Here is a 461,373-nt window from a genome sequence, read left to right as displayed (position 1 = left end):
CACTCGAAATGAAAAGAATAATGCCAAAGTACAGCTTTTCATTCAGTGGTTGAAAAAACAGATCAAGGAAAGCATGTAATTTCTTAAGGAGAACCCAATGAAAGAGATGACATTTTCAACACAACAGATAGTCGCTATTGCAGAATATGCTGGTTTAACCATCTTAAATAAAGAACAACTCACTGAGAATAAACGTTATATCTTAGTTGACTTATTGGATGTGAAAACAGATGAAGGGCTTTATTACGGTGCTGCAGTACTAGATTTTAGTGACGTTTATCGCAAAGCACGTATTTTAGAATTTGGCAACGAAGGCTATCAACGAGCTCAAACTCGAGAAAAACAAATCCAAGACTATAAAAATAATCGACAAGCCCAAGAGCCAGATACCTATCAGCCCCCTATTCATCGTTATAGTCACTACACCGATTTTCAAATAAACCTAACGGCTATCTATCGTCGTTATGGTTATGAAATCGAATTTGATACAGAAACCGAAAAAGTTTGGAGCTCTTTAGATCCCGATGGCGCACTATTTGATTTACTCAAAAATGCTGATGATACACTCTCTTTATTAGAAGATTGCGAAATGTCATGCACTTATCACAAAGAGAACAAAGTGTGGTCTGTCACTTCAGTAGAAAATGACACGGTTGAACACACATCACTCAATCGAGCTATTGCTGAGTGTTTTTTATTAATGACAGATCATTATGCTGATGATTGGCCTAACATCGAAAACATTCTTTATTAAAAAATTACAAATAAAATCATTAATTATCAATATATTATAGCTAATTATTTAATCTTTATTGCTAATAAGCAACATCTAACTCAAACACCGAAAAGCATCATACTCACGATAATAGTTAATTTCTTCAATGATCCACTGTAAGGTTTTTTGTTCAACTTGTTGAGTTTGATAAAATAATGCCAAATCACAAATCACCATCCAGCCACGTAAATTTTTATCTTCAACAGCTTTTGGCATTTCCATTTTTTCGTCATCAAGATAAATCTCATCATCCGGTAATTCTTGGATGTAATCCCAAGGAATATAATAAAAAACGGCCTGTTCTGGATGACTATTCCACATTGAAATCTCAGTATATATCCATTCATTTGACTCAAGTGTTGAAAGTGATGCCAATAACTCATCAAGGGTTAAGAATGTTTTCATCATTTTTATTATTCACCTCAACATCGACTGCTATTTAAAACAAACCCGCCAATAAAGCGGGCTATTATTAATACCAAGGTATTGTTGTCTTATTTTACTAAAAAGTGTTTATCTTCAATCACGATCAACGGTTCTATATCACTCTCTTTTTTAATTACCAGCGTAGGATCAGAACGTAAGCAACAACCGCCGTAATGACCACCAACTGTAAATGTGCAAACTTGAATATAACGATTTGCTACTTTTGGTAAACACCATAATTCCTGATAAATATTTTCTTGGTGATCAAATTGACCGTGGGTTTTATCTAACACATTTTCTTTATGATCAACTAGACCAATGTTACTGCCACAACGACCTGCTATCGGTTTAACTGCATAACCACTTTGTGCAAGATGAGGAGTCACTTTAAAATCCGTATCTAGTAAATAAGGATTATCAGGGAACAGTTGCCATAAAACTGGTAAAATTGCTTTATTACTAGGAATAAGTGTCCAAAGAGGCTCAAAAACCGTAATTTCAGGACGCAAAAGTACATCGACTAAACGTACTTCACCTTCAGGATGTCCTGTACGTATAGGAATAAGTGCTTGTTGTTCACTCTCTTCTCTGAGTTGATCTAAAGCCGTTTCCCAAGCCCATGTTTTCCAGACACATTCAACAACACGCTTATCTGCATCAATTAATTGACCACGATTATTCCAATGAAGTTCATCTAACCCACGTAGAATTTTGCTCTCATAACCGGCTTGGGTCAGTGATTGTTGCATAAAGAGTGCATGGTAATCTTCTTCACTATCATCATCTTGAAGAATATGCACAAAAGGTTTCGCATCACTGTGTTTCCAAGCATCAGCTAATGCATCAAGTAAGCGCTCACCAGGATTAAAACCTTCTTTAATTCCACTTTGTTGCGCCCATTTTTCAATAATTAAGCCTGCTTCTGTGTGGCAAGAGGCGGAGTCCGCATTATATTCATATACTTTGACACCACGTTCATCCATACAAAAATCTAATCGTCCCGTGATCATTTGATGGCGCCTGTTTTGCCATGACAAACGAATACGAGGCCATAACACGTCAGGGATATCGAACAAACGTAATAAATTATCGTCTTTTAATACTTTTTCGGTCGCATGCAAATACATCAAATGCATCTCATTGCTTGCTCGAATAAGTTCTTGTTCGGCGCTTTCTGAAATGGTGAAGTATTCGTAGCTGTTTTGATTGATGATATGACCGTGTTGCGCTAGAACATAGGCTTTTTCTAGAGGTGAGTTTTCATCTAACCATTTCCCATCGAATTGACCTTTATTTTCAAGTTTTTCAGCATGAATATTTAACAGTTTAGGTGTGATTTTAGGCTGAGGAAGACTATAAGCATTAGGTTCCGTTTGGATCATCCAACCTAAAAGCGTTGTGTTATCAAAAGTATCTTGAACAAAGTAGCCGTTATCACTGATGAGAAGCGGTAATTCTCGTGTCCATTGCTGGCCTGCGGGTAATCTAGTATGGATAACGTTTTGTTCTGCAATACGGATTTTATCTTCAAGCACTTCGGTGATCACAGCAACATGACCGGTCACTTTAAACTCACCACCTTCTTGCCAAATCAGTAAGGCACCAACCGCTGGTGCCTGCTTACCACCATTAGCAAATGCTTGGAGAGGTAATATATCGTCATCAATGGTTTTACGTAAAAAACGTAATGAGAAAATCTCATAAGCCATTCCTACATCAGTAAATACAGCGCCGTAATGCAGATAAAGGAAACGACGAGCAAACTCAACACACTGCCACTTGTGCCCCATATATTCATTGCCAATATAGCTACGGAATGAATCATTAGCGGCATAGTCTTCTTTATCGATACTACTGTAATCTGAAGAGTAAATCGCGACACCGCCAGGCGCATAACCTAGCAATGTTCCAAATGGTTCATGACGAATGATATCTTTTACATTCATAATCTCGACCTTGACGATAAATAGATAATTACCAGTAATACTCATAATCTACCTAAGTATTATAGATAACAATCTTAACGCCATAGAGTATTGGAAGTGAATGTAATTTTATTAATTTCAATAAAGTAAAAAGAGGTACGTAGCTTTAGTGCTATTTAAGAAGGAAAATTTGGTTCAAATAAAAAAAAACTCAAAAATAACCCATCATAAAAAATATAAATGGTATTTTCGAGTATAAACACAGTCAAAGAGGGCTTTATCATTTTTGTTATAGCCTCATTATTTACTCTTTATTAATCATAAATGCGAGTGCAAATAATGGATAAAATGGTGTTTAGGCAATATATAGCACTGTTTATCAAATTTTTCTCGATTATCCTGCTAGAAAAAAGAAGGATATCAAAATAGTTTAATAAAAATTAATATCATCTTATAGCCTGCCGGGTATAAATAATTCATCCCATTAACCGATAACACTATAGAATGGATTTTACTCATTCAAGCCGGAGTGCTTGTTTACTTTGAAGATCCATCTCAGAAACTTGATATTCGAATTATTGAATATTATTGGTGGTTGATAGGAAGAATGAGGTCACTAATGTCAAAGATTTATCCCATTTCTCAAATTATTGGGCATAAAATTCGTAAACAACGCCAGCAACTTCGCTTATCAGCAAAGGTTGTCGCTGAACGAGTGGGTATTAGCCAACAACAATTTTCACGATATGAGAATGGGCTATGTAAAATTGATGTTGATATGCTCTTTCATATTGCTCAAGAGCTAAAAGTGACACCTGCGTTTTTTTTACCCCCTAATGAAGAGCAAGTTTCTGCTATCGCGCTGACACAGTCCAAACAATTTTGGAGTGCTCAAAGCCAAATTTAATATTCTTGGTATGGAAATCTTCTGTTTATCTTCTTATTAAGATAAATAAGGTTTCCATTTATCACTCTTAATTTGATGTTCCTCATAGGCATTATCACTTAGAATTATCAATTCTATTTACCCTTTCTCTTTAAACCAACAAATTTTTTTCTTTTATAAAAGAAAATGTTAATACATTTTTCACTGTTTCTTTCGTAAACTTAAGCGATATTTTTCGTATAGATTATCTCCTATTTCTAATACAAATTGTGTTAACCTAATTAAGAATAATAACAATTATCATTTGAAATAAGGGTTAAACATGAAATATCGCTATGCACTCTCTCTTACTGCATTATCATTTCTCTCAACCTCGGCTTTTGCTCTAGAGTACCCTGTAGGCCATCCTATTATTAAAAATGGCATGGAAATTCAGGGGGTTTACCTTCAACCTATCACTATGGATACCGAAGAAGGTCATCATGCGATGAACCATCTTGCAGCTGATAAAGCCGATATCCATTTAGAAGCCGATATCCATGCTACAGAAGATAATCCTAATGGCTTCGCGGAAGGTGACTGGATCCCTTACCTCACTGTTGAATACACCGTGACAAAATCAGATGCGCCAGCGAAAAAACAACAAGGCGTTTTTATGGCAATGGTGGCTAATGATGGCCCTCACTATGGTGAGAATCTGAAACTCGATGGTAATGGTCAATATAATGTCACTTATAAGATTTACCCACCTTCATACAATAAAGATATTACATTTGGTCGCCATATCGACAAAGAAACGGGTGTTGCGCCTTGGTTTGAACCCTTTGAAGTTTCATGGGATTTCACCTATAGCGGCACAGGTCGTAAAGGTAGTTATTAATTAGCTTGATAACGGATAAGCTCAACAAAATTGGGTTTATCCTTTTTCTCTTTTTTAAGTGAAACGCTGATGATGAAACATCTCTATAAATATACGTTATTACTGCTATTAATGATAACAAGCTCTGTTTTTGCTGCAGAGAAATACACCGTTGAATTAGAAATGAAAGATGGTGAACTTATTCCTCAAGTGCTCGAAGTACCTGCCAAAACCCCCATTAGAATAAAAATCCGTAATACAGGCACCAGCCCTGTTGAATTTGAAAGTACACAGTTACGTAAAGAAAAAGTATTAGCACCTGGCGCTAATTCTGTCGTTGTGATAGCACCACTAAAACCGGGTCGTTACACCTTCTTTGATGATTTTCATCTTTCTCACCCTCAAGGTGAAATTGTTGCAACTGAAAAGGCAGAGTAAATATGGGACAAGTTCTGTTTGTTGTTTGGAGAGAAAGTTTTGAAGCATTACTGGTAATTGGCATTATTTATGCTTGGATAAAGCGCTCTCCAGCGCCAAAACAAGGTATGAAATACTTGTGGAGTGGCGTTATATTTGGACTATTTCTTGCTGTTATCTTGGCTCTGAGCATTTATGGTGTATTTAGTTCACTCGAAGATATGTGGCAATCTCTATTTATGATCGCAATGGAGATCCTCGCCTGTATACTTATTGTTCAAATGGTTTATTGGATGAATGGGCAAGGAAAGTCATTAAAAACCAACATAGAAAATGAACTCACACAAAAAACACAACAACAAAGTGCATGGGGTATTTTACTAATTATTGCCATTGCAATTGCCAGAGAAGGTAGTGAAGTCGTTGTCTTCCTCTCTAGCCATATTATGGCTCTCAATGCACAAACAGCACTGCCTTTCTTTATCGAAGTCTTTATTGGCTTACTTGTCGCAGCATTTACTCTATGGTTATTTTTACTGACGTCAAAAGTTATTTCATGGCGTTATTTCTTTACTGTAACGGGATTTTTACTGCTATTCCTTGCCGTTTCTTTGCTCTTAAAAGCCGTAGAAGAAATTGCAAATCTACTCATTGAAATAGATTTTGAATTCCCTGATTTCTTGATATATCCGCTTTGGGATATCAGCCATATTCTGGATGACTCAAGTGTCTTTGGTAATTTCTTAGTCTCATTCTTCGCTTATCGCTCTCAACCCATTGGTTTAAGTGTGGTGACATTTATTATCTATTGGGTGATTGTTGCACTGTTATTTAAGCGAGGTACTCAGCATGCGAAATAACACAAAATTTAAAAGTAAAAATATTGCTATTTTTTTCTTTATTTTGCTGTTTTCTCTGCCTATTTATGCTGAAAAAATCATTCAAGGAATTATTCAGGATAGCGAGAATATCATCGTTGCAAAAGGGGATATTCCTACCCCTGAAAAATTTAAAACGGATATTTTAAAGTACCGAGAAAAGGCCGTTGAGCAATTAACCCAAGTTGAAAAAGCACTCAATAAATTAATCATTAATAGCGAAAAAAATCAGCTTATTAATGCTCAAAATGCATATCAACAAGCACATTATCACTATGAAGTTATTCGCCCTATTATTGCACTTTTTGGATCAAGCGAACGTTTATTAAATAACCGAGCTGATTTCTTTCTTGAAAGAGAAAACTCACCTCGTTTTTCAGGGTTTCATTTAGTTGAATATCAACTCTTTAAATTAAAAGATACGCAAAAAGCGACAGAGTCCGCAAAAGTGCTATTAAGAGGCATTAGTGATCTAAAAAAACGTTTAGCTATTGAAGATATCCCCATTCCTAAATTAGTCCAATCGGCGGGTGATAGCTTGGAGTTTATTTTAACGGACAAATTAGCAGGGATTGAAAACCGATATTCAAATAGCGATCTAGGTGATAGTTATGCAAATTTATCTGGATCACGCTTAATTGTGGAGATCTTATCCGAGCATATTCCCCCTACTGAATATCAATCTCTGATCAAGCAATATAATGATATTGGTGCTCTGCTTTTAAAATATCAGCGTGATGAAGGTTTATTCCAACCTTTAAATGCGCTTCCTGAAACAGAAAAAAGCTGGCTTTTCTCTCAAGTAACACAATTAGCAGAGCAAGTGGCGAATTTACGTAGCACGCTCGATATTGATGTTTACTATCACTATAAAGAAGCACGTGATGAAAAATAAAACTCTCTTTAAACCGTTATTAAAAAGCCCTGTTAACCTTGATAAACGTACAACGTTAAAATGGTTAGGTGGGAGCTTATTACTCGCCAGTATAGGGGCTAATGCACAACCAAAACAAAGTGCTTCATCTGTGCCTCGTTATCAACGTGCAATTGCTTATTTAGGCAAACACCAAGCAGGTGTTATTACTCCAGAACAAAAACACGCCTCATTTATTGCTCTTAATCTAACTGTCACTACTGTTGATGAAGTGAAAAAAATATTCGCAACTCTGACACAACGAATTGCGTTTTTAACACAACCTCGTGAACTAGAGCAGAGAGCAAACCCACATCTTCCTCCTGCTGAATCTGGTATTCTGGGCACTCAATTACACCCAGATGAATTAACCGTCACTGTCGCATTAGGTGATAGCTTTTTTGATAATCGTTTTGGTTTCCAACCTAAAAAACCCAAACGCTTAGAACCTATGAAGCCCTTTCCTAATGACCGATTAGATCCAAAATGGTGTGGTGGCGATGTTCTACTCCAGTTTTGTGCTAATAGCCAAGAAAGCATCATTTATGCGTTAAGAGATATTTTAAAATATCTTTCTGGTCAAGTTTATGCTGTGTGGAAAATTGATGGTTTTCTTCCTGCTCGCGATATTGATAATCACCAAACACCGATTAACCTTTTTGGCTTTAAAGATGGTTCAGGCAACGCGCCTTCATCTGATAATAGCCTGATGGACTCGCTAGTCTGGATCACGCAAGAACAAAAAGAGCCACAATGGTGTTTAGGTGGAAGCTATCAAGCAGTGCGTCTAATTCGGTTTGCATTGGAATTTTGGGATAGAACACCTCTTGAAGATCAAGAGAATAACTTTGGTCGTCATCGATCAACAGGTGCCCCAATAGGTATGAAGCAAGAGATGGACGATCCACAGTTTGAAAAAGATCCTCATGGCGACCGAGTGCTGTTTGATTCTCATATGCGAAGAGCTGAACCAAGAAATCCAGAGCGTTACAGTGCAAAACTACGCCGACGCAGTTACAGCTATTCATTAGGTTTAACACCTTCTGGTCAACTAGATATGGGACTGATTTTTATCTCGTTTCAAAATAACCTTAAAAAAGGCTTTATTGATACCCAAAAACGCTTAGACGGTGAACCCTTAGAGCGCTATATCAAGCCTTTTGGCGGTGGATACTACTTTGTATTACCCGGAATTTCACACCAAGGTGATACCCTTGCAAAAGGGCTATTTGATTAATTCTTCTCTGCATATTAGGCACTTTGGCAGGCAAAGCAAAGTGCCTAATAGCATGATTTTATTTAACTAATGTGAAAAAGATGTCATTTTTGCTTTTAATGCATTACCAAGTTCTATTTGCCTCTCAGGCTCAATAAAACCCATTGTTAATACCGCAGCGACCATATTTCCTTTTTTACTAAACACTGGGCATGAAATGGATTGTGCACCAGGAATACCTTCAGCTGGTTCATGGCGAATAGCAAAACCTTGTTGGCGAATAGTATTCTTCTGTTTTTCTGATAAACCTGCATCTATCTCTAAATCACTAAAAACAGCAAAAATAGAGCCAGCCGCACTAATTTTATAAGGCACTGGTGTATCAGGTAAAAAATCAATATCCACATGTTTAAAACTACGATTATACCGTGTTAGAAAAAGCTGGTTACCTTGTGCAATCACCAATCCTGTGGACATATTATGTTCATCTCTAAACTCACATAATAATTGATTAATTTCATCTACAAAGGATTGTGGCTTTGGTGTCGCCTGCGCTAAAAAGAGAATTTTACTCCCCAAGCAATACTGACTTCCGCCACTCTCTTGGTACAACATTTCAGAGCGACAAAGTGAAACTAAATACTTATGTAAGCGACTTTTTGAAAGCGAACAGGCTTTTGCAATATCTGACGATCGGGCGATACCTCCATTCGATGCAATAAATTCGAGAATGGTAATAGCGATATCAACCGAGTTAACTCCTTGAGAATTCTGCATTTATTTTTCCTACACCTATTCGTTATTTACTTTATTTTATGACGATATCCCATTATTCTTTTTTTGTCATTTTTACTAGTTTATTTCACTAAAACCTTATTTTAAATGTGACTTTTTAGCCATTTTCTGTCGATTATTTTCTTTGTCTATTTTTAGATGATCTACCTCAAGGTTAACCATATATGAATTGAGTTTATATATAGTTAACTTTTCTTGTGCGTGAGAATGTCTATGTCTAAAAATCAAAAATGGGAATTAAATAGAAGAACGTTGTTAAAAGGAATGGGTGCCATTGGCGTGGCAGCTCTTTCTCCTAACGCGTTCAGTCTAGTTAATGAAAATAAACCCATATTTAACCAGAAACCACGGATAAAATTATCCGAATATAAAACCTTTCGTTCAACCTGTGCGATGGAATGTTTGCACTGTAACCTAACAGCTTTTACACATAAGGGGCAACTTATCAAAGTTGAAGCCACTGAAGGCTTTAATGTGAAATGCTGTTTACGAGGTATGAGTCGAACTAAGTGGGTATACCATAAAGATCGTTTAACCACACCTTTATTGCGTGTGGGTGAAAAAGGAAAAGCGGAGTTCAAACCTATTAGTTGGAATGAAGCGCTCGATCTCATTGAAAAGAATATTAGAGAAACCATTGATAAGTTTGGTAATGAGGGATTATTTATCTCCACTCATGCAGGCAATATGGACTCAATTAAAAATGATATGGGTAAAGCCTTTTTCGATTACTTAGGCGGTTCAACAAAACAAGCTGGCTCTCTTTGTTGCTCAGCGGTAACCGCGGCAATGATCCCAATGGTGGGTCTACGCTATGCCGATACTCGAGATACAGTAAAGAATAGTCGCTATATTCTTTGTTGGGGAAATAACCCCGCAGTTACTATGCAAGCGTATTTTAAAAACTACAACCAAGCTCGCCGAAATGGCGCCAGAATGGTGGTTATTGATCCTCGCTTCAATGAAACTGCAGCTAAAGCCGATGAGTGGATCCCTATCGTTCCCGGTACTGATACGGCACTTGCGTTAGGTATGATCAAAATTATCATTGAAGAAAATCTCACTGATAAGCCTTTTTTGCGTGCGCATACAGGTGCCGTTTACCTTGTTAACTCACAACAAAAACTATTACGCCAATCTGATGATGATAAAGATAGTTATCTAGTTTTTGATACTTTAAGCCAGCAACTGGTTCACCATGAGACTCCGAATATTGTTCCTGCGTTAACTCATGATGAACTACCTGCTAATGCTGATTATGTGACTGTCTTTGAGCAAATTTATCAACAAGCACAACCTTGGACTGTCGAAAAAACCAGCCAAGAAACGGATATCCCGAAAGAAACTATTATTCGTTTAGCGCGTGATTATGCCACCACCAAACCTGCTATGATTGTGCAAAATATGTCCGGCGCTCAACGCACTGAATTTGGTGCTTATGTTGCTGCTAGCCAATTTTATCTTGCATTATTAACTGGCAATATCGGTAAAAAAGGCGCTGGAATTTGTGATGCTGGTGGTGCTCGACAAATGGCGAAATTTAGTCCAATTATTCCACCAGCACCTAATGCAAAACCCATCAAACCTATCCCTGTTGCAAAAGTAGGTGATTGGATTGTCAATGAAAGGCCACACCCAATTAATTTCTGGTGGATCATGACCATGGGTGTGATGACGCAACTTCCTAATACTAATATGGTGCGTAATGCACTGAAAAAAGTACCTTTTGTGGTTGTCGCTGATAACTTGATGTCATCCACTGCTCTTTATGCCGATCTTGTACTCCCTGTTACCACTATTTTTGAAGATACCAGTTTAATGGCAGGTGTTCGTAGTCAATATGTACAATTAATGGAAAAAGCGGTTGAGCCACCAGGAGAAGCAAAACCTGATTATTGGATCTTTGCTCGTCTCGCTGAACGTTTTGGCTTTGGTGACGTGTTTAACCAACCTATTGAACACTATATTGATGCTTGTCTTAAAGGCTCCGGCATTACGCGTGAAATGTTAGAAAAAGGCCCAGTGCGTCCAGTTGAAGGCGACTGGATCCCCTTTAAAGATGGCATTTTCCGTACTTCAACGAAAAAAGCACACTTTTTTATTGAAGAGTGGCAGGATAAAAACTTCTCTCCTGTTGTCACCTATTATCCCGTAAAAGAATCGACAAAAGGCTCACCTGAACTTGCTAAAAAATACCCACTAATGGCAGTGCAACGCAAACTCGCTCGTAGTGTTCACTCTAGCCATGGTATGAATGAGTGGATCTTAGAAGTACAGCGTAATCAACCTAATATTCTTATCCATCCTAATGATGCCTTAGCCAGAGGAATCAAAGACGGTGAATGGGCTATTGCATTTAATGATCGAGGAGAGCACCGTGCGATTGCCGTTGTGACCACGCATATTAAGCAAGGAGTTGTTTCATTAGATAATGGATGGTGGGAACAACAAGGCGGAAGCAGTAGCCATGTCACCAATGATCACGTTGAACCTTTAGGTAATGGTCATTGCTGTAATAGCACCTTAGTTAACGTAAGACGGGAGGCATGATCATGGCGAAGAAACAGTATGGTTTTCTAATAAATACCAAAGATTGTTATGGTTGCCGAACTTGCTCGATGGCCTGTAAGTCTGAAAACGCCACACCTCCAGGTGTATTGTGGCGCCGAGTTCGTGAATTCAACGAAGACCAACCCAATGCACAAGCTTTCATTACCATGTCTTGTAACCATTGTGACGATCCACAGTGTCTAAAAGTTTGCCCTGCTGACACTTATACTAAACGTGAAGACGGCATTGTTGTGCAAGATCATGACAAATGTATTGGTTGCCAGATGTGTATTATGGCATGTCCTTACAATGCGCCTGTTTATGATCCGGTTGAAGGTAAAACCAGTAAATGCAATATGTGTGCGGATAGACTGGATGAAGGCTTGAAACCCCGTTGTGTTGAATCTTGCCCTACTGGCGCTATTGAGTTTGGTGAAATTGAAGATCTGCGTAAAAAACACACGACAAATTGGGCTTTATTAGAAAAACGCTATGGTGTACCAGATCACACCATTAGTAATCCTAATATTGTCATTATTGGTATGGAGGATTAATCATGCATGATTATCAACTGCCGTTAGTCCTGTTTACGGTTATGAGTCAATGGGGGATAGGTGCTGTTTTGGCACTTTCACTATATCAATGGAAAAACCAAACCCAAAACGGTGCGATGTTAAGCACCAAAGCATTACGAACAACCATTGCACTAATTTGGCTGATTGAAGTTGTAGGTTCATCAATGTCGATGGGGCACTTAGGTGATCCGCTAGGTGCTTATCGTTCTGTATTAGGTATTGCGCATTCTTGGTTAAGTCGCGAAGCGATTGCCTTTGTGATGCTAAATGGCTTAATTTCATTATGGGCGCTAGCCAGTTGGCTACAACCTCATGCTATTCGCCGTAATAGTCTGTTTGGGTTGTTTTGTGGCGTTATTGGTTTACCTGTTATTTTGATTACAGCACAAATCTATTACCAAATGCAGGCTCATCCTCTTTGGCATACACCAGCAACACAAATTAGTTTTATTGGCACAGCGTTATTGCTTGGTTTTGGCTCGATGATCCCTTGGTTACGCTTACAAGGTAAAACCATTAGTAATTCATTAAAAATAGGAACGTTAATCGGTGCATTATTAGTTCTCGTCGGCTTGGTTATGAGAACACAAGTGCTCGGTGCTGATGTTGCAAGCCTATTATTATGGTGGCAAGTGATTGCTAGTCTGATTATGGGTATCTGCATTATTACGTTGTCTCACAGCACGTCATTTACCAAAACTTCACTCTCTCTCATCGCTATTTTGATGTTATTTAGTGGTGAAATCACAGGAAGAATGCTGTTTTACGGCAATGTAATGGCGCAAGCACCTTGGTTCTAAATGTTTTACTTCTGAGTTAAATAGTCTCGTTAACACAATTATTTAACTCAGATTCATCCCCTATGTTTCACTTGATATTTTTATTTACCCTAGCATTACCTTTAATTTTGCCCCGAATTTATTCGGGGTATTTTTTTATCTCAACCAATATCATTAATTTTACTTTATTCATGTTCTTTTTGTTTTTGATGAAATAATCATCTAGCTATATTTATCAATAATAGGCAAAATTAACATTAAAGATTTAACACAATTTCCTGTTTACAATTAGAAAAGAGAGCACTTCACCATGACTGGATTAATTATTACCATCGCGTTATTGGGCCTTATTTTTTATTATTACAACCGTATTATTTCTATGCGTGAAGCTGTTATCTCAAGTGAAACCGAAATTTCAGTACAATTAGATCGTCGTGGTAAAGTCTTTGATAGCTTATTAGCCACAGTAAAAAAATATCTCAGCCATGAATCTGACGTATTTACTAAAATTACTGAATTAAGAACACAGACTCAAAGTGCCAATGGCAAAGAAGCCAAAGCAGCTGAAGACGAATTATCAAAAATTGTTTCAAGTGGTGCAATTAATGTTGCGGTTGAAAATTACCCTGAATTAAAATCCGACACCATTATGGCAAATTTACAAGAAGAGATTGTTTCAACAGAAAATAAACTCTCTTTTGCAAAACGCGGTTATAACCGTACTTTAGAACAATATCGCGCTTTTATTGCTTCTATTCCTGCGGTGTTTATTGTCAAGATTTTCCCAAGCTTAGTGATTGATAAAGAATACTGGCGTCTTGATGAAGGAACCATTAAAACAGAAGAAGCTCGCCGCATTAATTTCGATTAATCTTTAGAGTAATAAAAAGATACTTATTCCTTCTTGATTGATAAAAACAGCACTTAACGGTGCTGTTTGGAGTCACTAATGGATTTCAGAAATGTTCTACGAAAAAATGCTATTCGAACGCGTTTTGTTATAGCAACTTATTTACTTTTAATGCTGCTGATTGGTTTGCTGGTGGATACCGCTATTGGCGCAAATCCCTATTTAGATCTCACTGATAATATGTTGGCATTTCTGACTTTCCAATCTATCCCCATTGCGTCACTCATTATTTTAGCCATCTCGATTTTATTGCTTCTTTTTATTCATTTTAAAGGGCACAAAATCATGCTGACAGGAATGAATGCCAAATTAATTAGCCCAGATGAAACATTAAATGCACAAGAACGCCAACTGCTCAATATTGTGGAAGAACTGAGTTTAAGTGCCACGCTGGGCTATATTCCTAAGCTCTATATTCTTGATACACCTGAAGCTAATGCCTTTGCAGCCGGCTGGTCTGAGAAAAATGCCTTTATTGGTGTAACCACTGGCTTATTAAATCGCCTTAATCGCCAAGAAGTGCAAGCAGTATTAGCCCATGAAACAGGTCATATTATTCATGGTGATTCACGACTGACGTTATATGTTGGCATCTTAGCCAACGTTATTCTGACAGTAACAAATATCTTTGGTAGTCGCTTGTATATTGCCTCTGGTAATCGAGGCGGTAAAAGTAATGATGCTGCTAGCAAAGCGCGATTAATTTTAATTGTGTTAAACCTTGTTTTACCGATTATTACGCAAGTGCTCTATTTCTATTTATCCCGCACTCGTGAATATATGGCGGATGCGGCGGCGGTTGATTTAACTCAAGATAATCAAGCAATGATTAATGCATTAAAGAAAATTTCAGCACAGCATGATACTGAAAATTTTGAAGATGGTTCAACGGGACGTGCTTATCGTAAAGCAGCCTTTATTTTCAATAAAGGAGACTCATTTTTCTCAACACATCCATCCATTGAAAATAGAATTGCAGTACTTGAAGGTAAAAAGACTTTTTGATCTGTATGATACAATGCAGTAAAAAGAAAAAAGCGTTTATACCGGTTTATTAAAACGGTTAAAACGCTTTTTTAATGCTTATTTCTTAACAACAATCCAATTAACGATGTTTTTCACCGTGATGGAAAATAGCTGTGCGTAAACGCTCTTGTTGCTCATAACGTAGTGGAAATTCAATCGTTTTATCTTTACCTAATTCCACTAAAAGTTCATTCATGGTTTCAATACTGGTTGTCGCAATAGCATCATCAACCTGTTTAACCACCTCATCATAATGAGACATCTTTTATCCCCTTGCTTCATAAAATTCTTAATCGCTATCATATTACAAGTAAGGGGATTTCTGTATTTTTAGTCACATAAAGTATGATTAAATTGAGTTAAGCGGTTTATTCTTTGTCTCTTTCCCCAATAACATCACTGCCAATATCCCAATAACAATTGAAAAACTGAAAATAAGAAATATGGAGCTTATTTCAAATTGATATTGGACTAAATATCCCACCATTAAAGGTCCCAATATTCCACCAATACGCCCTATTGCTGTTGCTGTTCCTGCACCTGTTGCTCGTATTCCATCTGGGTATTGTTCTGGCGTATAAGCATATAAAGCGCCCCAAGCCCCTAAATTAAAGAATGACAGTAACATGCCAAAAATAAGTAGCGTTGTCGTGGTATCAGCCACACTAAAATAATAGGCACTAATGGCGGTTCCTGCTAAATAAGTAACTAACACAAATTTTCGCCCATAACGCTCAATTAACCACGCTGCGGTAAAATAACCAGGTAGTTGTGCTAATGTCATAATAAGCACATATTGAAAGCTTTTTATTAAACTAAAACCTTTTAACATCGCCACACTTGGTAGCCATAAAAAAATGCCGTAATAAGAGAAAACGACACAGAACCATAAGATCCACAACATTAGCGTTGAACGACGATATTGAGGTGACCAAATTAATGCCATTGATTGGCGAATAGATAAACGTGTTTTTTTCTGTGAAATATGAGATGGCGTTGGTTCAGGTAATTTTGAACGTAAATAAAGAGCATATACTGCAGGTAATGCACTTAATAACATAGCCATACGCCAGCCATAATCAGGAATAATAAAATAAGCAATCAAAGCTGCAATTAACCAACCGACAGCCCAAAAACTCTCTAATAAAACAACAATTCGGCCTCGCTCATGAGTTTCAACACTTTCACTGACAAGTGTTGAAGCAACAGGTAATTCGCCACCTAATCCCATTCCAATAAAGAAACGTAAAACAAGAACCACCATCAAAGAACTTGCTAATGCAGTTAATCCGCAGCCTAAACTAAACAGCAGCAAAGTAAAGATAAAGACGGGTTTACGTCCTTTTCTATCTGCAATAATGCCAAATACAAAAGCACCAACAGCCATTCCAATTGAGTTTACACTACCAATCCAGCCTAATTGTGATGCAGTTAATCCCCAATCTTCTTTTAATGCGGTGAGCAAAAAAGCAAGTAGCCCGACATCCATTGCATCAAAAGTCCAGCCCATACCAGCGATACATAAAAGCTTGTTACGAGAGATTGCCTCAGGCGCTTTGCCTGTTTGGCTTGCCGTTGTCATTACATTTCCTTTCTATCCCCTATCAAAGTGTTTAGTATACTAAACAAGAAAAATCATTTTGTTAATAGCAAAGCGTCAATTTAAAGAAAAATTAACATTCATGCTAAAAAAACAGTTAAAAAAAATCGGTATCTCTAAATAAGATACCGATTTCAACTTTTATAACTTTCTATTTTACTTTTTTGATTAGCTTCTTAAACCTCTGCCTTTTTCAATCAAGTACCATGCAATAACATAAAACACGGCGATGAAAAGACACAAGACACTAATCGTTACGGTTAAAGAGACATCCGTAATACCCAGAAAACCGTAGCGGAAGCCACTAATCATATAAACGATTGGGTTAAGCTTGGATACGCCTTGCCAAAATTCAGGTAAAAGTGAAAGTGAATAAAACACACCACCTAAATAGGTTAATGGCGTTAAAACAAACGTTGGAATAATGCTGATATCATCAAAAGTTTTCGCAAAAATTGCATTTAACAACCCTGCAAGTGAAAACACAATGGAAGTCATCAGTAATGTCACCACGACCATTGTCCAAGAATGCATTTCTAAAGGCACAAAGAACAGCGAAACTAAAGTCACTAAGATACCGACACAAACACCTCGAGCCACACCACCACCAACAAAACCGGCAATAACAACATGTGTTGGCACAGGTGAAACTAATAACTCTTCGATACTACGCTGAAACTTGGCACCAAAAAATGAAGAAGAAACATTAGCATAAGAGTTTGTTATTACTGCCATCATAATCAGGCCAGGAACAATAAACTGCATATAATCAACACCGCCCATATCGCCAATTCGTTTACCAATTAGGTTACCGAAAATAACGAAATAGAGAGACATAGTTATTACAGGTGGAATTAATGTTTGTACCCAAATACGACCAAAACGGGTAACTTCTTTAATCCAAATTGTTTTGAGGGCTACCCAATACAGCTGAATCATTCCCTCTCTCCTTCTACTGTATGCTCTTCATTAACTAAATGAACAAATAATTCTTCAAGGCGATTGGCTTTATTTCTCATACTTAACACTTGAATACCTTGTGTATTAAGCTGGGCAAAAACACTATTTAAACCTTGTTCTCTTTTAACATCGACTTCTAATGTTGAAGTATCCATTAAACGATATTGATAATTCTGTAATTCAGGTAATGGACTTTTTGGTGCTAAATCTAAAATAAAGGTTTCAGACTCTAGTTTACTTAATAAGCCTTTCATACTGGTATTTTCGACCAATTCGCCACGCTGAATAATACCAATATTCCTACACAACATTTCTGCTTCTTCTAAATAGTGTGTCGTTAAAATAATGGTGGTGCCTTCGGCGTTTAATTGCTTTAAAAACGTCCACATTGAGCGACGTAATTCAATATCAACACCAGCTGTTGGTTCATCAAGAATAAGTAATTTCGGCTGATGCATTAATGCACGAGCAATCATTAGACGGCGCTTCATTCCCCCAGATAAAAAACGGGCTCTATCATCACGTTTTTCCCATAAATCTAACTGAGTTAAATAAGTTTCAGCACGTTCTAAAGCTAACTTACGAGGAACACCATAATAACCAGCTTGATTGAGGACAATTTGTAATACGGTTTCAAAAGGGTTGAAATTGAATTCTTGTGGCACTAATCCTAGTTGGCGCTTGGCATTAACCATATCGGTATCTGTGTCATAGCCAAAGACTTTAACTTTGCCACTACTCTTATTAACTAAAGAGCTGATAATACCAATAGTGGTCGATTTTCCTGCACCATTAGGGCCTAATAAAGCATAAAAATCTCCCGCTTCCACGGTGAGATTAATTCCTTTTAGCGCTTTTACGCCATTGTGATAAGTTTTCGTTAACTCCGTTAACTCCAATGCATACGTCATAAGTGGGAATTACCTTTTATCAACTGCATTATTCAGCATTGACTGAGCTGAAATCAGAAAATAGCTATTCAACTAAGCCTTACTAACGCTACGTATTGCTCACACGCCTCGAATTAGAAAATAAGCTTAGTTCAATAGGATCAAAATGGAATAAGGATATTCTAGAGAAAATAAGGTCGTAAATAAACCGTTTTAGGTCTCATGACACAAATGAATAAATAAATTTATTTTAACTATTACAGATAATAAGAATAAAACTTGATGTAAGAAAAAATCAGAGATGAAGATGCGATATACTGTTATTTCTTGCTTATATTCCTAATGTATTAATCAATTCATCCCTTGATGCAATCATTTAGCCTAACTGATAGCAATAAAATTATTGCCCTTGTTCCTCAATCTTACTGATTGATATTATCTCGTCATTTATTATCTCAATCAATGCTGACTATTGATTTTTATCATCCCCGCATTGACTTGTATTAAAAAGCAAAAAAACACATACATAAGATTTATTTATAATATATTTTAATAAATCTATTTCTGAATAGTACAATGGTAGTCTTAACAATCAGTTATCTTTTTACACATTTGATTTACATCAAAGAATGTATTGATAAATTCATTAAACAAATGCTATAAAAAGATCTATCTTATTTGAAAGCGAAAAAATACAGACAATTATCTGTCACTTGGCTTTAAAAAGCCCTCTGATTAATTCAAAAGTAATGGTATAAAAATACCCTTTCTTAGTGGATCTCTCGCATCCAACAATAACACAGTGCTATTTCGTGTTGGCGTACTGTCAGCGCAAATGGTGAGAAACCGAATTTACAGGCAGTCACGTCATGATGAGAAAAATTGAAGAGCTGTTAGCCAATAACAAGCAATGGTCAGAATCTGTTACTGAAGAAAATCCTCAGTTTTTTAAAGATCTCTGTAAAGGCCAAAAACCCCATTTTTTATGGATTGGTTGCTCTGACAGCCGCGTTCCAGCAGAAAAATTGATCAATGCTGCACCTGGCGACCTATTTGTTCACCGTAATGTAGCGAACTTAGTGATCCACACCGACTTAAACTGTCTTTCTGTTATTCAGTATGCCGTTGATGTATTGCAAGTTGAACATATTATTGTGTGTGGCCACTATGGTTGTGGTGGTATTGAAGCGGCTATTGAAGGAACTGAATTAGGACTTATTAATAACTGGTTATTGCATATTCGCGATATTTGGTACAAACACAGTTCAATGTTAGGCGAACTTGCTCCTCATGATAGATTAAACCTACTTTGTGAGCTAAACGTTATTGAACAAGTATATAACCTAGGCCACTCAACTATTATGCAAGCAGCATGGAAACGTGGGCAAAAAGTGATGATCCACGGTTGGGTTTACGGTTTAAATAATGGTGAATTACACGATCTCGATGTTACCTCAGATAGCCGTGAGAAACTTGAGCTTTCTTATCGCCAAGCGATGGCAAAATTGAGTCATCCACGTTAATTTATTCATCATAGAAAATCATTTTAAGCCCTAATATTTAAAATAATATTAGGGCTTTTTGGTATATAGAAAACCCGCCTAAAGCGGGTTTTTTTACTTCTATATTAAGTAAATAAATTACTCATCTAATAACGTTACATGCCCAATATAAGGCAGATGGCGATAACGCTGTGCGTAATCAATACCGTAACCAATAACGAATTTATCTTCAATGGAATAGCCAATCCACTCAACGGGGACATCCACTTCGCGGCGTGATGGCTTATCCAATAAAGTACAGATAGAAATAGAAGCTGGCTCACGTAAGCTTAAAATCTCTTTAACGCGATTTAAGGTATTACCTGAGTCAATGATATCTTCAACGATCAGAACATCTTTACCACGGATATCTTCATCGAGATCTTTAATGATTTTAACGTCACGTGTTGACGTCATACCATTACCGTAACTTGATACAGTCATAAAATCGACTTCATGGTTCACGTCAATTTCACGGCATAAATCTGCCATAAAAATAAAAGAACCTTTTAACAAGCCGATTAAGACAAGATCATGTTGACCTTGGCGTGGGCGGTAATGTTCTGTGATTTCACGACCTAGCTCAGCAATACGCTGTTTGATCTCTTCTTCAGAGATCATGACATCAACAATATGTTTCATGATTAATTTCGATTGGGTTAACGGGGAAAGCAAACGATTGTACCAGAACTTCCCTCATCATGCGATGATCTGATTTAATGAAAATAAAGGCACAAAATATTAATCCTGTGCCCTTTATCAATTTATCTTACTGATATTAATGATTTTTATAGTGATAGATTATTTACTAACGGTAAATCCCGCCATCATGCCTGTATCTTCATGCTCTAATAAATGGCAGTGCGCCATAAATGGGTGCTCTTTTGTCGCTAAATGGTCGAATTTCACAAGAATTTCACTAAACTGTCCTTCAACTTTCACGATATCCTTCCAACCTTGGCGATGTTTCTCTGGTACTCGACCGTTTTCAGATAGAATACGGAACTGTGTACCGTGTACATGGAATGGATGTAGCATCATATCGCCACGACCTGATACAACCCATTTTTCATAAACACCTTGCTTCACATCAAATGCAGGTTCTGTCATTGAAAATGGAATACCATTGATACTATTAGCATTATAGATATCTAAATCACCATTTCCATGACCGCAATTCATCCCACCCCCCATCATGCCATTACCGTTACCTTGGCGCATATGACTCATCCCATGATGAATACCCGCTAATGCTTTATCACCATAACGTTCTGTTAATAGCATCATACCTTGCATATCTAAACGCATATCCATACGTAAATGTAATGTTCGCGTTGAAAGATTGCTGAGTGTTGGTAATGCAGGAATAAGCGCTAATTGCTCAGGTAATAAGCCTTGTCCTTTTTCTGCTGATGGTAATAAACGTAACACAGGGAGCACATTATCAAATGGCGCTAAAACCATTCCCATTTGGCGTACGGGTAAAGTAACAATATCAAAATCACGCCCATCAGATGTATCCACTAAAACTTCAAAGCGCTCCCCCATTAAAATTGGCAATTCAGTCACTTTCACAGGTTCTGCTAACAACCCTCCATCGCTAGCAATAACATACATTGGTCTGCCATCACTGGTGGCAAGGTTTAAACTTCGTGCATTACAACCATTTAAGAAGCGTAATCTGATCCAGCCTTTTGGCACAATATGTTGTGGTTGAATAGCACCGTTAGTTAACATCATGTCACCAAACCAACCTATTGCGGCACTCATTACATCAAGTTGATAATCTATCTGTCCATTACTGTCTAAACGTTTGTCTTGTAAAATCACGGGCAAGTCATCAATACCCCAACGATTAGGCAATTTACGGTTTGCGGTTTCATCATCTTCAATAATGACCAATCCACCTAATCCCATAGCAACTTGTTGTCCGGTAACTCCATGAGTATGAGGATGGAACCAACACGTTGACTCAGCTTGGTTTGGTGTAAAAGTCACTGTGCGAGATTTTCCTGGCTCAATCATGGCTTGTGGGCCACCATCTTCTTCACCACTAATCTCAAGACCATGCCAGTGAACCGTTGTAGCTTCAGGCAGTTGGTTATTGATATTAATAGTGACGGGTTGGCCACGTTTAAGCTTTAGTGCAGGGCCTAATAAACTACCGTTATAACCCCATGTGGTTGTGCTTGCCGTGGGAATAAATTGAGAAACACCTTGTTGAATATTAAGAACAATCTTTTGTTGAGCGTCTGGGGTAATTTGAGGTGGAATCGCCAATGAAGGCATGTTACTTTGGGCAAACGCAAAACGACTCCAGCTTGGTAATAATGTTACAGCACTTAATGTGGCGCCTAATTTTAAAAATTCACGACGTTGCATAATATATTCCTTTGAATAAAAACAAGTTATTCTGTCTTTATCGAAATAAGATGAGTAAAGAAGCCTTGTAAACTATTACCGATGCTAAAGTTTCCCCTTACTGGAAGGTCAATTTAAAACCCAACAAAATAGTGGGTCTTTGCAAAACTTTTAACTACATTAAGCCAAATAACAAAACTTGCTAAATCATCACATAAAGGAACAGCACACCTAATGAAAAAAATGTTCGCCTTGTTCTGCACGCTAACGCTTTCTTTTTCTATGCTCTTTTCTTCGGGTGCAAAAGCGTTAACCTACACGCAAGCAGAAGACTTGGCAGATTTAACCGCTATCTACCTTTTTTTGAATAAAGATTGTGGTTATGAGCAAATATCAAAATCTAAAATTGAAAGAGCCTTGATGGTCTTTTCTCGCTCGCAACAATGGGATGTTAGTAATTATTCAACATTACCGATGAGCCAATTAAATGAAGACAGTTACAATGATTTAAAAGGTATTGAAGTGTCACATAATAAGAAATGTCAGCTACTCGCGAATAAGTCATTAAGTTTATTAAATTATTAATATACCTACTGAGTAACATTAAGATAAATAGAAAAAGATAGCCTCTTGGAATAGATTGCTTATTAACAAGGACCATATAAAGCAACTAAATAGAGGTTATCAAAGAAAAGAAACTGACTTTCTTCTCCTACTCTTTATTCCTCTTTGTGCTGATTGTTTTTCTTCTGCCTATATTCATTCCAATACAGAGCCACTGAAGGAATACTTTGAATAATCAACATTCTAAAAATATGATTCGACATCACAAATGCGGCATCCACGTTCATTGTGATAGCGGCAAAAGTCATGGCTTCCATACTTCCCGGAGCCCATGCCAATACTAATGTTGCCCAAGGAACTCCCGTTAGATAAGCAGCCCCATATGCCACCATTACCGTTAAAATCACATTAATAATAACCACTTGAACAGAAGAAAATGCGTTTTTAATTAGTGAGGAAAATGGAAAAACAACAAAATGTGCCCCGATATTCATGCCAATTAGAACCATACTCAATTCATTAAGTAACATTGGAAAGGCAATAGGTTCACTGACAAAAGATTGAATAAGTATTGCACTACCTAATGAAGTCAACATAAAGGGTGCCGGAAATCGGATTTTCTGTAATAAAAGCCCAGTACCTAACCCTAAAGCCACAATCAATAATAACCACAATAATGAAACCAATGTCATTTCGGGTATAGCAAACTCAGGCATATTGGCTTTATCAGATCCTACAATAAAACCTGCCAGAATAATCAACACCATTAAACGAATGGTATGAGAAATAACAATTTTTTGTGGTGGTGTTTTAGTGTGATCAGTCAATGCCAAAATAGCAGCCATAGCGCCAGGCACAGCACCTAACATCGACTCTTCTTTCGTCCAACCAATATGGCGGTGGAACCAAAAATAACTCACAAAAAACTGAATAGCTAAACAAACAACAAGAGTCAGTAAAAGAATAATTAAATTATCAGCACTTCCTAAATGAACTTGATTAAACATCAAACCAACCGATGTTCCTAAAGCAAGCTGAATAAATGTTAATGTATGCTTAGGAACCGCAAGTTCCCATTTAAAACGATAAGCAATAATAACAACGATAATTGGCCCAAACATCAAAGCCATGGGTAAGCCGGAGAGAGTGAGAGCGCCACCAATTAAAGCACAGAACAAAATACCTGGTAGAGTTTTTAAAAACGACATGTTGTATTACTCAGCTTTTTTAATTATGGTTTATCCTAGCATTTATATAAATATTTAATAACCAAATAGTGGTAATGTAATTATTACTATTCTTAATATTAAGAGCAAATTATGTCGTTAAAAATCACCACTCATCCTACGCATGATGAGATCAATGAAATTTATGAAGGTTTATTAACGCATAACCTTCACTATATTCATATGGATCAATACACACCTCTTGCTGTCTTTAAAGAAGATAATGATAAAAAAATAGGTGGGATCACCGGTGATATTTTGGGAAATTGGTTACGTATTCGCTATTTATGGGTAGATAAAGCCCATCGTGGAAAAAATATTGGTACCGAATTACTCCATGCAATGGAAAATGCAGCCAAAGAGAAAGGGGCTAAATATGCAGAAGTCGATACATTCAGCTTTCAAGCCCTTCCTTTTTATCAAAAGCAGGGATTTGAAATATTTGGCACTCTAGAAAATTATCCAATTAGCGATAAGAAATATTATTTAAGGAAAGATTTATAATATTTTAAACTTAATCTTTATTAATCCAATTTTAGTGCATTTAGTTTTTTTTATTTACATTATTACTGAACTCAACTTTCTTAACGTTATTCGTTAATTTAAAATGCATACAATAGAAATCAATTAACTTCTTTTAAGAAAAGAGATTCTTAAATGTAAAAAAAGGAAATAAAAAAGATATCATTAAATGATATCTTTTTTATTTTATTTATTTATTGGCAATCTTTAAAAGGGTTAGCCTTTAAAGACAATTTAACTGTCGTTATCCAATGACTACTCTTTTAGATCGTTATACACAGTCGCTCTTGAAACACCAAGGTATTGTGCAGTAATTTCCATTGCCTTACGCAGTGAAAGATAACCTTCATCCTGTAAACATAGTAGTAATTCACGTCGCTGATGTGGTTTTAATGCTCTTGGTGTAACAGAATAAGTTGCCGAAAATTCGTCAATACGTTTTTTCAGCGAATCTTCTGTCACTGAGCTAAAGGTTTCAATAATGTCATTACCTTCTTCAAGGGTTGCAAATTGGTTAAGTACCATTTGCAATCCTTTGATCATTGAAATATCAATATTTAAACATAATGCCGCAACATAATTTCCTTGTTTATCTTTAATGCCGATAGACGTACTTTTTGCGGTTCTACCATCAGGAAATTGATTTGGGTAATTAGCCACAATTTGTGGGAAGTCAGACGATTCAATACGTGCCATTCCCAATTCTGTTGCTCTATCCCCAACTTTTCTACCTGATAGGTTATTTTCAATGACCATAATGGTATTTTCACTATCAGTTAGATCATGAAGTACAACCTCACAGAAAGGCGATAATGTTTTACCAATGCCTTGTGCAATAAATTGTAGTTGTTCTACCAGCCACTCTTGGTCTTCTGTTTTGTGTGACATAACGATCCCTGCAATAGCTAAAACGTAAATGATTTATACAATTTTAACCGATTTATTCAAATAATTAATCGTTATCTGCAGGATAATCAGATTTTGCCTGATTTAGAATAGCTTTTGCCATCCATTGAGTCATATCAATGACCTGTTGATCATCCATTTTCCAGATATCTTTCATTACCAAAAAGACTTCTGACCCATAAATTAAAGAGAACGATTTAATCACCTTATCCCACATTTCTTGAGGATAGTGTGCTTTTAAAGGTTCAATAACTTTGAGTAAAATCTCTTTACGGTGACCACGAATAAATCGTTTTTCTGCATATTCACTTGATTGTCTCTCTTTTGCCCATTGCTGTAATGAAACTTGCAAAGCACCACGCAGTGCACCTTCATGTTTAAACATTTGTGGATAGGCAAGATTGAGCAATTCAGTAATGCGTTGTTGCGTATTATCTTCGGGAGTTGGTGTCCATGCAATGATCGGCGCTAAACTTGCATCAACCGTGGCACTAATTAAATCACTTTGTGTGGGAAAATAACGATATGCGGTTGCCCTCGAAACACCTGCATGTGCAGCTAATTCTGACACTGTCGGTAACATTCCTTGCTCAAAAAGCCCCAACGCTGTTGTTACCAATAATTGATAGGTTCTTTTTCGTGTACCGGACATGGCATCCGTTTCATCACTGTAACTCATAGAAAATCCTTCGTTATTCCTACACTTTGTATGTCTGGGCTTATCTTAAGCTAAATACTCACAACACTTAACGTTTACTTTAGGTGATTAATTACACCTTATCGACCTTTAATGTGCAAAAAATAAAAATAATGAGACAGGAGTCTCAAAATAGTGCTATGATAAATGAAACTCAAGTCTCATTATGATTATAATCTATCCGTCGATAATTATAAAAGGTATGGGAAGGCTTATGAAACAGTATGCTGGTTCTATTTATATTGCCACAACGCTTGATACTAAAAGTGCTGAGATTTTTTATGTCAGTGATTTAATTAAAAAAGCAGGCCTTCCTGTTAAGACCGTTGACTTGACAACCAAACCCACGACACTCGCACGAGAAGCGGATGTCACAGCAACCGAAGTTGCTCGTTTTCATCCAAATGGCCAAGAGGCTGTTTTCTGTGGTGATAGAGGGAAAGCAATAGAAGCGATGTCAGTCGCTTTTGAACACTATTTAACTCACTGTGATGATGTCTTAGCCATTCTTGGACTAGGCGGCTCAGGGGGGACGGCACTGATTACACCAGCAATGCAATCTCTGCCAATTGGTGTACCTAAATTGATGGTATCAACGATGGCGTCTGGCGATATCTCAGGCTATATCGGTGCAAGTGATATCTCAATGATGTATTCCGTTACAGATGTATCAGGCTTAAATCGTATTTCTCGTAAAGTTTTAAAAAATGCAGCGAATCAAATCGCTGGTGCTGTTTATTTTTACCAAGAAGAGCATGTTGTCGATAAGCCTGCGGTAGCACTGACCATGTTTGGTGTAACCACCCCTTGTGTACAACAACTCACACAAAAACTTGAAAATAATTATGACTGCCTTGTTTTTCATGCAACAGGAAGTGGCGGCAAAGCCATGGAAAAACTGGTAGACAGTCACCTACTTCATAGTGTGTTAGATCTTACAACAACAGAAGTATGTGATTACTTGTTTGACGGTGTACTTGCTTGTGATGAAGACCGTTTTGGTGCAATCGCCCGTACCAAAACCCCTTATATAGGTTCTTGTGGCGCATTAGATATGGTGAACTTTGGTCGCCCTTCTAGTGTTCCTGAGAAATATAAAGGGCGTCAATTTTATCATCACAATGCGCAAGTCACCTTAATGCGCACAACACCAGAGGAAAATCGTCAATTAGGTATCTGGATCGCTGAGAAACTCAATCAGTGTGAAGGCCCATTGCGGTTTGTATTACCACAGGGCGGTTTTTCAGCTCTAGACATTGAAGAAGGCCCTTTCTGGGATCCTCAAGCAAACCAAGCTTTCTTCGATGCATTTATAACAACATTTAAAGAGACAGAGACTCGTCAGTTAGTCATCAGTCCTTATCACATAAACTCCGCTGAGTTTGCTCAGCAAATTTATGATTTACACCAGGAACTTATTTGTTAACCACGGAGAAAGAAGAATGACTCATTCACGTGAAATGTTACTAAAAAAATTCAACGAAATGATTGCACGCCATGAACCGATTATTGGTGGTGGTGCAGGTACTGGCCTGTCCGCTAAATGTGAAGAAGCGGGTGGTATCGACCTTATTGTTATTTATAATTCAGGTCGTTACCGTATGGCTGGTCGAGGATCTTTAGCGGGTTTGTTAGCTTATGGTAATGCTAATGAAATCGTTATGGATATGGCAAAAGAAGTATTACCTGTTGTTAAACAGACACCTGTACTAGCTGGCGTTAACGGCACTGATCCTTTCTGTAACTTCGATAAATTCTTAGATGAAGTAAAAGCAACAGGTTTTGCTGGCGTACAAAATTTCCCAACTGTTGGCTTAATTGATGGTAATTTCCGCGCTAATTTAGAAGAAACAGGTATGGGTTATGGGCTTGAAGTGGATATGATCCGCAAAGCGCATGAAAAAGGTTTATTAACCACACCTTATGTCTTTAGCCGTGAAGATGCGATTGCAATGACTGAAGCTGGTGCAGATATTATTGTGCCACATATGGGATTAACAACTGGCGGTAATATTGGTGCTGAAACAGCATTAACATTAGCGGACTGTGTTCCTTTAATTAATGACTGGGCAAAAGCAGCGAAAGCAGTACGTGCAGATGTTATTGTGCTTTGTCATGGTGGTCCGATTGCAACACCTGAAGATGCACAATATATCTTAGATAATTGTCCTGATTGTCATGGCTTCTATGGTGCAAGTTCTATGGAACGTTTACCAACAGAAGTGGCATTAACCGCAACAACAAAAGAATTTAAAAGTATTAAACGCTAATTCAAAATCATCAAGTTTGCCTAAGCGTTAATCCATATTGCCCACGTTATGTGGGCAATATTTTATACAAAGAGCCCTAATTCAAATTAGACTAATTTGGCAATTAATGTATTTAGATCACCCGCTAAAAAATCAACAGGTGGAATTTCAATAACGGTATAAGCACCTGCACGTTGTTTCATACTGGCTCTTGCCGCTGAAACCATAAATTGAGACGTCAATGCAGGATTGTTAATACGCATTGAATATTCAAATAATTGATTATGGGTTTTACCCGAAACACCTTTATGGGTCATATGAACGCCATGCCCAACATCTTTTAAGCTATCAACACAATCGACTTGCTTCACATGGGTTTCATCCGAAGAGAAATAGCTATCTGCTTTAATAGCTTGCTCTACTTGATTAAAATTAGCCCCTGCTTCTAATTCGACATAAACCATACGACGGTGAACACCCGTACCTAGTGGAATGGTCATTGAAAGTGCATCTTTAACGCCATCAATGCTTTTAGCCGCAACACTGTGCCCCATACTCATACCTGGCCCAAAATTAGTATAAGTAATGCCTTTTGGTGCCATGGCTAACATTAATGTACGCACAATAGAATCAGAACCGGGATCCCAACCCGCTGAAATAACAGCAACACGATCATGTTTTTTAGCGACTTCATCTAATTCTGTTTTTAATGACACAATTTCACTGTGAACATCAAAACTATCTACTGTATTAATGCCTAAGCTTAAAATAGATTTGGCTAACTCTTTAATTGCACGAGTTGGTGAACATAAGAGAGCAACATCAACATTACCTAATGTTTTAATATCGTTAGTTACGGTAATATTTTGCAGTTCTTCTGGAATGTTGTTTATATCACGGCGAACAACCCCTATTAATTCAAAATCTTGAGCAGCTTGAACCGCTTCTAATGCAAATCGACCAATATTGCCATAGCCTACAATAGCCACTTTTATTTTAGTATTCATTAATTCCCCTGACTTTAACGTTAATCATCTCTTAATGATAATAGTGATTAGTTATCAATGAATAAACCATATAAATATCTTTTTTGCCAGATAAACATTATTTGCGCTATTACCTTATAAATAAACCTTGTAGAATCCCCCATCTTCCGACACGTTTATTTTAATAAATCGATTTCACTCTGTTTTTAAGAAGGTTTTCAATGCATCAGTCTGATGTAGCGGATCGCTCGCTTTTTTCTCTTAGTTGGCCAATATTTATAGATATTTTCCTACATCTAGCCACACTATTAATTAATACTTACATGGTAAGCCACGTTTCCACCGCTTACTTAGCCGCGATGGGCGTCGGTAACCAAGTTTTTGATCTTTTCATCACCATTTTTAGTTTTATTAGTGTGGGATGTAGCGTCGTTATTGCCCAATATTTAGGTGCAGGTAAAAAAGAAAAAGCCAGTCAGGCGATCCATATCTCCATTGCATTTAACTCATTACTGGGGATAAGTAGTGCGGTAATTATTCTCTTTTTTGGCTACAACATTCTTAATTTAATGAATACACCATCTCACTTGGTTCAAGATGGTTATAATTACTTGCATATTATTGGTATTTGTCTTATTCCTGAGGCAATTTCAATTATTCTTGCTGCATGTTTAAGAGTTTATGGCAAATCAAAAGCTGCCATGTATGTCACATTGATCGCTAACATTGTTACCGTTATTGGTAATATGATCGTACTTTATGGCTTCTTTGGTTTACCACAATACGGATTAGTCGGTGTTGCTTGGTCTACTGTTGTTGGTCGTATTATTGCCGTTATTTTATTATGTGGGTTGTTGTTCTACGGCTTACGCATTAAATTTCAAGCAAGACAACTCTTTATCTGGTCTAAAAATATGTTAGGGAAAATCCTACATATTGGTTTACCAGCTGCTGGTGAAAATCTAGTTTGGATCTTACATTACATGACTGCATCTGCCTTTATTGGTTTAATGGGTGAAGTCCCTCTTGCAGCACAAACACTTTATTTCCAATTGTCATTATTTTTAATGCTCTTTGGTATTGCAATTAGTATTGGTAATGAAATTCTTGTGGGACATTTAGTTGGCGCTAAACGCTTTGATGATGCCTTTAATCGTGGTTGGAAAAGTTTAAAAACCGGTGTGATATTCACAATTGGGGTAGTTATTATTTATTGGTTTATGCGCGATCCTATTTTGTATTCCATTACAGAAGACCAGCGCATTATCGACCAATTGATCCCACTGTTTATTTTGTCTGTCTTTTTAGAGCCAGGTCGTACTTTTAATATCGTAATGGTAAATGCCTTACGTGCCGCAGGCGATGCTAAATTTCCTCTTATGACAGCAATTTGCTTTATGTGGGGTGTCGCTATTCCTGTGGGTTATTTCCTCGGTATTAAGATGGAAATGGGTCTAATTGGTATCTGGATTGGCTTTCTTTGTGATGAGTGGTTACGCGGATTAACTAATGCATGGCGTTGGCGCTCTCGTAGATGGCAAGCTAAGCGTTTGGATATATAATATTTAACGGCCTGATAATATTACTATCAGGCTGTTAAATCGATATTTTGCTAAAAGTCAAATAATCCCTTCTTTATCATATTGTGCTAACACCAAACTAATTATAGAGTTTGACATATCATTAATTTTAGATAAATTAATTCTCTTATTATATTCTTTTGCTAATTTAGAAAAAAGAGTCGTTAAATAATAGTCATCCATACTTTCTTTACTGATTAATTCATTCAATGTAATTTTATTTATTTCTAACAAAAGTCTATTTTTAAAATTAGGATGTTCAATTAATTCTGATAATTTTATTACTATTTTTGTTTTTATTTTAAAAAAATCAATTTTAAACTCATTTTTTAATGCATTAATCTCTTTATTAATAAGCTCTTTTATTTTTGGAGAATTAGTTTTATTTAATAATTTAACTAAAGACAAATATCTATTAGTTTTACTTTCATTTATATGACCTAATCCTTTATGCATAACATCATTTGTTATTTTCTCACGTCCTGTTATCTCATCCATAATTAATTCATTAATTATTATTTCTTTTGTTGACAAATTATCTTTATTACTGATTTTATATTGATACTCAAATAATGTCATTATTTTATTATTTTCTATATCATTACTCTCATTATTTATCTTAGAAGAACTATAATATTCATCAAAAGTGACATAGTCCGAATCTAAACTATCAATCTCCTCATAATCATGGTCTGAATAAATATCATCAATGTCTTTTTCCAAAGAATTAATTTTGCCTTCCATTTCCATATAAACAGATTCTTCTCTATTTTCTGAATTTGTATGGCTGATAAAATTATTTTCTGAGTTTCTTATTAATAAGATTGGATTATATTCCATATAGATATCTGTATCCACTGAACTAGTTGATAAAACAGAAGAAACTCTTTGTAATTGAGTGCTTATATTTGCAGGACACATCATTATTATCCTATTTATTTAACATGATCATATTCTATAATTTATCATTTTATCTACTATCATTTATCTACCATTTATAAATTTAATTATTATCATCAATAGATAAGAACCAATATTTTTATATAGCTCTATGTACTTTTAATTATTCCATAAGTTTAAAACAATAGTTTATCGTCATTCTTTGTTAAGAATCGGTATCCTTTTTTAAATTTAACTTTTATTAAAACCGTAAAAAACAATTAATAAAATATAATTATTATAGACATCAAATCATTAAAATAAGTAATGAGTTTATTTACCCTCTTAAAAAATATTATTTTTAATATATCTTTTTTATGATTGCGATCACAGAAAACCATCTCAAAAAGGTAAGTAAAAATAACCTCACCCACAAAAAACACTAATTTTTTTAATAAAGAAAAAACCAAAAATTAAATATTAATCAACATTAAACTTTTCTTGCAAAAATAATTATTTTTCTCTAATTCCCTATTGTTTTTTTTATGATACAAGTAGGTGTTAGTCTTTTCTAATAAATGAAATAAGTAAGTATTAGTACAAATAATACAATTAAAAACACAATGGAGTCTTGTCATGAATCTCGTTGAACGGTTTATTTCTTATACAAAAGTTAACACCACCACAAATAGGGAAAATGGCGCTGCGGGCATTATGCCTTCTTCAGAAGGTCAGCGAGTCCTAGCATTACAATTAGTTGAAGAACTCAAGGCTTTAGGTGTTGAGGATATTAAGATCCGCGATACTGCGATTGTTACCGCAACACTACCTTCCAACCTTGATTATGAAGTGCCTACTGTTGCTTTCTTTGGTCATTTAGATACCAGTGCTGAGCAAACTAATGATACCAAAGCGCAAATCTTACCTTATAAAGGTGGTGATCTTTGCTTAAACAAAGAGCTTGATATTTATCTACGTCAAAGTGAATTCCCAGAATTAGAAAACTATATTGGTGACGATATTATCGTGACGGATGGCACCAGTTTATTAGGCGCTGATGACAAAGCCGCAATTGCTTCAATTATGGATATGTTGCAATACTTTAAACAACATCCTGAAGTTAAACACGGTACAGTGAAAATTGGTTTTGTGCCGGATGAAGAGCAAGGTTTACGTGGTGCAAAAGTCTTTGATACTAAAGAATTTGGTGCTGATTTTGCTTATACTTTAGATTGCTGTGGTATTGGCGAGTTAGTGTATGAAAACTGGAATGCCGGGGATGTGGAAATTACCTTTACTGGTGCTTCTGCCCATCCAATGTCTGCGAAAGGTAAATTAAAGAATTCGCTGTTAATGGCACATAAATTTGTTGCTATGTTACCGGGTGGTGAAGCACCTGAATATACTGAAGGCCGTGAAGGTTATTATTGGGTAAAACAATTAGCCGGAAATAGTGCACGTACCGTATTAAAAATGGATGTACGTGATTTCACCGAAAAAGGTTATGCCCACCGTATGGCATTTTTAAAACAACTTTCAGATTATTGTGAAGGTTTATGGGGCGAAGGCTCTGTTACTTGTAAACTCGCTGACCGTTATGCCAACGTCTTTAATAGCCTACAAGGTGATAATCGCTACCCTATCGATATTGCGGTTGCCGCTTATGAAGCTAATGGCATTACCCCTCGCCCAATTCCAATGCGTGGTGGTTATGATGGTGCAGCCCTTTCTCAAAATGGCTTACCTTGTCCAAATATCTTTACTGGTGCTCATAATTTTCATTCTATTTATGAATATCTGCCTGTTAAATCCCTTTATGCTGCCAGTGATGTCTTAAAGTCTGTCGTGAAGATCACTGCAGAACGCTTTGCACCTGGAGCTAAAGCATGATCCAAATTCTTGCGGTCTTAGTCGTCGTTGTTATTGTCGCTAGGATGATCTTGAAAGGATATAAAGCAGAACCTGTTTTGTTAGTCGCTGGTCTAGCCTTAATGGCGCTAACCATGATGTTTGGTTGGGGAGATATTCTTCCTAAAAATGTCAAAACAACAGGTATTGGCTGGTTAGATCCCTTTGAAGTCATGCGTGATCTCTTTAGTAGTCGTGCCGCTGACCTTGGTTTAATGATCATGGCACTGATGGGATTTGCGCATTATATGGATCATATTGGTGCCAATGAGGCCGTTGTACGAGTTGCAACTCGCCCATTGAAAAATATGCGCTCGCCTTATGTGTTGCTATTTTTCTCTTTTCTACTCGCAAGTATTTTGCAACTTGCTATTCCTTCAGCAACGGGATTGGCTGTTCTATTAATGGGTACGATGTTCCCGATTATGATAGGACTTGGTTTATCTCCAGCATCGGCCGCGGGTGTAATTGCAACTTCATTAGGTGTCGCTTACACCCCAACGGCTATTGACGCTATTCGAGGTGCAAAAGCGGTTGACTTAGGTGTTGTTGAATACGTGCTTTATTACCAAGGGCCTGCGGCAATTGCAACCGTGCTAGCTGTTGGTATTACACATATCTTCTGGCAACGCCATTGTGACCGTAGAGCCGGATTTGTTCCTCAATTAGGCAAAATGTCTGAAGAAGCAAAGAGTGATAAAAACGTACCCGGCTTTTATGCCTTACTACCAATGTTACCGATTATTATGGCAGTAGGTTCATCAAGCCTATTTGTTGAAGGAATTCACCTTGACGTGGTCACTATTGTATTGATTTCAATGGCAATTTGTATGCTAATTGAAACATTACGCTTACGTGATTTTAAATCAGTGTGTGCGGGCTTCCAGCATTTCTTAAAGGGGATGGGCTCTGCATTTAGTAACGTTGTAGGGTTATTAGTCGCCGCAGGTGTCTTTGCTCATGGTATTAAAGTTAGTGGTGCAATAGATAGCCTGATTGTGATGGCGGAATCTGTGGGCTTGCCGCCATTTGCTATGGCATTGGTCTTCGCAGTCGTGACATTAGCTGCTGCAATTATTATGGGTTCAGGTAATGCTCCCTTCCTTGCATTCGTTGAACTTATTCCACAAATTGCACATAGCATGGGTGTCAACCCAATTGCGATGATTTTACCAATGCAACAAGCGTCACATATGGGACGAGGTATGTCTCCTGTCGCAGGAGTTATTATTGCAGTATCTAGTGGTGCTAAATTGCAACCGTTTGATGTTGTAAAAAGGACGGCGATCCCGCTGATGGTCGGCTTTGTATTCCATAGTGCTATTATTGCTATCTTCTATTATTAATAAATATACCTGAAGTAATATTTCTTACTTCAGGTTATTTTCAAATAATAAACATTATATTTTCTCAATAATCTGAATTTATATTCAAAAAAACAACAATTAATATAAACATAAAAAATTAACAAAATAACAGAAAGTTATTTTTATACTCCAAAAAATAAAGAGCCTACTATTTTCATTGTTAAAATAATAGTGTGATATTTAATTACTATTCATTACTCTTTATTTTAACTATTCAGAGTTAGCCCACTTTAAGTATGATAGTTATACTAGCAATAGGATCGTGTATTCATTCTATTGCTTTTTTATTTAATTTTATATTTATAAAATTAATTTATTTAATTCACTTATTATTTCATTGGTTCATTTTAAACCAATGAGCAACTGACTCTTTTTTTTCATGTAAATTAATACAATGACAAAGTGAATTTATGTGTTTTTCTCTAAAGTAGAAAAAATTACCAACACTAAAGACAAAGAAGGTAATATTTTCTCAAATTTTATTCAATGTTAGTAAATTCAGAAAAAACTTTCTCTCATAAATTCAGTATGATGAAGAGAATAAAAATAGAATAACCTATTGAATTTTCATACTGTTTATTGGGTGCATGCAATGAAAGAACAATTATCTTCTCGTTGGAAAATATTGATAGCGGCAGTAAAACAACAAGTTAAACCTGCTTTAGGTTGTACAGAGCCTATCTCACTTGCATTAGCGGCTGCTACCGCAGCAAGTTATCTTCAACACGCTATCACTCGCATTAGCGCTGAAGTTTCCCCGAACTTAATGAAAAATGGTATGGGCGTTACCGTACCAGGAACTGGAATGGTGGGGCTATCTATTGCTGCTAGCTTAGGGGCTGTTGGCGGTGATAGTAAAGCGGGTTTAGAAGTATTAAAAAATGCCACACCAGAACATGTAAAACAAAGCAAAGCGCTGCTAGCTTCTGGTATTGTTAATGTTTCTATTAAAAAAGCGTGCCAAGAAGTTCTTTATAGTGAAGTCACTATTGAAGATGGTGAAAACAGTGCAACTGTCATTATTGCAGGCAATCACACCAATATCGTTAAAATCATTCATAATGGTGATGTTGTTCTTGATAACACTTGTGATAGTGCAGAACAATCAGCATCGCCTTGCGAAATAAAAGAAACACTAACCCAAACAAATACCCAAGAAATTTATCAATTTGTTACTCAGGTACCCGTAGAAGAAATTTCTTTTATTCTTGAATCAGCACATTTAAATGATGCGCTATCAAAAGAAGGTTTGAACAATAGTTATGGTTTACATATTGGACAAACTTTACAACGCCAGCAACAACGAGGCCTATTAGCAAAAGATCTATTATCAGAGATCATGATCCGTACATCTGCTGCATCTGATGCTCGTATGGGCGGTGCAGTCTTGCCCGCCATGAGTAACTCAGGCTCAGGCAATCAAGGTATTGCTGCAACAATGCCGGTTGTGGTCGTTGCTGAATATTTACAAGTTGACGAAGAGAAAATGGCAAGAGCATTAATGCTTTCCCATTTACTGGCTATCTATATTCACCATAAATTCCCCGCATTATCTGCATTATGTGCAGCCACAACAGCATCAATGGGCGCTGCAGGTGCAATTGCATGGCTAATGGATGAACGCTATGAATCCATGGCAATGGCGATTAGTAGCATGATTGGTGATATTAGTGGTGTAATTTGTGATGGTGCTTCAAATAGCTGCGCTATGAAAGTTTCAACCGGTGCAAGTGCCGCTTATAAAGCTGTATTAATGGCTCTTGATAATACATTTGTGACAGGTAATGACGGTATTGTGGCACATGATGTTGACTCAACGATTGAAAACTTATGTGCGTTAGCAAGCCGAGCAATGCAACATACCGATATTCAAATTATTGAGATTATGGAATATAAAGCCGTTGCTAATGGCTAATTCCAGTGATTAAAAAAAGCACCCCATAATAGTTATTATTATGGGGTGAAACATAAGATCCTAGGAACAGGATCCTCCTCAAGTCAGGAGCTTATCAATATTCGTTACTGCTATTTACGGCTATACTACGGTTACTTCTACTACTTACTTCGTACTACTTTCTAACACTCACTACAGGGTATTGGGTTAATGTGCATTTTCTTGTGTACTTGGCATTAATGCATCAAAACTAGCTCTTATCTCATCTTCTGGTAATTGAATACCAATAAAAACCAATGTGCTTTCGCGAATTTCATCTTCATGCCATGCTCTGTCCCAATCAGCACTATAGAGGCGTTGCACACCTTGGAATAACAAGCGATTAGGTTGATCTTTAATATTTAATATCCCTTTATAACGTAAAAGATTATCAGCAAAGCTTAATAATAATTTTTCCATTACATCGGAGACTTTTTGTAGCTCAACGGGATAATCAAATTTCAGTACAATAGAATGGATATCATCTTGTTTTTCTGGCTGAAAGCGGAAAAGAGGCTGTTTTACTTGAAGGTTATCATTCAACATAAAACCTTTTACATTAAACAATAAACCTAAATCAATTTGTCCATGAATAACGGTATTAACGGGTGCTCTTGCATTAATGCGTCTTAATCTAGCCATTAATTCGGGTGATGCTGGTGCAACATCAGTTTTTGTTAATAAGATGCGATCAGCATAACCAATTTGAGATTGTGCAATAGTAAATTGATCTAATTGTTGTTGAGCATGAATATTATCAACAAGAGTAATAATCCCATCTAACAAATAGCGTTGACAGATCACCTCATGAGAAAAAAATGTTTGGCTAATAGGGCCGGGATCAGCCATGCCTGTACATTCAATAACTAACCTATCAAACTCAATCTCACCACGATCAAGACTGTCACATAAGTCTAATAATGTGTCTTCTAATTCATTCGATTTGCTACAACAAATACAACCATTGGTAAGTGTTTTAATTTGAGTGGCTCTATCACCAATAATTTCGTCATCAATAGGCACTTCACCAAATTCATTTTCAATAACAGCGATTTTATAACCATGCTCTTCATTAAGCATATGACGCAAAAGCGTTGTTTTTCCTGATCCTAAAAAACCAGTCAATATCGTTACTGCAATAGGTTCCATTATGTGTCTCCTTTACAGATTATTAGCAACAGCGAAAACCGCCTTTACCATCACCACCACCATAACGGGCTTCCTGACGTTCACGGAAAAACTCGTTATAGGTCATAACTGGCTTATCAGGATGGTTATCTTTCATGTGCTGTACATAGTTATCATAATCGGGAATACCTATCAGCATACGAGCGGCTTGCCCTAGATATTTTCCAGCTTGTCCTAAATTGCCAAACATAAGTTTCTCCTAAACCCCGTACCAGCTAAACCAGTACGGGGTTAAACTATTTACCTAATATTAGTGACCTGAGGACACTTTAACGTCTTTTGGCATAGGAACATACGGTGTTTCTTGTGCTGTTTCTTCTGGGTTTTTACGCGCTTTCATTGCGGTACGGAAACCGTAGAAAATGATGCTGTAAACAACCACTAAGAACAGAATACTTAAGCCCGCATTGGTGTAGTTGTTAATTACAATATGATTCATATTGGTAATTTCAGCCGCAGTTAAATCGGCACCACCTGCTAAGATCTTCGCTTTGTATTCATTTGCTAAGTAGAAGAAACCTTCCATTTGTGGGTCATCGCTGAGAAGTTTCAGACCTAATGCCCATGTTGTACAAATTAATAGCCATACCGCAGGAACCACAGTTACCCAAATATATTTAGTGCGTTTCATCTTAATTAAGATAACCGTACCTAATACCAGTGCAACAGCTGCTAACATTTGGTTTGAGATACCAAATAATGGCCATAAGCTCTTAACACCGCCTAATGGGTCAACAACACCTTGGTATAACAGATATCCCCATAAGCCTACACAACCCGCTGTACCAATAACACCTGGAATGAACGAATTTGTTTTCTTCAAGTAAGGAATAAAGTTACCTAATAAGTCTTGAAGCATGAAGCGACCAGAACGTGTACCTGCGTCTAACGCGGTTAAAATAAAGAGCGCTTCAAACAAGATCCCAAAGTGATACCAGAAGCCCATATCCGCAGCAGGAATGATTTTATGGAATACCATCGCGATACCAACCGCTAAGGTAGGCGCACCACCAGCACGGTTTAATACAGAAGGTTCACCAATATCTTTCGCTGTTTGTAAGATTTCTTCTGGAGAGATAACAAAGCCCCATGAACTGACTGTTGCAGCTGCATGTACGGTAACTTCTTTTAACTGCCCCATGATAACAGCTGTATTTTCACCACCTAATTCATGTAGATTCGGCATCGTAATACCTAAACCTGATGGTGGGGTATTCATTGCAAAATACAGACCTGGTTCAATGATAGATGCGGCGACTAATGCCATGATCGCAACGAATGATTCCATTAACATTGCACCATAACCAATAAAACGAGCATCCATTTCATTTGCGATAAGCTTAGGTGTTGTACCTGAAGCTATTAGGGCGTGGAAACCAGAAACGGCACCACAGGCGATAGTGATAAATAAGAATGGGAATAAAGCCCCTTTCCACAATGGTCCAGTACCATCAATGTATTGAGTAACAGCTGGCATTTTCAGTTCAGGGTTTAAAATCACAATCCCCACAGCTAAACCAACGATAACACCAATTTTCAGGAAAGTTGCTAAATAGTCACGTGGTGCAAGAATTAACCATACTGGTAATAATGCAGACACGAAGGCATAACCAATAAGACCAAAAGTAATTGTTGTATCTTTAAAGGTTAACGCTGGGCCCCAGAATGGGTCGTGAGCAATAACACCACCAAACCAAATCGCCGCAATCAGTAAAACAATACCAATAACTGACACTTCACCCACACGACCTGGGCGAATATAGCGCATGTAAATACCCATAAATAAGGCGATTGGTACTGTTGAACAAACAGTGAACACACCCCATGGGCTTTCAGCTAAAGCTTTAACAACAATAAGGGCAAGCACAGCAAGAATGATGATCATGATAAGGAAACAGCCGAATAAAGCGATAGTACCCGGAATTGGCCCCATCTCTTTCTTTATCATCTCACCAAGTGAGTTACCATTACGGCGTGTAGAAATAAACAACACCATAAAATCTTGTACTGCACCCGCTAACACAACCCCTGCTAATAGCCAAAGCGTACCGGGTAAGTACCCCATTTGAGCAGCAAGAACAGGACCAACTAAAGGACCAGCCCCAGCGATAGCTGCAAAGTGGTGACCAAATAAGACATAACGGTTGGTCGGAACATAGTTCAAACCATCATTGTTAATAACAGAAGGTGTCGCTCTCGTTGGGTCAAGCTTCATCACTTTTTGAGCGATATACAGACTGTAATAACGATAAGCAACTAAGTAGACGGCAACAGAAGCGACAACTATCCATAGCGCACTAACGTGTTCACCACGGCGAAGTGCAACCACTGAAAGACAAAAAGCACCGATAATCCCGAGGATCACCCAAGGTACGTGCTTTAAAAATGCATTTTTGTTCATGAGACACCTTTTTTTCAGGCAAGACCGAACAGCCAAAGAGTAATGCGGGACAGCAAAGAATGATTTGAGCGAATCTGAGAGATAACTGCCCGCAGCTACATAATAAGAATTTTGACTCAGGAATGGTGTGACTAAATCGCTTAGCGGTTGTATACCGAATTAAGCGGTCTGTTTTCTCAGTTAAGTGGTTTTGCTGTTTTCAAAAGACGTTTTTTTTGTGATCAAGATAACAATTTTATGTCTTTCAATAAGTTAGAGAATAAGGAAAGATAAAAAAAACGCCTCGAGATCAACAAAAAAGGCGTTTTTTTATAACATTATTTAAACAAAGTGAGATTATTGGCCAAATTGAACAGATATCAAAAGCACATTACCTTTTCGAGAAGGTGAGCCATTAAATCGCCACTGATAAGCAACATCAATCACTGCATTGTCAATATTCATATCACCACTACTGGTTTTTAGCATTACCACAGTAGGAACACCTTGAGGATCAACATCAAGTTGTAAAATCATATCGCCCGTTTTAGGTGCAGTAATTGGAGCATTTACTTTCGGTAATAACTGAGTGCTATCTTTGATATTTGCCGATGCAAAATCGACACTAAAGGTACGGTTTGATTGCTCAGTTTTGTCTGTATTTAAAGGCAAGTGAACCACTTTGCTATTCGGATCTGATGCTGGTATCGCACGTTGAGCCAATTGGATTTGCGTTAAGTCATCGCTGAGATAATCATCTGAAGGCTTAGCTTCAACACCTTCTGGCAAATAGCGCATATCCATTCTTGCTCTCAAAGTTTGGTAACGTTCTAAACGAGCACCCTCAAGAGTATTTATCACCATCCTCATTTCCAGCATTTGCATGACAGAACTAATGCTTTCTTGTGACTTTTGCTGTGCTGCTTTCGCAAATGCGCCCGCTGCAATTTCAGGATCTTCATCTAGCCACGTTATCCCCCAACCTAACCAAACGTCTTCACGATTTGGATTTAGTGCAATAGCTTGCCCAAAATGGCTACGTGCTTGTGATAACAAGGTTTGCCAATACTCTTTATTTTGTGGGTAAATATCAGGAGATTGAGATAAATTATTTGTTCCCACATTGTAATATTGCAATTCAAAGCGGGCTACCATTCTTACAACATCTTCATTATCTTGATGAAGTGCCAATTTTTCGTTTAAGAAACGTAGACTATTATCCCAACTTTCGTGGTTATTTTTTCCATTAGGTAATGTCTGGATCTCTTTTAAAATATTTTGTAATACCGCCCGTTCTTCTTGTTGTTGTGCACGTTTTGAATAAACAGAAGAATAGGGATCATAGGTAGAATGCGATGACGATTTACTCGACTCTTTTTCTGGTGCCTGCTTTTGTAAACCTATGAACGCATTTTCAGCATTCGAAATACCTTTAATGCTTTGCCTTGCATAAGCTTTCGCCAATGCAATTAATGTAGGTTGTTGTTTAATAGTGTAGTCATTCCAACCAAGACGTGTACTTTGAAAACGAACGGTAACACGTTGATGATACCCCTCTTTTGTTGGCATAAAACGCCAGCCACGAGCATCACTTAATGCTTTCGTATCAAACACATTGTATCCACTACTTTTTTGTACCCAAAGACTTAAAACGTGTCCTTGAGGATCAACATCAACGGATAAAATCGTTTCTGCAATAGGAATATATTGCCCAACAGACGGGTAATGCATTTCCGTCCAGTTCTGTATTTTATTTGGTGAATCAACAAGAACGATCCCAGGATATTCCCTATCATTCATCATTGATTTCCATTCGACATAAGTCTCATTGTTATTCGCTATTGCATAAGTGACTGGCAGTACTTTTCCTGCCAGCTTAGCCACCGCTTCAGGAACTGCATTCTTTTGTCGATATAAACGGTCTTCTATCACTCGTGCTTGAAGGATCTGATAAATCTGACGTTGATTTTCTGTCAATTCAGAAATCGCTTTTTCAATAAGCGGTTGTAATGAAGGATCCTGATGCCCCAATTTGTCATATTTTAGCGTATCAGAAACCATTAATGCAGCCATTGCTTTTTCTATCTGCATATTGGGTGGCGTATGAGCAATATAGGTTAATGCTAACGTTTGCCATGCTTCCGGTACTAATGGTGCAGTAGTAATAGCGTTAATACCTGATTGCACTAATCTTTCATTACTACTTGTAAGAAGCGATGATAATGCTTGAGCAATAATAATTTCGGGTTGATTCAGCAACCAGTCACCATAAAAAGAGAGCGTTTTAATTGCCTCTTTTTGTTCTGGTGTTCCTTTTGTATGAATCAGATACGCCTCTTTAGCTTGCATTGCGGAAGTTACATCATCCGTTAAATAAACAAGTCCCGGTAATTCGATGCGTTTCTTTTCAAGATCTTTGAGATACCCCAGTGTTTTAGGCTGATTCACAACTATCGTTTTAATGATGTTATCTTCAGCATTAATCACGCTATAACGAAAATCACTCCACTGCGATTGTTCTATATTTTGTAAAACAAAGCGGCGACGATCTTCTAATTCACTATGAGGAATGATTGAAAATGAAAGACTAAATGTCGTTAGAACAACAAAAACTCCCCCAAAAAAATAGAAGATATTTTTAGCGCGCCACGATTGCAATAACATGACAATCGTCATAATGGCAGAACCTAACCATAATCCCAGCAAGAAATTACGCTCATCGAAACGAACTGATGAGGGAAGGATCTTGATACTCACACTGTCAATAGTACTAATGATTGAAACTAATAATGCAGGTAACCAAAAAGGAAATAAGAGTGTGGCGATCCCAACAATAATAAGGATCGGTTTAATTGTTTTATTCATATGAACTCCCTCTCATTAAGGTTTTCTTTTCAAAATACGTAATGAAGGGAGAATAAAAATGATGAGTATAATAATGGCTATCATCATTAAAAAAATCACACTTAACATTGTTATTAGTAACTGCTCAATATAATTCGCTTTTATTAAGTCAGTTATCCAAGTAAAACCTAAATCCCCACTTGTTCCTTGAGGAATAAAATACATCAACAGTAATCCGAAAATAATCGGCGCTATGATGGCAATAGCGGTGTGAAAAATAACAGATGGAACTTTACTTATTGCTTGTTTTAACGCGATAAAAATAGCGGGTGGCTGTATTGGTTTAGCTGGAACCGTATGTGTAGGTACATGTCTAATATTGGCATTTTTGACGCTATTTTGGCGTATTTGCTCTCGTTGTATTTGACTTTGCTTTTGAGTAATAGCCACTTGCTGTAGTTGGGTTTGCCTTGCACATGCTGCACAGGCTTTACCCGCAAAATATTGGTGGTTTTTATCTTTCTGACATACCAACATTTGTTGCTTTTCAGGTTGTGCATACTCATACAGTGCCGTAGCCCATGTTTTCGCACTAGGTCTTAATGTTGGATTTCCTGAAAAAGCTTTATCAAATAATGTTCTCAGTTTATCGGGCAATTGTTTATGCCCACTAGCAACATTTGGGGTAATTAAATTATGCGTCTTTACGCCATAACCATAAAAACGACCAGCAATACGTCTAGGAATATCCGTAGGAACCGTGTCGTTTTTAGGGCGACCACTAAAAGGATGGATACCAAAATTAAGCAGTTGAAAAATAATAACAGCTAAAGCAAATCGATCTTGTCTTTCTTCTTGATCTTGTAAAATAGTTTGTTTTGCTTGAAATTCTGGGGCTAAATATTCGACAGTAAATTGCCCTGCGGGATAGCGTATGTTTTCCCCTTGAATACTAAAACCATCACAATCAAGAAGAGACATATACAAACTTGATTTATAAAATCGCAGGTTTAATGGCTTCATATCAATAATACGATGCCCTTGTTGATGCAATGCATCAATCAACGAACAAAGATTATAAGCAAGGCTAACTTTAGCGCCCATTCCTGTGGGTAAATTATGGGCTTTAGCTTGACGCTCTTGAAGAATATATTCCAACTCTATGGTATTTTTCACATCAAGTTCGGGCATCACAAAGCCAACAAATTGCTTTTGGCTATTGTATAAACGTGCTTGAGGCCATGCGAGTTGAATTATTGGAATATCATTGACAGAAACAGCCTTTAATGAAGGCTCTAGTTTCTGCATTGCAGTAATTTTTTTCAGGTAATAGGCTTTATCAATTTTATCATGATAAACTTTTGATACTTGGAAAGGTGCATTATTAATGTGACTAACACTTCCTGCTCCCCCACTTTTTATCAAATCGCCAATCTGATAAATCTTGCCATTTTCATCTTGCAGTTGTGTTGTCCCAGATATCGCCGTCCCTTTTTTTCTCGCTTTTACCACAACTCTTCATCCCTGATACAAATCACTAAGGTCTTATCGTCACCCGTAATTGAGTGTGTACGAGGATCTGCCAATGTTCCCGCGAGTGCTTCACTTCCACTGTCTTCAGATACTGTTTTTAAATAACGGATCACTGGAGTGATAAACGGTTCATAAAGAGCATCACACGCTTTATTCATGGCAAAAGGCTGTACACCATCAGACATCAAAATAACTTGTTTTACTGGTTTATTGAGAGGAATAACGCGTAAATGCGCCTCCCAATTTTCTGATGTCACAAACCAAGTTTGATTTGCATATTCTCCGTTTTCTGGCTGTGATACATAACTTGTGCCATCGCAGTATTCCACCACAGCAATACCATCACCCAAATGGAATAAATAGCCACTATCATCACCAACCCAACATGCAACCAATGTTGATGCATATTCATTAAGTGCGCACTGTTTTATTTCTGCATATTCAGCCAGTTGGAGGCGAATATCTTCAATGAGCTGTTTTGCCCCTTGTGTTATCTGTTTTTCGGTTAACAAATCGATATTTGGCCACTCTGTGATACGCAGCGTAAATAACCGAGCAACAAGTTGAGCACCTTGCTCACTATAACGAGAGGAGCCTGCACCATCACAAACAGCAGCGATAAGATACTCACCTTTACGGCGAATAAAATAAGCATCTTGACAAGGAATTTGACGTTCTTGATGGGCAATGCCTGTCACTGATGCCCCATAAGCTAACCAATCGTTCATCAAACAGGTACACTCGCCCAAGAATCTGTTGAAGGTAATTGTGCTGTGCCGCCCGGTGTTGACTGAGAAACCACTTGCATACTGGCACTTAACCACAAGAATAATTCTTTAAATTGCAGCCCTTTTAGCATTTTCACACCATTAACACCATTACGGCTAAAGCTTCCCATCACTTCTGCTGATGCTCCATCAACCATAATCGGAAATACTGCCGTTTTTTGGCTTTCCTCTGCTTGGCGACAAAGCTGTGCCGCTTGTTCCCATTGATCGGTTGGTACACCATCAGACATTAAAAATAGCCAAGGACGAGTATAAGCAACACCCGCTTGTTTAAAGCGCTGTTTTTCAGCTTCTATTTCTTCAAGCGCTAGCGTGATAGCTTGTCCCATAGGGGTTGTGCCATTTGCTTCTAAAACAGGAGCCGTAAAATCCATAGCATCTTTCCAATCACCATGCACAGTACATTGGTCATATCCACCATATTCAATCACTAAAATACGCACGCGTTTTGCGGCAATCACATCATTTTTTAGTTCTTGTTCGAGTAGTTTAAGGCCTTCATTTAATTGTTGAATAGGCTGACCATACATACTACCGGAGCTATCTAACACTAAGATCAGAGGGGTACGTTGTTCACTGTTATCAACTAAGGCTACGTCAGGGATCATAAGATGCTCCATCATTCAGTTATTATTTTTCATGATAATGATTAATGTAACATAAAGATGCAAAATTCATCAGAAAGAAAAAAACGATAATTTGAAGATAAAGATATTTCTTAGAAAAAGTAGGTTTTAAGACTTAAAAATATTATTTTAAATTAGAATTGCGCTATTTTTCATAATATTAAATGAAAAAAGCACCTTGTTACATTAAGTAAAAGGTGCTTTTTAAATAAAATATTTATTTTATTAATAATGGATTTTTTGGCGTCCAGCAATAGAGTGTGAAAGTGTTGTACCATCAACCATTTCAAGCTCGCCCCCCACAGGAACCCCGTGAGCAATTCGGCTTGCCGTAATATCATACTGAGCGCAGATCTCAGCAATATAGTTGGCTGTCGCTTCACCTTCCACTGTCGGGTTTGTGGCCAAGATAACTTCTGAAATTGTTTCCTGGCTCAAACGCTCTTCAAGTCTATCTAAACCAATATCCATCGGTCCGATACCATCTAAAGGGGATAAATGTCCCATTAAAACAAAGTATCGACCCGCAAACTGCCCTGTCTGCTCGATTGCATGAATATCCGCAGGACTTTCGACAACACAAATTTGCCCATTTTGCTGACGACGAGCATTGGCACAAATAGTACAGCGCTCTTCTTCAGTAAAAGTTCGGCAATCACAGCAATGGCCGATTTCAGACATTGCACGCGTTAACGCTTGTGCAAGTCGCATACCACCGCTTCTATCGCGTTGAAGCAGTTGGAAAGCCATTCGTTGCGCTGATTTAGGCCCGACACCGGGTAAACAACGCAACGCTTCCATTAATGATTCAAGAAGTGGGCTAGTTTGCATTAGAATGGCATCTTAAAGCCTGGTGGTAATTGCATACCATTAGAGACAGAGGCCATTTTCTCTTTTTGCGTTTCATCAATACGACGCGCAGCATCATTAAAGGCGGCAGCAATCAGATCTTCTAGCATCTCTTTGTCATCTTCTAACAGACTAGGATCGATTTCAACACGACGGCAATTATGAGCACCATTGATAGTGATCTTGACTAAGCCAGCGCCAGATTCACCTGTCACTTCTAAGTTTGCGATCTCTTCTTGCATTTGTTGCATTTTGTCTTGCATTTGTTGGGCTTGCTTCATCAGATTGCCCAAACCACCTTTTCCGAACATAATTGTCTCTCTTTGTAAAAGCCACACAGTATGAAGTCATACAATATGTTGCGATTAAACAGGTCGGATACTCTCTTCATCCAATTCAGCATCAAAATATTGCTGTAATGTTTGAATTGTTTTATCCGTAATAATTGATTGACGCGATAACGCCAATTTTTCATCATAAATGGCTTGTCGCCACTCCAACGGCGTTTTTACCGCTGGATTATCATCTTCTATAATTGTGAGTGAAATTGCTTTTCCATGCAATTCACTTAATGCATTTGTGAGTGTGCGTAATGCATTTGCTGAATTTAAATGTTTCTGTCTAGTTCGTAAATGCAAAATCACGTTTTCTTCACTTACTGTCTCTTTATACGCATTTAATGCCAGTTGTTGCACCAATTTAGGTAATGGCATTTTTTCAATTTCAGCAGCCCACGCATCTCTTTCTTGTGATTCTTTCGCAATTTTGGCCGCTAACTCTGGCGTTTTTTCGTATTCGAGAACTTCTTTAATTTCTTTAGGCGAAGACACTGTCTCTTGTGTTGACATCAACTCAGGATTTTGTGGGCGCCATTGATATGCTTCTTTTTTCTTTTTTTCAGGTGCATTAGGATTAGGTTGACGTTTAGCAACTTGTTGACGTCTTTCACTCACGGCTGCTAGCCGTTCTAATGCACTAGCAGCCGGCTTAGCCTGATTTGGCGTCGCCGGTTCAGGCTTTTTTGGCGGGGTTTGTTGTTCAGTCCCCTTTATCGCCTGCCGTGCTCTTAAAAGTTGTGCCGCTGGACTATTACCTAACGAGGCATTGTTCATGGGCGAAGAAGAACGTGTATTTTGTGGCGAATGAGCCTGAGCCACTGGTTGCTCATGACTCACTGGCATTCGATTTGTTGTCGATGACGTAGAAGGCAAAGTTTGCGCTAATGGCGCAGAAGAAACCTCATCAATCACTGTTTTGGGATGAAAAGCTAACGCTCTTAATAACGTCATTTCAACGCCCATGCGTCTATCTGGTGCATAAGCCAGTTCTTTTCGTCCAACTAATAAAGTTTGATAATAGAGTTGTAAATCTTGTGGTGAAACAGATTTAGCCAATAGGCGTAAACGCTCTTGGGTAAATTGTTCTTGGGGATTATCCTCACTAGGCAATAATTGCAACATGGCAATTTGATGCAATAACGAAAGAGTCTCAACTAAGAAGTTTTCCCAATCAGTTCCTCTTGAAGCCACTTCATTGACCAGCGACATCACTTGTTGACCATCTGCTTTTACCAGTGCTTCAATCAGTGCTAAAGGCTGTGCATCATCAATAGTGCCAAGCATTTGACTTACAACGTCAGCGGTGACAACGCCTTCACCACTTGCTATAGCTTGATCTGTTAAACTTAAAGCGTCTCGCATACTACCATCGGCGGCACGAGCAATAAGCTGGCGTGCTCTTACATCATTTTCAATGTGTTCGGCAGTAAGCACTTTTTCGAGTTGTGTTGCAATTTGGTCAATATCCAATGCACGCAAATGAAATTGCAAACAACGCGATAAAATAGTGACAGGTAATTTTTGTGGATCGGTTGTCGCCAGTAGAAACTTAACGTGCTCTGGTGGTTCTTCTAATGTTTTTAATAGCGCATTAAAACTGTGGCGAGAAAGCATGTGAACTTCGTCAATCAAGTAGACCTTAAAACGTCCACGCGCTGGCGCATATTGCACATTATCAAGCAATTCACGGGTATCTTCTACCTTGGTACGCGATGCAGCATCGATTTCGATTAAATCGACAAAACGCCCCTGTTCTATTTCAAGGCAATTTGCACATTGACCACAAGGTTTACTCGTAATGCCTGTTTCACAATTAAGCCCTTTGGCAAATAATCGGGCAATAGTGGTTTTTCCGACACCTCGAGTACCAGAAAAAAGATAGGCATGATGAAGTCGCTGATGATCAAGACCATTAGCTAAAGCCGTCAACACATGACGTTGACCGACAACATCGTTAAAAGTTTGTGGGCGCCACTTACGGGCAAGTACCTGATAGCTCATTGATTCCGCTAAATTTGAACGAGATTTATCTCTATGCTAACACAGGGACGCCCCATTGAGCGAGATTTGTCAGAAACAAATGAGATATTGATGAAAGAACCGTCGAATATTTGAAATGGATCAGAGAGGAAAAACAATTGTGCGGGCCATAGATATTTATATATCACATCATAAATAACACAAAAGCACCCGCACTATTACTCATGTTTAAAATAATGACGTGTATCACCACATTTTAAACAGTGAAGAAATTAATGTCCTGGAAAATCAACCAGAGTAAAGCTATGAACGCCTTGTTTTTCTAAGCGTTCAATACCGCCTAAATCAGGTAAGCAGATAATAAATGCAGCTTCTGTTACAGTTCCACCTAAACGACGGATAAGACGGGCTGTTGCTTCAATGGTGCCGCCTGTTGCCAGTAAATCATCAACCATTAATACTTTGTCTTTATCCGTAATGCTGTCTTTGTGGATCTCTAAAGTATCTGTGCCATATTCCAAATCATAAGTTTCACTGAGCGTTTCGCGAGGCAATTTACCTTTTTTACGAACAGGAACGAAACCAACACCGAGGCGTAAAGCAACCGGAGCACCAAATAGGAAACCGCGAGCTTCGGTACCCACGACTTTAGTGATACCCTGACCTTGATAGTGCTCTACCAATAAATCAATGGTTGCCTGATATGCAGCAGGATTATCCAGTAATGTAGTGATATCACGAAATAATATCCCTTCTTTTGGATAATCAGGAATGGTTTCAATACTGTCTTTAATAAATTGCAGTTGTTGCGCGTTAGCAGTCATAATCAGTGCCATAATAAAAAACGAAACGATAGAATCTATGCAATATGCCGTTAAAATGCAACAGAAAGCCAGTTAACAACTCTTTTTTGTTGCTTTAAGTCAATTCATGTTTTTATCAAAACAGGAACAAGAACCCGATGAATAAACCTGATCCTTTAAGCTTGTTTAAAAAACAGATAGACAATCTTGCCGAAACACTGGCGCCTATTGCAAACAAAAAAATTGCAGCACCTTGCTTCGACACAGCACTGTTCCACCGCCGAAGTGATTCACTTGGCGGCTATATGCAACAGATCCGCGATAATTTTACCCAGTTAATCGCTTGTGTTGAGGCACAACGAAGCCAGCAGGTTAAATTTCTGGCCACTCAAATCCTACAACAAATAGAAGCATTAACTCGTGAATTATCGACACAAACACTAAGAAAGCAAGAGAACCAGCTTACTCAACGAAAAAAAAGTGTCGATTTATACCAAAAACTTGCCCAACATCAGGATTATGAGCGCAGATTACACGCCATGATCCAAGATAGAGAGCTTTCATTAACGCAAGCACAAAGTTTTATGCAACAACAAGAGTTGCAAAAAGAGATTGCTGCACTTGAAAATCGCCTAGCGCGTTGTAAAAACGCCCTTTTCTCTATTGAAAAGAGCATTGAAAAACAAGAAGATAAATTTTAAAGGCGATAATTATGAGTTTAAAAGAAGCACCAAAATCTGTTCAGTTGGCCGTTGATCTTATCTATTTACTTGAAAGTCACCATATTGATCCTAAAACAGCACTAGAAGCCCTTGAGATTGTGCGCCAAGATTATGAAAACAAATTGGCGACACAATCAACAAACACGCCCTTTAATTAAGCAAAAGGGGTATTGGCTTCAGGTGTCGAACCATCAAGAGGCCGTTTTACCTCTTGTACTTCATCACCTTGTTTATTATGCAAATAAACATCAAGTTGGTTAAATGCAATATTAATATCGTTTTCATTACAAAGCTTATCAATTGCACGATTCACTTCATCAATTGCAATACTTCTATCACCTAATGTTCTGACATAAAAACGTAAATCGTGGTTTAACGTACTGGCGCCAAATTCAGTAAATAACACGACTGGCTCAGGTTCAGTCATCACTCTGGTATTCTCTTTCGCTGCTTTCATTAAGATAGCTTTGACCTTATCTAGATCAGAACCATATGCCACCCCCACCTGAATAATAATGCGTGTGACAGTATCAGATAATGTCCAGTTAATAAGCCGTTCTGTTACAAAAGCTTTATTAGGAATAATTACTTCTTTGCGATCAAAATCTGTCACTGTTGTTGCTCTAATTCGAATTCGGCTAACTGTACCTGAATATGTTCCGATGGTGACGGTATCCCCAATCCTAACTGGTCTTTCAAACAAGATGATCAAACCAGACACAAAGTTTGCGAATATCTCTTGTAAACCAAACCCTAATCCTACCGTTAAAGCCGCCGCTAACCATTGTAATTTCTCCCATGCCACACCTAATATTCCCAGAGAGACAATGGTGCCTATTGCAATAATAACGTAGGTTAAAATAGTCGTAATAGCGTAAGAAGCGCCTTGTTGCAGTTTGATACGCGATAAGATTAATACCTCTAATAAACCTGGTAAATTTCGCGTCATAAACCAAGAGATTGCCATGATAGAAACAGACAATAAGAGATCTGCTACTGTGACGGCTTTAACCACATTTCCCAACTCTGTGGGTAATGTATAGCTCCAGAGTGTAATACCATCTAAATAGGTAAATACAGTAATAAAATCGGACCAAATCCCGTAGAAACTAGACGCAAAAATGATAAATAAAATCATTGTTGTCAGTCTTAATGATTGCTGATTGATTTGCTCCATATCCATTGGAGGCTCTTGAATAGGTTCAAGGCCATTATCTTCACCCTCTTTTTTTTCTTTTAACATTGCTTGTCGACGTTCAAGCGCTCGACGATAAGCAAGTCTTCTAGCAGCAACGGTTAATCCTCGTAAACTGGCATGATAAGCAGTGAACCACAACATAAGCAGATATAAGCTATCAATCCAACGATTTGCTAAACGCAACGCCGTATAGTAATAACCAAAAATTACTAATCCCATTAAAATTAAAGGCGAGAATGTTAATAGGGTGATCACAACCGTTCTAACAACATGATTCCCTTTTTCTTGCCACATTTCGCGACAAAACGGCAATGCACATAAACTAATGCAAAACAGTGAAATAATCGCAACCAACTGCCCAATAACATCCCCCACCAGTGATAATGGGTTATTAATACCGTAAGCAGAAAGCAAAATAATCGGCAACATAGGAAGAGAAAGACGCAATAAACGTTTACGGTTTTGCTGAACTCTCTCTACAGGAATTTTAAAATGTTTTACAGCAACGCCATTATCAGACATTAAACGATAAGACCATTCAAACATCAGCCAAAATACCGCAAATTGCCAAGCAAAAGACCAGATAAACTCTTGTTGCACGTTAAAACTATTTATTAGCCAATAGCCAATCGCTAAAACAAAACAAGAAAGTGGTAATGTTTTTAAGAAAACAATACCTAATGCCAGTGGTGTATGTAGCTGAGAATCTTTATTGAGCTTATTAATATCCCCATTAAGTTTTTCAAACTGAGTATCAAGTTTTTTACGTTGCCAAATCAGTATTAAACCAAACAGAATCAACGCAATAAGGACAGGAAGTGATTTCTTAGCCCCGATCAACAGATTTTCATTTGACCAATTCAATTTAAAACTTTGGAATTCTGCCACTGCTTGAGAAGGAAATGTTGAAAACCAATTGAGATTAATAGGTTTATTACTACTCACCCAGAAAATTTGTTGTGCTAATGTACTTTCTAAAGAGCTTACGACACTGCGTAATTGTTGCTGATCCATTTGCAGGTTAATCGAACCTGAAATTTGATTGCCTAATTGATTATTGAGTTTATCAAGCAACTCCCGACGTGCATCAACAAGTAATTCTAATGCACTACGTAACTCTTTTAGTACATTAGGGTCGGTGACTTCAGGATGAGTAATTTGGTATTCCTGCATCAACCGATCAATATAGATATTGGGTTGTATTATCTGATCACGTTGTTTATTAATTTCAAATTGCTCTAACCGTAAATCAGCGATTTTATCAGGCAAATTATTAATAAAAATACCATCCGGCAAATCAACTTGCTCTTCAAATAAAATTCGGGAAAGTAACAAACTTCCTTTTAATACATCAATTTGTTCTTTTAGGTTTCGTTCAGATTGAATGGCTCTATCTAAGCGGTTTTTCACCATTAAGCTATGGCGATTTAGTTCGTTATTATTTTGTGTTGTAACGATCAGTTTATCACTAAGATGCTTATTGATTTCTGTTTGCGCTAAATAGAATGGATCATTATTAATCGCTTGATTATCAAGTTCGGTGCTTTGTGCTTCTTTAGCTGTTTCTTCTGAACTATCTAGACGTTTATCGCTGATGGCATCTTGAAGCAGTTGTGCGCGTTCCTGTGAAAGGTCAATATACGCAGAGCTATAGTCACGTTGAAGTTGTAACAAGCTTTGTAATTGCACATTTGACTGTAATGTACGTTTTTGAAAATTATTTTGTTGTTGAAGATAATATTGCTCTAACTGTAATAACTGCACAGCAGAAGGCCGCATTTGTGCTTTATCTGCACTACTTTTATTCAGCAATGTCCTTATTTGTTGCAATCTATCTGAGTTATTAAATAAAACAGATTGCGCCCTTTCAGGTTGTGTCTGTAATACGATAAGTTCATTACTGTAATTAGCTAAATCATCTTGGGATTTTTGTAAGGATTGTAGAACACTTTCTAATTGCGATTCTAATGTTGCTAATGGTAATGCTTCCAATGATTTTTGGTAGTCATCTGCTTCTTTATTAGCGACTTTTTGTTTTAATTGATTAAGTTGATATTGCGTACTACGCAGCTTTTCAGGTAGTTGCTCTACCGTTTTATCATAATTTACTGATTTTTTTTCTAGCTGTTGAATATTATCGAGTAATAAAAGTGATTGTTCTAAATCCGCAATTGTTAATTTATCTTCTGCACTTAACTCACTACGTTTATTTAATAAATTAAGCTGATTTTGAATATTTTCTTGAGTCGGTAGATTACTTGAAACCGCGGCTAAAACCGAAGTAATAGAGAGGCACCAAAGAATAAAAATAATAGCAGTCGCGGCGACAATCGTCGTCATTCGATTATTAAATTGAGAAAAAAAAGTTTGTATCCGCATGGTTAAGCAACTTGTTCAATTAATATTGAAAAACTGTTTATTAGTATAATCCAATTACGTTCAATTGGCAGTGTAAACAGAACAAGTTGCTTGGGGTTGTTTCTCGGCTGAGAAAATGAAGCGACAATCAGAATGTTAGGATTTTATCCGCATCAAGCGTCCATTGTGCCAAATCAACTAATGTACCTAACTCTGCACCATCAACTAATGGTAACTCACTGATACCACGAGTATCTGTACATGTTTTGCATAATTTAACAGGAACATTTTGTGCCGTTAAAATTTCCAGCATTTGTTGTAAGTTATAACCTTCTTTAGGCTGTTGGCGAGCTAAAGCCCCTGTAACAGCATCTGACATTAAAAAGATATTTAATTGAGTTTCTGGGTGCTGTTCTTTTAATGTAATAGATAAACGCAGTGCGTTAAATAATGACTCATTACCATAAGCTGCACCATTAGCAATAACTAAGACCTTACTCATAGATGTCTTCCTTTTGTTTAATAATAAATTAAGAGGACGCAGATATTCTCATATTTGCACTGTGCTTTATCATATCAATAAAGCTATCAACCAAATATTGACTTTCATCTTTGATAGAAAAGCTTTCTGGTGAAAATAACCAATTTTCAGCAAGCCCAGTCATCATAGCTCTTAACATGATGGCCGCCCTTCTTAAATTAAGGTCGGATGGTAGTTGTTTTTTTTCAACACAACGAGATAAAGATTGTTCTATTCTAGAGTAATCAGCTGCACACAATTCTCTACGAATTTCAACAATTGGTGTCATTTCACCGACAAATTCGCATTTATGGAAATATATTTCTAAAAGTGCATTATGTTTAGGATCTTCGACAATCGATGTCAATATGTAAATAAGCAATTCTCTTAATACAAATAGTGGATCATCTGGGTATTTTGTTTGATACTCTATTTCTAAAGATTCTATTTTTAAGTCGGTGAGTTCGCACGCTTCAGTAAATAAATCCACTTTATTTTTAAAGTGCCAATATATTGCGCCACGGGTAACTCCTGCAGCGGCCGCAATATCTGAAAGTGATGTGGCAGAAACGCCTTGCACAGTAAATAGCCTAAGTGCAGCATCAATAATCTGCTGTCTTGTCTCTTGTGCCTGCCGTTTAGTTTTTCGTGCCATTAATCCTCGATTTTGACTGAAGTTAATTTACATACATTCATGTATGTTTGTACTATACATCGCAATCAATCATCAACTTAATTATTTTTATCCCGGGAAACAACGTTTGAATAGAGGTTTTCTTATGCGAAAAAACAGAGGGGTTTTGCCTCTGGCTCTGTTAGTGCTATCAGGCAGCTTGGTTCTTGCTGGATGTGACGACAAAGCTAAACAGTCTGCTGGGGGGCCTCCTCCTGCTCCGGCTGTAGGTGTTGTGACTTTAGGAGCGCAAGCTCTGACAATCACCACTGATTTACCAGGTCGTACATCAGCCTTCCGTATTGCTGAAGTTCGCCCTCAAGTTGGCGGCATTATTTTAAACCGCAATTACAAAGAAGGTAGCTATGTAGAAGCGGGTACATCTTTGTACCAAATCGACCCAGCTATTTTTGAAGCAACTTTAAATAGTGCGCAAGCTGAATTAGCGAAAGCTAAAGCTAATGCTGAAATAGCTCGTCTCACTGTGGAGCGTTATAAGCCTCTGCTAGGTACAAACTATGTCAGTAAACAAGATTTTGATACTGCAACATCTCAATATGCACAAGCTGTAGCTGCTGTTAAAGCAGGAGAAGCGGCTGTAACAACTGCAAAGATTAATCTTGAATATACAAAAGTAACAGCGCCAATTTCAGGCCGTTCAGGTAAATCTACTGTGACTGAAGGTGCACTTGTCGCTCCAGGTCAGCAAGTAGCACTAACTACAGTTCAGCAAATCGATCCGATTTACGTCAACGTGACACAATCGAGTGAAGATTATCTGAAACTTAAAAATGAAATTGAAAGTGGCGTTATTCGTCAAGAGCAAGGCAAACCTGTTGTTCATTTAACATTGACTAATGGGCAAGCTTACGCACAGAAAGGCCATTTAGAGTTTTCTGATGTCACTGTTGATGAAACAACCGGCTCAATTACTATGCGTGCTATCGTACCTAACCCTACTGGGGAACTATTACCAGGTATGTTTGTTCGTACTAAATTAGAAAATGGTATTCGTCAAAATGCAATTTTGATCCCACAGCAAGCTGTTATTCGTACTGCTCGTGGTGAAGCGACAGCAATGGTTGTTAATAAAGACAATGTTGTTGAAGTTCGTACCATTGATGTGTCACAAGCTGTTGGTAATAAATGGCTCGTTAATAGTGGTGTTCAGGCTGGTGAGCGCGTTATCGTTTCTGGATTGCAAAAAGCAAAACCAAAAATGACAGTAACGCCTCAAGAAGAAAATTTAGATGCTAAGCCATCACCTGAACAAACTGAGCCAGCTAAGAATCCTCAATAAGGAGTCGGTGATCCATGCCTAAGTTTTTTATAGATAGACCGATATTTGCGTGGGTAATTGCGATAATTACCATGCTCGCAGGTCTTCTGGCACTCATCAAACTGCCTGTTGCCCAGTATCCAACGATTGCACCGCCAGCGATTTCTATCTCTGCGGTTTATCCTGGTGCTGACGCCACCACTGTGCAAAATACAGTTACCCAAGTTATCGAACAGAATATGAATGGTATCGATAACATGGTGTATATGTCTGCGACCAGTGACTCAGCCGGTATGATGAATATCACTCTGACCTTTGAAGCAGGTACTGATCCTGATATTGCGCAAGTACAGGTGCAAAATAAATTGCAACTTGCTATGCCATTATTACCTCAGGAAGTGCAACAACAAGGGATTAGTGTTGATAAATCCTCAAGTTCATTCTTGATGGTTGCAGGTTTCATCTCAAATGACGGTTCAATGTCACAAGATGATATCGCAGACTATGTGGGTGCAACGATTAAAGACCCATTAAGCCGTGTAACCGGTGTGGGTGAAACCCAGTTATTTGGTACCCAATACGCAATGCGTATCTGGTTAGATCCAGATAAACTGGTGAAATATAACATGACAACACTTGATGTTATCGGTGCGATTAGAGCACAGAATAACCAAGTGGCAGCAGGTCAATTAGGGGGTACACCTCCTGTTCCTGGTCAGCGTTTAAACGTATCTATTATTGCTCAAACTCGACTTAATACCGCAGAGCAATTTGGCGATATCCTGATGAAAGTCAATACAGACGGTTCGCAGGTTAAGCTAAAAGATCTCGGTGTGGTTGAAATGGGTGCTGAAAGCTACAGTACTATTGCTCGCTTTAATGGCCTACCCGCTTCTGGTATTGGTATTAAATTAGCAACAGGTGCTAACGCATTAGATACCGCCACTGCTGTACGTGCTGCATTAGCTGAAATGGAACCGTTCTTCCCTGCGGGATTAGAGGTCGTTTATCCTTATGATACAACGCCATTCGTTAAGATCTCTATTTTCGAAGTGGTAAAAACACTTGTTGAAGCTATTATGCTGGTATTCGTAGTTATGTATCTGTTCTTACAGAACTTCCGAGCTACGTTAATTCCAACAATTGCAGTACCTGTTGTATTGTTAGGTACTTTCGCCATACTCTCAGCGTTTGGTTATTCGATAAATACCTTGACGATGTTTGCGATGGTGCTTGCCATCGGGCTTCTGGTGGATGACGCCATCGTTGTGGTAGAAAACGTCGAACGTGTTATGCAAGAAGAAGGTTTATCACCTAAAGAAGCAACACGTAAATCTATGGGACAAATCCAAAGTGCACTGGTGGGTATCGCCCTTGTGCTTTCTGCGGTATTTATTCCAATGGCATTCTTTGGTGGTTCAACAGGTGCGATTTATCGCCAGTTCTCTATCACCATCGTATCAGCAATGGTTCTGTCTGTTTTCGTTGCATTGATTTTAACACCTGCACTTTGTGCAACGATGTTAAAACCAGTACCAAAAGGCAGTCATGGTGTGCAAACAGGCTTCTTTGGTTGGTTTAACCGTACCTTTGAAAAAAGCAGCCATCACTATACTGATAGTGTATCCCGTACTCTTCGTGGTACTGGTCGTTACTTATTAATTTACGTTTTATTAGTCGCAGGCATGGCATTAATGTTTATTCGCTTACCTGCATCGTTCTTACCAGAAGAAGACCAAGGGGTATTACTGACAATGGTTCAGTTACCTGCTGGCTCCACACAAGAACAGACTCAAGACGTATTAGAAAGAGTAAATGACTACTTCAATACCGATGAAAAAGAACTCGTTAAATCCGTCTTTACCGTAAGTGGCTTCGGCTTCGGTGGTCAAGGCCAAAATATGGGTCTGGTCTTCGTTGTATTGAATGATTGGGATGAACGTAAAGCAGATGAAGACAAAGTTCCGGCAATTGTAGGGCGTGCCAATATGGCATTATCCCAAATTAAAGAAGCCTTTGTTTACTCATTTAATATTCCAGCAATTGTTGAATTAGGCTCTGCGGGTGGTTTCGAATTCGAGTTAGTCGATAAAGCGAATCTCGGTCACGAAAAACTCATGGAAGCACGAAATCAATTACTCGGAATGGCGGCACAACAATCTCAAATGTTGATGGGTGTGCGTCCTAATGGTCAGGAAGATACGTCACAGTATCGTCTATATATTGACCTAGAAAAAGCACAGGCTCAAGGTGTTGCAATCAGCGATATCTATTCAACATTAGGTACCATGTTTGGTGGTAGCTACGTAAACGACTTTATCGACCGTGGTCGTGTTAAGAAAGTTTATGTTCAAGCTGAATCACAATTCCGTATGTTGCCACAAGATATTGGTAATCTTTATGTTCGTAACAATGTTGGTCAGATGGTTCCATTCTCATCATTCATTGATACAAGTAAAGATCCTTGGTTATATGGCTCTCCACGTTTAGAGCGTTATAACGGTTTACCTGCAGTCCAAATTCAAGGTAGTGCAACACCGGGTCAAAGTAGTGGTGATGCAATGCTAATGATGGAAGATCTCGCAAGTAAATTACCAAGTGGTATTGGTTATGAATGGACAGGAATGTCATATCAAGAACGTTTATCTGGTAACCAAGCGCCTGCGCTGTATACCATTTCCTTGATAGTTGTATTCCTCTGCCTTGCTGCTCTTTATGAAAGCTGGTCAGTACCGTTCTCTGTTATGCTCGTGGTTCCTCTAGGTGTTATCGGTGCGCTGTTACTCACCACATTCCGAGGCCTTGAGAACGACGTTTACTTTAAGGTTGGGCTCTTAACAACCATTGGGTTATCGGCGAAAAACGCAATCTTGATTGTTGAATTCGCCAAAGACTTGATGGAAAAAGAAGGCAAAGGACTCATAGAAGCAACGTTAGACTCTGTTAGAATGCGTCTACGTCCAATTCTAATGACCTCTCTGGCCTTTATGTTAGGGGTTATTCCTCTGGTATTAAGTAACGGTGCAGGTTCTGGTGCACAGAACTCCGTAGGTACAGGTGTATTCGGTGGTATGATTGCCGCAACCTCCCTCGCTATCTACTTTGTTCCTATTTTCTTCGTCGTGATCCGTAGACGTTTTGCGAAGAAAAACGAAGATTTAGAGCATCCAAGTAATTCACACTAATTTGTCTGTGAATACAAAAAAGGTCGCATAAGCGACCTTTTTCTTTATCTATTGATATATCGTTTAAAATGAAAACTTATCTCAGTATATTATTTTTAAAAATATCTCTTTAATCAATAAACTCATTTTATTTTTTTTCTTATATATGACTTTTTGTCAAAATCAAACAGAGTGTTATTTATAAATAACAGCGATAAATAGACCTCATTTACACGCTTAAACATGTAAAATACAATAAAAACAAAGATAATCATAATGTTAAAAAAACATCATCTTGATTGGAATATATTAATTTTTACGAAAATAGACAAAATTCTGTTGTTCAGATAGTGACTTATGCGATAATAGTGCTATATTAAGCAAAGAAGCATTTTATTGTGTATTTTTTAAACTCCTTTGTATGCAATGAGTATTTGATATCATCTTTTGATATGCTATTACTTTGTTAGAAATAATAAATATAATTATTAAACTCTTTTAGCATACGGGTAAATATAAATGCCCAATCTCAAGTTTGTGTTTTTTTATTAATCCATTAATGAATTATGTGATGTGTCTCATTAATAAGTCTAACTATACGTATTTACCATTATTAATGAATATTTTCTATTAATTCAGCCACGATAAGTTATGGACGAATATTCACCAGAAAAAGTAGATTTAGCTGAATTGTCGTTTTTATGTGAAGAGCTATTGCAGCAAGCTTTAGGCTCATTAGATAAAGGCAACACCGTTTGGCACAATGATCTGAGTAGCACAAAAAGCGTTGACCTTAATGTCTTAATTGAACACATTATGGACTTTAGTTGGAAATTTAAGATTAAATACCCTGATAAACAAGTAATTAATACTCTTATAGAAGAGTACCTTGAAGAAACCTATCGTTTATTTGGTAATACATCAATTTCTTACTCAGATATCAATAATTGGAAAGAGTTAAATCATTCACTTTTAACCCTTATAGCCAAAAACCCAAAAAGTTATATTAAGTAAATTTAATTATCTTTAGTTTTATTTTAAATAATAGAGAAAAGACAACATGACTAAGACAGACTATCTAATGCGTTTAAGAAAATGTACCTCAATCGAAACATTAGAGCGAGTAATTGAAAAAAACAAATACGAACTCTCTGATGATGAGCTGGAGCTATTTTATTCAGCGGCTGATCATCGTTTAGCTGAGCTCACTATGAATAAACTCTATGACAAAATTCCAGCATCTGTTTGGAAATTTGTAAGATAATTTAGTTCTATTTAATTACCTTAGTTTTATTTTTGCTATTTTTATTTTTTATAGTAGTAGGGTTATTAGTTCTTAATTTAGATATCGTTTTTATTCACGTTTTCTTATCAGTAGAATGATTACACACCATCATGCCGTTAACTTATTACGGCATGACTGCATTATCTTACTCAAAATCCCCCTTTCATATTATAAATATCATCAGCTATTTTCTAATAATGCATCCAGACATTGAATTTATTATTTTCTACATACGTAATATTGATATTCAAAAACGGGGAAATAACACACAAAAAGCATTATTAGTTAGTGAAAAATAAGAAGAGATAAATTTTAGAAGGCTAGAAATTGGGTGGGGCCTTGCCAGCGACATCCCGGCACACGCGACACCTGCCATGGCTGCTTCCTTCCGGACCTGACCGAGTTAACAAGTTAGCGTTGCGGGAGAACCAACAAGACCCCATAGATTGTCTTATTGCTAAGACGTCACGCATTATGTTTTAAACTCACAAAAATAGCAAGGACAGTGAGCCTAAGTGATGATTAATTACCCAAATTAAGGCTTATCTCTTATTCATCGACCTTTAACACTCTTTTTGCCTTTCTTGATATCCTCCCCGTCCTAAAGTGAAGCCATAAACAATAATCTCATTACCCATGTTCATTTATCATTAGATTGCTACCGAAGATAAAAAGGAGATTGTTTTTTTATATTCTTAGGATTGTATATAATCACTTTATAAAAAATAACCCGATCTAATGGTACAGGTACACTATGAGTCAAGCATTGAAAGATCTCATCAATTTAATGGCACTTGAAAAAATAGAAGAAGGTCTATTTAGAGGGCAAAGTGAAGATTTAGGATTACCACAAGTTTTTGGTGGTCAAGTTGTAGGACAGGCACTGTATGCAGCAAAACAAACTATTGCAGATAATCGCTATATTAATTCCTTTCACAGCTATTTTTTACGCCCCGGTGATAGCCATAAGCCTATCGTTTATGATGTAGAATTTATCCGTGATGGAGGTTCATTTAGCACTCGTAGAGTCAGTGCTATCCAACAGGGTAAGCCTATTTTCTATATGACGGTTTCTTTTCAAGAGTTTGAGGAAGGTTTTGAACATCAAGATGCAATGCCTGATGTTCCTTTTCCCGATGAGCTTATCTCACAAGATGATATTTTGAAAAAATTGGCACCTAAATTACCAGAGCCGATTAAATCTTTAGCATTACGAGAAACTCCTTTTGAAGCACGCCCAGTACAATACTTTAGCCCTTTTGGCTATTCTAAAGCACCCGCTGAACGCTATGTTTGGTATCGCAGCCGTGGTGAAATGCCATCAGATCCTTTTTTACATCAATATATGTTGGGCTATGTTTCTGATTTTGACTTCTTACCCACAGCTCTCCAACCTTATGGTTTAGGATTTATGGATCCAAGCCTTCAAGTAGCGACAATAGACCATTCAATGTGGTTTCACCGTCCATTCCGCATTGATGATTGGTTACTGTATGTGATTGAAAGCCCATCGGCATCAGGAGGAAGAGGATTTGTTAGAGGTAAATTCTTTAACACGAATGGCCAATTAGTTGCTTCATCCGTTCAAGAGGGAGTTATTCGTCAAAAACGCCCTAAACATACAAAATAATTAAATAAGCATATTCCCCCCTCAAAAGAGGGGGAATAGACAATTACTGCTGATAAGCACGTTCACCATGAGAGGTTAAATCTAATCCATCATGCTCTTCTTCTTCAGAAACTCGTAATCCCACCAGCTTATCTGCGATTTTAAAACTAAGATAAGCTACAACTCCTGACCAAATCACTGTAATAACAACACTCATTAACTGTATTAAAACTTGCTTGCTTAATGTCATACCATCGCTATAGCCCACTCCCCCTAAAAATGAAGCCGTAAATATCCCCGTTAATAAACATCCCGCAATGCCACAAGTTCCATGAATGCCAAAAACATCACAAACATCATCAGCTTTTAGCCACCGTTTTAAAATAACAACACCCCAAAGTCCGATAATTCCACCTGTAACACCAATAAATAATGCGCCCATAACACCGACAGTGCCTGCAGCTGGCGTAATCGCCACCAGTCCAGCAATACAACCAGAGCAACTGCCTAACATTGATGGTTTTCCTCTAGTGATCCATTCTGATGCAGTCCAAGAAAGCACTGCCCCTGCCGTTGCAATCACTGTATTCAAAAATGCTAAGGCTGCAATTGCATTTGCACTTCCCGCAGAGCCTGCATTGAAGCCAAACCAACCAATATAAAGCACAGCCGTTCCAATAAATACCATCGGTAAATTATGAGGCTTAAGGGCTAAGTGTTGATAATCACGTCGCTTACCGAGTAAGTAAGCACCAACAAGGGCAGCAACAGCCGCATTGATATGAACCACGGTTCCGCCTGCAAAATCAAGTGCGCCATCATCAATTAGCCAGCCACCTTCTCCCCATACCATATGAGCGATCGGAATATAAGAAAACGTAAACCAAATAACCGTAAAAATAACCAACGCTGAAAAACGGATACGCTCACCCAGTGCTCCAACAATCAAGGCAATCGTTATTACAGCAAAAGAGCCTTGAAAAGCAATGTGTACATATTGATTAATTGAACCTGAAACTGACGCCAAAGAAATATTACTTAAGAAAGTAAGTGACCACCCACCCCATACTTTATTACCCGCAGTAAAAGCTAAACTGTAGCCAAAAGTTATCCAAAGAATGATCACAACACTAAAGATCATCATCACTTGTGTTATCAATGAAAGTACGTTTTTACTTCTCAGTAATCCCCCATAAAACAGGGCAATACCAGGGATAGTCATAAAAAAGACCAGTGCAGTGCAAATCAACATAAAACCATTATCAGCTTTATCGATAACCGAGATTTCAGAGGCAAATGCTGATGAAGAAAAGTTTGTAAGTACTAACATTAATAATAAAGAAAGTAAGCTTTTCATCGAAATTCTCCTTTAAAGAGCCTCATCACCAAACTCACCCGTACGAATACGAACAGCTTGTAATAATTCCAAAACAAAAATTTTGCCATCCCCCACTTTGCCCGTATCTGTCGCTTGCATAATCGTTTGTATAACAGGCTCAAGTTGCTCATCACTGATGGCGAGTTCTATTTTCACTTTGGGAAGAAAATTAACTTCGTATTCGGCCCCTCGATAAAGCTCTGCATGCCCTTTCTGCCGCCCATATCCCTTTACTTCACTGATTGTCATCCCTTTTATACCTAACTCAGAAAGTAACTCTCTGACCTCTTCTAATTTAAATGGCTTAATTATGGCGATGATATATTTCATATAAACCTCGTCGATGTAAGAAAGAACAATGTTTATAGAGCAAAAGACATGCCAACTTTTAATGTATTGATATTTAAATAAAAATTTTAATTATTGAAAAATAAAACCAATAAATTCACCGTATTGGTGCAGACATAAACCTGCTATTTTGATAAAAGCAAAATAGTTGGGAAATAAAAAAGGGCACATAATTTTATGTGCCCTCTAAAAAAATCAAATATTAATTTTAAGTCAATTATTCTACTTCAACAGGATCTTGTTCTTGTAAAGATTCTCTAACCTGCTGTAATTGAAACATATTATAGTATCGCCCTTTTTGTGAGAGTAATTCCATGTGATCACCCTGCTCAACAATTGCACCACGATGAAGCACCACGATTTCATTGGCTTCAATTATAGTTGAAAGTCGATGAGCAATAACAATCAGGGTTGTTTTTTCTCTTACTACTTTTAATGCTTTCTGGATGGCTTGCTCTGTTCCTGAATCAATATTTGCTGTTGCTTCATCAAGAATAAGAATACGAGGTGGTATTAATAATACACGAGCTAATGCAAGTAACTGTTTTTGCCCCGCAGATAAGCGACTACCTTGTTCGCCAAGTTCTGTTTGTAATCCTTCTGGTAATGCTTTAGCCCATTGATCAAGCTGTACTGTTTCTAATACCTGCCATAAATGTGACTCTTCACATTCTCGCCCTAATGTAATGTTGTCATACAACGAACCTGATAATAAAACCGGATCTTGCTGCACCATAGCAATACCACTACGCAATGCATAATGAGAATAATCCTCTAAAGGTTGCCCATCTAAATAAATATTCCCTTTTTGCCAAGGGTAATTTCCCATCAACAGACTTGCTAACGTACTTTTACCACTCCCTGTATGTCCAACAAATGCCACAAAATGGCGAGAAGGAATAGTTAAATTGATATCTTTTAATACCCATTGTTCATCACGATAGGCAAACCATAAGGAATTAACATCAATATTGCCTTGGGTAATGATATGTGATGATGAGCCGTAATGTTGTGTAGGTGCATCCATCAATTCAAAAACACGTTCACCTGAAACAACCGCTTGTTGCAAAATGGACTGCTGTGATGTCAATGTGATTAATGGTTCATTTAATCGCCCCAAATAGCTAATAAACGCATAAATCACCCCAACACCAATAACCGCACTGCCTTGATAGCCAAATAGCATCAATAAGCCACATAAAACCAACGCAGAGAGCATACTTAGCAAAGGGCGCAATAACAGCCCATCGAGTTTTAATGCTTTCATACGGGCTTGATAATGCTGCCAGCTATCATCCGACATTCTTTGACCAAATCGAGCTTGTTGCCTAAATTGCTGGATCACTGACATTCCATTGATAACTTCATGGAAACCATCATTAATATTGGCAAGAAAATGGCGTACATTACGGACTATTGGTGTACTGAGCCGCTGATAAAGCATCATCACACCAATAACTGCTGGGAAGATAGTCATCGCTACCAATGCCATTTGCCACTCTAATAAGAACATAGCAATTAACATAACAACCACTAACGCAATGGCACGGAACAATGTCGGTAAGACGTTAACAAACAAATCTTTAATTGTTTCGGTATCATTCGTTACACGAGAAATTAATTGGCCTACGGGTTGATTATCAAAAGCACTTAATGGCTGTTTTAGTGCCGCGCTCATCACATCTGTGCGTAATTGTTGTACAACCCCAACAGCTGCATGATTAAATACAATTGCCTGATAATAATGAAGTGTCGCAGCTATTATTTGTAAAAGAATAAACGCCAATGCCAAACCTAATGAAGATGTTAATTCAACATTATTCGTAGCCACTTTTTGATCAATGAAATAACCAACAATTAATGGGCCACCCACCTCTGCAACTGCGGCTACCCACAACATAATGACGCCCCATGTCATAGGCTTACGATAGGTTTTACCATAAGTTAAAAGACGCTTTAATGCAGGGAATAGCGCTTTAACGGATTTATTTTTACTTATCGTCATCCAGCGCGGCCTCTAATTGCTGATAATGGTACATATCTTGATACCAACCAGGTATTGAAATTAATTGTTGATGCGTACCTTGTTCTACAATTTCGCCTTGTTTTAGCACTAGGATATTAGTAGCACCAACCAAAGCAGATAAACGATGTGCACTGATAATCAACGTTCTATCTTTTCGCCATTGCGACAAATTTTGTAAAATTTGATATTCAGTTTGTCCATCAACGGCAGATAATGCGTCATCTAATAACAAAATTTCCGCATCTAAGAGTAGCGCTCGCGCAATAGAAATACGCTGTTTTTGCCCACCAGATAGCATCACACCTTTTTCACCTACCTGCGTTTGATACCCTTCAGGTAAACGCAGAATATCGTCATGAATATTGGCCAATTTAGCTACCGCTTCAATTTCGTCTTTAGTTGCATTAGGACGCCCTAATGCAATATTTCCTGCAATGGTATCTGAAAATAAAAAAGGTGTTTGATTAACCACAGCTAAACGCGCTCGCCATTCATCGAGTTTTAATTGATAAATAGGTATGGATTGAAAACAAATTTCACCTTCAGTTACATCGTAAAGTCGTTGAATAACGGTAAGTAGTGTACTTTTTCCACTTCCAGTCATCCCGCAAATTCCCAACATATCGCCAGGAGATAAGGTGAAATGAATATTCTTAAGCACATCCGTTGTTTGTTCAGGATACTGAAAGCGGTCGATATCAACAGACAATATCCCTCGACCTTGTTTTGGTGATAAATCACCATCAATCATATCGAGTTTTTCATTCAATAAGCTATTAATTCGGCTATAGGCAGCACTACCACGTTCAACAATATTAAACATCCATGCCAGCGCTAGCATGGGCCAAATCATTTGACCTAAATACATAACAAAACTGGTTAACTCACCTAATGTCATTTTGTCATTGAGTACCAAATAACTCCCACCAGCAACTGCGAGTAAATTAGCAAAACCGATCGCCATAAAAATGGTGGGATCAAACAAAGCATCAATTCTCGCAACTCGCATATTTTGACGCCCAGTTTCTTTTGCAACATCATCGAAACGAGAAGCATGCTGTTGTTCAAGTCCAAATGATTTGATCATGCGAATACTACTCAGGCTTTCTTGTGCTTGATTATTCAGTGAAGAAAAAAGTGCCTGAGCAGTTTTAAAACGGCTATGTAACTTATCACCATAACGTTTAATCAAAATGGCCATTAGTGGCATAGGTAATAGTGAAATTAGTGTCAGTTCCCAGCTTAACTGGATGCTCATCATCACAAGTACAGCAAGTCCCATTACCATTGAATCAACTAAAGTTAGAACGCCTTCTCCAGCCGCAAAAACGACTTTATCAACGTCATTCGTGGTACGAGCGATCAAATCGCCAGTACGATAACGATGATAGAAAGAAGAGGATTGCTGATTAAGCTGTTGGTAAATCTGCATTCGCAGTTTTACGGCTAATTGATAAGAAGCACCAAATAACCAAAGTCGCCAAAAATAACGCAAAAGATAAACCGCGAGGGCAATTAACACCATCACGCCAACCCAATTCATTACTTGGCTAAACGACAGACTATGGTTATCAACACCATCCACAATGATCCCTACAATTTTAGGAGGGATCACCTGTAATACTGCGATAACCATCAATAAGAAAATAGCACCGACATAACGACGCCATTCACTGAGGAAATACCAACTGAGCTGTGAAAATAGAGCCACGCCTTAAATCCTAAGGTTATACAAAAAATAAAAGTGCCAGTTGGTAAAGATGAACCTTATTCAGGTATCGGCATTGCCGTTGTGTATTTAATTTTTTCCATTGCGAAGTTAGAAGTCACGTCAATAAGACCTGGTACACCATTAACCATACGCTTATAAAACAAGTCGTAACTTTTCATGTCTACCACTTCAACATGCATTAGATAATCACACTCACCCGCCATTCGATAGAATGTCAGTACTTCTGGCATTTGCTTAACAAATGAAACAAATTGTTCGTACCATTCGCTATTATGTTGCTGTGTTCTAATCATAACAATAACTGTTAGACCTAGCCCAATTTTTTCACTATCAAGTAGGGCAACTCGCTTACGAATATACCCTTCATCCTCAAGTCGTTTCAATCGTTTCCAGCAAGGCGTTGAGGTTAGGTTAACAGCCTCAGCCAAAGTATTCAGTGAGAGGCTTGAATCTTCCTGTAATAGCGCTAATAATTTACGGTCAATCTTATCTAACATAGATACTCCTTCAAAATATGCCCCTACAAAAAATAATGATAACCTGCCCCTTACTATAAGAGTAATCATCTAATGATAAATCGGTAATAAATTGTCATAATATATGTACTTTTATGCGTACTAATCCTTATGTAAATTCAATTTTCAGGAGTATTCCGATGAAAAAAACGGTCGTTGTCTTTAGCGGTGGACAAGATTCGACAACATGCCTTATTCAAGCAAAAGAAAAGTACGATGAAGTACATTGCATTACATTTAATTATGGGCAACGCCATAAAGAAGAAATTGAGGTAGCACAAAGAGTAAGTCAATTACTGGGGGCAACTGCGCATAAAGTTTTGGATGTAAATTTACTCAATGAACTCGCTATCAGTAGCTTAACTCGCGACAATATACCTGTCCCTGATTTCAAAGAAAGTGAAGAAAGTGATATTCCAAGTACCTTTGTACCGGGTAGAAATATTCTTTTCCTCACTTTAGCTGCTATTTACGCTTACCAAATTGGGGCTGAAAGTGTCATTACAGGAGTTTGTGAGACTGATTTTTCAGGCTATCCTGATTGTCGTGATGAATTTGTCAAAGCACTAAATCATGCAGTCAATTTAGGTATTGCACGTGATATTAAATTCATCACTCCATTAATGTGGCTAGATAAAGCTGAAACTTGGGCATTAGCAGATTATTACCAAAAATTAGATTTTGTTCGTCATGAAACCTTGACTTGCTATAACGGTGTTCAAGGTGATGGCTGTGGCGAATGTGCAGCTTGCCATTTAAGACAACGCGGATTAAACACTTATTTAGCTGATAAAACGCAAATCATGCAGGCAATGAAACAGAAAGTAGGGTTAAAATAGTTACTGTAATATCGTCCACTGTTTGTTATCACTGCAACTTGTTGGCTTAGGCAGTGATAACCTCTCATGTATTACCACTGCCTTAAATTACGTTAAGTTAACTCATCTTGACCGCATTATTTTTATTTATAATACGAAATCACTTCGTATTATGATGATTGGCGCACATACTCTAGTTTTTCTCTTAGCTGATCCGTTAAGGTCAGTGCTTTTTTGGTATTGATGTCTACAAGAACAAAAGTGATTAATGCATCAGAGATAAGCGCACCATCTTTTTTTCTGACTATTTTTTGAGACAGTACACCACTTTTAATTCCGACTTCAGCAACTTCACAGTCAATAATCAACTCATCACCAAGACTTGCTGGTAAGCGATAATTAATATTGATATTAGCGACCACTAACGCCAAACCATTGCGCTTAAACCAAGCAAAATCTAAATGTTGTTCAATCCAATCCCATCGGGCTTGTTCTAAAAACTCAAGGTAACGTGCATTATTCACGTGTTCAAAAACATCCAAATGAAAACCATAAACTTTAATTAATGTACTCATACAAACTCATTACCTCTTGATTGTTATATTAAAATTTTTGATAACGTTTCTTTGCGATACAATAAATATAGTCAAAAAAATAAATTTAGTAATATCTCAATTTAGCTCTTTTATCTTTCACTCCATTTAACAAATCAATTCATGGAAATGTGTTTCTCTTATTACGAAGAGAAACACAAGTTATTAAACAATATTTATCTTTTCAATAAACGTGCTACATACAATATAAAATGCAAATTAGCTCATTAGTTTATGACGATAAAATCACGATTTTGTTCGACTAATTTCATCCCTATACCAAATACTTTTTCAAGTTGTTCAATAGAGGTAAATCGACCCAATTGTTCACGGTAATCAATAATAGCTTGAGCTTTCGCTTTACCAATACCTTTAAGCCCCATTAACTCATCAACCGTTGCTGTATTTAAATCAACCTTACCTTCTACATTTGCTTTTACATCTTTTGCTTCTTTATCAACAGATGTGCTCGTTTCAATAGAAATCGAGGGGGTTGAAACAGGTGTTTCTTCTGCATAAGAAAGCGGTGAAAGTCCTAGTCCTAAAGCAAGGCAGATTGAAGCCATAAATCCTGATAACACTTTTTTATCCATCGTCATAATCATAATTTCCTTTTATAAAATAATTTTAAATTCAATAGCAAACAGTGTTTTCTGAATGCAAAAAAATAATGACAAGATATTGATAAACCTGCAATTACATAAAAATAAAATGTCGAGAGAATAGGAAAAATAAAATGAACAAAAGCTGAGTTACAGAAAAATTATCGGGGTTGCTCTCAAATATTCTTTTTTAAGAAAAATAGATATAAACACTCAATATCAATATTTGATATTCATAAAAAAACCCAGCCTAAGCTGGGTTTCTATTAAGATTTAAAGATAACTTATTGATAATCTTTGTCAAAGATCTCAATTTTAGCGTTGTCTTTTAAGTCACGTAAAATCAGTTGTAAGGCTTCTTCGCCCATCTGTGCACGATAGAGATTAGCCATAAACTCTAATTGCTCTGATGTTGGTTTACCATCTGTCACGCTATCTAATTGAATAAAGACAACCTTAGTGCCTGGCACATTAGTCATACCATATTCTTTTTTGCCGTCAGCAGGTTTAGGCATAGCAAAAATAGCGGTTTGAACTGCATCTGTCGCAGATGAATGAACAATGCTTTCCACATCACCAAAGGAAAGGTTAGCCACTTTTAGTGCTTCATCACCTTTGCCTTCTTTTAACGCAGCTAAAATTTTCTGCGCCTGTGTATTCATTGCTTGCGATGCTTTTTGCTGTTTAACAAGCATAACAACTTGATCACGCACTTTATCTAACGGTAGGCTTGCAGAAGGCTTATAACCCTCTACGCGCACGACAAATGCACTATCATTACCTAACGTCACCATATCTGAGTTCATGCCCATAGGGCCATTTTCATCAACTAATGAGCCACCAAAAATTAATTGGGTCAGTTTTTCATTATTTAATGGTGCTGGTACGCTATTTTCATCAAACCAATCTGTATCAACAACTGTCACATTACCCGCTTTAGCAGCAGGTGCTAATGTGTCGTTATCATTAGAGGCAGCCTGACTCACGCGTTGTTGCAATGCAAAGAAATCATCGATAGCTTTATTTTCGCGCATTTTTGCCAGTAAATCTGTTTTCACTTCGTCAAACGGTTTTACGACAGATTGTTTAATATCATCAAGGCGGAAAATTGCGTAACCATTGCTGATTTTAACAGGCGCAGAAAGTTGGCCTTTTTCTGTCAAGCTCGCATTAGCCAGTTCTGGTAATTCTTGCCCGATAGTTATCCAACCTAAAGAACCATTTTGTTTGGCGGAGAAAGCATCGACTGATTTCTCTTTGACTAACGTAACGAAGTCTGCACCTTTTTTCAGCTCTTCTTCTGCTGCTTTTGCGGCAGCTTCATCAGCTAATACTAAGATGCTGTATTGTTTCTGTCCCGCAGCAGTAAATTCATCGATGTTGCTGTCGTAATACGCTTTTGCTTCATCATCGGTAATATTAATACTATTAAGATCTTTTTGAGCATTTAATTGAATATAACTGACTTTAAATTGCTCTGGCGCGATAAACATTTGGTTATTTTGTTCATAGAACGCCTTCACTTCGTCGTCTGATGCCGTTTCTTTTTCAAGGAATGGCTGAATATCTAATGACGCTAAGCGTACGTTACGACTTTGCAGCATCAGTCCTGCAAATTCTTTAACTTCACTCTCTAAGGCAAAATCAGTGCCTTGGATAGAGAATCTTAATTGCTGATTGATCAGATTTTGGCGAATACCTTCAGCAAATGCATCTGCATCAATATTATTGCCTTTCAATAAATCGACGTATTTTTTATTGTCAAATTTACCATCAGTTTGAAAGTAAGGAAGCGCAAAAATTGCATCTCTAATTTGTTGATCGCCCGCTGAAATACCAAGATTTTGTGCAAATTGATCTAGTAATGCTTGATTAATAAGCAAATCAAGTGATTGTTGGCGGATTAGTTTCTGACCTTCTTCTGATGAAGCAAGAGCAGCAAAGTTTTCACCCATATCTTGTTGTAACTGAGCGCGACGTTGTTGGTAAGTTTGCTCTAATTGAGAACGGCTAATTTTATACCCGTTAACTTCCGCAGCATCATTAACGCCAGAACTAAAGAGATATCCGCCCACACCAGTTAGGACGAAAGAGAGGATGATCACAGCTAATAATATCTTGATAAATGGATTATTAGCAGTTGAACGAATGTTGTCCATCATAACGAGACGAGGCTCCGTTTGGTGAAATAAAAATTATTTTTATGAGTGTTACACGACTATTTTGAGCACAGCGAAAAGATAATATGCCCATGCTGGCTTAATATCAAAATATCGCGACACGCGACAATCGTTAAAAACAGCCAGTCCCGTATTCAATGTGCAGTCTTAAACACGCACTTTCTATCACTAAGAAAACTAAACAGCATTATTTGATTCATTGATTACGATAACCATTTAACTCACCACTGAATCATTCATTGTTGTCTATTTCAGTTATAGAACAACGCGACATTCTATCAAATGACTACTTTAGTTTCACGTCTTATCGCCAGAGAATTCAAGGTTTAATCGTGATTTAACACCTAAAAAAAGAAAAGCGCATCTCAAAAAGATGCGCTTCATTTTTTAATTGAGTCGTTTTCTGTTTATCCATAACGTTAAGTTAATAACCCTTTGGCAGAAAGTTCGTTCAACTATTATTGATTAACTGCGTCTTTTAAGCCTTTACCTGCACGGAATGCAGGAACTTTTGCAGCTTCAATTTGAATTTCTTTACCAGTTTGTGGGTTACGGCCAGTACGAGCTGCACGATCACGTACAGTAAAAGTACCGAAACCTACTAATGCTACATCATCACCTTTTTGTAAAGATTCAGTGATAGAAGCAACCAGAGCATCTACAACACGACCAGCTGCCGCTTTTGAGATATCTGCATTTGCAGCAATTTTGTCGATCAGTTGAGTTTTATTCACGCTTTCATCCCCATAATTTTATGCGTTATTTTTCACCATTAATGGCAAATTTTGCAAACGTCGTTATATCAAGCCTTTTTAGATATAGCAAGACCGATAAAACAGCATTATTAATTAAAATCCCCATTAAATTAGCGACACAAAAAAAGGCTGGCAAGCTTTTATTACTTATCCAGCCTTTTTTTTAGCTATAATTTATGACTAGCATCACTTTTTAGTGTGATTTATCCGTCACAATTTCCATGCCAAACGGCGAGTTTTGTAGGGCTAACGATAAAACTTCCTCAATTGTTTTCACCGGGTGAATATCCAGGTCAGCAACAATATTTTCAGGAATTTCTTCTAAATCACGTTTATTTTCATCTGGGATAAGAACAGTCTTAATTCCACCACGATGTGCAGCAAGTAACTTTTCTTTCAGTCCGCCAATTGGCAATACTTGTCCGCGTAACGTAATTTCGCCCGTCATTGCAACATCCGAACGTACAGGGTTACCTGTTAGGCTTGATACCAATGCAGTACACATTGCGATACCCGCACTTGGACCATCTTTTGGTGTCGCACCTTCAGGAACGTGTACGTGCATATCACGTTTTTCATAGAAATCGCTATTGATACCCAGTTTATCCGCACGAGCACGAACAACTGTCATTGCTGCTTGGATAGACTCTTGCATAACTTCACCTAAAGAACCAGTGAATGTTAGTTTGCCTTTACCTGGTACACTAGCTGTTTCAATTGTCAGTAGGTCACCACCAACTTCTGTCCATGCAAGTCCTGTCACCATACCTACTCGGTTTTCAGTATCAGCACGACCGTAGTCCACTTTACGAACACCTAAATAGTCTTTGAGATTATCTTCGTTAATCTCAATATGTTTGATTGTGCTATCCATCAGCAGTTGTTTCACTGCTTTACGGCATAATTTAGAAATTTCGCGTTCTAAACTACGCACACCCGCTTCACGAGTGTAATAACGAATAATGCCCATAATGGCGCTGTCATGGATTGTCAGCTCACTTGGTTTTAATGCATTACGTTCAATCTGCTTTGGTAACAAGTGCTGTTTAGCGATGTTCAGCTTTTCATCTTCGGTATAACCCGATAAACGAATAACTTCCATACGATCTAACAACGGTGCCGGTATGTTCATGGAGTTAGATGTCGCCACAAACATAACATCAGACAGATCGTAATCAACTTCCAAATAATGGTCGTTAAATGCGATATTCTGTTCTGGATCTAACACCTCTAGCAGTGCAGATGCAGGATCGCCTCGCATGTCTGATGACATCTTATCAATTTCATCTAATAGGAAAAGTGGGTTTTTCACACCAACTTTTGCCATTTTCTGAATTAATTTACCAGGCATAGAACCAATGTAAGTACGACGGTGACCACGGATTTCAGCTTCATCACGTACACCACCTAACGCCATACGAACATATTTACGGCCTGTTGCTTTAGCAATAGATTGGCCCAGAGAGGTTTTACCCACACCAGGAGGTCCAACCAAGCACAGAATTGGTCCTTTGATTTTGCTAACACGAGACTGTACCGCGAGATATTCAAGGATACGCTCTTTAACACGTTCTAAACCATAATGGTCAGTATCAAGCACTTCTTGTGCTTTCACTAAGTCTTTTTTAACTTTGCTACGGCTATTCCAAGGAACTTGAACCATCCAATCGATATAGCTACGTACAACTGTAGCTTCTGCTGACATTGGCGACATCATTTTTAATTTCTGAAGTTCTGCTTCTGTCTTTTCTTTTGCCTCTTTTGGCATTTTTGCAGCGTCGATTTTACGTTTCAGCGATTCCATTTCATCAGGTGCATCATCCATCTCACCTAACTCTTTTTGGATCGCTTTCATTTGTTCATTGAGATAATACTCTCGCTGACTTTTTTCCATCTGCTTTTTAACACGGTTACGAATGCGTTTTTCAACTTGTAGCAGATCGATTTCTGATTCCATCATCGCCATTAAGTACTCTAGGCGTTCAGTCACATCAGACATTTCAAGTACAGCTTGCTTATCTTTCAGTTTCAGCGGCATATGAGAAGCAATGGTATCTGCTAATTTTGCTGATTCTTCGATAGCATGTAATGAAGCCAATACTTCTGGCGGAATTTTTTTATTCAGTTTGATATAACCTTCAAACTGATTAATCGTTGTACGATTTAAGACTTCTTGTTCACGCTCATCAACCGCTGGCGTTTCAAGGTATTCTGCTTTCGCCTGAAAGTACTCACCATTATCAGATAACATCGTAATTTTGGCACGACGAATACCTTCAACAAGGACTTTTACTGTTCCATCAGGCAATTTTAGCATCTGTAAAACAGACGCCACTGTACCAACAGAAAAAAGATCATTAACACCTGGTTCGTCAGTAGATGCATCTTTCTGCGCAACCAGCATAATTTGTTTGTTGTCGTTCATCGCCGCTTCTAAGCAATGAATTGATTTTTCACGACCAACGAACAACGGGATTACCATATGTGGATATACAACAACATCACGTAGTGGCAATACAGGTATTTCAATACATTCTGGACGCTCAGGATTCATAGAGCTCTCTCTTCGTTTTTAGCTTAACGCTTTTACAGGTAATTTTATTCGCATGTCACCAAATAAAATTAATTCCACGGATTGTCAAAATATATAAGGGCACTTTTCTGACATTCAATAGCCTTACCCATTAAAAAAACAAAATGAGGGAAAATTCCCTCATTTTTATTGCGTTGGCGCGCTTTATCTTAAATTTCTCGTCTATTTAAGAGAAAATTACAGATAATGTCAGATAAGAGACATTGCCAAATTACGATGCATTATTCACCTGATGCCTGGTTTTCTGGTTGACTATAAATAATCAACGGCTCAGATTTTCCATTGATGACACCTTCATCAATAACAACTTTCTCTGCATTTTCAAATGAAGGAAGGTCATACATCGTATCAAGTAATGCAGCTTCAACAATTGAGCGTAAACCACGAGCACCTGTTTTACGCACCATGGCTTTTTTCGCGATTGCAGTCAGCGCTTCTTTACGGAATTCTAAATCCACTCCTTCTAACTTAAATAATGCCTGATATTGTTTTGTCAGTGCATTTTTAGGTTCTTGTAAGATTTGGATCAGTGCATCTTCGTTTAACTCACCTAATGTCGCAACAACAGGTAAACGTCCAATAAATTCGGGAATAAGTCCAAATTTAATCAGATCTTCTGGTTCAACTTGGGCTAATAATTCACCTTCGCTGGCTTTTTCTTTTTGGCTTTTGACTTCTGCACCAAAACCAATACCAGAGTGTGTATTTAAACGTTGTGCAACAACTTTATCAAGGCCAGCAAATGCACCACCACAAATAAAGAGGATTTTAGAGGTATCAACCTGTAAAAACTCTTGTTGTGGGTGCTTACGTCCACCTTGTGGAGGAACTGAAGCCACAGTTCCTTCAACTAGTTTCAATAATGCTTGCTGTACACCTTCACCAGACACATCGCGTGTGATCGATGGGTTTTCAGATTTACGAGTGATCTTGTCAATTTCATCAATATAAACAATACCACGTTGTGCTTTTTGCACATCGTAATCACATTTTTGTAGCAGTTTTTGAATAATGTTTTCAACATCTTCGCCCACATAGCCTGCTTCTGTCAGCGTAGTGGCATCTGCCATAGTAAAAGGAACATCTAGGTAGCGTGCTAATGTTTCTGCTAATAGCGTTTTACCACTACCAGTAGGTCCAATCAGCAAAATATTACTTTTTCCTAGCTCAACACCATTGGCTTTATCGCCATTACGCAGGCGTTTATAGTGATTATAAACGGCAACAGCCAGAACTTTTTTAGCCAATTCTTGACCGATAACATAGTCATCAAGGTGCTTACGAATTTCATGTGGCGTCGGCAATTCACTGCGTTCATGATGAGGCGCCAGTTCTTTTATTTCTTCACGAATGATATCGACACAAAGATCAACACATTCATCACAGATATAAACCGACGGACCAGCAATCAATTTCTTTACTTCATGCTGGCTTTTACCGCAGAAAGAGCAATACAGAAGCTTCCCTGAGCTATCTTTGCGCTTATCTGTCATCAGTCAACCTCACTTAGTTATTCTTCTTATCAGGTTATAAGAAGAAGAAAGACTTTTTTACATAGATATTGCTAGCCGTTTCCTTTGGATTAAAGGCTAACAAAGAAAACGTATTAATTCATTTGCTATTACAACGTGCTGTAATTAACTACGTTGTGTATAGACTTTGTCCACTAATCCGTATTCTAACGCTTCGTTAGCGGATAAGAAACGATCGCGCTCAGTGTCTCTTTCTATTTCTTCAATAGATTTACCCGTATGCTGAGCCATTAATTCATTCATACGCGATTTTACTTTCAAAATTTCTTGCGCATGAATTTGAATATCTGTTGCCTGACCTTGGTAACCACCTAATGGTTGGTGGATCATCACACGAGAGTTAGGTAAGCAAATACGTTTACCCTTTGCACCAGCTGATAATAAGAAAGCGCCCATTGAACACGCTTGTCCCATACAAATCGTGCTGACATCCGCTTTGATGTACTGCATGGTGTCATAGATGGACATACCCGCAGTAATCACACCACCTGGTGAATTAATATATAAATTGATGTCTTTTTCTGGGTTTTCTGCTTCTAAAAACAGCATTTGAGCGACGATCAGATTAGCCATGTGATCTTCAACTTGGCCAGTCAGGAAAATGATACGTTCTTTTAATAAACGTGAATAAATGTCGTAAGAACGCTCTCCTCGCGAAGTTTGCTCTATAACCATCGGCACCAGAGCCATATTAGGTGCGAATTGTTCCTGTGTGTCGTTAAATGACATGTCTGTCTCCTATTGCATTCTTATTGGTGCCAATGACAACAATTTTACTTGAGATAATTGATCATGACCATTTCTAATGATCTAATCTCTCACAAGACATTCAAGGCGCCTCGCGAGGAGTGATAAAGAGAATATAGAATTATCTGGAGATAATCGCTCAGATTTCAAGGCTAATTTTGATAAATATATACAAACTGAAAAAAACCCGTGGTAAAAACCACGGGTTTTTGCTTAAAACCGATATCGCGGTTAAAAATTAACCCATTTGAACTTCGTTCATCAGTTCAGTGAAGTTAGTCTCTTTTTCAGTTACTTTAGCATTTGCTAAGATTTTTTCTACCGCTTGCTCTTCTAATGCAAGATTACGGATGTTATTCATCAGTTGTTCGTTCTTGTTGTAGAACTCAACAACTTCTGATGGATCTTCGTAAGCTGAAGCCATTTCGTCGATCAGTGTATTAACACGCTCGTCTTCTGCTTTCAGTTCATTACTATTGATCACTTCACCTAACAATAATCCAACGATTACACGACGTTTAGCTTGTTCTTCGAACAGTTCACGTGGTAATTGCAGAGCTTGTTTCTCGTCGCCACCAAAGCGTTGAGCTGCTTGACGTTGCAGAACTTCAATTTCGCTGTCTACAGCGGCTGCTGGTACGTCAACTTCGTTTGCTTTAACTAAGCCATCAATAACTTGTGTTTTAACACGAGTACGGATTGCATTTTTCAGTTCACGTTCCATGTTTTTACGTACTTCTGCACGTAAACCATCAACAGAACCATCAGCAATACCAAAACGCTTGATGAACTCTTCAGTTAATTCTGGCAGTTCACGCTCTTCAACTTTTTTCAGGTTGATAGCGAATTGTGCTTTTTTACCTTTCAGGTTTTCAGCGTGGTAATCTTCTGGGAAAGTCACATCGACTGTGAATTCTTCGCCAGCTTTATGACCGATAACGCCTTCTTCAAAACCTGGGATCATACGACCTTGACCCATTGCCAGTACGAAATCTTCAGCTTTTCCGCCTTCGAATTCTTCACCGTCAATAGAACCATTGAAATCAACAGTTACACGATCTTCTGCTGCAACTTCGCCGTCTTTGTCTTTCCACTCTGCTTGTTGCTTACGCAGTGTTTCTAACATGTTATCAACGTCTTCGTCTTTAACTGTGACAACGGGTTTTACAACTTCAATGCTTTCCAGACCTTTCAGTTCGATTTCTGGGAAAACTTCGAATTCCACAGAGTAAACAAAGTCTTCACCTTCTTTGTATTGCTCTGGTTTGTAGTCAGGCGCGCCAACTGGGTTTACTTTGTTTTCGATGATAGCGTTAATGAAATTACGCGACATTAAATCACCAAGAACATCATTCAGTACAGACATACCGTAACGCTGTTTAACCATAGACATTGGAACGTGACCTTTACGGAAACCATCAATGCGAACAGTTTTAGCAGCTTTTTTCAGTTCACTGTCTACAGCAGTTTGGATATCAGCGGCTGGTACGGTGATTGTGACACGACGCCCTAGGCCTTGAGTCGTTTCAACAGAAACTTGCATCTTGTTACCTCAAAATAAGTTTTAGTGCTCGGTCTACTTTAAAGGAAACTAATATGACATTGGCATATTTAGATTTATTTTCCTTTCAGAACCGGGGCCGCCACATTTAAAAAAACGAGGATCCCTGATATCAGAAGCATCCCGAAACCTTACTGAAAATTAGACGCGACATTATAACGATCTAGAGGGGTTGAGTCGAGAAAGAGCCGTTTTATTCCTCAATTTTTTCATAAAATCGAGTAAGTCGCCCCTTTTTCCCTCTATAAAGAACAAAAAATACGCATCTTAGGATCTATTTATTCACGATTAACGATAACATTGTTAATCTTCTTGGCTCCCACCACGACATCCAGGAGAGCGTAATGCTTTATCCTGTTGTTCATTCCATTCACTCAACGTAAAAGTATGCAATGCGAGAGCATGAACACCATTTTCCATTTCATGAGCTAAGGTTTGATACACACCACGATGGCGTGAGACGCTGCGCTTGTCATTAAATTCATCACTAACAATAATGACTTTAAAGTGACTTTCAGAGCCTTCAGGCACATTATGGCGATGGCTTTCGTTTATTACTTGTAAAAAATGCGGTGAAAAGCGTGAAATCAGCTTATTCTCAATATCATCACGGATCATTTCTGCCCCTAATACTCTGCCTTTATATCATGGCGAACAAAAAATAAGTCGACCAGATTATATTGATTAAGTCTTTATCAATACAAAATGATGAACTCATTCTTTTTTATTTTGCTGATGATAATCACTTATTTTTCATCTTGAGTAAAACCATTGGCCGAATATTGTCAAATTCACGAGCAAAAATGAGGTTAATTTGAAATAAAATCAATTGATAAAATCAGATAATTTCGTTCGTTAAAGGGATATTAGCAACTTATCAGCAGTGGTATGATAGGCTAAAGTTTGAAGCCTATTCTACTTGTTAACACAACAGACATATTTAACCGAGATTACCTCATGATTAAAAATTTACTCTGTGCTGTTTTTGCATTAACACTGCTTTCAGGTTGTGCAACTCCTAGTAATAAACTCTCTATTGAGCCTGTAATGTCAGTCCCTGCGGCCGATCCAACCATGCGCCCAATTTCACTGAATATTTCAAGCCAAGACAAACGTACATCCAAAAACCTAGCGGAGATTAACCGTAATGGAAAACTGGAAATACTTGTTCCAACTCGTGATATTGCATTTTTAATGCAAGAAGTATTGCAAAAACAAATGACAGCTCGTGGTTTTATGGTGGGTTCTCCTGCTAGCGCTGATGTAATTATTGTTATCAATAAACTCAACGCTGATGTAGGTGAAGGAAGTGTTCGCCATAATATTAGTGCGAAAGCAGATATCTCAGTTATTGTTACCTTGCCAAATGGCAGTTCTAATACCAAAACATTCCGTACTAGCTACAATGTTCAAGGGCCATTTGGTGCAACTAATGAGAAAATTGCGGCTGCAATTAATAATGTCTTAAGTGAGCTCGTTAGCGATATGGCAAAAGACGCTTCAGTCAGTCAATTTATCAAATCTAACGCCCGTTAATTTATTAGAATAAACGACCTGTTATCTTAAACAGGTCGTCGAAAGGAATTCTTGCATGGTTCAGCCTGCCTTCAAACAAACCACTTGGTACAAATCATTTATTTTACTGTTACTTGGCTTTACTTCTGGATTACCACTTGCATTAACCGCAGGTACATTACAAGCATGGATGACAGTAGAAAACATTGATTTAAAAACCATTGGTTTCTTCTCATTGGTGGGGCAAGCTTATGTCTTTAAATTCCTCTGGTCACCTTTTATGGATCGCTATACGCCCTCTTTTCTTGGGCGTCGTCGAGGATGGATGTTACTTACCCAAATAGGGTTGGTAATGGGTATTGCAGGAATGGGGTTTTTAAACCCTAATGATCATTTATGGTGGCTTGCTTCTTTAGCTGTCATTGTCGCTTTTTGTTCAGCTTCACAAGATATTGTCTTTGATGCTTATAAAACAGATATTTTAAAGGCCGATGAACGTGGTACTGGGGCGGCAGTTTCTGTATTAGGCTATCGCATTGCAATGCTTGTTTCTGGTGGTATGGCACTTTGGCTCGCTGATAAATATATTGGCTGGCAAAATATGTACTGGTTAATGGCTGCTTTAATGGGAATTGGTATTATTGCCACACTACTCGCCCAAGAGCCAGAAACTGCGGTAAAACCCCCTCGTACACTCTATGAAGCCGTAATTGAACCCTTAGCTGAATTCTTCTCTCGTAATAATGCTTGGCTTATTTTACTCCTCATTGTTCTCTATAAAATGGGCGATGCTTTTGCACTGAGTTTAAGTACCACATTCCTTATTCGTGGCGCAGGCTTTGATGCTGGAGAAGTTGGTTTAGTCAACAAAACATTAGGACTTGCTGCCACGATTATCGGTGCCTTATTAGGTGGCTTATTAATGCGCCGTTGGAGCTTATTTAAAGCACTAATGATTTTTGGAATAATGCAAGGTGGCTCAAATATTGGCTATTGGTATCTCGCTATCTCAGAACAAAACATCTATAGCATGGGTGCCGTAGTCGCTTTTGAGAATATCTGTGGAGGAATGGGTACGGCTGCATTCGTTGCACTTTTAATGACTCTTTGTCATCTTTCTTTTTCAGCAACACAATTCGCACTTCTTTCAGCGCTATCCGCCATTGGTCGTGTTTATGTAGGCCCTGTTGCGGGTTGGTATGTCGAAAGTCATGGCTGGGAGGCGTTTTATCTTTTCTCTATCGTAGCTTCTGTTCCTGGCCTTATTTTGCTGATGATTTCAAAAAATACGCTTATGTACACGCAAAAAACAGGCGAATTTCTGAGAAGAACACAATTTATAAAACAATACCGCTTTGCTCTCTATGGTTTGGTACTCGCCGTTTTCTTCTTTATTTGTAGCTTAATTCTAGTTATTACCAATTCATTATCTAGTTTAGAGATGTTCCAATCTATTGATTTTATTCAATCAATAAATAATAAATTATTAGGCCATTGGGCTTCATCACTGTTTTTATATGGTGTTGTTGTTGGTGCAATAAGCCTCGTTGTAGGCACAATATTAGATTATTTAGCACTCAGAATAACAACACATTAATTTTGTTATATTTAGTGCAGTTAACGAAAAAAGGACAGTCTAAACTGTCCTTTTTCTTTATATTTATATTAATTTTGGTATTAGTAAAAAAAGTTACTGATTATTTAAATTATCTAAATAGTCTGACTTTGACCGATTTACCTTTAATTTTACCTTGTTGTAACTGTTTCCAAGCTTGCTTAGCAATTGATTGTTTTACTGCAACATAAGCATGTGTCTGATTAATCATAATTTTGCCAATATCAGCACCATTAAGACCCATATCTCCAGTTAATGCGCCTAAAATATCGCCTGGGCGCATCTTGGCTTTTTTACCACCATCGATACATAATGTTGCCATCGTTGCTTCAAGTGGCGCAATTTGTAGACCTGTAGGAACAGGTAACCAATTTATCTTCATATGAAGCATTTCTTCTAAAGCATTAGCACGCTGAATTTCTTCTGGTGCGCAAAAGCTAATAGCCAACCCACTTTCACCCGCTCTAGCTGTTCGACCAATTCGGTGAACATGCACTTCAGGATCCCACGATAATTCGTAGTTAATCACCATTTCTAACGCTTTAATATCAAGTCCACGAGCCGCAACATCCGTTGCAACTAACACACGACAACTCCCATTAGAAAAACGAATTAAAGTTTGGTCACGTTCCCTTTGTTCCATATCACCATGTAAAGCAAGCACACTTTGATTGCTTTCTGTCAGTGTTTCATACACATCTTGGCAATCTCTTTTTGTATTGCAGAACACCACGCAGGAAGCTGGTTGTTCACGACTTAACAATTTTTGCAACAATCCGATCTTGCCATGACGAGATATTTCATAAAATTGCTGTTCAACAGCTGGGAGCTCATCAACTGAATTTATTTCAATAGTGATAGGGTTTTGCTGTATTTTACGACTGATTGCAGCGATTTCATTTGGCCATGTTGCGGAAAAAAGCAGAGTTTGGCGAATCGTTGGCATACGAGAAATAATATCATTGATATCATCAAAAAATCCCATATCCAGCATTCTGTCAGCTTCATCAAGCACTAACGTTTTTATATCATCTAAATTGACAGTCTCTTTTTTCAGATGATCAAGTAATCTACCTGGTGTTGCCACAATAATATGTGCAGCGTGAATTAATGAATCACGTTGAATACTAAAGGGAACTCCGCCACATAGAGTTAATACTTTAATATTAGGCAAATAACGAGCAAGGCGACGTAATTCATTTGCAACTTGATCGGCAAGCTCTCTTGTTGGGCATAAAATTAATGATTGGGTATTAAATTGTTTTGCATCAATATGTTGTAATACCCCCAAACCAAAAGCAGCCGTTTTACCACTACCTGTTTTTGCCTGAGCACGGACGTCTTTTCCTGCAAGAATAGCGGGTAAAGCGGCTTCTTGAACAGGAGTCATAGTTAAATAACCCAGTTCATTAAGGTTAGCGAGTTGTTCTGCAGGAAGGGCGTTAAGTTCAGCAAATGAGGTCACAATGAAAATTCCAAGTAAAGTAAAATCAAATATGGGCTAATGATACTATCCCTTTATTCTTGTGTCGTGAGGTATTTTTGCACTGTTTATATTACTTTTTCATCTAAGTGCCATTTTCTACCATTATCTCCTTAAATTTCCTCTTCTTATCAAAAATTTCTTTTTTATTTTTACTATTAACTCGAAAAAACAAATAAAAAAATACAAAATTTCCTATTTTTTAAACTAATATCAAAATTCTAGAAATAGATCTTATTTAAAGCTCAAATTCCTACAAAATGGATTTTTATAGTTTATTATTCCAATAAAAAAGAAAAACTGAACATTCACCGCAACTATAATCGGCCATAAAACATCGAGATAATTTATGATCAAAAAACCATTTTTGTTTGTCATCGCAACTACATTCTCTTTATCTTCTCAAGCAACTTATTTAGGGGGATTTGCAAGCACAAGTATTAACTACTTGGATTGGACAACACATACAACACACAAAACAGGCAAAACTTCCCATAAAGATGACTTTGCCTATTTAGAACTTGAAGGTGGAGCTAATTTTTCATGGGGGGAGTTTTATGGCTTTTTCGATTTAGAGAATCCTTTTAATAAAAGAGAAACTCATCCGGGAGATAATCAACGCTATACCATTAAAAGTACTGCTCGTATTTATTTAGGCGAAAGTAACTTTAATTTATATGGACATGTTTATGGTACATGGTCTCTCCCCGGTAAAAAATATGGTGGTAACTTCCATGAAGTAAATACACTTTATGGCTTTGGCTATAACACACAAATTGCTAATTTATGGTTTAAACCTTTTATTGCCCTTCATTATGTCGATCAATCTAAATATTCAGGTAACAACGGTTATGTCGCTGGTTGGGTTGCTGGATATGATTTTAATATAAAAAATCAAAAATTTAGCCTAACAAACTGGCATGAAATGGAATTTCAACGACACAAGCGTTATGGCAATGGAGGTAAAAATGGCATTAATGGCGCTTTAGCCATTTGGTGGCATCCAACAACATCTATCACCACAGGAATTCAATATCGTTATGCTTATAAAAAGCTAGGAGAGAGTTTTCTGCAAGATGGCATTGTATATAGCTTGAAATATAACTTCTGATAGCAAATTGTTAATTTTTATTACAGCGGATCGATTTTTATCCGCTGTAATCCTTTTTTCTTGTTTTAATGAAAAAATTCTCATTGAATATAAATATTCAACAAATGATCTATTATCAACATTAAAAATCACATAGAAGGTAAATTAAGATATTAAACATCAGAATAAAAAGAATTTAGCTCATAAATTCTCCTCTGACCTCCCTGCTGTCACTTTTTTAATCAAAATACGTTTTCTTACATTTTTTATTGCATTTTTATTTGTAAAAATATGTATTTATTTTAGAAATATGGTACTTTATGAAATTATCGTTAATATCCAACAATTAAATTAACAATTATTTAATACTTTAATTACTTGTGATCACATTAACACAAAAGAACAACCAATCACCCACTTACCATTACAATTGTTTACACTGTCGCAACCTTACCGTAAAATGTCCTTACTGATACTGATGAAACAACAATAGAACCTTTGTCATTTAGGTCGTTGGATGAGACTTATGAAATACATAAAAAGTATTGGGACACTCTCGCTATTAGCCGCCGCTCTCTTATTAAGTGGCTGTGACATGGCGTTAATGGATCCCAAAGGCGCTATCGGCGCTGAGCAAAAAACATTAATCCTTATTGCACTTGGTTTAATGTTAATTGTTGTGATACCGGTAATACTGATGGTGATTGTTTTCGCTTATCGCTACCGCGAATCCAATACAAAAGCCACCTACCGCCCAAACTGGGCTCACTCAAATAAAATTGAACTCGTTGTTTGGACGGTGCCAATTATCATTATTGTGATTTTGGCAAGCATCACATGGAAAACAACCCATGAGCTTGATCCTTACAAACCCTTAGAGTCCTCAGAAAAACCGGTCACCATTGAAGTTGTTTCAATGGATTGGAAATGGTTATTTATCTATCCAGAGCAAGGTATTGCGACAGTCAATGAATTGGCTTTCCCTGCTAATGTGCCTGTTAATTTCAAAATCACGTCTGACTCAGTCATGAACTCATTCTTTATCCCTCGTTTAGGTGGACAAATCTATGCGATGGCTGGAATGCAAACTAAGCTGCACTTAATTGCTAATGAACCTGGTGAATATCCTGGGATGTCAGCAAGTTATAGTGGACACGGTTTTTCTGATATGAAATTTACAGCGATTGCGACACCTGATCGCGCCGGTTTCGACGCATGGGTTGAAAAAGTCAAACAATCGTCAGATACGTTAAATACGACCGCTGCATTTAATGAACTTGCTAAACCAAGCCAAAAAAATCCAGTGACCTACTATTCAAGCGTGAAGCCAATGTTATTCCAAGAGACCATTTCTAAATTTGGTCACACAGGTCATGGCGCTCACACCAGTGGCAATCAGACAGCACATGCTGATGCAACAATGAATATGAACATGAGCCATGCGGCGCATGCAGGAGCAGAGGAATAAAGGCATGTTCGGAAAATTAACTCTTGATGCAATCCCGTTACATGAACCTATTATCGTAGTAACTTTACTCGGTATCGTTCTGGGCGGACTTGCTGTTGTTGGCGCACTAACTTATTTTCGTAAATGGAAATGGTTATGGAGCGAATGGTTAACCAGTGTTGACCATAAAAAAATTGGTATTATGTATATCATCGTTGCAATGGTCATGATGTTCCGTGGCTTTGCCGATGCCATTATGATGAGAAGCCAACAGGCGCTAGCATCAGCAGGTGAAGCGGGCTTCTTACCTCCTCATCACTATGATCAGATTTTTACCGCACACGGCGTTATCATGATTTTCTTCATGGCAACTCCTTTCGTTGTGGGTCTGATGAACCTCGTTGTGCCTTTACAAATTGGCGCTCGTGATGTGGCCTTCCCTTTCCTAAACTCGCTGAGCTTCTGGTTCTTCGTCGTTGGTGTGATACTTATCAACCTTTCTTTAGGTATTGGTGAATTCGCACAAACAGGTTGGTTAGCTTACCCGCCACTTTCTGGCTTGGAATACAACCCAGGAGTCGGGGTCGATTATTGGATATGGAGTTTACAGATATCCGGTATTGGTACGCTTCTAACGGGGGTTAACTTCTTTGCGACTATCCTGCGTATGCGTGCGCCGGGTATGAGTATGATGAAAATGCCAGTATTCTCTTGGGCTGCTTTATGTACTAACGTCCTGATTATCGCTGCATTCCCAATTTTAACCGTTACGATTACATTGTTAACATTAGACCGCTATCTTGGTACGCATTTCTTTACCAATGATATGGGCGGTAACATGATGATGTACATCAACCTCGTATGGGCTTGGGGTCATCCAGAAGTTTATATCCTTGTTTTGCCTGTATTTGGTGTGTTCTCGGAAGTCACCGCAACATTCTCTAAAAAACGGTTATTTGGTTACACCTCATTAGTTGGTGCAACTGTTGTTATTACCGTATTGTCATTTATCGTTTGGTTACACCACTTCTTTACTATGGGTTCAGGGGCTAACGTAAACGCCTTCTTTGGTATCGCCACCATGATCATCGCCATACCGACAGGGGTTAAGATCTTTAACTGGCTGTTTACGATGTATCAAGGCCGTATCGAGTACAAAAGCCCAATGCTATGGACTATCGGTTTCCTGATCACTTTCTCTGTAGGGGGAATGACCGGGGTTCTGCTGGCAGTTCCGGGTGCTAACTTTGTTTTACATAACAGCTTATTCTTAATTGCTCACTTCCATAACGTTATTATCGGTGGTGTGGTATTTGGCTGTTTCGCAGGTATGACTTACTGGTTCCCTAAAGCATTCGGTTTCACACTGAATGAAAAATGGGGTATTCGTGCATTCTGGTTCTGGTTTATCGGCTTCTTTATGGCCTTTATGCCACTGTATATTCTTGGCTTTATGGGTATGACTCGTCGTTTAAGCCAAAATATCAATCCAGAGTTTAACCCAATGCTGCTAGTTGCCGCGGGCGGTGCTGCACTGATTGCTATCGGTATTGCTTGCCAAGTTATCCAAATTTACGTGAGTATTCGCGACCGTGACCAAAATCGTGATTTAACAGGCGATCCATGGGGCGGACGTACTCTCGAGTGGTCAATTTCTTCACCTGCACCTTTCTACAACTTCGCTGTTGAACCGAATGTTCAAACTCGTGATGAGTGGTGGGATCAGAAAGAAAAAGGCACTGCTTATCAGCGCCCAACCAAATACGAACCAATCCACATGCCTAAAAATACAGGCGCTGGTGTGATTATTTCAGCATTCAGTTTAGTCCTTGGTTTTGCCATGATCTGGCATATCTGGTGGTTAGCTATCGTTGGTTTCGCTGGCATGATTGTCACTTGGATCGTGAAAAGCTTTGATACAGATGTGGATTACTATGTCCAAGTACCTGAAATTGAAGCTCTCGAGAATAAGCATTATGAAGAACTGAAAAAAGCAGGTGTGAAATAATGTCTACTCAAACTGTAAATAACACAAACGCCCATGAGCATCATGGGCACCACGATGCAGGAGCGACGAAAGTTTTCGGCTTCTGGATCTACCTAATGAGCGACCTTATCCTGTTTGCCAGCTTATTCGCCACTTATGCGGTGCTTGTTAACGGGATTGCTGATGGTCCTTCTGGTAAAGAAATCTTTAGCTTACCTTTTGTTTTAGTTGAAACCTTCTTATTACTATTTAGTAGTATCACTTTTGGTTTCGCTATGCTGAGCATGAATAAAGGTAGCGTTAGCCAAGTTAATCTGTGGTTATTTGTTACTTTCTTATTCGGCTTAGGTTTCGTCATCATGGAAGTTTACGAATTCCATGAGCTAATCGCAGAAGGTTATGGCCCAGATCGCAGTGCATTCTTATCTGCATTCTTTGCTTTAGTGTCAACGCACGGTCTTCACGTAACAGCGGGTTTAATTTGGATTGTGATCCTAATGATCCAAGTATCACGCCGTGGTTTAACCGAAGTTAACCGTACTCGCTTAAGCTGTTTAAGTCTGTTCTGGCACTTCCTTGACGTTGTCTGGATTTGTGTGTTCACCGTAGTTTATCTGATGGGAGCGATGTAATGAGTCATCCAAATACTTCTCCTTCAGGCGCAAGCCACGGCAGCATGAAGTCTTACCTGATTGGCTTTATTCTGTCTGTTATCCTCACCGTTATTCCATTTTGGATGGTGATGGAAGGAACCGCGACACCAGCAACTATTCTATGGACTGTTGTCGGTATGGCAGTTGTGCAGATTGTTGTTCATTTAGTCTGCTTCTTACATATGAATACGTCATCAGAAGAGCGCTGGAACGTCGTTGCATTCCTGTTCACACTGCTTATTATCGGCATTGTTGTCGTAGGCTCGTTGTGGATTATGTACAACCTGAACATCAATATGATGATGGATTAAGAGTTGTCGCTATGATTAAGCAATACCTACAAGTCACCAAACCAGGAATTATTTTCGGAAATTTAATTTCTGTAATAGGTGGTTTCCTTCTCGCCTCCAAAGGTGAGATTGACTACTCCCTATTTGTCGCGACTCTACTTGGGGTGTCTCTGGTCGTTGCTTCTGGTTGTGTTTTTAACAACTATATTGACCGTGATATTGACCGTATCATGGAAAGAACGAAGAATCGCCCATTAGTTAAAGGATTAATTGACCCTCGAATTAGCCTGATTTATGCCTCAGTATTAGGTATTGCAGGTGTTGTGCTGCTCTATGTAGCAGCCAACCCGCTTGCAATGTTTATCGCTGTATTTGGTTTTATTATTTATGTTGGGGTTTATAGCCTCTATATGAAGCGTAAATCTGTTTATGGCACACTGATTGGAAGTTTATCTGGCTCAGCCCCTCCTGTTATCGGTTATTGTGCCGTTAGCGGTGAATTTGATGCGGGCGCGGCAATCCTATTACTTATCTTTAGTTTATGGCAGATGCCTCACTCTTATGCCATTGCTATTTTCCGTTTTAAAGACTACCAAGCTGCTAATATTCCGGTATTACCCGTTATTAAAGGGATCTCAGTCGCTAAACGCCATATCATTCTTTATATTCTGGCATTTATGATTGCAACCTTAATGCTGACGTTAGTTGGATATGCGGGCTATAAATATCTAATAGTTGCTTCTGCCGTCAGTATTTGGTGGTTGGGCATGGCTTTATCCGGTTATAAAGCAACCAATGATAAAGTGTGGGCACGAAAATTATTTATTTTCTCTATTGTGGCAATCACTTCATTAAGTGTAATGATGTCGGTTGATCCAACAAGCTCAACAGAAACTGTCTTTGCTTATTTAAGATAATGTATTTACTAAAGTAACCAAAAGACCAGTCAGTCTCCTGACTGGTCTTTTTTTATCCTGTTTTGCGACTAAAGAAGATATCAGTACAGTTTTGACTTTTTTGTATCCCATTTATTGATTAACCTCGTTATAAAATGCCATTACAATGGGGTATCAGTAATACGAGGTAATCCATGAATGATAATAAAATGACCCCATTAGAGCGCAAAGCAACATGGGGACTAGGCACTGTTTTTTCTCTTCGCATGCTTGGCATGTTTATGGTACTCCCTGTTTTAACCACTTATGGGCTTCAACTACAACATGCAACAGAATCTCTCATTGGATTAGCCATCGGTATTTATGGATTAACACAAGCGGTATTCCAAATTCCTTTTGGTATTTTCTCTGATAAGTTTGGTCGAAAACCTATGATTGTTTTCGGCCTAATAATTTTTATTGTCGGGAGCCTTATTGCAGCTCTTAGTGACAATATTTACGGCATTATTATTGGTCGAGCACTACAAGGTGCTGGAGCTATATCTGCCGCAGTTATGGCTTTACTCTCCGATCTAACTCGAGAGCAAAATAGAACAAAAGCAATGGCCTTTATTGGTATTAGCTTTGGGATAACCTTTGCTTTAGCCCTCGTTTTGGGGCCAGTCTTAACACATATTTTTGGTTTACATGGGCTCTTTTGGGGGATCGCCCTACTTGCCTTTGGTGGAATTATTATTACGCTTTTTACCGTTCCCAATAGTGAACATCATATTCTTAATCGAGAATCTGGTTTTGTCCGTGGCAGTGTAAAAAAAGTCTTATTTGATGCACAACTTCTTAAGTTGAATACGGGTATTTTTTCACTACATACTTTATTAATGGCGGCATTTGTTGCACTTCCTCTGGTTATGAGTAGCGCAGGTTTAGCAAAAGAAAAGCACTGGATTGTTTATCTTGTCACCATGCTTATCGCCTTTATTACCGTATTACCCTTTATTATCTACGCAGAAAAAAAACGTAAAATGAAACAGGTTTTCTTATTCTGTATCTTTTTACTGATTATCGCTCAAATTATTTTAATAAGCTCTGGCTCTAGTTTATGGCTGATTATTGCTGGCATTCAGGTCTTTTTTATTGGCTTTAATATTATGGAAGCACTACTACCTTCATTAATTAGTAAAGAAGCACCTGCTGGCTATAAAGGTACTGCAATGGGAATTTATTCCACTAGCCAATTTTTAGGTGTGGCATTAGGCGGTATTTTAGGTGGATGGCTTTATCAGCATTATGATGCACAAATCGTATTTCTGGGCTGTTTAGTGATTGGCATTATTTGGTTTTTGATTAGCTTAACTTTACGTCAACCCGCTTATGTGAGTAGTTTACGTATTGAATTACCATCTAATCTGTCTTTAGATCAGCAACAAAAACTACAACAAATATTTAAACAACAACCAGGTGTTAATGAAGTTGTGATTATTGCTGATGAGCAAAGCGCCTATATCAAAGTGGACACCAAACAAACATCGAGAGCAATATTAGAGTCTTTAATCCCTTCTATTTAACTCACAATCAATTTGCCTAATGAAAACAAAAATGCGCTGTTTATTCAGCGCATTTTTTATGACTAAATGAATAAATTGTTAGTCACGGAAGTTATTAAATTGGAATGGCTGTCCTAGCTCACCTTCTCGGACTAATTTCATTACAGCTTGTAAGTCATCACGGGATTTACCTGTAACACGAACTTGTTCGCCTTGAATTTGAGCTTGTACTTTTAATTTACTGTCTTTAATTAGCTTAACAATTTTCTTCGCTAATGCAGTATCAATCCCTTGTTTCAAGGTTGCTTCCACACTGTACATTTTTCCGCTGTGAGTCATTTCTTCAGGGATATTTAATACTGCACCATCGATCCCTCTTTTTGCCATTTTCTCACGCAGAATATCTAATAATTGCTGAACCTGAAATTCAGATACGCTGGTCGTTTTCACTGACTCTGCTTTTTCGTTTAATTCAAAACTGGCTTCGACATTACGAAAATCCCAACGAGTAGTCAGTTCACGTTGTGCGTTTTCAACCGCATTACGCACTTCATGTAAGTCAACTTCAGATACGATATCAAAAGATGGCATTCTTTCTTCCTCAATAAATAAATACAACCCAAATAATAGCTTCTTTTAAGGTTGCAAAAAAGCATTGCACATTCAATAACGGCTTTAACACTCAAATTCATACTGATAGTAAAGAGCAAACATACTTTAAACAGAGAAGCACAATCAATGTTATAATTTCAGAAAGATAGTCTAGTAACAGCAAGTCACCGCCTTACTCTATTACGATTTTCAAAAGAAGAGGCACAATGAAAATTACCGTTTTAGGATGTGGTTCAATAGGTAAACTTTGGATCGCCGCATTAACACTTCAAACTCATGAAGTACAAGGCTGGCTAAGAGTGCCACAACCTTTTTTAGATGTGAGTGTCGATAATATTAATGGTGAGCCTTTTTATCAGCGCATTATCGCGAATCAGCTTGAATGGTTAAAACAAAGCGAATTACTTATTGTTTGCTTAAAATCGTGGCAAGTCTCAGATGCTGTAAATGCACTTCTACCTTATTTATCTGCACAATGTCCTATCTTATTAATTCATAATGGTATGGGAACTGCTGATGAATTAACAGCAACACAACACTCTATCACTAGACCAATTTTGCAAGGCATTATTACTCACGGCGCTTATCAACAAGGCCAGAACGTTATTCATACAGCTACAGGTATAACACATATTGGCCCATTAAATGGTATTGCTCAGCAATATAGTCATTTAGCAGAAATACTGCATCATGCATTACCTGATGTTGCTTGGCACAATGATATTCATACCATTAGTTGGCTAAAATTAGCTGTAAATTGTGTTATTAATCCATTAACTGTTTATTATCAATGTCGTAATGGGGATTTATTGCGCTACCCTGAGCATATTCACAAAATTTGTGATGAAGTTTATCAAGTGATGGAGCGTGAAGGTGTTGTCCCTACATCTAAAACACATCTGCATGGCTACATTATTGATACCATAGAACAAACAGCAAATAATTATTCATCTATGTATCAAGATGTGAAATATCAACGCCACACAGAGATTGACTATATTACTGGTTATTTATTGCGTCGAGCGTCAGCACAAGGCCTTGTTTTACCAGAAAATAACCACCTTTTTCAATTTATCAAACAACAGGAAGGCAATTATGACCATATCAGCGATCATCTGCCTAGCTAATGGAAGTGAAGAAACCGAAGTCGTGACCACGGCAGATTTATTAGTTAGGGCCGGTATTCATGTTGTTCTTGCTAGTGCAGAAGATGATGTTGATGATCTTGTTATCACATGTTCTCGTGGTATTAAACTTGTCGCCGATGCGCCTCTAGTTCGTGTTGTTGATCATCACTATGACGTTATTATTCTCCCTGGTGGATTACAAGGTACTGAAACCTTAAGAGACAGCCCTTTAGTGGTTGAGAAAGTCCGCCGTATGCACAGTGAAAATAAACTTGTCGCAGCCATCTGTGCAGCACCTGCCATTATTCTTGAATCTCACAATATTTTCCCCATTGGCAATATGACGGGTTTTCCTGCATTAAAAGATAAAATATCACCGAAAAAATGGGTTGATTATCGAGTCTATTTTGATGAAAGAGTGAATTTAATTACTAGCCAAGCACCTGCAACATCTATCGATTTTGCACTAAAAATTATCGAGCGCTTAAAAGGCAAAGAAGTCGCTGCTGATGTTGCCAAACAACTCGTATTGCCACCCGGTATTTATAATTACCAAGATGAATTTACAGGCTTTGGGGATAGGTAAATAGATAGTTAGAACCGCAAATATATAATATTATTAAAGCGGTTCTATTTTTATTTCAGATATTCTTTATATTTAAGCTATTTTCAACATGTTAGTACTATGAGAAATGAAACAAGTTAACTATATTCAATATTTATCAACGAACTAAATTTGGTGATAGTGATAGAGATGGTAACCCTTTAATATATTCCTTAAAAGGTATCTATAACTATAAAATAACAAAAGATGAGCTATATAAACTCAAACCTTCCTTCTTAGCTATTTTGAATAAAATAAGATCTAAAATAATAGATCAAAATATTATATTTATCGTCATGCTGTCATCTATAGCAGTACCATACTGCTTAGCAAGAAGGATCTCTCACCATTTCAGATCGAATTTTTACAATGATGTATTTATTAAATGTGCTGTGAAAGAAGTAATTAATAATTATTTTAATAAAGAAGTAAATAAAAAAGAACTTCATATAAAACCAATAAAAAGAACATTCTCTGAATTACAAAAGTTACCACCTAATACTATTTTTACAATGAAAAAAATTCCAAACAAAATTAGACACTACTTTTCCCCTTGGAAAACAAACCCAGATTTCGATATTAATAGATTAAATCATTATAATGTTATTTTAATTGATGACTTACTCTCAACAGGAACAACATTAAATACAGCAACTATAGAATTAAACAGATCAGGGTTAACATGTTCTACTGCAATCTGTCTTTTAAGTAGTCTTTGAATTTGATCTCTTTTTAAGATTAAAATATATTCCTTAGTATAGATAATATTTCTAGCTTAAGAGCAAAGTAATCATCTGGAGAATAGTAGCGACATTCCCCAACATAAAAGTTGTATGACTAGTCCTGATATAGGTTGACAACTTTTCAGGCATAAAACGCTCGATGTACTTCATCGGGCGTTTTATAGTTTAACGATAAGTGTGGCCGTTTTTCATTATAGAGTTGAATTGATTCTTCTACTAATTTTCTTGCTTGTTCCAGATTACTCGGTTTTATCAGTAGATACTCCATTTTTAATATTCCATTAATTCGTTCTGCTAAGGCATTTTGATAACAATCATACCCATCAGTCATAGAACATTGAATATTATGCTCTTTATGTATCTCCTGATATTCCGAAGAACAATACTGTATCCCTCGATCTGAATGATGGATTAACGAAGTTGTCGAAGTCCGTTTTTTTAACGCCTGAACCAACGATTTCTTCACTGAACTTGTTTTCATATTGTTATCTAAATGATATCCCACGATTTTTCGTGAATACGCATCCGTAATTAAACTTAAATAAGTATCACCTTCATGCGTCGATAAATAGGTAATATCTGCCACCCAAAGCTGTTCTGGTTGTGTGGGGATAAACCCTGACTTAATTAAATTAGGATGCCGATGAAAACGATGATGGCTTAAGGTTGTTCGATGATAAGCCCGTTTATTAGGCACCAGTAACTGATGTTCTTTCAATAAAGAAAATAGCCGATCACGACCAATAACCATCTGTTTTTGCTTTAAAATAAAATGTAATTTACGCCCACCCAGTCGAGGTTGTAAGACTCGTTCAGATTTAACAACATCAATAATGGCCGAATCTGCTTTCTTTCGTTCCTCAGTTCTATCCAGCCTCTTGTAATAAGCCTGTCGGCTGATCTGCATAAAACGGCAAGCAATTGTTACGGTGAGGTTTTTAACCGTTTTTTCTTTAATAACTCGGCTTTGCGCTTTTTTGACAAACGAACTCCAAAGTCTCTATCCATGACTTTAACCACAGCTTCGAAAAAATCGGATTTAAGCCGAGCTTCTTCAAGTTCCTTTTCAAGGATCTTAATGCGTTGTTCCGGCGTTTGTTGTTTAGAAGATTGGGTCATAGCTGAACCTCTATAAAAAGTATCAGGGGTACCGTTTGACCAATCTAACCTACCATGCTTACGAAGCCAAACTAAAACAGTAGAGCATCCTTGTATACCATAGTGATCTTGGGCTTGTTTATAGGTTATTTCGCCTTTTTCAACTTGGTCAACAAGCTGTAATTTAAAAGCGAGAGAATAATCGCGTTGAGTCCGTTTAGTGATTGGTTTCATTACATTCTCCAATTTCAGATTGGAAAAGTGTCAACCTTATTTAGGACGGGTCAGTATAATTAAAAAAAACCACTTTATAGTGGCTTTTTTATCAACAATATAAACGTTATATATTATTTTTTACGATATACTTTAACGTTCTCAAAACCTTGTTCACGTAAATACAGTGCTTGTAAACGGCTCATCATTCCGCGATCACAATACAGTAAATAGGTTTTTGCTTTATCTAAATCACCAAACTGTGTGCTGAGTTTATAGAATGGTAATTCTTTAACATCAATGCCATCCATTTTTAATGGTGATGTTTCTTGCTCTTCAGGTGAGCGAATATCCAGAATAACGTCGTTAGTACCAAATTCAGATACCATTTCAACTTCAGTCACTCGCTGTACGGTTTCTTCTGCAATACGACGAATATCCATATTCTTGGCGTTTTCAACAACGCTATCAAGAATCGAAAAATCAAACTTCTCTTCTTCCGCTTCAATCTTCGCTTTTACGGCTTTCACTGTTGGGCTTTTTGAAATGACACCACAGAATTCTGGCATTGTGCGAGCAAAATCTTCTGTGCCAATTTGACGAGCAATATTGATAATGTTCTCTTTATCATGAGTGATAAGAGGACGTAAAATTAACGTATCTGTCGCATTATCAATTAAACGCAAATTAGTTAAGGTCTGGCTAGAAACCTGCCCTAATGCTTCACCAGTAACAATTGCTTGAACACCATAACGCTCTGCCACTCTTGATGCTGCGCGTACCATCATACGTTTTAGCACAACACCCATTTGCCCGTCATCGACCTTTTCTAAAATTTCTGCGACAACAGGTTCAAAGTCAACTGCAACGAAATGCACTTTATGAGAACGACCAAAACGATTCCATAAATAATGCGCAACTTGTTTAACACCAATTTCGTGTGCAGAGCCACCTAAGTTAAAGAAACAATAGTGAACTCGGCTACCTCGACGCATTAACATATAGCTTGATACACCTGAGTCATAGCCACCAGAGATCAGTGATAAGACATCTTCTTGTGTACCAATTGGAAAACCACCAATACCTTCATAGCGCGCATTGACTAAAATAAGTTTATCGTCTTCAATTTCTAAATTAATGGTGACATCAGGACGCGTTAACTTCACTTTTGCGCTTTCAACGTGTTGGTTAAAACCACCACCTACATAACGCTCAACTTCATTAGAAGTAAAACTGTGTTTACCACGACGTTTTGCACGAACACAGAATGTTTTGTTTTCAACTAAATGCTTAAATGCTGCAAAAGTTTGCTCAAAGATATTATGTAAGTCGGTATAAGGATGTTCTTCGACTTGTAAAAAGTGATGAATACCAGGAATACGTGTTAAAGCATCACATACAGCTTCGCTTTTACTTTCGTCTTTACTCACCACCACAATGTTATCCCAATTACGGACAACTGTGATTTCATCGCCTAATGTATTAAGTACATTACGAATATTGCTAGTGAGGATCTTGATAAAACGTATACGAACGGATTGGCTTTTGATCGTAATTTCAGGGAATAATTTAATAATAAACTTCATAGTCAATGGTCATAGGTTATTAAGTAGAAACATAAACTACAGTGATGTAAATTGACTGGAGTTTATAAAAGTCACAAAGTATATCACCAATATTTAGGGCTCACCCGCAAAAATCATCGACTGAATAAGAAATTTTCATCTCACTTGTAGTAAGATGATCGCTATTATTCAGCGCTAACATGCTTTATTATCAAAAATATTATGGCTAAGAAAACGACATCAATTAACGAAGACATCGCAAAAGCACCAAGTTTTGAAGCATCCATGCAAGAACTTGAGCAAATCGTAAACCGCTTAGAATCCGGTGAACTCCCTTTAGAAGAAGCGCTTAATGAGTTTGAACATGGCGTTCGTCTAGCCCGTGTTGGACAAAAAACATTACAAGACGCAGAACAGCGTGTTCGTATTCTTCTTAAAGAAGATGATAATGCAACTCCTGATGATTTTATCCAAGAGGCAGAATAATTGAGTAACGCAACTTCAAGTACGGATGCGTTCCGTCATAAATTAGATTCCGCCCACCAGCGTGTTGATGATGCATTAAACCAAGCGCTATCCGCCTTACCATTTACTGACATGCCACTAGGTAAAGCCATGCATTATGGCGCCCTTTTAGGTGGAAAACGCTTACGCCCTTTCCTTGTTTATGCTGTTGGTGAAATGTTTAAAGTCCCTGCGCTAAACCTTGATGCTCCGGCAGCTGCTGTGGAATGTATTCATGCTTACTCCCTTATTCATGACGATTTACCTGCAATGGATGATGATGATCTGCGTCGCGGTAAACCAACATGTCATATCGAATTCGGTGAAGCCAACGCTATTTTAGCAGGTGATGCACTACAAACTCTGGCTTTTGAGATCTTAGCAAAAAATCCAATGCCTGATGTTTCTATGGCTGATCGCGTTGCAATGATTGCTGAATTAGCCACAGCGAGTGGTCTTTCAGGTATGTGTGGTGGTCAAGCACTTGATCTGGAAGCAGAAGATAAATCCATTGATCTCGCCTCTCTTGAAAAAATCCATTTACACAAAACAGGTGCATTAATTCGTGCAGCTGTTCGTTTAGGTGCATATAGTGCAGGCTCTAAAGGCCATGATGTATTACCTGCATTAGATAAATATGCTCACTCCATTGGCCTTGCCTTTCAAGTGCAAGATGACATTTTAGATGTCATCGGAAGTACCGAAGAAACTGGAAAACGCCAAGGTAGTGACCAAGAGTCAGGAAAAAGTACATATCCTGCACTCCTTGGATTAGAACAAGCTCAAAAGAAAGCACAGGAATTGTATAACGAAGCACTGGATGCCTTAGCGTTTCTTGAGCAATACGAGTACGATACGACCACGCTTAAACAATTAGCGAGTTTTATCGTCGAACGGAAAAACTAATAAAAAATAAAGAGAGCAGCTTACCTGTTCTTTCCCTATTACAAGTGATTAATTAATAGGCATCACATGAGCATTGATATCGAAAAATATCCCACATTGGCGTTGGTTGAAACACCAGAAGATTTGCGCCTATTACCAAAAGAGAGTTTACCTAAACTCTGTGATGAGCTAAGGCTATTTCTTCTTAACAGTGTCAGCCGCTCAAGTGGTCACTTCGCCTCAGGTTTAGGTGCTATTGAGTTAACGGTTGCTCTCCATTACGTCTATAAAACCCCTTTTGACAACCTTATATGGGATGTGGGGCATCAAGCCTATCCCCATAAAATCTTAACAGGTCGCCGTGACCGTATTGATACAATTCGCCAAAAAAATGGATTACATCCCTTCCCTTGGCGTGAAGAGAGCGAATACGACAAACTTTGTGTCGGTCACTCTTCAACCTCTATCAGTGCAGGTTTAGGTATGGCTGTTGCCGCTGAACAAGAAAAACTGAATAGAAAAACAGTTTGTGTCATTGGTGATGGTGCAATTACTGCGGGTATGGCTTTTGAAGCAATGAACCACGCAGGTGATATTGAACCAGATATGCTCGTTGTTCTTAATGATAACGAGATGTCGATTTCAGAAAACGTTGGTGCGTTGAATAATCATCTTGCACAATTGTTATCTGGCAAACTGTATACCACTTTGCGTGAAGGTGGAAAAAAAGTCTTTTCTGGTATTCCACCAATTAAAGAATTACTGAAAAAGACCGAAGAACATATCAAAGGCATGGTCGTTCCTGGCACCATGTTTGAAGAGTTAGGATTTAACTATATTGGTCCTGTTGATGGTCATGATGTTATTGCGTTAGTACAGACTCTCGCTAATATGCGTGATCTAAAAGGTCCTCAACTTCTGCATATTATGACCAAAAAAGGTCGTGGATATGCCCCTGCTGAACGTGATCCGATTAGCTGGCACGCTGTACCTAAATTTGATCCACAAGCAGGTACATTACCTAAAAGCCCTAATGCACGACCTACCTTTTCCAAAATTTTTGGTGACTGGCTATGTGAAGAAGCCTCAACCGATCCAAAATTGATGGCAATTACTCCAGCTATGCGTGAAGGCTCGGGTATGGTGCGCTTCTCAAAAGAATACCCATCACAATACTTTGATGTTGCTATCGCAGAACAACACGCCGTTACCTTTGCAGCAGGTTTAGCCATTGGTGGCTATAAGCCGATTGTTGCTATTTACTCAACATTCTTACAACGCGCTTATGACCAAGTGATCCACGATATTGCCATTCAAAAACTGCCTGTTTTATTTGCTATTGATCGTGGTGGTATTGTGGGAGCAGATGGTCAAACTCACCAAGGTGCTTTTGATCTCTCATTCTTACGCTGTATTCCTAATATGGTCATTATGGCGCCAAGTGACGAAAATGAGTGTCGCCAAATGCTTCACACCGGTTATCACTATCAAGATGGCCCTGTTGCTGTACGCTATCCAAGAGGCTCTAGTATTGGTGCGCAATTGCAACCACTTGATCCACTGCCTATGGGTAAAGGTATTATTCGTCGTCAAGGCAAAGGTATTGCTATTCTAAACTTTGGTACATTACTACCAGAAGCGTTAGAAGTCGCTGAAAAACTTGATGCAACGGTAGCCGATATGCGTTTTATCAAGCCTCTTGATAAATCACTTATCCTTTCTCTGGCTGAACAGCATGATATGTTGGTAACACTAGAAGAAAATGCCATTATGGGTGGCGCGGGCAGTGGTGTTAATGAATTACTCATGCAAGAGCGTTGCTTAGTACCTGTTTTAAATCTAGGCATTCCTGATTTGTTTGTACCACAAGGTGGACAAGAAGAGATCCGAGCAGACTTAGGACTTGATGCTGTTGGTATTGAGAAATCTATTACGGATTATCAAGCTAAATAACGTCTTAAATGCCCGTTTTAAACGGGCATTTTTCTATGCTAATCACTTACCAAAACGACTATTAAATCTTTGATTACTAATTCTTTTATTCATTTTTGAATTACAATTTGGGCATAAGTGTTGTTTTTTACCATCGATAGTCCATGTGTAATATTTCCTTTTAAAACTAAGGTTACAAACATCACAATGGCTAGGTTTAAAAATAGCGGACACCAAAGCAAAAAAAATAATAATACCAATTATCCATCCCATACAGCCCCCTTGCATAAGGAAAACTTAATAATAAATTAAACCTAGTACTATTATTACTCAAACTCCTCTATGTAATATGTCGTCTATAACTCATATTTTATGAAAATCACTGCAAATAAAACATTCTCCTATTGAATCCATTCAGCATTAATTTATTCAATCAGTTAGATTTTTCTTTCTTTTTGCTTGTCAACGAAACGTTTCGATCATGCTCACAATCTGAATAAATCAAACTTGTTTTCCCCCTTTTCTTTTCTACTATATAAGCAGCGAAACGTTTCGCTGAGGAGGAAATATGAAAAAAGGCGTATTACTAAATAGTCCTATTTCTAGCGTAATTTCACGTTTAGGACACACTGACAAAATCACTATTGCAGATGCCGGATTACCCATTCCCTCTTCTGTTGAACGTATTGATCTCGCTCTAACACAGGGTATTCCTGACTTTATGTCAGTATTGCAAACAATCACTCATGAAATGCAAGTTGAAGCAGTGATGCTGGCGGAAGAAATTAAGACCATTAATCCCCTCCTTTTTAATGAGATAGTCTCTTACCTCTATTTATTAGAGAAAGAACAGAAGAAACCCATTCAAATAATGTATGTTTCACATGAAGCATTCAAAAGACAACTTACTGAAAATAAGGCTGTTATTAGAACAGGTGAATGTACACCTTATGCCAATATTGTGTTGTTTTCTGGTGTGACTTTCTGAGGACAATATGAAACCTTTACTCGAACTTAAAGATATTGATAAGTCATTCCCGGGTGTAAAAGCACTATCAGGCGCTACATTGCGCATTTATCCCGGTCGAGTGATGGCCTTAGTGGGTGAAAATGGTGCTGGCAAATCAACGCTGATGAAAGTACTTACTGGCATTTATAAAAAAGATGCTGGCGAGGTAATTTATCAAGGTGAAAGTTGTGCTTTTAATGGCCCCAAATCTTCCCAAGAAGCAGGAATAGGCATTATTCACCAAGAGCTTAACCTTATTCCTGAATTAACCATTGCAGAAAATATCTTCCTAGGTCGTGAGTTTACGCGTGCTTTTGGCGCCATTGACTGGAAGAAAATGTATGCAGAGGCTGATAAGTTATTAGCCCGATTAAACCTTGCATACAGTAGTCACCGTTTAGTGTCTGAATTATCGATTGGTGATCAGCAAATGGTAGAAATTGCCAAGGTACTTAGTTTTGGTTCCAAAGTGATTATTATGGATGAGCCAACGGATGCATTAACTGACACCGAAACGGAATCGCTATTTAGTGTTATTCGAGAACTAAGAGATCAAGGTTGTGGCATTGTTTATATCTCACATCGCTTAAAAGAGATCTTTGAGATTTGCGATGACGTGACCGTACTTCGAGATGGTCAATTTATTGGTGAAAAACCCGTTAGCACATTACAAGAAGATACGCTCATTGAAATGATGGTTGGCCGTAAGTTAGAAGACCAATATCCTCGTATCAACATCCCCCAAGGCAAAACCAAACTCAATGTCATTAACCTCAGTGGTGAAGATGTTCACGATGTCAGTTTCTCATTACATGAAAGTGAAATTCTCGGTATTTCAGGTTTAATGGGTGCTGGTCGTACAGAATTAATGAAAATTATCTACGGCGCATTACCCAAAACCAATGGCACCGTAGAGCTAGATGGCAAACCCTGCCAAATCAAAAAACCGGTTGAAGGATTGGAACACGGCATTGTTTATATCTCTGAAGACAGAAAACGAGATGGCTTAGTGCTAGGTATGTCAGTGAAAGAAAATATGTCACTGACCGCACTTCGTTATTTTAGCCGTGGCATGGGAGTACTCAATCATAAAGAAGAGCAACTCACTGTCGGTGATTTTATTAAATTATTCAATATAAAAACCCCTTCAATGGATCAAACAATTGGCTTTTTATCAGGGGGAAATCAACAAAAAGTGGCTATCGCAAGAGGCCTGATGACTCGCCCTAAAGTGCTTATTCTTGATGAACCCACTCGTGGTGTAGACGTTGGTGCTAAAAAAGAAATTTATCAGCTAATTAATAAATTTAAACAAGAAGGATTAAGCATCATATTAATTTCTTCTGAAATGCCTGAGGTAATGGGAATGAGTGACCGTATTTTGGTGATGCATGAAGGTCGTATTAGCGGTGAGTTTTCAGCTCACAATGTCACACAAGAAATGCTAATGGCAGCCGCTGTTGGTAAACAATATGACGCTAAGGTAGGAGTTTGATATGAGCACGAATTCAATTCCAGCGTCAAAACGTTGGTTTTCAAAAGCATGGCTATTAGAGCAAAAATCACTGATAGCATTACTACTTCTGATTGTTGTCGTTTCCACACTCAGCCCTAATTTCTTTACCTTAAACAATATATTCAACATTCTTCAGCAAACATCGGTTAACGCCATTATGGCGGTTGGCATGACGCTGGTCATTTTAACCTCTGGTATCGACTTATCTGTTGGTTCATTGCTTGCATTAACCGGTGCTGTTGCTGCTTCTATGGTTGGCGCTGATATTAATGCCCTTGTTGCGGTTATCGGTGCATTAGCACTTGGTGCAGCTATTGGTGGTGTAACAGGGATTATCGTGGCAAAAGGTAAAGTTCAAGCCTTTATTGCTACATTAGTCATGATGTTATTACTGCGCGGTGTTACCCGTGTTTATACCGACGGCAGCCCAATTAATACTGGATTTAGCGATAATGCCGATCTCTTTAGCTGGTTTGGTATTGGTCGTCCATTTGGGATCCCAACTCCAATCTGGCTCATGATGATTGTCTTTTTAAGTGCATGGTATTTATTACATCACACCCGTTTAGGTCGTTATATTTATGCGCTTGGGGGAAATGAATCAGCAACACGTTTATCTGGTATTAGCGTCGATAAAATAAAAATTATTGTTTATGCACTGTGTGGTTTGTTAGCTGCCCTTGCTAGCGTAATTGAAGTTGCTCGCCTTTCATCAGCACAACCGATGGCTGGTAATGGTTATGAGTTAGATGCCATTGCTGCGGTTGTTCTGGGTGGTACCAGCCTTGCGGGTGGTAAAGGCCGTATTATCGGTACGTTAATTGGTGCACTTATTCTAGGCTTCTTAAATAACGCACTGAATTTATTAGGAATATCATCAAACTATCAAATGATAGTAAAAGCGGTGGTCATCTTACTTGCTGTTTTGGTAGATAACAAAAAATAACTCTCTATTCTCTTAATCCGAACCCCAACAGGAACTTATATTATGAAACTCAAAAAAATGGCGACACTTCTTTCTGTTGTTGCGTTAAGTGCCACAATCAGCGCTAACGCGTTTGCAAAAGAATCTATCGCACTTGTTATCTCTACACTCAATAATCCATTCTTTGTCACCATGAAAGACAGTGCACAGAAAGAAGCAAATCGTTTAGGTTACGATTTAGTTGTGCTTGACTCGATGGATAACCCAGCTAAAGAGCTTGCTAACGTGCAAGATTTAACCGTAAAAGGCACACGCTTAATGCTCATTAACCCAACAGACTCAGATGCTGTAGGTAATGCGGTTATTTTAGCGAATAAAGCTAAGATCCCAGTTATCACCTTAGATCGTGTTGCAAACAAAGGTGAAGTTGTCAGCCATGTTGCTTCTGATAACCGCCTTGGTGGTAAAATGGCGGGTGACTATATTGCTGAAAAAGTGGCCAATGATGCCAAAGTTATTCAACTAGAAGGGATCACTGGAACCTCTGCATCTCGTGAACGTGGTGAAGGTTTTAAACAAGCGGTTGATGCTCACAAACTGAATATACTTGCCAGCCAACCTGCTGATTTTGACCGCACAAAAGGTCTTAACGTGATGCAAAATCTATTAACTGCTTATCCTGCGGTTCAAGCTGTTTTTGCACAAAATGATGAAATGGCATTAGGTGCATTACGTGCATTGCAAACCGCGGGTCGTAGCGATGTATTAGTGATTGGTTTCGATGGTACAGATGATGGGATCAAAGCGGTAAACCGTGGCATGTTAGGCGCAACCATTGCTCAACGCCCAGACCAAATTGGTATTATCGGCATCCAAACTGCAGATAAAATTCTCAAAGGCGAAAAAGTGGATGCAACAATCCCAGTCGAACTTGAGTTAGTTATTAAAAAATAACAACAAATGCCACGGAGTGATGTTGCTCCGTGGTGGCTTTGATCATTAAAACACGTTTTCACAAGGATAAAGGCTATGACAACACCTCGCCTTGCTGTTCTAGGTAGCATTAATGTTGACCACATTATGAATATTTCAAAATTTCCAAAACCAGGTGAAACCATTATTGGTCATCAATACAAAATAGCCTTTGGTGGTAAAGGTGCAAACCAAGCTGTTGCTTGTGGTCGCAGTGGCGCCGATATTACCTTTATTGCTTGTGTCGGTGATGATGCGATTGGCAGTGAGATAATCTCACAATTTAAAACAGATAATATTCATATTGATGCAATTAGTATTATTCCGCAAACACCAACAGGTGTTGCGATGATCCTTGTTAATGAGCAAGGTGAAAACGTAATTAGCATCATTGCAGGTGCTAACGGCGCACTAACACCTATACATCTTGAGCAATATCATCATGTTATTGAACACGCTGATGCCTTATTAATGCAGTTAGAATCACCGTTAGATACCGTATTTGAAGCAGCTAAACTGGCAAAATCACATCATACAAAAGTTATTTTAAACCCAGCTCCAGCTCAACCTTTATCTGATGAATTTCTGAGTTTTATTGATGTTATCACCCCAAATGAGACAGAAGCCGAAATATTAACTGGCGTTTCTGTGCATGATGAAGCGGGTGCTGCAAAAGCAGCCGATATTTTACATCGTAAAGGTATCAAACAAGTGCTTATCACTTTAGGTAGCCGTGGTGTATGGTTTAGTGAGCAAGGAAAAGGGATGATAATTCCTGGATTTCGTGTCGATGCTGTTGATACCATTGCCGCAGGTGATACATTTAACGGTGCATTTGTCACAGCAATATTAGAAGGCAAACCTTCTGTTGAGGCTATTCGTTTTGCCCATGCAGCGGCTGCCATTGCAGTTACACGTCATGGTGCGCAATCTTCAGTCCCTTGGCGTCATGAAATCGAATCATTTTTAGCAGAGCGAGCATAGTACTTTGGCAACAATGAAAGATGTCGCCCGTTTAGCGGGCGTTTCAACATCAACAGTCTCTCACGTTATCAATAACAATCGTTATGTCAGTGAAGGGATCCGTAAAAAGGTTAATGATGCTATTCAAACCCTAAATTACGCCCCTTCTGCTTTAGCACGCAGTTTAAAAATGAACTGTACTCACACCATTGGTATGTTAGTAACAGCAAGTAGCAACCCTTTTTATGCCGAGGTTGTGCGGGGTGTTGAACGCAGTTGTTATGAAAAAGGCTATAGTTTGATTCTATGTAATACCGAAGGTGATTATGAACGAATGGATAGTAGCCTTGAAACCTTGCTACAAAAGCGTGTTGATGGCCTATTGTTGATGTGTACGGAAGCCAGAGCGCCCTCTCATGAAGTGCTAAATCGTTATCCTCGTTTGCCTATGGTCATGATGGATTGGTCCCCATTTGAATATGGTGGAGATATTATTCAAGATAACTCCCTGCTTGGGGGAGAAATTGCTACCAATTATCTGATTGAAAAAGGCTTTACTGAAATTGCCTGTATTGCAGGTCCACAAGATAAACTCCCAGCAAAACATCGTTTGCAAGGCTATTACAATGCGATGCAAAAAGCAGGACTCGCTATTCGAGAAGAGTTTGTGTTAACCAGTGATTTTGAATTTGCTGGTGGATTTAGCGCAATGCAAAAATTACTCTCACATTCTGTCTTACCACAAGCGGTTTTTACCTGTAATGACGCAATGGCAGTTGGTGCTTATCAAGCTATTTATCAAAAAGGTTTGCGTGTACCTGATGATATCTCAGTGATGGGCTATGATGATATAGATCTAGCCTCTTATATGATCCCTCCTCTTTCTACTATCCACCAACCCAAAGATGAATTGGGTAAACTGGCTGTCAGCCAATTATTACATCGTATGGAAAATATCGATGCTGATGACAATGTTTTGGTTCTTACTCCCAAACTTATAGAGCGTGGCTCGGTAATAGAAAATAAAAAATAATCTATTAACATTAATGAGTTAAAACTTTTCGTATAGATTTTATACAACTCATTTGGTATCCTTTCTAAACTGCTATATACTTATGCTATATAGCAGTTATTGAAAGGAGGCTATCATTATGATCCAGCATGGCAAAGTATTTATGAGCAATAGAACACAAAATGTTCGTTTACCTGCTGATACTCGTTTTCCTGATGATGTAAAAGACGTTGTGGTTCGTGTAAAAGGAAAAGAGAGAATTATCACACCGATACAGAATGCATGGGATAGCTTTTTCTTATCTGAAAAGTCTGTAACAGATGATTTTTTATCTGAAAGACCAGATCAAGTCACAAGCGAAAGAGAATCCTTTGATGATTAAATATCTGCTAGATACGAATATTGTTATATTTACAATTAAACGTAGACCTGAATTTCTGTTACCAAAATTTAATCAGTATGTTGAACAGCTAGCTATTTCAACAATAACACTTGCTGAACTACTATATGGTGCTGAAAAAAGCTCAAATTCAGCAAAAAATTTAGCTACTGTTAATGATTTCGTTTCTAGACTAAATGTTTTACCTTATGACGAACTTGCAGCCTTTCACTATGGTGATATAAGAGCAACACTCGAAAAGCAAGGTAAACGCATTGGTGATAATGACTTGCATATAGCAGCACATGCCAGAAGCAAAGGATTAATCGTCGTTACAAATAATACCAAAGAGTTTGAGAGAGTTGATGGTTTAAGGATTGAAGATTGGACTCATCATTAACTCAAATACCAAACTTATAGAGCGTGGCTCGGTGAGTTATTTTGTCAAATAATAACAAGAAGATTAACACTATTAATAATGATGCTCTCTTTTAAGATGAGGGCATTTATTTTTAGTTATATTTATCAAACTATCACTTTAATATCATAAAGTTAAGTAATATTTAAAACTACTTTTATTTATATTTATTTTCTATTTAACTCTCTATATCTAGCCTACTTTTTCTCACTTCTTACGTCATAACCTATGAAAGGTGCAAATTTCCATCAAATCCATTATACTATCGCCCTTTCGCATTATCTGATGCCAGATCATTTAGGGCATTACTTTAAATTTTTCATGCTTAAACGATAATGTGTCCTTTAATTTATGGGGCAAGTGTTATCCTCATTTTGACGATTAATCACTTCCCATTTTGATAAAATTTGAGAGTATTATTATGTCATTACCTTCTTGTCCTAAGTGCAATTCAGAATACACCTATGAAGATGGTGCAATGTATGTTTGCCCTGAATGTGCGCACGAGTGGAACGATGCTGAACCTGTCGTTGATACCGATGAGCTAATCGTTAAAGATGCTAACGGCAATTTATTAGCTGATGGTGATTCAGTAACCGTGATTAAAGATCTAAAAGTTAAAGGTAGCTCAACCATGCTAAAAATCGGTACTAAAGTAAAAGGTATCCGTTTAGTGGAAGGCGACCATAATATTGATTGTAAAATTGATGGCTTTGGGCCAATGAAGTTGAAATCTGAATTTGTGAAAAAGAACTAAAATAAGAGATTATTAATAATCTTTTTAAATATAAATTTAGATATTATCAAGATCATCAAAGGCGCTAATAAAGCGCCTTTTGATTAAAGTAAGGTTACTCGTTAGCATCACTAAAGTGATCAAACCCTTTAAGATTAGGGTGTACATCTTTACCATCACGTAAGTAACGGATCCCTTCAGCAATCGGCATAATTTGCCCAATACAATGAAAATCGGCTCCAGTATGCGCTAATGCAATCTCTAGCGCGCCACGGTTGATTTCAGGTACCGTAAAGCATAATTCGTAATCTTCACCGCCACTTAATGCCCAAATCTCCGCTTGTTCTTCGCTTACTTCCGCTTTCATCGCTGGTGAGTAAGGTAATGCGTCTAAATTTAAGCGCGCACCACAACCACTTGCCGTAAGAATATGGTTCAAATCAGAAATAAGTCCATCAGAAATATCAATCGCAGATGTTGCTAAATGGCGCAATGCTTGGCCTTGTAATAAACGAGGCTGAGGACGCAAATGCCTTGCGACAAAATAATCGCTATGTTCTTTTTCTGCTGGTTGTAATCTATTTTGTAGGACGGCAAGCCCTGCTGCACTATCACCTAAAAATCCAGTAACGTAAATCCAATCACCTATTTTAGCACCTGAACGTAATAATGCCGTTCCTTGAGGAACTAGTCCTTGTATTGTGATTGTTAAACTTAAAGGTCCACGAGTCGTATCACCGCCAATTAACTGGATTGCATAATAATCTGCTAATGCAAAGAAAGAACGACTAAAAGCCTCAAGCCATTCACTGTTTGTATCAGGTAATGTTAATGCCAGAGATGCCCAAGAAGGATCAGCGCCCACAGCGGCTAAATCACTAATATTTACAGCTAGCGCTTTATAGGCTAAGTCTTCAGGTGAGATAGAAGGAAGGAAGTGAATGCCACTGACTAAAGTATCGGTACTAATCGCAACTTGCTGCTTTTCGGGTACTGTCAATATTGCGCAGTCATCACCAATACCTGTACTTACGTCTTTTCGTTTTACAGGCTGTGACGTGAAATATTGTTTGATAAGGGAGAATTCACCACAAGGCATTATCAATTTCCTATTTAGCTGTGCCTACTAAACTCGTTTTATTAAACAAAAGGCCGGAAATACCGGCCTTGAATTATTTACCATAGAGGAAACGTGAAAAACGTTATTTTTTACGTCGTACTATTGGTGCTGCTTTATCAAGCACGCCATTAACAAACTTATGGCTATCATCAGCACCAAATACCTTAGCCAGTTCAATCGCTTCGTTAATCGCAACTTTGTAAGGAACATCTTCGCGGAAGCTTAGTTCAAACATTGCTAAACGTAAAATTGCTTTTTCAACTTGACCAAGTTCTTCAAGTTGGCGGGATAAATAAGGCTCCATTGCCTTATCTAAACGTGTTGCATTAATGGCAACACCCACTAAAAGCTCACGAAAATAAGCAATATCTACACCTTGGGTATCCTGCTCGGATAAAAACTCCAATTCCACATCCGCGATGTCATTTCCGGATAATTGCCATGAGTAGATAGCCTGAACAGCACACTCACGAGCACGACGACGAGCAGCAGGTTTCACAAAATTCCCCTTTAGTTAAAACAGATGATTAGCCTTTTATGGCTTTAAGTACATTGATCATTTCAAGTGCTGTCATTGCAGCTTCAGCACCTTTGTTGCCCGCTTTGGTTCCAGCGCGTTCAATAGCCTGCTCAATATTTTCAGTGGTTAAAACACCAAAAGTCACAGGGATCTCACTTTGCATTGCAACTTGAGATAAACCAGAGCTACATTCGCCAGCAACGTATTCAAAATGTGCGGTTCCACCACGGATAACAGTACCTAACGCGATAACTGCATCGTATTTGTCGCTTTCAGCTAAAGCTTTAACTGTTAACGGTAGCTCGTAAGCACCAGGAACCCAAACGACGGTAATATTTTCAGAGGAAACTTGTCCAATACGTTCTAATGCATCAACCGCACCTTCTAATAAGCTGTCGTTGATGAAATTATTAAAACGGGCAATTGCAATTGCTACGCGTGCGTTTGGCGCCGCGACAACACCTTTGATTACGTTCATAGGTTACCTTTTTCTCCTATCCGCGGGGCGCGGATTTTATCATATTCTTTCCCTTACTGCGCTCTGTTTTATTATTACACAGCAAAGGAGCCAAAAACCCTTGATAAATCAAGGCATTTAGTTGGCTGATAACGATGTCGTAACGACAGGAAATAACACACACAGCGCTATTTTACTACAAATAGCGCCGTAGACACACTTATTTGCGTCTATTAATAACGAGGTTTTAAACAAACTCTGATATCAGAGCCAATCTGTTGAAGAGAATCTACTGTAAATTCAGGTGCTTCGGATAATGATGAAAGGGGCGAAAGTGCAAATAAACCTCGTGCATCATTCCCTAAAATTTTAGGTGCGATATAGATAATAAGTTCATCAACAAGCCCAGCTTCTAATAATGCGCCAGCAAAATGTGCCCCACTTTCAACCCATACAGTATTGATATTGCGTTTACCCAATTGCATCATTAATAAAACTAAATCTACACCACTGTTTTTACCATTCGTTGGTAATAGAATTTCTGAAACATTGCCTTGCCAATCACTTGGCTGTGATTTTGTACGCGCTAACCAGCATTCGCCTTCGATTTGAGTAATTTTATGATTGTCTGTTACTCTATTTTGGCTATCAGTGACAATACGAATAGGTTGGCGTAATGTTTCTTTAGGATAAATAGCTTTGATTTCATCTGAAAGCTCATCCCAACGCACATTCATGGAGGGATCATCTGCTAATACTGTCGCACTAGTAGTCAAGATAGCACTTGCTTGTGCTCTGAAATTTTGTACATCACGGCGGGATGCTTTAGACGTTATCCATTGGCTTTCTCCCGATGCTAATGCTGTTTTACCATCTAAAGACGCGCCAAGTTTTAACTGAACGTAAGGAAAGCCGGTTCTCATTCGTTTGAAAAAACCAACATTCAGTTTTTCAGCTTCTTGCATTAATACGCCATGTGAGACATCAATTCCCGCTGATAGTAATTTGTGCAATCCACGACCTGCAACTTGAGGATTAGGATCTTGCATCGCAGCAACAACTCGTTTTACCCCGGCATTAATCAAAGCATCAGCGCAAGGTGGTGTTTTACCGAAATGGCTACAAGGCTCAAGCGTAACATAAGCTGTTGCCCCTTTTGCTTTATCACCAGCCATTTTCAACGCATTAACTTCTGCATGTGGGCCACCAGCATGATGATGATAACCTTCGCCAACAATGTCGCCTTCTTTAACAATCACACAGCCTACATTCGGATTAGGTGATGTTGTAAAGCGACCTAATGCAGCAAGCTCAATCGCTCGACGCATGTAGTATTCATCGTTCAGGCTTTCATTTTCGTGTTGGTTGTTGCTGTTGTTATTTGTCATAATAATTACATTTAATTTTATTATTTATCGTTATTTTTCAAATTATTAAATAAGGCACAGTATTAATATATTAATCCTGTAATTTTGCGATTTCTTCACCAAAATCACGGATATCCTCAAAACTACGATAAACAGAAGCAAAGCGAATGTAAGCCACTTTATCGAGTTTTTTTAGTTGTTCCATTACAAAATTGCCAATTTCTTTTGAAGGTATTTCCCTTTCACCTGTTGCTCTTAATTGTGATTTGATATGGCTTATCGCAGCTTCAACATCATCCGAACTAACAGGACGTTTTTCTAATGCTTTAAGCATACCTCGACGAAGTTTCTCTTCATCAAAAGGCTCACGAATTTCATCACTTTTCACAACACGAGGCATCACTAACTCTGCTACTTCAAAGGTAGTAAAACGTTCATGACAAACAAGACATTGGCGACGACGGCGCACTTGTGAACCATCACCAACAAGTCTGGAATCAATTACCTTGGTATCTACGGCTCCACAAAATGGGCAATGCATAGTTATTCCTACTTTTGACAATACTCATAAACAGTGTACCTGTTCAGTGAACAAAAAACACCCTGTCAGTATACACTGGCAGGGTGTTTGCGATGTTTTATCAGAAAAACGCTCTATTATGGTAAGAGAGTTGTCTGATCGGCACCCTCTTTTTCCACTTTCTGTACAATCAGGTGTTCACGTTTCATTCCCATTTTCAGTGCTAATGCAGAAGCCACATAAATGGAAGAAATAGTACCAATTGAAACACCGATCAACATGACTAAAGAGAAACCTTCTAGCATTGAACCACCAAAGATATACAGCATTAATACAACCAGTAATGTTGTTGCTGATGTCATGATGGTACGGCTTAATGTCTGTGTCAGAGAAACGTTCATAATTTCATATGATGTTCCTCGACGAATTTTACGGAAGTTCTCACGAATACGGTCTGATACAACGATACTATCATTCAGTGAGTAACCTATAACAGACATCAATGACGCTACAATGGTTAAGTCAACCTCTATGTGGAACAGTGAAAGAACACCTAGTGTTATCACCACGTCATGCGCAAGTGCAATAACAGCACCTAACGCCAAACGCCATTCAAAACGGAATCCAACATAGATAAGAATACAGATAAGTGCGGATAATAACGCCATTGCACCTGTTTGAGCCAATTCACTTCCCACACTTGGCCCAACAAATTCAATACGTTTTACCACAGCATCGTTATCAACTTTAGCATTGATAACATCGATAACTTTCTTACCTAATTCTTGACCAGCCTGTCCTTCAACAGGAGGCATACGCACCATAATATCGCGGCTGCTACCAAAGTTTTGTAACAGAGGATCTTTAAAGCCCGCTGCATCTAGGCTATCACGCATTTTATCAAGGTCGGCTGGTTGACTGAGATTGATCTCAATTACTGTACCACCTGTAAAATCCAGTCCCCAGTTAAATCCTTTCACGGAAATGATAGCAATTGATGCTATCAAAAGCAGAAACGAAATACTAAAGGCGACGTTGTCCCAACGCATAAAGTCAATGACTCTACGACCATGGTTTAATTGTTCAACAGTATAATCCTGTGCCACAACGTGCTCCTTAAATAGACAGTTTCTTAACGCGTTTACCACCATACAGCAGGTTTACAATCGCACGAGTACCGACGATAGCGGTAAACATGGATGTTGCAACCCCGATTGCAGTTGTGATAGCAAAGCCTTTGATTGAGCCGGTACCGACTGCATAAAGGATCACCGCTGTAATTAATGTGGTTAAGTTCGCATCAATAATACTGGAGAAGGCACCTTTATAACCTTCATGGATTGCTTGTTGTACTGATCGACCATTACGTAACTCTTCTTTGATACGTTCGTTTATCAGTACGTTGGCATCGACGGCGACGGCAAGTGTTAATACGATACCCGCAATACCCGGCATGGTCAGTGTTGCACCCGGTAATAGTGACATTACCCCAACGATTAACACCAAGTTTGCCATTAATGCAGTACTCGCAATCACACCAAATTTACGATAATAAATTATCATAAAGGCAACTGACGCAATCAGACCCCATAAACACGCTTCTAAACCTTGGGTAATATTTTGCAGACCCAAAGTTGGACCAATCGTTCTTTCTTCAACGATTTGAATAGGTGCAATCAACGCACCAGCACGTAATAACAGTGATAATTGACGTGCTTCATTCGCATTTGAAATACCTGTAATACGGAAGCTATTCCCTAAACGACTTTGAATATTCGCAACGTTGATAACTTCTTCACTTTTAACCAATACAGCGCGATCGTTCTCATCACGTTTACCGCTGTCTTTATACTCTACAAAAAGAGTTGCCATCGGTTTACCGACGTTATCTTTTGTAAAGTTAGACATGATAGAACCACCCGCACTATCAAGTGAAATATTCACTTGAGGTTGACCATATTCATCAGCCTGAGAGGTTGAATCAGTAATGTGGTCACCGGTTAAAATAACGCGTTTATAAAGAATAGTTGGTCTACCTTCACGGGTATATTTCACTTCGGAGTCACCCGGAATACGGCCAGTCTCTAAAGCAGAAGGATCAACGGTAGTATTGACTAAGCGGAATTCTAATGTTGCTGTCGCACCTAAAATTTCTTTAGCACGTGCGGTATCTTGGATACCCGGTAATTCAACAACAATTCGGTCAGCGCCTTGGCGTTGAACTAATGGCTCAGCAACCCCTAACTGGTTAACACGATTACGTAAAATGGTAATGTTTTGCTGTACTGCATAAGTACGCGCATCACGTAAACGTTCATCAGTAAAAATAGCTCTTAATGAGTTATTAGCACCATCTCTAAAAATGAGATCTTGGTTACGACGAGTCAGGTAATCTGAAGCTTTAGAGCGATCATCCGAGTTACGGAAACGGATTTCAACGCCATAGTTATCCGTTTTACGAATAGAAGAATACGGAATGCCTTCGTCGCGTAATAATGTACGCAGACTTTCAACATTTTGTTCTTGAAGTTTACCTAGCGCAGTTTCCATATCAACTTCCATTAGGAAGTGAACACCACCACGTAAGTCTAACCCTAGTTTCATCGGTTCACCGCCAATGGCTTCTAACCATTTAGGTGTTGCCGGTGCAAGGTTAAGCGCAACAATGAACTGGTCGCCTAATGCAGGCAACAACACTTCACGAGCACGTAATTGAATGTCAGGGTTACCGAAACGAGCCAAGATTGCACCATTTTCAAGTGCAATAGATTTCGCTTCAATTTTTTCTTTATCTAATAAAGATCGAACTTGATCCAGTGTTTGCTCATTGGCGGCGGTTCCCCGCGCGCCAGTGATTTGAACAGCCGGATCCTCACCATATAGGTTAGGAAGTGCGTAAAGCAGACCGATGAGGATAGCGGCTATCAACATCAGGTACTTCCACAAAGGATAACGGTTTAGCACGGCAGTTCCCTTTTCCCTTTGGGGAAATGTAATTAAATAGCTTTCATTGTGCCTTTAGGTAATACAGCGGCAACAAAGTCACGTTTGATAGTTACTTCAGTTGTTTCATTCAGAGCAACAACGATATAGCCGTTATCTGAAACCTTAACAACACGACCGATTAAACCACCCGTTGTTAAAACTTCATCACCTTTACCGATAGAATCCATCAGTTTACGATGTTCTTTAGTACGTTTTTGCTGTGGACGTAGGATCATAAAATAGAAAATCAGAATAAAGATCACTAACATCGGTAAAATAGACATAAAGCTAGCTTCAGGTGCTGCTTGTCCAGCAGAAGCTACAGCATCAGAAATGAAAAAACTCATTCACTTTTCCTCATTGTTGTCGATATCGACGATATTCAAGTTATAAGCCCAATATCATACACAGAATTGGGCTTTCTCGTATACATTAATCACACTTACTCGCACTGCCATTTAGCGGTGGTACGGGTTTTCCAATACGTTCGTAGAATTCATGTACAAACTCTTCAAAACGCGAGTCTTCAATAGACTGACGAATTTCAGCCATCAAACGCTGATAATAACGCAAGTTGTGGATAGTGTTCAGCCTTGCGCCTAAAATTTCGTTACAACGATCAAGGTGATGTAAATAAGCGCGGCTATAATTTTTACAAGTATAGCAATCACAATGTTCATCTAATGTTGATGTATCTGAACGATGTTTTGCATTACGAATTTTTATCACACCATCAGTTACAAATAGATGACCATTTCGTGCATTTCGTGTCGGCATAACGCAGTCAAACATATCAATACCGCGACGCACACCTTCAACTAAATCTTCTGGTTTACCAACCCCCATTAAATAACGCGGTTTATTCGCAGGAATTTGAGGGCAAACATGCTCTAAAATACGATGCATATCTTCTTTAGGTTCACCGACAGCAAGGCCGCCGACAGCGTAACCGTCAAAACCAATTTCGACTAGCCCTTTTACGGAGATATCACGTAAATCTTCGTAAACACCGCCTTGAATAATACCGAATAATGAATTTTTGTTATTGAGTTCATCAAAGCGTTCACGACTACGTTTAGCCCAACGTAATGACATTTCCATTGAATTTTTTGCGTAATCCCAGTCTGAAGGATATGGCGTACATTCATCAAAAATCATCACAATATCAGAACCTAAGTCGTATTGGATTTCCATTGATTTTTCTGGGCTTAAGAAAATCTTTTCACCGTTAATAGGGTTACGAAAGTGAACACCTTCTTCTTTAATTTTACGCATTGCGCCTAAACTAAAGACTTGGAAACCACCTGAATCCGTTAAGATAGGGCCTTGCCATTGCATGAAATCATGTAAATCACCATGTAATTTCATGATTTCTTGACCTGGGCGTAACCATAAGTGGAAGGTATTACCTAAAAGAATTTGCGCGCCTGTCGCTTTAACTTCTTCAGGCGTCATTCCTTTTACAGTACCGTAAGTACCCACTGGCATAAATGCAGGTGTTTCAACAACACCACGTTCAAAAATAAGGCGACCACGACGAGCATTACCGTCGGTTTTATCTAATTCGTATTTCACTCATCCTCCAAGCATCAGAAAAACAGTCCAATGCGCAATAAAAAACAGCACATTCTAATCATTTGTTAGACGGCTGTATATGTTACTTCAACAAAAACCCATGCTTAGTCAAAGGGATTAAGCCATAAAATTGAAATAACACTTCATAAAATGAAGAAAATCGTTAAAAAGAATAATAAATCTTTATTCTTGTCCGACTTTTTCATTGATAGCTAAAGGATTACGCGTAATAAACATCGCATCACCATAGCTGAAAAAACGATACTCTTGCTCAACAGCTTCTTTATAAGCATTCATGGTATTTTTATACCCAGCAAAAGCAGAAACCAGCATGATTAATGTTGATTCTGGTAAATGGAAATTAGTAATCAACGCATCAATAACTTGGTATTGGTAACCAGGATAAATAAAGATTTGAGTATCATCAAAGAAAGGAGCAATTAACGCATCGTTTGTTGCTTTCGCTGCACTTTCTAATGAGCGAACAGAAGTTGTACCTACAGCAATCACACGATTACCGCGCGCTTTACACGCTAATACAGCATCAACCACGTCTTGTGGTACTTCTGCGTATTCAGAATGCATTGTGTGTTCTTCAATATTATCAACACGTACAGGTTGGAAAGTTCCTGCGCCAACATGCAGTGTGACAAATGCCATCTCAATCCCTTTTTCTTTTAAGGCTTGAAGTAATGGTTCATCAAAGTGCAATCCTGCAGTAGGTGCAGCAACGGCACCTGGGCGCTCGTTATAGACCGTTTGATAAAGCTCTTTATCCGATTCTTCATCAGGACGATCAATATAAGGAGGTAAAGGCATATGCCCAATACTATTCAGAATGGTGAGAATATCTCTTTCATCATCAAAGCGAATTTCAAAAAGCGTATCATGACGCGCAACCATAGTTGCTTGTACACTTTCATCCTCGCCTAACACAAGAACTGCACCTTCTTTCGGCGATTTAGAGGCTCTAACATGAGCAAGCACGCGATGCTCATCGAGCATACGCTCAACTAACACTTCGATTTTACCGCCTGACGCTTTGCGGCCATAAATACGCGCAGGGATCACGCGAGTATTATTAAAAACCAGCAGATCACCAGCATTTATTTTATCTAACACATCGGTAAAAATACCGTGTGATAAAGCACCAGTCTCACCCTCTAAAGAGAGCAAACGACAACCGCTGCGTTGAGGTTGTGGATAGTGAGCAATCAAGGCTTCTGGCAATTCAAATGTAAAGTCTGATACACGCATAATTAAACGACTACTTTCATAAAAAACAGGCGGACTAGTCTAGTGCTGCCAGCTTATCAGTGCAACAAAGAAGCCCTTTTTTATTCAAAAAGCGCTATGATGATCCAATGAATTATCTCGCTCACCTACATCTGGCCTTTAGAGCAAAAAGCTCTCTATTAGGTAATATGATGGCAGATTACGTCAAAGGCACGCCTAGCTCTGATTACAGCCAAGCTGTTATTGAGGGCATTCGCATGCATAGACGCATCGATGTGCTCACAGACACTCACCCGTTAGTAAAACAAGCTCGTTTGTTGTTCCCTGCCGAATATCGTCGAGTCGCCCCTATAACTTTAGATGTCTTTTGGGACCATTTTCTCTCCTTAAATTGGCCTCAATTCGAACCAAACATGTCTTTAACTGAATTCGTCACTAAAACACGAAATATTATTGAGCCAGATTTATGGCAAACACCTGAAAAATTTCAAGAACTCAACGAATATTTGTGGTCACAATCTTGGTTAATTCGTTACGCTGATAAAACGTATATAGCTCAAACATTAAAAGGAATGGCGAGAAGAAGGCCACGATTAAGTGCGCTAGCTGGCTCTTATATTGCACTTGAAACCCATTATGATGAATTAAGTGAGATTTTCTGGCAATTTTATCCACAATTGCTAGAAAGAGCACAACATCATCAACTGGATAACTGATACATTTAACCGCTATTTTGAGTTTCATCTTGTTGTCATATCGTAGGATTACATTCGTGATATCAAAGAGATGCTAAGTCAATTTATCATATTATTCGTAACGATTTGTTAACAAGCATAGTATTCATTTTCAAAGTTGATTAGAATGAATGGTTATACAAGGAGTCATAAATAATCCTACTTTGTTGTATTAAGTTGATAGTTATAATCTATCAAATAGATTGTTTTGTTTTACTTTATCAATAGCGATTGATTATTTATGCTGTAGTCATTATTTAAAAACAGGGTATACACCCTGAATTTGCTCTAAATAATTCAAGATGTGGCTAGGCGACAAGTAAATGAGCCGCTAGGAGCATACAAAAGTATGTGACTAGTGCGACAAGTAAATGAGTCGCTAGGAGCATACAAAAGTATGTGACTAGTGCGAATGAACGTAGTCAACAACGCTACAACTTGAAATATGACGAGTATAAACTCTTTCAATTTACAGGAGTACATTATGGTTCTGGTTACTCGCAAAGCCCCTGATTTCACAGCTGCTGCCGTTTTAGGTAATGGCGAAATTGTTAACGATTTCAACCTGCATTCATTTATCAAAGGCAAACCTGCCGTTATTTTCTTCTGGCCAATGGATTTTACTTTTGTTTGCCCTTCAGAACTGATTGCATTTGATCACCGTTTTGAAGAATTCAAAAAACGCGGTGTTGAAATCATCGGTGTTTCTATGGACTCAGAATTCGTTCATAACGCATGGCGTAAAACTCCTATTGATGACGGTGGTATTGGTGAAGTTAAATATCCAATGGTTGCTGATATCAAACATGACATCATCAAAGCTTACGGTATTGAACACCCAGAAGCTGGCGTTGCACTGCGTGGTTCATTCCTGATTGACAAAGAAGGTATTGTTCGTCACCAAGTCGTTAACGATCTGCCATTAGGTCGTAACATTGATGAAATGATCCGTATGGTTGACGCTCTGCAATTCCACGAAGAACACGGCGAAGTTTGCCCTGCTCAGTGGGAAAAAGGTCAAGAAGGTATGGGTGCATCTCCAGACGGCGTTGCTAAATATCTAAAAGCAAACTCTGGCAAACTGTAATTTAACAGTAAGCTAAAGCATTTCTAAAAGCCTGTGAAAACAGGCTTTTTTTATTGTTTATCGCCACATTTAGCTATTCTTAGCTCATCCCCTTATTACCATTATTAATTATCCATAATCTTATTATTTTCCAGCTTAAAGAGAATTTTGTGATCATCACATCAAAAAAAATTCTCCTCAGCAATAACCTCTCTCTATACTTATTGTTACGCAATTGTTAATTATTATTAATAACAGCGTATACCACTCCTATTTTATTTGTCTTTATTCAAGATAACTCACTGTTATTAATGGAGATAATAATGATTATTATAAAAAGAACTCACCTGCTGTTACTCACTACCCTTTTTTCACACTCACTTTATGCAGCCTATGAGCCTGCTGTTGAAGCACAACATGGTATGGTTGTCTCTTCTCAACATTTAGCATCCCAAGTAGGGAATGATATTTTACAAAAAGGAGGGAATGCCATTGATGCGGCTGTTGCTGTTGGTTATGCCCAAGCTGTAGTAAATGCCTGCTGTGGTAACATTGGTGGTGGTGGTTTTATGACCATACACCTTGCTGATGGCACAAATACCTTTATTAATTTTAGGGAAACAGCGCCCACTGCGGCTTCTAAAAATATGTATTTAGATAAAGAAGGTAATTTAATTAAAGATGCCAGTTTATACGGTTATCTCGCATCAGGTGTACCTGGTACAGTCAAAGGTCTTGATTCTGCGTTAGAAAAATACGGTACACTTTCACGCAAAGATGTCATGGCGCCAGCCATTAAGCTTGCAAGAGAAGGCTATATTTTAACGCGTGCTGATACGGATGTATTAGAAACAACAACAGAACGCTTTAAGCAAGATCCTGAATCGGCAAAAATTTTCTTAAAACCAGATGGAACGCCATGGCAACCGGGTGATCGTCTCATTCAAACTGACTTAGCCAATACACTTGAACTAATTGCAAACCAAGGTGCTGATGCATTTTATCAAGGTGAAATCCCTAAAAAAGTTGAAGAAGCATCGAAACAACATAATGGCCTGTTAACTCAAGAAGATTTTGCTAACTTCACGATTACAGAAACCAAACCTATCACCTGCACTTATCGAGGTTATGAGTTTATTTCTGCACCACCGCCAAGTTCAGGGGGGGTCACTATCTGTCAAACGTTGAATATTTTAGAAGGTTACGATCTTAAATCGATGGGCTTTAACTCGGCTGAATATGTTCATACTCTGACAGAAGCAATGCGCCATGCTTATATGGACAGAAATACGTTTCTTGGTGACCCCCAATTTATTAAAAACCCAACAGAAAAGTTATTAAGTAAAGCTTACGCCACCGAACTTCGCCAACAAATTAAACCGAATAAAGCAACGCCATCAGAAAATGTACAACCCGGCATAGCTCCTCATGAAAGTCCTGAAACAACACACTACTCAGTAATGGATAAAGACGGCAATGCAGTTTCGACCACTTACACCATTAATGGTCGCTTTGGTGCCGTTGTTATTGCCCCTGGCACTGGCTTTTTCCTCAATAATGAGATGGATGATTTTACAACCAAAGTTGGTGAAAAAAATCTCTATGGTTTAGTGCAAGGTGAACGCAATAGTATTGCACCATTAAAACGCCCACTATCATCAATGAGCCCAACAATTGTCACTAAAGAAGGCAAACCTTTCCTTATTTTAGGATCGCCAGGAGGTTCACGTATTATCTCGATCACCTTACAAACGGCACTTAATATCATTGAGTTTGGAATGCCCCCACAAGAAGCAGTTAATAGCCCTCGCATTCACCATCAATGGTTACCGGATGAGGTTTATTATGAGCAACGAGGATTATCAAAAGACACTTTAGAAAAACTCTCTGCCATGGGATATAAAATGGTAGAACAAACCCCATGGGGAGCCGCTGAACTCATTATGGTTGGGCTTCCTGGAGAAGAAGGTGTTATCCCTGCATCATCAGGCAATGATTCTGCTGTTTCTGGTGCAGTACGTGAAGGTTATCTTTATGGATCAAATGATGTTCGTCGCCCGGCGGGGAAAGCTGTAGGTTACTAGTCCCTAAACCTCATAATGATATTAATATAAGAAACCTTCTCTCAATTAGAAAAGGTTTCTTTTTTTATAAAAATGATCTAGTCATGGTTTTACAATTTATTCATATATTATTCTATTAATAATAATCAATATCAATTTTTGACTAAATAAACAATTAATATCAAATATCAATTTATTATTAAAACAATAATATTAGATAGAATATAAGAGCAAATCACCTTTAATTTAATTTCAATAATAGAATATATATAAATGGTATTTATTCTCTTTCTTAATTACAGATAAAAATAATAATCATTTAATTAAATAAAATTAATAACATGCGCTATTTTTATTTCTATGATAGCAGTCACAGTATTAATTTATTAATACCCACACTATCAAAGAGGATAATAAAAATACGCAAAAAGTGGAGATAACACATTGTAAATACAAATATTTAACATTTCATCACAATGTATTTTTATCATAAAAGAGTTGAAATTTATAATATATCCCTTAACGATAGCGTTATTATATTTTTTATATAACGGTAAAGCAAGCGGATAAATAAATAATTTATCATCACAACTTATTTCTTATTAAATTAGTTAAGCGGAGATAAATATTAATGTCTGATACACATCATCGTCCAATATTAGATATTGGGCTATCAAGACTAGAGTTTCTGCGAATATCCGGTAAAGGGCTTGCAGGGATCACTATAGCACCCGCATTGCTTTCTCTTTTAGGTTGTAAGCAAGAAGAAATAGACAGCGGCATCATTCAATTAACCACAACACCTAAAGGCGTTTTAGTTACTAATCGAGCACGTTGCACTGGCTGTCACCGTTGTGAAACAGCATGTACAACATGGAACGATGGAAGTGTTGGTTCCTTCTTTTCTCGAACAAAAATTCATCGCCATTTCTATTTTGGTGATAAAGGTATTGGCTCCGGTGGTGGGCTTTATGGCGATTTAAACTTTACAACGGATACTTGTCGTCAATGTAAAGATCCAGAATGTATGAAGGTGTGTCCTGTAAAAGCTATCCGTTATCAAGAAGAGTTTGGTTGTATTGTCGTAGATACACGCCGCTGCATTGGTTGTGCTGCCTGTACAACGGCTTGCCCGTGGATGATGGCAACTGTCAATCCACAAACTAAAAAATCCGGCAAATGTAATTTATGTGGTGAGTGTGCATCAGCGTGCCCAACTGGTGCGTTGCAAATTATTGAATGGAAAGAAATTACTGTTTAATAAAATCCATACAATTACATCACTGAACCACATTTAGATTAGGAAGCAATATTATGATTAACGGCTGGACTGGAAATATTCTAAGAATCAATTTAACTACCGGTGCCATCACTCGTGAAAGCTCAAGTAAATTTAAATCCTTAATTGGTGGTATGGGCTTTGGTTATAAAATTATGTATGACGAAGTTGGTCCTGGAGTTAAACCTTTTGATGAAGAAAACAAAGTTGTCTTCGCTGTAGGGCCTTTAACTGGATCAGGCGCACCTTGTAGCTCTCGCGTCAATATCACTTCTCTTTCCACTTTTACTCGTGGCAATCTCGTTGTTGATGCTCATATGGGCGGTTTTTTTGCAGCATGGATGAAATTTGCAGGCTATGACTCTCTGATTATTGAAGGTAAATCAGATAAGCCTGTTTGGATCCATATTGATGATGACCAAGTATCTATTGAAGATGCCTCTTTCTTATGGGGTAAAGGCGTTCGCCAAACCACAGAAGAGTTATGTGCTCAAACAAGCCCTGAAGCTTGTGTTGCAACCATTGGCCCTGCTGGTGAAAACCTTGTACCTTTATCTGGCATTATTAATAGCCGTAACCACAGTGGTGGTGCTGGCGTTGGTGCCGTATTAGGTTCTAAAAAATTAAAAGCCATTGTGGTAGAAGGTAGCCGTGGCGTTAACGTTGCTGATCGTAAAGCATTAAAAGAGCTTAACGACTACATGATGACGCAATTAATTGGCTCCAATAACAACCACGTTGTACCAAGTACACCACAATCTTGGGCTGAGTATTCAGATCCAGGCTCTCGTTGGACTGCACGTAAAGGACTGTATTGGGGAGCTGCTGAAGGTGGCCCAATTGAAACTGGTGAGATTCCTCCTGGTGATATCAATACTGTCGGTTTCAGAACCATGAAATCCACCTTTGACTTAGGCCCTGAAGCAGAAGAATACACTGTCAAAATGGGGGGATGTCACTCTTGCCCTATTCGCTGTATGGCACAACTTAACGTTCCACAAGCGAAAAAATTTGGTGTACCACAAACAGGTGGTAATACTTGTGTTGCTAACTTTGTTCACACAACTATTTTCCCTAATGGCCCAAAAGATGTAGAGAAAAAAGGGGATGGTAACGTTGTTGGTAACTTAGTGGGTCTGAATATTTTTGATGATATGGGGTTATGGTGTAACTACGGCCAACTTCATCGTGACTTCACTTATTGCTACACCCATGGTGTCTTTAAACGCGTTCTTTCTGAAGAGGAATATAATGATATTCCTTGGGATAAGCTTGAAGAAGGTAATCCTGAATTTATCAAAGATTTCTATTATCGCTTAGCGCACCGTAAAGGTGAATTTAGTCACCTAGCTGATGGCTCTTACCTAATTGCACAACGATGGAATTTAGGTGAAGAGTATTGGGCGAACAAGAAAAATAAACTTTGGTCACCAATGGGCTTTCCTATTCACCACGCCAATGAAGCCTCTGCCCAAGTCGGTTCTATCGTTAACTGTATGTTTAACCGCGATGCGATGACACATACCCATATCAACTATATCGGTAGTGGTTTACCTCTGAAACTGCAAAAAGAGATTGCTGGTGAGCTATTTGGTTCTGGTGATGCTTTTGATGAAACCAAAAACTACACACCAATCAATAAAGCAAAAATTGCGTACACCAAATGGACAATTTTACGTAGTTGCTTACACGATGCAGTCACTTTATGTAACTGGGTTTGGCCAATGACGGTTTCACCTCATAAAAGCCGCAATTATCGTGGTGACTTAGAAATGGAAGCTAAATTCTTTACCGCTATTACAGGTGAACCAACAACCTCTAAAGATCTGGATTTGGCCTCAGAGCGTATCTTCACTTTACACCGTGCTTATACCGTAAAATTAATGAATACCATGGATATGCGTAACGAGCATGACCAAATTTGCTCATGGGTGTTCGATAAAGATCCTGATATTCCTGTCTTTACTGAAGGTACAGACAAAATGGATAGAGAAGATATGCAGCTTTCTCTCACCATGTTCTATGAAGAAATGGGCTGGGATCCGCAGTTAGGTTGCCCAACAAAAGAAACGTTGGTTCGCCTTGGATTGCAAGATATTGCTGACGATTTAGCGTCTCGTGGTTTATTACCAAGTTAATCGGTAAAAGAAGGAGATCATGATGATAGAACAAAATGCATCAGCTTCTATACCACCCGATATTGCTGATGATGCAGATATTGCGTTAGAGCAACCTGATATCTCTCGCCGCCGTTGGCTACTGCCACTATCAGAAACAGGTGTTGGACGCAGTACTAACACCACAACGGTACTTGAGGAAGAACAGGTTGAAGAAATCGCAGAATTATCTGCTGAACAACATCTAGCGAATGCAATACGTCAATGTTCAAAAGAAGGTGAACTGCTAGCTATTTCAACGCTGTATGATGCGCCCTATTCTCTTACTCAAGAAGATATTGTGCAGTTAGAAACCGCGTTAAAAAGCGACGAGTTTATTGATATCGCCCATTTAAGTCTCAATGGTGAGGATTATTTTTACTCTGATGAATTTATGTCAGATAACTTCGCACAATTGCAATTATTAAATCGTCACGCTGATATTTGTACCGCAATTGCTGGTGTTGTTCGATTTGAGTGCGAAACCTATCCTCGTCCATTGAAACAAAGCATGTTGATGTCTGAACCCTTTCATTATACGGCTTCAGAGATCGAAGATGCACTGACACTGATGAAAGACCACCCTGACTTTCAAGATATTCAACAAGTTTTAGCGTCTAACGATGCCCCTTATCTCTTTAGCAATAGGTTAATGAGTTATGGCAAAGCACGAGGCTTAACTGAATGGATAGAGGTAGAACAACATGAAAATCCTTAACGTTCTATCTTATCCACGAAATGTCATGTGGGTATTACAACATCATCAGACTGAGGAGCAAAAATAATGCGTGTTTCTCGCCGTAAATTTGTAGCAGGCATGGGATCGGTCATTTTTTTCAGTGCGCCACTAGGAAGCGCACTTGCGGCAACCGCTGAAAAGAAACCAATCCGTTATGCCATGATCCATGATGAGACGCTTTGTAATGGTTGTAATATTTGTGCCACTGCATGCCGTCGATTAAATAAAGTTCCAACAGGAATGGCAAGAATGGATATTGCTCATATTCCATTAAGCCTAAAAGAAGACAACGATAAGTACCATTTCTTTAGACACTCTTGCCAGCAATGTGAAGACGCTCCTTGTATTCCTGTATGCCCTACAGGTGCATCTTGGCGTGATGAAACCAATGGTATTGTGCGTGTAGATAAAGAGAAATGTATTGGCTGTAGCTACTGTATATCAGCATGTCCATACCAAGTACGTTATCTTAACCCAGTGACACATGTTGCTGATAAATGTGATTTTTGTCTTGAGTCTCGATTACAAAAAGGTTTCCCACCAATTTGTGTGAGTGCTTGTCCACAAAATGCCTTGTTATTTGGTAGAGAAGACAGCCCTCAAATTCAAGAATGGCTTAAAACACACGATTATTATATTTATCAACTTGATGGTGTAGGAAAACCCCATCTCTATCGCCGTGTAGGGCCTCACGTTCAAGAGGAGGGTAAAGTATGAGTATCGTCAATACCATGCCAGACAGTGCCCAGTTCCAAGCTGCACTAAAAGAGTATGTTTTAATTTATACACCAGATTATTTACCGCTTTGGCTTATTGTTGCGGGTGTATTATTCGTTGGCATGCTACTCGTGCTCGCACTTCATGGTTTTTTACGCTATCGCTTTGCTACACCACATGGTCAATCACATAAAGAAGAGAAGCTCTACCTTTACTCTAAAGCCGTACGTTTATGGCATTGGAGTAACGCCTCTTTATTTATTTTATTGCTTCTTAGCGGTGGCATTAACCATTTCGCCCTACTTTCTGCTCACGATACAGCGTTATTAGTCAGTGTGCATGAAATCTGTGGTTATCTTCTCTTGGTGTGCTGGTTATCTTTTGTATTCATTAATCTTGTCGGCGGTAATGGTAAATTTTATCGCATTGATGGTAAAAACTGGTTTCAACGTGCTTTTATGCAAACCCGTTTTTATCTCTATGGAATTATTAAAGGAGAAGATCACCCTTTCCCAGCAACGCCAAATGTGAAATTTAACCCACTGCAACAAATGGCTTATTTAGGTGTGATGTATGCATTAGTTCCACTCCTTTTGATAACCGGTGTTTTACTTCAAAATCCAGCATTTATTCCTGCTGATGCCGTAATGTTTAAAGCTTGGTTATTAATCGCGCACCAAATATTAGCAGTATGTAGTGTCTTTTTTATTATTGGTCACCTTTATCTGTGTACAACAGGAAAAACACCATTCCAAACATTTCGCAGTATGGTTGACGGTTACCATAGACACTAATTAATACATGGATTAAGGAGCTTATATGTCAGTCCCTTCAAAGGAAAATATCACATTAACAAAAGAAGACTTACGACAACTGCATGTTTCAACTTCGCTTTATCGTTGGTTTTTACGTTATTTTCCTGATGGGGGCACTTACAGTGCTATCCATTGTGAGTTAATAAAACAGCGCCGTACACAGTGGATAGAAAGCTTTATTCAATATATTTATTTACGTCATTTTAGTGAAGCCTCCTTTGCCAAACAGGAACAAGAAGTGATGGAAAACATCTTGTTCCTGCTCGGCAATGAACAACAGCAAGGCGTGACATTACAACGTCTGCCCTATCACAACACTTTGCCAGCTTCTGAAAATATTCAATTTTCTACCGAATGGCATCAATTGATCTTAAAAAGTCAGCAACTAAGCACTGATCTCGCTTTGTGTGGCAATAATAACATCGTGGCTTTTTCTGGTGATGAAAATAGCATTTCCAACACAGGTTATAGCAATCAATTGATGAATACTGGTTTTGCAGGGAAAGTGTGTAATACAGGAAATCAGTGTCGTATTGGTAGTTTAGGTGGACGCTCTCGTATTTGTAATAGTGGCAATGATGTCAAAATTTATGCCTCAGGTAATGGCGTTCATATCGCCAATAGCGGTATGCGTAATTTTATTACGGCCTCTCAAGATCGAGCAAAAGTCACCAATACAGGTGATTTAGCGCAAATCAATGTTACAGGAAATAACTCTGTAGCCATTAATACAGGTGATAACTGTAAAGTCACGGTATCTGGCGACGATAGTATTTGTATCTCAACAGGTGATCTCCATCAGTTCTGCTTAGGAAAAGGCGGTAGTGCAGTTATTGCTTATCATGACGGCAATCGTACTCGTTTTAAGATCTTCTATGAAGGTGAAGATGGGATCGTCGCTGGTATTCATTACTATTTAGATGAAGACCAGCATCCTGTTGCACAGAAAACAGAACTCGACTTCTGTTAATTAATACCTCAAATATATATCATTAAAAAAGGGAAACTTTCGTTTCCCTGTTTATTTTTACAATCAATATACTTTATTACTTATTAATGGCTTCAGTATGGATCACTTTTTTACTCTGTGAGCCTGCCACTTTATCGTAAATACCACAGACAACAATCGTCACTAATACTGGGATCAACCACGCTAAACCTTGCTCACTCAACGGTAGTTTTGTCGCCCATTCTGGTAATAAGTGTTTCAAATAATCAGATGCTTTAATGGCATCAAAAATACCGAAAAATAAACTAACCGCCATTGCTGGTGCAATAATACGGCTTGGATTATTCCACAGGCGTAATGTGAAACTCATTAAAATAATCACAATACAAGGTGGATAAATCATAATCAGCACAGGGATAGAAAACGCGATCAGTTTGCTCAAGCCTAAATTTGAAACAACAGCTGAGAATATCGCTAAAATCAACACTAATACACGATAAGAGATAGGCAAATAACGGCTAAAGAACTCTGCACATGCACAGGTTAAACCAACCGCGGTCACCATACAGGCTAAAAAGATCAAGACAGCTAAAAAGAAGCTACCAAAGTTACCGAACGTATATTGAACATAAGCATGTAGAATATCTGCACCATCTTGAGCGCCGGGAATAATGCTGCCACTGCTAGAGCCTAATTTAAATAAACTCAAATAAATTGCAGTTAATAATATACCTGCAATAATTCCCGCCCACATAGTATAACGCGTCAACAGTGATGAATTATCAATACCTCGAGAGCGAGCCGCATTAACAATCACGATACCAAAAACCATAGCCCCCAATGTATCCATGGTGAGGTAACCGTTAATAAAGCCCTGAGTTAATGCCATATCTCGATAAGCTTCTGTAGCAGGAATAGCACCACCAGCAGGCCAAAATATCGCGGCAACACCTAATACCGCCAATGCCAAAATTTTAATCGGTGCCAATATATGACCAACACTATCTAGTAATTTCCCCGGATAAAGCGAAATACCAATAACAATTAAAAAATAGACAATACTATAAATCAGCAATGACATTTCAGTATCACCCACTAAAGGAGCAATACCCACTTTAAAAGAGACGGTTGCAGTACGTGGTGTTGCGAAAAGAGGACCAACAGCAAGATAAGCAACAATTGCTAATAACAGCCCCATTGATTTACCAATAGGTGTACTTAATGCTTCAATGCCTCCACCAACTTTAGCTAATGCAACGATGGTTAATACAGGTAAACCAACACCAGTAATAAGAAAGCCGATTGCAGCTGTCCAAACAAATTCACCGGATTGTAAACCCACCATAGGAGGAAAAATAATGTTGCCAGCACCGACAAAAAGGGCAAAGGTCATAAACCCTAATGCCAGAATATCTCTGGAAGTTAATCTATGTGCCATAAGTTTTGTTAATATGTAGTTACAATAATGGTTAAATAACGCCAAGATGGCGCAACATAAAATCAACAATATCTATTTGAGCTCATATCATTATTATTCAGGATAATATCCACATATAATCATTTCATGCAGAGCAATTAGGTATCAAATAGAAAAAATTGCCGATAACTGGGCACAAGTAAAACTTTTATAATGAAAAAAGGCAATAGCCAATCCAAAAACCAGAATAATCATCTAAACTATTTTTCAGAGGTAGTTATAACTATCATATATCACCGAATATACATGATATGATTTGTGCATTTTATCACCAATAATATTGGTCATTAGCCATATTTAAAGTTCTTATTAATTAATAATATTAAAATTTAACGCTACGATATTAGTTTTTATTGACATCGAAAAGAGTGATAAAAAGACAAAAAGCCTTTATCACTAATTAAACATTAGATGATAAAGGCTTTAAATAGAAAAACTGATTAGTGTACTTTTTTAGCAGATAGTAAGGTTTGAGGCAGAATAAAAGAAAACGTACTTCCACTCCCAACTTTACTTTCAATATTCAATTGTGAATGATGATGAAGCAGTGATTTTTTCACAATTGCCAACCCTAATCCTGTACCACCAGAATGACGAGAGCGTGCCTTATCAACACGGTAAAAACGTTCTGTTAAACGTGTTAAGTGTTCAGCACTGATCCCTGAACCATTGTCGGAAACACTAAATAACATACCTTGAGGAATTTTCTTCCAGCTAACTTTTATTGTTGTGCCTTCTTCTGTGTGATTAATCGCGTTATAGACTAAGTTAGAAACGGCACTACGCAACTGCTCTTCATTACCACGTACAGCCCACTGTTCATCAATATCAAAGGTAATATGATGTTGGCCTTGGCTTAGTGAGTTTGCCTCTTGTTGCAATAAGGTTAAAATGGCGGGTATATCGACAATCTTATTTAAATCAATATGAGGAGCTGATTCAATACGGGAAAGTTGTAAGAGCTGCTTTACCAACGTATCCATCCGTTTAGCTTGTTCCTGCATTGTCATTATCGCTTTATGTTCTGCGGGTTTTTCTGCACTATTTTCTTCCATCATTTCAAGATAGCCTTGAATAACGGTTAAAGGCGTTCTTAATTCGTGGCTCACGTTGGCAAAAAAATCACGTCGTGCATTTTCTAGTTTATTTTTTTCTGTCACATCTCGCGCTACCATTAGGCGCTGATCTTCGCTATATGGCATCACACGAAATTCCACAATAGAGCCATTATTAAGAGAAATCGTTAAAGGGTGACTAAAATCGCCTGCGGTAAAATAGTGCAAGAAATCTGGGTAACGTAATAAATTAAAAATATTTTGCCCGTTGTCTTCTGGCCAGCGAAAACCTAATAAATGTTGAGCTAAGCTGTTACACCAAAAAATATTACCTTCATTGGTCATCATTACAACCGCATCAGGTAGGCTTTCAGCCCCGCTTCTAAAACGCTTAATTAAATCACCTAATTCTCGACGTCGCTTACGATTACGTTGCTGTGTTTGTCGAATACCATAAAAAATAGGCTCCCATCCTCCTCTGCCTTCGGGGGGTAAGACTGAGCGATCGAGCCATAACCATTTAGACAATTTCATCAAATTATAAGCATGCCAAACCAAAGCACTAAGAAGTGATACCACCAGTAGCCAAGGAAGATGGCCAATAAAAAGCGATAATACAAAGGCAGGTAAGCAAAATAGACATAGCCCCCAGACGAGGGCTTTCCATGATAGTCGTTCTAACACCTGACGATTACTCCCATATTGACTTAGAAACGGGCAGAGAAGCGATATCCCGTTCCACGTACTGTTTGTATCATTCGGTCATGACCATCTTCTTCAATGGCTTTACGTAAACGACGAATATGCACATCCACAGTACGGTCTTCGACATAAACATTCGTTCCCCAAACATAGTTTAGCAGTTGTTCTCTGCTATATACGCGTTCAGGATGAGTCATAAAAAAGTGCAGGAGTTTAAATTCGGTAGGCCCCATATCAATCGGTTTATCTTGACTCGTTACTCGATGAGAAACAGGATCAAGCGATAATCCATTGAATTCAATGATATCTTCCGCTGACATCGGTGATAAACGTCGTAAAATTGCCTTCACACGGGCGACAAGCTCTTTAGGTGAAAAGGGCTTGATAACATAATCATCAGCTCCCGTTTCTAAGCCTTGGACTTTATCTTCTTCTTCCCCTTTTGCCGTTAACATAATAATAGGGATGTCACGAGTATTACTCTCTCGCTTCATCTGTTTTATTACCTGTAAACCGGAGCCTCCGGGGATCATCCAATCTAATAAAACCAGATCAGGGTAAGGATCGATAAGAAAACTCAATGCAGAATCATAATCTTCTGCTTCAATTGGTTGAAAACCATTTTGTTCTAAAACAAAACAGATCATCTCTCGAATTGCGGTTTCATCTTCAACAACAAGAATACGCCTTGCCATACTCTATCCTGTGTAATGTATATAGAGGGTCAAAATGATTATGATGCAGTTTTATGACAGATTTATGACTAACCTTAACATTACTGAAATACCATGGTGTTGTTAAGGTAAATAAATCATTTTTTGGTGAAAAATCGCTCAAAAAAAGGCTTACTGTTGAGTTTTCACTAAAAAAGCAAGGTGCGCTATACTCTGAGCAAATAAAAAAGAGGGATAGCAATGCGGATTATTCACACATCAGACTGGCATTTAGGGCAATATTTTTTTACTAAAACCCGCGCACAAGAACATCAACAATTTCTTGATTGGTTATTAGTACAAATTAAGGTTCATCAAGTTGATGCCCTAATTGTTGCTGGTGATATATTTGATACTGGCTCACCCCCAAGCTATGCCAGAGAGCTGTATAATCGCTTTGTTGTTGCAATGAGAGACACACAATGCCAATTAGTTATTTTAGGTGGCAATCACGATTCCGTCGCAACACTCAATGAATCTAAATCACTATTGGCATGTTTAAATACCACTGTTATTGCCAGTGTTCATACCGAAACGCCGCAAGCACCGTTAATTCTTCGTCAAAAAGATAACGCGCCAGGAGCATTACTGTGTGCGATCCCCTATCTACGCCCTAGAGATATGATAACTAGCCGAAGTGGGCAATCCGGTGCTGAAAAACAAAACGCGCTAAAAGAAGCGATTGCTGATTATTATCAAGTTCAATATCAAGCAGCTCTCGATTTACGTGAACAATTGAACGCCAAGATCCCTATTATTGCGACAGGCCATCTGACAACGATTGGTGCAAGTGTGAGCGATTCTGTACGTGAAATATATATCGGTACTTTAGAAGCCTTCTCTGCAACCCTATTTCCTGAATTTGATTATATTGCTCTTGGCCATATTCATCGCCCTCAAGTGGTGAATAAATCAGGACATATTCGTTACAGTGGTTCACCAATTCCTTTAAGTTTTGATGAGAGTGGACAACAAAAAAGTGTCTGCCTTATCGATTTTGAGCAAGATAAATTAGCTGAGCTTACGCTACTCCCTATCCCCGAATTCCAGCTATTGCGTACAATTGCAGGATCATTAAAAGAAATAGCCACACAGCTTGAAAATTTTAAAAACCAATATGCTGAAACAGAGACGACTATCTGGTTGGATATTGAAGTTTCTACACAAGATTATCTCAGTGATATACAAACTCGTATTCAAGAGTTAACTAACAACCCACTTTTTGATGTGGTTTTATTAAGAAGATCTAGAAAACAACGCCAAGTGCTCACTCAAAATGAAAAAGAAACACTGACAGAATTAACGGTCTATGATGTTTTTGAAAGACGTTTAGAACAACATGAGTTTGATTCAGAAGAAACTAAAACGCGATTAACCACATTATTTAAACAAGCAGTTGAAATGGCAGAACAAGAGGATAACGAAGTAAAATGAAAATCTTAAGTCTGCGCTTTAAAAATATTAACTCCTTAAAAGGTGAATGGAAAATCAACTTTAACCAAGAGCCTTTTGTTAGCAACGGATTGTTTGCGATTACAGGCCCTACCGGTGCGGGAAAAACCACTCTTTTAGATGCCATTAGTTTAGCGCTTTATCATAGAACCCCTCGATTAGATAAAGTAACACAATCTCAAAATGAATTAATGACGCGCCATACCGCAGAGTGTTTAGCCGAAGTTGAATTTGAAGTCAAAGGTGTCGCTTATCGTGCATTTTGGGAACAACGCCGTGCTAATTATAAAGAAGATGGCAATCTTCAGGCACCACAAGCTGAACTCGTCAAAATAAATATCACTGGGGGGGAAGACAAAATATTAGCGAGCAAGATAAGCCAAGTAAAAGAGATGATCATTAATATTACAGGGCTGGATTTTGACCGATTTACTAAATCAATGTTGCTTTCACAAGGACAATTTGCAGCATTTCTTAATGCAGATGACAAATCTCGCGCGGAGTTACTCGAAGAACTCACTGGTACAGATATTTATCGTCATATTTCCCAATCAATCTTTAAACATTGGCGAGAAGAAGAACAAACGTTAAAAACACTCAAGCAACAGGCTGAAATGATGGCATTATTAGATGAAAATGCCCGCCAAGCTTTATTAACGGAACAAACAGATCTTTTTGCTAAAGAGAGCCTCTTACAAAAAGAACAACAGGAATATCAAGTAGCAAAACAGTGGCAAGAAAAAGAGATTGAACTCAATAAAAACAAAACTTTTGCGCAAACTGAGGTTAATTTAGCACAAGAAGCATTAGTGGCAGCAAAACCTGATATTCAACGTCTTGAAAATAGTGAACCTGCAGAAAAAATTCGCCCGATTTATGATGAAAAAAATCGCCTATTAAAAGAACAAGCCTATATTGAGTCGCAACTCTTAGCATTAAAGGCCGAAAAACAGCTTATTGAGCAACAAAGCCAACCAATTAATCAGCATTTAACCGAAGCACGTAACACATTTAAACAACACGATGAGAAGAAACAGCAAATATTACAACTTATTCGTGAAAAAGTGGCGCCATTAGATAATCAATTAGCCTTGCTACAACAAGATATTTCAGCGAAAACACAACAAAAAAGTGCATTCGAAAAAACACAATCAGAATATCTGGAAAAAATTCAATCAACAGCACACCAACTAACAACATCACAAAAACAAGCCAGTGAATTAAATGATTATTTAAACCAACATACGGCTTATGCTCAACTTGCTGAAAATCTACCTTTATGGCAACGCTATTTTGAGCAATATGATGAAATCACAGAAAAATATTTTGTGAGCAAAAAGAGTGAAAAAACAGAGCAAGAAAAAGAACACACTCTCAAACTCGGCTTAGAAAAAGCAACTAAAGCGCTAGAGCAACAACAGCACAGTCTTAATTTACAGCAACAGCAATTAAAGGAGTTGGAAACACAACTTGAGCAACAAAATAAAGCTGATGCCATTACAGCTATCCCTTCTCGTTTACAGCAAATATCACAACAAAGAAATGCCCTTGCTAAACTGATGGGATTACAAGCTCAATTACAACGAGCGATAAAAGCAGAACATCAGTACCAAAGAACTCTGTCAGATAATCAGCAAAAAATAGTTATGTTGACTGAGAGTATTCACAAAAATGACATTGTTTTAAAAGAGAAAGAACAGCATCTTAAAGATTTAAATGATAATTATCTTTTAATACGAAAGTTAGCAGAATATGAAGAAGAGAGACAACGTTTAGTTAAAGACACCCCATGTCCTGTTTGTGGTTCAACGGAACATCCTTATGTTGAAAAATATAAGGAAATTAAACCAGACGAAACAAAAACACGATTAGATCTTTTAACGCAACAAGTTCATACATTAACAATAGAGTTAGTGGAACAAAAAACACAATGCGCTAACTATCAAGCCCAAAACAAAAAACTCAATGAAGATAGTGAACAACTCACCCAAGATATAACGACATTAAAACAACAATGGCAAACCTTAGCCCAAACACACGCATTGCCTGATGTTGACTGCAAAGAAGATACTTTAACTCAATTAGATGCCAAGCTTGAAAAAGAAGATAATTTGCTGACGCAAAAACGAGTAAATTACCAAGCATTAGAAGCAAAACTTCAGCAAGAATACAAACTGTTATCTGATACCAAAGAGCTGTTTAATCAACAACAGCAAGCGATTCTTCATCAACAAAATCAATTTACTCAACAACAAAAAGAAGTCATCAATAAACAGCAACAAACAGCACAATATTTGCAACAACAGACACAATTAGCACAAGAGATACAATCTCGAGTTGAACAACAAGGTTATCAGTTATGCCAATTTGAAGAAAAAAACCAATGGCTTAATGCGCGTAAAACAGAGAGTCAACAATATCAATCGACATTAAAAGCACATCAGGAATTACTGCAAATAATTCGTGAATTGTCATTAACGCAAGAAGAGAGAAAACGCTATTTAGCTGAAACTCAAAAAGAACTTGAGCATGTTTTAATCCACTTTAAACAACTACATCAACAACAAGAACAGTTGAAAGCACAACGCCAAGCGTTATTCGGGACACAAACCACAGAAGATGCGCGTAATGAGTTAGAACAAAAAAGTCAGTTATTACAAAAACAAATTGAGCAATATAGCGAAGAAAAAAACCAACTTGAAGTTCGTCTAAATCAACTTATTGGTCAATATCAGGAAAATGAAAAATCGTTACAACGGCTTCATACACTTTCACAAAGCATTATTGAGCAATATCACAATACGTTAAAAAACAGCCCCTTTGCTGACGAAAATGCATTTTTAGCATCCTTGTTATCAGTCGAAGAAAGGAACCGTTTACAAGAACAACAAAAACAACGGCTTGATAAACTACTACAAGAAAAAACACGTTTAGATACACAAGAAAAGACATATCAACAACATTTGTCACAACAGCCATTATTGGCAACACAGCAAAACATCGAACAAATTAATGCTCAATTATTGCTGTTAGAAACACAAATAACCCACTTACAAGAGACAAAATTTCGCATCCAAGAGCAACTACGCACTGATGAAGAAAAACGCAAAGAGCAACAAAGTCTATTGACCCATATTGCTAAACAGCAAGCTCAATTTGATGATTGGAGTTACTTAAACGAATTGGTGGGCTCTGCTTCAGGGGATAAATTTAGCCGTTTTGCTCAAGGATTAACTCTCGATCATTTGATTTATTTAGCTAACCACCGTTTAGAAAAACTACATGGACGTTATTTCTTACAACGTAAAACACCTGCAAGCCTTGAACTACAAATTGCAGACACATGGCAAGCAGATGCGTTGCGAGATACACGTACTCTCTCGGGAGGAGAAAGTTTCTTAGTCAGTTTATCGCTCGCTCTCGCACTTTCTGATTTGGTCAGTAATAAGACACAGATTGAGTCACTATTTCTAGATGAAGGTTTTGGCACACTCGATCCTGATACGCTAGATATCGCATTAGATGCACTCGATAGCCTTAATGCTTCTGGCAAAATTATTGGTGTGATTAGTCACGTAGAAGCCATGAAAGAACGCATTCCGGTACAGATCAAAGTGAAGAAAGCCGGTGGATTAGGTATTAGCCAGCTTGCTCCTGAGTTTAGATATGAAGATAAACAGAATCTAAATCAAGCAGTTAAAAACTAAGTCGAATATTTTGACGTAACTGATTAAATTTTTTATATATCAATAAATCACCAATAGCCCCTATAGTATGTCCATAGATTAGCCCAAGCTAAGACACGCTTTAAGCGCTTAAATTTATCAAGGAGACATCATGTCTAACGCATTTACTGATTTAATGAAAAAACGTAGAACAATTTATCATTTAGGTAATCAACTTCCAATTAGCGAAGACAGAGTCACGGCGATTATCAAAGAAGCGGTTAAAGAGAGTCCAACTGCATTTAACTCACAAACATCTCGTGTGGTTGTTCTGTTTGGTGAACAACATCAAAAACTGTGGGATATCGTTAAAAATACCCTGAAAAAATTAGTACCCGCAGAAGCATTCAGTGCAACTGAAGCAAAAATTAATAGCTTCGCCGCAGGTGCTGGTTCAATTTTGTATTTCGAAGATACTGATATCGTAAAAGGTCTGCAAGAGCAATTCCCACTGTATGCTGAGAACTTCCCTGTATGGTCAGAGCAAGCAAGTGGTATGGCACAACTTTCTGTTTGGACTGCATTAGCAGCAGAGAACGTAGGTGCTTCATTACAACACTACAACCCAATTATTGATGACGAAGTTCATGCAACTTGGGATCTGCCAAAAACATGGAAATTAAGAGCTCAAATGGTCTTTGGTTCAATTGAACAAGAGGCTGGTGAGAAGAATTATATGGAAGATGATTCACGCTTTAAAATCTTCAAATAAATGTTAGAACAGACATCTGACAAAAGACCCTAAATAATACCCTCTTTTTTTACTTTCATTCCTTGCCCACAGCCACTGTGGGCTTTTTTTTATTATATGCCCACAAAGCAAGAATGGCAGCCTTATACCACCACTCTAAAAATTCCATAAAAAAAGAGCAAAGTGCGCAATGAATACAAAGGTAGGGATGGACCCTTTGTGTTCAACACTTTGCTCTCTTTATTTATTTACGCACCCCTTACCAAAGTAAAAGGTGCGATTTTCACAAGGCGTATGAAAATACGTTATTTACGTGTGATGTTATTCGCTTTTGGTTGAGCAATTGGAGACTGCTCAGCAAAGTATTTCACGACTGCATCAACATCTGGCACGCTGTAAACTGGATCTTTACCTTCTTTCAGTACAGAGAAGTTACTACCACCTGTTGCTAAGTATTCGTTAGCCACAACACGGTAAGATGCTTTCATATCCACTGGTTTGCCGTCAATTTTCATTGATTCAACGATAACACGGTTACCATTAGATGCTTTGCTATCCCATGTGTACTGGAAGTTACCTGAAATCGCTAACACTTGTGGACGTGAACGATCCCACTGTTGTTCTAACAGGCGCTTGATTTGCTCACCCGTTAATGTTTGAGTTAACAGTACGTTAGAGAATGGCTGTACAGTGTAGATTGCGTTATAAGAAACATCACCACCGGTCATATCAGCACGAATACCACCGCTGTTCATAAACGCGATTTGTGCGCCACCCATATCTTTTGGTTTAGCCGTATATAAATGTGCATCAGCAATCACTTGACCCAGTGCAGATTCACCCGCATCGTTAGTTTGCTTAGTTAAATTGCCTTCTAACTTACCGATAATGCGGTTAGCTAATGGGGTAGCAATTTTTTCGTAAGCTTCTAACAGTTTAGTGATTGCTGGATCTTTTTCGTATTTACGGTTATCAACCCAAATGTTACGAGCTTCGATATCAACAACATCTTTCGTTGTTTTATCTAATTTCAGGTCGATACGCGTTAACATTGCACCATTAGACTGTGCCGATGTCACTGATTTACCGTTGATAGTACAGTTGTAAGCTTGGTGAGTATGACCAGTAACAACGAAGTCGATAGCTGGATCTAATTGCTCAACAACACCCAGAACTTTACCTGTAATACCATTACATGCGTTGATATTAACTGGACCACCATCACGACGCTGTGCAGCACCTTCGTGGATCAGAACACCAATTGCTTGAACGCCTTTTGCTTTTAACTGAGGCACTAATGCGTTAATTGTTTTTGCTTCATTGTGGAAGCTTAAACCTTCGGTTCCTTTAGGTGTTACGATAGCCGCAGTACCTTCTAAAGTTAAACCGATGAATGCAACAGGAATACCGTTGAATTCTTTAATAACGTATTCTGGGAATAATGTTTTGCCAGTTTCGTTAACAATAACGTTAGCTGCTAAGTATTGGAAATCTGCGCCTTTAAACTCAGTTGGGCCTTGGCACCCCGTTACTGGGTGGCAACCACCGTTTTGTTTACGCAGTAATTCGCCCATGCCTTTATCAAATTCATGGTTACCCACAGAAGTTGCTTCTAAGCCTGCTAATGATAATGCTTCAATTGAAGGCTCATCATGGAACATTGAAGATAACAGTGGGCTTGCACCAACCATATCACCCGCCGCAACAACGATGTTGTTCGGGTTATCTTTCTTCATTTCTTTAATTAACGTAGCCATATGCTCAATGCCACCAGGTTTGTTTGGACCTGGCGCTTTTAGCGCACCGTGGAAGTCGTTCATTGCGATAACGCGCACATCAACAACATTAGCTTCGTCGTAGTTCTTTGCACAACCTGCTAATAAGACTGAGCTTACAGCAAGTGCAACGAGTTTATATTTATGGTTCATTTAAAATTTATCCCTAAGATCAAAATTCACGTTTCGGACAATCAATTACTTCGAAATCTTTGCTATAACAGATATAGAATTCATCTCGATTAATTTGAATTTCTTTATCCTTCAGTGATGGATTGTGTTCTTTTAAGAACTTAATCAATGCACTATTTGAAGGACGGCCTTCTGGTAATACTAACGCTTCATACAACTCTTTTTGTTTACCAAAGAATGCATCTGGTGTATCAAACGCACAAACACCATGTTTTTCCCATTCGCCTTGTAACAGATCGATACCCGGAGAATCACACAGATAAGGTTTGATAGCAGAGTATTCTAAAGGTGGTAAATCGCCTTTACATAAACGAGGATGCTTGCGTATGTCTTTCCAATCACGGCAGTCTTCCCATGATTTACCATCACAGGTTTCAGCCCACAGCCCATGAACAATCCAACCAAATTTATTATCTGAGAAGCATTGGATTTCAAATTTATCGTACTCACGTTTTGCACGATCTTTTTCATTATCGTTATTTAAACGTTTAATATTATTACTTTTATAATCACAAAAAGCCGGTGAGTAGTTAATCGCTAACTTAAAGTAATCTGTTGATGCTGTGCTGTTTTGACCATAGCGATCATTAGAAGCAATGTAGTCGTAAGGTGCTGTTGGAGCATCAGGTAAAATACAAGATACGCCTTCAACTAATTTAGCTTGAGGTTTTAATGGTTCTGTAATTTCAGGTGCTTGCGTTGCACATCCTGCTAACACTAACGCAAAAGCAGCAGGCAATAGCTTCATAAAGCGCATAAAATCCCCTTAAAGAGTCATAACACCACTCTTTTGGTTCAAAAAGGTAAGAAAAAACCTGCCCTGAACGGGCAGGTTTAATTGCTTATTTCTTCTCAGTTAAATCGATTTTGTAAATTGCAAAACCAATTTCATCATTTTCCACGAAGGTCATTGGATATTGAGCGAAATCTTTAATAAATGTAGCCGCTTTTTCACTTGGTGAAGTTTCAAAACGGACATCTAACGCTTTATCAGTCTTAATAGGTAAGAATGACCAGTTGTTAGCGGCTTTAGTCGCAACTTCACCTTTTTCTTTAGTTTGTTTAGCAATGTAAGAAGCTAAGATTGCACGGTTTTCATCTGGAGATGCAAACGCAATATTCGCTTCACCTGTACCAGCAAACTTACCGCCGTATCCACGGTAGTTATTTGTTGCGATCAGGAATGTTGCTTTAGGATCGATTGGTTTGCCTTCGTAAGTCACTTCTTTGATACGATTCGCATCTTTATTAACGACTTGGCAATCAACGTCATATTTAGCTGGTTGAGTTAAGTCAACTTTATAGTTCACACCACTAATGGTGTCGAAGTTATAAGTACGGAAACCATCCCAGTTGATCAGTTCTTGTGGTTTAGTTGAGTTAGGATCAACTTGGTTCCACATACCCGCTGAACATTCTAACCATTCAACAACATCCGCACCGGTCGCTTTAACAACCACTAATGTGTTTGGATACAGATATAAGTCTGCAGCGTTACGGAATGTTAAGTCACCTTTTTCAACTTCTACGAAGTCTGCTGGTGCATTTTTACGACCACCCGCTTTAAATGGCGCAGCTGCACCTAATACTGGTAAACCGTCTAAGTTCGGATCACCTTGAATAAAGTGTTTGGTGTAATCAACTTGTGCATCATTAACAATTTGTACAGTTGGATCACTTTGTACTAATGCTAAGAAGCTGTACATGTTGGCAGAAGCTTTACCAATGTGTTTACCCACGAAATCACGGGTACCTTGGTGTGCTTTTTCGATGATTTGAGCTAATTCAGCATCACGTTCAACTAATGCTTTTTTGTTTGCTTTATCAAAGATAGGACGCGCTTCACCTGTTGCTTCAGTCATCACCCATTTACCGCTGTCGTTATTGATAACCATATCAACAACACCTAAGTGATCACCCCATTGGCCAGGCATAACAGCAGGAACACCGTTTACAGTACCTTTCGCTGTATCTACGCCTTTAATACCTTCAAATTCTTTGCTTGGGAATACGCCGTGAGCGTGACCAAACATGATTGCATTGATGCCTTCAACTTCACTTAAATAATAAACAGAGTTTTCAGCCATTGCTTTGTACGGCTCTGACGCAAAACCAGAGTGAGGAATAGCCACAATCAGGTCAGCACCCTCTTTTTTCATTTGAGGGACGAATTTTTTCGCTGTTTCTGTAATATCGTTTACAACGACCTTACCATCCAGATTGGCTTTATCCCAGATTAAGATCTGTGGTGGTACGAAGCCGATATAACCAATCTTGATAGTGTGTTCTTTACCATCACGATCTTTTACTGGTGTATCAACAATGATATAAGGTGTGAAATAGTTTTTGCCTGTTTTCGCATCCATCACGTTGGCGTTGATGTAAGGGAATTTAGCACCAGCGATGGCTTTTTTCAGGTAATCTAAACCATAGTTAAATTCATGGTTACCAAAGTTACCGACTGTGTAGCCCATGGTGTTCATCAGCTGGTGAGCTGGATGAGATTCGCCTTTTTCTAAGCCTTTAGCTGCTTGGTAGTCAGCCAGTGGGCTACCTTGGATCAAGTCGCCGTTATCAACTAAAATCGCATTGGTTGCTTCAGCTTTTGCTGCTTTAATTAAATTAGCAGTACGGACATACCCAAACTGTTCTGTTGGTTTGTCTTTGAAGTAGTCAAAGTCGATTAAGTTACTGTGAACATCAGACGTCTCCATAATACGAAGATCGACTGTCGCAGCATTCACGTTGAATGCGACAAACATTGCTAATGTTGAAATTTTCAACACATTCTTAACCATTACACACCCCTTATATATTGGTTAACAGGAGAGCAAAATGGCTCTCCTTTCGTTACTTCTGTCAAACAGTCTCTTTGAAAGGACTAGAAGTACAGACGCATACCTGTTTCGAAGATATATTGTTTTTTATCTTCATACTTCACGTTATCGCTACGAGCATCATCGTATGCCATTTCAGCGAATAAACGTAAGTTGTTATATTTAGATACTGCAAAACGTTTATCTACACCCACAGTATAGGTTTCTTTTTTGTAGTTGAACGTGTTTGCATCACCATCACGCAGGTAGTAACCCGCATACATACCACTTTCGATACGATCCCAGTGCCATTTCACACCAACACCGTATAAGTCAGCTTTCCAGTCGCCTTTAACAGAACTCCAACTAGTCGGAGCTTGATTTGCTTCTAAAGCAAAACCGTTATTTTTACCACGAGATTGACCATAGTCTAAACCGATAGAAAATTCACGGCCAGGGAAGAAGTATTCCGCACCAAAAGCTAAAATACTATTCTCTGGGTTTTTACCTTTATTTGGACTATTTTTAGAGGTAGTTGCTTCACCAGTAGCTGAAGAGTAGCCAGCATCAAATTCTAAGCCAAAGGTTGATTTATAAAAACCAACGATAGAATAGGCACGAGTAATATCACCCGCTACACGGCGACCATCTTCACCTGTTTTACCTGTCACTGTACCCGCTAATTTAAAGCCTTCATAACGGTTAGTTTCTAAGAAAATAGTTTGTGGTAAACGGGTCATAAAGTTGTTTTTACCAACACCTTTTCCATCAGCATAGCCATTGTGATAACCTACTGAACGACCTAATACATCGCTGAAGTAGAATACACCGGTGTTACCATAGCCGTAGCTTGATTTTTTCACCCAGTCGATCGGAATATAAGTACGACCAAACTGAATTTGACCATAATCACGATGAGAGAAACCGACATAACCTACACGGTTGTACATTTCAAAGTTTGATTTAGGGTTGTCACTGTTAGTTTTTTGAGTGTCTGAACCCCACTCTAATTTACCAAATACTTTGATATCGTTAGTCAGTTCGTGTGAACCAAAGAAACCGATACGGCTACCGTCATCATTCATTTTCATTTCATGATTTTGGCTAGTCACTTGTGTTTTTAAACGGAACTGACCGTTTACATCAAAACGTGTACCTTTATCGTTATACACGTTTACTGCGTTTGCAGATCCAGAAAGAACCAACAAACCAACCAGTGCTGCTAGAGGCTTCAAGCTTTTCATGATTAAAATACCCATCTATTTTCTATAGTTTTATGATTTCCTTTAAGGTCAAAAATAATACCGCCGTATATAGTTGACCTGAGATTCGGACAAAAGATCTCTGCCACGAATTTCGAAAAAGAAAATCGCTCTCACAATTGATAATTTTTATAGCTACTAATTATGACTCTACAAAATTTTCTTAAAGGTTTTAATTTCCTTGACACAGACGTAATCACCAATAAGACACAAAAATAATATCCTCATTATATTTAAATAAGGGCATTGCTTTTATTTCTGTTAGGAAAAGAAATAGGTCGTTGAGTTTTCGTTGGCATGTTACTCAAAAAAAAGCCCTTCTTTCGTGATGTAGCCCACAATTACACCAACATGCAATTTCACGGTTACATACCTAAGTGATAGGTATCACAATTAAAGGTAAAGATACGTGTTTTTTGAACTAAATCAACTTTTTAAAAATAACATTTTTTGATTTTTCTTTTAGATTTCATTTTGTTACAAGACTATTTTTTTTGCTAATAAAAAATTTATCCCCCTATTTAATATATTTAAAAGGAAGTGTTAATTTTAACCACTAAATAAATAACACTAAAGATTTAAATATTGTTATCCCTAATTAATAATTTTTTATCTTTATATTTATTTCTTATTTAAATAAAAGCAAAATCACATTTAAATACAATTTAACTGGTGGTAACGAGTAACACTCACTCAAAAAAAGAATAATTAACTACAAATATTAAAAAGAGAAGCACAAGAATACCATTCAATCACAATATCTAATCAATACGTACAAGTAACAAAGAAACACAATAAAACATTACAAATTCTAAACTATAACTATAGTTAATATAAAAAGCCCAATTGTGCTATTTTGACAATATTTAAAAAAGAAATATTCAATTTTGTGACACGGATCACCTAGATGTTTGTGAAAAATCACTCTTTATATTTTCCTGTTTTTGTGACAATTATCACATGAGTCCGTCAAGAAGATTTTTGTTTTGTAAATTAATGCAGGGATAAATCTGAAAATGATTTCATATTGTAAACAAAAAATGGCTAAAAAATGAAATTATGTGATTATTGTCACATAAGAGCTTGTACTAAAAATCTCGTTATTTCAGTATTAATATTCTTCGTTAATTCAATATAAATAAGAATAAAACTCATTATCATAGAGTAGATTTACTAATTATTCGTTTCAGCTTTTTTTTCTTTTTTATTAAATAACATTATGGATATTTTCTTTTAAGGGATATTACCTTTTAGATACCCTAAACATTCAGTATCATAATGCGGTAAATAATGATTAAGGGGAATGTCAGATGCTGTGGTTTAAAAATATTTTGGTCTATCGCTTAAATAAAGAGATAGCACTGTCAATGGATGAGTTAGAACAACAGCTTGCTTCATTGGCATTCACACCTTGCAGTAGCCAAGATATGACCAGAACAGGTTGGGTTTCGCCTATGGGCGATCGTGGTGAAGCACTTATTCATGTTGCTGGTAAGCAAGTGATGATATGTGCACGAAAAGAAGACAAAATCTTACCTGCAACAGTGATTAAAAACGCCTTACAAGACAAAGTTGAAAAACTTGAAGGTGAACAAGGGCGCAAACTGAAAAAAACAGAAAAAGCGACCCTAAAAGATGAAGTAGTTCACACATTACTTCCTCGTGCTTTTAGCAAATTCTCACAAACTTTTATTTGGTTAGATTTAGAAAAACAATTAGTCATTGTTGATTCAGGCAGTGCAAAACGAGCTGAAGATAACTTAGCTTTGTTACGCAAAACCTTAGGTTCATTACCTGTTGTTCCTCTGAACTTTAATGAATCTGTTGAATTAAAAATGACTGAGTGGGTACGCTCTGGAGAACTTCCAGCCGGTTTTACCTTAATGGATGAAGCAGAACTAAAAGCCGTACTAGAAGAAGGCGGTGTTATTCGTTGTAAGAAACAAGAATTAGTCTCTGATGAAATTGCGACACATATTGAAGCAGGCAAATTTGTCACCAAACTTTCTGTAGATTGGGAAGATCGCCTTCAATTTATGCTATGTGATGATGGCTCTATCAAACGCATTAAATTCAGTGAAACTTTACGTGAGCAAAATGATGATATCGATAAAGCCGATTTTGCCCAACGTTTTGATGCCGACTTTGTTTTAATGACCGGTGAATTAAGCGCTTTAATTGAACGCGTCACTGAAGTTTTAGGCGGCGAAGCAGAGTAACCCGTATAGAATGCAACAAGCAGATCAGCCATCCCGCTGATCTGCCCGCAATACTCTTCTACTCATTCATTGACTCTCTTACTCTCTTACTCTCTTACTCTCTTACTCTCTTACTCTCTTACTCTCTTACTCTCTTATTCTTCTATTTTTTTCTTCTTCTACTCGTTATACCTTATTGAATACTCTAAATAATTCAAGATGTAGCTAGGCGACAAATGAACGAGTCGCTAGGAGCATACAATAGTATGTGACTAGTGCGAGTGAATGCCGTCAACAACGCTACAACTTGAAGTATGACGAGTATTGTTTGTGACTAGTGCGAGAGAACGCAGTCAACAACGCTACAACTTGAAGTATGACGAGTATTGTTTGTGACTAGTGCGAGAGAACGCAGTCAACAACGCTACAACTTGAAGTATGACGAGTATTGTTTGTGACTAGTGCGAATGAACGCAGTCAACAACGCTACAACTTGAAGTATGACGAGTATTGTTATTACCAAGGCAATGCGCCCTTCTCCCCATTCGCATGCTCACCGTAATACAATGACGGCAAGAAACGAGAAAGATAAGTAAACTCGTTATAACAGTGCTGCAATAACCCAAAAGCTATCTCATCCGATAATTCCACTGCTGGATTTTCTAATGAGTGACCTAAATAAAAACGGCTTCTTAATACACATCCCCAATCCGTATCTCGCGTTAAATGCACCATTTTACCATCGGTAGGATCACCATTTTCATCGGTTTGCACATCAGAGCCAAAACCGATAGTGGCACATACTGCACCAGAAAGTGCGCCTGTTTTATAGGCTTCTTCTAACAATGCGTTATCAAAAAAATCTTTCGCATCATGGAATTTAAGTTGTGCTCCAACAGGTGGAATATCACCTAAGGACTCAACTGCCTTAATTGATGCGCCGATATAACTTTTTCCTTTGATCCATTTATCATCCCAACCATTGTGAGCAACATGATCATGGGGATGCCACCAACGAATATGTTGTGATGTTTCAAAAAAGGTAAACCACCACTCTAGCATCTTACCTTTACAACCATGCAAATCGGTACGTACTGCAACTGTTAAATGCCCAGCGTCATCCCTTTCAATTCCCATTTCTAAGCGTAATGGCGCGGGTGATAAAAGCTCGTTAATGTCATTTAAAGCCCAAGGTAAATGTAATGTTTGTTTTTTCATTTTTTCAACTCCGACAATTAGGAAACTCAATTAGTTTCCTAATTGTTTTATCCCTATAGAGTGATAAAATCAACTAAAAAAGAGGCTAAAAAATGACAGATAGCAAAATTAATCAAAAACGAGGACGCCCTGCCCGCCCTCAAGAAGAGATCCGCCAAGAAATATATGAAGCGACCATAAGTTTGCTTTTGGAGCAGGGTTACAGCGCAACAACCATTGATGCAATTGCAAAACAAGCAAGCATTGCCAAAAAAACGATTTATCGTTTTACCAAAGATAAAGAAGATTTAGTGGAACAAATTGTGTTGTCATGGACAGACAGTTTCGTCGCTATTTTTCATGATAAGGCCACTGATTTTGATGAGTTTATCCTGTTGTTATCACAACATTTAAACAGCATGGTTCAAACGGTACTTAATCATAAAGCCGTCGGTTTATATAAGTTATTACAAGAGGATTTTCCTAGCCGTGAAGTGCTTATGGAAAAATATCAACGCAGTGGGATATTAAGAGGACGCAGTTTACTCACGCAGTGGTTACAGCAACAAGAAAAAAACGGAATAATTAGATCTTACGACTATGCGACATTAAGTGATCTTTTATTAGCCATGGTGATCGCAGAGCCTTTACGACAAATTGCATTAGGGATCGTTCCACCGACACCAAAATCAAATTTTGACCTACGAATTCAGCAAGCGATACAACTCATTACACCAGTGTTAAAACCTTAGAAATAAAAACAGCAAGCCACCTTTTATTGATGCACTTGCTGCTTCTATTGCTAGTCTTTCAACAAAATAATCTGAAATTATTTTTGAATTAAATAACGGATCGTCGGACCATCTTGTTGAATATCTAATACGGTATATCCGTAATTTTTAGCATCAAGCGGAATATTGTTGATTGATTGAGGGCAATCACTCACCACTTCTAATATTTCGCCTTTTTTCAGTGATGGCATGGCTTCAAGTGTTGCCACCGCAGGATAAGGACAAGGTTCACCGACCATATCTAGACGATAATCAGGAATAATAGTGTCTTTCTGGCTCATGCGATTTCCTTATTAATCTGCGTTGAAATAGATTGTGCTTGTTGGGCTTTTTTACGGAAAAAGTGTTTTTCCCACCAAAGTAATAACACAAATGACACACCAAGCATTAGATACGTCACACCTAATCCCCCCACAGGGCCAAAGGTATCAAGTAAATTAATCTTGTCATAATCCGTTGCGATCACTGAGGCAAAATCATCCCAGTAGTAAGCTAATAATGTAGAACCGATAACGTTACCCAATCCAACCCACCAAAAGTGAATTTGACCTTCCACTGCACGATACATCCAGCCAGTTTCACATCCACCAGCAAGTACAATACCGAAACCAAAGAGTAAACCACCAATGACAGCATTCGGCCCTGCCCACATAATTTTAGGTGCAGCACCTAATTGGACATAGCTGAAGATCCCAATCGCGCTCACTGCCATACCAATAATAATCGCTTTTGCCATATGGGTTCTGCCCGTTATCCATAAATCACGGAAAGCAGAAGTAAAACAGATTTGCGCTCGTTCGATTAAAATACCAAAACCAATACCACCTAACATAGCAAAGCCTAGTTTTGGTGAATCAAAAAGAATAATTAAAGACCACGCAATCATGGCAAAAAAGATAACCATTCCCAATCTAAAGCGACGTTTTGCACGTTGTTTATCTTGAGTAATCGGTGAAGCTTGACTGACTTTTTGTAGTTTTACGGGAATACGAAACAGCGGCATCAATGAAAGCTTGGCACCAAAATAAGAACCGATTGCCGTTGCAACCGCAAAAAACCAAGCATGTAAAGAGAACTGAGGAATACCCGTAAAGAAAGCCGCAAGGTTACATCCCATTGCTAGACGAGCACCAAAACCAGCGATGATCCCGCCAAGCACTGCTTGAAAAATACGAATTTTATGTTGAGGATGGCGAAGTTTGACGTTGTTGGCCCAAAGAGCAGCCATAATACAACCTCCAAACATCCCGATAATCATCACACCATCAATACGCGTTAATGGCGTACCTTCAAGGCCGATAATTTTAAAATAACCCCATTCTTCAGGATGAGCACCAAACCATTGCATTACGTGGCCGCCCCAACGAGTAAATTCCCCCGTGACAGCCCAAAAAGTGCCGGTTAAACCAAAGTAGTAAGTTGATAAGATACCTGCCGCAATAACAGCTGGAAGAGGCTTCCAAAAACGGATCAGGTATTGAGATTTAAATTCTGACCAAGACATGTTTTTTCCTAGAGCTTACCTCTACGAGAGACCCTCTCCACGCAGTAGGACTGGCCGAACATGTTACTCCAATAATTTTTTTATCAAAGAGTCAGTATTCAGATAAATGAAGGAAATTTGCGTTATAACAAAGTTTTTGTAACAGATAGATAACTTATCCCACTTATAAATTCAGCATAATTTTTATTTATAAGTGGGGGAAGAAGTGCTTAGCAAATACGAGGTAAAGGCTCGTTATAAGGTAAATCAAGAATGCGACTTGTACCGAAAATCCCAGTTAAACGAATATAGTTATCCGTTGTCACTTCACCGATAGTACAAGCATCTTTACCTAAAGGGTGTTGATGTAAAGCGTCAATAACTTGTGCTTCAGCGTCAGGTGATACCACTAAAACAATTTTACCTTCGTTAGCAAAATTAAGTGCTTCTAGGCCTAATAATTCGCACACACCACGAACGGCTTGTTTCATTGGCAATTTGCTTTCATGTACATTCATGCCACAACCGCTGGCTTGGGCAAATTCATGCAAAATGGCCGTTACTCCACCTCGAGTTGCATCACGTAATGCCCGAATACCATCAATTTGGCGTAAAGGTGCAATCATTGGCTCAAGAACAGCGCAGTCACTTTGTAGATCCGCTTCTAATCCTAAATTTTCACGAAGATTAAGGATTGTTGCACCATGATCACCAATTGTACCACTCACTAAGATCTTATCGCCGGCTTTGATATTACTTGCGGCCCAATTAATTTGAGTTGGAATAACGCCAATGCCCGCAGTATTGATAAAGATCTTATCTGCGGCACCACGAGGAACCACTTTGGTATCCCCTGTGACAATTTGTATTCCTGCTTGTGAAGCGGCTTTTGCCATCGCTAATACAAGCACTTCAAGGGTTTCAAATGGCAACCCTTCTTCAAGAATAAAACCACATGATAGATAACGAGGTACAGCACCACCGACGGAGAGATCGTTAGCTGTACCGCAAACAGATAATTTACCAATATTTCCACCGGGGAAAATAATGGGATCGATAACATAGCTGTCGGTACTAAAAGCAAGACGATCGCCAAGAGCCGTTAACTCATTTAACGCGATCCGCGCTTGATCTTCTTTTTCATTTAATAACGGATTATCGAACGCTTTTAAAAACAGGCCTTCGATCAGTTGTTGCATACCTTGCCCACCATTACCTTGGGCTAAGGTGATTTCATCAGGTTGTTTCATATATTACCTTCACGGCGATACTGATAATAAGCCGCACATGCCCCTTCTGATGACACCATTAAAGCACCTAATGCGGTTTCTGGTGTACAGCTTTTGCCAAATAGAGGGCAATCCGAAGGTTTGCATCGTCCTGTTAATACATCGCCACAGCGAGATTGTGGATTATCTGCCACTTTCTGCGGTGCAGGTGTAAAACGTAATTCAGCATCAAACTCAGAATAAGCTGGTGTTAATTGAATACCTGACATTGGGATCTCACCCAACCCACGCCATTCACTGGTTTCTTTTAACATAAACACTTCGCTAAGTGCTTTTTGAGCCAACTTATTACCTTCATTCGGTACAATGCGACTATATTGGTTTTCAATACTTAAAACATAATCTGCATTTTCTGCTTTTGCTTTAAGCTGTTTAATGACCATCAGTATAGCTTGCAATAAGTCTAATGGTTCAAATCCTGTCACCACAAAAGGCTTTTCAAATTCATCACATAGCGGTTGATATGGTGTACATCCAATCACCATACTCACATGTCCCGGTGCAATAAAGCCATCAATGCGAACATCGTCTTGCTCTAGTAAACAACGCAAGGTAGGTACGATAGTAATGTGCTGACAAAATAGAGAAAAGTTTTTAAGTCCACGCAATTTTGCTTGTTGTAGCGTCATTGCAGTACTTGGCATAGTTGTTTCAAAACCTAAACCAAAGAAAACAACTTGTTTATCTGGGTTATCTTGTGCAATTTTCAGTGAATCAAGCGGTGAGTAAACAATACGAATATCGCTGCCTCGACGACGCGCATCCAGCATTGAACCATTACGACCCGGCACACGCATTGCATCACCAAATGTGCAAAAAATCACGTCAGGACGTGCTGCAATTTCTAAACATGCATCAATTCGTCCCATCGGTAATACACAAACAGGACAACCTGGCCCGTGAACAAATTCAATTTCTTCTGGTAATAAGCGATCTAAACCAAATTTAAAAATGGCATGAGTATGCCCACCACACACTTCCATAATTTGTAATGGGCGTGTAATTGGCTGAGGCCATTGTGAAATGGTTTCACGAATTTGAGCTAATAAGGCTTTCGCAAGTTCGGGATCACGAAATTCATCAACGTACTGCATCATCAGCCTCTTCAAGGGTTACACCATAAACATGCTGTAATGCATCAAGAGTATCTTGCGCTTCTTGCTCATCAAGAATACTCATGGCAAATCCCACATGAATTAGCACCCATTTACCTAATAATTCATTTGGTTCGCCTTCACATACCATTGAAATATTAACAGCACGTTTAACGCCACTCACTTCGGCATAAGCGAGTTGGTGGACGTCTTCGCCCACCTCAACAATCTTAGCTGGAACACCTAAGCACATAAACGACTCTCCAACCAAGCTAACCACTCTTCCATGCCTTCGCCTGTTGTTGCTGATAACGCGATAATTTCAATATTTGGATTAACACGGCGAGCTGATTCAATGCAAGCTTGAACGTCGATATTCAGATGTGGCACTAAATCAATTTTGTTGATAATCATTAAATCAGCCGCAGCAAACATATGCGGATATTTCAGAGGCTTATCTTCACCCTCAGTGACAGAGAGAATAGCCACTTTATGCTTTTCACCCAGATCAAAACTGGCTGGGCACACTAAGTTACCCACGTTTTCAATAAAGAGAACGCTGTTATCTTGTAAGCCTAATTGGTGTGTCGCATCATGCACCATTTGTGCATCAAGATGACAACCTTTGCCTGTATTCACTTGGATCGCAGGTACACCAGTTTCACGGATACGATCAGCATCATTGGTAGTTTGTTGATCGCCTTCGATCACGGCACAAGGGACACGTTGCGCTAACTGTTTTAACGTTTGTGTTAACAGTGTGGTTTTACCTGAACCAGGACTTGAAACTAAATTCAATGCCAACACATTTTGTTGTTCAAAATGTTCACGGTTATGAACAGCAATTCGGTTATTTTTATCTAACACATCCATTTCAATTTTCAGCATACGCTTTTGGCTAATACCGGGAGCATGTGTTCCTGCTTCACCTTGGCCATAATGCATATTCTGATTTTCAATCACTGGGCTAAATTGCTCTTCGTGCTCGTGTTCATGATCGTGGTCATGTGCATGATCGTGATCGTGGCTGTGAGAATGGTGATGAGAATGTTCATGGCTATGATCATGAGCATGGTCGTGATCATGACTGTGAGAATGGTCATGACTATGAGAATGATCGTGTTCATGATGATCGTCATGTCCATGATGATGCTCATGGACAACAGGGGTTTCGTTTAGCTGTGTATCGTTATGAAAATGGAGGTGAACATCACCACTGTTATGATAATAGTGATGATGAACGATGATAGGCTGACCATTGGTTTCGTAGTTATGCTTATGCTTTTGTTCAGACTTATCAATATATTTATGAACAGTATTCGCTGGAGTAGCCTTGTGTTCATGATGGTGATCATGCCCATGATGGTCGTGATCATGATGATGACCGTGGTCGTGATGATCATGGTCGTGAGAGTGATGATGGTGGTGCTCATGTGAATGAGGCTCTACGCCTTCAATTCTGACATTGCCTTCGCCACAACCGCAAGTGCTACACATATTCTGACTCCTGTACTATTCAATAAGAAGAATGTGACTCTGTGTCGCGTAAAATTTCTACACTATGATCTTAACTGACCACGGAAGAGAGAACGACGACTTAAATCAACTTCTGCTACGGATTGTGTCTGAACAGGAAGAGAAAGTGCCATTTTTACACTATTTTCAACCAACTCAACAGCATGTTCACCTGTTAGGTGTCTATCAAGTGGTGACATTAATGAACAAGCAAGATATTGCATACCACCCGCAAGCTCACCCACAACAAACTTAATCTGTCCACAAGGTAATTCTAACCCGATACGATCACCCACTTTTCGATGTGGCCATTCTTGTGAAGGTCCCGGAAAGACGACAATCTCTAACATCCAAGGAGTAAGAACAGCTCCAATCCACTGATTTTCAAATAAAGTAAAGCCCCCTGCTTTTACGGGAATACCTTCGCGATAAAAAGGAAGCCCTCTCATCTCTTTTTCAGCAATTTCACTAAAACGTGTTTCAAGTTGCTCAACAGGCGGCTCGTCATATCCTAGAATATCCCAGCTTAATTCACTCATGCTGTTACCTCTTTAGGTGTGACAGGAATACCGTATTCACGCAAAATATTAACCACATGCTCTAATGCAATTTCCATTGATTTTTCACCAATGTCAGACAATGACATGCTTGGCTCTAATGATGCAGGTTCAATACCCACTAAAATAAGCTTACGAGGAAATTCATCCGTCATACGTAAAGCCATTAATACATCAGATAAACCTAATTGATGAGGAGAAATTTTCTGCGTAAAAAGTGCCGGAACATCATCATCATGTAAGATAAAAATACTACCCGGTTCATGATTACTTCTTACCGCATCGGCAACAATCAGGAGGTCTCTTGCTGCAATATCTTGCAAAATTTCCATACCTGATGTGCCACCATCAATAACATCGACGTTCTCTGGTAAAGAGAAGCGCTCTTCGAGCGCCTCTACTATACGAACACCAATGCCTTCATCGCTTAGTAATAAATTACCAATACCTAAGACGAGAGTTCGCATTATAATACCTTCACCTTACTTAGCTCTTTACCTGTTAAATCAACCATATGCACAGCACATGCCATACATGGGTCAAAGGAGTGGATCGTTCTTACCACTTCTAACGGTTTTTTCGGATCAGCAACAGGTGTACCCACTAGTGATAACTCATAAGGGCCTGGTTCATCATTAAAGTTACGAGGACCCGCATTCCATGTTGATGGAACAACGGCCTGATAGTTAGTGATTTTTCCGTCTTTAAACACAATCCAGTGAGATAACATACCACGAGAGGCTTCTTCGAAACCGACACCACGATACTCTTTACCTGGTTCAAACTCTGGTTTAATAAAGGCAGCTGTATCACCACGGCCGATATTATCAACCAGTGATTGCCATAAAGAGGCCAGAGATTCTTGTAACACACATGCATGGACAGTACGTCCAATAATACGACCCCACGTAGACTCTAACTGCTCTGTAACCAGTGTTTCATTGGTTAATTGAGTATAGATCTTGTTGATGTCGTTGTAGTTTCTAACCGTTCCTTCGTGCTTACCGGCTAAACCACACACTAACCATGCTAACGTACCGACTTCTACAGGCTTGCCGTAGAATGTAGGGGATTTAACCCATGAGTATTTATTGTTCTCATCCCAACCGGTGTATTTAGGACGAGTTAACCCTTCCCATGGTTTTAAAGGTTCATCATCTTCATACCATGCGTGTTTACCACTTTCTTCGATACCGTCTTTCAGGTTCTGATCTTTCCAGTCTTTAATTGGACGGTAGGTCGAGAAATCAACCCCTTCCATATAACCACCAGACAGTAAGAATTCCGTGTTATTACCATTAATTGGTAATTCAGGTACAGACAGATAGTAGTTTGCACCTTTACCGATTTTTAACCATTCAGGGTAATAAGCGGCGAAAATAGCAGTATCCACTTTATAAACTTGGTTAACGAAATCACCCAGCTTATCGATAAAGCTTTTCACGTACATTAAACGTTCTAGGTTGAGAACATTTGGTGCATCAAGGTTAATCGGGTTAGCCACACCACCCACGGCCAAGTTTTGGATATGAGGTGTTTTACCGCCCAAAATAGCCACAATACGGTTTGCATCACGTTGGCACTCAAGTGCTTGTAGGTAGTGGGCAACCGCAATTAGGTTAACTTCTGGTGGCAATTTCATGGCTGAGTGACCCCAGTAGCCATTAGCAAAAATACCTAACTGGCCGCTGTCCACTAAACCTTGGATTTTTTTCTGTACTTTTCTGAATTCTTCAGCAGAGTTCAGATGCCATTCAGAAACCCCTTTTAACATCGCTGATGCTTTTTCAGGATCAGCTTGTAATGCAGATGTGATATCAACCCAGTCCATCGCAGAAAGCTGATAGAAGTGAACGATATGGTCATGGATGATATGTGAACCTAAAATCAAGTTACGGATATACTGCGCATTCACAGGAATATCCATACCTAAAGCGTCTTCTACAGCACGTACTGAGGCAATTGCGTGAACTGTCGTACAAACACCACAAATACGTTGCACGATAATCCATGCATCACGAGGATCGCTTCCTTTTAGGATCTCCTCCATTCCGCGCCACATGGTACCGGAAGACCAAGCCTTAACAACTTTTCCGTTATCAATTTCACAATCGACGCGTAAATGCCCTTCAATACGGGTAATAGGATCAATAGTAATGCGTTGGCTCATGATTTAACCTCAGCCTTTTTTAATTGTATATTTGAGTCTGTTTGTGCAGGTAAAACCGGCAGTAAACGGATAATAAGAATGTAAGCTGTTACTTCAAATGCAACGAAACCAATAGAAATCAGCAATTCACTTGCTGTTGGGAAATAGTGGTAACCATTGCCTGGATTGTAAGCAACTAAAGAGTAGTTCATACGCCACATCGCTGCGCCGATTAAGATAAAGACAGCACAGACAAACAGCATTCTTGGACTACGGCGGTTATTATTTAAATGCATCAAAATAAGAGGAAGTAATAACAATGCACTTTCAGCAATAAATAACCATGAGAACATATCCCCATTTCCGATATAACTCAGTTTACCGTTCCAAATAACTTCACCCCAGCGACAGACCAAGAACGCAATCAGTAACACTTCGATTACGCGTGTTAACTTGGTAAATAACGGTGTTTCATCATCATTCATGGTACGGCTTGCTTTTAGCAAAGAGCCTTCAAAAATAACGATAGTGAAACCAAGGAGGAAAGCCGTTAACAGAGAAAACAGCGGTAACATCTCATAAGATTGCCACAGTGGATGTACTTTCCAACCCGCTGAAATCATTAATGATCCCATTGAAGATTGGTGCATGGTTGGCAGTAAAGCACCAAGGCCAATAATAAAGAACATCGCTTTGTTAAGACGTTTCAACGACACTTTCCAGCCTAAACGCTCTAATAACGCAGGTAAGAATTCTAATGCCATCACCATAATATAGATGGTCATACAGGTCGCTGTTTCAAACAACACTGAGTTAACGTTAAAGTATTGCGGCATAAAAAAGTGAGGCATGTTCCAATAACGACCGATATCAATAGCAATGGATAAACCACCTAATGAATAGCCGAACAAGCTCGCTAATAATGCAGGACGCACTAATGGGTGAAACTCGCCTTTATTAAAGACATAAACAGCCCATGCAAGTGCCCAACCGCCACATGCAAAGCCAGTTCCTATCAATAAGTCAAAAGCAATCCAAATACCCCAAGGATATCCCCCATTCAGGTCAGAGACATCACCCAGACCTAATACCAAACGCTTACCAATAAGAATAAAACCGAGCACAGCAAGCGGTAAAAACACTCTTACAGCGAGAGTAAATAACTTACCGCCAAGTGGACGAGGATCATGACTCGACATCGTTATCCTCCTTGTGGTGTTCTTGCTCTTGTTTTTTACTATTACGGTTAACCAAATAGGTGATCCCTGCTAGGGCCGCTATTGGTAATACCATGCCTTTATAAAGCGTGTGTTGAATATGTTCAGAACGCGCACCTGTAGATAATGGTGCTACTTCTGGCATACCTAAATTGTCAAAAGGTACCGCTGAAAGTACCATAACTTGCGTACCACCACCTTCAAACTCACCATAGATATGATCTTGATATTCAGGAATTTTATGCAGATAAGTATCGCCACCACTAATGGTTTGACGTGGGTAATGGTATTCCTCACCCGCTTTTTTCGCTAAACGACGTTTTGCTTCTTCAAGCAATTCTTCTCGTGTACCGAAAATAACCGCACCTGTTGGGCATACTTCAACACAACCTGGTAATAAGCCTTTATCTAAACGCTCAACACCTTTTTGGTTACAAAGCTCACATTTATAGAGCTTACCAAATGGATCGTCATAGTCGTATTTTGGAATGTTATAAGGGCATCCCACCATACAGTAACGACAACCTGTACAGATATCTGCGTGATAATGGACAATACCGGTTTTTGGATCTTTGGTTAATGCAGAAACAGGACAAACAGAAACGCAGTTTGCATCAACACAATGCATACATTGTTTCTTAATAAAGGCATAACCGTTTTCCAGTTGGTCTTTATTTTCACCAGTACCATCACGCCAAATTTGAATAATGTTATTTGTGTAAGGACTTAATTTGTCATTGTTTGACCAAATCGGATCACCATTGGCGTAAGTATCACCACGCTCCATTGGCTCCGGGTGATTGATTTCCTGACATTTTGTGACACATGCTTGACAGCCTACACATAATGTAGAGTCATAGAGCATACCGAGAGACCCAGGAATTGGGGGACGGTTCTGCGCCGCAGCATGACTCGCAGTGGGAGCCATTCCCGCAAGGAGAACCCCACCTGATGCCAGCTTAAAGAAATGACGCCTATTCACCGTTTATCCTCCTGTGAGGCTCCTGTGGCATTCTTGTCACGGCCTAATTGACGCACAGCCATCACACTGACACCGGCGACAGCACCTACGACAGCACCGAGCAAGCCCGCAGCACCATAAGACACACCACCACCTTCTTTCGCATTAACATCAGGCACTTGCGCTTTTGGTGTTGGCTGATAAACATTCGCTAATTGGAAAATACCTTTAGTAAAGCCAATCCCTTCTTCGTTACATCCGTAACAAGGGTGACCGATACCCACAGGCCAAATTCCACCGCCGACATCACAGAATTCCAATGTTGGGCAGTTACCATAGGTTTCAGGGCCTTTACAGCCTAAATGGTATAAACACCAACCTTGACGATGACCTTCATCACCAAATTCTTTAGCAAAACGACCAGCATCAAAATGAGGGCGACGTTCACAGTTTTCGTGAATTAAACGCTCATAAGCAAAAAGCGGTCTGTTTTTGCTATCTAACTTAGGCAATTTGTTGAAAGTAATAATATGTGCAACAGTTGCTAAGAAGTTATGTGGATTTGGTGGACATCCTGGAATATTAATAACAGTTTTACCCGGTAAAATTGCTTCCAATGATTTAGCACCTGTTGGGTTACCCCCAGTTGCTGGCACACCACCCCATGCAGAACATGAACCAATTGCAATAATCGCAGCAGCCCCTTCAGCGGCTTCTTTGATATGCTCAAGAATAGGTTTTCCTGCAACCATACAGTAAACACCGCCATCTTTGTCTGGGATTGAACCATCGACAACGAGAACGTACTTACCTTTATATTTCTCCATCGCATTGTGTTTATTTTCTTCAGCTTGATCACCAAAAGCTGAAGAAAGCACTTCATGATATTCAAGTGCGATAACATCAAGCACTAGGTTTTCCAGAGTCGGGTGAGTTGCACGTAATAAAGACTCCGTACACCCTGTACACTCCTGAGCACCAATCCAGATAACGGGTGGGCGTTCAGATGACGCCATTGCTTCTGACATTTCTGCGGCTGCTTTGCCGCTTAATCCCATGGTAGCTGACAACGCAGCACACAATTTCATAAAATCGCGTCGGTTAATACCATGATGGGAAAAAACATTATTCCCCAAGGCCATATATCTCTCCTGATATGATGATTTTTAATTGGAATAATTTTAAAACACCGCCTTTTTAACACTCCGACACAATAATGACTTGATCATTATCAAGCGATAATTCATTAAAAAATAAATTATTCTTTTATGTGAGTAAAAACGTTTCAGCAATATAAGGTTTAATGTCTATTTTTTATATATTTCGTCATTTTAAAATTATTAAAATGCTATTTAATAATGATAATTTAAGTAGAAATAATTCTCATTATCTCAATAATTAGGGGGGCGTGAAATTATTAATTATTATAAATCAGTAAGATACAAATCTATTAAAAAACACCCAATTTATAAGACAATATATTTAAAATAATACAAAATTAATAATTAATATTTTCCATTTTCTGGAAAATTTTATTAAAAATAAGTTTTAATATATTTTTTAATTATAATGATGACTCTTGTTTTCATATTATCAACCTTTATATTACATCATAAATAATGTTAAAAATTGCATTTCATAAACAAGAAATCATTACATTAATATATTTAATTTCACCCTATTTTAATTACTAATTTATCCAATCTTCATTTGTTATTATTTTTTAATCATTATTACTCTGTTTACTTTTCAATCAAAAATTAACCTATTTTTCTTATCATTTTTCATATAGTTATATGTATATTCGTTTTTGGAATAAGCTAATACCCTAGCGCAAAATCGCTATAAAATTAAATACATATCGATATACAGTTACATTCAAAAGATAAGATCATTAATAATTACTAATTAGTAATCGTTCGGGATAATTACATTGAGTTATTTTATAACATATCGAGTTTATAATGAAATTAACCTAAATAAATTTTCATGTTAAATCCATGTTGTTATTGTGGATAAAAAAAGCACAAATTATCGATAAAAAATCCCCAAATAAAGCATATTTCGTTTTTTTGTGAGAATAGATAAAAAAAGTGGTCATAAATCTAAAAAATAGAAAAGCTCTTTGTTAACTGTTTGTAGTTTTCAATCAGACAAAGATCTTATAAAGAATAGGAGATAAACCAAAAGAAAAAGATAAAAGCAAAGCACATCCCCTATTTAGGAACGATAAGAACGATAGGAACGGATAGGAACGGATAGGAACGATAGGAACGATAGGAACGATAGGAACGATAGGAACGGATAGGAATAATGATAACAACCGAATCAGTCAATAAAATAAAAAGCCATAACACCGAAATGTTATGGCCTTTAAATTTATTAAAATAATAAAATGCTATGTGTAGTTCTCTGCCTTTCACGTTTTATTTTACTCACCGCTTATCAAAAATAAGAAGTGGTTTGAATAAGTAAATAAAATCTACTTACCAGAAATTGGAATGACTGAAAACAACGGTCTACCTGGTGCAATAAAAAAATAAGTATCCAAATACGGATAACTTAGATAATAAACAAATTAGGCGTTCTTGCACGTTACAAAATATTTCAATTTGTAACGTGGGTGCATTATATCCAATAAGATTTTTTGCGCAAGCATTTTTACACTTAAATCAAATTTACATAAAAACATTACCAATCATATGGTTATAGGAAAATTTAACTTAAAAAACAAAATATCAACAAATCAAAAAGTGAAAAAAAATGAAGAGTTAATGAATATTAATGTAAGGTAAGTTGAAATAATAATATCTACTTAGCATTAATTGATTCAGCACGATATTACCAAGTAAACTTAATTAATTATTTATTCTTAAAGTTAACCTACCTATTATTAATATTATTTAAGACTAAAGCTAAATTTTATTCTAACTCAATTTTATTAATTATCTCATTAATAACAAAAAACAATAAAAAAATATAAGTATGATTTTTTGCACAATAAAAAAGCACCTTATTCATCATTTTACAACGACAAATAAAGTGCTTTTAAAATAGCGTAATAATACTTAGTTGAATAGCGTATTTCTAAACTTTAACCGCCTGTAGAGACTGTTTCCATCCCTACTAATCCAACTTTGAGATACCCTGCCTTTCTTAACGAATCCATTGCAGCCATTAACGTTTCATAATCAACGCTTTTATCTGCTTGGAAAAAGATGGTGGTCTCTTTATTTGCTTGTGTCATCGTATCTAACACATTAGCCATCGTTTCATGCGTGACCATTTCTTCACCAATGAAAATTTGCTTATCAGACTTAATGGTCAAATAAACAGGCTTTTCAGGGCGTGGCTGTGGTTTTGCACTTGAAGCGGGTAAATTTACTTTTATATCAACGGTAGCTAAAGGCGCGGCTACCATAAAGATAATGAGCAGAACCAACATGACATCAATAAAAGGCGTCACATTGATATCATGTAATTCATTATCATCACCTGAATCATCACCAAGACGCATTGCCATAATTCATTACCTTGCTTTGCTGTTTTCGATATCTAAGTCACGGCTAACTAATGTCACCACACCTGTTGCAATATCACCAATTTCACCACGATAACCTGCGATCATACGAGCAAAAATATTATAAATGATAACTGCTGGGATAGCGGCAATCAGACCAATCGCAGTCGCTAATAAGGCTTCTGCAATCCCCGGAGCAACAACCGCTAAGTTAGTCGTTTGAGAATGTGCAATACCAATAAAGCTGTTCATAATTCCCCAAACCGTACCAAAAAGACCGATAAATGGAGAAATTGCACCGATAGTGGCTAAGTAGCCATTACCACGGCCTAATTCACGAACAATGGCAGCAACTCGACGTTCCATACGCATTTCAACACGTTCTTTAATGCCTGATGCTACTTTACTTTCTTGAGAGTAAGTACGCTCTAATTCAGCATCATTAAAGAAATCAGCAGTCGCGCTCTTATTACCAAATTTTTTGCTAATGGTTAAAGCATCATTAAGTGATTTAGCATCAACTAATTGCGCTGTTTCATTTCTTAATCGACGACGTAATGAGAGTAAATAGCTTCCTTTGGCGAAAAATAACGCCCACGTCACAATAGAAGCTAACAGTAAGCCAATCATGACACTTTTAACGACTAAATCGGCATTACGATACATGCCCATTACAGATAAATCTTCTGCAAATCCACCACCAGCAACCATTTCTGGCTCTACTGCTGGTGATGTATTTTCTGTCGCAGACGGGGTATTTTCCGTGTTTTCTGCGTTTTCAACCGTTGCAGGTAAAGTATTTTCACCCTCAGGCTTAGCAGGTTCAGAACCTGGTACTTTAGCCTCATTGCTGGTATTCGCAGATGAGCCTGTTGTTGGTGTTGCGGTTGTAGCAGTTCCCTGTGTAGAAGCTGTTGAAGAAACGGCAGCAGTAGTTGGCTGTTCAGTTGGTGTGGCAGGAGTCGTATCCGCAAAAGCAGAGCCTGTCAGACCGATTGCCAATAGAATAGAAGCTGTCAAATTACGCATCAGTTGGCCTTTTACTCTCTTTTTTATCTATTTATTTATTCAGCAATGACGTTTTCCGTCACTACTTACCCAAAATCGTTCGCTTACAATCATCCTGTTTGCCATCAGGAAAGAGAAAACGCTCAAATGATATCAAACATGAAGCATTTTGATAGTAATTATCATTACTATTTGGCTATTTTTTTTTCATTTGTCGATTTTTAAGACAAATTATCGTTATTTCACGTAACGTGAAATTTTATCAACTACATCGATCGCCTTTTGTACTTATCCAAAAAATGAATTAACGTGAAGCAAACACACCATCAATTAAAAGAAGGTATTAAGGATGACGCTAAAAAAACAAGAAACCTCACTCCTCCTTTCTGGACGAGCTAAAAAATATTCCCTCGGCGCAGTAAATCCAATTATACAACGTACTTCATCTGTTATTTTTGATTCAGTTGCACAAAAACGTGAAGCAACTAAAAAACGTGCTGAGGGTACACTTTTTTATGGGCGTCGAGGTACTACCACTCATTTTGCCTTACAAGAAGCCCTAACTGAATTAGAACAAGGTGCAGGTTGTGCACTTTTTCCTTCAGGTGCAGCAGCTATTACGCAGTCTATACTCGCGTTTGTTGAGCAAGACTCTCATATTCTTGTGACTGGATCAGCTTACGATCCAACGCAAAACTTTTGTGATCACCTCTTACGTAAGTTTTCAGTCACAACAACCTATTTTGATCCATTAATAGGTAAAAACATCAGTCAACTACTGCGACCTGAAACAAAAATTGTTTTTCTTGAATCCCCCGGTTCAATTACGATGGAAATTCAAGATCTACAAGGAATAGTCAGCTCCGTTCGCCAATATAATCCTGAAATCATTATTATGATTGATAACACTTGGGCGGCAGGATTGCTGCTTAAACCACTTACTTTTGGTGTCGATATTTCAATCCAATCTGCCACAAAATATATTAATGGCCACTCTGATGGCATGTTAGGCTTTGCTGTAGCGAATGAACGTTGTTGGGAACAGTTACGAGAAAATGCCTATCTATTAGGTCAATGTGTTGATCCTGATACTGCTTATATGGCAGCAAGAGGATTAAGAACATTACCAGTGAGAATGAAGCAACATGAACAAAGTGCATTGGAAGTTGCTCGTTGGCTAAAACAACATCCATTAGTTGATAACGTTTATCACCCTGCGCTAGCCTCTTGTCCAGGACATGAATATTTCCAGCGTGATTTCACAGGCAGTAACGGATTATTCTCTTTTAGTTTGAAGAAAGCTCTCTCACCTGAAGAATTTGCGATTTTTTTAGATAATTTTTCATTATTTAAAATGGCTTTCTCATGGGGAGGATTTGAATCTTTAATTTTAGGCTATCAACCTAATGACATTAAAGCGATGCGCCAATATGAAACACAACCTACATTTACTGGCACATTATTCCGTGTTCATATTGGATTAGAAAATGTAGATGATTTAATTGAAGATCTTGAACACGCATTTTTACGTATTTCTTAATTAATCATTAAATTTTTATAAAAAAAAATCTATCCCTGTGGTTCCACAGGGATTAAATCAAACTGTTGTCTTTATTTTGCGTTAGAATAACGAACATAAAGTTCTTTTTAATGCGAGTTCGCTAATGGGTACATTAAAAGAGATAATTCACGCATTAATGCAACACGATTATATGGTGTTGGCTAATCCTAATGTGTTATGGGTTATCTATATTGTTCTTTTTGTTATTATTATGCTGGAAAATGGGGTATTACCCGCAGCATTTTTACCAGGAGATACACTGCTTATTCTTTGTGGTGCCTTAATTGCAAAAGACGTTTTACACTTCTTTCCGACAATCATTATCTTAGGTACTGCCGCCAGTATTGGGAGTTGGCTTGGATTTTTACAAGGCCGCTGGTTAAGTGACACAAAAATCGTTAAACGTTGGATGGCTCAATTACCTGAGCAATATCACCATAAGGCAAATGATCTTTTCCATCGCCAAGGTTTGTATGCACTATTAATTGGTCGCTTTATTGGTTTTGTACGAACATTATTACCAACGTTAGCAGGCTTATCTGAATTACAACAACGTCGCTTTCAAATATTTAACTGGTTAAGTGGCTTTTTGTGGGTAGGTATTATTGTGTCGCTAGGTTATGTATTGAATTTAATTCCCTTTATTCAAAAGCATGAAACACTAGTGATGAATATTTTGATGACATTGCCTGTATTGCTCTTAAGTGCAGGTTTAATTGGCTCTATCGTAATGTATATTCGCCATCGTAAAAATAGCACCAGTAATAAATAATTCAAAAAAAACGCCATTATTTTAAACATCATAATGGCGTTTTTAATCATCTAAGACTTCAAAAGTTCAGTTGTTCATTGTTTTATCTCCTAACCTATTAATATCTAACTAAAAATCCATTTACATTAATTACAATCATGGTCTTTTTACTCTATTTATCTTTAAAGCTTAATCGCTTTTGAAGCAAGGAATGTAGGAATATAGCTATCAACGAGAAAACGAGCATGAGGAGCAAAATCTTCAACAAAATCTTGTAATAGAAAACCTGCCGCTAATTGTCCACCAATAAGATCAGTTAAAGAATGACCAAATACAAGCCCATCACCTTTTGCCACTTTTTCTTGCAGAATATCTGAAGGTAATGAACCTTGATCACTATACGGTAAGCGGTAAGTGGGTCTCATTAATCCCTGAGAGCGTAATTGCGGATCTCTATCATCAACAAATACAACTGGGTTATAAAAACTCGCCATCAATACACCGCCTTTCTTCAAAACACGGTAGCATTCTTGCCAAACAAGATTTACATCTGGTACATATAAATTGGAAATAGGATGAAAAATAATATCAAAACTTTCATCAGCAAATGCGGTTAGATCTGCCATATCACCTTGAACTGCGACCAAATCTAACTGATGCTTTTGCGCCAATTGGCTATCTTTACTTAATTGCCCTTCTGATAAATCAAATACTGTCACAATGCCACCAGCAGCCGCTAAAATAGGCGCTTGTTGCCCACCTGCAGACGCTAAACAGAGTATTTTTTTACCTTTAATATCTGTTAGCCACTCACTCTTAACTGGGTTAGGCGTTAAATGGACTTTCCAGTCGCCTTGCTTTGCAGCAATAATTTCTTCATCGCTTACAGGCTTAGACCACTGATTTTCCATCGCAGCTTGTTTATCCCAATGTTCTTGGTTTAATGTTAAATAATGACTTTTCATATTACTCCTTATAAATTAACTACAATATGAACTGTTGTTGTTATTAAGAAATTTAATTCAACGCTCATTTTTACAACCTTACAGTTATAGTTATGTCATGCAATTTCGTCTAGATACAGTGAAAAAAACTTTCCTGATTAATTGTCATACTGCAGAACATTAAATTATGGTGGAAACAAAATGCAAAACTTTACTTATTACTCACCGACTCGTCTTCATTTTGGTCAAGGCCAAATAGAAAAATTACGTTCTGAAATAGGCAAAAATGAACGTATCTTATTAACTTATGGCGGCGGTAGTATTAAACGCAATGGCGTATTAGACGAAATTTATACTGCACTTCCCGGCCATCAAATTCATGAATTTGGTGGTATTGAACCCAATCCTTCTTATGAAATATTGATGAAAGCTGTCTCTTATGCAAGATATCACGGTATCACGCATTTATTAGCCGTAGGGGGCGGGTCGGTTATTGATGGGACAAAATTTATTGCAGCTGCTGTACCCTATCAAGGTGAGCCATGGGAAATTGTCACTAGTCGCGGTAAAGTCATTGAAAAAGCACTACCTTTAAGTTGCGTATTAACGCTTCCAGCAACTGGCACAGAAACAAATAGTTTTTCAGTTATCAGTAAAAAACAGACAAAGGATAAACAAAGTTTTGCCAGCCCCCATGTCTATCCTCATTGCGCTATTTTAGATCCAACAACTACCTATTCTTTACCCCCAAGACAAACGGCTAATGGAGTTGTAGATGCTTTTATTCATATATTAGAGCAATATCTCACTTATCCTGTGAATGCTCGTGTACAAGATGAATATGCAGAAGGCCTTTTACGTATTTTGATTGATCAAGGGCCAAAAGCGCTGACATCACCTACAGACTATGATATCCGTGCTAATATAATGTGGACAGCATCACAAGCCCTTAATGGCATCCTTGGTGTTGGTGTTCCTCAAGATTGGGCTACACATGCATTAGGTCACGAACTCACGGCTTTACACGGGCTTGATCATGCACAAACTCTCGCCATCGTTTTACCTGCCTTATTAAATGAAAAACGACAGGCTAAATACGAGAAGTTAATCCAATATGCACAAAAAGTCTGGGGTATAAACCAAGGTTCTGACGCTTTTAAAATTGAAACTGCGATTAATGAAACTCGAAAATTCTTTGAATTAATGGGACTTAGAACTCGACTGGCTGATTTCAAAATTACTGAAGAAGATATACCTGCTTTAGTGCGTAAATTGGAAGAACATGGACAAACCGCACTAGGCGAGCATCAAGATATCACATTAGAAGTCAGCCAACGTATTTATACAGCGGCACTCTAAGTTCTTTAATGCGACTTTGGAGACAGAAATGGATAAACCTAAACTGATCAAGCTATCTGATGGAAATGCTATCCCACAACTTGGGCTTGGTGTTTGGCAAGCAGATAATCATCAAGTTGTTAACGCAATTCATCACGCTCTTGATACAGGCTATCGCCTTTTTGATACCGCAGCGATTTACCACAATGAAGAAGGTGTCGGTAAAGCGCTAAAACAGACCACGGTTCCTCGTGATGAACTCTTTATCACTACAAAATTATGGAATAACGATCAGACCCATGCCCGTGGTGCCGTATTAGAAAGCCTCCAGCGTTTGCAACTTGATTATATTGATCTCTATTTAATGCATTGGCCTGTACCTTCACGCGAACTTTATGTTGAAGCGTGGAAGCAAATGATTATTCTGCAAAAAGAAGGGTTAGTAAAAAGCATAGGTGTCTGTAATTTCAAAGAAGAGCATCTTGAACGTATCATTACTGAAACGGGTGTTGCCCCTGTTATTAATCAGATTGAAATTCATCCATTAATGCAACAAGCACCATTAAGAGCATGGAACACGACTCACAATATTGTGACTGAATCTTGGAGCCCATTAGCCCAAGGTGGAGAAGGCGTATTTGATCAACCAATTATTCAAAAACTGGCTGAAAAATACCATAAAACACCCGCTCAAATTGTATTACGTTGGCATTTAGATAGTGGACTGGTGGTTATTCCAAAATCTGTCACTCCTTCTCGTATCGAAGAAAACTTTCACATTTTTGATTTTAAATTAGAAAAAGAGGAAGTTGCGGAGATAACAACACTCGACAAGAAAAAACGTTTAGGGCCTGATCCTGATATTTTTGTTGATATCTAATTTCTTCATATTTATCCTAAAGCCAATATAAATGAACATATTGGCTTTTTATTTATCAATTAAAACACTTAAAATCCCCCTCTTTTTTTATAAAACAACCTGTCATTTTTTCAATTACCTTATTTTTATATATTTATGTTTCCTTTTTGATATCGAAAGTTTATATAAATCAGAAAATCTCATCACTATTTATTTATTGCGATGAGTTTTAAAAATGAAAACACAAAAACGGGATTTCACCCTCCCCATATCTTCTATTACAAAAAAAGTAACTTGGATAAATATTTTTATTCAAATAGCTTTCCCTGTATCAGCTACACTTCCTTATTCTGCTTTTGCACAAGATAATCAAACCAAAAATCAAATTAACAGTTCTAATAATGGGCACTTTCTCCCTATAACAGAAGAACATTCAAAATTAGCGCAACTTATTGTAAATAACAAAGATTTATTAAATAAAGAAACCAATGCTACACAATATGCTGTCAATCAAGTTACCAATAAAGCCAGCACTGAAATAGAGCAATGGTTAAATCAATTCGGAAATGCACGTATCTCTCTTGCAACGGATAATAAATTCACATTAGAAAATAGTGCTGCTGATTTTTTAATCCCTTTATACGAATACAATCAGAATATTATTTTTTCTCAAACCAGTTATCACCGTAAAGATTCACGTAGCCAGATAAATCAAGGCTTAGGATATCGTTACTTTACGGATAGATTTATGCTCGGTATTAATGCTTTTTATGATCATGATTTAACTCGTCATCATCGCCGCATTGGTATTGGTGCTGAACTATGGCGTGATTATTTGAAATTCAGTGCAAATCATTATTATCGGATATCAAATTGGCGTACTTCAAAGAGTTTAGAAAATTATGATGAGCGCCCTGCAAATGGCTGGGATTTAAGAGCTGAAGGATATCTTCCAGCTTATCCTCAACTCGGTGCAAAACTTATTTTTGAACAATATTATGGTAAAGAGGTTGGGCTATTTAATACAGATAGTCGACAAGAAAACCCCCATGCCTATACTGCAGGATTAACCTATACCCCAATTCCTTTAATAACGTTAAGTGCAGATCGTCGAATGGGTTTACATGATAATAGTGATAATACATTCGGTGTTAATTTTCAATACCGTTTAGGTGAATCACTCGCTTCACAATTTGATCCTGATAACGTACGTGCTATGCGTTTATTGTCAGGAAATCGTTATGATTTTGTCGATAGAAATAACGATATTGTTTTAGAATATAAGAAAAAAGCAACTATTTCATTTTCCTTTTCGCCCAATATCACAGGTTCTTCAAAAGAAGAAAAAGCGCTTGATATTAAAATTAATTCAACTTATCCCATTAAAAATATAGAATGGTCTGCAAGTACATTTTTATCAAATGGCGGTAAAATAAATCATAAACAAGGTTTAAATTATTCGCTCACATTGCCAACATATATATCAGGCACACCAAAACAAAACACATATGTTATTAATGCTATTGCGATTGATGAAAAAGGCAATCGCTCTGAGTCTGTCCAAGGAGAAATTATTGTTAATCAAAGTGGAATTAACATAAACAATAGTCAATTTGGATCTGATAGACAAATATTGATAGCGAATGGTCACTCTACTCAAGCGCTAATTTTAACAATACGAGATAATGATAATTTACCTTTTGATGTTGAACCTGAAAAAATATTATTAGAAAAAAAATCAAATAATAAAGTAAGCTCAAGTCAATTAACCTCATTTTCTCGACTAGAAAAAGGAAAATATAAAGCAATAATAACCGCAGGAATATCCCCTGAAATTGTGAGTATTACTCCTAGTTACCAAAATAATAAATTTAATCCTATTGATATTCAATTTATTGCTACTACTGATAATGCCACTATTTTAAAGGGTAATTTGTCAGTAATAAAAAATAATGCATTAGCTGATGGTAAAGATAAAAACCAATTAAAACTGATTGTAACTGATAAAGAAAATCATCCTATTAATAATTTTATTGTTAATTTTACGGCTGACAATGGCGCTTTCATTCAACCTACGGGTTATACTTCATTAACGGGTGAAATCATTGTCCCTATTACCAATACACATCCAGGAAATACTACCATTAAGGTAAAAGTAAAAGAGATGGAATATCCTATTTCTGTTAATTTCACACCTGTTATTGATAAAGATAGCGCCCATATTCCACGTTCCTATTTAACCATTACCCCTGAAATTTCACCGGCAGATAATGTCACAGAAAAAACCATCAATCTGACTGTGGTTGACAAGAGCCTACTCCCTATTCCTAACGTAGAAGTTATTTTAAGGACTTTAGATCAGGCCACCTTTAAAAACGCAATTCTGACTACAGATAAAGATGGTAAAGCCAGTACAACAATGATCAGCAATGTTGCGGGTAAAGTCGTTGTAAAAGCAGAGGTGACTTCCACACATAACGTCACGGAAGGATCAACATTCTTTGCAAAGACCAAGATAGATGGGAATATTACTTCAATTATTCCAGCTCAATCACTTTACATTGCAGATGGACAAACTCGTGTTCTTTTTACCGCTGTTGTTGAAGATCAAAACCATAATCCACTTCCAAATGTAGAGGTAAATTGGTTTACCAATCAAGATAAAAACATCGTCAATATTGATAATGAAATATCAATAACTAATGATAAAGGTATTGCAGTTACCTCTATCTCAAGCACAGAACCTCTTGATGTTATTGTCACTGCAACTATAGATAATGATTCTTTGTCAGCTCAACCTATTACATTTGAATCAAAAGTAGCCAGTGAAGCACTCTCTCAAATTACTTTATCTCCAACAGATATCGATTCAGATGGTATAGATAAAGCTTTTTTATCATTAGAACTTAAAGATCAATGGGGAAATCCATTGCCTAACCAAAAAGTCATAGCCGTTTCTGATAAAGCGATCGTTAAATTTAGTGAAACAAAACAAGTTGCTCCAGGCCATTATGTTATTGAAGTAACAAGTACCACTTCAGGTAGGGTAAATTTATCTCTTAGCGTTAATGGTAAGAATTTTAAAATTCAAAAAGCATTACATATTAGTAATAATTCAGTTATCCAACCCGAAGTAGATTAAGCTCTATTTAGTTTTAATAAAACCTATAGCCCAAAAATACCCTTGTATCTTTGGGCTATCACTTAAAATACCTTACATTTTTCCTGATAACGGACATTAGCAATAGTCACTAACAATGCACCTAATGCAATGACAGCGGCTAGCCCAAAGCCACCACTGTATCCAATAACGCTCGTTAAACTCACTAACATCATGGCACACGCCATTTCCCCTATATCGCGCATACTTTGTACAGCCGTCATATCTGTACCAGCTTGATTATCCGTTGACGCAAAATGCATACCTGCGGTCATAATAGCTACAGAAGTGATCCCTGATGATAAAGAGCCTAATACAATACATACAGCAACTATTGAAAGACTGATAGAGCCTGTTGATTGTGAAAGCCATAATAATGAGGAACCTAAAGCACACAGCAATCCTGCAGAAAAAGCACGCCACACACCAATTTTATTAATCAACCAAGCACCACCTCCACAGCCAAAGAAAAGGGTTACCATGCCACCCATCATGCCCATTTTCCCGATCTCTGCTAAAGACCAACCGCTGTCACTTAAAAAGAGTTTTGCTAAACCAAAGCCCGAAACTGCGGTTACTGCTGAAAGCAATGTCAGTGTTAATAGTCTTACCGCACCTTTTCTACGTACCGTTTTTAATAGGCTTGCATTAGGTGAATCACCATTTTCACCCTCATCATATTTTGCTTTTTGACGAAATAACGTAATAAAAAATAAACTGATAGCGGGCACTGAGGCAAATAACAGTAATGCGGTATGTTGACCTAATTTATCAGTGAGGATCATCATACCTGCTCCTCCTAAGAAAAAGCCGCCCATCACACCTGCAATTTGAACAGCATTTATTTTCGATAATAACGTGCCACTCGCATGCTCAGCGGCCATACCATCTGTTGCAATATCCTGTGTAGCACTGGCTAATGAAGCGATAGCTAATAAAATGACACCCCATTTTGCCGTTTCGATAGAAATACCAATGATTGCTAATAATAATAAACAGAACGTCACGATGACTTGCATGGGAATAATCCAGCTACGGCGACGACCTAAAGATTTAAACCAATAATTATCAACCACTGGCGCCCATAAAAATTTTAATACCCATGGCAATCCGACTAATGGAATAAATGCGATTGCACTTAAAGCTGAACCTTCTTGGCGTAATAATGTAGGCAATGCATCCATCGCAATTCCCATCGGAATACCTTGTGCTAAATAAAGTAAACCTAGCGTTACCACTAATTGCCGATGTTTTAATAATTCTTGCATAACAGACTCCAATTACTGTCTTTTAAGTAGAAAAAGACCCATCAAAAAATAGAAAACGGCACTGATCAACAAGGCACAACTTACCCACCACAAAGCAGCATGAGTTATAAATAAGTGACTAAAGACACTGATAAATAAAACCACGCTACTTATGGTTAAAATAAGAAAAGTAAGTTTGATCACTTGCGGATAAAACAAATAAAAAAGAAGCGTTATCAACCAAACACTAAAAAAAGGCAGTATCGGTGATAACGCGGAGAAAATAGCGATAGGAATTAAACATGTACTGGCAAAAATTAAACCAGAACAACCTCCTAACACTAAACGGGAACTGATATTAATGGGCTTTTTTAATACCCAAATTATTAATCCACTAAAGGTTAATACACAGGCCATCATTCCCATTAGGCAATGAAGTACCGATAAACTAAAGTTTGCTGAACCTGTCCATAAATATTGGCCATAATGCAAAGGTTGAATGGCAATAAAAGCACGCGTCCAAAATTGCTGAGACACAGCACTTTTTTCTGCAATCCAATGATTATCTAAGCCAGAAAAAAATAACTGCTCAAAATTAGCGGTGCTGGGTAAATATAAATTAATACCACTCACCGTAATTTGCTGTTCAGCATTACCTCTATTTTTCCAATTAATAGTTTCAGGAATAAAGTCTGCTTTTTCTTGTGAAAGTTGAATTAACAATGAGCTGGGAGAAGATGCAATAAACTCAGATGAAACGGGTGTTGATTGTCCCATTAATTTCATCATGACTTGTGCTGGTGCTTCTGGCTCCACATATTTTGCGAGCATTAATGTACCAAATGCCCCTAATCCTGATAATGCCCCCGTTAATGCAAACATTACGAGCCACGGATAACTCCATAATCCAATGACATTATGTAAATCAAAGAAAAACAGCCTACGCCCTTGATTAAAACGGAGTCGAAATAATTGATAGACTTTACGGTGATGAATAACAATGCCAGTTATTAGTAATAGCGCAAAAACAAAACCAAATAAGCTAATAAATAATCGTCCAGAAAACCCCATAAATAGATTTTTATGTAAATTAACAATAGGAGAGATAACTTCTCTTACTGTAATTTCTTCACCCGTTTGTGCATTTAATTGCAGTGAACAATCGCCCATTCCTTGGCAAAAAGTGATAATTGGATGATCTATAGAGGGTAATTTCACACTATTAAAGCCATTTTCACCTAAGAAGTATTCACCTTTGGCTAATAACTGATCTAATGGTAATAATTCTTTATTTAAAGGCTTAAATTGAACCCATATATTTAAATTTTCATGCGCTAGTGACCATGTTCCCGTCAATAGAATAATAAATAATAGAATGCCAAATAAAGAACCTACTTGGCGATGAAGTTGTAAAAATTGGCGCTTTAATATTGCTTTCATAGAATAAATTCCAACAATATTAAAGGTAATGGCCACCAGCTCCATGCTCGCCAAAATACCTGTTTTCCATTCAGTGAGAATAAGCTGAAACAGAGCAATCCACATAAGCAGATAACAGGTAAAAAGACGGCTGCATACAGGCAATTAAGAGGATCAGTGCTGGGATAAAATGTTGCTATCAGTAGTGACAGCGTAATACTTCCTATTACGCTGCCTAAAACTGCACAACTGATCAGCAATGCCTTTCGCATTAGAAATCAGCCTTGATATTCAACATAACGTTACGAGGTTCGCCGTAACGGTTATTCCATTGAGGTGAGAACAGGCTTGAGTAATAACGTTTATCAAAGACGTTATTAATATTTAATGCCGCAGACCAATGTTCATTAATTTGGTAACCTAAGCGCGAATTAAATACCGCATAGCCACCTTGACGTAACGTAACTTCACCGTTTGTTTTGCTATATTCACTTTGCGCTTGAATACCACCGCCCACACTCCACTTACGCGCATCCCAAGGTAACTGATAATTTGTCCACACTCTTACCATGTGGCGAGGAACTAATGAGTTAAAGCTATTACCTTTATTCAGTGTGTCTTCTTTATATTCCGTATCGGTATAGGTATAACCGACAGAGAGATCCCAAAATGGCGATAAGTACCCCATTCCTTCAATATCAAAACCTTGACTAACAACTTTGCCGCCACTAATAAGATAGGTATTAAATCCCCCTCCAGGATGGGCCGGATCTTCTTGTGGATTATTTTTCATATCAATACGGAAAACAGCGGCGGAGACGTTAAGTCCACCATTCATCAAAGCGCCTTTGATCCCGGTTTCAACGGTTTGTCCTTCCACTGGTTTCAACATTTCACCACTCCAAGTTTTCCCTGTTTGTGGTTGATAAACCGTAGAATAACTGCTGTACCATGACCATTGAGGTGCAAAGTCCCAAATCAAACCACCATAAGGGGTGATTTTTCCATTTTCAGTAAACTTAGCTTGGGGTTTTGTCACTTCCCACCAGCTCGCTCTCGCCCCTGCAATCAATGTTACTGGCTCAATAAGTTTGATCCGCCCCATTCCATAGATGCCAGTTTGTTCCGTTTTTGTCGCACCTTGAGAGGAATAGCCCGTTATTTGTGGTTTCGGTACACTGTGAGGATCCCAGCGATAAATATTCACAGGTACATTGAGAGGATCTTTAAATTGACCAGTGTGCTGTTCTTCACTGGCCTTTGAGTAACTCATTCCCACTATCACGTCATGTTGTAAGCCCCAACCATTAATTTTTCCTGTGACATTGGTATCAAGACTGGTTTGATAGTTATGGAACTTGTATGCCCCTCCCATTAGCATGGCTCCATCACCAGTTTCAGGATCAATATTTCCCCATGCCCCTGCATACAATAAACGTGCTTTAGCATATTGATAATCGCCGTTGATTTTAAACAGCCAATCATCATTAATTTGATGTTCAATTCCGGTAAATAAACGAGTGGTATCCCATTTGAATTTATCCCAGTCAGCATCTAAATAGGTTTTACGAGAAAGGTGCAAATCGCTACCATCTTTTCCCATTGGCACACCTGCCATATTGGTGATGGAGTCTATTGTTTGATATTGAATACCTGTACGTAATAGTGTGTTAGCCGTTAAGTCTGCATCCACTGTGGCATAAATTAAGCGAGTCTTTTGATCTGAGATATCATAGAAAAAATCTTTATCTTCCCACGCCATTACGACTCGACCGCGCACACTGCCTTCTTGATTTAAACGCCCGCCCACATCGACTTCACCGCGATAACGGTTCCAACTTCCAGCCGTAAATGTTGCTTTTAGTTGATCGTCTAAAGGTGCGTGTTTACGTACCATATTGATGGTTGCCGCAGGATTTCCCATTCCATGCATTAATCCGTTAGAGCCTTTTAAGATCTCAACACGTTCATAAACAGCCATATCTTGTGGCGAACTTGCCATATTTCCCATTAAAGCAGGAACACCATCAAGCTCAAAAGAGTTAATTTGAAAGCCACGAGCGTAATAAGCCGTTGTTAATAAAACAAAAGGTGCGCTAGTAACCCCATTAGCACGAGTCATTACTTCATCAAGGGTATTTAGGTTTTGAGTTTCTATTTGCTCTCTGTCTATCACAGAGACAGTTTGTGGGATCTCTCTGGGCTTAAGCGCCATTTTACTTAATGTACTAACGCCGGGAGCAAGGCTATCGCGATGTTGTGCCGTGCTTTCCGTTACCACCAAAACATCGACTGCTTTATTATTTTCTGTTGCTGTATTTGCGATAGCAGAAAGTGAAAATAAAGCGGTAGAACACAAAATAGCGCATTGTGTTAATGCCAATTTATTTTGTGTACGTTGATTTAATACTGGTGATAATTTCTGTGTTTTATCTAAGTCAGCTAAAGAAGAAATGTAAACCATACCTATCCCAAAATATTCAAATGATAATGGTTATCACTCTATCAATTTTGGGATTAGGGTATTTTCGATTGCCAAATTATCTCTTTCGATTGCCAATCGATATTACTCAACAACTAATGAAGATCGAAAAACTCAATATGATCCACAAAAACGTGAGAACCATGTTGAAGATAACAACAATGCATCAGGAGAACCTTCTTCAATGACTTTTCCATCATCAAGCACAATGACATGATCCGCTCGTTTAGCAATATCCGGATCATGGGTGATCACGACTCGAGTGGATGTTAGGTTTTCAAGATAAAGAGCCACTTTTTCACGACTGACTGTATCAAGGCTTGCCGTAGGTTCATCTAAAAATAAGATCTTAGGATCGGCTAATAATGAACGCGCTAAACATAGTCGCTGTTTTTGTCCACCAGAATAACGATCTCCCTGATCGCCCACATCTTCATCTAAATCAGTTTGAGTCACCGATAAATTCAATCCATTAAGTAGATGTAAAATATCATTATCGCTGACAGTTGAGTTCTCATCTTGTAATAATGACCAACGCAATGAGCCTCTAATTAATTGGTTATGCTGAAATACGATTTGTCTTGTTCGCGCTAATACACTCTCAGATAAATCATTAACTTTTTTATCTCCATAAAAAACTTGTCCTTTATCTGCATCAATAAGACGCGCTAAAACACGTAGTAATGTTGTTTTACCTGCACCAGAACTGCCGACAATTGCCGTCATTTTTTTATCGGGACATAGCGCTGTTATGTTAGAAAGGATCGGCGTACCTAAACTATTATTCACATCCAGTTTTTCACAACGAATGTCATTGCTTTTAGGAGTATCACTTTGTTTTGGACTTTGTAATGTGGGAGCATCCAACGCATTTTTTATTAAAGTAAGTGATTGTTTACTCTGTCTTAATGCCTGATCAATATGAGAAAGCTGAAATAACGGTTCAATAAAACGAGCAATTAATACTACGACCGCCAACCACTGCGTTAAAGTAAGAGTATTAGCATCAACATTCATTGCACCAATAACTAAAACGGCAATAAAAATAACCTGAATACAGAAAGAAAAAATCAGATGATAGGGTAAACTTCTTTGTAATAACTGCACTTGTTGGTGATGTTGTGCCAATAAATCTTGCTGTAACTGCTGCGAGAACAGCGTATTTTGCCCACTTTTTCGCAATAATGCCTGATGTTGTGCAAAATCAGCCAATGTTTTAGCCGCCACAGCCTCTGCTGTTTGCAGTGTCACTTCTTGTCTATACAGCCCTTTGGCACTGATCCGCATCACTGCAACAAGTAATAATGCAGCCACGATAAAAATAAAAGCAAAAGTGGCGTTATAAAATAAAAGGCCAATAATTACAGTTAATGGTGTCACTACAACACTGATAACAGGAGCCAGTAAATGAGCAGGAATGCTCATTGCACTCATTGCAGCACCTGAGCATAACGTTTGTGCTTGAGGCGGTGGTGTTAAACTACGCGGTAAATGGCGGATCAACGCTTGAACTAAGATCCTCATCACCGTTGTACCTGCCAGAAAACCTTTTAATGTTGCAATATACTGAAAAACCAGCGTAACGAGTGTTAATCCTGCCAATATCCATAAATATAGGCTAGCATCCTGATCCCAATAGATAATAATAGGCAATAATAATAAACCACATAACCCTTCTAAAATGGCACTAAAAACCATAAAACTAAGGGGAAATTTTAAAGATAAGAGTAATGAAACAAAGGGATTAGTCTTCATTTTGCTCTCCTTGTTTCTGAACAAAATCACTATAGCGCTCACAATTGAGTAGTAAATCATCATGATTTCCCATTGCGACTAACCTTCCATCAACCATAAATATCACTCTGTTAGCTTGTTGTGCCAAAACCAGTGAATGTGTGACGACTATCCGTGTCATGGTTTTATTTTTTAGCGCATTAAAAATATGTTGCGCATTATCAGGATCAAGCGCTGAAGAAGGTTCATCAGCCAATAACAAAGGACTATTGGCAATGAATGCACGGGCTATCGCCAAACGTTGAGCTTCACCACCAGAAAGTGGTGTTTCATCATTGATGATCGTTGATAAACCTTGAGGTAGAAGTTCAATGACTTGAGCAAAATGCGTTTCATTAATTGCCGATTGCAATTGCTCTTCGCTACAATGTGGATTAAATAACAACAAGTTATCTTTAATGGAGTAAGGTAGTGGTTGGCTGTTTTGCATCACCACTGTGGTAATTTGGTTTAATGCATGACGTGAATATGCTTGTAAGCGCTTATTCTCAATCATGATCTCACCTGATGTTGCATCCATAAATCGAGCAATCAGTTGTAATAAAGAGCTTTTACCTGCGCCGGAAGGCCCTACAATGGCAATAAACTCTCCTTTTTTAATTTCAAAATTAATATTATCAAGGATCTCTTTATCACCATACGAAAGGCAAACAGAATCTGCCGTTAACGCAACAGCATGAGATATCGTGTTTGTCGATAAATCACCATATTGCATTTCAGGTTGATTTAATAATTGTTGGATCCGCTGCGCTGATTTTTTCGCTCCACGTAAGGCGTCACCACCATGCCCCATAGCCATGACAGGCTCTGCAATACGTCTTAATAATAAAATAAACAGGAGTAAATCGGCCAATGGTAACGCTTGTTCAAAAATAGTAGCACCCAGTAATAGCCATCCCGTTAATAATGTTGCACTCAATAATAACTGGGTAAGTGATCCTAATAATCCGACTCTTTTAACCCAATTTTGAAAATGATAAACAAAATTAAATAATGCTTTCTCTGTTCTATCAACAATACCTTTATGCGGAAATTGACGTGCTACAAGTGGGTTTTCAGCAAGAAGTTGATAATCTTCAAAGAGCGTTTTCATTGCCTTATCACGTTGTTCACAATACATTTGATAACGAGATGATTGTGTTTGTTTAAAACAAAAGTAAGCAATGATTAAAGGAATGAGAGAGAAAACCAATAAAAAAAGATTTACGGTTGATAACACGATAATGGCAATAATAGGAACAACCATTAATTGCACGATATCAGCGGGTGCATGAGCAATTAATTGATGTAGAGCTTTAATATCGCGCTGAACATATTGGTTAACACCATTTTTCCCTTGGCTAATAAACCAATTCAACGGTAATTTTTGCATTTTTTCTGATAATGCTAACCGTAATTGATAAGTTAATTTAGCATCCATTAAATGCGTTAAATGAAAGGCAATTGTCTGTGAAATAAGCCATACAACGCCACCAATAACCGCAATGGTTAACCAAAACGTATTAGCTGAAGGGAAAGAAATAATAAGTTGATAGAGTGCCAGCCAAGGTACTAAAGAGCTAAAACCAGCAACAGTTTGTAGTAACAGCGCACTTATTAATAAAGTGCGATAAGGACGCAACAACGCCCATAATTCATTATGCATAATAATCTCCACAACATCTTGTGGCACTATAGCGAAAAGGGTATTTACCCTCTAGCAACAAGACTTTAGATTGCGTGACTATTACTTTCGATTTAGAAGCATTTTGCTTATTTATTAAGCAAGGTGGGAAAGATAGAATTAATTAAGTGTTTAATAGATGGTAAATCAAGCGAAGAAGATAATAAATATACCGATAAACCTAATAAAATCAATTAAGGCGTGAAATGCCCTTTGCGTACATCTCCCGGCAATATACCAAAACGTTTGCGAAATGCGACAGAAAAATGAGCCGGTGTATACCCAACATAATAGGCAACACTTGAGATGGATTCTCCTTCATTTAGCAACATGTTATATGCGGTTTGTAAGCGATACTCTTGTAGCCAACCATAAACAGAATTACCAAATAATTGACGAAAACCTTGAGTGAGTTTTCGTGTATTTAATCCCACGCGTGCCGCTAATATTTCAAGTTTCGGTGGTGTTTCCATTTCAGCAATTAAAATCTCTTTCGCCTGTTTTAAGCTGTTTTTTTCACGCTGACTTAATGGTCGATTCGCAGGCTCTTGCGCATGACATAAATATTGTAAACTTAATGAAGCAAATTCGCAGGCTTTACCAGAGTAGTAAAGTGGTTTTAAAGAGTCGTGAACTGGATTTTGAAATAACTGCATGGTTAACGCTAAAAAAGTGTTATCCATAGTCAGATGATGCAACATGAGTGATTGGTTTTGTTGCAGTATGGGGGGCAATAAAATATGTTGTTGCTCAAGCCACTGAGATGATAATTGCAATAATGTATATCTTAGGGGATCGCCCGATTTAAACTGATTCAATAAAGAATAGCGTTCAACACTATTAGCAATAAAAATACTCGGTGTCGCTATCTCTATTTTCTGCCCATTGACACTTTCACTAATCACACTTCCACTATGAACAGCCACTAAATTAAAGCCGGCTTGATAAGTCTCTTCAATCTGCAGATCTTCCGTGGTTTCCAATACACCTTGGCGCAATAGAATTTGGTCTTGAAAGCGATATTCTTCAACCTGCTGATGCTTAGGTTGATAACCAATGTATGAATAGAATGAAGAGTGTTGAGACATAATAGAAAGATATCAGCAGAGTAAATAATCACCTATGTTGTCAAACATTTGACGAAATAGCAATCATTATCATTTATGCCGAATAATCTATTTTAAAGACAGGGTGCTTGTACCACAAATCTAACAACTTGAAGAAAAATTGAGGGGAGAAAACCGCCCCCCACCAAACTATTTATTGCACATCAAAATAGCTTGAACTACTGTGTCCCCATCACCAATATTAAGAGAACCTAATTATTCACCAACAATCATAGTAAATGAAAGAACGGTCGCACAAATAACATTAATTCCAAATAAGGTTATTTTAGTCAATTTTATTGACTCCTTACTTGAAAAAAAAGATCCGCACCCACCTCTTTGTTTTGCAATCGCCCTAAATAAATTTATTTGGGGCTTTCTTTTTCTGCAAACTTTTCTTTTTTTAAATAGTGATAGAAAAATAAAAAATCCCGAATACAAGTTTCCTCATATTCAGGATCATTATTACGGCAACAAATAAACTTAAGCTTTATTTATCTTCCTGTGCATTTCTTGAACTGAAATAACACTGGACGTCGGATCCGCCGTTAATGACAGTGTTGTTGCAAATCCGCCATTTAACGTCGTGTCATAATGGACTTTATATCTTAATGCACTGCGGCGAATAATTTTAGAGTCTTCAATGGCTTGACGACCAGATGTGGTATTAACAATATAGTCATATTCACCATTTTTAATTCTATCTTCAATATGTGGTCGACCTTCATGCACTTTATTGACTAACCGTGGATTTATTCCCGCTTCACCTAATACAATGGCTGTACCATGTGTAGCATCTAATTCAAATCCACTTTTTAGTAATTTCGTCGCCAAATCAACAACACGCTTTTTGTCACCTTCACGCACAGAAAGAAGGGCTCTACCTTTTTTCTTCATGGTAGAACTGCTGCCTAACATCGCTTTAGCAAAGGCTTGTGCAAAGGTTGCACCAACGCCCATCACTTCACCTGTTGAACGCATTTCAGGTCCTAAAATCGGATCAACGCCTGCAAACTTATTGAAAGGTAAAACCACTTCTTTTACCGAGTAATAAGGCGGAATAACTTCTTTTGTTACGCCCTGATCTTCAAGACTTTGACCAATCATGACACGCGCGGCGACCTTGGCTAATGGTACGCCTGTGGCTTTTGACACAAAAGGGACGGTACGAGCTGCACGAGGATTAACTTCAATAAGATAAACATCATCACCTTTCACCGCGAATTGTGCATTCATCAACCCTTTTACACCTAATTCAAAAGCGAGCTCACGAACTTGTTTACGCATCACATCTTGAATTTCTTTGCTTAGGGTATAAGCAGGTAATGAGCAAGCCGAGTCACCAGAGTGAACACCCGCTTGTTCGATATGCTCCATAATGCCACCAATCACGACTTGTTTACCGTCACAAATCGCATCAATATCGACTTCAATCGCATCATCAAGAAAACGGTCTAATAATACAGGGGCATCGTTTGACACACTGACAGCAGTTTGGAAATAACGACGTAAATCAACTTCGTCATAAACAATTTCCATTGCGCGTCCACCAAGGACATAAGAAGGGCGAACAACCAGCGGATAACCAATCAATTGTGCTTTTTCTACCGCTTCTTCTAAAGCAGTTACAGTGGCATTTTCAGGCTGTTTTAACCCTAACTTATCAACCGCTTTTTGGAAACGTTCACGATCTTCAGCTTTATCGATAGCATCTGGCGTTGTCCCAATGACAGGCACACCTTCTGCTTCTAGCACTCTGGCTAATTTTAATGGTGTCTGTCCACCATATTGCACGATCACCCCTTTCGGTTTTTCGATACGTACAATTTCAAGCACATCTTCTAACGTAACAGGTTCAAAATAGAGTCTGTCAGAAGTGTCATAATCTGTTGAAACCGTTTCAGGGTTACAGTTCACCATGATGGTTTCATAACCGTCCTCACGTAACGCAAGCGCCGCATGAACACAGCAATAATCAAATTCAATCCCTTGACCTATACGATTGGGCCCACCACCTAAGATCATTACTTTAGGTTTGTTTTGATGTGGATTTGCCTCACACTCTTCTTCATAAGTCGAATACATGTAAGCCGTATCAGTAGCAAACTCTGCCGCACAAGTATCAACACGTTTATAGACTGGATGTAGCTGATATTGCTCTCTTAATTGGCGAATAGCGTGCTCTTTAATGTTAAGTATTTTAGCTAAACGCGCATCAGCAAAGCCTTTACGTTTTAACTGACGTAAGAAATCAGCACTCAACCCTTTGATACCTATTTCACCAACTTTTTCTTCAAGACGAACAATTTCTTCAATTTGAACTAGGAACCAACGATCAATATTGGTGAGATTAAAGACGCCATCAATGGATAATCCCGCGCGGAAAGCATCTGCGATATACCAAATTCTGTCTGAACCCGCTTCTTTTAGCTCTCGACGAATTTTGGTTAATGCTTCGGGATCATCTAAATCAACTTTAGGATCAAAACCAGTCGCTCCAACTTCAAGGCCTCGTAACGCTTTTTGCATAGATTCTTGTAGCGTTCTACCAATTGCCATCACTTCACCAACAGATTTCATTTGCGTAGTTAATCTGTCATTTGTTCCTGCAAATTTTTCAAAGTTAAAGCGAGGGATTTTTGTCACAACATAATCAATCGAAGGCTCGAAAGAAGCTGGTGTTCTCCCACCAGTGATATCATTCATCAGCTCATCGAGGGTATAACCTACCGCTAATTTTGCGGCAACTTTAGCAATTGGAAAACCTGTTGCTTTGGATGCCAAGGCTGAAGAGCGAGACACACGAGGATTCATTTCAATAACAATCAAACGCCCTGTTTTAGGATCAACAGCAAACTGAACGTTAGAGCCACCCGTTTCAACACCTATTTCACGCAATACCGCCATCGAGGCGTTACGCATAATTTGATATTCTTTGTCGGTAAGTGTTTGTGCTGGCGCAACAGTAATGGAATCCCCCGTATGAATTCCCATTGCATCAAAGTTTTCGATAGAACAGACGATAATGCAGTTGTCGTTTTTATCGCGCACAACTTCCATTTCATACTCTTTCCAACCAATCAGCGATTCATCAATTAATAGTTCATTGGTTGGCGATAAATCTAAACCTCGAGTACAAATTTCTTCAAACTCTTCACGATTATAAGCAATACCACCACCGGTTCCCCCCATCGTGAATGAAGGGCGAATAATACAAGGAAAACCAACTTGTTCAGCAACAGCAAAAGCTTCATCAAGGTTATGTGCAATACCTGAACGAGCTGTATCTAAGCCGATTTTTTTCATCGCTTTATCAAAGCGTTGTCTATCTTCTGCTTTATCAATCGCATCAGCTGTTGCCCCAATCATGGTGACACCAAACTCAGCTAAAACACCTTGGCGCTCCAATTCTAAAGCGCAGTTCAGTGCTGTCTGCCCGCCCATTGTCGGTAATACAGCATCAGGGCGCTCTTTTTCAATAATCTTTCTCACAACTTGCCAGTGAATAGGCTCAATGTACGTTGCATCAGCCATTTCAGGATCGGTCATAATGGTTGCAGGATTTGAATTTACCAAAACAACTCGATATCCCTCTTCACGTAGAGCTTTACATGCTTGAGCGCCTGAATAATCAAATTCACACGCTTGTCCGATTACGATCGGCCCAGCACCTAAAATCAGGATTGTTTTGATATCTGTTCTTTTAGCCATTTTCTTTCGCTCCTGATTTATTTTGTTGTCACTGATTGCAGGTTTTGACGATATTGCGCGATAAGTTCGATAAAGTGATCAAAAAGAGGTGCGGCATCATGTGGCCCTGGGCTGGCTTCTGGATGGCCTTGGAAACTGAACGCTGGTTTATCTGTACGATGAATACCTTGCAAAGAACCATCAAATAGAGATTTATGTGTCACACGTAAATTGGCAGGAAGTGAAGTTTCATCAACGGCAAATCCATGATTCTGTGCTGTGATCATCACAGTATTTTTATCTAAATCTTTTACAGGATGGTTACCACCATGATGCCCAAATTTCATTTTGATGGTTTTTGCACCGCTGGCTAACGCTAAAAGCTGATGACCTAAACAGATACCAAAGAGAGGAATATCGGTTGTTAAAAACGTTTGAATGGCGTTAATGGCATATTCACAGGGCTCTGGATCCCCGGGGCCATTTGAAAGAAAAATACCATCAGGTGAAAGTGCTAAAACATCTTGCGCCGGTGTTTGTGCTGGTACAATGGTAACTCGACACCCTCTATCCACCAGCATACGTAAAATATTACGTTTCACACCAAAATCATATGCCACAATATGCAATGGCAATTCATTCGCTGATTTAGCTTTAGGTAATTCACTCTCTAGTGTCCAACTTCCTTGAGTCCACTGATAAGGTTGTTTAACGGTTACTGTTTTGGCTAAATCCATTCCTTTTAAACCCGGAAAAGATTTAGCCTTTTCGAGCGCAACATGGGTATCTAGGCGTTCCCCTGCGATAATACAGCCATTTTGTGCGCCTTTTTCTCTCAATAAACGCGTTAGCTTGCGTGTATCAATATCTGCAATTGCAACGATATTATGACGTTTAAGATAATCAGATAATGTTTCTTGTGCACGATAGTTGCTCATCAGTAATGGCAAATCACGAATAATTAAGCCTTGAGCATGGATGGTTTCTGATTCTTCGTCTGAATGATTAACGCCAGTGTTGCCAATGTGGGGATAGGTGAGAGTAACAATTTGTTGGGAGTAAGACGGGTCGGTTAGTATTTCTTGATAACCAGTCATTGAAGTATTAAAAACGACTTCACCGATGGCGGCGCCTTCTGCGCCAATCGACTTGCCGTGGAATTCGGTCCCATCTTCTAGAACCAGTATAGCTGATTTAATCAAAACGCCCTCCAGAGAATAATAAATCACATTTCATGCATATTAATTCAGATTTAAGACTCTAAATCAATGCCAAAAACATAAAATTGGGCAAATTTTTGGCAAATTGGGCGCATTCTAAAGATCGAATAGGCAGATGTCTAGAAAAAACACCTTTTTAATTAAAAAAACATCAATCATTAGCAATTTAATTAACCAAGTGACAATTAACATAACAAATCTTACAGATTTAACCGTTTGCTTACCAAGATAATTTAAAATTTAGATTTCAAGAGGAAATAAAACAGAATCCTGTCCATTTCTAGAAAAAAAACAGAAAAAACAAGAGATAAATGATATAAACAAGAGGAAAGAGAATAAATACAACAAATAAAATAAAAAAACCCATAATTAAACAAATAATTATGAGTTTTCAAATAATTACAAATAACAACTTATCATAATTCTTCTAAAGAAAGCACATCTTTCATGTTATATAGACCTGATTTTTTAGATCTTAGCCAAATAGCCGCCTTTACTGCACCATTTGCAAATGTCATTCGACTAGAAGCCTTGTGGCTTATCTCTACCCTCTCGCCAATGTCGGCAAAAATCGCAGTATGTTCACCCACAATATCCCCTGCACGAATAGTAGCAAAACCAATACTTTGAGGGTCACGCTCTCCCGTATGCCCTACTCGCTCATAAACAGCACACTTTTTAAGATCACGACCTAATGCATCTGCAATAGATTCCCCCATTGCTAATGCAGTACCTGATGGCGCATCAACCTTATGACGATGGTGCGCCTCTACAATTTCAATATCACTGTAAGATCCCATCACTTTAGCGGCTTTTTCGAGTAACTTAAGCACCAAATTAACACCAACACTAAAGTTGGCTGCAAACACAATAGGGATGATTTTTGCTGCATCATCTATGGCTTTTTTGCCTTCATCATCAAAGCCTGTCGTACCAATAATCATGCCTTTTTGTTGTTCCACACAAAATTCAATATGTGAAAGCGTGCCTTCTGGACGTGTAAAATCAATTAATACATCAAATGCATTAGCTTGTGCTAATAAGTTATCAGTTACTATGACACCGATATGACCAATACCAGCTAACTCACCCGCATCTGAGCCAATTAATGAAGAATTTGTACGTTCAAAAGCAGCACCTAGCACAGTTCCTTCTTGTTGAGAAATTGCCTGAATTAATTGGCGTCCCATGCGTCCACCCGCACCAACAACAGCAAGACGAAGTTCTTTTGCAGACATAACTAAATTTCTCCTTAACAATGCTTATGATCTCTATTTATTGTTTACAGATTAGCGATGTCATCCGTTTGATGCCAGCATTTAACGTTCTAGATAAGAAAAACACACCAAACAGAGCTAATTATCAGTAAAAGAGATGAACAGCATGATTATTCATTTAACTTTAGGTATAAAAAAAGCAGAGATTTAAACTCTGCTTTTAAAAATTACGCTTTCTAGATGCCTTATTCGATAACTTTATAATCAAGTCGAAGTTCTTTTGGCACTTCAAAAACAATATTTTCTTCACGCCCAGATAGTTCGATCACTTCATCAGCACCAAAGCTTTTTAGACGCTCTAACACCTGCTGTACTAAAATATCAGGGGCTGAAGCGCCTGCAGTCACTCCGACAATATTGACATTAGTCACCCATGACTCATCAATATCTTCAAAGCTATCGATAAGATAAGAAGGTTTTCCTGCACGCTGTGCCAATTCTGCTAAGCGGTTTGAATTTGATGAATTCTTAGAGCCAACAACAAAAACAACATCTGCTTTTTCAGCAAGCTCTCTCGCTGCTTCTTGGCGATTGGTTGTTGCATAACAAATATCGTCTTTACGGGGGCCAATAATTTTGGGAAAACGTGCATTTAAAGCATCAATAACTTCAGATGTATCATCAACAGAAAGTGTTGTTTGAGTCATAAAGCAAAGATTGTCTTCATCTTTGACTTTTAGTTTCCAGACATCCGCAGGTGACTCAACTAAATACATTCCCCCTTCAGGGTTGTTGTATTGCCCCATTGTACCTTCAACTTCAGGATGTCCTGCATGACCGATTAGAATCGCCTCTTTGCCTTTACGGCTAGCTCTAGCCACTTCCATATGAACTTTAGTCACTAATGGGCAAGTCGCATCATAAAGCATCGTTAAATTACGTGAACGAGCTTCTTGACGAATAGCTTGAGAAACACCATGAGCCGAAAAAATTAAAATCGCGTTATCGGGTACTTCTGAAATTTCTTCAATAAAGATAGCGCCACGTTCGCGTAAATCGTTAACTACATAACGGTTATGAACCACTTCGTGACGAACATAAATAGGTGCGCCATAGATTTCCAGAGCGCGGTCAACAATGCTGATAGCTCGGTCAACACCCGCACAAAAGCCTCGTGGGTTAGCCAGCAGTATTTGCATGTGTTGTTTCCTCCTCAGGATTGATGCTGACAACTTCAATATCAAATGTCACTTCTTCTGACGCTAATGGGTGATTAAAATCAACCGTAACAGAATCTTCAGTGACATTTTTTACAATGCCTGGCATTTCACTGCCATTCATTGCTGTAAATAGCATGATAGTACCAGTTTCTGGCACTCCAGACTCTGCAAAGTCAGAAGGCATAAAGTATTGGATCAAGTCAGGGTTATATTTACCAAAAAGATGTTCGCCAGCAAGCGTAAAAGTTTTTTTATCTCCCGTTGATAACCCCAATAATTCAGCTTCTAAGGCTGGCGATAAACTTTCATCACCTAAACGAAAAAGGGCGGGTTTACCATGTGCTTGCGTAGATTCAGCAACAGAGCCATCGGCTAACTTTAAAGTGAAATTCAACAATACCGCGCTGTTGTTGAGTACCTGCATAACCATACTAATACCTTCTATTAAGCGTAACCCCCGCCATAAGGCAGGGGTTATTTTAGTTAACTCATTGTCTGATTACTTTTGCTTTTTTGTATCTTGCGGACTGGCATTTTTATCAGGGAAAAAGCTTTCAATGATAATTAGCCCAGCACCAATACAAATACCCATATCAGCAATATTAAAAGTGGGCCAATGCCAATCTCCGACATAAACATCAAGAAAATCGATAACAAACCCGTGGATCAGACGATCAGAAAGATTACCCAATGCTCCGCCAATAATAAGCGCATAAGCAATGTTACTTAGTTTGGCATTCGCTTTATTTTTATACATCATTACTAATAAAGTAATGCAGATTGCTAATGCAATCAGTGCAAAAAACCAACGTTGCCATCCCCCTTTATCCGCTAAAAAGCTAAAGGCAGCACCATAGTTATGTGCGTAAGTGAAATTGAAAAAAGGCATCACAGCAACAGATTCATACAGACGAAATGTCTGCATGAAATACTGTTTTGTTCCTAAATCCAACACCACTACAGCAATTGCTAACCACAACCAGCGTAAACCTGTAGAGCAAAGTGTTTTCTTCATTAATTAAGCAAACTTACGTTCTTCACCGTTACCGGCTACGTTAGTAACACAGCGTCCGCATAATTCAGCGTGTTCCGCTACTTGACCGATATCTGTCGCATAATGCCAGCAACGAGGACATTTTTCGCCATCTGCTTTATTAAAGGCGATTTTTAAACCTGCCATATCAGAGACTAATGCTGTTTCTGGTGCTTCATTAATATCTGCAACTGTCGCTTGAGATGTTAATAAAACAAAACGCAGTTCATTACCTAATGCATTTAATTTATTGGCTAAAGCGTTATCTGCATACAGTGTGACTGATGCTTCTAAAGAGCCACGTAATTGTTTATCTGTACGTGCTTGCTCTAACACCTTATTGACTTCACCACGAACAGCCAGTAATTCAGCCCAGTAATCATCATTTAAGGTTTCTGATGCATCTAAACCAAATAAATCGGTATACCACTCTTCAGTTAAGACATATTTTGCACGCTCACCTGGCAGTTCATTCCAGATCTCATCAGCAGTGAATGACATAACTGGCGCCATCCAACGAACTAATGCTTCACTGATGTGGAATAAGGCTGTTTGGCAACTACGGCGAGCAACACTATCACTTTTCGCGGTATATTGTCTGTCCTTGATGATATCTAGGTAGAAAGAACCCATTTCCACTGAACAGAACTGCATTAAGCGCTGAATAACATTATGGAAATCGTAGTTTTCATAGTGTTTTAGGATATCCGCTTGTGCTGCTTTCGCACGGCCTACTGCCCAGCGATCAAGTGTCACCATCTCTTCTGGCTTAACTTGATGTTTTGCAGGATCAAAACCGTTCAAGTTTGCTAAGAAGAAGCGCGCTGTATTACGAATACGACGATAAGTGTCCGCAGAACGTTTTAAGATCTCATCAGATACAGCGATTTCACCTGTATAATCGGTTGAAGCAACCCATAAACGTAAGATATCAGCACCCAGTTTATCCATCACATCTTGTGGACTCACTGTATTACCGATAGATTTAGACATTTTACGGCCTTGTCCATCTACGGTAAAACCATGTGTTAATACTTGACGGTAAGGTGCTTTACCTTTGATTGCCGTTGAGATCATCAACGAAGACATAAACCAACCACGATGTTGGTCAGAGCCTTCTAAATACATATCAGCTGAATTGCCATGGTATTCTGGGCGAGCATCAACGACTGTTGAGTGTGTTGATCCTGAATCAAACCATACGTCCAGTGTATCAGGCGTTTTCATGTAATCGTCAGCTTCATCACCCAATACTTCACGAATATCTAAATCCCACCATGCTTGGATGCCGCTAACTTCAACACGTTTTGCAACTTCTTCCATCAACTCTAAAGTGCGTGGATGTGGCTCTTGTGTCTCTTTATGAACAAACAGAGACATTGGAGTACCCCAAGTACGTTGACGAGAAATACACCAGTCAGGGCGGTTTTCAACCATTGACTCAATTCGTGCTTGACCCCAATCAGGGATCCATTTAACACCTTTGATCTCTTTTAATGATTGTTGACGTAACCCGTTTTTATCCATGCCAATAAACCATTGTGGTGTTGCGCGGAAAATAACAGGTGTTTTATGTCTCCAACAGCAAGGATAACTGTGCTGCAACGCTTCGTGATGTAACAGAGCGCCTTTTTCTTTTAGCAATTCAACGATGACATCGTTCGCTTTAAAAACAAAAACGCCATCTAATGTTGGATAAGTGCCAGGTAAATAACAGCCATTTGGCCCAACTGGGTTTGCAACTTCTAAACCGTATTTTTGGCCAACCACAAAGTCATCAGGACCATGGCCTGGTGCAGTATGTACCGCACCTGTACCCGCATCTAAAGTAACGTGATCACCTAAAATAGCAGGAACATCAAAACCCATAAATGGATGATTAAAGCGTAGCAACTCTAGATCTGTACCTTTACATTCACCTAAAACAGCCCAGCCAGTTACGCCAATACGTTGCATCACGTACTCAACAAGATCTGCCGCTAAAATCACACACTCATCATTAAATGAGACTAAGGCATAATTAAATTCTGCATTTAAGGCGATCGCACGGTTAGCAGGTAATGTCCAAGGCGTTGTTGTCCAGATAACCAAAGAAATTGGTTTATCTGTTGCTGAACCAAATTTAGCAGCAACAGCTTTTGAATCTACGGCAGTGAAACGCACATCGATAGAAGGAGATGTTTTATCGTAGTATTCAACTTCAGCTTCTGCCAGTGATGAACCACACGCAGTACACCAGTGAACAGGCTTAGCCCCTTTTAACAGGTGACCATTTGCGATAATACGCGCTAATGCACGGATAGTATTCGCTTCTGTTTTATAGTCCATTGTAAGATAAGGTTTTTCCCAATCTCCTAGAACACCTAAACGAATAAAATCTTTTTTCTGTGCTTCGATTTGCTCGTAAGCGTATTTACGACATTCCTCGCGGAATTGCGCTGCTGATATTTTCTCTCCTGGTTTACCTACGATTTGTTCAACTTTTAGTTCGATAGGTAATCCGTGACAATCCCATCCTGGAATGTACGGAGAGTCAAAGCCTGACAGCCCTTTGGATTTAATAATAATATCTTTGAGAATTTTGTTTACTGAGTGACCAATATGAATATTGCCGTTGGCGTATGGAGGGCCATCATGCAAAATAAATGTTTTTTTACCACTTTTAGCCTGACGAATAGCTTGATACAAACCTTCTTTGTACCAACGTGATAACATCTCTGGCTCGCGCTTTGCTAAATCCCCGCGCATAGGGAACCCTGTTTCTGGTAAGTTCAGGGTATTTTTATAGTCACTCATTCGATTCTCAGTTCCAATTTTCCGCTAGTTTATGACTCCGACCGCTGCGATAAAAAATCCCTAGCAGTAGCCACATCATCTGCGATTTGCTGCTTCAATGCATCCAATGATGCAAATCGCTGTTCATTACGTAATTTCTTTCGTAACACAACATCAATACGACGTCCATATAAATCCATATTAACGTCGATTAAATGAACTTCTAATTGTACGCCCTTTCCTTGTACGGTAGGACGACTTCCGATATTTGCCACACCGGGTAAAGGTGATTGATTATCTGACAAATAGACATCAACGGCATAAACGCCTTTAACGGGTGCAACTAAGCGCTTCATTGGAATATTGGCTGTCGGAAAACCAATAGTTCTACCCAATTCATTACCATGAACAACTCGTCCACAAACACTGTAAGGGTGTCCAAGGAGTGATTCAGCAAGAACTAAATCATCATTGAGTAACGCTTCTCGTACTGCGGTGCTACTGATACGTAATCCTTTATCGCAATAACTTTCTGTATTTGCGACATCAAATCCATATCGAACACCTGCTTGTTGTAAAAAGTGGAAATCACCTTCACGATTTTTGCCAAAGCGAAAATCATCACCAATAGCAAGAAATTTCACCCCTAATTTATCGACCAGTAAGGATGAAACAAACTCTTCAGGTGTTTGTGCCGCAAATTGTTTATCAAATTTGACACACAAAAGGTAGTCAATACCGCATTCAGCCAAATACTTTATCTTATCTCGTAAACGAGTCAGACGTGCTGGTGCTTTTTCTGGTAAAAAAAACTCAAGCGGCTGAGGCTCAAATGTCATCACAACCGTGGGTAACCCTCGCTGTGAGGCTTCTTGCTTCAAGTGTTTCAATAATGCCTGATGGCCTCGATGGACACCATCAAAATTCCCAATTGTCAGAACGCAACCATGATGTAGCGCTCTAATATTCTGTATACCGCGAATTAGCTCCATAACTGGCTCAATACCGTGGAAATTATTGGATTATACCTTGTCAAAGGCTTGAGAGTAACCCAATATATCAATGTTTATTGATGAGTAATATCTCGACAAGTCGATTCACTATTATTCTTAAATGTGACTACTCACATTAAACAAAAATGGACTATCACTCACTTCTTGGTTATAAAATCGCATAAAATCAACCGTAGATCCTATTAGAATCTATTATTTATTACTCATATACACGATTTTGATGATTTTTTCACTCAAAAGACTGTATTCTACCCGTCTTAACTGATAAAATCTTGCGCCATCACAACGAAACAAGTGTCGCGTACAACGACGCTAATTTTGTATAAATCCATTGACAAACTTAGGTTGAAAAGGCATATTCCTTCACCTTTGTATTTGTCCTCGCTAGAATATATTTGGGAGTTGGAACTTGGCTAATATCAAATCAGCTAAGAAACGTGCGGTTCAGTCTGAAAAGCGTCGTCAGCACAACGCAAGCCGTCGTTCTATGATGCGTACTTACATTAAAAAAGTATACGCAGCAGTTGCTTCAGGTGATAAAGAAGCAGCACAAAAAGCATTTAATGACATGCAACCAATTGTTGACCGTCAGGCAACTAAAGGCTTAATTCACAAGAATAAAGCTGCACGTCATAAAGCTAATCTGCAAGCACAAATCAAAGCAATGTAATATTGCTTTCTTGTGTTATAAAAAACCGGCTTATGCCGGTTTTTTGTTTTCTACTTTTTAACCATAACTCACTTATGGATTTACAACACTCTTCTTATTCCCATTAAAAAGCTCTGAAAAATCAGTATTACAAACGCGCTGAACTGCTGGATGTTGGATCATTCGCTCTGCAAAAATCGCGTAATACTCTTCTTTTACAGTATCAAGCATCCCTATTTCTTCGATATTACTATGAGCAAAAGTTTCATCGGTATACAGTGAAGGTGCTACAAAAATGGCATTATAATTTAATCCAAATGCTTTCATTAATGCAGCATCATCAAACTCTCCCAAAATTTCCACTTGCAGATTTTTATTACGTATCCACGTTAACAAATGGCGACCTAACATATATCGACGACCAGGAATGAGTAATTTCCGTTCTTCTAAACATTCAGGGAACGGTTTTTCAGGAAGTGGATGGCTGCAAAAGAAACTCATATTACATTCACCGAGTTTTACAGAAAATAGGCCTTCTTGTTGTGAAGAATCCACAGGGCAATCCGATAAAATCATATCCAGCTTATGCTGACTTAATTGTTCTAATAATAATTCATGTGTTGATTCAAAACAGCGCAGATGAATTTGCTCATGATCAATCACCGCCGTTTCTAATACGCGACTGACTAATTGTTTAGATAATGCATCCGCAACACCGACATCAAACAACAAGTTCGATTCACGACTATAGTTGACGATATCCAGCATCTCTTGGCTTAGCATAAACATTTTATCGGCATAACGAAAAATAAGTTGCCCCAACTCTGAAGGAACTAACCCCCTTCCTTGGCGTTTAAACAACTTACCACCCAATCTTTCTTCTAATGCCTTAATTTGCCCTGTAATCGTCTGAGGTGTCAGATACAGAGCTTCTGCTGCACCTACAACAGAGCCTTCTTTACACACATGCCAAAAATAATAAAGATGGTTAAAATTGAGATGTGACACCCGCATAGTTATCTTCCTTTCAACTTCTGTGCCTTAAACACAGATTATGTAATAACGCATTAGTTTGCGATTGGCTTTCCTTGCATCCAATCCTCATAAAAACACCTACGGCACAATACACTGTATTGCACCGTAGATTTAAATATATAGCTCGGTATTTATTGTGTTGAGAAACTCAAATCCGTAATAAATTTCCTTATATTGACTTCGTTTTTGACTTCGGTAAAACAGAACGAAGCAACAAATATCCCACAACTGCAGCTACCGTTGAACCTACTAAAATACCCAGCTTAGAGTAGGTATCATAAGCTTCACTTGCACCATCAAATGCTAATCCTGCGATAAAGATAGACATAGTAAAACCGATACCACAGAGCACAGACACTGCAAATATTTGCTTAAGATTAATCGCATCTGGCAATTTTGCAATGCCTAGTTTTACCGAAACCCAACTAAAGAGGAAAATTCCAATCGGCTTACCCAAAAATAGTCCCAATGCGATACCTAACGGTAATGCGGATAACATGCCATCTAATGTCACGCCATTTAAGGAAACGCCCGCATTACTAAATGCAAATAGTGGCAAAATTAAATAGGCAACCCAAGGATGTAACACATGCTCTAATTCTTCAGAAGGCGAATCACCCTCTTTATTTCTTAATGGGATAATGAATCCGACAATAACACCCGCAATAGTGGCATGAATGCCCGATTTTAAAATACACACCCACAAAACGAACCCAAGAACTAAGTAAGCTGCAGTATTACCAACTTTACGCCAGTTCATTATGCCCAGAGCAATAACAATCAACCCAGCCAAAGCCAATGGCATCAGTGCAATACTCTTTGAATAAAAGAGTGCAATAATCACAATAACGCCTAAGTCATCGATAATTGCCAAGGCCAATAAGAAAACCTTTAATTCAACAGGGACACGTTTACCTAATAACGCCATCACCCCCAATGCAAATGCAATATCTGTTGCCGCAGGAATTGCCCAACCTTGTTGCCCTACAGCATCGATATGATTGAACATAAGATAAACCAATGCAGGCGCTAACATTCCGCCTACAGCGGCAATTGCAGGGAAAATGGCTCTATCACGTTGAGCTAAAGAACCTTCTTTTAATTCACGCTTAACTTCTAATCCGACCACCAAAAAGAAAATAGCCATTAAGGCATCATTTACCCAAAGCAGTAATGGCTTATCAAGTTCGAATGCACCAAACTTGAGCATAATAGGAATAGATAAAAACTCATTATACAAAGCACTTAGAGGTGTATTCGCCATAATTAATGCGATAATAGCAGCAATAATCAGAAGAATACCGCCTGATGCCTCTAATCTCAAAAATTGTCTAATAATTGCCGTCATAATATTAACCTCAAAATTACTAATCTTGTTAATAATATGCTAACCATGGATTCGTAAAAAACAGTTTATTCATGGACAATAGATCGTATTTTTCGAACTGATAGAGAAATATTAAGGAAAACAAGATAGATGGTCATAATTAATCAACATTATTTCTTAATGGAAAAATATAACAATAATTGGAAAAGCAGATCACAACATATTGATAAGAATATAATTTTTTTACTTATTGCTAAAAATAAGCATCTAGCTCAATAAATAATACCAATCGATAAAATAGATCAAATATATTAATTTTTAATTATCAAAAAATAATATTATTTTTGTCTTTTCCATTTATAGCATCCTTAGATTATGAGAGAAAAGAAAATGTTATATATTTCACTATTTATCCATTGTGTTATGGTTTTATAAAAATAATTTTCGCTTTAGTACAAAGGCCTCTATCAATATGTCGATTACCGTTTTTATTGCCGTGCTATTTGCCGCTGTCTTCCATGCATGTTGGAATGCATTAGTCAAAGTAGGCAGTGATCGATTTCTTGGGATCTCGTTACTTACTTTTTTTTCAGGTATTGTGACAATCCCTGCTCTATTTTGGGTTGGACTACCCGATATAGGAGCATGGAAATGGCTTATTCTTTCCGTCCTATTTCATATTGGCTACACTCTTTCTTTAAGCCGATGTTATACCTTGGCAGACTTTAATCAGGTCTATCCGATTTCTCGCGGTAGTGCGCCATTAATGACTGCTGTCCTTGGCTTTTTTCTTTTTCATGAAACCCTTCCTGTTAATGGCTTGCTCGGCATTTTATTGATTATTTTGGGTATTATCCTTATTTCACGTAGCCGAAAAATAGCGACGTTTAATTTACGTAAAGATGCACTCTTTTTTGCGCTTCTTACCGCATTATTTACCGCAAGTTATACCCTATCTGATGGTAATGGCTCCCGAGTAGGAGAAACACCTTTTGCTTATATTTTATGGCTCTTCTTTTTAAATGGTATCGTAATGTATTTGCTGGCATGGCTCCGTTATCGCCAGCACTTAAAAGCCAAAATAAAAGATTATTGGAAGCCCGCATTTTTAGGCGGTGTCATGCAATTAATCAGTTATGGCATAGTGATATGGGCGATGAGTCATGCTTCTATTGTGCTGGTAGCGGCATTAAGAGAAACCAGCGTACTATTTGCTATGGTCTTATCTGTTTATTTGCTAAAAGAACAATTTAACCGCAAACAATTATTAGCGTGTTTAGTCATTTTAGCGGGTATTGTCGCCATCAAGATGGGATAATCTTGCGCCATATTCAAATAAAAAGGCCCGATGATAAATACTATCATCAGGCCTTTTTGAAAGAGGGAGTAAAAATTATTTCGTTAAATCATCAAAGAATTTTTTCACACCATCAAGGAAGCTTTTAGAGCGCGGTGTATTTTTCTCACCACTTTTACCACCAAATGATTCACCAAGTTGTTCCATTAACTCTTTTTGTTTCTCATTGAGTTTAACTGGTGTTTCAACAACAACACGGCACATCAAATCACCGATAGTGCTACTACGTACAGACTTGACGCCTTTACCTTTCATACGGAACATTTTGCCCGTTTGAGTTTCTGCTGGGATTTTAAGTTTTACACGGCCATCCAGTGTAGGAACTTCAATTTCGCCCCCCAAAGCAGCAATCGCAAAGTTAATCGGAACTTCACAATAAAGGTTATTACCATCACGCTCAAATATATGATGTTGACGAACATGAACCTGCACATATAAATCACCTGCTGGTGCACCATTCTCGCCGGCTTCACCTTCACCACTTAAGCGGATCCGATCACCCGTATCAACGCCTGCTGGGATTTTAACAGACAGTGTTTTATAACGCTCAACACGACCATCACCATGACATTTAGAGCAAGGCTCTTTAATCACTTTACCGCGACCATGACACGTTGGACATGCTTGTTGTACAGTGAAGAAACCTTGACGTAAATGAACCTGACCCGCACCATGACAGGTAGAGCATGTTTCTGCCGAAGTGCCTTCTTTAGCACCACTACCGTGGCATTTATCACAAGTTTCTAATGTCGGTATACGAATTTCTTTGGTCACACCACGAACCGCTTCTTCAAGCGTTAATTCCATGTTGTATTGTAAGTCAGAACCTCGTGATGCGCGTTGTTGACGGCGACCACCACCAAAAATATCACCAAAGACATCACCGAAAATATCACCAAAGTCAGCGCCACCACCTTGGCCACCAAATCCGCCTTGCTCAAAAGCAGCATGACCATATTGATCGTAAGCTGCACGCTTTTGTGCATCACTTAAAATTTCGTAGGCTTCTTTAATTTCTTTAAATTTTGATTCTGACTCTTTATCACCCTGATTACGGTCTGGATGATATTTCATTGCTAAACGCTTATATGCACGCTTAATTTCTTTTTCATCGGCGTTTTTGCTTAAACCGAGAACTTCGTAAAAATCTCTTTTTGCCATTCTAGATTACCCTTGACATAAGCACACGGGCGTAGAGTTTCCTCGACGCCCGTGTTCGGTATCAGTAACTATTCACAGTGAGTTACCGTGGCCCGTTAAGGGCATTATTTCTTGTCTTTGCCGTCAACTTCTTCAAATTCTGCATCGACAACATCATCATCTTTCTTCGCACTTGCATCTGCGCCAGCAGCATTACCTGCAGCACCCGCTTGTGCTTGTTGTTGTGCGATTTCTAACAGTTTCTCAGAAGCTTCAACTAATGCTTTAATTTTTGCTTCAATAGTGTCTTTATCTTCGCCTTTAGAAGCAATTTCTAACTCACTTACCGCTTTTTCGATAGCTTCTTTATCGTTCGCCGGTAATTTATCACCAGCTTCTTCAATTTGTTTACGAGTACCGTGAACTAATTGGTCTGCTTGGTTACGAGTTTGCACTAATTCTTCAAATTTACGGTCTGATTCTGCGTTGGCTTCTGCATCACGTACCATTTTTTGGATTTCTTCTTCATTTAAACCAGAAGAAGCTTTAATTGTGATGTTTTGCTCACGACCACTGTTTTTATCTTTAGCTGATACATGCAAAATACCATCAGCATCGATATCAAAAGTAACTTCGATTTGTGGCATACCGCGTGGCGCAGCCTGAATACCATCTAAGTTAAATTGACCCAGTGATTTGTTATCACTAGCACGTTTACGTTCGCCTTGTAATACGTGAATAGTTACAGCAGATTGGTTATCTTCTGCGGTAGAGAACACTTGGCTATGTTTAGTTGGAATTGTGGTATTTTTTCCGATCAGGGAAGTCATTACACCACCCATTGTTTCGATACCTAAAGACAGTGGTGTTACGTCAAGTAACAGAACGTCTTTAACATCACCCGCTAATACACCGCCTTGAACAGCTGCACCCATTGCAACAGCTTCATCTGGGTTAACGTCTTTACGTGGTTCTTTACCAAAGAAATCAGCAACAGTTTTCTGAACCATTGGCATACGAGTTTGACCACCAACCAGAATAACGTCGTTAACTTCACTTACTTTCAGGCCAGCATCTTCTAATGCAACACGTACTGGTTCCATTGAACGCTTAACTAAATCTTCAACTAAAGATTCTAATTTTGCACGAGTTACTTTGATATTTAAGTGTTTAGGACCTGTTGCATCGGCAGTAACGTATGGCAAGTTAACATCTGTTTGTTGTGCTGAAGATAATTCAATTTTCGCTTTTTCAGCAGCTTCTTTCAGACGTTGCATTGCTAATGGATCGTTACGTAGATCAATGCCTTGTTCTTTTTTAAACTCATCAACTAAGTAGTTAATTAAACGGCTATCGAAGTCTTCACCACCTAAGTGAGTATCACCATTGGTTGACAGAACTTCATAGGTTTTTTCGCCATCTACTTCATCGATTTCGATGATAGAGATATCGAATGTACCACCACCTAAGTCATAAACTGCGATAGTACGGTTACCGACTTCACGATCTAAACCGTAAGCCAGAGCAGCCGCTGTTGGTTCGTTAATAATACGTTTAACTTCAAGACCTGCGATACGGCCCGCATCTTTAGTTGCTTGACGTTGCGCATCATTAAAGTAAGCAGGAACGGTAATCACAGCCTCAGTAACTGCTTCACCTAAATAGTCTTCTGCTGTTTTCTTCATTTTTTTCAGGACTTCAGCAGATACTTGTGGTGGAGCCATTTTATCGTTACGAGCTTCAATCCAAGCATCACCATTATCAGCCTTAACAATTTTGTAAGGCATGATAGCAACGTCACGTTGAACTTCTTCATCTTCAAAACGACGGCCAATTAAACGTTTGATGGCAAATAAAGTATTTTGTGGGTTAGTCACAGCCTGACGTTTTGCTGGCTGACCAACTAAGATTTCACCATCTTGTGCATATGCAACGATTGAAGGAGTAGTACGATCGCCCTCACTGTTTTCAATAACCCGGGCAGTTTTGCCATCCATTACAGCAACACAAGAGTTAGTTGTACCCAGGTCAATACCAATAATTTTACCCATTTAAACGCCTCCAAAGAGAATTCTTTATCAATTTGACTACCAATCTATATGAGGATGAATATTCATTTTTCAAGTCAAAAATTAATAGACTTAACAACATCATCTCAAAGCGGATATAAAATCAACGCAACTCAATAGTGGTAATTGCAGTTGAAAAGAAGATGGGGTCATAAATACATTCATCAAGGGGAATCATAAAAAAAAATGCAAAAAATGCGAAAAAATTGATCCAGCCAAGTCCAGATAAATTAAAAATCATTATTTATCAACATATTACACCAAGCGCCAATAACATCACGGTGAATTAACATACAAACTTTAAGACTTAACTTAAAATGCGAGTATAACAAGTTGAAAATAAAGGTTTTTTAATAAATCACAAAGAAAAAAAGAGATTAAATAGAATGAGGTTATTTTTGTACTACTTGAATACAGTATGAATTCCAAGCATTCATACAAACAAACAGTTTAAATAACCTCTTAAATTATTTATGCAGAGGTAGAACGACGGGCTGATTTTGGTCTAAATGCTTTCACAATATCTTCATTTGTTTCAACGTAAGGGCCATCTAACAACTGGATACAATAAGGTACACTCGCAAAAATACCACTAACAATCACTTTGCCTTCGCTATCTTTTAACCCTTCTAACGTTTCTGCAATCGCTTTGGGCTGTCCGGGTAAGTTTAAAATTAATGCTTGGTTACGAATAACACCAACTTGTCGGGATAAAATTGCAGTGGGTACAAATTTCAGGCTAATTTGGCGCATTTGTTCACCAAAACCAGGCATTTCTCTATCTGCAATGGCCAATGTTGCATCTGGAGTAACATCACGGCGTGCAGGCCCTGTTCCTCCCGTTGTTAGCACTAAATGGCAACCTGATTCATCAACAAGTTCACAAAGTGTTTGCTCAATCATCAATTGTTCATCTGGGATCAAACGAGATTCGATATGAAAAGGCGTTGTTAACGCAGTTTTTAGCCAAGCCTCTAAAGCGGGTAAGCCTTTATCTTCATAAACCCCACTTGATGCGCGATCAGAAACAGAAACTAACCCTATGCGTAATTCATTCATATCAACCTCAATTAATCAATGACCATCTAACTTGCGCGCAGATATTACCATGAGAACACAAGAGAATTAAAAATAATCTCAATATATTAATGATGTTTAATATTTGATTATTGAGAACGGATAATAAAAATTGATAACTCTCTATTTTTATTTATCGTTAACTAAAATAGAAAAAGGGAGCGTAAGCTCCCCCTCTTTAATCCTAAATAATATTAATTAATATTATTCATCAATATATTTAGCTATATAAGACGCTGCTAAACTTTTAGCTTCTGCTAATTGTGCTGCATTTAATGCACGAGCAGTACGTTTTAGCATTGCTTCATCACCATCACCATTTTCAACAGCAACAGTAAACCATGCATAGGCTTCTTTCAGATCACGTTTAACGCCTTTACCGTAGTAATAGTTTAACGCAAGATTGTTTTGTGCAAGACCATTACCTTGAATCGCTGATTTTCTGTACCATTCAACGGCTTTACGTGCATCTTTAGCCACACCATCACCTTCATCGTACATCACACCTAAGTTATTTTGTGCGTCACGATTACCTTGGTTTGCAGCCTTCGTATACCAGAAAACAGCTTTAGCACCGTTACGCTCTACACCTTCACCGTCATCATAAGAGACAGCAAGATTATATTGTGCATCAGAGTGGCCTTGTTCTGCTGCTTTTGTATACCAGACAACTGCTTTTTCATGATCTTGTGCTACACCAATACCTTCATCATAAGAGATACCGAGATTGTATTGCGCATCACTATCACCTTGCTCACCAGCTTTAGTATACCAATACACGGCTTTCTCATGATCTTGCTTTACACCATCACCATCGTCATAAGAAACAGCAAGGTTGTATTGTGCTAAAGAAACGCCTTGAACCGCAGCTTTGTTATACCAATAAACTGCTTTTTCTGCATCGCGATCAATATCATCGCTCATGTCATACATAAGTGCTAAGTTTAACTGCGCTTCAGCATGACCTTGCTCTGCAGCTTTGGTATACCATTCCAGCGCTTTTTGCGCATCTTGTTCGACACCTTCGCCATTCTCATATTTTACGCCCAATTGATATTGAGACGCTGAATTTCCACCTTCAGCACTTTTTTCAATTGCAGGTAAAGAGAAAGCGGTTTTGCTCTCTGCCATTGCAGCGCCACCGAAAAATAACGATGCAAGTACCGTTGCCAAGACAATCTTTTTCATAATTCACCAATAATAAATAGAGTATTCTAATAATATATTTTTATAATTATTACTGGATAAATAATATATTCCAATCAATTTAATCTTAAAATTTTCTTAAATGTTATTTTGAGAAGAAAAAAATGAAAATACCCACCTGTAAAAGATGGGTATTTAAGATTTTTATAAGAATTTAACGACGAATTATAATAAATCCGCAATCATTTTCTCTAATTTTTCCTGATCGACAGCAAATTTACGAATACCGTCAGATAATTTATCTACTGCCATTGGGTCTGCATTATGCTCCCAATAGAATTGTGCTTCAGTGATAGCTTCTGGACGTGCTTTCACTTCACCTTTATAAGATAACTTATGTTCAACTTCACCTTCAGCTTCTGATAATTCTTTTAACAGAGCTGGTGCGATAGTTAAGCGGTCACAACCGGCTAATTCTAAAATCTCACCCATATTACGGAAGCTTGCGCCCATAACAACAGTGTTATAACCATGTTGTTTGTAATAGTTGTAGATTTCAGTCACAGAAATAACACCTGGATCTTCAGCAGGTGCAAATTCTTTTTTATCTGTATTGGCTTTATACCAATCCATGATACGACCAACAAATGGAGAAATCAGGTAAACACCCGCTTCAGCACATGCACGAGCTTGAGCAAAAGAGAACAGTAAAGTCAGGTTACAGTTGATACCTTCTTTTTCTAATTGCTCTGCGGCACGAATACCCTGCCAAGTAGATGCCAATTTGATAAGAATACGGTCGTTACTAATACCTGCATCGTTATAAAGCTTCATTAAGTGGCGTGCTTTTTCGATACATGCTTGAGTATCATAAGACAGACGAGCATCCACTTCTGTTGAAATGCGGCCTGGGATCAGTTTTAAAATTTCTAAACCAATATTTACTGCCAGCTTGTCACAAGCATCAACGATTTGTTGTTCACGAGAATCGCTTTGTGAGCGTGCCCATTCAATCGCTTCATCAATTAATTTACGATATTCAGGAATTTGAGCTGCATTTAAAATTAAAGATGGGTTGGTAGTTGCGTCTTGAGGCTGATACAGTTTCATTGCTGCAATGTCGCCAGTGTCAGCAACAACTGTTGTCAGTTTACGCAAAGAAGTCAATTTGTTGGTCATTTTGTTTATCTCATCTACTAGGTAAATCTGTTTGCAGTCACCTGCGGATATCTATTGATAATAACATGGACTGCTCACACTACAAGACGCTTAGATTCATACAAAGCAATTATTTGAATGCCAAACGTTTTCGCGAAACAAAAGCGGAAAAAAACAGAAGAAGATCGCAGGCTGAATCGTTTTAATTGTCGATTTTTACCCCAAATAAGAGAAACCATTGTTTTTTCCTATTACTATAATTTAGCCTATTATCGAAAGAATTTGTTATATTTGATGAACATTAAAATAGCCAATTGAGGGAATTATGCTAATTACTATTTCACCAGCTAAAACACTGGACTTCGAATCGCCTTTAGCAACAACGCATTTCACCCAACCTGAATTGCTAAAATATTCCCAACAACTTATCGAAGAGTGTCGAAAGTTATCTTCAAGTGATATTGCAAGCTTAATGAAGATAAGCGATAAACTCGCAGGATTAAATACTGCTCGTTTTGGTGAGTGGCAACCTAATTTCACACCAGAAAATGCGCGCCAAGCTATTTTGGCATTTAAAGGTGATGTTTATACAGGCATGCAAGCTGAACTCTTTTCTGAAGATGATTTTCAATTTGCTCAACAACATTTACGCATGCTTTCAGGTTTATATGGTGTATTACGCCCTCTGGATTTAATGCAACCTTATCGTCTTGAAATGGGAATAAAGCTAAAAAATAACAAGGGCAGTGATTTATACCAATTTTGGGGAAACACCATTACAGAAGCATTAAATAAAGCGATTGAAGCACAAGGTGATAACGTTTTAGTTAATTTAGCCTCTGATGAATATTTTAAATCCGTTAACCCGAAAAAACTCCAAGCTGAAATTATTAAACCTGTTTTTCTAGATGAGAAGAATGGGAAATACAAAGTCATTAGCTTTTACGCTAAAAAGGCGCGCGGATTAATGAGCCGTTTTATTATTCAAGAAAAACTCACTGACAAAACACAACTTAAAGAATTTGATTTAGAGGGTTATCAATTTAACGCTGCTGAATCTGAAGGTAATACCTTAGTATTTAAACGTGCTGAATCACTGGTCAAATAAAAATATTGATCACGCATTATCTTACAAATAAAAACAGCACTAACATAAGTGCTGTTTTTTTATATTGAAGATCACAAATGTTTTGTCACTAATGGTAAAGGTGACCATATAGGTGATGGAATAAATTCACTACCTTGCATTATTGCCAATTGTTGCTCGTTAAATTGAGCCATTTCTTGAATAATTAAAGCAAGAGATGGTATAGAAAGCGTGCTTTGCTTTTCAATAACAGTAACTGAAGAATTAATCTCATCTTCTTTTACCCTTAAGGTTAAAGTAAATTGGTTATCTTGTGTTTTATACTGCCTTTCATCACCAATTTGAGAATAAATTAACCTATCATGCTCAGATAACCCAGAAATAAAAATATGGCTGTTTTTACCTTCATCATAAACAATAACTTCACCACAGCGTTTTTTTACAATATAAACATTACTGCCAGTTCCCCCACTTAAATAATCAAGGCCTGATCCCGAGATCAAAAGGTCATTTCCACTCCCTGCATTTAGGCTATCATTACCCTCTCCAGCAATTAAAATATGATGCCCATGATTAACCACAATACTATCGTCTCCTGCACCAGCATCTATCACAGAGCTATTTTTATTGTGATTAACAACAATATCATCCCCATCCATAAGGTAGAGAACTGACAATAGATCGGTTGCTTGGTTTTGTTGCTCTTGCAAGGAGGTAGAGATCGATATTAATTCAGAGTGAAAAGGATAAAGGGAATATGCAAGCAATGCCTCTTTATTTAAGCTCAGTGAGCCAGGGATCATAAGTACATCATCTTCTGAGCTGAGAGCTAAATTTAAATCATCGGTAGGTATAAGCAATTGTTGCTTATTCTCTTGTGTGGGTAGAGTAAAGACGACATTGTCTTTATCAATTAGGCGAATTTTCATACCAGAGTCAACAATAGATTGAAGATGTGATAATTCAAATACAAGTTTCAGGTGAGCATTCGGATGATAGCGGTGAGATAAAACACCATTATGAAACTTTAAATCAAACCCACTGATATCAGATAAAATAAAATTACTAATACAATCAGGAGTTAATTTATTTGAATTGTTAGAAAGAGAGACAGTGATTGTTTCATGTTTATTTTGCGCTAAAAATGTTTTGACTTGATAGCTATCATGACCTGAACTGAGTTTAATTAACGAATTAGGAGTAATACCAAGATAATAATTATCACAATCATTGCCATCAATAGTAAATCGTATGTTCTCATCGACAGAAAATCCACTGTAATGTAATTGGGGTAATAAGTTAATTATTATCATTTCATTAGGATATGAAATACTTAAAGAGTGATTATTATTATCTATATGAAAATGCTGAATATTCTTATTGTTACTACTGTATTGTTGTAAATAACTAAACTGATAAAATATATTATCTTTACTACTTGTACATTCTTTAGCTGTTAGCATAAATCCGTCATTCATAACTAAAGTATATCGATGAGATAATACTTGTCCTTCTTTATCTTTATAAACATTTTTTAATTTTATTGAATGATAAATTAAATCATTATTTTTATTTCCATCATTCACTTTCATATCAAATAAAATATCTTTTCCATAACGACGGATCGCAGAAATCTCATCAAAACGATAATTCAATTTTACAATACTGGCATTATCTTGAGAATCTTCATTAATAATTGTTTCAAACTGAATATTATAACTTTGTTCTAACGATGCTCTTAAAATAATATAACTATCATTCCCTTCACCACCTTCAGCATATCCTTCCTGTAATACTAAAGTATCATTTCCCCCTAATCCATATAATAAATCTGCCCCGCCACCACCATCTAAGTAATTATCCTCTTGATTGCCATAAATAATATCATTGCCTGTTTCACTCCCTATAACATTTTCAATACTGTCTAAATAAGCAATGACACTTTGATTTTGTAATACGATATTAGGCATAGAATCAATCAATTGCCTCGAGTAAAAGCCATCCTTATCTTGATAAAGAAAAAGTTTCGAGTGGAAATTTTGGCTATTTGTTTCTTCTTCTGACCCTTTGAACTTAACGTAATTATCTAATAAATTAACTTCATAACCCGTATATTTATTTTTTGTCTTAATAATACGGAGTGTGTCACATCCTCCACGCCCATAAAAACGACTAGCATAAAGAGGTGATTTCGAAGTAAATAAATTAAATGTATCATCTTTATTTCCTCCACTTATCCTTTTAGTTCCATTATAAATATCAAAGGTGTTTTTAGTATTTGAAGGAGCGACAATAATATCATCACCGTTATGAGTATTAAAATAAAAAACCTCATTTTCATTCCAACCCAAATTATAATATCTTTCATATTTATTAGCTTTTATTAAATCATTAGTTACTTTTTTTTCACCAAATAGATGAATGCTATTTTCTCGTGTTGTTTTTATTCTTCTGAAAAAATCATCATCAACAACCTCAGAGAATATAGGTGAATTATCATCTGAAATAATATCTATAGAGTAACGTTTCAATTCATTAATATAAAAATCCATATCAAAAATAAGTATTTCATTTGTGGCTATAGCTTCTTTAGGTAGATAATACTTATATTCTGTTTTTTCCGAACGTAAATGATAAGAGAGTGCTGCTATTTTTTCTGCTTCTTTTTGACTCATATTTAACGATATTCGCTGAGCAACATACTCACCAAAAGGATTTAAAATTGAATCTAATTTCTTACCCATTAGGTTTGGCACTATCTTATAATAATAACATTCTTGATATATTTGTTTCTCATTAGTATAGAAATAACGAGCAAAATTAAATTGCTTTCTTATTTCTTCAAGATAATTAGCTGCATTTTTATCTATCAATGATTCTAATTGCATTTTGGTTTCCAAATAGATAATTTCATTTTTTTTATCTGGTATAAGATCCCCCATCAAAAATGCATAAAAGCCATTATTCAGCTCTTCTAGTGGTGTAAAATGTACTTTTGTTTTTGCTTCCTCAATAAGCCTTGCTGCTGTATAAATTGAAGTTGCTAAAGCAATAACGGCACCTGCAACAATACCTATAGGGCCAGCAATAGTTGAACCTGCAAGCATCGCAATAGAAACCCCCAAAGTTACCAATCCAGACACTACAGCCAAAGATCCATTAACAATATAATCAATACGTTGCTTTTCACTATTTTCATCTGAAATTCGACTAAAATTATCGTAAGCATTATAAATATCGAAGCCAATAGAAAGTATATTCAGCCCAACACCTATTTTTGTGCTTATTTTATTAATATATTCCAATGGATTATGCCGATATTTTAGCAATCCTTTAGCTAATGAAATTTCAATTACTTCAGACAAACCATTGTAGACCATTTCAGACCACATTATAGCAAGGTTATTAATGATCTCTTGACGTTCTTTTGATGTCAACAATGGATTACTAAGTTGTTCAGCCAGCATAAACGTAGAATTAACTGACTGCCACATACTATAAGTAATATTAGCATAACCAATCTTACTTATTATTTTCATATGTCGTGGAATTATTGATGACAGTTTCCTTAATAAATCCCAATCATTATTACTATATTCTTTATTTTCTAAATCAATAATTTTAGCTAATCTTTCATAAGCAACAATATAATCAATTCTATTAGTATCATTAGAAAGTAGATATTTAATTTTATCTTCTTTACTATTTAGCAAATAAGAAAATAGAGAAATTATCTGTTTGTCTTTTTCATTGCCAGAAATAGATAAAAAATAATCATTAAAATGATGAGGGTCGAAGGTGAGTTTTGACTCCCATTTATCTATTTTACTAAGATCAATTAAATCGATACTTTTTCCATTAATTATCGCTCCTACATTGACCAATAATTGCTTATCAAAAAAATGTTCATTTATTTTTAATTTTTCTTTATTAATTAATGGTTGGTTATTCATCTCCAATATATTTAATTGATTAAAGTTACTTGCTTTTTCTAAAGCCTTAGAGGGCGATGATGAATTTAGTATCTCTTTATGATGGATCATTGTGATAATATTTTGAAGTGAACTTATTATCCTTTTATAGTTTCCAAAATTAGAGATGTTATCTAATAACACTCTGTATAAATTACCTTTTTTATTTCTATCAAAAAATGAATCAAGTAAATTTCTTGAAAACAAACTTAATTTATTTATCAATGTTGGATTATCATAAATTGCATGAATCACCTCAATTGTTTTATTTGTTTTTTCAATTAATGTCAGCGATCCTTCTGATAAGGAAATCAATGATTGCCATTGTTGATATGTTATTCCCCCCATTAAATATTGATTAAATTTTTTATTAATCAGCGGATCATGTATCATTTGTGTTAACTTATTTTTTATTTTTATTTTACTTGAAACGTTAAAAAAAGCAGATAACTCATACTGATATTTTTCACATGCAGTATTTATGGAAATATCATTATTAATAAGCTTATCACTGAGCTCCTTTAATTTTTCCCTATGCTGTTTGATATTAACATTATCAATTTTATTGATGATAGAACCGAGTTGATAAAGATTAAGCCCATAATGATTAAGTTTAATGTAATTAAAGATATCTAATACTGTGATTTTATCTGAATAGTCATAAATAACAGTTTTAATATCTTTTTCATAGCCTAGTTTAAATTCTTTATTATCACGATAATTAGGATGTATTTTAGAAACAAATTGGTATAACCCTTCAGTTAATTTTTGATTTTCTTTTTTTATTTTTTCATTAAGTGAGATGGGTTCTATATTATTAGATTCTATCTCAGGAATGATGACATGAGATAGTAGAACATTTGCAAGTAAAGGTTTATCTATATGTTGTCGTTTGACTAAAGGTTTAACAATTACGTTATCCTTTGATAGAGATAACCTATTATCAATTATTTGATAAATAGGCATATTTAGTCGTTGAGCAATTCCTTCAATAAAAAAATCACCATATTGGTGACTTAACAATTTATCCTTTTTTGCAAAAACAATTGTTTTTTCATTAAAAAATTGATTTTCTAAAATAATATTATATAGTTTTTCGACTTCATCCTTTTGTCTAATTAATTCTTGATTAAAAAGACTTCTTTCACTATTTCCTGTTACTATTATTCTTATTCTATTTTTTAGACAATAATCCAAAAGATGACTTACTTCTGGCTTATCTTTTAGGTATGAGGTTAGCTCTTCATTTTTAATACCATTATAGAAATAATTTATAATATCTTCTTGATAATACATTTCTATATTATCAAGAATAATATTATCTATGATTTTATCAGTAAAGATAATATTTTCAGAAAATAAAAAATTTAAATTTTCTTTACTATCATCAAATAATAAATAACTACAATCTATTTTATTTTTATTTTGATTAAGTGATTTTTCTAAAAGAACACGAGGATCATCTTCATTAATAAAGAAATTATTTTGATAGTATCCATAATTTTTTTCACGGTAATTATTAAGAAAATAGTTTTCCAATTGAACCATTTCATGAATAATCATTTTATTGGTGAATTGCTGATTTATAAAAAAATCAAAATACAAATCTTGATAAGAGCTTAATTTATTACCTTTTTTTAAATCTATTTCATTTTCAATAAAGCCAATTAATTTACTTACATAATTATGATTTTTATATTCTAATAGTTTCTTATAGTTATCTTTTAAATGTAATCTATTTTTTTCTTCTAATAAAAGAGTATTTTTTAATTCTGGAATATCAATTCCTTTAATTACTTCATCTATATATTGATAATTCTCTTTAAATTCAATAGTATAATCATATCCATAAACTCCCATACTTCTATTTTCATCTAGTGATAAATAAGGGCTTTCAATAATATTATTGTAAATGAAATTACTAACACCTTTATTAACTTCATTAATTTCATTAATTTCATTAATTTCATTAACCATTAATTGATAAAATTTTGCAGCAACTAAACTATTTTTTTTAGATAAGGCGATTAACTTATCTTTCCCATAAATTAACTTATCATAAAATAACTTACTTTCTATTTTTTCCTTTACTTTATTTAATATATTAAAAAGAGATATACCTTTATTATTATAATTAAAACATTCTATTTTGTTAATAAGAGATAAACTTGCTGACAACTTATCAAAATATATATTTCCTTCTAAGATATCAATTAAAGAAACTATTTCATTTAATAAAGTAGATTTGCTTCCTTTTAATAAATAACTATTAATCTTAATCAGATCACGATAGTATACATCACTAAATTCAATATAATTTTTGTTTATTATTATTTTTTGAAAATTATCAAACTCAGTTTCTTGAATATTTATATCACCATTATCATTTTTATTTAAAGTAATTTTACTGGCTTTTTCATTCTTTACGATCTGAGAAAAATGATTTTTTATTAAATAAATCCCTTCATCAAAATTAGAATTCTTTACAACAACTTCTATTATTTTATTGTTTCTTTTTAGCTCAACTATAAGATCACGATGTTCATTATAATGAAGAACACGTCCTGTAATATTTTCGTCAAAGGGTAATGCAAAACCTATTTTCTTTATATTCTCAGCAAGACCTTTATTTATCTCTACATCATTATAATCCCATACATTTCGGTAATTTGATTCTTTATTATTTATATACTCATCAAAAATAATATATTTTTCATTATCAATATCATGTGAGCCATAAAAATCCATTTTACTCGCTAAAATTTTATTTATAGATCCAACACTAGAATATTCTAATAATTCACTATTAGAATCAAACAAGGAAAATTTATAATAATTTTCAGAGTATTTTTTATATGAAATAGCAATAGCATGATCTTTAAATCCAATAATAGCATAATAATTATCATTATTTTTTATGATGTACTCTAAGTATTCATTAATTTTGTTTTTATCATATGCTATTTTTCTTATATGTGATCTTTTTAATCCTCGTTGTTCTAAAATTTTACTATATTCACTTGATTTTATTGAATCAAATACAAAATATTGTGCTTTTTCACTTAACCTTTCCATTTGGAAATGCTGAGAAAATATGATACTTTTTATTTCTTTAATTAGATTTAATATTTCATATTCCCGTATACTACTAAATAAAATTGAATCAAATTTATCGGCTATAATTTCTTGTTCATTTTGATAAGATCGTACATTCTCCTTTAGCCAGAATAAATATTTATTCCCTCCTTCTAAACCACCATTTATAACTTCGACTAAATAGTTCAAACTCAGCCCATAACATAATCCATTAAGATTTTGAATATGACTAAAATCATAATTAGTTTCTGTTGAGGTAATTAAATTAACTCGGCTCATTATTTTTTCTAATGGTTTTAATAGATCCGTATATTGTGAAAACTTTTTCATAACATTATGTTTTATTTTAGTAATAAACCAACCTGTACCGATTTTATAAAGTAAATGTTCTCCACTATCAGTTATTTGCTCATATTTAGATTTTGCAATTGTAAATGCTTCTTCTATATCAGAGACATATATATGCAGTATTTTCTCTGTTTTGTTCAAGTTATCTCTAACAATAAAAATATTTTTATACGAATAACTCTCATTCAGTTCAATACTAATATCTTTATTGATACTTATTTTTTCTTTAATTTTAATATTATTGATTATCATATCAAGAATGTTTTTATTATTGATACTCCAATTTTCCGTATTATTAAAATGATCAGAATATTCTTTTTTATTATAAAATCGATAATATAAAAAGCTATCATCATTCTTAATACTTATAAGAGAATTATTTTTATTTATTAGACTATTTTTATCATAAAAAAACTCAGCACATCCATTAAAATCAATAATTTTAAAACTATTATTTTCATTATCTATTTGTATAAATAGCTTTTTACTTTCAAATTCCAAATAGTAATCACCAGAAACATTATGCTGCATTAATAATTCCAATCGTTCTTTTTTTATTTTATTAGATCCTCTTCCTGCTAATTTTGCACTATTAACAAATAGTTCCTCTATGCTTTTATTGATTTTTTTTCTAATTAAATCAAGCTGTTTTGTAAATTCATTTTTATGATAAAGTGAAAAACTATTCTCTATTTTTTCTAAAAACTCATTCGCAGCATACTCATTTTTAGAAATGAAAATAGATATATAATTTTCTGTTAATATTCTTTTTACAGATTGTACTTTAAAAAAAAGTTCTGAATTATTTTCTTTTATATGATTTTCAATTTTTGATACAATTTCATTTATATTATCTTTGAATAGCACTTTTTTGAATCCATTCATATTTAATTTCCTTACATTTAATTAGACTGCTTTCTGGAAATAAAATATATATATTAATTTTTATTTTTTTTAAATACTTACTTTCCTATTTTAGATAAAAAAATAGCTCAATAAAATATTGAGCTATTTAATTAAATATAAATCTAATTTTTTAAAATAATGATTACTTAGGTGCTCTTTCAAGTAAGAATGCACGTAATTGAGCAAAATCAGCTGGTAAGAAATGTGATAACAGTTCTTTATCAGCCCGCTCTGCAAGCTCTTTAGGAAGCGGTAATTCACCGCCTAAAATGCGCTCTACACTTTCTTTAAACTTCGCTGGGTGTGCAGTACCTAAGAATAAACCGTATTCACCCTCTTGAAGCTCATCACGTAATAAACGATAAGCAACAGCTGCATGTGGCTCTGAAATATAACCTTTTTTTGCAAGCTCACGTACTGTTTCTTCAGTTGTTTCATCACTAACAGCACCATGAGATAAATCGGAGAGATCCCACTCTTTACGACGGTACAATTCTTCAATACGTGGCCAGTTATTAGGCTGGCTAACATCCATTGCATTAGAAAGTGTTGCAATAGTACGGTGAGGTTCCCATTTACCATTATCTAAATAGCGAGGGACCGTATCATTCACGTTTGTTGCTGCAATAAAGCGTTTAACAGGTAATCCTAAAGATTTAGCTAATAGACCCGCAGTTAAATCACCAAAGTTACCACTTGGTACAGAGATCACGAGTTGTTCATGTTTTTCAGCAGGAATTTGGGCAACAGCTTCAAAGTAATAACAAATTTGAGCCAATAGTCGGCTGATATTGATAGAGTTTGCTGAGTTCAAATACATTGTTTTCTTTAAGAACTCATCATCAAAAGCTTGTTTTACTAATGATTGGCAAGCATCGAAGTCATCTTTAATTGCAACAGTGTGAATATTTTCACCTAATGTACAGAACAATTTTTCCTGTAATGGGCTAATTTTGCCTTCAGGATAAAGAATAACAACTTGTACATTTTCTAATTTGTAGAATGCATGAGCAACGGCAGCACCAGTATCACCAGATGTTGCAGTTAAAATGGTTACAGGTTGATTGCCTGCAACTTCTGACAGCATCTGCGCCATAAAGCGGCCACCAAAGTCTTTAAATGCTAATGTTGGGCCGTGGAAAAGCTCTAAACAACTAATGTCGTCTTCAACCTGAGTCACAGGTGCAGGAAATGCAAATGCAGTGTTAATTCGTTTTGCTAATACATCAGCAGGAATTTCATCACCAATAAATGCCGTTAAAATACGGCTACTGCGTGTTGCAAAATCAAGCGCTAATAATTCATCAATTTCAGCTTTAGAAAACGACGGTAAGTCCTGTGGAAAAAAGAGACCTTGGTGTTTACCTAAACCTTGCTTTACCGCTTGAGCAAAGCTAACTTGCTCTTGATTATCTTTCAAATTGTATAATTTCATGACTTACCCTATCTGTCTTGCGCCACGCGTATCTAAACGGCAGATATGCACAAAACCTTCACTGTTTTGTACATAGTATTGTTTTAACCATTCGGCCATGTCTTGTGCGATTTCTAATGAATCAGTAATGGTAAAAAGAGTAGGGCCTGAACCTGAAATGCCACAAGCCAATGCCCCTTTCTTTTGTGAAGCTTCTCTGGCTTTTTCAAATCCTGGAAGCAACTGAGTGCGGTAAGGTTCAGCTATCACATCTTTCATTAAATTTGCCGCTAATTCAGGTTGTTGAGTATGACAAGCATGAATAAAACCAGATAAATAGCGTCCGTGATTAATGATATCTGCCTTAGCATATTCTTTTGGTAATATGGCTCTGGCTTGTGCAGTAGAGACTTTAATTCCTGGATAAGCCATTACCCAGTACCAGTCTTCAAATGTAGGTACAGATTGGCAAATGATACCATTTTGTTCAAGAATAAGTTGTAGGCCGCCTAAATAGCAAGGTGCAACATTATCATAGTGAACACTTCCTGAAATGCGCCCTTCCAATTCACCCATCATTAATAACAATTGTCTTTCGTTGAAAGGCTTTTTAGCGAATTCATTAAGTGCAACTAATGCAGCAACAACCGAACAAGCACTTGATCCTAAACCAGAACCAATTGGCATATTTTTTTCTAAAACCATTGCCACAGGAAGTTCTTTGCCTAGTTTCTCACAGAATAACTGCCAACATTGATACACAATATTTTGTTTAGGATCAGCGGGTAATTTGCTAACAAAGTGCCCTTTACTTTCCAGTGTAAATGATGAAGCGGCATCAACGGTGACACAATCGCCAAGCAATTGCCCATCAATAGGTGAAACCGCAGCGCCAAGAACATCAAACCCGACACTCACGTTACCTATTGATGCCGGTGCATAAACTTTAACCACGCTTAAACCCCCAATTTCCATGATAAGGTACGTAATACATCTGCAAACACTCCAGCAGCAGTAACATCATTACCCGCACCATATCCACGCAACACTAATGGAATTGGCTGATAGTAGCGAGTGTAAAAGGCTAAAGCATTTTCACCATTTTTTACTTTAAACAGAGGATCATTAGCATCAACAGCCATCATTTTAACTTGGCATTGACCTTCATTAATAACACCGACATAGCGTAATACTTTACCGGCTTTTTGTGCTTCTTCGACCTTAGCGTCAAATTCAACATCAACTTGAGGTAAACGACTTAAGAAACTTGCAACATCACCTGTGCTGTCAAATGAAGTCGGTAACACAGGCTCTACATCGATATCACTTAGCTCTAATTTATAACCTGCTTCACGGGCTAAAATCAGCAGTTTACGCGCAACATCCATACCCGAAAGATCATCACGAGGATCAGGTTCTGTGAAACCTTTTTCTTTCGCTGAAAACGTTGCTTCTGACAAACTCTTACCTTCGTCTAACTGGCCAAAAATGTAAGAGAGTGAGCCTGAAAGAATACCATTAAATTGAACCAACTCATCACCTGCATTAAGTAAGTTCTGTAGGTTTTCAATAACTGGTAAACCTGCACCCACATTAGTGTCATATAAAAATTTACGACGTGAAGCTTCAGCGGCTTGTCGGATTTGATAGTAATAATCCATCGACAGCGTATTCGCTTTTTTGTTTGGTGTAACCACATTAAAACCATTTTGTAAGAAATTTGCGTATTGTTGCGCAATTTCCTCGTTTGATGTGCAATCAACAATCACAGGATTTAAGAAGTGGTACTCTTTTTCTAAGCGAATAAGCTGACTAAAACTAAACGGCGTTTTAGCTTCTTTTAAAGCTTGTTGCCAATTATCTAAATCAATACCTTGCATATTCGTTAACATGGCGCGTGAATTAGCAATGCCACATACACGAAGATCGATATGCTTATTTTTCAACCATGCCTGTTGACGATGAATTTGTTCAATTAATGCATTACCGACACCACCCGCACCAATCACAAAAACTTCAACGATTTGATTTGTGTTGAATAGCATTTGGTGACATAAACGCACCGCATTAGTTGCTGAGTCGTTGGCAATAACTGCAGAAATAGAGCGTTCAGACGAACCTTGAGCAATGGCAACAATATTAATATTGCCTCGTGTTAACGCAGAGAAGAATCGCGCTGAAATCCCTTTCAGTGTACGCATACCATCACCCACGACAGAGATTATCGCTACGTTTTCCATGATATCTAATGGATCAAGTACACCATCTTTTAATTCTAAATAGAATTCATCTGATAATGCTTTTTGCGCTCTAATCAGTTCTTTTTGTGGTACGCAAAAACTGATGCTGTATTCAGAAGAAGACTGTGTAATAAGAACAACAGAAATACCAGCTCTCGACATCACAGAGAATACGCGAGCCGCCATCCCGACCATACCTTTCATACCTGGGCCTGATACGTTGATCATTGCCATGTTATTAAGGTTAGTGATCCCTTTAACTGGAGTACTCTCATCTTTTTGACCATCGCCAATCAGTGTACCCGGTGCATCAGGATTACCTGTATTTTTAATCAAACAAGGAATTTGGAACTGAGCGATTGGAGCAATAGTGCGAGGATGAAGAACTTTAGCACCGAAGTAAGACAGTTCCATTGCCTCTTGATATGACATGCCCTTCAATAAACGAGCATCAGGTACTAAACGAGGATCACAAGTATAAACACCGTCAACATCAGTCCAAATTTCACAGCATTCAGCACGCAGACAGGCTGCTAATACTGCGGCTGAGTAGTCTGAACCATTGCGACCTAATACAACCAGTTCATCTTTTTCATTACCTGCAGTAAAACCAGCCATTAAAATCATATCGTCTTTCGCGATATTAAGTTCCAAGATACGGCGAGTAGATTCAGGAATATCAACGGTAGATTCTAGATAGTGACCTTGTGCAAGTAAATTTTTTACAGGATCAATAACTGTGACATTATAGCCACGAGCTTGTAAAACAGACTCCATAATGGCGATAGAGAGCTTTTCACCACGACAAATCATTGCTGCATTAATGCTATCAGGGCATTGACCTAATAAAGAAATACCATGAAGGATGTGCCTAATTTCAGCAAATTCACGCTCAACTTTATCTTTTAAACGCTCATAATCGAAACCAGGCTGTTTTTCTCTTAAACCTTGTAATAAATTGGCAAAAATTTGTTCGGCTTCACGTACTTGAGTGAGAGGATCTTCGCCTTCTGCCGTTTTTTCAATCATTGCAACCAAATAATTCGTTATTTTGGCTGGTGCTGATAATACAAGAGCGACTTGTCCTTGCTCTCTTTTTTTCTCAGCGATATCAGCAACATTCAGCACACGCTCTGCATTGGCAACTGAAGTTCCCCCAAATTTTAACACTCGCATACAACTCTCCTGATTTTTCACCCAAAAAAAAACCCGCATTTCTCAATGCGGGCTTTTTCGATTTTCGTTTTTTATATGCGACAGCCCGTCCCGCAATATAAAATTCCGGTGGTGGTGGTAATAATTGTCATTTTAGCTGGGCTGTAAATACGCATAACTATCCTGTCTGTCTCAAATTTAGTTTGACTATATACTGGTTAAAGCAAAGCGAGAGAGATGTCAAATTTTTTCTTTTTTTTACACAAAAAATAAACCGTCACTTAAGTGAAATTTTTTCAAGCATTACCTCTATTGTAGTATAGATATTCCTATCACAAAGGGATAAACAAAGAAAATAAAGCTACTATTTTGGGGTTATTTGGATATTTGTACTTTTATAAGGAATAAGGTATTTTAGGCTCCTTTAATTTGTGTAACAAAACTGGTAAAAAAAATAATCCCCACTATATTTAACATATATTTTTCTTTTACATTACATAAATCAAATTATATAGTTAACTATTGAAATCAGGGTTAAGCTGTTATCTTGATTTTGATATGTGTCAACAAAAGTTAGCTTTTTAGATGGTATTTAATACAACTGGTGTTATATTGCTGTTAATAGACTATGGGCGTTTTGCATTCTGATTTTAGCGTTCATTGTCGATTAAAATCGTAATTTTTTTGTAATAACGTGATGGTTATTTATCGAATTTCAATCTGGGTCTAGTTTTTACGTGCTAATAACAAAAATGAATAACCACACAAGTGCACACACAGAAGTTAAACACAGATTTCCTTTTTCTATTTTTGGTAATTTTAGGTAGCAAATATGCAAACCCCGCACATTCTGATTGTTGAAGACGAAGTAGTTACTCGTAATACCCTGAAAAGCATATTCGAAGCTGAAGGGTATATCGTACACGAAGCCACTGATGGCAACGAAATGCACAATGTTCTATCTGATCATGATATTAATCTGGTTATTATGGACATTAACCTTCCTGGTAAAAATGGGCTATTACTGGCTCGTGAATTACGCGAACAGGCAAGTGTTGCATTAATGTTCCTAACAGGTCGTGATAATGAAGTAGATAAAATCTTAGGCCTTGAAATTGGTGCCGATGATTACATTACTAAACCATTTAACCCTCGTGAGTTAACGATTCGTGCTCGTAACTTATTGTCACGCACCATGAATTTAGTTAATGGCACAGAAGAACGCCGTTTAGTCGAAAGCTATAAATTCAATGGTTGGGAGCTTGATATTAACAGTCGCTCACTAATCAGCCCTGCTGGTGAACAATACAAATTACCACGCAGTGAATTTCGTGCGATGCTACATTTCTGCGAGAATCCAGGAAAAATCCAAACTCGTGCAGAATTACTGAAGAAAATGACAGGCCGTGAATTGAAACCTCATGATCGTACTGTTGACGTTACTATTCGTCGTATTCGTAAGCATTTCGAATCTACACCAGATACACCTGAAATCATTGCTACAATCCATGGTGAAGGTTATCGTTTCTGTGGTGATTTAGACGAGTGATTTGATTTTATCTCAAACACTTAACTAATAAAAACCCCCGAATATATTCGGGGGTTTTCTTTTATGTAGCATCGTATTAATAAAATAACAAAAGATGAAAATTGATCTCAACAACTATTTTGAAAAAAAACACAGCTATTTTTTAAAAAATATTTTAAACCTTATTCATATTAATTTTATTAATCATTAAGTTATCCAATTAATAAAAATCACTCTTTCCACGGCATAATAGGCACGGCACTGATCGCATTTTTTGGTGAGCCATCAATCACCTTATCGGAATAAGTTAAGTAAATCAGTGCATGACGTTCTTTATCGTAAAAACGGACAACTTGAAGCTTTTTAAAGACTAAAGATGTTCTTTTTTGGAAAACCACATCACCTCGGTTTTTTCCTTTAATCACCTTTTCACTTAATTCAATAGGCCCCACTTGCTGACAAGAAATTGCCGCATCCGCCGTATCTTCAGCAAGACCTAGACTTCCTGAGATCCCACCTGTTTTTGCACGACTTAAATAACAAGTCACATTCTTAACTTCAGGATCATCAAATGCTTCAATCACAATTTTATGGTTAGCACCAAAAAACTTAAATACGGTATCGACGTAACCAATTTCTTCCGCTTTTGCCATAAAAGAAAAAGGGAGTAAGATAGACACTGCTAGCATCTTTTTGAAATTTAACATATTTACTTTGTTCCATTGAAAAGATGAGAGAATAATTAGGCCTAGAATAAAACAATCTTTTGCTAACTGATAGAAGAATTTGTGTACATCAGTCGCCGAAAAAGACTATATTTTACGACTGTCTAACAATATAACTTGTTATAGATGTTCAGGCTATTTACCATCTACCGCAATAAATAAACGAATATGACTAAGGGAGATGTATGGATCAAACCAACATCATACGTGATTTGCTCGCTTGGCTTGATAGTAACCTCGATAAGCCATTATCCCTCGATAATGTCGCAACCAAAGCAGGTTACTCCAAGTGGCATTTACAACGCATGTTTAAAGAAGTTACAGGACAAGCGATTGGTTCTTATATTCGTTCAAGGCGTCTATCTCGCGCGGCTGTTGCATTACGTTTAACGAGCCGTCCCATTTTAGACATTGCTTTGCAATATCGTTTTGATTCCCAACAGACGTTTACCCGTGCTTTTAAAAAGCAATTTGATAGAACTCCAGCACTTTATCGTCGTACTGATGAATGGTGCGCGGTGGGAATTTGTCCTCCTATTACCTTAGATCCTCAAAATTTACCAAAATGGGAATTTGTACAATTACCTGAGAAAAAACTTATTGGTATTGAGCAAACATGTAGCCATACACTTGAGCAATGGGCTGAAGCTTGTTCCGATATGCGCCAAACATTCTGGCGTTACTATATGAGCAAAATAAATGCGGTTCCTCACCAAGTTTATGGCCTTCATCATGCACAACATAGTGATGAACATGAAGATGAGCAACGTGTGCTTTATACCACTGCTGTTGAACCTGATTATGCGACATTTATTGAGGATGATGCAGCCCATGAAGTCTCATTAGCAGGAGGTGATTACATTCGCTTTGATTTCGAAGGTGAGGCAAAACGAGGGGCAATGCAGGAGTTTTTATTCCTGATTTATGGTGTTTGTTTACCTAAAATGGGACTAACTCGCCGTAAAGGTTATGACGTCGAAAAATACTATCTTAAAAATGTGCGTTACAGCAATGAGATGGTGACAGAGCCACAAGATCATATCGAACGCTTTGAATATTACATCCCCATTAAACGTGAAGATGTAACGGCATAAGAAAAAGCTCTCTTGATAGTCACGTCAAAGAGAGCTTTTATTTTTTAGCGTTGAACTTCATCTAATGCTGTATCAGTAAGATGACTCACATCTCCAGCCGTTTCAATCACCCAACCACTGGCAAGCCAAGGGCTGTTTTGATAATCAACACGAGAAATTGAACAATTACGCAGTCTTAAACGACGTTCTGCATATGCAGGTAATCCCAAAACGGTACTCAGCAAACATCCTAATGCAATACCATGGCTCACTAATAATGGGCGGCTATTTTCGGGCAACTCAAGGCATTGATTTAACGCAGCCTGCATTCGGCTCGCTAATTCTGCCATTGATTCTCCTTGGGGAATTCGTCCATCAGGTGTACCATCAATCAAACTCTTGCGCCAAGCCTCTTCTTGTGTCTTTAATGTTGCGATCTCTCGCTGTTCAAGAACGCCCATATTGAGTTCACGTAAACGTGAGTCAGTTATCACTTCACAACCACAAGCTTGTGCAATGATTTCTGCCGTTTGACGAGTACGGCCAAGATCGCTTGAGATAATGTGGGTAATACCTGCTGATTTTACTTTTTCAGCAACTTGCTGTGCTTGACGCACACCATTTGCTGTTAGTGGGCTATCAGATTGCCCTTGAATACGTCTCGCCACGTTCCATTCAGTTTCACCGTGGCGAACAAGATAGACCTGTAACATACATTTTTTCCGTTATACTGCTCTAATTTTTCAAAGGATGATTAATTCATTATGTATCATGTCATTGCAGCCACTACGAATCCAGCAAAAATCAACGCGATAAAACTCGCTTTTGAGCAAGTGTTCGGTAAAGATACCTTTGATATTGAAGATATTAATGTCGATAGCCGTGTTCCACAACAACCTATCGGAAACACAGAAACGAGAACTGGCGCACGTCAGCGTGTCATGGCAGCTCGTCAAGTTCGCCCTGAAGCAGATTTTTGGGTAGGTGTTGAAGCCGGTATTGAAGATGATATGACTTTTGCTTGGATTGTTGTCGAACATGGAAAAATTCGTGGCGAATCACGCTCTGCAAGTCTTATGCTACCAGAGCAGATCTTAAAAGGGATCCGTGAAGGCAGAGAGCTTGGTGATGAAATGGCTTTCTTAACTAAGATTGACAACATTAAACAACGTGGTGGTGCAATTGGTTATTTTACCGATGGCCTACTTAGTCGTACTTCTGTTTACCAGCAAGCATTAGTTTTGGCATTAGTGCCAGTAACTCATGATATCTATAAAGAACTCAATCAAAAAGAAGATTAATAATTAATCTGATATGTGTTTTTTAGGTAAATAAAGAAAGCAAAAAGCCATTTAATTATTTGATTAAATGGCTTTTTATCTTTCTAGCTCACATTATTATAATGCAACTATTTTTTCGTCATTAGCTCTTTTTCAAGCCATAACTTCACTTCATGTGGTGCCGTTTTTAAGCTATTAGAGCCTCTAGTAATAGTGGCGATACCAACGCCTAGCTCTTCTTTTAGCTCACGCTGACTTAAGTCTCCCCGCATTAGCTCTTGCACAATGCGTACTCGTGTCGCCAAAGCACTTCGTTCATCAGGTGTCATTAAAAGCTGTAAAATAGGAAAGTGCACATCTTGCTCAAATGCATGTTGTAATAACTCAACAAATCTTAGCCAGTGCTCATTCTCTTCAGGTGATAATGCAGGATCTTGCATCGTGAAAGCCTCTTTTTGCCACACTCATTAACTAGTACAAACTATATCATACTTTGCTAATGTACAAAGAGGCTCCCACGACAAATCGCCTTTTTATCCCTTAATAACGACTATTCCATTCATTCTCAGTTAATACTGGTTGTTGTTCACCCGCAAAATAACTATAAAAAACAGCAAAAGAGAGTACATTTTTGACATAACCACGGGTTTCTGCAAAAGGAATACTTTCTACAAACGCAATCGCATCCAGTTGGCCATTTGCATCAGATAACCAACGATCAACACGCGCAGGCCCCGCATTATATGCAGCACTTGCCAAAATACGGTTTTGGTTAAATCGCTGATAGACAGAATCAAGATAAGCAGTACCAATCTCAATATTTTTTACCGGATTTGTTAACTGCGCACTACTGACATAACCCGTAATACCCGCTTGTTTTACCGTAAATTCGGCCGTTTTTGGCATTACTTGCATTAAACCTGTTGCACCCGCTGAAGAGCGTGCTTGTGGGTTCCACGCGCTTTCTTGACGAGCGATTGCCATTGCATAATTGCGGTCTATCGATTTATCTTTCGTGTATTGCTCAAACTCATTTTTCCAAGCAAGAGGAAAACGTTCTTCTAAGTGATCCCACATTTTTCCTGTAATAGTGGCTTGCACTGCTAAATCAGCCCATTTTTGTTCAAATGCATAGCGTGCTAATTCAGACTGCATTTGTGCAGGTTGTGAAGCAACATAGTTTGCCCACTCTGAGCGCGCTAAGTTATCCATTTGCCAATACATTAATTCACGAACACGTTGTACTTCTGGCTGATTAGGGATACTTGATGAAACACTCGGTGCCTTATCTATCACCATCACATATGGCTTACCTAATTTGCTCGCGGCAACCATTGGATAAAAACCACGACTTTGCGTCAGCGCTTCTAAAATAGCTTGTGCTTCGCTATTTTTACCTTGAGATTGCAATACCATTGCACGCCAATAACGCCACTCTTCCTTATTTTTACTTTCAGGAGAGAGCCTTTCTAACCACAATGCCAATTCAGCAGGTTGATTTTGGCTTAATGCTAGGCGTACACGACGTTCACGCAGTGTATCTGATGCGGTATCTTGAATAACGCTGTCACGCCATTTCACCTGCTCAGGTGTAGCATAAGGCATATATTGCCACGCCACAGTATCACGCATTAATTGGCGTTCACTGGCCGTCATTTTTTGGGCATGTGCGATATTATCCAGTTGTGCTCTTGCCGCATCTGCATCTTTTCTTGCCCAACGTGAAAATGCCGATTGTATGATAGAACGAGTGAAATCGGTTGGTGAAAGCGCGGTTGCATAGCGCCCAACTAAGTTTGGATAGTCTTGTAATTCAACTAAAGCATCACTAATCATTTGATAGTTTTCTGGAAGGCGTCTTGCTAAATAAGCTGCAAGTCCTGTGTTTCCATTTTTAATGGCTAAGTTAATTCGTTCTAATACTAACTCTGGTGTTAATTGATTAGCTTTTTGCCATTCACCAAAAAGAGGATCACAACTTGATGGCATTGATGTGCCATTTAGCCATGCTTCTTTAGCCCCTATCCATGCGGTTTGAATATCGCCGGTTGCCCACTTGGCATAATAATAGTTACATCTAGCTGCTTTGGGATTCGGTGGATTAGGGCTAAAAGTCAATAAGTTTTGCCATTCTTGACGCTTAGCCAATTCATTTACAAATAACGAAGGAAGTGCTTTTGCTGGTGGTAATGTCGGGTATTTCGTGACAAATTCAGTCACCGCAGCAGGTGCAATAACATCAAGATTATCGGTGATTTGGCGATATTCCAAATAAGGATAAAGTGGATAGTTTTCTAATGTCGGGAGTAGTTTTTCAACTTCATCTGTTTTTTTAAGATCCCATGCAGCTTTAATCTCTTGATAGCGAACACGTTGTTCACTTAATGAATCTGCTTGTGCCCATGTTGAAAAACACAAAGCCCCTATTGCGACTGCTAATGACCACTTTTGCTTAACCACGTAATGTCTCCCACCTCAAATAAAACCACCAAATACTGAATACATTAGCTAATATGATAATCATTAACAATGTAAGTTCCCCTCTTTAAGAGAAATTTTCATTACTTTCAGAAGAAGCACGAAAGGTAGATAAAAACCTCGCTTTTGACTAAGGTTTTCTTTTATAAATCGGGTATACTGGCGACTTTCATCATTTTCGGGTCTTTGGCAAATTACTGACATTGACTTTGCTATTGTTCATTTAGGTGCTCTAAAAACGCAGCTTAATTACAAAAAATTTGTTTTTATCGCGAAAAATGGCACCTCAGAGAAAATCTCTTTTATAATCAAAGGGTAATTATAGTGGCTCAATACGTTTATAGTATGTTGCGTGTCGGGAAAATTGTCCCACCCAAACGACATATCCTTAAAAACATTTCACTCAGCTTCTTCCCGGGCGCGAAAATTGGTGTGCTTGGTCTAAATGGTGCCGGTAAATCAACATTACTTCGCATTATGGCGGGCATCGATACTGATATTGAAGGTGAAGCACGTCCACAACCAGGTATTAAAATTGGTTATTTACCACAAGAACCAAAATTAAACCCTGAACATACCGTACGTGAAGCCGTTGAAGAAGCCGTTAGCGAACTAAAAAACGCACTAAACCGTCTTGATGAAGTTTACGCGGCTTATGCCGATCCTGATGCTGATTTTGATAAATTAGCTAAAGAACAGGGTCAATTAGAAGCAATTATTCAATCTCATGATGGTCATAACCTTGAAAACCAATTAGAGCGTGCAGCAGAAGCACTGCGCTTACCTGAGTGGGACGCTAAAATTGAGAAACTTTCAGGGGGTGAACGCCGCCGTGTCGCTATCTGTCGTCTGCTGTTAGAAAAACCAGATATGCTGTTATTAGATGAACCCACTAACCACTTAGACGCAGAATCTGTGGCTTGGTTAGAACGTTTCTTACACGATTATGAAGGAACTGTTGTTGCAATCACGCACGACCGTTACTTCCTTGATAACGTAGCGGGTTGGATCTTAGAACTTGACCGTGGTGAAGGTATTCCATGGGAAGGTAACTACTCTTCATGGTTAGAGCAAAAAGACGCGCGCCTTGAGCAAGAAGCCGCAACTGAAGTTGCTCGCCATAAATCAATTCAAAAAGAACTTGAGTGGATCCGCCAAAATCCTAAAGGCCGTCAAGCAAAAGGTAAGGCTCGTCTGGCTCGCTTTGAAGAACTGAATAGCGTTGATTATCAAAAACGTAATGAAACCAGCGAACTCTTTATTCCACCTGGACCACGTTTAGGGGATAAAGTGTTAGAAATTAATAATCTAACAAAATCTTATGGTGATCGCGTTCTGATTGATGATTTAAGCTTCTCTATTCCTAAAGGCGCTATTGTTGGTATTATCGGCCCTAACGGTGCGGGTAAATCAACGCTATTTCGTATGATCTCAGGTCAAGAACAACCAGACTCAGGTACTTTAGTACTAGGCGATACTGTTAAGTTAGCATCTGTTGATCAGTTCCGCGACAGCATGGATGACAGTAAAACTGTTTGGGAAGAAGTCTCAGGTGGCCAAGACATTATGCGTATTGGTAACTTTGAAATTCCAAGTCGTGCTTATGTTGGTCGCTTTAACTTTAAAGGCGTTGACCAAGGTAAACGTGTTGGCGAACTTTCTGGTGGTGAGCGTGGTCGTTTACACCTTGCTAAACTACTACAAGTTGGCGGTAACATGTTACTGCTCGATGAACCAACCAACGACCTCGACGTTGAAACTTTACGTGCATTAGAAAATGCCCTGTTAGAGTTCCCAGGTTGTGCCATGGTTATTTCCCATGACCGTTGGTTCCTTGACCGTATTGCCACACATATCATCGATTACCAAGATGAAGGTAAAGTGGAATTCTTCGAAGGTAACTTTACCGAATATGAAGAATACAAAAAACGTACATTAGGTAACGATGCTATTCAGCCTCGTCGCATGAAGTACAAACGTATGAGTAAATAATCGAGTTTATTTACGATACTTGATACTAAAAAAGCAGAGATTATTCTCTGCTTTTTTATATTTAATTAGCTTGAAATTTAATAAATATATTTAAAGTTTAAAATAGAAAAAATAAAGTCTCATTAATCTAAAATAATCCCGAAAACACAGATATACCTCACCATTACTTAACGGATTATATTATGATAAGAATTAATTATTTTGAATTTTATAATTATCAATCTGAAATATTATTAGGTCATGTTATTCTAAATGGTATAAACGAAATCATCACTCCACTATTTAGAGATAATATTGATAAAGAAAATTTCTATCCTATTTTTATCACAAAATCATTTATAGGTAGAAAAGAACACCGATGGGAAATAAAAAGTTCAAAAATTCAAACTCTATCTGAGAATAATATTCTTATAAATATTTGGCTATCTCCAAGAAATGTTTCAGATGACATTTACTTATCTCAAACTTTAAAAAATAAAAATTATAAAAGTGCTAAATCAATATTATATCTTGGTAAAATTATTATTGTTGAATTTGGGCATATCTTCTCATGTGTCACTTTGAATGCGGGTATAAAAACAAATAAACGCTATCCTGATAATATTCAACAGGGTGAAATGCATAAGAGAAGACCTGCGATTGTAGTAAAAGCTGATGACAGAGGGGTTAAAGTCATTCCACTCACATCAAAAAAGCCTCATGACTTAGCCGTTAATACCTCTATTTTTAAATTATCAGATGATTCAATAAAAAACATTGGTGATCTTGCTAAAAAAGAAACTTATGCTTTATGTGATATGATCCAAACTGTTTGTGTTACGCGAATACTTCCTCCTTTATTTAAATTAAAAGGATACAATCAATATTATAGAAATGAGGATTATCGAGCTTCACTTTGTCGTGGAGATAAAAAATTATTAGATAAAGGGCTACTATCATCAATATCAAAAAATAAATTATATATAGAAATTGAAGAATTAAGAAAAACAAATAAAAATTTAGAATCAGAGTTATATTCTTTAAAAAATGACTTATTGATATTAAAAGAAATGTATATGTATAGCCATGAAAGCAATGCATTATATATTGATGAGGTTGATGATGATATTTTATCATACAAAAACTCTATTAGATAATTATATTGCTGTCATATTTTCACTATGATACTCTTATTTCGTTGGTGGGAATAAAAGAGGCGACAATCTTCCCCGCGACGCTGAAAAATTGCGATGCCGACGAACACAAAGATTAAAACTAAAAAACCACCTTACGGTGGTTTTTTAGTTTCTGTTTTTTAAAATTATTTATTTTAATAGTTAGTTTAATATGTAATAAATAATTATAAATAATAACTTAACTCTCTTGCTTATACTCAAACGTTAAAGGCGCAGTAAACGAAATATTACCATTTTCTAAACGATAGCTTTCAGGTGCGGGAAATGGCGAAGCGCGTTTAATCGTATTTAACGCTTCTCTATCAAGAATGCGATTACCTGATGATGTTTCCACTTTCGCATCTAACAACTCACCTTTTGCATTTAGCACAATAGAAACTTGTGTCACGCCTGTCGCTTTAAAACGTATTGCTGTTCTTGGATAACGTTTATACATCTCAATATGACTATGTATCAAACTTTCCCATCCCATTTGCCCACTTACAGAAGAGGAAGATAAACTATTAAATTGAGCACTACTGCTTGTATTAGAGCCAGAAATAGGCGCGCTTGTTACCTCCGATGGAGCTTCTGAGACAGGAAGATCATCAGGTACTTTCACCGCAACGGGTTTTGGCTTCACTACCGGTTTTACTTTCGGCTTTTCAGGAATACGCTCATAAGTGCCTTGTTCTACTACTGGCATTTTAGGTAAATCCAATACTTCTTTCACAGGTTCAGGTTCTGTTTCTGCGGGTTCAGGAACAGACATCACTTTTTCAGGCCCAACAGGAACATCTTTTGTTTCTGCCTGAGCTAATTGATAGATACCTAAATCCATTGTCATTGCGGGTGGTAAAACACCATGGCGTTCATCTTTAGAGGTTATCCAGCCAATGGCGACAACGACTAGCGTTGCATGAAATAAAATACTGGCAGTTAATCCACCAATAGAAAATGATCCACGGCGTGAAAAAGTCGCCGACATACTACTCATAATTCTTGCCTCTGATTTTCTTTCTGATGAATTATAGGCATAATACAAACACAAATGATATTGCTTATTATTAATAATACAATAAAAAATTAGCTTGATAATTATCATAACTTGTTCTCATGAGAAGCAGTAAGAGCTTATTATTTCACTCTTTTTTAGACACCAGAGATTATGGCTAGCGATAAATCATTGGCACAAAAAATTAGTTGTGCCTACCAATCAACCTATGGACAACTTGTGCGTTTTTTCCACAAACGTACGGGTAATTACCATGATGCAGATGATTTGTCTCAAGATGTGTTTACACTATGGCTAAACAGAAAAGAACAAACACCTGTGCAAGAACAGCGTGCTTTTTTGTTCAAAATAGCGAACCACGTTTTGATTGACCATTGGAGAAAAAAACAAAAGCAAAAAGATATCTATCAGGATGATTGTGAATTAGATGACGCTGCTCAAAGTTATGCCACGGAACTTGATCCGGGATATGTCCTTGAACATCAGCAGCGTTTAGATCTACTTAGTGAAGCAATTGAAACATTACCACCTCGCCGTCGAGAAGCATTTGTTCTTTATCGTTTTGATGGATTATCACAAAGCGAAATTGCAGAGCAAATGGAAATCTCAATCAGCATGGTGGAAAAACATATTGCGGCTGCCCTATTACATTGCAAAAGATATGTCGATGCAGGACAGGAGAAATGCACGAATGATGAGTAAGCCGGAAAAAAACATACCGGAAACTAAACCTCACACAGATGAGGGAGCAGATCATCTTTTTTTAGAAAATGATGATGAATTACTCAATGACTCTATTGATGAGCAAGCAGCTCTTTGGTTCACCCGACAACATAGCCAAAGAATGACTCCCAAGCAACGCCAAGAATTTAAAGAATGGATTGAAAATGATATAAATCGGCAAGCATATCAAGATATTGCGGGTATTTGGCGTCAATGTGATGCATTATCACGACCAACAATAACCACTGTTGAAAAGAAAAAGCGTTCTCTTTGGCGCCCCGCTATCCACACTACCGCAACTTTTTGCCTACTCACTGTCTTATATCTCCCTTATAGTCATTTACCCGCATTACTGATGGATAATATGACGCTTGCAACCAGTGACTTACCGAAAGAGATGACCTTAGCCGATGGCTCTAAAGTCTATTTAGACAGGAACACGCAAGTCAGAGTCGCTTATGTACAAGAAGAAAGACAGCTATGGTTAGATAAAGGGCAAGCCTATTTCAAGGTCAAATCAAATCCTTATCGCCCTTTTTATGTTCATGCAGATACCCGATTAATTAAAGTTGTCGGCACTGAATTTGAAGTCAGCCGCTATAATGACAACCAAATTAACGTTGCTGTTCATGAAGGTATCGTTGAGGTTAAAGCAACACCTAAATCCTCTCCTACATATTTGTATGCTGGCTCTCAAGCCACCAGCAAATTAACAAGTGACAGTTTTGTTATTTCTTCGGTCAATATTGATTCCGTGGGAAGTTGGCGTTTTGGTCAACTGCATTTCTTTGAACGCCCATTGAATGAAGTAATAACCAAACTCAAACCTTATCTTGATATCAATATTCAAATTTCCTCACCCGAAATTGCCAAAATGAAAGTCTCAGGGATCGCTAACATTAATGATGCCAAAGACTTTATTACCGCAATTCCACTTATATTGCCGGTTAATGTTGTTTTTACCGATAAAAATAATGCGTTAATTATCAATAAGTAAAAAGAAATATGAAAAATATTCTTTTTTACAGGTGAGGATAATTCTCATTTCACCCTCTTCCCTAGTAACAACAATTATTAAGTTAGTGAATGGGATTGGTGAAATGAAAATGAATAACAAAAAAGGGACCCTTAAGAGGTCTCTGCTAGCGTTGCTAATAAGTACCACTATTGCTGCACCTTGTGCTTATGCATCTACCGTTTCTGTGGCTTTACCAGAACAGTCTTTGGCTGATTCATTGAGTGCCATTGCAAAACAAGGGCAAGTACAAATTTTATTTGATGCAAATTCAGTTAAAAACCTGCGTGCTCCAGCACTTTCAGGTCAATTTGAAACACAAACTGCATTACAAAAAGTCTTAATTGGTAGTGGTTTAGAAATTATTCCACAAGGAAGTGGATTTGTTATTCGTCCTCTCGCCACGACTAACGCGATTGTCATTCCTGAAGTCAAAGTCACGGGTGTCGGTAGCAGTTATCACCCAGCTACCGATGTCATTTCCGCGCCACAATATATCACCGCAGAAGAGATAAAACAGCGTAATACTGGTGATGGAAACGTAACTGACTTACTGAAAAGTAACCCTGCTGTTCAATTTTCCAATAATGACAGCACATCAATGAATCAGGGTGAAATTAAACCTTCACGTATTTCTATTCATGGCTCTAGCAGTTATCAAAACTCCTATAAACTTGATGGTGTCAGTTTTAATAATGACTTTGACCCAGCAAACTCAGGTAATGGAGAAACCAACACTCGTATTAGTAGTGATGAGCAAGGTATGTATCTTGATAGTCGCTTAATTGATAGCGTCGCGGTTTATGATAACAACATTCCTGTTGAGTTTGGTGGTTTTACTGGCGGGACTGTCGAAGTACAAAGCCGTCGCTGGTCAGGCGAAACTCATGCCAATGCCTATTACCGCACAACGCGCTCAAGCTGGAACAATATTTTTACTGATCCAAAGCTGAATTTTGATACAGCTAATAATGATTTTAGTAACCCTGCTCGTTTCCAGAAAAAATATGATAAACAAAACTTTGGTGGTTGGTTTGAAACGAGTCTAACTGACAATACGGGGCTAATTTTCTCTGCATCACGTCGTGAATCAACCATTCCGATGATGATTAGTGCAGAGGGTGGAATTATCCTTACGCCAGATGGCCAGTTAGAACAAGTTGAACAAACGCCACACTATCGTGACCAAACCCGTACTTCCGATAACTATTTTATTAAATATTCGTGGGATATTTCAGAAAAACAAACCTTTGATTTATCAACAAATATCGCACGATACAAAAGCTATTTATTCTCAGGTTCAGTCTATAACTCAGGCTATGATAATGAGCATAATGGTTTAAGTTTTACTGCACTCTATAAGCATCAACTTGATCTTGGTTCATTAGAATTAACTGCGGGTTATCAAAACCTTGAAGACAAGCGTTCTAATGATCAAGACTACTTCGTCACCATAAAAGACTATACCACCGATTGGCAAAACCCACAGCAGATAAGCAGTGGTGGTCAAGGCGATTTGAAGAGCAAACAAGAAACTTATAACGCCAAAAGTATTATGCGATTTAACCCTATTGAATGGGGCTCAGTTAGCCATCAGCCAACAACTGGTTTTGAAATTAGCCGTACCAAAGGCTCTTATGTTCGAGACAAAACCTATTACAACCACACCTATAATGGCTCTACATGGGGCGATGAGTGGATGGGTTCATTACAACAAACAACCCGTTTCTTAGCCGGTACACATGATGCTTCATATACCAACTACGCAATTTATGTTGATGATAATATTCAATATAAGCGCTTAACACTGCGCCCAGGTATTCGTTTGGATCGTGATGATTTTGTTCAAAAAAATAATATCTCTCCACGTTTAAGCGGAACTTATGATATTTGGGGCACTGGTAATACCTTAATTATTGGTGGCGTAAACCGTTACTATGGCCGTTCAATGCTGACTTATGCGCTTTATGGGGCACAGAACGCAGGCTTACAGCACTGCTACTTCTCTTGTGATAACGATAATCCAAGCGATTGGGAAAACCGTACCGACTTTGAAGGTGTTGATTCACTGAAAACACCTTATAACGATGAGCTAACACTAGGCTTGCAACAAGAAATTGCATCAACCACTTGGCGTTTACAATACGTTCATCGTGAAGGTCGTGATGAAGTTCGTAGTGATACAAAATATCCAAATGACAAAGATAAAATAAGAATTCGCCATTTTAATAATAATGGGCGCAGTACTCACGACACCTTAACACTTTCTGTGAAAAACAGTCAGCCTTGGGAATTAGCGCAAGCTGATCATGTTTTTAATGCCTCTATTAGCTGGCAAAAAAGTAAAACAAATACGCCTAAAGACTCTGGTTATGCCAACTTTGATCCAAGTACACAAGGGATGAACTACGACAAAGTATGGTATGACGGAAAAATCATCAATGCCAAAGACTTACCTTCAGGCAACTTTAACTCACCATTAAAAGTCACCGCTGAACTCACCAGTGTTTGGGATGATTTGGATTTGACTTGGTATAACCGTCTTCAATGGAATGGCGCTCGTTCACAAGCGGAGAAAGCCAATAATGGATCCCCAAGACCAAGTGAATATGGCCCATTATTCGAATACAAAAAACGTAATTACAGCAGTCGTTTTTCTTGGGATACCAAATTGGGTTGGAAACCTGAATTTGCTTATGGCGTAGGTATCTCTGTTGAAGTGAATAACGTCCTTAACACTAAAAATGTAACTGACTACTTCACTTATCAAGATAAAGATTACAAATCGTATGAACCAGGTCGTCAGTTCTGGTTACAAGTCAGCTACGACTATTAATAAATTGACGAAGTTAATGTGAGCAACCAAGTCGATACACAATAAAAATATGACCGATAAGCAATGAAAACAATAAAACAATTTTTCTATTTAGTTTCACCTTTTTGGGGGCGGCGTGCCGCCCTTTACTGCTGGTTTCTATTGATTGTCTCTTTGACCTTAACCCTGTCATCCGTTTGGTTTAATGTCAAAATGAATGAATGGAATGGTAGTTTCTATAACGCATTACAACAACTTGATGGACAAGCTCTCTACAAGCTACTTCAACAATTTGTCATTATTATTGCAGGATTAATTACAGTCGTAGTAATGGGCGATTTCTTACGCCAAAAAATGGTTATTCGCTGGCGTGAAGGCATGACTGAACAAGTGCTCGATCGCTGGTTATCAAAAAACAGTAAACACTACATGTTAAGACTGACTTCTCAAGAGCCTGATAACCCGGATCAGCGTATTGCAGAAGATATTCGTTTACTGATCGAATCAACAATGCGTTTAACTGTGACATTTTTGCACTCGTTACTCACTCTTATCTCTTTTGCTACCATTCTTTGGTCACTGTCTGGCGCTATCTCTTTCACATTAGGAGGGAGCGAGTGGACAATTCCAGGGTATATGTTCTGGGCTTGTATTATCTATACCATTATCGGGATCACCATTACGCAGTTTATTGGCTCACCCTTGCGTAAGATTAATATGGATAAGCAACGCAAAGAAGCTGATTACCGTACTGCGCTCATCACCCGAAAACAACATGGCGATGCGATTGCAGGTCAACGTGGCGAAATCAGTGATCGCAATGAATTAATGGGTCGTTTTTTAGGGGTTATTCGTAACTGGAACAATCTTATCCGCTACGAAAGAAACCTTGCATTCTTCACTGTCGGCTATCAACAAGCCACTGCAATGGCACCGATTATTTTTGCCTTACCTAAATTCCTTGCTGGCGAATTAATGCTAGGGGGATTAATGCAATTAAGACAAGCCTTCTCTAGTGTTGCTGGTGCATTAAGCTGGTTTATTTTCTCTTATAAAGAGATTGCTGCATGGCAAGCAACAGTGACTCGTCTTTATAACTTCGTGGTACTCTTAGAGCATGATCATGAGCCAGAAGTTGCAGATTTAAATGATAAACAGACTAAATTGAAGGCCAATCTTTCTCTGTTTATGCAAGATGACAGCCTGTTAATTCAAGATATTAACTTCTCTGTAAAAGCAGGTGAGTTAACCGTTATTGAAGGTTGCTCTGGCTTAGGCAAATCAACACTACTTAGAGCATTAAGTGGGCATTGGCCTTATTTCAAAGGGGAAATTCAACGTTCACCAAATGTGTGTTGGATCCCACAGCGTATGTATCTGCCTTTTGCACGTTTAGACAGTTTGCTCGCTTATCCTTGTCAGCCTAATCAATTCTCCGCTAAAGAGTATGAAGAAGCACTTCATTTAGTGGGATTAGGCAAAATAAAAAATCAACTTTTACTAGAAACTGATTGGACGACACGCCTATCAGGTGGTGAGCAACAACGCCTTATTTTTGCCCGTTTATTACTCAATAAACCTGAGCTTATTTTATTAGATGAAACCACCTCTGCACTTGATGAGCAAAATGCATTAAACATGTTGCAGCTACTAAAACAACATCTGCCAACCGCAGGTATTGCCTTGGTCAGCCACCAGCGCTTTACACATGTGATTGCAGATAATGTGATTTCACTCAAAGCCCCTACCGTGTCCTCCTCTCAACCTGCTGGAGTTACCGAATATGTATCGTAAATTACTGATTGTTTCAGTCAGTCTTTCACTTTTAGGGTGTGCGACAAGCACTCCTAATCAAAATGACAAAAGTACGCTATTACTGCGTCCTGATGTCCGCCATTTTACCCTAGATAATGGTTTAGACGTCTACTTACTGCAACGCCCACAAACAGGTGTTGAAATGCGTCTTTTGGTAAAAAGTGGTTCGGTTCAAGAAGATGAAAAACAGCTTGGTTTTTCACACTTTACTGAACATATGGCATTTAAAGGTACAACCCATTTTCCGGGAACAACGGGCTTTAAACAACTCGAAAGCCTTGGCATGAAATTAGGTAGTCATGTTAATGCCGCGACAAGTTTAAATGCGACGACTTATAAACTGTCATTGCCGAATGCAAACCCGATCCAAATTAAAACGGGATTAAAGATCTTATCTGACTGGGCATTTGAAATGACATTTGACCCTATCGAGTTTGATAAAGAGCGTCCTGTTATTGTTGAAGAGTGGCGTTTACGCCAAGGTATCGGTTTTCGTATTAACCGCCAATTAGAAGAATTACGTTATTACGGTAGCCGTTATCTTGATCGTGATCCTATTGGCGATTTAGAAATCGTTAAGCATGGTGACGTGAAAGATGCAAAACGCTATTACGATACTTGGTATCAACCAGAAAGAATGGCATTAGTACTGGTTGGTAACTTTAATCAAGGTGATGCCATTGCCGATATCAAACAACTGTTTAACGCTAAAAATAGCGAAAACAAAGGAATTGATGATCCTTCTTGGCACAATTTTATCGACCATAAAGATCTATTGGTTAAAACAATTTTCGATAAAGAACAAGGTTCACGTATTTTACAGTTCACCTTGCAACGTACTTTGCCAGCACCTTTAAACAGTCGACAAGGCCAATATGAAGATTTAATGGATTCATTATGGCTATCAATTTTAAATCAACGTTTCTCAACTATCGTTGATAATGGCTTAATGGCTTCTATTAGCGCTAATACACAAGGCGCAATGCTAGACTCTCGTCGTTCACAACAATTGATGATTGCGCACCCTAAAGGCAATGATTATCAAGGTGCATTAGATATCTTATTTACAGAAGTTCAACGCCTAGCTTCTGTTCCAGTGACTCAAGAAGAGCTAGATAATGCCCGTAACGCAATGCTAAAACGCCTAAGCCAACAAGCTGCGGGTGAAGAGCGTTACGAGCACGATTATTTAGCCAACCAAATCACAACAGCCATTGAATTGGATATGCCAATTCAAACTAAAAAACAGGCACTAAATTTAAGCTATCAATTAATCAATAAAGTGACCCCTGAAACATTGTCAGCTTATTTTTCTCAATATCTAAAACAGTCATCACCACGCGTTGCTGTGATTGGTCCTGATAATGATGCTAATTTATTTAATGCAACTAAAGCAACGCAACGTTGGCAAGAAATTAGACAGTCAAATCCAGGCGCATTTACCCTAAAAACACAAGCCGTTGTATTAGATATTAAACCTGAACTCACTGGTTCAATTGTTTCAACGCAATCACTCCCTATTGAAAAAACGCAACAGTGGACTCTGAGCAATAACGTAAAAGTGATTGTGAAAAATGACAGTTATCTCAAAGATAATATTCAAGTTTCACTGCGTATTCCTGGTGGTTCATCACTTGAAACAAATCAAAGCTTAGGCATGGTTCAATGGGCGTTGAAATTACCCGAAGTAAGCGGATATGGTAATTATAATGCGCGTGAATTAGCGTTATTTACCAAACAACACCAAATTAGTTTGCGCCCTTATAGCGAACTGTTATTTCATGGTTTTCGTGGCGAAGCACCAATTGATGAACTAGAAACCTTACTAACCTTAATGCATCTAAAAATTACCTCTCCACAGTTTAACGGTGAGAAATTAGAGCAACAAAAACAAGCCATGACATTAGGTATTTCAAAAACACCTGTTGAACGTACTTTCTTGGATAATATCAATAAAGAAAGCTATCAAAATGGCGAACGCTTAGTGGTTTCTCCGCAAGGTGCTTGGAAACAGTTTACTGCTCAACAATTACAGCAAACAAACCAAATGATCTTAGGACAACCGGCTGATATGACATTAGTTATCAGTGGTCCTGTCAATGTTAATCAGGTAAAACCTTTGATTGAACGCTGGGTTGCAAGTCTCCCGACACGCTCTGAACAGCGTCTATTCTGGGCAGATCCTGCCATTAATCCAAAACTGACTTCATTTAGCAAAACATACCCTATCGCAAGCAGTGATAAGAGTATGATTAGCATTCAATATGCAGCGCCAGCTCAATGGTCACAACAACAAGTACTTGCGCTAAATTTACTGGATACAGTGATCAGCCAACGTTTAAGACTCAACCTACGTGAAAGAGCAGGCGGAATTTATTCACTTGGGTTCTCTGAAATGTTAACGAAAGTGCCTACAAGCTACTATACCGGTCGTTTAAACTTTACGGCATCACCTGAGCGTGCAGATGAATTAATCGCCCTTGCTCGTAAAGTCGTGAATGAAGTTAAGCAGTCAGGTATTACAGAGAAAGAGTTACAAGAGGCTAAAAATATCTGGCTAACTGAAAATTCACAGGTAAATGACAGTGCAAGTTATTGGACAGAGGCGCTTGCTCAAGTTGCAACTGATGACCAACAGTATCAGCGCTTACTCACTGATCCTGCCATTATAAAAACATTAAGTGTTAACGATATAAACCAAGTAGCTCGCCAATGGTTAGGTGAAAATGAAAAGGTCTTTAAGTTAACGCCAGCAACTCAAAAATAAACATGACTTAGGTTTAAACCGATAAGCCATAAAGTTGCTTAAAGTAAAACGCCCAGATCGAGTGTGCATATAGCGTGAGATCTGGGCGTTTGTTCATCAATTTTAATCAAGTTACAGCAATTAAATTCAAATTTATTGACTATTAAATTTATTAATCTTTTTTAACTGCAAAACGACCACTACCTAAAAACATCACAGCAATCGCAGCGAATAGATAGAAACCTGCACTTTCTGGTGCCCATCCCCCTGTTTTAGGGTTTAATGCAAATAAATCACCAGAGTGAACCATTAAGACAGCAACAAACATTGTACCTGCTAAAACAAGTGCTGACGCACGAGTAAATAGACCGATAATCAATAAGATAGGCGCGACAACTTCCCCAATCACCGTACCATAGGCAATAAAAGCAGGTAGATTAAAATTAGCCAACATTCCTTGAATACCAGCTAATCCACCTGGTTCCATCTTATGAAGCCCATGTAATAACATTAAAACCCCAAGAGAAACACGTAATACAAGTTTACCTAAGTCAGAACAGTCAACAAGTTGATTAAATTTATTAATCATAACGTCTCCAAATTCAAAATAGTGATGTGTGTTTTTAATACATATTAATAGGTACACTACATTATATGATGAAATATTATGAATGAGTGTGATTTTTATTATCACTATTTGTTCTCATTAAGTAATCACTTAGATTATTATTGCTTTATAACGTGCTATTCACCTTTTCCATGATTAAGATCACAACTTGTTAACATAATGAACTCTTAATCACTCACTTCTCGTTATGCTATAGATATCTCATCTGACCAGTCTAAAAAGGGTATCTGATGGCACATTATTCTCATCTATTTTCTCCCCTTGATTTAGGGTTTACTGTACTAAAAAACCGAATATTAATGGGCTCTATGCATACTGGTCTTGAAGAAGATCCTAAAGATGCCCCAAAGCTTGCACAATTTTATGCACAAAGAGCCGCTGCAGGCGTTGCACTTATTGTCACAGGCGGGATATCACCTAATAAGCAAGGTGTATTATTGCCGCACGCCGCAACATTAATGTCTGACTCCCAGCTTGCACCGCATCAATTGGTTACTGATGCCGTTCATCAGCAAGGTGGTAAAATTGCTTTACAGATCTTGCATACAGGTCGTTATAGTTACCAGCCTAACTTAGTTGCTCCTTCTGCTATTCAATCGCCAATAACCCCTTTTATGCCAACAGAAATGAGTCATGAACAAATCGAACAAACTATCAATGACTACATTCACTGTGCTCAATTAGCCCAAAAAGCGGGCTATGATGGCGTTGAGATAATGGGATCTGAAGGCTATTTAATTAATCAGTTTTTAGTCAGACATACGAATCAGCGAGACGATCAATGGGGTGGTAACATTGAAAATCGTTGTCGCTTCGCTTTACGTATTCTTAAAGGTATAAAAAAAGCCGTTGGTGAGCAATTTATTATTATTTATCGCCTTTCTATGCTGGATTTAATTAAAAATGGTTCAGATGCATCAGAGGTTGTTTATCTTGCCAAAGCAGTTGAAAAAGCGGGTGCCACAATGATCAATACAGGGATTGGCTGGCATGAAGCTCGAATTCCAACGATAGCGACGATGGTGCCAAGAGGCCAATTTGCAAATGTAACACGCGAATTAATGGGCAAAGTAAATATTCCTCTTATTACATCAAACCGCATTAACACACCACAAACTGCAGAAGCTATTTTAGCAGAAGGCTGTGCCGACATGGTTTCAATGGCACGCCCTTTTCTTGCAGATCCTGAGTTCGTTCTAAAAGCACAACTAGGACGTGAAGATGAAATCAATACCTGTATTGCTTGCAATCAAGCGTGTCTTGATGAAATATTTTCAGGGCAAACAGCATCTTGCTTAGTCAATCCTTTGGCTTGTCGAGAAACCGAACTTCTGGTTATTCCAACCCAACAACCTAAAAAACTCGCAGTTGTTGGCGCGGGGCCTGCGGGATTATCTTTTGCTATAACAGCGGCTAAACGTGGTCACCATGTAACACTCTTTGAAAAAGAAGATGTTATTGGTGGGCAGTTGAATATTGCTAGCCAAATTCCCGGAAAAGAGGAATTTAAGGAAACCTTGCGTTACTTTAAACGGCAGTTAGAACTCACTGGTGTGATTGTTAAAAATAATACTGAAGCCACTCCTCATCATCTTAAACACTTTGATGAGATTGTTTTGGCCAGTGGTGTAACACCGCACCTTCCTGATATAGAAGGCCGAGATAATACGATTGTTAAAACTTATTTGGATGTTTTAAAGCACCATCAACCTGTAGGTAAAAACGTAGTGATTATTGGTAGCGGAGGTATTGGCTTTGATACCGGTCTTTATCTTACGCAAAAAGGGCAATGCAGTAGCCTAAGCCCCTGTGCTTTTAACAAAGAATGGGGCATTGATCCAACGCTTTCATATCGTGGCGGTATAAAACCTGAAAATCACTTAAAAGATGATAATAAACAAATTGTTATGACTCAACGTAAAGCCGGAAAGATAGGATTGAATTTAGGTAAAACAACTGGTTGGATACATCGACTAACATTAGAGAAAAAAGGCGTTAAATTCTTAACACATTGCCATTATCAAAAAATTACGCCAGAAGGTCTTGTTATTGAACAAGATGGAAAACAACAACTTCTTGTGGCTGATAACATTATATTATGTACAGGGCAACGCGCTTATCATCCTTTGCTTACTTCTTTAGAAAATAGCCATACAAAAGTCCATCTTATCGGCGGTGCTAAAGATGCCAGCGCATTAGATGCAAAACGTGCTATTAGACAAGGAACAGAATTAGCTCTCAATATTTAATTCTTTTTCGGTGCTTGAGCAAAAAGAAACCCCACATAAAAAAATGTGGGGTTCTATTTTTTATTATTGATTATTATTTTTACAGCTCTTCCTGTCTTACTACTTACCCTTTTTACCCATTATTTTTTTCAGTTAATGGATTATCTGAAATACGATTATCTTCTGCGATACAGACTGTTGCGGTAAAGAGAACATCTGTTGATGAATTCAGTGCGGTTTCAGCTGAATCTTGTAACACACCAATCATCACACCCACGGCAACCACTTGCATAGCGATATCATTACTAATACCAAACATGCTACAAGCTAGTGGAATTAACAGTAGAGATCCCCCAGCAACACCAGATGCACCACATGCACAAACTGCAGCAACAAGGCTTAGTAATAGTGCGGTTGGCACATCAACAGGCATACCCAGTGTATTTACTGCCGCTAATGTCAAAATCGTGATAGTAATTGCTGCACCACCCATATTGATGGTTGCACCTAATGGAATTGAAACAGAATAAGTGTCTTCATCTAAATTCATACGACGACACATTGCCATATTCACAGGGATGTTTGCTGCTGAGCTACGTGTAAAGAAGGCTGTTACACCACTTTCACGCAAACATGCCCATACTAATGGATATGGGTTACTGCGGATTTTCCAAAATACAATCAGTGGATTCACGACTAAAGCAACAAACAGCATACAGCCAATCAGTACAATCAGAACCTGTAAATAACCCGCTAAAACTTCAAAGCCAGTTGTTGCGATAGTTGACGACACTAAACCAAAAATACCGATAGGGGCTAAACGAATAACAACACGTACCAAGTTTGTTACTGCGTCAGCTAAATCTTGCGTTAAGGCTTTAGTGGTATCTTTTGCGTGGCGTAATGCCAAGCCCAGCCCGATAGACCACGCTAGAATACCCATATAGTTACCATTGATAAGTGCATCAACAGGGTTTGCTACCACATTAATTAATACGCCTTTAAGCACTTCAGCAATATTTTCAGGTGGTGACAGTTGTGATTCATTAACAACCAGCGTTAAAACGGATGGGAACATAAAGCTTGCAACAACTGCGGTTAACGCAGCAAAGAACGTTGCTAACAGATATAAAATTAATACTGGGCGAATATTCGATTTTTGCCCTTGACGGTGATTAGCAATCGAAGCCATAACCAGTACCCATACTAAGATAGGTGCTACAGCTTTCAGTGCACTAATAAACAGGGTACCGAGTAAGCTCATCATCTTGGCAGCTTCTGGTGCTAACCAAGCAAGTAAGATCCCTGCGACTAAACCAACGAGTATTTGTTTGACGAGGCTTCCCTTAAAGAACAGGCTGAAGACTCTGGATTGTTGTTTATCCATAGTTATTCCATTACTTAAAATAATATTTAAAAAAGGCATTATTGAGTGTTTGCAATGCCAGTATAAGGAATTGAATCGCGCTGAAAAGCTGATTATGCAAAATATACAGCATTAACCGTTTTTGTTAACAATAAAATAACATAACTGTGATCATAATAGGATTTTGTTCTTTTTAGTATACCAACGTGAAATGAAAGAAATTATTATTATCAGTAGGTTATACTTAGTTATCTTACTTACTTTTTATTTTATTTCTCTTCTTTTTGTTTTTTTTAATCAACTGATAGTCTTTTTTATTAACATTATCACTAACAATTATCCGCTCTGATCACCTTTATTTTGAATAAATAACAAACAGAAAAAAGACGAACAATATAAACAAGATAAGGTTTTATTTTCTCTCAATTAATATTAAAAATTTATCTTTTATCATCTAAATAAAATACGAAACGCCGCTTTTTATTATCCATTATCTTAAGGTTTTCTTTTAAAAAATCCCCTACTCTGAACTCAAAAAGAGATTAGATGTCTATTTTTCAAGATCACATATCTATGGGTAAGTTATGTCGTAATAGAGTTGAAAAATTTTCTGTCTAGTTTTTCCTGATTTTGTTAGAGTGTTGCTGTTTTAAACGATGAAAAATAGACCCTATGAAGTGGAAAACGGGTAAATGGATTACAACACTTATTGAATTTATATTTACCCCCAAATGACTCAGTTTTAGGAAGCCTTTTATATGGAAATCGTAAGAGAGCTCTTCTTGGCGCTATGGCATCAAGATTACGAAACCTTAGCTAATCCTTCATTAATATGGATTATCTACATTTTATTATTCACCATACTATTCCTAGAAAACGGAGTATTACCCGCGGCTTTCTTACCAGGAGATAGCTTATTAATTTTAGTGGGTGTGTTAATTGCTAAAGATACAATGGACTTTCCATTGACCTTACTTATTTTAACCGCAGGTGCGAGTCTAGGCTGTTGGCTAGGCTATCTTCAAGGACGATGGCTTGGTAATACCAAATTAGTGCGTAGTTGGCTGTCGCATCTACCAGAACACTATCACCAGCGCGCACATGGGCTTTTTCATCGCCATGGCTTAGCCGCATTACTTATTGGTCGCTTTTTAGCGTTCGTTAGAACATTGTTACCAACAATTGCCGGCCTTGCTGGGTTAAATAATACTCGCTTTCAAATTTTCAATTGGTTAAGTGGACTTTTATGGGTTGGTATACTGACCACATTGGGTTATGTATTAGGTAATAGTCCACTTTTTCGTCAGTATGAACACCATTTAATGAATATTCTTATGCTATTACCTGTTTGCCTATTAGTAATCGGTTTAATTGGTAGCATCTGGGTGGTTATTAAAAAGAAAAGAAAAGCTTAATACGAATTAAATATTATCAAGATATTCCGACAGTAATTACACAGCAAAAAATAATAGAGGCCTGTTTCATCTTATTGAGCAGGTCTTTTTTTTAGGATACACGCTTCTAAGCTCCTTTAATCCCGCCATTCAATTAAGATTTATCTCTTTTTTTTACCAATAGGTCGTTATTTAATTTCATTAAGCGGTAAAATTAGTCTATTGTTATAAGTACTACATTCTATCTCTATTAAAGGAGTTAATTATGTCTCAACAACGTTCAAATGAAGATCTGCGTAGTGAATTGAAATCTCTTGCTGATACTCTAGAAGAAGTGCTGAACTCCTCTGCAGATAAATCCAAAGAAGAAATCCAAAGCCTGCGTGCAAAAGCAGAATCGGCAATAAAAGGTTCTCGTGCAAAACTCAGTGATGCAGGTCGAGAAATTGTCGATAACACCAAAGAAATGGCAGGAAAAGCAGATAACTATGTTCGTGAAAATCCATGGACAGGTGTTGGTATCGGTGCTGCTGTTGGTGTTGTTCTTGGCGTTCTACTTGCAAAACGCTAATTTATAATGAGTGATACTCAAAGACCACAGGGCCCCGCATCTGGGGTTCTGAATTCTCTCAGTAGAATTGGTGCTATCGTTATAGGCATGGTTGAAACTCGCCTACAACTAATTGCCATTGAACTGGAAGAAGAAAAAACCACCCTGATCCAGCTTATTTTAATGGCTGGTGTCACACTGTTACTCACCGCTTTTGGCCTAATGAGCCTGCTTATATTGTTATTTTGGGTTATCCCCCCAGAATACCGAATTTATGCTTTAGCGGTTACAACCGCGATTTTGCTTTTCTGCGCCCTTATTGGCGCCATCATGACATTAAAAAAAGCACGAAATTCCACCTTGTTGGGCGATACTCGCCAACAGCTGGAACTAGATAAACGTCTTTTGGAGCAATATCATGATGAACAAACAAAATAAGCAGAGTGTTCTTTCAAGACGTAAAAAGCTGTTGTTGAATAAAATTCAGCAACAGCGCTCTGATTTGGGGCAAAGTACACAAACTTGGCTTGATGTGACAGAACATTATGATAAAGCGTGGCGAATTTTAGTCTCTTTAAAACCTGCATTTTTAGTCGGTGCGAGTTTTATCTCTCTTTACAGTATTAAACACCCTAAAAAAATCATACGGTTAGGACAACGTGCTATCGGTGCATTTGGCTTAATTCGGGCAATACAGAAGTCCTTCAAAAAAACCTCAGATTAAACATCAATTTTTTTGTCTAAGAATGTTAATTCTTCTTAATATCCTCTTTTTTAATTTCCCTCTATTGTATATCTCACAGCGTAACCGTGGTTGTTAATTCTAAAAATAGAGAATTATCCAACGAAAATACAAATATAAATCAATATACATTGCAGATAATAGAGTTAGATTAGGAATAAATATCATGAAAAAATTTGAAGACATTGCGTTATTAATTGCCCGTATTTTAATGCCGATTTTATTTATCAGTGCAGGCTACGGAAAAATTGGTGGTTACGAAGGTACACAGCAATATATGCAAGCAATGGGTGTCCCTGGTTTCTTATTACCACTAACTATTTTATTAGAATTAGGCGGTGGATTAGCTATCTTATTTGGCTTCTTAACCCGTACAACGGCTATATTTACCAGCGTCTTTACTCTCTTAACCGCGTTGCTATTCCACAGCAATTTTGCTGAGGGTATGAACCAATTAATGTTTATGAAAAACATGACAATTGCAGGTGGATATTTATTACTGGTTGTGACAGGCCCGGGTAAATGGAGCTTAGATCGTATTTTCAATAAAAACTGGTAATAACGAATTTAGCAATAAAAAAGATCCCCTAGGGGATCTTTTTTTTGTTGATAAAGATTTTTTAATTATCTGACAATCACTCTATGGGTGATATTTCTGTCTCTATTTAAAGGGATCTTCTGCGATACGCTAAATTTTAGGTGCGGATTTTTTGTCCTTTGAGAATAAAAATCGTAGTTTGCTTATTATTTTGAAAATAGGGTTATTTTTTCCTTATAAATCAACATTGTTACAAATTGAAACAAAATACACACTTTGTTACATATTAAAAATCCATGTACATTAGAACTGACTGGCTTTAGCGAGATTTCGGACATTTACGAAAGGTAATTGTATAAGTAAATACACTTATTTTAAGAAACGAAAGCAGTAAATAACGTGTGAACAATTATTTTACGCTAAGTCACTTATCCTACGAGGATACAACGTCCTTCTTTTCCGTCACTCCCTTTACTTCTCCTTAAAATTACTTAAGCTACTCTAATCAAATCGCGGTGCGCACTGGCTGATTTTTTGAAAAGGACATCAACAATAATAGTTTTGTTGAGAAACAATAACTGATAGTTAATTAAGGACTTGCCATGCCAACTCCATGTTATATCTCCATTGAAGGAAAAACCCAAGGCAATATTACTGCGGGTGCATTTACGGCTGAATCAGTAGGAAATATTTATGTTCAAGGCCACGAAGATGAAATGCTGGTGCAAGCATTCTCTCATGTAGTGACTGTGCCCACTGATCCACAATCAGGTCAGCCTTCAGGTCAACGTGCGCATAAACCTTTCCGTTTTACGGTGGCGTTAAACAAAGCGGTTCCTCTGCTGTATAACGCATTAGCCTCGGGCGAAATGTTGCCAAAAATCACATTAAAATGGTATCGCACCTCGGTTGAAGGGAAGCAAGAGCATTTCTTCACCACCACATTAACTGATGCCACCATCGTGAATATCGATTGCCAAATGCCACACTGCCAAGATCCGACTAAGTCTGACTTCACTCAACTGATCGAAGTGTCTCTTTCTTATCGCAAAATTGATTGGGAACACACCGTTGCAGGGACATCAGGCTCTGACGACTGGCGTGCGCCACTCGAAGGTTAATTCTTCACACTTTATTTATGGGCTCTGTCATGGGCCCATTGTTCTCTGCATTTTTTGTCTTTTTTATTGCGTGTTTGTCACATTTAAATGGGAGCTTTTATGTCAACGAATGACGCTAACAATACCCCTAAACCTCGTTTGGTATTAGATGATCCGGCATCATCTCGCCCTTTTGAAATAGGGATGACATTCTCTGAACAACAAGCTCGCATTAAAAAATACAGCGAATTACTCGACACCCTAGGAAAGGGATTACTTCATACAGGGTTAGTGTTTACTTGCCAAATTGGCGATTTACCTAAAAGCACTTTTCAAGTCACTCAGTTTGATTTAAACGAAGGGTTATCAGAGCTTTTCACGCTTTCGATACACGCGGTGAGTGAGCAACGTGATATTGATTTTGCCAACCAATTAGGTGTGGCTTCATCATTAACTGTCAGTCGTGACGGTAAAACAATCCGCACGGTTCAAGGCTTACTGGCGAGTGCTGAACAAGGCAACACCGACGGCGTTAAAACGTGGTATCAATTTGTTATTCGCCCTGAAATGTGGGTGATGACGCTTAATCAAGATAGCCGTATTTTCCAACATAAAACGGTACCTCAAATTCTTCAGCAATTGCTAGATGAAGCCCATATCAAATATGACAACCAGCTCTATCAACCCGAACTGCATCAAACTCGCCGCTATATCACGCAAAAGCGCGAATCCGCTTATGCCTTCTGGTGTCGTTTAGCGTTTGAAGAAGGGATCAATTTTTGGTTTGAAGAAGGGCCAAAACTGTTTTATAGCGACAATCATTTAGGGATGACCGCGGGGATCACGCTGACGTATAACCCACAAGCAGAAACAGATATTACGGATACCACTGCCACCACATGGCGCTATACCGAACGTTTATGCAGTGATGTGCGTATTGACAAAGATTATAACCCAATACGTCCTTCTTACCCGTTATCACAAAACACAACGGGTGATGTTCATCAGCAACATCCTGTATTTGAAAGCTATGGCCGTTTTCAAGAAGAGGCAGAAGCGCAGCCATTGAATCAACTGCGTTATGAGCAATCTCAAAATTATCGTCAAACAGGCTCAGCAAGCACTAACTGTTTTGCGTTAATGCCGGGCAAAGTGTTTACCTTAACCAATCACCCAAGCGCGAAAATGAATTCGCGTTGGCAAGTGATCAGCGTTTCACATCATGGTGTACAACCCTCTGCGGATAACGGTGGCGGTGAGGGAACTCAACTTTCAAATAATGTCACTTTTATTCCCGGCACGCAGGAATGGCGACAGTGGTTGGCCCTGAAGGTGAGGAGATTTACACCAATGAACAAGGCGCGGTAAAAGTCTACTTTCATTGGGATAGGCGCGGAAAGCCTGATCATAGTGGTTCATGTTGGTTGCGAGTGGCACAGGGTTGGAATGGCGATGGCTACGGCTTTATGGCGATCCCTCGCATTGGGCAAGAGGTGATTGTCTCTTATTTAAATGGCGATATTGATAGACCAATTATCACCGGTTGCACCTATAACGGTCGTAATGCTCCTCCGCTTGATTTACCCAAAGAAAAAACCCGAACCACATTTCGTACCAAGACACATAAAGGCACAGGGTTTAATGAACTGCGATTTGAGGATGCCGGCGGACGCGAAGAAGTGTATTTGCATGCGCAGAGGGATCACCGTACTCATGTATTAAATGATGAGTTTCATACCATTAATCATAGCCGCCAGAAAAAGGTGGGTGTCGATCAACAAGAAAAGATTGGTAATGATAAAAGAACAGAAGTAGGTAGAGATCATTACGAAAAAATAGGGCGTAATTCTGTTATTCATATTTCTCAAGATCAAGAAATTCAAATTGATCGAAATAAAACAGAAGTTATTAATAGTAGTAAGAAATCAATTATTTTTGCTGATCAATTTATTCAAATTGGTGGTCAGAAAAAAATAATAGTTGAAGGCAATAAGCATGAGGAAATTAAAACTAAATTATTATCACAATCACCACTTTATATTATTCATGCTGAGAAAAAACTGACATTAGCAGGTTCAGGTGGAAGTATTATTATTGACGAGATGGGGATCACGATAAAGGCCAAACAATTAAAAATTAATGCTTCGTCGGTCAATATTGATGGTGGTGGCGTTGATCAAATAAATGCACTAACAGCAGCAACGGAAGAGGGAGTCCCTTTTTGTGAGGTTTGTGCAAAAATAAAAAAGGAAGCGAAAGATAATGAATAAAGTATCTCGTTTAGCTTCTATTCCTTATGAATTAAATCTGGATAAAGAAAGTAAATTAAAAAAAATAACATCGTATTTATTTAATGGCATTCCTTTTTCTCGTTATGGCGATAAACATATTATAAAAGGAAATGAAGTTATTGATAGCCATGTTTGGACTATTATTGATGCAATGAAACGGCCAGATATTGCTATTTTACTTGATATATTTGAAACAGAATACTGTTGCCTTTGGAAAGGAAAGAGTGCTGAAAATTATTCCTACTATGCCCCCTATTTAGTTAAGTTAAACGTAGAGCATCCTTTCACCAATTGGCTATTTGATAATAGTATTGAAAATCCCATCGGGATCTATTTACGCTCACGATTATCTTTAAAAGAATTATCATATCAATTACGTAAATTTAATCAGGTTTTTGATGAGGAAACAAATAAATGGTTAATGTTTAGATATTATGATCCCTTAACAGTAAAAAAATTATTACCTTACCTACCGGTTAAGGACTATATCCAATTTATGGATAATATCCTATTTATTTTAGCAGATGATATCAAATCTAACCAAATTTTAATATTACAATAAGGATATGTAATGGCATTAGATGATAAATTTAAAGATGAAGCTGTGAATAATAATATAGAAACACAGCCATGCGAAAATAACATCAAAAAAGGTGTTTTTTTATCTGACGATAAAAACATTATTGACGCATTAGATAAGTTTTCTCGTAGCCCTTTTGATGAAGATTGGGAAGAAGTAGAAAGTGAACAATTTCCAGGAGAATTAGAGCATGAAACTATGCCGACAGGTATCCCACTTGATGTTTTAATGGCCTATGTTGACCAAGTTAGCCAAGATGATTCCTTCGATCCTAAAATACGGTTAATAGCAGAAGAAATTAAAGGTCACGATAAATTACAAGAAGCTATTCGTAATCATTTTGATCCTGATGGTGGCGAAAATACTGAAGATTTTCTTAATTTCATGCTTGCATTTATACCTGCAAATGAAAGGCCAGAAGATGCAGGATTAACCTATAAAGGAATGAAATCAAAATATAATAAATATCATTATAAAATTGATTTCCAATTAACAAGAACTCAAGTTCATGGAATACAAGACTTCGACAGTATTGATGGTGCAATAGATCAACAAGATGAAATCAAAATGTTGCTTGGCTATAAAAATGTTATGTTATCTCATGTTGATTATAAAAGTAAAAAACGAACGATTACAATTACCCCTAAATTAATAATACAAGGGTTAGAGTTAGGAAAAGGAAAAAAAGATAAGGTAACTGAAAAGGATTACGATGAATTAGCCAGTGATTTAGTCTCTTTTATTATTTCTGAAATTAAAGAACAAGAAGTTAAAGAAAAAATAGAATTAGGAAAGTCAATTATTGTTGATATAGCCTTTTTATTAACAGGTATTGGTGGTGTATTAACGTTAGCTAAAAATGGTGCTAGAGCTTTACCATTAATTGCGGAAGGATTTAATATAATCTATACAACAAATGAGTTAATAGAAGATACTTCTGCCTTATGGGGGTATAATAATGATAAAGGATATAATGTTTTATTAAACTCAATGAAATATCTAGATTCGAAAACAGGTGAGACTAAAGGTTTTGTCACAACCTATCATGCCATGAATATGTTTATGTGTTTTGGTAAGAAAGTTAAAACCCAAGTAATAACAAGTGGAATAAGCACGAGTTTAGGAACTGCGATTTCTGTAAGTTCAATTACGGGTGAACCTCAAATTATGGATATTAATAAATAAAAATATAAAGGATTATATTTATGGCTAATAAGCCAAGACCTATCAAATATGATGAGACTCACTCTATTAATGTCAGCGTCACAAATAAAGGTGAAATAAAAAAATTAGGTGATGTTAATATTACTCAATTTAAAATGATAGGAAAAACATTTCAAACGCACTTTGATGATACAATTGTTACTTGTTTTGGTCCCAAAGCGGATGGCTCATGTATTTTACGTATCCAAGGTAAACCCAAGGGAAGTACGCATCGAGTCACTGGACACGTAGAGATTAATTTAAAATCACATCATGATCTTAATAAGATATTACAGTCCAATCTTTTTTATGATGGTGTCGCATCATTAAAGTTGGCTCACTTTGTTGGGTATGTGGGTGAAAGCCACGTTATTAATGAAATTAAAAAGGGAACCTTATTTGATAAATTGTTTTTAAAAACAAGAAGTGGGAAGGCACTACTTGCTAACAAAGAATCTAGGATTACAAATGGTAATACAGATATATCAAACCCTTTATATGGTAAAAGCTTTGATCCTGAAAAAATGATAGCATTACAAAATAAAAAAGGACAAGGAATAGATTTGATTTGTAAGATAGAACCAACTCCACCTCCGCCAGATTGGGTGACTTTTGAAATCAAAACAGTGATGAAAGAGAAATTTGGTGCTAATTCAACGCCCTCAGGAGGAAAAGCTAGTGACTTCCAAAAAGACTATATACGAAATTTAAGAAAGCATATTCAGTTATCCCGAGATTCTATACTTGATGGGATTAATGAGTATGGATTAGATGGAAAAAAAAGAATTCTATTGAATAAAATAGAAAATGATATAAAGAAAGGAAGCATTGGTGGTTTCAAATTGACTGTGGGAATAGATAGTAAATTTGATGTTTCTAGTAATAAAAAATATGATTCTTTCTATATACTTGAGGAGTTAAATAAATGAGTCGTACAAGCCGAGTAATAAATTATGTTGAAAAAATAGTCAATAAAACTATTCGTGATGTAATTGATATTAATAATCTTATTAATGAAGACTTTTATGAAATTATTAGTGAATTAGATTCGAATAATAAAGATAGGTATATTGATTATATATCTACTATTAACTTTAATTCATCGGGTATTGCCCTTATTTACATCATTCAAACTTATAGAAAAATAAATAAGGTTCCATATTCTCTAGAGCGTTTTCTATATCATAAAAATTTATGCTTTGTATCAGGTTATTTTGATCAATTTGAAAGAGATAAGAATTTTTTTGATCTTGCTGAACAAGGTGAAATTTTATTAATGAATTTTGCTTGCAATTATTTTAAGTCCAGCCAAATTTGTTACGATAAAATAATAGAAAATATTCAATCAGGTAAAATGGCAAACTCACTTCCTATGTATACGCGCCCTCAAAAATTAGGCGTATTAGCGATTGAAATGTTAGCCAGTGAAAAAAAGGAAACTATTGATTGGGAAAGTGCGGGCATTCCGATTGATCCTTTTTATCAACGCTTCTGCCAAGAAGCGCTCTATTGTGAAAATGATGAAATTCTAATCCCATGGCTGATGGAATTATGCGATAAGCATATTCAGTGGTCAGCATTATTTCGAAATAATGAAAATGAACAAAGTGCAACTGGTTATGAAGTTGATATGGAAATACTCATTGCTTGGCCTTTTGAATATCAAGCCGTGAAAAATTTTCGTGCTCGTCATGGCTTAAGTACCCCCATAATCGAACATCCATTATTAAAAACTCCGATGGCTATCGACCATCGACCTGATATGGTGGGTTGGTTAGAGACTATGCCTGAAATTTATCATCAAATTACAGATGATTTAATTAAAATAAATCCAGAGCTAAAAGTCATTCATACATTATTTTAGTCTTAATTAAAATTAAACGAAGGCTTTTGTTATAAAATGATACTGACAGCAAAAAGCAAACAGATAATTAAGGACAACATTCTTCAGGAATTCTATATGGAAGCAATAGAATTCCTTGAAGATGAGCATAAATTAGTGTTGGATTATTATAATATTAAACAAAAAGCACTATTGAAAATTTTGAAAAACAATTATCACTATTTTGATAAACAACATCGTACAAGCCAATATTTATGCGTTTTTCAAACTATATTAATGATTTATTTTGGTCAGTTTTATAAAAAATCTTTTTTTCATAAAGAATTAGAAATACACATGAACAATGTTATCACTTATAAAAATAAAGAAAATCAATCTTGGTTACAAGAAAAAATCAGACTTAAAAAAGATTTAATAGCAAAAGAAAATACTGATTGTTTTATTGAAGATGTTAAAAACAGTTACTTTTATATCAGTACCGGACAATCAACATTAGAGAAAGAGATTGATAAGTTTATTTTTAAAGATCCTCTTTGTCGATTTAAAGAGCCGCAAAAGGAAAAAAAATTATTTATTAATAATGCTATTAAAAACATTCAACCTTTGTCTATAAATAAAAGTGCTATTACTTATCTCTGTATAATAGCTCAATATATTGATGAGTTAGGTTGTTTTCAAGATATATTACGGCCAAAGTGGTATGGAAAATTAGATTTTCCAGAACTTATTCCTTGGCAGTTTGGAATAAACTCAGGGAATTAATTAATAATAAAGAGAAAGTAAAAAATGCGCAGCACAATCCAAGGACGAAAAATCATTTTAAAAAATGATACCACCAATACTAAAGGAACCGTATTAAGCGGTTCTTTATTAGCAAAACAAACACATGAAATTGCCTGTTTAGGCGATGAAGTTTATTGCTCTGTTTGTCAGCAAAAAGGCAAAATAATAGAAGGGGATACTTTGATGAAAATAAACACTATTCCTGTCGCGTTAGAGGGGCATAAAGTGCAATGCGGTTGTTTAAAGGGTTGTGTATTAGTGGCAGTGGAGTGATCCGTTTTTAATTAGGCGGAAGCTTCCGCCTAATATTCGCATCTCTATTTTTATCGATATCTAAAACTGAAATATTATTAAATACAAAAACTATTTTTTATCGCTTGCAAAGAGTTTAGGTATTTCACGCAGACACCACGATTTAGCTTCGCCCATGCTATCTCTGCGCCATGCCATAATAATATTATTTTCATGATGATATTCAGGGCCGACTACACGTAAGCGCCCTTCTTTGATGTCATCTTCAATTAAATCAATAGGCATTGTCGCCACACCTAAACCTGCAATTAATGCTCGGCGTTTATCTTCAATAGAACTGACCGTTAAACGGCGCTGTTTATCTAACAGCAATACTGTCAATACAGGGCGCTCTCTTGCGGTATCTGCAATCGCAATACCCCGATATTTTAAGCGAGTTTCTTCTGCTAATGGCTCTGGTTCGTTATGAATTGGGTGATCTGGGCTGGCAACATAAACACTGGTGGTATTGTATAAAGGGCGAAAGTTGATTTCAGACGAAGTACGAAAATGCATATCGGGTGAAATCACAATATCACATTTACCGCTTTCTAAGCTTTCCCAAGCGCCCGCTAAGACTTCGGTTACTAAAGAGAGTTGCGTATTGGATTTTTCAGCTAATTTATCGACCAACGGAAAGAGCCGAGATGCAGGAGTGAGCGCTTCACAAACAATCGTGATATGTGGCTCCCAACCTCTTGCTAAGGCTTCTGCATCTGACGTTAATTTGTCAGCAGCCTCAAGTAATATGCGCCCTCTATCAAGAAGCATTCTGCCAACATTGGTAAATTTAGTTCTATGACCAGAACGATCAAAAAGGACAACATCTAAATCTTCTTCTAATTTTTGCATGGTATAACTGAGTGCCGATGGAACTCGATTTAGTTCATCAGCCGCAGCTGCAAAACTCCCTCTACGATCAATGGCATCCATGACTCGTAAAGATTCCAACGTAATTGCTTTGTCTTTACTCATTATACTTATCTCTATCAAATAATTTGATTATAGGCACCAGATTAACTTGCTAACAATAGACAGTCCATACCTCTATGATAAATATATTGATAATCTACTCGAAAAATACCGCTATGATAAAATACAGAACAGCACAACAGTGTGGTAAAGCGGATTATGGTTGGCTACAAGCTCGCTACACATTTTCCTTTGGCCACTACTTTGACCCTCATTTTTTAGACTATGGCACGCTAAGAGTACTCAACCAAGAAGTGCTTGCCCCAAATTCTGAATTTAAAGCAAAGACCTATCCTCATGTGGATGTGGTTAACCTTATTCTTCAAGGGGAAGCTACATACCTTGATAATATGGGGCGTACAGTAACGGCAAAAGAAAATGAGTGCTTACTTATTTCACCGCATAATACTGATACGTATATAGAGAAAAACAGTAGTCCTGATACGCCATTAACTCGTATTCAATTGTGGTTAAATGCGTGTCCACAACAAGAAAGCGTCGCCTCACAAAAATTGGTATTAGATGAAAATTTAAAATACCAATTATTAGCCTCACCTACCGGTGATGATGGCTCGTTAATGTTAAGGCAAACCATCTGGCTTTATCATATTCATTTGCAAGCAGGTGATGAAATTACACTGCCAATAAAAGGACAAAAAGGCTTTTTGCAATCCATAAAAGGTGGCTCCTATTTGCAAACATCAACACAAGAAAATGGACAAATTCAGTGTGGTGATGGAGCTTTTATTCAAGATAGCCATAGTATTACATTGAAAAGCTCGACTGAGTTTCGAGGCTTATTTATTGATATTATCTCGTGATAATCAATTTAGATGGGCTTAAAAACAGAAAACCCTCGAAACACAATGTGAATCGAGGGTTTTTTATGAGGTGAGTTGACCGTTAAGCCGGGTTCTGTCGTGGACAACCATTCATCTAGGCCAGAACTTGCGCGCTGGCTCCAGCAACCTACCCGGGTTCAATGCGGGCCGCACCATAAGAACCCCTATTTGGTCTTGCTCCGGGTGGAGTTTACCATGCCACAAACTGTTACCAGTTGCGCGGTGCGCTCTTACCGCACCCTTTCACCCTTACCTGATCCTGTAAACAGGCCATCGGCGGTTTACTCTCTGCTGCACTTGTCGTAGGCTCGCGCCTCCCAGACGTTATCTGGCACCCTGCCCTGTGGAGCCCGGACTTTCCTCCCCTCTATCCGTCTCCCCCGAAGGGACAACGATAAAGCAGCGGTTGTCTAGTCAACTCAGGGTGCGGATTATAGGGATTTTGGTAGAAAATGTATAGCAAAAGAAGCTAAAAAATCACTTTACTCGTCTTGAGCTTCACCATTTTGCTCAATGACATGTTTATAGAGTGCATTTTTCTTCACACCATAAATCTCAGCTGTGACTGCGGCTGCTTTTTTCAGTGGTAACTCTTTTTGTAAAATCGCCAATGTCCGTAATACTTCAGGAGAAAAATCGTCATCAACAGGTTTGTCATAACCCTCCACAATTAATACCATTTCACCTTTACGGCGGTTTTCATCTTCAAGAACCCATTTAAGTAATTCACCAACAGGCATGCCTTGAATAGTTTCCCACGTTTTTGTGAGCTCTCTCGCTAATACTACGTAGCGATCTTCACCCCAAACTGTCACCATATCAGCTAAACTATCTAACAGCCGATGTGTTGATTCATAAAAAATCAATGTACGGGGCTCTTCTGATAATGCACGTAAACAGTCCTGACGACTTTTGGTTTTTGCAGGTAAAAAGCCTTCGTAACAGAAACGATCTGAAGGAAGCCCAGCCGCAGACAGTGCCGTAATAGCTGCACAAGCGCCGGGTAATGGCACGACATTTATGCCATTCTTACGACATTGATTGACTAAATGATAGCCAGGATCGTTAATTAATGGTGTACCTGCATCAGAGACTAATGCGATACTTAGCCCCTGTTGTAATTTGCTAATTAATTGATCTGCTTTTTGCTGTTCATTATGATCATGTAACGCATACAAACGTGCGTTAATGGCAAAGTGCTGTAATAGAAGCCCTGTATGACGGGTATCTTCTGCAGCAATTAAATCGACATGAGACAGCACATCAAGTGCCCGCTGGGTGATATCGCCCAGATTACCAATAGGTGTGGGTACTATGTACAGTGTGGATGTCGTTACCGCTGCTCGATTAGGTTGATTCATTATTTATTCCGAATGACCGATTTAAAATTGAGCATAATTATAAAACATCACTGGGTACAGTATGCTTTCCTCAATTTTTGTGCGTTTTAAAACAGGTTTATCCTATACTGCGATACTCTCTGCGCTGATTATGTCAGGTTGTACCCTGACGGGGCAACAAGAACAACCTCTCACTCCCGCTGCAAAAGCAGAAATGGAGATGAAACAATTTCAAAAAGTGATTGATGACGCTCAAGGGCTGGCATCTTTAGATGTTATTAGAGCCTATATTGGGCTAGAAACATTAATTACTGATCCTCAACTGCATCAGAAAAATATTGATGATACATGGCTCACGCTAACCAAACTCACACCAGAACAACGTCGTGGTGTTGTTATCAAAGCCGATGAAAATACACTGCAAGGTTGGTTAGATTTACTGAACACCTATGAATACAACAAAGATGATGCTGATAAGTTATCAACAGCGGTCAGAGAGTGGCAGACACGCTATCCTCGTAATCCAGCTGCATTAACACTTCCAGCATCATTATTACGTCTTTCACAGCCTTCTGTGAGTGCAAGTAGCCAAATCGCATTATTGTTACCTTTAACTGGGCAAGCGAAAGTTTTTGGTGAAGCTATTCGTCAAGGCTTCCTTGATGCGCAAAGCGGTTTACCTCAGCCTCAAGCAATGCCAGCGCCACAAGCGCCTAAAAATGACGATAGCCTTAATTCAATTTTAGAAGAATTAGGTATCAAAAATACTGAAACACCAACAACTGATACAGCAACAACAGATACGGCAAAAGAAACAACAGAAAATACGCCAGCGACTCAAGATCAAGAAAAAGAGAGCTCAACATTTTCTGGTGATACGACATTACGCTTAGATCCTGTTGCACAAAACTCTCGCCAAGTGATTGTTTATGATACCAATAGCCAATCTATCGACGTTTTACTGAAAAAAGTACAGCAAGATGGTGCTAACTTAATTGTCGGCCCTCTGCTAAAACCTGAAGTCATGAAGACGATTGAGCTTCAAAGTGGCTTACCTGTATTAGCATTAAATGAATTAGACAGCGTTCCTTCAGCAACAACCGTTTGTTTCTTCTCTCTTTCACCAGAAGATGAAACCCGTAATGCGGCACAACATTTACGTCAGCAACAAAAATCAAATCCATTAATTATTGTTCCTGATAATAAATTTGGTCAAAGAATGGCACAAACATTTGCTGATGAGTGGCAACGCACTGGTGGTGGCACCGTTTTACAACAAACTTTTAGTTCTGTTGAAAGCTTAAAAGCCTCTATCAACCGCGGTGTAGGTATTCGCATGACAGGTACGCCTGTTCTACCAACGGCTAATGCACCTTTACCATTAGAGACTCAATCTATTCCATCAGCAGGTGGTGCCATTGATTCGGTTTATATCATTGCGACTAGTGATGAATTAACTTTAATTAAGCCAATGATTGATATGGCAATCAGCACCAAGAAACGTCCACCAATTTATGTGAGTTCACGCAGTAACCAAGGTGGAACAGGTCCTGATTTCCGTATGGAAATGGATGGTATTCAGTTTAGTGATATTCCATTGATGACTGGTGCTAATTTGCCGTTAATGCAAAAAGCATCAAGCAAATTTGCGAACGATTACTCATTAATGCGTCTTTATGCTATGGGAATTGATGCATGGTCATTAGCAAACAATTACAATGATCTGACAAAAGGCACATTGCGTTTTAATGGTATTTCAGGCTCATTACGTGTTGAAAACAACTGTACTGTTTATAGACAACTTCCTTGGATGCAATTTAAACAAGGTAAGATTGAACCTGTTGCACAGTAAGGCACGCATTTAATTATCATTAGAATAAACCGCCATAATGGCGGTTTATTTTATGAGTAAGATAAAGAAGGAAATCATGGATGATTTTTTCTAAAAGCCCTTATTTTTTAGGGCTATACTATGAGCAAAAAGCGCTAAAATATTTACGCCAACAAGGATTAATATTGATTGAGCGTAATGTCCGATATCCCTGTGGAGAAATTGATCTTATTATGCAGGAAAAGAGGACATGGGTATTTGTTGAGGTTCGTTTTAGACGTAACATCTTATTTGGTGATGCAATAAGCTCTATTACCACCTCAAAACGGCGTCGCTTATGGCGTACAGCAAGATGTTGGTTAGCACAACGCCAAGAAAGCATCGAGACATCAGACTGTCGTTTTGATATTTGTGCATTTAATCAACGCCAGCTAATATGGTTAAAAAACATTCTCGATTATACGGAATTTATTCGTTAAATTAGATTATATAGGTCTTAACGTGCTTGATAGAATCAAAGTCTGCTTTACAGAGAGTATTCAAACTCAAATTGCAGCAGCAGAAGCATTACCAGATGCCATTTCCAGAGCCGCCATGATGATGGTTCAATCTTTGTTAAACGGCCATAAAATATTAAGCTGTGGAAACGGTAGCTCAGCAGCAACAGCACAGCGATTTGCCGCAAGCATGATCCATCGTTTTGAAACAGAGCGCCCAAGCTTGCCCGCATTATCGTTAAACACAGATAGCGTTGTGATGACTGCAATTATGGGGAATCAGCAGCACGATGAAATCTATGCAAAACAAGTGCGTGCATTAGGACAAGCTGGAGATGTGCTACTTGCTATCTCAACTCACGGTAACAGCAGAAGTATTATTAAAGCCGTTGAAGCCGCTGTTACACGAGATATGACCATTGTTGCATTAACAGGTTATGATGGCGGAGAGCTTGCCGGATTATTAGGTCCTCAAGACGTTGAAATTCGTATTCCATCTCAACGCACCGTCAGAATACAGGAAGTTCAGATGCTAACAGTCAATTGTCTCTGTGATTTAATTGATAATACATTATTCCCACATCAGGATGACTAAGGAGTTACTATGAAATTGCTTCCTATCACTGCAGTGCTATGTTCTGCACTTTTACTGCAAGGTTGTATCGGCGCAGCGGTTGTCGGCACTGCCGCAGTTGCGGGTAAAACTGCAACCGATCCTCGCTCATTAGGGCAACAAGTTGACGATGGTACATTGGAAGCACGTGTTTCTGGTGCTCTAAACAAAAACGAACAGATCAAGAAAAGCAATTCACGTATCGTAGCTACAGCTTATCAAGGCAATATTCTGTTAACAGGTCAAAGCCCTGATATGTCTGTTGCGAATACTGCAAAACAAGTTGCAAGTAAGGTTGAAGGCGTAAATAACGTCTACAACGAAGTTCGCCAAGGCGAGCCTGTGACATTAGGTACAGCATCTTCAGATACATGGTTAACAACCAAAGTTCGCTCTCAGATTTTAGGCAGTGATTCAGTAAAATCTTCTTCTGTAAAAGTGATCACTGAAAATGGTGAAGTGTTCTTATTTGGTATTCTGACTCGCCAAGAAGGGGCTGCGGTTGCAAAAATTGCCAGCGAAACCAAAGGTGTAGTAAAAGTAACTACTGCATTTACTTACCTTAACTAATCTGATTACTAATATCGTTTTTATATTATTCTGACAGTATCGGTCTTTATAAAATGACCGATACTGTCAATTTCTTTCTCGGCTAAAACTCGTCTTTACTCAACAAGCTATTAGCGTCTTAGCATGCCTTTATCAATGATAAAATCGATAATAGTTTCCAAGCCGACTTTTTCTTTTAGATTTGTGAAAACATAAGGCTTCACTGGACGCATTCTTGCTGTGTCTGCTTCCATCACTTCTAATGATGCGCCAACATAAGGTGCCAGATCGATTTTATTAATGACTAATAGATCTGAGTGTGTAATACCGGGGCCACCTTTACGTGGAATTTTTTCCCCTTCAGCCACGTCAATCACATAAATAGTTAAATCAGCAAGCTCTGGGCTAAATGTTGCACTTAAGTTATCACCGCCACTTTCCACAAAAACGATATCTAGATTTTTGTGGCGCATTGCTAATTCTTCAACCGCAGCAAGGTTCATTGATGCATCTTCACGAATAGCTGTATGAGGACAACCGCCCGTTTCAACACCAATAATACGATCCGCATCTAATGCCTCAGCACGCGTTAAGATCTTGGCATCTTCTTGAGTATAAATATCGTTAGTGACAACCGCGATTTCATAAGTGTCACGCATTGCTTTACAAAGAACTTCTAACAGTGCCGTTTTTCCTGATCCAACAGGGCCACCAACACCAATACGGAGTGGTTGATTATATTCTTGCATATAGATTTCTCATGAACGAAAAAGTCGAGTGTATTGTGTTTCATGGCGACTACTGGCAATAATTTGCGCCGGTGTAAAACTCCCAATATCTTCAGTGGGCCAATGTGCGGATTGCTCAACAATCACAGGGATCTGCTCTGCTAATGTAAACAATATTTTCTGTCCTGCACTTTGCCCTAAAGGGATCAGTTTTACTCCTGACATCACCGTATTTTCAAGCCAACCCCAAGCGTAAGCACAACATAACTTTTCAGCAGAAATATTCCATTTCACAGCAGCTAACGCGAATGCCATGAGTTGTGTCTGTTTTACACAAGCTTGTAAGGTTTCATCTAACTCAATATCTAATTGAGGAAGTAAACGAGCAAAAGCGATGCCTCGTTGGCGCTCTTCTTGTCGCAGCTCTTTAGTTTCACGACTTGCGACAATAAAATCACACCAATACTTCACTTCACTCATTTTGGCTTGAGTCAGATTTTCTTGTAATCGCCGTAAGATAGGGAGCTCTAACGTTGCTAAAGCGCCGGCCATTTGGGTACTTAGCCAGTCTGCTAATGTTTGAGGACAACAAACCCAGCCTTTTTCAATCGCCCACTCTAACCCTTGAGAATAAGTAAACGATCCCACTGGTAAAGAAGGACTGACTAATTGATATAAGCGCAGATCTGCAAGCATCAATAAGCTCCCTTGTTCAAATAATTAGTGATGATGGTGATGATCGTCATGAGAGTGATGATGATGATGACCACCTGACGATCCACCATAAGCGCCCGGCTCAGGTTGGTATTTCTCTAACTCCACAACCACATTGGCGCCTAAGCCTCTCGCCATATCATCTAAAACATGATCATGAAAATAACGGCACCAACCCGCTTCGATTTGTAATGGAACATGACGATTACCTAAGTGGTAACAAACACGAGCCAACAACAGCGGATCGTCACTATATACTGTTGAAACTTGCTCTTTTGCCGCTTCAATTGTGACTAGTGTATTATCTTCTGACAGTAAGATATCACCCTCTTTTAGCACCGTACCGCGAGGCAAGAATAGCCCTGCTTCTTGCCCATCACTTAACGTCACTTTTAAACGACTTTTGGTTCTTTCATCCATCGTTAAGCATAAAGTAAGAGCCTGTATTTCTGGCGTTACTATTTCAAGTGCTTTTTGTTTATCAATAAGCTGAGTAAATCTTTTCATTCTCTACATTCTCGGTAAAACACTAATCAAAAGAGGAAATAGCGTTGTGCCATTGGTAATTGCGTTGCAGGTTCACACACTAATGGCACGCCATCAGCTTTCACAATATAGGTTTGAGGATCAAGCTCGATATGAGGCACATAACTATTGTGGATCATCGAAGCTTTAGTGATGTTACGACAGCCTTTAACACGGCCAATTAAGCTCTTTAAGCCTAATTTTTCAGGTACACCTGCGTCGATCCCCGCTTTCGACATAAAGATCATCGACGTCTGATATTTCGCTTTACCTAAGCAAGCATACATTGGACGATAATGCACAGGCTGAGGTGTTGGAATAGCCGCATTAATATCCCCCATTGGCGCATAAGCCACCATGCCACCTTTCATGATCAACGCCGGTTTTACGCCAAAGAAAGCCGGGTCCCATAAAACCAGATCCGCTAATTTACCTTTCTCAATAGAGCCGACTTCATGTGCAATACCATGCGCTAAAGCCGGATTGATAGTGTATTTCGCCACATAACGTTTAATGCGATGATTGTCACTTTCAGCAGTATCACCTTCTAATGTGCCGCGCTGTAATTTCATTTTGTGCGCACATTGCCAAGTACGAAGGATCACTTCACCTACACGTCCCATTGCCTGTGAGTCTGACGACATAACAGAAATAGCACCCATATCATGTAAAATATCTTCCGCTGCAATAGTTTCACGACGAATACGAGATTCAGCAAAGGCCACATCTTCAGGAATAGAAGGATCAAGGTGATGACAAACCATCAACATGTCGAGATGTTCATCTACCGTATTAATGGTATAAGGCATTGTTGGATTTGTTGAAGCAGGTAAAATATTCGGCTCACCCACTGATTTAATCACATCTGGTGCGTGTCCCCCCCCTGCACCTTCTGTGTGGAAAACATGGATCACACGGCCTGCTATCGCTTTTACAGTTTCTTCATAAAAACCACCTTCATTTAAGGTGTCAGAGTGAATAGCGACTTGCACATCCATTTCATCGGCAACATTAAGGCAATTGTGAATTGCCATTGGCGTTGCACCCCAGTCTTCGTGAATTTTTAGACCAATAGCACCCGCTTCAATTTGCTCGCGAACCGCTTCAGGTTGACTCACACAACCTTTACCAAATAACCCCACATTGATAGGCAATTCATCAACGGCTTCTAGCATGCGGTGCATGTTCCAAATACCTGGCGTTACTGTAGTTGCATTCGTTCCAGCAACTGGCCCTGTACCACCACCAATAAAAGTAGTCACACCAGAGACTAAACCTTCTTGTGCTTGTTGAGGACAGATAAAGTGAATATGAGTATCAACACCACCAGCGGTAACAATTTTACCTTCACCCGCAACCACTTCTGTGGCTGGCCCTACAACAATATCCACATTAGGTTGTACATCCGGATTACCCGCTTTACCGATACCTACAATACGGCCATCTTTAATACCGATATCCGCTTTTACGATACCCCAATGATCTAAAATTATGGCGTTAGTGATAAGCACATCAACACACTCGGCGTTGACAACTTGGCTTTGCCCCATGCCATCACGAATAACTTTACCACCACCAAATTTAACCTCTTCACCATAAGTGGTGAAATCTTTTTCAATTTCAAGAAAAAGCTCTGTATCGGCTAATCGCAGACGATCGCCGGTTGTTGGGCCAAACATATCTGCATAAGCTTGACGTGAGATAGTTTTCATTTTTTCTCACTCTCCAATTTACCCATCACTTTGCCATGGAAACCATAAATTTCACGTTTTCCTGCAAAAGCCACTAATTCAACTGTACGGCTTTGACCAGGTTCAAAACGAACCGCCATACCTGCTGGAATATTTAAACGAAAACCCAATGTGCCTTCTCGCTCAAATTTCAACGCATCATTTACTTCATAGAAATGATAATGAGAACCCACCTGTACAGGTCTATCACCATGATTAGCAACTTGTATTGTTTTTGTCTCTCGGCCAGCATTAAGCTCAATATCACCTAACGTTTGGTTAACTCTAATTTCACCGGGTATCATGTTGTTACCTACACAATAGGATCATGGATAGAAACAAGTTTTGTACCATCAGGGAATGTACACTCTACTTGAATGTCTTTTATCATTTCTGGTACCCCTTCCATCACCTGCTCTGCCGTTAAAACAGTGCGTCCTTCACTCATTAACTGGGCAACAGTTTTACCATCACGAGCACCTTCCATAATGGCACAACTAATCAATGCAACCGCTTCAGGATAATTAAGCTTCAGCCCTCTCGCTAAACGTCTTTCAGCAACAAGACCCGCTGTAAAAAGCAGTAATTTATCTTTTTCTCTTGGTGTTAATTCCATTTCTGCTCCTAAAATTAACGATTATGTCGCCCATATACGAGGCGGCTCTGGGCAATACCCTAACCAGTGTTGTCTGACGGTTTGCCAAACTTGAGCAAAACACGCCATCATCGGCTCTGTTTGTGAACCTAATAACCGTAAAACTAAAATACCGTCTACATCGGTTAAACCATATTCGATAACAGGGTTGTAAGAGGCTGAAAAAGCCTCAACACATTGTTGAATAACATTTTTTAATTCATCAGATGTAGGATAAATATAAAGCGAACCCAACATGGGAAATTCGCGCATTGCGGCCGCTTTATTTTGTAAACCATTAACAAAAAGCGATTCTGTTAATGTCAGCTTTTCATCAATATAAAAATTAAAACGTCCTTTAACACTGCCATTTTCGAACCATTCATTTAAAACTGGGCGGCCAAAACATTGAATTTCCCAACCAATAAATTTGGCAGTCGATGCAATATGAATATGCGTTTCTAGATGTGCTCGCGCCTCAGGAAAAAAGATATTCTCCTGAGGAAGCCACTCTAAAAATCCATTCGGGGCGACCTTTAATGTTTGAATTTGATGAGCCACGCCACCCGCACTACGATAAAACTTGGTTGCACCAGGCGTGGTAAGCAATGCATGAGCTTCAGATTGAACATCAATATTGATCAATAACTTATCACCACCAACTACCCCACCTGGAGGATGGAGTAAATAAGTGTGTGCAATACCTTGCTCAGGATAAAAAGGACGCTGAACCATTAGTGGGCCGACATGGCGTTTTTCTGTAAGACGTGTCATTCCGCGTTTTACTTCATAACGTAAAACGATTTCAGCAAGCCAACCCTTCCCTGAAAAGTCAGACATACTCACTCCTGCCAACTCGGCAAAATTATCAATAAATCAGGAAAATACGTGAATACATACAGCGCTATCCATAAGATTGTGTCATTCAAAATCAAATAGAAAATAAGCTAATGAATGTTGGATAGGGTGTGGGTAAAAAGACAAACTGTGATACCCTAAGAACAGGATAATCCCCTTCGTCTGTGACGCGCGATTCTACACCTTATTTCGAAAAATGCGTTTTAAATAAATAGCAATTTATTTAGAAAAAATAACACTGATTAAAATAAATGTAGAAAATGAGCGTATATCTATATTGTCATCTTTCATCAACGGGATTATATTCTGTGCGACTGTCATGCAGTTTTGCATGATGGCACTCATTCTTAACTAGAATAATCTCTCTATTTATTCTAGATGTAACTTATTCGTTTATACAATAAATGAGTTCACATTAAACATTTAAGCAACATTGATGCTTAGCTTGCCTGCGGTATATTGGAGATTATGGAATACAAACACATTCTGTCCTCTAACCAAATGTCTTTAAAAACGTTTTACATCGAAAACCCGATGATAGCGATGGTTAGTGGCGCAAAAGGTACAATTTGCATCAATGGACAAACTATTGATGTATCAACCCATTTGACTCTTATTATTCCCAAATATAGCCAAGTTTCCTGTGATATTGTTAATCAATTCACCCATAAATCGATTGAGCTACATACCCTCGTTTTATGCGAAACAGAGCTTCAATCTGTCTTTTCTTTATTAAAGCCTCTAATTAAATCAAGCTCTCCACTAACAAGCCACCTTCCGGCTTATCATTTATCCACACCAGAAGTGGTAAAAAGCAACTTTGGCATACTCAAACAGTGCCTACCGCTACCTCATGGTTCTCCCTCTCAAGAAACCATGTTTATGCAACAGTGTCTGTTTTTTATTTTGATGGCGGTATATCAAGAAGGCATCGATATATTAAATATCTTCCGATTTAATTATGATGAACCCAAAAATCAGGCAATTACGCATTTAATCACACAAGATCCACAACGAAAATGGCATTTAGAAGATGTGGCAAAAACGCTATTTACCACCCCATCAACACTGCGTCGTCATTTAAATAAAGAAGGGGTTTCATTTTGCCAATTATTATTAGATGTTCGAATGGGGATTGCCTTAAATTATCTAACATTCTCTAATTATTCTGTCTTTCAAATCAGCCATCGTTGTGGCTTTGGTAGTAATGCCTATTTTTGCGATGCTTTTAAACGTAAATACGGTATCACACCATCACAATTTCGAATTCAGTCTCGAGAGGCTAATGATCCTTCTGCGATAACGAAATTGTCAGAAAAAATTGCAGAGCCAGATAGAAAAATATTTCAAACGTTATAATGTTATGACAAATCATTTTTCTTTAAAAAAGTGATTCCACCTAATAATCGCATTTGATTTAAGATCCACTGTTGCCGTTTTAAGACATAAGCTGAAGGTTTATTGACGTGATAGATGTGGGGATTAGGTAAAACTGCAGCTAATAGCGCCGCTTCTTGTTGAGTTAGTTGTTTAGCAGGCTTTCTAAAATAATGTTGGGAGGCCTGTTCTACACCAAAGATCCCATCACCAAACTCAACAATATTTAGATATACCGTTAAAATACGTTTTTTTGACCAGATGAGTTCAACAACAGGCGTCATGCCTGCTTCAAGCCCTTTTCTTATCCAACTACGGCCATCCCATAAAAAAAGGTTTTTGACCGTTTGTTGAGAAATTGTCGATGCACCCCGCAATGTTTTCCCGCCGTTATGATTTTTTTTGAAAACTTTCTCAATAGCATCAAAATCAAAGCCCCAATGTTTGGGGAAATTTTGATCTTCAGAAGCAATAACCGCTAAATACATCGCTGGTGCTATCTCTTTTTCACCAACCCAAGTGGAATGAGACACATAAGAGAAATCAAACTCACTCCAAGCAGAAATTTGTCTTTGGATCATAACAGCAGAAAAAGGCACTGGTAAAAAAGAAAATAGCACAACTATTAACAGCCATAAAGCAATTAGAATAATTAATAGTTTCTTTAACTTTCTCACCAGTGTCATCTGCTGTTTTCACCTATACATTAAGCCATTTCAAGGACTTTCTTAACCAATTTCTCAATACCTACCTGTGCTTGAGCAATAGACTGTGCAAGCATATATGCAGGAGTGGTTACTACTCGATATTCTTCATCAACAACAATGTCATCAACAGGGCAATCTATATGGACGCCCCCCATTTTTTCAATAGCACTGACCGTCGCAACATCATTTCCGATTGTTAATTTAACTGGAGCATTTAACATTTTCGGTAACATAACGGGAGCAATACAGATTAACCCTAATGGTTTTTTCTGTTGATGCATAGCTTGGACAAATCTTAAGAGATCTTTGTTAATTTCACACTCACTCCCTTTAGTGGCAAAGTTGCATAAATTCTTCGCAGCACCAAAACCACCAGGAATAATGACTGCATCAAAGTTTTCGGCCTTTGCATCTGATAAAGGGGATATTTTTCCACGAGAAATACGTGAAGATTCTTCCATCATATTTCTTTTTTCTGATTTTTCTTCACCTGTAATATGATTAATTACAGTTGGTTGTAAATCATTAGGTGAAAAATAATGAACCTCAGCATTATTTTGGCTCAAAGCAAGCATTGTTAGCACTGATTCATGGATTTCGCTTCCATCAAACACACCACAGCCACTTAAAATTACCGCAATTGATTTCATATCTTTCTCCATTTGTAGTAGATTACTAGTTACCCATTTATAGGTGTAAACACCAATCGCCATCACATATTTAAATGTTTCTTGTAACAAAAAAACTTATCTTTGCTATTTTGTTGCTTGTATGATGTATGGAATAGTTTCATCCTATTCGCCTATGTAATGAGAATCAAAAAAAGCGGATAGAAAAGTTTCCCTGGTGTTGGCGCAGTATTCGCGCACCCCAACCTTCGGTTGGGGTTATTTTTTTCTAGCCCCTGATAACCAGTTTCTTAAACTTTCCACATCCTTTCTCCAATCCTTCCCTAATTCATCTACCCACTCTTGCACATTGTCCCACCAAGCAGGTAATTCCGGTGATTGGATCTGTTTAGCGAGTTGCTGTAAATGTTTTAAACCAATAGAACCTGCTGCACCTTTGATTTTATGTCCTTCCTCAGTGATGCCCTTCTGATCGCGCGCTGTCAGATTAGATTCGAGGACTGACATATAACTTGGCATCATCTTTTCAAAAACATCTAAACCATCAGTGATTAATTGAGGTCCGACAAGTTCGATGTATTGATTCAGCATGTCTATATCTAATAACTCTTCATTTTTATTCAACAATTCCGATGGCTCATTACATGGCACAGAAACCGCACCATCTCCCCAGAATTTGTTGATAATTGCAGTAAGAGCATCTACAGAAAGTGGTTTACTCAATACGTCGTTCATTCCCGCATCTAAATACTCTTTTTTATCTTTCAAAACATTTGCAGTTAACGCAATCAATGGCGGAAGTTCATTACTGTCGAATTCTTGACGTAATTTTCTTGAAATATCAAAGCCTGTCATATCAGGTAATTGAATGTCTAATAGCACTAAGTCATATTCATCAGGCTTAAACATCGATAAAGCTTCTTGCCCGGTCATTGCTACATCAACGGTATTACCTAATTTCTCTAAAACTGAACAGGCAACAATAACGTTAAGCTCAATATCTTCAACAAGTAGAATATTTAACGCTGGCAATAAGAACTCATCATCATTCTCAATATCAAGATGCTCTTCAATCGCAGGAGCAACGATAGAGAGCGTGAAGACAGATCCCTTACCTAACTCACTCTCTACATGAATATCACCGCCCATATGCTGTGCTAGGCGTTTTGAAACAGCAAGTCCAATCCCCGTTCCCGTTGCAGAGCGTCCACCTTGGCTATCATTGACTTGATAGTACATGGCAAAAATCTTCTCAAGCTCACTTTTAGGGATACCGATGCCACTGTCTTTGACTTCAAAGAACAACTTATCAGAGGCTTCTTGCCAAATACGAACTTTGATTTCACCTTCTTGCGTAAATTTCACAGCATTACCGATGAGATTCCACAAGATCTGACGTAATCGAGTTCCGTCAGAAGTTATCTTATGCGGTAAGGTTTCTTCCGCTTCGAGTGTGAATTTCAATCCTTTTGGCTGTACTAACAATCCTGAAAGGTTTTCTAAATCAGAAATAAATTCAGTAAAATCGATTGGTTGGTTATCTAGTTGAATTTTTCTACGTTCAATCTTATCCATTTCAATCACGTCATTGAAAATATTACCCAACGTAATCGCACTCACATGGATCGTTTTTAAGTAATTGAGTTGCTCTGGTGAAAGTTCGGTATCCAATAAAATACGGCTTAACCCAACAATGCCATTAAGCGGTGTACGCAATTCATGGCTGATTGTTGAGATAAAGGTGGTTTTATCACGGCTAGCGTTCTCTAACGCGTCTTGATAGCGCTTACGCTCTGTAATGTCACGTCCAAAGCCCATTAAACCATGACGCTTGCCAATACGGTCATAAAACGGCACTTTACGTAATTCAAAACAGGCTTTTCGCCCATCAGGGTAAACTAGCCACTGCTCATAGGTAAGTGAGACATTGTGACGGAAAACTTTCTCATCAGTTTCCATCACTTTTATCGCAATATCTTCGTCATACACATCAAGAGGTGTTAAACCGATAAGTTGCTTCTCACTTTTACCTGTCAGTAATTCTGTTGCGCGGTTACATCCTGAAAATTCATTATCTTCATTTCGGTAATAAACTAAGTCAGGAGAGGCATCAAGGAATGAACGTAGCAGTGAAGATTGTTGTTCCAGTTCTATTTGCGTCAACTCACGACGCTTCATTTCACTTTTGAGTTTTTCCAAAAGTTCAAGGTGCGCTTTTTCAACTTTTTCACGCTCTTGAATTTCCAAGTTTAATTGCTCAATATTCTCTTTTAATTGAGAATTAAGCTCTAAATCACGCTGTCGCATTACACCAAGTTTATCTACCATACGAGATAAACGACGTCGTGATTCTTCTAGTTGTTCAACGACAACTGAAAGAAAATAGACAGCCCAAGGCGTAATAATCAACCCAAAGAAAATAGAGCGAACAAGGTCAATACTGGTAACATCACCTGCAAGCAAGAATGTTACCGCCATTTGAACAACCATCGCTAAAACAACTAATGCGGAAGCTAACAACAATGAGAAGCGGATAAGCCCTAGCCTCATCATTAAGTCAACATAGTATTGGGCAAGCCCTTTGAGCAATTTCATTGAAAACTCCAATATATTGAATCTATGGAATGATAACCCAAAAATGAATTGGCGCAGTGGCGAACATTCAGAAATCTAATTAAGAGAGGCTATTTTTCATTATTTTATTTGATTTAACTGTTTATTTTCTCTCAACGAGCCTATCCGAGATATATGCATTCATAAAAATAATACAAAACCAAGTAACATAAACGATAGAGATAGCAACGATAAATAGACCTTATTAGAAAAAATGCAATTTGTCTTTTTTTATACAAAATGTATAAAAACAATAAAATTCCAAAATCAATATATTCATTAGAATAACTCACTATCCGTTTTTATCATTAAAGGATGAGATAAAGCTAAATCGCTGAAATAAAGTGATATAGCTCACATTAAAAAATCACTCCCTTACTATTTTAAAATAGAATAATTTATTTATTAATCAATATTTTAAAATAAAAATTTCCTTATCTGTTTTATCTCAGTCAAATATCCCTACACATTGACCTGATTTTTATTTATCGATAAGTTGAAAAGGCATTGCATAGCAATATAAAAAACACACCAAGCTAGGCAAACACAACATCACCCGACTGAGTACCCATAAATTTACCTACATACTTTGAGCCAAAACGTTCCTTTTGCGCTCTTTTTTGAGGTGCCCAGCAAACTAAGTAGGAAGCAAAAAATGCTCTATCAAAAGACACAGGAAAAAGACAATTGTGGGTTTGGATTGATCGCGCATATTGAAGGGCAAGCCAGCCATAAGATTGTCAGAAATGCCATACATGGTCTCGCCAGAATGCAACATCGTGGCGCTATTCTTTCTGATGGTAAAACCGGCGATGGTTGCGGATTACTCTTACAGAAACCAGAGCGTTTTTTCCAATTAGTTGCACAAGAAAAGGGCTGGCATTTAGCAAAAAATTACGCCGTAGGAATGCTATTTTTAAGCCAAGATCCCAATATTGCCACACAATGCCGTCTTATCGTCGAAGAAGAACTACAACGTGAAACACTTTCAATTGTTGGCTGGCGTAAAGTTCCTATCAACACAGATATTCTAGGCAGCATCGCTCTTTCTTCACTTCCTTTAATCGAACAAGTCTTTGTTAATGCTCCCGCAGGCTGGCGGATAAGTGATATTGAAAGACGACTCTTTGTTGCCCGTAGACGAATTGAAAAGCGTATCACTGACAGTGATTTTTATATTTGTAGCCTCTCCAATTTGGTGACGGTTTATAAAGGCCTTTGTATGGCCATCGATTTACCGCGTTTTTTTACCGATCTGGCTGATCTACGCATGGAATCTTCAATTTGTTTATTCCACCAGCGCTTTTCCACTAATACCACACCAAGATGGCCACTCGCCCAACCCTTTCGTTATTTAGCACATAACGGTGAAATTAATACCATCACAGGTAATCGCCAATGGGCCAGAGCCCGCGCCTATAAATTTCATACCCCGCTGATCCCTGATCTACATAGTGCAGCTCCTTTTGTGAATGAAAGTGGCTCAGATTCAAGTTCACTCGACAATATGCTAGAGCTTTTTCTCAATGGAGGTATGGATATTGTTCGTGCTATGCGGTTACTCGTTCCTCCTGCGTGGCAAAACAATCCTCAAATGGATGATGATTTACGAGCGTTTTTTGATTTTAACTCAATGCACATGGAGCCTTGGGATGGTCCTGCCGGTATTGTGTTATCAGACGGTCGTTATGCCGCTTGCACTCTTGATAGAAACGGTTTACGCCCAGCTCGCTATGTGATCACCACGGATAACATCATTACTTGTGCTTCTGAAATTGGTATTTGGGATTATCAACCTGATGAAGTGCGAGAAAAAGGACGTGTTGGCCCCGGTGAACTAATGGTAGTCGATACTCATCATGGCCGTATTTTACATTCAGCTGAAACCGATGAAGATTTAAAAAGGCGTCATCCTTATAAATTGTGGCTTGAACGTAACGTTAAACGTTTAACGCCATTTGAAGCACTACCAGAACAACAAGCAACCGGCCAACGCGCCTTTGATGACACATTATTAGCAACATATCAAAAACAATTTGCATATAGCCAAGAAGAGTTAGAAAACATTTTGCATGTACTTGCAGAAAACGGACAAGAAGCCACAGGTTCAATGGGTGATGACACGCCATTTGCTGTACTTTCTCAACGTCCACGTCTGATTTATGACTACTTTAGACAGAAATTTGCGCAAGTTACTAATCCACCAATAGACCCATTAAGAGAAGCCCATGTCATGTCTTTGGCAACATGTATTGGACGTGAAATGAATGTATTTTGTGAAGCTGAGGGCCAAGCTCATCGACTCAGTTTTAAATCCCCTATTTTACTCTATAGCGATTTTCAACAACTTATTAATCAAGAAAGCCCTTATTACCGCGCAATTCATCTTGATATCACGTATCAACCAATAGGATCTAACCTAGAAACAGCCTTACACCAATTATGTGTAAAAGCACAACAGGAAGTTCGCAACGGTGCTGTTTTACTGATTTTATCAGATAGGAATATCGCAAAAGAGCGACTACCTATTCCTGCGCCTATGGCGGTTGGTGCAGTACAAAAAGCATTAGTAGATAATAACTTACGCTGTGATGCTAATATTATTGTCGAAACGGCCAGTGCCCGTGATCCACACCATTTCGCTGTATTACTCGGATTTGGTGCTACCGCGATCTACCCTTACCTTGCTTACGAATCTTTAGCTCAACGTGTTGATAAAAAAATCCTGCAAGGCTCTTATGCTCAAATGATGCTGAATTACCGTAATGGTATAAATAAAGGCCTGTATAAAATCATGTCTAAAATGGGCATTTCAACCGTTGCCTCTTACCGTTGCTCTCAGCTTTTTGAGGCGGTCGGATTAAACGATAACGTTGTTAATCTCTGTTTTGCGGGTGTTGATAATCGGATTAATGGCGCTGACTTTAGTGATTTTGAACAGGATTTATTTAATCTGTCTAAACGGGCTTGGTTAACTCGTTATCCTTTAGAAGCCGGAGGTTTATTAAAATACGCCCATAAAGGGGAATACCACGCTTATAACCCCGATGTCGTTCAAGCATTACAGAAAGCTGTAAATAGTGGGGAATACACCGACTATCAACACTATGCAAACCTTGTGCAACAACGCCCAATAACAACATTGCGCGATATGTTAGTGCTTAATAACAAGGCAACAGCCATCTCAATTGAAGAAGTCGAGCCTGAAACCGAATTATTTAAACGCTTTGATACTGCAGCGATGTCAATTGGCGCATTAAGCCGAGAAGCGCATGAAGCCCTTGCGCAAGCAATGAATACCTTAGGTGGTTTTTCGAATTCTGGAGAAGGTGGCGAAGATCCAACACGTTATGGCACCAATAAAGTATCACGGATCAAACAAATTGCTTCTGGCCGCTTTGGTGTGACTCCCTCTTATTTAATGAGTGCTGATGTTTTACAAATCAAAGTGGCACAAGGAGCAAAACCAGGTGAAGGCGGACAACTTCCCGGTGATAAAGTGACACCTTATATTGCGCAACTGCGTTATGCCGTACCTGGTGTGACCCTAATATCACCACCACCCCATCACGACATCTACTCAATTGAAGATTTAGCCCAGCTTATTTTTGATTTAAAACAGATAAATCCAACGGCGCTGATTTCTGTAAAATTGGTTTCAGAGCCAGGTGTTGGCACCATTGCTACTGGTGTTGCCAAAGCTTATGCCGATTTGATCACTATTGCAGGTTATGACGGTGGGACAGGAGCAAGCCCATTAACCTCTGTAAAATATGCTGGAAGCCCGTGGGAATTAGGTTTAGTTGAAACACAACAAGCGCTAGTGGCAAATAATCTACGTCATAAAATTCGTTTACAAGTCGATGGTGGATTAAAAACAGGTTTAGATATCATTAAAGCGGCGATCTTAGGCGCAGAGAGTTTTGGGTTTGGTACTGGCCCCATGGTGGCACTAGGCTGCAAATACTTGCGCATTTGTCATTTAAATAATTGCGCAATGGGTGTTGCAACCCAAGATGAAACACTCCGTCGTAACCATTATCACGGATTGCCTGAACGCGTTATTAACTACTTTCGTTTTATTGCGCAAGAAACTCGTGAGTTAATGGCATTACTTGGTGTGAGAAAAATCACGGATTTAATTGGTCGAACTGATCTGCTTTCATGCCTAGAAGGCGTTAGCAGTAAACAGCAAAAGCTCTCTTTAAGTGGACTGTTAGAAACAGTAACGCCACCATCAGGTTATGCGCTTTATTGTCAGGAAAACAATAATACTTATGATAAGGGCGAATTAAACCAGCGCATTGTTACTCAAACCCTTCAAGCCGTTGAGCAACAAAAAAGCCAAACCTATTATTTTAATATTCGTAATACTGATCGTTCTGTTGGCGCAACATTATCTGGCATTATTGCTAAGAAATATGGCGAAAGTGGCTTATCTGCAACCCCGATTAAACTTCATTTTACAGGAACAGCAGGTCAAAGCTTTGGTGTATGGAATGCACAAGGCGTTGAATTAACCTTAGTGGGTGATGCCAATGATTATGTAGGAAAAGGCATGGCGGGAGGACGTATTGTTATTTCTCCCCCTGTTGGCTCTGCCTTTAAAAATCACCATGCCACGATTATGGGTAATACCTGTCTTTATGGTGCCACAGGTGGAAAGCTTTATGCATCAGGTTTAGCTGGTGAGCGTTTTGCTGTAAGAAACTCTGGGGCAATTGCCGTGGTTGAAGGTGTCGGTGATAACGGTTGTGAATATATGACAGGTGGCATTGTCTGCATTCTGGGCAAAACTGGTATTAACTTTGGTGCAGGAATGACGGGTGGATTTGCCTATCTGTTAGATGAAGATTCAACATTATCACAACGGATCAATGCCTCATCTATTGAGTTGCTTCCTGTAGCATCCTTTGCCATTCTCGCTGAACATTTACGAGGCATGATTGCAGAGCATGTAAGATTAACAAGCTCACAGCAAGGTGAAATGTTACTTTCACAGTGGGAATATTGGTCACAACACTTTAAATTAGTTAAACCCAAATCCAGTGATGTCAATGCGTTACTCGGTCATCCTCGTCGTTCATCCGCTGAATTACGCGTTCAGGCACAATAGGAGAATATTATGAGTCAGAATGTGTATCAGTTTATCGACTTAAATCGTATTGAGCCGACCAAAAAACCATTAGCTATTCGCAAAATTGAGTTTATTGAAATATATGAGGCTTTTTCACCGCAACAAGCTTCTGCGCAAGCTGATCGCTGTTTAGGCTGTGGTAATCCATATTGTGAATGGAAATGCCCTGTTCATAATTACATCCCCAACTGGTTAAAGCTTGCAAATGAAGGGCGCATTATTGAAGCTGCTGAGCTTTCCCATCAAACAAACAGTTTGCCTGAAATTTGTGGTCGTGTTTGCCCTCAAGATAGGCTTTGTGAAGGAGCCTGTACACTCAATGATGATTTTGGTGCCGTGACGATTGGTAATATTGAACGTTACATCAATGACACCGCTTTAGCACAAGGATGGCGTCCCAACCTTTCTCACATCACAATGACAGATAAAAAAGTTGCAATTATCGGTGCAGGCCCTGCGGGTCTTGCCTGTGCAGATGTCCTTATTAGACAAGGTGTGAAACCTGTTGTTTATGATAAGCACCCTGAAATTGGTGGCTTACTTACATTTGGTATCCCTTCGTTTAAGCTCGAAAAATCGCTGATGATCCGACGTCGTGAGCTATTTAGTGAAATGGGGATTGAATTTTGTCTTAATACTGAAGTTGGTAAAGATATCACTCTAGATACCCTTATTACACAATATGACGCGGTTTTTCTTGGATTAGGTACTTATCACAGTCTAAGTGGTCATTTTTCCAATGAAAAGGCAGAGGGTGTTTATAGCGCACTGCCTTATTTAATTGGTAATACTCGTTATTTAATGGGATATAACGAAGATCCTCAAACACCTTATATTGACCTTAAAGATAAAAATGTTGTCGTATTAGGTGGCGGTGATACGGCAATGGATTGTGTCCGTACAGCCATTCGACAAGGTGCAAATAAAGTCACTTGTGTTTATCGCCGTGATGAAAGCAATATGCCGGGTTCAAAACGTGAAGTAAAAAATGCCAAAGAAGAAGGCGGTGAATTTTTATTTAATCTCCAACCTATGGATATTGAAGTCGATAATCAAAATAAAGTGGTTGGTATCCGTGTTATAAAAACTAAAAATGATAGAACATTAATTCCTATTGAAGGCAGTGAACATGAATTACCTGCCGATGCTGTTATTCTCGCATTTGGCTTTAAACCTGCACATTATCCGTGGTTAGATGAAAATAATATTGAATATGCCTCTTCAGGACGAATTATTATTTCAAACAACCAAGAAATACCGAATCAAACAACAAATCCTAAAGTATTTGCTGGGGGAGATATTGTCCGAGGATCTGATCTTGTAGTAACAGCAATAGCCGAAGGAAGAGAGGCAGCAGAAGGCATTTTGCAGTATTTATCCTATTAAATATCATTTATTTTTGATATTTAAAATAACAATTTCTCTTGCTAATTATCCCATTTAATTTAAGTGGGATAATTTTATTAATGTTTTATTACTATAAATAAATAATATTTAAGGATCATAAAAGTATCCCATAAATAATCATTCTCATTACCATTTAATATAATTTATTAAATAATATTTTGATAAAAATAGATATTCTTTTTTGTATCAAAATAACACTCTTAACCTATAGTAAATATAATTTGTTTTCGTATTTTTTACTTTATCTCTTTTTATTTAACTTTTCCGTCATCTTTTAATGATAATTGTTTTACAGCATTTGTTAATAACATCACAGTCTAAAAAAATAGATTTTATTTCGGCTATTAAATTTGATAACAATCAAATATTGTCAACCTACCAACTTCATAATGGAGTCACCTAATAACTTTACAGAAAAATATAATTTATTGATGTTAGGTTCGTTTTCACAATTAATAGTATTGTCATAATTAACTAGGGGATCACTATGGTGATGCAACTGATAGCAGTAGCCGTTATTATTGTAACTGTCTATTTGCTAATAAAAAAATATGAAACCCGAATGGTGCTAATTGGTGCGGGCTTATTACTCTGTATTTTAAGCCTAACCCCATTAGATGCGTTTACCGCATTTAGTGAGCGCATGGTGTCTTCATCATTAATTCAAGCAATCTGTTCGAGTATGGGTTTTGCTTATGTTATGAAATACACCAAATGCGACATGCATCTGGTTCATGTTTTATCAAAAGTAATGACTCGTCTGGGCTTCTTCCTTATTCCAGCCACTGTTGTCGTAACATACTTTATTAATATCGCAATCCCATCAGCAGCAGGTTGTGCGGCTGCGGTAGGTGCAACACTCATTCCATTATTAATCGCGGCACGTATTCACCCAGCTATCGCAGGTGGTGCAGTGTTATGTGGTACCATCGGCTCAATGCTAAGCCCAGGTATGTCGCATAACGCCTTCGTTGCTAACATGGCAAATATGGAAGTGGTTGATTTAATCGCTCGCCATAGCCCATACAGCTTAATGGCTGGTGGTATCGCTGCAGTTTCACTGGCCGTTGTCGCTTTAGTGAAAAAAGAGTTCAAAATGGCTTCTGCTACTGGTGATGCATCATCTTCATCAGCACAAGCAACGCCAGAAGCTGTTCGCCCTAACTATTTATATGCAACAGCACCTTTCATTCCATTAATCCTGTTAATTCTGCCATTCTTTGAGACATTCAGTACATTTAAACTGTCTGTTCCTGCGGCAATGTTAATCGGTTCTATCTATTCCCTGTTCATCACATTAACTAACCCTGCTCAAATTACCAAAGAGTTCTTTAAAGGTATGGGTAATGCTTATGGTGATGTATTAGGTATCATCATTGCAGCGGCCGTATTCGCAGCAGGTCTGAAAGCATCTGGTTTAATCGACGCGTTCATCAACTTCTTGACTCACTCTCCTGAATTTGCTCGCTGGGGTGGTACTTTAGGGCCATTCTTAATGGGTATTATCACAGGTTCTGGTGACGCAGCAGCATTCGCATTCAACGAAACAGTGACACCTCATGCTGCACAATTTGGTTATGAAATCCCAGACATGGGTATGGCTGCGGCTTTATCTGGCGCATTAGGCCGTACAATGTCACCACTGGCAGGTGCAGCGATTGTTTGTGCTGGCCTTGCAAATGTTAACCCTATGGAAATCGCAAAACGTACTGCACCAGGTATGATTATCGGCGTCATCGCTGTTGCGTTATTCATGTTATAAGTGGAGAAATGAATATGTCAGCAATTACACTAGAAAAATTAATAAAATGGCGTCGTGAGTTTCACCAATACCCAGAAATTGGTTGGTCAGAATTTTTAACCACAGCGAAAATTGTCAAAGAATTACGTAGCTTAGGTTTAGAAGTTAAAGTTGGCCCAGACGTTATCAATCAAGAGTTTGCTTTTGGCCGCCGTCGTCAAGTTGTTGAAAAAGGCCTAGCTGTTGCAAGAGAGCATAAAGTTGATGAAGCTCTACTTGATGAAATGAAAGAACTAACAGGTTGTGTGGCTATCTTTGATAGCGGAAAAGCAGGTCCAACTGTAGCTCTGCGTTTTGATATCGACTGTGTGGGTGTTAACGAAGCAACAGAAGCTAAACACCGTCCTCATGCCGAGAACTTTGCTTCTTGTCATGCTGGCGAAATGCACGCCTGTGGTCACGATGGACACATTTCTATCGGTTTAGGTGTTGCTCACTGGCTAGTTGAAAATAAAGATAAAGTTGTTGGTAAAGTTAAAATCTTATTCCAACCAGCTGAAGAAGGTGTTCGTGGTGCTCGTGCGATGGCTGAAAGTGGTATCGCAGATGATGCCGATTACTTCTTAGGGGCGCACTTAGGCTTTATCGCAAATAGTGGTGAAATTGTTATTAATCCAACACATTTCTTATGTACTACTAAATATGACTTCCGTTTTAAAGGTGCGCCATCTCACGCAGGTGCAGAGCCAGAATTAGGTCGTAATGCATTAGCTGGCGCTTGCCACGCAGCAACACAAATGCTGGGTATTTCTCGCCATGGTAAAGGGATGTCACGTATCAACATCGGTGTATTAAAAGCCGGTGAAGGCCGTAATGTCACTCCAGCTAATGCTGAAATGCAAATTGAAGTTCGCGGTGAAAATGAAGAGATCAACAGTTTTATGGCTGCCAATGCAGTACGTATGGCTGAAGGTGCAGCGCATAGCTTCCAGTTAGAAATGGAAAGCGAAATTATGGGTGAAGCCGTTGACCTCACAAACGACCAAGAACTCATTGATGTCATGACCAAAGTCGTTGGTAAACATGCAGAGTTAACCGCCGTTGCTACTCGCCCATTTGGGGGAAGTGAAGATGCGACTGTATTAGCAAAACGTGTACAACGCTGTGGTGGTAAATCACTGTATTTCGTTGTTGGTGCCGATAGAACTGCAGGTCACCACCAAGCAGGCTTTGATTTCGATGAAAAACAATTAATGACTGCTGTTAATCTTTACACAGGCTGTTTAGAAGAGCTACTGAAATAGTTTTTCAGTAATGCAATTCAATAAAGCGCTCTATAGCAATATAGAGTGCTTTTTTTGTACATAAAAAAAGCCCAGTTCAAGTAAGCTGGGCTTTTCATTCATACAAATAAGATACTCTCTTATTTCACAACACGTAATGACGGACGGCCTGTTGGACGAGGTGGCTCAGGATCATCATCCGGTGAAGATGTATCGGTTTCTACCGTACCATCAGTGACAAGCGATAAGCCTTCATTAACAGGCGTTAAAGTATTCTCTTCACTTTCATCTTCAGCAAACTGTAATGATGCACCAGATTCATAAGCTGGCTCTGGCTCAAACATCATTCCCGCACCGTTTTCTCTCGCATAAATAGCCATAATAGCAGCCATAGGCACTCGCACTTTACGAGGTATGCCACCAAAACTTGCACTAAATAAAACCTGATACGGTGTTAACTCTAAGCTATCTACAGCACGAGATGAAATATTTAGTACAATTTGACCGTCATGCGCATATTCCATTGGAACTTGAACACCATCAATATTCACATCAACAACTAAATGTGGTGTTAATTCGTTTTCAATGATCCAGTCATAATGCGCACGTAATAAATGCGGACGACGCGGAGACATATCCATAATCTCCATACTTTATTACCCTCTTGAAGGTAAGCGCATCTCACGCTCTGCTTCGGTTAATGAGGCGAGGAAAGAATCACGCTCAAAAACACGTTGCATATAAATTTGTACATCTTTAGCACCAGCACCACTTAAATCCACGCCTAATACTGGTAAACGCCATAGAAGCGGAGCTAAATAGCAATCTACCAAGCTGAATTCTTCACTCATAAAGTAAGGATATTCTTTAAACACAGGCGATACAGCCAGTAGCTCTTCAGCTAACTGTTTGCGAGCTGCATTGGCTTGTTGTTCTGTTCCTTTCTCAATGGTGTTCATTAGAGAATACCAATCATGCTCGATGCGATGCATCATTAAACGGCTGCTACCACGAGCAACTGGATAAACTGGCATTAAAGGAGGATGAGGGAAGCGCTCATCAAGGTATTCCATGATGATACGTGAATCATACAGAGTCAGCTCACGATCGACCAAAGTCGGCACACTTTGGTAAGGGTTCAGATCGATAAGATCCTGTGGAAGATTACCAGCTTCAACCTGTTCAATTTCAACACTGACACCTTTCTCCGCTAGGACAATTCTGACCTGATGGCTGAAAATATCAGTCGGACCGGAAAACAAAGTCATTACCGAACGTTTGTTGGCAGCGACAGCCATGAAAACCTCCAAGTTAATCAATTAAAGAAATGAATTGGCACAATACCTTTTCCATTTCCCCATTCCTAAAAGACAAGCACACAAACGCAGTTAACTTAAATAAGTCTCTAAGTTATTAACTACATTGGGTAACTACCTGTATAAAAAGTGTTATCGCGGGATAATCTTATTCTACAGAGTTAAAAACTCACCTGTCTTTGCGGCACATATCATTATCAAGTAATACCAAAATAATCATTCAACAATCATTATTGTGATAATAATTTTGGTATTGCTTTAAAATGAATAACAGACACTATTGTTGATACACCATCGGCAACATTGTGAAATTAGAGAAAGAAAGACACCGAAGTCCGTTATTCTACCAGAATTCATGTTACTTAGGGGGGCTCATGCAAATAATTCAATATAATATGCCACATTGCCTTAAAAGTAAGATTATAATATTAAAAAATAAAATTATTTAGATTAAATATCCAAAAAATGGGTTTTTTAATCGTTTGGTTATCTTACATAACACCTGTTTTCGTGACTATCGTCTTAATACATTAGCAAGATTATGTTTTTATTATCAATAAACACAAATTAATCAAAAATAAAAAACCCGCCTGTGAAGACGGGTTTTCAACATCAAATTGATATCTAAAAGATAACAAATTAACGTTTAGAGAACTGTGGACGACGACGTGCTTTACGCAGACCCACTTTCTTACGTTCAACAGAACGCGCATCACGGGTAACGAAACCAGCTTTACGCAGATCAGAACGTAGAGTCTCATCATATTCCATCAGTGCACGAGTGATACCGTGACGGATCGCGCCAGCTTGACCAGAGATACCACCACCTTTAACAGTGATGTATAAATCTAATTTACCCAGCATATCAACTAATTCCAGCGGTTGACGAACAACCATACGTGCTGTTTCGCGGCCGAAGTAAACTTCTAGGCTACGTTTGTTGATTACGATATTACCGCTACCTGGCTTAATGAAGACACGTGCGGAAGAACTTTTGCGGCGACCTGTGCCGTAGTATTGATTATCAGCCATTGCCTATTATCCCGATTAAATGTCCAGAACTTGCGGTTGTTGTGCCGCGTGGTTGTGCTCAGATCCTGCGTAAACTTTCAGTTTACGATACATCGCACGACCCAGTGGCCCTTTTGGCAGCATGCCTTTTACCGCGATTTCGATTACACGCTCAGGACTACGGGCGATCATCTCTTCGAAAGTCGCTTGTTTGATACCACCTACGTGACCCGTATGACGGTAGTAAACTTTGTCAGTACGTTTGTGACCAGTTACGGCTACTTTCTCAGCGTTTAAAACGATGATGTAGTCACCAGTATCAACGTGCGGAGTATATTCCGCTTTGTGCTTACCGCGTAAACGGCTAGCAATTTCAGTTGCTAAACGGCCTAAAGTTTTGCCGTCTGCATCAACAACATACCAGTCGCGTTTTACGGTTTCTGGTTTAGCTGTAAAAGTTTTCATTATTGAAAATTACCCAATGTTTAGTTACACGTTGGTGAACGCTCGGTTCAAATACTATTGAGGTTCACACGACTCTTGTGTCCAGCAAACCTACCCCTTCGAGTAGCACTGCTGACTCTAAAATGCGAGTTTTTTGGGAAATAAAAAACTTGCTGCAACGTGGGGTCGCAAGATTATAGAGAAGTCAGAAAAAAAAATCGAGTCATAATTGAAAAACAATTGAATTCTTTTTCAATATTTCAGTGAAAAAAACGAATTTAGCACTTTTTTCTGATTTGACTGATAAATTCTTGCTACCTGAAGAGAAGAATTGTTCCTTTCCAGAGCGTTTGTAAGCTGCCTAATGCTTTCTATTTTCATATAAAAAAACATCAAGCAACTTAACCTGCGCCATCCTACCATAATGAAAGATGACTTTCTTCAAGAATTAAACATTAAGCAAGATGAGGTTGCACCAAATATTCTTCACTTTGCATCTCTTGCAAACGAGAAAGGCAACGCTGATATTCAAACTGTAAAAAATCACCTTGGTAAATCGCATTCATTTCAACATCTGCATTAATAATCAGTTTCACTCTACGTTCATAAAATTCATCAACTAATGCTAAAAACCGACGAGCAACATCTTCATTTAACGCGTTCATTTGCGTCATTTCATGTAATAGAACTGTATGATAATGCTTAGAAAGCTCGATGTAATCAAGCTGGCTACGCGCTTCCACACATAAGGTTGCAAAATTAACTGCCAGTACACCATTAGCGACTTTTCTGACTTTCATCGGCCGATGATTAATGGTTAAAGTCACATCGGTTTGTGGTTCACTGGTGACTAAGTGAGAAAAAACCCTCTCCATTTCTTGACGGTTTTTATCACTTAATGGGGATAAGAAAAGATGTGCTTGTGTTAACGTTCTTAAACGATAATCAATACCTGCATCAACATTTAAAATGTCGCAATGATGTTTGATTTGTTCTATTGCAGGTAAAAAACGAGAACGCTGTAATCCGTTGCGATAAAGCTCGTCAGGAGGAATATTCGATGTTGCGACTAGAGTGATCCCTCTGGCAAATAACGCTTCTAATAACGTGCCTAAAATCATGGCATCCGTAATATCAGAAACAAAAAACTCATCAAAACAAAGTACATCTGTTTGTGCTTTAAAGCCATCAGCAATAATTTCTAGTGGATCTTCTTGTCCTTGTAAGCTTTTTAGTTCTTCTTGAACACGTAACATAAAACGATGAAAGTGGAGTCGCAACTTTCGCTCTGTTGGTAAACTTTGATAAAACATATCCATAAGCCATGTTTTACCTCGTCCCACTCCGCCCCACATATATAAACCACGTTCTGGTGCAACAAGCTGTTTTTTTGTGCGAATTCGCCCGAACAATCGTTGTGTTAACGAATTTTTTTCTGGTGGAGTCTCTTTTAATAATGCATGGTATATCTGTTGAAGATGGAGAACAGTTTTTCGCTGAACATCGTCAGGTTGATAATCACCTTGCATCAATGCGGCTTCATAAAGTGATAACGGCGTACTAACAGTCATGAATGCCCTCTTATCCTTAATTTTCTGACATACTAGGTTGTGTCTGTCGAATGTCTCTATTATAAGCATTAAGAATTGTTTTAACATCAACGTAACACAGGAATTTCATATTAAGCTTAAGGATATTATTCCACCCATGCCTTTTAGCGGTTATGATGTTATAAGAATCCATCGTCCTCACTATTAGATGAAAAGGAGTTGCCATGGTTTGGGTTTATGCACTGATTGGATTAGTTGTAGGTCTTATTATCGGCGCACTCGCAATGCGTTACGGTAACAGCACCCTTCGCCAACAAGATGCTATAAAAGCAGAGTTAGATACAAAAAAAGAAGAACTGGATACTTATCGCAATGAGCTTGTCAGCCACTTTGCTAGAAGCGCTGAACTATTAGATAACATGGCGAGAGATTACCGTCAGCTTTACCAACATATGGCAAAAAGCTCTAATGAGCTCATGCCAGATATGCCAGCTCAAGATAATCCATTTAATTACCGATTAAGTGAATCTGAAGCAGCAAATGATCAATCCCCAATAAAAATGCCACCTCGTGATTATTCCGAAGGGGCATCTGGATTGTTCAGACCTACAGATAAAAAAGACAATTAATACTAAAACGCCACATTTATTGTGGCGTTTTTCTTTCTATTAAATACCATAAAATGGCAATTATTTGCTATGGTTTTAAAGATAGCTTTTGTCTTGTAAATCCGTGTAAAAGAAAGCAAAGTGCATCATGTCTTAATGAACTTTCCTTTGTTAGTACAGGTCTTAATGACATCGTGCTCATTTTGAGCAATAAATTTTATTTTGATAACTGTATCAAGAGACTCTAATTCATGTTGACTAAAAAAAGAAAATTATTACTTAGTGCATTAGCAATGAGTGTCGGACTTTCACTCTCAACTATCCCAGCAACCAGCATGGCTGCATTACCTGCAGTTATGCCGTCGGGAGAACAACTCCCAAGCCTTGCACCTATGTTAGAAAAAGTGCTACCAGCCGTTGTCAGTGTGCATGTTTCAGGAACACGAGTACAAAGCCAACAAGTGCCTGAAGAGTTTAAATTTTTCTTTGGTCCTAACTTTCCATCACAACAACAAAGTATTCGCCCTTTTGAAGGCTTAGGCTCAGGCGTCATTATTGATGCACAAAAAGGCTATGTATTAACCAATAACCACGTTGTTGATGGTGCAGATAAAATTCAACTACAAATTAATGATGGTCGTGAATTTAGCGCCAAATTAATTGGTAGCGATCCACAAACAGATATCGCCTTACTGCAAATTGAAAAACCAACAAATTTAACAGCAATAAAAATGGCGGACTCAGACCAACTGCGCGTTGGTGACTTTGCTGTTGCTGTCGGTAATCCATTTGGTTTAGGTCAAACCGCAACATCCGGTATTATTTCCGCGTTAGGCCGTAGTGGCTTAAATCTTGAGGGTTTAGAGAACTTTATTCAAACAGATGCTTCTATCAACCGTGGTAACTCTGGTGGTGCATTAGTTAACTTAAATGGTGAGTTAATCGGAATTAACACCGCTATTTTAGCACCAGGAGGCGGCAATATCGGTATCGGCTTTGCAATCCCAAGTAATATGGCACGAGATCTTAGCCAACAACTGATCTCTCATGGCGAAGTTAAACGTGGCATTTTAGGTATTCGTGGCACAGAAATGAATTCTGATCTGGCGAAATCCTTTAATATTGATGCACAACGTGGTGCTTTTGTCAGCGAAGTTTTACCTGATTCATCCGCAGCAAAAGCAGGTATTAAACCGGGTGACGTTTTAATTTCTGTTGATGGAAAACGTATCAATAGCTTTGCAGAGTTACGAGCTAAGGTTGGAACAACACCTCCAGGTAAAGAAATTCTGATTGGCTTAATCCGTCAAGGTAAACCAATGGATGTCAAAGTGACATTAGAGAAACAATCAGCAGATGCAACACGCGCAGATAACTTCTCTCCTGCACTACAAGGCGCCACATTAAGTAACTACTTAAACAAACAAGTCAAAGCTGTTGCTGTAGATTCTGTAGAGAAAGATTCAGCGGCGGCGGCATCTGGTTTACAGAAAGGCGACCTGATTATTGGTATCAATAATACGCCAATAGCATCATTAGGCGATTTACGTAAAGCCATTGATGCTAAACCCCCTGTTCTTGCATTAAACATACAGCGTGGTAATGATGAAATTTACCTGCTGTTACGTAATACACCGCGCTAAGAAGTAAGCTTTCACCTATCTAATTTATTGATTTCCTTAGCCCTGTAATATTGATTATAGGGCTTTTTTTTATGTTAATTTTTGATAAGAGTCATTAGCTTAAAATAGGATATTATGCACTGAGCGATGCTTTCATAAGTTAAACTATGCTATTCTCATCACTGCTACGCAAATAATCTCACGGTCAGACATAAATACAGGATTTTTATGTTAACTAAGTTACTGCGATCGACACTGATTGGCCTTTTAACAGCAGCAATTCTTTTGATTGCAGTCCCTTCGATTCGTCCTATTTTTATTGAACACCTTATTAATGGTGATTTTCTCAATGCGCCGTTTAGCTACAATACGGCGGTACGTCGTGCTGCCCCTGCAGTCGTCAATGTTTATAGCAGTACCATGGGAAGCTTTTCTCAAGAAGGTCGCGAACTGACCTCTTTAGGTGCTGGCGTTATTATGGATGGGCGAGGTTATATTCTAACAAATCAACATGTTATTAATAATGCTGATCAGATTATTGTTGCATTACAAAATGGTGATCTTTATGAAGGCTTACTTGTTGGTTCCGATCCTTTAACTGATTTAGCCGTTTTAAAAATCGATGCAGAGAAACTTCCGACGATCCCTATTAATAGTAAACGGATCTCACATGTAGGAGATGTTGTACTTGCTATTGGTAACCCATTTAATATTGGGCAAACCATTACTCAAGGGATAATTAGTGCAACAGGCCGGGTGGGGTTAAGTCCAACACGTTACCAAAATTTTCTACAAACAGATGCCTCAATTAATGAAGGCAACTCAGGTGGAGCACTTATTAATACAGAGGGCGAACTTGTGGGTATTAATACCATGACGTTTGACTCAGGAACCTACAATGGGTATCGCCCAAGTGCTGAAGGCTTAGGCTTTGCTATTCCAACCGAATTGGCTGTAAAAATCATGAATAAACTTATCCGTGATGGTCGTGTTATTCGTGGTTTTATCGGTATCACAGCTAAAGAATTACCAAGAATTCGCTCGTCAAATACTGATATTAAACAAATCCAAGGGCTACGTATTTTCCGGATCTCACCAAACAGTCCAGCAGATAAAGCAGGCATAAAAACAGGTGATATCATTCTTAGCATCAACCATGCGCCTGCAACTTCTGCCATGGAAATGATGGACTATATTGCAGAGACTCGCCCCGGCACAGTATTGCCCGTTACGTTATTACGTGAGGGTAATGAGTTAAATGTTGATGTGACTATTTCGGAATACCAACCAGAATCTTAACTCACACATAATCTCCCTATAACCCGCTAATAGGGAGATTTCATATAAAATGTCGCACTTTGTAAGCAACTTTCTTGAAAACTTTCTGTATTACGATAATCCTCTAACGTGCTGTGATTACAACCGCTATATTCGCCTTCTTTAGTACCATCATTTTGCCAGCCACAAACCGGACAGATCTCAAAAAAGGCCTCATCTTTGTCTTTAAAGACAAGATAATGACAAGCAACACAACTCACTTCGAGTGGAAGGTGACAACTGCGTTTCTCTATCAAAGTAATCTCCTATTACAACAACGAATAAAGCGAAATTTTATTCATTTTTATTCGGTTTATTCGCGAGTGAATTATGTTCAACAGCATGCCAAATTTTTTCAGCTTTCCGTCCAATTAAAACCAATGAAATCGCTAAAATAAAGAAGAAAATCGCACTGTGTAAGCTATCCCAGAAATATTCAAAAAAACGAGTGTAAAGATTAATACCTAGGAATGTCAGGCCAAAGCCTCTTAACATGCCATCATCGGTTTTAAGACTGATATAGATACAAATAACGGAAACAACACCAAATAACAGTGCCCAAGGTAACAAATTCACACTTGAAGTACGATACCAAGTATCAGGATCATAATTACCAAAAATAGACATTATCCATAACGCAATAAAGAGATAAGTAAGTCCCATTATTTTTGTCATGATAAATAAACGACGGTGTGCCAACACATTTTGTAAGAAATAACAGCCCGCTAATAATACTGCACCAAAGAGAACGAAACGAATAGGATAGTTCATCCCTAACCAATAAGCGCCCCAACCTGACATATAACCCGTTTCAGCGCCAAACCAATTCCCTAACATCAGTAAGAAAAATAACCACACCAACGAGGAACGACTGATAAAACCAATCACACCATAAATCACACAACCAATTAAAAAGAGAGGGGCAATATGACCACTTCCCGTATCCAGCAATTCTCCTAGTTGCCAAAGAAAAATAGCGGTAAACATCACACCTAAAAAGAGAATAAATTCAGTACTGTAATGCCATTGTGTTTCTTTTCGCTGACGTTTAAATCCCCAAAAATAAAGTATGCAGGCAATAAGTGCCGGAGATATCACACGCATAATTTCAGAAACACTAAAAATTTCAATTAAATAATAAACTAATGCGCTATCACTAAAGATACTACCAACAGCAATAATCAAGCACGCAATCGCTATCCAAAACGCGTAACGACTCAACCGTTTCCAATCAAAGGGAATGCATTGCAACGTACTTCCTAATTGCTGATGTTCTTGTTCTGAAATCTCACCAGATTGCTGCCATTTATCAAGTGCTTGGCGAATAAGGCGTTCTTGTTTCCTTGTTACCTGCATATTTGTTCCTTTCTTTCAGCTCATCGCGTTTTTTCTAAAATAGGTTTATTTTTCTTACTGTATCTTGCCACGAAAGAAATGCCTTATGAATTATCTGATTATTATCATTAAAAAATAATAAACATGTCACATTATAATGAAAGAAATAATACATGATTATTATATTTCTCTTGTCTATCTTATAGGTTAATAGTCCTAAATAGTTATTTATTATCGTATAGAGCACAAATCTAAACTCACCAGAAGAAAATTTAGAAATCCTGTGATATGTATTATTTAATAAAGTATAAAGAGGCATTCAATGAAAATAGAATTAGCTAAAAGTCTTGAGTTAAATAGAGATATCACAGCAGAAGATGCCGATAAATTATTCTCAGAAAATAGAATAACATCAAAACATCTTTTTGAATGTACTGAACCTGATTGTCACGCCCAAGTAACATGCGCCAATCTTGATAAACCTAGTCGATTACGTAAAAGGATCCCTTACTTTAAATTTGTTTCTGAACACAGTGATGCCTGCAAAATAGGAATTAGTGAAGAAAGTGAATTTCGTAAAATAAAGAAAACACATGAAGATCCTGAAGCACTCCCTTTTATTTTAGATGATACTATTGAACTTGATCTCTCATCTCCTTATAAAAATAAAATTCATGATGTACCTGTCTTAGAAGAAGATAATAGTATAAAAAAAAGCTTAAAAAGAAAGGATGTTGATGAAGAAAATATAAATAAAACACGCCATGCAAGAAAGCGTTTATCTGGGCTAGTTAATGCTTTTATTAATAAAGAAAATTTCTTTCTAAATACTGCTGAAGGAAGAATTCATTTAAGAGACTTCTTCATTCATGTTAATGATAAAAAAGATCTCAGTGAGTATATCGATGAGCCACGAGTGTACTTTGGTAAGGCATGGATTAAACGGATAGATAATTATTACCTTGTTCGTTTTAATAATGAAATGCGAGCAGGTAATTTAAAATGTAAGCCAACATTTTTTATTACTGAGCGACTTGTCGATAGTTCAGAATATAAGAGAACATCTCGACAAGAATTAGATAAGATCGCTTTTTCTAAACCAGTACAACCCCTCTACTTATTTATATTCAGTGAATTACCACCGGTAAAAATGAATAGTAGTGATTTTATTAATTTCAAGTTAGATGATTTAACTTACCTATATTACAAAAAATGGGGCAAGAAAAATGAATGAAATATATGAAATAGCCTATTCAACAGTGACTAATCGACTATGTTTGTTTACAGGTACTGGATTTTCAAAGGCATTAACAAAAAATAAAGTACCTAGTTGGCAAGAATTACTTGAGAAAGTCTGTGATGAATTGAGTGGTTTAGAAAAGATAAAACAATCTTTATTCCCTAATAATGGTAAAAATCCATTAAGCTTAGAGGAGGCGGCTCAAGTTATTTATATTGAATACCAAAAAAGAGATAAAAATTTACATGAGAAAATTGCAGAAATTATAAAAGATATCAAATTATCTAAAAATAACGAACCTATAGAAGAATTCTTGGAAAATAATTCTCTGAGAATAATAACAACAAACTATGATAAATTGATTGAACATATGCTTTCAATTGATCATTGCCAATCCCTTGCTCCTGGATTACCAATTCCCAAATCGTCTTCAAAAATAAAAATTTATCACGTGCATGGTTCTATTGATTCACCAAGTAATATGGTTGTTACTTCTGATGATTATTTTAAATTTATAAACTATAACTCTTATTTTTCTAAAAAAATAAGCTCTATGATTTATGAAAATACAATTGTTATATTAGGCTATTCTCTTGGAGATACTAACCTAAAAGCAATTATTAATGAGTACAAAAATTTCTCACGGGAAAATGTTATTGGTTCTTCTATGTTTTTAGTATCTAGAAAGAAAATAGAATCCTACTTAAAAGAATACTATTTTCATTGCTATGGTATTAGAGTTATTGATGATTTAAATATTCATGATTTTTTTAAAAATTTAAATTCAAAAATAATAGAAGTAGAAAAAACCGTTGAAAGTTCAATAAAAAATATAAAAAAAGTACTACATGGAAATCATAGCTTTTCTGAAAAATTCTTAAGAGTAGAAAATAGTTTTTATGAAATAATAATATCATTAGCTGCCTTTGGTGCTAAAGTGACAGATAAAAAAACCATGAACATGATAGAGAAAATAATACAGGAAAAAATAAAACTAACGAGTGAAAATAGTGCTTGGGAACAATATGTTCATTTGGCAAATTGGCTAATCTATCTTGCAACTATCATTGAAATAAAAAGCACCCCATTAGAAGATATATATCTTAAAGCAGTATCTCATTCAATGGATCACATGGCTAAAGATTATTCCATAGGATATTCTTGGCATGCTTATCGTGCATGGGAAAATAAATGGCCGTCTCTTATTGTATCAAATAGAGTTATGATAAAAAATTATGTTCGTGAGAATATTAGTAATAACGATGCTGTTAATTTAGTTAAAAACTTATAATTAATTTGAACTAAATAAAAAACCATAGCACAACAATGTACTATGGTTTTAAATGGCTAAAAAAGCTAGCTAAAATAAATTAGTCATTAGCGCGTAAACGTTCTATTTTCGCCCCTAATCCTTGTAATTTAGCTTCAATATTTTCATACCCACGATCGATATGATAAATACGATCCACAATAGTTGTACCTTCAGCGATACACCCCGCAAGGACTAAACTTGCAGAAGCACGTAAATCCGTCGCCATCACTTGTGCGCCTGAAAGTTTTTCAACACCATGACATAACACCGTATTACTTTCGATTTCAGCATGAGCACCCATGCGAATTAACTCAGGAATATGCATAAAACGATTTTCAAAAATAGTTTCTGTGATCATTCCTGCGCCTTCGGCAACTAAGTTTAAAAGGCTAAACTGTGCTTGCATATCAGTCGGGAACCCAGGATGCGGTGCTGTACGCAAGGTTACCGCTTTAGGACGTTTACCATGCATATCAAGGCTGATCCAATCTTCACCAACTTCTATATCTGCACCCGCTTCACGTAATTTCGCCAACACTGCATCTAACGTATCAGGCTTTGCATTACGACAAACAACGCGGCCACGAGAAACAGCAGCCGCAACTAAGAAAGTACCCGTTTCAATACGATCAGGTAGAATTTGATAAGTACCACCACCAAGGCGTTCTACACCTTCAATAGTAATACTGTCTGTACCTGCACCGCTGATTTTGGCACCTAATGTATTAAGAAAATTAGCGGTATCTTCAATTTCAGGCTCTCTTGCCGCATTCTCGATGATAGTTTTACCTTCGGCTAACACTGCTGCAGTCATAATAGTGATAGTGGCACCCACGCTCACTTTATCCATGACAATATGTGCGCCTTTTAATCGCCCATCAACACGAGCTTTTACATAACCTTCATCAAGCGTGATTTCAGCGCCTAATTGCTCTAAACCTGTAATATGAAGATCAACAGGACGAGCGCCAATGGCACAACCACCGGGTAAAGAAACCTGACCTTGACCAAAGCGAGCGACTAACGGCCCTAATGCCCAAATAGAAGCACGCATGGTTTTAACTAACTCGTAAGGTGCACAGAATTCGTTGATATTACGAGCATCAACAAAAACAGAGCCGTTACGTTCAACATTAGTTCCTAAGCGATTAAGTAATTTAATCGTTGTATCAATATCTTTTAACTTAGGAACATTGGTTAATTCTACTGGCTCTTCGGCAAGGATCGCAGCGAACAGGATTGGTAATGCAGCGTTTTTTGCGCCTGAAATAGTGACCTCACCTGATAAACAGGTTGGTCCTTGTACTCTAAATTTATCCATCTGTAGAACTCTCTTTTTTATTTTGCTGTACGCTGTATACCTACTGAATCAAAGCCCGTTAAGTTTACGATCCCTCTTCCACTCTTCAGGTGTGTAGGCTTTAATAGACAAAGCGTGAATACGGTTATCTGCGATATATTCCATCAAAGGGGCATAAATGGTTTGTTGTTGTTTTACTCTGCTCATTCCCTCAAACATAGCGCCAACAACGACAACTTGAAAATGACTGCCGTCACCGTTAACGATGACTTCATCTAAAGACAGGCTGTCCATTAATACTTGTTTGATTTCATTTGTATCCATAATTGCTCAATCTCAACGTTAAAATAATAATCAGTCGTCTATCCTAATGGAATCCGCCCTACTCTTAAACCATCAAAAACCCCCTTAATGATAAAAGTATCACGAAGGGGGCGTTTTAATTGCTTTTAGTTAAAACCCGTATTAGGCAATATTCATAATTTCATCAAGATCATAGAGAGTAATAAGAGTCTGAAAACGCTCACTTACGCCTTGAATAATAAATTGGCGATGTTGTGCTTCCATCTCTGCTTTTAGGTGAACAAAAAGCGCCAATCCTGTTGAATCGATATGACTCAATGCCGAAATATCAATAATATTGATATCGGTTAATAATGCTTTACGTTGCTGCCAAGCAGGTAATAACGTTTCGCGATCTAACGTTCCTTGAAAAAAGAGGATATCGCCCTTTTTTTCCCAATTTAACGAGGACGACATGTTATTTTTTCTCATCCAGTGTGATTGGTGTTTTTGCACTAATTTCTAACTGTTTTGTTAAACCATCAACACCTTTAGAATTTAAAATATCTGACCACTCATTCTGTTTTGTGGTGATCATGCTGACACCTTCCGCAATCATGTCATAAGCTTGCCATTCGCCTGTTTTGCTGTTTTTACGCCATTGGAAATCAAGGCGAACAGGTGGGCGACCATTTTTATCAATAATGGTAACGCGAATAGTGAGGTTTGTTTTATCTGCGAACGGTTTTGCTGGCTCAATACGATATTCTTGTCCTTCATACATCGCTAATGCTTGACCATATACTTGAGCAAGGTACGCTTCAAATGCAGTAAAATAAGCATCGCGTTGAGCTGGTGTTGCAGTACGATAATGAGGCCCTAATACTAATGCACCCGCATATTTAATTTGTACATATGGCAATAATTCTTGTTGAACAATTTGGCGCAAAACTTCAGGATTTTTACGAATTTCAGGCTGTTCATTTTTTAATTTAGTAAACGTTTTTTGTGCGGCATCTTCCATCAGTATATATGGATTGGTTTTATCTACAGCCATCGCAAAAGGTGTAATGACTAACAGTGCGACCATCAATAAGCGTTTAAACATACTTTCGCTCTCCTAAAAAAGTTTTAATAATAGGATGCTTTACTTAATTAAATGTATAAATACATCCTATAAGAATTAATGATTAAGGTAATGCTGGATGTTCTTCAGTCGGTTCAGATTCAGATTTTGCTGAACCATCACCATCTCCTGTTTTATAAAGGAACTGACCGATGAGATCCTCTAGTACCATTGCTGAATTAGTATTAGTGATCCGTCCTCCGTCTTTAAGCAGAGTAGAATCTAATGCTTCATCATAAAAACCTAAATTCAATGCAAGGAACTGCTCACCTAATAAACCAGATGTACGAATAGACAGTGAGCTACTTTCTGTAATGTGGTCATAAATACTCAGAATATCGAGCGCGACTTCAGGGCGATAGTTCCCTTCATCTTCTTCTTTTAATGTGATAGAAGAAACACGACCAATCACCACACCACCAATCTTAACTGGGGAACGTTCTTTTAACCCACCAATATTACCGAAGCTGGCATAAACGCGATAAGTTGGTTGATTACCCATTTCTTTAATATCAGCCACTTTTAGGCATAAGAAAATCACAGCGGCTAGCGCAATCAGAACAAATAGACCAACCCAAACTTCAATTTTTTTACTTTGCATGACTTAGTTCCCAAACATCAGTGCTGTTAGCACAAAATCTAAACCCAATACGGCTAACGATGAATGAACAACAGTACGTGTTGTTGCTCTGCTAATCCCTTCTGATGTTGGGATTGCGTCATACCCGTTAAAGAGCGCTATCCAAGTGACGGTAATGGCAAAAACGACACTCTTAATAAAGCAATTCACTAAATCTAATCGCCATTCAACGGCACCTTGCATAGATGCCCAGAAAAAGCCTTCATCGATCCCTTTCCAATCCACACCAACAATGGCACCACCCCAAATACCGATGGCAACAAAAATAAGTGAAAGCAATGGCATGCTAATTAAACCGGCCCAAAAGCGGGGTGCAACGACTCGCCGTAAAGGATCGACTGCCATCATTTCTAAACTAGAAATTTGTTCTGTGGCTTTCATTAAACCAATTTCCGCTGTTAATGCAGAACCTGCTCGGCCTGCAAATAATAATGCGGTTACCACAGGGCCCAATTCTCGTAACAAAGAGAGAGCCACCATCATGCCAAGACTGGCTTCAGCACTAAATGTTGTCAGTACAAGATAACCTTGTAATCCCAGCACCATGCCAATAAATAGACCAGACACCATGATGATTAATAAAGATTGAACGCCAACGTTATACAGCTGCTTCATTAAAAGAGGCCACTGTTTACGGAATTCTGGTTTACCGACTAATGCACGAAAGAGCATAATGCCAGCTCTACCGAATGTTGCAAAAATCGCTAACGCTCTAGCGCCAATACGAGCTAATAAATTTACCACGTACTAATTTCCTCGTCCTAATAGGTCGTCCTGATAATCTCCCGCAGGAAAACGGAAAGGTACCGGGCCATCAGCAATTCCATCTAAAAACTGTCTGACTTGCCTATCTGGGTTGTCCTGTAATTCTTTTGCACTACCTTGAGCAATAACTTTTTGCTCCGCAACAATATAAGCGTAATCGGCAATGCTCAACACTTCAGGCACATCATGAGAAACCACAACACACGTCACTCCGAGTGCATGATTTAACTCATCAATCAGCTTAACAAGTACGCCCATAGTGATAGGATCTTGCCCAACAAAAGGTTCATCAAACATAATTAATTCGGGATCAAGCGCAATGGCTCTGGCTAATGCGGCTCTTCGAGCCATACCACCTGATAACTCAGAAGGCATTAAACTTGCAGCACCACGTAAACCCACGGCTTCAAGCTTCATCATCACCGTTGTACGTATAAGCGCTTCAGGTAAATTTGTATGCTCTCTTAGTGGAAAGGCTACATTTTCAAATACATTCATGTCGGTAAAAAGGGCACCAGACTGAAAAAGCATACTCATTTTCTTTCTTGCGTGATACAACGCAGAACGTGATAGCGCCGGAATATTATCGCCATCAAACCAAATTTCGCCGCTATCAGGAAGAATTTGTCCTCCCATAAGGCGTAATAAAGTTGTTTTACCAATCCCAGAAGGGCCCATAATTGCAGTCACTTTTCCTCTAGGTACAACAAGGTTAATCTCAGAAAAGATCTTCCTACTACCACGAGTGAAGTTCATATTGCGCACTTCAATTAGATTGTCAGATTGTGCGTTCATGAATAAAACATCCTCAAGCCTGTCTGCATAAACAAATTTTTACGCTATTTTGGCAGGTCATTCGTTATGTTACAAAGAAATCACCACTATTTAGCAATTTATTGCACGGTTAATTTTACTTTTCGTGCTTGGCTAGTCAAAATATGGTGAATTAGCAAAACCTTTTGACAATATGTTTTTTTATCAGCCCTGTCTTATTGGTTTTTTCTTTCTTTACTTGCTCATTGTCGGAAAACTGATGGCATGTTGATTACTTTGTCTCTTTTAATTTTTGGATTGATGCTACTTGTTTATGCATCAGACCGATTAGTCTATGGTGCGAGCGTTTTTGCGCAATCGTTAAAAATTCCCCCCGCCGTTATCGGTATTTTAATTGTAGGCACTGGCACATCATTACCTGAACTTTTTGTTTCTACCGATGCCTCGGTTCATAATTTACCTGACATTGCTATTGGTACTGCTATTGGTTCTACACTTACCAATCTCCTTCTTATTGCGGGCATTGGGGCGATGATCTACCCCATGAACATACAATCTGCAGTACTGAAAAAAGAGCTTCCATTGATGATTATCGTCATCATGCTTGTGGGTATTATTTTATCTAGTGGAAACCTAGGGCTGAGAGAAGGTACTTTGCTCTTTTTTATTGGTTTTGCATCTATCTTTCTCATGATAAAAACGATGCATAAAACACTTACACAAGAGCGCCATGTATTACCTTTAGAAACCTTAACCCGTTTTGAATTACAGACAAATCCTCGTAATTCAGTTGCTCTTTTTTGGGTCGTTATTGCCTTACTGATTATTCCAGTTGCGACTCAAATGATATTAGATAATGTCTTTATTCTAATGCAACAGTATCATCTTAGTGGCCTTTTTGTTGGCTTAACCTTGCTATCTATTGGAACAAGCTTACCTGAATTAGCGACAACCATTGTTGCAGCGCTAAGACGTGAAAATGAATTAGCGTTAGGAAATATTATAGGTGCTAATATTTTTAACCTGACATTTGTGTTAGGAATGCCAGCATTACTTTCACCAAGTACATTTAATATCAATACGTTTTATTTTAGTTTTGCTGTACTTGGTGTGGCTAGTTTATTGTTCTCTATCTTTTCCTTAGGGCGGAAACGGCGCCTTAATCGAGGAAAAGGGATCTTCTTATTAGTTTGCTTTATTGTTTATATTACGGTGTTGTGCGTTGCACATTCTCTCTTAACCTAAAATAAATGGTACAAAAAAATGACCGAGTTTGATTTTCAGCAAGCGGGCAAAAAAGTCCTTCATATTGAACGTGATGGGTTAGCTGAACTAGAACAATATATCAACGATGATTTTACGCTTGCCTGTGAAAAGATTTTTCACTGCCAGGGTCGAGTGATTGTGATGGGTATGGGTAAATCTGGCCATATTGGGCATAAAATTGCTGCAACATTTGCCAGTACAGGAACACCTTCTTTTTTTGTTCATCCCGGTGAAGCAAGTCATGGCGATTTAGGCATGGTCACAGAAAAAGATATTGTTCTAGCGATTTCAAACTCGGGTGAAGCCAGTGAGATCCTCGCCCTCATTCCGGTTCTGAAACGCAAACAGATAACACTGATTTGTATGACACGCACTCCTCAAAGTACAATGGGGAAAGCGTCTGATATTCATCTTTGTATCAAAGTTCCTAAAGAAGCCTGCCCTTTAGGACTTGCTCCCACAACAAGTACAACAGCAACATTAGTGATGGGTGATGCGCTGGCCATCGCACTTTTACGTGCGCGAGGCTTTACTGCTGAAGATTTTGCCCTTTCTCATCCTGGTGGTGCATTAGGTCGTAAATTACTCCTTCATGTGAGTGACTTAATGAATAAAGACGCTGATATCCCTCGCGTTACTAAAGACGCAACGTTACGCGAAGCACTTGTTGAGATTACCCGTAAAAAATTAGGTATGACGGTAATCTGCGATGATAGTATGTTGATTAACGGTATCTTTACTGACGGTGACTTACGACGCATATTTGATTTAGGAATTGATCTTAACAATGCCAAAATCTCTGATGTGATGACAAGAGGAGGTATTCGTATTCGCCCTGATTGTTTAGCCGTTGAAGCACTAAATTTAATGCAAGCAAAACATATCACCTCGTTGTTAGTAACAGAACAAGATAGTGATATCCTGTTAGGTGTTTTACATATGCATGATCTATTACAAGCCGGTGTTGTATAAGCTAGTCATAACGTTCGAAGGATAAAAATGAATACAATGATAGAAACTTGTTATGGTGCAGTAAGCGAGCAAGTCATCAAAAAAGCAGAAAAAATCCAATTGCTGATTTGTGACGTTGATGGTGTTATGTCGGACGGACTCATTTATATGGGCAATAATGGCGAAGAGCTAAAAGCTTTTAATGTCCGTGATGGGTATGGCATTCGTTGTTTGCTTACATCAGGCATTGAGGTTGCTATCATTACAGGTCGTCAATCTAAGCTGTTAGAAGATCGTGCTAAAACGCTTGGCATTACATATCTTTACCAAGGTCAGCATAATAAGCTTTTGGCGTATCAACAACTGTTAGATACACTAAACCTTAAACATGAACAAACTGCCTATATTGGTGACGACCTGATAGATTTACCTGTAATGGAAAAAGTTGGACTCTCCGTCGCGGTTGCCGATGCACATCCATTACTCACACCTCGGGCGGACTACGTTACTCGCATTATGGGTGGGCGTGGTGCAGTACGAGAATTATGTGATTTAATCCTTTTAGCTCAAGGTCGGCTTGAAGAAGCTAAAGGTCTTTCGATTTAACGTATAACGACACAGAATGAATAAATTAAAATCCTGGTTTACCTTAATTCTTGCAATTATCGCCCTTGGGCTAATTGGCTGGAACTATACTAACAACACTGAATTCGGTGATAGTGAAGTTGTTGATGATGGTCAACCAACTTATCAATCTAAATCATCGATATCTTTTGTTTACGAGCCAACAGGTATACTTGGATATAAACTCGTTGCTGATGATGTCAAAAACTATGCTCAGCAAAAGTTTACATGGTTTACTAACCCTGTCTTAACCACTTATTCGCCGACAGGGGATGCAACATGGACCGTGCGCGCCAATAAAGCCAAGCTAACCAACAGTAAAATGCTCTATCTTTATGGCGATGTTCAAATTGATAGCTTAGCGGATGACTCTCAACTACAGAGAATAAGCACTGATAACGCTATCGCGAATTTGGATACACAGGATGTTTCCTCTGATGATGAAGTGACTATTATCGGCGTCGGACTGAAATCAGTCGGCTTAAAAATGCGAGGCAATCTGCGCGAGAAACACGCAGAGCTGATTGAAAAGGTAAACACCTATTATGAGATCCCAAATGAATCAAAAAATCCGTAATACACTGATTATCGGTACATTATTAGCAATAAGTGTACCTGCGATGGCGCTTAAAGATGACACGCAACAACCTATCGTTGTCAATTCAGAAAAACAGTCGCTTGATCTAGAGAAAAATGTCACGACATTTACACAAAATGTTGTAATTAAACAAGGATCTATCGATATTCGTGCTGATAAAGTCGTTGTTACACGCCCTGGTGGTGACTCTAAAAAAATCGTCATTGAAGCATTTGGTAATCCCGTAACTTTTTATCAGTTACAAGATGATGGCAAACCTATCAAAGGTCGTGGCGACAAGATGACCTATGAAATGGATAAAGAATTAATGACCTTAACGGGTAAAGCCTATCTTGAACAATTAGACAGTAATATCACTGGTGATAAGATCACTTATCTCGTCCCAACTCAGCAAATGGAAGCATTTAGCGGTAAAGGTAAACAGGTTACCACTGTTTTACTGCCTTCCCAGTTGCAAGAGAAAGGTACTGGTGCTAACAACAAAGGTAAGTAACACTTTATGGCGCTGTTAAAAGCTGAAAATTTAGCAAAAGCATACAAAGGGCGCACCGTTGTCGGTGATGTTAGCCTGAATGTTAATTCAGGTGAAATTGTAGGCTTACTTGGCCCTAATGGTGCCGGTAAAACAACAACATTCTATATGGTTGTCGGCATTGTCGCTCGTGATGCAGGTAGTATTACTATTGATGATGAAGACATCACTCTGTTACCGTTACATGAACGTGCGCGTAAAGGAATAGGCTATCTACCTCAAGAAGCCTCTATTTTTAGACGGCTAAGCGTTTATGACAACATTATGGGAATTTTAGAAATTCGCCATGATTTAACACCAGAGCAGCGAAAAGATCGTGCAGAAGAGCTATTAGAAGAGTTCAATGTAAGCCATTTGCGTAACAGCTTAGGGCAATCATTATCAGGGGGCGAACGCCGTCGAGTTGAAATTGCACGCGCGTTAGCTGCAAACCCTAAATTCATTTTATTAGATGAACCTTTTGCTGGTGTTGATCCAATTTCAGTATTGGATATTAAAAAAATTATCCAGCATCTACGTGATTATGGATTAGGTGTACTGATTACTGACCATAATGTTCGTGAAACATTAGATGTGTGTGAACGAGCCTATATTGTCAGCCAAGGTCACCTTATCGCTCATGGTTCACCAGAAGAAATTCTTGAAAATGAGCAAGTTAAACGTGTTTACTTAGGTGAAGGCTTCCGCCTTTAATCTTAGATTCACTTTTACTCTGTCATGGATGACAACAGCCAAGGACTCATCGCATTATTATGAAACAAAGTCTGCAACTTCGTCTCAGTCAGCAATTGGCAATGACGCCACAGCTACAACAGGCTATTCGTTTGTTGCAACTTTCGACGCTTGAATTACAACAAGAAATTCAGCAAGCGCTTGAATCCAACCCTCTTCTCGAACAAGACGACGATCAACAAGATCCCATTTCAGATGATGCCTCTCATACAGAAAATCAATCTGACTCTACAACAGAAACAACAACTGAAAACGAAGTTGAAGAGTTTGACACACTGGATGCTTTAGAACAAAAAGAGATGCCTGACGATCTCCCATTAGACACTCAATGGGAAGAAATCTACACCGCGGGCACACCTTCTGGTACCAGTAATGACTATATGGATGACGAACTCCCACTGTATCAAGGTGAAACAACAGCTTCATTACAAGATTATCTGACATGGCAGGCTGATCTCACTCCGTTTACAGAAACAGACAGAGCCATTGCCATAAGTATTATCGATGCAGTTGATGAAACAGGATATTTAACTGTTACAACAGATGACATCCTGCTTGGAATGGGCGATGATGAGATAGAGCTTGATGAAGTTGAAGCCGTATTAAAACGTATTCAACGCTTTGATCCTATTGGAGTTGCAGCGCGTGATTTAAAGGAGTGTCTTTTGATCCAGCTTTCTGCTTTTTCAACAGATACCCCTTATCTTAAAGAAACACAGTTGGTCATTAGCCAACATTTAGAATTATTGGGTAATCGCGACTTTCGCCAATTGATGCGCCAAACGAAGTTACGTGAAGAGACATTAAAATCGGTTATTGAGATAATTCAATCACTTGATCCTAAACCTGGATTAAGTATTGATACAAGTGAGTCAGAGTATGTTATCCCAGATATACTGGTAAAAAAATCAGGTGAACGCTGGCAAGTTGAGTTAAATACAGATAGCATTCCTCGCCTACGTATAAATGAAACCTATGCTGCATTGGGTCAGTCAACTCAAAATGAGAGCGATGGAAAATTTATTCGTGACAATTTACAAGAAGCCAAATGGCTGATAAAAAGTTTAGAAAGCCGTAATGAGACATTATTAAAAGTCGCTCATTGCATTGTTGACACACAGCAGGCATTTTTCGAATTGGGTGAAGAGCATATGAAACCCCTCGTGTTAGCGGATATCGCTGAACAGGTTGAAATGCACGAATCCACCATTTCTCGAGTGACAACGCAAAAATTTTTGCATTGCCCAAGAGGAATTTTCGAATTGAAGTATTTTTTCTCTAGCCATGTGAATACTGATAGCGGAGGCGAAGCCTCTTCAACAGCAATCAGGGCTTTAGTGAAGAAACTAATCGCAGCAGAAAATCCAGCGAAACCACTTAGTGATAGTAAACTGGCTGATATGCTCGCAGAACTTGGTATCCAAGTTGCTCGACGCACTGTTGCGAAATATAGAGAGTCATTATCCATCCCGCCTTCAAATCAACGCAAAGAGTTGGTTTGAGCATAATTGAGAAGGAAGACACTATGGAACTTCAAATCACTGGTCATAACATTGAATTAACTGATGCTCTGCGTGATACCGTCAAAGCAAAAAGCGCGAAATTACCTCAGTTCTTTGACAAAATTAATAACGTTCAGGTTATCCTGAAAGTCGAGAAAGTGAATAAAATCGCTGAAGCGACCATTCAAGTTAATGGCGGTGAATTACATGCCTCTGCTGAAGCAGAAGATATGTACGCAGCAATTGATGGATTAATGGATAAACTGGCTCGTCAATTAACCAAACACAAAGATAAACTGAGACAACATTAATTCATTTCCCATTGCGAAATGGGGATACAATCGGCGAAGTTACTGCGTTGTTTATGACTCGGTTCAAGCCAACGCCTAATCAATATCAGTAACAAAAAACCAGATGTCACTTTGTGGCATCTGGTTTGCTGGTCTAAGTGAATAAGACAATGAATAACGATACAAAGATGAATATTAGCGACGTACTTTCTCTGGCATGTACACATAATGATGTACATTGCACGAGTAAAAAGCGCGCGTTAGAAATTATCAGTGAAAATGCAGCAAAAGCACTTAATTTACCCGAAACACTGATATTTGAAGCCTTACTGACGCGTGAAAAAGTCGGTACAACAGGGATTGGGGGTGGTTTAGCTATCCCTCATGGACGTATTGAAAGTGATGAAACAGAAAAAGTAGTTGGTGTGTTTCTTCACCTAAGCGAACCTATTGCCTTCGACGCTATTGATAATCAACCTGTCGATTTGTTGTTCGCATTACTCGTTCCTGCAACACAGTGCAAGGAACATTTACACACACTGTCTTTGATTGCAAAACAGTTGGCAGACAAAAACTTATGTCGCCGACTACGCTCCGCACAAAGTGATGAAGAGCTTTATCAGATTATCACAGAATAACCCCTACGGGTTTGTTGGGACGCGAATAGCATACAGTGGAATGATATTCATCACTGGGAAATTATAGGGGAGCTACCTCATGGTGCTGATGATAGTCAGCGGACGCTCTGGTTCAGGTAAGTCAGTCGCTTTGCGTGCGCTTGAAGACATGGGATTTTATTGTGTTGATAACTTGCCTGTTGATCTTTTACCTGAGCTCGCAAAAACACTGGCTGAACGTGATGCTTCTGCTGCCGCAGTCAGTATTGATGTCCGAAATATGCCAGAGTCGCCGGAGATCTTCGAAAAAGCGCTGGAAAGTTTACCCGCTGAATATTCTCCACAACTCTTATTTTTAGACGCAGATAGAAATACTTTAATTCGTCGTTATAGTGATACACGACGCTTGCACCCACTTTCGACCAAAAACCTTTCATTAGAAATGGCAATTGATACCGAAAGTGATCTGCTTGAGCCATTGCGATCACGTGCTGATCTCATCATTGACACCTCTGAGATGTCAGTCCATGAGCTTGCAGAAATGCTGCGGACTCGTTTATTAGGTAAACGTGAACGTGAGCTGACAATGGTCTTTGAATCCTTTGGCTTTAAGCACGGTATTCCTATTGATGCAGATTATGTTTTTGATGTGCGTTTCTTACCAAACCCACATTGGGACCCTAAGCTGCGCCCGATGACAGGCCTCGATCGCCCTGTTGCGGCATTTTTAGATAGACACACCGAAGTTCATAATTTTATTTATCAAACCAGAAGCTATCTTGAACTCTGGTTGCCGATGTTAGAAACCAATAACCGTAGCTACTTGACGGTTGCAATTGGTTGTACGGGGGGTAAACACCGTTCGGTTTATGTTGCAGAACAACTTGCCGACTATTTCCGCTCTAGAGGGAAAAACGTACAATCACGACACAGAACACTAGAAAAACGCAAATGACCCAATATCGACAAGTTGCGATTAAAAATCGACTCGGCATGCATGCAAGGCCGGCGATGAAATTGTTTGATTTAGTGAAAACATTTCAATCAACCGTCATTTTACGCAACAACGAAGGGGTTGAAGCACAAGCAGATAGTGTAATTGCTATGCTAATGTTAGATTCAGAGCAAGGCAGTCAAATTGATATAGAAGTGACAGGTAGTGATGAAAATGAAGCTATTGATGCTATTATCGCATTATTTGAATCAGGGTTTGATGAAGAATAATCGTAATAGAAAACAATAGATTAGCATTTCTTAACTAAATAACCCGAAAGAGACTGTGATCACTGTCTCTTTCTTTTTTATACAGAACCGCCTATTATCTCTTATATGAGTTTAACAACACCCCCACCTCACCCGTGGGGGTGTTGTTTTGCATTGGAATAAATTGGAGTGTGGTATGACAAAGCCAACAATTATCATCAACGAACTTGATGCTGAACGTTTAGATTCATTGCTAGAGCAACCGGCCTTTGCAGATAGCCCTATTGCTGAAGCCTTGAATGAAGAATTAGATCGTGCTGACATTGTTACACCAGCTGATATCCCTGCTAACATTGTCACAATGAACAGCAAAGTCCGCTTTATGGACTTAAAAAACAATGAAGAACGTACACGTACTTTAGTGTATCCCGCTTCATTAAAAGATAGCACCACTGAACTTTCAGTCATGGCACCAATGGGTGCTGCGCTACTGGGTTTAGCAATTGATGACGAAATCAGTTGGAAGCTGCCTAATGGCCTTGAAACTAAGGTTAAAGTATTAGAAATTCTATACCAACCTGAAGCTGCAGGTGAATTACACCGTTAAGTAGAGCTGAAGGTTCGCGTCTTATTTTTATCTTCTCAAATTGAAAAGCACACTGATAAACGCGATATCTCAGCCCATTGCGGGCTGAGATTAAAGGTTGTGAGGAGTGTCTAAAATTTACTCACCTGCAATACTCATTTCTGGTAATAACAACGATCCACACTGAACATTACTGCGCATCTCAATATCATCACCCATAGTGGCAATATTAGCCCACATATCTTTTAGATTACCAGCAATAGTCACTTCACTAACAGGGTACTGAATTTCACCATTCTCAACCCAAAAACCGCTTGCACCACGCGAATAATCACCCGTCACGGTACTGACGCCTTGTCCCATCAATTCAGTAACAACAAGGCCTGTTCCCATCTCTTTTAATAGTGCATCAAACGATAAACCTTGTCCTGGAATATACCAGTTATGGATACCACCAGCATGGCCATTACTTTTTAAACCCAGTTTTCTTGCTGAGTAAGAGGTTAATAACCACTCTTGTAATACGCCATCTTTAATGATTTCGGCATCGGTTGTACGCACACCTTCGCTATCAAACGGTGTTGATGCCAGACCTCTCATTAAGTGAGGACGCTCTTGAATATTTAGCCACTGAGGGAAAATTTGCTTACCTAAACTATCGAGTAAACAAGAAGACTCACGATAAATCATACTCCCACTGATTGCCGCAACCAAATGACCAAAAATACCTGTCGCAACATCTGCCGCAAAAATAACAGGAGCTTTCATGGTTGGGAGTTTACGAGGTGCAAGGCGAGATAAAGTACGACGAGCACACTCTTGCCCTACCCATTCAGGTGATGCTAAATCATCAAAACGACGGCTAATGGTATAAGCATAATCGCGCTCCATATCTTCGCCATCACGAGCAATCACACAACTCGACATTGAATAGCGTGAAGATGAATAGCTTTTTAATAAGCCAAGGCTATTCCCAAATACACGAGTTCCACTGTGGCTATTAAAACTGCCCCCTTCGGTATTAATAATTCGGCTATCACTGTCTAACGCCGCTTTTTCTGCTCTTGAAGCCAGCTCTATTGCCTTATCTGCAGTCACATCAGTTGGATGGTATAGATCAAGGAAAGGTGCATCAAATGCTAATAACTCTTTATCAGCAGGGCCTGCATAAGGATCAACAGAAGTATAACGCGCAATATCCACCGCAGCTTGTACTGCACGTTTAATCGCATCAGGACTTAAATCGGTAGAAGAAGCACTGCCTTTGCGTTGTTGTTGATAAACCGTAATGCCTAACGCCCCATCACTGTTAAATTCAACATTTTCAACTTCACCATAACGTGTACTAACACTAATACCTGTTGATTTATTAATAGCGACTTCTGCACTGTCACACAGTTTTTCCGCTAGCTCCAATGCAAGCGAGACGGCGTCTTCAAGCTGTTTTACCTGATCTGAATTATTCATTGAGAACCATTTTTCCTAAGGAGAACATCACTTTTTACTTATTTTTAGCAAAGTAAATCAATTGACAGGTGGTCAACAAGCGATTTTCCCAGTTACAATAGAAGATATATGAATGTTATCACCCGTCGGGCTTTTGGTCATTCACCAAATCACACTCCCGGCTTACTCTGCAACAGGAATTTTTATTATGGCAAAGCAGCCTGAAGAGTGGCATTACCTCAATCCTGAATTTGACGATACTTCGTCAGAAGAGGAAGAAGAGGAAGAAATTATCTGGGTCAGCAAAAGCGAAATTAAACGTGATGCTGAAGCGCTCAAAAAACTAGGTACTGAATTAGTAGAATTAAGTGCGCAAGAATTAGAGCGTGTGCCATTAGATGAGAAATTATTAGCCTCTATTCAATTAGCACAAAAAGTACAGCGTGAAGCGCGCCGTCGCCAAATTCAATATATCGGAAAATTACTGCGCAATGTGGATGAAGATCCGATCCGCCAAGCGCTTGATAAACTAAAAAACCGCCACAACCAACAGATCTTAGTACTCCATAAATTAGAAGATCTGCGAATTCGCCTTGTCGAAGGTGGCAATGAAGTGATTGAAGAAGTCGTCGCTCTTTATCCAATGGCAGATCGCCAGCAATTGCGCACACTTATCCGTAATGCGAAAAAAGAAAAAGAAGCAAACAAGCCTCCAAAATCATTCCGCTTACTGTTTCAATATCTAAAAGATTTATCAGAATCAGCATAAAACCTGATCATCCTGAAAACGCAGTGTCAATTCAGCCTCACTGCGATTTTCAGGGCATATTTTTACTCTAAATTATTTTTGTGTATTTTATGCTCACAATGAAAGCTCAATACGTCTTTACCAAGTGTATTTTGTGCTTCTTGCATCAACTCAACTAAAGGCTGAAAATCGCTGGAATGATGAGGCAAATGCTTGAAAATGATTTTTACGGGTAATTCAATTTCTCCCATTAATACATCCCATAATGCATCTAAGTTATTACCAAAATGCTCATCTAACTGAAATTGCAATGCAAAATCCCGATAAAAAGCATCTCTATCTGCCAGCATCTTAAAATCAAAAACAACCTGTTTCATTAAGGGGCAACCTTTGTCATTGTACGATAATGATCTGTGGTGACATAAATAAGCCCATCATTCGAATAGAGCAATCTATCACTACCTCGATGACCACATTGATAATTTACATCGGCTTCATACCACTGGCGTCCCGCTTCTTCAGGCAACTGTTTTTCACGATTCATAAAACGATCGCCACCAATAGCCCTTCCTGGTAATACTTCACACAAATTACCTGCTTTTGCATTCCAGCCTTTTTCTCTTGCTTGTTTTTTAGTGAGATAAAAATCAGGTAGTTGTTGATGACGTTGCAAATAGTTAGCCACTGCGCTAGCTTGCGTTTTTTCATCGATAGACAGTGGAATTTGTGCCGGCTTATTGGTGCTATTGCTAGATGATGTTGGAATAGAAACTGACGATGAAGATACTGATGTTTCACTTTCGGGAAGCAAGCCCTTATAAAGAACACCAAATAAAACAGCAATAACAATAATAACTGGTAATAAACGTTTACCCATAAATTAGCACCTTCATGATAAAAAACTCCATCAATTGATGGAGTTTAATAAATACACTTAAATAACGATAGCAATAATTAAGCTGTACCACCTACCGTGATTTTATCCAGCTTCAAGGTTGGTTGACCAACGCCAACAGGTAGGCTTTGCCCTTCTTTACCACAAACACCGACCCCCTTGTCTAGCGCAAGATCATTGCCCACCATTGAGACTTGTTGCATAGCTTCAATACCTGAACCAATCAGCGTGGCACCTTTAATCGGTTTCGTTATCTTTCCGTTTTCAATTAAATAAGCTTCAGAAGTTGAGAAAACAAATTTACCCGATGTAATATCAACCTGACCGCCACCAAAATTAGGTGCATAAATACCACGATCAACACTCGCAATAATCTCTTCTGGTGACGATTTACCCGCTAGCATGTAAGTATTGGTCATACGAGGCATTGGAAGGTGTGCATAAGACTCACGGCGACCATTTCCTGTTGGTGCAACACCCATTAAACGAGCGTTCATCTTATCTTGCATATAACCTTTTAAGATACCGTTTTCGATTAACACATTGTATTGACCCGGAACACCTTCATCATCAATAGCAACAGAGCCACGACGTCCTTCAATTGTGCCATCATCAACTATGGTACAAAGCTCAGAAGTCACTTTTTCACCAAGACGACCTGAAAATACAGAGGTTTCACGACGGTTGAAATCACCTTCTAAACCATGCCCAACAGCTTCATGTAATAACACGCCCGGCCATCCTGCACCTAGTACCACAGGCATTGTTCCAGCCGGTGCGGCAATTGCAGATAAATTCACTAATGCCATCCGCACCGCTTCACGCGCGTAAGTCACAGCATGGCTTTCGCCATCAACTTTCATTAAAAAGTAGTCATAACCAAAACGACCACCGCCGCCACTTGCACCACGTTCACGTTTGCCATCTTCTTCCACCAGCACGCTGACAGAAAGGCGAACTAAAGGACGTACATCGGCTGCTAACGTGCCATCGGTTGCTGCAACAAGTACATGCTCATAAACACCGGTTAATGATGCATTAACCTGCTTAACACGTTTGTCTTCAGCTCTAGCAGCTTTATCTACCTCATGCAAGAGTGCAATTTTCTCTTCACGAGAGAGGCTTTGCAGCGGATCATTTAAGCTGTATAGCGGAGAATGTTGAATAGCACCTAAAGTATGGATATGACCATTACCTTTGGCCTGAACAATACTTCGTGCAGCATGCGCACTTTGGTTAAGTGCGTTAAGCGTTAGTTGGTCGGCATAAGCAAAACCGGTTTTTTCACCGTAAATTGCTCTAACGCCAACACCTTGATCAATATTGTAAGAGCCATCTTTAATAATCTGATCGTCGAGGATCCAAGCCTCGTGATAACTTGACTGAAAATAAAGATCACCATAATCAATTTGACGCTGTGCAAGCTGCTCTAGTGTTGATGCTAAATCATCTAAACTAAGTTTGTTTGCTTCCAACAGACTTTCGCTGACAACAGCTAAACTCATAATTCTTCTTTATCCTTAACTTTTTTGATTAAGTGGGTCAGTTTCGGGCGAAAACGGTTATGTTTCACGACCCGTATCTGTTCACGCATACCGTGTAAACTTTCGACACCAACATTCAGCGTTAGCGCACTGACAGCATCAGGATTCTTTTTCAAGACTTTTCCCCAGCCATCAATCGCCATGGTATGACCCCAAGTCCGGCGCGTATCATGTGTACCCACTTGTGCTGGCGCTAAGATAATACACTGATTCTCAATCGCACGAGCACGTAATAAAGGCTCCCAGTGCGCTTTCCCTGTTAAACGGGTAAAAGCCGCTGGTACAGAGATTATCTCTGCCCCTTTTTCTCTTAATGCTTGGAAAATACCAGGGAAGCGTAAGTCATAACAGATCGTTAAACCTAATTTCCCAACGGGAGTATCAACGACGGTTAAGCGCTCACCACGTTGATAAATAGAAGATTCATTATATTCGCCCTGTTCATCATCAATACTCACATCAAACATATGAATTTTATCATAACGAGCGCGAATAACGCCTTCATCATCGAAAACCAAACTACTGCTGGTAATTTGATCTGGGGAGTCTCGACTAATCAAAGGCATAGAACCGACTAAGATCCATACTTTGTAACGCTGAGCCATTTTAGCAATTGCATTTTGCAACGGCCCATCCCCCTGAATTTCAGCGTGTTTATGATAATCTTTAGAGTTCGAAAAAAGTAACGCATTTTCAGGTGTTAATACCAGCTTCACTGAATCGGGTAATTGCTTAATCTGTTGCTCGATTTGCGCCAGATTATTTTTTGTATTTTTTCCGCTACAAAGTTGCAAAAGTGCGACATTAACTTTTTTCATAACGCCTGATTCTCCTTAAGCTGACGCAGTACTTCGTCAATTTTGGGTTGTTCCATAGTTCCGGTCACATGATAACGGATAACTGAAATCTTACTCCAAAGTGGCCCCAGAACCTTTGATGCCGCAAATACTGCGGCGCCTGCAATTGGGTTTATTGCGAAAGCCGTGGCAACACCGACTGTAGCTGAAATCTCAGGGGTGACTACAACCTGTAGATCCATTTGACGTTCAAGTAAATCCACTTTCCCACTTATCGCAATATCAGCAATAACACCATCAACATGAACTCTCTCTGCATTCATAATACCTTGATTAATCGTAATTTCACTTTTAATCGAATCATATTCAAAATGCTCACTGAAAGTATCTCTAAAATCAAACTGCAATTTACGTAAAAGTGCATCAAAACTTACTAGTCGTAGTAATTTACCCGCTTGTCCTACATCGACTTTCTCTATGCGTCCTTTGCCTAAAACAGATTTAATATCACCATTTAAGTTCGCAATATTAAAATTCCACGGTGTATCATGCCATTGTAATGAAAAATCGGCAGAAAGCGGAGATTGTAAAATGGGTACGATATACCCAAAATAAGCGGCCAATTCATCAATTTCGTCAGCTTTCAGCTTACCGATTATTTTTGTCGTGTTATTTCCGTCTAGACCTTCAGACCACACACCATTAACCTGAAGCTCACCACTGCTATTTTCCAATTTACCGCCAGTTAAAAATAAAGCACCTTTATTTTGTTTTAACGAACCTTCAATTTTCCCTAAGAGTAAACCATTAATCCAACACTCCCGGCATTCAAAATCAATAGAAGGAATATTTTTCACTGAAAACTTCAATGCATTAGGATCATAAATATTGGCCATTTTTAATGGTTTTTCTTCTTGAGAAGTGGATGCACCATTAAAATAGAGATAATTAATATTTACTTGCCAAGGTGCTGATATTTTAGGAATAAATACATCACCTCGTAATTCACTTCCTGAAAATGCTAATTTTACACCATCACTAACTCGCATAATTTCAGTTTGTGGGTTATTCCATTTTTGCCCAGCAAAATTTAAATCGGGCAAACTGATATGCACATTATCAGGGAAACTCACTGCATTTTCAGAAGGTGTTAATGATGAAAAGGCAATTAATGTCGGTAACCATTTATCTCCTTCTAGTTCTTTAAGAGCAATGGTTAAACGTTGTTGTGAGCTTAACTCCGGTAACTTGAGGGTAGAAGAAACAAGGTTACCTTGTAATAAACGAAGTTGTTTACCTAATCCCCATTGGCTATTAAGTTTCCACTGTTTTTCAGCGTTAGCATTCACAGTCAAGGTTTCACTATTACCATTTGCTGAAATCACAATAGGGGAAGAGTTTTTTAGATCTAGAGTTTCAGGTACTGTTAATTTACTTTTTAATGTATTGATATTCCCTGTTAAATCAACTTGATAATCGACATCACCTTTTTCGGGGATCTTAACATTAACGTTGCCATTCCATGGGAATACACCACTAAATTTTTGCTGAATATCGCTAGGCAAGCCCTGAATTTTTTGAATATCCCATTGGCCTTTTAACCCTACATCTACTTGATAATTATCCACCGTATTATGGCTTGTAAATGAAAATGCGAGTGGCTGACCAAACCAATTAGCTGTTAATGTATCACTTTCAAGTTTGTCATTATGGTAACGAAATTGCCCGCTAACACCCTTTAACGTGGTATCCATAAAATTCAATGTGACATCATTATTTTTTAAATTTATCTCGCCAGATGCAACAACATCATCGCCGCCAAAAGGAATATCAAGCTTCAATGTGCCATTAATTTTTCCTGCCACTTTAAGCTCTTCAAGTGTATGACCAATACTCGCCATTTGAGAATCTAAGAAATACTCTTTCAGCTCATCACCCGTAGCTTGAATATCTGCATTAATTAAGATCTTTTCTTGTCGATAGCTCTCAATCACCGCACTTAAGTTCGTAGCAGTTGCTTTACCCACTTTCGCTTCTGACGATGACATCCATAACCCATCATTTTTAAAATCTAGATTAATATCGAGATCGAATAATGCAGGCCATTCACTATCAAATTTAAACGTAGCATGTTTAACAGGGGCATAAACTTGGAACCACCCTTTGTGATTATCAAAAGGAAAATCTGTCGGATCACCATGGAAGATAAATGTTCCATTGTCGATATTACCCGCAATAATCGCATCTGAAAGATATTGAGTAAGTTCTTTACCAACATACTCTTCTGGCAGATAACGCCATGCATCTCCGGCATTAGTCACTCTTACGCCAGATAAAATAGAAAGCTGCTGATCTTCACCTTGCTTTTCATAACGAAAATCTCCTGCAACCCATGCTGAAGTTGCTTGAATATCTAATCCTTGGCTCCAAAGTGATAAATTATCCCCAGAATGTTGCCAATAGAGTGTTCCTTTTCCTTTTTCGATATTCAGTGGTGCTTTAAATAATTCGCCAGTATCTATTTCACTGTTAGCTAGGGCAAAGTTAAGTTCACCACTTTGCATGCTCCCTTTTAATTGCCCACTGAAATGTTGCACTGATGGGATCTCTTGCCAACGCTTCCAACCTACATTTTCCCAAGAGAGATTAATCGCACTTTGCTCGAAGTGTTCAGGCATGAGATCTAAGGCAAAATCGTTAACCACACCAGAAAATTGGCGATACTGCCACTGACGTACAAAATCAGGAGTTAAAAACGAAAATAATGGTAACAGTGAATACAGCCTATCTAACTCGATATTTTTAGCTCTAATACGCCATGCTTCATCATGTTGTTTTTCTTTCGGTTGATAGAGAACAGCTAAATAGCCATCAGGCCACTCTTCACCATCCATGGTAATTTTTCGAGTATAAGGAATATCAGCAAGCCAGCCATTCTCTTGTCTTCTCATGCGTAAAATTAAATCTTCAACATTTAATACATGTGAAGTGCCTTCACTACGCCAATCCATTTCACCTTGATGAATTTGTAATTGGCTTCCCGTAATACGGCCTTTAGTAATTTCAATCCAGTTTGATAAGCTTGCTTTAGCTTCACCTAAACCACTATTATTTTTTACCCACTGGCTAAGCCAAGGTGAAATATCAATATCATCAGCAGTAAGAAACACCTTACCATTATCAATTAAGCCTTCATTCGTGGTATAGAGGTCGAGGCGAACTTTTAAACCACCATAGTGATTAATCGGTGTATCAAGGGTGACTTCACCTTGAGCACGGTGACGTTTTTTTTGATTCAGCCACATCAACTCAGGAATATGTAATGTACTGGTATCACCTGACGGGGTTAGAAAAATAAAACGGCTTTTGACTAGCTTAAAGCGATCGAATTGTTCAAGAAAAAGTGAAGAAATATCATCAGGTGCAGTTAGCGTAATATCGCCACTTTGCCCAGTAAAAATAGGCCGTTGGTAATTGACATCTAATTGATCAAAAGTCAGCTCACGAAAATGAGGACGGAGGGTCAATAATGAACGCCACACATCAAAAGAAAAAGTCACTTTTTCTGCGCTAACGTTTACATCTTTATTCTTAATATTAAGTCCGTTGACTTGAATATCAGGGCCAAAATTCTGCCATTCCCCATTAATTTTCGTTATTGAAACAGGGGTATTAAGTTGTTTTGTTAAATACGTTTCTATTTCAGGGCGATAATCATCTAAACGAGGCAGAAAATAGCGAAACCCGCTTAACACCAAGGCAAAAACGATGAGGCAAAAAACTGTTATAACTAACAGGTATTTAGGCAGCCGCTTCATTTTTGTCTCCTTTCTGCCATCATATTCATTAGGAAGGCGACTCCATTACATCATCACCACATCAAATTGCTCCTGACTATAGAGTAGCTCAGTTTGCACTTTTACTTGCTTACCTACGAAAATTTCAACCTCTGCTAATGCATGGGATTCATCACCTTTTAACGCATCAGCAACCGCCGTAGAGGCATAAACTAAGAATCGATCTGCATCAATCGTTTTATGTACACGCACTATCTCACGTAAAATTTCATAGCAGACTGTTTCAACTGATTTTACCGTACCTCGCCCTTGGCAAGTTGGGCAGTCATCACAAAGTACATGCTCAAGGCTTTCTCGTGTTCTTTTACGTGTCATTTCCACTAAACCGAGTTGAGAAAAACCATTAATGGTCGTTTTCACTCTATCTTTACTTAAGGCTTGTTCAAGTGATGCCAATACTCTGCGTTTATGTTCATCATTATTCATATCAATAAAATCAATAATAATGATACCGCCTAAGTTACGTAACCGTAATTGACGAGCAATAGCTTGGCTTGCCTCAATATTAGTATTAAAAATGGTTTCTTCTAAATTTCGATGACCAACAAAAGCCCCCGTATTAATATCAATCGTCGTCATTGCTTCTGTTTGATCGATAATGAGGTAACCGCCTGACTTTAATTCAACTTTACGCTCTAAAGCCCGTTGAATTTCATTTTCAACACCATAGAGATCGAAAATAGGCTGATTCCCTTGGTGTAATTCAAGTTTAGCGGTTAATTCAGGAATGTATTCACCAATAAATTCCTGTAATTGATTATAAGTTAATTTAGAATCAACACGTATGCTATCTAATTCAGAGCCAGCAAAATCACGTAAAATACGCTGTGCTAAAGCTAATTCACCATAAATTTGAATGCGGGTTTTATTTCTTTTCTTACGCTCAATAATTTTATTCCACAAGCGTTTAAGAAAAGCGGCATCTTGCTTAATTTCATGCTCGCCAACACCTTCGGCGGCTGTACGAATAATAAATCCCCCATTTTCATCGCAATACTCTTCAACGAGTTGCTTTAAACGCTCGCGCTCTTCTTCGCTATCAATTCGTTGAGAAACACCTACATGAGATGCACCTGGCATAAACACTAAATAACGGGAAGGCAATGTAATATCGGTGGTCAGGCGAGCGCCTTTTGTTCCTAAAGGATCTTTAACCACTTGTACAATTAAATCTTGGCCTTGGTGGACTAATTGCGCAATATCACGAACATTAAACTTTTTCTGCTCTTCACCTGCGATACATTCAGTGTGAGGCATAATATCAGAAGCATGTAGAAAAGCGGCTTTATCTAGCCCGATGTCAATAAATGCAGCTTGCATCCCGGGTAATACGCGACTTACCCGACCTTTGTAGATGTTTCCGACGATACCTCGTTTCGCTTCTCTTTCGACATGAATTTCTTGAAGTATGCCTCCACGAATATAAGCAACTCGAGTTTCAGATGGCGTCACATTCACTAATAACTCTGCTGTCATGAAATCTCCTTCTCATTAGCTAGAGACAAAAATTGAGCTATCAATGCTTCGGTTTCAACAAGAGGTAATCCGACAACAGCATGATAACTCCCCTCAATCCGTTGAACAAAACGGCCTCCTTTTCCTTGAATACCGTAAGCACCAGCTTTATCCATTGGCTCTCCTGACTCAATATACGCGCTAATCTCACTCTCTGTCATCTTTCGAAAAGTGACGTGTGTGACGACTAATTGGCTCAATGTGCGTGTTTTATTAGAGATAGCAATTGCCGTCATCACTTGATGAGTTGCACCTGAAAGTGAACGTAGAATTTGTGCTGCATGGGCTTTATCACGCGGTTTTTCAAGAATATGACCATCATGAACCACAATGGTATCCGAGCCTAGAACAGGATAATCATAGGGTGCTTGTCGTACACCTTCTTGTGATTTTTCTTTTGCCAAACGAAGGACATAATCTTCTGGTGATTCACCTTGTTGCCAAATTTCATCAATAGCAGGGGTGATAATACTAAACTCAACATCTAATAACGCGAGAAGTTCACGTCTTCTTGGTGAGCTGGATGCAAGATAAAGCGTGGTCACAGATAATGTCCTCATGACGGTAACGCAAAAGAGACCGCCATAAGCCAATTAACTTAGTGAACTGAAAACTGGTGACGGACTTTGCGAAGTAAAAAATAAAGCCATGGCCAAAGAATACCACTGACTGGGCTATTCCAGAATACTTGAGGGTGAAAAGTCACTGGTGAAAGTAAAAATTCTGCCCAAAATACAGTAAGATCGACAACCACCACACTAAACATTATCACTAAGGCTTGTTGCCATAACGCTAAATTACAAAAAAGCTGATATTTAAAAGCAATAACATAACTCACTAACGTATAAGCAAGAGCATTCACGCCTAAGGTTGTTCCTTGAACTAAGTCCATAACCATACCCAATACAAATGCAGTTCCTACACTGACACGATGAGGGATCGCGGTTATCCAATAAATCAGAAACAACATTGGCCAAATAGGTCGATACACTTCTAACTGTTCTGGCCACGGCATAATCTGCAAAACAAGTGCAATAAGAAAAGAGAGCCAAACAATCCAACGCCCACGACTTTGATAAGGATTCATCGAGGTTACCTACTTCTTGTTGTACTAGGTGTAGCAGGTGTTGTGGCTGGCGGAGTTGTTCCATTACTTGCCTCTGGCGTATTGTCTAATGGCTCTTGAGACATAGAACGAGGAAGTGGAGGCCCTGCTTGCTCATAATTAGGTAAAACTTGTGGCATCAATTGCATTAGACGCTCATTCGCAGCGTGATACACCTCTGAAGGCAACGGAGGCTCCCCTGTTTTATCTGATGCATTCCATAATAAAAGTAAATAACGTAAACGCTGTAATTCAGCAGAAGGACGAACATTAATCACAGAATAAGCTCGTTGATTATCAACCTTAACTGAAGCAACAACACCAACTGGATAACCCTCAGGGAAACGCCCTCCAAGACCTGACGTAACTAAAACATCTCCCACACGAATATCAATATTAGCGGGTAAAGCTTCAAGTAATAAATCATCCGCACAACCTGCACCTGAGGCAATTACGCGAATATCATTACGTAAAACTTGCACTGGTAACGCATGAGAGGTATCACAAATTAATAGCACTCGGCTCGTAAGCTCACTTACGGCAATGACTTGACCTACAACACCTTTATCACTAATAACCGGCTGTCCTTCATAGACGCCATCATTAGTTCCTTTATCAATAACCACTTGATCTCGATAAGGCGTACTATTGCCAGACAGAACTTGTGTGACTGTCATTTGTTCATTTTGGCGAAGAGGTGAACCAAGTAATTCTCGTAAACGGGCATTCTCTTGCTTAAATTGCTCTAGTAGTTGGCTTTCTCCACTGCGAACTAACAACTCTTTTCTTAAAGCTTGGTTTTCAAATTGTAAACGCTCACGCGTTGCAAACGTTTCAGAAATTTGATCGAGGAAACGACGTGGACCATTTGCAAGAAAATAGAAGGGACTAACAGCAGTATCAAGATACTGGCGGACTTTAGAAAATGCACCAATACGGTTATCAGCAATCAATAAAGAGATAGCGACAACCACGGCGATTATTAATCTTAGTTGCAGGGAAGGGCCCCGACTAAAAATTGGCTTCATAAACTCTAAGATCACTCACACGGAGAAATTAAAAAACAGGCGTTAGTATTCTCACCAAGGGGGAATCCATTCTCCCTTGTTAGAATTAATCTCAATCTTCGCTAAACAGATCGCCACCGTGCATATCGATCATTTCTAATGCTTTGCCACCACCACGCGCAACACAGGTCAGTGGATCTTCAGCAACAATTACAGGAATACCCGTTTCTTCCATTAATAAACGATCAAGGTTACGTAATAACGCACCACCGCCTGTTAACACCATGCCGCGCTCTGAAATATCAGACGCCAACTCTGGAGGGCATTGCTCTAACGCAACCATAACAGCACTAACGATGCCAGTTAATGGTTCCTGTAATGCTTCAAGGATTTCATTAGAGTTTAATGTAAAGCTACGAGGTACACCTTCTGCAAGGTTACGACCACGAACTTCGATCTCATTAACTTCATCAGAAGGATAAGCGGAACCAATATCGTGTTTGATACGTTCTGCGGTTGCTTCACCAATTAATGAGCCGTAGTTACGACGTACATAATTAATGATAGCCTCATCAAAACGGTCACCACCGATACGGACAGAAGATGAATAAACCACACCGTTTAATGAAATAACGGCGACTTCTGTTGTACCACCACCGATATCCACAACCATTGAGCCAGTTGCTTCAGAAACAGGTAAGCCGGCACCGATTGCCGCAGACATTGGTTCTTCAATTAAGAAGACTTCACGCGCACCCGCACTTAATGCTGATTCACGAATAGCTCTGCGTTCTACTTGAGTTGCTCCAACAGGCACACATACCAACACACGAGGACTTGGACGCATAAAGCTATTGTTATGAACCTGTTTTATGAAGTGCTGAAGCATTTTTTCGGTTACATAAAAATCAGCAATCACACCGTCTTTCATTGGACGGATAGCAGCGATATTCCCAGGTGTACGCCCTAACATCTGTTTGGCTTCATGCCCTACAGCTGCAACACTTTTTGATGTGCCAGCGCGATCTTGACGAATAGCGACGACGGAGGGTTCATCGAGAACAATACCCTGTCCTTTGACATAAATGAGGGTATTGGCGGTACCCAAGTCAATAGACAAATCGTTGGAAAACATGCCACGAAATTTTTTAAACATACGAAAGGATAATCCTGCAAGCCGGGACGGAAAAATCCGTCTACTCTATCAACCACAATAAGCAGCGACAAGGCGCGATTCACTACTTAGATTAAAGTGGACACGTAAATAATCATAAAGGCACAATATTCTACGTTACTTTTCCCAATTGGAGCAGAAAAAAACTGCATAAAAATGGGCTAATTAGAACGATTAACGCATAATTTCAATCCTACGCTGTTCATATTTAACTTATGTAACAATACAAACAACGCTTCTATCAATAAAGAAAAATCTGACTTCGTTGCCAAACTGTGACTCAAAAGCATCACAGCAAGTTCAAATAAAATTTATTCATTTGAATAAGCACAATTACTCTATTGATATTAAATAGTGTTTCACCGACAAAACTTGACTGAAAAAATAATAAAAGTATTCACCTCGAATACTTCATAAACAACGCATTATCTTTATTTCGAACCACAAAGGGAAATGCTTATTTTTATCCCATCATCAAACATTAACGGTGTTATCTAATAACCAAGATATAAAACTCAGAATAATCTCTGTACCAATAAACGTAGAACCCCCGTTTATACACTAAAAAAGGATTATTTGTCTCATTATTACAATAGATATTGTGCACAATCACGACGAGATCTAAAAAATCACTTATCATGAAACAAATAGAAATCGATAAGGGGTCAAGATGAAAGCATTATTAGTTGAACAGCACGACGATAAACTCAATGCCAATGTGCAAGATATCGATGAAAAAATGTTGCCTATTCATGAAGTTATTGTCGACATTCATTACTCTACACTGAATTATAAAGATGGGTTAGCGATCACTGGAAAAGGAAAAATACTACGCCAACTTCCAATGGTTCCAGGGATCGACTTTTCAGGTGTCGTTCATCACAGTGAAGATCCTCGTTTTCATATTGGTCAACATGTTTTATTAACGGGTTGGGGCGTAGGGGAAAATCATTGGGGTGGCCTTGCTCAAAAAGCAGGTGTAAAAGGTGATTGGCTCACTGCTGTACCTGAAGGACTATCTTTAAAAAATGCCATGATAATTGGTACAGCAGGCTTTACGGCTATGCTTTGTGTTATGGCATTAGAACAAGGTGGCATAACGCCTAAAAGTGGTGATATTTTAGTTACAGGCGCCAGTGGAGGTGTGGGAAGTACTGCCATTAGTTTGCTAACAGCTTTAGGCTACCAAGTTACTGCATTAAGTGGCAGAGCCAGCAACCATGACTATTTACGCAAACTTGGCGCCCAAAATATTATCACTCGCGAAGAGTTTGAATCTGCGGGCAGAGCTTTAGATAAACAACGCTGGGCGGGTGCAATTGATACTGTAGGTGGACAAATTCTTGCTAATATTTTGTCGCAAACAAACTATAACGGAACAGTCGCAGCTTGTGGGTTGGCGGGTAGCTTTTCTTTACCAACGACCGTGATGCCTTTTATTTTACGAAATGTTCGATTACAAGGTGTCGATTCTGTTTATTTTCCAGCGGAAAAACGCGCCCAAGTTTGGCAACGTTTACTAAAATTACTGCCAGAAACATTCTATCAACAAGCAATGACAGAAATTACGCTTGATGAAGTTCCACGTTATGCTCAAATGATTATGGATAATCAAGTGACTGGTAGAACGTTAGTAAAACTCTAATTTGTCGGTTTTACCTGCTTATTTCTGGCATTAATTCACTTCATTTAGTGCCAGAATGAGCATCTTTTTATATAAATAGGCGATAAACCTGTGACGCAGATCACACTTTTAATATATATTAACGATTCATCTCAAAGAAGTTCAGATTTCTAGTGACATCAATAAATAACGTGATGTTATGATTATTTTTTCATCGCCGGTTTATTTTGCTTTCTTACGTTTACAATCTTGTAAAAACTTTTAACTTTTCATCAAAATACCCCCTTCCTTCCCTGATTAGACCAGTATTTTGCTGTTATCTTCTGTGAAATGTCTATAATGTCGGACTTTGTGATATGTATCGTAACATTGGATACAATAAAAGATGACAAAACGAAAAGCACAGGTTATTTTGTCATTTCGTTGACGAATTGACGGAGATAGAAGCATAATGTCGGAAAATTTTCATATTTTGCTCCTGAATGGTCCGAATCTAAACCTGCTTGGAACAAGAGAGCCGGAAACCTACGGACACTTAACTCTGGATGATATCGTTCAAAGTTTGTCAGCAGATGCTCAGGCATTAAATGTGAAACTTAGCCATTTTCAGTCTAATGCTGAATTTGAGCTGATAAATAAAATTCATGCGGCGCGGGGAAATACCGATTACATATTAATCAACCCTGCAGCTTTCACGCATACCAGTGTTGCACTGCGTGATGCATTATTAGGGGTGAATATTCCATTTATTGAAATTCACCTATCCAATGTCTACAGTCGGGAGCCTTTCCGTCACCACTCATATCTCTCTGATATCGCAACAGGCGTAATCTGTGGATTAGGTGCAGAAGGTTATCGATTTGCTTTACAGGCAGCGGTCAGCCGTTTGTCTTAATAAAAAACATCAAAAAAGAGTACGGAATCAACTCATGGATATTCGTAAAATTAAAAAACTGATCGAGCTAGTCGAAGAGTCTGGCATTTCTGAACTAGAAATTTCTGAAGGTGAAGAGTCAGTACGTATCAGTCGTAATACTGGTCTTCAGGGTCAAATGGCTCCTCAGCAATATTTTGCGGCACCAGCGGCACCTCAACCTGCGTTAGCAAATGCTGTTGCGCCAGTAGCACCAGAAACTCCAGCAGCGACTCCAACGCAAGAAATCAGTGGTCACGTTGTTCGTTCACCAATGGTCGGAACGTTCTATCGCTCACCAAGCCCTGAAGCTAAGAAATTTGTTGAAGTCGGTCAGCAAGTCAATGTCGGCGATACTCTGTGCATCGTTGAAGCAATGAAAATGATGAATCAGATTGAATCTGATAAAGCGGGTGTTGTTAAAACTATCCTTTGCCAAGATGGCGACAATGTTGAGTTTGACGCTCCACTCTTTGTTATCGAATAACGAGGCAGGTCCATGCTAGAAAAAATCCTCATTGCCAACCGTGGTGAGATAGCACTGCGTATCCTAAGAGCATGTAAAGAGCTTGGGATCAAAGCAGTCGCCGTTCACTCCACAGCAGACCGTGATTTAAAACACGTTCTGCTGGCAGACGAGACTATCTGTATTGGTCCCGCTGCTTCAGCAAAAAGTTACCTAAATATCCCTGCAATCATTGCAGCGGCTGAGATCAGTGGCGCACAAGCCATTCATCCAGGATACGGTTTCCTGTCTGAAAATGCTGATTTTGCAGAGCAAGTTGAACGCTCTGGCTTTATTTTTATCGGCCCAAAAGCTGAAACCATCCGCCTAATGGGTGACAAGGTTTCAGCCATTGAAGCGATGAAAAAAGCAGGTGTTCCATGTGTACCAGGATCAGACGGTCCTTTAGGTAACGACACTGCAAAAAATATTGAAATTGCTAAACGTATTGGCTACCCAGTTATCATCAAAGCTTCTGGCGGCGGTGGTGGACGCGGTATGCGAGTTGTCCGTTCTGAAAAAGATCTGGAACAATCAATTATAATGACGCGAGCGGAAGCAAAAGCGGCATTTAGCAACGACATGGTATATATGGAAAAATACCTTGAAAACCCACGCCACATTGAAATTCAAGTCATGGCTGATGGTCAAGGTAATGCTATCTATTTGGCTGAACGCGATTGCTCAATGCAACGTCGTCACCAAAAAGTAGTTGAAGAAGCACCAGCACCGGGTATTACCCCTGAAATCCGTAAAAATATCGGCGAACGCTGTGCGAACGCATGTATTGAAATCGGTTATCGTGGTGCGGGCACTTTCGAATTCCTGTATGAAAATGGTGAATTCTACTTTATTGAGATGAACACGCGTATTCAGGTGGAACATCCAGTAACAGAAATGATCACTGGCATCGACTTAATTAAAGAACAGTTACGCATTGCATCTGGCTTACCTTTATCAGTAACGCAAGATCAAGTTAATGTTCATGGTCATGCAATTGAATGTCGTATCAACGCAGAAGATCCAAAAACGTTCATGCCAAGCCCGGGAACTATTACTCGTTTCCACTCACCAGGTGGATTTGGCGTACGTTGGGAATCGCATATTTACGCAGGTTATACTGTTCCACCTCACTATGATTCAATGATTGGTAAATTGATCACTTACGGTGAAACACGCGAAATCGCGATCTCTCGCATGAAGAATGCGTTGGCAGAACTTATCATTGACGGTATCAAAACCAATGTTGAGTTACACCAGTTCATTATGAATGATGAGCAATTCCAAAAAGGTGGTACCAACATTCACTACCTTGAAAAACGTTTAGGTTTAGCTGAGAAGTAATTTTTTCACTTAACCAGAAAAGGCATAGTTTAATCACTATGCCTTTTTTATTGCTGATTTTCTGATAAGCATCTATTTAATAGGAAACCCTTTAAAGGGTTTTATTTCTCGAATGCTAAAACTGGTGTTCATTTCTTTGATATTGCCAATTGCTCGTACTTTCATCATGGAAACGTTATGAAAATCTTCCATGTCTTTAACGACCAATTGCAACATATAGTCATATCGACCTGAAATATTATGGCAAGAAATCACATTATCAATCTTCATTATCTCTTGTTCAAAGTGCGCCATATTATCTTCAGAATGCAAATCTAACGTAATATTCATAAAGGCATAAAAATTAAACCCTAAGTGCTTAGGATCAATGATGGCGCGATAATTCTTGATCACTCCTTTTTCTAATGCCTTTAATCGTTTCCAACAAGCGGGCGGAGACAAAAACACACGTTTAGCTATTTCAGCATTATTCAGTCGTCCTTCTTCTTGTAACAGCTTCAGGATCCCCATATCCGTTTTGTCAAGATCCATTCTATTCGCACCTCTGTGACATTAATCAAAATAACATTTTTATCAAAGATAATTAATTTATAACTCAATTTTAGCGAATTTTATTAATAAATAAGTTCGTCTAGCTTCCAATATGGAGAAATAATTAATCACACTAATTGCTAAAATTATTCTTGAAGTATCGTTATTCAGCTAATACAAAATGATTAGAAATCATGTTCCAAAAATAAACTTAACAAAACAAATACTATAAATTTTACTTTCACATGGGATCACATGTATGACCTTATTAGAACAAAAAGTTGATAGGGCCTCTCTCTCAAAAGAAGAATGGAAAAAATTAACACGATTCGATAATACTGATATGGGATGGATTATTATCAGTATTGGGATGGCAATTGGTGCTGGTATTGTGTTCTTACCTGTGCAAGTTGGCTTAATTGGATTATGGGTGTTTTTACTCTCTTCTATTATTGGCTACCCTGCCATGTATCTCTTTCAACGCTTATTTATTAATACCCTTGCCGATTCTAAAGAATGTAAAGACTATCCAAGTGTTATCGAAGGTTATCTTGGTAAAAACTGGGGAATGTTTTTAGGATTACTTTACTTCTTAATGTTAGTGATTTGGATTTTTGCTTATCCAACAGCACTGACTAATGATACAGCATCTTACCTACACACCTTTGGCGTAACAGAAGGATTACTATCAGAAAACCCTTTTTATGGCTTAATTCTTATCTCTTTTCTCGTCTTAATTGCATCACGAAGTGAAGAGTTATTATTTAAAATCTCAAGCTTTATGGTGTTATCTAAATTACTCGTTGTATTTGCACTGGGTGTCATGATGATAAGCATGTGGGATCTGTCGAAAAATATCGATACCTTCCCGCCTTTTAGCCTATTAATTAAAAACGCCATTATTACGCTACCTTTCACACTGACTTCTATTCTCTTTATTCAATCTCTTAGCCCGATGGTTATTTCTTATCGAGCTAAAAATAAATCAATTGAAGTCGCTCGTTACAAAGCCTTAAGAGCCATGAATATCTCTTTCGGTACACTATTTTGTGTTGTCTTCTTCTATGCTGTTTCTTTTACCTTTGCTATCGGCCATGACGAAGCAGTTAAAGCCTATGAGCAGAATATTTCGGCCTTAGCAATTGCAGCACAATTTATTGAAGGTGATGCGGCTAAATATGTCACTCCTGTTGGTGTTGCACTCAACATATTTGCTTTAATGACTGCATTCTTTGGCGTTTATCTAGGCTTTAAAGAAGCAGTGCAAGGCTTAGTCATGAATGCTCTTACTCGTATTATTCCCGCAGAAAAAATTAATCAGAAAATCCTCACATTATGTATTGTAATTTTTACTGTAATTATTGCATGGGGTGCAATTGTTCTTAATTTGCCAGTATTAATGTTCACTTCAATCTGCAGCCCTATTTTCGGGATTGTAGGTTGTCTTATTCCTGCTTATTTAGTTTACAAAGTACCTTCATTGCATCGTTATAAAGGTGGATCACTGTATTTGATTATCTTTACGGGCATTCTGCTTTGTATTTCCCCTTTCTTAAAATTTATTTAATTAAATTAGACGTATTAAAGGTTTACCATGAAATATAACTTTGATGAAATTATAGATAGAAAAGATACTGATGCTTTAAATTATGATGGTTGGCGCCAATATATTTTTAAGGCAGATAAAGATGCACAATTCGCCTTTGCTGATAATGAGTTTATTAGAATGTGGGTTGCGGATATGGATTTTTCTACTCCGCCTGAAGTTCTTGAGGCCATTAAAGCACGCCTAGATAGAAAGATATTAGGTTATACCAAAGTATATGATGATGAGTATTACCAAATATTTAAAGATTGGTGCCAAAGACATTACGATTGGGAAATTGATCCGCATGAAATTGTATTATCTCCAGGTATCATTCCTGCATTAAACCGCCTAGTACCTTTATTAATAAAAGAAGATGAAAGTATCCTTATTCAAACACCTTCTTATACACCATTTAAACAAGCGGGAGACTATAATTCTCGCCAAGTGATCTACTCTGATTTATTAGAAAAAGACGGTGAATACTCTATTGATTTTGCAGATATGGAACGCAAAATTAAGGATAAATCACTTAATATTAAGCTCTTTATTTTATGTAATCCTCAAAATCCAACAGGTAAAGTGTGGACTGAAGAAGAGCTCATTAAGATGGGAAAACTCTGTGTTGAAAATGATATTTGGATGATATCAGATGAAATACATTGTGATTTATTGCGTAATGGAGTGTCACACACACCTATTGCTAAACTCTTCCCTCATTATGAGAAAATTGTTACCTGTATGGCACCAAGCAAGACATTTAATCTTGCAGGTAATCTAATGTCTCATATCTTTATTAAAAATGAAGAAGTAAAAAAAGAATGGCTTCGCCTTTATGATGACTTTATTTCGCCATTAAGTTTAGTTGCAACAAAAGCTGCTTATTCTCAATGTGATGAATGGTTAAAAGCTCTAAGAAACTATCTCGATGATAACTTTAAATTAGTACAAGAATTTACTCAGGCCCATTTTCCAAAAGCAAACTTTAAAATACCTGATTCGACCTATTTAGCATGGATTAATTTGACTGAATATTTACCTGAAAATGTCGATAACCAACAACTTTCACTCTATTTTGCCAATAAAACAGGCATTTTATTAGAAGGTGGAAATATGTTTGTAAGTAATGGTGATAACTATATTCGTATTAATCTTGCTTGCCCTCGCACCATTATCAAAGAAGGCCTAGAAAGAATAAAAAATGCCCTTTAATTTTTAATTAATGAGATGAGTAAAACAAAGAAGAGCACCACATTTGATCAATCTATTTCAATGTCTGCTCTTCTTTTTTCCTATTTCAATTATCTTAAACATTCTATTTATGGTGATTATTTCAACACTTCATTTCTCAATTAATATAAAAAATCATCTCTATTTTTATTGCCCCATTAAATAGAGACTCAACAACAATCCTTTTAAAACAGTAAGATAGTCGGTTTTTAATATTCCCTCATGACTTTGTGATTAATTTTCACTGAATCAACACGCACTTTCCCGTACAATCCTCCCATTCATTTTTAACCCTATTAAGATTGGGAGAACAGATGGACAAACGTTTTGTTCAGGCCCACAAAGAAGCCCTTTGGGCCCTAATTTTAACTTTTATTTATTTGTTGGGTTGGTTAATTACCGCCTATTTACCTGATAACACACTAGGCATTACTGGTTTACCTATTTGGTTTGAGCTTTCATGCTTATTCTTACCTGTTTTGTTTTTTCTATTGTGCTATCTGATGGTGCGCTACTTTTTCAAAGATATGCCGTTAGGAGATGAGCATGACGATGCAAACTGAGGTCATAGTGCCACTGATTGGCTACCTTCTGTTGGTCTTTCTGCTGTCGGCTTATGCTTATCGTAAGCGTGAAAAAGGCGAGTTTCTTAACGAATATTTTCTGGGTAATCGCTCCATGGGGGGCTTCGTGTTAGCTATGACTATCACTGCCACTTATGTTAGTGCGAGCTCCTTTATCGGTGGGCCGGGTGCTGCCTATAAATATGGTATTGGCTGGGTATTGCTTTCGATGATCCAACTGCCCGCAATTTGGCTATCCCTTGGAGTATTAGGAAAAAAATTCGCCATTTTAGCGCGTCGTTATAATGCCGTTACCTTAAACGACATGCTATATGCGCGTTACAAAAGTCGTTTTCTCGTTTGGTTTTCCAGTTTAAGTCTATTAGTCGCTTTTGTCGGCGCCATGACAGTGCAATTTATCGGCGGCGCACGTCTATTAGAAACCGCAGCCGGCATCCCTTATGAGTTTGGCTTACTTATCTTTGGGATCTCGATTGCACTGTACACCGCAATTGGTGGATTTAGGGCTAGCGTATTAAACGATGCATTACAAGGCCTTGTAATGCTACTCGGTACTTTTATCCTACTGGTTGCCATTATCTATAAAGCGGGTGGTTTAGATATTGCGATACAAAAACTCAATACCATCGATCCGGCATTAACCTCACCTCAAGGTGCGGATGGCATTCTAACGGGGCCTTTTATGGCTTCATTCTGGGTACTGGTCTGCTTTGGTGTAATAGGCTTGCCACATACTGCAGTACGTTGTATCTCTTACAAAGACAGTAAAGCCATGCATAAAGGGATTATTATTGGCACTATTGTGATGTCATTATTAATGTTTGGAATGCACTTTGCTGGCGCATTAGGTCGGGCCATCATTCCTGATCTGACTGTCCCTGATCAGGTTATCCCAACGTTAATGGTTGAAGTATTACCACCTATTGCAGCAGGTATTTTCCTTGCAGCACCTATGGCTGCCATTATGTCTACGATTAATGCGCAACTGTTACAATCTTCAGCAACGTTAGTCAAAGATCTCTATCTCAATATCGCTCCTCATGCGATCACTAATGAGAAACGTATATCTCGTTTATCGAGCCTTTCGACCTTGATTTTAGGTGTGCTACTGCTGTTTGCTGCATGGAACCCTCCATCAATGATTATTTGGCTTAATTTACTCGCTTTTGGTGGCCTACAAGCTGTTTTCTTATGGCCTCTAGTTCTTGGCCTTTATTGGGAAAAAGCGAACCGTTATGGCGCTATTGCAGGCATGATCACAGGCGCCACACTTTATGCCACTCTTGCGACATTTAATATCCAAATAGCCGGATTCCACCCTATTGTTCCTTCACTGTTATTAAGCTTAGTGGCATTTCTTGTTGCTAATCGATTTGGAGAGCATACTCTGCCACAATCAACATCATTACAGTGAATTCGTTTTTAAAGAGATTAATTATGCCTTGGATACAATTAAGACTTAATGCAACTGCTGCCAATGCCGAAGCTATTGGTGATGAGTTAGTTGAAAGCGGTGCCGTTTCAGTGACTTTCCAAGATAGTCACGATACCCCTATATTTGAACCTTTACCGGGTGAAACTCGCCTGTGGGGTGATACTGACGTTATCGGTTTATATGATGCAGAAACTGACATGAAAATCGTTGTGGCAATGTTAGAAAATACGCCATTACTCGGTCAAGGCTTCCTGCACAAAATTGAACAACTCGAAGATAAAGATTGGGAACGTGAATGGATGGATAACTTCCACCCAATGCGCTTTGGTGAGCGTTTATGGATTTGCCCAAGTTGGCGTGAAGTGCCTGATCCTAATGCCGTCAACGTCATGCTAGACCCAGGTCTTGCATTTGGTACGGGTACCCATCCTACTACCTCATTATGTCTTCAGTGGCTTGATGGTTTAGATTTAGAAGGTAAAACGGTTATCGACTTTGGTTGTGGTTCTGGGATTTTAGCAATTGCGGCCTTAAAATTAGGCGCAGCTAAAGCAATTGGTATTGATATCGACCCACAAGCCATCCAAGCAAGCCGTGATAATGCACAACGTAATGGCGTATCTGACGCACTTACACTGTATCTTGCAAAAGACCAGCCTGATAACCTCAGTGCTGATGTTGTTGTGGCAAATATTTTAGCTGGACCATTACGTGAACTTGCACCTGTTATCAGTACACTGCCTCGTCAGGGTGGGCATCTAGGTCTTTCTGGTGTATTAGCGACACAAGCAGAAGGTGTCGCTGCCGCCTATGAAGGATTATTTAACTTAGATCCTGTTGCAGAGAAAGAAGAGTGGTGTCGTATTACCGGTGTGAAAAAATAACATAGAACAAATATTAACCAAAATGAGATAATCTCATTGCGTTAAAATTTCACTTAATTATTGTTTATCAGGCATTAATCACATTTTTGCCTGATAAACTCTACTTAGTTCCACTTGTTTATCAATTCTACATCATCAAATTTTAATTTTTTAAAAACACATAACATTATGTTTTTATTGATTAAATAATCAATTCATAAAAAATCAAGTGTAAAAAAGTAACTTTTTTTCGCAATTTGGTTAAACTTTGTCCTTTCATATCTGGCAAAAAATGCGTAATATACGCGCCCTTGCAGTCACAGTTTGGCCCTCTTTTCATCTATGCGAATCGGACAGTATCAGTTAAAAAATTGCCTTATCGCGGCTCCCATGGCTGGCGTTACAGACCGACCTTTTCGGTCGCTTTGCTATGATATGGGTGCGGGTATGACAGTTTCTGAAATGCTTTCTTCCAATCCTCAGGTTTGGCAGACAGACAAGTCTCGGTTACGAATGGTACATAGTGATGAATTGGGGATCCGCTCCGTACAAATTGCAGGAAGTGATCCCGTTGATATGGCGGCTGCTGCGAAAATAAACGCAGATAGTGGCGCTCAAATTATCGACATTAACATGGGTTGCCCTGCAAAAAAGGTGAATAAAAAGCTAGCGGGTTCAGCACTACTTCGTCATCCCGACCTTGTCGCAGAGATCCTCTCTGCTGTGGTTAACGCGGTAGACGTACCTGTTACTCTCAAGATCCGTACTGGCTGGTCACCTGATGAACGTAACTGTGTAGAGATTGCCAAATTGGCTGAACGTTGTGGTATTCAGGCTCTCACTATTCATGGGCGTACACGCGAGTGTTTGTTCAAAGGGGAAGCCGAATACGACAGCATTCGGACAGTTAAGCAGAATGTTTCTATTCCCATTATTGCGAATGGAGACATAACAGACCCGCTAAAAGCCAGAGCAGTATTAGACTACACTGGAGCCGATGCTTTGATGATCGGTCGCGCTGCTCAGGGAAGACCCTGGATCTTTCGGGAAATCCAGCACTATCTGGACACAGGTGAACTGTTGCCCCCTCTACCGATTGTAGAGGTGCAACAAATAATGCAAAAGCATGTGCGTGAGTTGCACGACTTTTACGGTCAAGGCAAAGGAACTCGCATTGCACGCAAGCATGTCTCTTGGTATCTCAAGGAACATGCCCCTGATGACCAGTTTCGGCGCTCCTTCAACGCCATAGAGGATGCCAGCGAACAGCTGGAGGCGTTGGAAGCATATTTCGAAAATTTTTTGCGTAAATAAATAAAAGAGCTGACAGAACTATGTTCGAACAACGCGTAAATTCAGACGTACTAACAGTTGCCACCGTAAATTCACAAGATCAGGTGACCCAAAAACCTTTACGTGACTCAGTTAAACAAGCACTGAAGAACTATTTTGCTCAATTAAACGGTCAAGATGTTAATGACTTATATGAGCTAGTATTGGCTGAAGTTGAACAGCCATTGTTGGACATGGTAATGCAGTACACCCGTGGCAACCAAACGCGTGCAGCACAAATGATGGGCATTAACCGCGGCACACTGCGTAAGAAACTGAAAAAATACGGCATGAACTGATCCTAGTCAGTTAAGTCTATTTTTATAAAAAGCCTTTTCTGGTTTTCCAGAAAAGGCTTTTTTGTTGCTTATTTTTCATACTTTCTCTATAAAGTTAATGAGCTTGTTACCAAATATAGTAACATAGTGACATGTTACCAAATATGGTAACATGATACTCATCCTATAAAACCATAAGAGCCAAAAGATGAATAAAGACATCGTAAGTGTCATTACAGGCGATATTATCGATTCTAAAAATATCTCCATCCCAAACTATGACCTGATGCTCTACACTTTGGAGCAGACAGTTCAATTACTCTCAGAACAGTTACCAATTAAATATGATCGATACCGCGGTGATTCTTTCCAGATTGTTTGCTTACAAGCAGGGGATGCTATCAAAGTCGCTATCGTCATCCAATTAGCACTAAAAACGTCAAATCTAGAAATCAGTGCTCGTCAAAGTATTGGCATCGGCAAAATTGACTCATTGCGTAATGATGTAAGAACCTCAATTGGTGAGGCCTTTATTTTATCTGGCGAAGGACTCGATAAAATGAAAGGTGAAATTTTGACAATATCGGCATCTAGCTCAGATTTTCAACAAAATATTACCTTAGTCACTAAGTATTTAAATATACAACTCAAAGAAATTACTCGAGCACAAGCGCAAGTTTTACTTAAATACATGGTCAATAAAGATAAATCTCACTATGCTATCGCTGATGAATTAAAAAAATCGAGAAGTAATATTACTAGATTATTAAATGCTAGCCACTACCAGTTAATAGATGAATATATTCAATACTTTAATTATTTAATTAACAAGGTTTATTGATATGTATAATTTCGCGCTTCTTATTTCTCTCTATATTGCTCATATTGCTTTTGATTTTTATTTACAACCTAAAGCATGGATAGAAGCGCGAAATACTCTACATTACAAATCTAAAAAACTTTACCTACACTCGCTACTGCAAGGAGGAATAACCTTTATTATTCTAGTTTTAATGACGGAGATAAGTTTTGGTTCTATTTTTATTTACAGTGTAACTGTATTAATAACACACTATCTTTTTGATCTTGGAAAATCCTATACTGATAACTCTTTAAGATGGTTTATTACTGATCAAGCTCTTCATTTATTCGTAATTACCTTTTTATGGATAATATTGATTGATCAAAATACTCAGATATTCCATGATCTTAGTTTTAAAAACATTAACTATAAATATTTGATTGTTATTCTTGCCTACATCTTTATTTTAAAGCCGATTTCCATCCTTATTTATATGTTACTAAAAAAATGGACACCAGTCGCAGAGGAAGGCTCAACGCTCGTTTCTGCTGGTCAATCTATTGGTTATTTGGAAAGAATGCTTATTTTAACTTTCATTCTTTTAAACCAATTTGCAGCAATTGGTTTTTTACTAGCAGCCAAATCTATATTTAGATTTGGTGAGTTACAAAATGACCAAGATAAAAAACTAACAGAATATGTTATGTTGGGTACACTTATTAGCTTTAGCATCTCCATCCTTACTGGGCTTGCCACAACACACCTGGTAACTCAATTACCCATAGGCAAATAACCCATCAACTGTCTGAAATAAACGTTATATTCTCTGATGGAAACCCTGCCGGAAATGACTGGCAACATATTCGTTTTGATAGAACCCCTTCTAAAAACCCTGACAGATTTTCTGTAATAAATTCCACCTCAGAGGCTCTGGATGGAATAATGGCTATTGTCCATAAACAGCTATCATTAGATGAAACAACCCAAAAAAGTGTGTCACCATTGTCTGTCTCGCCAATAGGTAACAGCCCATTATTTTTAGGGTACAGATGAAAAGTATAATAATCAGGATCAGACTGTATTAACGAATCAAAATCCTTAAGAACTGCCTCTTTTTGCTGAAAGAAATTAAGATAGTCATCCTCACTAAATGGATTAAACAACGTAATAAAATTGGCTATTTGTCCTGATCCATATTGTGAAACAAATTCAATATAGTCTTGAGGAAAGGTGTATTGATTATCAATAAGTGGCCACTCCTTACCTTCTCCTCGATTTATCGGACATAAAGGTATTGGTAACCACTGATTTAACGCAGTTAACATTCTATCCTCACTAATTTGATATCCATTTTATCGCTCAATTTATGGTATTTTATCTTTACCCTCTTTTTATCATAACTCAGTCCATTTTTATCACTTTAGCTACGTGATAAAAATGTGACACGAATAAGACCATAATAATGACAACACCTTCACATACCATTACTTTCATTGATAGTGCTTATCCTAAACCTCATGCAATCAAAGAATTTGCCTGGTCTGGACGATTAGATAAACATGGGCAACTTTAGTTTGATCTTCACCTTAGAAGTGCTGATTATTATTTAAGTGAGGGTGAGGATTATTGTGCAGATATAGATGATGATGAGTCAGAGGATGAACAAGAATATACCAGTCTTGCACACTGGCAAGATCAAATCGTTTGGGATAATTATCACTGCTGTACTCTCTCTTCCACTTATTGGTCTGACGATCAAGGTATTTTACTCAGCACAGGAAATACACCGTTCGATTTTGATAGCTTTATTCATCATCAATTTAATGTTGATATTGTTCCTCAAATTAATAGTGATACCGATGAGGATGAAGAAAGAGCAGAAGTCCCAGCTTTTAGTCTTTATTTATTAGGTCATGATGAGTGTACAAATCATCGAATTACCTTTCAACGCCAGAAAAATAATACTTTTCATATTGACTGGACAGGTAAAATTGCACTGACTTATGCGGGCTTCGATGAATTTATTCATCAGTTTATTGCAAGATTAGAAAATATTTCTTTTGATGGTTTTTATTTTCCTAAATCTTGGGATTTAGATAAAGCAACGATTGAGTTTAAAAAAGTGCTTGCTCATTTTGAACACTATGAATTCACATTAATTAACCCTAAAAGCCAAATCAAACAATGGAAATTGAGTTATATAGGTGGATCTAAACCGTAAAATTACCTATTTCTAATACTAGTATCAATATTCTATTTAGATAAACATTCCTTTGCTAAAAGTTAATGTTTATCTTTATCAGTGAGTTATAAACAATATTATTTTTTATAAGATATACCAATAATAATCATTAACATAAAGTCGTATTTCACATTTTATCTCAACGACACTATTAAGAAACATTTTTCACCCACACTTCCTAAATAACAAAGATTATATTTTGTTTATATTAAATATTTATTATTTAAATCATGGTTTACAAAATGCGTAATTAAACTGTATCTATTAAAAGTCAATATCATGTATTATCTTCGCCATTATTGTTCTCCCTTTAGGTACTATGATGTCTAGCAATTCAGAAATTGACTATTCCAATAATGAATCAAAAAATATCTGTTTTTATATCATGCTATTAATAGGGGCACCTAGTTTTATCGTGCCGGAGTTATCCTTTTTTACTTTACCTATTATTATGTTTTCATCTGTTGCCTACTTTATCTATTTCCTTATTTCTGAAGGTCATGCATCAGAGATAGTTTGGGGGATACTAAAAGGCTTTTTGATCATTATTGTTGCCAGCATTATTCCTTTTATTGGGCCTATTATCCTGATTGGCTGGATAATTTATAATATTGCCAAGGCCGTGGACAGTATAAAAAGTCTTTTTCCTGAAGCCATTTTTAGTATCATTCTCTATGCTTGCTTGGCTTATCCCTTAATTGATTTATTAGCCAGTCGTTATGAAATTAATTATATTCCTCGTATCATTGCTGGTCTTATTTATGTTGTTGTCGCATTTAACTACAATAATCGATTAAAAAAACAAGCCTCATCGACCAAAGATCAACTCTTTAAACTTTCATTAATGTGGATCTCTGCCCCTCTTATCGCCATCTTAATTATTACCATTGTTTCAGCAGTACGTTCAGCCTTTAGAACAGTGATCAGTACAACCACTTCTCCTATTCGAGTGACACAAAACGTCTCAGGTTATGTGCGTGGTGACACAATTGTCAGCAATTACACTCGTGAAGTTTCCAGAACAATTACCACTACCACAACTTCAATATTGCCAGGAGCCGGTGCTGTGACCGCTTCTGTTGCGGGAAACCTTACGCCTAAACAGCAAGATAATACCTCAAAAACATCATCCGAAGTCACCTATATGTCTCTGGCTAAAGTGACTGAATATCAAACAAATAAAGACCAACATTTTTATCATCATAGCGACTTAGATAATAAAAAAATAATACACTTCTATCAAAAAGCGATGAATGTATTGGGTGAACCGTTATTCAATAAAAACGATATTCGCTATTATTTTGATGAAACGGTATTTGGTAAAGGTGATCATGGTGTTGTCTTAACAGAAGATGGCGTTTACTGCGTTCTGAGTAAATTATATGACTCTTTTTATCTTCCTTACGATGATATTGAGAATGTGATTGTCAAAGGAAAAATATCTAAAGAGATTGTTATTACTGATAAAAATAGCGAAATCTATACCATTACATTGACGCAATCGAACAAAGGTGCAGAAAAAATAGCACAACTTATTCGTGAATTTAGCTGTCTTTCATAACATAGCTATTCTCTCGTTTTTTTATTAAGGCAATAAACATCTTTAAATCTGTTTATTGCCTTATTTTATGATGAGCCTTTTTATCCATCATTAATGACCTTCTTGATATCCCTTACTGACACTCCTAACAATGCGCGTACCCCACATTAAAACGCTGTAAATAAAATTTAAATTACCAATATAGGCATTTGTTTATACAAATATTGTCTATACAATAGACAATATTTATGTTTATCAGGGAATTACAATGACTGCCTTACCACGAAAAAAAACATGGCAGATTGTCCTTACTATTATTTTAGTTGGGATAAACTTACGCCCCTTCTTAACTGGCCCAGGCCCTGTTATTGACAATATTATTGCTTCAACAGGAATGAGTTATAGCCAAGTCTCATTACTCACGCTATTACCCATGCTTTTAATGGGAATAGGTGCATTAATCGTTCCTTTTTTACAATCTTATATCCAAGTACGTAAAGGGCTGTTAGTGGCGATGTTGATGCTACTTATAGGCTCATTTTCTCGTGCTTATGTTTCTGATGGTCATCAACTATTACTGACAGCACTCTTTTGTGGTTTAAGTGTCGCTTATATTCAAGCGGTATTTCCTGGCATTATTAAAGGATGGTTTGGAAATAGAACACCTATTATGATGGGGTTATATTCCGCCATGTTAATGGGAGGAGGCGCACTAGGTGCTCAACTTTCCCCTATTCTCACCGCCCCCGATGGCCATTGGCAAAGTGCTTTGGCATGGTTTGCGCTTCCTGCTGGTTTTGCATTTGTTGCTATTCTTTTTTCTATAAAAAATAGCGCCACCTCTGCCAATAAAATATCACTAAATACCTTAATCTGGCGTCCTAGAACAGGGTTACTTATCTTAGGGTTTGGTTGTGTTAATGCAGGATATGCTTCAGTGGTGACATGGCTAGCACCTTTCTATCAATCGCTAGGAATGCCAAGCGCCCAAAGTGGCTCTCTAGTCGCTATCCTTTCCCTTTTTCAAGCATCAGCAGCATTAATTATTCCATTTTTAGCGGCTAAAAATCACGATCGGCGTTTTTGGCTAATGCTGACATTAATAAGCCAATTTATTGGATTTGGCGCAATAATGACGATCCCCATGAGTGCGCCTTATCTTTGGAGTATTTTCTTAGGCTGTGGCTTAGGAGGATGTTTTTCCATGATGATGATTGTCGCTCTCGATCATATTCCTGATCCTGCACAAGCTGGTGCACTATCAGCATTAATGCAAGGTGGCGGTTTTATTATTGCCGCATTTGGACCATTGGTTGCTGTACTATTGCGCCAACCTGATGGAAGCTTTACTTATGCATGGGCGTTTCATGCCATTTTAGTGATTATTACGATAGGATTATTTTCACGATTAAACCCACGCCATTACGCAAAAGCCTATCCCGCCAATCACTCTATTTAATCATTTATAAAAAATATACAGATAAAATAAGCGCCTTACTTTTTACAGATAAGGCGCTTATTAAAGAGATAATCAAATATTACTTATGGAGATGATTAAGCAACAATATGTGTTCCTGTTTCACCTTTTAAAGCAGAAGCCAATTTTTCTGGCGTTGTGATAATCACTCTTTTTCCACCAGCAGCTAAAAATGACAAACTCGCTTCAATTTTAGGAAGCATACTGCCCGGAGGGAAATGCCCTTCATGCATATATTGTGTCATTTCTTCAACCGACGTTTCACCTAATGCTTTTTGTTCTGGTTTACCGAAATGAATACAGACTTTTTCAACACCTGTTGTGATGATAAGAATATCTGCATGTAATTCTTTTGCGAGCAATGTTGATGACAGATCTTTATCAATCACAGCATCAACACTTTGGTAATTTCCTTGCTCATTTTTAATGACCGGAATACCACCGCCCCCTACAGCAATCACAACATAGCCACATTCTGATAATGATTTAATTGCATTAGATTCAATCACATGCTGTGGAATAGGAGAAGCAACAACACGACGATAACCACGACCAGAATCTTCAACAAAATGCCATTGAGGGTTTTCTTGTTGTAATTGCATCATCTCTTGTTCAGAGAAAAATGCACCAATAGGTTTTGTCGGAGAAACAAAATTAGGATCGTTTTTATCTACTTCAACTTGTGTGATAAGGGTGATCGCTTGTTTATTTTGTTGAACACGAAGCTTATTAGTTAACGCTTGTTGTATTAAATAACCAATACCCCCTTGTGTATCAGCAACACAATTGGCTAATGGTGTTAATGGTAAACCTTCTTGTACATGTGCAACTTCCGCACGGCGTAAATCAAGTCCGACTTGTGGACCATTACCATGAGTAAGAACAATATTATACCCTTCAGCCACCATATCACTAATATGGGCTGCAACCTCTTGTACTGCTTGTTCTTGATGAGCGATAGACTGGCTAGCATTGTCTTTAATAATACTATTGCCTCCAATGGCAACAACAACGAGTTCTTTCATGTTTCACTCTCAATGATATTATTGGCAATTAAAGTAGAAATAATTCACCTCTACTCTCAGAGGTTGGGTTAATAAGGTCACCATATCGCTAACCACTTCCCCCATTTTTATTTTTTAATGAGATAAACATTATCGTATTGAACAATATCTATTCATTAATTGCGCAGGATAATAACAGAGAATGTAAATAAAACACCTATTACTCAATATTTCTCTTATTTAATTTCAGTAAATAGAATGAGGAAGAGAGGAGATGAAAGGCGTCATCAAACAGATCAATAACGCCTTATTCAGTACAAATAAGCGGGATAGTTAGTACTTTTTCATTTTGCTACATCATAAATATCTTGTTGATAAACATCAGGCATATCGGTAATTAGCATATCAACCCCCCATTGCTCAAAGTCTTTCACTTCTTCAGGATCATTCGGGGTATAACAATAAATTTCATAGCCGGCTTGTTTTAACAATTGCGCCTGTGCTTGCGTAAGGTATTTGTAATTACAATGCACACTAAAACCATCAATCGCTTTTAATGTTTCTAGCGCATTATCGGGGATCTCATCCCATAACTGGCCTCTACGAATAAAAGGTAGGTATCGTTTCATAACGATAAGTGCATGCGTATCAAAAGAAGAAAATAGAATTTGCTCATTCGGAATATCTGCACTTTTTATCATGTCAGAAACCGCTAAACATAAACGCTCAACATCATCGTCGGGCCAAGTTTTCAGCTCAATATTAAGCTTTGTTCCGGAACGCTTAATTAACTGTAGTCCTTGTCTTAAAGAAGGAATTTTCTCACCTTGATAAAGTGAACTAAACCAACTTCCTGCATCAAGGCGATGTAAATCATCTAAGGTATGAAAACGCACCGCACCTTGCCCATTCGTGCAACGATTAACTGTTTTATCATGAATAAGCACAGGAACATGATCCGCGGTTAATTGCACGTCCGTTTCAATCCATTCGCACCCGAAATCAATCGCCATTTTAAATGCAGCCAGTGTATTTTCAGGGGCTTTTCCAGAAAAACCTCGGTGAGCAGCTATCTTCATTTATCTCTCCTTTTCATTTGTGCCGACATCATGACAATCATTTATGACAGCAATTTGACAGTCATGCCATCAATAACTCTTCACTTAATTGTCACCCATTTGTCATAAATAACATTTAGGGTAATTCGCAGATTAGATTGCACCTTTAACTCTCGATTTAAAAGGAAATACTGCATGTCGATAAAATCAATAACGGGCCTTGCTGTTGCGATGACACTCTTTGCTTCACCTACACACGCAAAAACACAAATTGAATGGTGGCATGCTATGGGAGGAGCGCTTGGTCAGAAAGTTAATCAAATCGCTTCTGATTTTAATGCAAGCCAATCTGAATATGAGATAAAGCCTGTTTATAAAGGCACTTATGCTGAAACTATGACCAGTGCAGTAGCTTCGTTTCGTACTAAAAACCAACCTGCTATTGTGCAAGTTTTTGAAGTCGGTACAGCCAGCATGATGGGTGCTAAAAAAGCCATTTATCCTGTTTATCAATTAATGGAAAAAACCAACGAGCCTTTTGATCCTAATAGTTATTTATCAACTGTCACTGGTTATTACACCACTAGCGACGGCAAAATGATGTCATTACCCTTTAATAGTTCAACACCTGTACTCTACTACAACAAAACACTCTTTAAAAAAGCAGGTATAGAGCAGCCACCAAAGACATGGAAAGAGATGGAAGCAGTATCTCAAAAACTGCTCGATTCTGGTGTTAAATGCGGATTTACCACCACATGGCAATCATGGACACAAATCGAAAACTTTGGTGCACGCAATAATTTACCTATTGCGACAAAAAATAATGGTTTTGATGGCTTAGATACGACGTTTCTATTTAATAAATCCCCTTTCGTTGCTCATATTCAACAAATGGCAGATTGGTCTAAATCCGGTATTTTCAAATATGGCGGACGCCAATCTGATTCAATGCCTCTATTTTATACCCAAGAATGCGCCATGGTGATGGAATCATCCGCCGGTTTTGCTGGTATTAAAGAGAATATGAAAGGCATTGATATTGGTGTTAGCCAATTGCCTTATGACGATACGCTTGTACAAAAACCCGCAAATACCATTATTGGTGGAGCTTCGTTATGGGTTATGTCAGGGCGCCCAGATGCAGAATATAACGGCGTCGCCAAATTCTTCACCTATCTTTCAAGTCCTGAAGTTCAAGCTGACTGGCACCAAGATACAGGTTATCTTCCTGTTACTAAAGCCGCTTACGCATTGACACAACAACAAGGCTTTTATCAGCAAAATCCAGGGGCTGACACCGCAATATTACAAATGACAACCTCAGAACCGACTGCAAACTCTAAAGGATTACGCTTTGGTAATTTCTTACAAACACGCGAAATTGTTGATGAAGAATTAGAAAAAGTATGGTCAGGAAAACAGAGTGCTCAAGCTGCATTGGATAATGCTGTCACACGTGGAAATGAGCAATTACGCCGTTTTGAACGTACTCAATAATCATATTTATCAGGCGAGCTTAACAGCTCGCCTTCTGTTTTTATCGATTTACTGGATACTGTATGGCTTCTCAATCCATTTATTTTAAACAAAAATGGTTACCTCTAGCGCTGATTTTTCCTCAACTGGCTATCACACTTATCTTTTTTATTTGGCCTGCTGGGCAAGCTTTCTTTCAGTCATTTCAATTAGAAGATGCGTTTGGCCTGAGTAGCGAGTTTGTTGGTCTCGAAAACTTTCAGCGTTTATTTAGCAATAGTTACTATTTTGACAGTTTAATCACCACATTGATTTTTAGTATCAGCGTTGTCTTTCTCTCTATGTTATCTGCGCTTGTTTTAGCTGGCATTGCTGAGCAAATTTTACGAGGCAAACTGTTTTATCGTACGATCTTAATTTCACCCTATGCCATTGCGCCAGTTATCGCGGGTTTTCTTTGGTTATTTATGCTTGATCCTACGATTGGCGTATTAAGCCAATTATTAAAACAAATAGGCATTAATTGGGATCCCGTACTGAATACACATCATGCTATGTGGATGGTGATTTTAACTGCGACATGGAAACAAGTGAGTTATAACTTTTTATTTTTTCTCGCTGCCTTGCAATCTGTGCCTAAATCACTATTAGAAGCAGCCGCTATTGATGGCAGTGGGCCTATTAAACGCTTTATCACAATAAGCTTTCCGCTTATTTCACCGACCACTTTTTTCTTACTGGTAGTGAATTTTGCCTACGCCTTTTTTGATACTTTCGCCATTATTCATGCCATGACACAGGGTGGCCCCGGAAGTAGCACATCAACATTAGTGTATAAAGTCTATAACGATGGTTTTGTAGGATTAGATTTAGGCTCTTCAGCCGCACAATCCGTTATCTTAATGTTTATTGTCGCGATATTGACCGTGATCCAGTTTCGTTATGTTGAAAAAAAGGTGGCTTACTGATGGTTGAACGCAGACCTTTATTTCACGCTTTTTGCCACTTAATCCTCATTGTTGGCATTCTTTCTGTCGCATTTCCTGTATGGATAGCGCTTGTCGCTACAACACATCAAAATACCGAATTTGCCACAGGATCGCCTCTTTGGTTCGGCACTGAAGGTTTCAGTATTTTTAAAACCCTATTGTCACAAGCGGGTACAACGCAAAATAGTGCGATTTCAATTAACAGTATGTTGTTGAATTCATTAATCATGGCGTTAGTGATCACTATCGGAAAATTAATAATTTCAATTTTATCAGCCTATGCTGTTGTATTCTTTCGCTTTCCGGGCCGTATGCTTGCCTTTTGGACTATCTTTTTTACATTAATGCTGCCTGTTGAAGTTCGTATTATGCCAACATTTGAGGTTGTTACTAACCTTAATATGCTGAACTCTTATGCAGGACTAACCATTCCATTAATTGCCAGCGCTACTGCTACTTTTTTATTTCGGCAATTTTTTCTTACTATCACCCCAGAGCTTATTGAAGCAGCCAAAATTGATGGCGCGGGTCCGATAAGATTCTTTTTCACCATCTTACTTCCTCTTTCACGTACTAATATAGCCGCCTTGTTTGTTATCACATTTATTTATGGCTGGAACCAATATCTTTGGCCAATGCTTATCACAACAGATACCCACTATTACACTATTGTGATGGGTATTAAACAGATGGTTGCGGTTTCCGATGGTGTTATTGAATGGAATAAAATTATGGCAACCACATTAATTGCGATGTTGCCTCCTGTCTTTATCGTCATTCTGATGCAAAGAGCCTTTGTAAAAGGCTTTATTGATACGGAGAAATAACATGACAACCGTCACTCTTACTGATTTAGAAAAGCGTTATCCAAATGGTCATCAAGCTATTTCAAAATTAAATCTTTCTATTGAGCAAGGCGAAATGGTGGTATTAGTCGGCCCTAGCGGTTGTGGTAAATCGACATTACTGCGAATGATTGCGGGATTAGAAACCATTACACAAGGTGATTTACTTATTGATAATTTGCGTGTTAATGAACACGAACCCAGTGAGCGTGATATCGCCATGGTTTTTCAAAACTATGCTCTTTATCCCCATATGTCAGTTTATAACAACATGGCATATGGCTTGCGTAATCGAAAAACACCAAAAGCAAAGATTGAAGAACTTGTCACAAATGCAGCTCAAATGCTGGAAATCAGTCATTTACTTGATAGAAAACCTAAAGAGTTATCAGGTGGGCAACGACAACGTGTGGCAATGGGCAGAGCCATTGTCCGTAAACCTAAAGTCTTTTTATTTGATGAGCCACTCTCTAACCTTGATGCAAAATTACGTGTACAAATGCGCCTTGAGATAAAAAAGCTACAACGAAAACTCTCCACGACTTCGATCTACGTTACACACGATCAAGTTGAAGCCATGACATTAGCCGATAAGTTGGTGGTGCTAAATCAAGGAAATATAGAACAAGTGGGTACACCGTTAGATATTTATGAAAGCCCTGCTTCCGTATTTGTTGCTACTTTTATGGGTTCTCCTGCAATGAATATTTTAGACACTTCCATTAATCATGGTGTAATTGAAATCGCTGATGGGCACATTGCTGTTTCATCTCAGCACCTTCCTTATCAAGCAATTAAATTAGGTTTACGCCCTGAACATTTACTTATTAGCCGCCAGCATCCTATGTTCCATGTTGATGTTGAATTTATTGAAGCATTAGGTGCTGATGTTTTAATTTACGCCACAACCTGTGATAAACAAAAACAACCCGTTGTTATTCGCGCACCGAACGATCATGGTGTTAATATTGGCCACAAAATAGGTCTTACTATTCATCCTGAAAACCTACATTTCTTTGATGAGCAAACAGGAAAACGTATTAATCGCCCTTTTATGACCATCAGTGAATTAATGGTTTCATAAAATATTGATACCATTTTTTCATTTTCAGTTTAATCTGAATAGCGATGTGTAGAGCATCGCTATTTATTAAAAACAAAGCAATAAATATCAAAAATATAAACTTTGTCAGAATTAAACAAATAAAAACCCGCACTAAATGCAGTGTTATTTTGATAATATTCCAAATAAATAAAAAACAACATCACTTACACTTAAAGTAAGTACAATTAAATGTTTTATATAATATTTAACCAACAAAGCTTATCTTTTTAAACTTAGCCTACCAATTAATTATCTTAATTTTAAACAAGTTAAATTTATTAATCCGTTTTTTCATCATGTTAAGGAAAGAAATAATAATACATTTTTACTGAGAAAAGAAAAAACATATATTTAGATAATATTTTTTTCATAAAATGCCTATATTGCACCAATAGATAAGCACTGTTATTCTTCTGCTCGAATTTGATCTGCACTTATATAAACTGCCAAGCAGAAAAGGACTTAATTAAAAAATGAAAATTAAATTACTTGCTACAGTGATGGTATCAGCAGCACTACTCTCTGGTTGTCAAAACCTCAATACCGATATGCTGACTAAATCAGGAACCCAACTTTTCCAAGCTGCAACATTAAGCGATGATGATATCAAAGCACTCACCAATGATGCATGTAAAGAGATGGATGCCCAAAATAAAGTCGCACCAGCCAATAGCACTTACACCAAACGCTTGAATAATATCGCTAAAGCGTTAGGTAGTGAAGTTAATGGCACTCCAGTAAATTACAAAGTTTACATGACTAAAGATGTGAACGCATGGGCTATGGCTAACGGTTGTGTTCGTGTTTATAGTGGTTTAATGGACATGATGACTGATAACGAAGTTGAAGGCGTTTTAGGTCACGAAATGGGTCATGTTGCTTTAGGCCATACCCGTAAAGCAATTCAAGTTGCTCACGCAACAGTTGCAGCACGTACTGCAGCAGCATCAGCGGGTGGCGTTGCCGCACAATTAAGCAGCTCACAATTAGCTGAAATGGGTCAGAAATTAATTAATGCTCAATTCTCACAACATCAAGAAACTGAAGCCGATAATTTCTCTTATGATCTGCTAACAAAACGTGGCGTTAATACTGCAGGGCTGGTTACAGGTTTTGAGAAGCTCGCTAAATTAGGTGGTGGTGATTCAAGTATGTTTGATTCTCACCCACCATCAAAAGAGCGTGCTGATAATATCCGTAATCGCATCGCTACAGATAAAAAATAATGACCTTGCCCCTATATCTCATGATATGGGGGTTTTCTTTTCAGGTTTATTTATTGCGACTGACGAAAACTATCCACAACATCGGTAAAAAAGCGTTTAATCGCCTGCTTTTCTTGCTGATCATATTGCTCAAATAGCGCAGACCATTTAGCTTGAGATTGTTGATGCAACACCTCATGAGCATGAAAAAGACGCTCTCCCTCAGCAGTTAAGATAAAAAATATTTCTTTTTGATTATCTGCCAACTTTATTTTTTCAATAGCCCCCTTTTTTTGTAAGCGGCTACAAATTTTTGAAACAGCCCCTCGAGTCATCGCCATATATTCACTAATAGTCGTCAGATTTCTCATGCTCTCCTCACCAATACAATGAATAACATGTAACTCTGTAAGTGAATAATTCTCTAATCCCTTCTCTTCTAATACTTTTTTATGCTCCTCATTGACATGTTCATCTTTAAGATGCAAGAAATCACTTAACCCTTTTAGCAAGTCTTGTGTTGTTACATTCTCTTTTGTCATTTTGTTTCCTTGGAAAAAATATTTAAAAAATAGTACCAAAAGTATTTACAACAATCAAAATATCGCTATTATCTATTTTGTTTCCATGGAAACAAAATAGATAAAGAGAGGCAATATAATGAAATTATCAATCCGCAGTTTGTTTTATCTCGTTTGCTTTAGCGCACTATTAGGCTCTTTAGCACAAAATATTTATACCCCTGTACTTCCCTTGATCCAACAGCAATTTAATACCACGTTATCACTGGTTAATCTGACGGTATCTGCATTTACTTTTGCTATGGCTGTAATGCAACTATTTTATGGTTCATTGATCGATAAATGGGGAAGAAAGCCAATTTTACTCAGTGGATTAGCAATTTCTATTGTGGGTGCATTGGGTTGTGTTTGGTCTGACTCTATTAGCTTATTGATTTTTTGGCGTGTGATCCAAGCTATCGGTATTGCGGCCATTCCCGTAGTTGCAGCAACTATTATTGGCGATCTTTATCAAGGAAACGATCGCGCAAAAGCAATGGGATCGTATCAAATGCTATTAGCACTAGCACCAGCTTGTGGCCCTTTATTAGGTGGATATTTAGCGCAACATTATCAATATCAAGGCATTTTTATTTTATTGGCTGTTATCGGTATCCTATTACTGACCACACATCTCTTTTATTTACCTGAAACACGTCCAGAACAGAAGGAAACCTTTAAAAGCTTATCAGCAATGCAACAAGTGCTGATGGCACCTGAGGGTAAATCTGTATTTGTCATGAGTTTTATGGTGTTTTATAACTATTTTTGTCTACTGGTTTTCTTACCCTTAATTGCCTTTCATCTCCATCAACTTAACAGCACTGAAATAGGTGGATTATATATGCCTATGTCAATTGCACTTATCTTAGGTAGCTATCTTTACCGTAGAATTTGCCATCTATTTAGCGCTGAATATGGTGTGATTATTACCTCTTGTATCAACCTGACTATGTTGACGTTATTTGCACTCTTTTGGCAAATCTCATTACCTATCATGCTTGGCTTAACTGTGTTATATGGGCTTTCTTTAGGCTTAACCATGCCAACGCACACTACATTATTAACAAGTTATTTTGGCTCGATGAGAGCTACTGCAATGGGGATTTATAACTTTATTCGTTATTGTGGAATGGCTGCTGGCCCTATGATTTCGGTCTATTTTGTGACTGACAATAACTATGAGTATGTCTTTTATTCTTGTGTGATCTTAACGAGTTTGGCATTGTGTTTCACCATTAAGACCTTAATGTCTTCATTAAAAGAAAAAAAACAAACTGCAAACTAACAGGATATTTCATGAAATTAACTATTGAAAAACTGGCACAGCTCTCTGAACAAGACCATATTGATTTAGGCAAAATTTGGCAAGATACACATTACCAATCAGCTCTAACAAATGAGATCAACAACGAGAATGTACTCTTTGTGGCAAGATTTAACGAACGATTATTAGCCGCTTGCTGGGTTAAACTATCGGATGAAAAAGCTGTTATCTCTGATTTTATGGTCAGAGAAGTGACACGCCGTCGCGGTGTTGGACATTATTTACTGACACAATGCTTATCTGCCTATCCTGATATTCACCATTGGCAGGCAATAAGCTTATCAGCGGAAGAAAACGGGTATGATATTGCTCATGCTTTTTTAACACATCATCAATTTAGTGCATCACCACAATCTGATCTTTATGCTCTCAATATTTGATAACGTTCTTATTCTAAATAATTCAAGTTGTAGCTAGGCGACAAGTGAATATTAGTCAACAACGCTACAACTTGAAGTATGACGAGAACGAGTAGTATAAAGTCTAGCTACATTATAAGCCGTCTCACTCAGATTCTTTTGCGCATTATGAAGTGCATCATCCAGTGTAGAAACACCCGGTACAATAGAGAAAACAGCATCAATTCCCTGCTGATGAACAACATCATAATCAGGTAGATAGCCACCGACTAAGGCAATGACAGGAAGGTGATATTTTTTAGCGAGCAGAGCAACCCCTATTGGCGTTTTACCTTGTGCCGATTGGCTATCCATTCGACCTTCACCGGTTATTACCAAATCCGCATCAATAAAATATTTCTCTAATTCAACCGCTTTGGCAACCAGTTCAACTCCCGGCGAAAGCGTTGCTTGCGTAAAGGCAAGTAACGGTAACGCCAATCCACCCGCCGCACCACTTCCAGCAATATTAATAAGATTGTGTTGTGTCATTTTCTCAAGATAAGTACCAAAATGATGTAAGGCTTTATCAAGTTGCGCAATATCATCTTTGGTCGCTCCTTTTTGAGGACCAAAAATAGCTGATGCTCCTTTTTCTCCACACAACGGATTTGTTACATCGCAAGCAAGCTCAATTTCAATATTTTTTAGTTTAGGGTTAAGAGTCGTGATATCAATAGAGTGAAGTTGTGCTAATGCCAGCCCACCAAAGGGCAAAGATGTACCAAACTTATCTTTGAGACCAAGCCCAAGTGCTTGCATCATACCTGCACCAGCATCATTTGTAGCACTTCCACCTAATCCCAATATGATTTTTTTAACGCCCATTTCAAGTGCAGCATTAATTAATTCACCCGTACCATAACTGGTCGTTAAATTGGGATTGCGTTGAGATGAGGGAATAAGATGAAGACCAGAAGCTTGTGCCATTTCAATCACGGCAGTGGTGTTATCCCCTAAAAGCCCCCAAGTTGCGGTCACTTGTTTACCTAAAGGTGAACATACTTGTGTCGATATAAAATGGCCTTGCGTTGCATCCACCAGCGATGTCACCGTTCCTTCGCCGCCATCAGCCATAGGAATACAACAATATTGCGCATTGGGTAAATAACGTGAAAAACCTTGTTTTATTGCTGTTGCAACTTCTTTCGCACTTAAGCTTTCTTTAAATGAATCAGGGGCAATAACTATTTTCACGTTATATTCTCCAGACAATAAAAAAGCGATATTTTCATATCGCTTTTATAACATACTCTACTTTATGAGAGCGTGTACATGATCTGAAATGTGATTAATCTTCAATCGCTAAACGCAATTTCTTCATCGCATTTTTTTCTAATTGGCGAACACGCTCGGCAGATACACCATATTTTGTCGCCAAATCTTGCAATGTCGATTTGTTATCATCATCTAGCCAACGGGCACGAATAATATCTTGGCTACGTTCATCAAGAGTTTCAATTGCTGACGTCAGTTTATCTGTTGCATGATTATCCCAGTTATCTTCTTCAATGCCGTCGGCAAAGTCTGAAGACTTATCTTCTAAGAAAAGTACTGGAGCAATAGGATGTGAGTCATCACTATCATCAGCTGACATATCAAATGCCATATCTTGTGCTGACATTCGTGATTCCATTTCTCGGACATCACTTTCTGACACGCCCAATTCTCTTGCGACTAATTCCACTTCGTCTTGATTAAACCAACCTAAACGTTTTTTATTTTTTCGCAGATTAAAAAACAGTTTACGTTGAGATTTCGTGGTTGCGACTTTCACGATACGCCAGTTACGTAGCACATATTCATGAATTTCTGCTTTGATCCAATGTACGGCAAAAGAGACCAGTCGGACACCCACTTCTGGGTTAAAACGGCGCACCGCTTTCATCAGACCAATATTACCTTCTTGGATAAGATCAGCTTGTGGTAAGCCATAACCTGAATAGCTGCGAGCAACATGAATAACGAAGCGCAGATGTGAAAGGATAAGCGTTCTTGCTGCATCCAAGTCACCATCGTAATGCAGCCGTTCAGCGAGTTCCTTTTCTTCCTCTGCGGTTAACATCGGATAGGAATTGGCTGCACGTATATACGCTTCGATGCTGCCTTGCGGAACCAATGCTAAGGATTGCATTTCTTTTGTCATTCAAATCCTCATAAAAATCAAATAAATAATTAAGATTATTACTGTAAGGGAAAACAGATGAGCCTTATAAATATAGCTTAAATAGGAAGTCAGTTAGGTTTTTTACGATGTGTTTTTATCATAACGACTATTTGACCAGCATAAAGATTAAAGGTTCATCTCGCATCTATGTTTACATATCTTTGTACTTTTCTATGCAGAAGCAAACATGATCGTTAGCTTGTCCCTAGAAAAGATTGCGAGCATTATTATGCCAGAGACGGGGCGTTGATAAAATGGCTGGGTGACGATATTAACGCAACCCAGCCTGATAAAAAACATTATCTCATTATTTAGAAGATAAGTATAAAAGTGCTCTAATTCATTATTCTGGTGTAAATTGACGCAAATGCTGCATTGTCGTCAGCCATGCAGCAAGCCAACCGATGGTCATCGCTACGAGTATAAGAATAATTGACTCATCAAATCCTAATCCTGAAATGGAAAAAGAAGTCCCAAATACCGTTGCGGCTTGAGTTACCACATCAGAAAGTTTCCACACTAATAGAGCAGAAAAAATCAGGGCAAACACAGCGCCAATAAACCCGAGAATTAATCCCCAATTCAGGAAAGGACGCATAATAAAACCATCGGTTGCACCAATAAGTTTCATAACATTAATAGTATCGCGACGACTGAAAATATTGAGGCGTACACTGTTGCCAATCACCAATAACAGGGCGACAACCATCAATGAACCAATCACCAAGGCAATTTGCCCTACTAATGAAGTTAACGTTGAGAGCCGAGCAAACCAACTGTCATCCATTCTGACTTCATCAACGCCGGGTATTTTCGCCACGGTATCACGCAAATTCACCATCAATTGTTGATCACTTGGCTCCATAACAGGAGTCACAATTGCTACCGCAGGCAGAGGATTCTCTTCTAACATATCTAACGCACTGCTAAAGCCGGACCAAGAACGGAATTCCACCAGCGAGTCTTGGCGTGAAAGATAGTTCACCTCACTCACTTTCTCTAGGGCTTCTATTTTTTTGATCGTGGCTTCAGCTAATGAATCATCAAGAGATTTATCAAGATAAACGGTTAATTGTGGAGTGGGATACCACTGCTCAGCCGCAGTTGAAACATTTTTCCACACAATATAAAAGATGCTAGGTAATGTTAATGAAATGGCGACTACCATTACCGTTAGAAAAGAAGAAAGTGGTTGGCGCAAAAAGTCAGCCATGGTATTACGCCATGCATAACGCCATTGTTCACGTCTTCCCCCTTTTAGTGCCTTGGTTTTTGCACCTGGCGTTGGCATTGATTTACGGGAACTTTTTGCTTTAGCCATTTTGTCCTCCCACCATTCTGCCTTGCCCTAATGTAAGAATGCGATAATTTCTGCGTTCAATCAAAGACATATCATGTGTTGCCATTAACACCGTAACACCAACACGATTAAACTCTTCAAAAAGACGCATGATGCCTTCTGAAAGCTCACCATCAAGGTTACCCGTTGGTTCATCCGCAAGTAAAACCGTTGGCTTATTCACAACAGCGCGAGCAATACCTACACGCTGTTGTTCACCACCAGAAAGTTGGATAGGATAATTTTTAGCTTTATCCAAAAGCCCAACTTTATCTAAAGCGGCAGAAACTCTGCGTCGAATATCCTCTTCACTTGCGCCAGCAATAATCAATGGAAGAGAGACATTGTCGTAAACCGTTCTGTCCATCAATAAATGGTGATCTTGGAAGATCATCCCAATTTGACGACGCAAAAAAGGGATCTCACTATTTTTCAGTCTGCTAATATCATGTCCAGCAAACCAAATAGCGCCATCACTAGGACGTTCTATTCCACAAATTAACTTAAGCAATGTACTTTTACCGGCACCAGAGTGACCCGTTAAAAAAGCCATTTCTCCAGGACGAAGATGGAAATCAACACCCTGTAATGCTTGTCTTCCACCTAAATAAGCCTTGCTGACGTGTTCGAAGCGGATCATTACAACTACTCCTCGCGGGCAAACAGAGCCTCAATAAAATCGTCGGCCTTAAACGGACGTAGATCTTCAATACCTTCACCTACCCCGATATAACGGATAGGTATACTAAACTGATCGGCAATAGAGAAAATAACCCCCCCTTTTGCTGTACCATCGAGTTTAGTCAATGTTAATCCAGTTAGCCCAACTGTTTCATTAAAGAGTTTAGCCTGGCTCACTGCATTTTGTCCGGTACTTGCATCTAACGTCAGCATCACTTCATGTGGTGCTTCTTCGTCTAATTTCTTCATAACACGAACGATTTTTTTCAGCTCTTCCATTAAATGGGATTTATTCTGCAATCGTCCTGCGGTATCAGCAATAAGAACATCGACACCTTTTGCCTGTGCTGATTGAATTGCATCAAAAATCACAGATGCAGGATCAGCGCCTGTATGTTGTGCGACAACAGGAATATTATTGCGCTCACCCCAAACTTGTAACTGTTCAACAGCGGCGGCACGGAAGGTGTCACCTGCTGCTAACATGACAGATTTACCTTCAGCTTGGTATTGTCGCGCTAATTTTCCGATTGTGGTTGTTTTACCCACACCATTAACTCCGACCATCAAAATAACAAAAGGTTTTTTACCTTCAATATTTAATGGTTTATCAACTTTCGTTAAGATCTCGCCCATCTCTTCACGTAATTTGCCGTAAAGGGCTTCAGCATCTTTAAGATCTTTATGTGTTGCGTGTTTGGTCAGGCTGGTGATAATTTTTGTAGTGGTTTCCATTCCCACATCAGCAATTAAGAGTTGCTCTTCTAACTCTTCAAAAAGCTCATCATCAATTTTCTTACCACGAAATAGACCAAGAAATCCTGAGCCTAAGTTCTGGCGAGTTTTTAGCAAGCCTTTTTTCAGTCGGCTAAAGAAACCTTCTTTTTTAGGTTTTTCTTGCTCAACGACTTTATCTGCAAGCACTTCTTCGCGTAAAGATTCAATATCTTCTGCTTCTGCTTGCGCAATAGCGAGACGTTCGTTTTCTTCTTCTTGCGCTAAACATTGAGTTTCGGCTTCTTGCGCTAAACGTTCCTGCTCTACACGTTGCGCTTCTAAACGTTCTTGCTCTGCTTTAAGTTCCGCTTGGCGCTGGGCTTCCTCTTGCGCAAGGCGTTCAGCTTCGGCTTCTTGCGCTAAACGTTCCTGCTCTACACGTTGCGCTTCTAAACGTTCTTGCTCTGCTTTTAGTTCCGCTTGGCGCTGGGCTTCTTCTTGTGCTAAACGTTGAGTCTCTGCTTCTTGCGCTAAACGTTCCTGCTCTACACGTTGCGCTTCTAAACGTTCTTGCTCTGCTTTTAGTTCCGCTTGGCGCTGGGCTTCTTCTTGTGCTAAACGTTGAGTCTCTGCTTCTTGCGCTAGACGTTCCTGCTCCGCACGTTGCGCTTCTAAACGTTCTTGCTCCGCTTTTAGTTCCGCTTGGCGCTGGGCTTCCTCTTGTGCTAAACGTTGAGTCTCGGCTTCTTGCGCTAGACGTTCCTGCTCCGCACGTTGCGCTTCTAAACGTTCTTGCTCTGCTTTTAGTTCCGCTTGGCGCTGGGCTTCTTCTTGTGCTAAACGTTGAGTCTCGGCTTCTTGCGCTAAACGTTCCTGCTCCGCACGTTGTACTTCTAAACGCTCTTGCTCCGCTTTAAGTTCCGCTTGGCGCTGGGCTTCTTCTTGTGCTAAACGTTGAGTTTGCGCTTCTTGAGCCTGACGTACTTGTTCTGCATGTTCTGCTTCTAGACGCGCTTGTTCTGCCTCTATTTCTGCTTGGCGTTGTGTTTTTTCTTGTTCTAAACGTTGTTTTTCGGCTTCCAGTGCCAATCTATCTTGCACAACACGTTGCGCTTCTTGGCGCTCTGCCTCTAAACGCTCTTGCTCCGCTTTTAGTTCTGCTTGGCGAACAGCCTCTTCTTGTGCTTCTTTTGCCAAACGTTCTTTTTCTAAACGCTCTTCTTCTAAGCGTTGCTGCTCTTTCTCTTGCTCAATATTTTCTTCTTTGTTACGCCCAAAACCGAGCCACGAGAAAAAACCTTTTTTTTCTTTTGCCATTAGCTACTAAACTCCTCGCACTAAATCATGGCGCGATTACATTGACGATATTGAAAATAATAATGAAGTCTATCATTTGATCATGGATAAACGCATCTTTTATACGAATTTTATGGTAAATTATTCCGGATTAAATCAAGGGAAGTCATCAAGATATCAAGAGACACTGATCCCTTATTCCAAAAGACACTCCAGAAATCACGTTTAAACGATATAAATCAAAATAATATGGCCAAAAAACCACAAAAAGCCCCAATGGGACAAATTAGAATAATTGGGGGTAAATGGCGTGGTCGTAAACTTCCTGTTCTCGATAGTCAAGGATTACGACCAACAACCGATAGAGTGAAAGAAACGCTCTTTAATTGGCTTATGCCCATCATCCAAGATGCTCGCTGTCTCGACTGTTTTGCTGGTAGTGGTGGCTTGGGAATTGAGGCTCTTTCTCGCTATGCTCGTGAAACCACTTTTATCGAATATGAGCGTCCTGTTGCCCAACAAATTACTGCAAATTTAGCCTTACTTAATGCTGATAATGGACATGTTATTCAAGACAGCGCATTATCCTTTCTCGCAAAACAAGGCACGCCTTATAATGTCGTTTTCTTAGATCCTCCTTTTCATAAAGGCATGTTGTCTGACACTGTCCAATTATTAGAAAATAACGGTTGGTTAGCGCAAGATTGCTATATTTATATTGAGGAAGAAGTTAAAGCACAGACTTATACACTGCCAATCCATTGGACATTGCATAGAGAGAAGATCGCAGGGCAAGTTGCGTATCGCCTTTATATTCGCAGTTTATCTGCTTAATTTTTTATGGAGTTGTTATGTTAATCTTTTTTGGCCGATTTTTGATGGTCGGCGTTTGGGGCTTTCTATTTTTAAATATTATTTCCCCTTTTCCTAAACCATTAAAATACTTTATGGATATTGCATTGATTTTTATGGTAATTATGCATGGATTACAAATTGTCATGTATAAAGCAGGGCAACCTAAAGATCAAAAACCCTCCACTGGATTGCAATTTCGTATTTTCTTCTTTGGTATTTTTGAATTATTAAAAATACAAAAAGAATTACGAAAAGAATACGAAGAAAAACAGAAAAATAAAACAAAACAATAGCTGTGATCTTCGTATACCCTCGCAATTATCTGGGGTTACCCATCTACCCCAGAGCTTGCCAATCTTATAAATACTTTCGCTTATTTATTATTTTGCTCATCGATTGGCATATCTGTTTCAAACTGTACAAAACGACTGCCTTGCATAAATAAACGTCCTTTCATTTTAGGTTCGATATTTTGATAAGATGATTTATCAATATTCAAGAGCAAATCTTTACGTTCATCAGTGGTTAAACGAAAGGTCACTTGATAATAATGAGTTGTTTCTGGGCCATTCACATCATTTTCTCTTGAGCGTCGTTCATTAGCCACAATTTCTTTTTTATCAATGACTTCAACCATATAAAGTTTTACAGGTGAGTTATCGTCACTTATTCGTTGTTTTCGCTGTTCAAAAAAACGATAAGTTGCCGATGCGATAATTATAATCAGTACTGCAATACCAATAATCGCTGCTTTATTCATTACATTAATTCCTATCGTTATATGGATTAAAAAGTAGTGTGCTTTATATTATTTTAATAAGTCCGTCAGTTTCGTCATTAACCGCTATTCTTAAATTAAGCTTTCTGTTATGAATAATAAAACAGTTCTGAATATAAGGAAGATATTATGAGTTGGCCTTTTCTCGCGGTATTATTCTCCGGATGGCTTTATATTGATGCGGCATATCGTGGGCCGAATTGGCAACGATGGTTATTCCGTCCTATCACACTACTTCTTTTATTACTTTGGGCATGGCAAGTTCCCGAACACAACATTAATAGCTACCTGATTGTTGGTGCGTTATTAGCGACACTACTTTCTGATATCCTAAGAATATTTGATGGTAAGTATTTACTACCATCTTTCGCATTGATTTTTCTAAGCTACATTCTTTATATGGTGAGTTTTTTACTCCCATTACAACTCTCATTTTATCTTCCTTTACTTGGGTTCGTTATTCTTGCTTTCATTATCATTTTAGCCATTGTTTGGACTAAGCTCGATAAATTAGCTATTCCAGCCTCCCTAACTTTATTAGCTGCATTTGCTATGTTCTGGGTGGCTGGTGAAAAATTCTTCTACTTAAGCAATGATTACAACTTATCAGTGATGATCGGATCATTATTGTTAGTGATTGCTTACTCAATATGGTTAATCAACCGATTCCGCTTCTCATTTTCAGCCTCAAAAGGGCTTGTCAGTGCCTGTTATTTTATTGGGCATTTCTTTATTGTTAGAGCCTTATTCCTTTAGTTTTCATCAACCCCTTGGTTTAAATATTTAAATCAAGGGGTTAGACTTCTAATTTAATTCGCACTTTTTGCCAATTAATTTCTGTCGCACATCTTGACTCTGGACTCTACTCCAAGCTGTAAAGTACTTATCAAATAAATGATTTTAGAACTTTACTTCGTTGAACAAGGAGAGCCAGTTATGACTAAACATGCTCATCAACACGATAATCATAAACATACCGATGCTTGTTGCTCAAGTTCTCAATGCTGTTCAGGCCACTCAGAGAATAGTACGCACTCACATACTGAAAGTGGACATTCTCATACCAAGATAGACAAAAGTGATCCTGAATGTGAGGATGAGCATCATCACGGACACTCCCACGAACATGATCACCAACATGATCATGATGGACACGATCATAACCATGATGGGCATAACCATGCTCATGGAAGCTGTGATATCAACGCTCCTGTTTCTAACATTGAGCCAGAAAAAGTTGCACAACAACGCTTTAGTTGGAAAGTACAAGGAATGGATTGCCCAAGTTGCGCTCAAAAAATTGAAACCGCAGCACTCAAAGTCACAGGTGTAAAACAAGCAAAAGTGCTTTTTGCCACTGAAAAACTGGTCGTTGATGCGGATAGTGATTTACGCGCTGATGTCATTGCCGCCATTAACAGTGCAGGCTTTGAGCTTTTTGACCTATCTTCACCTCAATCTCAAAAAGTGGCTAAGCAAAGCCTCTTAAAAGAAAGTTCATTTGTTATTGTATTGGCGCTTTTAATGGCGATTAGCTGGGGTACAGAATTTATTGATCCTCAAGCGGGTCGTGCAGCCTTTATCGCAACAACTTTAATTGGTTTATTCCCCATTGTGAAAAAGTCCTTACAACTTATTCGCAGTGGCACACCATTTGCTATCGAAACATTAATGAGCGTTGCTGCAATTGGTGCGCTATTTATTAATGCTACCGAAGAAGCAGCAATGGTTATTTTGCTGTTTATGATTGGTGAGATGTTAGAGTCTTACGCTGCAGGTCGTGCTCGTCGTGGTGTAAGTGCATTAATGGCACTAGTGCCAGAAGAAGCAACATTAATCAAAGATGGCAAAAAACAAACAGTTCCTGTTGCGCAACTGCGCCCTGGCGATATTATCGAAATCGCCCCAGGTTCACGTTTGCCAACAGATGCTGAATTAGTCAGTACATTTGCAAGTTTTGATGAAAGTGCATTAACCGGTGAATCTGTACCAGTAGAGCGTTTGCAAGGCGAAAAAGTGGCTGCAGGTTGTTTATCTGTTGATAGATCAGTGCAAATGAAAGTGGTATCTGAACAAGGGCAAAATGCTATTGACCGTATTTTGCAATTGATTGAAGAAGCTGAAGAGCGTAGAGCGCCAATTGAACGCTTTATTGACCGTTTTAGCCGTTACTATACACCTGCGATTATGTTGTTCTCTGCGCTGGTTATTATTGTACCACCATTGTTGTTCTCACAACCTTGGGAAACATGGATTTATCGCGGCTTAACACTATTATTGATTGGTTGTCCTTGTGCTTTAGTTATCTCAACACCCGCGGCTATCACTTCAGCATTAGCGGCAGCAACTAAACGCGGAGCACTGATCAAAGGTGGCGCAGCATTAGAACAATTGGGTACAGTTAATACTATCGCACTAGATAAAACTGGCACATTAACAGAAGGGAAACCTCAAGTTACTGACGTTGTAGCTGAAACCGGGTTTAATGAAAAAGATGTCCTAACTTTTGCATCATCCGTAGAAATTGGCTCTCATCACCCATTAGCAAAAGCTATTATCAATAAGGCGCAAGAAAACGGTGTGCTTGTTGTTGAGGCTGAAGATCGTAAAGCCTTAGCGGGCAAAGGCATTGAAGGTTATTTAAATAGCCAACATATTCTAGTGAGTGCGCCTGCTCAGTTATCAGATAACACATCGCTCTCTTCTCAGTGGCAACAAGAAGTTGCACGCCTTGAAGATGAAGGTAAAACCGTGGTTGTTGTATTAAAAGAGAGTCAGCTTATCGGTGTTATTGCTATGCAAGATACCTTACGCAATGATGCTGTTGAATCAATGAAGTTATTGAAAGAGATGAACATCAATGCCGTTATGCTAACGGGTGATAATCCAAGAGCAGCCGCGGCTATTGCGAAAAAACTGGGTATGGATTTCCGAGCAGGATTGCTACCTGAAGATAAAGTGACTTCAGTAATGGAAATCAGTAAAACACATAACACAATGATGGTGGGTGATGGTATCAATGATGCGCCAGCAATGAAGGCTGCAACTATTGGTGTTGCAATGGGAAGCGGTACTGACGTTGCACTTGAAACGGCTGATGCAGCCTTGACACATAATCGCTTAACGGGCTTACCTGAAATTATTAAGCTATCTCGTGCGACACGTAAAATCATCCGTGAAAACATTACGATAGCACTTGGTTTAAAAGCGATATTTTTAGTAACAAGCTTATTAGGAATTACAGGACTTTGGGTTGCTGTTCTTGCTGACTCCGGCGCAACAGCACTGGTTACAGCCAATGCAGTAAGACTATTAAGAGTAAAAATTAACGCCTCACATAAAGAGTAAGCACGTTAAAATAACAAAACCCAAACCTCAGTTAATCTGGAGTTTGGGTTATTTTTTAGCGTTAAGATTAGCAATATTTACAGCATAAATTACAAATTGCTCTCTTTTTTACGAATAAGATAACGATATGGTGCAGATTGTATCTCTTGATTTAATAAATCATGTTCCATAAAACGGCAAAATCCTGGAATATCACGCACAGTCGCAGGATCATCAGCAATCACTAATAACGTCTCACCTAATGCCATATTTCTTATGGTTTTACGCACTAACATCACAGGCTCTGGGCAACGTAGCCCTAGCGTATCTAATGTTTTAGTTGCATCGTCAAATTGAGCATTCATTCTATTAACCATTTTTCTTACACTGACAGATGCTATTATTATATCTCTCTTTCGTGTTCACATCACGGCACATTAAACGCAAGGGAATTTTCCCCAACCTTTGCTTTTGTTGCGCAACCAGCGTATTATGCGCATCCTCTCATTTAAGAGAGAAATCACTGTTTTATTGGGTTCCCTCACCCCAATCACTAAAAAGGTACAATTTATGTATACGTTTACTCCCCGCCAAAAAGCGGTGGCGCTGTTATGGCTTTCTTTGTTCCACATCTTGATAATTACCTCTAGTAACTATCTTGTGCAGTTACCTATCTCCATTTTTGGTTTCCATACCACTTGGGGTGCCTTTACCTTTCCGTTTATTTTTCTGGCAACAGATCTAACGGTTCGTATTTATGGCGCACCACTTGCCAGACGCATTATTACCGCTGTTATGCTACCTGCATTGGCAATTTCTTACCTGATCTCAACGCTTTTTTTCCAAGGCAGTTGGCAGGGATTTGCCTCATTAGCTGATTTTAATATCATGGTGGCAAGAATTGCGACAGCAAGCTTTATGGCTTATGTGTTAGGTCAAATCATGGATGTGTCTGTCTTTAATCGTTTAAGACAACAACAAAAATGGTGGGTTGCGCCAAGTGCAGCAATGTTCTTTGGTAATTTACTCGACACACTGGCCTTCTTCTTTATTGCGTTTTACCGCAGCACTGACGCCTTTATGGCAGAAAATTGGGTAGAAATCGCCTTAGTGGACTATGTGTTTAAATTAACCATTTGTATGCTGTTTTTCTTGCCTGCTTATGGCGTTCTATTGAATTTCATTTTGCGTCACTTTTTCGCACAAGAAAATCAAAAACAAGATTATGCTGAGATCCGTTCATAATCAGGCACACCTCGCAAAATAATAATGAAATTAATGTCATTATTCCAATAATAAAGCTTCATAACTCAATTTTATGAAGCTTTATTCTGATTAAAATGTTTTATTATTTAATGTAAATATTTCATACCGTAATTAATTAGCGTGATTAGTTAAACAACTCACAAAATATTGCTTAAATATCATTATTACTATGTTTTTTGCATGCTAATATAAAATCTATTAATTATTTACAATAAATTATTTTATTCACCTATTAAACTGTTAATGTATTCTTGGATCGTCTCCATATTGTTATATGTCTGTTGGGATGACGAGCCCCACCATAAGGATTTTTTACTCTCTTTTGCGAATAGTAGGAGTCTATTATGTTAAAAGTTATTCAATCCCCCGCTAAATATATTCAAGGGCCTGATGCGTTATTTCATATTGGTAAGTACGCGAAGCCTTTTGGCAATAGAGCATTGATTATTGCTGATAAATTTGTCATGGAATTAGTCGGCAATACCGTTAAAGACAGTATGTCTCAATATGAAGTGAATGGGCACTTTGAACTGTTTAATGGTGAGTGTACACATAACGAAATTAATCGTTTATCCGAACTCTCAAAAGCCCAAGCATCGCTTGTGATCATCGGCGTTGGTGGTGGTAAAACACTCGATACCGCCAAGGCTGTTGCTTATAAATGCCAGCTCCCAGTCGTGATATCCCCTACCATTGCCTCTACTGATGCGCCAACCAGCGCCCTTTCTGTTATTTATACAGAACTCGGTGCATTTGATAGTTATCTATTTTACCCAACCAACCCTGATGTGGTTGTTATGGATACTAATGTTATCGCTTCTGCGCCTGCCCGTTTATTAGTTGCAGGTATGGGGGATGCTTTAGCGACTTACTTTGAAGCGAGAGCCTGTAGCAACGCACAAAAACAAACTATGGCAGGGGGTAAGTCAACGCTTGCAGCACTTGCTTTGGCTGAACTTTGCTATAACACTCTTTTAGAAGATGGCTATAAAGCAAAACTGTCGGTTAGCCGAGGAGTTTGTACAACGGCTGTCGAAAATATTATCGAAGCCAATACATTCCTAAGTGGTATTGGTTTCGAAAGTGCGGGCCTTGCTGCGGCTCATGCCATCCATAATGGATTTACTGCACTAGAAGAGTGTCACCATATGTATCATGGCGAAAAAGTTGCCTTTGGTACATTAGTGCAATTAGTGTTAGAAAATAGCCCATTAGAAGAATTAGAAGAGTTTCTCGACTTCTGTATTTTAGTGGGATTACCTGTCACCTTAGAAGAATTGGGTATCAATACCACAGGCGATGAGCTGAATGAAAAAATCATGGCAGTGGCTGAGTTAAGTTGTGCTGAAGGAGAGACAATTTATAACATGCCGTTTGATGTTGATTCAGATAAGGTTTACGCCGCAATTTTAACTGCCGACCAATTAGGACGGGAATGGCTTTATTAAAGCCTGAGTAAACAGGGAGTCTTTATCTCCCTGTTTGTATTCATAAAAAAGGGTGCTTTATGGTCAGTATCGTATTAGTTTCAAAAAGCCTTACGCTTGCCAATGGTATAAAAGAACTCGTTAATCAGACTGTAGATCGCCAAGTAAAAATTGCCATTGCGACCAATAATCAAACACCTTTAGATCTCACAAATGAAGTGTCTCCAGAAACTATACTCACAGCAATCAAAAAGTGTTATAGCAAGCAAGGTGTACTCGTTTTACTCGATACTTATCACTCAGCGCAAAATGCCGCACTTGCAATCGCAAATCTCGAACATGCCGTTGCAGCAAATGTAGCACTAAGCTCTGCTCCTATTGTTGAGGGAACACTAGCGGCAGCCAATAGCATTGCGCTCGGCGCTTCCCTTGAAGAAGCAGAAAAAGCAGCACATAAAACCATTACGATAAAGAAACTTCAATTAGGGGAAAATCTCCCTAACTTTAACATTCACCCCAAAAATACCAATTACGAACCTATTAGAATTATCACAGCGCCTGTTTGGCTCTACCCTTATCATCGCTTTGTTATCCCTAGAAAAAAATATCTTCTCATTTATTACTCGAAGAGCAGAAACGCTTAGTTAAAGCGATTGAGCGTTCAAAAAAAGATATAGACTGGTTAACCGAAGAAACCTATCGCAAGATTGGCGAGCAATATACTCATATTTTTTCTAGTCATCGTTTCTTATTAGAAAATGCAGAATTACAACTAACTGTATGTAGCATGATAAGTAAACATCACTGTAATGCTGAGTTTGCCCTACAACAGACATTTATTGATTTAATAGATACTTATGCACAAATGGATGATGATAATATGCGTGCCAGAGAAAGTGATTTAGATGATATTTTATCTCGATTACTACGCTATTTGACGTCAGCACCACCACCAATAACGCCTCCTCCTTATCCGAATGCTATTCTAGTGACAAAACAACTTCATCCATCAACATTAATCGCACTTGATACCCATAAAATTAAAGGGATTTTATTAAGTCATGGGAATCCACTATCTAACACAACCGTATTAGCGAATGCATTAGATATCCCCATTATTAATGAGGCAGGAAAACAGGCATTATCGCTGACTGATGGGCAAAATATCACACTTAAAAAAGTCCAAAATATTTGGCTTTATCAAAACACCTATATCTCTCATTAAAAATAAAAGTATTTAAATAACCTGTGCTACACAATATCAGGTTATTTAATTTCCTTAATTTCTTATATTTCACATGTTTTTTAATAAGAATAAAAAAAGGGAATAAAAGATCCTCTTTTACTCCCTAGCTGCTTGCTATCTTAGTAATCAATTACTTTTTTATTATCTAATAGGCAATACTTATAATGCTCTTGCCAATAAACTAATGGGGTGTTCACATTTTTTCGTTGTTGACATTTCTATTTGCCATTTACAAGTTTCACAGTCTGTAATAACTAAATCACAACCACTCTCTTCAATTTGACGGAATAAGCCCGCACCAATGCCTTGAGCAACATCGTAATTTTCAGATTTAAAACCGTAAGTTCCGGCAATACCACAGCATTGAGAATCAAGAACAATCACCTCAACACCAGGGATACGTTTAATTAAATCAATGGAATATGCCGTCCATCCCATTTTTTCCATATGACAAGGGGTGTGATATGCCACTTTTAACGGGGTATGTTTCAGTGGTAATTCACGCCCCTCTTCTAGTAAGCGATAAATATAACGTGTCGCTAATTCGATATTTTCACGTACTTTTGATGTATCAACATCAAGGATATGTTCATACTCATCACGAATAGTGAAGGTACAGGTTGATGATGTTGCAACAACAGGAATATTGTTTTCAACAATTTTTTCTGTCAGCGATTCGAGGTTCACAGCGGCTTGTTTTTTGGCTTGTTTAACAAAACCATTCGCAATTAATGCAACACCACAGCATTTTTCGCGTTTTAATAACTGAACGCCAATCTCCATTTTGTTGAATACTTTAACTAAATCTTTCCCTAATTGCGGGTGGTTATAGTTAGCATAACAACCATGGAAGAAGGCAACTTGATCTTTAAAGCGCGCCTGCTCTTCAACCTGTTTTTTCATCCATGTTCTAAATGTACCAAAAGAGTATTTTGGTAATTCACGACGATGGTCGATTTTAAGCGCTTTATCCAAGATTTTACGGACTGGTTTTAATCCGGTAATAGTATTTACTATCGGCGCCATTGGCGTTGATAATGTTCCCATTAAATCCGTATGACTTAAAATAGCATCCCGAATCTTAGGTGTTTTGGTGTTGTAGTTCAGTTTCGCACGCGAAATAATATCACCAATTTTTACATCTGACGGACATGCAACTTCACAACGCTTACAGTTAGTGCAATATTTCAATGCTTCATCATAAAGCATCGGATCTTTCAAGCGTAAACGCTCACCATCAGGGCCTGCTTGTTTAGGCCCAGGATAAAGTGGATTCACTTTTGCAACAGGGCAATAAGTTGTACAAACTGTACACTTAATGCAAGCTTCAAAACTGTTATCTTGTAAACTCATTGTGCTGCCTCCACAACCGCAGATGTGGTCTGTTCTGATTTATGATGCTGTAAAATTTGTTGCGCGGCATAAAGAGCGCTAATCATTGAAACACCCGCACCACAACCTTCATTTAGCGGATCAAATCCACCTAACACAGCGCCCACAGCATAAACATTGTCTAATACTTCACCATATTTCATGGGCCTTAATTGGCTATCGGTATTAACACCAAAGCGCATATAAGGCTGTTTCGCAAAGACATTCTCTTGTGTCCACTCATTACGAGGTAATGTCTCTAACAAATCCAGTTCCATTAAAGGCTCATAAACACGATCGAATTCGGCAATTAAGCCATTATTGAAAAAGCTTCCCGTTGCTAACACCACATGCTCACTGCGAATAGGAATATCAGTGTGATTTCTAGTATGAACGCCTGTAACAGTGTTACCCACTAAGTCAACTTCCTCCGCGCGATCACCAGGCATAATTAAACCACCCGCTTTTTGAAAACGCAGTTTTAATGCTTGATGTAGACGAATTCCTAATAGAGAAGGTGGCAATGTTGGTAATAGACAAATCGGTTTACCTACTAACTGTTGCAGTAATGTCACTGGCTCTTCAGCATCAAGCCCAATACATGCAGGTAAAATAATCGCCTCAACACTGTCATCAATGTGCTTTTTCAGTTCGTCAGCTAACGCTTGTGTGTTTTCTGGTTTATCTAAATAACGTGCAATATTAACTGCTCTAAATTCACTTGGATTATCACGCAATCTATCTAATAACGGTAAGTGGATATGATAAGGAATAGCTTCAACACCTTGCTCATTAAGCGTGTTGCTTGCAAATTGTGGCTGAAAATCTAAGAAACCTTCAATTCCTACCACAGCTAGTTTTTTCCACGGCAATGCTTTATCAATACCATGAATAGGAACTCGCATTGGACTCATCCAACTCATACGAGAGCGCCCTACTGGCGTAATACGATAATGGTTTTCATCACCATTACCTTGATACTCAAGACCACTTGTACTTGCCAACAATGCCTGAGCTTGTTCAATTAAAGTTGAAACTTGTATCTCACCAATACGGCTATACGGGTGTTTTGGCGCTAACTCTGCTAACGTTGCCAGTGCTTTTTTAGGCTGAGTCACCGCAGTTCCATCAGGTAGATGAGTTAATAAATCCAATGAACCTGATGAAAAATGCAACGCACTTTGACCATTACTAATGATTGCACAAGACTTACCGGCTTCGGCAAGACGAATACCAGCAGTTAATCCTGCCAGTCCGCTACCTATAATGATGACGTCAAATTTCATTATCTGCCTCCGCTGAAGCTGTTTTTTCAATCATATCTGCATCTAAACCACATAAACCTTGATAAACCCAACTGGTAAACTCACTTTCACGTAATGCATTGCCCCAAGCAATTGGTCGAATACCTTTCCAACGCTCATTCAGGAAATGAGCAAGTTGCTGCTCTGATTCATGAGGAGTAGTAACTTGTAAACGGTTTAATAATCCAGCGGCACGACAAGCACAGAGTTCACCTTGGCAAGTTCCCATACCCACACGAGTACGACGACGTAAATCAAGTAAGTTATTAACCGTTAAAGAGTTAACCGCATAGCGAACTTCAGCTGCCGTTACCGCTTCACATTCACATACTAAGCTTTTATCAATACGTTCATTGCTCAGTAATTTATTCGCTAAATCACCATGACGATAAACCGCTGAACCACGAATTGGTGCAGGTAATGAAACAACGCTACGTAATGCTTGCTCTGCTGATTGGCGAGAGCCAGGTAATGCCTCTTCTGCAGTAGTACATTTTGCAGAGACATTTAATTTCTCACAGATTTTATCTGTCGCCCATTCGGCCATTAAACGGTAAGTCATTAATTTACCGCCCGTAATGGTAATAAAGCCTTCTAATCCATCACGTTGCGCATGGTCGAGTAAAACAATACCACGGCTAACATTACGACCTGACGGATCATCATCACTTGCCACTAAAGGACGTACACCAGCATAAGCACGTAGAATTCGAGTTTGAGCCAGTTTTGGCGCTAACATTGAACCTTCACGAATAAGAATATCGACTTCTTCAGGGGTGACATACATATTGTCAATTTCATCGTAAGGTACGCGTGTTGAAGTTGTACCAATTAATGAAATCGTATCGCCAGGTACTAAAATATCGGCATCCGCAGGTTTACGACAACGGTTGATCACCATATTGTTAATACGATGACCCAAAATCAGTAATGCCCCTTTTGCTGGGAACATTCGAACTTTTAACTCACCGTATTCAGCAATTTTTTGTCCCCAAATACCGCCAGCATTCGCCACAATTTGTGCGCGAATTTCGTACATTCTTTTCGTTTGATGATCGTAAACTTTGACACCTTTAACACGATCACCTTCACGAATAAGACCAACGACTTCATGATAGGTCAGGACTTGTGCACCATGTTCGCGAGCATCTAACATATTTGCTGCGGTTAAACGAAACGGATCAACTGTGCCATCAGGTACTTTAACTGCACCGATTAGATTCGGATTAACAGAAGGCTCTAAGCGAATAGCTTCTTCGGGTGAAATCGCTTGAGCATCAATACCTGCAGCTTGGCAAGCTTGAATAAAAGTCTGTTGAAACTCTAAAGAATCTTCGGGTAGGGTAATAAAAAGGCCATCCGTCTTTTCTACACAATGACGAGCGACCCGTTTTAAGATCATATTCTCTTCAATACACTCACGCGCTGACTCAGGATCGGTTACTGCATAACGCGCACCACTGTGTAACAACCCATGATTTCGACCGGTTGCACCGGTTGCAATATCGTGTCTTTCAAGCAGGACGCAACGTAATCCACGGCGTGCACAGTCTCTTGCCATGCCTGCACCGGTTGCTCCTCCGCCAATAATAATGACATCAGTTTCTGTCACTGGTGAACCGCTCATCATAGAGATGCCCTCTCACATTACATTCAGCAAACGCTTAATTATTCTTTAGCGTTAATTATAGTGTATAAGATACACAAAAAGTGTGGTTAATGTTTGATAATGAGCAAAAACGAAAGAGAAACGCTCACAAGTGAAAAGTTAAAACCACATCTGTGATACTAATCACAAATTATTTAACAAAAAGTATTTGATAAAGTTAACATATCACTCAAAATTGCACATCTTGAAAAATTATTCGACAACTGAGTAATACCTCACAGTAAATTTGATTGTATAAGTTTACTATTAAGTTCGTTAAAGAAAATTTTTTGATAATTTCACTGTTCGTTTTGTCATTATTTAATATCAACATATTAAAATAAAAGCCATCGGAGGCTAATATGTTAAGTCTGTTTAGACCTGCGCCACATAAAGCGCGTTTGCCAAAAGAGCAGATAGATCCCGTCTATCGTCGCCTACGCTGGCAGATCTTTATGGGGATTTTCTTCGGTTATGCTGCTTATTATTTAGTAAGAAAAAACTTTGCGTTAGCAATGCCTTACCTCGTAGAAGAAGGTTTTTCTAAAGGTGACCTAGGTTTTGCTTTATCAGGGATCTCAATTGCTTATGGTTTCTCTAAGTTTATCATGGGCTCATTCTCTGACCGTGCTAACCCACGTTATTTCTTACCAGCAGGTCTTATTTTAGCGTCTGTAGTGATGCTATTTATGGGCTTTGTGCCATGGGCAACTTCGAGCATTATGGTAATGTTCGTTCTGTTGTTCCTTTGTGGTTGGTTCCAAGGTATGGGTTGGCCTCCTTGTGGACGTACCATGGTGCACTGGTGGTCACAGAAAGAACGTGGCGGTATCGTTTCAATTTGGAACTGTGCACATAACGTCGGTGGTGGTTTACCTCCGTTACTATTCTTATTAGGTATGGCGTGGTTTAACGACTGGAAAGCAGCGTTATATATGCCAGCAATTGCAGCAATTTTAGTTGCAATGATCGCATTCGCATTAATGCGCGATACCCCTCAATCATGTGGTTTACCTTCAATCGAAGAGTACAAAAACGACTATCCACCTGATTATAAGGAAACTGACGAACAAGAACTGACTGCAAAAGAAATCTTTATGAAGTATGTGTTCCCTAACAAACTTCTGTGGATGATTGCGATTGCGAACGTGTTCGTTTACTTACTACGTTACGGCGTGCTGGACTGGTCACCAACTTATCTGCGTGAAGTAAAACACTTCGCAATGGATAAATCATCATGGGCTTACTTCTTATACGAATACGCAGGTATTCCGGGCACACTGCTGTGTGGTTGGATGTCAGATAAAGTATTCAAAGGTAACCGTGGTGCAACAGGTGTGTTCTTCATGACCTTAGTTACTATCGCAACTATCGTATTCTGGATGAACCCAGCGGGTAACCCGAATGTTGATATGGCGTGTATGTTAATTATCGGTTTCTTAATCTACGGTCCTGTTATGTTGATTGGTCTGCATGCTCTTGAGCTTGCACCGAAAAAAGCAGCAGGTACAGCAGCAGGCTTTACCGGTCTATTCGGTTACTTAGGTGGTTCTGTTGCAGCGAGTGCTATCGTAGGTTACACAGTTGACTACTTCGGCTGGGATGGTGGCTTTATGGTCATGATCGGCGGTAGTGCACTGTCTGTTGTGTTATTACTTATCGTGATGGTTACTGAAACCAAACACAAACGTGAAATGCTTCAGAAGTACGAATAATCGCTAACTGATTATTTATGAAATTAGTTAAATCTCATCTCTAAAACCAAGCCACATCAACTGTTTTGATGTGGCTTTTTTATTGCCAACTGTACATAACTTTATTGTACGTAGAATTAAAATGGAGCTGCTTTATGAGTACATCTTTTAGAATAAAACCGTTAGTTGCAGGCGTTCTTTTAACTCTATCTTTAAGTGCAATCGCACAAGCGGCAAGCGATAAGGTTGTTATCGCTCACCGTGGTGCAAGTGGTTATTTGCCTGAACATACGCTTCCTGCCAAAGCATTAGCTTATGCCCAAGGCGCAGATTATCTAGAGCAAGACTTGGTGATGACCAAAGACAACGAATTAGTTGTTTTACATGACCACTATCTTGATCGTGTAACAGATGTGGCTGATCGTTATCCTGATAGAGCAAGAAAAGATGGCCGTTACTATGCTATCGATTTTACGCTTGAGGAAATTAAAGGGCTGAAATTTACCGAAGGTTTTGACATTGTTGATGGTAAAAAGGTCCAAAGTTACCCAAACCGTTTCCCTATGGGTAAATCGGATTTTCGTGTACATACTTTCCAAGAAGAAATTGAATTTATCCAAGGTCTAAACAAATCAACAGGCCAAGATATTGGTATTTACCCTGAAATTAAAGCACCTTGGTTTCATGAACAAGAAGGTAAAGACATTACCACCAAAGTGCTGGAAGTACTTAAACAGTACGGTTATACGAAAAAAACTGACAATGTTTATCTACAATCATTCGATGCTAACGACCTAAAACGCATCAAAACAGAATTAATGCCAAAAATGGGCATGGACTTAAAACTCGTTCAGTTAATTGCTTATACCGACTGGAATGAGACTTATGAGAAACAGCCTGACGGTACATGGACAAACTACAGCTATGAATGGATGTTTAAGCCGGGTGCAATGAAAGAGATTGCCACTTATGCTGATGGAATTGGCCCTGATTACCATATGTTAGTGGAAGAAAACTCAACGCCAGAAAAAATTACCTTAACGGGTATGTCTGCTGATGCTCATGCGAATAAATTGACCATTCATCCGTTTACTGTTCGTATTGATAAACTTCCTAAATACGCAAAAGATGGTGATCAACTTTACGACATCATTTATAACCAAGCGGGTGCAGAAGGTGTCTTTACAGACTTCCCTGATTTAGGGGTTAAGTTCTTACAAAAACAAGCTAAATAAATCATCGCATTTTATTTACGCTCTAAATAATTCAAGGTGCAGCTAGGCGACAAGTGAATGAGATACTAGGCATACATTAGTATGTGGTTAGTGCGAGTGAACACTGTCACCAATGCTGCAACTTGAAATAGGATATTTGCGCCCTTTCTGATTGTATATTTCTTCATCTTTATCTAAGTTACTCTAATAATTTAATTAAAAAACCAAAATAACTTTTTAAGTTAGCTATCATCATTTCTTAAATACTTAGAAGAAGGGATCACAATGACAATAATGGCCATTATTTTACTCGTTCTTATCGTTCTTTTTATTAGTTGGGGTATTTCAATTTATAACCGTCTTATTGCGACACGCAATCAAGTCAGTAATCAATTTGCAAACATTGATGTTATTTTAAAACAGAGAGCAGACCAAATTCCTCAATTAATGGCGGTAGCTGAAAAAGCAATGGAACACGAAAAAAGTGTATTTATTGCATTAAGCGACGCAAGACAACGCTACTTTAAAGCGCAAAATATTAATGAAAAAATCAGCGCATCAAATGAGATGAATACAGCACTACGAGGCATGATTGCCCTTGCTGAAAATTATCCGACGTTAATTTCTGGTGAACAATTAGCACTACTTCAAACCGGTGTTAGTGATGTAGAAAATAAAATTGCTCAACGTCGTGAAGGCTTTAATGATGCAACCACCAACTACAACACCGCAATAGAGATGTTTCCTGATAGCTTAATTGCTGGCCTTTTCCGCTTTGAACGCATGCAATTGTTAGAAATACCCAAAGAAGAAATGAAATTTGATGGTATTCATTTTAAATAACAATGAGTTAAATAACCGCATTAAGGATAATTGCAGTGTTAATTTATTTTTTTATCGGCTGTACCGTAGGTGCATTAATCTATTTTTTACGCAGTAAACGTGCTCAAAAAAAGAAGAACAACTTAGGTATTGTTCCCTTTTTAGGGATAGCGTTTGTGGCTGGAAATTATCTGTTTTTTTCGCGAGAAAATGGCCTTTATCCTAGCGGTGAAGACTCTGTTGTTAATCTTATCTCCTGTATTGCATTCGCTGTCATTTTGATATTTTCCTATGGTATTTCAAATCATATTGGAAATATTGGTGAAAAGGCGATAAAAAATTATCATCAATTACAAATGGAAGGTGAGTCTAAATTTTCAGCACTTATTAACACCGTATTTATTAGCCTTTTACTGCTCTGTTTAAGCTTTGGCTTTTTTATTGACCATAGATTGTTCTTTTTAAGTTTCGTTTTAATGTTCGTTTATCAAATTGCCAAAAAAACACCTGAAAAGCGTTTTTTACGTTTTCAAAAAATTCTAGCGACATCTAAAATTCGCTCTTTAGCCATTGGGCTGGTTGAAATTGAAGGCAAGATAACTGCGGGTAAAAAATTAACGAGTCGCCTAGGTAAAAAAGAGTGCTATGGCTACTGCTATTATGAATATGACATATCGACAGATAAAGAAGGTAAGAAAAGCTATCGCCAAACACTCTGTGACAAAAAGATCAACAATTTCACTATGACAGATGATACCGGCTCAGTTCAAATTCTTGCAGCTGATAAACCTTTAGTTCATCTTGGCATCGATCCTCACCAAGATCTGGAATATAACAATAAACGTTTTAAGGAGTACATTTTAGAAGCTGATACCACTTATTTATTGATAGGAAATGCAGAGCCTATCAATGATGAAGTTGTTATCACACATAATGCTCCTCACTATCTATTAGGTTTATCCCCACAAGATTATGTTGTTAGTTGGAACAAAGCACGCCCCTTTCGTCGTAACTCGGCTATCATCGTTATTATTGCTCTTTTTGTTATCTTATCCATTCTGGTGGTACCAATGGATTACCAAAACGGCATCCTAACACTTTATTTTAATAGCACCTCTTCATCTTGGTAATTGATTAATATGGAATGGCTTATTTTCATCATTTTTATTCTCGCTTTGGTTTATTTTTTAATACGCCAATTAGTGATGATTTATAACAACATGGTAATGCTAAAGAACAATTGCTATAAAGCCTTTGCAAATATTGATGTTTTATTAAAAAAACAAGCTGACTTGATCCCCATGTTGGTAGTAATTACACAAAAATCGATGGATCATGAGAAAATCTTATTTGAAAAATTAGCTGAAAATAGAGATCACTATTTACGCACTGATGTATTAGACCAAAAAGTTGATTTAGCAAATCAGTTATTACCTCAAATAAAAAAATCACTCATCATTGCTGAAAAATACCCTGAACTTATCAGCGGAAAAAATTTACATGTATTACAAGCACAAGCTAAAGAATTAGAAGAGTGTATTGCAGATAGACGTGAGTTCTTTAATCAATCCGTCACACTCTATAATACTGAAATACATATTTTCCCTAATGTATTGTTTAAATTGATTTTTAATTTTAAAGATATCCCTCTTTTCTATCCTAGTAGGGAGACAGATTTATGATAGAAATTCCTTTTTCATTTTTTGGTATTACCGATTGGATATTGGGTCTTGGTGATCCCATCATGATTATTATGCTTGCCACTTTTGGTACATTATTTTCAATGGCAATCATTTTGCCATTAATAAGTATCACTCCTTTAAAAAGATATATGCCACAAATTGCAGGTGGGTTATTTAGCTCGGTATTTGTCAGCTTAATGGTCTTGATTAGTTTTAATTTAATACTCGGTGTTAACTCTGCCTTAAAACTACTCTTAATCTGGTGGGTTATTTTATTTTCATGTATTACGTATTGGTTTATTAATTATCGCTATATGAAAGACGTAACCGGAAATAAATTTGCGAAGTTTCAAGAAAAAGCGCTTGAAGCAGAAGAAAAGCGAAGACAAAGCCGAAAATCAAAAAAATAAAAGAGAGCCTAAGCTCTCTTTTATTACGCTATCAATATCACGTTTATGCCCTGTAAACAGGAAATGCAATCACATCACTAAGACGCTCGACACCAAGAGCCAACATAATGAGACGATCGACACCTAAAGCAACACCAGAACACTCTGGTAATCCCGCTTCAAGGGCAGCTAAAAAACGCTCATCAATAGGTTGCTCAGGTAATCCCATTGCCACTCGCTGACGATTATCACGTTCAAAGCGATGACGTTGTTCTTGCGCATCCGTTAGCTCACGGAATCCATTCGCTAACTCCACACCTTTAAAATAGACTTCAAAACGTTCTGCAACACGGTGATCTTCTGAGCTAATTTCAGCTAATGACGCTTGTGACGCAGGAAAATGATAGATAAAGGTTGGTTTTTCTAAACCGATATGTGGCTCAACCCCAGAGACAAATAGCAATTGAAGCAGTGTATCTTTATCTTCTTCAGTCTCGGCAATATTTGATAAATCTAGTTTTGCAGCCACTTCACGTAATTTTTCTTTATCAACTGATAAAGGATCGATATCAAGATAGCGCAAGAATGCTTGTTGATAGGAGAGTGATTCTGATGCTTCACAATCTAACACTTCTTGCAATAAATCATCGACTTCATTCATCAACCGGTACATATCAAAACAAGGGCGATACCATTCTAGCATCGTAAATTCCGGATTATGATATCTACCGGCTTCCTCATTACGGAAGCAACGCCCCATTTGATAAATAGGCCCACTGTTTGCCGCTAATAGACGCTTCATGTGATATTCGGGGCTTGTCATCAAATAAAGCTTTAGCCCTTGTGAAGCACCTGGCCCGACAAATTGGGTTTCAAATGGGAAAAGATGAACATCGGTAACGGTAGCCTGACTCATCATAGGTGTTTCAACTTCTAACACACCACGATCAGCGAAAAAACGCCTAATATTACTGACTATTTTCGCCTTTTTCAGTAAGTTGGCGATTGAGGCGCTTGGCTGCCAATCCGCGATATCACTCATGAACGAAAAACTCCAACAGAAAACAAAGCGTGCAGTTTACTCGCATCCTCCTCAACAGACAAATTTCTCCCTAATAAAGAGGCGTTTCATTTTATGTTTATTCATTATCTTTATGGTTTTTTAAGTAAAAACACATAAGACAAATAAATATAATTCTACAAAACATCTACTTTAAGGCACTTTTTATCGTCGAAATAAACATCAATCTAATGTACCAAAGACAACTCGTTAACTATTATTTTATAATAAAAGTAAATTGTAATAATTCTTTTTCTCAATTACGAATAACAATAAACTAACACAATGCTTATATTTGAATAGCCAATCTCATTTTAACTTCAACGTTAACTTTCTATTTAAATTTGCGTATTTTGACGAGTATTAAAAACCTTTAGAAATATTATTAATATTTTATTAACAATTAACAAGACAAACCGATTTGTTTTAGATAAATAGTAAAAAATTTATTTTAATTTTCAGAATGATTTTTTATTAATTTAAATTAGCCAAAGGAAAAGTAAAAACTTTTACTCTTTAAAATCAATAAATAACAAAAAAACCTTGTCATTTTCAATTAAAGTTATCTATACTTTAAAAACAGATTATTCATTACTATTTATAATTTTCAATTTAAAAAAATATATTCTATTTTACCCTCAAGTTTATCTGGGCTCTTATTATCAAAACCCAGAATTCTTGGCTTGGATCACACTTTTTTTGCGAAATACGGGAAAACCATCATTCATATCAAATTTCGGTGCCCCACATTTCGTTATACTAAAATTACAGTCAATGATAATAAAGATGTTATCAAGCGCAGTCACAAGGCAGTGAAACAATTTCGTTACGGATAGCTTAAAAAAATAGCATTACAAATTAATAATGTCAGTGAATTGAATTCTAGACAATTATTCCAATTTTCACTTGAACAATGGAGAAGCGCAGTGCAAACCTTTAATGCCGATATAGCGATAATCGGAGCCGGGGGCGCAGGCTTACGAGCAGCAATAGCTGCCGCGGAAGCGAATCCTCAACTGAAAATTGCTCTGATCTCAAAAGTTTACCCAATGCGTAGCCACACCGTGGCAGCAGAAGGCGGATCAGCAGCAGTGACTCAGGCTCACGACTCCTATGATTTCCACTTCAATGATACCGTTTCAGGCGGTGACTGGTTGTGTGAACAGGATGTCGTAGATTACTTCGTTGAGCATTGTCCAACAGAGATGACTCAACTAGAACTCTGGGGATGTCCTTGGAGCCGTAAAGAAGACGGGTCAGTCAACGTCCGACGTTTTGGTGGGATGAAGATCGAACGGACCTGGTTCGCAGCCGATAAAACCGGCTTCCATATGCTACATACTCTGTTCCAAACATCCTTAAAATATCCACAAATTCAACGTTTCGACGAACACTTCGTTCTCGATATCCTTGTTGATGAAGGTCACGCTCGTGGTCTTGTTGCGATTAATATGATGGAAGGTACGAAAGTTCAAATTCGTGCTAACGCTGTCATTATGGCAACGGGTGGTGCTGGACGTGTTTATCGTTTCAATACCAATGGCGGTATTGTTACTGGTGATGGTATGGGCATCGCTTTACGTCATGGCGTTCCACTGCGTGATATGGAATTTGTTCAATATCACCCAACTGGCCTACCAGGTTCAGGGATCCTGATGACCGAAGGTTGTCGTGGTGAAGGTGGTATTCTGGTCAATAAAGATGGCTATCGTTATCTGCAAGATTACGGTCTAGGACCAGAAACTCCATTAGGAAAACCAGAAAATAAATACATGGAATTAGGCCCTCGCGATAAAGTTTCTCAAGCCTTCTGGCATGAATGGCGTGCAGGCCGTACCATCAAAACTCACCGTGGTGACGTTGTTTATCTTGATTTACGTCATCTGGGTGCGAAAAAACTTCATGAGCGTCTGCCATTTATTTGTGAACTGGCAAAAGCGTATGTGGGTGTTGACCCAGTTAATGAACCAATCCCTGTTCGTCCTACTGCTCACTACACTATGGGTGGTATCGAAACCAACCAACAAACAGAAACTCGTATTAAAGGTCTGTTTGCAGTAGGTGAATGTTCATCTGTTGGCTTACACGGCGCTAACCGTTTAGGTTCTAACTCACTAGCAGAACTGGTTGTATTCGGTCGTCTTGCAGGTGAAGAAGCGGTTCGTTGTACTCAAGAAGCTGCACCAGCTAACGCATCTGCACTGGATGCACGTACTCGTGATATCGAAGATGACCTGAAAAAACTGATGAATCAAAAAGGTTCTGAAAGCTGGTCACAAATTCGCGATGAAATGGGTGAATCAATGGAAGAAGGTTGCGGTATCTATCGTACACCTGAATTAATGCAAAAAACCGTTGATAAATTGGCTGAATTAAAAGAACGTTTCAAACGTGTTGAAATTAAAGACACCAGTAGCGTCTTTAATACCGATTTACTGTATAAAATTGAGCTTGGCTTTGGTTTAGATGTCGCTGAATGTATGGCTCATTCTGCAATCAATCGTAAAGAATCTCGTGGTGCACACCAACGTCTTGACGAAGGTTGTACTGAGCGTGATGACGTGAACTTCCTGAAACATACTCTGGCGTTCTATAACCCAGAAGGTGCTCCTCGTTTAGAATATAGCGATGTGAAGATCACTAAGTCTGCTCCTGCTAAACGTGTCTATGGTGGTGAAGCGACTGCACAAGACAAGCAGAATAAGGAGAAAGCGAATGGCTGATGACATGAAGCACATTAAAATGGAAGTCATGCGCTATAACCCAGAAACGGACGAAGCACCTCATTTCGTCACTTATGATGTTCCTTATGATGAGCAAACCTCATTACTGGATGCATTGGGTTATATTAAAGACAATTTAGCGCCTGATCTTTCTTACCGTTGGTCTTGCCGTATGGCGATTTGTGGCTCTTGCGGCATGATGGTTAACAAAGTGCCTAAATTGGCTTGTAAAACGTTTGTTCGTGAATATCCAAACGGTGTAAGAATTGAAGCTCTGGGTAACTTCCCTGTTGAACGTGACCTTGTTGTCGATATGACTCACTTTATCGAAAGCTTAGAAGCGATTAAACCTTATATCATCGGTAATGATCGTAAGCCTTCAGAAGGTCCGAATAAACAGACTCCTGCTCAAATGGCAAAATACCACCAATTCTCTGGTTGTATCAACTGCGGTCTTTGCTATGCAGCATGTCCTCAGTTTGGTTTAAACCCAGAGTTTATTGGCCCAGCAGCGATTACGTTAGCTCAACGTTACAACACAGATAGTCGCGACCATGGGGTAAAAGAGCGTATGCCTCAGTTAAATGGTGAGAACGGTGTCTGGTCTTGTACCTTTGTTGGCTACTGTTCTGAAGTCTGTCCAAAACATGTGGATCCTGCTGCCGCTATTCAGCAAGGTAAAGCAGCCAGTGCGCAAGACTTTGTCATTGCGATGCTGAAACCACGTTAAGGAGGAAACAAGACATGACAACAAAACGTAAGCCTTATGTTCGTGGTATGCAACCAAACTGGTGGACGAAACTCGGTTTCTATCGTTTCTATATCACCCGTGAAGGTACTTGCCTTCCACAACTTTGGTTCAGTCTGGTTGTACTGTTTGGTGTATTCGCACTGAAAAATGGACCAGAAAGTTGGGCAGGTTTCGTTGGATTCCTGAGTAACCCGATTGTAATGCTGATTAACATTGTGACTCTTATTGCGACAGTATTCCACACTGCAACTTGGTTTAAACTTGCACCAAAAGCTGTGGTTATCGTTGTTAAAGATGAAAAAATGCCTCAAGAACCCATTGTTCGTGGTTTTTGGGCTGTCACTATCGTTGTTACTGCCGCTATTCTGGCAGTGGCGTTAATGTAACCCAGGAGGAAATAATGAATCAGAATCAACTTCCTAAGCGCTCTGATGAACCTATTTTCTGGGGATTATTTGGTGCCGGTGGTATGTGGAGTGCGATTGTTTCTCCAGCAATCATCATCCTGCTCGGTATCCTAATCCCTATGGGTATTGCGCCAGAAGCATTTACTTATGAACGTATTATGGCATTTAGCCAAAGCATTATTGGCCGTCTGTTCTTACTGTTAATGATCATTCTGCCAGTTTGGTGTGCATTACACCGTATTCACCATACTTTGCATGATTTTAAAGTGCATGTACCTGCAAGCAAATGGGTATTTTATGGTGGTGCTGCTATTATCAGTGTTCTCGCCATTATTGGTGTATTTACTCTGTAATTGATTAATACGTAAGATAAAAAGCCACTCAACTTTTGAATTGAGTGGCTTTTTTATACCGGATATTCACGATTTAACTCGCTAATTTCAGCCCAATAATACCAAAAATAATCATGGCTAAACTCAGTAAGCGATAGATATTCGCGGACTCACCAAAGACCAAAATACCAAAGATTGCGGTACCCACTGCACCAATACCCGTCCAAATTGCATAAGCAGTACCCGCAGGCAAACCTTTCATGGCGTAAGACAACATTCCCATGCTTACAACCATGGCGCTAATAGTGATAATACTTGGCGTTAAGCGTGTAAAACCGTGTGTATATTTAAGGCCAACAGCCCAAACGATTTCCAACAAACCCGCAACAAAAAGAATAATCCAAGACATAACGTCCCCTATCGATAAATTGGGGTCGTCCCCTGAATACAAAGACAAAAAGCTGGGTCGTCCCAGCTTTTAAAAGATGAAGTTTAAGTATAAGAAAAAGAAATTAATCATGCAATAGCATAAAATTAACTCAATTTTTTTTAGGTGCGCCCTCTTCGCCATAAAGAAAAGCAGTGACATCGTCCTCCACTTCTCCCATTGCCATCAAGGCATCCAGCGTCTCTTTTGCTTCTTCTTCATTGACGATACTCATGGCAAAACCCACATGTACTAATACCCACTTTCCAATCATCGTATGAGGCTCTCCCTCACAGACTAGTGCAATATTCACTTCACGTTTTACACCACAAACATCGACCATTGCATTTTCAGTGATTGTTTTTCCTACTTCAACAACCTGACCTGGAATACCAAGACACATAACAACCCCTATTCGATCTCTATTTGCTTTATTCGCATTGCATCATCATTTTCAACACGCATATTTTGGCTACCACAAGAAGGACATCCCGCGTTAAACGTTGAAACCGTCACGACTTGATGACAATCCCAGCACCACGCTTTTGCAGGAATAACTTCTATATGTAATTCACAGCCTTGTGCAATAGTGTCTCTACAAACAATATCAAAACAAAACTCAAGCGCACTCACTTCAACACAAGATAATGCGCCAATTTCCATCCATACACTTTTTACTTTTTTTGCATTATTTAATTTTGCCTGAGAATCTATTATCTCAAATGCACTTTGGCAAAGTGTGATTTCATGCATGTCGATACCTTATTGAAGCAGGATAAATAATAGCAACTATAGTATCAGCACATAGTTGCTTTATTATTGATCTTAAAACAACAATTCAGCACCGGTTTCAAAAGCTGCTTTACGACGACGCTCTTTCACCATATCTTCGAGTGCGTCTCTATCGATACACACTAAAGCATGCGTTGGGCAAACTTCAATACATGCAGGCCCTGCTTCTCGGTGATGGCATAAATCACATTTATTAGCTTCGGCCTTAAATGCATCAATAGTATTAAGCGCAGTTAATTTGCGCATGACTGGGCGTGAAACCACCTCCATAGTGCCATAAGGGCAAGCCAACACACAGGTTTTACAGCCGATACATTTATCCTGATCAACATAGTAATAATCTTTATTATGAATAATGGCACCATTCGGGCACACATTTGCACAAGGGGCATCTTCACATTGGTGACAGACAACTGCTGTACTAATTGAAAATCCTTTAACCACATGAATTCGCGGTTGAAAATTTTGCTCACTAATTTGCTCAATGGCTAAGTTATCTTGATCGGCTTGCTGATGTGAAACCACACAAGCTACCTCACAAGTATGGCAACCAATACATTTTTTAGGGTCTGCAATGATGAAACGGTTCATCATATTCTCCTGCTTTTTGTTATATATAGCCGTTATATATGGCGATAAATGCAACGCGTTATTCTAATTAAGAGTAATAATTAGAGTATCAATAGAATGAATCTAGCACGGTTCATGCCAATATATTTTTGATATAACTATTCCTTATTTTTCAATTAAATAATCTTTAAATAAAAATGATTATTAATTAATAAATAAGTCACTTCGTCAAATTATTCGACATTTTTGACGATAAATTAAAACGCTATATAATTTATTATATAGCTATTTGATAAGTTTATATTTTTAAGTTTCATTACAGATACAAAAATAGCGGGTTGGATCAAAAATGATTCAGTCATTGATATAAATTTATTATAAACCTACTACAATATAGCTAATTTTTTAGGGCAATCGGTGGTGTCATGAAATTAAGCAGTAACAATGCTGAAACTATGGAGAGCCTTCGTAATGAGCGTAACCAATATCGCATATTGGTTGATATCACAAACTCTGTATTAGCTCATCTAGACATGGATGGTCTTATTTCTGAAGTCTCTAAAGAAATACATCGTTTTTTTGGACTGAATCATATTAGTCTAATGTTATGCCGTACTTCATCACAAAATAGTCATGAAGGTATTCTTTATTCTAGCCGTTATCAGACTGGAAAATCAGTCATTCGCCAACAACGTAAGTTTAGTAGCGCGAATAACAAAGCAGAAGAAATTATTAATCAAAACAAACCTGTCTTAATTGATATTAATAATGAAGATCAAGAAGATGTTTTGATTAAGCGTCTAGTTAAGCAAAATATGCAGACGGCTTTGTTATTGCCACTAGCTTTTAATCATAAGCCACTTGGTTTATTAATTTTAGCACATGAAGTCGGTAGTGTTTTTACCGACGATACCTGTCAATTGCTACAACAGATTGCAGCTCGTATTGGTATCGCTATTGAAAACGCAGCTGCATATGAAGAAATAACGCATCTAAAAGACAGTTTAAAGAATGAGAATATTTGGCTTAATGAGCAAATAGATAAAAACGGATGCTTTAGTGAGATTATTTACCAAAGCGATGCCATGCATAATGTGCTCGAACAAATTGAATTAGTGGCACAAAGTGATAGCACTGTACTTATTTTAGGTGAAACAGGCACAGGTAAAGAATTAATTGCACGAGCTATTCATCGCCTTAGTCAGCGGAAAGGTAAGTCGATGATAAAGATGAACTGTGCTGCTGTGCCTTCTGGCCTATTAGAAAGCGATCTTTTTGGTCATGACAAAGGGGCATTTACGGGTGCAACCAATACGCATATTGGTCGATTTGAAATGGCGGATAAAAGCACTCTATTTCTTGATGAAATTGGTGATATGCCCATTGAATTACAACCCAAACTACTTCGTGTTCTTCAAGAGCGAGAAATAGAAAGACTGGGTGGTAATAAAGTTATTCCTGTTGATGTTAGGCTGATTGCGGCGACCAATAAAGATCTTCATGAATTAACTGATGAAGGTGAATTTAGAGAAGATCTATATTATCGTCTGAATGTTTTTCCTATTATTATTCCGCCGTTAAGAGAACGACCAGAAGATATTCCACTTTTGGTTAAACATTTTACACAAAAAATTGCACGTAGAATGGATAGAAAAATAGATTGTATTCCGGCAAATGCATTGGAACAATTAACTCTTTATCCATGGCCAGGTAATGTCCGTGAGCTTGAAAATATTATTGAGCGTGCGGTTATTTTAACCCGTGGTTCAACATTAAACCTTCAGTTAAAAGAGCTTCACATTAATAAGCCCTCTCGTTTAAAACAGGTACTGACTCAACCTTCATCCATTGAAAAGCGCATGCAAACTAATGCGCCAGAAAGTGATGATGAGGAGCGAGAAAGGATCATTCAAGCGTTAAGAGAAACCAATGGTGTTGTTGCTGGAGCCAGAGGTGCTGCTTTAAAACTAGGATTAAAACGAACAACGTTATTATCACGGATGCAACGCCTTGGTATTTCAATTCCGGAAATACTTTAATTCCAAAGTAATTTCTTCTTCAATTATTTAAGAAGAGTGTAATTAATTACACTCTTTTTTTATTAATTTGAAACTTATTAATCTCTATCTATAATTTAGTTGATTACATTTTATCAATTATTTCTCTAATTAATTATTAATAATATAAACCATCAATGGAGCATATTATATATGAATAGCCTGCTTATAAATAAAATTAATGAAATAAAAAAGGAATACAAAAATAACAAATATGTTTTTATTCCCCAAAATGTTGTTATTAACTTAATAAAGCAATTAGGTGCTGAAGAAAAAGATATCAATACACTAATAGAATACGGCGATTATTTAGCACAAGATCCTACTCTTTCGTTTCGTCACTCTCGAACAGGACGCTACCTTTTTGATAATGACATAGAAACTATCTCCAGATTAGAGTATCAACCTTTTGTTCTCACTGAAGAAGATGGATTTATTCGTGAAGACAGTGGTGCGCAAAGACATTTTAGAGCACTTGATGATCGCTGGCAGAGCAATACAGCCTATCAAGCCTTGTTAAAATTAAAAATGCTATTAATTCAAGGAAATACATTTACTCCTCGTCACTTAACAGATCAACAATCGCCAAAATCAATATCAACTGTTTTTCATTTAAGATTAATTGCTCAACCAGACTCTTTAAGCGAGCTTTCAATTGAAGGAGTGCATAAGGATGGAGTTGACCACACTATGATTGTTATGATGAATAAGCATAATGTGAAGGATAATACTGGTGCTTTACGTGTCCATTCACCACAAGAAGCTATAGGAACACCTTGGCAAGAAATTAACCCTGAAAATGTGCTTTATGAACACAATAATGCACAATATCTTGATGTTCTATTAATTGCAGATAATGAATTAAATCATAGTGGTACACCTATTTTTACTCATGATAATAAAAATCAAGCTTACCAAGACTTTATGGTTTTATTATCTCGTTATCCCACCGTTGATACTCACCCATCACATAAATTCGACTCAATGAATGCACACCCTGATTTACCCTTAACTCTTTATTTAAATCAGTCAGTTGCTTAGTCATAAATCGTTATTACATAAATTAAAATCGTTGAGCTCGGCTAAGTAACAAATCAATAATTAAGACAAGGTTTGATTCAAAGGACGAGCTTTCGATAGTGTCACAATGATAATTCACTGCATCGTCATAAATGGGGAAATGAATATCAGCAAGTTCAGCCAACGGATTGGCACTTGCGCGAGTAAATGCAACAATCTTCATACCAATACTTTTTGCTATTCTCGCCTTTTCAACCACTTGTTCAGTCTCTCCACTACGAGATATCGCAATAAAAACAGTATAGCGTGAAGCATTATTAATAAAGATATTCTTACTGTCACTCAATCCTGAGAGAAATGCATCCTTACCAATCAGCTGTAATCGCTTACTGATATATTCTGAGAATATATGAGAAAACCCTGCCCCATAAATAAAAAATGAATTCTTGCTGTTAATTAAATCAACAAAAGCGTGTCTTTTCTCATCTGAAATTAACGTGAAGGTTTTTAAATAATTCGCCAAAAACTGATCAAAAAGAGGCTCTGTTACCTCGTTTTCATCACTTTTCAATTGATGGGATTTTTCAGCCGTGGATAACAATTGTTTGCAGTAATAAACTAACTCACTATAACCAGAAAAACCTAATTTCTGGCAAAGTCGCATAATGGTCGTTGTCGAAACAAAATTGGCTTGTGCTAGCGCTCTGATCGTAAGTTTTCCAACTTGTGTTGGGTTATCAATTAAATAAGAGAGAATACGATATTCTGCGCGTGTTAATTCTGTTGCTCTTGAGAGTAAAGATGATAATCGTGCCGACATACCGGTTACCTTAATTGATACATCGTCCTTACCAACATAAAAGGAAAATGCTGTTCTGGTGATAGAACAGCATTTTTATTCAATTACTCGTTAACAGCAAGTGTTCAGATCAAACACGCTTACCATTTACATAAGCTTTACGTAATTCAGGCCAATATTCTCGATTTGCTTCGATCATATCATCAAGGATCTTCTTCGCGTGGATCACACTTGGCACCGTTTTATTTAGTGTAAATGCCTCAAGTGCTTTTTCGTAGCTACCTTCAAGGGTTGCCTCCACCAATAATTGTTCTGAAGCCAGTTGTTGCTCTAACAAAGTACGGTGGAAACGAGGAATATCGCCGACACGAATAGGTTCAGGGCCGTGAGATGTGATATAAGCCGGTACTTCAACCATCGCATCATAAGGTAAATCAGAAATTGCGCCTTTATTTTCAACAATCACCAAGTGGCGCTGACGTAAATCAAAAGCTAAAGAGCAAGCAACATCAACAATAAAGGCACCATGAACACCAACATGGAATGCATCGGGTAAAATTCCCGTCTCTTTATATTCTCGAGCAGCTTCAAACAGGCGTTTTTCACGACCATCCATCACTTCGTTTGCACGAGTGTAGTCAGGATCTTGATGTTCCACAATATAATTTGGCATCAAGTAGTACTGTAAATATGGGTTTGGAATATATTCAGGGAATGCTTCCATTAATGGCTGAATATGACGCCACGTTTTCACCCATGATGGATCAGAATGTTGTGGATCAGTTTGAGCTGCATCTTCTGTTAAAAGACCATATTTAGCGATATGTTCACGTAATTCAGGCAGTTTTTCTTCACCTTTTACACGCACAGAAGTAAACCAACCAAAATGATTTAAGCCAAAATAATCCACATCTAAATCATGACGATCCACTTTTAATACAGCGGCCATATTACGCATTGCCGCAACAGGCATATCACAGATATTCAATACTCGAGCATTAGGGCGTAGACGACGCACACCTTCAGCAACAATCGCAGCTGGATTGGAATAGTTTACAATCCATGCTTTAGGAGAGGCATATTGTTCAACTAAATCAATTAGCTCAACCATTGGTAAAATAGTACGTAAACCGTAAGCAAGTCCTCCAGGCCCACAGGTTTCTTGCCCAACAACACCATGACGTAATGGGATTTTTTCATCCTGTTCACGCATTTTGTATTGACCCACACGCATTTGGGCAAATACAAAGTGAGCACCATCAAATGCAGTTTCCGGATCTGTCGTCACCGTAAATTTAATGGTATCGCTATGATCACGGATCACTTTTTCAACCACGGGTGCAATCGTATCTTGGCGCTCTTTATCAATGTCGTATAAACGAATTTCACTCAGTGGAAAATCCTCTAAACGTACCATTAAGCTTTTTACAATTCCTGGTGTATAGGTGCTTCCGCCGCCTGCAATACTTAAGATAAAAGGTGATTTCGTCATCTTACTTTCTCCTATTAAAGTGCGGCTTCGACCGCTTCACGCATTTTTTTCACATGTAATCCATAAACCACTTGAACATTATTACCGTGGCGCACAACGCCTTTAGCACCGGTTTTCTTCAAGATATCTTCATGAATTACATCGACATTTTTAACAATGACTCGTAAGCGGGTATAACAATTATCAACCACTTCAATATTGTCACGCCCACCTAGCCCTTCAATAATCTCTTCACCTAACTCATTAATACTTTCAGTTATTCCTTCAGGATTAGTGACTGTTTCTGTTTTTTTCTTATAGTCTTCTTTGCTGTATAAACGCGTCTCTTCATCATCATCTTCACGACCAGGGGTTTTAAGATTGAGTTTTAAAATCAAGGTTCTAAAGATAACGAAATAGAGAACTGACATAATCAAACCCACCACGATATACATAGGCCAATTTGATTTTTCAGTGCCTAACGGCAAGTTATATAAAATGAAGTCAATGACACCATTTGCACCAATCGCATGAACACCTAATAGGTAGAACAACATCATGCCAATACCCGTTAATACGGCGTGAACCAAAAACAAAACAGGAGCAACAAAGAGGAAGGAAAACTCAAGAGGCTCTGTCACCCCTAACAAGAAAGAAGTTGCAGCCGCAGGAATTAAAATCGCCTTTGCCATCTGCTTTTTCTCTTTTTTGGCCACAGAGATCATGGCAGCAGCCGCTGCTGTTAAACCGAACATTTTAGCGATACCACGAGCATCCCAAATCACAGTGCTGCTGAGTTGTTTTACTTCAGGGCACGCCATTTCAGCAAAATAGATATTTCTTGCACCTTGGTAAGTTGTGCCACAAACATCAGCAACACCGCCTAGTTCGGTATACAAGAATGGGGTATAAACTAAATGGTGTAATCCCGTTGGGATAAGAATACGTTCTAAGAATCCATAAATCAGCGCACCAAAAGCACCAGAGTCATGAATAACAAGTGCCATTTTAGTAATACCTGCCTGAGCAAAAGGCCAGATTTCACACATTAAAACAGCGAGTGCAATGGTGAATGGAATAGCAATAATGGCGACAAAGCAGTGGCCAGAGTAGATAGCCATAATGCCGTTAAATTGACGACCTGAATAACGGTTATAAAGCCACCCAGATATTGCACCTGTTAAAATACCGGCAAATACCCCCATCTCAAGGACTTGAACACCTAATACCATGCCTTGACCTGCAGCTCGCATCTCTTCTGTGCTAACCAACTTCCCTTGCAGTGTTAGCGTAATATTCATAGCATTTGTAAAAATAACAAACACCACTAAGCCAATTAATCCTGCATAGCCTTTATCTTTTTTTGCTAAGCCAACAGGAATACCCACAGCAAAAATCAGCGCTAAATTGACTAAAATAGCAACAGATGATTTTGCGAGTAATTGTCCAATACTTTGAATAACCGGGTGATTTAGAAACGGAATATATTCCGCAAGATTGCCATTGCCAAAGACGTTACCTAAAGCGATATATAAACCAACAATAGGTAATATCAAGACGGGTCCATATAAGGATTTACCAAACGCTTGTAGGGCATTAATGAGTTTTTTCATACGGTATCTCGTTGTTGTTTTCTTACACTCATTTCCATGACAGCATCCTGCGCTGGCCTTAAATAAAAAGCAATTTATCCACTTGATTTAGAAACGGATTACGTTAAAAGTAACATGTTACTTTTTTTATTGTGAGCCAACGCATGGTGAATATTCAGACAGATAAAAAGGGTTTTTTAACGATAAGCTGTAGAAAAAAGATCTGATGACAATAAAAAATCATAAAAAAACCGAGCTTACTGACACAAGGTCAATAAACTCGGTCTTAAGGCAGAAAAACAATATTAATCAGATAAAATTAGCCCTCGGCGGCTTCTCTTAAACGACGTTTAATATTGCTATATTCCGTTTTCACATAGTGTTCTGCCTGAGCCTGCTCCTTGATTGGCTCAACACATACTGCACAATATTTATACTCAGGTGTTTTAGTAATTGGGCTTAAGTTTTCCGCAACCAGTTCGTTACAAGCACCAATCCACCATTGGTAAGTCATATATACCGCGCCTTTATTCGGTCTATCACTGACTGCAGCACGCGTAATTACTTTACCTTGACGAGAGCGTATCCAAACTAGCTCTTGATCTTTAATTCCTAGTTGTTTGGCATCTTCAGTGTTTAACTGAACATAACCTGGCTCATCAGCTAATGCCGCCAATGCTTTACAGTTACCCGTCATTGAACGGCAAGAGTAGTGCCCAACTTCACGGACTGTTGCCAGTACCATTGGGAATTCATCAGACAGTTTGTCAATTGGTGGCGCCCACTCACAAGTAAAGAATTGGGCTTTACCATTAGGGGTATCAAAGTTACCACCATCGTACAGATATTGTGTACCTGGGCTATCTTCTGTTGGGCAAGGCCATTGAATATAAGCCAAGTCCGCCATTTTTTCGTAAGTCGCACCATAATAAATTGGGCATAACTCACGCAACTCATCCCAAATTTCTTTGGTATTGTTGTAATGCATTGGATAGCCCATTGCTGTTGCCATCAGACTGATAATTTGCCAGTCTGTTTTCACATCACCAACAGGTTCAACCGCTTTATAGAAACGTTGGAAACCACGGTCTGCCGCAGTATAAACACCTTCATGCTCACCCCATGATGTTGCAGGGAAAATAACGTCAGCAATCGCTGCCGTTTTGGTCATAAAGATATCTTGGACTATCAGAAGATCCAGTTTTTCAAAGGTTCTACGGATGGTTGCCAAATCAGGCTCAGTTTGCAGTGGATCTTCACCCATTACATAGTGAGCTTTTAATAAGCCGTGATCGATATTGTGAGGAACTTCACTCAACGCATAGCCCACTTCATCAGGCATTGATTCAATGCCCCAGAACTTAGCAAATTTCTCACGTGCTTTTTCATCGGTAACGTATTGATAACCCGGTAGTGTGTTAGGTAATGCCCCCATATCACACGCGCCTTGTACGTTATTTTGACCGCGAACAGGGCCAACTCCGACATATTTTTTACCTAAATTACCAGTTAATAATGCCAAACTAGTCAGTGAACGGACCGTTTCAACACCTTGGTAGAATTGAGTTACCCCCATTCCCCAAAGAATTGTTGCTGTTTCTGCTTTTGCGTACATACGCGCAGCTTCACGAATGATTTGAGCACTCAAACCTGTCGTTTCTTCAACTGATTCAGGTGTATAGCTTTCAACTAATTTGCAATATTCTTCAAATTGCTCAGTGTGATTTTCAATAAAGGATTTATCATGCAATCCTTCTTCAATAATCACATGTGCAATCGCATTTAATAGCGCAATGTTAGAACCATTTTTTAAGCCTAAGTGTAAATCGGCTAAACGTGCTGTTTCGATGTAACGAGGGTCACATACAATAATTTTGGCACCCTTTTCTTTCGCCTTAACAATACGGCGAGCAACAATAGGATGCGAGTCTGCGGCGTTATAACCGAAGACAAATAGACATTTGGTATCCTCAATCTCGACGATTGAGTTGCTCATAGCACCATTACCGACCGAACGCTGCAGACCTGCAACCGAAGGGCCGTGTCAGACACGAGCACAGCAGTCTATATTATTATTTCCGATAACCGCACGAGCAAATTTCTGCATCACGAAGTTAGCTTCGTTACCCGGACCTCGTGATGAACCGGTTGTCATAATAGATTTAGCACCGTATTTCTCTTTGATAGCAAGCAGTTTGCTACTGGCAAACTCAATCGCTTCTTCCCAAGAAACCGATTCTAATTTTCCGCCTCTTTCACGACGGATCATAGGTGTTTTAAGACGTGGAGTCAGTATCTTAGTATCATGGATAAAATCCCATCCATAATACCCTTTCAGACACAGCTCACCTTGGTTTGTTAAACCATTGGCTCCTTCAGCGCCAATGATTTTACCGTTTTCCACCTTCAGGTAGATTTTGCATCCTGAGGCGCAATACGGACAGACCGTGATGACTTTTTTCATCAACATTGCTCCTGTGTTCATCAACTTTCAGGTTATTACCTGATTCTCTCCTTTATCTATGCAGAGAGTGTGCCAAATAAGCACGCTTTTTTAGCTTTTTGTAATACAATGAAAAATAAAGAAAAATAAATTTGATAAACTAATAAGCAAATAATGAATAATAAAATAACAGGGGGTGATCGACACTAATGACGATATTTATGTCGACTTTCGTTTCCATCAATATACGTTATACATAAGAACTTATAGCGAAAGAACATCTTTCATTTGATAAGAAATAACAATTGAGCAAATACGCCTTCTTATCTGCCTTTATCAAGGTCTTACCGTATATAATGATGACAATCTCCTAATATCTCTACCAATATTTCTATCTACTAAAACTATTTAAAATTAATAATTTTGATATTAATGTTATTCAAATAAAAAATTTTTAAACTTCAATAAAAAAAAGCACATAATACTGAACCTGAAAACAACATCGCGGTCATAAAGACCTCTACACCATACATTTTGATAATAATTGAACATGCAAAAATTAAAGTTTTTAAGGTTTTCGAAAGAAAATATTGCCCTTTTTTTAGCAGTCTACCTTGGTTTTTTTCTTAATCTTTCCGTTTACATTGGCCGATACGGCACACAGAATACAAACAACCCCCTCATTGATGCATTATATATTCTAGGTGAAATTGCCGTTAATATTGCCTTCACCTTCTTCTTATTACGATTACTCTCTTTCTTCGGCACTCTCTTTTTTAAAATAATTGCCTCTTTTATTCTCGTCGTGAGTGTTTGCGCTAGTTACTATATTTCTTTTTATGACGTCGTCATTGGATACGGTATTATCATTTCAACACTCACCACCGATACCGATTTATCTAAAGAGCTGGTTAGCCCAAATGTAATTATTTGGATTATTGGCTTATCTATTTTGCCATTGGCGCTTATTTGGCTATGTAAAAAACCAGAGAAAAATCTCACGACTCAACAAAAGAAAAAAATCTGGATAAAAAATACGGCCAAAATGCTTGTGATCGCACTGGCTGTTTTTGCCTATTTGAAAACACTCGATTCAAGACAAAAAGCCTATGAAATAAAAAATAATTTGGATTTACCAAGTTATAGTGGCGGCTTAAGTTATGCATATTTACCAACAAATTGGATTATTCCATTATTTCAATATGCAATAACGCAGTATGACGATACGTTTAATAGCCAAAGTATTTTTGATCCTGCCGAACACTTCACATACCAACCATCAAAGGCTAATGAAGATGTGTATGTTGTCTTTATTATCGGTGAAACAGCAAGATGGGATCATATGGGATTGTTAGGGTATGAACGCCAAACGAATCCTCTATTAAGCCAAGAAAAAAACCTTGTTGCCTTTAAAGGTATTTCTTGTGATACCGCAACAAAGCTCTCTTTAAAATGTATGTTTGTACGAGAAAACGGAACAGAAAGTAACGACCAACGGACATTAAAAGAGAACAATATTTTCTCAGTTCTAAAACAACTAGGTATGACATCAGAACTCTTTTCAATGCAAAGTGAATTGTGGTTTTACAATAAGCTTGATTTAAATAACTACGCCATGAAAGAGATGATGACAGCAAAAAATAGCAATTTTGGTAAAGAGCTTGATGACACCTTATTAATTGCTGAAACAGCAAATGCGGTTTCTCAGCATCCAAAGGGAAATCATTTAGTGATTTTACATACTAAAGGCTCTCATTTTATGTACTCACAGCGTTACCCTGAATCATTCAAAAAATATCAACCTGAATGTTTAAATGTGGATGATGAGTGTACTAAAGAGCAGTTAGTGAATGCTTATGATAACTCTATTCTTTATACCGACTATTTTATTGATGGTATACTCAACACATTACGCGATAAAAAAGCCATTGTGTTTTATACCTCCGATCACGGTGAATCTATTTCAGAAAAAGGTGGCTTACACGGCACACCAAAAGAAATTGCTCCACCGGAACAATTTAGAGTTCCTTTCTTAGTGTGGATGTCAGATAGCTATTTAGCAGAACCTCAAAATAAACAGTTATTTGATAACCTAAAACGTAATCAAGATACACAGCGCACGTTCTATCACCATAATATTTTTGATTCAATGTTAGGTTGCTTGGGTTATTCATCACCTGATGGTGGCATTAATAATCAAAATAACCTCTGTTTTGGTGATACACCATCAACCCAAGAATAATTTTTTTAAACTAACAATATTCTTTTAAGTTGATAGAAAAAATAAATTGATAGAAAAAACCCACGTTCAATATTGAGCGTGGGTTTTATTATTTAATTAAATTGAATTCTATTTTATTCCAAATCTTTTAATCTCAACTTAACTGTATCATCCCAATTTTTAATATAATCTTGACACTCTATACAACCTAAATCAGCCGCTTTTTTATAAAAAACTTTCGCTTTAGCAAAATCTAATGGAATTGAATGACCTAAAAAATATTCAGTTGCCAATGCTTTGTATCCATTGCTATATCCTGCATCACCAGCAAATTGGAAAAGGGTCATAGCCTTTTCAATATTATTAGCTTTATCATATATATAGCCTAGATTTACAGCAGATTGGCCTAAATAATTATCTTTTCTATCAATAGAACGTTGATAATATTTTTCAGCCTCCAAGCCGTTATTACTTTGATCATAGATTGTAGCAACCATCCAATTAGCATCGCTATTTCCATTATCTGCAAGTTTTATCAAATCATAAAATTCATCTGCTGTATTTGGCATATCAAGACTAAATGATGATAAAAAATCGGGATCATGTAAATAAACTTTATCTGGTACAAGAATATTAGCCATTATTTTTCCACTTAACATAATTGCCATACTAAAAAAAATGATTTGGCTCCATCTATTTTTTATAGCCATAAGTCACCATTATTAGGTAAAGTATTATTTTGTTGGGAAGAAAAATGGGTATTAAATACAATATCTGAAATTTCAGTATGATGGCCATCATTCCATACAACATCGCTTGTTAATAAAAATTGATTTCCATTTTCATCTATAACGCCATTTTTCTTATAATTTAAATTTATTGATTCTATGCCTGAGCACTCAATCTTAATCAATTCATCAGCATCTGTTTTTCCATCAATATTTTTATCTATCCATAGATTTAAAGAAGACCAGATTATATCGCTCTTATCAATTCTATTATCTTGATTGCTATCATATTGAGATAGTGCTTCAAACCCGTGTTTTGCATAGCCCTCTGATATATTAGAAGTATTATTACCAAACATTTCATTCCCATTATCTATAACACCATTTTTATTTTTATCAAATACAAGGAATGCACTATTATTATCTATCCATCCTGTCGATTCTTTTACTTCATCATTATTATGATCAAAATGAATACTATCATCATCAGGTAATGTAAAAATCCCACTCTCTGTTAATGCAATAACTAATGGAGTTTCAGCTTCTTGCTGCTCCAGAATATACTCTTCTATTTTTTCAATAATTTTATTTGGTGTATCTCCCATTAGCTGCAATATATAGTCAGGATTATTCTCACCATTTTCCGTTAAAGCCAATAAATGGTTTACAAAATCAATGCAATTATTAGTTAGTAAATTATAGCTACTCGGGAAATGCTGATAACTTCCATTTTTCATTTGCTCAATAGCATTGCTAATACGGTCAGATATTTCTGGTGAATATAATGGAAACGTCATACTTGTCACTTTATTAGAGTCATATCCTTTAGAATCATGAAACGTTAGATTATCAGCGCCGCCTTCCATTTTAGTGTCACCAAGACCCCAACCTATTGATTCGCCCCTAAATTCCACCCAGACATGCCCAAATGAAGACTTACTTGTTTGATTGTTAATATCTGTATATAAAGTACCAGAAGGAGCAATATTTACTTTTATAGTATCCACAATTGGGTAATGTTTATTTTTTATTTCATCACGTTCTATAAGGCCAAAATCTTGTCCTACATTATCCATTAATAACTTTCCTTGATTATAAAATAATCCTGTAAAACTAATTCTCCTTTATATAAAAGTCAAAAAAAATAAAAGTTATTAAATTTATTAAAAATACTGTTATATTATCTTAAGTTATAATTTTAAATAGAAAATTAAACCGCACTTAATATTTAACTTAAGTGCGGCTTTTAATTATCCAAATTACATTTAATTATTGATTAAAACTGGCATCGGTATAAAGTGGAGTGGCTTGAATATCTTTTACTGTTTTCGCCCCACCTAACATCATATTAATTTTTAATTCTTTATTTAAATGTTGGATAACTGAATTTACACCTTCAGCGCCCCCTAAATTTAATCCATAAAGAATTGGACGACCAACAGCGACAACATCTGCACCACTGGCTAATGCTTTAAAGACATGTGAGCCACGACGTACACCACTATCAAAAACGATAGGAACACGTTTATTTACCACTTTTGCAATCGCTGGTAATACATCAATAGTGGCTGGTGCGCTGTCTAATTGACGTCCACCGTGGTTAGAAACCCAAATCGCATCTGCACCCGCTTTAATTGCAGTATCTGCATCTTCAGGTGATTCGATACCTTTTACAATCACAGGTAAACCAGACATTTTTTTCACATACTGAATATCTGCTGGTGTGAAGGCTTGTTTAGCTTGAGCATAAATTTCGCTAATACCCGCACCTTTACCTGTTTTCGATTTGTCATCACTGATTTTTGCAAACGCTTCTAAGTTGGCAAAACCTAATGGAAATTGGAAATTATTTTTCACGTCATCTTCACGATAACCACCCACTGATGAGTCGATAGTCATAATGATACCTTTAGCGCCATACTGTTTTGCTTGAGATAAAATATACTCGTTAAAGGCATCATTTTTACTCATATACAACTGGAAAAAGAAAGGATAACCCGGTTGAGCATCTGCCACTTCTTTAATAGTTTTATTACCGTAAGTACTTAATGAAAAAATAGAGCCTGCTTTTGCCATACCTTTTGCTGTGGCGACTTCGCCTTGTTGATGTGCAAGCCCTTGAGCTGCCATCGGTGCCTGAATAATAGGCGTATCTAATTTAATACCCAAAAATTCTGTTTTTAAATCTAAGTCAGAAAATTCGATACCTTGTAATGAACGAGGCATAATATATTTTTTATCAAATGCCGTTGTATTTGAACGTAAATTATTTTCGTCTTCAGCACCACCTCGAATATAGCCGAAAGCCCCTTTTTCCATATTCGCCTGAACTTGTGCTTCCATCGCTTTTAGGTTAACTATTTTAATTGGGCCTTCTGCTGTACTTGCTTTATATTCAGCTGCTTGTGCAACGCCCACGCTTAATGCCATCGCAATAGCGGTTATTTTTAATAATTTATTTTTCATTTCTGATCCATTTATTAATTTAATCATGGGATTATATTTATAATTTAATAAATTTTAATTTTCATTAAATTATATTTACTGAAAAATAATATAAGCCCTATTTTTAGGAAAAACTTAAATTAATCACTTACTTTTTTGTTAAAGTATTATAGCTTGTCATAAGATTACGATAGTCTGGAATATGGTTAGCAAAGAGCGCACCTAATCCTTCAACATCATTACGCCAATCACGGTGTAACTCACAAGCTAAACCAAACCAGTTAATTAATTGTGCCCCTGCTTTTGACATTCTATCCCACGCAGAGTCACGAGCAATAGCATTGAAAGTCCCTGAAGCATCAGTGACAACAAACACTTCAAAACCTTCTTCAAGTGCTGATAATGCAGGGAATGCAACACAAACCTCAGTCACAACACCCGCAATAATTAGTTGTTTTTTACCTGTCGCTTTAACTGCTTTTACAAAGTCTTCATTATCCCATGCATTAATTTGTCCAGAGCGGGCGATATAAGGAGCTTCCGGGAACATCTCAACAAGTTGAGGCATTAGAGGGCCATTAGGGCCATCTTCAAATGAGGTGGTCAAAATGGTAGGTAAATTAAAGTATTTAGCGGCATTAGCTAATGCTAATACATTATTATTGAATTTATCAGGCTCGATATCTCTTACTAAAGAGAGTAATCCAGCTTGATGGTCTACCAACAGAACTGCAGCATTATTTTTATCAATACGATGATATGTAAAGCTCATAATAATCTCCGATAGTATAATAGAGTTAAGGCTCAATTAAATAATAGCGCCAAATTTACATGACAATACTCAGACCCTTTAAATTTACATTTTAATTTATTTATTATTAATAAATAATCGATTGTAAACTTTAAATATAATTAAATATCACGATATTTAATTAACTGATTATTGGTTTATATAAATTTATTCGTTTCGTTGAAAAGAATTATAAGTGTAATCATTCTTAAATGAATCTAAAGATTATTGTTTTAACCATTCAAAATTTTTGTTGATGTCTTAGGGCTGGAAAAAGAGATAAAAAAACCCCCGCGGGCGGGGGTGAGATAAGCGCAACTAAAAGGTCTCTAACTTACTATCAGGAGATAGATCATTCATTAATGACGATTACGCACAATTTGATAGCGACGAGTTAAGTACTCAACAGGTACGCTCCAAATATGGACTAATCGACAGAATGGGAATAATAAGAAAATCGTCATTCCTAAGAAAATGTGCAATTTAAATACCCATGCAACACCTTCAAGATTTGCTGAAGCACCACCATGGAATGTCACAATAGATTGTGCCCATGCCACCAGCTTCATCATTTCACTACCATCCATATGTTGTGCTGAGAACGGAATTGTTAGTAGACCTAATGCCACTTGAATAACCAGTAGCGTTAAAATCATAATGTCACCAAATGAAGATGTGGCTCTCACTCGTGGATTGGTTAAACGGCGTTTTAATAACATCACGCCCCCCACCAGCATTAACACACCACAAGTACCACCGCCTACCATCGCCATAATTTGTTTATATTCAATCGGTAAAAAAGATTCATACATCCAATGTGGTGTTAACATTCCCAGAAAATGACCAGCAAAAATACCGATGATCCCAACGTGGAATAAGTTAGATGCCAATCGCATATTTTTCTTGTCTAGCATCTGGCTAGAACCTGCACGCCAAGTGTATTGACCATAATCATAGCGTAACCAGCTACCGATAATAAAAACGGCACCAGCAATATAGGGATAGATATCAAAAAATAACATATTGATGTAATTCATTTTTGTGCTCCCGTATCCAACGAATTCCCCACATTGAGATATTGAACTGCCGTCTCTTGTGCAAAACGACGCTGATGTTGGCTAATATTGCTACTGCCACATTGCGTACCTTCTCCAAGGAACGTCACTTGTTCTTCTTCCCATACCGCATCTAACGCCGCAGGGGTATCATCTAAAGGCTCTTTTTCTACTTGAGCAGTGAGTTGTGATGCTTCTAATCCGCTTTGTGAAAGACAAAGCAATACATCAAAGAGAGCGTGATAATCACTGCCTCGCTGTTTTAAACGCTCACCTAACAGGGCCAAAATAGGCGCAATATTGTTTAGCCCTTCTATACACTCTGTGGTCGGTAAGAGTGTTAAATACTCAAGGTAAGTAGGCAAATAGTCTGGGAGTTCACGGCTACTTAATGTGATCCCCGCTTGTTGATATTGATTTAACAGATCAACCATTGCCTGACCGCGATCGCGAGATTCACCATGAACATGTTCAAATAACAACAGTGAGCGTGCTCGACCTCTATCAAAAAGTTCACTGTAGTTAGATTGTGCATCTAATAACTCTTGTTGCGTTAATGCGTGAATAAACGCCATCAATTTTGCAACTTGAGTCACAGGAAGCTCATCGGCCTCCTGTAATGCATCAATAAGCTCGCCACGGTTATCCCATAATTCTTGTGTGGGATAATCTAAAAGATGAGAAATAACTTTCAGAGAGATCATCATATTTTCTCCTCTGAACGACGTTCATCCTGAGGTGTTCTTGATGTGATATCAATCGCATCAATGCGATGACTATTAAACAAATTAAATTTGCTATCACTACCATGGCAGCCATCACCAAAGCTAAAACCACAACCATTACGTTCTGGGAAAGCTTCTCTTGCAAGTTCTCGATGGCTTGATGGAATAACAAAGCGATCTTCATAATTTGCAATAGCCAGATAACGATACATCTCTTGTGCTTGCGCTTCAGTCAAACCGACTTGTTCTAGTGCACTTAAGTCTGTTTTTCCTTCTACAGTTTCAGCACGTTTGTAATGACGCATCGCGAGCATGCGTTTTAATGCTAATAACACAGGTGTAGTGTCACCAGCTGTCAATAAGTTAGCTAAATACTGAACAGGAATACGTAAGCTTTCTACATCAGGCAATACACCAGTATGAGGTAACACCCCCGCATCCGCAGCTGACTGAATAGGTGACAAAGGTGGCACATACCAAACCATTGGTAAGGTGCGATATTCAGGGTGTAGTGGTAATGCCAGCTTCCAATCCACTGCCATTTTGTAAACAGGTGAACGTTGTGCTGCATCAATCACACTTAACGGAATACCTTGCTCTTCAGCTGCTGCAATCACTTCAGGATCGAAGGGATCTAAGAAGATATCTAACTGGCTTTGGTATAAATCTTTTTCATTATCCGCACTGGCAGCTTGTGAGATTTTATCTGCGTCATACAGCATTACCCCCAGATAACGGATACGCCCTACACAGGTTTCTGAACACAGTGTTGGCTGACCGGCTTCAATACGTGGATAACAGAAAATACATTTTTCTGACTTACCGCTTTTCCAGTTGAAATAGATTTTTTTATATGGACACCCAGTTAAACACATACGCCATCCACGGCATTTATCTTGGTCGATAAGCACAATACCGTCTTCAGCACGTTTATAAATAGCACCACTTGGACATGTCGCCACACAAGCAGGATTTAAGCAGTGTTCACATAAACGAGGTAAATACATCATGAATGTATTTTCAAACTGCCCGTACATCTCTTTTTGCATATTGGCGAAGTTTTTATCCGCAGCACGTTTGCTAAATTCGCCACCTAAATCGTCTTCCCAGTTTGGGCCTTTTTCGATTTTGGTCATGCGCTGACCGGTGATCAGTGAACGAGGACGTGCTGTCGGTAATGAGCCTTCTGGTGCATTTTTTAAATGCTCATAGTCATAATCAAACGGCTCATAGTAATCGTCCAATGCTGGAACATCTGGGTTGGCAAAAATTTTAGATAATAGACCAACACGGTTACCCATTCTTGGTACTAATTTACCTTTGATATTTTTGATCCAGCCACCTTTCCACTTCTCTTGGTCTTCCCAATTTTGGGGATACCCTGTACCTGGTTTTGTTTCAACGTTATTGAACCATGCGTATTCAACACCTTCACGGCTAGTCCAAACATTTTTACAGGTTACTGAACAGGTATGGCAACCGATACATTTGTCGAGGTTCAGTACCATACCGACTTGTGAACGAATTTTCATTATGCCTTCTCCTGTCCATTCAGGGTCTGTTGATAAGCATCACCTTCACCATCAAGCCAATCAATCTGTTTCATTTTACGCACCACAACAAACTCATCACGGTTAGAGCCCACAGTGCCGTAATAGTTAAAGCTATAAGCCAATTGAGCGTAACCACCAATCATATGGGTTGGTTTAGGGCAAACACGCGTCACTGAGTTGTGAATACCACCTCGCATTCCGGTTATTTCAGATCCTGGTAGGTTTATTTGGCGCTCTTGTGCGTGATACATATAAATCATGCCATCAGGAATACGCTGACTGACAATGGCTCTTGCCGTTAACGCACCATTACTGTTGTACGCTTCAACCCAATCGTTATCGCTAATTCCCATCTCTTTGGCATCATCTTCACTCAGCCACACTACAGGGCCACCACGACCTAGAGTTAACATGAGTAAGTTATCGCTATAGGTTGAGTGAATACCCCATTTTTGGTGAGGAGTTAGGAAATTCAGCGCTTTTTCAGGGAAACCATTTGGTTTTTTACCTTTAACCGCATCAATCGCTTTAGTATCAATAGGTGGACGATAGACCACTAAACTTTCACCGTAAGCACGCATCCACTCATGATCTTGATACAACTGCTGGCGACCACTTAACGTACGCCAAGGGATCATCTCGTGAACATTGGTATAACAGGCGTTATAAGAGACATGCTCATCTTCAAGACCAGACCATGTAGGGCTTGAAATGATCTTACGAGGCTGAGCAACAATATCGCGGAAACGAATTTTCTCGTCTTCTTTCACTTTGGCTAAATGAGTGTGATCGCGTCCTGTCACTTTACTTAATGCATCCCACGCTTTTACAGCCACTTGACCGTTAGTTTCAGGTGCTAAAGAAAGAATAACTTCGGCTGCATCAATCGCGGTTTCAATTGCTGGACGCCCTTTTGCCACACCATCATGACGGACACGATTGAGTTTTTTCAGGAAATCGACTTCTGTTTGCGTATTCCAACTGATCCCTTTACCGCCATTACCTAATTTGTCCATCAGAGGGCCAAGTGAGGTAAAGCGAGCATAGGTATTTGGATAATCACGCTCAACAGGAATAAGGTGTGGTGCTGTTTTACCCGGAATAAGGTCACATTCACCTTTTTTCCAATCTTTCACATCGAAAGGCTGTGCCATTTCAGCGGCAGAGTCATGTTGAATAGGTAATGTGACTAAATCAGTTTCAACCCCTAAATGACCTACACATAATTTAGAGAAGGTTTTAGCGATACCTTTATAGATTTCCCAATCTGTTTTAGACTCCCAAGCAGGATCAACGGCGGCCGTTAATGGGTGAATAAAGGGATGCATATCCGACGTATTCATATCATCTTTCTCATACCATGTTGCAGTTGGTAAAACGATATCTGAGAAAAGACAGGTACTTGACATACGGAAGTCTAAAGTCACCACTAAATCAACTTTACCTTCACCACCGTTATCTTGCCATTCCACTTCTTGTGGCTTAACTTGGCCTTGCTCGCCTAAATCTTTACCTTGTAATCCGTTTTCGGTTCCCAGCAAGTATTTCAGTAAATACTCATGTCCTTTACCCGCCGAACCTAATAAGTTAGAGCGCCAGATAAATAAATTACGTGGGAAGTTTTGTGGATTATCAGGTTGCTCTGAAGCAAAACGAATTTCACCTGATTTCAATGCATTAACGGTGTAATCAGCGGCACTAACACCTGCCTCTTGAGCTTTTTTCGCAATAGACAGAGGGTTTAAATTTAATTGAGGCGCCGATGGTAACCATCCCATACGTTCTGAACGTACGTTCATATCAACCAAGCTACCACTAAAGCGTGATTTATCGGCTAGTGGTGATAATAACTCTGTTGGTGATACGGTTTCATAACGCCACTGACTGGAGTGATTATAGAAAAATGACGTACTGTTCATATGGCGAGGCGGACGTTGCCAATCAAGACCAAAAGCTAAAGGCAACCAACCTGTTTGTGGTCGTAATTTTTCTTGTCCAACATAATGTGCCCAGCCACCACCACTTTGACCAACACAACCACAGAAAATCAGCATATTAATAATGCCACGATAGGTCATATCCATGTGATACCAGTGGTTAATACCGGCTCCCACAATCACCATAGAACGACCATGTGTTTTTTCTGCATTATCTGCAAATTCACGCGCAATACGGGTGATATCTTGACGGCCTACACCTGTCACTTTTTCAGCCCATGCTGGTGAATATGCTTTGATTTCATCGTAATCTGATGCACAGTTTTCATCATTTAAACCGCGATCAACACCGTAGTTTGCTAATAGCAAGTCATAGACGGTTGTAACGTATTTTTCTTCACCGTTCGCAAGTGTAATACGCTTAGCAGGCAGTTTATGAACAATGACATCATCAAGGGCAACACCTTCAAAGTATTCGCTCTTGATGCCACCAAAGTAAGGAAATGCAACGTCAACAACATCATCGTGGTTCTCTAAAAGCCCTAATTGTAAAGTGACTTCTTCACCACTCTTACCGTCTTTGGGCTCAAGATTCCATTTAGCAGCGCCTTCCCAACGAAAGCCCATAGAACCTTGAGGAGCAATCAGTTGCTGTGTTTTCTCATCAATAGCAATGGTTTTCCACTCTGGGTTTTTCTCCTGATCGAGATTGTTCACTAAATCAGAAGCTCGTAACATGCGACCCGCAACTAAATTGCCAGAATCATGTTTATCTAACATCACTAACATTGGCATGTCAGTGTAAGTGCGCACGTAGTTACTAAAGTATTCTGTTTGGCGTTTAACGTGGAATTCGTTAAGAATAACGTGTCCCATCGCCATTGCCATTGCGCTATCAGTACCTTGTTTTGGATTTAACCATTGGTCACACAGTTTAGCGATTTCAGCATAATCAGGTGTTACCGCTACGGTTTTTGTTCCTTTGTAGCGAACTTCTGTAAAGAAGTGGGCATCTGGAGTACGTGTTTGCGGTACGTTAGAGCCCCATGCAATCAGGTAAGAAGAGTTATACCAGTCCGCCGATTCAGGAACGTCTGTTTGCTCACCCCATGTCATTGGTGATGCTGGTGGTAAGTCGCAATACCAATCGTAAAAACTTAAACATGCCCCGCCAATAAGTGATAAATAACGCGCACCCGCAGCGTATGACACCATCGACATTGCTGGAATTGGCGAAAAGCCGATAATACGATCAGGACCATATTCTTTAGCGGTAAATACGTTAGAAGCAGCAATAATTTCATTTACTTCAGACCATGAAGAACGAACAAAACCACCACGTCCACGCGCTTGTTTATAGCTTTTAGTTTTTTCTGGTGAGCTAATAATTGAAGCCCAAGCATCGACAGGATCACTGTGTTGTGCTTTCGCTTCACGCCATAATTTAATTAAGCGTTTACGTACCATGGGATATTTAACGCGATTTGCGCTGTATAAATACCATGAATAGCTTGCACCACGAGGGCAACCACGGGGTTCATGATCGGGTAAATCTGGACGTGTACGCGGGTAGTCCGTTTGTTGGGTTTCCCAAGTTACTAACCCATTTTTGACATAAATTTTCCAGCTACATGAGCCTGTACAGTTAACACCATGAGTAGAACGGACAATTTTGTCATGTTGCCAACGACTACGATAACCATCTTCCCAATCACGATTAACATTTAATTCTTGGCCATGATCCTTTGAAAAGGTATCGCCAAGCTGTTTAAAATAGCGGAATCTATCGAGAAACTTACTCATCAGATACTCTCCCAATGCGCGCGAGCGCTCTCACATTGCGTATAATTCGTCATTATTGTTTATTGTGTTTACGTCCATAGACCAACCAAGTGATCAAGACGCAGGCGATATAAAATAGAACAAAGATTTTCATGGCTCCGGCAGGTGAGCCAGTCATTGCAAGCGATGTGCCAAAGGCTTTAGGAATAAAGAAGCCACCAATTGCACCAATTGCAGAGATAAAACCAAGCGCCGCAGCACTTTCTGTCACCGCTTCTTTTTGAGCAGCTTCATCGCAAGCGCCTTGTGCTTTCATGCGATCAACAGTGATTTTTCTAAACACCACTGCAATCATTTGGAATGTAGAACCGCTACCTAAACCCGCAGTTAAAAACAGCACCATAAAGACGCCATAGAATGCGATAAATGAGCCACCAGCACCGTTTTCAGGTAGTGTTAAGAAGAGTAAAGCAGAGAAAATTGCCATGATGATAAAGTTAATCAGCGTGACTCTAATACCCCCGAATTTATCAGACAAAGCGCCACCTACAGGACGAGCTAAAGCACCTAATAAAGGTCCAAAGAAGGCATAATGCAAAATAACGATATCTGGGAATTGGGTTTTAGATAACATCGCAAAACCCGCAGAGAAACCAATAAATGAACCAAAAGAGCACAGGTATAAAATGCTTAATAGCCAGAGGTGACCCCGTTTTAAAACAGGTAATTGCTGGCTTAAAGAGGCTTTATTAGCCGCCAGGTCGTTCATACCAAACCATGCCGCAAATGTCAGAATAAGTAAGAAAGGAATCCAAATCCATGCAGCATTTTCTAACCATAGACGTGAACCATCTGGCTGAACAACACCTGGACCACTAAACATTGCAAATACGCCAACGCCAATCACTAATGGTGCAACCAACTGCATAACGCTGACACCCAGATTACCTAATCCACCATTTAATCCTAATGCCCCACCTTGACGTGCTTTAGGAAAGAAAAAGCTGATGTTTGCCATACTGGATGCAAAGTTTGCTCCAGCAAAACCACATAACAGTGAAATAGCAATAAAGGTTGCGTAAGACGTTGTTGTATCTTGCACCGCAAAACCCAGCCAGAGACAAGGAATAATCAAAAATACGGTACTGATTGCTGTCCAGCGACGACCGCCAAAAATAGGAATAACAAAAGAATAAGGAACGCGTAATATAGCACCTGAGACTGAAGGCAGTGCAGTCAGCATAAACAACTGATCTGTGGTAAAGTTAAAACCTACTTTGTTCAAATTTACTGCAACCGCACTAAAAAGCATCCATACACAGAACGATAAAAGTAAACAAGGAACAGAAATCCATAAATTGCGTGAAGCGATCTTTTGACCAGTCTTTTCCCAAAAAGCTTTATCTTCAGGATGCCAATCTTCGATCACCCCTTTTCTCATTTTTTCTGGGTGTTGAGTGAGTGCCATAACAACCTCGATTAACGGTTAGATTGGCACCTTTTTACGATTAGAATTGTTAATAAGTCATGATCTGTATCAAGCAAACATTTGTTTGATTTTTAAGCTAAAGTGGTTGTTTACACCTAAGTATTAATAGGGTTATTCCTGATTTATCATTACAAATTATAAGGTTAAATAGAAAACACAATAATTTAGAGGTGAAATTACCCTTACCAGCTATTTAGAGGTAATACTTTAGTAGTATATGACATTTGATACCTTTTTAAGGCAAGATAGCGACGGAATCAACTTGGAAAAAAATGATGAGCACGCATAAAATCCAATGGCACTACCGTTTTTCAATTATTAATCAAATAGCGATATTAATGTTACTTTTCACTCTATTGGGTGTGGTAGGAATGGCGATTTCTAACCATATTATTTTGAGTGTACAAGGTAATGCTCATGCGATTAATAAGTCTGGATCGCTACGGATGCAAAGCTATCGCTTACTATCTGCTTTACCTCTAGATGAACAGCATCGTTATTACCTTCATGAATTAGAAACCGATTTAGACAGCAATGAGTTACTCCAAGTCCTGAGTAATGCATCATTACAATCACAATATGCCCAGTTAAATACATATTGGAAAGAAACCTTAAAACCAACCTTGCTCTATGCACAACAACGAGATGATGCAAAACAAGAAGTCGCCTTGTTTGTTTCTCAATTAGACAAACTAGTATTAAGCATAGATCAGTTAACAGAACAAAAAATAAGGCTGGTAGCTTACACTCAGCTTATATTTACCGCACTGACACTCTTACTGTTATTTGGCTCTGTCTGGCATTTCCGCCGCCGTTTATTGCATCCTTGGCAACAATTAATGCAAATGGCGAATTCAATTGGTCATGGTAATTTTTCAGCCCGCTTCCATCAACGTGCTCATCATGATGAAATTGCAACATTAGGTATTGCACTCAATACCATGTCAGAAGAGCTTTCAACGCTATATAGCGAATTAGAAAAAAGAGTGGTCGAAAAAACGCACGACTTACAACAGAAAAACAAAGTACTCTCTTACCTTTATCATTCAAGCCAGCAATTACACTCCCCTGCCCCTCTTTGCGCTCGATTAAGACAGATACTATTTGAACTTCAACAAATTATTCCTGATACCTATTTGCAGATACGTTTATATGAGGATAATCATCACACATTATTTAATGAAATCAGTTTAGAACCGCACTCACGTCCTGAGCATTGCCCAGATCAACAATGTGAGCGCTGTGATGAAACGGTTTCAGCCACTATTCCATTACGCAGTGAACTATTGCATTGGGAATTAGCTGATCAGATCCATCGTTATGGGTTATTTGTTATGCAACTACCCGAACACACAGTCCTGACTGACGAGCAGAATAATTTAATGTTATTACTGACAAAACAAATCTCCGCCATGCTGGCAATGGAACAACAAAATGAGCAACAACAACAGCTTTTACTCATGGATGAACGCTCTGCTATTGCCCGTGAATTGCATGACTCTATCGCACAATCACTTTCATGTTTAAAAATGCAAGTCAGTTATTTGCAAATGCAGTCAGAAACCTTACCGGATAATTGCCAAAAATTACTCAAAGAGATGCGAGAAGAGCTTAACGTGGCTTATCGCCAGCTAAGAGAATTGTTAACTACATTTCGTTTAAAACTTACTGAGCCGGGATTATTAGCAGCATTAGAAAGTACATTGAATGAATTTAATCAGCGACTTGGGTTTGCTATTAATTTTGACTATCAATTGCCTGCAAAATGTGTGAATTCACATCAGAGTATTCATGTGGTTCAAATTGTACGTGAAGCATTGAATAATATATTACAGCATGCCAATGCCAACTGGGCTGAAGTCTCTTTATCTCTTAATAATGGCATTATTGAATTAAAAATTAACGATAATGGTGAAGGAATTAGTCCTAACCCTGAAAAATTAAATCACTATGGCCTTATTATTATGCGTGAACGCGCAAATAGCTTAAATGGCTCTTATACTATAAAAGTACGTGAACAGGGCGGTACTCAAGTGCTTGTTAAATTTCCATTAATCACTACTCATAAAGACCCTGTATAACATGGAGCAAGTCGTAATGAATAACATGGGATCACCCACAGAAAAAGCGACAATTTTACTCATTGATGATCACCCAATGCTACGCAATGGCGTAAAGCAACTCTTAAGTCTTGATACAACATTAACTGTCGTTGGGGAGGCGGGTGATGGTATTCAAGGCGTGAAACTCGCAGAAGAATTAGATCCAGATTTAATTTTGCTGGATCTGAATATGCCAGGAATGAATGGTTTTGAAACACTTGATCAGTTGAGATTAAAGTCATTATCAGGAAGGATCGTTGTGTTTAGTGTATCAAACTACAGCGATGATTTAGTGACGGCGTTAAAACGCGGTGCTGATGGCTATCTTTTAAAAGATATGGAGCCTGAAGAATTGCTTGCAGCACTTAAACAGGCGGCGGCCGGAAAAATGGTTGTCAGTCCTGCATTAACACCGATTTTAGCGGAATCATTACGTGAAGATCGTTCTGAAGGTGAGCGTGATATTGAACAGCTCACCCCGCGTGAACGTGATATTTTAAAACTAATAGCGCAAGGGCTATCCAATAAAATGATCGCACGTAAACTTGATATCACAGAAAGTACTGTCAAAGTACACGTTAAACATTTACTGAAAAAGATGAAGCTAAAATCTCGCGTAGAAGTTGCCGTTTGGGTTCATCAACAACGTGTCGATTAATCAAAATTAGGTACAATGGGCTGATGAGAACTCATCAGCTCAACTAACTCTTTTGCCCCTTTTTGTAACGACTCCCCTTTTAACCACATGGCATGAATAGGCAATCGCAACTCATTTTTCGTATTTTTAAACTGAAGTTGTTTTAATTTACCTTTTTGCAATTGAGTATAAATCAACGAATATGGCAAATTACCCCATCCCATTCCCGCTTCAACCATACCTAATGCCATTTGAAAACTATCCGTTTGCCAATAATTTGTAGCCACTAATGAGCGCTCATCCCTCAACTCTTTGGTGTGACTTGCGATCATAATTTGGCGAACATTCACTAAATCCTCAATAAATACGCCAGAAGGGTGGGCTAATGCAATATGGCTTGCAGAGATCGTTGCCACCAATGACTCAGAGCCAAGATATTGAAACTGCTCATCACCATTCACATATAATCCCCCATAGACTAGGCATAATTGAATTTTATGCGAATGTAACATCTCAATAATGTCATCTTGTGCCGCGGTTATCACATTCACATTAAGTAATGGATAACGTTGCGTTAATTCAGATAACGCAGGTAATAAATAATCAGGATTAATATCAGCTGCAACACCAATATTTAAGACACTTTCGAGATCCATTGAAAGCTCTTGTGCATGCACTTGTAATAATTTTAATTGCTCTGAGATCATTCTGGCATGAGGTTCAAGTGCTTTGGCTTTTTCGGTTGGCTGAGGCTCTCGTGATGAGCGCTCAAAAAGTGCATAACCTAATTCAGCTTCCATATTGGCAATCGCCATACTAACCGCAGAAGGAACGCGTTTTAATGAACGTGCCGCCGCAGAAAAAGATCCCTTATCCATCACGGCTAAAAATATCGCAATATGTTCACTTGAAAACTGCATGTTCACTCCTGATGTTTCAGTTAAATTGATACTAGCTGACTTTTTCTGTCATTCTTGCTGATTTATCTTACGATGCTTAACAACACTAATCCACAGAAAAAAGAGAGTACAATGCAAGGTATCAAACGAAAAATTGTCTACGTGACAGCTTATGAGATCTTTGGGTGGGTTATTTCATCCGTTGGACTTGCTCTTTTGGCTGATAGCTCAACAGCAGTAACGGGCCCATTAGCACTTGTGATAACAACAATCGCGGTGAGTTGGAATTTTATTTATAACTGTATGTTTGAATTTTGGGAAAGTCGGCAGATTTCAAGAATTCGAACTTTTAGACGTCGTATTGTACATGCTATTGGATTTCAGCTAACACTGGTACTCTATTTAATCCCATTAATTGCCTGGTGGCTTAATGTTTCGTTATGGCAGGCATTAGTTATGGATTTTGCGCTGATCATCATTATCCCTTGTTATACTTTCGTTTATAACTGGGTATTTGACAAAGTATTCGGTTTACCAACATCTGCACTACCTGAAAATGCGCCAGTAGCCTAAACGACAAACGAATTAAGAAGAGTGATCTGCAATTAAGATCACTCTTTAACAGGATAGATATCTTCTAATGCAAATTGCTCAATACCACCCTCTAATTCACAACGACCTAAACCAATATTTTTATCATCAACCGTTGTTCTTTTGAGTAACTTACCTGTTACTTGAGAAAGTTGAGTATCTAACTCAACAACACGATAATATTCTTTCATATAGCTTTCTTCACCTAGCGCCATATAAACTAAAAATTCATCACCTATTTTAATGTTCATACTTTAACCATTTGCATTCTTAGTTAGTTGCATAAATTCCTAATGCATTTAATAAATCAGCATCAATTAATGCATTAGAAGATAGCTTCATATCTCTTCTGTAATTTTGTATCGATTGGCGGGTTGCTGGTCCCATAACACCATCAATTACTCCATTGAAATAATGTTTTTCAAATAGTGCAAATTGTACCCTCATAACAAGGCGCTTTCTTTGTTCTTGAGTAAAATTTGAGTTCCTAACTGATTGTGAAAAATCATTACTAGATGAAGAATTTGATGAATTCTGTGAGTTTGTTCTATTGGTTGTTTGTGGCTGAGAATAACTCGGTGTAGAAGGTGCATTTCTGTAATAACCACCACCAGAAGAAGAACGGTGAGAACTATGGCTACGATGGCTTCGGTGAGAACTATGGCTTCTATGCCCCGCAATATAAAAAGGCGTTTCTACATTTAAAGGTGCAAAAACAAGATCTTCGGGTTCAAATGTTAACTCAGAATTAGGTAGCCCAGTAGAACTGGCTATTGCCTGACTATTTAAGGATAAAAAACCAGGAAGTAAAGCAGCTAAACTCCACTTTTTCATAAAATTGCCCTCGTAGCTTGATGATATTTACCGTATGAAGAACTAAAATATCCACCACAATGCTCTTTCATTTTGCATAGGCTACACTCACTTGGATAATAGTTCTTCCAATCAGAAATAGATTGAACGCTGTACTCCCATAAATTTTCAGGTAGATGACACAACGGATAGTTAAATAATGCCAAAGGAATTTGACTAATATCAGTCATATTAATCGCTAAATTTAGCTGTTCTGAGTACTCATCAGGAGGAATATAAAGATCTTTCCAATTTCTTTTAGCCCAACCGGTTGGCTCTAAATTCATAATTGAAATTTGATTAATATTTGAAAATACTCTTGCACATAGTTCAACAATACCATGAAAATAAAGGTAATTTATTTTTGTTGGGATTATCCTTAATTCAATATTGATACCGAGATTACCTGCATTAATTAATCCTGAAATCGTTTCTTTATATGCCCCTTTACATACAACTAATTTGTCATGAATTTCCTCATAGGTAGAATAAAGAGGAATACCAAATGATATAGCCATCCCCTTAATTTCTTCTGTTAATTTTTTAGTAAAAGCGATATCACTAAATTTTCGTCCATTAGTTAATACATGTAGTGCTGTTTTAGGCGCATTCTTTTTTACTCTTTGGATAAAATCAATAAACTTATCATCATAAATTAAAGGCTCTCCACCACTAATCCCGATGATGCCATCAAAATTAAATGCAGATATTGCAAGAATAGCGTCTTCTAATAACCAAGAATCATCATCTTTTTTGGGGGGCTGAGAACAAAACTGGCATAGATTATTGCATCGTTCGGTAACGAGTAATGTGTTGTGATTTGCCCTACGAGATAAAATCACTCTCACTTTACTATTAGAGGAAGAAATAATATCGCCACTCTCAACGTTATTATAAAGCTCACTATTTACTATTACATATTTTGCACCGTTATAAGATGTCAGCGGTAAAGACGTTTCTTCTTGTTGAACAATAACATTGTCTAAATAGAATTTAGGATCTACCAATTTATCTTTAAATATTTGGTAGTAACCATTACCTAATTTATTCTTAATATCGAATAAATCTTTTCTGATAACCTCAAGCATAAGCCCAACTTTTTAATAATGTAGATCCGTCATTACCTTTATCAATTTTTTTTACTAATAATTTAAACATTCCTTTATGATAAAGGCAAAATCGTGAAAGGCTTTTATTTCCAATCGGCTCACCAAATAAACTAATATTTTGGCAAGGGTCAACACCACAATATGGCTGAAAAGCACAAGTTTCACAACCAACATGTAGCATGTTAAATGAATTAGAAAGTAAATTATTATAGATAGGGTTTTTATTAAATGATAATGAATCAAAATCACCTAAAGAAAAATCAATATCAGAGTACACCTGCTGAAGCATTCTTGATTCATCACTTCCATATACTTTCCCATCATAATTAAATAATAAGCTATTAAATATGATACCGCTTGGAGATTTTAAATCAGCATACCCACAAAAACCTGGGTTATATAACCTTTTTATATGTATAGCACCAGAGTGTTCAACAAAAGGAAATCCTTTCTTGTTTTCCTCAAAAATAATATCTAATAACTTTTCATAAAAACTAATATATTCAGATATCGTGTAGCTTTCTTTTTTTTCTGCAAATCCATAAGGACTTATTGGCCTAATAAAAAGATCAAATATGTCTAATTCAAAATGAGCATCAATTAATGATTTAGGGTTATGAAGTAACTCCTTTGTTACTGTAGTGACTGTTGAGACCCTATCTTTACCTAATCTACATTGTAGTTTTTTTATATTTTCTGTAATTATCTGGAAGGAGTTCTTTGTAGGTAATATCCTATTTTTATTATGTACATATTCATCCCCATCTAAAGATACTGAGTAGATAACAGGTTTTTCCTCTGACCATTCAATCATTTCATCTGTGAGTAACGAAAGACTTGAAGTAATAACAAACTCAATATTTTCTTGACCGAGTTGAATAACAGCTTCATCATATATTTTTTTAACGAGATCAAACCTAATTAATGGCTCACCACCTTGTATTTCAATTTTATAATTCTTTTTTGAAAGATTTTTTATGAGTGAAATTATTTTAGGTATTTCATTCTCATTTAAATCAAAATTATTAGCTGATATGGAGGCTCGGCTTACTTGGCAATATTTACAAGTATGATCACAACGCAATGTTGGTACAATCATAAAAATTGGAGAAAATTTCATTTCTGACATAAGTTTCTTCCCCAGCCCAGATGCGAGCATCATTTTTGGAAGTTTTGTATCTTCATCAGTAATAAATAATTTATTTCTAAGTATTTTATTTATTTTCTCATCATCGCTTTTTCCAAAGTCAATAATATTGGATAACTCAACGTAACTTAATACATGATTAAAACCAGCCAGGTTACTGATAAATAATCTATTATCATCTATATGTTCGAGATTAAATGGTAATAAGTTCATTCGTTCAACCTTTCATTTATACTCATCAATACTCTATTAATAATTGATTCTTTTACTTTTCCTGTTTTTAATTCTATTTTTTCTCTTAAAATATAATCATTAATTAATTTATTAAATTCAAATAAATTTGGCTCATTATTATCTTCGAACGTAATTTTCCATTGATCATCTATTTCTTCTAATGTCCAGCGAGTATAGCTAGACATCCAATATAAAGAATTTCGTATAACCCATTGAGAATAATTAGTTTTATCCAATTTTATTTCAGTCATTTTATATCTTTCATAGAAAAACATAAAAATATCTTATATTTTTATATTGCGAATGTCATTCAATAAATCCGCAACGATTAAATTGAATATAAAACTTTTTATATTCAATAGATTAACTTCCAACTCATCATAATGATGCTGATCAGAATAAAAGACAGTGTTAAGTATTGGAAAAAACGCTCTGATAAATACACTAAAAGATAGCGTGCTAGCGGAATAGAAAGTAATGATCCTAAACAGAGAATAAGTGCCGTGTGAACATCGGTATAACCACCAGCACTATAAGCGATAGCTGAGCCACCCGAAAGAATGGTGGTAATAAAAATAGAGGTACCAATCGCCTCCTTAATCCCCATTTGTGCAAAACGCATTAATACAGGCAATACCACTAATCCACCTCCAACTCCCGTCGCTCCAAGCACAAACCCTGCACTCATTCCTGGTACAAATAAGGAAGAAAAAGTAACAGATGAAGATGGTGGCAAAGAAATTAAAGGATCTGAACCTGTTGATCTTCTTATCATCCGTTGTAAAAACAAGATCAATGAAAATACGATGGCAACGATCATTAAAATATTAATACCAGATTCAACACGATCGTAATATTGAGGTTGCGATCCCAACCACGTCACCCCATAACTCGCTAAAAAAGTTGCAGGAAACATGATCATCAAAATTAATAATGCGGGTTTTAATGGAATATTACCTAAACGAAAATGGATATAAGAAGACGAGAGTTTCATTAGCATAGATAACAAATTAGCCGTTGCCACAGCCGCTAATGCATTCATTCCAAAAAGATAAATAAGAACAGGCAATAAAATAACGCCTCCGCCAACTCCGGTCGTTGTAATAACTAACCCTATTGCAGCGCCGATAAGCAGTTGTGAGACGAGTAACATCCTATTTCCTTTTGCTGATAATTTAGCGAGCCTAGATTATAGGCAAAATAACTTATAACCAAAAGGAATTAGATATAACAAATAGATATATAAATAAAGTTATTATAAAAAAGCCCTTTAATACGGAATTTACTCATATTCAAGGGCTAATATCAAAGGCAGTTATTATTCTTATTAATCAGTATATTAGTTATTTAACACTCTTAATTTATTTCAGCCAAAACGGTTTCTGCTGAAAAATAATCGCCTGTTTTAGCTTTTTGCTGTAATACCCCATCACGAGATGCGATCACCTGAACTTCCATTTTCATCGCTTCCATAATAGCAATAACATCACCTTCTTTGACTTTATCACCATCAGATAAGATCCAGCTATGTAATACGCCAGAGATTGGCGCTATCACCGCTTTTTCATTCTTTTCTTTCTCATGATTAGCACTAACAACTGTTGGTATTACCGCAGAAAGTGACAGTAATTGAGCAGGCAAAGCGAGTTCATGACGACGACCATCAATTTCAATAAAGGTACGAACTAGCTCTTCATTTTTTGCTGGTGTACTACGAGGGAAATGAATATTTTTTGCCTGAAAATCAGTTTCAATCCAACGAGTATGTACCTTAAAATCTTCAGTAAAATCGGTGTGTTCCATCATTTCACAATGGAAAGGTAATACACTTGCCACTCCTTCTATTTTAAATTCCGATAATGCTCGACGAGCACGAGCAATAGCTTGTTCGCGAGTTGCACCCGTCACTATCAGTTTTGCCATCATTGAATCGAATTGGCGTGAAACCTGATTATTCTCAGCAACACCACTATCAACTCGCACACCGGGGCCTGAAGGCTGAGAAAAATGCGTAATTAAACCTGGTGTCGGTAAAAAACCTTTGGTGGGATCTTCCGCATTGATCCTAAATTCAAAAGAGTGGCCACGCGGGACAGGTGTTTTATCAATACTGAGTGGCAAACCTTCAGCAATACGTAACTGCTCGATAACTAAATCAATACCTGCGGTTTCTTCTGTCACTGGATGTTCTACTTGTAGACGAGTATTTACTTCCAGAAATGAGATAGTGCCATTTGCACTTAATAAAAATTCAACTGTACCAGCCCCGATATAGCCCGCTTTAGCACAAATATCTTTAGCTGACTGGTGAATGCGTTCACGTTGTTCGTCTGTCAAATAAGGTGCTGGTGCTTCTTCAATCAGCTTTTGATTACGTCGCTGTAGCGAACAATCTCGTGTTCCGACAACAACAACATTGCCCAGTTTGTCTGCGATAATTTGTGCTTCAATATGGCGAGGTTTATCTAGAAATTGCTCAACATAACATTCGCCACGTCCAAATGCGGTGACAGCTTCTCGTACTGCGGAATGATAAAGCTCTTCAATTTCTTCCATTTTATGGGCAATTTTTAAGCCTCGCCCACCACCACCAAAAGCAGCTTTAATCGCAACAGGTAAACCATATTGCTTGGCAAAATCTAATACTTCTTTAGCATTATTAACAGGATCAGCAGTACCATTAACTAAAGGAGCACCAACTGACTGTGCAATTTTACGCGCTTTCACTTTATCGCCAAGTACCTCAATCGTTTCAGGATTTGGCCCGACCCAAATAAATCCAGCTTCTTGTACCGCTTTTGCAAAATCTGCACGCTCTGAAAGAAAACCATAGCCTGGATGGATCATCGTTGCCTTAGCTTTACTAGCAATATCAATAATTTTGTTGATATCTAAATAGCTTTCTTTCGGTAAATTACCATTGAGTCCATAAGCTTCATCAGCAAGACGAACATGCAGTGCATCAATATCATCATTCGCATAAATAGCAATTGAAGTAGCACCATAATCCTGACAAGCACGAATGATACGAACCGCAATTTCGCCTCGGTTTGCAATAAGTACTCGATGCTTCACTCGTTGTTTTTGGTTAATTGTTGTCATGAGTGGCATTCTCCTATCAATATTCTTGAAATTCGGTAATTGGATTAAAACGAATTTTAGCGTTAACAGGGATCTGCCCTGCAAGTGGTAAGTGATATTCAGCGACAGCACCAATAACAGGATAGCCTCCTGTTAATGGGTGATCGTTAAGAAACAAAACAGGCTGCCCATTAATTGGTACTTGTATTGCACCAATACAGGTGCCTTCACTTGATAATTCTTGTTGTTGCTCACGTGCAAGGGGCGTTTCGCCTAGTAAACGTAAACCAATACGATTAGATTGTGGTGTGACTTGCCACAATTGAGAGGTTAGCGTCTTTATTGCATCCACAGTAAACCAGTCAGTACGAGGACCTAAAACAATATCAAGAGTGACGATATCTCCTTGTTTTGGCAGTGTTAATATTGGTTGTTCCTCAACAATAACACGGTTTGATATGCTTTCGTTATTAAGGTGAAGTACATCTCCTTCTTGCAATGCACTAGGCCCAATTTGGGCTAAAGTATCAAAAGCATGACTACCTAAAACTTTAGGTAATTCAAACCCACCTCTCACAGCAAGATAGCTACGTACCCCTGTTGTTGGTATCCCTAAAATAATTTCATCACCACAACGAACATCTATTGGTTGATAGCTTGATAGATATTCACTCACTCCTGACTCAGGTTTTAATAAAATAGAACAATCCGCCCCAGTTAAGGCAATAACACAATCTTGTCGCGCTTTAAGTGTTAATCCACCTTGAGTTATCTCAAGTGCTACGAAGGTTGTCGGATTCCCCACCAAACGATTAGCCGCATGTAAAGCGGGTTTATCTAGTGCACCAGAAGCGGAAACCCCCATTGATGCAGCACCAATTCGTCCTTCATCTTGAAATAATGTCTGTAATCCTGCCGAAATGACATATAAGCCTTTATCATTTAATGAGATAGGGAAAGCTACTGCCGATTTTTTTTCAGGTAATGAAACTGTTATTGGTGCTTTTTGTGCATCAATAAAATGCACTTCATTTCCCGGCAATAAAAAGGCAGGTTGTTTGCGTGATAGATCCCACATTTTTATTTCCGTAGTTCCGATTAACTGCCAACCGCCAGGACTTTGTTGTGGATATACACCACTAAATTCACCGGCTAATCCGACAGAGCCAGCAGGGATCCGTGTACGAGGAGTTTTACGACGAGGTACATAGAGCTGGGTTTCATCAGCGATCAGATAAGCAAACCCTGGAGCGAAACCGGTGAATACAACTTGATAGGTTTGTTCAGTATGTCTGCGGATCACATCATTTATGGTTATGCCTAATAATTCAGCCACTTCACTAAGATCTTCCCCTTGGTAATGAACAGGGATCGTTAATGACTGTGTTTGACGTGCCGATAGTGCTTTGATTTCTAATTGTCGGAGCTGAACAACAAGTTCTTCAGCCGTGATTAGCCATGGCGTATAGTGAATTAAGAGCGTTTTCGCTGCAGGTACAATATCTTCAATAGCAGCAATATCTGCTTGTTTAACAGATTCATACAATGCGAGCGTCTCTTTTAAAGAGGAAAGCTCGACAAGTAAATGAGATAAGTTAACGGGTAAAAAGCGCAAAGTATCTTCCTCCCTTATACGTGATAAGCTGCATCGGGCACATCGGTAATAAACATATGCCCTGGAGCATGGCTAAGTGCAAAAGGAACACCTGAGCGCATCACCGCCGCTTGTGGGGTCACACCACAAGCCCAAAACACGGGGATCTCACCGTCTTCAATTCTCACTGGTGAACCAAAATCTGGCGACATAATATCTTTAATACCCAGAGCTTCAGGTGAACCAATATGCACGGGAGCACCATGTACCGAAGGAAAGCGACCACTGATCATTACAGCATCAGCAATTCTATCAGAAGGAATAGGACGCATTGAGACAACTAACTCGCCTTCTAATCGCCCTGCTGGACGACATAAGCGATTGGTTTTATACATCGGAACATTGCAGTTATCCGTGATGTGTCGGATTTCAATACCCGCTTCTAACATCGGCGTTTCAAAAGTGAAACTACAACCAATAAGAAATGTCACGAGATCAGGGTGTTGTGCCCATATGGCTCTAGCATCTGTAATTTCATCCGTTAATTTGCCATTTTCCCAAACACGATAAAGAGGAATGTCGGTACGCAGATCGGCGTCTTTCGCTAAAACAGTACGATAACTACCTGATTCGCAAACATCTAAGATAGGACAACTTTTAGGATTACGTTGTGCATAAAGTAAGAAGTCGAATGCCCAATCACGAGGCAAACTAATCATATTTGCTTGTGTCATTCCTTTTGCCATACCTGCTGTTGGCATAGCTAAACCATGACGAATTGCTAATCGAGCCTCTTGTGCTTTGGCAATTGCATCAGCAGCTGCTTTCATTAAATTTGTCATATTTACCCCTCACTTTTCAGTAAAGCAGGCGCAAATGGTTTAATTACAACGCCATGATTTATTAAAGTTTTTTTTACACTTTTGGCTAAATTGACTGCATCAGGACTATCACCATGAACACAAATAGAATCTGCATCTATAGCAGTAAAAATACCTTCTATAGACTCAATACCACCTTCTTGTACAAGTTGTAACATACGTTGTGCAACACGTTCCGGATCATATAAAACTGCGCCCTCTTTTTTACGAGAAACCAGAGTGCCATCAGCGTGATAAGCTCTGTCTGCAAAGGCTTCGGCTATTACACGAAGCCCTTTTTCTTTAGCAAAAGTAATCAAGGGTGATCCTGCTAAAGCAACTAATACCAATTGAGGATCTACAGCAAGTATCGCCTCAATAACCGCAAGCGCTTGGCGTTTATCATGTGCAATTGTGTTATAGAGTGCACCATGAGGCTTAACATAAGTCACGCTCAAACCTACTGCTTTAGCTAACCCTTGCAAAGCACCAATTTGATAAATCACATCAGCGGTTAATTCATCACTGGCAATGTCCATATTACGACGACCAAAACCCACTAAATCAGGATAGGCAACATGAGCTCCAATCGAGACATTATGCAGTTTTGCCGCTTTTAATGTTCTTAAAATTCCATCAGGAGAGCCAGCATGAAAACCACAGGCAATATTGGCACTACTGACTATTTCAAGTACCGCATCATCATTGCCCATTGTCCATTGACCGAAGCTTTCACCTAAATCACTGTTTAAATCGATGGCATTTATCATTGTTATTATTCCTTTAAGCAATATTGAGGTAGTTGAAAATCGCACCTACTGACATGATGCCCATATACCAAGTCAGTACACAGACTAAAATGCCTGACCATAACAGCCATGCTGGGTATTTATAGCCATTCATTAAGTCTTGACGACGCCATGCAACAAAAATAAACAGTGTCATACCAATAGGTAAAATTAGACCATTAAAACCACCGGCAAAGACTAATAAAGCAGCGGGCGCTGTTCCCATCATCATATAAATAGCTAATGAAACAGCAATAAAGATAATGGTTGCGATATTACGCTGGCGCTCAGTGATCCCTTTTTTAAACACAGTGATAAATGACATAGAGGTATAAGCAGCACCAATAACACTAGTAAGAGCGGCTGCCCATAAGATAAGACCAAAGATACGTAACCCAGTTAAACCCGCAGCATGTTGAAATGCTTGTGAAGCAGGGTTTGCAGCATGGCTAGAAATATCTAATGTTACACCACTAGCTACAACACCTAAAATGGCAAGGAATAAAATGTAGCGCATCAATCCAACAACTAAGATACCTTTTGTTGCAGCGCTCGATACGGCTTCAATATTCTCAATACCCGTCGTTCCCTTATCAAGAAGGCGATGAGCACCTGCATAACAGATATAACCCCCTACTGTTCCACCCACAATTGTGGTAATTGTGGCAAAATTAATAGAGTCAGGTAAAACCGTTTGTCTTAATGCTTCACCAATCGGTGGATTAGAAGCAAACATAACAAAAACAGTGAGTAAGATCATGACCATACCAAGAATAATAATCATACGATCAATAAAGTTACTGGCTTTGCGTGAAGAGAAAATATAGATCGCAAGTAATGCACTTAAGATCCCACCCCATTTAGGATCTAGCCCAACCATCGCATTAAGCCCTAATCCTGCACCTGCAATATTACCAACGTTAAAAACTAAACCACCGAAGATAACTAATATCGCCAGCAAATAGCCACTTCCCGGGATAGCTTTGTTGGCAATATCCGAAGCGCGCATATTGGTTACCGTGATCACTCGCCAAATACTTTGTTGCACAATAAAATCAATCACAATCGACGCTAAGATCCCAAACGCAAATGCGGCACCCATTGTCGCCGTAAAGGTTGCAGTTTGTGTAATAAAACCAGGACCAATTGCTGAGGTTGCCATTAAAAAAATAGCGGCAATCAAAGAAGAACGTCTACTTTTTATAAACGAAGTTGGAGCTGTATTTGCAGAATCTTGTGTAGCCATAAGCTACCCCCTTTATCATCATTATTTTAATTATTATTACTAAGGCAATTTGCATGCCATTGTTGAGCATGAATATCTGATTGTTAATCAGCTGATATTAGATTGTTGAACAATTAATAATAATAGATGAATAAATAAGCAAATAGATTTAAATATAGGATGATAAAAGTGCAAAGAAGATCGCATTTTTAACATTTTATTGACAATTGTAGGTAATTTATTCGTATCAAAAATGCACGGGAATGAAGCATAAAAAGATAAGATGCACAAAAATAGTGCATATAAATGAAGAAAAATAAATTTGAGTATTAAAAATTAATAAAGAAAAAATCAATTTTTTTAATAAAAACAAACTGAAAGCAATATTGTAGAGAGTGATAAGTGCAACATACAGCGACAATAGAGGTTATATATTGTAAAGCTCACTGATAGAATAGATGTTTCTATTAAGCTAATAGCAGAAGATAATGCAGAAAAAAACATCGCCACAAATTCTTTCTCAAAAAGTTGCCAATATTATTCGGCAAAAAATCACTATCGGAGAATTACCTCCTGGTGAAAGACTTTCAGAAACCGCATTAAGTGAAACGCTAGAGATATCTCGTAATACCTTGAGAGAGGTTTTTCGTGTATTAACTCAAGAAGGGCTGTTAACTTATAAACCTAATCGTGGTGTTTTTGTTTCAGTGCCAGATATGGCAAGTATCATGGATATTTATCGTGTAAGACGATTAATTGAATGTGATGCTCTGCGACATTCTTATCCTATGCACCCTGCCATTATTAGAATGCAAGATAGTGTCGATCAAGCAAAAAAGTTTCAAGAACAACAAGATTGGAGTGGTGTCGGAACCTGTAACATGCATTTTCATACCGCTATCGCTGAGCTTTCTGATAGTCCCAGATTATTTAAGCAATACCAGCTTATTTTAGCTGAATTACGCTTAGCATTCGGCTTATTAAATGATCCTCAATTGCTACATGCACCTTATATTGAGAAAAATGAACAGATTTTAATGCTGTTAATGGATGGCAAAGCGCAAGAAGCGGCGATGGCAATGGAAGACTATTTGGAAATTTCAGAAAGGACTGTGCTAGCTGCTTTTTCTCGTCATAATTTTTGTTAATTATTCAATTAATAATAAAATGCCCTATATTGGGGCATCTAAATAGCGATAGCGTGATTTTTCATTATTATTCGATTTAAAAACGATTTAAAAACTCTAAACGCAAAAAAGCCAACCCATTGGGTTGGCTTTCTCGTCTTATTTAATGCCTGGCAGTTCCCTACTCTCACATGGGGAGACCCCACACTACCATCGGCGCTACAACGTTTCACTTCTGAGTTCGGCATGGGATCAGGTGGGACCGCTGCGCTATGGCCGCCAAGCAAATTCTGTTTAATCACCCGTTACTCCGATTTCTCGTCATAACCAGCAATTTCAATCTTAAACAAGCTTACTTCATCTACTTTTCGTCTCTCAGACAAAACACCTTCGGTGTTGTCAGGTTAAGCCTCACGGTTCATTAGTACTGGTTAGCTCAACGTATCGCTACGCTTACACACCCAGCCTATCAACGTCTTAGTCTTAAACGTTCCTTTAGGTCACTCAAGGTGACAGGGAAGACTCATCTCGAGGCAAGTTTCCCGCTTAGATGCTTTCAGCGGTTATCTCTTCCGCACTTAGCTACCGGGCAATGCCATTGGCATGACAACCCGAACACCAGTGGTGCGTTCACTCCGGTCCTCTCGTACTAGGAGCAACCCCTCTCAATCTTCCAACGCCCACGGCAGATAGGGACCGAACTGTCTCACGACGTTCTAAACCCAGCTCGCGTACCACTTTAAATGGCGAACAGCCATACCCTTGGGACCTACTTCAGCCCCAGGATGTGATGAGCCGACATCGAGGTGCCAAACACCGCCGTCGATATGAACTCTTGGGCGGTATCAGCCTGTTATCCCCGGAGTACCTTTTATCCGTTGAGCGATGGCCCTTCCATTCAGAACCACCGGATCACTAAGACCTACTTTCGTACCTGCTCGAGCCGTCACTCTCACAGTCAAGCTGGCTTATGCCTTTGCACTAACCGCATGATGTCCGACCATGCTTAGCCAACCTTCGTGCTCCTCCGTTACTCTTTAGGAGGAGACCGCCCCAGTCAAACTACCCACCAGACACGGTCCCCGATCCAGATTATGGACCTAGGTTAGAACATCAAACGTTAAAGGGTGGTATTTCAAGGTTGACTCCATGCAGACTGGCGTCCACATTTCATAGTCTCCCACCTATCCTACACATCAAGGCTCAATGTTCAGTGTCAAGCTATAGTAAAGGTTCACGGGGTCTTTCCGTCTTGCCGCGGGTACACTGCATCTTCACAGCGAGTTCAATTTCACTGAGTCTCGGGTGGAGACAGCCTGGCCATCATTACGCCATTCGTGCAGGTCGGAACTTACCCGACAAGGAATTTCGCTACCTTAGGACCGTTATAGTTACGGCCGCCGTTTACTGGGGCTTCGATCAAGAGCTTCTCCCTAAGGATAACCCCATCAATTAACCTTCCAGCACCGGGCAGGCGTCACACCGTATACGTCCACTTTCGTGTTTGCACAGTGCTGTGTTTTTAATAAACAGTTGCAGCCAGCTGGTATCTTCGACTGGCTTCGGCTCCGTCCGCAAGGGACTTCACTTACCGCCAGCGTGCCTTCTCCCGAAGTTACGGCACCATTTTGCCTAGTTCCTTCACCCGAGTTCTCTCAAGCGCCTGAGTATTCTCTACCTGACCACCTGTGTCGGTTTGGGGTACGATTGTTGGTAACCTGAAGCTTAGAGGCTTTTCCTGGAAGCAGGGCATCAATTGCTTCACCACCTTAGTGGCTCGTCATCACACCTCAGCATTAAGTGACCGGATTTGCCTAATCACTCTGCCTACATGCTTGAACCGGGACGACCGTCGCCCGGACAACCTAGCCTTCTCCGTTCCCCCATCGCAGTTACCACCAGTACGGGAATATTAACCCGTTTCCCATCGACTACGCTTTTCAGCCTCGCCTTAGGGGTCGACTCACCCTGCCCCGATTAACGTTGGACAGGAACCCTTGGTCTTCCGGCGTGCGGGTTTTTCACCCGCATTATCGTTACTTATGTCAGCATTCGCACTTCTGATACCTCCAGCATACCTCACAGTACACCTTCGCAGGCTTACAGAACGCTCCCCTACCCAACAATACATAGTATTGCTGCCGCAGCTTCGGTGCATGGTTTAGCCCCGTTACATCTTCCGCGCGGGCCGACTCGACCAGTGAGCTATTACGCTTTCTTTAAATGATGGCTGCTTCTAAGCCAACATCCTGGCTGTCTGAGCCTTCCCACTTCGTTTCCCACTTAACCATGACTTTGGGACCTTAGCTGGCGGTCTGGGTTGTTTCCCTCTTCACGACGGACGTTAGCACCCGCCGTGTGTCTCCCGTGATAACATTCTTCGGTATTCGCAGTTTGCATCGAGTTGGTAAGTCGGGATGACCCCCTAGTCGAAACAGTGCTCTACCCCCGAAGATGAGTTCACGAGGCGCTACCTAAATAGCTTTCGGGGAGAACCAGCTATCTCCCGGTTTGATTGGCCTTTCACCCCCATCCACAAGTCATCCGCTAATTTTTCAACATTAGTCGGTTCGGTCCTCCAGTTAGTGTTACCCAACCTTCAACCTGCCCATGGATAGATCACCGGGTTTCGGGTCTATACCCTGCAACTCATTCGCCCAGTTAAGACTCGGTTTCCCTACGGCTCCCCTATACGGTTAACCTTGCTACAGAATATAAGTCGCTGACCCATTATACAAAAGGTACGCAGTCACCCCATCCTCAAATGTCCCGCTTGCTTTTACTGTCAAACTGGCTCGATTTTTTAACTTCCGTTGCTCGTGTACTTCTATGTACACTGCGCGACGGCTTGAAATAATCAATCCATTTTGTAGGTAAACGCTTCGCTGTTTTCGAGTGGTTTGTCCAATCACTCAGTGCAAGGCACTTGAGTGATGGGGCTCCTACTGCTTGTACGTACACGGTTTCAGGTTCTTTTTCACTCCCCTCGCCGGGGTTCTTTTCGCCTTTCCCTCACGGTACTGGTTCACTATCGGTCAATCAGGAGTATTTAGCCTTGGAGGATGGTCCCCCCATATTCAGACAGGATAACACGTGTCCCGCCCTACTCGTCGAGTTCACAATAACAGCATCTTCAGATACGGGGCTATCACCCTTTACTGCCGGACTTTCCAGACCGTTCTCCTGATGCTGCTATTGATTAAGACTCTGGGCTGTTCCCCGTTCGCTCGCCGCTACTAGGGGAATCTCGGTTGATTTCTTTTCCTCGGGGTACTGAGATGTTTCAGTTCTCCCGGTTCGCTTCATGACGCTATGTATTCACGTCATGATAATATCCATTGGATATTGGGTTTCCCCATTCGGAAATCGTCGGTTATAACGGTTCATATCACCTTACCGACGCTTATCGCAGATTAGCACGTCCTTCATCGCCTCTGATTGCCTAGGCATCCACCGTGTACGCTTATTCGCTTAACCTCACAACCCGAAGGTGTTTCTTCTTGAAGACGTCTGGGTGGTGATGGCTGTGCAGATTACATTTCGTCGTTGGGCAGTGCTCGCCATGCTCACATACTCATGTATGTTGCGCTGGCTGTGCGCTGGCCGCCTCGAACTGTAAATTGCTCGCTCATCCCACTTCGATGTCGAAAAACACATTCAAAGTTTGAGATTTTGAGAGACTCATCAATATACCTCGGTGATATATTGATTTGTTTTCAATTTTTCAGCTTGTTCCAGATTGTTAAAGAGCATAATAGTTAAAATAACTTGCTAAAATTATCTTAACTATTCTCTGATTTTCATCAGACATAGTGTGGTACGCCTTTCACTCATACCGCGCAATTGGCGTCCCCTAGGGGATTCGAACCCCTGTTACCGCCGTGAAAGGGCGGTGTCCTAGGCCTCTAGACGAAGGGGACTTCAGTCAGCTTCGCAGACGCGCTTTTGCTCGTTCTTCATCAGACAATCTGTGTGAGCACTACACATAACACGTATCTCTTAGGTAAGGAGGTGATCCAACCGCAGGTTCCCCTACGGTTACCTTGTTACGACTTCACCCCAGTCATGAATCACAAAGTGGTAAGCGCCCTCCCGAAGGTTAAGCTACCTACTTCTTTTGCAACCCACTCCCATGGTGTGACGGGCGGTGTGTACAAGGCCCGGGAACGTATTCACCGTAGCATTCTGATCTACGATTACTAGCGATTCCGACTTCATGGAGTCGAGTTGCAGACTCCAATCCGGACTACGACAGACTTTATGAGTTCCGCTTGCTCTCGCGAGGTCGCTTCTCTTTGTATCTGCCATTGTAGCACGTGTGTAGCCCTACTCGTAAGGGCCATGATGACTTGACGTCATCCCCACCTTCCTCCGGTTTATCACCGGCAGTCTCCTTTGAGTTCCCGCCATCACGCGCTGGCAACAAAGGATAAGGGTTGCGCTCGTTGCGGGACTTAACCCAACATTTCACAACACGAGCTGACGACAGCCATGCAGCACCTGTCTCAGAGTTCCCGAAGGCACTCCTCTATCTCTAAAGGATTCTCTGGATGTCAAGAGTAGGTAAGGTTCTTCGCGTTGCATCGAATTAAACCACATGCTCCACCGCTTGTGCGGGCCCCCGTCAATTCATTTGAGTTTTAACCTTGCGGCCGTACTCCCCAGGCGGTCGATTTAACGCGTTAGCTCCAGAAGCCACGGTTCAAGACCACAACCTCTAAATCGACATCGTTTACAGCGTGGACTACCAGGGTATCTAATCCTGTTTGCTCCCCACGCTTTCGCACCTGAGCGTCAGTCTTTGTCCAGGGGGCCGCCTTCGCCACCGGTATTCCTCCACATCTCTACGCATTTCACCGCTACACATGGAATTCTACCCCCCTCTACAAGACTCTAGCCAACCAGTTTCAGATGCAATTCCCAAGTTAAGCTCGGGGCTTTCACATCTGACTTAATTGACCGCCTGCGTGCGCTTTACGCCCAGTAATTCCGATTAACGCTTGCACCCTCCGTATTACCGCGGCTGCTGGCACGGAGTTAGCCGGTGCTTCTTCTGCGGGTAACGTCAATTGACAAAGGTATTAACTTTATCACCTTCCTCCCCGCTGAAAGTACTTTACAACCCTAAGGCCTTCTTCATACACGCGGCATGGCTGCATCAGGCTTGCGCCCATTGTGCAATATTCCCCACTGCTGCCTCCCGTAGGAGTCTGGGCCGTGTCTCAGTCCCAGTGTGGCTGATCATCCTCTCAGACCAGCTAGAGATCGTCGCCTAGGTGAGCCATTACCTCACCTACTAGCTAATCCCATATGGGTTCATCCGATAGCGCAAGGTCCGAAGAGCCCCTGCTTTGGTCCGTAGACGTCATGCGGTATTAGCCACCGTTTCCAGTAGTTATCCCCCTCTATCGGGCAGATCCCCATACATTACTCACCCGTCCGCCGCTCGTCAGCAAGAAAGCAAGCTTTCTCCTGTTACCGCTCGACTTGCATGTGTTAGGCCTGCCGCCAGCGTTCAATCTGAGCCATGATCAAACTCTTCAATTAAAAGTGTTTGATGCTCAAAGAAATCGAAAACTTAGCTATTCATAAATGAATTTACTTTTGTTGTTCACTCTTCAAGACTTGATACATCTAATATTTTAGAAGATATCGTCTCTGCGAGTGCCCACACAGATTGTCTGATAATTTGTTAAAGAGCAGTGCAACATTCGCTGCCGTTTCCGGTCTTCTGCGTTGTTGCGAGGAGGCGTATATTACGTTATTCCTCTGAAGAGTCAAGAGTTTTTTCAAACTTTTTTCTTTTCTCTTCGCTGTCCTTCGTGGCTGTTGTCAGCTCATCGTCGGTCAGTGGATGCGCATTATAGGGAGATCTCGGATTAGCGCAAGTGTTTTTTTAAAATAATTTTCCGTTCGTTCAAAACACCAACAAGACGTATAAAAACCCAACAACCAAGGTGGAATATCACTCAATTTTGGCAAAATGAGAGGCAAATTCGCTTACTTTATTCCAATCCGTATATTCAATTTCTTTTGTAGGATCAGTTTCACCTTTAGTCATCTTCATAATTAGCTGGATCATGACTCTATCAATCCATTTATAGCGAGGATAAAAAAGTGCACCAGCAAATACACCCGTTAACGTTGGCTTCCATGGGGTCTTATCTAGAAACTTACGCATATAAGCATTCGTCTCAGGTGTATTCTTTTCCTCTTTTCTGGCAGTAAGATTAACGCCAAAGAATGCGGTAGGCATACTATTCAATTGTGCAAGATGACGAGTGATAAATTTATCGAGAGCTTTATTAAAGTAACCATAACGAATAGAAGCACCCACTAAGACTTTATTATAAGCAGATAAATTTAAACTCTGCTGAACAGAGGTTAAATCTCTTACATCACATTCATAGCCGTGTTGTCTTAATTCATTCGCGATTTGTGTCATTATTTTTTTAGTTTGACCATCAGTACTACAATACAACAATAGCGCGCTCATACATCACTCCTTGTATTAGATTAATCACGCCAAAACGTTGGGGTAAATAACACTAATAATGTGAAAACTTCTAGTCGTCCAAATAACATTGTTACGACGAGTATCCATTTTGCAGCCGGATTCATTGTCGTAAAGTTATCAGCAACAATACCTAGTCCAGGCCCAAGATTATTTAATGTTGTTGCAATAGCAGAGAATGCAGAGAACTCATCAACCCCCGTTGCGATCAACAACATTAAGCTAATAATAAATACCAAAGCATAAGCGGAGAAAAATCCCCAGACGGCTTCAATAATACGTTCGGGTAATGCTCGATGGCCAAGTTTGATGGTATAAACTGCATTCGGGTGAACAAGACGTTTTAATTCACGATTCCCTTGTAGGAATAAAAGCAAGATACGAATGACTTTCAATCCCCCACCCGTTGATCCTGCACACCCACCAATAAAAGCAGAGCATAATAATAGAAGAGGTAGAAACGCTGGCCATTGTGCAAAACTGTCTGTTGCAAAACCAGCAGTTGTCGCCATAGAGACAACTTGGAAAAAGGCCTGGTTTATGGTTATCCATCCTGAATCATATACAGAATAAAGCCAAAGAATACCGCTACAGATAATGACTAATCCCAATTGAATTGAGATAAACATACGAAATTCAGGATCACGCCAATAAATATTAAGGCTTCTTCCTGTTAATACAGCAAAGTGTAAGCCAAAGTTACAACCGGAAATTAAAAGGAATACACCAATAATGATGTTAATGGTTGGGCTATTAAAATAACCAATACTGGCATCGTGAGTAGAAAACCCACCAATTGCAATAGTTGAAAAGCTATGAGAAATAGCATCAAACACATCCATGCCGGCAACCCATAACGCTAAAGCACAAATGATTGTAAGCAAGACATAAATAAGCCACAGTGCTTTTGCTGTTTCTGCAATTCGAGGTCGCATTTTATTATCTTTCAATGGCCCCGGCATTTCTGCACGATAGAGCTGCATTCCCCCAACACCTAAAAGAGGAAGAATAGCGACAGCTAATACAATGATCCCCATTCCCCCTAACCATTGAAGCATTTGTCGATAAAACAAAATAGCTTTAGGTAAGGAATCTAGCCCTACTAAGGTTGTAGCCCCTGTCGTAGTAAGCCCAGAAAAAGATTCAAAAAATGCATCTGTAATAGAAAGGTGTGGTTGCTCAGAAAAAATAAAAGGTAATGCCCCTACACTGCCCAATACAGTCCAAAATAAAACCACAATAAGAAAGCCCTCTTTAGGCTTTAGCTCACTTTTCTTATGTCGGTTGGGGATCCACAACATTAACCCAATGATTAATGCGACAATAAATGTTTGGCTAAATGCTCGTCCGGCACCATCTCGGTATATTAATGCAACAATACCAGGAATGATCATCGTGACAGAAAATAAGATAACGAGCAGTCCGACAATACGGGTTATTGAACGAAAATGCATTTAGCGATTTCCTTGGTAGCAAAGATTATTCATTTTTATCTAATGGGATTAATTGCATACTGCCACGACTCATATCGCGTAGTTTAATTTCCACTTCACCACTATGTACAGCTGGCAATGAAAGGGTAAATGTAACTTTATCAGTATATTCACTTGAGAGCACTTGCCCTTGATATTGTTCAACGACTTGTTCAAGTAATGAAACAAGTGAATATTCACACTCCACATTAAAGCGCAATTGTGGCACTTTTGTCTTTGTAGATAATATTTTTAATGCCTGCTGAACACCACTACCATAAGCACGAACCAACCCGCCTGTTCCTAATTTGATCCCGCCAAAATACCGAACAACCACTGCGGTTACTTCCCCCATTCCACTTCCTAAGAGGGGAGCTAGAATAGGTTTTCCCGCAGTACCTGTTGGTTCACCATCATCAGAAAATCCTAATTGTTGCGAATCATCTGGCCTACCAGCAACAAAAGCCCAACAGTGATGTCGGGCATCAGGAAATTGCTCTTTGATAGATTGAATATAAGCTTTAGCTGCATCAATACCCTCAGTGTGAGCAATAAATGTAATAAAACGGCTTTTCTTTATTTCTTCACTGAACTCTACAGTTTCAGCGGGGATCAAATACGCTTTCATCAGGCTAAGTGTAAGTCTCTAGTCATATTTTCAATTTTGTTATCGTGGATAATAATATTATCTTCAATACGAATGCCACCAAAGGGTTTGAAGTGTTCAATTTGCTTCCAATTAAAATGAGTGCTGTATTTTCCTTCTTTCCAAGGCTCTAATAAAGAATCGATAAAGTAAAATCCAGGTTCAATTGTTAATACCATGCCTGGTTCAACAATACGGGTACAACGTAAGAATGGATACATAGCAGGAGCTGCTAAATGAGTTCCTTTATCATCTTGCATAAACCCAGCGGCATCATGAACTTGCAGACCTAAAGCATGTCCTAAACCATGAGGCAAAAATGGTGTCGTTAAGCCAGCACTCACCATCTCTTCTTCACTAACACCTTTCACAATACCGTATTTGTTGAGTAATCCAGCAATACGTTGATGCATTTGAACATGATATTCCGTGTAACGCACACCCGCTTTCATCGTTGCGATCAACGCTTGTTGTGCATCATTCATATCTTTAACTAAAGATGTAAATTCATGATTTTCTTTTGCACTATAAGTACGAGTTATATCAGCAGCATAACCATTATATTCTGCGCCAGCATCAATAAGGAAACTACGATATTCATCTGGTGATTCATGATCTAATTTTGTGTAATGCAACACAGCCGCATGCTCATTTAATGCAACAATATTCCCATAAGGTACATCGGTATCACGATGACCTGTTGCCATTAAGTACGCCATATTAATATCAAATTCACTTAATCCCGCTTGGAAAGCTTCGCGTGCAGCAATATGTCCATTCACTGCCATTTTCTGCGCTTCACGCATACAGGCTAATTCATAACCTGTTTTATAGGCACGATAGTAATGATAATAATTAAGAAGAGATTGATTATTAATATTATCAATACTCACACCTAATGATCCCGCTCGTTGCGAATTTGGGCCAATATAAGCAGTATTCTTATTAATATAAGGAGTAAGTTCTTTTTGAATATCATCAACATTTTTGAGATGAATTAATTCAATTTCATGCGTCCAATAGCTATTTGGTAGGGCTTCAACACTATGCCAATAATCAACTGGAGAATAAAACCATAATTTTGGTTTATTAACACCATCGACTAATAACCAGCAATGAGGTACATCAGTCACAGGTACCCATGCTTTAAAGTGTGCGTTAACTTTAAAAGGATAATCACTGTCATCAAGAAAAATACGAATAGGCTCACCAGAATGAATTAATACGGAATCAAGATGGTGTCTGGATAAAGCATCACGAGTACGATTTTGTAGAGTTTTGATATGTTCTTGGTACAGAGAGAGCAATTTTTCCATTATTAATTACCTTATCTTATTCATTGTTAATGATTCAGCTTAACACGCCAACTCTTTTAGTGGCTAACACCATAACAAAAATAGATTATTAGCGATTTATTTCACTTATTTTTATCAAATAGAGCAACAATATAAAATTCAATGAGTTAAATAATTTCACTGTGATCCCTCCTGCAGTTTTTTAATCAATTATTTGCATTTATTTAACATTGTATTCACACTCTTATTATCTGGTCATACCAGTCTATACTTTTAGGGAGAATACAAATGCTCTATCAAAGCGAAAATATTCAAGTCGATTGGGTGAAACAAGGTATTGTTGAACTCGTTTTTAACGCCAAAGGCTCTATTAATAAATTAGATACCAAAACAGTTGCGATGCTAAGCGAAGCTTTAACCGTATTAGAGGCAACACAAGATCTAAAAGGTGTTATTTTACGTTCTGAAAAACCTGCCTTTATTGTCGGTGCTGACATCACTGAGTTTCTATCCCTATTTGATGCCCCTGAAGAAGAATTGACTCAGTGGCTACACTTTTCTAATCAGATCTTTAGTCGACTCGAAGATTTACCCGTTCCCACCATCTCTGCTATCAATGGTTATGCACTTGGTGGCGGCTGCGAATGTGTACTTGCAACCGATTTCCGAATTGCATCCCCTGATTTACGTATTGGTCTCCCAGAAACCAAACTTGGGATCATGCCCGGTTTTGGAGGTTCAGTACGTCTTCCTCGTTTAATTGGTGTCGATAATGCATTAGAAATTATTACTGCGGGTAAAGATGTTGATGCTCAAACTGCACTTCAAAATGGGTTGATCCAAGCTATTGTGCCACTGGAAAAATTAAAAGAGAGTGCACTTTCTCTAATAGAGCAAGCGATTGACGGTAAGATTGATTGGAAGGCCGCACGTTATCCGAAAACAACGCCATTAAGATTGACAGAACTTGAACATAAGATGTCTTTTGGTGTGGCTAAAGGCATGGTGATGAAAGTAGCTGGCCCTCATTATCCAGCTCCGATCACCGCAGTAAAAACTATCGAAAAAGCAGCCTTCCTAAATAGAGATGAAGCACTCGCTCTTGAAACTGAAAATTTTGTCAAACTCACGCGCACTGATGTTGCTAAAGCCTTAGTTGGTATTTTTCTCAATGATCAGTATGTCAAAAATATCACAAAAAAACGGAATGCAGAATTACCTAAACAAGCAGCAGTATTAGGTGCGGGCATTATGGGCGGTGGAATTTCCTATCAATCAGCCTTAAAAGGTATTCCGGTTATTATGAAAGATATTAACCAAAAATCCCTTGAACTGGGTATGAATGAAGCGCTAAGCCTATTACAAAAACGCCAAGAAAAAGGTCGCATGACCGCTGTTGATATGGCCAAAACACTCGCCTCTATTCAACCAACACTAAATTATGCCTCTGTCAGCGATGTAGATATTGTGGTTGAAGCCGTTGTTGAAAATCCAAAAGTAAAAGCAGCTGTACTTGCAGAAACAGAAGCATTATTAGCAGATAACGCAATCCTTGCTTCCAATACCTCAACGATACCTATCTCATTGCTCGCAAGATCCTTAAAACGCCCAGAAAATTTCTGTGGTATGCATTTTTTTAATCCTGTCCATCGCATGCCTTTAGTGGAAATTATTAAAGGCGAAAAAACCAGTGAAGAGACCATTAACCGTATTGTTAGTTATGCAAGCAAAATGGGCAAAACACCTATTATTGTTAATGATTGCCCTGGCTTCTTTGTAAATCGAGTCCTCTTTCCTTATTTTGCAGGATTCTCTCTATTGCTAAGAGACGGTGCTGATTTTATTGCTGTTGATAAAGTGATGGAAAAAGTATTTGGTTGGCCAATGGGTCCAGCTTATTTACTTGATGTTGTGGGTATTGATACTGCTAATCATGCTCAAGCTGTTATGGCTCAAGGCTTCCCTGACAGAATGGGAACAATTGAACGAGATACTATTGCACTGTTATATGAACAACAGCGATATGGGCAAAAGAATAATCATGGTTTCTATAATTACACGGTTGATAAAAGAGGTAAAAAACAGAAATCCGTTGATGAACAAATTCAAACACTCATTCAACAAAATGTGGGTAAAGCACAAGAGTTTAGTCAAGACGCGATTATTGCTCGCATGATGATCCCAATGATCAATGAAGTTATTCGTTGTCTAGATGAAGGTATCATTGCTTCACCGGCCGAAGCTGATATCGCACTAGTATATGGCTTAGGCTTCCCTCCTTTCCGTGGTGGTGTATTCCGTTACCTCGATACTATTGGAACAGCGAAATTTGTTGCAGATGCACAACAATATGCGTCATTAGGGCCACTTTATCAAATCCCTGAAAGCTTAAAACAAAAAGCGCAACACAACGAAACCTATTATCCAAAACCCACAAAAGTAGATGTTAACATCAGAGAACTCGCTTAAGGAGAGATGAAATGGAAAAGGTTGTCATAATTGATGGTATTCGTACTCCTATGGGACGCTCTAAAGGTGGTGCTTTTCGCCATGTTAGAGCAGAAAATCTCTCTGCTCATCTGATGCAAGCACTACTAAAACGTAATCCTAATATTAATCCTAATGATATTGGCGATGTGATTTGGGGTTGCGTACAGCAAACCTTAGAACAAGGTTTCAATATTGCACGTAACGCTGCATTATTAGCCGAACTTCCTCATAAAGTGCCGGCGGTCACGGTTAATCGCTTATGTGGTTCATCAATGCAAGCATTACATGATGGCGCTCGCCAAATTATGCTTGGTGATAGCCAAGTGGCATTAATTGGTGGTGTTGAACATATGGGTCATGTGCCAATGACTTATAATGCAGATTTTAATCCATCACTTAATCTTTCTGTTGCTAAAGCCTCATTTTCCATGGGTTTAACGGCAGAAATGTTAGCTAAATCATTCCAAATTTCACGTGAAGAGCAAGATAAATTTGCTTATCGTTCTCACCATTTATCGGCTCTTGCGACACAACAAGGCTATTTTGATAATGAGATAGTGGCTATCAATGGTCATGATGCAGCGGGTAATTTCATCAATGTCAGAAATGATGAAGTTATACGTTATAACCCAAGTCTTGATGATTTAGCACAACTGAAACCTGTATTTGATCCCGCAACAGGCTCTGTAACAGCCGGAAATTCATCCGCAGTTTCGGATGGTGCATCAGCGATGTTTATTACCAGTGAACGTTATGCTAAAGAGCACAATTTAAAACCTCGAGCTGTTATTCGTGCTATGGCTGTTACAGGATGTGATCCCGCAATTATGGGTTATGGTCCTGTTCCTGCCACAGAAATTGCATTGAAAAAAGCAGGATTAGCACTCAGTGATATTGATATTTTTGAACTCAATGAAGCTTTTGCAGCACAATCATTAGCTTGTATGAAGAAAATGAATCTACTAGAGAGCCTAGATGACAAGATTAATTTAAACGGTGGTGCAATTGCCTTAGGACACCCTTTAGGCTGCTCCGGTTCACGTATAACAACCTCGTTACTCAATATTATGGAACGTAAAGATGCACAGTTTGGCTTAGCCACAATGTGCATTGGATTAGGGCAAGGTATTGCAACGATTATAGAACGTGTTTAATGCGATATTTTGTATATCCACGTTCTTATCGTTAGGTAAGTATTCTTTTCGATTGCATGGTTAGAAACCATTTTCCCGCCGTCAGGGGCGGGTTTTTTTTTATGGTTTTAAAAACAAAATCGATAATAGCGCGGTAAAACGTTATCAAATAAATTCAAATGCATCACTAAATAAACGAGTCTTATCTGCATTACGTTCATTACAAAAGCGCTCTCTAGCTATTTTGGCCATTTCAAAACGCCCTGCAATGTAAATATCATATTCTGATAAATCACCGAAATCTTCGCTTATAGCGGTTAATACCGTACCTTTCCTACCTCGCCAAGTCTCATCTGGTTGTTCAACCACGGGGACAACGGTTAAAGAAGGATGCAACTCTGATAATTCTTGTAACTCATTGAGATCATAGAGGTGAACGCTTTCTCTTCCCCCCCAATAAATTGTAATAGGTCGCTGTGGATTTTCAGCTAATGCTGCCAGTAAAATTGAATGGGTATAAGAAAATCCCGTACCTCCAGCAATTAATAGTAGAGGACGCTGACTATCTTTTTTAAACCATGCATTTCCATGAGGAATATCAATGGTGAGTTGCTGTTTTTCTAAAATCACATCAAGCACAGCCATCGCATAAAGATTGAGTTCAGACGCACCAATATGAAGTTCAATAAAGTCTTTATTTTCAGGTATAGATGCAATAGAAAAAGGACGTTTATCACGTTCATCCATAACGGCTAAAAGATATTGCCCAGCCTGAAAATCAAATTCGCCATCGGGTAATAGCCTTACCCGATAAACCGTATCTGTCATCGGCTCAACAAGTGAGACTTTACAATTCAGTATTGCCATGTTGTTCCTCTGTTATTATTTAAGAATATCGAGCTGTTCCCAAATAGTATCGACTCGTTGCTTAATTTCATCAGACATCACAATAGGTCTACCCCATTCTCTATCTGTCTCACCCGGCCATTTGTTGGTTGCATCAAGACCCATTTTTGATCCTAATCCTGAAACAGGTGAAGCGAAGTCGAGATAATCAATAGGCGTATTTTCCATCATAATGGTATCTCTTGCAGGATCCATTCTGGTTGTGATTGCCCAAATCACATCTTTCCAATCTCTTGCATTGACATCATCATCGCAAACAATCACAAATTTGGTGTACATAAATTGCCGTAAGTAAGACCAAACTCCCATCATTACGCGTTTAGCATGACCCGCATACTGTTTCTTCATTGTCACAACCGCTAAACGGTAAGAACATCCTTCAGGAGGTAAATAAAAATCTACAATTTCAGGAAACTGTTTTTGTAATATCGGAACAAGCACTTCATTAAGTGCAACACCTAATACTGCGGGTTCATCAGGTGGGCGCCCTGTATAGGTGGAGTGATAAATTGCATCTTTACGGCGCGTTAAATGCGTAATGGTAAACACAGGGAAAGAATCAATTTCATTATAATATCCTGTGTGATCGCCATATGGTCCTTCTGGCGCAAGCTCGCCCGGTTCAATGTAGCCTTCAAGAATAATTTCAGCACTTGCAGGCACTTCAAGATCATTCGAAAGGCATTTTACAACTTCTGATTTATTTCCGCGTAATAAGCCTGCGAAAGCGTATTCCGATAATGTATCAGGTACTGGTGTTACAGCACCTAAAATAGTAGCGGGATCTGCCCCTAATGCCACGGAAACAGGGAATCGTTCACCTGGATGTTTTTGACACCATTCTTGAAAATCTAAAGCACCACCTCGATGCGATAACCAACGCATAATCACTTTGTTTTTACCCAGCACTTGCTGGCGATAAATACCCAGATTTTGGCGCTCTTTAAATGGGCCACGAGTCACCGTTAATCCCCAAGTAATTAAAGGTGCTGCATCTTCAGGCCAACAATGCATAACTGGGATCTTTGTTAAATCAACATCATCACCAGTTAAAACTACTTCCTGACAAGGTGCTTTACTCAAGCGCTTCGTTGGCATATTTAAAACTTGCTTAAACTTGGGCAGTTTATCAAAAAGATCACGAAAGCCTTTCGGTGGATCGGGTTCTTTTAGAAATGCCAATAATTTGCCGACTTCATGCAAAGCTTTAACATCATCTTGTCCCATTCCCATTGCCACACGCTCTGGTGTACCGAATAAGTTACAAAGCACTGGCATATCAAACCCTTTGGGATTTTCAAACAACAGCGCTGGCCCACCGGCACGTAAAGTTCTGTCCGCTATTTCGGTCATTTCAAGGTAGGGATCTATTTCAAAGGTGATACGTTTTAATTCACCCTTTTCTTCTAATAATGAAAGGAAATCTCTTAAATCGCGGTATTTCATCATAATCTTACGAGCCAGTGAGTGAAAGAAAAGAGGGCAATGCCCTCTTTGAGACGCTATAAGCTAAACGCATAACTCACTAAAATGCAATGCTTTTTATTTGATAGCGTTTACTATACTTATAAACAACGGAATGGAACCCATTCTGAAAGTAATTTAGTATCAAACTGTTCAGGAAAAGTTTTTCCATGTTGGAAGATTTTAAAACCTTCATTTTTAGCGCTGTAATAATGTAATTCTTCGCCTTGAATATATAAGTAACTTCCTTCACGGATAGCCACAACAATCTCTTCAGGGTTAATAGCACAAAATTCGGCAATACGCTCATCGCGTGTCTCACCCATATGACCACTAATAGATGCATCAATGTAATGTGGGTTAATTTGAACAGGGAATAAGCCGAGCGATGGCATAATAACAGAGGAACGTACTGGCATATCATTAGTTGTACGAATTGTCGGAGTTGCAACGTTACAACCTGCGCTCCAACCAATATAAGGAATATTACGTTCACGGACAGCACGTTGAATAGGAACAACTAATCCTTTTTCATGCAACATTTGGTTTAATAACCAAGTATTACCACCGCTAACTAAAATGCATTCCGCATTATTGATTGCATCAACTTCTGAATCGAAATGCTCAATACAAGTCACTTCAATACCTAACACTTCTGATAAATCACGAGCACGTTGGTCATGATCAGAACGAATAACAGCATAGGCAATTAATACAGCAGAACGAATACCACGTTTTTTGATCATGCTATCGATATTATCTTTCGCATAACTTAACCATCGTGGATCCCCGGCAATTTTTCCGTTACTTAATAAAAAAACTTCCATTACAGAACCTCTTTATAATTATGAATAGAATTCTAAGATAATTATCTTGAAAGCTTTTTCTTGTTTTTACCATCACTTTTTTGTCAACTTGTTACCTCTATCTGAGATCCAACTGAAAGTAACAAAAACGACCTCTTTTATTGCGTATGAACACAGCTTTTCTGTTTTTTTTCCGGTATAAAATTGCGTTAGGCTATTTTTATTTAAACCCAATAGATAACTGTTACCTTAATTATAAATTTGCTATTATCACTTAAATTAAAATTAACTAACTTATTGTCTCTATTATGAAAAAATGGCACTTGCTGTATTGTAAGCGAGGACAAATTCCTCGCGCTATCGAACACTTAGAACGTCAGCAAGTGGGCTGTTTCACACCGATGGTTACCATAGAAAAAATAGTAAGAGGAAAACGCACAGCAGTAACCGAGCCTCTTTTTCCTAATTACCTTTTTATCGAGTTTGATCCTGAAGTGATCCATACCACGACCATTAACTCAACACGTGGAGTGAGCTCATTTGTTCGCTTTGGGCAATATCCTGTCACCGTTCCCCAAGATGTGATTGATACATTACAAATACCCCAACTTTCATCACTCACTTATAGCGAAGAAAATGTACCTCATAGTGGAGATAGCGTATTAATTACAGAGGGTATTTTTCAAGGGATCCAAGCTATATATCAAGAGCCTGATGGTGAGGCTCGCTCAATTTTGCTTTTAAACATATTAAATAGTGAAGTGAAAAAATCAGTGAGTAATAAAGAATTTAAAAAAGAGTCTCCCTAAAAAAATTAACCCAGCTATTGCTGGGCTAATATCATATGATTTCAGGAAACTTGTTCCTAAAACTATTTTTGCTGTTCTGTTTCAGCTTCCGCCTCTGCTTCCTCAGCTTCTTCTTCAGGGGTTTTTCTTCGACCGTTACCCACATAAAAACGTGATACCATGACACCGATTTCAAACAGTAAGTACATAGGTATTGCTAATAAGGTTTGAGAGAAAACATCTGGTGGCGTCAATACCATACCAACGACAAAAGCACCCACAAGAATATAAGGACGTTTTTTCTTTAATGCTTCTGGAGTTGTTACACCACTCCAGCACAGTAAGATAATCGCAATAGGTACTTCAAATGCCGCACCAAACGCCATAAATAGCGTCATCACGAAGCTGAGATATTTACTGATATCTGGAATAAAGTTAACCCCTTCTGGGGTTGTATTAACAAAGAAGCCAAATGCAAGAGGGAACACAACAAAATAAGCAAACGCCATGCCGAGATAGAATAATACCGTACTTGAAACAAGTAACGGCAACATCAGGCGGCGTTCATGTTTATACAATGCTGGTGCGATAAAAGCCCATACCTGATAAAGGATAACAGGTACAGAAGCAAAAACGGATACCATGATTGTCAATTTAATCGGAGTCAAAAAAGTAGAGGCAACATCTGTCGCACTCATATTTGACCCTTGTGGCAACTTATCGAGTAATGGAGCCGAGACTAATTGATAGATATCGTTAGAAAAATAAACCAGCCCTAAAAAAACCACTAAAACAGAAACCAAGCTATACATTAAACGCTTGCGTAGTTCTATTAAATGGCTGATCAGCGGTTGGGTATCATTTACTGCCATGTTTTAATGCTCACCATTAACCTGATCAGTTATTTTTTTCTCTATCGTTACTGTTTTAGTAACAGGAACTTCTGTTTTTGTAACACTTTCTGCCACAACAGGTTTATGGCTGTTAGCATCATCATTAACTTCATCAGCTTCAGCAAGCGCAGCAAGATCAGAAGGTGAAGGTTCCGTAGAGTCGGTTTTTACAGACTGCTCTGTTGTTGAGTCTGGCGTTGAAGGTGCTTGATAAGTCTGCTTTAAAGACTGTGCAGCCTCTTTTAACTCATCCATAGACGCTTTTAACTCTGGCGATAGCGTTTGTAAATTTGCTTTCTCTTCAACTTTCTTCAAACTCTCTTGGAGTTCTTGAAGCTTCAGTTCTTGAGTTAGCTCATTTTGTACATTCGCAGCCAAAGAGCGTAGCGCTCTTACCCAGCCAGCAATTGTTTTTACTGCTACGGGCAAACGTTCTGGCCCCAGAAAAACAAGACCAATCACCATGACCAATAGCAGCTGACTAAAACCAATGTCAAACACGGTTTACACCTGCTCTTTGTTTTTGCTCTCAGTTGTAGACTTCTCTTCTGTTGAAGTCTTCTGCGCTAAATTTTTAGTATCAAAATCTGCGTCGTTATTTGTTTTTTCAGCGTTGTTGGTGTCTTTATCTGCAGCTTCGTCACCAATCGCTTTTTTAAAGCCTTTTACTGATGCACCTAAATCTGAGCCCAATGTGCGCAGTTTATTTGTACCAAATAATAAGACAACGATGACAGCGATGATGAGTAATTGCCAAATGCTAATACCGCCCATTTTATGTTCCTCAACTATTTTCGGGGTTATACTTAATAACAGTGCCCATTATATACAACGAATTCAATTTTCGGGAATCTCGAATTCATCTTTTAACTTGCTCAAAGACAAACTTTGATGCGTTTTTATTGTGCATTACCAGATCTAAACCAACCCAAAATCCATGCAAGAAGACCTAAACTGATAAAAACACTGAATAATGTTTTAAAACCAGAAACGAAAAACAGGCTACCGCATAAAAACAGTGTCGTACCTATACCCAATAAAAATAGAGACTGTCTCTGTTTGACTCTTTGCGAACTTATTTGTTCCGTCAATTTGTCTAGTGTTAACTTCATATTTTTATGTTGTTTCAGACTATCATAAACCAGCTCTGGTATCTCTGGCATTTTTTCAATCCAGTAAGGTGCCTTACTCTTTATGCCATTCATTAACGCTGTTATACCAATTTGGCTATGCAACCAATCTTCTAAGAAAGGTTTTGCCGTTTTCCATAAATCTAATTGTGGATAAAGTTGCCGTCCAAGCCCTTCAACATAAAGCAATGTTTTTTGAAGTAACACTAACTGAGGTTGCACTTCCATATTAAAACGCCGTGCAGTATTGAACAGATTAAGCAACACATGACCAAATGAGATCTCAGACAGAGGCTTTTCAAAAATTGGTTCGCACACAGTACGGATTGCAAATTCAAAGTCTTCCACATTGGTATCTGCTGGAACCCAACCTGAATCAACATGTAACTCTGCAACCTTTCGATAATCACGATTAAAGAAAGCTAAGAAGTTTTCAGCTAAATAACGTTTATCTTCTTTATTTAATGAACCAACGATACCGCAATCAATGCCAATATAATATGGATTTTCAGGGTGATCATAACTAATAAACACATTACCAGGATGCATATCCGCATGGAAGAAACTGTCTCTAAACACCTGAGTAAAAAAGACTTTTACACCACGTTCTGCAAGAAGCTTCATATTCGTCTTTTGTGCATTCAACGCTTCAATATCAGAAACAGGAATACCATAAATACGTTCCATCACCATCACATTTTCATGGCAATAATCTGAATACACTTCAGGGATATAAAGCATTGAGCTATTTTCAAAATTACGACGAAGTTGAATAGCATTAGCAGCTTCGCGTAGTAAATTTAGCTCATCAAGTAATGTTTTTTCGTATTCGCGGATCACTTCTTTAGGTCGTAAACGACGACCATCAGGTAAAAATGGTAATAGGTTTGCCAAGCGATACATCAAACGGATATCCGCTTTGATCACAGGCTGAATATCGGGGCGAATAACTTTTAGCACAACTTCTTTGCCGTTTTCTTTTAATTTCGCTGTATGAACCTGAGCAATGGAAGCTGAAGCCAGAGGTGTTTCATCAAAATCATCAAACCATTGGTCGATAGGGCCACCGAATGAGTTTTCGATATATTGTCGTGCTTTTTTACCATCAAAAGGAGCAACTTTATCTTGCAATAGCGCAAGTTGATCAGCAATTTGAGGAGGAAAGAGATCACGTCGAGTTGATAACATTTGACCTAATTTAATCCAAACAGGCCCTAATGTTTGCAATGCGAGTCGTAAGCGTTCACCTAATGGTTTTTCTGGATGCTTATTTTTGATCCAAAAGAGTGCTCGGCATCCTAATCTTGCAGGTAAAGTAATTCGATGTTTAGGAATTAATTCATCAAGCCCATAAGATAAGAATACCTGAATAATATGATAGAGGCGCTTTAACTCACTAAGGAGCATTATTTTTTCTCCAATGTGCCTAACCGTTTTTCTAGTTCGGCTGTTTGCTGTGCAAGTTGTTCTATTTCATCATAAAAATGGACTGTTTCTAATGCACTAGGTGCGGTTTTCCACTCTTCAATTAACGCATCACGTAAATAACCTTTTTGGTGACTCAAGAGTGAAGAAAATAACTGAACGCCCTTTCCTGCAACAACAGTCAAACTTTGCGCTGCTATATCACCAATATAAGGCGCCAAATATTGCGCGGGATCCCACTGCGCCATATCTAGCAATGCAGACCAATTTTGAACAACCTGCATATCACCATCAATAGTAATATCGCCACGATTGATCAGTTCTGACATTTTCTGGCGATCACGAAGCTTAATCAGTGTGAGTAATTTTGTTTTTATCAAACAATCAGTTTCATCATCCCACTGGCTTAATACATCAACTTGTTGTTCGCTAAAGACTAAGTAGATGGAACGAGGAAACTCATTGATAGAAAGCGCCAACACTTTGCCCGCAAGGCGATTGCGGGCAGGTTTAAGCACATTTTCCTGATATAAAACATGATTAAGAGCTGTCTCCATTGATGCTGTTAACAGCGGATACAGCACTTGAGAAGCAATATCATGAGAAAAAGTGGCTTTTTCCATCTCAGAATTTAAATCCTTTGTGTAGAGCAACTATACCGCCAGTCATGTTGGTATAGGTCACTTGGTCAAATCCCGCTTCTTCCATCATACCTTTTAAAGTTTCTTGGTCTGGATGCATACGAATTGATTCCGTTAAATAACGGTAACTTTCAGCATCATTTACAATCACTTGACCAATTTTAGGTAGGATATGGAAAGAGTAAGCATCATAAATCTTACTTAAGGGATCAAGAACCGGTTTAGAGAACTCCAGCACCAACAAACGTCCACCTGGTTTCAATACACGAAACATAGAACGTAATGCTTTCGCTTTATCGGTCACGTTACGTAAGCCAAAGGAGATAGTGATGCAGTCGAAATGGTTATCAGGGAAAGGTAACTCTTCAGCATTTGCTTGTACGTAGTTAACATTACCGACAATACCGTGATCGTGTAGCTTCTCACGCCCCATTTTCAGCATTGAATCATTAATATCAGCTAAAACAACTTCTCCATTTTCACCTACTAGGCGAGAGAATTTAGCTGTTAAATCACCAGTACCACCCGCAAGATCAAGAACTCGTTGGTTACGTCTTACACCACTTGCTTCAATGGTATAACGTTTCCAGATGCGGTGAACACCGAAAGACATCAAGTCATTCATTAAATCATATTTAGACGCGACAGAGTGAAAAACCCTTGCAACCATGGTTTGTTTATCATCTTTGTCAACGGTTTGGAAACCAAAATCTGTTGTTTCCTTAGTTTGTTGAGTCATATTATTTGCCCGCTAATTAATCAAAATTTAGTAAATTCAGTACTGGTCTTATTTCAGAAATCTTTGTCTCTTTATTTTTCAAATCAATCAGACGTCGATTTTTCAATGAGATCATTATCAATCGTTTTTTTTATCTCTACCCCTAGGGATTTAAAGCCTTCCGCTTGACTGATAAGATTTCCGCGACCTTCAGAGAGTTTTTTCATCGCCAATAAATAGCCAGACTGCGCTTTTTGAATACTGTTTCCTAGCCCTTGCATATCATCAACGAAAAGTCTTAATTTGTCATACATTTTAGCCGCCCTATCCGCAATTTCTTGCGCATTTTGGCTTTGATATTCATATCGCCACAATGCAGCTATTGTACGCAAAGCAACAAGTAAAGTAGATGGCCCAACTAACATTATATTGTTTTTCAATGCTTCTTCTAACAAGTCAGGAGAATGACCAATTGCAACAAGATAAGCTGGCTCTATGGGTATAAACATCAAAACATAGTCTAAAGACGTAACACCCGGTAGTTTATGATAATCTTTTACACTCAATCCTTTAATATGCGTTCTAATTGAGTTCACATGTGCATAAAGCGCCTGTTTACGTTCATTATCATCATGGCTACTAAAATACTTTTCATATGCCACCAGCGACATTTTAGCGTCGATAATGACATCCCTACCATGGGGTAAGTGCACAATAACGTCAGGTTGATAGCGACCGCCATTTTCATGGCGAATACTCACCTGCGTTTCAAATTCATGGCCTTCACGTAATCCTGAAGACTCTAATATACGCGCTAATACCGTTTCACCCCAATTACCTTGGACTTTATTGTCCCCTTTTAAGGCATTTGTTAGATTCACCGCTTCTTGTGCCATTTTGACATTTAATTGTTGAAGCTGGCGAATTTCATGAACTAAGGTATGTCGCTCTCTGGCTTCTTGCCCAAAACCATCTTGAACTTGGCGTCGAAAACTTTCCAATTGTTCACGAAAAGGTGACAGCAAATGCGTTAGTCCTTGTCGATTTAACTCTTCGGCTTTACGCCCACTTTGTTCAAAAATACGATTAGCCAGATTTTCAAACTGCGTCGCAAGCCGTTGCTCACTATTGACTAATAGTCGCTGTTTTTCTTCAGCAGATAAACGACTCTCTTCCCACCGCGTTGTTACTTCTCTTAATTCTGCTTCTTGAGAGGTAATAATTTCTCGTTGAGCGCGCAATTCTTGCTCTAGTTGTTCTATATGCTGTTGTAAAGAAGGGATAATTGCTGATTTTTCTTGGGCAACGGCAAGCTGTGTGTAGTTTTCACGCAGCATGGCTTCTTTATCAGCTAAACGTTGTTGGATAGACCACCAAACAAGCGCACCACCGACTAGCACACCGCCTAATAAACCAATGATCCCATATAACAACTGAATATCCACTAAAGTGACCTTTTTACTTTCCAGCGGGCTAAGTTAAAACGCATAGGTAATATTGTCTAGCAACAATTTACATCGTGACTTGATTTGCGATAAAGGACGCAGTTATCCCACCCATTTCGCAAGCCATTGCAAACCAAAGGCACCGGGCGCCAAAATACCAAATGCCCAGATCATGGCTGATGTTAAATTAGCAATTTGAAAATAACGCTGTGGCATTGCACAAATGCCCGCAACTAATGGAACAATCGCACGAAAAGGCCCAAAAAAACGCCCAATAAATACGCCCCAGATCCCCCAACGATTAAAAAATTGATGACCTCTAACAAGCGTTTGTGGTGAGCGCGAAATTGGCCATAAGTTTCTCACGCCCTCTTTATAGTGAAAACCTACCCAGTATGAGACCCAATCTCCGAAAAAAGCGCCTAATGCAGCAGCAAGCCAAATCGGCCAAAAAAATAAGCCACTTTCACCAATTAAAGCCCCTAATCCCAATAAAATAACCGTTGCGGGGATCAGCAAAGAGATAAAAGCAAGTGATTCACCAAAAGCAAGAAAGAACACGATAGGAATAGCCCAAATTTCGTGCTCTTTTACAAAGAGAGTGATGGTATGAATGATATCTTGTACTGTCAAAATAGAGGCCTTAAATCGGTTAACCTAAGTGAAATAAAACAGACTGATTAACCGAATATAAATCACTTTATTATTCAAGAAAATAATTTTGTAAGGCATCTCGGCTAGAAGCATCTAAACCGATATCTTTCTCTAGCCAAGTATCCACATTACCGTAATGCTGATTAATACTGGTTAACGCCGTTTGTAGAAATTCTTCTTGTACGGAATAAACATAAGCAAATTTATCAACAATATTTTCACTCATGGTCTTGGCATGTTCTTCTAGAAGGTAAGCACGATAAGGTGCCAATGTTTCATTAGTCAGTAGATAGTCTTCCATCACCACATCTAAAGATGCACCTAATGCAAACAAAACTAATGCAGAACCAACGCCTGTTCTATCTTTACCTACTGCACAATGTTGCACTACGCCCCCTTTTTCAGGTTGCTTTAATAGCGTAGCCAGTTGTTTATATGCGGGATTATTGATAGGTAATAATTTATATAGCTGAAACATAAATGCTTTGGCATCAAATTGCTCTAATATTTCAGGTGTCAATTTTTCAAGATTAGCGGAGACTTCTTTTGATAATGGATTTGCAGGTGCGTGATAATATTGAGCACCTTCCCAAACCCGATCTGGTTTATCAATAATTTCGCCTGCGTCACGATAATCAATGATTTGAAAAAGATTTCTATCGATGAGAAGAGATTGATCTGTATGGGTTAATCTATCCAGTGATCCTGAGCGAAAGAGCATTCCAGGTTTAATAACACCACCATTACTTAATTTTTTTCCACCTAAATCACGAAAGTTGATCCCACCAACTAAAGGCAATACCGAAGGATGTGTTTGTAAGATATCAGTCATAACGCCTCTTCTCATTATTATGTTGTTAAATTCTTAAAGACCTTAACAGAAATCATCTTCTGTTGTCATGTCATATTAACGTGATGAATTACCATACAAAAAAAACCCTTAATACTTTTGTATTAAGGGCTTTAGCATTCAATTGAAAACGCTTACTTCATTAAAATACGAGCTGCTTCAATAACGATACCAAGTGCATTATTTTCTGTTTTCTTCAGTAATTCTGCATCTGGAATTTCTTGCTGAGTACGGTTTACGATAACACCCGCAACCATACCTGCACGTAAACCTTGGCTTGCACACATTGTTAGTAATGTTGCAGATTCCATTTCATAGTTCATTACACCCATTTCTTGCCACTCTTTCATAGAGCCTTTGAAACGGCGAACAACACGGCCTGTATAAGTGTCGTAACGTTCTTGTCCTGGATAGAATGTATCAGAAGACGCAGTTACACCTACGTGTACAGTTGAGCCATTGTCTTTAGCAGCTTTGTACAGTGCGTTCATACATTCAAAATCAGAAACAGCAGGGAATTCCATTGGTGCAAAATGTAAGCTTGCGCCATCTAAACGAACTGCAGCAGTCGTCACAAGAATATCACCTACGTTGATATGTTCTTGAATTGCACCTGTTGTACCAATACGCAAGAAAGTACGAATACCTAATTGTGCTAATTCTTCAACTGCGATAGAGGTAGATGGACCACCGATACCTGTTGAGCAAACAATGACAGCTTTGCCATCAATTTCACCACGCCATGACGTGTATTCACGTAAAGAAGCCAGATGGACAGGGTTATCCATTAATTTTGCAATTTTTTCAACACGCTTAGGATCACCTGGAACAATTGCTAAAGTGGCACCCTGTAGGTCATTTTTGGTTAAACCTAAGTGAAATACATCAGACATATCGGACTCCTCAATGGGACAAAACCAATGATCATTAAATTAAGACTTACTTTATCAGCTTTACAGACCTTTTTAGTGACCAATATCACCTACAAGGTGCCAAACAAAGTAACAATTTCATAAAATTGTGATTATCATCACGAAATATAACGTTCGAAATACATTTTCAGCGAATACATTATCAATATTCGCTTACTTCAATCATTCACTAAAATAAACATTTCATTTATCAGTATAGACGACACAAATACCTTGATGCACATATACTCTAAATAATTCAAAATGCCGTTAACTAATACAAATAAACATACCCTAGCAAACATATACTCTAAATAATTCAAGATGTAGCTAGGCGACTAGTGTGAGTGAATGTTACAACTTGAAGTATGACGAGAAGCTTGAAGTATGACGAATATAACGCGTACACTACCCGCCCTTAAAACAAACATCTTAATGTGACAAACACCTTGTCACAGGAGTGAACATGAGCTTATTTAACCAAATTGCAAGCCTATTGGGTGGCGAAAAAATCAATCAATACAAAACTGTCCTCGACTGGGTTGAGTCTCAAGGTGGCATTGAAGGCTTAATAAAGCAATTTGATACAGCGGGTTTAAGTGAGCTGATCCAATCTTGGATAAGTACAAATACAAATTTACCTATCAGTGCTGAACAAATCGTAACTGTTTTCTCATCACCTGTTATTAATGAACTTGCGTCAAAGATTAATTTAAGTGCAACTGAAGCCTCTGAAATGGCAGCACAATATCTCCCTAAATTAATTAATAAAGTGACACCAGATGGTGTGGTACCTAAAGATTTAGATTTAGTCAGTGCGGGGATGGATATTCTAAAAGCGAAGATTTTTGGTGGTTAAATAAACAAACTGTTTTAATCGTACTTATTTAATGCGTTTTCCCTTATACCCCATAAGAGAAAACGCATCACATTCTTAATAATCAAAATTGATTACAGCAAACCTTCTTCAATTAACGCGTCATGAAAACGTTGCTTCTCTTCTGGCGTTGCTTGAATACGCTCTAAAGGCACATCCAAAGCATAAGGGATATTCTGTTGTGGCGAATAAACGGCTAATACATAAGTATTTCCATCTTTTTCAATTACAATAGGCGGTGTTTTTTTATTTCCTGAATAAGCAATACGAATATCTTTACCGTCTAAATTAAGATGATAAGTTGCAATAAATTGCTTATTACTCACAACCATTTTTGCTGGGATCGCTATTAATTTTAGCGGTTGAGTTCCCACTGATAATAAGGCTTTTCTCACTTTACTCGTCAATATTTGACGATAAATAAAAAAGATCACACTAATCCCAAATAAGCCGATAAAAATAACCGTACTAATTAGGCGAAGCCAAATATTATCTATCGCTACATCAACGGTCATTTTGCTAAGATCATTTGCATCAGCAACGGGTTCAACAAGTACATCCTTTGAACCTAAATCTAAAAAGGTAAAATTACGTGAAACCTCATGACCTTTATAACGCAAATCAACACTACAGTTAGTTAAAACAAAGAGTTGTGATCGACAAGAGCCTTTTACTGTAGCATTAATAGGAACCGCATTCTCACTGATTTTATAATCATAAAGAATATTAGGGATTTGATATGCACTAAATACAGTCAATGCTAACATCACAACCACTAAAAATAAGGTGCGGAATAGTCCACCATCTCCTCTTAGTGGAACCAATGTCAAAGGTCGAGTTGGAAAAGCATCTAATACTTTATCCGAAAGTTTAATGCTAGTTTGCACAATAATTATATCCATAAAATTAGCGAGTTCTCGCAGTATAACAACTCTCTAGAATATCAATAATAAGATTTGCTCCGAGTTTTAATTAATGCTCTTTTTTATTTATATAAAATTAGCCTGCTATTTTAATGATGTGACTTTTTATCAAAGTAACCATTCAAAAATAGCAGGCTAACAAGTAATTATTTTATTATACGTTCTGGCGTAAATATTTAGCGGCTTCCACCATATTCGCTAATGCTGCGCGTGTTTCAGTCCAGCCTCGTGTTTTTAATCCACAATCTGGGTTCACCCATAAACGCTCTGCTGGAATACGTGATTGCGCTTTTCTTAATAATCCCACAATCCATTCTACATTTGGCACGTTAGGCGAGTGAATATCATAAACACCAGGCCCAATTTCATTTGGGTAATCAAAGTGTTCAAAGGCTTCTAAAAGCTCCATATCTGAACGTGAAGTTTCGATAGTAATCACATCCGCATCCAGTGCTGCAATAGAATCCATGATGTCGTTAAACTCGCAATAACACATATGCGTGTGAATTTGCGTTTCATCATCAGCGACAGCGGCACTTAATTTAAAGGCATCAACGGCCCAATCAAGATAAGCTTGCCATTCATCACGACGCAGTGGTAATCCTTCACGTAAGGCTGGTTCATCTATTTGGATGATACCTATACCCGCTTTTTGTAAATCATTGACTTCATCACGCAGTGCTAACGCAATCTGTTTTGCAATGGTTTCACGCGTCACATCTTCACGAGGGAACGACCAACATAAAATTGTCACTGGCCCTGTTAACATTCCTTTAACTGGCTTTTCAGTTAATGATTGTGCGTAAGTTGCCCAATCCACAGTAATCGCTTTTGGACGACTAATATCGCCAATAATCACTGGTGGTTTTACACAACGTGAGCCATAACTTTGTACCCACCCATTCTGTGTAAAGACATAGCCATCAAAGTGCTCACCGAAATACTCCACCATGTCGTTACGTTCAGCTTCACCATGCACTAATACATCAAGTCCTAGGTTTTCTTGCTCCGTTATCGCTTGCTTAATATGTTCACTAATGTTTTTGCGATAAGCTACTGTATCAATATTTCCTTTTTTGAAATCAAGGCGTACAGTACGAATTTCAGTGGTTTGAGGAAATGAGCCAATGGTCGTGGTTGGCCATAGTGGCAGATTAAACCGAGCACGTTGAACTTCTGCACGTTGGGTATAAGGTGAATTTCTTTCACTGTCTTGCGCTTTAATCGCCTCTAAACGAGCTGCCACTTTAGCATTATGCACACGTGTAGAATGTTGGCGTTGGCGAATTGGGGCACTGTATTGTGCCAATTGATCATCATACTCGCCTTCGGACGCATTTAGTGCCTGAGTCAACAAAGCCACTTCTTCACATTTTTGAACAGCAAAAGCAAACCAACTTTTTACTTCATCATCAAGTTTAGTTTCTGCCTTTAAATCAATTGGGCTATGCAGTAATGAACATGAAGTTCCGATCCATAATGGACGTTTACCTTTTAGCGCAATGACTTGCTGATAACGAGTGCTCAAATCAGCTTTCCAAACATTACGGCCATTAATAACACCTAATGACAGCACCCAATCTTTGGGTAATGTTTGATGTAAATGTTGCAAATCATCCTGACCTGCTGAAAGATCAACATGAAGCCCATTAATAGGTAAGTTCTTAATAATATCAAGATGATGAGAAATACCATCAAAATAAGTTGTCAGCAGTAATTTAACCTGCCCCGCTAATGTTTGATAAGCAGTTTGGTATGCGTTTTGCCATTCAATTGGTAAATCCAATACCAATGCAGGCTCATCAATTTGTACCCACTCAATACCTTTCTCTTTTAATGCATTAATAACTTGTTGATAGATAGGAAGAATTTCTTTTAAAAGCGTTAATCGATCAAATTCAGGCCCTTTCACTTTGCCTAACCAAAGATAAGTCACCGGCCCCAGTAACACTGGTTTTATTTTATGACCAAGAGCTAATGCTTCATCTACTTCATCTAATAACTCTTTCCATGCAAAGGTAAATGATTGACCTTGTTGGAATTCCGGTACGATATAGTGATAGTTAGTATTAAACCATTTCGTCATTTCAGATGCAGCGGCAGGCTTACCCGTTGGCGCTCTACCACGCGCAACTCTAAATAATGTATCAAGATCTAATGAGCCATCTTCATTACGATGACGAGGTGGCACGTTACCTAACAATAAACTTGTTCCTAATACTTGGTCATACCAAGCAAAATCACCAACAGGTAATAATTCCACACCTGCATCTGCTTGTTGTTGCCAGTGACGAGCACGAAGTTCTTTACCCACTGCAATAAGTTCTTTTTGTGAAATCTTACCTGCCCAATAATTTTCTTGTGCCTTTTTTAGCTCTCTATCTAAGCCAATACGAGGGAAACCCAGTGTGTGATTGCGAATTGTCATAATTAAAATCCTGTTTTTAGCCGTCTAGATGTTTACACATCCATAATCTACAGGTAGTGTATAAATCACAAGCGCAAATTTTTCATCAACAACATGAAGGTTTCTCATGATAGAAATAAAACACTTAAAAACGATATTGGCACTAAAGCACACTGGATCTCTTGCTAACGCAGCAAATCAACTACATCAAACACAGTCGGCTCTTTCACATCAATTTAGTGAATTAGAACATCGTCTGGGTTATCGAATTTTTGTGCGTAAAAGCCAACCACTGCGTTTTACCTCACAAGGTGAAGTGTTGGTCAAATTAGCCGAAGAAGTTCTGCCTATCGTACGCAGAGCGATTGAAGCATGTAATGAGCCGGGGAGTTCAAATTTAAATATTGCGATTGAATGCCATAGTTGTATTCAATGGTTAACACCCGCATTACAGCAATATCGCCAAACATGGCCTGAAGTCAATGTCGATTTCCATTCGGGGGTTACGTTTGATCCACAACCTGCATTACTACAACGTGAATTAGATGTAGTGCTAACCTCTGATATTTTAGATGATGCACGTTTACATTATACCCCGCTGTTTGACTATGAAGTTAAGCTAGTTTTATCGCCTGAACACCCTCTCGCGAATAGATTACATATTCAGCCACAAGATTTAATTGCAGAAACCTTATTTATTTATCCTGTGCAAAGAGAGCGTTTTGATGTGTGGCGCCATTTTTTACAACCCGCAGGAATAACACCACATTTTAAACATGTCGATAATACATTGTTGTTAATTCAAATGGTTGCAGCTGGCATGGGGATCGCAGCTCTACCTCATTGGGCAGTAGAAAATTTTGAAAAACAAGGATTAGTGGTGACAAAAACATTAGGCGAAGGATTATGGAGCCGGTTATATGCAGCCAACCGTAGTGGAGAGCAACATCAACCGGCAATTCGTGAATTTATTCGTTTATCAGGTCAGCACGCTGTTAACAATCTTCCTTTTGTAAAACAGGTCGGTGTATCCAGCGTCGATGGATCCAAAGTGATGCAACAATCAGGCTCGCGCCTATGATGAAACTTGGCCAATTTGGATGTTGTTGCCAAATAGAGAAATTAACTAATAATCCGGCTGGAATCATCATGTTATTCATAATAGCTAAGGTTCCAGCATCAACTTGTGTGGCACCATAGTTCCACATGAAATAACCTATTCCAGAAGCCCCTATTCCTAACCAGAATAAAACACCCCATTGTAGCGATGTTGTTGGCATTTTCTGCCAATCAGCAAAACACAACGCACCAATCAGTGAAACGGCAACAGCACCAAGATAAAACCAAGAAAACGCATGATGTTGTGGAATTGGATGTACTTCCATTAATCGCTTATAACCCACCTGACCGATAGCAAAGAAAATATTAGCAAGTTGCACTAATAACAATCCATACCAAAAATCATCACTTAAATGGTCATAACGAATAATAGCGGCCCCTAACACGGCTAATAAGGAGCTGAATGCATAACCCCAGCGTAATTTCTGGCGTTCTAATAGATCATAAATTAACGTGACATAAAGCGGTGTTAATACGGTAAATAGTAAGAATTCTGCGACGGTCAAATAGTTATAAGCATGGAAGACAAACAGATACATGATACCAAGTTGGCAAGCTCCCACACTCATATAAAGCAAAATCACCTTAAAACGAATTCCCTTCCAACGTAAGAAAGGTAAAAAGACCAAAGCCGCTAAAGAAACACGGATCAAAACAGAGAGCCAACTATCAACCTGACCCGCAAGATACTCGCCGATCAGGCTAAAAGAGGCTGCCCATAACAGTGTTGTAATAATGAGCAACCACATAATTAACTATCTTTCTCAACTAACAGTGCTTCCATTAAATCCAATTCATGTAGCAACAATTGGAGTGTTTCATTACTGATTTTTCGCGTAGCCCTTAAATGGTAAAGCTCACCACGTTCAGCACGTAATGCAGTTAGGCGAAAACGTCTTTCAAGATCTTCTTCTAACATGTTATGAACCATTTCATCTTGGTTTGCAGTACGACGTCGTAAATAGCCTGTTACCCGGGAAGCAACTTCATTAATTTCTTCTGCATCAAGTTGCTCTTCTGTACTAGCAGCTAAACGCTCTTCCATTTTATTCAAGCTGACAATCGCCACTTCTGCCATAATTTTTCGCGCATAACGAACTTCATTTTTATCGGCTTCTTTATCCGTAGTTTTCACGCCTTTCAACAGGAAAGGAAGCGAAATAATACCGACAAGGATTGACAGTAAAATAACACCCGCTGCGATAAAGATGATTTGATAACGACCAGGGAAAGTACTGCCATCAGTTAAAAAGAGTGGAATAGAGAGCGCACCTGCTAGAGTAATCGCACCACGAACACCAGCAAATGACGAAAGCCACAGTTCACGCGTTGTATAATTGGCAAAATCAAGTGGGTGTTTTCTCATAAAGATACGGCTAATTTTTTTCATCAGCCATAACCATGTAAAACGTAAAATAAGTAATGCAAAATAGATGACAAATACGGCAGCAAACAACATCCACACTTCGACTTCTGGATCAAGGTCGGCCTGAATAACAGAGCTTGTCCAAATAATCGGAAGTTGTAAGCCGAGCATAATAAAGACAAGGCCGTTAAAGACAAATTCAAGCATTGACCACACGCTATCAGCACGTAAACGCATTGCGAGTGGTGCATTACGAATTACACCGGATTTACTGATAGTCATACCTGCAGCAACAGCAGCTAAAATTCCTGAAAAACCAATATGCTCTGCAATTAAGTAGGACGCAAAAGGTAGCAATAACATAAAGACGATTTGTGTAGCAGGATCATCACCACTCCAGCGACTCATTAATCGCAGAGATTTACTGTAAATCAAGGTGACGCCAATACCGGCCAATAATCCGCCGACAGCGACTTTAAAGAACTCAAGTGTCGCGCCCCCCACAGTAAACACCATAGTGCCCATTGCTACAGCAACCGCAAATTTCAAGGCAACCAGACCTGAAGCATCATTCATTAATGCTTCACCCTCTAAAATACCCATTATTCGCTTAGGTATTCGCCCTTTACCAACGATGGAAGAAAGAGCTACCGCATCCGTTGGTGAAAGCACCGCCGCTAATGCGAATGCAGAAATCAGAGGGATACTTGGCATCATCCAATAAATTAAATAACCAATACCAACAACAGTTACCATCACTAAAACAAGCACAAGAATAAAAATCTCACGCCCATTTTGAATAAATTCTCGTGTCGGCGTTTTCCAACCATCAACAAACAACAAAGGAGGGATCAATAGGACGAGGAATAATTCAGGATCAAAAGTGACATGTAAACCAAATTGAGGCCATGCCAATAAAGCCCCTATCACAATCTGTATTAATGGTAACGGAACACGAAAGGGAATTAGTTTTGTAATAACCCCCGAAACTGAAACCACCAGTATTAAAATCAAAATAGTAAAGAAAATTTCCATGTTACCCTTACATGCCTATTTTTATCCCAAAAACTTGTTATCTTTTCCTTAAAAAAGAAAACCCTACTGAATGATAAAAAAACACACCCTGCAAAAATTTATGCGCCATGCCTTTCTTTACCTTTCCTTATTTTAAACAGATCCCACACAGACTCATGTGTAATTATTTAAAATTAAGATTAATCGTATCTAACGCTACAAATTGCGCACTTCTCATTACTCTTTATTTATTAACGGCATTAAACATCGAAAGCATACGTTTTTATTTCTCTTTTTCCGTCTAAACGATGTAATTACTCGTATACAAACGTAAAACATTAAGAAATTAAATAAAAATAACAAATAAAAGACAATATCGATTAATTTTTAGAGCAATGTCGCTTATTCACATGATTATTCAATCGTTCTTAACATCGACATCATGACGACATCACAATACTTTCCATCTCTAAACGCCGCTTTACGGCGTATACCTTCAACTTCAAAGCCTAATTTTTTATATAAATGTAAGCCTTTTTCATTATCTGAATACACTTCCAACTCTAAACGCGTTGCGGCTAACCAATTGAATGCATAATCAATTGCTGTATTGATAAGTAACTTACCGACACCTTTTCCAGAATACTCTGCACCAACACCAATACCGAAACTGACAATGTGGCGACGACGAGGATGATTATCAATTATCAGAGCTAAATGCCCCGCAACTTGACCATCAATAGTTGCTACAAAATTAGGAATATTTTGTTCTGCAAATTCGAGTAATCTTTTTTTCCACATCGTCACAGAAGGGTAAGGAAATTGGCAAGTACAAATATATAAATCAGGATGAGTATATAACTGTTGAATTGCGGTTGCGTCGTCTGGCTCGCCATGGCGTATTTTTATTTCTTGCATATATTCTACCAATTATTTAAAAACTAAGCTTAATTTCGACAATAGCGAATTAAAGTAGATAAATAAATAGCAAAAAAGCGGAATATAGATATATTCCGCTTTTTGTCTTTAAAACCGATGATTCGAATTAAATCGCCCACTCGCCCGCATAAAATGCCACTAAAGCAATAGTAATTAATACTGTACCAATATTGAGTTTACGCCACTCGCCAGCAAATACTCGACCAATCACTAAACAGCCAAAACCTAACATAATGCCTGTGACGATATTGCATGTTAAAACAATAAATACAGCACACACCATGCCAGACATAGCATCAACAAAATCACTGAAATCTAATTTAGTGACATTACCTAGCATCAATAAACCTACATACATTAACGCAGGTGCTGTTGCATAAGCTGGAACTAAATAAGAGAGAGGCGATAAGAAAAGGATCAGTAAAAATAAAATACCCACCACTGTTGCGGTTAATCCTGTTTTACCACCAGCGGCGGTTCCTGCGGCTGATTCAACATAAACTGCAGCTGGGGCTGCACCAATCACACCCGCAAAAATACTACTGACGGAGTCAGAAGTTAGTGCTTTTCCGCCATTAATAATTTGTCCGCGTTTATCTAATAAATTGGCTTGCCCTGCCACCGCACGGATAGTTCCAGTTGCATCAAAAATCGCAGTCATTACTAATGCAAGTACACTTGGTAAAACTAAAGGTTGTAATGCTCCTTTAATATCCATTGCGAATAATAAAGAAAGCCCTTCTTCACCTAATTGAGGCATTTTAAAAACACCTTGGTATTTTACATTAGGATCGAAAATCAGACCAATAATCGAAATGGCAACAATCACTAATAGCACGCCACCCGGTACTTTACGCTTTTCTAATCCGAAAATAGCGGCTAATCCAGCAAGTGACATCAGAACAGAAAATGAAGTGAATTTCCCCATTGCAACAGGTAAACCATCAAATGGGTTTTTCACCACTAATCCAACACTGTTTGCTGCGATTAAAAGTAGAAATAGCCCTATCCCTATTCCTGCGCCATGAGCAATACCTGTCGGAATATTTTTTAATATCCAAGTGCGAATGCCAGTTAATGAGAATACGGTGAATAAACACCCCATTAAAAACACAGCACCTAAAGCAACAGGTACAGAGATGTTTTGTCCTAAGACCAAGCTGAAAGCGGTAAATGCTGTTAATGAAATAGCACAACCAATTGCCATAGGAAGATTTGCCCACAATCCCATTAGAAGAGAGCCCAATCCCGCGACTAAACAGGTTGCGATAAAAACCGCTGTATGTGGAAAACCGGCTTGCCCTAACATGCTAGGAACAACAATCACGGAATACACCATCGCCAAAAATGTCGTCAAACCGGCGATCATTTCTTTGCGAACAGTTGTACCGCGAGCTGTAAGTTTAAAATAGCTATCCAGTTTACCTGTGGTTGCTGATTGATTAGCAGACATTACATTCCTCTGACATAAAAACGGTTCACTCTCCAAAAAACGAAAACGATTACGTATCAATTAAAATAACCTCTTACCGATAAAAATCTTAAGAGGGAGTCAAAAGCAAACGTTTGGTTTTTCGTGTGGATTAAGTGAGAGAATTTGACGCAAACGATTATCTGGTGCTTTTAGGGTAAGAATCAAGCGAAAAAATACATTTTTAATAAAAATGTCATAAAAAGATAATTTAAAGTCAGAAAAAAAGAAAAAGAGGAAAAGAAGGGTGCCGTTACCACTTTTTAGTTCGCTAACTAACTCGCCCGTTTAACATAAAAGGGATTATTTGAAGGGGGTAGGTTTCCAGCGTTCCTCTAACTTTTCTAATAGCTCAAACGTTATTTCTTGAACAAAATTTTTCATAGTAGGATGAAAACTTGCTATTAAAGCGACTTTTTGATTTGAACTGGTCATTTCTTTTAATGTGAATACTTCTGTTTTTCCTAAAAAAAAACTTTTTAAAATATACCTCTCAGGCGTTCGCTTAATTGGATTACCTATATGTTGATAAAGCCATTGGTCGGTCATAACCTGTTCTAACCCAAACGGGATTTTATTGGGGAATACCCAACCGTTTTTCATATTATCAGGGATTAATGTCAGTGTAATTTGAGAGAGCGTTTTTAATGGGTTTTTAAATGATAAAAAAACATATTCTTTGCTCATCCGTAACTTTAAGGTGATATCACCCGAATTGCCTCGTGGTTTAGTTTTATAAGGGATTAATCCGTCGTCATAAAGCTCATCATAGGTAT

At 38.3% G+C, this 461,373-nt stretch carries 396 protein-coding genes, 1 tRNA gene, 3 rRNA genes, 2 other RNA genes and 1 pseudogene (2 of these 403 running past the window's edge); 180 read left to right on the top strand and 223 right to left on the bottom strand.

Going from position 1 to position 461,373, the window contains the following annotated elements; all coding sequences use genetic code 11:
- On the top strand, positions 1-79 hold the final stretch of the coding sequence (gene dsdC / locus LG402_RS04040) for a DNA-binding transcriptional regulator DsdC (RefSeq protein ID WP_109407933.1). It extends 866 nt beyond the left edge of the window; the window shows 79 of its 945 coding nt (coding positions 867-945); the start codon falls outside the window, past its left edge; its stop codon occupies positions 77-79.
- Positions 80-97: 18 nt separating this feature from the next.
- Entirely contained in the window at positions 98-754 is a 657-nt protein-coding gene (locus LG402_RS04035) for a hypothetical protein (RefSeq protein ID WP_227336461.1), read from the top strand.
- A gap of 75 nt (positions 755-829) precedes the next feature.
- Here the strand turns inward: LG402_RS04035 and LG402_RS04030 are convergent, their stop codons facing one another.
- Complete coding sequence (locus LG402_RS04030) at positions 830-1,183, bottom strand: hypothetical protein (protein ID WP_166539526.1); 354 nt, start codon at positions 1,181-1,183, stop codon at positions 830-832.
- Positions 1,184-1,269: 86 nt separating this feature from the next.
- Positions 1,270-3,147, bottom strand: coding sequence for a bifunctional glutathionylspermidine amidase/synthase (gene gss, locus LG402_RS04025; RefSeq protein WP_166539525.1), 1,878 nt, complete (start codon positions 3,145-3,147; stop codon positions 1,270-1,272).
- A gap of 598 nt (positions 3,148-3,745) precedes the next feature.
- Here gss and LG402_RS04020 point away from each other — a divergent pair.
- The 6 genes from LG402_RS04020 (at position 3,746) to efeB (ending at position 8,316) form a co-directional block, all read left to right on the top strand.
- A complete protein-coding gene (locus LG402_RS04020) occupies positions 3,746-4,033 on the top strand; it encodes a helix-turn-helix domain-containing protein (RefSeq protein ID WP_036932801.1) in 288 nt (95 codons plus the stop codon).
- A gap of 301 nt (positions 4,034-4,334) precedes the next feature.
- On the top strand, positions 4,335-4,892 hold the full coding sequence (locus tag LG402_RS04015) for an iron transporter (protein ID WP_109407936.1): 558 nt from the start codon (positions 4,335-4,337) through the stop codon (positions 4,890-4,892).
- 69 nt (positions 4,893-4,961) lie between these two features.
- Positions 4,962-5,309 carry a cupredoxin domain-containing protein gene (locus LG402_RS04010; protein ID WP_109407937.1) on the top strand — a complete coding sequence of 116 codons (348 nt, stop codon included), beginning with the start codon at positions 4,962-4,964 and terminating at the stop codon, positions 5,307-5,309.
- A gap of 2 nt (positions 5,310-5,311) precedes the next feature.
- Positions 5,312-6,148, top strand: a complete 837-nt coding sequence (locus LG402_RS04005) for an FTR1 family iron permease (RefSeq protein WP_227336460.1) — start codon at positions 5,312-5,314, stop codon at positions 6,146-6,148.
- On the top strand, positions 6,138-7,061 hold the full coding sequence (locus LG402_RS04000) for an EfeM/EfeO family lipoprotein (protein ID WP_166539523.1): 924 nt from the start codon (positions 6,138-6,140) through the stop codon (positions 7,059-7,061). The genes LG402_RS04005 and LG402_RS04000 overlap by 11 nt, the downstream gene beginning before the upstream one ends.
- On the top strand, positions 7,051-8,316 hold the full coding sequence (gene efeB / locus LG402_RS03995) for an iron uptake transporter deferrochelatase/peroxidase subunit (protein WP_227336459.1): 1,266 nt from the start codon (positions 7,051-7,053) through the stop codon (positions 8,314-8,316). The genes LG402_RS04000 and efeB overlap by 11 nt, the downstream gene beginning before the upstream one ends.
- Positions 8,317-8,382: 66 nt before the next feature.
- Here efeB and LG402_RS03990 read toward each other — a convergent pair whose 3' ends face one another.
- A complete protein-coding gene (locus tag LG402_RS03990; protein WP_166539521.1) occupies positions 8,383-9,072 on the bottom strand; it encodes an IclR family transcriptional regulator in 690 nt (229 codons plus the stop codon).
- Between the two features lie 231 nt (positions 9,073-9,303).
- Here LG402_RS03990 and LG402_RS03985 point away from each other — a divergent pair, with 231 nt between their 5' ends.
- From LG402_RS03985 to htpX, 5 genes are all read left to right on the top strand, one after another.
- A complete protein-coding gene (locus LG402_RS03985) occupies positions 9,304-11,640 on the top strand; it encodes a molybdopterin-dependent oxidoreductase (RefSeq protein ID WP_227336458.1) in 2,337 nt (778 codons plus the stop codon).
- A 2-nt stretch (positions 11,641-11,642) separates the two neighbouring features.
- On the top strand, positions 11,643-12,194 hold the full coding sequence (locus LG402_RS03980) for a 4Fe-4S dicluster domain-containing protein (protein WP_166539519.1): 552 nt from the start codon (positions 11,643-11,645) through the stop codon (positions 12,192-12,194).
- A 2-nt stretch (positions 12,195-12,196) separates the two neighbouring features.
- Positions 12,197-13,015, top strand: coding sequence for a dimethyl sulfoxide reductase anchor subunit family protein (locus LG402_RS03975; protein WP_227336457.1), 819 nt, complete (start codon positions 12,197-12,199; stop codon positions 13,013-13,015).
- 289 nt (positions 13,016-13,304) lie between these two features.
- Positions 13,305-13,865 carry a LemA family protein gene (locus LG402_RS03970; RefSeq protein WP_072070983.1) on the top strand — a complete coding sequence of 187 codons (561 nt, stop codon included), beginning with the start codon at positions 13,305-13,307 and terminating at the stop codon, positions 13,863-13,865.
- 78 nt (positions 13,866-13,943) lie between these two features.
- Positions 13,944-14,909 carry a zinc metalloprotease HtpX gene (htpX, locus tag LG402_RS03965; RefSeq protein ID WP_109407945.1) on the top strand — a complete coding sequence of 322 codons (966 nt, stop codon included), beginning with the start codon at positions 13,944-13,946 and terminating at the stop codon, positions 14,907-14,909.
- 100 nt (positions 14,910-15,009) lie between these two features.
- On the opposite strand, the gene LG402_RS03960 is transcribed toward htpX, so the two are convergent.
- From LG402_RS03960 to LG402_RS03945, 4 genes are all read right to left on the bottom strand, one after another.
- Entirely contained in the window at positions 15,010-15,192 is a 183-nt protein-coding gene (locus LG402_RS03960) for a DUF2526 family protein (protein WP_109407946.1), read from the bottom strand.
- 87 nt (positions 15,193-15,279) lie between these two features.
- A complete protein-coding gene (locus LG402_RS03955) occupies positions 15,280-16,512 on the bottom strand; it encodes an MFS transporter (RefSeq protein WP_072070986.1) in 1,233 nt (410 codons plus the stop codon).
- Positions 16,513-16,698: 186 nt separating this feature from the next.
- On the bottom strand, positions 16,699-17,469 hold the full coding sequence (locus tag LG402_RS03950) for an ABC transporter permease (protein WP_109407947.1): 771 nt from the start codon (positions 17,467-17,469) through the stop codon (positions 16,699-16,701).
- Complete coding sequence (locus tag LG402_RS03945) at positions 17,466-18,401, bottom strand: ABC transporter ATP-binding protein (RefSeq protein WP_109407948.1); 936 nt, start codon at positions 18,399-18,401, stop codon at positions 17,466-17,468. The genes LG402_RS03950 and LG402_RS03945 overlap by 4 nt, the downstream gene beginning before the upstream one ends.
- Before the next feature lie 848 nt (positions 18,402-19,249).
- Here LG402_RS03945 and can point away from each other — a divergent pair.
- On the top strand, positions 19,250-19,903 hold the full coding sequence (gene can, locus LG402_RS03940) for a carbonate dehydratase (protein ID WP_072070989.1): 654 nt from the start codon (positions 19,250-19,252) through the stop codon (positions 19,901-19,903).
- A 117-nt stretch (positions 19,904-20,020) separates the two neighbouring features.
- Here the strand turns inward: can and hpt are convergent, their stop codons facing one another.
- Complete coding sequence (gene hpt / locus LG402_RS03935; protein WP_036932823.1) at positions 20,021-20,563, bottom strand: hypoxanthine phosphoribosyltransferase; 543 nt, start codon at positions 20,561-20,563, stop codon at positions 20,021-20,023.
- Between the two features lie 159 nt (positions 20,564-20,722).
- Positions 20,723-22,303 (bottom strand): multicopper oxidase CueO, encoded by a 1,581-nt coding sequence (gene cueO, locus LG402_RS03930; RefSeq protein WP_227336456.1) that lies wholly within the window; start codon positions 22,301-22,303, stop codon positions 20,723-20,725.
- A 213-nt stretch (positions 22,304-22,516) separates the two neighbouring features.
- Here cueO and LG402_RS03925 point away from each other — a divergent pair, with 213 nt between their 5' ends.
- The gene (locus LG402_RS03925; protein ID WP_072070992.1) at positions 22,517-22,867 is read left to right on the top strand and encodes a YacC family pilotin-like protein; all 351 of its coding nucleotides are present in this window, start codon (positions 22,517-22,519) and stop codon (positions 22,865-22,867) included.
- A gap of 134 nt (positions 22,868-23,001) precedes the next feature.
- Here the strand turns inward: LG402_RS03925 and LG402_RS03920 are convergent, their stop codons facing one another.
- Positions 23,002-24,054: an AbrB family transcriptional regulator gene (locus LG402_RS03920; protein WP_227336455.1), complete on the bottom strand. Its 1,053-nt coding sequence runs from the start codon at positions 24,052-24,054 to the stop codon at positions 23,002-23,004.
- Between the two features lie 111 nt (positions 24,055-24,165).
- On the opposite strand from LG402_RS03920, the gene LG402_RS03915 reads away from it, so the two are divergent.
- Entirely contained in the window at positions 24,166-24,576 is a 411-nt protein-coding gene (locus LG402_RS03915; RefSeq protein WP_109407951.1) for a GNAT family N-acetyltransferase, read from the top strand.
- Between the two features lie 273 nt (positions 24,577-24,849).
- Here LG402_RS03915 and LG402_RS03910 read toward each other — a convergent pair whose 3' ends face one another.
- Complete coding sequence (locus LG402_RS03910) at positions 24,850-25,482, bottom strand: transcriptional regulator (RefSeq protein WP_006535016.1); 633 nt, start codon at positions 25,480-25,482, stop codon at positions 24,850-24,852.
- Positions 25,483-25,546: 64 nt separating this feature from the next.
- The gene (locus tag LG402_RS03905) at positions 25,547-26,179 is read right to left on the bottom strand and encodes a TetR/AcrR family transcriptional regulator (RefSeq protein WP_072069348.1); all 633 of its coding nucleotides are present in this window, start codon (positions 26,177-26,179) and stop codon (positions 25,547-25,549) included.
- A 232-nt stretch (positions 26,180-26,411) separates the two neighbouring features.
- Between LG402_RS03905 and LG402_RS03900 the strand changes: the two genes are divergently transcribed.
- Positions 26,412-27,623: a Tm-1-like ATP-binding domain-containing protein gene (locus tag LG402_RS03900; RefSeq protein WP_166539514.1), complete on the top strand. Its 1,212-nt coding sequence runs from the start codon at positions 26,412-26,414 to the stop codon at positions 27,621-27,623.
- 16 nt (positions 27,624-27,639) lie between these two features.
- Positions 27,640-28,467 (top strand): phosphoenolpyruvate hydrolase family protein, encoded by an 828-nt coding sequence (locus LG402_RS03895; protein ID WP_166539513.1) that lies wholly within the window; start codon positions 27,640-27,642, stop codon positions 28,465-28,467.
- 86 nt (positions 28,468-28,553) lie between these two features.
- Here the strand turns inward: LG402_RS03895 and LG402_RS03890 are convergent, their stop codons facing one another.
- Entirely contained in the window at positions 28,554-29,453 is a 900-nt protein-coding gene (locus LG402_RS03890; protein WP_166539512.1) for a diaminopimelate dehydrogenase, read from the bottom strand.
- Between the two features lie 200 nt (positions 29,454-29,653).
- Between LG402_RS03890 and LG402_RS03885 the strand changes: the two genes are divergently transcribed.
- Positions 29,654-30,994, top strand: a complete 1,341-nt coding sequence (locus LG402_RS03885; RefSeq protein WP_109407955.1) for an MATE family efflux transporter — start codon at positions 29,654-29,656, stop codon at positions 30,992-30,994.
- 57 nt (positions 30,995-31,051) lie between these two features.
- Here LG402_RS03885 and LG402_RS03880 read toward each other — a convergent pair whose 3' ends face one another.
- Positions 31,052-31,933: a hypothetical protein gene (locus LG402_RS03880; RefSeq protein WP_227336454.1), complete on the bottom strand. Its 882-nt coding sequence runs from the start codon at positions 31,931-31,933 to the stop codon at positions 31,052-31,054.
- Between the two features lie 594 nt (positions 31,934-32,527).
- On the opposite strand from LG402_RS03880, the gene pepT reads away from it, so the two are divergent.
- The 3 genes from pepT (at position 32,528) to LG402_RS03865 (ending at position 37,081) form a co-directional block, all read left to right on the top strand.
- Positions 32,528-33,781: a peptidase T gene (pepT, locus tag LG402_RS03875; RefSeq protein ID WP_109407957.1), complete on the top strand. Its 1,254-nt coding sequence runs from the start codon at positions 32,528-32,530 to the stop codon at positions 33,779-33,781.
- Entirely contained in the window at positions 33,778-35,145 is a 1,368-nt protein-coding gene (gene dcuC / locus LG402_RS03870) for a C4-dicarboxylate transporter DcuC (RefSeq protein WP_227336453.1), read from the top strand. The genes pepT and dcuC (LG402_RS03870) overlap by 4 nt, the downstream gene beginning before the upstream one ends.
- Positions 35,146-35,758: 613 nt before the next feature.
- Positions 35,759-37,081, top strand: coding sequence for a serine dehydratase subunit alpha family protein (locus tag LG402_RS03865; RefSeq protein WP_166539509.1), 1,323 nt, complete (start codon positions 35,759-35,761; stop codon positions 37,079-37,081).
- Between the two features lie 186 nt (positions 37,082-37,267).
- Here the strand turns inward: LG402_RS03865 and yjiA are convergent, their stop codons facing one another.
- The 11 genes from yjiA to apt form a co-directional block, all read right to left on the bottom strand.
- Positions 37,268-38,248 (bottom strand): GTPase, encoded by a 981-nt coding sequence (gene yjiA, locus LG402_RS03860; protein ID WP_166539508.1) that lies wholly within the window; start codon positions 38,246-38,248, stop codon positions 37,268-37,270.
- Positions 38,249-38,270: 22 nt separating this feature from the next.
- Entirely contained in the window at positions 38,271-38,477 is a 207-nt protein-coding gene (locus LG402_RS03855; RefSeq protein ID WP_004245057.1) for a YbdD/YjiX family protein, read from the bottom strand.
- A 60-nt stretch (positions 38,478-38,537) separates the two neighbouring features.
- The gene (locus LG402_RS03850) at positions 38,538-40,688 is read right to left on the bottom strand and encodes a carbon starvation CstA family protein (protein WP_109407961.1); all 2,151 of its coding nucleotides are present in this window, start codon (positions 40,686-40,688) and stop codon (positions 38,538-38,540) included.
- 336 nt (positions 40,689-41,024) lie between these two features.
- The gene (locus LG402_RS03845) at positions 41,025-43,532 is read right to left on the bottom strand and encodes an energy transducer TonB (protein ID WP_227336452.1); all 2,508 of its coding nucleotides are present in this window, start codon (positions 43,530-43,532) and stop codon (positions 41,025-41,027) included.
- Positions 43,533-43,547: 15 nt separating this feature from the next.
- Positions 43,548-45,023, bottom strand: a complete 1,476-nt coding sequence (locus LG402_RS03840; RefSeq protein WP_166539506.1) for a DNA-binding protein — start codon at positions 45,021-45,023, stop codon at positions 43,548-43,550.
- Positions 45,017-45,772, bottom strand: coding sequence for a PP2C family serine/threonine-protein phosphatase (locus LG402_RS03835; protein ID WP_109407964.1), 756 nt, complete (start codon positions 45,770-45,772; stop codon positions 45,017-45,019). Before LG402_RS03835 ends, LG402_RS03840 begins: the two co-directional genes overlap by 7 nt.
- Positions 45,772-46,440: a vWA domain-containing protein gene (locus tag LG402_RS03830; protein ID WP_227336451.1), complete on the bottom strand. Its 669-nt coding sequence runs from the start codon at positions 46,438-46,440 to the stop codon at positions 45,772-45,774. The genes LG402_RS03835 and LG402_RS03830 overlap by 1 nt, the downstream gene beginning before the upstream one ends.
- A gap of 243 nt (positions 46,441-46,683) precedes the next feature.
- Positions 46,684-47,289 carry a recombination mediator RecR gene (gene recR, locus LG402_RS03825; RefSeq protein ID WP_072069364.1) on the bottom strand — a complete coding sequence of 202 codons (606 nt, stop codon included), beginning with the start codon at positions 47,287-47,289 and terminating at the stop codon, positions 46,684-46,686.
- Positions 47,289-47,618 (bottom strand): YbaB/EbfC family nucleoid-associated protein, encoded by a 330-nt coding sequence (locus tag LG402_RS03820; protein WP_036932854.1) that lies wholly within the window; start codon positions 47,616-47,618, stop codon positions 47,289-47,291. Before LG402_RS03820 ends, recR begins: the two co-directional genes overlap by 1 nt.
- A 54-nt stretch (positions 47,619-47,672) precedes the next feature.
- Positions 47,673-49,646 carry a DNA polymerase III subunit gamma/tau gene (gene dnaX, locus LG402_RS03815; protein WP_166539504.1) on the bottom strand — a complete coding sequence of 658 codons (1,974 nt, stop codon included), beginning with the start codon at positions 49,644-49,646 and terminating at the stop codon, positions 47,673-47,675.
- A 251-nt stretch (positions 49,647-49,897) separates the two neighbouring features.
- A complete protein-coding gene (gene apt / locus LG402_RS03810) occupies positions 49,898-50,449 on the bottom strand; it encodes an adenine phosphoribosyltransferase (RefSeq protein ID WP_036932856.1) in 552 nt (183 codons plus the stop codon).
- A 137-nt stretch (positions 50,450-50,586) separates the two neighbouring features.
- Between apt and priC the strand changes: the two genes are divergently transcribed.
- Together priC and rsmS are read left to right on the top strand one after the other, a co-directional pair.
- Complete coding sequence (gene priC / locus LG402_RS03805; protein ID WP_109407966.1) at positions 50,587-51,129, top strand: primosomal replication protein PriC; 543 nt, start codon at positions 50,587-50,589, stop codon at positions 51,127-51,129.
- 11 nt (positions 51,130-51,140) lie between these two features.
- The gene (rsmS, locus tag LG402_RS03800) at positions 51,141-51,308 is read left to right on the top strand and encodes a pleiotropic regulatory protein RsmS (RefSeq protein ID WP_166539503.1); all 168 of its coding nucleotides are present in this window, start codon (positions 51,141-51,143) and stop codon (positions 51,306-51,308) included.
- On the opposite strand, the gene mscK is transcribed toward rsmS, so the two are convergent.
- From mscK to acrR, 3 genes are all read right to left on the bottom strand, one after another.
- Entirely contained in the window at positions 51,305-54,688 is a 3,384-nt protein-coding gene (gene mscK / locus LG402_RS03795; RefSeq protein ID WP_413685685.1) for a mechanosensitive channel MscK, read from the bottom strand. The two genes, rsmS and mscK, sit on opposite strands and share 4 nt — an antisense overlap.
- A gap of 166 nt (positions 54,689-54,854) precedes the next feature.
- Entirely contained in the window at positions 54,855-55,208 is a 354-nt protein-coding gene (locus tag LG402_RS03790; protein WP_196553558.1) for a DsrE/DsrF/TusD sulfur relay family protein, read from the bottom strand.
- Between the two features lie 28 nt (positions 55,209-55,236).
- Positions 55,237-55,881 (bottom strand): multidrug efflux transporter transcriptional repressor AcrR, encoded by a 645-nt coding sequence (gene acrR / locus LG402_RS03785; RefSeq protein ID WP_166539500.1) that lies wholly within the window; start codon positions 55,879-55,881, stop codon positions 55,237-55,239.
- A gap of 124 nt (positions 55,882-56,005) precedes the next feature.
- Here acrR and LG402_RS03780 point away from each other — a divergent pair, with 124 nt between their 5' ends.
- The 4 genes from LG402_RS03780 to LG402_RS03765 all read left to right on the top strand — a co-directional run bounded on the left by LG402_RS03780 (position 56,006) and on the right by LG402_RS03765 (position 61,606).
- Entirely contained in the window at positions 56,006-57,199 is a 1,194-nt protein-coding gene (locus LG402_RS03780) for an efflux RND transporter periplasmic adaptor subunit (RefSeq protein ID WP_109407969.1), read from the top strand.
- Positions 57,200-57,213: 14 nt separating this feature from the next.
- Positions 57,214-60,363, top strand: a complete 3,150-nt coding sequence (locus LG402_RS03775; RefSeq protein ID WP_166539499.1) for an efflux RND transporter permease subunit — start codon at positions 57,214-57,216, stop codon at positions 60,361-60,363.
- A 630-nt stretch (positions 60,364-60,993) separates the two neighbouring features.
- Entirely contained in the window at positions 60,994-61,356 is a 363-nt protein-coding gene (tomB, locus tag LG402_RS03770) for an Hha toxicity modulator TomB (RefSeq protein ID WP_109407971.1), read from the top strand.
- A 46-nt stretch (positions 61,357-61,402) separates the two neighbouring features.
- Entirely contained in the window at positions 61,403-61,606 is a 204-nt protein-coding gene (locus LG402_RS03765) for an HHA domain-containing protein (RefSeq protein ID WP_006535062.1), read from the top strand.
- A gap of 358 nt (positions 61,607-61,964) precedes the next feature.
- Here LG402_RS03765 and ffs read toward each other — a convergent pair.
- Positions 61,965-62,061: signal recognition particle sRNA small type (gene ffs, locus LG402_RS03760), an RNA gene on the bottom strand.
- A 320-nt stretch (positions 62,062-62,381) separates the two neighbouring features.
- Between ffs and tesB the strand changes: the two genes are divergently transcribed.
- Positions 62,382-63,257, top strand: coding sequence for an acyl-CoA thioesterase II (tesB, locus tag LG402_RS03755; protein WP_109407972.1), 876 nt, complete (start codon positions 62,382-62,384; stop codon positions 63,255-63,257).
- A gap of 43 nt (positions 63,258-63,300) precedes the next feature.
- Here tesB and amtB read toward each other — a convergent pair whose 3' ends face one another.
- The 5 genes from amtB to LG402_RS03730 all read right to left on the bottom strand — a co-directional run bounded on the left by amtB (position 63,301) and on the right by LG402_RS03730 (position 69,217).
- On the bottom strand, positions 63,301-64,593 hold the full coding sequence (amtB, locus tag LG402_RS03750; protein ID WP_227336449.1) for an ammonium transporter AmtB: 1,293 nt from the start codon (positions 64,591-64,593) through the stop codon (positions 63,301-63,303).
- A gap of 12 nt (positions 64,594-64,605) precedes the next feature.
- Complete coding sequence (locus tag LG402_RS03745; protein WP_227336448.1) at positions 64,606-64,944, bottom strand: P-II family nitrogen regulator; 339 nt, start codon at positions 64,942-64,944, stop codon at positions 64,606-64,608.
- Positions 64,945-65,179: 235 nt separating this feature from the next.
- Positions 65,180-66,967, bottom strand: coding sequence for a SmdB family multidrug efflux ABC transporter permease/ATP-binding protein (locus tag LG402_RS03740; RefSeq protein WP_166539496.1), 1,788 nt, complete (start codon positions 66,965-66,967; stop codon positions 65,180-65,182).
- On the bottom strand, positions 66,954-68,699 hold the full coding sequence (locus tag LG402_RS03735) for a SmdA family multidrug ABC transporter permease/ATP-binding protein (RefSeq protein ID WP_166539495.1): 1,746 nt from the start codon (positions 68,697-68,699) through the stop codon (positions 66,954-66,956). Before LG402_RS03735 ends, LG402_RS03740 begins: the two co-directional genes overlap by 14 nt.
- Positions 68,700-68,755: 56 nt before the next feature.
- Positions 68,756-69,217: an Lrp/AsnC family transcriptional regulator gene (locus tag LG402_RS03730; RefSeq protein WP_036911686.1), complete on the bottom strand. Its 462-nt coding sequence runs from the start codon at positions 69,215-69,217 to the stop codon at positions 68,756-68,758.
- Between the two features lie 158 nt (positions 69,218-69,375).
- On the opposite strand from LG402_RS03730, the gene queC reads away from it, so the two are divergent.
- Positions 69,376-70,074, top strand: coding sequence for a 7-cyano-7-deazaguanine synthase QueC (gene queC / locus LG402_RS03725; protein ID WP_166539494.1), 699 nt, complete (start codon positions 69,376-69,378; stop codon positions 70,072-70,074).
- A gap of 149 nt (positions 70,075-70,223) precedes the next feature.
- Here queC and LG402_RS03720 read toward each other — a convergent pair whose 3' ends face one another.
- The 9 genes from LG402_RS03720 to bolA form a co-directional block, all read right to left on the bottom strand.
- The gene (locus LG402_RS03720; protein ID WP_166539493.1) at positions 70,224-70,628 is read right to left on the bottom strand and encodes an acyl-CoA thioesterase; all 405 of its coding nucleotides are present in this window, start codon (positions 70,626-70,628) and stop codon (positions 70,224-70,226) included.
- 245 nt (positions 70,629-70,873) lie between these two features.
- Positions 70,874-71,239, bottom strand: coding sequence for a helix-hairpin-helix domain-containing protein (locus tag LG402_RS03715; protein ID WP_109408086.1), 366 nt, complete (start codon positions 71,237-71,239; stop codon positions 70,874-70,876).
- A 293-nt stretch (positions 71,240-71,532) separates the two neighbouring features.
- The gene (gene ppiD, locus LG402_RS03710; protein ID WP_166539492.1) at positions 71,533-73,410 is read right to left on the bottom strand and encodes a peptidylprolyl isomerase; all 1,878 of its coding nucleotides are present in this window, start codon (positions 73,408-73,410) and stop codon (positions 71,533-71,535) included.
- Positions 73,411-73,886: 476 nt separating this feature from the next.
- Positions 73,887-74,162, bottom strand: coding sequence for a nucleoid-associated protein HU-beta (gene hupB / locus LG402_RS03705; protein WP_036911695.1), 276 nt, complete (start codon positions 74,160-74,162; stop codon positions 73,887-73,889).
- 214 nt (positions 74,163-74,376) lie between these two features.
- On the bottom strand, positions 74,377-76,737 hold the full coding sequence (gene lon, locus LG402_RS03700; RefSeq protein WP_109407980.1) for an endopeptidase La: 2,361 nt from the start codon (positions 76,735-76,737) through the stop codon (positions 74,377-74,379).
- Between the two features lie 260 nt (positions 76,738-76,997).
- Positions 76,998-78,269, bottom strand: a complete 1,272-nt coding sequence (gene clpX / locus LG402_RS03695; protein ID WP_036932880.1) for an ATP-dependent protease ATP-binding subunit ClpX — start codon at positions 78,267-78,269, stop codon at positions 76,998-77,000.
- A gap of 144 nt (positions 78,270-78,413) precedes the next feature.
- Positions 78,414-79,037, bottom strand: a complete 624-nt coding sequence (gene clpP / locus LG402_RS03690; RefSeq protein WP_004245088.1) for an ATP-dependent Clp endopeptidase proteolytic subunit ClpP — start codon at positions 79,035-79,037, stop codon at positions 78,414-78,416.
- A gap of 256 nt (positions 79,038-79,293) precedes the next feature.
- Complete coding sequence (gene tig, locus LG402_RS03685; RefSeq protein WP_166539491.1) at positions 79,294-80,598, bottom strand: trigger factor; 1,305 nt, start codon at positions 80,596-80,598, stop codon at positions 79,294-79,296.
- Between the two features lie 321 nt (positions 80,599-80,919).
- Positions 80,920-81,234: a transcriptional regulator BolA gene (gene bolA / locus LG402_RS03680; protein ID WP_109407982.1), complete on the bottom strand. Its 315-nt coding sequence runs from the start codon at positions 81,232-81,234 to the stop codon at positions 80,920-80,922.
- Between the two features lie 339 nt (positions 81,235-81,573).
- Here bolA and LG402_RS03675 point away from each other — a divergent pair, with 339 nt between their 5' ends.
- On the top strand, positions 81,574-82,152 hold the full coding sequence (locus tag LG402_RS03675) for a YajG family lipoprotein (RefSeq protein ID WP_109407983.1): 579 nt from the start codon (positions 81,574-81,576) through the stop codon (positions 82,150-82,152).
- Between the two features lie 55 nt (positions 82,153-82,207).
- The gene (gene ampG / locus LG402_RS03670; protein WP_166539490.1) at positions 82,208-83,728 is read left to right on the top strand and encodes a muropeptide MFS transporter AmpG; all 1,521 of its coding nucleotides are present in this window, start codon (positions 82,208-82,210) and stop codon (positions 83,726-83,728) included.
- A 109-nt stretch (positions 83,729-83,837) separates the two neighbouring features.
- Here ampG and dbpA read toward each other — a convergent pair whose 3' ends face one another.
- On the bottom strand, positions 83,838-85,211 hold the full coding sequence (gene dbpA / locus LG402_RS03665) for an ATP-dependent RNA helicase DbpA (protein WP_166539489.1): 1,374 nt from the start codon (positions 85,209-85,211) through the stop codon (positions 83,838-83,840).
- 367 nt (positions 85,212-85,578) lie between these two features.
- Here dbpA and LG402_RS03660 point away from each other — a divergent pair, with 367 nt between their 5' ends.
- The 7 genes from LG402_RS03660 to LG402_RS03630 all read left to right on the top strand — a co-directional run bounded on the left by LG402_RS03660 (position 85,579) and on the right by LG402_RS03630 (position 93,157).
- Positions 85,579-86,340: an outer membrane protein OmpK gene (locus tag LG402_RS03660; protein ID WP_227336446.1), complete on the top strand. Its 762-nt coding sequence runs from the start codon at positions 85,579-85,581 to the stop codon at positions 86,338-86,340.
- A 496-nt stretch (positions 86,341-86,836) separates the two neighbouring features.
- A complete protein-coding gene (gene cyoA / locus LG402_RS03655) occupies positions 86,837-87,787 on the top strand; it encodes a cytochrome o ubiquinol oxidase subunit II (protein WP_227336445.1) in 951 nt (316 codons plus the stop codon).
- Positions 87,788-87,791: 4 nt separating this feature from the next.
- Complete coding sequence (cyoB, locus tag LG402_RS03650; protein ID WP_166539487.1) at positions 87,792-89,774, top strand: cytochrome o ubiquinol oxidase subunit I; 1,983 nt, start codon at positions 87,792-87,794, stop codon at positions 89,772-89,774.
- Positions 89,774-90,385, top strand: a complete 612-nt coding sequence (locus tag LG402_RS03645; RefSeq protein WP_072069390.1) for a cytochrome o ubiquinol oxidase subunit III — start codon at positions 89,774-89,776, stop codon at positions 90,383-90,385. The genes cyoB and LG402_RS03645 overlap by 1 nt, the downstream gene beginning before the upstream one ends.
- Complete coding sequence (locus LG402_RS03640; RefSeq protein ID WP_006535101.1) at positions 90,385-90,717, top strand: cytochrome o ubiquinol oxidase subunit IV; 333 nt, start codon at positions 90,385-90,387, stop codon at positions 90,715-90,717. Before LG402_RS03645 ends, LG402_RS03640 begins: the two co-directional genes overlap by 1 nt.
- A gap of 11 nt (positions 90,718-90,728) precedes the next feature.
- A complete protein-coding gene (gene cyoE / locus LG402_RS03635) occupies positions 90,729-91,613 on the top strand; it encodes a heme o synthase (protein WP_109408087.1) in 885 nt (294 codons plus the stop codon).
- Between the two features lie 173 nt (positions 91,614-91,786).
- A complete protein-coding gene (locus tag LG402_RS03630) occupies positions 91,787-93,157 on the top strand; it encodes an MFS transporter (protein WP_227336444.1) in 1,371 nt (456 codons plus the stop codon).
- 78 nt (positions 93,158-93,235) lie between these two features.
- On the opposite strand, the gene LG402_RS03625 is transcribed toward LG402_RS03630, so the two are convergent.
- On the bottom strand, positions 93,236-93,727 hold the full coding sequence (locus LG402_RS03625; RefSeq protein ID WP_072063676.1) for a YajQ family cyclic di-GMP-binding protein: 492 nt from the start codon (positions 93,725-93,727) through the stop codon (positions 93,236-93,238).
- A gap of 227 nt (positions 93,728-93,954) precedes the next feature.
- On the opposite strand from LG402_RS03625, the gene panE reads away from it, so the two are divergent.
- The 3 genes from panE (at position 93,955) to LG402_RS03610 (ending at position 96,198) form a co-directional block, all read left to right on the top strand.
- Positions 93,955-94,875 carry a 2-dehydropantoate 2-reductase gene (panE, locus tag LG402_RS03620; protein ID WP_166539485.1) on the top strand — a complete coding sequence of 307 codons (921 nt, stop codon included), beginning with the start codon at positions 93,955-93,957 and terminating at the stop codon, positions 94,873-94,875.
- Positions 94,844-95,461, top strand: coding sequence for a protein deglycase YajL (gene yajL, locus LG402_RS03615; protein ID WP_109407991.1), 618 nt, complete (start codon positions 94,844-94,846; stop codon positions 95,459-95,461). The genes panE and yajL overlap by 32 nt, the downstream gene beginning before the upstream one ends.
- A gap of 410 nt (positions 95,462-95,871) precedes the next feature.
- A complete protein-coding gene (locus LG402_RS03610) occupies positions 95,872-96,198 on the top strand; it encodes a phosphoribosyltransferase (protein ID WP_227336443.1) in 327 nt (108 codons plus the stop codon).
- 145 nt (positions 96,199-96,343) lie between these two features.
- Here the strand turns inward: LG402_RS03610 and LG402_RS03605 are convergent.
- A protein-coding gene (locus LG402_RS03605) for an IS3 family transposase (RefSeq protein WP_227335837.1) occupies positions 96,344-97,554 on the bottom strand; the annotation gives its coding sequence in 2 pieces (ribosomal slippage) (positions 96,344-97,212 and positions 97,212-97,554; 1,212 coding nt in all).
- A gap of 113 nt (positions 97,555-97,667) precedes the next feature.
- A complete protein-coding gene (gene thiI / locus LG402_RS03600) occupies positions 97,668-99,119 on the bottom strand; it encodes a tRNA uracil 4-sulfurtransferase ThiI (protein WP_227336442.1) in 1,452 nt (483 codons plus the stop codon).
- Between the two features lie 201 nt (positions 99,120-99,320).
- Between thiI and xseB the strand changes: the two genes are divergently transcribed.
- From xseB to LG402_RS03540, 12 genes are all read left to right on the top strand, one after another.
- The gene (gene xseB, locus LG402_RS03595; protein ID WP_196553543.1) at positions 99,321-99,584 is read left to right on the top strand and encodes an exodeoxyribonuclease VII small subunit; all 264 of its coding nucleotides are present in this window, start codon (positions 99,321-99,323) and stop codon (positions 99,582-99,584) included.
- A complete protein-coding gene (gene ispA / locus LG402_RS03590) occupies positions 99,585-100,508 on the top strand; it encodes a (2E,6E)-farnesyl diphosphate synthase (RefSeq protein WP_166539482.1) in 924 nt (307 codons plus the stop codon).
- A gap of 66 nt (positions 100,509-100,574) precedes the next feature.
- Positions 100,575-102,440, top strand: a complete 1,866-nt coding sequence (gene dxs, locus LG402_RS03585) for a 1-deoxy-D-xylulose-5-phosphate synthase (RefSeq protein WP_109407997.1) — start codon at positions 100,575-100,577, stop codon at positions 102,438-102,440.
- A 547-nt stretch (positions 102,441-102,987) separates the two neighbouring features.
- A complete protein-coding gene (rbsD, locus tag LG402_RS03580; protein ID WP_227336441.1) occupies positions 102,988-103,407 on the top strand; it encodes a D-ribose pyranase in 420 nt (139 codons plus the stop codon).
- Positions 103,408-103,414: 7 nt separating this feature from the next.
- Positions 103,415-104,923 carry a ribose ABC transporter ATP-binding protein RbsA gene (gene rbsA, locus LG402_RS03575; protein WP_166539480.1) on the top strand — a complete coding sequence of 503 codons (1,509 nt, stop codon included), beginning with the start codon at positions 103,415-103,417 and terminating at the stop codon, positions 104,921-104,923.
- 1 nt (position 104,924) lies between these two features.
- Positions 104,925-105,890 carry a ribose ABC transporter permease gene (gene rbsC, locus LG402_RS03570; RefSeq protein WP_166539479.1) on the top strand — a complete coding sequence of 322 codons (966 nt, stop codon included), beginning with the start codon at positions 104,925-104,927 and terminating at the stop codon, positions 105,888-105,890.
- 42 nt (positions 105,891-105,932) lie between these two features.
- Entirely contained in the window at positions 105,933-106,823 is an 891-nt protein-coding gene (gene rbsB, locus LG402_RS03565; RefSeq protein ID WP_166539478.1) for a ribose ABC transporter substrate-binding protein RbsB, read from the top strand.
- A gap of 75 nt (positions 106,824-106,898) precedes the next feature.
- On the top strand, positions 106,899-107,825 hold the full coding sequence (gene rbsK, locus LG402_RS03560) for a ribokinase (protein WP_166539477.1): 927 nt from the start codon (positions 106,899-106,901) through the stop codon (positions 107,823-107,825).
- A 4-nt stretch (positions 107,826-107,829) separates the two neighbouring features.
- Complete coding sequence (rbsR, locus tag LG402_RS03555; protein WP_227336440.1) at positions 107,830-108,837, top strand: ribose operon transcriptional repressor RbsR; 1,008 nt, start codon at positions 107,830-107,832, stop codon at positions 108,835-108,837.
- 118 nt (positions 108,838-108,955) lie between these two features.
- Positions 108,956-109,198 carry a type II toxin-antitoxin system VapB family antitoxin gene (gene vapB / locus LG402_RS03550; protein WP_088493701.1) on the top strand — a complete coding sequence of 81 codons (243 nt, stop codon included), beginning with the start codon at positions 108,956-108,958 and terminating at the stop codon, positions 109,196-109,198.
- Positions 109,191-109,595, top strand: coding sequence for a type II toxin-antitoxin system tRNA(fMet)-specific endonuclease VapC (vapC, locus tag LG402_RS03545; protein ID WP_166539476.1), 405 nt, complete (start codon positions 109,191-109,193; stop codon positions 109,593-109,595). The genes vapB and vapC overlap by 8 nt, the downstream gene beginning before the upstream one ends.
- A gap of 439 nt (positions 109,596-110,034) precedes the next feature.
- On the top strand, positions 110,035-110,370 hold the full coding sequence (locus LG402_RS03540) for a zinc ribbon domain-containing protein YjdM (RefSeq protein ID WP_166539475.1): 336 nt from the start codon (positions 110,035-110,037) through the stop codon (positions 110,368-110,370).
- 94 nt (positions 110,371-110,464) lie between these two features.
- Here the strand turns inward: LG402_RS03540 and thiL are convergent, their stop codons facing one another.
- The 10 genes from thiL to queA form a co-directional block, all read right to left on the bottom strand.
- Complete coding sequence (gene thiL, locus LG402_RS03535) at positions 110,465-111,448, bottom strand: thiamine-phosphate kinase (RefSeq protein WP_109408008.1); 984 nt, start codon at positions 111,446-111,448, stop codon at positions 110,465-110,467.
- 103 nt (positions 111,449-111,551) lie between these two features.
- Positions 111,552-111,968 carry a transcription antitermination factor NusB gene (nusB, locus tag LG402_RS03530; protein ID WP_109408009.1) on the bottom strand — a complete coding sequence of 139 codons (417 nt, stop codon included), beginning with the start codon at positions 111,966-111,968 and terminating at the stop codon, positions 111,552-111,554.
- A gap of 28 nt (positions 111,969-111,996) precedes the next feature.
- Positions 111,997-112,467: a 6,7-dimethyl-8-ribityllumazine synthase gene (gene ribE, locus LG402_RS03525; protein WP_036932916.1), complete on the bottom strand. Its 471-nt coding sequence runs from the start codon at positions 112,465-112,467 to the stop codon at positions 111,997-111,999.
- Between the two features lie 212 nt (positions 112,468-112,679).
- Positions 112,680-113,834: a bifunctional diaminohydroxyphosphoribosylaminopyrimidine deaminase/5-amino-6-(5-phosphoribosylamino)uracil reductase RibD gene (gene ribD / locus LG402_RS03520; RefSeq protein WP_227336439.1), complete on the bottom strand. Its 1,155-nt coding sequence runs from the start codon at positions 113,832-113,834 to the stop codon at positions 112,680-112,682.
- 70 nt (positions 113,835-113,904) lie between these two features.
- On the bottom strand, positions 113,905-114,354 hold the full coding sequence (gene nrdR / locus LG402_RS03515; protein ID WP_006535128.1) for a transcriptional regulator NrdR: 450 nt from the start codon (positions 114,352-114,354) through the stop codon (positions 113,905-113,907).
- A 116-nt stretch (positions 114,355-114,470) separates the two neighbouring features.
- Entirely contained in the window at positions 114,471-115,439 is a 969-nt protein-coding gene (secF, locus tag LG402_RS03510) for a protein translocase subunit SecF (protein ID WP_166539473.1), read from the bottom strand.
- Positions 115,440-115,449: 10 nt separating this feature from the next.
- Complete coding sequence (secD, locus tag LG402_RS03505) at positions 115,450-117,297, bottom strand: protein translocase subunit SecD (protein WP_075672033.1); 1,848 nt, start codon at positions 117,295-117,297, stop codon at positions 115,450-115,452.
- A 32-nt stretch (positions 117,298-117,329) separates the two neighbouring features.
- Complete coding sequence (yajC, locus tag LG402_RS03500; protein ID WP_006535133.1) at positions 117,330-117,665, bottom strand: preprotein translocase subunit YajC; 336 nt, start codon at positions 117,663-117,665, stop codon at positions 117,330-117,332.
- Between the two features lie 85 nt (positions 117,666-117,750).
- The gene (tgt, locus tag LG402_RS03495; RefSeq protein ID WP_109408011.1) at positions 117,751-118,893 is read right to left on the bottom strand and encodes a tRNA guanosine(34) transglycosylase Tgt; all 1,143 of its coding nucleotides are present in this window, start codon (positions 118,891-118,893) and stop codon (positions 117,751-117,753) included.
- A gap of 183 nt (positions 118,894-119,076) precedes the next feature.
- The gene (gene queA / locus LG402_RS03490; RefSeq protein ID WP_227336438.1) at positions 119,077-120,150 is read right to left on the bottom strand and encodes a tRNA preQ1(34) S-adenosylmethionine ribosyltransferase-isomerase QueA; all 1,074 of its coding nucleotides are present in this window, start codon (positions 120,148-120,150) and stop codon (positions 119,077-119,079) included.
- Between the two features lie 107 nt (positions 120,151-120,257).
- On the opposite strand from queA, the gene LG402_RS03485 reads away from it, so the two are divergent.
- From LG402_RS03485 to ydhT, 9 genes are all read left to right on the top strand, one after another.
- Positions 120,258-120,845 carry an ACP phosphodiesterase gene (locus LG402_RS03485; RefSeq protein WP_166539472.1) on the top strand — a complete coding sequence of 196 codons (588 nt, stop codon included), beginning with the start codon at positions 120,258-120,260 and terminating at the stop codon, positions 120,843-120,845.
- Positions 120,846-121,347: 502 nt separating this feature from the next.
- Positions 121,348-121,950 carry a peroxiredoxin C gene (locus LG402_RS03480; RefSeq protein WP_109408013.1) on the top strand — a complete coding sequence of 201 codons (603 nt, stop codon included), beginning with the start codon at positions 121,348-121,350 and terminating at the stop codon, positions 121,948-121,950.
- Positions 121,951-122,252: 302 nt separating this feature from the next.
- Entirely contained in the window at positions 122,253-124,013 is a 1,761-nt protein-coding gene (ggt, locus tag LG402_RS03475; protein ID WP_227336437.1) for a gamma-glutamyltransferase, read from the top strand.
- A gap of 610 nt (positions 124,014-124,623) precedes the next feature.
- Entirely contained in the window at positions 124,624-125,253 is a 630-nt protein-coding gene (locus LG402_RS03470; RefSeq protein ID WP_006535141.1) for a ferredoxin-like protein, read from the top strand.
- Between the two features lie 53 nt (positions 125,254-125,306).
- On the top strand, positions 125,307-127,409 hold the full coding sequence (locus LG402_RS03465) for an aldehyde ferredoxin oxidoreductase (RefSeq protein WP_109408015.1): 2,103 nt from the start codon (positions 125,307-125,309) through the stop codon (positions 127,407-127,409).
- Between the two features lie 22 nt (positions 127,410-127,431).
- A complete protein-coding gene (locus tag LG402_RS03460) occupies positions 127,432-128,145 on the top strand; it encodes a YdhW family putative oxidoreductase system protein (protein ID WP_227336436.1) in 714 nt (237 codons plus the stop codon).
- A 66-nt stretch (positions 128,146-128,211) separates the two neighbouring features.
- A complete protein-coding gene (locus tag LG402_RS03455; RefSeq protein WP_109408017.1) occupies positions 128,212-128,883 on the top strand; it encodes a 4Fe-4S dicluster domain-containing protein in 672 nt (223 codons plus the stop codon).
- A complete protein-coding gene (phsC, locus tag LG402_RS03450; RefSeq protein WP_166539470.1) occupies positions 128,880-129,677 on the top strand; it encodes a thiosulfate reductase cytochrome B subunit in 798 nt (265 codons plus the stop codon). Before LG402_RS03455 ends, phsC begins: the two co-directional genes overlap by 4 nt.
- 25 nt (positions 129,678-129,702) lie before the next feature.
- Positions 129,703-130,668 (top strand): protein YdhT, encoded by a 966-nt coding sequence (gene ydhT / locus LG402_RS03445; RefSeq protein ID WP_227336435.1) that lies wholly within the window; start codon positions 129,703-129,705, stop codon positions 130,666-130,668.
- A 76-nt stretch (positions 130,669-130,744) separates the two neighbouring features.
- Here ydhT and brnQ read toward each other — a convergent pair whose 3' ends face one another.
- The 3 genes from brnQ to phoB all read right to left on the bottom strand — a co-directional run bounded on the left by brnQ (position 130,745) and on the right by phoB (position 134,576).
- Positions 130,745-132,085, bottom strand: a complete 1,341-nt coding sequence (gene brnQ / locus LG402_RS03440) for a branched-chain amino acid transport system II carrier protein (protein ID WP_109408020.1) — start codon at positions 132,083-132,085, stop codon at positions 130,745-130,747.
- 479 nt (positions 132,086-132,564) lie between these two features.
- Positions 132,565-133,863 (bottom strand): phosphate regulon sensor histidine kinase PhoR, encoded by a 1,299-nt coding sequence (gene phoR / locus LG402_RS03435; RefSeq protein ID WP_109408021.1) that lies wholly within the window; start codon positions 133,861-133,863, stop codon positions 132,565-132,567.
- Between the two features lie 23 nt (positions 133,864-133,886).
- Positions 133,887-134,576, bottom strand: a complete 690-nt coding sequence (phoB, locus tag LG402_RS03430; protein WP_072069424.1) for a phosphate regulon transcriptional regulator PhoB — start codon at positions 134,574-134,576, stop codon at positions 133,887-133,889.
- A 219-nt stretch (positions 134,577-134,795) separates the two neighbouring features.
- On the opposite strand from phoB, the gene sbcD reads away from it, so the two are divergent.
- The 3 genes from sbcD (at position 134,796) to LG402_RS03415 (ending at position 140,483) form a co-directional block, all read left to right on the top strand.
- Positions 134,796-136,028, top strand: coding sequence for an exonuclease subunit SbcD (gene sbcD / locus LG402_RS03425; RefSeq protein WP_227336434.1), 1,233 nt, complete (start codon positions 134,796-134,798; stop codon positions 136,026-136,028).
- Positions 136,025-139,753, top strand: coding sequence for an AAA family ATPase (locus LG402_RS03420; RefSeq protein ID WP_227336433.1), 3,729 nt, complete (start codon positions 136,025-136,027; stop codon positions 139,751-139,753). Before sbcD ends, LG402_RS03420 begins: the two co-directional genes overlap by 4 nt.
- Positions 139,754-139,883: 130 nt before the next feature.
- Positions 139,884-140,483: a nitroreductase family protein gene (locus tag LG402_RS03415; RefSeq protein ID WP_109408025.1), complete on the top strand. Its 600-nt coding sequence runs from the start codon at positions 139,884-139,886 to the stop codon at positions 140,481-140,483.
- 284 nt (positions 140,484-140,767) lie between these two features.
- Here the strand turns inward: LG402_RS03415 and LG402_RS03410 are convergent, their stop codons facing one another.
- The 4 genes from LG402_RS03410 to LG402_RS03395 form a co-directional block, all read right to left on the bottom strand.
- Positions 140,768-142,390 carry a bifunctional metallophosphatase/5'-nucleotidase gene (locus tag LG402_RS03410; RefSeq protein ID WP_166539466.1) on the bottom strand — a complete coding sequence of 541 codons (1,623 nt, stop codon included), beginning with the start codon at positions 142,388-142,390 and terminating at the stop codon, positions 140,768-140,770.
- 19 nt (positions 142,391-142,409) lie between these two features.
- Positions 142,410-143,186, bottom strand: coding sequence for a ribonuclease T2 family protein (locus LG402_RS03405; RefSeq protein ID WP_109408027.1), 777 nt, complete (start codon positions 143,184-143,186; stop codon positions 142,410-142,412).
- Between the two features lie 85 nt (positions 143,187-143,271).
- Complete coding sequence (locus tag LG402_RS03400; RefSeq protein ID WP_166539465.1) at positions 143,272-145,227, bottom strand: bifunctional 2',3'-cyclic-nucleotide 2'-phosphodiesterase/3'-nucleotidase; 1,956 nt, start codon at positions 145,225-145,227, stop codon at positions 143,272-143,274.
- 83 nt (positions 145,228-145,310) lie between these two features.
- Positions 145,311-146,489 (bottom strand): porin, encoded by a 1,179-nt coding sequence (locus LG402_RS03395; protein WP_227336432.1) that lies wholly within the window; start codon positions 146,487-146,489, stop codon positions 145,311-145,313.
- Between the two features lie 1,328 nt (positions 146,490-147,817).
- Between LG402_RS03395 and rdgC the strand changes: the two genes are divergently transcribed.
- The gene (rdgC, locus tag LG402_RS03390; RefSeq protein WP_109408029.1) at positions 147,818-148,726 is read left to right on the top strand and encodes a recombination-associated protein RdgC; all 909 of its coding nucleotides are present in this window, start codon (positions 147,818-147,820) and stop codon (positions 148,724-148,726) included.
- Positions 148,727-149,221: 495 nt separating this feature from the next.
- Here the strand turns inward: rdgC and LG402_RS03385 are convergent, their stop codons facing one another.
- Complete coding sequence (locus LG402_RS03385; RefSeq protein WP_227336431.1) at positions 149,222-149,923, bottom strand: DAPG hydrolase family protein; 702 nt, start codon at positions 149,921-149,923, stop codon at positions 149,222-149,224.
- Positions 149,924-150,015: 92 nt separating this feature from the next.
- Here LG402_RS03385 and LG402_RS03380 point away from each other — a divergent pair, with 92 nt between their 5' ends.
- On the top strand, positions 150,016-150,654 hold the full coding sequence (locus tag LG402_RS03380) for a TetR/AcrR family transcriptional regulator (protein ID WP_227336430.1): 639 nt from the start codon (positions 150,016-150,018) through the stop codon (positions 150,652-150,654).
- A gap of 77 nt (positions 150,655-150,731) precedes the next feature.
- Here the strand turns inward: LG402_RS03380 and yedF are convergent, their stop codons facing one another.
- The 14 genes from yedF to exbB all read right to left on the bottom strand — a co-directional run bounded on the left by yedF (position 150,732) and on the right by exbB (position 165,507).
- Complete coding sequence (yedF, locus tag LG402_RS03375; protein ID WP_006535172.1) at positions 150,732-150,974, bottom strand: sulfurtransferase-like selenium metabolism protein YedF; 243 nt, start codon at positions 150,972-150,974, stop codon at positions 150,732-150,734.
- Positions 150,971-152,197, bottom strand: coding sequence for a selenium metabolism membrane protein YedE/FdhT (gene yedE, locus LG402_RS03370; protein WP_166539461.1), 1,227 nt, complete (start codon positions 152,195-152,197; stop codon positions 150,971-150,973). The genes yedF and yedE overlap by 4 nt, the downstream gene beginning before the upstream one ends.
- A 209-nt stretch (positions 152,198-152,406) precedes the next feature.
- A complete protein-coding gene (gene hypE / locus LG402_RS03365; RefSeq protein ID WP_227336429.1) occupies positions 152,407-153,426 on the bottom strand; it encodes a hydrogenase expression/formation protein HypE in 1,020 nt (339 codons plus the stop codon).
- A complete protein-coding gene (hypD, locus tag LG402_RS03360) occupies positions 153,423-154,559 on the bottom strand; it encodes a hydrogenase formation protein HypD (RefSeq protein WP_227336937.1) in 1,137 nt (378 codons plus the stop codon). The genes hypE and hypD overlap by 4 nt, the downstream gene beginning before the upstream one ends.
- Positions 154,546-154,812: a hydrogenase maturation factor HybG gene (gene hybG / locus LG402_RS03355; protein ID WP_072069437.1), complete on the bottom strand. Its 267-nt coding sequence runs from the start codon at positions 154,810-154,812 to the stop codon at positions 154,546-154,548. The genes hypD and hybG (LG402_RS03355) overlap by 14 nt, the downstream gene beginning before the upstream one ends.
- A complete protein-coding gene (gene hypB, locus LG402_RS03350) occupies positions 154,803-156,056 on the bottom strand; it encodes a hydrogenase nickel incorporation protein HypB (RefSeq protein ID WP_166539459.1) in 1,254 nt (417 codons plus the stop codon). Before hypB ends, hybG (LG402_RS03355) begins: the two co-directional genes overlap by 10 nt.
- A 62-nt stretch (positions 156,057-156,118) precedes the next feature.
- Positions 156,119-156,613 carry a hydrogenase-2 assembly chaperone gene (hybE, locus tag LG402_RS03345; RefSeq protein WP_166539458.1) on the bottom strand — a complete coding sequence of 165 codons (495 nt, stop codon included), beginning with the start codon at positions 156,611-156,613 and terminating at the stop codon, positions 156,119-156,121.
- Positions 156,610-157,098 carry a HyaD/HybD family hydrogenase maturation endopeptidase gene (locus LG402_RS03340; protein WP_109408036.1) on the bottom strand — a complete coding sequence of 163 codons (489 nt, stop codon included), beginning with the start codon at positions 157,096-157,098 and terminating at the stop codon, positions 156,610-156,612. The genes hybE and LG402_RS03340 overlap by 4 nt, the downstream gene beginning before the upstream one ends.
- Complete coding sequence (gene hybC, locus LG402_RS03335) at positions 157,098-158,801, bottom strand: hydrogenase 2 large subunit (RefSeq protein WP_166539457.1); 1,704 nt, start codon at positions 158,799-158,801, stop codon at positions 157,098-157,100. The genes LG402_RS03340 and hybC overlap by 1 nt, the downstream gene beginning before the upstream one ends.
- Entirely contained in the window at positions 158,798-159,979 is a 1,182-nt protein-coding gene (hybB, locus tag LG402_RS03330; RefSeq protein ID WP_109408038.1) for a Ni/Fe-hydrogenase cytochrome b subunit, read from the bottom strand. The genes hybC and hybB overlap by 4 nt, the downstream gene beginning before the upstream one ends.
- Complete coding sequence (hybA, locus tag LG402_RS03325) at positions 159,966-160,979, bottom strand: hydrogenase 2 operon protein HybA (RefSeq protein ID WP_036911746.1); 1,014 nt, start codon at positions 160,977-160,979, stop codon at positions 159,966-159,968. Before hybA ends, hybB begins: the two co-directional genes overlap by 14 nt.
- Positions 160,976-162,100, bottom strand: a complete 1,125-nt coding sequence (gene hybO / locus LG402_RS03320; RefSeq protein WP_072069443.1) for a hydrogenase 2 small subunit — start codon at positions 162,098-162,100, stop codon at positions 160,976-160,978. Before hybO ends, hybA begins: the two co-directional genes overlap by 4 nt.
- A gap of 1,952 nt (positions 162,101-164,052) precedes the next feature.
- A complete protein-coding gene (gene exbD / locus LG402_RS03315) occupies positions 164,053-164,481 on the bottom strand; it encodes a TonB system transport protein ExbD (RefSeq protein WP_072069444.1) in 429 nt (142 codons plus the stop codon).
- A gap of 6 nt (positions 164,482-164,487) precedes the next feature.
- Positions 164,488-165,507 carry a tonB-system energizer ExbB gene (gene exbB, locus LG402_RS03310; protein WP_166539456.1) on the bottom strand — a complete coding sequence of 340 codons (1,020 nt, stop codon included), beginning with the start codon at positions 165,505-165,507 and terminating at the stop codon, positions 164,488-164,490.
- Between the two features lie 328 nt (positions 165,508-165,835).
- On the opposite strand from exbB, the gene metC reads away from it, so the two are divergent.
- Both metC and LG402_RS03300 read left to right on the top strand, forming a co-directional pair.
- Positions 165,836-167,026, top strand: coding sequence for a cystathionine beta-lyase (metC, locus tag LG402_RS03305; RefSeq protein WP_166539455.1), 1,191 nt, complete (start codon positions 165,836-165,838; stop codon positions 167,024-167,026).
- Positions 167,027-167,150: 124 nt separating this feature from the next.
- Positions 167,151-167,819 carry a DedA family protein gene (locus LG402_RS03300; RefSeq protein WP_109408041.1) on the top strand — a complete coding sequence of 223 codons (669 nt, stop codon included), beginning with the start codon at positions 167,151-167,153 and terminating at the stop codon, positions 167,817-167,819.
- 161 nt (positions 167,820-167,980) lie between these two features.
- Here LG402_RS03300 and LG402_RS03295 read toward each other — a convergent pair whose 3' ends face one another.
- Positions 167,981-168,763, bottom strand: a complete 783-nt coding sequence (locus LG402_RS03295; protein ID WP_166539454.1) for a class I SAM-dependent methyltransferase — start codon at positions 168,761-168,763, stop codon at positions 167,981-167,983.
- 180 nt (positions 168,764-168,943) lie between these two features.
- Between LG402_RS03295 and LG402_RS03290 the strand changes: the two genes are divergently transcribed.
- From LG402_RS03290 to LG402_RS03280, 3 genes are all read left to right on the top strand, one after another.
- Positions 168,944-170,101, top strand: a complete 1,158-nt coding sequence (locus LG402_RS03290; RefSeq protein WP_227336428.1) for an iron-containing alcohol dehydrogenase — start codon at positions 168,944-168,946, stop codon at positions 170,099-170,101.
- A gap of 28 nt (positions 170,102-170,129) precedes the next feature.
- Entirely contained in the window at positions 170,130-170,960 is an 831-nt protein-coding gene (gene dkgA, locus LG402_RS03285; RefSeq protein WP_227336427.1) for a 2,5-didehydrogluconate reductase DkgA, read from the top strand.
- A gap of 214 nt (positions 170,961-171,174) precedes the next feature.
- On the top strand, positions 171,175-174,081 hold the full coding sequence (locus LG402_RS03280; RefSeq protein ID WP_227336426.1) for an inverse autotransporter beta domain-containing protein: 2,907 nt from the start codon (positions 171,175-171,177) through the stop codon (positions 174,079-174,081).
- Between the two features lie 62 nt (positions 174,082-174,143).
- On the opposite strand, the gene LG402_RS03275 is transcribed toward LG402_RS03280, so the two are convergent.
- The 14 genes from LG402_RS03275 to ribF all read right to left on the bottom strand — a co-directional run bounded on the left by LG402_RS03275 (position 174,144) and on the right by ribF (position 195,957).
- On the bottom strand, positions 174,144-175,367 hold the full coding sequence (locus LG402_RS03275) for a RhtX/FptX family siderophore transporter (protein WP_227336425.1): 1,224 nt from the start codon (positions 175,365-175,367) through the stop codon (positions 174,144-174,146).
- Positions 175,368-175,379: 12 nt separating this feature from the next.
- Positions 175,380-176,891, bottom strand: a complete 1,512-nt coding sequence (locus LG402_RS03270; protein WP_227336424.1) for a PepSY-associated TM helix domain-containing protein — start codon at positions 176,889-176,891, stop codon at positions 175,380-175,382.
- Between the two features lie 145 nt (positions 176,892-177,036).
- The gene (locus tag LG402_RS03265; RefSeq protein WP_227336423.1) at positions 177,037-179,229 is read right to left on the bottom strand and encodes a TonB-dependent siderophore receptor; all 2,193 of its coding nucleotides are present in this window, start codon (positions 179,227-179,229) and stop codon (positions 177,037-177,039) included.
- 132 nt (positions 179,230-179,361) lie between these two features.
- Entirely contained in the window at positions 179,362-181,002 is a 1,641-nt protein-coding gene (locus LG402_RS03260; protein ID WP_227336422.1) for an ATP-binding cassette domain-containing protein, read from the bottom strand.
- Positions 180,992-182,686, bottom strand: a complete 1,695-nt coding sequence (locus LG402_RS03255; protein ID WP_227336421.1) for an ABC transporter ATP-binding protein — start codon at positions 182,684-182,686, stop codon at positions 180,992-180,994. Before LG402_RS03255 ends, LG402_RS03260 begins: the two co-directional genes overlap by 11 nt.
- A 212-nt stretch (positions 182,687-182,898) precedes the next feature.
- Positions 182,899-183,792 (bottom strand): AraC family transcriptional regulator, encoded by an 894-nt coding sequence (locus LG402_RS03250; RefSeq protein ID WP_109393200.1) that lies wholly within the window; start codon positions 183,790-183,792, stop codon positions 182,899-182,901.
- Positions 183,793-184,293: 501 nt separating this feature from the next.
- Positions 184,294-187,521 carry a carbamoyl-phosphate synthase large subunit gene (gene carB, locus LG402_RS03245; RefSeq protein WP_227336420.1) on the bottom strand — a complete coding sequence of 1,076 codons (3,228 nt, stop codon included), beginning with the start codon at positions 187,519-187,521 and terminating at the stop codon, positions 184,294-184,296.
- A gap of 17 nt (positions 187,522-187,538) precedes the next feature.
- Positions 187,539-188,702: a glutamine-hydrolyzing carbamoyl-phosphate synthase small subunit gene (carA, locus tag LG402_RS03240; protein ID WP_227336419.1), complete on the bottom strand. Its 1,164-nt coding sequence runs from the start codon at positions 188,700-188,702 to the stop codon at positions 187,539-187,541.
- 434 nt (positions 188,703-189,136) lie between these two features.
- Entirely contained in the window at positions 189,137-189,958 is an 822-nt protein-coding gene (gene dapB / locus LG402_RS03235) for a 4-hydroxy-tetrahydrodipicolinate reductase (protein ID WP_166539446.1), read from the bottom strand.
- Positions 189,959-190,182: 224 nt separating this feature from the next.
- Positions 190,183-191,136, bottom strand: coding sequence for a 4-hydroxy-3-methylbut-2-enyl diphosphate reductase (ispH, locus tag LG402_RS03230; protein WP_109408056.1), 954 nt, complete (start codon positions 191,134-191,136; stop codon positions 190,183-190,185).
- Positions 191,117-191,587 carry an FKBP-type peptidyl-prolyl cis-trans isomerase gene (gene fkpB, locus LG402_RS03225; protein ID WP_166539445.1) on the bottom strand — a complete coding sequence of 157 codons (471 nt, stop codon included), beginning with the start codon at positions 191,585-191,587 and terminating at the stop codon, positions 191,117-191,119. Before fkpB ends, ispH begins: the two co-directional genes overlap by 20 nt.
- A 69-nt stretch (positions 191,588-191,656) precedes the next feature.
- On the bottom strand, positions 191,657-192,172 hold the full coding sequence (gene lspA / locus LG402_RS03220; RefSeq protein ID WP_072069464.1) for a signal peptidase II: 516 nt from the start codon (positions 192,170-192,172) through the stop codon (positions 191,657-191,659).
- A 3-nt stretch (positions 192,173-192,175) separates the two neighbouring features.
- Positions 192,176-194,986: an isoleucine--tRNA ligase gene (gene ileS, locus LG402_RS03215; protein ID WP_227336418.1), complete on the bottom strand. Its 2,811-nt coding sequence runs from the start codon at positions 194,984-194,986 to the stop codon at positions 192,176-192,178.
- Between the two features lie 29 nt (positions 194,987-195,015).
- Positions 195,016-195,957 (bottom strand): bifunctional riboflavin kinase/FAD synthetase, encoded by a 942-nt coding sequence (ribF, locus tag LG402_RS03210; protein ID WP_109408058.1) that lies wholly within the window; start codon positions 195,955-195,957, stop codon positions 195,016-195,018.
- A gap of 430 nt (positions 195,958-196,387) precedes the next feature.
- Between ribF and rpsT the strand changes: the two genes are divergently transcribed.
- Positions 196,388-196,648 carry a 30S ribosomal protein S20 gene (gene rpsT / locus LG402_RS03205; protein ID WP_004248964.1) on the top strand — a complete coding sequence of 87 codons (261 nt, stop codon included), beginning with the start codon at positions 196,388-196,390 and terminating at the stop codon, positions 196,646-196,648.
- Positions 196,649-196,720: 72 nt separating this feature from the next.
- On the opposite strand, the gene nhaR is transcribed toward rpsT, so the two are convergent.
- Positions 196,721-197,641, bottom strand: coding sequence for a transcriptional activator NhaR (gene nhaR, locus LG402_RS03200; RefSeq protein ID WP_166539443.1), 921 nt, complete (start codon positions 197,639-197,641; stop codon positions 196,721-196,723).
- Between the two features lie 190 nt (positions 197,642-197,831).
- Positions 197,832-199,010, bottom strand: coding sequence for a Na+/H+ antiporter NhaA (nhaA, locus tag LG402_RS03195; RefSeq protein ID WP_166539442.1), 1,179 nt, complete (start codon positions 199,008-199,010; stop codon positions 197,832-197,834).
- 451 nt (positions 199,011-199,461) lie between these two features.
- Between nhaA and LG402_RS03190 the strand changes: the two genes are divergently transcribed.
- A complete protein-coding gene (locus LG402_RS03190) occupies positions 199,462-200,307 on the top strand; it encodes a DMT family transporter (RefSeq protein WP_227336417.1) in 846 nt (281 codons plus the stop codon).
- A gap of 75 nt (positions 200,308-200,382) precedes the next feature.
- On the opposite strand, the gene dnaJ is transcribed toward LG402_RS03190, so the two are convergent.
- From dnaJ to tal, 5 genes are all read right to left on the bottom strand, one after another.
- Positions 200,383-201,507 (bottom strand): molecular chaperone DnaJ, encoded by a 1,125-nt coding sequence (dnaJ, locus tag LG402_RS03185; protein WP_227336416.1) that lies wholly within the window; start codon positions 201,505-201,507, stop codon positions 200,383-200,385.
- 104 nt (positions 201,508-201,611) lie between these two features.
- Entirely contained in the window at positions 201,612-203,537 is a 1,926-nt protein-coding gene (gene dnaK / locus LG402_RS03180; RefSeq protein ID WP_166539440.1) for a molecular chaperone DnaK, read from the bottom strand.
- A gap of 489 nt (positions 203,538-204,026) precedes the next feature.
- On the bottom strand, positions 204,027-204,614 hold the full coding sequence (gene mog / locus LG402_RS03175) for a molybdopterin adenylyltransferase (protein ID WP_109408064.1): 588 nt from the start codon (positions 204,612-204,614) through the stop codon (positions 204,027-204,029).
- 222 nt (positions 204,615-204,836) lie between these two features.
- The gene (locus LG402_RS03170; protein ID WP_166539439.1) at positions 204,837-205,820 is read right to left on the bottom strand and encodes an SEL1-like repeat protein; all 984 of its coding nucleotides are present in this window, start codon (positions 205,818-205,820) and stop codon (positions 204,837-204,839) included.
- Positions 205,821-206,003: 183 nt separating this feature from the next.
- A complete protein-coding gene (gene tal / locus LG402_RS03165; protein WP_109371855.1) occupies positions 206,004-206,957 on the bottom strand; it encodes a transaldolase in 954 nt (317 codons plus the stop codon).
- Between the two features lie 304 nt (positions 206,958-207,261).
- Here tal and yaaA point away from each other — a divergent pair, with 304 nt between their 5' ends.
- Positions 207,262-208,044: a peroxide stress protein YaaA gene (yaaA, locus tag LG402_RS03160; RefSeq protein ID WP_227336415.1), complete on the top strand. Its 783-nt coding sequence runs from the start codon at positions 207,262-207,264 to the stop codon at positions 208,042-208,044.
- 71 nt (positions 208,045-208,115) lie between these two features.
- Here yaaA and LG402_RS03155 read toward each other — a convergent pair whose 3' ends face one another.
- From LG402_RS03155 to thrA, 4 genes are all read right to left on the bottom strand, one after another.
- Entirely contained in the window at positions 208,116-216,323 is an 8,208-nt protein-coding gene (locus tag LG402_RS03155) for an RTX toxin (protein WP_227336414.1), read from the bottom strand.
- A 163-nt stretch (positions 216,324-216,486) separates the two neighbouring features.
- Complete coding sequence (thrC, locus tag LG402_RS03150) at positions 216,487-217,779, bottom strand: threonine synthase (protein WP_109408068.1); 1,293 nt, start codon at positions 217,777-217,779, stop codon at positions 216,487-216,489.
- 3 nt (positions 217,780-217,782) lie between these two features.
- Positions 217,783-218,733, bottom strand: coding sequence for a homoserine kinase (gene thrB, locus LG402_RS03145; RefSeq protein WP_166539436.1), 951 nt, complete (start codon positions 218,731-218,733; stop codon positions 217,783-217,785).
- Positions 218,715-221,174 carry a bifunctional aspartate kinase/homoserine dehydrogenase I gene (gene thrA, locus LG402_RS03140; protein WP_166539435.1) on the bottom strand — a complete coding sequence of 820 codons (2,460 nt, stop codon included), beginning with the start codon at positions 221,172-221,174 and terminating at the stop codon, positions 218,715-218,717. The genes thrB and thrA overlap by 19 nt, the downstream gene beginning before the upstream one ends.
- Positions 221,175-221,985: 811 nt before the next feature.
- Between thrA and arcA the strand changes: the two genes are divergently transcribed.
- Positions 221,986-222,702, top strand: coding sequence for a two-component system response regulator ArcA (gene arcA / locus LG402_RS03135; RefSeq protein WP_006535263.1), 717 nt, complete (start codon positions 221,986-221,988; stop codon positions 222,700-222,702).
- A gap of 209 nt (positions 222,703-222,911) precedes the next feature.
- Here the strand turns inward: arcA and creA are convergent, their stop codons facing one another.
- Entirely contained in the window at positions 222,912-223,370 is a 459-nt protein-coding gene (gene creA, locus LG402_RS03130; protein WP_176694743.1) for a protein CreA, read from the bottom strand.
- A 221-nt stretch (positions 223,371-223,591) separates the two neighbouring features.
- On the opposite strand from creA, the gene robA reads away from it, so the two are divergent.
- Positions 223,592-224,500 (top strand): MDR efflux pump AcrAB transcriptional activator RobA, encoded by a 909-nt coding sequence (gene robA, locus LG402_RS03125; protein WP_166539434.1) that lies wholly within the window; start codon positions 223,592-223,594, stop codon positions 224,498-224,500.
- A 44-nt stretch (positions 224,501-224,544) separates the two neighbouring features.
- On the opposite strand, the gene gpmB is transcribed toward robA, so the two are convergent.
- Positions 224,545-225,192: a 2,3-diphosphoglycerate-dependent phosphoglycerate mutase GpmB gene (gene gpmB, locus LG402_RS03120; RefSeq protein WP_166539433.1), complete on the bottom strand. Its 648-nt coding sequence runs from the start codon at positions 225,190-225,192 to the stop codon at positions 224,545-224,547.
- Positions 225,193-225,243: 51 nt separating this feature from the next.
- Between gpmB and yjjX the strand changes: the two genes are divergently transcribed.
- Positions 225,244-225,780, top strand: a complete 537-nt coding sequence (gene yjjX, locus LG402_RS03115) for an inosine/xanthosine triphosphatase (RefSeq protein ID WP_109408072.1) — start codon at positions 225,244-225,246, stop codon at positions 225,778-225,780.
- Between the two features lie 107 nt (positions 225,781-225,887).
- Here yjjX and trpR read toward each other — a convergent pair whose 3' ends face one another.
- Both trpR and sltY read right to left on the bottom strand, forming a co-directional pair.
- A complete protein-coding gene (trpR, locus tag LG402_RS03110) occupies positions 225,888-226,199 on the bottom strand; it encodes a trp operon repressor (protein WP_072063739.1) in 312 nt (103 codons plus the stop codon).
- A gap of 100 nt (positions 226,200-226,299) precedes the next feature.
- Positions 226,300-228,219 carry a murein transglycosylase gene (gene sltY, locus LG402_RS03105; protein ID WP_227336413.1) on the bottom strand — a complete coding sequence of 640 codons (1,920 nt, stop codon included), beginning with the start codon at positions 228,217-228,219 and terminating at the stop codon, positions 226,300-226,302.
- Between the two features lie 342 nt (positions 228,220-228,561).
- Here sltY and ettA point away from each other — a divergent pair, with 342 nt between their 5' ends.
- Both ettA and LG402_RS03095 read left to right on the top strand, forming a co-directional pair.
- A complete protein-coding gene (gene ettA / locus LG402_RS03100; protein WP_166539431.1) occupies positions 228,562-230,229 on the top strand; it encodes an energy-dependent translational throttle protein EttA in 1,668 nt (555 codons plus the stop codon).
- A gap of 182 nt (positions 230,230-230,411) precedes the next feature.
- Positions 230,412-231,365, top strand: a complete 954-nt coding sequence (locus LG402_RS03095; RefSeq protein ID WP_227336412.1) for a type II toxin-antitoxin system PemK/MazF family toxin — start codon at positions 230,412-230,414, stop codon at positions 231,363-231,365.
- Between the two features lie 217 nt (positions 231,366-231,582).
- On the opposite strand, the gene LG402_RS03090 is transcribed toward LG402_RS03095, so the two are convergent.
- The gene (locus tag LG402_RS03090; RefSeq protein WP_227336411.1) at positions 231,583-232,380 is read right to left on the bottom strand and encodes an energy transducer TonB; all 798 of its coding nucleotides are present in this window, start codon (positions 232,378-232,380) and stop codon (positions 231,583-231,585) included.
- Positions 232,381-232,551: 171 nt separating this feature from the next.
- Between LG402_RS03090 and LG402_RS03085 the strand changes: the two genes are divergently transcribed.
- From LG402_RS03085 to LG402_RS03065, 5 genes are all read left to right on the top strand, one after another.
- A complete protein-coding gene (locus LG402_RS03085) occupies positions 232,552-233,100 on the top strand; it encodes an RNA polymerase sigma factor (RefSeq protein WP_227336410.1) in 549 nt (182 codons plus the stop codon).
- Positions 233,090-234,118: a FecR family protein gene (locus LG402_RS03080; RefSeq protein ID WP_227336409.1), complete on the top strand. Its 1,029-nt coding sequence runs from the start codon at positions 233,090-233,092 to the stop codon at positions 234,116-234,118. Before LG402_RS03085 ends, LG402_RS03080 begins: the two co-directional genes overlap by 11 nt.
- Before the next feature lie 103 nt (positions 234,119-234,221).
- The gene (locus tag LG402_RS03075; protein WP_227336408.1) at positions 234,222-236,972 is read left to right on the top strand and encodes a TonB-dependent receptor; all 2,751 of its coding nucleotides are present in this window, start codon (positions 234,222-234,224) and stop codon (positions 236,970-236,972) included.
- Positions 236,973-237,035: 63 nt separating this feature from the next.
- Positions 237,036-238,745 (top strand): ABC transporter ATP-binding protein/permease, encoded by a 1,710-nt coding sequence (locus LG402_RS03070; RefSeq protein ID WP_166539426.1) that lies wholly within the window; start codon positions 237,036-237,038, stop codon positions 238,743-238,745.
- Complete coding sequence (locus tag LG402_RS03065; RefSeq protein ID WP_227336407.1) at positions 238,735-241,533, top strand: M16 family metallopeptidase; 2,799 nt, start codon at positions 238,735-238,737, stop codon at positions 241,531-241,533. Before LG402_RS03070 ends, LG402_RS03065 begins: the two co-directional genes overlap by 11 nt.
- Positions 241,534-241,684: 151 nt before the next feature.
- On the opposite strand, the gene LG402_RS03060 is transcribed toward LG402_RS03065, so the two are convergent.
- Positions 241,685-242,101 (bottom strand): DoxX family protein, encoded by a 417-nt coding sequence (locus tag LG402_RS03060; RefSeq protein WP_075671373.1) that lies wholly within the window; start codon positions 242,099-242,101, stop codon positions 241,685-241,687.
- A 269-nt stretch (positions 242,102-242,370) separates the two neighbouring features.
- Between LG402_RS03060 and LG402_RS03055 the strand changes: the two genes are divergently transcribed.
- A complete protein-coding gene (locus LG402_RS03055; protein WP_166539424.1) occupies positions 242,371-244,389 on the top strand; it encodes an NADPH-dependent 2,4-dienoyl-CoA reductase in 2,019 nt (672 codons plus the stop codon).
- 112 nt (positions 244,390-244,501) lie between these two features.
- Here the strand turns inward: LG402_RS03055 and sstT are convergent, their stop codons facing one another.
- Positions 244,502-245,755 (bottom strand): serine/threonine transporter SstT, encoded by a 1,254-nt coding sequence (gene sstT / locus LG402_RS03050; protein ID WP_166539423.1) that lies wholly within the window; start codon positions 245,753-245,755, stop codon positions 244,502-244,504.
- 737 nt (positions 245,756-246,492) lie between these two features.
- Here sstT and LG402_RS03045 point away from each other — a divergent pair.
- From LG402_RS03045 to LG402_RS02985, 13 genes and pseudogenes are all read left to right on the top strand, one after another.
- Positions 246,493-247,149, top strand: coding sequence for a DedA family protein (locus tag LG402_RS03045; protein ID WP_109410239.1), 657 nt, complete (start codon positions 246,493-246,495; stop codon positions 247,147-247,149).
- A 244-nt stretch (positions 247,150-247,393) separates the two neighbouring features.
- Positions 247,394-247,699: a DUF883 family protein gene (locus LG402_RS03040; protein ID WP_072071048.1), complete on the top strand. Its 306-nt coding sequence runs from the start codon at positions 247,394-247,396 to the stop codon at positions 247,697-247,699.
- A gap of 6 nt (positions 247,700-247,705) precedes the next feature.
- On the top strand, positions 247,706-248,116 hold the full coding sequence (locus LG402_RS03035) for a phage holin family protein (protein WP_109410240.1): 411 nt from the start codon (positions 247,706-247,708) through the stop codon (positions 248,114-248,116).
- Complete coding sequence (locus LG402_RS03030; RefSeq protein WP_227336406.1) at positions 248,097-248,402, top strand: YqjK-like family protein; 306 nt, start codon at positions 248,097-248,099, stop codon at positions 248,400-248,402. Before LG402_RS03035 ends, LG402_RS03030 begins: the two co-directional genes overlap by 20 nt.
- Positions 248,403-248,586: 184 nt before the next feature.
- On the top strand, positions 248,587-248,979 hold the full coding sequence (locus LG402_RS03025; RefSeq protein ID WP_193015048.1) for a DoxX family protein: 393 nt from the start codon (positions 248,587-248,589) through the stop codon (positions 248,977-248,979).
- 581 nt (positions 248,980-249,560) lie between these two features.
- Positions 249,561-250,079, top strand: a complete 519-nt coding sequence (locus LG402_RS03020; protein WP_036933014.1) for an Hcp family type VI secretion system effector — start codon at positions 249,561-249,563, stop codon at positions 250,077-250,079.
- A gap of 99 nt (positions 250,080-250,178) precedes the next feature.
- Positions 250,179-252,328, top strand: a pseudogene (locus LG402_RS03015) (type VI secretion system Vgr family protein).
- Entirely contained in the window at positions 252,321-252,911 is a 591-nt protein-coding gene (locus LG402_RS03010) for a DUF4123 domain-containing protein (RefSeq protein WP_227336405.1), read from the top strand. The pseudogene LG402_RS03015 and the gene LG402_RS03010 overlap by 8 nt, the downstream one beginning before the upstream one ends.
- Positions 252,912-252,920: 9 nt before the next feature.
- Positions 252,921-254,114: a hypothetical protein gene (locus tag LG402_RS03005; RefSeq protein WP_227336404.1), complete on the top strand. Its 1,194-nt coding sequence runs from the start codon at positions 252,921-252,923 to the stop codon at positions 254,112-254,114.
- Positions 254,115-254,134: 20 nt separating this feature from the next.
- On the top strand, positions 254,135-255,061 hold the full coding sequence (locus tag LG402_RS03000) for a hypothetical protein (RefSeq protein ID WP_227336403.1): 927 nt from the start codon (positions 254,135-254,137) through the stop codon (positions 255,059-255,061).
- The gene (locus tag LG402_RS02995) at positions 255,058-255,996 is read left to right on the top strand and encodes a hypothetical protein (RefSeq protein WP_227336402.1); all 939 of its coding nucleotides are present in this window, start codon (positions 255,058-255,060) and stop codon (positions 255,994-255,996) included. The genes LG402_RS03000 and LG402_RS02995 overlap by 4 nt, the downstream gene beginning before the upstream one ends.
- Before the next feature lie 96 nt (positions 255,997-256,092).
- Entirely contained in the window at positions 256,093-256,737 is a 645-nt protein-coding gene (locus tag LG402_RS02990) for a hypothetical protein (RefSeq protein WP_227336401.1), read from the top strand.
- A gap of 24 nt (positions 256,738-256,761) precedes the next feature.
- A complete protein-coding gene (locus LG402_RS02985) occupies positions 256,762-257,031 on the top strand; it encodes a PAAR domain-containing protein (RefSeq protein ID WP_227336400.1) in 270 nt (89 codons plus the stop codon).
- Positions 257,032-257,121: 90 nt separating this feature from the next.
- Here LG402_RS02985 and LG402_RS02980 read toward each other — a convergent pair whose 3' ends face one another.
- A complete protein-coding gene (locus LG402_RS02980; RefSeq protein WP_036933024.1) occupies positions 257,122-258,024 on the bottom strand; it encodes a LysR family transcriptional regulator in 903 nt (300 codons plus the stop codon).
- Between the two features lie 113 nt (positions 258,025-258,137).
- Here LG402_RS02980 and LG402_RS02975 point away from each other — a divergent pair, with 113 nt between their 5' ends.
- On the top strand, positions 258,138-258,842 hold the full coding sequence (locus tag LG402_RS02975; RefSeq protein WP_227336399.1) for a pirin family protein: 705 nt from the start codon (positions 258,138-258,140) through the stop codon (positions 258,840-258,842).
- A gap of 67 nt (positions 258,843-258,909) precedes the next feature.
- On the opposite strand, the gene rnpB is transcribed toward LG402_RS02975, so the two are convergent.
- Together rnpB and rsmI are read right to left on the bottom strand one after the other, a co-directional pair.
- Positions 258,910-259,285, bottom strand: an RNA gene (rnpB, locus tag LG402_RS02970) — RNase P RNA component class A.
- A gap of 60 nt (positions 259,286-259,345) precedes the next feature.
- Positions 259,346-260,224 carry a 16S rRNA (cytidine(1402)-2'-O)-methyltransferase gene (gene rsmI / locus LG402_RS02965; protein WP_194951798.1) on the bottom strand — a complete coding sequence of 293 codons (879 nt, stop codon included), beginning with the start codon at positions 260,222-260,224 and terminating at the stop codon, positions 259,346-259,348.
- A 61-nt stretch (positions 260,225-260,285) separates the two neighbouring features.
- Between rsmI and LG402_RS02960 the strand changes: the two genes are divergently transcribed.
- The 4 genes from LG402_RS02960 to dolP all read left to right on the top strand — a co-directional run bounded on the left by LG402_RS02960 (position 260,286) and on the right by dolP (position 263,714).
- Positions 260,286-262,055 carry a penicillin-binding protein activator gene (locus tag LG402_RS02960; protein ID WP_227336398.1) on the top strand — a complete coding sequence of 590 codons (1,770 nt, stop codon included), beginning with the start codon at positions 260,286-260,288 and terminating at the stop codon, positions 262,053-262,055.
- An 80-nt stretch (positions 262,056-262,135) separates the two neighbouring features.
- A complete protein-coding gene (locus tag LG402_RS02955) occupies positions 262,136-262,513 on the top strand; it encodes a YraN family protein (RefSeq protein ID WP_227336397.1) in 378 nt (125 codons plus the stop codon).
- 22 nt (positions 262,514-262,535) lie between these two features.
- The gene (gene diaA, locus LG402_RS02950) at positions 262,536-263,126 is read left to right on the top strand and encodes a DnaA initiator-associating protein DiaA (protein ID WP_004245257.1); all 591 of its coding nucleotides are present in this window, start codon (positions 262,536-262,538) and stop codon (positions 263,124-263,126) included.
- 9 nt (positions 263,127-263,135) lie between these two features.
- A complete protein-coding gene (gene dolP, locus LG402_RS02945; RefSeq protein ID WP_036933029.1) occupies positions 263,136-263,714 on the top strand; it encodes a division/outer membrane stress-associated lipid-binding lipoprotein in 579 nt (192 codons plus the stop codon).
- A 110-nt stretch (positions 263,715-263,824) separates the two neighbouring features.
- Here the strand turns inward: dolP and ureG are convergent, their stop codons facing one another.
- From ureG to LG402_RS02910, 7 genes are read right to left on the bottom strand one after another with little or no spacing between them, the layout of a single operon-like run.
- Positions 263,825-264,442, bottom strand: coding sequence for an urease accessory protein UreG (ureG, locus tag LG402_RS02940; protein WP_006535303.1), 618 nt, complete (start codon positions 264,440-264,442; stop codon positions 263,825-263,827).
- Between the two features lie 9 nt (positions 264,443-264,451).
- Complete coding sequence (locus LG402_RS02935) at positions 264,452-265,117, bottom strand: urease accessory protein UreF (protein ID WP_227336396.1); 666 nt, start codon at positions 265,115-265,117, stop codon at positions 264,452-264,454.
- 24 nt (positions 265,118-265,141) lie between these two features.
- Positions 265,142-265,642, bottom strand: coding sequence for an urease accessory protein UreE (gene ureE, locus LG402_RS02930; protein WP_227336395.1), 501 nt, complete (start codon positions 265,640-265,642; stop codon positions 265,142-265,144).
- Between the two features lie 26 nt (positions 265,643-265,668).
- Complete coding sequence (gene ureC / locus LG402_RS02925; RefSeq protein WP_088493789.1) at positions 265,669-267,372, bottom strand: urease subunit alpha; 1,704 nt, start codon at positions 267,370-267,372, stop codon at positions 265,669-265,671.
- Positions 267,369-267,695 (bottom strand): urease subunit beta, encoded by a 327-nt coding sequence (locus LG402_RS02920; RefSeq protein WP_072069747.1) that lies wholly within the window; start codon positions 267,693-267,695, stop codon positions 267,369-267,371. Before LG402_RS02920 ends, ureC begins: the two co-directional genes overlap by 4 nt.
- A gap of 8 nt (positions 267,696-267,703) precedes the next feature.
- Positions 267,704-268,006 (bottom strand): urease subunit gamma, encoded by a 303-nt coding sequence (locus tag LG402_RS02915; protein WP_004908484.1) that lies wholly within the window; start codon positions 268,004-268,006, stop codon positions 267,704-267,706.
- Positions 268,007-268,027: 21 nt separating this feature from the next.
- The gene (locus tag LG402_RS02910; protein WP_227336394.1) at positions 268,028-268,864 is read right to left on the bottom strand and encodes an urease accessory protein UreD; all 837 of its coding nucleotides are present in this window, start codon (positions 268,862-268,864) and stop codon (positions 268,028-268,030) included.
- 486 nt (positions 268,865-269,350) lie between these two features.
- Here LG402_RS02910 and LG402_RS02905 point away from each other — a divergent pair, with 486 nt between their 5' ends.
- A complete protein-coding gene (locus LG402_RS02905) occupies positions 269,351-270,241 on the top strand; it encodes an AraC family transcriptional regulator (protein WP_109409280.1) in 891 nt (296 codons plus the stop codon).
- Between the two features lie 2 nt (positions 270,242-270,243).
- Here the strand turns inward: LG402_RS02905 and mtgA are convergent, their stop codons facing one another.
- The 3 genes from mtgA to arcB form a co-directional block, all read right to left on the bottom strand.
- The gene (gene mtgA / locus LG402_RS02900; protein WP_109409279.1) at positions 270,244-270,945 is read right to left on the bottom strand and encodes a monofunctional biosynthetic peptidoglycan transglycosylase; all 702 of its coding nucleotides are present in this window, start codon (positions 270,943-270,945) and stop codon (positions 270,244-270,246) included.
- 20 nt (positions 270,946-270,965) lie between these two features.
- On the bottom strand, positions 270,966-271,616 hold the full coding sequence (gene elbB / locus LG402_RS02895) for an isoprenoid biosynthesis glyoxalase ElbB (RefSeq protein WP_227336936.1): 651 nt from the start codon (positions 271,614-271,616) through the stop codon (positions 270,966-270,968).
- A gap of 237 nt (positions 271,617-271,853) precedes the next feature.
- Complete coding sequence (gene arcB, locus LG402_RS02890) at positions 271,854-274,190, bottom strand: aerobic respiration two-component sensor histidine kinase ArcB (protein WP_227336393.1); 2,337 nt, start codon at positions 274,188-274,190, stop codon at positions 271,854-271,856.
- 673 nt (positions 274,191-274,863) lie between these two features.
- On the opposite strand from arcB, the gene gltB reads away from it, so the two are divergent.
- From gltB to LG402_RS02870, 4 genes are all read left to right on the top strand, one after another.
- Positions 274,864-279,324 carry a glutamate synthase large subunit gene (gene gltB, locus LG402_RS02885; protein WP_227336392.1) on the top strand — a complete coding sequence of 1,487 codons (4,461 nt, stop codon included), beginning with the start codon at positions 274,864-274,866 and terminating at the stop codon, positions 279,322-279,324.
- A 9-nt stretch (positions 279,325-279,333) separates the two neighbouring features.
- Positions 279,334-280,731: an FAD-dependent oxidoreductase gene (locus LG402_RS02880; protein WP_227336391.1), complete on the top strand. Its 1,398-nt coding sequence runs from the start codon at positions 279,334-279,336 to the stop codon at positions 280,729-280,731.
- 508 nt (positions 280,732-281,239) lie between these two features.
- Positions 281,240-282,514, top strand: coding sequence for a C4-dicarboxylate transporter DcuC (gene dcuC / locus LG402_RS02875; protein ID WP_166539194.1), 1,275 nt, complete (start codon positions 281,240-281,242; stop codon positions 282,512-282,514).
- Between the two features lie 14 nt (positions 282,515-282,528).
- Entirely contained in the window at positions 282,529-283,797 is a 1,269-nt protein-coding gene (locus LG402_RS02870) for an amidohydrolase (protein WP_072069755.1), read from the top strand.
- Positions 283,798-283,916: 119 nt separating this feature from the next.
- Here LG402_RS02870 and sspB read toward each other — a convergent pair whose 3' ends face one another.
- The 5 genes from sspB to zapE form a co-directional block, all read right to left on the bottom strand.
- Positions 283,917-284,426 carry a ClpXP protease specificity-enhancing factor gene (gene sspB, locus LG402_RS02865; RefSeq protein ID WP_166539195.1) on the bottom strand — a complete coding sequence of 170 codons (510 nt, stop codon included), beginning with the start codon at positions 284,424-284,426 and terminating at the stop codon, positions 283,917-283,919.
- 6 nt (positions 284,427-284,432) lie between these two features.
- Entirely contained in the window at positions 284,433-285,074 is a 642-nt protein-coding gene (sspA, locus tag LG402_RS02860; protein WP_023582862.1) for a stringent starvation protein SspA, read from the bottom strand.
- Between the two features lie 657 nt (positions 285,075-285,731).
- Entirely contained in the window at positions 285,732-286,124 is a 393-nt protein-coding gene (gene rpsI / locus LG402_RS02855; RefSeq protein ID WP_004245284.1) for a 30S ribosomal protein S9, read from the bottom strand.
- Between the two features lie 15 nt (positions 286,125-286,139).
- Complete coding sequence (rplM, locus tag LG402_RS02850) at positions 286,140-286,568, bottom strand: 50S ribosomal protein L13 (protein WP_006535327.1); 429 nt, start codon at positions 286,566-286,568, stop codon at positions 286,140-286,142.
- Positions 286,569-287,002: 434 nt separating this feature from the next.
- Positions 287,003-288,118, bottom strand: coding sequence for a cell division protein ZapE (zapE, locus tag LG402_RS02845; protein ID WP_166539196.1), 1,116 nt, complete (start codon positions 288,116-288,118; stop codon positions 287,003-287,005).
- 203 nt (positions 288,119-288,321) lie between these two features.
- Here zapE and zapG point away from each other — a divergent pair, with 203 nt between their 5' ends.
- The 3 genes from zapG (at position 288,322) to degS (ending at position 291,626) form a co-directional block, all read left to right on the top strand.
- Positions 288,322-288,726 (top strand): Z-ring associated protein ZapG, encoded by a 405-nt coding sequence (zapG, locus tag LG402_RS02840; RefSeq protein ID WP_036933053.1) that lies wholly within the window; start codon positions 288,322-288,324, stop codon positions 288,724-288,726.
- A 230-nt stretch (positions 288,727-288,956) separates the two neighbouring features.
- Entirely contained in the window at positions 288,957-290,348 is a 1,392-nt protein-coding gene (gene degQ, locus LG402_RS02835; protein ID WP_166539197.1) for a serine endoprotease DegQ, read from the top strand.
- Between the two features lie 207 nt (positions 290,349-290,555).
- Entirely contained in the window at positions 290,556-291,626 is a 1,071-nt protein-coding gene (degS, locus tag LG402_RS02830) for an outer membrane-stress sensor serine endopeptidase DegS (protein ID WP_109409270.1), read from the top strand.
- A gap of 26 nt (positions 291,627-291,652) precedes the next feature.
- Here the strand turns inward: degS and LG402_RS02825 are convergent, their stop codons facing one another.
- Together LG402_RS02825 and LG402_RS02820 are read right to left on the bottom strand one after the other, a co-directional pair.
- Complete coding sequence (locus tag LG402_RS02825; RefSeq protein WP_109409269.1) at positions 291,653-291,901, bottom strand: CPCC family cysteine-rich protein; 249 nt, start codon at positions 291,899-291,901, stop codon at positions 291,653-291,655.
- Positions 291,902-291,938: 37 nt separating this feature from the next.
- Positions 291,939-293,000 (bottom strand): DUF2157 domain-containing protein, encoded by a 1,062-nt coding sequence (locus LG402_RS02820; protein WP_227336390.1) that lies wholly within the window; start codon positions 292,998-293,000, stop codon positions 291,939-291,941.
- Positions 293,001-293,301: 301 nt separating this feature from the next.
- Between LG402_RS02820 and LG402_RS02815 the strand changes: the two genes are divergently transcribed.
- Both LG402_RS02815 and LG402_RS02810 read left to right on the top strand, forming a co-directional pair.
- Positions 293,302-294,213 carry a hypothetical protein gene (locus tag LG402_RS02815; RefSeq protein ID WP_227336389.1) on the top strand — a complete coding sequence of 304 codons (912 nt, stop codon included), beginning with the start codon at positions 293,302-293,304 and terminating at the stop codon, positions 294,211-294,213.
- Complete coding sequence (locus LG402_RS02810; RefSeq protein WP_227336388.1) at positions 294,206-295,510, top strand: SIR2 family protein; 1,305 nt, start codon at positions 294,206-294,208, stop codon at positions 295,508-295,510. The genes LG402_RS02815 and LG402_RS02810 overlap by 8 nt, the downstream gene beginning before the upstream one ends.
- Positions 295,511-295,589: 79 nt before the next feature.
- Here LG402_RS02810 and murA read toward each other — a convergent pair whose 3' ends face one another.
- The 7 genes from murA to mlaF form a co-directional block, all read right to left on the bottom strand.
- Entirely contained in the window at positions 295,590-296,852 is a 1,263-nt protein-coding gene (murA, locus tag LG402_RS02805; RefSeq protein WP_109409265.1) for a UDP-N-acetylglucosamine 1-carboxyvinyltransferase, read from the bottom strand.
- Positions 296,853-296,900: 48 nt separating this feature from the next.
- Positions 296,901-297,155 carry a BolA family iron metabolism protein IbaG gene (ibaG, locus tag LG402_RS02800; protein ID WP_006535338.1) on the bottom strand — a complete coding sequence of 85 codons (255 nt, stop codon included), beginning with the start codon at positions 297,153-297,155 and terminating at the stop codon, positions 296,901-296,903.
- Positions 297,156-297,296: 141 nt separating this feature from the next.
- Complete coding sequence (gene mlaB / locus LG402_RS02795; protein ID WP_166539200.1) at positions 297,297-297,590, bottom strand: lipid asymmetry maintenance protein MlaB; 294 nt, start codon at positions 297,588-297,590, stop codon at positions 297,297-297,299.
- Position 297,591: 1 nt separating this feature from the next.
- Positions 297,592-298,221, bottom strand: a complete 630-nt coding sequence (gene mlaC, locus LG402_RS02790; RefSeq protein ID WP_227336387.1) for a phospholipid-binding protein MlaC — start codon at positions 298,219-298,221, stop codon at positions 297,592-297,594.
- Positions 298,222-298,303: 82 nt separating this feature from the next.
- A complete protein-coding gene (gene mlaD / locus LG402_RS02785) occupies positions 298,304-298,840 on the bottom strand; it encodes an outer membrane lipid asymmetry maintenance protein MlaD (RefSeq protein ID WP_227336386.1) in 537 nt (178 codons plus the stop codon).
- Between the two features lie 3 nt (positions 298,841-298,843).
- Positions 298,844-299,623 (bottom strand): lipid asymmetry maintenance ABC transporter permease subunit MlaE, encoded by a 780-nt coding sequence (gene mlaE / locus LG402_RS02780; protein WP_072069768.1) that lies wholly within the window; start codon positions 299,621-299,623, stop codon positions 298,844-298,846.
- 3 nt (positions 299,624-299,626) lie between these two features.
- Entirely contained in the window at positions 299,627-300,439 is an 813-nt protein-coding gene (gene mlaF, locus LG402_RS02775; RefSeq protein WP_072069769.1) for a phospholipid ABC transporter ATP-binding protein MlaF, read from the bottom strand.
- A gap of 243 nt (positions 300,440-300,682) precedes the next feature.
- Between mlaF and LG402_RS02770 the strand changes: the two genes are divergently transcribed.
- From LG402_RS02770 to rnk, 12 genes are all read left to right on the top strand, one after another.
- Entirely contained in the window at positions 300,683-301,663 is a 981-nt protein-coding gene (locus LG402_RS02770; protein WP_109409261.1) for a calcium/sodium antiporter, read from the top strand.
- A gap of 18 nt (positions 301,664-301,681) precedes the next feature.
- Positions 301,682-302,656: an arabinose-5-phosphate isomerase KdsD gene (gene kdsD, locus LG402_RS02765; RefSeq protein ID WP_109409260.1), complete on the top strand. Its 975-nt coding sequence runs from the start codon at positions 301,682-301,684 to the stop codon at positions 302,654-302,656.
- Between the two features lie 27 nt (positions 302,657-302,683).
- Positions 302,684-303,241, top strand: a complete 558-nt coding sequence (kdsC, locus tag LG402_RS02760; protein ID WP_109409259.1) for a 3-deoxy-manno-octulosonate-8-phosphatase KdsC — start codon at positions 302,684-302,686, stop codon at positions 303,239-303,241.
- Between the two features lie 16 nt (positions 303,242-303,257).
- Positions 303,258-303,836, top strand: a complete 579-nt coding sequence (lptC, locus tag LG402_RS02755) for an LPS export ABC transporter periplasmic protein LptC (RefSeq protein WP_166539201.1) — start codon at positions 303,258-303,260, stop codon at positions 303,834-303,836.
- Positions 303,817-304,350 carry a lipopolysaccharide ABC transporter substrate-binding protein LptA gene (gene lptA / locus LG402_RS02750; RefSeq protein WP_109409258.1) on the top strand — a complete coding sequence of 178 codons (534 nt, stop codon included), beginning with the start codon at positions 303,817-303,819 and terminating at the stop codon, positions 304,348-304,350. Before lptC ends, lptA begins: the two co-directional genes overlap by 20 nt.
- A 6-nt stretch (positions 304,351-304,356) precedes the next feature.
- Entirely contained in the window at positions 304,357-305,082 is a 726-nt protein-coding gene (lptB, locus tag LG402_RS02745; protein ID WP_072069775.1) for an LPS export ABC transporter ATP-binding protein, read from the top strand.
- Positions 305,083-305,141: 59 nt separating this feature from the next.
- The gene (rpoN, locus tag LG402_RS02740) at positions 305,142-306,623 is read left to right on the top strand and encodes an RNA polymerase factor sigma-54 (RefSeq protein ID WP_166539202.1); all 1,482 of its coding nucleotides are present in this window, start codon (positions 305,142-305,144) and stop codon (positions 306,621-306,623) included.
- A 23-nt stretch (positions 306,624-306,646) separates the two neighbouring features.
- A complete protein-coding gene (hpf, locus tag LG402_RS02735; RefSeq protein ID WP_036913954.1) occupies positions 306,647-306,934 on the top strand; it encodes a ribosome hibernation promoting factor in 288 nt (95 codons plus the stop codon).
- Between the two features lie 149 nt (positions 306,935-307,083).
- Positions 307,084-307,551 carry a PTS IIA-like nitrogen regulatory protein PtsN gene (ptsN, locus tag LG402_RS02730; protein WP_023582879.1) on the top strand — a complete coding sequence of 156 codons (468 nt, stop codon included), beginning with the start codon at positions 307,084-307,086 and terminating at the stop codon, positions 307,549-307,551.
- A gap of 79 nt (positions 307,552-307,630) precedes the next feature.
- Positions 307,631-308,485, top strand: coding sequence for an RNase adapter RapZ (gene rapZ / locus LG402_RS02725; RefSeq protein ID WP_023582880.1), 855 nt, complete (start codon positions 307,631-307,633; stop codon positions 308,483-308,485).
- Positions 308,482-308,754, top strand: coding sequence for a PTS phosphocarrier protein NPr (gene npr, locus LG402_RS02720; protein ID WP_006535359.1), 273 nt, complete (start codon positions 308,482-308,484; stop codon positions 308,752-308,754). The genes rapZ and npr overlap by 4 nt, the downstream gene beginning before the upstream one ends.
- A gap of 175 nt (positions 308,755-308,929) precedes the next feature.
- On the top strand, positions 308,930-309,340 hold the full coding sequence (rnk, locus tag LG402_RS02715; protein WP_075671465.1) for a nucleoside diphosphate kinase regulator: 411 nt from the start codon (positions 308,930-308,932) through the stop codon (positions 309,338-309,340).
- Positions 309,341-309,457: 117 nt separating this feature from the next.
- Here the strand turns inward: rnk and pmbA are convergent, their stop codons facing one another.
- Positions 309,458-310,786, bottom strand: a complete 1,329-nt coding sequence (gene pmbA, locus LG402_RS02710) for a metalloprotease PmbA (RefSeq protein ID WP_227336385.1) — start codon at positions 310,784-310,786, stop codon at positions 309,458-309,460.
- A gap of 187 nt (positions 310,787-310,973) precedes the next feature.
- On the opposite strand from pmbA, the gene yjgA reads away from it, so the two are divergent.
- A complete protein-coding gene (gene yjgA / locus LG402_RS02705; RefSeq protein ID WP_072069864.1) occupies positions 310,974-311,534 on the top strand; it encodes a ribosome biogenesis factor YjgA in 561 nt (186 codons plus the stop codon).
- A gap of 62 nt (positions 311,535-311,596) precedes the next feature.
- Here the strand turns inward: yjgA and LG402_RS02700 are convergent, their stop codons facing one another.
- The 10 genes from LG402_RS02700 to mreB all read right to left on the bottom strand — a co-directional run bounded on the left by LG402_RS02700 (position 311,597) and on the right by mreB (position 323,389).
- Complete coding sequence (locus tag LG402_RS02700; protein WP_166539204.1) at positions 311,597-311,890, bottom strand: barstar family protein; 294 nt, start codon at positions 311,888-311,890, stop codon at positions 311,597-311,599.
- On the bottom strand, positions 311,890-312,390 hold the full coding sequence (locus LG402_RS02695) for a ribonuclease (protein WP_166539205.1): 501 nt from the start codon (positions 312,388-312,390) through the stop codon (positions 311,890-311,892). Before LG402_RS02695 ends, LG402_RS02700 begins: the two co-directional genes overlap by 1 nt.
- A gap of 77 nt (positions 312,391-312,467) precedes the next feature.
- Positions 312,468-313,913 (bottom strand): metalloprotease TldD, encoded by a 1,446-nt coding sequence (gene tldD / locus LG402_RS02690; RefSeq protein WP_166539206.1) that lies wholly within the window; start codon positions 313,911-313,913, stop codon positions 312,468-312,470.
- The gene (gene nit1, locus LG402_RS02685) at positions 313,910-314,770 is read right to left on the bottom strand and encodes a deaminated glutathione amidase (protein ID WP_088493815.1); all 861 of its coding nucleotides are present in this window, start codon (positions 314,768-314,770) and stop codon (positions 313,910-313,912) included. The genes tldD and nit1 overlap by 4 nt, the downstream gene beginning before the upstream one ends.
- The gene (gene yhdP / locus LG402_RS02680; RefSeq protein ID WP_227336384.1) at positions 314,767-318,567 is read right to left on the bottom strand and encodes an AsmA2 domain-containing protein YhdP; all 3,801 of its coding nucleotides are present in this window, start codon (positions 318,565-318,567) and stop codon (positions 314,767-314,769) included. Before yhdP ends, nit1 begins: the two co-directional genes overlap by 4 nt.
- 45 nt (positions 318,568-318,612) lie before the next feature.
- Positions 318,613-320,082 (bottom strand): ribonuclease G, encoded by a 1,470-nt coding sequence (rng, locus tag LG402_RS02675; protein ID WP_072069784.1) that lies wholly within the window; start codon positions 320,080-320,082, stop codon positions 318,613-318,615.
- Positions 320,079-320,666 carry a Maf family protein gene (locus tag LG402_RS02670; protein ID WP_166539208.1) on the bottom strand — a complete coding sequence of 196 codons (588 nt, stop codon included), beginning with the start codon at positions 320,664-320,666 and terminating at the stop codon, positions 320,079-320,081. Before LG402_RS02670 ends, rng begins: the two co-directional genes overlap by 4 nt.
- A gap of 53 nt (positions 320,667-320,719) precedes the next feature.
- Positions 320,720-321,208 carry a rod shape-determining protein MreD gene (gene mreD / locus LG402_RS02665; protein ID WP_109409251.1) on the bottom strand — a complete coding sequence of 163 codons (489 nt, stop codon included), beginning with the start codon at positions 321,206-321,208 and terminating at the stop codon, positions 320,720-320,722.
- 5 nt (positions 321,209-321,213) lie between these two features.
- Complete coding sequence (gene mreC / locus LG402_RS02660) at positions 321,214-322,254, bottom strand: rod shape-determining protein MreC (protein ID WP_109409250.1); 1,041 nt, start codon at positions 322,252-322,254, stop codon at positions 321,214-321,216.
- A gap of 91 nt (positions 322,255-322,345) precedes the next feature.
- Positions 322,346-323,389 carry a rod shape-determining protein MreB gene (mreB, locus tag LG402_RS02655; RefSeq protein WP_023582893.1) on the bottom strand — a complete coding sequence of 348 codons (1,044 nt, stop codon included), beginning with the start codon at positions 323,387-323,389 and terminating at the stop codon, positions 322,346-322,348.
- 688 nt (positions 323,390-324,077) lie between these two features.
- On the opposite strand from mreB, the gene LG402_RS02650 reads away from it, so the two are divergent.
- The 4 genes from LG402_RS02650 (at position 324,078) to accC (ending at position 327,793) form a co-directional block, all read left to right on the top strand.
- Positions 324,078-325,052 (top strand): MDR family oxidoreductase, encoded by a 975-nt coding sequence (locus LG402_RS02650; RefSeq protein ID WP_227336383.1) that lies wholly within the window; start codon positions 324,078-324,080, stop codon positions 325,050-325,052.
- A gap of 430 nt (positions 325,053-325,482) precedes the next feature.
- Entirely contained in the window at positions 325,483-325,926 is a 444-nt protein-coding gene (gene aroQ / locus LG402_RS02645; RefSeq protein WP_072069788.1) for a type II 3-dehydroquinate dehydratase, read from the top strand.
- A gap of 34 nt (positions 325,927-325,960) precedes the next feature.
- Positions 325,961-326,431, top strand: a complete 471-nt coding sequence (gene accB, locus LG402_RS02640; protein ID WP_072069789.1) for an acetyl-CoA carboxylase biotin carboxyl carrier protein — start codon at positions 325,961-325,963, stop codon at positions 326,429-326,431.
- Positions 326,432-326,443: 12 nt separating this feature from the next.
- A complete protein-coding gene (accC, locus tag LG402_RS02635; RefSeq protein ID WP_166539210.1) occupies positions 326,444-327,793 on the top strand; it encodes an acetyl-CoA carboxylase biotin carboxylase subunit in 1,350 nt (449 codons plus the stop codon).
- 72 nt (positions 327,794-327,865) lie between these two features.
- Here accC and LG402_RS02630 read toward each other — a convergent pair whose 3' ends face one another.
- Complete coding sequence (locus LG402_RS02630) at positions 327,866-328,324, bottom strand: Lrp/AsnC family transcriptional regulator (RefSeq protein ID WP_072069791.1); 459 nt, start codon at positions 328,322-328,324, stop codon at positions 327,866-327,868.
- Positions 328,325-328,667: 343 nt separating this feature from the next.
- On the opposite strand from LG402_RS02630, the gene LG402_RS02625 reads away from it, so the two are divergent.
- The 9 genes from LG402_RS02625 (at position 328,668) to LG402_RS02585 (ending at position 337,226) form a co-directional block, all read left to right on the top strand.
- A complete protein-coding gene (locus tag LG402_RS02625) occupies positions 328,668-329,891 on the top strand; it encodes an aromatic amino acid transport family protein (RefSeq protein WP_413685684.1) in 1,224 nt (407 codons plus the stop codon).
- 27 nt (positions 329,892-329,918) lie between these two features.
- Positions 329,919-331,121: a MalY/PatB family protein gene (locus tag LG402_RS02620; RefSeq protein WP_166539212.1), complete on the top strand. Its 1,203-nt coding sequence runs from the start codon at positions 329,919-329,921 to the stop codon at positions 331,119-331,121.
- Positions 331,122-331,453: 332 nt separating this feature from the next.
- The gene (locus LG402_RS02615; RefSeq protein ID WP_109409245.1) at positions 331,454-331,702 is read left to right on the top strand and encodes a YhdT family protein; all 249 of its coding nucleotides are present in this window, start codon (positions 331,454-331,456) and stop codon (positions 331,700-331,702) included.
- Positions 331,692-333,137, top strand: coding sequence for a sodium/pantothenate symporter (gene panF, locus LG402_RS02610; protein ID WP_166539231.1), 1,446 nt, complete (start codon positions 331,692-331,694; stop codon positions 333,135-333,137). The genes LG402_RS02615 and panF overlap by 11 nt, the downstream gene beginning before the upstream one ends.
- 23 nt (positions 333,138-333,160) lie before the next feature.
- Positions 333,161-334,042 carry a 50S ribosomal protein L11 methyltransferase gene (gene prmA, locus LG402_RS02605; protein ID WP_166539213.1) on the top strand — a complete coding sequence of 294 codons (882 nt, stop codon included), beginning with the start codon at positions 333,161-333,163 and terminating at the stop codon, positions 334,040-334,042.
- 321 nt (positions 334,043-334,363) lie between these two features.
- Entirely contained in the window at positions 334,364-335,335 is a 972-nt protein-coding gene (dusB, locus tag LG402_RS02600; RefSeq protein ID WP_036938696.1) for a tRNA dihydrouridine synthase DusB, read from the top strand.
- Positions 335,336-335,355: 20 nt separating this feature from the next.
- Positions 335,356-335,652, top strand: a complete 297-nt coding sequence (gene fis, locus LG402_RS02595) for a DNA-binding transcriptional regulator Fis (protein WP_004245342.1) — start codon at positions 335,356-335,358, stop codon at positions 335,650-335,652.
- Positions 335,653-335,839: 187 nt separating this feature from the next.
- The gene (locus LG402_RS02590) at positions 335,840-336,472 is read left to right on the top strand and encodes a hypothetical protein (protein WP_227336382.1); all 633 of its coding nucleotides are present in this window, start codon (positions 335,840-335,842) and stop codon (positions 336,470-336,472) included.
- Position 336,473: 1 nt separating this feature from the next.
- Positions 336,474-337,226 (top strand): DUF3307 domain-containing protein, encoded by a 753-nt coding sequence (locus tag LG402_RS02585; RefSeq protein WP_227336381.1) that lies wholly within the window; start codon positions 336,474-336,476, stop codon positions 337,224-337,226.
- Positions 337,227-337,230: 4 nt separating this feature from the next.
- Here LG402_RS02585 and LG402_RS02580 read toward each other — a convergent pair whose 3' ends face one another.
- Positions 337,231-337,758, bottom strand: coding sequence for an SMI1/KNR4 family protein (locus LG402_RS02580; protein WP_227336380.1), 528 nt, complete (start codon positions 337,756-337,758; stop codon positions 337,231-337,233).
- 1,239 nt (positions 337,759-338,997) lie between these two features.
- Between LG402_RS02580 and LG402_RS02575 the strand changes: the two genes are divergently transcribed.
- Together LG402_RS02575 and LG402_RS02570 are read left to right on the top strand one after the other, a co-directional pair.
- Complete coding sequence (locus LG402_RS02575) at positions 338,998-340,236, top strand: hypothetical protein (protein WP_109409239.1); 1,239 nt, start codon at positions 338,998-339,000, stop codon at positions 340,234-340,236.
- A 247-nt stretch (positions 340,237-340,483) separates the two neighbouring features.
- The gene (locus LG402_RS02570) at positions 340,484-341,674 is read left to right on the top strand and encodes a cyanate transporter (protein WP_109409238.1); all 1,191 of its coding nucleotides are present in this window, start codon (positions 340,484-340,486) and stop codon (positions 341,672-341,674) included.
- A gap of 95 nt (positions 341,675-341,769) precedes the next feature.
- On the opposite strand, the gene LG402_RS02565 is transcribed toward LG402_RS02570, so the two are convergent.
- Both LG402_RS02565 and LG402_RS02560 read right to left on the bottom strand, forming a co-directional pair.
- A complete protein-coding gene (locus tag LG402_RS02565) occupies positions 341,770-342,717 on the bottom strand; it encodes a carbamate kinase family protein (RefSeq protein ID WP_227336379.1) in 948 nt (315 codons plus the stop codon).
- A gap of 323 nt (positions 342,718-343,040) precedes the next feature.
- Positions 343,041-343,775, bottom strand: a complete 735-nt coding sequence (locus tag LG402_RS02560; protein ID WP_227336378.1) for a glycerophosphodiester phosphodiesterase family protein — start codon at positions 343,773-343,775, stop codon at positions 343,041-343,043.
- 174 nt (positions 343,776-343,949) lie between these two features.
- Between LG402_RS02560 and ugpB the strand changes: the two genes are divergently transcribed.
- The 5 genes from ugpB to LG402_RS02535 all read left to right on the top strand — a co-directional run bounded on the left by ugpB (position 343,950) and on the right by LG402_RS02535 (position 349,398).
- Positions 343,950-345,254: a sn-glycerol-3-phosphate ABC transporter substrate-binding protein UgpB gene (ugpB, locus tag LG402_RS02555; RefSeq protein ID WP_227336377.1), complete on the top strand. Its 1,305-nt coding sequence runs from the start codon at positions 343,950-343,952 to the stop codon at positions 345,252-345,254.
- Positions 345,255-345,316: 62 nt separating this feature from the next.
- Complete coding sequence (ugpA, locus tag LG402_RS02550; protein ID WP_166539222.1) at positions 345,317-346,201, top strand: sn-glycerol-3-phosphate ABC transporter permease UgpA; 885 nt, start codon at positions 345,317-345,319, stop codon at positions 346,199-346,201.
- Positions 346,201-347,049 carry a sn-glycerol-3-phosphate ABC transporter permease UgpE gene (gene ugpE, locus LG402_RS02545; RefSeq protein ID WP_109409233.1) on the top strand — a complete coding sequence of 283 codons (849 nt, stop codon included), beginning with the start codon at positions 346,201-346,203 and terminating at the stop codon, positions 347,047-347,049. Before ugpA ends, ugpE begins: the two co-directional genes overlap by 1 nt.
- Before the next feature lies 1 nt (position 347,050).
- On the top strand, positions 347,051-348,151 hold the full coding sequence (locus LG402_RS02540; protein ID WP_227336376.1) for a sn-glycerol-3-phosphate import ATP-binding protein UgpC: 1,101 nt from the start codon (positions 347,051-347,053) through the stop codon (positions 348,149-348,151).
- A gap of 494 nt (positions 348,152-348,645) precedes the next feature.
- A complete protein-coding gene (locus LG402_RS02535) occupies positions 348,646-349,398 on the top strand; it encodes a M48 family metallopeptidase (protein WP_227336375.1) in 753 nt (250 codons plus the stop codon).
- A gap of 50 nt (positions 349,399-349,448) precedes the next feature.
- Here the strand turns inward: LG402_RS02535 and LG402_RS02530 are convergent, their stop codons facing one another.
- Positions 349,449-349,919, bottom strand: a complete 471-nt coding sequence (locus LG402_RS02530) for a MarR family winged helix-turn-helix transcriptional regulator (RefSeq protein ID WP_227336374.1) — start codon at positions 349,917-349,919, stop codon at positions 349,449-349,451.
- 118 nt (positions 349,920-350,037) lie between these two features.
- Here LG402_RS02530 and LG402_RS02525 point away from each other — a divergent pair, with 118 nt between their 5' ends.
- Together LG402_RS02525 and panM are read left to right on the top strand one after the other, a co-directional pair.
- Complete coding sequence (locus LG402_RS02525) at positions 350,038-351,225, top strand: MFS transporter (protein ID WP_227336373.1); 1,188 nt, start codon at positions 350,038-350,040, stop codon at positions 351,223-351,225.
- Positions 351,226-351,236: 11 nt separating this feature from the next.
- Positions 351,237-351,644 carry an aspartate 1-decarboxylase autocleavage activator PanM gene (gene panM / locus LG402_RS02520; RefSeq protein WP_227336372.1) on the top strand — a complete coding sequence of 136 codons (408 nt, stop codon included), beginning with the start codon at positions 351,237-351,239 and terminating at the stop codon, positions 351,642-351,644.
- Positions 351,645-351,695: 51 nt separating this feature from the next.
- Here panM and LG402_RS02515 read toward each other — a convergent pair whose 3' ends face one another.
- From LG402_RS02515 to ftsY, 5 genes are all read right to left on the bottom strand, one after another.
- Entirely contained in the window at positions 351,696-352,859 is a 1,164-nt protein-coding gene (locus LG402_RS02515; protein ID WP_166539227.1) for a glycerate kinase, read from the bottom strand.
- A 94-nt stretch (positions 352,860-352,953) separates the two neighbouring features.
- Positions 352,954-353,808 carry an RNA polymerase sigma factor RpoH gene (gene rpoH / locus LG402_RS02510; RefSeq protein ID WP_166539228.1) on the bottom strand — a complete coding sequence of 285 codons (855 nt, stop codon included), beginning with the start codon at positions 353,806-353,808 and terminating at the stop codon, positions 352,954-352,956.
- 364 nt (positions 353,809-354,172) lie between these two features.
- Entirely contained in the window at positions 354,173-355,150 is a 978-nt protein-coding gene (gene ftsX / locus LG402_RS02505) for a permease-like cell division protein FtsX (RefSeq protein ID WP_109409227.1), read from the bottom strand.
- Positions 355,143-355,808, bottom strand: a complete 666-nt coding sequence (gene ftsE / locus LG402_RS02500) for a cell division ATP-binding protein FtsE (RefSeq protein WP_023583735.1) — start codon at positions 355,806-355,808, stop codon at positions 355,143-355,145. Before ftsE ends, ftsX begins: the two co-directional genes overlap by 8 nt.
- Positions 355,809-355,813: 5 nt before the next feature.
- Positions 355,814-357,883 (bottom strand): signal recognition particle-docking protein FtsY, encoded by a 2,070-nt coding sequence (gene ftsY / locus LG402_RS02495; protein WP_227336371.1) that lies wholly within the window; start codon positions 357,881-357,883, stop codon positions 355,814-355,816.
- A 228-nt stretch (positions 357,884-358,111) separates the two neighbouring features.
- Between ftsY and rsmD the strand changes: the two genes are divergently transcribed.
- Positions 358,112-358,696 (top strand): 16S rRNA (guanine(966)-N(2))-methyltransferase, encoded by a 585-nt coding sequence (gene rsmD / locus LG402_RS02490; protein ID WP_072069813.1) that lies wholly within the window; start codon positions 358,112-358,114, stop codon positions 358,694-358,696.
- A 17-nt stretch (positions 358,697-358,713) separates the two neighbouring features.
- Entirely contained in the window at positions 358,714-359,010 is a 297-nt protein-coding gene (locus tag LG402_RS02485; RefSeq protein WP_109409225.1) for a DUF1145 family protein, read from the top strand.
- A gap of 80 nt (positions 359,011-359,090) precedes the next feature.
- Here the strand turns inward: LG402_RS02485 and LG402_RS02480 are convergent, their stop codons facing one another.
- Positions 359,091-359,477, bottom strand: coding sequence for a DUF2500 family protein (locus tag LG402_RS02480; protein ID WP_208105130.1), 387 nt, complete (start codon positions 359,475-359,477; stop codon positions 359,091-359,093).
- Positions 359,478-359,624: 147 nt separating this feature from the next.
- On the opposite strand from LG402_RS02480, the gene LG402_RS02475 reads away from it, so the two are divergent.
- Entirely contained in the window at positions 359,625-360,251 is a 627-nt protein-coding gene (locus LG402_RS02475; protein WP_166539736.1) for a lysoplasmalogenase, read from the top strand.
- A gap of 180 nt (positions 360,252-360,431) precedes the next feature.
- The gene (locus tag LG402_RS02470; protein WP_227336370.1) at positions 360,432-362,843 is read left to right on the top strand and encodes a zinc/cadmium/mercury/lead-transporting ATPase; all 2,412 of its coding nucleotides are present in this window, start codon (positions 360,432-360,434) and stop codon (positions 362,841-362,843) included.
- Between the two features lie 89 nt (positions 362,844-362,932).
- Here LG402_RS02470 and tusA read toward each other — a convergent pair whose 3' ends face one another.
- Entirely contained in the window at positions 362,933-363,187 is a 255-nt protein-coding gene (tusA, locus tag LG402_RS02465) for a sulfurtransferase TusA (protein WP_166539734.1), read from the bottom strand.
- A 205-nt stretch (positions 363,188-363,392) separates the two neighbouring features.
- Between tusA and LG402_RS02460 the strand changes: the two genes are divergently transcribed.
- The 4 genes from LG402_RS02460 (at position 363,393) to LG402_RS02445 (ending at position 366,740) form a co-directional block, all read left to right on the top strand.
- The gene (locus LG402_RS02460) at positions 363,393-364,067 is read left to right on the top strand and encodes a 7-cyano-7-deazaguanine/7-aminomethyl-7-deazaguanine transporter (protein ID WP_109409221.1); all 675 of its coding nucleotides are present in this window, start codon (positions 363,393-363,395) and stop codon (positions 364,065-364,067) included.
- 365 nt (positions 364,068-364,432) lie between these two features.
- Positions 364,433-365,536: a glycerol dehydrogenase gene (locus LG402_RS02455; protein ID WP_227336369.1), complete on the top strand. Its 1,104-nt coding sequence runs from the start codon at positions 364,433-364,435 to the stop codon at positions 365,534-365,536.
- 59 nt (positions 365,537-365,595) lie between these two features.
- On the top strand, positions 365,596-366,159 hold the full coding sequence (locus tag LG402_RS02450) for a hypothetical protein (RefSeq protein ID WP_227336368.1): 564 nt from the start codon (positions 365,596-365,598) through the stop codon (positions 366,157-366,159).
- Positions 366,120-366,740 (top strand): phosphoenolpyruvate-utilizing N-terminal domain-containing protein, encoded by a 621-nt coding sequence (locus LG402_RS02445; protein ID WP_227336935.1) that lies wholly within the window; start codon positions 366,120-366,122, stop codon positions 366,738-366,740. The genes LG402_RS02450 and LG402_RS02445 overlap by 40 nt, the downstream gene beginning before the upstream one ends.
- 180 nt (positions 366,741-366,920) lie before the next feature.
- Here LG402_RS02445 and glpC read toward each other — a convergent pair whose 3' ends face one another.
- The 3 genes from glpC to glpA are packed head-to-tail and all read right to left on the bottom strand — an operon-like array spanning position 366,921 to position 371,066.
- Positions 366,921-368,114: an anaerobic glycerol-3-phosphate dehydrogenase subunit GlpC gene (gene glpC, locus LG402_RS02440; RefSeq protein ID WP_109409219.1), complete on the bottom strand. Its 1,194-nt coding sequence runs from the start codon at positions 368,112-368,114 to the stop codon at positions 366,921-366,923.
- Entirely contained in the window at positions 368,111-369,418 is a 1,308-nt protein-coding gene (glpB, locus tag LG402_RS02435; RefSeq protein WP_166539731.1) for a glycerol-3-phosphate dehydrogenase subunit GlpB, read from the bottom strand. Before glpB ends, glpC begins: the two co-directional genes overlap by 4 nt.
- Positions 369,408-371,066, bottom strand: a complete 1,659-nt coding sequence (glpA, locus tag LG402_RS02430; protein WP_198624321.1) for an anaerobic glycerol-3-phosphate dehydrogenase subunit A — start codon at positions 371,064-371,066, stop codon at positions 369,408-369,410. Before glpA ends, glpB begins: the two co-directional genes overlap by 11 nt.
- A gap of 380 nt (positions 371,067-371,446) precedes the next feature.
- On the opposite strand from glpA, the gene glpT reads away from it, so the two are divergent.
- The 6 genes from glpT (at position 371,447) to LG402_RS02400 (ending at position 376,906) form a co-directional block, all read left to right on the top strand.
- On the top strand, positions 371,447-372,799 hold the full coding sequence (glpT, locus tag LG402_RS02425) for a glycerol-3-phosphate transporter (protein WP_166539730.1): 1,353 nt from the start codon (positions 371,447-371,449) through the stop codon (positions 372,797-372,799).
- A gap of 134 nt (positions 372,800-372,933) precedes the next feature.
- Positions 372,934-374,013, top strand: coding sequence for a glycerophosphodiester phosphodiesterase (glpQ, locus tag LG402_RS02420; RefSeq protein WP_109409216.1), 1,080 nt, complete (start codon positions 372,934-372,936; stop codon positions 374,011-374,013).
- 264 nt (positions 374,014-374,277) lie between these two features.
- On the top strand, positions 374,278-374,835 hold the full coding sequence (locus tag LG402_RS02415) for a LemA family protein (protein ID WP_072069826.1): 558 nt from the start codon (positions 374,278-374,280) through the stop codon (positions 374,833-374,835).
- Between the two features lie 35 nt (positions 374,836-374,870).
- The gene (locus LG402_RS02410) at positions 374,871-375,944 is read left to right on the top strand and encodes a hypothetical protein (RefSeq protein ID WP_109409215.1); all 1,074 of its coding nucleotides are present in this window, start codon (positions 374,871-374,873) and stop codon (positions 375,942-375,944) included.
- A 9-nt stretch (positions 375,945-375,953) separates the two neighbouring features.
- The gene (locus tag LG402_RS02405) at positions 375,954-376,496 is read left to right on the top strand and encodes a LemA family protein (protein ID WP_166539729.1); all 543 of its coding nucleotides are present in this window, start codon (positions 375,954-375,956) and stop codon (positions 376,494-376,496) included.
- Complete coding sequence (locus LG402_RS02400; RefSeq protein WP_166539728.1) at positions 376,493-376,906, top strand: hypothetical protein; 414 nt, start codon at positions 376,493-376,495, stop codon at positions 376,904-376,906. Before LG402_RS02405 ends, LG402_RS02400 begins: the two co-directional genes overlap by 4 nt.
- A 43-nt stretch (positions 376,907-376,949) precedes the next feature.
- On the opposite strand, the gene epmA is transcribed toward LG402_RS02400, so the two are convergent.
- Positions 376,950-377,927, bottom strand: coding sequence for an elongation factor P--(R)-beta-lysine ligase (gene epmA, locus LG402_RS02395; protein ID WP_109409212.1), 978 nt, complete (start codon positions 377,925-377,927; stop codon positions 376,950-376,952).
- Between the two features lie 944 nt (positions 377,928-378,871).
- Here epmA and frdA point away from each other — a divergent pair.
- Genes frdA through frdD form a run of 4 tightly spaced genes read left to right on the top strand, consistent with a single transcriptional unit; the run spans position 378,872 to position 382,179 of the window.
- Positions 378,872-380,668 (top strand): fumarate reductase (quinol) flavoprotein subunit, encoded by a 1,797-nt coding sequence (frdA, locus tag LG402_RS02390; protein WP_227336367.1) that lies wholly within the window; start codon positions 378,872-378,874, stop codon positions 380,666-380,668.
- Positions 380,661-381,398: a succinate dehydrogenase/fumarate reductase iron-sulfur subunit gene (locus tag LG402_RS02385; protein ID WP_166539726.1), complete on the top strand. Its 738-nt coding sequence runs from the start codon at positions 380,661-380,663 to the stop codon at positions 381,396-381,398. Before frdA ends, LG402_RS02385 begins: the two co-directional genes overlap by 8 nt.
- A 14-nt stretch (positions 381,399-381,412) precedes the next feature.
- On the top strand, positions 381,413-381,805 hold the full coding sequence (gene frdC / locus LG402_RS02380) for a fumarate reductase subunit FrdC (protein ID WP_036933153.1): 393 nt from the start codon (positions 381,413-381,415) through the stop codon (positions 381,803-381,805).
- 14 nt (positions 381,806-381,819) lie between these two features.
- Positions 381,820-382,179, top strand: a complete 360-nt coding sequence (gene frdD / locus LG402_RS02375) for a fumarate reductase subunit FrdD (RefSeq protein ID WP_023583699.1) — start codon at positions 381,820-381,822, stop codon at positions 382,177-382,179.
- 73 nt (positions 382,180-382,252) lie between these two features.
- Here frdD and sugE read toward each other — a convergent pair whose 3' ends face one another.
- The 4 genes from sugE to hydN all read right to left on the bottom strand — a co-directional run bounded on the left by sugE (position 382,253) and on the right by hydN (position 383,968).
- A complete protein-coding gene (sugE, locus tag LG402_RS02370) occupies positions 382,253-382,567 on the bottom strand; it encodes a quaternary ammonium compound efflux SMR transporter SugE (RefSeq protein ID WP_072069833.1) in 315 nt (104 codons plus the stop codon).
- Positions 382,568-382,697: 130 nt separating this feature from the next.
- Positions 382,698-382,988 carry a hydrogenase maturation factor HybG gene (gene hybG, locus LG402_RS02365; protein WP_227336366.1) on the bottom strand — a complete coding sequence of 97 codons (291 nt, stop codon included), beginning with the start codon at positions 382,986-382,988 and terminating at the stop codon, positions 382,698-382,700.
- An 8-nt stretch (positions 382,989-382,996) separates the two neighbouring features.
- Complete coding sequence (hypA, locus tag LG402_RS02360; protein ID WP_109409209.1) at positions 382,997-383,338, bottom strand: hydrogenase maturation nickel metallochaperone HypA; 342 nt, start codon at positions 383,336-383,338, stop codon at positions 382,997-382,999.
- 72 nt (positions 383,339-383,410) lie between these two features.
- Entirely contained in the window at positions 383,411-383,968 is a 558-nt protein-coding gene (gene hydN / locus LG402_RS02355) for an electron transport protein HydN (protein ID WP_109409208.1), read from the bottom strand.
- A gap of 404 nt (positions 383,969-384,372) precedes the next feature.
- Between hydN and LG402_RS02350 the strand changes: the two genes are divergently transcribed.
- Both LG402_RS02350 and LG402_RS02345 read left to right on the top strand, forming a co-directional pair.
- Positions 384,373-385,986, top strand: coding sequence for a sigma 54-interacting transcriptional regulator (locus tag LG402_RS02350; RefSeq protein WP_109409207.1), 1,614 nt, complete (start codon positions 384,373-384,375; stop codon positions 385,984-385,986).
- A 171-nt stretch (positions 385,987-386,157) separates the two neighbouring features.
- Positions 386,158-387,045, top strand: coding sequence for a 2OG-Fe dioxygenase family protein (locus LG402_RS02345; protein WP_109409206.1), 888 nt, complete (start codon positions 386,158-386,160; stop codon positions 387,043-387,045).
- Positions 387,046-387,067: 22 nt separating this feature from the next.
- On the opposite strand, the gene LG402_RS02340 is transcribed toward LG402_RS02345, so the two are convergent.
- From LG402_RS02340 to fdhF, 4 genes are all read right to left on the bottom strand, one after another.
- On the bottom strand, positions 387,068-387,844 hold the full coding sequence (locus LG402_RS02340) for a MurR/RpiR family transcriptional regulator (RefSeq protein ID WP_109409205.1): 777 nt from the start codon (positions 387,842-387,844) through the stop codon (positions 387,068-387,070).
- A 109-nt stretch (positions 387,845-387,953) separates the two neighbouring features.
- Entirely contained in the window at positions 387,954-389,315 is a 1,362-nt protein-coding gene (locus LG402_RS02335) for a 6-phospho-alpha-glucosidase (protein ID WP_166539724.1), read from the bottom strand.
- Positions 389,316-389,329: 14 nt separating this feature from the next.
- On the bottom strand, positions 389,330-390,907 hold the full coding sequence (locus LG402_RS02330) for a PTS transporter subunit EIIC (protein ID WP_166539723.1): 1,578 nt from the start codon (positions 390,905-390,907) through the stop codon (positions 389,330-389,332).
- Positions 390,908-391,205: 298 nt separating this feature from the next.
- Positions 391,206-393,350 carry a formate dehydrogenase subunit alpha gene (fdhF, locus tag LG402_RS02325; protein WP_227336365.1) on the bottom strand — a complete coding sequence of 715 codons (2,145 nt, stop codon included), beginning with the start codon at positions 393,348-393,350 and terminating at the stop codon, positions 391,206-391,208.
- 529 nt (positions 393,351-393,879) lie between these two features.
- Between fdhF and eptB the strand changes: the two genes are divergently transcribed.
- Entirely contained in the window at positions 393,880-395,571 is a 1,692-nt protein-coding gene (eptB, locus tag LG402_RS02320) for a kdo(2)-lipid A phosphoethanolamine 7''-transferase (RefSeq protein WP_227336364.1), read from the top strand.
- Between the two features lie 113 nt (positions 395,572-395,684).
- On the opposite strand, the gene LG402_RS02315 is transcribed toward eptB, so the two are convergent.
- From LG402_RS02315 to LG402_RS02275, 9 genes are all read right to left on the bottom strand, one after another.
- Positions 395,685-396,260, bottom strand: a complete 576-nt coding sequence (locus tag LG402_RS02315; protein WP_109409200.1) for a tetratricopeptide repeat protein — start codon at positions 396,258-396,260, stop codon at positions 395,685-395,687.
- The gene (locus LG402_RS02310) at positions 396,251-397,354 is read right to left on the bottom strand and encodes a hypothetical protein (RefSeq protein WP_227336363.1); all 1,104 of its coding nucleotides are present in this window, start codon (positions 397,352-397,354) and stop codon (positions 396,251-396,253) included. Before LG402_RS02310 ends, LG402_RS02315 begins: the two co-directional genes overlap by 10 nt.
- Positions 397,355-397,547: 193 nt before the next feature.
- Positions 397,548-398,744, bottom strand: a complete 1,197-nt coding sequence (locus LG402_RS02305) for a lactate oxidase (RefSeq protein WP_227336362.1) — start codon at positions 398,742-398,744, stop codon at positions 397,548-397,550.
- 127 nt (positions 398,745-398,871) lie between these two features.
- Entirely contained in the window at positions 398,872-399,495 is a 624-nt protein-coding gene (gene ycaC / locus LG402_RS02300; protein ID WP_227336361.1) for an isochorismate family cysteine hydrolase YcaC, read from the bottom strand.
- A 377-nt stretch (positions 399,496-399,872) separates the two neighbouring features.
- A complete protein-coding gene (gene narI / locus LG402_RS02295; protein WP_109409196.1) occupies positions 399,873-400,550 on the bottom strand; it encodes a respiratory nitrate reductase subunit gamma in 678 nt (225 codons plus the stop codon).
- Positions 400,547-401,272: a nitrate reductase molybdenum cofactor assembly chaperone gene (gene narJ, locus LG402_RS02290; protein WP_210813577.1), complete on the bottom strand. Its 726-nt coding sequence runs from the start codon at positions 401,270-401,272 to the stop codon at positions 400,547-400,549. The genes narI and narJ overlap by 4 nt, the downstream gene beginning before the upstream one ends.
- Positions 401,272-402,825, bottom strand: a complete 1,554-nt coding sequence (gene narH, locus LG402_RS02285) for a nitrate reductase subunit beta (RefSeq protein WP_166539718.1) — start codon at positions 402,823-402,825, stop codon at positions 401,272-401,274. Before narH ends, narJ begins: the two co-directional genes overlap by 1 nt.
- The gene (locus LG402_RS02280; protein ID WP_227336360.1) at positions 402,825-406,586 is read right to left on the bottom strand and encodes a nitrate reductase subunit alpha; all 3,762 of its coding nucleotides are present in this window, start codon (positions 406,584-406,586) and stop codon (positions 402,825-402,827) included. Before LG402_RS02280 ends, narH begins: the two co-directional genes overlap by 1 nt.
- 52 nt (positions 406,587-406,638) lie before the next feature.
- Positions 406,639-408,033, bottom strand: a complete 1,395-nt coding sequence (locus tag LG402_RS02275) for a NarK family nitrate/nitrite MFS transporter (protein WP_227336359.1) — start codon at positions 408,031-408,033, stop codon at positions 406,639-406,641.
- A 296-nt stretch (positions 408,034-408,329) separates the two neighbouring features.
- Here LG402_RS02275 and narX point away from each other — a divergent pair, with 296 nt between their 5' ends.
- Entirely contained in the window at positions 408,330-410,135 is a 1,806-nt protein-coding gene (gene narX, locus LG402_RS02270) for a nitrate/nitrite two-component system sensor histidine kinase NarX (RefSeq protein WP_109409192.1), read from the top strand.
- A gap of 25 nt (positions 410,136-410,160) precedes the next feature.
- Positions 410,161-410,814, top strand: a complete 654-nt coding sequence (gene narL, locus LG402_RS02265; protein ID WP_082239485.1) for a two-component system response regulator NarL — start codon at positions 410,161-410,163, stop codon at positions 410,812-410,814.
- Here the strand turns inward: narL and LG402_RS02260 are convergent.
- The gene (locus LG402_RS02260; RefSeq protein WP_227336358.1) at positions 410,811-411,713 is read right to left on the bottom strand and encodes a LysR family transcriptional regulator; all 903 of its coding nucleotides are present in this window, start codon (positions 411,711-411,713) and stop codon (positions 410,811-410,813) included. The two genes, narL and LG402_RS02260, sit on opposite strands and share 4 nt — an antisense overlap.
- Before the next feature lie 111 nt (positions 411,714-411,824).
- On the opposite strand from LG402_RS02260, the gene LG402_RS02255 reads away from it, so the two are divergent.
- Positions 411,825-412,265 carry a PACE efflux transporter gene (locus tag LG402_RS02255; protein WP_109409190.1) on the top strand — a complete coding sequence of 147 codons (441 nt, stop codon included), beginning with the start codon at positions 411,825-411,827 and terminating at the stop codon, positions 412,263-412,265.
- 38 nt (positions 412,266-412,303) lie between these two features.
- Here the strand turns inward: LG402_RS02255 and LG402_RS02250 are convergent, their stop codons facing one another.
- The 11 genes from LG402_RS02250 to LG402_RS02200 form a co-directional block, all read right to left on the bottom strand.
- Positions 412,304-412,534, bottom strand: a complete 231-nt coding sequence (locus LG402_RS02250) for a hypothetical protein (RefSeq protein WP_227336357.1) — start codon at positions 412,532-412,534, stop codon at positions 412,304-412,306.
- A gap of 19 nt (positions 412,535-412,553) precedes the next feature.
- On the bottom strand, positions 412,554-413,117 hold the full coding sequence (hxsA, locus tag LG402_RS02245) for a His-Xaa-Ser repeat protein HxsA (RefSeq protein ID WP_227336356.1): 564 nt from the start codon (positions 413,115-413,117) through the stop codon (positions 412,554-412,556).
- Positions 413,114-414,223 (bottom strand): His-Xaa-Ser system radical SAM maturase HxsC, encoded by a 1,110-nt coding sequence (gene hxsC, locus LG402_RS02240; RefSeq protein WP_227336355.1) that lies wholly within the window; start codon positions 414,221-414,223, stop codon positions 413,114-413,116. Before hxsC ends, hxsA begins: the two co-directional genes overlap by 4 nt.
- Positions 414,216-415,604, bottom strand: coding sequence for a His-Xaa-Ser system radical SAM maturase HxsB (gene hxsB, locus LG402_RS02235; RefSeq protein WP_227336354.1), 1,389 nt, complete (start codon positions 415,602-415,604; stop codon positions 414,216-414,218). The genes hxsC and hxsB overlap by 8 nt, the downstream gene beginning before the upstream one ends.
- Complete coding sequence (hxsD, locus tag LG402_RS02230) at positions 415,601-415,876, bottom strand: His-Xaa-Ser system protein HxsD (RefSeq protein WP_208624184.1); 276 nt, start codon at positions 415,874-415,876, stop codon at positions 415,601-415,603. The genes hxsB and hxsD overlap by 4 nt, the downstream gene beginning before the upstream one ends.
- A 104-nt stretch (positions 415,877-415,980) precedes the next feature.
- Positions 415,981-416,778, bottom strand: coding sequence for a sulfite exporter TauE/SafE family protein (locus tag LG402_RS02225; protein ID WP_227336353.1), 798 nt, complete (start codon positions 416,776-416,778; stop codon positions 415,981-415,983).
- A 203-nt stretch (positions 416,779-416,981) separates the two neighbouring features.
- On the bottom strand, positions 416,982-418,727 hold the full coding sequence (locus tag LG402_RS02220) for an acetyl/propionyl/methylcrotonyl-CoA carboxylase subunit alpha (RefSeq protein WP_227336352.1): 1,746 nt from the start codon (positions 418,725-418,727) through the stop codon (positions 416,982-416,984).
- 16 nt (positions 418,728-418,743) lie between these two features.
- Positions 418,744-420,321 carry a 5-oxoprolinase/urea amidolyase family protein gene (locus LG402_RS02215; protein WP_227336351.1) on the bottom strand — a complete coding sequence of 526 codons (1,578 nt, stop codon included), beginning with the start codon at positions 420,319-420,321 and terminating at the stop codon, positions 418,744-418,746.
- A gap of 14 nt (positions 420,322-420,335) precedes the next feature.
- Positions 420,336-421,142 (bottom strand): putative hydro-lyase, encoded by an 807-nt coding sequence (locus LG402_RS02210; RefSeq protein ID WP_166539711.1) that lies wholly within the window; start codon positions 421,140-421,142, stop codon positions 420,336-420,338.
- Positions 421,143-421,144: 2 nt separating this feature from the next.
- Complete coding sequence (locus LG402_RS02205; RefSeq protein ID WP_227336350.1) at positions 421,145-421,930, bottom strand: LamB/YcsF family protein; 786 nt, start codon at positions 421,928-421,930, stop codon at positions 421,145-421,147.
- 13 nt (positions 421,931-421,943) lie between these two features.
- Positions 421,944-423,194, bottom strand: coding sequence for an NRAMP family divalent metal transporter (locus LG402_RS02200; protein WP_166539709.1), 1,251 nt, complete (start codon positions 423,192-423,194; stop codon positions 421,944-421,946).
- Between the two features lie 467 nt (positions 423,195-423,661).
- Between LG402_RS02200 and LG402_RS02195 the strand changes: the two genes are divergently transcribed.
- Positions 423,662-424,321 (top strand): GntR family transcriptional regulator, encoded by a 660-nt coding sequence (locus tag LG402_RS02195; protein ID WP_166539708.1) that lies wholly within the window; start codon positions 423,662-423,664, stop codon positions 424,319-424,321.
- Between the two features lie 147 nt (positions 424,322-424,468).
- Here LG402_RS02195 and rrf read toward each other — a convergent pair.
- The 8 genes from rrf to pepQ all read right to left on the bottom strand — a co-directional run bounded on the left by rrf (position 424,469) and on the right by pepQ (position 434,248).
- A 5S ribosomal RNA gene (rrf, locus tag LG402_RS02190) occupies positions 424,469-424,584 on the bottom strand.
- Positions 424,585-424,700: 116 nt separating this feature from the next.
- A 23S ribosomal RNA gene (locus LG402_RS02185) occupies positions 424,701-427,777 on the bottom strand.
- Positions 427,778-428,144: 367 nt separating this feature from the next.
- Positions 428,145-428,220 (bottom strand) — tRNA-Glu (locus LG402_RS02180).
- Positions 428,221-428,304: 84 nt separating this feature from the next.
- Positions 428,305-429,847, bottom strand: a 16S ribosomal RNA gene (locus tag LG402_RS02175).
- The 16S, 23S and 5S rRNA genes sit together here with 1 tRNA gene alongside, the layout of an rRNA operon.
- 418 nt (positions 429,848-430,265) lie before the next feature.
- Positions 430,266-430,796, bottom strand: coding sequence for a menaquinone-dependent protoporphyrinogen IX dehydrogenase (gene hemG, locus LG402_RS02170; protein WP_109408608.1), 531 nt, complete (start codon positions 430,794-430,796; stop codon positions 430,266-430,268).
- Between the two features lie 20 nt (positions 430,797-430,816).
- Positions 430,817-432,268 (bottom strand): Trk system potassium transporter TrkH, encoded by a 1,452-nt coding sequence (gene trkH, locus LG402_RS02165; protein ID WP_166539232.1) that lies wholly within the window; start codon positions 432,266-432,268, stop codon positions 430,817-430,819.
- 25 nt (positions 432,269-432,293) lie between these two features.
- Positions 432,294-432,914 (bottom strand): IMPACT family protein, encoded by a 621-nt coding sequence (locus tag LG402_RS02160; protein ID WP_109408607.1) that lies wholly within the window; start codon positions 432,912-432,914, stop codon positions 432,294-432,296.
- Positions 432,914-434,248: a Xaa-Pro dipeptidase gene (pepQ, locus tag LG402_RS02155; RefSeq protein ID WP_109408606.1), complete on the bottom strand. Its 1,335-nt coding sequence runs from the start codon at positions 434,246-434,248 to the stop codon at positions 432,914-432,916. The genes LG402_RS02160 and pepQ overlap by 1 nt, the downstream gene beginning before the upstream one ends.
- 267 nt (positions 434,249-434,515) lie before the next feature.
- Between pepQ and fadB the strand changes: the two genes are divergently transcribed.
- Together fadB and fadA are read left to right on the top strand one after the other, a co-directional pair.
- Complete coding sequence (fadB, locus tag LG402_RS02150) at positions 434,516-436,696, top strand: fatty acid oxidation complex subunit alpha FadB (RefSeq protein ID WP_227336349.1); 2,181 nt, start codon at positions 434,516-434,518, stop codon at positions 436,694-436,696.
- Positions 436,697-436,707: 11 nt separating this feature from the next.
- Positions 436,708-437,871, top strand: a complete 1,164-nt coding sequence (gene fadA / locus LG402_RS02145) for an acetyl-CoA C-acyltransferase FadA (RefSeq protein ID WP_166539234.1) — start codon at positions 436,708-436,710, stop codon at positions 437,869-437,871.
- 144 nt (positions 437,872-438,015) lie between these two features.
- Here fadA and fre read toward each other — a convergent pair whose 3' ends face one another.
- The 3 genes from fre to pepE all read right to left on the bottom strand — a co-directional run bounded on the left by fre (position 438,016) and on the right by pepE (position 441,047).
- A complete protein-coding gene (gene fre / locus LG402_RS02140) occupies positions 438,016-438,717 on the bottom strand; it encodes an NAD(P)H-flavin reductase (RefSeq protein WP_210812965.1) in 702 nt (233 codons plus the stop codon).
- Positions 438,718-438,732: 15 nt separating this feature from the next.
- Positions 438,733-440,202 carry a 4-hydroxy-3-polyprenylbenzoate decarboxylase gene (gene ubiD, locus LG402_RS02135; RefSeq protein ID WP_166539243.1) on the bottom strand — a complete coding sequence of 490 codons (1,470 nt, stop codon included), beginning with the start codon at positions 440,200-440,202 and terminating at the stop codon, positions 438,733-438,735.
- A gap of 119 nt (positions 440,203-440,321) precedes the next feature.
- The gene (gene pepE / locus LG402_RS02130) at positions 440,322-441,047 is read right to left on the bottom strand and encodes a dipeptidase PepE (protein WP_023583493.1); all 726 of its coding nucleotides are present in this window, start codon (positions 441,045-441,047) and stop codon (positions 440,322-440,324) included.
- Positions 441,048-441,334: 287 nt separating this feature from the next.
- Here pepE and rfaH point away from each other — a divergent pair, with 287 nt between their 5' ends.
- Positions 441,335-441,835, top strand: coding sequence for a transcription/translation regulatory transformer protein RfaH (gene rfaH, locus LG402_RS02125; protein ID WP_109408601.1), 501 nt, complete (start codon positions 441,335-441,337; stop codon positions 441,833-441,835).
- 62 nt (positions 441,836-441,897) lie between these two features.
- Here rfaH and tatC read toward each other — a convergent pair whose 3' ends face one another.
- The 10 genes from tatC to udp form a co-directional block, all read right to left on the bottom strand.
- The gene (tatC, locus tag LG402_RS02120; RefSeq protein WP_109408600.1) at positions 441,898-442,686 is read right to left on the bottom strand and encodes a Sec-independent protein translocase subunit TatC; all 789 of its coding nucleotides are present in this window, start codon (positions 442,684-442,686) and stop codon (positions 441,898-441,900) included.
- 3 nt (positions 442,687-442,689) lie between these two features.
- Positions 442,690-443,208 (bottom strand): Sec-independent protein translocase protein TatB, encoded by a 519-nt coding sequence (gene tatB, locus LG402_RS02115; RefSeq protein WP_166539237.1) that lies wholly within the window; start codon positions 443,206-443,208, stop codon positions 442,690-442,692.
- Positions 443,209-443,211: 3 nt separating this feature from the next.
- Complete coding sequence (tatA, locus tag LG402_RS02110; protein ID WP_006535549.1) at positions 443,212-443,481, bottom strand: twin-arginine translocase TatA/TatE family subunit; 270 nt, start codon at positions 443,479-443,481, stop codon at positions 443,212-443,214.
- Positions 443,482-443,606: 125 nt separating this feature from the next.
- Positions 443,607-445,244, bottom strand: a complete 1,638-nt coding sequence (gene ubiB, locus LG402_RS02105; RefSeq protein ID WP_072069492.1) for a ubiquinone biosynthesis regulatory protein kinase UbiB — start codon at positions 445,242-445,244, stop codon at positions 443,607-443,609.
- Entirely contained in the window at positions 445,244-445,885 is a 642-nt protein-coding gene (locus tag LG402_RS02100) for an SCP2 domain-containing protein (protein ID WP_227336348.1), read from the bottom strand. The genes ubiB and LG402_RS02100 overlap by 1 nt, the downstream gene beginning before the upstream one ends.
- A gap of 1 nt (position 445,886) precedes the next feature.
- A complete protein-coding gene (gene ubiE, locus LG402_RS02095; protein WP_227336347.1) occupies positions 445,887-446,642 on the bottom strand; it encodes a bifunctional demethylmenaquinone methyltransferase/2-methoxy-6-polyprenyl-1,4-benzoquinol methylase UbiE in 756 nt (251 codons plus the stop codon).
- Between the two features lie 83 nt (positions 446,643-446,725).
- On the bottom strand, positions 446,726-448,066 hold the full coding sequence (rmuC, locus tag LG402_RS02090; RefSeq protein WP_109408598.1) for a DNA recombination protein RmuC: 1,341 nt from the start codon (positions 448,064-448,066) through the stop codon (positions 446,726-446,728).
- A gap of 102 nt (positions 448,067-448,168) precedes the next feature.
- Entirely contained in the window at positions 448,169-448,699 is a 531-nt protein-coding gene (locus tag LG402_RS02085) for a DedA family protein (RefSeq protein ID WP_109408597.1), read from the bottom strand.
- Between the two features lie 70 nt (positions 448,700-448,769).
- Entirely contained in the window at positions 448,770-449,552 is a 783-nt protein-coding gene (locus LG402_RS02080; protein WP_109408596.1) for a tyrosine-protein phosphatase, read from the bottom strand.
- A 152-nt stretch (positions 449,553-449,704) separates the two neighbouring features.
- Entirely contained in the window at positions 449,705-450,463 is a 759-nt protein-coding gene (gene udp, locus LG402_RS02075; protein WP_023583501.1) for a uridine phosphorylase, read from the bottom strand.
- A gap of 484 nt (positions 450,464-450,947) precedes the next feature.
- Between udp and LG402_RS02070 the strand changes: the two genes are divergently transcribed.
- Positions 450,948-451,340, top strand: coding sequence for a YidB family protein (locus LG402_RS02070; protein ID WP_109408595.1), 393 nt, complete (start codon positions 450,948-450,950; stop codon positions 451,338-451,340).
- 92 nt (positions 451,341-451,432) lie between these two features.
- Here the strand turns inward: LG402_RS02070 and LG402_RS02065 are convergent, their stop codons facing one another.
- On the bottom strand, positions 451,433-452,260 hold the full coding sequence (locus LG402_RS02065) for a hypothetical protein (protein ID WP_166539238.1): 828 nt from the start codon (positions 452,258-452,260) through the stop codon (positions 451,433-451,435).
- A 175-nt stretch (positions 452,261-452,435) separates the two neighbouring features.
- The gene (gene metE, locus LG402_RS02060) at positions 452,436-454,709 is read right to left on the bottom strand and encodes a 5-methyltetrahydropteroyltriglutamate--homocysteine S-methyltransferase (RefSeq protein WP_166539239.1); all 2,274 of its coding nucleotides are present in this window, start codon (positions 454,707-454,709) and stop codon (positions 452,436-452,438) included.
- Between the two features lie 106 nt (positions 454,710-454,815).
- Here metE and metR point away from each other — a divergent pair, with 106 nt between their 5' ends.
- On the top strand, positions 454,816-455,769 hold the full coding sequence (metR, locus tag LG402_RS02055; RefSeq protein WP_166539240.1) for an HTH-type transcriptional regulator MetR: 954 nt from the start codon (positions 454,816-454,818) through the stop codon (positions 455,767-455,769).
- Here the strand turns inward: metR and LG402_RS02050 are convergent.
- The 5 genes from LG402_RS02050 to LG402_RS02030 all read right to left on the bottom strand — a co-directional run.
- Entirely contained in the window at positions 455,684-456,556 is an 873-nt protein-coding gene (locus LG402_RS02050; protein ID WP_166539241.1) for a carboxylate/amino acid/amine transporter, read from the bottom strand. The two genes, metR and LG402_RS02050, sit on opposite strands and share 86 nt — an antisense overlap.
- A gap of 2 nt (positions 456,557-456,558) precedes the next feature.
- Positions 456,559-458,208, bottom strand: a complete 1,650-nt coding sequence (locus LG402_RS02045) for a Na+/H+ antiporter (RefSeq protein ID WP_109408590.1) — start codon at positions 458,206-458,208, stop codon at positions 456,559-456,561.
- Positions 458,209-458,601: 393 nt separating this feature from the next.
- Positions 458,602-459,105: a GNAT family N-acetyltransferase gene (locus LG402_RS02040; protein WP_109408589.1), complete on the bottom strand. Its 504-nt coding sequence runs from the start codon at positions 459,103-459,105 to the stop codon at positions 458,602-458,604.
- A gap of 127 nt (positions 459,106-459,232) precedes the next feature.
- Positions 459,233-460,579, bottom strand: a complete 1,347-nt coding sequence (locus LG402_RS02035; RefSeq protein WP_109408588.1) for an NCS2 family permease — start codon at positions 460,577-460,579, stop codon at positions 459,233-459,235.
- A gap of 321 nt (positions 460,580-460,900) precedes the next feature.
- A protein-coding gene (locus LG402_RS02030) for a DUF6392 family protein (RefSeq protein WP_227336345.1) crosses the window boundary here: on the bottom strand, positions 460,901-461,373 show its 3' portion. Its footprint extends 40 nt past the window's final position; the window shows 473 of its 513 coding nt (coding positions 41-513); its start codon lies beyond the right edge, outside the window; its stop codon occupies positions 460,901-460,903.

This window comes from Proteus sp. NMG38-2, assembly GCF_020640995.1.
Taxonomy (GTDB): Bacteria; Pseudomonadota; Gammaproteobacteria; order Enterobacterales; family Enterobacteriaceae; genus Proteus.
The sequence above is the reverse complement of the archived record's forward strand: the minus strand, read 5'-3'. Positions and strand labels throughout refer to the sequence as shown.

Coding starts and splice junctions, on each gene's coding strand:
- LG402_RS03660 (WP_227336446.1), top strand. CDS start 85,579: ATGATCAAAAAACCATTTTTGTTTGTCATCGCAACTACATTCTCTTTA.
- zapE (WP_166539196.1), bottom strand. CDS start 288,118: ATGACTGTTAGTACGCCGTTATCACTTTATGAAGCCGCATTGATGCAA.
- LG402_RS03020 (WP_036933014.1), top strand. CDS start 249,561: ATGCCAACTCCATGTTATATCTCCATTGAAGGAAAAACCCAAGGCAAT.
- LG402_RS02535 (WP_227336375.1), top strand. CDS start 348,646: ATGAAAATTAAATTACTTGCTACAGTGATGGTATCAGCAGCACTACTC.
- trkH (WP_166539232.1), bottom strand. CDS start 432,268: ATGCATTTTCGTTCAATAACCCGTATTGTCGGACTGCTCGTTATCTTA.
- rbsD (WP_227336441.1), top strand. CDS start 102,988: ATGAAAAAAGGCGTATTACTAAATAGTCCTATTTCTAGCGTAATTTCA.
- LG402_RS03835 (WP_109407964.1), bottom strand. CDS start 45,772: ATGAACGATTGGTTAGCTTATGGGGCATCAGTGACAGGCATTGCCCAT.
- LG402_RS03455 (WP_109408017.1), top strand. CDS start 128,212: ATGCGTGTTTCTCGCCGTAAATTTGTAGCAGGCATGGGATCGGTCATT.
- LG402_RS02350 (WP_109409207.1), top strand. CDS start 384,373: ATGAAATTAAGCAGTAACAATGCTGAAACTATGGAGAGCCTTCGTAAT.
- ampG (WP_166539490.1), top strand. CDS start 82,208: ATGGTTCAGCCTGCCTTCAAACAAACCACTTGGTACAAATCATTTATT.
- mscK (WP_413685685.1), bottom strand. CDS start 54,688: ATGACGACGATTGTCGCCGCGACTGCTATTATTTTTATTCTTTGGTGC.
- LG402_RS03880 (WP_227336454.1), bottom strand. CDS start 31,933: ATGTGTCCTGCAAATATAAGCACTCAATTACAAAGAGTTTCTTCTGTT.
- dapB (WP_166539446.1), bottom strand. CDS start 189,958: ATGTCTGCAAAAGAACTTCGTCTTGCTGTTGTTGGTGCGGGTGGACGC.
- hxsC (WP_227336355.1), bottom strand. CDS start 414,223: ATGCTTGAGGTTATCAGAAAAGATTTATTCGATATTAAGAATAAATTA.
- panM (WP_227336372.1), top strand. CDS start 351,237: ATGAAATTAACTATTGAAAAACTGGCACAGCTCTCTGAACAAGACCAT.
- murA (WP_109409265.1), bottom strand. CDS start 296,852: ATGGATAAATTTAGAGTACAAGGACCAACCTGTTTATCAGGTGAGGTC.
- LG402_RS02280 (WP_227336360.1), bottom strand. CDS start 406,586: ATGAGTAAGTTTCTCGATAGATTCCGCTATTTTAAACAGCTTGGCGAT.
- tesB (WP_109407972.1), top strand. CDS start 62,382: ATGAGTCAAGCATTGAAAGATCTCATCAATTTAATGGCACTTGAAAAA.
- degQ (WP_166539197.1), top strand. CDS start 288,957: ATGTTGACTAAAAAAAGAAAATTATTACTTAGTGCATTAGCAATGAGT.
- LG402_RS03900 (WP_166539514.1), top strand. CDS start 26,412: ATGAAACAGTATGCTGGTTCTATTTATATTGCCACAACGCTTGATACT.
- LG402_RS02820 (WP_227336390.1), bottom strand. CDS start 293,000: ATGCAGGTAACAAGGAAACAAGAACGCCTTATTCGCCAAGCACTTGAT.
- glpB (WP_166539731.1), bottom strand. CDS start 369,418: ATGAAATTTGACGTCATCATTATAGGTAGCGGACTGGCAGGATTAACT.
- fis (WP_004245342.1), top strand. CDS start 335,356: ATGTTCGAACAACGCGTAAATTCAGACGTACTAACAGTTGCCACCGTA.
- sugE (WP_072069833.1), bottom strand. CDS start 382,567: ATGTCTTGGATTATTCTTTTTGTTGCGGGTTTGTTGGAAATCGTTTGG.
- LG402_RS02255 (WP_109409190.1), top strand. CDS start 411,825: ATGCAAGGTATCAAACGAAAAATTGTCTACGTGACAGCTTATGAGATC.
- metE (WP_166539239.1), bottom strand. CDS start 454,709: ATGACAATTCGCAATCACACACTGGGTTTCCCTCGTATTGGCTTAGAT.
- rbsB (WP_166539478.1), top strand. CDS start 105,933: ATGAAACTCAAAAAAATGGCGACACTTCTTTCTGTTGTTGCGTTAAGT.
- LG402_RS02450 (WP_227336368.1), top strand. CDS start 365,596: ATGGTCAGTATCGTATTAGTTTCAAAAAGCCTTACGCTTGCCAATGGT.
- ftsE (WP_023583735.1), bottom strand. CDS start 355,808: ATGATCCGCTTCGAACACGTCAGCAAGGCTTATTTAGGTGGAAGACAA.
- LG402_RS02585 (WP_227336381.1), top strand. CDS start 336,474: ATGTATAATTTCGCGCTTCTTATTTCTCTCTATATTGCTCATATTGCT.
- LG402_RS03030 (WP_227336406.1), top strand. CDS start 248,097: ATGATGAACAAACAAAATAAGCAGAGTGTTCTTTCAAGACGTAAAAAG.
- LG402_RS02385 (WP_166539726.1), top strand. CDS start 380,661: ATGGCTGATGACATGAAGCACATTAAAATGGAAGTCATGCGCTATAAC.
- LG402_RS02100 (WP_227336348.1), bottom strand. CDS start 445,885: ATGGAAAAAGCCACTTTTTCTCATGATATTGCTTCTCAAGTGCTGTAT.
- LG402_RS03190 (WP_227336417.1), top strand. CDS start 199,462: ATGTCGATTACCGTTTTTATTGCCGTGCTATTTGCCGCTGTCTTCCAT.
- can (WP_072070989.1), top strand. CDS start 19,250: ATGATGAGAAAAATTGAAGAGCTGTTAGCCAATAACAAGCAATGGTCA.
- dcuC (WP_227336453.1), top strand. CDS start 33,778: ATGATCCAAATTCTTGCGGTCTTAGTCGTCGTTGTTATTGTCGCTAGG.
- dxs (WP_109407997.1), top strand. CDS start 100,575: ATGAGCATTGATATCGAAAAATATCCCACATTGGCGTTGGTTGAAACA.
- dkgA (WP_227336427.1), top strand. CDS start 170,130: ATGGATAAACCTAAACTGATCAAGCTATCTGATGGAAATGCTATCCCA.
- LG402_RS03035 (WP_109410240.1), top strand. CDS start 247,706: ATGAGTGATACTCAAAGACCACAGGGCCCCGCATCTGGGGTTCTGAAT.
- LG402_RS02195 (WP_166539708.1), top strand. CDS start 423,662: ATGCAGAAAAAAACATCGCCACAAATTCTTTCTCAAAAAGTTGCCAAT.
- hybC (WP_166539457.1), bottom strand. CDS start 158,801: ATGAGCCAACGCATTACTATTGATCCTATTACCCGTATTGAAGGGCAT.
- glpA (WP_198624321.1), bottom strand. CDS start 371,066: ATGATGAGCGGTTCACCAGTGACAGAAACTGATGTCATTATTATTGGC.
- LG402_RS02570 (WP_109409238.1), top strand. CDS start 340,484: ATGACTGCCTTACCACGAAAAAAAACATGGCAGATTGTCCTTACTATT.
- LG402_RS03420 (WP_227336433.1), top strand. CDS start 136,025: ATGAAAATCTTAAGTCTGCGCTTTAAAAATATTAACTCCTTAAAAGGT.
- narL (WP_082239485.1), top strand. CDS start 410,161: ATGGGATCACCCACAGAAAAAGCGACAATTTTACTCATTGATGATCAC.
- LG402_RS02220 (WP_227336352.1), bottom strand. CDS start 418,727: ATGACAACAATTAACCAAAAACAACGAGTGAAGCATCGAGTACTTATT.
- vapC (WP_166539476.1), top strand. CDS start 109,191: ATGATTAAATATCTGCTAGATACGAATATTGTTATATTTACAATTAAA.
- LG402_RS03745 (WP_227336448.1), bottom strand. CDS start 64,944: ATGAAATATATCATCGCCATAATTAAGCCATTTAAATTAGAAGAGGTC.
- hemG (WP_109408608.1), bottom strand. CDS start 430,796: ATGAGCGCGCTATTGTTGTATTGTAGTACTGATGGTCAAACTAAAAAA.
- LG402_RS02980 (WP_036933024.1), bottom strand. CDS start 258,024: ATGAGTAAAGACAAAGCAATTACGTTGGAATCTTTACGAGTCATGGAT.
- gltB (WP_227336392.1), top strand. CDS start 274,864: ATGCTCTATCAAAAGACACAGGAAAAAGACAATTGTGGGTTTGGATTG.
- LG402_RS04015 (WP_109407936.1), top strand. CDS start 4,335: ATGAAATATCGCTATGCACTCTCTCTTACTGCATTATCATTTCTCTCA.
- hxsB (WP_227336354.1), bottom strand. CDS start 415,604: ATGAACTTATTACCATTTAATCTCGAACATATAGATGATAATAGATTA.
- hybO (WP_072069443.1), bottom strand. CDS start 162,100: ATGGCCTTGGGGAATAATGTTTTTTCCCATCATGGTATTAACCGACGC.
- LG402_RS02035 (WP_109408588.1), bottom strand. CDS start 460,579: ATGTCTGCTAATCAATCAGCAACCACAGGTAAACTGGATAGCTATTTT.
- ubiD (WP_166539243.1), bottom strand. CDS start 440,202: ATGAAATACCGCGATTTAAGAGATTTCCTTTCATTATTAGAAGAAAAG.
- rbsC (WP_166539479.1), top strand. CDS start 104,925: ATGAGCACGAATTCAATTCCAGCGTCAAAACGTTGGTTTTCAAAAGCA.
- kdsD (WP_109409260.1), top strand. CDS start 301,682: ATGACCGAGTTTGATTTTCAGCAAGCGGGCAAAAAAGTCCTTCATATT.
- LG402_RS03040 (WP_072071048.1), top strand. CDS start 247,394: ATGTCTCAACAACGTTCAAATGAAGATCTGCGTAGTGAATTGAAATCT.
- apt (WP_036932856.1), bottom strand. CDS start 50,449: ATGACTGCTAACGCGCAACAACTGCAATTTATTAAAGACAGTATTGAA.
- clpP (WP_004245088.1), bottom strand. CDS start 79,037: ATGTCATTTAACGACACACAGGAACAATTCGCACCTAATATGGCTCTG.
- panE (WP_166539485.1), top strand. CDS start 93,955: ATGAAAATTACCGTTTTAGGATGTGGTTCAATAGGTAAACTTTGGATC.
- LG402_RS03950 (WP_109407947.1), bottom strand. CDS start 17,469: ATGATTCAGCTGTATTGGGTAGCCCTCAAAACAATTTGGATTAAAGAA.
- LG402_RS03010 (WP_227336405.1), top strand. CDS start 252,321: ATGAATAAAGTATCTCGTTTAGCTTCTATTCCTTATGAATTAAATCTG.
- degS (WP_109409270.1), top strand. CDS start 290,556: ATGTTAACTAAGTTACTGCGATCGACACTGATTGGCCTTTTAACAGCA.
- LG402_RS03915 (WP_109407951.1), top strand. CDS start 24,166: ATGTCGTTAAAAATCACCACTCATCCTACGCATGATGAGATCAATGAA.
- LG402_RS03765 (WP_006535062.1), top strand. CDS start 61,403: ATGACTAAGACAGACTATCTAATGCGTTTAAGAAAATGTACCTCAATC.
- thiI (WP_227336442.1), bottom strand. CDS start 99,119: ATGAAGTTTATTATTAAATTATTCCCTGAAATTACGATCAAAAGCCAA.
- LG402_RS02630 (WP_072069791.1), bottom strand. CDS start 328,324: ATGGATCTTGACAAAACGGATATGGGGATCCTGAAGCTGTTACAAGAA.
- vapB (WP_088493701.1), top strand. CDS start 108,956: ATGATCCAGCATGGCAAAGTATTTATGAGCAATAGAACACAAAATGTT.
- tatA (WP_006535549.1), bottom strand. CDS start 443,481: ATGGGCGGTATTAGCATTTGGCAATTACTCATCATCGCTGTCATCGTT.
- LG402_RS03060 (WP_075671373.1), bottom strand. CDS start 242,101: ATGATTAATAAATTTAATCAACTTGTTGACTGTTCTGACTTAGGTAAA.
- LG402_RS02475 (WP_166539736.1), top strand. CDS start 359,625: ATGAGTTGGCCTTTTCTCGCGGTATTATTCTCCGGATGGCTTTATATT.
- hxsD (WP_208624184.1), bottom strand. CDS start 415,876: ATGACTGAAATAAAATTGGATAAAACTAATTATTCTCAATGGGTTATA.
- LG402_RS02990 (WP_227336401.1), top strand. CDS start 256,093: ATGGAAGCAATAGAATTCCTTGAAGATGAGCATAAATTAGTGTTGGAT.
- LG402_RS02200 (WP_166539709.1), bottom strand. CDS start 423,194: ATGGCTACACAAGATTCTGCAAATACAGCTCCAACTTCGTTTATAAAA.
- sspA (WP_023582862.1), bottom strand. CDS start 285,074: ATGGCTGTCGCTGCCAACAAACGTTCGGTAATGACTTTGTTTTCCGGT.
- LG402_RS02070 (WP_109408595.1), top strand. CDS start 450,948: ATGAGCTTATTTAACCAAATTGCAAGCCTATTGGGTGGCGAAAAAATC.
- dnaK (WP_166539440.1), bottom strand. CDS start 203,537: ATGGGTAAAATTATTGGTATTGACCTGGGTACAACTAACTCTTGTGTT.
- dnaJ (WP_227336416.1), bottom strand. CDS start 201,507: ATGGCAAAAAGAGATTTTTACGAAGTTCTCGGTTTAAGCAAAAACGCC.
- tal (WP_109371855.1), bottom strand. CDS start 206,957: ATGACCAACAAATTGACTTCTTTGCGTAAACTGACAACAGTTGTTGCT.
- dnaX (WP_166539504.1), bottom strand. CDS start 49,646: ATGAGCTATCAGGTACTTGCCCGTAAGTGGCGCCCACAAACTTTTAAC.
- LG402_RS02340 (WP_109409205.1), bottom strand. CDS start 387,844: ATGTCGGCACGATTATCATCTTTACTCTCAAGAGCAACAGAATTAACA.
- LG402_RS03910 (WP_006535016.1), bottom strand. CDS start 25,482: ATGTCACACAAAACAGAAGACCAAGAGTGGCTGGTAGAACAACTACAA.
- narX (WP_109409192.1), top strand. CDS start 408,330: ATGAGCACGCATAAAATCCAATGGCACTACCGTTTTTCAATTATTAAT.
- LG402_RS03975 (WP_227336457.1), top strand. CDS start 12,197: ATGCATGATTATCAACTGCCGTTAGTCCTGTTTACGGTTATGAGTCAA.
- LG402_RS02985 (WP_227336400.1), top strand. CDS start 256,762: ATGCGCAGCACAATCCAAGGACGAAAAATCATTTTAAAAAATGATACC.
- sspB (WP_166539195.1), bottom strand. CDS start 284,426: ATGGAGATTATGGATATGTCTCCGCGTCGTCCGCATTTATTACGTGCG.
- ribE (WP_036932916.1), bottom strand. CDS start 112,467: ATGAACGTAATCAAAGGTGTTGTCGCGGCGCCAAACGCACGCGTAGCA.
- yajL (WP_109407991.1), top strand. CDS start 94,844: ATGACCATATCAGCGATCATCTGCCTAGCTAATGGAAGTGAAGAAACC.
- LG402_RS03990 (WP_166539521.1), bottom strand. CDS start 9,072: ATGCAGAATTCTCAAGGAGTTAACTCGGTTGATATCGCTATTACCATT.
- hypD (WP_227336937.1), bottom strand. CDS start 154,559: ATGCAGTACGTTGATGAATTTCGTGATCCCGAACTTGCGAAAGCCTTA.
- LG402_RS02160 (WP_109408607.1), bottom strand. CDS start 432,914: ATGAAAGCGTATTTGATCCCCGCTGAAACTGTAGAGTTCAGTGAAGAA.
- LG402_RS02080 (WP_109408596.1), bottom strand. CDS start 449,552: ATGACTGATATCTTACAAACACATCCTTCGGTATTGCCTTTAGTTGGT.
- LG402_RS03540 (WP_166539475.1), top strand. CDS start 110,035: ATGTCATTACCTTCTTGTCCTAAGTGCAATTCAGAATACACCTATGAA.
- yedF (WP_006535172.1), bottom strand. CDS start 150,974: ATGAGCCAGAAAGACACTATTATTCCTGATTATCGTCTAGATATGGTC.
- mlaB (WP_166539200.1), bottom strand. CDS start 297,590: ATGTCGTCCTCGTTAAATTGGGAAAAAAAGGGCGATATCCTCTTTTTT.
- LG402_RS02560 (WP_227336378.1), bottom strand. CDS start 343,775: ATGAAGATAGCTGCTCACCGAGGTTTTTCTGGAAAAGCCCCTGAAAAT.
- LG402_RS02620 (WP_166539212.1), top strand. CDS start 329,919: ATGAAATATAACTTTGATGAAATTATAGATAGAAAAGATACTGATGCT.
- thrA (WP_166539435.1), bottom strand. CDS start 221,174: ATGCGAGTGTTAAAATTTGGGGGAACTTCAGTTGCCAATGCAGAGCGT.
- LG402_RS02315 (WP_109409200.1), bottom strand. CDS start 396,260: ATGGCTATAAAAAATAGATGGAGCCAAATCATTTTTTTTAGTATGGCA.
- LG402_RS04030 (WP_166539526.1), bottom strand. CDS start 1,183: ATGATGAAAACATTCTTAACCCTTGATGAGTTATTGGCATCACTTTCA.
- LG402_RS03070 (WP_166539426.1), top strand. CDS start 237,036: ATGAAAACAATAAAACAATTTTTCTATTTAGTTTCACCTTTTTGGGGG.
- pepE (WP_023583493.1), bottom strand. CDS start 441,047: ATGGAAGTTTTTTTATTAAGTAACGGAAAAATTGCCGGGGATCCACGA.
- tldD (WP_166539206.1), bottom strand. CDS start 313,913: ATGAGTTTAGCTGTTGTCAGCGAAAGTCTGTTGGAAGCAAACAAACTT.
- LG402_RS03275 (WP_227336425.1), bottom strand. CDS start 175,367: ATGCAAGAATTATTAAAACATCGGCAATTAGTGGTAACGCTAGGTTTA.
- LG402_RS03625 (WP_072063676.1), bottom strand. CDS start 93,727: ATGCCATCTTTTGATATCGTATCTGAAGTTGACTTACATGAAGTGCGT.
- hybB (WP_109408038.1), bottom strand. CDS start 159,979: ATGTCGAGTCATGATCCTCGTCCACTTGGCGGTAAGTTATTTACTCTC.
- ubiB (WP_072069492.1), bottom strand. CDS start 445,244: ATGCTCCTTAGTGAGTTAAAGCGCCTCTATCATATTATTCAGGTATTC.
- ydhT (WP_227336435.1), top strand. CDS start 129,703: ATGTCAGTCCCTTCAAAGGAAAATATCACATTAACAAAAGAAGACTTA.
- ribF (WP_109408058.1), bottom strand. CDS start 195,957: ATGGAGCTAATTCGCGGTATACAGAATATTAGAGCGCTACATCATGGT.
- LG402_RS03885 (WP_109407955.1), top strand. CDS start 29,654: ATGCATCAGTCTGATGTAGCGGATCGCTCGCTTTTTTCTCTTAGTTGG.
- LG402_RS03830 (WP_227336451.1), bottom strand. CDS start 46,440: ATGATCCCTGACGTAGCCTTAGTTGATAACAGTGAACAACGTACCCCT.
- LG402_RS04000 (WP_166539523.1), top strand. CDS start 6,138: ATGCGAAATAACACAAAATTTAAAAGTAAAAATATTGCTATTTTTTTC.
- dusB (WP_036938696.1), top strand. CDS start 334,364: ATGCGAATCGGACAGTATCAGTTAAAAAATTGCCTTATCGCGGCTCCC.
- LG402_RS02530 (WP_227336374.1), bottom strand. CDS start 349,919: ATGACAAAAGAGAATGTAACAACACAAGACTTGCTAAAAGGGTTAAGT.
- mtgA (WP_109409279.1), bottom strand. CDS start 270,945: ATGACACTGGTGAGAAAGTTAAAGAAACTATTAATTATTCTAATTGCT.
- LG402_RS03960 (WP_109407946.1), bottom strand. CDS start 15,192: ATGTCTCATTATGATGAGGTGGTTAAACAGGTTGATGATGCTATTGCG.
- LG402_RS02815 (WP_227336389.1), top strand. CDS start 293,302: ATGAAAATAGAATTAGCTAAAAGTCTTGAGTTAAATAGAGATATCACA.
- LG402_RS03155 (WP_227336414.1), bottom strand. CDS start 216,323: ATGAATGGATTCAAAAAAGTGCTATTCAAAGATAATATAAATGAAATT.
- LG402_RS03720 (WP_166539493.1), bottom strand. CDS start 70,628: ATGAGTACATTAATTAAAGTTTATGGTTTTCATTTGGATGTTTTTGAA.
- ibaG (WP_006535338.1), bottom strand. CDS start 297,155: ATGGATACAAATGAAATCAAACAAGTATTAATGGACAGCCTGTCTTTA.
- LG402_RS03260 (WP_227336422.1), bottom strand. CDS start 181,002: ATGAAGACTAATCCCTTTGTTTCATTACTCTTATCTTTAAAATTTCCC.
- pmbA (WP_227336385.1), bottom strand. CDS start 310,786: ATGAATAATTCAGATCAGGTAAAACAGCTTGAAGACGCCGTCTCGCTT.
- rdgC (WP_109408029.1), top strand. CDS start 147,818: ATGCTGTGGTTTAAAAATATTTTGGTCTATCGCTTAAATAAAGAGATA.
- LG402_RS03045 (WP_109410239.1), top strand. CDS start 246,493: ATGGAAATCGTAAGAGAGCTCTTCTTGGCGCTATGGCATCAAGATTAC.
- mreC (WP_109409250.1), bottom strand. CDS start 322,254: ATGAAGCCAATTTTTAGTCGGGGCCCTTCCCTGCAACTAAGATTAATA.
- LG402_RS03485 (WP_166539472.1), top strand. CDS start 120,258: ATGAATTATCTCGCTCACCTACATCTGGCCTTTAGAGCAAAAAGCTCT.
- rfaH (WP_109408601.1), top strand. CDS start 441,335: ATGAAAAAATGGCACTTGCTGTATTGTAAGCGAGGACAAATTCCTCGC.
- aroQ (WP_072069788.1), top strand. CDS start 325,483: ATGTCGGAAAATTTTCATATTTTGCTCCTGAATGGTCCGAATCTAAAC.
- LG402_RS03715 (WP_109408086.1), bottom strand. CDS start 71,239: ATGGATAAAAAAGTGTTATCAGGATTTATGGCTTCAATCTGCCTTGCT.
- ileS (WP_227336418.1), bottom strand. CDS start 194,986: ATGAGTGACTATAAAAATACCCTGAACTTACCAGAAACAGGGTTCCCT.
- LG402_RS03340 (WP_109408036.1), bottom strand. CDS start 157,098: ATGCGAACTCTCGTCTTAGGTATTGGTAATTTATTACTAAGCGATGAA.
- tusA (WP_166539734.1), bottom strand. CDS start 363,187: ATGAATGCTCAATTTGACGATGCAACTAAAACATTAGATACGCTAGGG.
- LG402_RS02575 (WP_109409239.1), top strand. CDS start 338,998: ATGTCTAGCAATTCAGAAATTGACTATTCCAATAATGAATCAAAAAAT.
- LG402_RS02250 (WP_227336357.1), bottom strand. CDS start 412,534: ATGAACATTAAAATAGGTGATGAATTTTTAGTTTATATGGCGCTAGGT.
- LG402_RS03955 (WP_072070986.1), bottom strand. CDS start 16,512: ATGACAACGGCAAGCCAAACAGGCAAAGCGCCTGAGGCAATCTCTCGT.
- recR (WP_072069364.1), bottom strand. CDS start 47,289: ATGCAAACTAGCCCACTTCTTGAATCATTAATGGAAGCGTTGCGTTGT.
- rbsK (WP_166539477.1), top strand. CDS start 106,899: ATGACAACACCTCGCCTTGCTGTTCTAGGTAGCATTAATGTTGACCAC.
- yjiA (WP_166539508.1), bottom strand. CDS start 38,248: ATGGAACCTATTGCAGTAACGATATTGACTGGTTTTTTAGGATCAGGA.
- LG402_RS03080 (WP_227336409.1), top strand. CDS start 233,090: ATGATGAGTAAGCCGGAAAAAAACATACCGGAAACTAAACCTCACACA.
- lspA (WP_072069464.1), bottom strand. CDS start 192,172: ATGAAGAAAACACTTTGCTCTACAGGTTTACGCTGGTTGTGGTTAGCA.
- rpoN (WP_166539202.1), top strand. CDS start 305,142: ATGAAACAAAGTCTGCAACTTCGTCTCAGTCAGCAATTGGCAATGACG.
- LG402_RS02870 (WP_072069755.1), top strand. CDS start 282,529: ATGTCAGCAATTACACTAGAAAAATTAATAAAATGGCGTCGTGAGTTT.
- lptA (WP_109409258.1), top strand. CDS start 303,817: ATGAATCAAAAAATCCGTAATACACTGATTATCGGTACATTATTAGCA.
- rsmI (WP_194951798.1), bottom strand. CDS start 260,224: ATGAATCAACCTAATCGAGCAGCGGTAACGACATCCACACTGTACATA.
- accC (WP_166539210.1), top strand. CDS start 326,444: ATGCTAGAAAAAATCCTCATTGCCAACCGTGGTGAGATAGCACTGCGT.
- ubiE (WP_227336347.1), bottom strand. CDS start 446,642: ATGACTCAACAAACTAAGGAAACAACAGATTTTGGTTTCCAAACCGTT.
- npr (WP_006535359.1), top strand. CDS start 308,482: ATGACCCAATATCGACAAGTTGCGATTAAAAATCGACTCGGCATGCAT.
- phsC (WP_166539470.1), top strand. CDS start 128,880: ATGAGTATCGTCAATACCATGCCAGACAGTGCCCAGTTCCAAGCTGCA.
- LG402_RS02625 (WP_413685684.1), top strand. CDS start 328,668: ATGGGATGGATTATTATCAGTATTGGGATGGCAATTGGTGCTGGTATT.
- hypE (WP_227336429.1), bottom strand. CDS start 153,426: ATGAAACAACCTGATGAAATCACCTTAGCCCAAGGTAATGGTGGGCAA.
- yaaA (WP_227336415.1), top strand. CDS start 207,262: ATGCTAATTACTATTTCACCAGCTAAAACACTGGACTTCGAATCGCCT.
- LG402_RS03850 (WP_109407961.1), bottom strand. CDS start 40,688: ATGAACAAAAATGCATTTTTAAAGCACGTACCTTGGGTGATCCTCGGG.
- LG402_RS02470 (WP_227336370.1), top strand. CDS start 360,432: ATGACTAAACATGCTCATCAACACGATAATCATAAACATACCGATGCT.
- yajC (WP_006535133.1), bottom strand. CDS start 117,665: ATGAGTTTTTTCATTTCTGATGCTGTAGCTTCTGCTGGACAAGCAGCA.
- LG402_RS03460 (WP_227336436.1), top strand. CDS start 127,432: ATGATAGAACAAAATGCATCAGCTTCTATACCACCCGATATTGCTGAT.
- mlaC (WP_227336387.1), bottom strand. CDS start 298,221: ATGTTTAAACGCTTATTGATGGTCGCACTGTTAGTCATTACACCTTTT.
- mreD (WP_109409251.1), bottom strand. CDS start 321,208: ATGAATCCTTATCAAAGTCGTGGGCGTTGGATTGTTTGGCTCTCTTTT.
- LG402_RS03945 (WP_109407948.1), bottom strand. CDS start 18,401: ATGACGTATGCATTGGAGTTAACGGAGTTAACGAAAACTTATCACAAT.
- LG402_RS02975 (WP_227336399.1), top strand. CDS start 258,138: ATGATAAAATACAGAACAGCACAACAGTGTGGTAAAGCGGATTATGGT.
- LG402_RS03890 (WP_166539512.1), bottom strand. CDS start 29,453: ATGAATACTAAAATAAAAGTGGCTATTGTAGGCTATGGCAATATTGGT.
- creA (WP_176694743.1), bottom strand. CDS start 223,370: ATGCTAGCAGTGTCTATCTTACTCCCTTTTTCTTTTATGGCAAAAGCG.
- LG402_RS03250 (WP_109393200.1), bottom strand. CDS start 183,792: ATGTCTCAACACTCTTCATTCTATTCATACATTGGTTATCAACCTAAG.
- trpR (WP_072063739.1), bottom strand. CDS start 226,199: ATGCAAGATCCTGCATTATCACCTGAAGAGAATGAGCACTGGCTAAGA.
- LG402_RS03855 (WP_004245057.1), bottom strand. CDS start 38,477: ATGTTTGGCAATTTAGGACAAGCTGGAAAATATCTAGGGCAAGCCGCT.
- LG402_RS03740 (WP_166539496.1), bottom strand. CDS start 66,967: ATGACGATAAGTAAAAATAAATCCGTTAAAGCGCTATTCCCTGCATTA.
- LG402_RS03415 (WP_109408025.1), top strand. CDS start 139,884: ATGTCTAACGCATTTACTGATTTAATGAAAAAACGTAGAACAATTTAT.
- arcA (WP_006535263.1), top strand. CDS start 221,986: ATGCAAACCCCGCACATTCTGATTGTTGAAGACGAAGTAGTTACTCGT.
- ureG (WP_006535303.1), bottom strand. CDS start 264,442: ATGCAAGAATATAATCAACCACTCCGTATTGGTGTTGGTGGCCCTGTT.
- nhaR (WP_166539443.1), bottom strand. CDS start 197,641: ATGCGGGTGTCACATCTCAATTTTAACCATCTTTATTATTTTTGGCAT.
- ggt (WP_227336437.1), top strand. CDS start 122,253: ATGATTATTATAAAAAGAACTCACCTGCTGTTACTCACTACCCTTTTT.
- elbB (WP_227336936.1), bottom strand. CDS start 271,616: ATGAAATCAATTGCGGTAATTTTAAGTGGCTGTGGTGTGTTTGATGGA.
- rbsA (WP_166539480.1), top strand. CDS start 103,415: ATGAAACCTTTACTCGAACTTAAAGATATTGATAAGTCATTCCCGGGT.
- LG402_RS03380 (WP_227336430.1), top strand. CDS start 150,016: ATGACAGATAGCAAAATTAATCAAAAACGAGGACGCCCTGCCCGCCCT.
- rsmD (WP_072069813.1), top strand. CDS start 358,112: ATGGCCAAAAAACCACAAAAAGCCCCAATGGGACAAATTAGAATAATT.
- LG402_RS03090 (WP_227336411.1), bottom strand. CDS start 232,380: ATGAGTAGTATGTCGGCGACTTTTTCACGCCGTGGATCATTTTCTATT.
- metR (WP_166539240.1), top strand. CDS start 454,816: ATGATAGAAATAAAACACTTAAAAACGATATTGGCACTAAAGCACACT.
- mlaD (WP_227336386.1), bottom strand. CDS start 298,840: ATGCAAAGTAAAAAAATTGAAGTTTGGGTTGGTCTATTTGTTCTGATT.
- LG402_RS03920 (WP_227336455.1), bottom strand. CDS start 24,054: ATGTCGTTTTTAAAAACTCTACCAGGTATTTTGTTCTGTGCTTTAATT.
- ftsY (WP_227336371.1), bottom strand. CDS start 357,883: ATGGCAAAAGAAAAAAAAGGTTTTTTCTCGTGGCTCGGTTTTGGGCGT.
- xseB (WP_196553543.1), top strand. CDS start 99,321: ATGGCTAAGAAAACGACATCAATTAACGAAGACATCGCAAAAGCACCA.
- LG402_RS03645 (WP_072069390.1), top strand. CDS start 89,774: ATGTCTACTCAAACTGTAAATAACACAAACGCCCATGAGCATCATGGG.
- LG402_RS03290 (WP_227336428.1), top strand. CDS start 168,944: ATGCAAAACTTTACTTATTACTCACCGACTCGTCTTCATTTTGGTCAA.
- amtB (WP_227336449.1), bottom strand. CDS start 64,593: ATGAAAAGCTTACTTTCTTTATTATTAATGTTAGTACTTACAAACTTT.
- LG402_RS02565 (WP_227336379.1), bottom strand. CDS start 342,717: ATGAAAGAACTCGTTGTTGTTGCCATTGGAGGCAATAGTATTATTAAA.
- tig (WP_166539491.1), bottom strand. CDS start 80,598: ATGCAAGTTTCTGTTGAAACGACTCAAGGCCTAGGGCGTCGTGTCACA.
- hpf (WP_036913954.1), top strand. CDS start 306,647: ATGGAACTTCAAATCACTGGTCATAACATTGAATTAACTGATGCTCTG.
- ugpB (WP_227336377.1), top strand. CDS start 343,950: ATGTCGATAAAATCAATAACGGGCCTTGCTGTTGCGATGACACTCTTT.
- LG402_RS03730 (WP_036911686.1), bottom strand. CDS start 69,217: ATGTTAGATAAGATTGACCGTAAATTATTAGCGCTATTACAGGAAGAT.
- LG402_RS02210 (WP_166539711.1), bottom strand. CDS start 421,142: ATGACAAATTTAATGAAAGCAGCTGCTGATGCAATTGCCAAAGCACAA.
- glpQ (WP_109409216.1), top strand. CDS start 372,934: ATGAGTACATCTTTTAGAATAAAACCGTTAGTTGCAGGCGTTCTTTTA.
- LG402_RS03675 (WP_109407983.1), top strand. CDS start 81,574: ATGATTAAAAATTTACTCTGTGCTGTTTTTGCATTAACACTGCTTTCA.
- priC (WP_109407966.1), top strand. CDS start 50,587: ATGAATAAACCTGATCCTTTAAGCTTGTTTAAAAAACAGATAGACAAT.
- LG402_RS03270 (WP_227336424.1), bottom strand. CDS start 176,891: ATGTGGATTGCTCTGTTTCAGCTTATTCTCACTGAATGGAAAACAGGT.
- phoB (WP_072069424.1), bottom strand. CDS start 134,576: ATGGCAAGGCGTATTCTTGTTGTTGAAGATGAAACCGCAATTCGAGAG.
- hybG (WP_227336366.1), bottom strand. CDS start 382,988: ATGTGTCTTGGTATTCCAGGTCAGGTTGTTGAAGTAGGAAAAACAATC.
- LG402_RS02525 (WP_227336373.1), top strand. CDS start 350,038: ATGAAATTATCAATCCGCAGTTTGTTTTATCTCGTTTGCTTTAGCGCA.
- ribD (WP_227336439.1), bottom strand. CDS start 113,834: ATGACAAATAACAACAGCAACAACCAACACGAAAATGAAAGCCTGAAC.
- ppiD (WP_166539492.1), bottom strand. CDS start 73,410: ATGATGGACAACATTCGTTCAACTGCTAATAATCCATTTATCAAGATA.
- eptB (WP_227336364.1), top strand. CDS start 393,880: ATGCAAAAATTAAAGTTTTTAAGGTTTTCGAAAGAAAATATTGCCCTT.
- udp (WP_023583501.1), bottom strand. CDS start 450,463: ATGTCTGATGTATTTCACTTAGGTTTAACCAAAAATGACCTACAGGGT.
- rpsI (WP_004245284.1), bottom strand. CDS start 286,124: ATGGCTGATAATCAATACTACGGCACAGGTCGCCGCAAAAGTTCTTCC.
- LG402_RS03985 (WP_227336458.1), top strand. CDS start 9,304: ATGTCTAAAAATCAAAAATGGGAATTAAATAGAAGAACGTTGTTAAAA.
- mlaF (WP_072069769.1), bottom strand. CDS start 300,439: ATGAACGCACAATCTGACAATCTAATTGAAGTGCGCAATATGAACTTC.
- LG402_RS02615 (WP_109409245.1), top strand. CDS start 331,454: ATGGACAAACGTTTTGTTCAGGCCCACAAAGAAGCCCTTTGGGCCCTA.
- pepT (WP_109407957.1), top strand. CDS start 32,528: ATGAATCTCGTTGAACGGTTTATTTCTTATACAAAAGTTAACACCACC.
- dolP (WP_036933029.1), top strand. CDS start 263,136: ATGAAATTGCTTCCTATCACTGCAGTGCTATGTTCTGCACTTTTACTG.
- LG402_RS03895 (WP_166539513.1), top strand. CDS start 27,640: ATGACTCATTCACGTGAAATGTTACTAAAAAAATTCAACGAAATGATT.
- LG402_RS03095 (WP_227336412.1), top strand. CDS start 230,412: ATGATAAGAATTAATTATTTTGAATTTTATAATTATCAATCTGAAATA.
- LG402_RS03970 (WP_072070983.1), top strand. CDS start 13,305: ATGACTGGATTAATTATTACCATCGCGTTATTGGGCCTTATTTTTTAT.
- ycaC (WP_227336361.1), bottom strand. CDS start 399,495: ATGAGCTTTACATATCATCGTATTGATAAAAATAATGCTGCAGTTCTG.
- lptC (WP_166539201.1), top strand. CDS start 303,258: ATGAATAAATTAAAATCCTGGTTTACCTTAATTCTTGCAATTATCGCC.
- sbcD (WP_227336434.1), top strand. CDS start 134,796: ATGCGGATTATTCACACATCAGACTGGCATTTAGGGCAATATTTTTTT.
- LG402_RS03005 (WP_227336404.1), top strand. CDS start 252,921: ATGGCATTAGATGATAAATTTAAAGATGAAGCTGTGAATAATAATATA.
- fre (WP_210812965.1), bottom strand. CDS start 438,717: ATGGCAATACTGAATTGTAAAGTCTCACTTGTTGAGCCGATGACAGAT.
- LG402_RS02995 (WP_227336402.1), top strand. CDS start 255,058: ATGAGTCGTACAAGCCGAGTAATAAATTATGTTGAAAAAATAGTCAAT.
- LG402_RS02065 (WP_166539238.1), bottom strand. CDS start 452,260: ATGGATATAATTATTGTGCAAACTAGCATTAAACTTTCGGATAAAGTA.
- exbD (WP_072069444.1), bottom strand. CDS start 164,481: ATGGCAATGCGTCTTGGTGATGATTCAGGTGATGATAATGAATTACAT.
- dcuC (WP_166539194.1), top strand. CDS start 281,240: ATGGTGATGCAACTGATAGCAGTAGCCGTTATTATTGTAACTGTCTAT.
- LG402_RS02650 (WP_227336383.1), top strand. CDS start 324,078: ATGAAAGCATTATTAGTTGAACAGCACGACGATAAACTCAATGCCAAT.
- LG402_RS02920 (WP_072069747.1), bottom strand. CDS start 267,695: ATGATACCCGGTGAAATTAGAGTTAACCAAACGTTAGGTGATATTGAG.
- pepQ (WP_109408606.1), bottom strand. CDS start 434,248: ATGGAAAAATTGCTCTCTCTGTACCAAGAACATATCAAAACTCTACAA.
- frdD (WP_023583699.1), top strand. CDS start 381,820: ATGAATCAGAATCAACTTCCTAAGCGCTCTGATGAACCTATTTTCTGG.
- yedE (WP_166539461.1), bottom strand. CDS start 152,197: ATGTCTTGGTCAGAATTTAAATCTCAATACCTGATCCGTTTTTGGAAG.
- LG402_RS03470 (WP_006535141.1), top strand. CDS start 124,624: ATGTCTGATACACATCATCGTCCAATATTAGATATTGGGCTATCAAGA.
- epmA (WP_109409212.1), bottom strand. CDS start 377,927: ATGAGTGATATCGCGGATTGGCAGCCAAGCGCCTCAATCGCCAACTTA.
- frdC (WP_036933153.1), top strand. CDS start 381,413: ATGACAACAAAACGTAAGCCTTATGTTCGTGGTATGCAACCAAACTGG.
- acrR (WP_166539500.1), bottom strand. CDS start 55,881: ATGGCACGAAAAACTAAACGGCAGGCACAAGAGACAAGACAGCAGATT.
- LG402_RS02415 (WP_072069826.1), top strand. CDS start 374,278: ATGACAATAATGGCCATTATTTTACTCGTTCTTATCGTTCTTTTTATT.
- mreB (WP_023582893.1), bottom strand. CDS start 323,389: ATGTTTAAAAAATTTCGTGGCATGTTTTCCAACGATTTGTCTATTGAC.
- LG402_RS03085 (WP_227336410.1), top strand. CDS start 232,552: ATGGCTAGCGATAAATCATTGGCACAAAAAATTAGTTGTGCCTACCAA.
- queC (WP_166539494.1), top strand. CDS start 69,376: ATGAAAAAAACGGTCGTTGTCTTTAGCGGTGGACAAGATTCGACAACA.
- cueO (WP_227336456.1), bottom strand. CDS start 22,303: ATGCAACGTCGTGAATTTTTAAAATTAGGCGCCACATTAAGTGCTGTA.
- sstT (WP_166539423.1), bottom strand. CDS start 245,755: ATGGATAAACAACAATCCAGAGTCTTCAGCCTGTTCTTTAAGGGAAGC.
- LG402_RS02275 (WP_227336359.1), bottom strand. CDS start 408,033: ATGGCACTCACTCAACACCCAGAAAAAATGAGAAAAGGGGTGATCGAA.
- accB (WP_072069789.1), top strand. CDS start 325,961: ATGGATATTCGTAAAATTAAAAAACTGATCGAGCTAGTCGAAGAGTCT.
- ureE (WP_227336395.1), bottom strand. CDS start 265,642: ATGAAAAGATTTACTCAGCTTATTGATAAACAAAAAGCACTTGAAATA.
- LG402_RS03300 (WP_109408041.1), top strand. CDS start 167,151: ATGGGTACATTAAAAGAGATAATTCACGCATTAATGCAACACGATTAT.
- hxsA (WP_227336356.1), bottom strand. CDS start 413,117: ATGAAAAAGTGGAGTTTAGCTGCTTTACTTCCTGGTTTTTTATCCTTA.
- LG402_RS02480 (WP_208105130.1), bottom strand. CDS start 359,477: ATGAATAAAGCAGCGATTATTGGTATTGCAGTACTGATTATAATTATC.
- LG402_RS03170 (WP_166539439.1), bottom strand. CDS start 205,820: ATGAAAAAGATTGTCTTGGCAACGGTACTTGCATCGTTATTTTTCGGT.
- hydN (WP_109409208.1), bottom strand. CDS start 383,968: ATGAACCGTTTCATCATTGCAGACCCTAAAAAATGTATTGGTTGCCAT.
- LG402_RS02905 (WP_109409280.1), top strand. CDS start 269,351: ATGGAATACAAACACATTCTGTCCTCTAACCAAATGTCTTTAAAAACG.
- LG402_RS02695 (WP_166539205.1), bottom strand. CDS start 312,390: ATGGGTAAACGTTTATTACCAGTTATTATTGTTATTGCTGTTTTATTT.
- robA (WP_166539434.1), top strand. CDS start 223,592: ATGGATCAAACCAACATCATACGTGATTTGCTCGCTTGGCTTGATAGT.
- fkpB (WP_166539445.1), bottom strand. CDS start 191,587: ATGGTTATGCAGGTACTCAACAACAGCGCGGTATTGTTGAATTTCACT.
- arcB (WP_227336393.1), bottom strand. CDS start 274,190: ATGAAATTGCTCAAAGGGCTTGCCCAATACTATGTTGACTTAATGATG.
- cyoE (WP_109408087.1), top strand. CDS start 90,729: ATGATTAAGCAATACCTACAAGTCACCAAACCAGGAATTATTTTCGGA.
- cyoB (WP_166539487.1), top strand. CDS start 87,792: ATGTTCGGAAAATTAACTCTTGATGCAATCCCGTTACATGAACCTATT.
- LG402_RS03845 (WP_227336452.1), bottom strand. CDS start 43,532: ATGAATAAAACAATTAAACCGATCCTTATTATTGTTGGGATCGCCACA.
- fadB (WP_227336349.1), top strand. CDS start 434,516: ATGCTCTATCAAAGCGAAAATATTCAAGTCGATTGGGTGAAACAAGGT.
- LG402_RS02460 (WP_109409221.1), top strand. CDS start 363,393: ATGTATACGTTTACTCCCCGCCAAAAAGCGGTGGCGCTGTTATGGCTT.
- LG402_RS02045 (WP_109408590.1), bottom strand. CDS start 458,208: ATGGAAATTTTCTTTACTATTTTGATTTTAATACTGGTGGTTTCAGTT.
- ptsN (WP_023582879.1), top strand. CDS start 307,084: ATGAATAACGATACAAAGATGAATATTAGCGACGTACTTTCTCTGGCA.
- hybE (WP_166539458.1), bottom strand. CDS start 156,613: ATGAGTGAATTAAGCTGGGATATTCTAGGATATGACGAGCCGCCTGTT.
- cyoA (WP_227336445.1), top strand. CDS start 86,837: ATGAGACTTATGAAATACATAAAAAGTATTGGGACACTCTCGCTATTA.
- LG402_RS03265 (WP_227336423.1), bottom strand. CDS start 179,229: ATGGTTTACATTTCTTCTTTAGCTGACTTAGATAAAACACAGAAATTA.
- LG402_RS03025 (WP_193015048.1), top strand. CDS start 248,587: ATGAAAAAATTTGAAGACATTGCGTTATTAATTGCCCGTATTTTAATG.
- LG402_RS03400 (WP_166539465.1), bottom strand. CDS start 145,227: ATGGTTAAGAATGTGTTGAAAATTTCAACATTAGCAATGTTTGTCGCA.
- prmA (WP_166539213.1), top strand. CDS start 333,161: ATGCCTTGGATACAATTAAGACTTAATGCAACTGCTGCCAATGCCGAA.
- LG402_RS02040 (WP_109408589.1), bottom strand. CDS start 459,105: ATGCAAGAAATAAAAATACGCCATGGCGAGCCAGACGACGCAACCGCA.
- LG402_RS02050 (WP_166539241.1), bottom strand. CDS start 456,556: ATGTGGTTGCTCATTATTACAACACTGTTATGGGCAGCCTCTTTTAGC.
- rpoH (WP_166539228.1), bottom strand. CDS start 353,808: ATGACAAAAGAAATGCAATCCTTAGCATTGGTTCCGCAAGGCAGCATC.
- LG402_RS02335 (WP_166539724.1), bottom strand. CDS start 389,315: ATGACGAAATCACCTTTTATCTTAAGTATTGCAGGCGGCGGAAGCACC.
- LG402_RS03775 (WP_166539499.1), top strand. CDS start 57,214: ATGCCTAAGTTTTTTATAGATAGACCGATATTTGCGTGGGTAATTGCG.
- mog (WP_109408064.1), bottom strand. CDS start 204,614: ATGAATGAATTACGCATAGGGTTAGTTTCTGTTTCTGATCGCGCATCA.
- nit1 (WP_088493815.1), bottom strand. CDS start 314,770: ATGAAAAAAGTTAATGTCGCACTTTTGCAACTTTGTAGCGGAAAAAAT.
- yjgA (WP_072069864.1), top strand. CDS start 310,974: ATGGCAAAGCAGCCTGAAGAGTGGCATTACCTCAATCCTGAATTTGAC.
- tatC (WP_109408600.1), bottom strand. CDS start 442,686: ATGGCAGTAAATGATACCCAACCGCTGATCAGCCATTTAATAGAACTA.
- LG402_RS03630 (WP_227336444.1), top strand. CDS start 91,787: ATGAATGATAATAAAATGACCCCATTAGAGCGCAAAGCAACATGGGGA.
- LG402_RS02400 (WP_166539728.1), top strand. CDS start 376,493: ATGATAGAAATTCCTTTTTCATTTTTTGGTATTACCGATTGGATATTG.
- LG402_RS02880 (WP_227336391.1), top strand. CDS start 279,334: ATGAGTCAGAATGTGTATCAGTTTATCGACTTAAATCGTATTGAGCCG.
- LG402_RS03385 (WP_227336431.1), bottom strand. CDS start 149,923: ATGAAAAAACAAACATTACATTTACCTTGGGCTTTAAATGACATTAAC.
- thrB (WP_166539436.1), bottom strand. CDS start 218,733: ATGGAAATTGGGGGTTTAAGCGTGGTTAAAGTTTATGCACCGGCATCA.
- hybG (WP_072069437.1), bottom strand. CDS start 154,812: ATGTGCTTAGGTGTTCCAGCTAAGATTGTTGAGGTGGGCGAAGACGTC.
- yjjX (WP_109408072.1), top strand. CDS start 225,244: ATGTATCATGTCATTGCAGCCACTACGAATCCAGCAAAAATCAACGCG.
- clpX (WP_036932880.1), bottom strand. CDS start 78,269: ATGACAGATAAGCGCAAAGATAGCTCAGGGAAGCTTCTGTATTGCTCT.
- LG402_RS02330 (WP_166539723.1), bottom strand. CDS start 390,907: ATGAAAAAACTCATTAATGCCCTACAAGCGTTTGGTAAATCCTTATAT.
- LG402_RS02485 (WP_109409225.1), top strand. CDS start 358,714: ATGTTAATCTTTTTTGGCCGATTTTTGATGGTCGGCGTTTGGGGCTTT.
- LG402_RS04010 (WP_109407937.1), top strand. CDS start 4,962: ATGATGAAACATCTCTATAAATATACGTTATTACTGCTATTAATGATA.
- rplM (WP_006535327.1), bottom strand. CDS start 286,568: ATGAAAACTTTTACAGCTAAACCAGAAACCGTAAAACGCGACTGGTAT.
- htpX (WP_109407945.1), top strand. CDS start 13,944: ATGGATTTCAGAAATGTTCTACGAAAAAATGCTATTCGAACGCGTTTT.
- exbB (WP_166539456.1), bottom strand. CDS start 165,507: ATGCGTAATTTGACAGCTTCTATTCTATTGGCAATCGGTCTGACAGGC.
- LG402_RS02770 (WP_109409261.1), top strand. CDS start 300,683: ATGTTGATTACTTTGTCTCTTTTAATTTTTGGATTGATGCTACTTGTT.
- ureC (WP_088493789.1), bottom strand. CDS start 267,372: ATGAAAACTATCTCACGTCAAGCTTATGCAGATATGTTTGGCCCAACA.
- LG402_RS03640 (WP_006535101.1), top strand. CDS start 90,385: ATGAGTCATCCAAATACTTCTCCTTCAGGCGCAAGCCACGGCAGCATG.
- brnQ (WP_109408020.1), bottom strand. CDS start 132,085: ATGGCACATAGATTAACTTCCAGAGATATTCTGGCATTAGGGTTTATG.
- LG402_RS03065 (WP_227336407.1), top strand. CDS start 238,735: ATGTATCGTAAATTACTGATTGTTTCAGTCAGTCTTTCACTTTTAGGG.
- LG402_RS03075 (WP_227336408.1), top strand. CDS start 234,222: ATGAAAATGAATAACAAAAAAGGGACCCTTAAGAGGTCTCTGCTAGCG.
- LG402_RS03980 (WP_166539519.1), top strand. CDS start 11,643: ATGGCGAAGAAACAGTATGGTTTTCTAATAAATACCAAAGATTGTTAT.
- LG402_RS03395 (WP_227336432.1), bottom strand. CDS start 146,489: ATGAAAAGCTTGAAGCCTCTAGCAGCACTGGTTGGTTTGTTGGTTCTT.
- rsmS (WP_166539503.1), top strand. CDS start 51,141: ATGAGTTTAAAAGAAGCACCAAAATCTGTTCAGTTGGCCGTTGATCTT.
- LG402_RS02345 (WP_109409206.1), top strand. CDS start 386,158: ATGAATAGCCTGCTTATAAATAAAATTAATGAAATAAAAAAGGAATAC.
- nhaA (WP_166539442.1), bottom strand. CDS start 199,010: ATGACGGCAATTATTAGACAATTTTTGAGATTAGAGGCATCAGGCGGT.
- ispH (WP_109408056.1), bottom strand. CDS start 191,136: ATGCAAATACTGCTGGCTAACCCACGAGGCTTTTGTGCGGGTGTTGAC.
- hpt (WP_036932823.1), bottom strand. CDS start 20,563: ATGAAACATATTGTTGATGTCATGATCTCTGAAGAAGAGATCAAACAG.
- ugpA (WP_166539222.1), top strand. CDS start 345,317: ATGGCTTCTCAATCCATTTATTTTAAACAAAAATGGTTACCTCTAGCG.
- LG402_RS02955 (WP_227336397.1), top strand. CDS start 262,136: ATGATTTTTTCTAAAAGCCCTTATTTTTTAGGGCTATACTATGAGCAA.
- rng (WP_072069784.1), bottom strand. CDS start 320,082: ATGACAGCAGAGTTATTAGTGAATGTGACGCCATCTGAAACTCGAGTT.
- LG402_RS02935 (WP_227336396.1), bottom strand. CDS start 265,117: ATGCTTGCAGATCTGCGCTTATATCAATTAGTCAGTCCTTCTTTACCA.
- LG402_RS03820 (WP_036932854.1), bottom strand. CDS start 47,618: ATGTTCGGAAAAGGTGGTTTGGGCAATCTGATGAAGCAAGCCCAACAA.
- LG402_RS03865 (WP_166539509.1), top strand. CDS start 35,759: ATGAAAGAACAATTATCTTCTCGTTGGAAAATATTGATAGCGGCAGTA.
- LG402_RS02455 (WP_227336369.1), top strand. CDS start 364,433: ATGTTAAAAGTTATTCAATCCCCCGCTAAATATATTCAAGGGCCTGAT.
- zapG (WP_036933053.1), top strand. CDS start 288,322: ATGGTTTGGGTTTATGCACTGATTGGATTAGTTGTAGGTCTTATTATC.
- glpC (WP_109409219.1), bottom strand. CDS start 368,114: ATGAGTTTACAAGATAACAGTTTTGAAGCTTGCATTAAGTGTACAGTT.
- LG402_RS03055 (WP_166539424.1), top strand. CDS start 242,371: ATGGCACATTATTCTCATCTATTTTCTCCCCTTGATTTAGGGTTTACT.
- panF (WP_166539231.1), top strand. CDS start 331,692: ATGCAAACTGAGGTCATAGTGCCACTGATTGGCTACCTTCTGTTGGTC.
- LG402_RS03000 (WP_227336403.1), top strand. CDS start 254,135: ATGGCTAATAAGCCAAGACCTATCAAATATGATGAGACTCACTCTATT.
- lptB (WP_072069775.1), top strand. CDS start 304,357: ATGGCGCTGTTAAAAGCTGAAAATTTAGCAAAAGCATACAAAGGGCGC.
- LG402_RS03255 (WP_227336421.1), bottom strand. CDS start 182,686: ATGCATAATGAATTATGGGCGTTGTTGCGTCCTTATCGCACTTTATTA.
- kdsC (WP_109409259.1), top strand. CDS start 302,684: ATGAATACAATGATAGAAACTTGTTATGGTGCAGTAAGCGAGCAAGTC.
- LG402_RS04035 (WP_227336461.1), top strand. CDS start 98: ATGAAAGAGATGACATTTTCAACACAACAGATAGTCGCTATTGCAGAA.
- thrC (WP_109408068.1), bottom strand. CDS start 217,779: ATGAAATTATACAATTTGAAAGATAATCAAGAGCAAGTTAGCTTTGCT.
- nrdR (WP_006535128.1), bottom strand. CDS start 114,354: ATGCATTGCCCATTTTGTGGAGCCGTAGATACCAAGGTAATTGATTCC.
- metC (WP_166539455.1), top strand. CDS start 165,836: ATGACGCTAAAAAAACAAGAAACCTCACTCCTCCTTTCTGGACGAGCT.
- LG402_RS02260 (WP_227336358.1), bottom strand. CDS start 411,713: ATGCAGTTTTCAAGTGAACATATTGCGATATTTTTAGCCGTGATGGAT.
- LG402_RS02700 (WP_166539204.1), bottom strand. CDS start 311,890: ATGAAACAGGTTGTTTTTGATTTTAAGATGCTGGCAGATAGAGATGCT.
- carB (WP_227336420.1), bottom strand. CDS start 187,521: ATGGCTAAAAGAACAGATATCAAAACAATCCTGATTTTAGGTGCTGGG.
- LG402_RS03280 (WP_227336426.1), top strand. CDS start 171,175: ATGAAAACACAAAAACGGGATTTCACCCTCCCCATATCTTCTATTACA.
- LG402_RS04020 (WP_036932801.1), top strand. CDS start 3,746: ATGTCAAAGATTTATCCCATTTCTCAAATTATTGGGCATAAAATTCGT.
- LG402_RS03790 (WP_196553558.1), bottom strand. CDS start 55,208: ATGAGTAAGGTCTTAGTTATTGCTAATGGTGCAGCTTATGGTAATGAG.
- LG402_RS02205 (WP_227336350.1), bottom strand. CDS start 421,930: ATGATAAATGCCATCGATTTAAACAGTGATTTAGGTGAAAGCTTCGGT.
- rnk (WP_075671465.1), top strand. CDS start 308,930: ATGACAAAGCCAACAATTATCATCAACGAACTTGATGCTGAACGTTTA.
- LG402_RS02580 (WP_227336380.1), bottom strand. CDS start 337,758: ATGTTAACTGCGTTAAATCAGTGGTTACCAATACCTTTATGTCCGATA.
- glpT (WP_166539730.1), top strand. CDS start 371,447: ATGTTAAGTCTGTTTAGACCTGCGCCACATAAAGCGCGTTTGCCAAAA.
- LG402_RS03405 (WP_109408027.1), bottom strand. CDS start 143,186: ATGCGCTTTATGAAGCTATTGCCTGCTGCTTTTGCGTTAGTGTTAGCA.
- LG402_RS02305 (WP_227336362.1), bottom strand. CDS start 398,744: ATGAAAAATAAATTATTAAAAATAACCGCTATTGCGATGGCATTAAGC.
- rapZ (WP_023582880.1), top strand. CDS start 307,631: ATGGTGCTGATGATAGTCAGCGGACGCTCTGGTTCAGGTAAGTCAGTC.
- LG402_RS02590 (WP_227336382.1), top strand. CDS start 335,840: ATGAATAAAGACATCGTAAGTGTCATTACAGGCGATATTATCGATTCT.
- yhdP (WP_227336384.1), bottom strand. CDS start 318,567: ATGAAGCGGCTGCCTAAATACCTGTTAGTTATAACAGTTTTTTGCCTC.
- narH (WP_166539718.1), bottom strand. CDS start 402,825: ATGAAAATTCGTTCACAAGTCGGTATGGTACTGAACCTCGACAAATGT.
- LG402_RS02915 (WP_004908484.1), bottom strand. CDS start 268,006: ATGGAATTAACACCAAGAGAAAAAGATAAATTACTGCTTTTTACAGCG.
- LG402_RS02960 (WP_227336398.1), top strand. CDS start 260,286: ATGCTTTCCTCAATTTTTGTGCGTTTTAAAACAGGTTTATCCTATACT.
- ugpE (WP_109409233.1), top strand. CDS start 346,201: ATGGTTGAACGCAGACCTTTATTTCACGCTTTTTGCCACTTAATCCTC.
- narJ (WP_210813577.1), bottom strand. CDS start 401,272: ATGATCTCTCTGAAAGTTATTTCTCATCTTTTAGATTATCCCACACAA.
- gpmB (WP_166539433.1), bottom strand. CDS start 225,192: ATGTTACAGGTCTATCTTGTTCGCCACGGTGAAACTGAATGGAACGTG.
- gss (WP_166539525.1), bottom strand. CDS start 3,147: ATGAATGTAAAAGATATCATTCGTCATGAACCATTTGGAACATTGCTA.
- LG402_RS03925 (WP_072070992.1), top strand. CDS start 22,517: ATGAAAAAAATGTTCGCCTTGTTCTGCACGCTAACGCTTTCTTTTTCT.
- LG402_RS03480 (WP_109408013.1), top strand. CDS start 121,348: ATGGTTCTGGTTACTCGCAAAGCCCCTGATTTCACAGCTGCTGCCGTT.
- fadA (WP_166539234.1), top strand. CDS start 436,708: ATGGAAAAGGTTGTCATAATTGATGGTATTCGTACTCCTATGGGACGC.
- LG402_RS03465 (WP_109408015.1), top strand. CDS start 125,307: ATGATTAACGGCTGGACTGGAAATATTCTAAGAATCAATTTAACTACC.
- ftsX (WP_109409227.1), bottom strand. CDS start 355,150: ATGGCTAAAGCAAAAAGTTCCCGTAAATCAATGCCAACGCCAGGTGCA.
- thiL (WP_109408008.1), bottom strand. CDS start 111,448: ATGCCTTGTGGTGAATTCTCCCTTATCAAACAATATTTCACGTCACAG.
- LG402_RS03410 (WP_166539466.1), bottom strand. CDS start 142,390: ATGAACCATAAATATAAACTCGTTGCACTTGCTGTAAGCTCAGTCTTA.
- LG402_RS02225 (WP_227336353.1), bottom strand. CDS start 416,778: ATGTTACTCGTCTCACAACTGCTTATCGGCGCTGCAATAGGGTTAGTT.
- LG402_RS03780 (WP_109407969.1), top strand. CDS start 56,006: ATGCGAAAAAACAGAGGGGTTTTGCCTCTGGCTCTGTTAGTGCTATCA.
- hypB (WP_166539459.1), bottom strand. CDS start 156,056: ATGTGTAGCACTTGCGGTTGTGGCGAAGGCAATGTCAGAATTGAAGGC.
- LG402_RS03905 (WP_072069348.1), bottom strand. CDS start 26,179: ATGAGTTACAGTGATGAAACGGATGCCATGTCCGGTACACGAAAAAGA.
- LG402_RS02810 (WP_227336388.1), top strand. CDS start 294,206: ATGAATGAAATATATGAAATAGCCTATTCAACAGTGACTAATCGACTA.
- lon (WP_109407980.1), bottom strand. CDS start 76,737: ATGAATCCTGAGCGTCCAGAATGTATTGAAATACCTGTATTGCCACTA.
- efeB (WP_227336459.1), top strand. CDS start 7,051: ATGAAAAATAAAACTCTCTTTAAACCGTTATTAAAAAGCCCTGTTAAC.
- LG402_RS02540 (WP_227336376.1), top strand. CDS start 347,051: ATGACAACCGTCACTCTTACTGATTTAGAAAAGCGTTATCCAAATGGT.
- bolA (WP_109407982.1), bottom strand. CDS start 81,234: ATGATCCGTGATGATATTGAGAATAAGCTGATTTCACGCTTTTCACCG.
- LG402_RS04005 (WP_227336460.1), top strand. CDS start 5,312: ATGGGACAAGTTCTGTTTGTTGTTTGGAGAGAAAGTTTTGAAGCATTA.
- LG402_RS03295 (WP_166539454.1), bottom strand. CDS start 168,763: ATGAAAAGTCATTATTTAACATTAAACCAAGAACATTGGGATAAACAA.
- hypA (WP_109409209.1), bottom strand. CDS start 383,338: ATGCATGAAATCACACTTTGCCAAAGTGCATTTGAGATAATAGATTCT.
- LG402_RS02405 (WP_166539729.1), top strand. CDS start 375,954: ATGGAATGGCTTATTTTCATCATTTTTATTCTCGCTTTGGTTTATTTT.
- tomB (WP_109407971.1), top strand. CDS start 60,994: ATGGACGAATATTCACCAGAAAAAGTAGATTTAGCTGAATTGTCGTTT.
- LG402_RS02310 (WP_227336363.1), bottom strand. CDS start 397,354: ATGGATAATGTAGGACAAGATTTTGGCCTTATAGAACGTGATGAAATA.
- LG402_RS02910 (WP_227336394.1), bottom strand. CDS start 268,864: ATGTCTGACTTTTCAGGGAAGGGTTGGCTTGCTGAAATCGTTTTACGT.
- queA (WP_227336438.1), bottom strand. CDS start 120,150: ATGCGTGTATCAGACTTTACATTTGAATTGCCAGAAGCCTTGATTGCT.
- narI (WP_109409196.1), bottom strand. CDS start 400,550: ATGAATTACATCAATATGTTATTTTTTGATATCTATCCCTATATTGCT.